This window comes from Nocardioides sp. JS614 (assembly GCF_000015265.1).
In the GTDB taxonomy this organism is placed as follows: domain Bacteria; phylum Actinomycetota; class Actinomycetes; order Propionibacteriales; family Nocardioidaceae; genus Nocardioides.
The window spans coordinates 2,769,875-3,221,756 of record NC_008699.1; the positions used below are offsets into that span (position 1 = coordinate 2,769,875).

Genomic DNA, 451,882 nt, shown 5'->3' on the forward strand with positions numbered 1-451,882 from the left:
CCACCAGGTCGCGATGAACATGCTGCGACCGATCTCGCGCAAGTACGACAAGGCCGAGCATGCCTACCCGCAGGAGCTCGACATGTTGGCCGCGATGATCGACGGGCTCTCCGAGTCCGGTGCGAGCGAGGGCGCGGGGGCGGCCGGTGTCCGGCGCGACGAGTCGACCGGCGCCGACGAGGGCGTGAAGAACGGCGCCAACCTCGCCTCGGTGATGTCGATCGCCGAGATGTGCTGGGGCGACGTCGGCCTGCTGCTCTCGATGCCGCGCCAGGGCCTGGGCAACTCCGCGATCGCGTCCGTGGCCAACGCGGAGCAGGCGGAGCGGTTCGCGGGCGTCTGGGCCGGGATGGCGATCACCGAACCCGGCACCGGCTCGGACTCGGCGAACATCACGACCACGGCCGTCCTCGACGGTGACGCGTACGTGCTGAACGGCGAGAAGATCTTCGTGACGTCCGGCGATCGCTGCGACGCGGTCGTCGTCTGGGCGACGCTGGACCGCGATCTCGGCCGGGCGGCGATCAAGTCGTTCGTCGTCCCGAAGGGCACGCCCGGCATGCGCGTGGAGCGGCTCGAGCACAAGCTCGGCATCAAGGCCTCCGACACCGCGACGATCATCTTCGACGACTGCCGGGTGCCGCGCGAGAACCTCCTCGGCTCACCGGAGATCGACGTCAAGCAGGGCTTCGCCGGGGCGATGGCCACCTTCGACAACACCCGCCCGCTCGTGGCCTCCATGGCCGTCGGGTGCGCCAAGGCCGCGCTGGACCTCACCCGCGACCTCCTCGAGCAGGCCGGTGTCGAGATCGATTACGACCGCCCCGCCCTGTCCCAGTCCGCGGCCGCCGCGAAGTTCCTCCAGATGGAGGCCGACTGGGAGGCCGCCCACCTGCTGATGCTCCAGGCCGCGTGGATGGCGGACAACCGACAGCCGAACTCCCTCGAGGCGTCGATGGCGAAGGCGAAGGCGGGCCGGGTCGGGTCGGACATCACGCTGTCCTGCGTCGAGCTCGCCGGTTCGGTCGGCTACAGCGAGGCCGAGCTGCTGGAGAAGTGGGCCCGGGACTCGAAGATCCTCGACATCTTCGAGGGCACCCAGCAGATCCAGCAGCTGATCGTGGCGCGCCGGGTCCTGGGCCTGACGAGTGCCGAGCTGAAGTAGGGCCGCTCCTCAGCCCCGGTCGGCGTCCGGCGTCACGGCCTGCTTGCGGGGAGGCAGCCGGTCGCTCGGCGTCGAGGCCGCCTTCTTGGCCGCCGCCTTCTTGGCCGCGGGCTTCTTGGCTGTGACCTTCTTGGCGGGCGCCCGCTTCGTCGCCGCGCTCTTGGCAGGCGTCTTCTTCGCTGCCTTCCGGGCCGTGGTCGCCCTCTTCGCGAGGTCGGCGGGGGTGGCCTCGACGTGCGCGCTGTCGGCAGCCGCGTCGATCGGGCTGACCGGAGCCGGCGTCGGCGTCGGTGCGGGTCGCTTGGCGGCCTGCTGCTTGACCAGCGCGGTCGCCACGTCGGTCACCGGCGGCTTGGTGGGGGTGGGCTGCTCGGCGCCGGCGGTCGCCTCGGGGGTCGCCTCGGGAGTCGTCTCGGCGCGGGAGCGGGGGACCTCCACGGCAGGCGTCCGGGTCGACCCGCCGGCAGGAGCACGGTGGCCGGGGAGCCGGCTGGCGACCACGCCGGCAGCGGTCTTGGTCACCTGGCCGGCCACCGCCCTGCCGAGGGAGATCGTGCCCTTCGCCTGCTCGCCCGCCTTCGCGGCGGTGTCGCGCGGATGCGTGATCGCGCCCTTCACGGTCTCGACGACGGCGTCCTGGAGCTTCTGGAGCGGGCTCTTGCTGGCCACGTGGCTTCCCTTCGATCGGGTTCTCTGGGTGCTGCTCTGGATTGAAGCATGTACCCAGTCAGCCGGGGCATGCTGCGTGGCATGGCCCACTCTCGCGACGACCGGACCCGCCTGATCGTGGACACCCTCGAGGACGCCTTCGCGCCGCTCATGGCCGCGGACCCGGTGGCGTTTCGCGGGAAGTACCGCACGATGGCTTCCGACCCGCACGCCTTCTATCGCGGGACGGCGTGCCTGTTCTACGCCGACGTGACCGCGGCCGAGGACCCGTTCTGCGACGACCGCAGCGGTCGGATCTGGATCCACGGGGACCTGCACGTGGAGAACTTCGGGACCTACCTGAACTCTGACGGCCGGCTGGTCTTCGACGTCAACGACTTCGACGAGGCCTACCTCGGCAGGTTCATCTGGGACCTGCAGCGGTTCGCCGCCTCGTTGGCGCTGGTCGGCTGGCAGAAGGCACTTCCCGAGGAGGACGTCCGCCGGCTGATCGGCCGCTACCTGCGCTGCTACCTCGCCCAGGTCGACTCCTACCGCCGCAGTGACGACGACGACTTCGCGCTCCACCTGGAGAACACGGACGGACCCGTGCTCGATGCCCTCATCGCCGCCCGGCTGCGCCGGCGCGCGGACCTGCTGGACGGCCTCACCCTGGTCGCCGACGGCACCCGCGCCTTCCGCCAGGACGACTCGGTCCGGCGGCTCGGCACTCGGGAGCGCGCCTCCGTGGTCGCCGCGTTCGAGCGCTACCTGGACTCGATCCCCGACGACAAGCGCTTCGACCGCGACCTGTTCTACGACCTGCGCGACGTCGTCGGGAAGTCCGGGTTCGGCATCGGCAGCGCCGGCCTGCCGGCGTACAACCTGCTCGTCGAGGGCTACAGCCAGGCGCTGGACAACGACGTGGTGCTGTCGATGAAGCAGGCGAACGTCCCGGCGCTCAGCCGGTTCGTCGACTCCGCGGAGATGGAGCGCTACTTCGAGCACGAGGGCCACCGCACCGTGGTCAGCCAGCGGGCGCTGCAGGTGCACACCGACCCGCTGCTCGGCTACACCGACCACGACGGCGTCGGCTACGTCGTCGCGGAGCTCTCGCCCTACGAGGTGGACCTGGACTGGTCCGCGCTCACCGAGCCCGACCGGATCCTCGGCGTGGTCGACCTGCTCGGCCGGGCCACCGCGAAGATCCACTGCGCCTCCGACGAGGACAGCGAGCAGGACCTCGTCGACTTCCAGGTCGAGGAGGCGATCGCGGGGGTGCTGGAGGGTCGGCGCAAGGAGCTGGTCGCCTGGGTCACCGACTTCGCGCTCGGCTACGCCGACCGGGTCCGCGAGGACCACGCCCTCTTCGTCGCCGCCTTCCGCGAGGGTCGGATTGGCGTCTCCGCCACCTGAGCCCGCCGCGGCAGCGCCTTGCGGTTTGGTCACCAACGACAGACCTGGCCCTGCTCCGGACTGTCGTTGGTGACCAAACGACATCACCGCCGGACGCCCGCCCGAGCGACGTCGCCGGTCCAGCCGGGTCGCGGATCTCCTGTCGTTTGGTCACCAACGACAGGAAGCGGACGCTCTGAGCTGTCGTTGGTGACCAAACGGCAGGTACGGCGAGGAGCGGGCTGGTCGGTCGGTCAGGCGGGTGCGTCCACCAGGTCGGCGGCGCTCGAGGGGACGGCGCGCAGGTGCTGCGGCGGCCCGAAGCCGGCGGCGACGAATGCGGCGTCGATCGCCCGGACAGCGGCGTCGACGCGCTCGACCGGGACGAGCGCGATGGAGGAGCCGCCGAAGCCGCCGCCGGTCATCCGGGCCCCGATCGCCCCGGCCTCGACGGCGGTGGTGACCGCCACGTCCAGCTCCGGGCAGGAGATCTCGAAGTCATCGCGCATCGACACGTGCGAGTCACGGAAGGCGCGGCCGACCCCCTGCCAGTCGCCGGCGCCGAGGGCGGCGACCGTGGCCCGGACCCGGTCGATCTCGGTGACGATGTGCCGGGCGCGCCGGCGCACCCGCTCGTCGTCGAGCCCCTCGACCTCGGTGAGCGAGGCCCGGCGCAGCGACGGCACCCCGAGCGCCTCGGCGGCCGCCTCGCAGTCGGCCCGGCGTGCGGCGTACCCGCCGTCCACGAGCGCGTGCGAGACCCGGGTGTCGGTCACCAGCAGCGCGAGCCCCGCGGCGTCGAGGCCGAGCGCGACGTCCTGGGTCGCGCCCTCCGTCTCCGCCGCGACGTCGAAGTCGATGAGCAGCGCCGATCCCGCCGACGCCAGGAGGGACACCGTCTGGTCCATCCCGCCCGTCGGGGCCCCGGCCACCTCGGTCTCGGCGCGCATGCAGGCGGCGACGAGGCGCTGCCGTACGCCGGCGTCCGGCTCGACCCCGAGCAGCCCGCACGCCGCGAGCGCGACCGAGCACTCCAGGGCTGCCGAGCTGGACAGGCCGGCGCCGAGCGGCACCGTGCCGTGGACCAGCAGGTCCACCCCGGGGACGCCGTACCCGTCCTCGCGCATCGCCCACAGCACGCCCGCGGCGTACGCCGCCCAGCCGTCGACCGAGCCCGGACCCACGTCCTCGAGCGACCCGCTCCACGGAGTGGCCTCCTCCAGGCTGCCGATCCGGATCCGGCCGTCGGTGCGCGGCGCCATCGCCGCGTAGGTGGCGTGGGGGAGCGCGACCGGCAGCACCAGGCCGTGGTTGTAGTCGGTGTGCTCGCCGATCAGGTTCACCCGCCCGGGGGCACGCCCGACCGCGACCGCCGGGCCGCCGTACGCCTCGGCGAACGCCGCGCGGACCCGGTCCGCGAGCTCGGGGGGGTCACCTGGTTCGACGAAGGCCATGGGATCACCCTAGGGAGCCGCTGCGACGTAGAGTGACGCGACGTGCAGTTCCTCGACGCGGTGACCCCGCACCACGACCTGACCTACGACGACGTGTTCATGGTCCCGCGGCACTCCGCGGTGGCCAGCCGGTACGACGTCGACCTCGCCACCGCCGACGGCACCGGGGCCACCCTGCCGCTCGTGGTCGCGAACATGACGGCGATCGCGGGCAAGCGGATGGCCGAGACCATCGCCCGCCGCGGCGGGCTCACGGTGATCCCGCAGGACATCCCCGCGCCGGTGGTCGCCGACGTGGTGCGCTACGTGAAGTCGCGGCACCTGGTCTTCGACACCCCGATCGAGCTCGCTCCCGACCAGACCGTCGCGGAGGCCCTCGCGCTGATCCCGAAGCGGGCTCACCGCGCCGCGGTGGTCGTCGCCGACGGCCGACCGGTCGGGATCGTGGCGGAGGCCGACTGCGTCGAGGTGGACCGGTTCGCCCAGGTGCGGCACGTGATGCGCCCGCCGGCCGTGGTGCTCCCGGCGGACGCGGACCCGCGGGCCGCCTTCGACGCCCTGGACGGCTCGCACGCCGCGCTGGCCGTCGCCGTCGACGAGGCCGGCGCGCTGGTCGGCGTGCTGACCCGCACCGGCGCGCTGCGCGCCACGCTGTACACGCCGGCCGTGGACGCGCGCGGCGGGCTCCGGATCGCGGCCGCGATCGGGGTGAACGGCGACGTGGCTCGCACGGCCGGCGAGCTGCTCGAGGCGGGGGTCGACTGCCTGGTCGTGGACACCGCCCACGGCCACCAGGACCGGATGCTCGAGGCGCTCGCTGCCGTCCGGGCGCTGGCGCCGCAGGTCCCGATCGCCGCCGGGAACGTGGTCTCGGCCGAAGGCACGCGGGCCCTGATCGACGCGGGCGCCGACATCGTGAAGGTGGGCGTCGGGCCGGGTGCGATGTGCACGACCCGGATGATGACCGGCGTCGGCCGCCCGCAGTTCTCGGCGGTGCTCGAGTGCGCCCGGACCGCCGCGGACCTGGGCAAGCACGTCTGGGCCGACGGGGGAGTGCGACATCCGCGCGACGTCGCGCTCGCGCTCGCGGCGGGGGCCTCGGCGGTGATGATCGGCTCGTGGTTCGCCGGGACCCACGAGTCGCCCGGCGACCTGATGCTCGACTCCGACGGCCGCGCCTACAAGGTCTCCTTCGGGATGGCCTCGGCACGTGCGGTGGCGAACCGCACCGCGACCGAGTCGGCCTACGACCGGGCCCGCAAGGGCCTGTACGAGGAGGGCATCTCGTCCTCACGCATGTATCTCGACCCGGCCCGGCCGGGCGTGGAGGACCTGGTCGACGAGATCTGCTCGGGGTTGCGCTCGGCGTGCACGTACGCCGGCGCGCGGACCCTCCCCGAGCTGCACGAGCGCGCGGTCGTCGGTGTGCAGTCGGCGGCGGGCTTCCACGAGGGCAGGCCGCTCGCCACCAGCTGGTGACCGGGAGCGCCTGCGGCGCCCCCGGATCCTGGCCGAGGTCGGCCGGGCTCAGCCCCCGGCGGCCGGGCCGAGGAACCGTCGACGCGCGCCGCCGGTTCTAGGCCTGCGGGTCGCGGTCCACGGCCAGCACGAAGTCGTCGCCGTGCTCGGTGACGCCGGCGATGACGGCCTGCTCGACCGCCTCAGCGGCGTACCGGCGGCGCACCATCAACGGGTCCGTGCGCAGGTCTCTCACGAGCGCGACGGCCAGCCCCACCATCACCACGACGAACGGCAGCGCGGCGACGATGGTGATCGTCTGCAGGCCGGTGAGTGCCTGGTCGCCGCCGACCAGCAGCATCACCGCGGCGACCGCCCCGGTGGCGACGCCCCAGAAGACCACGGTCGCCCGGCTGGGCTCCTGGGTGCCGCGTTCGGAGAGGGTGCCCATCACGATCGACGCCGCGTCCGCACCGGAGACGAAGAAGATCGCGACCAGCAGCATGACGACCATGCTGGCGACGGTGGCGAGCGGATAGGCCTCGAGGGTCCCGAAGAGCTGCGACTCGACGCCGCTCGCGCCGGCGAGGTCGGTGCCCGACCTCTGCAGGTCGATGGCGGCGCCCCCGAAGATGCAGAACCACACCAGGCTGACCAGGCTCGGCACCAGCAGCACGCCGCTGACGAACTGCCGGATCGTGCGACCGCGGGAGATCCGGGCGATGAACATGCCGACGAACGGGGTCCAGGACAGCCACCACGCCCAGTAGAAGACCGTCCAGGACTGCAGCCAGGTGCTGGTCTCCGATCCCTCCGCGCTGGTGCGCGCGGCCATCATCGGCAGGTCCTGGACGAAGCTCCCGATCGAGGTCGGCACCAGGTTGAGGATGAACACGGTCGGGCCCAGCACGAAGACGAACGCCGCGAGTGCGATCGCCAGGACCATGTTGATGTTCGAGAGCCACTGGATGCCCTTCGCGACACCCGAGACCGCGGAGAGCACGAACGCGACGGTCAGCACCGTGATGATGCCGACCAGGACACCGTTGCCGACCTCGCCGAGCCCACCGACGATCTCCAGGCCGCTCTGGATCTGGAGCGCCCCCAGGCCGAGCGACGCCGCGGACCCGAACAGCGTGGCGAAGATGGCGAGCATGTCGATGACCCGGCCCCAGCCTCCCTTGGCGTGGCGGCCCAGGAGCGGCTCGAAGGCCGCCGAGATCAGCTGGAGCCGGCCCTTGCGGTACACGCCGTACGCGATCGCGAGCCCGACCACCGCGTAGATCGCCCACGGGTGGAGCGTCCAGTGGAACAGCGTCGTCGCCATCGCGTGCTGGACGGCCTGCGGGTTGCCCTCGGCGCCGGTGCCGGGCGGCGGAGCGACGTAGTGGGTCAGCGGCTCGCTGACCCCGTAGAACATCAATCCGATGCCCATCCCGGCGCTGAACATCATCGCGACCCACGAGACGGTGCGGAACTCGGGCTCCTCGTCGTCGCGACCCAGCGGGATGTTGCCGAACCGGCTGAGCGCGAGCCAGAGCACGAACACCACGAACCCGCTCGCGGTGAGGACGAACAGCCACCCGGTGTTGGTCATCGTCCAGCCGAGCGCGTCGGACGACGCCGAGGCCAGGGTGGACGTGCTCACGAAGCCCCACACGAGGAACGCGACCGCGATGGCCGCCGTCACGCCGAAGACGACCCGGTCCAACCCGGCCCGGTCGGGAGCGGCGGCCTCCACCGGCTGGTCGAGAGCGGGGTGGGGGACGACGTCGGCCGCGGGGCTGCGTACGGCGTCCGCCACTCGGTGGGCACGGGGGTGGTCGTAGCGAGTGGTCATCGGCTTCCGGTACCACCGGTGCCCGACCCCGAAACGGTGAGCCCGGTCACCCCCGGGAGCTGCGCTCCGTCCGGCCGCGCACGATCCCGATGAACCGCTGAACCCACGGGTCGTCGTTCTCGACCAGCCACGCCAGGCCCACGGTCGTCGGCGCCAGGTCGGTGACGACGCGGTAGGTGGCGTCCTTGCGGTGGTACAGGCGGGCGATGGACATGGGCAGGATCGCCACCCCGGTGCCGGCGGCGACGACCTCGACGGCGTCCTTGGCCGTCATCGGCGGCCACGCGAGCTGCTCGACCTGCGGGGTCCAGCCCGAGTGATGGGGGAGCACGAGCTGCTCGTCGGCCAGGTCGGCCGTGGTGACCTCCTCCGCGAGGCTCAGGGCGTGCTCGACGCCCATCACCGCGACCGGGAGCTCGTCGTACAGGGGGATGCAGTGCAGCCCGTCACGGTCGATCGGCAGCCGCACGAGGGCCATGTCGAGGGTGCCCGCGCGCAGCCGTGCCTCCTGCTCCTCCTCGTCCAGCGGCACCAGCTCGAGGGGGTCTCGGGAGTAGCGCGACCGCCAGGTCCGCGCCCACTTGTCCGGCGTGGCACCCGTCACGAACCCGACCCGGAAGTGCCCGAACGCCTCGCTCACCCGCTCACCCTACGGCCGTCCCCGCGACCCGGGGCGGTCCCCGTGGCTCGGAACCCCGTGTCGTTTGGTCACCAACGACGGACCCTGGTCGCTCCCGGCTGTCGTTGGTGACCAAACGACGCCCCCGGAGCCCGGCCCGGGCGCGGGGGAGCGAGCGGCCCAGCCCGGGACTGCTCCGTCAGCCGGTCTCGCCGAACTGCTCGACGCGGATCGTGTCGGTGGCCACGCCGACCTCCTCGAGCAGGCGGGTGGCGTACGACGCGAAGCCGACCGAGCCGCACACGTAGGCCCGCTCGGCGCGGGCGGCGTACGCCTCCAGCTCCGAGGGGTACGGCGGGGCCGCGACCCGCTCGCCCAGGTTCTCGCGGGTCAGCGCCACGAACGCGCCGTGCCGGCTCAGCTCGGCGGCGTAGGGGAGCTGGTCCCAGGTGCGGGCGACGGCCACGACCCGGAGCCGGTCCTGGAGGCCCAGCCGCCGGGCGTAGCGGGTCATCGCGACGACCGGCACCACGCCGGACCCGCCCGCGAGGCACAGCGCCGGCACGTCCCCCTCCCAGACGAACCAGCCGCCGATCGGTCCGCGCAGCTCCAGCACGTCACCCACCTCGGCGACGTCGTACAGGAACCCGGAGACCTCCCCGCCGGGCAGGCACTCGACCATCAGCTCCAGCAGCGGGTCGTCGGGGTCGGAGGCGACCGAGTACGACCGCTGGGCGGTGTAGTCGTCGGGCGCGCGCAGCCGCACCACGTAGTGCTGCCCGGGCAGGTGGTCCACGCGGTCGTCGACGTGCAGCCGCAGCCGGACCAGGCGGTCGGTCGGGTGGTCGATCTCGATGATCCGGCCCCGGGGTGGCGAGCACGTAGGCGAGCGGCTTGCCGACGTAGTTCATGTAGGTGACGCCGTACCGGCGGACGTCGTCGAGGAAGCCGGAGGCGCTGAACCGCGCGGGCACGTTCGTCGAGCCGCCGCAGACGGCCGGGCTCCAGCCCGCGACGACGGCGTTGGAGTGGAACAGCGGCATCGAGACGTAGCAGACGTCCTCGGAGCCGAGCTCGTAGCGGACCTGTCGGCGAAGGCCTGGCCGCGGTTCGTCCGGATCGCCCGGGACCTGCCGAGCACCGCCACCAACAAGGTGCTCAAGCGGGAGCTCGCGGCGCAGGGACCGACGGCCGGCGACGGCGTGCTGTGGGCGCGCGCCGAGCGCGGCACGGCGTACGCCGTCGCGGCGGATGGGGTCCCCGCCTGAGGCGTCCGCCCAGGGGGTTTGCGGCATCGGCGACGGGGCACCGGAGGGACATGGGTGGTGGCCTGACCGGACTCGTCATCGCGTTCGCCCTCCTGGTCGTGCTGGCGGGCGTGGCGCTCGTCGTCGTCCCGCTGGCGCGGCGACGCCAGCACACCGCGGACGTCATCAACGCGCCTGGGACGCCGCCCCTCGACTACCGGGTGCCCGAGGGCCAGGACCCGGCCACCGTCCTCGCTGCGGTCGCCGACGACGGGTACGCCGCCGCGGTCTCGCCGAGCGACACGCAGCTGGTCCGGGTGCACTGCCCGGGCGGCCCGGACCGCGAGCGTCCGCGGGTCCGCGCGATCATCGCGCACGTCCCCAGCACCACGATCGACGCCGCCGCCCCGGCCCCCGCCGCTCCGGTGGTGTTCGAGGACGAGCGTTGACGCCGGTCTGACCCGCCCGCTCGGGTACCCTCGTCGCGGATTTCGAGCACCGCGGGAGGGTGCAGATGGCGGGAACCGGTGGGACGGTCGCGCCCGACGCGCGCCCGGAACTGGCCGCGCCGGTGCCCGCATCCCGGTCGGCCGGTCCCCGGGCCGCACGCGCTCGACACGCTGCCCGGCACCGCGCACCGCGCCGGCCGCGGGTGTTCCGTCGGGCCCGCACGCTCGCCGGGGCCCTCGGTGTGACCGTCCTCGGCGCGGCCGTGCCGGGCTCGGGCTACCTGTGGACCCGCCGGCGACTCGGGTACGTCGTGCTCCTGCCGTTCCTCGCCGGCCTGGCGCTCGTCGGGCTGTACGCCCGCGACCTGCACCGGCTCGTCGACTTCGCCTTCGACCCCGCCCGCCTGCGGGTCGCCGCGGTCGCGGTCGCGATCGCGTTCGTGGCCTGGGCCTTCGTCGTGGTCACGACGTACGCGATGGCCCGGCCCCGGGGGATGAGCCGTCTCGAGGGCGGTCTCGGTGCCCTCGTCGTGTCGCTGCTCTGCGTCCTGGTCGCGCTACCGGCGTTCCAGACGGTGCGGATCGCGATGACCCAGGCGCACTTCGTCGCGACCGTCTTCGACGACGAGCAGACCCAGACCACGCCCGAGGGGGTCACCGAGGAGGACCCGTGGGCCGGGCGCGACCAGGTGAATGTGCTGCTGCTGGGTGGCGACGGCGGCGTCGGCCGCACCGGCATCCGCACCGACTCGGTGATCCTGCTGAGCATGAACACCCACACCGGCAGGTCGGTGATGTTCAGCCTGCCGCGGAACATGATGAACGCACCGTTCCCGGTCGACAGCCCGCTGCACGCCGTCTTCCCCGACGGCTTCCGCGGCGAGGGCGACCCCGGCAGCTGGATGCTGAACGCGGTCTACGGCCAGGTGCCGGCGCTCTACCCGCACATCCTCGGCGACTCCGAGAACGAGGGCGCGGACGCGGTCAAGCAGGCGGTGGCCGGCAGCCTCGGCACCCACGTCGACTACTACGTGCTGATCAACCTGCTCGGCTTCCAGCAGCTCGTGGACGCGATCGGTGGGGTCACGGTCAACATCAACGAGCCGATCGCGATCAACGGCAACACCGACCTCAACATCCCGCCGACCGGCTACCTGCAGCCCGGGCCCGACCAGCACCTCGACGGCTTCCACGCGCTGTGGTACTCCCGTGGACGCTGGGGTTCCGACGACTACGACCGGATGCTGCGCCAGCGGTGCATGGTGAGCGCGATCATCGACGAGGCCGACCCGCTCAACGTGCTGCGCCGCTACCAGGACCTGGCCAAGGCCGGCGAGGAGATCCTGCGCACCGACGTGCCCCGCAAGCTGATGCCCGCGTTCGTCGACCTGGCGCTGAAGGTCAAGGAGAAGAAGATCCGTTCGATGGCCTTCGTCAGCTCGGACAAGTTCTTCTCGGGCGATCCCGACTACACCTGGATGCAGTCCGTGGTCGCCAAGGCGCTCGCGCCTCGCTCCGGCGGCGGCGCCAAGGACGACCCGGGCACCGCGGTCAAGACCGACGACGCCTGCGGCTACCACCCCGTCGGCTGAGACGATCCATCGAGGCCGAGCCTCGCCGCCGGCGGCGGCGCTCAGCCGACCCGCACGGTCCGCGTGGTGACCAGGCGGTTGACGGTCTCGCTGCCGGCGTACCGCACGGTCATCGTGCGCTTGCCCTTCGGCAGGTCCTTGAACGTGACCCTCGCGGAACCGTGCCGCAGGGTGACCTCCCGGGAGACCCCGGCGAGGCGCACCACCACCGGGCCGGTGACCTCGCTGACGCCCGGCGCGGTCACCGTGACGGTGACCCGCACGCGGCGCGCGCCGGAGTCGACCGCGAGCCGGATCTGCGGGTCGCTCTTCACCCGGGCCGAGCGCGGCGTCTCCAGGGTCGTGGTCGTGTAGCCGGCGCGGGTCAGCGTGATCCGGGCGGAGAGCCGGCTGCCGAGGTCGAGGTTGGTGATCTGGTACGTCGGGCCGGTGGCGTCGGCGACCGGCTGACCGTCACGCAGCCACTGCACCTGGACGTCCGCGTCCGACGGGGTGAACGTGCCCGGGTCGACGGTGAGGGTCTCGCCCAGGCGGGCCGTGCCCTGCAGGCTGGGCGCAGTCGCCACGGTGAACGTCCCGGGCGCGACCGGGGCGGTCGGCGCGGCCGACGCGGTGACAGGGTCGTATCCCTCGCGGGTGGCGGTCACCTGGGCGGTGATCACCCGGCCGACCAGCTCCGGCCCGAGGTCGAGGGTGGTACCGGTGGCCTGGTCGATCGGCTGGTCGTCGGCGAACCACTGGAACGCGAGCGCGGGCGCGGGGTTCCAGGTGCCGGGGGTGAGGGTCAGTGAGGAGTCCACCTTGGCCTCGCCGGTGATCACCGGGGCGCTGAGGTTCCTCAGCTGGCCGGGCTGGACCGGTGCGGTCGGCACCGAGGTGGCCGACGCGGTGGGGTAGCCGAGCTGGGCGCCGGTGGCACGGACCGTGATCACCTGGTCCAGCCGGGCACGGGTCAGCTTGAGGGTGGCGCCGACGGCGTCCTTGATCGGCTGACCGTCGGCGAGCCACTGGTAGGCGACGGCGGCGGACGCCGGCCGCCACGTCCCCGGGGTCGAGCTGAGGACGGCGCCGACCTTGGCGATCCCGGTCACGACCGGGGCGCCGGTGTTGACCAGCGGCTTGTCGTTGAAGTGCACGAACCCGCTCGGCCAGTTGCCGCTGCTACGGGAGACGACGGCCCAGGAGAAGTCGCCCCCCCAGCTGTCCTGGGAGACGACGATCTCGTCGGCGGAGATGACCCGCTCGACGTAGGCGACGTGGCCCGACGAGCCGGCCGGTCCGGTGTTCGCCTTCCACCAGGCCACCGCGCCGACCCGCGGGGTGTCGTCGGTGATCCGAGGCATCGAGGTGCCCCAGTAGGTCGCGTTTCCGCCTCCCGACCACGGGCGCTCGTTGGGGAGCCCGCTCTTGACCATCCGGTAGGCCACGTAGTTGGTGCAGTTGTGGCCGGCGTACATGCGCCAGTACATGGTGCGGTTGTTCGACGCGTAGCCCGCGTTGCCCATGCCGGCGTCGCGGCAGGCCTGGTAGCCCATGCACAGGTAGGAGCTGCGCTTGAAGACCGCGGACGGCTCGCGGCCGTCGCGGTCCAGCGCACCCGCCTTGCTCCCCGTGGCGAGAGCCGGCGCGACCGCTCCCGCGGGTGCCGGGGCCAGCACGAGGAGCCCCGTGACCAGGGCCGCCGCGAGGGCAGTCGTCAGGGGCGCGAGCAGGCGGGACCGCATCGGCACGGATGGGAGTCTAGGGACAATTGAGCTCTTGTGGGAGTGAAGTGGCGTAAAATGTCAAGAAGACACGCCGAAGGCGAAAGTTAAACTTACATCGGTGTAATTCAGTACGTTTCCCCGCTGGGGCCGCTCCTCCCATCGGCCACTAGGCTGCGAAGGAGAGGAAATGAGGCCCGATGCGACCCGATGAGCGTCCGTGGGCGAGCAGCTACGCGCCCGGCGTGCCGCTGGACATCGACGTCCCCGACGAGTCGCTGGTCGACCTGCTGGAGGCGTCCGCGGCCCGGTTCGGGGCGCGCACCGCGCTCGACTTCTTCGGTGCGACCACCACGTACGCCGGGCTCGGCGACCTGGTGGCCCGCGCGGCGGAGGGGCTGCGGCGCGTGGGCGTCGGAGCGGGCGACCGGGTGGCGCTGGTGCTGCCGAACTGCCCCCAGCACGTGGTCGCGTTCTACGCCGCGCTGCGGCTGCGCGCGGTGGTGGTGGAGCACAACCCCCTCTACACCGAGGAGGAGATGGCCTTCCAGCTCGCCGACCACCGGCCGACGGTCGTCGTCGCCTGGGACAAGGTGGCGCCGATGGTGCGGCGGATCGTCGAGCCCCTCGGGGCTCCCACCGTGCTGGCGGTCCACCTCCCGTCCGCCCTGCCGCGCCGCAAGCAGCTCGCGCTGCGGCTGCCCGTTCCGCGGGCCGCGCGCACCCGCGCCGCGCTGAGCGGACCCGCCCGCGGCATCCGCCGGTGGGAGAGCATCCTGCGCGGGCCGGCGCTGGCCGCGGACCACCCGCGGCCCACGAGCGCCGACGTCGCCCTTCTCCAGTACACCGGCGGCACGACCGGGCGACCCAAGGCCGCCGTACTCACGCACCGCAACTTGCGCGCGAACGCCGCCCAGGGCCGGGCCTGGATGCCGGGGCTCGTGGACGGCGACGAGGTCGTCTACGCCGTGCTGCCCCTGTTCCACGCGTACGGCCTGACCCTCTGCTTGACCTTCTCGATGAGCATCGGCGCAACGCTCGTCCTGATGCCGCGCTTCGACGTGGACCTGGTGCTGGAGGCGATGCGCCGGCGGCCGGCCACCTTCCTGCCGGCGGTGCCGCCGGTCTACCAGCGCCTGGCCGCCGCGGCCGCCGAGCACGGCGTCGACCTGTCCTCGATCCGCTATGCGATCTCCGGAGCGATGTCGCTGCCGGCCGAGACGGCCGAGCTGTGGGAGGCCGCGACGGGTGGACTGCTCGTCGAGGGGTACGGCATGACGGAGACCTCGCCGGTCGCTCTCGGGAACCCCGCCGGTGACGCCCGCCGGATCGGCGCGATCGGGGTGCCCTTTCCCTCCACCGAGGTGCGCGTCGTGGACCGGCACGACCCCTCGCGCGAGCTGCCGGCCGGCCAGGCCGGCGAGCTGCTGCTGCGCGGGCCCCAGGTCTTCGCCGGCTACTGGGAGCGCCCCGCCGAGACCGCCGAGGTGGTGCTCGCCGACGGCTGGATCCGCACCGGTGACGTGGTGGTGATGTCCGAGGACGGCTTCTTCACCATCGTCGACCGGATCAAGGAGCTGATCATCACCGGCGGCTTCAACGTCTACCCCAGCGAGGTGGAGCACGCGCTGCGCGAGCTCCCCGGGATCGTGGACGCCGCGGTCGTCGGCCTGCCCTCCGGGCGTGGGGACGAGGACGTGGTCGCCGTCGTGGTGCTCGAGCCCGGCACCACGCTCGACGAGGACGCGGTGCGGGCCGGGTGTCGCGAGCACGTCGCGGCGTACAAGGTGCCGCGGCGGGTGTACGCCGTCGACGCGCTGCCGGTCTCCATCATCGGCAAGGTGCTGCGCCGGCAGGTCCGCGACGAGCTCCAGGAGCGCTTCGAGGCCGCGCCGCCGGCAACGTGACCGCCGTCGCAAACCCCGCCGGAGCGAAGCCGACTCGCGTAGTTTGAGCGTGGGAGGTGGGGCGACGTGTTCGCGGAGGCGCAGCTCAACGACGGCACTCGTGCGCTGATCTGGGACTTGTGGCCCAGTGACCGCGAGGCGGTGCGCGCGGGTTTCGAGAAGCTCTCCGAGGAGACCCGGTTCCACCGCTTCCTGGCCGCGGTGCCGCACCTGACCGACACGATGCTCGTCCACCTGGTCGACGAGGTCGACGGCGTCGACCATGTCGCGGTCGCGCTGGTCGTGCTCGACGAGGACGGCAACGGGGTGCCCGCCGGCGTCGCCCGGATGATCCGCTACGCCGACGAGCGCGATGCCGCGGACATCGCGGTCACCGTCATCGACGCGTTCCAGCGGCGCGGGGTCGCGACCGCACTGCTCACCGAGCTGATGCGGCGTCGACCGGTGGGGGTCACCCGGTTGGTCACCACCGTGACCGCCGACAACGCCGCCTCCCTCGCCATGCTCCGGCGTCTCGGTCCCACGGTCGCCGAGCCGGCCGGCCCGAACCGTCTCGACGTGATGGTCGAGCTGCCCCCGCCCAGCACCGACGACAGCACCGACGTGGGCGGCGCTCCCGACGTCTCGGGGCCGGCCGAAGCCGAGGACGAAATCCTCTAGTACGGTCCCCGCGGCCGGGGAAGGGTGAGGCTGTCCGGAAGAGGGTGGCACCGTGGCCTCGACGACCCCAACGCACGACGACACACGTCCGGAGCCGGCCGCCTCGCTGGCGCGGATGTTCTACGACCGGATCGCGGCGACGCCCGATCAGGAAGCCTTCCGCTTCCCCGACGGGGCGGGCTGGCGCTCGGTCACCTGGCGCCAGACCGGCGAGACGGTCCGAACCCTCGCCGCCGGCCTGCTGGCGCTCGGCATCCGGCCCGAGGAGCGGGTCGCGATCCTCAGCAACACCCGGGTCGAGTGGCTCGAGGCCGACCTCGCGATCATGTGCGCCGGCGCCGCCACCACGACGGTGTACCCCACGACCAGCGCGGACGACGTCGCCTTCATCCTCGGGGACAGCGGCTCACGGATCGCGTTCGCCGAGGACGACACCCAGGTCGCCAAGTTGCGGTCGCGGCGCGACCACCTGCCCGACCTGATCCGGGTCGTCACCTTCGACGGCCAGGCGGACGGCGAGTGGGTGCTCAGCCTGCGGGACCTGGTCGCACTCGGAGCGCGGCACCTGGTCGAGCATCCCGGCGCCGTCGACCAGGCGGTGGCCGCGATCGGGCCCGAGGACCTGGCCACCCTCATCTACACCTCGGGGACGACCGGCCAGCCGAAGGGCGTCGAGCTGCCGCACCGGTGCTGGACCTACATCGGCTCGGCGGCCGACCGGCTCGGCATCCTCTCCGCCGCGGACGTGCAGTTCCTGTGGCTGCCGTTGTCCCACTCGTTCGGCAAGATGCTGGAGGCGGTCCAGCTCCAGATCGGGTTCCCGACCGCCGTGGACGGCCGCCTGGAGCGGATCGTGGAGAACCTGGCCGAGGTCCGGCCGACGTTCATGGCCGGGCCACCACGGATCTTCGAGAAGGTCCACGCCAAGGTCGTGCAGACCGTCGAAGAGGAGGGCGGCGTGAAGCACCGCCTGTTCAACTGGGCCTTCCGGGTCGGGGACCGAGTGGCGCGGGCGCGGCTCGAGGGGCGGCGGCCCTCGACGTTCGACGCCGCCCAGCACGCCGTGGCGGACCGGTTGGTGCTCGCCAAGATCCGCGAGCGCCTGGGCGGTCGGATCCGGTTCCTGGTCTCCGGCAGCGCCGCGCTCTCACCCGACGTCGGGCGCTGGTTCCACGCGGCCGACCTGCTGGTGCTCGAGGGGTACGGACTGACCGAGACCAGCGCCGGCACGTGCATGGTGCTGCCGGACGACGCCGTGTTCGGGGCCGTCGGCCGGCCCCTGGACGGCACCGAGCTGCGGATCGCCTCCGACGGCGAGATCTTCGTGCGCGGGCCGGGAGTGATGCGTGGCTACCACCACCTGCCCGAGGCGACCGCCGAGGTGCTCAGCGCGGACGGCTGGCTCGCGACCGGCGACGTCGGCGAGCTCGACCACCGGGGCCGGCTGCGGATCACCGACCGCAAGAAGGACCTGATCAAGACCTCGGGCGGCAAGTACATCGCGCCGCAGGCGATCGAGATCATCTTCAAGGCGGTGTGCCCGCTCGCGAGCCAGATGCTCGTCCACGCCGACGGTCGCAGCTACGCGACGGCACTGATCACCCTCGACCCGGACGCGCTGGCCCAGTGGGGCCGGGCCCAGGGCATGCCGGTGACGGACTACTCGGCCCTCGCGGCGAGCCCCGAGGTGCACGGGTACGTCGCGGCGTGCGTCGAGGAGCTCAACGGCCGGCTCAACCGGTGGGAGACGATCAAGCAGTTCCGGATCCTCGACCACGACCTGAGCGTCGAGGGCGGCGAGCTCACCCCGAGCATGAAGGTGCGCCGGAAGGTCATCGAGACGACGTACCACGACCTGCTCGACTCGATGTACGTCCCGGCCTGAGGGGCCGGGCCCGGCCCTCACGCGAGGCAGCCGCGCGCGGCGCCGAATCGGGTGTTCCCGGCGTGGGCCGTGCCGTACGTGAGCTGGACGGACCCGCTCGCGGAGGCGGGGCGGTGCCGAAATGCAGAAGTCCCCGGCACCCAGCGATTGCTGGGGCGGGGACCGCCAGGGTGTCCGAGGGGGGACTTGAACCCCCACGCCCTAATACGGGCACTAGCACCTCAAGCTAGCGCGTCTGCCAATTCCGCCACCCGGACGAGTGCGGGTGGAACTGTAGCAAAGGGACCGGGCATTCCTCGCATCGGCATCGACCCTCCCGGGTGTCATGCTGGGCCCATGGCCCAGGACCCCCGCACCGACCCGCAGCAGGCGGATCCAGACCCTGCTCGCGAGGTCGTCGACGTGTGCCGCGAGCTGATCCGGATGGACACCTCGAACTACGGCGACGAGGACGGGCCGGGGGAGCGGAAGGCGGCCGAGTACGTCGCCGCGCTGCTCGACGAGGTGGGGATCGAGGCGCGCCTGCACGAGTCCGAGCCGGGGCGCACCTCGGTGCTGGCCCGGTGGGGTGGAACCGACACGGAGCGGGGCGGACTGCTGCTGCACGGCCACCTCGACGTCGTACCCGCCGCGGCCGCGGACTGGCAGGTCGACCCCTTCTCCGGCGAGATCCAGGACGGCTACGTCTGGGGACGCGGCGCGGTCGACATGAAGGACTTCGACGCGATGCTGCTGTCCGTGGTCCGGGCCCGGCAGCGCGCCGGGCGGGTGCCGGAGCGCCCGATCACGCTGTGCTTCACCGCGGACGAGGAGGCCGGCGGTCACCGCGGTGCGCAGGTCCTCGTGGACGAGCGGGCCGAGGAGCTCGAGGGCTGCACGGACGCCGTGGGCGAGGTGGGCGGGTTCAGCGCCACCGTGCGCGGCCGACGGGTCTACCTGATCGAGGCCGCGGAGAAGGGGATGGCCTGGATGCGGTTGACGGCCCGGGGTCGGGCCGGGCACGGCTCGATGATGAACCCCGACAACGCGGTCACCCGCCTCAGCGCCGCGGTCGCGCGGATCGGTGCCCACGACTGGCCGGTCCGGCTCACCCCGACGATGCGTACGCTGCTCGCCGCGGTGGCGGAGCTGGCCGGCACGGAGGCGACCCCCGAGAACGCGCCCGCGCTGGTCGAGGAGTTCGACGGCGCCGCCCGGATGCTCGGTGCGGTGATCCGCAACACCGCCAACCCCACGATGCTCGCCGCGGGCTACAAGGTGAACGTCACCCCCAGCGAGGCGACGGCGCACGTGGACGGCCGGTTCCTGCCCGGCTACGAGGACGAGTTCTTCGCGACCCTGGCCGACCTGGTCGGCGAGGGCATCGAGGTGGAGCACCTCAGCCACCAGCAGCCCTGGGAGACGCCGTACGACGGCGACCTGGTCGACGCCATGACCCGCTCGCTCCTCGCCGAGGACGAGGACGCCGTGGTCGCGCCGTACCTGATGAGCGGCGGCACCGACGCCAAACACTTCCGCCGGCTCGGCCTGCGCTCCTACGGGTTCGCGCCCCTCCGGCTGCCCGCGGACCTGGACTTCACGGCGCTGTTCCACGGCGTCGACGAGCGGGTGCCGATCGACGCGCTGGAGTTCGGCGCCCGGGTGCTCGACCGGTTCCTCGACGAGGTCTGAGCGGCCTACTCGCCGGCGAACGCCCCTCCGGGACCGAACACGATCCGGCCGAAGCGCTCGCCGATCAGGCGGTGCGTCGCGGCGTCCGGGTGCAGCTGGTCCGGAAGCGGCAGCTCGGCGTGGTCCTCGGCGCCGTACAGCTGGAGGCCGTCGAGGTAGTGCAGGTGCGGGTCCTGGGCGGCCCGGGCGGCGACGATCGCGGCGAGCTGCTCACGGATCACCCCGAGGGTGAGCTTCCCGGCCGCGCGCTCGGCCGGGTCGCCGAGCGCGACGAACCGCACCCCCTCCGACAGGTCCGGGGCGCTCGGGCCCGGCACCTCCTCGTGGGCCGGGCAGCAGATGGGGGAGACCACGAGCAGCGGGGTGTCCGGATGGCCTTCGCGCATGGTGTCCAGGAAGCCGTGCACGGCGGGGCCGAACGCGCGCAGACGCATCAGGTCGAGGTTGACCAGGTTGATGCCGATCTTCACGCTCAGCAGGTCCGCCGACGCCTCGCGCATCGTGCGGGCCGTGAACGGGTCCAGGAGCGCACTGCCGGCGAGGCCGAGGTTCACCAGCTCCACCCCGCCGGTGGCCGCCGCCAGCGCAGGCCACGTGGTCGAGGCGCTCTCGGCGTTGGAGCCGTGGCTGATCGAGCTGCCGTGGTGCAGCCACACCCGCCGGCTATCGGCGCCGACCGGCTCGACGGGGGCGTCGGTGCGCAGCGCGACGATCTCGGTGACCTCGGAGTACGGCAGCCAGAGCTCGACGTGCTTCGCCTCGGACGGGAGTCCCCGGAAGGCGACGGTCCCGACCGGTCCGGGCTCGAGCGCGGACCCGCCGGTCGCCAGGTCGACCGTCAGGAGGTGCCCGCCCGGTGCGGTGGCCCGGGCCACCAGCCGCCCGTCGACGACCAGGTCGTACACCCCGTCCGGCCGGCCCTCGAGCCCGACGTACGTCATCTTGGTGGCGAGCACGTCCAGCTCGACGACGGTCGCCTCCGTGCGGAACATCAACCGCACCCCGGACGGCTGTGCCTCTGCCATCGCCAGCTGCCCGTCGGCGCACTGCGCCCGCGCCCAGGCGGGCAGCCGGTGCGGCCGCAGCCCGTGCTCGGTCGGCTCGAGCTCGACCGCCCCACGGACCAGGTCGGACGAGACGGGCGTCGTGATCAGCGGCGCGGTCATGCCGGCAGCGTGCCAACACCCGCCCGCTCCCACCAAGCCCGCGCCCGGATCCGCGGCCCCCGACGGTTGTGGTTTGGTCACCAACGACGGTTCTGGAGCGGCTGGGACTGTCGTTGGTGACCAAACGACAGCAGGACTGCTGGGGGCCTCGGCTCAGGCGGTGCGGACGGCGCGGATGATCTTGCGTCGGAGCACCACCCGGCGGGTGCCGTCGGCGGTGATCCGCACCCGGTCCAGCTCCCAGCCGCCGTACTCGGCGCGCTCGACGAGCAGCTTGGTCACCACGTTGCGGGAGTACTCCCGCGAGAAGGTCACCTTGTCGAACTCCCACTCGACACCACGAGCGGGGGGCCTACGCAGCTCTCGGCTCATCTGGTCTCCGTCTCGTCAGCGGTCGGACAGGGGTCAATCGGCGGACACGTCGTCCAGGGCGGCGGTGATCTCGGCGGGCAGGCTCAGCTCCTCGACGCCGAGGGCTCCGCGCAGCTGGGCAGCGGTACGGGCACCGACAACGGGGGCCGTGACGCCCGGTCGGTCGCGGACCCACGCCAACGCGACCTCGAGCGGCGTCCAGCCGAGGCCGTCCGCGGCCCGGGCGACGGCCTCGACGATGCCCCCGGACCGCTCGTCGAGGTAGGGGCTGACGAAGTTCGCGAAGTGCGCGGAGGCCGCGCGGGAGTCCGAGGGGGTGCCGGTGCGGTACTTGCCGGTCAGCACGCCGCGACCGAGCGGCGACCACGGCAGCACGCCGAGCCCGAGCGCGGCGGCCGCCGGGAGCACCTCGTGCTCGGCGACCCGGTTGAGCAGGGAGTACTCCACCTGGGTGCTCGCCAGCGGGGTGCGCCCCGGCACCGCCCGTTGCCAGGTCGCCGCTTGGGCCGTCTGCCAACCCGAGTAGTTCGAGACGCCGACGTACGACGCCCGCCCGCTCTGCACGGCGGTGTCCAGCGCCGCGAGGGTCTCCTCGAGCGGCGCCTCGTCGGACCAGATGTGCACCTGCCAGAGGTCGACATGGGCGACCCCGAGGCGGCGGAGGGAGGCGTCGAGGGTGGCGAGCAGGTGGCCGCGTGAGGTGTTGTACTCACGGCCACCTCGCCGGGCGGTGATCCCGGCCTTGGTGGCGAGCACGACGTCGTCGCGGGCGACGACGTCGCCGATGAGGGTGCCGATCAGCTCCTCGGACGCACCGTTGCCGTAGCCGGCCGCGGTGTCGACCAGCGTGCCGCCGGCCTCGGTGAACGCGACCAGCTGGTCGCGCGCCTCGTGCTCGTCGGTGTCGCGTCCCCACGTCATCGTGCCGAGCGCCAGACGGGACACGGTGAGGCCGGTCGCGCCGACACGCCGCTGCTGCATGGCGACAAGGTAGTCGGCGACTCCACGCGGCCCTGCACCGGCACGCCCAGCGGCCGCCCGTAGAGTTCCCGCCGTGGTGGACTTCCTCCAGGCCCTCGTGCTCGGGCTCATCCAGGGGCTCACCGAGTTCCTCCCGATCTCCAGCAGCGCGCACCTGCGGATCTACCCCGAGCTGTTCGGCTGGGGCGACCCCGGAGCGGCGTTCACGGCTGTCATCCAGATCGGCACCGAGGTCGCGGTGCTGATGTTCTTCCGCAAGGACATCTGGCGGATCGGGAGGGCTTGGCTGCTCTCGCTGTTCAAGCCGGAGTACCGCGGCCACCTGGACGCCCGGATGGGCTGGTTCATCATCGTCGGCTCGGTGCCGATCGTGCTGCTCGGCATCGCCCTCAAGGATGTCATCGAGGAGGACTTCCGCAGCCTCTGGCTGATCGGCACCACCCTGATCGTCCTCGGCCTCGTCCTCGGCGTCGCCGACCGGCTCGGCGGCACCGACAAGACGATCAAGCAGATCTCGCTGCGCGACGCGATCCTGATGGGCCTGGCCCAGGCCCTCGCCCTGATCCCAGGCGTGTCCCGTTCCGGTGCGACCCTGTCCATGGGCCGCCTGCTCGGCTACGACCGCGAGGCCGCCACCCGCTACGCGTTCCTGTTGGCCATCCCCGCCGTGATCGGGGCCGGGGTCTTCGAGCTCAAGGACATCCCGAACGGCGACAACCTCTACGGCTGGGGCCCGACCATCGTGGCGACCATCGTCTCCTTCGTCGTCGGGTACGCCGCGATCGCGTGGCTGCTGCGCTACGTCACCACCCGGTCCTACGCGCCGTTCGTCCTGTACCGCGTGGCCCTCGGTGCGGCGACGCTGGTCCTGGTCGCGACCGGCGTGATCGCGGCGTAGCGCAGATGCGCCAGCGGGGCTGGCCGGCCTCGGCCCCTACAACCACCCGGACTTCTTGAACAGCACCCACAGCCCCAGGGCGACCGCCGCCATCAGCGCGAGCGCGAACGGGTAGCCGTAGGTCCAGTCGAGCTCGGGCATGTGCCGGAAGTTCATGCCGTAGACCCCGGCGATCAGGGTCGGCACGACCACCAGTGCGGCTCCTGCGGAGATCTTGCGCATGTCGTTGTTCTGCTGCACCGAGATCTGGGCGAGGTGGGCGTCGAACGCCGTCGAGAGCAGGGTGTCCAGGGTGTCCACGGTCTCCGCCGCCCGGGCCAGGTGGTCGCCGACATCGCGGAAGAACGGCGCCGCCTCCTCCGGGATCCCGGTGACCGTCCCGGCGGCCAGCCGGGTCATCGGGTCCCGCAGCGGCAGCACCGCGCGGCGTACCTCCGCGATCTCCCGCTTGAGCACGTAGATGCGGGCGGAGTCGTTGGTGCGGTCGTCGGAGAACACCGACGCCTCGATCTCGTCCACGTCGACGACCAGCTCGTCGACGACGTCGAGGTACTCGTCCACGACCCGGTCGATCACCGCGTACAGCACCCCGCCCGGGCCGTGGCTGAGCACCCTCCTGCTCGACTCCAGCTCCGCGCGGGCCGAGTGCAGCTCGTTGCCCTGACCGTGGCGGACGGAGACGACGAAGTCCGCGCCGACGAACATCGCGATCTCGCCGGTCTCGACCGCGTCCTGCTCGTCGACGTACCACAGCGTCTTGAGGATCAGGAACACCATGTCGTCGAACCGCTCCAGCTTCGGCCGCTGGTGCGCCTTCACGGCGTCCTCGACCGCGAGCTGGTGGAGCCCGAACACCTCGGCGACCTCGTGCACCTCGTCGTGCGTGGGTTCGTGCATCCCGATCCAGATGAAGTCGCCGTCCGCGTCCGCCTTCGCCCGCAGCTCCCGCCAGTGGGTGCCGCCCTCGACCCGCCTGCCGTCGCGGTACAGGGCGCAGTCGACGATCACGCGCCCACGGTAGCCCCACTACAGTCCACCGCATGGCAACCGTGATCCTCGTCCGACACGGTCGGACGACGGCGAACGCCGCGGGTACCCTGACCGGCCGGCTCCCCGGCGTGCGGCTCGACGACACGGGCGCCGCGCAGGCGGTCCGGGCCGCCGAACGGCTCAGCGGCGTACCGCTCGCGGCGATCCTGAGCAGCCCGCTGGAACGGTGCCGCCAGACCGCCAAGGCCATCGCGACCGCCCGGACGGAACCGGTCCGCGTGACGACCGATCGTGGGATCACCGAGTGCGACTACGGCTCCTGGCAGGGCCGCCCGCTCGAGGAGCTCGCCAAGGAGAAGCTCTGGTCCACGGTCCAGACCCAGCCCTCGGCGGCGGTGTTCCCCGAGGGCGAGGCGATGTCGGCGATGCAGGCGCGTGCGGTGGCCGCGGTACGCCGCCAGGACGCCGCCCTCGAGAGCGAGCACGGCCCCGGGGCGGTCTGGGTCGCCGTCAGCCACGGCGACGTCATCAAGTCCGTCCTGGCCGACGCGCTCGGCATGCACCTCGACCTGTTCCAGCGGCTCCAGGTCGATCCGGCGTCCATGTCGGTGATCCGCTACACCGCCGCGCGGCCGTATGTGCTGGCCACGAATACCCACGCCGGCGACCTGTCCTGGCTGGCCGCGGCCCCTCCGCGTCGGCCCGGCAGGCGGCCGCGCGCCAAGGGGTCGGACGACGCCGTCGTCGGCGGGGGAGCCGGGCCTTCGGCCACGCCCTAGGGTGGGCGCATGCCTGTCGTCCATGGATTCGATCCGCCGGAGCGGTTCGTCGCCGGAACCGTCGGCCCGCCGGGGCAACGCACCTTCTTCCTGCAGGCCCGCGCTGGCAGCCGCGTCGTGAGCGTGGCCCTGGAGAAGCAGCAGGTGCAGGCGTTGGCCGAGCGGGTGGACGAGCTGCTCGACGAGGTGATGGCCAGCCAGGCGGGCGACGCGATCGTCCCCGCGGTCGCCCCGCTCGGGCTCGATGACTCCGACCCCCTGGAGCAGCCGATCGAGGAGGAGTTCCGCGCCGGCACGATGACGCTGTCCTGGGACCCGACGGACGAGCGCGTGGTGATCGAGGTCTTCCCGTTCACCGAGGCCGCGGTGGTCACGCCCGACCAGCTCGACGAGGACTTCGAGGAGCCCGAGCCCGACGAGGTGTTCCTGGTCCGGCTCGCGGCCGGGCCGGCGCGGGCGTTCGTCAAGCGCGCCGAGCAGGTGCTGGAGGCGGGGCGCCCGAGCTGCCCCTTCTGCGGCAACCCGATCGACCCGGACGGCCACCTCTGCGTCCGCGCCAACGGCTTCCGGCGCCGCGATCCGTGACCACCGACGCCGGCGGCGACCTGCTCGAGGGCGACCTCGTGCTGCACGGCCGCGTGATGCCGGCCTCCAACGCGACCTTCGTGGGCGAGATCGGCGGGGTGAAGGTCGTCTACAAGCCGGTGGCCGGCGAGCGGCCACTGTGGGACTTCCCGGACGGCACCCTGGCCGACCGCGAGCGGGCGGCGTACCTGGTCTCGGAGGCGACCGGCTGGAACGTCGTCCCCGAGACCTGGCTGCGAGACGGTCCGCACGGTCCCGGGATGGTGCAGCGCTGGCAGGAGCCCGACGATGAGCAGGTCGCGGTCACGCTGGTGCCCGAGGGTCAGGTGCCGGAGGGCTGGCGGCACGTCTTCGACGGCCTCGACGGTCATGACCGGCCGGTGTCGCTGATCCACGAGGACTCGGCGCCGCTGCGCCGGATGGCCGTCTTCGACGTCGTCGTCAACAACGCCGACCGCAAGGGCGGCCACGTGCTGGAGATGGCCGACGGGCACCGGTACGGCGTCGACCACGGGGTGACCTTCCACGCCGAGCACAAGCTGCGCACCGTGCTGTGGGGATGGCTGGGCGAAGCGCTCACGGCGGACGAGGTGGGGGTGGTGCGCCGCCTCGCGGTCGAGGCCGGGGCCGCCCTCGGCGACGTGCTCGCCGCCCACCTCAGCGACCCCGAGATCGAGGCGCTGGTGCGCCGCTGCGAGCGGCTGGCGGAGCGTGCGGTGCTGCCCGCACCGCGAGGGGAGTGGCCCGCGATCCCGTGGCCGCCGTTCTGAGCTCGGCGGATAGGCTTCGCCGCATGCGAGCCTGGCCCACCCCGGAGATCCCGACGTTGCCGGTCCCGGGACCGCCCGTGGCGCTGCACGACACGCCGTCGGCCCGCAAGGTCACGACCACCCCGGACGGGCCCGCTCGCCTCTACGTCTGCGGCATCACGCCGTACGACGCCACGCACCTCGGGCACGCGTCGACGTACGTTGCCTTCGACCTGCTCAACCGGGCCTGGCGCAACGCCGGCCACGACGTGACCTATGTCCAGAACGTGACCGACGTGGACGACCCGCTCCTCGAGCGCGCCGCGAAGGTGCACGTCGACTGGGTGGAGCTCGCCGAGCGCGAGACCGAGCTGTTCCGGCAAGACATGGCGGCGCTCCGGGTGATCCCACCCGACCACTACGTCGGTGCGGTCGAGTCCATCCCGCTGGTCATCGAGCTGATCGGCCGGCTCGAGACCGCCGGCGCCATCTACCGCGTCGAGGACGACCTCTACTTCTCGGTGACCGCCGACCCCGCCTTCGGCGCCGAGTCCGGCTGGGACCGCGAGCGGATGCTCGAGATCTACCCCGAGCGCGGCGGGGACCCCGACCGGCCAGGCAAGAAGGACCCGCTCGACTGTGTCGTGTGGCGGGGCCGGCGCGAGGGCGAGCCGTCGTGGGAGAGCCCGTGGGGCCCGGGACGCCCGGGCTGGCACGTGGAGTGCACGGCCATCGCACAGCGTCACCTCGGCGGGGCGTTCGATGTGCAGGGCGGCGGCAGCGACCTGGTGTTCCCGCACCACGAGATGTGCGCCGGCCACGCCCAGGTCGCCGTCCCGGGCACGCCGTTCGCGCAGGTCTACAGCCACGGCGGCATGGTCGGCTACGACGGCGAGAAGATGTCGAAGTCCCGCGGCAACCTGGTCTTCGTCTCCGCGTTGCGCAACAGCGACGTCGACCCGATGGCGATCCGGCTCGCGCTGCTGCGCCACCACTTCCGCTCCGACTGGGAGTGGACCGACGACCAGCTGTGGGTCGCCGTCGACGACATCGCCCGCTGGCGCAAGGCCCTCTCGCTCGGCGCCGGCGCACCGGCTGCGCCGGTCATCGACGAGGTGCTCGCCGCCCTCGCCGACGACCTGGACGCGCCGCGGGCGACTGCCGCGATCGACCGCTGGGTCGCCGCCACCCTCGGCACCGCCGGCCTCGCCGACACCACCGACCCGGACGCCGCGGCCCGGCTCCTGGCCGCCCTCGACGCCGCCCTCGGCCTCGCTCTCTGGCTCTCCTGAGCACGCACGCTGTCCCGTTCCTCCAAGACGGGTTGGGGCTCCAGTGCCAGGCTGGGTCCATGCCCGACAACGCCCTCAGGCCCAAGCTGATCCTGGCCGACGCGGACGCCGCGATCCGGTGGTACACGGCCAACCTCGGGGCCACCGAGTCGGTCCGCTATGAGCACGGGGGGTCCGTCGTGTTCGCCGAGCTCGTCGTCTTCGGCACGAGCGTGACCCTCAAGGACGAGGACGAGGTCGATCCCTCGCCGACGAGCACCGGAGCGCCAGGCCCCGTACTCGACGTCGTCACCGACGACCCGGACGGGGTCGCCGCTGTGATGCTCGAGAACGGCGCCGTCGCGGTGTTCCCGGTCGTCGACCAACCGTACGGCGCGCGCGGCGGCCGCATCCGCGACCCCTTCGGCGTGCAGTGGTTGCTGCAGACCCCGGTCACGATGACCCCCGACGAGGTGCGGGCCGCCCTAGACTGACCCGCTCCGGCGGCGCCAGCGTCGTTGTGGTTTGGTCACCAACGACAGATCGGGAGCGCTCCCAACTGTGGTTGGTGACCAAACGACGGACATCACCGGGCGCGGAGCCGACCCCGGCCCTCCCAGGCCGGCCGTGGACCGATCTACTCGTCGCCCTGACGGCGCTTGAGGTACCGCTCGAACTCGCGCGCGATCGCCTCGCCGGACGCTTCGGGCAGGTCGGTGGTGTCGCGGGTCTCCTCGAGGGCCCGCACGTAGTCCGCGATGTCCTCGTCCTCCTGGGCGAGCTCGTCGACACCACGCTCCCAGGCGCGGGCGTCCTCGGGCAGGTCGCCGAGGGGGATGCTGACCTCGAGCAGGTCCTCGAGCTGTCCGATCAGCGCGAGCGTCGCCTTGGGGCACGGCGGCTGCGCGACGTAGTGAGGGACCGCCGCCCAGTACGACACGGCCGGCACGTCCACCCGCATGCACGCGTCCTGGAAGACGCCGACGATGCCCGTCGGTCCCTCGTACGTCGACTGCTCGAGCTTGAGCCGGTCGACGAGCTCGGGCTCGGTGGCGGTGCCGCTGACCGGGATCGGCCGGGTGTGCGGTGTGTCGGCGAGCAGGGCGCCGAGCGTCACGACGAGCTCACCGCCGAGCTCGTCGCAGGCGGCGAGCAGCTCGGCACAGAACTGGCGCCACCGCATGTTCGGCTCGATGCCACGGATCAAGATCACGTCGCGGTCGAGGTCGGGAGGCGAGGCGATCGCGATCTGGGTGCTCGGCCAGGTCAGTCGGCGGTGGCCCAGCTCGTCGGTGCCGACCACGGGACGGTTGACCTGGAAGTCGTAGAAGTCCTCGGGGTCGACGGCGCCGACGGTCCGCGCACCCCATACCCGGATCAGGTGGTCGATCACCGAGGAGGCCGCGTCCGCGGCGTCGTTCCAGCCCTCGAACGCGGCGATCACCACGGGGTCCACCAGGTCCGGGACGTCCTCGAGCTCGATCACCCCACAAGCGTAGTCGCCGCGGGGATTTCTCCCCTGCGGACGCGCGATGTCACGATCTGGATGGCGAGTCCACGTCGTGGACACGGTTCCTACGCTGGCAGACGTCGCCCCTCCGGGCGGCACGAGAGGAGTCCCGTTGTCCTGGTCCCCCCAGCAGCGCCCCGACCTGACCGACCAGCTGACGCGCGCTCTGGAGCAGCGCATCCTGGTGCTCGACGGCGCGATGGGTACGGCGATCCAGCGGGACCGACCCGACGAGGCGGGCTATCGCGGCGAGCGGTTCGCCGACTGGCCCAGCGACCTCGTGGGCAACAACGACCTGCTGACGATCACCCGGCCGGAGATCATCGCGGGCATCCACCGCGAGTACCTCCTCGCCGGCGCCGACATCATCGAGACGAACACGTTCAACGCCAACGCGGTCTCACTGTCCGACTACGGCATGCAGGAGCTGGCCTACGAGATCAACTACGAGGCGGCGCAGCTCGCCCGGCGCGAGGTCGATGCGGTCAGCACGCAGGAGCATCCGCGCTACGTCGCCGGCGCACTGGGCCCGACCACCCGCACGGCCTCGATCTCGCCCGACGTCAACGACCCGGGCGCGCGCAACGTGACCTACGACCAGCTGGTCGCGGCGTACCTCGACGCGGCCCGCGGCCTCGTCGACGGCGGTGCCGACCTGCTCGTGATCGAGACGATCTTCGACACCCTCAACGCGAAGGCCGCGATCTTCGCGGTCGAGACGCTCTTCGCCGAGAACCAGCGCCGCTGGCCGGTCATCATCTCCGGCACGATCACCGACGCCTCGGGGCGCACCCTCTCCGGTCAGGTCACCGAGGCGTTCTGGAACTCCGTGCGCCACGCCCGGCCGCTGGCGGTCGGCCTCAACTGCGCGCTCGGCGCGAAGGAGATGCGGCCCTACATCGCCGAGATCGCCCGGATCGCGGACACCTTCGTCTCCTGCTACCCGAACGCGGGCCTGCCCAACGCCTTCGGCGAGTACGACGAGGCCGCCGAGGAGACGGCCGCGATCATCGAGGAGTTCGCCGCCAGCGGCTTCGTGAACCTGGTCGGCGGCTGTTGCGGCACGACCCCTGCCCACGTCGCGGCCATCGCGAAGGCGGTCGAGGGCAAGACCCGGCGGCCCGTCCCCGAGCTGACGCCGGCGCTGCGGCTGGCCGGCCTCGAGCCGTTCGCGGTGACCGACAAGAGCCTGTTCGTCAACGTGGGGGAGCGCACGAACATCACGGGCTCGGCCCGGTTCCGCAAGCTGATCAAGGACGGCGACTACGACACCGCGCTGAGCGTGGCCGCGCAGCAGGTGGAGAACGGCGCGCAGGTCATCGACATCAACATGGACGAGGGCATGATCGACGGGGTGGCGGCGATGGACCGCTTCACCCGCCTGATCGCGAGCGAACCGGACATCAGTCGGGTCCCGGTGATGGTCGACTCCTCCAAGTGGGAGGTCATCCAGGCGGGCCTGAAGAACATCCAGGGCAAGCCGATCGTCAACTCGATCTCCATGAAGGAGGGCGAGGACACGTTCCGCGAGCAGGCGCGGCTGTGCCGTCAGTACGGCGCGGCCGCGGTCGTGATGGCCTTCGACGAGGACGGCCAGGCCGACAACCTGGAGCGGCGCAAGGCGATCTGCGAGCGCGCCTACCGGATCCTGGTCGACGAGGTCGGCTTCCCGCCCGAGGACATCATCTTCGACCCCAACGTGTTCGCCGTCGCGACCGGCATCGAGGAGCACGCGTCGTACGGGCTGGACTTCATCGAGGCCACCCGCTGGATCAAGCAGAACCTCCCGGGCGCCAAGGTCTCGGGCGGCATCTCCAACGTGAGCTTCTCCTTCCGCGGCAACAACCCGGTCCGCGAGGCGATCCACGCCGTGTTCCTGTACCACGCGATCGGCGCCGGGCTCGACATGGGCATCGTCAACGCGGGCGCGCTCGTCGTCTACGACCAGGTCGAGCCCGAGCTGCGGGAGCGGATCGAGGACGTCATCTTGAACCGGCGACCCGACGCCGCCGAGCGGCTCCTGGAGATCGCCGAGGCCCACAACCGGGCCGGCGAGACCACCGAGGCCGCCGCCGCCGAGGAGTGGCGCGCACTGCCGGTCGAGGAGCGGATCACCCACGCGCTCGTCAAGGGCATCGACGCGCACGTCGAGCCGGACACCGAGGAGCTGCGGCAGCTGATCGCCGCTCGCGGCGGACGCCCGATCGAGGTCATCGAGGGCCCGCTGATGGACGGCATGAACGTCGTCGGCGACCTGTTCGGCGCCGGGAAGATGTTCCTGCCCCAGGTCGTGAAGTCGGCGCGCGTCATGAAGAAGGCGGTCGCCTACCTGATCCCCTTCATCGAGCAGGAGAAGCTGGACAACCCCGAGCTCGCGACGGCCAAGGAGACCAACGGCACGATCGTGATGGCAACGGTGAAGGGCGACGTCCACGACATCGGCAAGAACATCGTCGGCGTCGTGCTGCAGTGCAACAACTACGAGGTCATCGACCTCGGCGTGATGGTGCCCACCCAGAAGCTCCTGGACACGGCCCTCGAGGTCGGCGCCGACGCCGTCGGCGTCTCCGGCCTGATCACCCCCTCGCTGGACGAGATGGTCGGGGTGGCCGCCGAGATGCAGCGCCGGGGCATGGAGATCCCGCTGCTGGTCGGCGGCGCGACCACCTCACGGGCACACACGGCCGTGAAGGTCGACGGCAAGTACGACGGACCCGTCGTCTGGGTCAAGGACGCCTCGCGCTCGGTCCCGACCCTGGCGACGCTGCTGAACCCGGCGCAGCGTCCGCGGCTGATGGCCGAGATCAAGGAGGACTACGACTCCCTGCGGGCCCGGCACGCCACGAAGCACGACCGCCCGATGCTGACCCTCGAGCAGGCCCGGGACAACCGCACCCCGATCGACTGGTCGACGTACGCGCCCCCGGCGCCGCGAACCCCGGGCATCCACGTCCTCGAGGACTACGACCTCGCCGAGCTGCGCGACTTCATCGACTGGCAGCCGTTCTTCAACGCCTGGGAGCTGAAGGGGAAGTTCCCCGACATCCTCAACAGTCCGACCACCGGGGAGACCGCACGCGGGCTGTACGACGACGCGCAGGCGATGCTCGACCGGGTCATCGAGGAGAAGTGGCTGCGGGCCAATGCCGTGTTCGGGCTGTTCCCGGCGAACGCGGTCGGTGACGACGTCGAGGTCTACACCGACGACTCGCGCACCGAGGTGCTGACCACGCTGCACAACCTGCGCCAGCAGGGCGACCACCGCGACGGCATCCCCAACCGGTCCCTGGGGGACTTCGTGGCGCCGCGGGCGACCGGGCTTCCCGACCACGTCGGGGCCTTCGCGGTCACCGCCGGCCTCGGGGCGGAGGCCAGGATCCTGGAGTTCAAGGAGCAGCTCGATGACTACTCCGCGATCATGCTCGAGGCACTGGCCGACCGGCTCGCCGAGGCCTTCGCCGAGCGGTTGCACCAGCGGGTGCGCACCGAGTTCTGGGCCCATGCTCCCGAGGAGGACCTCGACAACCAGGCCCTGATCGCGGAGCGGTACGACGGCATCCGGCCCGCGCCCGGCTACCCCGCCTGCCCGGAGCACACCGAGAAGCGCACCCTGTGGCGGCTGCTCGACGTGACGGCGCGGACCGGCATCGAGCTGACCGACGGGATGGCGATGTGGCCCGGCGCCGCCGTCTCCGGTTGGTACTACAGCCACCCGCAGTCGCAGTACTTCGTGCTCGGCCGGATCGGCCGTGACCAGGTGGCCGACTACGCCGAGCGGAAGGGCTGGACGCTCACGGAGGCCGAGCGGTGGCTCTCGCCCAACCTCGGCTACGACCCGGATGACTGAGCCCACCTTGCCGGCGGCTGTCCTCTGGGACATGGACGGCACCCTGGTCGACACCGAGCCCTACTGGATCGAGACCGAGTACGAGCTGGCCGAGCGGTACGGCGGCCGCTGGAGCGATGCGGACGCACTCAACCTGGTCGGCAACGACCTGCCCTCCTCGGGCCGCTACATCCGCGAGCACATGGGCATCGACGTGAGCGCCGAGCAGATCGTCGAGGAGCTCCTCGACGGGGTGGTCGGCCGGGTCGAGCGCGAGGTGCCCTGGCGGCCCGGGGCCGTCGACCTGCTGGCCCGGGTGCGTGCCGCCGCCATCCCGTGCGCGCTGGTCACCATGTCCTACGAGCGTTTCGTCGCCCCGATCCTGGCGCAGCTGCCCGCCGAGTCGTTCCGGGTGGTCGTGACCGGTGACCGGGTCGAGCAGGGCAAGCCCCACCCCGAGCCGTACCTCACCGCGGCGGCCGCGCTGGGGATCCCGGCCGACCGATGCCTCGCGATCGAGGACTCCAACACCGGCGCGAAGTCGGCCGAGGCCGCCGGGTGCCTGGTCCTGGTCGTGGAGAACCACGTCCCGGTCCTGGCCGGGCCACGCCGGGTCTTCGCCGACACCCTCGACGGCCTCGACCTCGCCGAGGTCTGGTCGCGGCGGTGACTACCCGGTGACTAGTCATCGGCCCTCGAGGTCCTAGTACCACCGGACAGTGGCGGACCGCCCTCGCGACGCCGGAGGATGAGGACATCTCGGGGGGAGCTGTTCCGCCTGGATAGGTTCGAAAAGGTTGCAAATGTTCGTCCGAAGCGTTCCCGCCATCGTGCTCAGCCTCACGCTGGGTGCAGCGGCCCTCGTGAGTGCTCCTATCGCATTCGCGGGTGATGGCGGGAACGCAACGGACGTGCAGAAGGACCGGGACTCCTGCGGCGAGGGAACGGCCACCCGGGCGAAGCTCCGGGTCAGCACCGTCGAGGGCAACAACGCCCGACTGCTCGTGGTCGGCACCGTCTGGAGCAACGACAGCGACACCTGGGAGTGGAAGCTCAAGCACAACGGCGACCTCTCCGACGAGGGACGCGCCCGCGGCAACGAGAACACCGACCTCAGCTTCCGGGTCTCCCGGACCATGTTCAACGGGTACGGCGTGGACGACGTCGTGTTCCGTGCCGAGAACCTCCGCACCGGCGAGGTCTGCCGCACCTTCGTGGACTACTAGTCGCGCCCGGCAGGACTTATCCTGGGCAGGCCCCGTCGAAAGGTGTCCCGCTTGCGCGTCGTTCGCAGTCCCGTCGCGCTCTTCCTGCTGATCGGCACCATCACCGTCACCGCGATCTTCCTGGGCACCAACAAGCTCGCCGACCGCGCCGCGCGCCAGGAGGCGATCGCGGAGGCGCAGGGGACGACCGAGGTCGTGGCCAGGTCCGTGGTGGAGCCGGACGTTCCCGAAGGGCTGGTGAAGACCACCCGACGCAAGCTCGGCGCGGCCGATCAGATGGACCGGGCGATCACCCCGCGCCTGCTCGACGTCGAGACCGCCGACCGCGTCAACATCTGGACCGAGGACGGGCGCAACGTCTACTCGAGCGAGGGTGTCGCGCTGCTCGGCCGGAAGTTCCCCCTCACCGGGGACCAGCTCGATGTGCTCAGGAACGGTGGCAGCGGCGCGGTGATCGCCGACCCGAACAGCCCGGAGAACCGCGAGATCGTCTCCGAGCAGGGTGCGACCGGGCTGGTGCAGACCTACACCCGGATCACCTCGCCGGAGGGCGAGCCGCTCCTCGTGGAGGCCTACTACACGCTCGACGAGATCGAGCAGCGGCGCGGCGAGATCTACTCCTCGTTCCGGTGGATCACGCTCGGCCCGCTGCTCCTGCTGATCCTGGTGGCCACGGCGATCCTGGTGACCCTCACCCGCGAGCTGCGCAAGGGCGCCGCCGAGCGCGAGCGGCTGCTGCGCTCCGCGATGGAGGCCTCCGACGCCGAGCGGCGCCGGATCGCGCGAGACCTCCACGACACGGTCGTCCAGGATCTCGCCGGCACGGCGTACGCGATCAGTGCGCTGTCCCGCAACCCGGAGACCCCGACCGATGCTCGCGACACCCTCGACGGGGCCGGCTCCTCGCTGCGCGACGGCCTGAAGTCCCTACGCTCGCTCCTGGTCGAGATCCATCCGCCCGAGCTGAAGGCGGACGGGCTCGCCGCCGCGCTCGCCGACCTGACCGCGCCGGCCGGCACCTCCGACGTCCAGGCGTCGGTGAGCGTCGAAGGCGCGGAGACGGCGTCGGACGAGAAGGCGGCGCTGGTCTGGCGAGTCGCCCAGGAGGCCGTGCGCAACGCCCTGCGGCACGCCGGCGCGTCCACGCTGGCCGTCACCGTTCGCGGGGACGGCCGCCGGCTGTCGCTCGAGGTCGTGGACGACGGGGTCGGATTCGACCCGAGTTCGGCACGCGATCCCGACCGGTACGGCCTGCGGGGCCTGCGCAGCCTGGTCGCCGACGCCGGAGGCGTGCTCGACGTCCGATCAGCCCTCGGGGAGGGCACCACCGTGCACATGGAGGTTGACGCCCAGTGACCGAACCCATCCGCGTCGTCCTGGTGGACGACCACGCCGTGATCCGCGCCGGCCTCGAGCAGCTGCTCAGCGGCACCGCCGACATCGAGGTCGTCGGCACCGCCGCCGACGGGGCCGAGGCCCTGGACGTCGTACGCCGGATCCGGCCCGACGTCGTGCTGATGGACCTGCAGATGCCGAAGGTCGACGGCGTCGCCGCCACCCGCGCGATCATGGCGGAGGGGCTGGGGGTCGACGTGCTCGTGCTGACGTCGTTCTCCGACAGCGAGCGGATCATCGCCGCCCTCGACGCCGGCGCGGTCGGCTACCTGCTCAAGGACGCCGACCCCGAGGACGTCCTCCAGGGGATCCGCGCGGTCAGCCGGGGCGAGTCGCCGATCCACCCGAAGGCGGCCCGCGCCCTCCTCGGCGTGCGGGCCGGCTCCCCCCAGGTGCAGCTGACCAGCCGGGAGACCGAGGTGCTGACCCTGGTCCGCGAGGGACTGGCCAACAAGCAGATCGCCCGCCGCCTCGACATCAGCGAGCGAACCGTCAAAGCCCACCTGACGTCGGCCTTCGCCCGGATCGGCGTCGCCGACCGCACCCAGGCCGCCCTCTGGGCCGAGCGCAACGGCCTCTGACCGCACCGCCGCCGGCGTTGCGGTTTGGTCACCAACGACAGGAGTCCGGCAGCCCGACTTGCCGTTGGTGACCAAACGACAGGGGGTCGGCGCGGGATCAGGGGCCTCGTCGCAGCGTCACAGGGCCTCGGCCGACTCGTCGACCGACAGATCCAGGGACGGCTCGCGGGCGGGGATCGGCGGGGGAGTGCCGCCCCAGGCCGGACAGATCGCCCGGTGCGCGCACCAGTCGCAGAGTCGGCCGGGGCTGGGCCGCCAGTCGCCGGACTCCTCGGCCCGGCGGATCGCCTGCCAGATCGCCTCGATCTTGCGCTCGGTGGCCAGCAGGTCGCGCTCGTCGGGGACGTAGCGGAGCAGCTCTCCGTTGCCGAGGTAGATCAGCTGGAGCATGGCGGGGACGACGCCGCGCGTGCGCCAGATGACCAATGCGTAGAACTTCATCTGGAACAGCGCCTTGGCCTCGAACATCTCCGACGGCGAGCGACCCGACTTGTAGTCGACCACCCGGATCGCCCCGTCGGGCGCGACGTCGATGCGGTCGACGAAGCCGCGCAGCAGCAGGCGCGAGTCCAGCAGTGCCTCGACGTACAGCTCGCGCTCCGCAGGCTCGAGGCGTCGCGGGTCCTCCAAGGTGAAGTAGCGCTCGAGCACCGCCCGGCACGACGCCAGCCACGCCGCGACCTGGGCCCCGTCCTCGTCGACGGGGAACAGCTCGGACAGCTCGGGTGCGGCCTCGACCAGGCGCTCCCACGCCGGCTCGAGCATCGCCTGCGCGCGGTCGGGGGTCCGGTCGCCGGCCGGGAGGTCGAAGAGGTCCTCGAGCACCTTGTGCACGACCGTGCCGCGGACCGCGTCCGGGGAGAACGGCTCCGGCAGGCGGTCGACGGTCCGGAACCGGTACAGCAGCGGGCAGCTCATGAAGTCGCCCGCTCGGCTCGGGGAGAGGGCGCCCAGCACGTCCACGCCGTCGACGGGGGTCGAGACCCGGATCGCGGGTGACTCCGACGGCGTGCTCATGGCGCTCACCCTAGGCGAGGACATCGACAGCCCGAACGCGCCTCCGGAGCCGCCGGGCCGCGTCGGCTAGCCTCGTGAGGTGCCCGACTCAGCGCCCCGGACCCGCCCACCGGGCATGCTCAAGGTCGGCACCATCGCGGGCAGCGACGTGCTGGTCTCCTCCTCCTGGTTCCTCGTCGCGGGGCTGATCGCGATCATCGTCGCGCCGGTGGTCGACCAGGCCCAGCCGGGGCTCGGGGCGTGGAAGTACGTCGCCGGCGTGGCCTTCGCCGTCATCCTGTACCTCTCGGTCCTGCTGCACGAGGCCTCGCACGCGATCGCCGCGCGCCACTTCGGGTTCCCGGTGTCCTCGATCACGCTGCACTTCCTGGGCGGGATGACAGCGATCGAGGGCGAGGCCCGCAAACCCCGCCAGGAGTTCTTCATCGCGGTGGTCGGCCCGCTGACCTCGATCGCGGTCGGTGCGATCGCCCTCGGGCTGCGACCGCTGACCCCCGAGGGCCTGCTGTTGATGGCCGTGGAGGGGCTGGCCGGGGCGAACCTGCTCGTCGGGGTCCTCAACCTGGTCCCCGGACTGCCGCTCGACGGCGGCCGGGTGCTCAAGTCCCTGGTCTGGCGACTGACCGGCAGTCCGCACCGCGGCACCATCGTGGCCGGCTGGGGCGGGCGCCTCACGGCGGCCGCAGTGCTGTTCTGGCCGGCCTTCCAGGAACCGGTGCTCGGCACCGAGCCGGACATCCTCGACTTCGTCCTCGCGTTCGTGATCGCCGCGTTCCTCTGGTCCGGTTCGACCGCCGCGATGGCCTCCGCCCGGCTCCGCAGCCGGCTCCCGCACCTCGTGGCCCGCCAGCTCGCCCGCCGTACCCTCGCGGTGCCCAGCGACCTCCCGCTCGCCGAGGCCGTACGTCGCGCCCATGACGCCCAGGCAGGCAGCATCGTCACCGTCACGGCCAGCGGGCTACCCGAGGGCATCGTCAGCGAGGCCGCGGTCCAGGCGACGCCCGAAGAGCGCCGGCCCTGGGTGGCGGTCTCCACGGTCTCCCGATCACTCGAGGACGGCCTGCGCCTGCCCGCCGACCTCGCCGGGGAGGAGCTGGTGATGGCGATCAGCCGCACCCCGGCCGCGGAGTACCTCCTCGTCGAGCCCGATGGGTCGGTCGTCGGCGTGCTGACCACCGCCGACGTCGATAGGGCGTTCCGGGAGTCGGGCCACTAGGGTTCCGGCCGTGTCCGAGCATCCCGACGTCCCTGCCGGTGCGTGGTCCGGCGTCCACCGCGGCCCGCTCCGTGCGGGCGAGTGGGTGCGGCTCACCGACAGCAAGGGCCGTCGGCACAACATCTGCCTCGAGCCCGGCAAGCGGTTCTTCTCCAACCGCGGGCACTTCGACCACGACGAGCTGATCGGCCGCGAGGAGGGCTTCACGGTCACCTCATCGGCCGGTGGTGAGTACCTCGTCTTCCGGCCACTCCTCGCGGAGTTCGTGGTCTCCATGCCCCGCGGAGCCGCGGTGGTCTACCCCAAGGACGCCGCCCAGATCGTCGCGCTGGTCGACATCTTCCCCGGCGCGCACGTCATCGAGGCCGGGGTCGGCTCCGGCGCCCTCACCTGCTCGCTGCTGCGCGCCGTCGGGCCGTACGGACGCGTGTCCTCCTACGAGCGTCGCGAGGAGTTCGCCGAAGTCGCCCGCCGCAACGTCACCCAGTTCTTCGGGGCGCCCGACGGCGAGACGCACCCGGCCTGGCGCCTCACCGTCGGCGACCTCGCCGAGAAGCTTCCCGAGTCGGGGGAGCGGGCCGACCGGGTGGTCCTCGACATGCTGGCGCCCTGGGAGTGCCTCGACGCCACCGCCGACGCGCTGCGGCCCGGCGGCATCGTCTGCGCGTACGTCGCCACGACCACGCAGCTGTCCCGGTTCGTCGAGACCGTGCGCGTGCACGGCGGCTTCACCGAGCCACAAGCGTGGGAGTCCCTGGTACGGGACTGGCACGTCGAGGGCCTCGCCGTACGCCCCGGTCACAAGATGATCGGGCACACCGCGTTCCTCGTGACCGCCCGCCGGATGGCACCCGGCGAGCGACCGCCGCTCAAGCGCCGGCGGCCCGCGCCCGGCGCCTACGGCCCCGACTACACCGGACCCCGGCCGCCGGGCGTCCCCCTCGACGAGCCCGCCGACTGATCCGCCGGCCTGCCCCACGCCCCTCCGCTGTGGTTTGGTCACCAACGACAGTCCGGAGCCGGCCGTTGCTGCCGTTGGTGACCAAACGACGGACGACCCATCGCGTCCAAATCGTGATCAACACCGCGAAATGAGGTCTTTCCTCATCACCGGCCGCGGGTAGGGTCATTCGCACAGGAGGTGGCGCTGATGTCGACATCGGATGGCGTTCCCAGCACTGGCGGTCGCAGCCCCGAAGAGCTCGCGAGCCAGGTCCGGCTCCTGGAGGACGAGGTCTCCGACCTTCGCCGGCGGCTGACCGAGAGCCCCGGGGGTTCCCGCGGCCTCGAGCTGCGGCTCGCCGACGCGCAGCGCTCGCTGGCCGGCGTGACCTCTCAGAACGAGCGACTCGCGCAGACCCTGCGCGAGGCCCGCGACCAGATCATGAAGCTGAAGGAGGAGGTCGACCGGCTCGCCCAGCCGCCCGCCGGCTTCGGCACCTTCCTCGCCCGCAACGATGACGACTCGATCGACGTGTTCACCGGCGGCCGCAAGCTGCGCGTGAACGTCAGCCCGAGCGTGGACCTGGACACCCTCCAGCGCGGCCAGGAGGTCATGCTCAACGAGGCCCTCAACGTCGTCGCCGCCCTCGAGTTCGAGGAGGTCGGCGAGGTCGTCATGTTCAAGGAGCTGCTCGCCGACGGCGACCGTGCCCTGGTCATCGCCAACGCCGACGAGGAGCGCGTGGTCCGCCTCGCCGAGCCGCTGCGCGGCGACACCATCCGGGCCGGGGACTCCCTGCTGCTCGACTCCCGCGCGGGGTACGTCTACGAGAAGGTGCCGAAGTCCGAGGTCGAGGAGCTGGTCCTCGAGGAGGTCCCGGACATCGCCTACGAGTCCATCGGCGGACTGGCCGGCCAGATCGAGCAGATCCGCGACGCGGTGGAGCTGCCCTACCTGCACCCCGAGCTGTTCAAGGAGCACCAGCTCAAGCCGCCGAAGGGCGTCCTGCTCTACGGCCCTCCTGGCTGCGGGAAGACCCTGATCGCCAAGGCGGTCGCCAACTCGTTGGCCAAGAAGGTCGCGGCGAAGACCGGCCAGGAGGGGAAGTCGTACTTCCTCAACATCAAGGGTCCCGAGCTGCTCAACAAGTACGTCGGCGAGACCGAGCGTCACATCCGCCTGGTCTTCCAGCGGGCCCGCGAGAAGGCGAGCGGCGGCACGCCCGTCATCGTGTTCTTCGACGAGATGGACTCGCTGTTCCGCACTCGTGGCTCCGGGGTCTCCTCCGACGTGGAGAACACCATCGTCCCGCAGCTGCTCAGCGAGATCGACGGCGTCGAGGCGCTGGAGAACGTCCTGGTGATCGGTGCCTCCAACCGTGAGGACATGATCGACCCCGCGATCCTGCGCCCCGGCCGCCTGGACGTGAAGATCAAGATCGAGCGGCCCGACGCGGAGTCGGCCCGGGACATCTTCAGCAAGTACCTCACCACGACCCTGCCGCTGCACGCCGACGACCTCTCCGAGTTCGGTGGGGACCGGGACGCCTGCGTGGGCGGGATGATCCGCGCCACGGTCGAACGGATGTACACCGAGACCGAGGAGAACCGGTTCCTGGAGGTCACCTACGCCAATGGCGACAAGGAAGTCCTCTACTTCAAGGACTTCAACTCCGGCGCCATGATCCAGAACATCGTCGACCGGGCCAAGAAGATGGCGATCAAGGACTTCCTCGACCACGACCAGCACGGCCTACGGGTCTCCCACCTGCTCCAGGCGTGCGTGGACGAGTTCAAGGAGAACGAGGACCTCCCGAACACCACCAACCCCGACGACTGGGCCCGCATCTCCGGCAAGAAGGGCGAGCGGATCGTGTTCATCCGCACCCTGATCACCGGCAAGCAAGGCACCGAACCGGGCCGCTCGATCGATACCGTCGCCAACACCGGCCAATACCTCTGAGCAGAGGCCTCTGCGCGGGGGTTTCTGAGCGACCGCGCGGAGGGCGCCGGGACGACCGGTGGCCGTCGTTTGGTCACCAACGGCAGATCGGGAGCGTTCCCATCCGTGGTTGGTGACCAAACGGCGGGCCGATCGGCATCGCGGCGACCGGGTTCCCAAGCGCGGCATGCGGGTATGGTCGAGCCAACGGCGGGTGCCACCCGCTCGAGCTCGGGAGTCGCCATGATGTTCTGGCTCATCGTTCTAGTCGTCGCCGCCGTGCTCTTCGCACTCGCCTGGTGGAGCAGCGGCCGCACCGAGCGGGTCGCCGCGCGGCCCGACGCCGGGGCCGAGGTCGACCGAGGTCGCGCGCTCAACCAGAACCGGATCCACAACGACGGCATCTACGGCGGCCCGGGGATCGGCTGACCCTCGGTCCGGCCTCACCGGAGCTCGGTGACGTCGGCGACCGTGGCCCCCAGGGCGGTAACCAGATCCGCCGCGTCGACCGTCAGAGCCACGCCGTGGGCGCCGCCGCCGATGCTGACGGTGCCCGTGATCGAGGCGTCCGCGATCACCGGCAGCGCCGCCCGCGCGCCCAGGGGGGTGATGGTCCCGCGCTCGTACCCGGTCACGTCGTGCGCCGCGTCCGCGCTGGGCATCGAGAGTCGGCTGACGCCGAGCAGCGCGCGCAGCTTCGGCCAGGCGATCTCGCGGTCCCCCGGGACCAGCACGAACCGGTGGTCGTCCGCGCTGACCCGCACGACCATCGTCTTGACGATCTGGTGCGGCTCGAGCCCCCGCGCCTCGGCCGCCTCCTCGAGCGAGCGGACCGGGCCATGCCGGGTCACCGTGTGGGCCAGCCCGAGGGCCTCGGCTGCGGTGGCCGCCCGCGCCGCGCCGTCGCCGTCCGTCACGCCGTCCCTCACGCCGTCCGTCACGACGGCCGCCGCGCGAAGCCGACGAAGCCGTGGGTCCAGGGCCGGCTGACCCCGGGGCCCGGCAGGTACGACGCGGTCACCTCGACGACATCGAGGCCGGCGCCGGCGACCAGGGCGGGGATGTCGCGGCTGAGGTGGCAGCCGCCCGCCAGCCGGCGCTGCAGGGGCTCGAGCCGGTACTGCCAGCGCTCCACGCCGCGGTCGGGGGCGAGCCCGTGCTCGAGGAACCAGAACGTGCCCCCGGGCCGCAGCACCCGGCGCACCTCCCGCAGCGCCCGCTCCACGTCGGGGATCGTGCACAGCGTGAAGGTCGACAACACGGCGTCGTACTGCCGATCGGCGGCTGCCAGCCGCTGGGCGTCCTCACCGGTCCGCTCCACCGGGACCTGCGACCCGGCGCGCCGCCGGGCCGACATCTCCCACGCGACCTCTGAGGGCTCCACCGCGTCGACCTGGGTCACGACCGCTGGGTAGAGCGGGACGTTGAGGCCGCTGCCGAACCCGATCTCGAGCACCCGGCCGCCCAGTCCGGCGCACGCGGCCGACCGCCAGCGCCCCACCTCGGGAGTGGACAGGGTCCGGTCGGCGAGCCGGGGTACGACGTGATCGGTCCAGAAGCCCATACCCCGAGGGTAGGACGGGTTCCACTCGCGTAGGCTCGATGCATGAGCGTGCGCCGGGTCATGGGGGCCGAGGTGGAGTACGGCATCGCCGTACAGGGACAGCCCCTCGCCAACCCGATGGTGGCCTCCTCGCAGGTCGTCAACGCCTACGCGTCGGCCACCCTCAAGGCGCGCCGGGCCCGGTGGGACTTCGAGGAGGAGTCGCCGCTGCGCGACGCCCGGGGCTTCGACATGTCCCGCCAGGTCGCCGACCCGAGCCAGCTCACCGACGAGGACATGGGCCTGGCGAACGTGATCCTCACCAACGGCGCGCGCCTCTACGTCGACCACGCCCACCCCGAGTACTCCACGCCCGAGGTGACCACCCCGCTCGACGTGGTCCGCTGGGACAAGGCGGGGGAGCAGGTCATGCTCGATGCCGCGCGCCGCGCGGGCCAGCTCCCTGGTGGGCCCCAGATCGTGCTCTACAAGAACAACACCGACAACAAGGGTGCGTCGTACGGCGCGCACGAGAACTACCTGATGCGGCGCTCGACGCCGTTCGGCGACATCGTGCGTCACCTCACGCCCTTCTTCGTGAGCCGGCAGGTGATCTGTGGCGCCGGCCGGGTCGGGATCGGCCAGGACGGGCGCGAGCACGGGTTCCAGATCAGCCAGCGCGCCGACTTCTTCGAGGTCGAGGTGGGGCTGGAGACGACGCTCAAGCGGCCGATCATCAACACCCGCGACGAGCCGCACGCCGACCCCGAGAAGTACCGCCGGCTGCACGTCATCCTCGGGGACGCCAACCTTGCCGAGGTCTCGACGTACCTCAAGGTCGGCACCACCGCGCTCGTGCTCGCCATGATCGAGGACCGGTTCATCGGCACCGACCTGACCGTCGAGGGTGCGGTCAGCGGGCTGCGCGCGATCTCGCACGACCCGACGCTGCGGACCACGGTCACCCTCACCGACGGCCGCCGGCTCACCGGGATCCAGCTCCAGCTCGAGTACCTCGACCTGGCCCGCAAGTTCGTCGAGGACCGGTACGGCGCGGACGCGGACGCCCAGACCCGCGACGTACTGGCCCGGTGGGAGTCGGTCCTGGAGCGGCTCGAGCGCGACCCGATGTCGTGCGCCCGGGAGCTCGACTGGGTGGCCAAGCTCAAGCTCCTCGAGCAGTACCGCCAGCGCGACGGCCTCGCGTGGGACGACGCCAAGCTGCAGCTGATCGACCTTCAGTACGCCGACATCCGGCCCGAGAAGGGGCTCTACCACCGGCTGGTGGCCGGCGGCCGGATCGACCGGCTGCTCGAGGACGCCGCCGTCGACGCCGCCATGCACGACCCGCCCGAGGACACCCGGGCGTACTTCCGGGGCCGGTGCCTGGAGAAGTACTCCGAGCACGTCGCGGCCGCCTCCTGGGACTCGGTGATCTTCGACCTGCCCGGCCGGGAGTCGCTGCAGCGGGTCCCGACCATCGATCCGCTGCGCGGCAGCAAGGCCCACGTGGGCGACCTGCTCGACCGCAGTGAGACGGCCGAGGAGTTGTTCACCGCTCTCACCCGCTGAGTGGTTAGGTTGTGGGTATGGCACAGGAGCAGAAGCAACCGCGGAAGTCGTCGGAGGCCGACGAGGCCGTCGAGGCCGTCGCCGAGACGGACGTCAGCGAGCGCAAGGAGGCGCTCGACAGCGACGTGGACGACATCCTCGACGAGATCGACGACGTGCTCGAGACCAACGCCGAGGACTTCGTGAAGTCCTTCATCCAGAAGGGCGGGGAGTAACCCGGATGAGCGACCCCCGCCTGCCGGCTGCGTTCCTGCAGCCGGGCTCCTCGTCGTTCAGCGACTTCCTCGCCGTCCAGGCCCCCGACCTGCTGCCCGGTCGCCGCGCGGTGCCGCAGGGCCACGCCGGCGACCTCGCGCCGCACGGCACCACGATCGTGGCCGCCACCTTCCCCGGCGGGGTCGTGATGGCCGGGGACCGGCGCGCCACGATGGGCAACATCATCGCCCAGCGTGACATCGAGAAGGTCTTCCCGGCCGACGAGTTCTCCGCGGTCGGTATCGCCGGCTCCGCGGGTCTCGCCGTGGAGATGGTGCGCCTGTTCCAGACCGAGCTCGAGCACTACGAGAAGATCGAGGGCAGCACCCTCTCGATGGACGGCAAGGCCAACCGGCTCGCGGCCCTGATCCGCTCCAACCTCGGGATGGCGATGCAGGGCCTGGCCGTCGTACCCCTCTTCGCCGGTTTCGACCTGGCCAGCAACCAGGGCCGGATCTTCAGCTACGACGTCACCGGTGGGCGCTACGAGGAGACCGCGTTCCACTCCGTCGGGTCCGGCTCGCTGTTCGCGCGCGGCTCGCTCAAGAAGCTCTACCGTGACGACCTCACCGCCGAGCAGACCGTCCAGGCCGTGGTGGAGGCGCTGTACGACGCGGCCGACGACGACTCCGCCACGGGTGGGCCCGACGTCACCCGCCGGATCTTCCCGGTGGTCCAGGTGATGACCGCCGACGGCGGTCGCCGGATGCCGGACGCCGACGTGGCCACGATCGCCGACCGGGTGATCGCCGGCCGGATGACCAGCCCCGACGGGCCCACCGCACCGCTGACGGCCCGGCCCCTGGAAGGTGCGTGACGCCATGAGCATGCCGTTCTACGTCTCGCCCGAGCAGTTGATGAAGGACCGCGCCGACTTCGCCCGCAAGGGCATCGCCCGGGGCCGGTCGGTCGCGGCGGTGCAGTACGCCGACGGGATCCTGTTCGTCTCCGAGAACCCCTCCCAGGCGTTGCACAAGGTCTCGGAGATCTATGACCGGATCGCGTTCGCGGCGGTGGGGCGCTACAACGAGTTCGAGAACCTCCGGATCGCCGGGGTCCGGCTCGCCGACATGCGCGGCTACGCCTACGACCGGCGCGACGTGACGGGCCGCGGGCTCGCCAACGCCTACGCGCAGACCCTCGGCACGATCTTCTCCAGCGGCGGCGAGAAGCCCTACGAGGTGGAGCTGTTCGTCGCCGAGATCGGCGACGAAGCCGCCGGCGACCAGCTCTACCGGCTGACCTACGACGGCCAGGTCGCAGACGAGCACGGCTTCGCCGTCATGGGCGGCGCCGCGGACACGGTGGCGTCGTACCTCAAGGAGCGGTACGCGGAGGGCGCGTCCCTCACGGACGCCGTGCGGCTCGCGGTCGCCTCGCTCGGCCACACCGACACCGAGGATCGCGTCATCCCCGCCGACGACCTCGAGGTCGCTGTCCTCGACCGCACCCGATCCCAACCGCGCAAGTTCGCGCGCCTACGGCCGGCCCGCCTCGAGGAGCTCCTCGGTGAGCGCGGTCCGGCCCAGCACGCGCCCGAGGAGCCCGCCGATCCGGAGCCCGAGCCCCCGATCGCCCCGCCCGGCTGATGGGTCTTCGACCTCCGCCGTTTGGTCACCAACAACATCTTTGGAGCGCGTCCGTCCGTCGTTGGTGACCAAACCGCGGGTGATCGTGACCCGCGGCGTCATCCACAGCCTGGTGGGGACCCGGTTTGTGGCGGTCTCGGGGTGCGCAACCTGCGACCATGGGGACGAAGCAGAAGAAGGATGACGACGACAAGCCGATCCGGGGTCAGGTCCGGCTGGTGGGCCACCGGCGCGTCAGCCACGGACTGTACGTGCGGGTGGCAGAGGGGTTGGGAGACGACGAGGAGTTCGTCCGGGACCTCGAGGCGTATCTGCTGGTGCTCCCGAGGTCCGCGGCCTTCACCCACCTGACTGGGGCACGACTCCGCCACTGGCGGCTGCCGAAGCTGCCCGACCAGGTCCCGGTGTTCGTGGCGGTGGACCTCAAGGACCCACGTCCTCGTCGGCACGGCTTGATCTGCTCGAGGCTGACGACCACTCGGGAGCGGACCAAGCGCCACGGCCTGCCGGTCGAGGAGACGGAGGAGATCCTCCTGAGGTTGGCTCGTGACCTGGGTCTTCTCGACCTGGTCATCGTGATCGACTCCGCGATCCAGCTCGGCGACGTCGATCCCGACCGGATGGAGCGCCTGCTCCGCAGCCGCCGGCCGGGCGTGCGGATGCTGCGCGCGGCATACCGGCTGGCGTGCGGACTGAGCGAGTCCGAGGGGGAGAGTGTCCTGCGGGTGTTCCACGTGGCGATCGACGTACCCGTGCAGCCCCAGGTAGAGCTGTTCGATGACCGGGGGAACCTGATCGGACGCGTCGACCTGCTGGTCACGGGGACGACGCGGGCCCATGAGTACGACGGAGAGCACCATCGCGACAAGGACCAGCACCGGGTCGACATGCGCCGCGAGCGTGGCTGGGCAGGATCGCCGTACACCCGCAGCGGCTTCGCGCTCGACGACCTGCTGAATCATCCCGCGGTGGTGATGCACGAGATCGATCGCGTCCTGGACCGTCCGCACCGGGTACGCCGGCTGCGTCGATGGCGCACCGTCGTGCAGAACTCCCTCTACTCCGAGGCCGGTCGCGAACGCGTCATGAATCGTTGGCGGCGCCAGAACGCCATCATGGACTGGGCCCGAAGCGCCTGACCGCGGCCGGTCCCCGTCGCTGGTGACCGAGCGACGATCACCTCCGGGCGCCGCCACGCGTCGGATGTGCCTCCCGCGCCGACCAGGCTGCGCCTAGGCTGGCCTCGTGGACCGGCGGATCTTCGGGATCGAGAACGAGTACGGCGTGACGTGCACGTTCAAGGGGCAGCGCCGTCTGAGCCCAGACGAGGTGGCGCGGTACCTGTTCCGCAAGGTCGTGAGCTGGGGTCGCAGCAGCAACGTGTTCCTGCGCAACGGCGCCCGGCTCTACCTCGACGTGGGCAGCCACCCCGAGTACGCCACCCCGGAGTGCGACGACGTCGTGGAGCTGGTCACCCACGACAAGGCGGGGGAGCGGGTCTTGGAGGGCCTGCTGCTGGACGCCGAGCAGCGGCTGCACGACGAGGGCATCGCCGGCGAGATCTACCTGTTCAAGAACAACACCGACTCCGCGGGCAACTCCTACGGCTGCCACGAGAACTACCTGGTCAGCCGGGCCGGCGAGTTCTCCCGGCTCGCCGACGTGTTGATCCCGTTCCTGGTCACCCGCCAGATCATCGTCGGGGCGGGCAAGATCACCCAGACCCCGCGGGGCGCCAGTTACAGCGTCTCCCAGCGTGCCGAGCACATCTGGGAGGGCGTCTCGAGCGCCACCACGCGCAGCCGACCGATCATCAACACCCGCGACGAGCCACACGCCGACGCCGAGAAGTACCGCCGCCTGCACGTCATCGTCGGCGACTCCAACATGAGCGAGACGACGACGATGCTCAAGGTCGCCAGCTGTGACCTGGTGCTGCGGATGATCGAGGAGGGCGTGGTGATGCGCGACCTCACGATGGAGAACCCGATCCGCGCGATCCGGGAGATCTCCCACGACGTCACCGGTCGCCGGAAGGTGCGGCTCGCCAACGGCCGCGAGGCCAGCGCCCTCGACATCCAGCAGGAGTACCTCACCAAGGCGCGCGACTTCGTGGACCGCCGCGAGCTCAGCACGCCGCTGATCGAGCAGGCACTGGACCTCTGGGAGCGTGGGCTGAAGGCGGTCGAGGCCGACGACCTCGGCCTGGTCGACCGCGAGATCGACTGGGTGATCAAGTGGAAGCTGATCGAGCGCTACCGGGCCAAGCACGGCCTGCCGCTGGGCCATCCCCGGATCGCCCAGCTCGACCTGGCCTACCACGACATCCACCGCGGTCGCGGGCTCTACTACCTGCTCGAGAAGCGGGGCGCGGTCGCCCGGGTGACCACCGACCTGAAGATCTTCGAGGCCAAGTCGGTGCCGCCGCAGACCACCCGGGCCCGGTTGCGCGGCGAGTTCATCCGGCGCGCCCAGGAGCGCCGACGCGACTTCACCGTCGACTGGGTCCACCTCAAGCTCAACGACCAGGCCCAGCGCACCGTGCTCTGCAAGGACCCGTTCCGTGCCCACGACGAGCGGGTGCAGCGCCTCATCGACGGCATGTGAGCCGCCCCGGGCTGTCGTTTGGTCACCAACGGCAGCAGTCGCGCGTCAGAACCTGCCGTTGGTGACCAAACCGCAACACCGACAGACCCACGGCGGACCCGCCATCAGGGTCCACTCAGGGTGGGCGGCTAGTGTGAGCGCCGCTGTCCCAGCACCCGACTGCGAAGGTTGAACTCTGTGTCCCGACGTCCCCGCCGCTTCTCGGCCGTCCTGCTGCCGGTGGTCCTGGCCACCGCACTGGCCACCACCCTGGTCGCTTGCGGCTCCGATTCCTCCGACGGCGGCTCCTCGTCGTCGTCCGACAGCCTTCACGGCATCACCGTGACCGGCGAGATCGGGAGCGCACCGGAGGTGAAGTGGGACGGCAAGCTCGACGTCGACAAGACCGAGACCACGGTGCTCACCGAGGGTGACGGGGACGAGGTCAAGGACGGCGACAAGGTCCAGGTCAACCTGTGGATCGGCAACGGCTTCACCCAGGAGGAGGCCTACAGCAGCTACGCCGACGGCGGCCAGGAGGAGACCGTGACCGCCAGCGACCAGCTGGCGCCGGTGTTCAAGGACGCCGTGCTCGGCCAGAAGCTCGGCTCGCGCGTCGCCGTCACCGCGACCGGGTCGGACGCGTTCGGCGAGTCCGGCAACACCTCGATCGGCATCGCCCCCACCGACACGGTGCTGATCATCGTGGACCTGATGAAGATGTACGAGCCGCCGACGCCGAAGGACGTGCCCTCGGCCCAGCTGCCCGGGATCGTCGAGAAGAAGGGCGAGCCGGTCGCGCTCGACTTCAAGGGCGTCGCGAAGCCGGAGGCCGACGGCGACCTGCTGCGCAGCGTCGTCAAGGAGGGCGACGGCAAGACGGTCACCACGGACATGACCGTGACCGCCGACTACCTCGGCATGGTGTACGACGCCAAGGTGCCCTTCGACGAGAGCTACTCCAAGGACCCGGTGCCGTTCGCACTGTCCCAGGTCGTGCAGGGCTGGACCTACGGGCTCGAGGGTCTCAAGGTCGGCAGCCGGGTGCTGCTCCAGATCCCGCCGTCCCTGGGTTACGGCGCGTCCGAGCAGAGCGGCATCCCGGCGAACAGCACGCTGTACTTCGTGGTCGACATCATCGACGCCAAGTAGCACCAGGCGACCCGGACGCGCGAGGATCAGCAGCATGGCGGTGGCGAAGAGCGAACGACTGCTCAACCTGCTCATCATGCTGCTGGTCCAGCGCCACTACGTCTCCAAGGACCGGATCCGGACGATCCTCTATCCCGACTCCAGCACCGACGCGTTCGAGAAGATGTTCGAGCGCGACAAGGAGGAGCTGCGCAGCCTGGGGGTCCCGATCGAGGTCGGCAACATGGACGCCTACTTCGACGACGAGCCCGGCTACCGGATCCGGCCCGACGAGTTCGCCCTCCCCGACATCTCGCTGACCGCCGACGAGGCCGCCGTCATCGGCCTGGCCACCCGCGTCTGGGAGCACGCCCGGCTGGCCGAGGCGACGACCGAGGCGGTCCGCAAGCTCACCGCCCTCGGCGTACCCCTCGACGTGACCGCCCTCGACATCGCCCAGCCGCGGCTGAGCGCGGACGAGCCGTCCTTCGACGTCTTCTGGGAGGCGATCCAGGAGCGGATCCCGGTCGAGTTCGAGTACCGCCGCCCCGGTGCGACCGACACCGCCACCCGGCACCTCCAGCCGTGGGGCGTCGTGCGCTACTCCGGACGGTGGTACGTCGTCGGGCTGGACACCGACCGCGACGAGGAGCGGGTCTTCCGCCTCTCCCGGGTCCAGGGCGAGGCCCGCCGGGCCGGCCAGCCCGGCTCGTACGACGTCCCGCCCGGCACCGACGTCCGCGCCACGACCCTGCGGCTCGCCCCCCAGCCGACCACCGAACGCGCCGTCCTGCTCGTGCGCGAGGGGTCCGGTCTGGCGCTGCGCCGCGACGCCGAGTCCGTGGACCCGGGCGTCGTGGGGCCGGACGAGCGCACCGCCTGGGACCGGGTCGTGGTCAGCAGGAGCGGCACCGGCCTCGCCGACGAGATCCTCGGCTACGGCCCGGACGTGTACGTGGAGGAGCCGGCACCGCTGCGCGAGACGGTCGTCGACCGGCTGCGCGCGGTCGTGGGGGCGGCGTCGTGAGCGTCTCGTCGGCCAGCGGCGCCAAGGACCAGGTCGCGCGGCTGCTCACCCTGGTCCCGTTCCTCCACTCCCACGACCAGGTCCGTCTCGACGAGGCCGCGGCGGCGCTGGGCGTCCCGCCCGACCAGCTCCTCGGCGACCTGAAGGTGCTGCTCATGTGCGGGCTGCCGGGGGGCTACCCGGACGACCTGATCGACGTCGACCTGGACGCCCTCGAGGGCCCCGAGGCCGACGGCGTGATCCGGGTGTCGAACGCCGACTACCTCTCCCGCCCGCTGCGGCTGAGCCCCACCGAGGCGACCGCGATCATCGTCGCCCTGCGCGCACTGCGCTCCGGCGCCGGCGAGGAGACCCGCGAGGTCGTCGACCGGGCGCTCGGCAAGCTCGAGGCGGCCGCCGCGGAAGGGTCGGCGGCCCGCCGGATCGACCCCGGCGAGGTCGACCTCCAGCGCCTGGACCAGGTCCGGCTGGAGGCGGACCTGCAGGACGCGGTCGCCCGGGCGCGCCAGGTCCGGTTCAGCTACTTCGTCCCCTCCCGCGACCAGCAGTCCGAGCGCGTCGTCGACCCGCGGGGCATCGTCTCGGCGCACGGGTTCACCTACCTGGACGCCTGGTGCCACAGCGCCCGGGCACCGCGGCTGTTCCGCCTCGACCGGATCCGCGACGCCGAGCTGCTCGACGCGCCCGTGAGCACCGCCCCGGAGGCGCCCCGTGACCTCTCCGAGGGCCTGTTCAAGAGGTCCGAGGACACCACCCTGGTCACCCTCCGCGTGGACCGCCCGGCCCGCTGGATCGTGGACTACTACCCGGTGGAGGCGGTGCGGCCGCGCCGCGACGGAGCGCTCGACGTGGACCTGCTCGTCGCCGACCAGCGCTGGCTCCAGCGACTGCTGCTCCGGCTGGCCCCCCATGCCCGGGTCGTCAGTCCCGCGGACCTCGACCAAGCGTTCACCCGCCGGGCACACGAGACGCTCAGCCTTTACGGCTGACCCGGCGTACCATGACAACGTCACCATCGAGCCCGTGAGGACCCACATGTTCGCGCTTGCCATCGGCGGCCTCGGCACGACCGAGCTGCTCATCATCCTGGCTGTCATCATCCTGCTCTTCGGTGCCGCGAAGCTCCCCGAGCTCGCTCGCGGCAGCGGTCGGGCGCTGCGGATCTTCAAGGCCGAGACCAAGGGCCTGATGGACGACGGCCAGGACGACGCCACCAAGACCGCCGAGCAGCGCGAGCTCGAGACGCGGCAGGCCGAGCTGGACCAGCGCCAGGCGGAGCTGGACGCCGAGCGGGACCGCCTGCAGCGTCCCGACAGCGCCTGAGCACACCCACCCGTTGTCCCTCAGCGGCGTCTTCGACTACTTCTCCGGCCGACCGCGCCACCCGGTGGGCGCCGACGGCCGGATGGCCCTCTCGGACCACCTCCGTGAACTCCGCGCCCGACTGCTCAAGTCGGTGCTGTTCCTCGTCCTGACGTTCGCGGTCGCGCTGTTCTTCTTCGACCGCCCCGACGACGGCCTGCTCGGGCTCGTGCTCGGCCCCTACAACGACGCACGGGGGATGCTCGGCGAGAAGGTCCAGACCCGGGCGTACGTCGCGGGCGCGACCGGTCCGCTGATGCTGCAGCTCAAGCTGTGCGGCGTCGCGGCCATCGTCGCCTCCAGCCCCTACTGGCTCTACCAGATCTGGGCCTTCGTCGTGCCCGGCCTGCACGACCAGGAGCGGAAGTGGACCCGGATCTTCGCCGCCATCGCCGGACCCCTGTTCATCATCGGCGTCGCCACCGGCTACTACGTGCTGCCGCGCGGCCTGGAGGTCCTGATCGGTTTCACGCCCGCCGGCCTGGACAACCTCGTGGAGTTCGGCGACTACTTCTCGTTCCTGACCCGGATGCTGCTGGTCTTCGGCATCGCGTTCGAGATCCCGCTGTTCGTGGTCATGCTCAACCTCGCCGGGGTGGTCTCCGGCAAGACGCTCGGTCGCTACCGGCCATGGATCATCCTCGGGACCTTCGTGTTCGCGGCGGTCGCGACCCCGTCCACGGACCCGTTCTCGATGACGATGCTCGCCATCCCGATGCTCCTGCTGTTCTTCGTCGCCGAGGTCATCGCGCGGACCGTGGACCGGGCCCGCCGCCGGGGCGCCGGCAGCACCGACCAGTGGGCCGACGACGAGGCTTCGCCCCTGTGACGGCCGCGGGGGCCGCCCCTGGAGGCTTCGAGCCGGTCGACGCGTTCGACCTGCCCGACTGGCTCGGGGTGTCCGACGTGACCTGGGTCGCCGAGGCCGGCGTACGCCGCGGCCACGCCGTGCCCGGCCACCTCGCGGGCTCCGGCGCCGACCCGATCCCGTGCGACCTGCTCGCCGTCGACCCGGCGTACCCCGCCGCCGTCGCCCCCGAGACGGTGCGCCACGACGCGCACCAGGCGTGGCGCCACGGCCAGGTCCTCCTGGTCGGCCGGGACGGCCGGCTCACCCTGACGGTCCCGGGCACCGGGTTCACCGCCGACCTGGTCCTCGAGGCGGTCGCGCGACTCGCGCTCGCCGTCGGCGCCCCGGTCGAGCGATACGCGGTGCTCCTGCGGATCGGCGCCGAGCGGCCCTAGCGACCACTAGTCTCACCCGCGTGACCGACCGCGACATCGCGCTGCTGACGAACCCGACCGCCGGCAAGGGCCGCGGGGCGCGCTACCGCGACGCCGCGCTCGCCCACCTGCGCGCCGCCGGCCTCACCGTCCGCAACCTGACCGGGCGCGACGCCGACGAGTCGCAGGACCTCGCGCACCAGGCCGTCGCCGACGGCGTCGACGCCCTGGTGGTCGTCGGGGGCGACGGGATGGTCCACCTGGCAGTCCAGGCGCTCGCCGGCACCGGGATCCCGCTGGGCGTCGTGCCGGCCGGCACCGGCAACGACGTCGCCCGCTACTTCGACGTTCCCCGCAAGGACCCGCTGGCGGCCGCCGACGTCGTGATCCGTGGCCACACCCGCGTGGTGGACCTGGCCCGCAGCGGCCGCCGGCACTACCTCACGGTGCTCGCCGCGGGCTTCGACGCGGTCGTCAACGAGCGCGCGAACAAGATGACCTGGCCCAAGGGCCAGATGCGCTACAACCTGGCGACGCTCGCCGAGCTGCGCACGTTCACGCCGATCCCCTACACGCTCGACCTGGACGGAGTCGCGCACCACCTCGACGCGATGCTGGTGGCCGTCGGCAACGGCCCGTCGTTCGGTGGCGGCCTCCGGATCACCGAGGGCGCCGTCCTCGACGACGGGTTGCTCGACGTGGTGATCATCAAGCCGATGAGCAAGGCCGGGCTGATCCGCACCTATCCCAAGCTGTTCAAGGGCACCCACGTTTCCCACCCGCAGTACGAGCACCACCGGGTGCGCGCGATCACCGTCGCCGCCCCCGGCATCGTGTCCTACGCCGACGGGGAGCGCTTCGGGCCGCTGCCGCTGACCGTGGAGTGTGCCCCCGGCGCGCTGACGGTCCTCACGTAGGTTGGGCGCATGAGCAGCGCCTCGGACGACCGGAGCCCGTCCGAGCGGTACGCGTCGTACCGCACCAGCCGCAAGCACCCCGTGCTCCGCGACTTCCGGTCCCTCTACGACTTCCCCCTCGACGACTTCCAGGTGCGCGGCTGCCAGGCGATCGAGGAGGGCCGCGGCGTCCTGGTGGCCGCCCCGACCGGCTCCGGCAAGACGATCGTGGGCGAGTTCGCCATCCATCTCGCGCTCGAGACCGGACGCAAGGCCTTCTACACCACCCCGATCAAGGCGCTGTCGAACCAGAAGTACCACGACCTGGTCGCCCGCTACGGCCCCGACCGGGTCGGCCTGCTCACCGGCGACAACGTCGTCAACGGCGACGCGCCGGTCGTGGTGATGACCACCGAGGTGCTGCGCAACATGCTGTACGCCGGCTCCCGCACGCTGCTCGGCCTCGGGTTCGTCGTCATGGACGAGGTGCACTACCTCGCCGACCGGTCCCGGGGCGCGGTCTGGGAAGAGGTCATCATCCACCTCCCCGAGTCCGTCTCCCTGGTCTCGCTCTCGGCCACCGTCTCCAACGCCGAGGAGTTCGGCGAATGGCTGGCGACCGTCCGTGGTGACACCACGACGATCGTGGAGGAGCGCCGCCCGGTGCCGCTCTACCAGCACGTGATGGTCGGGCGCCGCCTGCTCGACCTGTTCGCGTCCTCGGACGTCGACGCCGCCGCCGGGTTCGTCAAGGAGGGCGCCCCGGTCAACGACGAGCTGTTGAAGGTCGCCCGCGACGACTGGGCCAGCAGCCGGATCAAGGACCGGCGCAACCCGCGGGGCCGGTCCAAGCCGGGACAGAAGAACGTCGGGAACGGCCGCCGGGTCTGGATCCCGAGCCGCCCGGACGTGATCGACCGCCTCGACCGCGAGGGCCTGCTCCCCGCGATCGTCTTCATCTTCAGCCGCGTGGGCTGCGACGCGGCGGTGACCCAGTGCCTCAACGCCGGCGTGCGGCTGACCACACCGGAGGAGCGGGACACGATCTACGCCTATGTCGAGGAGGCCTGCAGCGACCTGCCCGCCGACGACCTCCACGTCCTGGGCTACCACGACTTCCTCGACGGGCTGACCCGCGGCGTCGCGGCCCACCACGCGGGCATGCTGCCCGTCTTCAAGCAGTGCGTGGAGGAGCTGTTCGTCCGCGGCCTGTGCAAGGTGGTCTTCGCCACCGAGACGTTGGCGCTGGGCATCAACATGCCGGCCCGCACCGTGGTGATCGAGAAGCTCACCAAGTGGAACGGCGAGACGCACGCCGACATCACGCCGGGGGAGTACACCCAGCTCACCGGCCGCGCCGGCCGGCGAGGCCTCGACGTCGAGGGCCACGGCGTCGTGCTGTGGCAGCCCGGGACGAACCCGCGCGAGCTCGCCGGGCTCGCCTCCACGCGCACCTACCCGCTCCGGTCGTCGTTCCGGCCGTCGTACAACATGGCGGTCAACTTGGTGCACCAGTTCGGCCGGGAGCGCTCCCGGGAGCTGCTGGAGCAGTCCTTCGCCCAGTTCCAGGCCGACAAGGCGGTCGTCGGGCTGGCCCGCCAGCTGCGCAAGAGCGAGGACGCCCTTGCCGGCTACCGGGACGCGGCGACCTGCCACCTCGGCGACTTCATGGAGTACGCCGACCTCCGCCGCCGGATCGGCGAGGTCGAGAAGGGCGCCAGCCGGGCCCGCCGCGCCGACCAGCGCGAGGCCGCCATCGAGTCGCTGCGCGCGCTCAAGCCCGGCGACGTGATCGAGGTGCCGACCGGGAAGTTCGCCGGCTTCGCGGTCGTGGTCGACCCCGGCTGGTCGGCCGAGGGTCCGCGACCCTACGTCGTCACCGCGGACCGGCAGGCCCGCCGGCTGGCGATGATCGACTTCCCCACGCCGGTCACGGCGGTCGCCCGGGTGAAGGTGCCGAAGACCTTCAACGGCCGCAACCCGCAGATGCGCCGAGACCTCGCCGCGGCGCTGCGCTCCCGCACCCACGACCTCACCCCGCCCCCGCCCGGCCGGGCCGGCGGCCGCCCCGACCAGCTGCGCACCCACGCCGACGAGGAGATCGCCGGCCTGCGCGCCGAGCTCAAGGCCCACCCGTGCCACGAGTGCCCGGACCGCGAGGACCACGCCCGCTGGGCGGAGCGGTACTTCAAGCTCGACCGCGACGCCCAGACGCTGAAGCGCCGGGTCGAGCAGCGCACCAACACCGTCGCCCGCCAGTTCGACCGGGTCTGCGAGGTGCTGACCGCGCTCGGCTATCTCACCGGGGACGGAGCCGATGCCCAGGTCACCGAGCGCGGCAGCCACCTGCGGCGGCTGTACTCCGACATGGACCTGCTCGCCGCGGAGTCGATGCGGCACGGGCTCTGGGACGCCCTCTCGCCCTCCGAGCTGGCCGCGGCCCTCTCCGTCCTGGTGTTCGAGGCGCGGCGGCCCGACGACGCCTCCTCGCCCCGGATCCCCGGCGGCGCCGTCCGCGAGGTGGTCGGTGAGATGGTCCGGCTCTGGGGCAGCCTCGAGGCGCTCGAGCGGGACCACAAGCTCGAGTTCCTGCGCCAGCCCGACCTCGGCTTCGCGTGGGTCGCCTACCGCTGGGCCGAGGGCGATGACCTCGACGACGTACTGGTCGTCAGCGACCTCGCCGCCGGCGACTTCGTCCGTTGGATGAAGCAGCTGGTGGACCTGGCCGGTCAGGTCGCCGACGCCGCCGGGGCCTCGCCGCTGCGGGAGACCGCCCGCGAGGTGGTGCGCCGGTTGCGTCGGGGCGTGGTGGCCTACTCCTCCCTCGCCGACGACGAGTGAACCGACCGTCCGTCGGGGGAGTGCACGGCCTGCTCGACCGGGACCTCGCCGGACACCAGGTTCCACTGCTGCCCGATGCTGCCCGGCACGTCGAACACGGCCGCCAGGACGGCGGCGACGTCGGCGCGGGTGACCTCACCACGGGCCACGTCCGCGCCGAGGGCGACGCGCCCGGTGGCCGGCTCGTCGGTGAGCCGGCCGGGACGGATGATCGTCCAGTCCAGGTCGCTCGCGCGTAGCGCGGCGTCGGCGTCGCGCTTGGCCGCCACATAGGCTCGCCAGACCGCTCCGGTGTCGGCCGGGAGCGGGTCGTCGACCCCGATCGCGGACACCTGGACGAAGCGCCGGATCCCCGCCGCGCGGGCGCCCTCGATCGACTTCAGGGAGCCCTCGAGGTCCACGGTGCGCTTGCGTTCGATGTTGCCGTCCGGCCCGCCACCCGCCGCGAACACGACGGCTTCGCAGCCGGCGAAGGCCGCCGCGAACTCGGTCGCGCCCTGGCGCTCGATGTCGAGCATCCGGACCTCCGCACCCCGGCCCTCCAGCTCCTCGCGGTAGGCCTCGTTCCGCACCAGGGCCACCGGGTCGTGGCCGGCGCGCCGGAGCAGGTGGACGAGCTGCCGCGCGACCTGCCCGTGGCCGCCGACGATTGCGATCCGTGTCATGCCTTTCACGGTACGGGTGGCTCGGTCGCGGGGTACGTTGCGACGTACGTCACACCCGTCGCCACCACCCGGGGGAGGGAGCACGACGATGGTCATCCGCACGGATCTGCTCGTGATCGGGGCCGGGCCGTACGCCTACTCGGCCGCGGCGTACGCCCGCGACCGCGGCATCGACGCCCACCTGGTCGGGCTCCCGATGGCGTTCTGGCGCGACCGGATGCCCACCGACATGTACCTGCGCTCGGGACCGGACTGGTACCTCGACGCGAACCGCGAGCACACCTTCGCGGCGTTCTTCGAGGACCGGGGCCTCGCCCCGGCGGAACACGACCCGATCCCGATCGGCGTGTTCCTCGACCACACCGAGTGGTTCGCGGAGCGCAAGGGGCTGGTCGCCGATCCACGCCTGGTCGCCGAGCTGACCAAGCCCAACGGCACCTTCGTCGCGACCATGGCCGACGGTGACACGATCGAGGCCGATCGCGTGGTCGCGGCTCCCGGAGTGGGCTACTTCGCGCAGGTCCCCGACTGGCAGGACCGGGTGCCTGCGGACCGGTGCAGCCACACCAGCGACCTGGTCTCCTTCGGTGACCTGGCCGGCGCCCGGGTGGCGGTGATCGGCGGGCGGCAGAGCGCGTACGAGTGGGCGGCGCTGCTGTGCGACCACGGCGCCGAGCGGGTCGATGTCGTCCACCGCCACGAGACCCCGGAGTTCGCCAAGGTGAGCTGGGCCTTCGTCGACGAGTACGTCGACCAGACACTCGCGCACCGCGGCTGGTGGCGACGACTGCCCGCGGAGGAGCAGGCCGCGATCGGCCGGCGGTTCTGGGAGGTCGGGCGGCTCACGCTCGAGCCCTGGCTGGTCCCGCGGCTGACCCCCGGGGTCGTGCACCGCCACCCGCAGTGCGCCGTCACCGACGTGGCGGCCGACGGGTCCACCGACGGCGGGGCGGTCCGGCTGAGCCTCACCGACGGCACCGTCCTGGACGTCGACCACGTCGTGCTCGCCAGCGGCTACCGGGCCGACCTGGCGCGGGTGCCCTACCTCGCCGGCGTCCTCGACCGGGTCGCGGTCACCGACGGCTTCCCGGACCTGTCCGAGGGGTTCGAGACGAGCCTCGACGGTCTGCACGTCGTCGGGTTCGCCGCCACCCGCGACTTCGGGCCGTTCTACGGCTTCACCAAGGGCTGCCCGTCGGCCGCGCGCATCGTCGTCGACGAGATGCTGCGCTGAGGCCGGGTCCGGCTGTGTCGTCGTTTGGTCACCAACGACGTTCGCCGGCCGGATCCGGCCGTCGTTGGTGACCAAACCACAACGATTCTCCAGCCGCGGCCGGCCGTCGAGGGCAGGGGACTGGCGGGCCGCTCCGCCCGCCGGGCCACGCGCGGGGCGAATGTCGTTTGGTCACCAACGACAGTCCTGGGGCGGTCAGATCTGTCGTTGGTGACCAAACCGCGAGAGTCAGCGACCCGCGAGGGCGTCGGTCAGCCGCTGGACGGGGCTCTCGATGCCCCAGCGGTGACCGAGGTCGGCGAGGCGGGGGAGGTCCCGGGGCTGGTCGGGGAGGCGGGTGTCGGCCGGGCCGAGATCGAGGTCGCGGGCCACGGCCACCACCGTCGGCGCGACCTCGAGGTACGCCGCGGCGGCCTTGATCCTGCCCCGCGGGCCGGGCCCCATGTCGGAGTCGGGGTCGAGCGCGGCCGCGACGATGCCGGCCATGTCGCCGAAGCGACCCAGCAGGGTCGCGGCGGTCTTCTCCCCGACGCCGGCGACACCGGGCAGCCCGTCGGAGGCGTCGCCACGCAGGGTGGCGAAGTCGGCGTACTGCCGGGCGTCGATGCCGTACTTCGTGCGCACCCAGTCGTTCGTGACCCGCTCGTGCTTGCCCACGCCCCGCGCGATGTACAGCACGCGCACGTCGGCCTCGTCGTCGACGAGCTGGAACAGGTCCCGGTCGCCGGTCACGACGTCGACCGGCTGGCGCGCCTGGGTGGCGAGCGACCCGATCACGTCGTCGGCCTCGTAGCCATCGGCCCCGAGCACGCAGATCCCGAAGGCCGCGAGCACCTCGCGGATGATCGGCACCTGCACCTCCAGCGGGCCGGGCACCTCCTCGACGTCCGGCTCACCGGTGCGCTCGGCCTCGACCCGGTGCGCCTTGTACGACGGCAGCAGGTCGACCCGCCACTGGGGGCGCCAGTCGTTGTCCCAGCAGGCGACCAGGTGGGTCGGCCGGTAGTCGGCGACCAGCCGGGCGATGAAGTCCAGGAGGCCGCGCACGGCGTTGACCGGGGTGCCGTCCGGGGCCAGGATCTCCGGGACCCCGAAGAAGGCCCGGAAGTACATGGAGGCGGAGTCGAGAAGCATCAGTCTTCCGGGCTGGTCCACGACCCGCATCCTGCCACGCGACGCTACGCTGAACGCCGTGAGCCAGTCCGAACTCGAAGGCACCGACCGCAGGATCCTGGGGCTCCTCGCGAACGACGGCCGGATGTCCTTCACCGACCTCGGCAAGGCCACCGGCCTGTCGACGTCGGCGGTCCATCAGCGGGTCAAGCGCCTCGAGGGACGCGGCCTGATCCGGGGCTACGCCGCGATCATCGATCACGAGCAGCTCGGGCTCCCGCTCACGGCCTTCATCTCGATCCGGCCGATCGACCCCTCCCAGCCCGACGACTCGCCCGAGCGGGTCCGTCCGATCCCGGAGATCGAGTCGTGCTGGTCGGTGGCCGGCGACGAGTCCTACATCCTCAAGGTCCGGGTGGCGACGCCGACCGACCTCGAGGACCTGCTCGCCCGGATCCGGGCGGCCGCGAACGTCGCGACCCGCACCACGATCGTGCTGTCCACGCCCTACGAGAGCCGCTCGGTCACCTGACCGGCGCACTGCCCGTCCGGGACGTCAGTCCAGGGCGTGCTCGGCCCACCACGCCTGGCCCTCGGCGGGCAGGGTGTGGATCGGGTCGTAGTACTCGTAGGTGCGGGTGAGCGCGTCGGCCTGCTCGGTCTCGATCGAGGTGCGGTAGTTCTTGGTCCAGTACGAGATGCCGCGCTCGGTGTCGTAGTCCGCGACCTGGTGCACCCAGCGCTTCCCGACGAACGGCACGTCGCACACGATGCGCGGGGTCGCGAAGCCGGGGAGGTAGCCCATGATGTGGTGCTGCAGCCGCTGCGCGTCGGCGACCGAGACCCGCCAGTGCTCCGAGAACGGGATCATGTCGCACATGTAGAAGTAGTACGGCATGATCTGCGCGCCGTCGAGCAGCCGGAAGCACAGGTCGAGCAGGGCGTCCGGGCCGGCGTTGACGCCGTTGAGCAGCACGCCTTGGTTGCGTACGTCGCGGACCCCGGCCTCGAACATCGCCGCGGTGGCGTCGGCGACCAGCGGGGTGATCGAGTTGGCGTGGTTGGCGTGCGTGTGGATCGCGAGCGAGACCCCGCGGGACCGGGCGGTGCCGGCGACACGGGCCATGCCGGCGCGCACGTCCTCCTGGAGCCAGTGCTGGGGCAGGCCCACCAGCGCCTTGGTGGCGAGCCGGATGTCGCGGATGTTCTCGATCTCCAGCAGCCGGGTCAAGAAGTCCTCGAGCCGGGGCCAGGGCAGGTTGGCGACGTCGCCGCCGGAGACGACCACGTCGCGCACCTGCGGTGTCCGGCGCAGGTAGTCCAGCATGTCGCCGAGCCGGTCGTTCGGCTTGGCGACGAACTTGAGCTTGTCGATGGTGGGCGTCGAGTTGCCGACCAGGTCCATCCGGGTGCAGTGGCCGCAGTACTGCGGGCAGGTCGGCAGCAGCTCGGCGAGCACCTTGGTCGGGTAGCGGTGGGTGAGCCCCTCGGCCACCCACATGTCGTGCTCGTGCAGGGAGTCCCGGGTGGCGTGCGGGTGCGAGGGCCAGTCGGTGCGCCGGTCGGAGAAGACCGGGATCATGTAGTGGCGCACCGGGTCGGCGTAGAACGCCTCGGTGAGCGAGCCCGGGCCCGCCGGGACCTCGTGGGGGACCATCGTGTTCATCATCTGCGGCGGCACCAGCATCGACATCGTGGCCCGCTCGGCCTGGTCGCGCTCGAGGTCGGCGTAGAACCGCTCCTCCACCAGGTCGCCGAGCAGCTCGCGCAGCTGCCGCACGTTCTTCACGCAGTGCGCCCGCTGCCACTGCACCGACTCCCAGTCCTCGCGGCTCACCTCGCGCCAGCCGGGGAAGCGGGTCCAGTCGGGCTCGACCAGCTCGGTGCGGCGGTACGGGTAGGGCTGTCCGCTGCGCGCCTCGACCTGGGCGACGGAGGTCTCGATGCTCGTGTTCGTGGTCATCGCGGGGCTCCTCGGGGTGGCGCGGACGGGACCGTGGGCGCGTCGGTTGTGCCGGTCGCGCCTCATCTGTCAGAGTAGGAGAAGATCATACGGTTTGTCCAAAGGCACGCCGGATCCTTTCCTGTCTCAACACCGTTTTATCGGAGGATGCTTCGTGTCGATGCCTCTGACCAGCGACCCGACCGGCCTGCACCGGGTCCTCGACGACGCGCCCGGCGGGGGAGCGCGGCTGCCCCAGGCGGCCGAGCGGCTCGACACCCGCCGCGAGCTGTGGCCCGACGAGGTCCGGGTGCGGGTCGAGCGGCTGAACCTGGATGCCGCGTCGTATCGCCAGCTCGAGCGCACGCACACCGCCGACGGCCGGCCCGACGGGGGCGCGATCCGCGCCGAGGTCCTCGACATCGTCGCCCGGCGCGGAAAGATGCAGAACCCCGAGACCGGCTCCGGCGGCATGCTGGTCGGGACCGTCGAGGAGGTCGGCCCGGACTCGCCGCTCGGCCTGGCCGTCGGCGACCGGATCGCGACCCTGGTCTCGCTCACGCTCACCCCGCTGGTCATCGAGGACGGCCTGGCCCGGTGGGACGGCCTGGGGGAGCAGGTGCCCTGCGACGGGTACGCCGTGCTCTTCGGCCGGTCGATCGCGGCGGTGCTGCCCGACGACCTGCCCGCTGAGCTCAGCCTGTCGGTGATGGACGTGTGCGGCGCTCCGGCGCTGACGGCCCGGGTGGTCGGGTCCTACGACGCCCCGGTGGTCGCCGTGGTCGGCGGCGCCGGCAAGTCCGGCTCGCTGAGCCTGGCCGCCGCCCGCCGGGCCGGCGCGCGGCACACCATCGGCGTCGTCCCGCACGAGGCCGAGGCGGCGCTGCTGCGTGAGGCCGGTGTGGCCGACGAGGTCGTGATCGCCGACGCCCGCGACGCCGTCGGGCTGCGGGACGCGGTCGCGAAGGCCGGCGGCCCGGCCGACGTCACGGTCGTCTGCGTCGACGTTCCGGGCTGTGAGGGCGGCGCCATCCTGGCCACCGCGGAGCGGGGCACCGTGGTGTTCTTCTCGATGGCCACCTCGTTCTCTGCGGCAGCGCTCGGCGCCGAGGGCCTGGCGGCCGACGTCACGATGCTGATCGGCAACGGCTACGCGCCCGGGCACGCGGCGTACGCGCTCGAGCTGCTCCGCGACGCCCCCGGCGTGCGCGGTCTCTTCGAGGGGAGGCTCGGATGAGCCGGGCCACCGGGAAGCTCGACCTGGACCCCGCCGTCGTCCGGCAGGCCCGGGCCCTGGCCCGCAAGGCCGGTCGCCCGATCGTGACGATGGCGAAGCGGCACACGACCGTCTCCGTCGAGCGCGCGACGCTGCGGCTGGCCGGGCTCGAGGGTGCCGACCCCGACGGCACGCCCTGGGTCAACCGGCTCCTCGAGGCGGTCCGTGCGGACCTGGCCGGCGACGGCGGCCTCGAGCACGGGGTCGCCCTGCCCGTCTGGGACGCGCTGCTGCGCGGCGAGGCCGAGGACCTCGCAGCGCTCGCCGAGAAGGCGTCCGCCGGCTCGGTGCGGTTCCGGCTGCCGGAGGGCAAGGACGCCGACCGGGCCCGGCGCGCGTCGCGGGCCCAGGTGCAGCGCGGCATCCGGCAGATCGACCGGCGTCGCACCGAGCGCGACCGCCTGATCCGCCGGTACGGCGACGCGCCACGGACGCCGTGGATCTACCTGATCGTCGCGACCGGCGACATCTACGAGGACATCCCGCAGGCGCAGGCCGCCGCCCGGGCCGGTGCCGACGTGATCGCGGTGATCCGCTCGACCGGCCAGAGCCTGCTCGACTTCGTCCCCGAGGGCGCCACCCGCGAGGGGTTCGCCGGCACCTACGCCACCCAGGAGAACTTCCGGCTGATGCGCGCCGCGCTCGACGCGTCGAGCAAGGAGCTCGGCCGTTACGTCCGGCTGACCAACTACGCCTCCGGCCTGTGCATGCCCGAGATCGCCGCCCTCGCCGGGCTCGAGCGGCTCGACATGATGCTCAACGACTCGATGTACGGGATCCTGTTCCGCGACATCAACCCGGTCCGCACCTTCGTGGACCAGCGGTTCAGCCGCCAGGTGCATGCGCGTGCCGGGATCATCATCAACACCGGCGAGGACAACTACCTCACCACCGCCGACGCGGTCGAGGCGGCGCACACCGTCACCACCAGCCAGCTGCTCAACGAGTTCTTCGCCAAGGAGGCCGGCCTCGAGGACTGGCAGCTCGGCCTGGGGCACGCGTTCGAGATCGACCCCGAGGTCCCTGACTCGTTCCGGCTCGAGCTGGCGCACGCCCTCCTGGCCCGCGAGCTCTTCCCCGGCGCTCCGCTGAAGTGGATGCCACCGACCCGGCACATGACCGGCGACGTGTTCCGCGGCTACCTGCTCGACGGGTTCTTCAACCTGGTCGGCGCCCTGACCGGCCAGAGCATCCTCCTGGTCGGGATGATGACCGAGGCGGTCGTGACCCCGTGGCTCTCCGACCGCGACCTGGCGCTGGAGAACGTGCGCTACGTGATGAACGCGGCCGGTGACCTGCACCGCGACTTCCGGCCCGAGCCGGGCGGGTTCATCATCCAGCGCGCCCACCAGGTGCTGGCCGAGTCGATCGACCTGCTCGACCGGATCGTCGACGACACCTTGCTGAACGCCATCGCGGACGGCACCTTCGGGCTGATGAAGCGGCCCGCGGACGCCGGCAAGGGCCTCGACGGCGTGGCCCGCAAGTCCAGCGCGTACTACAACCCCGCCAGCGAGATCCTCGAGGACCAGGCATGAGCGAGCTCGTCCGACCGTACGGCGACACCACCGGCGACGGCATGGTGCAGGTCAGCTTCACCCTCCCCGTCGACGGCCGAGGTGACAACGCCAAGCGCGCCGAGGGCGCCGCGGCCCAGCTGGCGAACAAGATGGGTCTCGACCCGGCCCTCGTCGTGCACACCAAGCCGATGGGACCCGACTTCACGTTCTTCGTCGTCTACGGGCGGGTCCACCACCTGGTGAACCTCGACGAGGTCACGGTGGTCGAGCGCGACTACCCGCTACTGAGCCCCAAGGAGGCGAACGCCGCGATCAAGCGTGCGCTGCGCCGCCGGCTCACCGTCGTCGGCGCCTGCATCGGCACCGACGCCCACACCGTCGGCATCGACGCGATCCTCAACATCAAGGGCTTCGCCGGCGAGAAGGGCCTCGAGTACTACCGCGAGCTCAAGGTCGTGAACCTCGGGGCCCAGGTGTCGGTGCCGCAGCTGGTCGAGCGGGCCCGCGCCGAGAAGGCCGACGCCGTGCTCGTCTCACAGGTCGTCACCCAGCGCGACGCGCACCTGCTCAACACCCGCGAGATGTCCGCGGCGTTCCGGGAGGCATACCCCTCCGACCGGCGTCCGCTCCTGGTCGTCGGCGGGCCGCGCTTCGACGAGTCGATGGCCGGCGACCTCGGCGTCGACCGGATCTTCGTCCGGGGTACGACGCCGGCAGAGGTCGCGTCGTACCTGGTCCACCGGCTGGCAGCGAAGGGAGCCGCAGCATGACCACCCCGTCCCCGACCCCCGAGGTCGGGCTCCGCGTCACCCACCGGCGCTACGTGCCCTACTCGCACGCGCATTACGCGGGCAACCTCGTGGACGGCGCCTACAGCCTGGGGCTGTTCGGCGACGTGGCCACCGAGATGTGCATCCGCACCGACGGCGACGAGGGGCTGTTCGCGTCGTACTCCGACGTGCAGTTCCGGGCGCCGGTGCGCGCCGGCGACGTCCTGGAGATCACCGCAGCGCTGACCCGGGTCGGGACCCGCTCCCGGGTGCTCGACCTCGCGGTGCACGTCGTCGCGCGGGGCGCCGCGACTGACGAGCGCCCCGGTGCGGCCGAGCTGCTGGCGGAGCCGATCCTGGCCACCACCGCCACCGGCACGGTCGTCGTCCCCGGCTGAGCGGCCCTTCCGAGCGTATTCGCCGAGACCTCAGACAGACGGGGCAGCGGTGACACCGTCTCGATGACCTTCCGGAGCCACCGCAGCGTCGACCGCACCCGCTCGGCGCGTCCGTGCGCGACACGCCGGGAGCCGAGGAAATTCCTGGCCATTTTCCGCGTTCGGAGCAGGTCCGTGACCTGCGGGTTCGCGCGTTCTCGCAGGTCATCGGGCGGTTGACAGGCGAGCGCTCCGCGATCCAGTGTGTGCCGTCCGCTCATGCAGATCGTGGCCGGCGAACCGACGTCCGAGTGGCCGGGTCGAGGATGGCAGTGCCAACCATCCGTCCGCCCTGGTTCGCGGAGGTCGGTCCGCTCCGCGAGAGCGGATACGGAAGGGACCCGCGTCCCCTAGACAACAGCCACGTTCTCGGCAGCCAGTCGGCGTCGTGCTGGTCCGAAGGGTGCGGGACCCTTCCGTGATCTGCAACGGGAGTGCAGACCGAACCGCGAGCAGTGCCTGCACGGGGGATCAGACCGGTCCGGCGAACGCCGGGCCGGTACTTTCTTCTCGTGCCCGCCCGCCTGCTCCTCGCCGCCCTGTCCGGGGTCGCTCTCTCCCTGGCGTTCGAGCCGGTCGCGGTGCCGATCGTCATCCCATTCGCCGTCGCGGGCTTCGTGCTCTCCGTGCGCGGGCTCCGGGCCCGCTCCGCCTGGCTGCCCGGGCTGCTGTTCGGGATCGGCTTCCAGTACGTGCTGCTGTTCTGGATGCGTGCCGTAGGCCCCGACGCCTGGCTCGCGCTGGCCACCGTCGAGGCGGCCTTCATCGGGCTGCTGGCCGCCCTGACAGCGATCCTGTGCCGGCACCGCTGGTGGCCGCTGTGGGTCGCCGCCGCCTGGGTCGCCATCGAGGTCTGGCGCAGTGGCTGGCCGTTCAGCGGCATGCCCTGGGGGCGGCTGGCCTTCGCCGTGGTCGACACGCCGGTGGCCAAGGCACTGCCGTGGGTCGGCTCGGTCGGGGTGAGCTTCCTCCTCGCCCTCAGCGGCACCCTCCTCGCCTGGGTCGCGGTCGCGCGCGCCCGCGAGCAGCGGCTCGCCGCGGGCCTCCTGATCGCCCTGGTCGCGGCGACCGCGCTGCCCGTGGCCTTCCCCTGGTCGGCCGAGACCACCGGCGAGGCGACCGTCGCTGCGGTGCAGGGCGACGTCCCCGGCAACGGCGACGACATCCTCTACGACTTCCGGCAGGTCACCCAGAACCAGGTGGACGTCACCGTCGACCTCGCCCGCGACGTCGCGGCGGGCGCCGTACCCCGGCCCGACTTCGTGCTCTGGCCCGAGAACTCCACCGCGATCGACCCGTTCCGCGACGGCCGGACCAACAGCGGGATCCGCGCCGCCAGCGCCGCGATCGGGGTGCCGATCCTGGTCGGTGCGATCGTGGACGCCGGTCCCGAGCACGTGCTCAACCAGGGCATCGTCTGGGACCCCGTCACGGGGGCGGGGGACCGCTACACCAAGCGGCACCCGGTGCCGTTCGGCGAGTACATCCCGGCTCGCGAGTTCTTCACCCGCCAGTTCGGGCGGCTCGCCGAGATCCCGCGCGACATGCTCTCCGGGACCCGCAAGACGCCGCTGCAGGTGGCGGGCGTCGAGGTCGCCGACGCGATCTGCTTCGACGTGGCGTACGACGACGGCATCTACGCCCAGGTCAGCCGGGGCGCCGAGCTGCTCGTCGTGCAGACCAGCAACGCCACGTTCATCCACACCGACCAGATCGACCAGCAGTTCGCCATCACCCGGCTCCGGGCGATCGAGACGGGCCGCTGGCTGGCGGTCGCCTCGACCAACGGCGTCTCGGGGGTGATCGCCCCCGACGGACAGGTGGTCGCGAGCGCTGCGCCGCGCACGCAGCGGGTGCTCGTCGAGCAGGTCGGCTTGATCGACGCCGTCACGCCGGCGGTGCGCCTCGGCGCCTGGCCCGGCCGGTTCCTCATCGCGCTGACCGCCGTCGGTCTGGTGTTCACGCTCGCTTCACGATCGCTCCCGTATGGTCGGAAGCGGGACCGGCAGCAGGCCGAGGACGGCCGAGCAGGATCCGACCGCCCCGTTGCTGCCACGACAGCGAATGGAGGGCGACCCGCAGGTGAGTGAGCCGGCGAGCACACGGGGCATCGAGGGTCTCGGCCGCGTCGTGGTGGTGATCCCGACGTACAACGAGGCGAGCAACCTCGCCTGGATCGTGGCGCGCCTGCGGGCCGCCCAACCGGACGTCGACGTGCTGGTCGTCGACGACGGCTCGCCGGACGGCACCGGGAGGGTCGCCGACGAGCTGGCGCGCACGGATCCTGCGGTCTCCGTCGTGCACCGCACGAGCAAGGCCGGGTTGGGAGCCGCCTACCTGCACGGCTTCCGGGTCGCGCTGGCGGCGGGCTACGACGTGATCGGGGAGATGGACGCCGACGGCAGCCACCAGCCCGAGCAGCTCGGCCGCCTGCTCGAGGCGCTCCGCGGCGCCGACCTCGTCATCGGATCACGCTGGGTGCCGGGCGGCTCGGTCGTCAACTGGCCGCGGCGGCGCGAGCTGCTCTCCCGCGGCGGGAACCTGTACGTCCGGATGCTGCTCGGCGTGCCTGTGCGGGACGCGACGGCCGGCTACCGGCTGTTCCGCCGGGCGACCCTGGAGAAGATCGACCTCGAGTCTGTGCAGTCGACCGGGTACGTCTTCCAGACCGACATGGTCGCCCGCGCCCTGAGCGCTGGACTGAGCGTCCAGGAGGTGCCGATCGAGTTCGTGGAGCGGGTCCGCGGCGACTCGAAGATGAGCGGTGCGGTGGCCGCCGAGTCGCTCCGGCGGATCACCGCCTGGGGGCTGCGGGAGCGCACCGCCCAGGTACGCCGGGCCCGGGAGCGCCGGTGAGCAGGCGGCGCCGGCCGCTGGCCCTGCTGCTGGTGGCGCTGTTCGTCGGGATGCCGCTGCTCGAGATCTACGTCCTCGTCCAGGTCGGCCAGGTGATCGGCGCCTGGTGGACGATCCTGCTGCTGGTGCTCGACAGCGTCCTGGGCACCCTGCTGATCCGCCACGAGGGCGGCCGGGCGTGGCGGGCGCTGCGCGAGGCGCTGGAGAGCGGCCGGATGCCGGCCAGGGAGCTCGCCGACGGGGCCCTGATCCTCGTCGGCGGCACCTTGATGCTCGCGCCCGGGTTCGTCACCGACGCGTTCGGGGTGCTGTTGATCCTGCCGGTCACCCGGCCCCTGTTCCGCGGGCTGCTGACGACCCTGGTGTCGCGCCGGGTGCTCGGAAACGGCCCTGGGAATGCGACTCGCCCCGGACGCGGGCCCGAGGGCCCGGTCGTCCGGGGCGAGGTGGTCGACGAGTAGCCGTCAGGCAGTCGCCTTGCGCTTCTTCTGGTTGGCGCGGTGCAGGTGCGCGGGCCCGATCTCCCCGTCGCGGAGCAGCTGCAGCCGCTCCTTGAGGATGTCCTCGAGCTCCTTCTCCGAGCGCCGCTCCAAGAGCATGTCCCAGTGCGTCCGCGCCGGCTTCTCCGCCTTGGCCTCGGGCTGGATGCCGGAGACGCTCAGCGCCTCGGCCCCACACCGCGGGCACTCCCAGACGGCGGGCACGTCCGCCTCGACCGACATCGTGATCTCGAACTCGTGCCCCTGGGGACACCGGTAACCGACCTGCTGACGAGCCGCGAACTCGATGCCGCGCTCATCCTCGAAACTCTGGCCCCCGAGCCGCGCTCCCCGCAGTGTGCGCTCCGCCATGAGCCACCTCCCGATTTGTTGTCCCCATGTATTGACCGAGACGGACGAACCCCGTGTTCGTGACAGCGTTCGCGACACCGGACTCCGGGATCTCTTTGTACCCCGCCGGGCGACGTCTCAACCCGTTCAACGGTACTGGCGCCCGCAAGATTCCTCAGCATCGCCGGGTGACGGCGCTCACGTGGCCCTCGAAGAGGCGCCGACGGGCCGGAGCGGCCGCGCTCAGACCACCTGGGGGAGCGGATTGCCGGCCTCCCGGATCCCGCGGCGCGGATCGACCCGCAGGAGCAGCACGATCCCGACCACGAACAGCACCACCAGGGCGAGCAGCGCCGGCCGGTAGGAGTCGGTCCACTGGTGGACGAGGCCGAAGATCAGGGTCCCCACCCAGCTGGTCCCGCGCTCGCAGGCCTGGTAGAGCGAGAAGTACTCCGCCTCGCGGCCGCGCGGGATGAGCTGGCTGTAGAAGGACCGGGAGAGGGCCTGGGTGCCACCGAGCACGATGCCGATCCCGACGGCCAGCAGCAGGAACAGCGGGAGGTTCTCGTCCGGGGTGAGCCAGCCGGCGACCACGACCAGCAGCCACACGACGAGCCCACCGAGGATCACCCGGTAGGCGCCCCGTCCGCGGGCGACCCGCCCGAACCACAGCGCACCGAGGATGCCGACGAACTGGACCACCAGGAAGGCCAGCAGCACGGTGCTCTTCTCGAAGCCGAGCTGCTTCTCGCCGTAGACCGACGCCGCGTAGATCACGGTCTGGATGCCGTCGTTGTAGAACAGGTACGCGGCCAGGAACGTCATCGTCACCGGATAGCGGCGCAGGTCCTTCAGGGTCCGCCAGAGCTGCCCGAAGCTCGCCCGCAGGAGGCCGCCGGGCTCGGCGACCGGGTGCACCGGCGGCCGGGCGCGGATGCCCCGCACCGGGATGATCGTGAAGACGGCCCACCACAGGCCGGCGCTGAGCAGGCTGATCCGGACGGCGAGCTCGGTGTCGTCGCTCATCACGCTCAGCAGGCCGAAGTTCAGGGCGAGCAGGATGCCCCCACCGAGGTAGCCGAGCGCCCAGCCGCGCGAGGACACCCGGTCTCGGTCGTCCGGGTCGGCGATGTCGACGAGCAGGGCGTCGTACACCACCAGGCTCGCGCCGAGGAAGAGCGTCGCGAGCAGGAGCAGCCCGGCGCCGAGCTGCCAGTTGCTGCCGGTGACCAGGAACATCAGCATCGCCATCAGGCTGCCGGCCCAGGCGAACCCACCCAGCAGCCGCGGCTTGGCGCCGCTCCGGTCGGCGATCGCGCCGACGACCGGCAGCACCAGCGCGGAGAGGATCGTGGCCGCGGTGACGATGTAGAAGACCAGCGAGCCGGCGGAGAGGCTGAGCCCGAGGACGTGCAGGTCCTCGGTGCACTTGAGGCCCTTGTCCTCGTCGGTGACGAAGCCGCACGCGGACTTCTCGGCGACCGAGGTGAGGTACGGCGCGAACAGCACCGCGGCCGTGGTCGTCACGTACGCGCTGTTCGCCCAGTCGTACCAGTACCAGGCCTGCTGCTCGCGCGCCCGCCGGAGCGGGCCGAGGTCCGCGATCCCGCTCGCCGTCATGGCGCCTCCCTGTCCTGGCCCCGTGCCCCGTCCTGCCACTGGTCCCGCTCGGTGAGGACGTCCTTGAGTATGTCGGTCCGGTCGGTGAACAGCCCGTCGACGCCCCGGTCGAGCAGCAGCCGCATCTCGTCGGCGTCGTCGATGGTCCACACGTGGACGTGCCGGCCGGTGGCGTGCGCCCGCCGGACCAGCCCGGCGGTCGCGATCGTCAGCCGTCCCCGGCGGTGGGGGACCTGCAGCGCGGCCGACCGGCCGCCGCTGAGCAGCGCGGCCAGCCGGGCGCTGGGCAGGAAGCGGAACAGGGCGATCTCGACCGGGGTGGCCGCCGTCGGCACCCGGCCGGCGGTCAGGGCGCGGAACCGGCGGGTACGACGCCGCGAGAAGGAGCCGACCAGGACCCGGCCCCACGCCTCCCGCGCGGCGATGAACTCGGCGAGGGCCGGCACCGCGCCGTCGGACTTGAGGTCGATGTTGAACCGGGCGCGCGGGAACGCCTCGAACAGCTCGGCGAGGGTCGGGACGGACTCGCGGCCGCCGACCAGCGCTCGGCGTACCTCGGCGTGGGTGAGCGCGCCGATCTCGCCGCGCTGGTCGGTCACCCGGTCGAGCACGCTGTCGTGGAAGGCCAGCAGGACCCCGTCCCGGGTGACGTGCGCGTCGGTCTCGAGGTACCCGTAGCCGAGCGCCACCGCGTGGCGGAACGCCGCCAGGGTGTTCTCCAGGCCCTCGATCTCCGGATGGTAGGCGCCGCCGCGGTGCGCGAACGCCAGCACGGGGCCGGGCTCGTCGAGGTAGCCGAATCCGGTGCGCGGGGTGACCACGGGATGCAGTAAACCCGACCCCGGGTGCACCGCGCGCCGCAGGCCGGGCGGTAGCGTCGGACCATGGAGACCTTGACCTGTCCTCGTTGTGGCACCGAGATGGTGTCGCACGCCCTGAGCGCGTCCCTGGGCGAGGGTGAGGTCAGCCAGTGTCCCGACGGGCACGGCGTGTTCCTCGCCCGGCCCGACCTCGGCGCGCTGATCGAGGCCGAGAACGACTGGCACCGCCATGCCGGCCAACACACGGCGCCGATGCCGCGGATCACCGCCGACATGACCGCGCCGCCCGTCGGCAAGCCCTCACCGCGGGCCTGGGTGGAGACGCTCTTCGAGTAGCCGCGAGGCTCTGGGCCTGCGTGCCGAAGTGGCGCTGATCCAGCTCGCTAGATGTCTCGGAACGTCTCGATGGTGGCGCCGAGCTGGTTGAGGCGCTCGGCGAGGTCCTCGTAGCCGCGGTGGATGACGTACGTCGAGCGCAGCACCGAGGTGCCCTTCGAGGCGAGCATCGCCAGCAGGATGACGACCGCGGGGCGCAGCGCCGGCGGGCAGACGAGCTCGGTGCCGGTGAAGCTCGTCGGACCCTCGATCATCACCCGGTGCGGGTCGAGGAGCTTCACCTTCGCCCCGAGCTTGTTCAGGTCGGTGAGGTAGATCGCCCGGTTCTCGTAGACCCAGTCGTGCAGCAGGGTCTGGCCCTGGGCAACGGCGGCGATGACCGCGAAGAACGGCAGGTTGTCGATGTTCAGGCCGGGGAACGGCATCGGGTGGATCTTGTCGAGCGGCGCGTGCAGCTCGGAGGGCCGCGTGGTGATGTCGACCAGTCGCGTGTGGCCGTTGAGCGCGACGTACTCCGCGGAGCGGTCGTAGCAGAAGCCCATCTCCTCCAACAGGGCCAGCTCGATCTCGAGGAACTCGATCGGCACCCGGCGGATCGTGATCGAGGACTTCGTGACGATCGCGGCGGCCAGCAGCGACATCGCCTCGATCGGGTCCTCGCTGGGCGCGTAGTCGACGTCCACATCGATCTCGGCGAGGCCGGTGACCGCGAGCGTCGTGGTGCCGATGCCCTCGATGCGCACGCCGAGCCGCTCGAGGTAGAAGCACAGGTCCTGGACCATGTAGTTCGACGAGGCGTTGCGGATCACGGTGGTGCCGGGGTGCAGCGCCGCCGCCATCAGGGCGTTCTCGGTCACGGTGTCGCCGCGCTCGGTGAGCACGATCGGGCGTCCGGGCTCGACCGCGTGGTTGACCGCCGCGTGGTAGTTGCCCTCGGTGGCCTTCACCTCCAGGCCGAAGGGCCGCAGCGCCGCCATGTGCGGCTCGACGGTGCGGGTGCCGAGGTCGCAGCCGCCGGCGTACGGCAGCTCGAAGGCGTCCGCGCGGTGCAACAGCGGGCCCAGGAACATGATGATCGAGCGGGTGCGGCGCGCCGAGTCGGCGTCGATGTGGTCCAGCTCGAGGGTCCGCGGGGGCACGATCTCGAGGTCGTTGTCGTCGTTGAGCCAGCGGCACTGCACGCCCATGCTGGTCAGCACCTCGAGCAGCCGGTTGACCTCCTCGATCCGGGCGACCTTGCGCAGCGTGGTGCGCCCCCGGTTCAGCAGGGTGGCGCACAGCAGCGCGACCCCGGCGTTCTTGGAGGTCTTGACGTCGATCTCGCCGGACAGCGTGGTCGGGCCGTTCACCCGCAGGTGGGTGGGCCCGGCGCCGAGGGCCACGATCTCGGAGTCGAGCGCGGCACCGATCCGGGCGAGCATCTCCAGGGAGAGGTTCTGGTGCCCCTTCTCGATCCGGTTGATCGCGCTCTGGCTGGTGCCGAGCAGGTCCGCGAGCTGGTGCTGGGTCAGGCCCCGGTGCTTGCGGGCATCACGAATGAGGTTCCCGATGCGGTTCTTGTATCCCTCGCTCATACCGCCACGGTAACTCACATATGAGATAACGCCACAACCAGCCCGTCCGGCGCCCGGGGCGGCCGGGGGAGGGCCGGCTGACAAGATGCTGGCATGCGTGCAACGACGATCCACGGCCTCCGCGACATCCGCGTCTCCGAAGTCCCCGACCCGGCGATCACCGCCCCCACGGACGCCATCGTCAAGGTGGTCGCGGGCTGCATCTGCGGCTCCGACCTGTGGCCCTACCGCGGCGAGAACGACATCCGTCCCGGCGCCACGATCGGCCACGAGTGCGTCGGCGTGGTGGAGGAGGTCGGTGCCGAGGTCCGCAGCGTCCGGCCCGGCGACTTCGTGATCGTGCCGTTCGACCACTGCGACAACACCTGCCCGCACTGCCTGGCGGGCGCTCAGTCCGCCTGCGTCAACCTGGGCTTCACCGTCAGCGGCCAGGCCGAGTACGCCCGGGTCACCCAGGCCGACGGCAGCCTGGTCGCCACGCAGGGCACCCCGGACGCGGGCCTGGTGCCGTCGCTGCTCACGCTCTCGGACGTGCTCCCGACGGGGTGGCACGCGGCGGTGTCCGCCGGCGTCCGCGAGGGCGGTACGGCGGTCGTGGTCGGCGACGGCGCGGTCGGGCTGTGCGGGGTGCTGGCCGCGTCGGTGCTCGGCGCGGAGACGATCGTGGCGATGTCCCGGCACGAGCCGCGCCAGGAGCTCGCGCGGCGCTTCGGGGCGACGCACATCGTGGCCGAGCGCGGCGACGAGGGCACCGCCGCGATCATGGAGATCACCGGGGGAGTGGGGGCCGACGCGGTCCTGGAGTGCGTCGGCACCGACCAGGCGATGCGCACCGCGTTCTCGACCGCTCGCCCCGGCTCGACCGTCGGCTTCGTCGGTGTCCCGCACGGCGTGGAGCTGCCGGTGCGCGAGATGTTCCAGCGCAACATCGGGCTCGCCGGCGGGATGGCGCCGACCCGGCGCTACATCCCGGAACTGCTCGAGCTGGTGCTGGCCGACCGGATCGAGCCCGGTCTGGTCTTCGACAGCACCCTGCCGCTCGACCAGGTAGCCGAGGGCTACCGGGCGATGGACGAGCGGCAGGCGATCAAGGTGCTGATCGAGCCCTGAGGCGAGCTGCGGCTACTTGTGCTGCGGGCCGGCGGCCTGCAGGCCGGCGCCCAGCAGCAGCACGATCCCGGCGACCAGCTCGCTGACGAGCACCCGCTGGGAGTTGTCGAGGAACACCGCGAACAGCACCAGCAGCACCCCCGACAGCCCGATCAGGCCGATCGCGGGCCGGGCCGGCAGCGAGGTGCGCAGCCACAGCGCCGCCACGATCACCACGGTCCCGATCAGGCTGCCGCGGTAGCCGGCCCACATGCCGTCGTAGTCGATGGGGTAGATCAGCCAGGTCGCGAGCACCAGCCCGACACCGCCGAGGAGCGCCAGCAGCCAGCCGAACGGCGCGACGACGGGGACGGGCTCGGCCGACGGGAGGTCGGCGGCGGGGTGGGCTGGGACGTGGGAAGTGCGCTGCACAGGGGTCGCCATGGGCCCCAGCGTATTAGGTTCGCTTCCATGTCGGATCTGGTGCTCGGCCCGTTGCTGCGGTACGTCGACGCCACGACCGCGACGATCTGGGTCGAGACGGCCCGCGACGCCGCGGTCACGGTCACCGCCGGAGCGCATGCGGCCACCAGCCGGACCTTCGCCGCGCACGGCCACCACTACGCACTGGTCGAGCTGACCGGCCTCGAGCCCGGCACCCACACGCCGTACACGGTCGACGTCGACGCGGCCCGGGTGTGGCCCTCGGAGGACCCCGAGCTCGCGGTGTTCCCGCCGTCGGTGATCCCGACCCTCGAGCCGGGCAAGCCGCTGCGGATGGCGTTCGGCTCGTGCCGGGTCAGCGTCTCCAACGACGTGCACGGCAACGCGCAGTTCGGGGTCGACGCGCTGCGCGCCTACGCGCTGTTCATGGCGGGCGTCACGACCGCGGACTCGCCCGAGGACAGCGAGCGCTGGCCGGACCTGGTGCTGTTCCTCGGCGACCAGGTCTACGCCGACGAGACGAGCGACGAGATGCGCGCGTTCATCGAGCGGCGCCGCGACCCCGAGCAGGCGCCGTGGTACGAGCTGAAGGACTACGAGGAGTACGCCCATCTGTACTCCCTCGCGTGGCGCGACCCGGCGAACCGCTGGCTGCTCTCCACCCTGCCCAGCGCGATGATCTTCGACGACCACGACATCCGCGACGACTGGAACACCAGCTGGTCGTGGCGCCAGGCGATGGAGGCGACGTCGTGGTGGCACGACCGCGTCGTGGGTGGCCTGGCGTCGTACTGGGTCTACCAGCACCTGGGCAACCTCGGGCCCGACGAGCGCGCCGTCGACGAGCTCTGGCGGCGGATCACGTCCTACGACGGCGCGGCCGGCGAGGGGGAGGAGCTGGACGTCACCGACGCGCTGGACGCGCTGGCCGACCGTGCGGACCAGCACCCGGAGACGTACCGGTGGAGCTACTCCCGCGACTTCGACACCCAGGCGCGGCTGGTCGTCGTGGACTCGCGCGCCGCCCGCGTGCTCGAGCCCGACCGCCGCTCGATGCTCGACGACGGTGAGCTGATGTGGCTCGACGCCCAGCTGCGGGGGGACGTCGACCACCTCCTGGTCGGCACCTCGCTGCCGTTCCTGCTGGCGCCCGGGCTGCACCACGTCGAGTCGTTCAGCGAGTCGATCGCCGAAGGGGCGTGGGGGCGCCCGGGCAGCTGGCTCGGCGAGCACGCCCGCTCAGCCGCGGACCTCGAGCACTGGGCGGCGTTCCAGCGGGGCTTCCGCGAGGTCGCCGAGATCGTGCTCGAGGTCGCCGCCGGGCGGCGCGGGCGGGCGCCGCGCACGGTCACCTTCCTGTCCGGCGACGTGCACCACAGCTACATCGCGGAGGCGTGGCCGCGACACGGCCAGGCCGCCAGCCGGATCGTGCAGGCGGTCTGCTCGCCGATCCGGAACCCGCTCCCGCGGGTCATGCGCGGGTTCATGCAGGCTTCCTCGAAGCGGCCGGCCGGCCTGCTCGGCCGGCTGCTCTCGCTCGCGGGCCGGGTGCCGCTCGAGCCGATGCGCTGGGCCGTCACGCAGGGCCCCTGGTACGACAACAACCTGGCGATCCTGGAGCTCGGCGCCCGCGGGATGCGGCTCTGGTGGGTCGCGGGGGAGGTCGACGGCCGCCCGGAACTGCCCGTGCTCAAGCGGGTGGCGACCGTCGACCCGGTCGGCTGAGGGCACCACGCGGGTGCCCGGCCGACGCTCCGGGTGGGGGGTCGGGGGAGTCGTTGGCGCGACTCAGACGAGGACGGCCTCGGCGTACCGGCGCGGACGCGCCGGCTCACAGTCGCAGGCGTCTCCGCACGCAAGGTAGGTGTGGAGGGCGTGCCCGCAATGTGGGCACGGCATGTCGTGCGACAGGTGCACCGCGTTGGTCTGGACGGTGTCCCACATGGCTCTACCTCCTCTCGTACCGTCGATCGTGCCCCCCAGCGAGGCCCGGCCAACCCGGCCCCGGGCGACCTGTGGAGAACGGGTCTGACCGGGCGAGCGGACGCCGGACCATCGCTTTCGACGGTAGGGATCCGGCGGGGCGAACGTGACGCGGACCGCGCCGAACCACCCGGACGGGGCAGGCCCGGGTAGCCCGACCGGGCCAGGGGAGGACCGCCGTCGGGGGCCCCGTCTACGGTGAGACCGTGGTCGAACACGTCCAGGAGGACCTCGCCGGGTCCCGCTTCGAGAACGTCGATCTGAGCCGGTCGCGCTTCCACAACGTGGACCTGAGCGGCGCCGTGATCCGCGGCGCGCTGCTCACCGATGCCGAGCTCGACGGCGACATCGACGGCCTGCGCGTGAACGGCATCGAGGTCGCGCCACTGGTGGAGGCCGAGCTCGACCGCCGCCACCCGCAGCGCGTGAAGATGCGCCCCGTCGACGCCGAGGGCTACCGCACGGCCTGGGCCGCCCTCGAGCAGCTGTGGGCGGTGACCGTCGAGCGGGCCCGGCGGCTGCCACCCGACCTGCTCCACGAGCGGGTGGACGGCGAGTGGTCCTTCATCGAGACCCTGCGGCACCTGGTCTTCGCGACCGACGCGTGGGTGCGGCGCGCGGTGCTCGGCGAGGCGGCGCCGTTCGACCCCCTCGGGCTGCCGCACACCGAGATGGGAGACGTGCCGGGTGTCCCGAACGATCCCGGCGCCCGGCCGAGCCTGGAGGAGGTGCTCGGTGTGCGGGCCGACCGGGTGGCCACGGTACGCGCCGTGCTCGCGGAGCTGACCGACGAGCGGCTGGCCGGCGACACCGAGCCGGTCGACGCGCCCGGCTACCCGCCCCCGGACGCCTACGCCGTACGCCGCTGCCTGCGCGCGATCATCAACGAGGAGTGGCTGCACCGCCTCTACGCCGAGCGCGACCTCGACGCCCTCGAACGCCGCCGCGGCGGCTCCTGAGCCGGGCCGCTCAGGCGGCCCGGACCGGCTGTGGCTCGCAGTCGCAGCCGTCGCACGCGAGGTAGACGTGCAGCGCGTGCCCGCACAGCGGGCACGGCCGGTCGTGCGACAGGTGCTCGGTGCTGGTCTCGACGGTGTCCCACATGGCGCTTCCTCCCTCATCGTCCCTGATGGTTTCGGACCTCCGTGTCCAGAGGAGGCCCCCGATCACCCCTCGGATACCTCTGCCATCGGCCGGTGTGGTCGGCACTGAAGGAACCGCGACCGACCGGCGGGAGGCGGCGCGGTGTGGCACGATCGCGGACGTGGCGACCCGACCCGCGCGCGGCCCCGACCTGCGCGACCTCGCGCGCCTGCGCCGGGTCCGGGACCGGATCGACCGGGAGTACGCCCAGCCGCTCGATGTCGAGGCGCTCGCGCGCGGGGTGCACCTGTCGGCCGGGCACCTGAGCCGCCAGTTCCGACTGGCGTACGGCGAGCCGCCCTACGCCTACCTGATGACCCGCCGGATCGAGCGCGCGATGATGCTGCTGCGCCGCGGCGACCTGTCGGTCACCGAGGTGTGCTTCGAGGTCGGCTGCTCCTCGCTGGGCACGTTCAGCACCCGGTTCACCGAGCTGGTCGGCGTGCCCCCCAGCAACTACCGCGAGGAGGCGGCCCAGGCGACGCTCGGCCTGCCGTCCTGCGTCGCGAAGCAGGTCACCCGACCGGTCAGGAATCGAGAAGCGCCGACGCCGGCACCCGCCTAGCGTGAGCGCCATGGACATCACCATTCACACCACGGCCCTCCCGCACGTCGACCCCGAGGAGTCGGTGACCTTCTACCGAGACGTCCTCGGCTTCGAGGTCCGCAGCGACGTCGGGACCGGCACGATGCGGTGGATCACCGTCGGCCCGGTGGGCCAGCCCGACACCTGCATCCTGCTGGCGCCGCCCGCCGCGGACCCCGGCATCACCGAGGACGAGCGCCGGATGATCTCCGAGATGATGGCCAAGGGCACCTACGGCTGGATCCTGCTGGCGACCAAGGACCTCGACACCACGTTCGACCGGGTCCAGGCCACCGACGCCGAGGTCGTCCAGGAGCCGACCCTGCAGCCGTACGGCGTGCGCGACTGCGCGTTCCGCGACCCCGCGGGCAACCTGGTCCGCATCCAGCAGCTCGACTGAACCGCAACCCGAAGGAGTCCGCCCGGCATGGCCCCGAAGACCGTGACGCCGACCCGCACGCCGTATCCCGCCGACAGCCACGAGGTGATCCGGGTGCACGGCGCCCGGGTGAACAACCTGCGCGACGTGCACGTCGAGATCCCGAAGCGCCGGCTCACCGTGTTCACGGGGGTCTCCGGCTCGGGGAAGAGCTCGCTGGTCTTCGACACGATCGCGGCCGAGTCCCAGCGGCTGATCAACGAGACCTACAGCGCGTTCCTGCAGGGCTTCATGCCCACGTTGGCGCGCCCGGAGGTCGACGTCCTCGAGGGCCTGACGACCGCGATCATCGTCGACCAGGAGCGGATGGGAGCAAACCCCCGCTCCACGGTCGGCACGGCGACCGACGCCTACGCGATGCTGCGGATCCTGTTCAGCCGGCTCGGCGACCCGCACATCGGCTCGCCGACGGCGTTCTCCTTCAACGTCCCGACCCGGGTCGCGAGCGGTGCGATGACCACCGAGAAGGGCGGCCGGACCGAGCGGAAGGTGGTGCGCAAGGCCGTCTACCTCGGCGGCATGTGCTCGCGCTGCGAGGGGATGGGCTCGGTCTCCGACTTCGACCTGACCGCGCTGTACGACGACAGCCTCTCGCTCAACGAGGGCGCGCTGAAGATCCCCGGCTACAGCATGGAGGGCTGGTACGGGCGGATCTTCCGCGGCTGCGGCTGGTTCGACCCCGACAAGCCGATCGGCATGTACACGAAGAAGGAGCTCGACACCCTCCTGTACCGGGAGGCCACCAAGATCAAGGTCGACGGGATCAACCTGACCTACCTCGGCCTGATCCCGCAGATCCAGAAGTCGATGCTCTCCAAGGACGTCGAGGCGATGCAGCCGCACACCCGGGCCTTCGTCGAGCGCGCGATCACGTTCACGACCTGTCCGGACTGCGACGGCACCCGGCTGAGCGCGGAGGCCCGCTCCTCGCGGATCGCCGGGAAGAACATCGCGGACCTGTCCCGGATGCAGATCACCGACCTGGCCGCCTGGCTGCGCGACCTGGACGACCCCACGGTGGCGCCGCTGGTCGCCGGGCTGCAGCACCTGCTCGACTCGTTCGCGGAGATCGGGCTCGGCTACCTCTCGCTCGAGCGGCCGGCCGGCACGCTGTCCGGGGGAGAGGCGCAGCGGACCAAGATGATCCGCCACCTCGGCTCGTCGCTGACCGACGTCACCTACGTGTTCGACGAGCCCACGATCGGGCTGCACCCCCACGACATCGAGCGGATGAACGGGCTGCTCCTGCAGCTGCGCGACAAGGGCAACACCGTGCTCGTCGTCGAGCACAAGCCGGAGACGATCGCGATCGCCGACCACGTCGTCGACCTCGGACCGGGCGCCGGCAGCGCCGGCGGCCAGGTCGTCTTCGCGGGCACGTACGACGGGCTGCGCGGCAGCGCCACCGTGACCGGCCGGCACCTCGACGACCGTGCGTCGCTCAAGGACGCGGTCCGGCAGCCGACCGGCGCGTTGCAGGTCCGGGGCGCCTCGACGCACAACCTCCGAGACGTCGACGTCGACCTCCCGCTGGGCGTGCTGTGCGTGCTCACCGGCGTCGCCGGGTCGGGCAAGAGCTCGCTGGTCCAGGGGTCGGTGGCCGGCCGCGACGGTGTCGTCGTGATCGACCAGGGCGCGATCAAGGGCTCGCGGCGCAGCAACCCGGCGACGTACACCGGGCTGCTCGACCCGATCCGCAAGGCGTTCGCGAAGGCCAACGGGGTGAAGCCGGCGCTGTTCAGCGCCAACTCCGAGGGCGCCTGCCCGACCTGCAACGGCGCCGGCGTGATCTTCACCGACCTCGGCGTGATGGCCACGATGGAGTCGCCCTGCGAGGACTGTGAGGGCAAGCGGTTCCAGGCGGCGGTCCTGGAGTACGCCTTCGGCGGCAAGGACATCAGCGAGGTGCTCGCGATGCCGGTGACCGAGGCGCTGGCCTTCTTCGCGGAGGGCGACGCGGCCACTCCGGCGGCGCACCGGATCCTGGAGCGGCTCGCGGACGTGGGTCTCGGTTATGTCAGTCTGGGGCAGCCGCTCACGACCCTGTCGGGAGGGGAGCGGCAGCGCCTCAAGCTCGCGGCCCAGCTGGCCGACAAGGGCGAGGTCTACGTGCTCGACGAGCCCACCACGGGGCTGCACCTCGCCGACGTCGCGCAGCTGCTCGGCCTGCTGGACCGGCTGGTCGACGCCGGCCGGTCGGTGATCGTGATCGAGCACCACCAGGCGGTGATGGCGCACGCGGACTGGATCGTCGACCTCGGTCCGGGCGCCGGCCACGACGGCGGCCGGGTGGTCTTCGAGGGCCCGCCCGCCGACCTGGTCGCGGCCCGGTCGACGCTCACGGGCGAGCACCTGGCGGCGTACGTCTCACCATGAGGGACGGTCGGCGGCTGGACTTCGACCGGCTCCGGGCGCTCCTGCGCGTATCGCCGATAACTGACATTATGTCAGGTCACGCAGGCTGAGCCCGCTCCCCGGAGGCCCCGCAGCCGCCCGATCCACGGGTGGTCCGGGACCACGACCGTCAGCGCCGCCCGCAGCCTGCCCCGGCGGCTCTCACTCCCGGCGCCCGTAGGCGTCTCGCCGGTGCGCGATCGTGACCACCGCGATCACCAGGCGCCGGTCGAGGATGCGATACAGGATGCGGTACTCGCCCCTCCGCGCCGACCACAGCGGCGTGAGCGGCTCGAGGAGGGGTTTGCCCACGCGGCGGGGCGCTTCGCGCAGCGGCCCGCGGATGAACTCGAACGCCGCCATCGCCACGGCCGCCGGCAGGTCCCACTCCAGGGCGCGCCGAGCGCCTCGGGTGAAGACGACCTCGTAGCCGGTACCACCCTCGTCGGGAGCGCTCACGCGGGCAGTCGCCCGCGTCGCTGCATCGCGACGCGGACCTCGTCGAGCGTCGAGACCTCCCCGGCCTCGAGGTCCGCCAGCCCCGCGCGCAGGGCCTCGACCTCATCGGCGCGGCTGAGGACGTCGACGGTCTCGAGCAGCGCGTCATAGTCCTCGGCGCTGAGCAGCACGGCGACCCGATCGCCGTTCCGCGTCACCTCGAACCGCTCGTGCGTGGTGACCGCCGCCTCCACGAGCTTGGACAGGCTGGCCCGCGCGGCAGCAAGCGAGAGCGTCGTCATGTACACGATTCTAGCGCAAATCAGCGTGCTCGGCGTAGCCGAGGTCCCGGACCCGGGGGTAGCGTCCCGCCATGACCGAGCGGGACCTGGCCGCCATCGCCGCCGAGCGCGAGCGGATCCGGAGAACCTACCTGTCCCCCACGTCCTCCCGGGCGCCGTCCGCGGCGCGCGGCCTGCACCACGTCGCGATCGTGTGCGCGGACGTCGAGCGGACGGTGCGCTTCTACCAGGAGGTGCTGGAGTTCCCGCTGACCGAGATCGTCGAGAACCGGGACTACGCCGGCTCCAACCACTTCTTCTTCGACATCGGCAACGGCAACCTGATCGCGTTCTTCGACTTCCCCGGCCTCGATGTCGGACCGTACGCCGAGGTCCTCGGCGGCCTGCACCACCTCGCGATCTCGGTCGAGCCGGAGCGCTGGGAGCGGCTGCGGGTCAACCTGGACGCGGCCGGCGTGGAGTACCTCCTGGAGAGCGGTACCTCGATGTACTTCCGCGACCCCGACGGGACCCGCGTGGAGCTGATCTCCGACCCGCTCGGCGAGATGTACGGCCTGAGCGTCCTCTAGGAGTCGCGCCAGGAGGCGAGCTGCGCCAGGCGCGGCAGCACCCGCTCGCAGATCGCGCCCGTCCACCCGGCCGGGTCGTCGGTCGGCGGCATCAGCGCCACGAGGCTGATGCCGAGCGCGGCGTACCGCTCCATCTCGGCGAGCCAGGCGTCGGTCTCCCCCAGCGGGTCCGGGCCGCCCGCGCCGCCGAGCATCGTCTTCTCGATCTCGTCGTAGTCGCGGCCGACGGCGTCGCAGTGCCGGCGCAGCACGTCGAGCTTGTGCCGCACCCCGTCCGGGCCGTCGGGGAACAGGTTGCACGCGTCGGCGTACTGCGCGACCAGCCGCAGCGTCTTGCGCTCCCCTCCCCCGCCGACCAGGATCGGCGGGTGCGGCTGCTGCACGGGCGGCGGCACGCAGACGGTCTCGGCGAGCCGGTAGTGCCGGCCCTCGAACGGCCCGTCGTCCGCGCCCCACATCTGCCGGCAGATCCGCAGCGTTTCCTCGAGCCGCTCGAAGCGCTCGGCCGTCGGCGGGAACGGCACGCCCAGGGCGGCGTGCTCGCGGTCGTACCACGCGGCGCCGAGGCCCAGCATCGCCCGGCCGCCCGAGAGCACGTCGAGCGTCGTGACGATCTTGGCGAGCAGGCCGGGGTGCCGGTACGTCGAGCCGGTCACCAGCAGCCCCAGGCGCAGGCGCTCGGTCCCAGCGGCCAGGTAGCCGAGTGTCGTGTAGCCCTCGAGCATCGGCTCCGCGGGCCCGCCCAGCTGCTCCATCTGGAAGTAGTGGTCCATGACGGTGAGCTGCGCGACGCCGCCCTGGTCGGCCACCCGTGCCGTCTCAGTGAGCCGCTCGGCCAACCGGGTCTGCCAGTCGGGGTGGCTGAAGCTCGCGTAGTGGATGCCGATCTGCACGGACCTGAGCCTAGGCGGGTCCACCCAGGACGGGAACGCCCAGCAGCCAGCTGCCGCCGAGCACCAGCGCACCGAGCGTCGCGGCCAGGAAGACCCCGATCCACACCGGCCCCGGCAGCCGGGTCAGCCGGGCCAGCACGTCGGCGTCGGAGGTCCGCGCGCGACCCGGGTGGCGCAGGGCCTGGAGCTCGAGCACCGGCCGCGGCGCACCGAGGAGGAGGAACCAGGTGCCGACGTAGGCCACCGCCGTCTGCAGCTGTCCGCTCCCCCACCACGACACCGCGAACACCGCGAGTGCGGCCAGCCCGACGGCGTACAGCCCGTAGAAGTTGCGGATCTGGAGCAACAGCAGCGCCAGGAGCAGCACCGCCAGCCAGAGCACCGCGAGTGCGTGCCGCTCGCGCAGCAGGTACGCCGCGCCCAGGCCCAGCGCGGCCGGGCCGAGGTAGCCCGCCAGGGTGGTCGCGACCATCCCCGGGCCGGTCGGGCGGCCACGGGAGACGGTGAGCCCCGAGGTGTCGGAGTGCACCCGGATCCCCGCGAGCCGGCGGCCGCTGAGCAGCGCGGCGACCCCGTGCGCGCCCTCGTGCGCGATCGTCACCAGGTGCCGCCCGGCCCGCCACCCCGCTGGCACCACCACCATCAGCAGCGCCACCACGGCCCCGAGCAGGACCAGGCCCGGCTCGGGCGGCGGCTGCCGACCGACGACGTCGTCCCAGATTTCGGAGAGGACGTCCGCGGCGGCCATGCGGACAGCGTCCCGCACACGCGTGGGAGGAACGGGCATTGGGTACGCCCCAACTATGACTGAGCAGCACAGCACCGAGCAGCTGGAGGCCATCCAGGCCGTCGTCGACCGGGTCACCTCCTGGCAGGACGGCGCGACCGAGAGCACCGTCGAGCAGGAGCTGCGCGACGGCTTCGACGAGGCCGGCGTCGACGTCGCGGACCCCGACATCACCCGCCTGGCCGACGCGATCCAGGCCGAGCACGGCGCGATCTCGGCGGCGGACGTGCTGTCCGCATGACGGAGGGACCCAGCGCCGCCCACCGCCGTCCTGAAGGCGTCGACGACGCCACGGTCGAGGCGCTGGGCAGGCTCTCGGAGGCGCTGGAGGCGGTCGAGGTCGCCCGGGGCCACCTGTACGCGTTCCACCGGCTCTCCGGCACCGCCGACCTCACCCTCGGCGACGCCGTGGCGAAGCTCCGCGACGCCGGACACACCGAGCTCGCCGACCGCATCGGCCGCGAGCTGGTCGGGCGGAACGTGATCCCGGGCTGTTGGACCTTCCAGATCGTCGAGGCGTACGACGAGAGCTACTACGCGACCTTCCGGGATCTCGAGCGCGCCGCCCGCGAGCAGCTCGTGGGCGGACGCCGGCACCTCTACGAGGCCGAGATGAAGGAGGACCGCCGTACCCACGGCGCCCCCGGCCACGAGGCCACTCCCGACGACCTCTGAGGCCCGGCGGCCGGCGGCCGCTGCCCCGGCCGCGCCGGACCTGGTAGGAATCGGCTACGACCTCGACGAGCGGAGCAGGCGATGACCCAGGCGGATGGCCGAGCCCCTCGGCGAGTCACCGGCGCTGCGTTCGGCCTGCTCGCCCTCACCGACGCGGCCCTCGCCGCCGCACCACCGCGGCTCGGGCGACTCCGGCTGCTGACCAAGCCGCTGCTGATGCCGGCGCTGCTGAGCCGGTCGCTGCCGGTGCCCGGCGACCGCAGGCTGGCCGCGGCCCAGGGGTTCTCCTGGGGCGGCGACCTCGCCCTGATCGGCAAGAGCCGGACGTCGTTCCTGGCCGGCGTCGGCCTGTTCCTGGCCGCCCACCTCTGCTACCTCGGCGCCTTCCGCGCCCGCTCCTCGGTCCCGGTGCTCGCGACGCCGGGGCGACGCCGGTTCCTGGCGCTGGCGGGCGCGAGTGCCGGTGGCATGGCGCTCGCCGCGGCCCGCGAGGACCGGGTCCTCGCGCTGCCGGTGGCCACCTACAGCGGCGCCCTGGCCGCCATGGTCGCCACGGCCGCGGCGATCGACCCGGACCGCGGCCGCGACCAGGTCCTGGGTGGCGCGGCACTGTTCCTCGCCTCGGACACCGTGCTCGGCCTCCGCACGTTCCTGCTCGGCGAGGAGAGCGCCGCGTCCCGGGCCCTCGAGTCGGTCGTGATGGCGACCTACACCGCCGGGCAGTGGTGCATCGGCGAGGGGATGCGTCGGTAGGTTGGCGGTCATGGCCATCCCGACCCACCAGCTCAACGACGGCAGCACCCTCCCGGCGATCGGGTTCGGCACCTACCCGATGAAGGGCGAGGAGGGCGTCACCGCGATCCGAGGCGCGATCGAGGTGGGCTACCGCCTCCTCGACACGGCCGTGAACTACCAGAACGAGACCGCGGTCGGCGAGGCGATCCGGCGCTCGAGGGTGCCCCGGGAGCTCCTCCAGGTGACCAGCAAGCTGCCCGGCCGCGACCACGGGTACGACGACGCGATCGCCAGCGTGCACGGGTCCCTCGAGCGGCTGGGCCTGGAGTACCTCGACCTGCATCTCATCCACTGGCCCAACCCGAGTCGCGACCAGTACGTCGACGCCTGGCGGGCGCTGGTCGACCTGCGCGAGCAGGGCCTGGTGCGCTCGATCGGGGTCTCGAACTTCACCGAGCGGCACCTCGAGCGGATCATCGCGGCGACCGGCGTGACGCCCGCGGTCAACCAGATCGAGCTGCACCCGTACTTCCCGCAGGCCGACATGCGCGCGGTCGACGAGGGCCTGGGGATCCGCACCGAGGCCTGGAGCCCGCTGGGCAAGCGCCAGGCGCCGTTCGCCGAGCCGGCCGTCGCGGACGCGGCGCGGCGGCACGGCATGACGCCGGGGCAGGTGATCCTGCGCTGGCACGTCCAGCTCGGCAGCATCCCGATCCCCAAGTCCGCCGCTCCCGAGCGGCAACGGCAGAACCTCGACGTGTTCGGGTTCGAGCTCTCCGAGGACGAGGTCGCGGCGATCACCGCGCTCGGCCGCCCGGACGGCCGGCTCTTCGGCGGCGACCCCGACGTCCACGAGGAGATGTGAGCGGGCCTCCGGCCGAGCCCGCGACGCCGTACCTGCGCGTCGACGTCGCGCGGCTCCGGGCCAACATCGAGCGCACCACCCGATGGGCGGCGGCCGGGGGTGTCTCGCTGCGGCCGCACGCCAAGACCCACAAGAGCCCCGACATCGCCCGGCTCCAGCTCGCGGCCGGCGCCATCGGGCTCACGGTCGCGACGATCGGCGAGGCGGAGGTGTTCGTCGAGCACGGCGCCGAGGACGTGTTCGTCGCCTACCCGCTGTGGCTGACCGAGAACGGCGCCCGGCGGCTGCGCGACCTCGCGGACCGCGCCGACCTGGCCATCGGCGTCGACTCGGCCGAGGGAGCCCGGCTCGCCGCCCGCCTGCTCGAGGGCAGCGGTGTCGTGGCGCTGGTGGAGGTCGACAGCGGCCAGCACCGCTCCGGCGTCGACGCCGAGGACGCCGGTACGGTGGCGGCCGCGGCCGTCGAGGCCGGCCTGCCGGTGCGCGGGGTGTTCACCTTCCCCGGGCACAGCTACTCCCCCGACGCGCTGCGGAGCGCCGCCGACGACGAGGCCCGGGTGCTGCGGGCGGCCACGGAGTCCCTGCGCAGCTTCGGCCTCGAGCCCGACGTGGTCAGTGGCGGCTCCACCCCGAGCCTGGCCCACACCCACACCGACGAGCTCACCGAGCTGCGGCCCGGCGTGTACGCCTTCGGCGACGCCCAGCAGTGGGAGCTCGGCTCGGCGGCCCCCGACGACCTGGCGCTGACCTGCCGGGCCACGGTCGTCAGCCACGCCGGCGGCCGGCTGGTCCTCGACGCCGGGAGCAAGGCCCTCGGCGCGGACCGGGCGGCGTACGCGACCGGATGGGGCCGGCTGCCGGCGTACCCGGACGCGCGGGTCGTGCAGCTCTCGGAGCACCACGCCGTCGTCGACCTCACCGGTGCCCCGCTCCCCCGGCTCGGCAGCCGCGTCGACGTCGTCCCGAACCACGTGTGCGCCGCGGTCAACCTCGCCGACACGCTGTGGGCCGACCACGGACCCGACGGCAGCGACGCCCTCGAGCCGTGGCCGGTGACCGCCCGCGGGCGCAACGACTGAGCCGCTCCCCTACGATTCCGCCCATGTCGCTCCGCTCCGCCGCCGCCGTAGCCTCGCTCGCCACCGTCGCCCTGCTGCTCGGCGGCTGCGGCTCCGACGACGGAGCCGACCAGAAGAGCGCCACGGACGCCGGCGCGACGACGAGCTGCACGTACGCCGCCGACGGCTCCGCCCCGGCCAAGGAGGTCGACCCGCCCGCCGAGGACGCGCCCGCCTCCGGCACCGTCGCGCTCACGATGGCGACCAGCGTCGGCGACCTCGGCCTCACGCTGGACGCGGCCGCGGCGCCCTGCACCGTGAACTCGTTCGTGTCGCTGGCCGAGCAGGGCTACTTCGACGACACCTCCTGCCACCGGCTGACCACCCAGGGCATCCACGTGCTCCAGTGCGGGGACCCGACCGGCACGGGCACCGGCGGGCCCGGCTACACGATCCAGGACGAGGTCGACGGGAGCGAGAGCTACCCCGCCGGCACCCTGGCGATGGCCCGGACCCAGGCCCCGGACTCGGGCGGCTCGCAGTTCTTCATCGTGTACGGCGACACCCCGCTCCCGCCGGACTACACGGTGTTCGGCACGGTCGACGACGCCGGGCTGAAGGCGATCGAGAAGGTCGCCGGGGCCGGCACCGACGAGGCCAATGGCCCGGGCGACGGGCACCCGCTGACGCCGGTGGACATCCGGTCCGTCACGGTCGGCTGAGCCGCTTCCCCATCGGGAAGCGCACGCCGGTCAGCTCCTCGGAGCGCTCCCAGTGGCCGCGACCGCGCGGCCCTTCGCGGGGTCGCGGACGGCCAAGACGACCGAAGCGCCCCGGCCGGCGAGCACCCGAGCGGTCTCCAGGCCGAGGCCCGCGCTGGCGCCGGTGATGACGAAGCGCCGGCCGTCCTGGCGGGGTACGGCGTCCCACCGGGCCGGCCGGCGCCGCGCCATCAGCGGACGCCGTACTCGATCGGAGCACCGAGCTGGACGGTGCGGCCGACCGTGCACAGCCGGTCGCGGGACATCTCGACCGAGCGCGGCAGCACCTCGCGGGCCTGATCGCCGTCCTCGCCGTCGGGGAAGCGCACGTGGAAGGTCAGCCGGATGTCGACCAACCGGTTGCCCTCCTCGTCGCGGATCTTGTCCCCCTCGGCCGCGACCTCGAACGTCGTCGCGGCCGCCCGCTTGCCGGTGATCAGGTCCACGTCGATCGCACTGCACCCGGCGAGCGCGGCGAGCAGGAGCTCCACCGGCGTGAAGTCGGGGTCGGCACCGGAGCCCACCGGGAGCACGCCGCCGCGCCCGTTGGTCGCCATGAACCGGCCGACGCCGATCTTGTGCAGGTCGATATGGCGCAGGGTGTCCGGACGAGGAGTGTCCGGATCAGGCAGCGCCGGCTGGTCGGGGTCGGGCTGGGGGTGGTCAGCGGTCGTCATGGACCCAGGGTGCCAGAGCCGCGACACGCCCGGGATCCGCGGCGGGGGTTGTCTCGCCCGGCGCCATCGGGGACGGTGGAGGTGACCAGCCAAGCTATTCGGAAGGCGAGCATGCTCACCCTCACCGAGAACGCCAGTGCCATCGTCAACGAGATCACCAACCAGCCCGGCCTCGCCGAGACCGCGGGGCTGCGGATCACCACCGACGACTCCCCCGAGCCCGCCTTCGCGATCTCCGCGGCCGAGCAGGCCGAGCCCGGCGACCAGGTCGTCGAACAGGGCGGGGCGACCGTCTACCTCGACCAGTCCGCCGCGGACCTCCTCGGCGACAAGGTCCTCGACGCCGCAGTCGACCCGTCGGGGAAGGTCGAGTTCGCCCTGGCCCTCCAGGGCTGACCGCACCGGAGAAGCCCGGGCCACAGCCTGCCGCGGCCCCCGGACCGTTGTCGTTTGGTCACCAACGGCGAGATGAAGAGCCTCCTGTCCGCCGTTGGTGACCAAACCGCACGACTTCTGGGGCCACGGCGGCGGACCTGGTTGCGTCAGGCGGACGGCGCCGGCACCAGGTCGGCGCGCACCCAGCCGTTGCGGACCCGCTGCGGGTGGTCGCCGACGGGGACGGTCTGGACGATCCGGCCGGTCCGGTAGGAGATCTTCGAGACCTCGTCGGTGCCGCTCCAGGAGATGTAGCAGGACCGGCCGTCCCAGCTCTGGGTGACCCAGTACGGCTTGCCGTCCTGCTTCCTCAGCAGCGGTCCGCGGCGGAACGTCTGCGCGTTCACGACCGTCGCGTAGTCGGACATCGTGCCGGCCACACAGAGCTTGGTGCCGGACGGGTTCATCGCGATGCCGTGGTGGGCCGAGTCGAGCAGGTACTGCTCACGCGGCATGTCCGGGACCAGGTTCGGCAGGTGCTTGACCCGGGTGATCCGCCCGGAGGCGCGGTCCATCTCCACGAAGCCGTGGAAGAACGAGAGCTGGAAGTAGAACGTCCGGTCGTCCGGTGACAGCGTCATCGGACGCACGGCGGTGCTCATCTTGGTCAGTCCACGGTCGTCGAGGGCCTTGCGCAGGTCGTAACGGCGCACGATCTGCATGGTCTTCGCGTCGACGATCTGCAGCACCCGCTCCTGCTTGGTCGCGTCGAGGGCCGGGTCGTCCAGCGGGCTGTAGACCATCCCGATGCTGGCGTGCAGGATCCGCTTCCCGCCGTCGATGAAGATGTTCTCGTGCGGCGACCCGCCGGAGGGGAACCGGCCGACCTCGACGCCGTCCGCGACCCGCAGCACGTGCACCACGTTGCCGGTCGAGGCGCTCACGACCACCCGCCGGCCGTCCGGGGAGATCGCCATGTGGTCGGAGCGGACGCCGTCGACCTGGAAGCGCCAGACGATCTCCTTGGTCGCCAGGTCGATCCCGACGACGTCGGCGAACGACGGCCGCGACACGATCAGCAGCCGCCCGTCGTTCGAGGAGTACATGTCGTCGACGTACTGGTCGTGTCCCTCACCGATCAGCGCCCGGATGGCGAGGAAGTTGGCGAACCGGTACGGGTTCGTCGCGATCTCCTGGATCCGCTCGTCCCGGTCCGGGACGATGTCGATGCGGCCCAGCCGCTCGAAGGTGTCGGGGTCGAGGATGTCGGCGGTGCCGTCCCAGTTGTTGCCGACGAAGACGGCGCGGCGTACGTCGTCCCCACGCCGCTCGGCCGCTCCGCGCAGGTCGTCGGCCGACGCCGGCGCGGCAGTGAGGGTCGCGGCGACCGATGCGGCGAGGGCGACCAGGGCGGCGAGGGTGGTCCGGAGGCGCATGCCGGGGCAACGAGGGCGTCGCCGCGTCGGTTACGTGTGAGTCCGACCCCTACTCGGACGGTCCGGACGGCGGCGCGATACGCCGGTCGGGACCTCCTTCGTCGGTCGCGCGACTACTCGACCTGGCTGCTGGGCCGAGCCGGCGCAAGCGCCGACTCGGGCAGCTCGAACCACCGGAGGTGCTCGAAGTCCGCGCTGAGGTTGGCGGGATGGGTGGCCAGGTCCGGGCCGGTCGCGGAAGCCAGGATCGCGACGCCCTCGCGCAGGTGCTCGGCGAGCAGCTCCTCTCCCCCGGTGGCGTCGTTGCTGGGCATCGACACCCGCCCGCCCTCGTAGGCGACGTCGCGGAGGCTGAGCGGCGGGCTGACCAGGCCCGCCCGGTGCCGCCAGCGCCCGCTGGCGGGGTCGAAGCGATAGTCGTCGAGCAGCCGCCACCCGTCGCGGGCGACCAGCCGGACCGCCTCGATGAGGTAGTCGACGACCGCGTCGGAGACGAAGTAGTTGAAGTTGACGCGCACCCAACCGGGCTTGATCCCCTCGCAGCCGCCGGCGATCTCGCGCTCGAACTCGTGGGAGCGCTCGAGGTCGATGCCGAGCAGCCGGTGCCCGTAGGGGCCGGCGCACGAGCAGCCGCCCCGCGACTGGATGCCGAACAGGTCGTTGAGCAGCGCGACCACGTAGTTGTGGTGCAGGTAGCGCCCGGACGGCGAGCGCACGACGAAGGAGACGATCGAGAGCCGCTCGGCCTCGAGGTTGCCGAGCAGCTCCAGGGCCGGCTCCTCCCGCCACGCCGCCACGGCCCTGCGCAGGTGCCGCTCCTCCTGGGCCCGGATCGTCGCGGTCCCGACGGCCTCCTTGAGCTGGAAGACCAGGCCGGCGCGGATCGCCTCGATGATCGCCGGGGTCCCGCCCTCCTCGCGCTGGGTCGGGTCGGTCAGGTAGCGGTGGTCGTCGTCGTTGACATACGCGACGGTGCCCCCGCCGGGCACGTCCGGAACGCGGTTGGCGAACAGCTCGCGCCGCGCGACCAGCACGCCGGGCGTCGCCGGCCCGCCGATGAACTTGTGCGGCGAGATGAACACCGCGTCCTTGTAGGACAGCGGCCGGTCCGGCTGCGCCCCCATCTCGATCTCGATGTACGGCGCCGCCGCGGCGAAGTCCCACAGGCTCAGCGCGCCGTGCTCGTGGAGCAGCTCGGCGATCGCGGCCGTGTCCGACACGATGCCGGTCACGTTCGAGGCGGCCGAGAAGGACCCGATCTTCAGCGGCCGTCCGGCGTACGCCGCCAGCTGGGCGCGCAGGTCGTCCCGGTCGACACCGCCGTCGCCGTCCTGGCGGATCGTGACGACGTCGGCGATGGACTCGCGCCACGGGATCTCGTTCGAGTGGTGCTCGTACGGGCCGATGAAGACCACCGGCCGCCGGTCGGCGGGGATGTGCTCGGCGAGCCCGTAGGCGTCCTCGAGCGCGGAGGGGATCCGCAGGCCGAGGACGCCGATCAGCTTGGCGATCGCGCCGGTCGACCCGGAGCCGGCGAAGAGCACGACGGTGTCCTGGTCGCCGCCGACGGCCGCACGGATGATCTCGCGGGCCTCCTCGCGCAGGCGGGTGGTCTGCAGGCCGGTGCCGCTGGACTCGGTGTGCGTGTTGGCGTAGCCGGGCAGCACCTGGTCGCGGATGAAGTCCTCGATGAAGGTGAGGGCCCGCCCGGACGCGGTGTAGTCGGCGTAGGTGACCCGGCGACTCCCGTACGGCGTCTCCATCAGGTGGTCCTCGCCGATCACCGAGTCGCGGATCAGCCCGAGGAGGGCCTCCCGGTCAGGCATGCACGACCACCATGTCGGTCATGCTCCCACCCGGGAGGCCCTCTCGCAGGGCTACCGCACCACGAGCTGCACGGACTTGCTCCCGGCGACGACGCCGTCGACCGGGCCGAGCACCTGGCTGCTGACCGTCTGGCCGCGGCTGCGCTTGCTCAGCGAGACCAGGGTGACCTTCAGCTGGTCGTTGCGGACCAGGTTCGCGACGGCCTTCTGCGCCTGCTCGATGCTGGTCAACCGGCCCAGGCCGCCGAGGTACTGGCCGCCGGTCACGTCCAGGAACCCCTGGCCACCGGCCATCCGCCGCGGGATCCGCACCGTCACGGGCACGGTGGTGCTCCCGGTGGGGCCGCTCAGCACCGCCTGCAGCGTGAGCCTCGACCCGGCGCGCACCGGGATCGCCTGGCGGCGCGACACGTTGGTCCACGTGCCGTCGACCTTCCGCTGGAGCGCGCTGAGGCGGTACGAGGTCGCCTCGTCCAGCACGGTCGCGTCGGTCGACACGCTGTCGATGGTGACCCCCGGGATCCGGGCGAGCGCGTAGACGATGTCACCGAGGGAGAAGCCGACCTCGTAGGACAGGTCCCAGTCCGAGACGTACAGGTCGGTGCTGGTCAGCTCGAAGGCCGCCCCGTCCGGCCCGGTGCCGGCCACGGTCCACGACGCCAGCTCGCTGCCGTCGACGGTGCCGTCGACGACCCGGTCCTGGTTGGCCAGGAACTGGTAGAAGGTGGTGCTCGCCAGCGCGTCCGGCGTCTGCACCGAGACCTGCGAGACGCCGGTGCGACTGCGCTCGCCGTAGGTCACGAGCGACGAGACGCCGGCGGTCTCCGGCAGCGGGCCGAGGACGCCGGTGATGCCGGTGGTGCGGTCGTTGGTGATCGTGCCCGCGGGCGCGCCGATGTTGGCGAGCTTGAACCCGGCGATCAGGTCCTCCTGGACATAGATCGCGTCGGCCGGGTGCAGCGCCATCGTGGTCGCGCCGAGCCGCTGGACCGGGTGGCCGAACCCGACGACGTTGCCGTCGCACACCGACGTCGCGGTGCCGACCGCGGCCATCGTGATGTCGCCGTACGCGAGCGAGGCCGCGAGGTTGCCGCCGGCGACGATCGTCTCCGGGCCCGCGGCGGTCGCCGAGGCCCGGCCGACGGCGTACGCCGAGCGCGGGAGGTAGCTGCGCGTGCCCGCGTGCTGCTGGGCGAGCGTGAGCTGCCGGGCGCCGACGCCCGCCACGCCCAGCGGGGCCGGCAGCTGGGCGAAGCCCTGCCCGGCCTGCCGCGCGGTGACCTCGCTGTGCTGCGCGATCGTCCGCGCGGCGGTGCGGTCGACCGTCACGGTGCGGGCGGCGCCGGTGCCCAGGTAGTCGTCCATGTCGGCGTACGGCGTGACGCCGGCGACCGGTGACGGGCCCATGGCCAGGCCGTAGGCCACGGCACCGATCAGGCGGCCGTCGGCCGCGTAGACCGGCGACCCGGACATGCCCTGCCAGATCCCGACCCGGTCGATCTCGGCCGAGGTGAGGCGGACCATCACCATGTCGAGGCCGGGCGCGATGCCGTCGTCGAGCACGCCGAGCACCTCACCGGTGAAGCCCTCCGGCGTGGTGCCGCGGCTGACGGTCAGGCCGGTGACCGGCTGGTCGGCGGTGAGGTCGGCGACCGGGTACGGGGTCGCACAGTCCCCCGTCGGGTCGGCCGCCTGGGCCGTCCCGGTGCCGACGCTGGTGGCCGCGAGGCCGAGGCCCGCGACGGTGACGAGCGAGGCCAGGGCCCGCGCGCGACGGTGAGCAATGATCCGCTGCATGTGAGTAGGTTCCTCCCGAAACTCCGGCGCGGATCTCGCGCCGTACCCGTAGGACTCCGAAGACCCGCGCCCGGTTGCGTCGGGACCCCCGACGGCCCGCGGAGAGGATAGGTGGTCTGGACCGATGGCCGTCGCGGAACGAGCCAGCTGGTGCCGATCGGTGACCTGCGGGGCCTGGTGGGCCCCGACATAGGGTGGCCGGGTGAGCAGCCCCTACCAGAGTCTCCGGCACGCCGAGGCGGTCGCCCGCCGCGACCTCCTCTCCGTCGAGGAGTACGACGTCCGTCTCGACCTGGCCGCCGACGAGCAGACCTTCGGGTCGGTGACGACGATCCGGTTCACCAGTCGCGGGGGCGCCACGTTCCTCGACCTCAAGCCGGTCCGCGTCAACGAGATCCGCCTCGACGGCCGGGTGCTCGACCCGGACCTGCTGCAGCGCGGCCGGCTCCCGCTGGATACCGCCGAGGGCACCCACGAGCTCGTGGTCGACGCCGTGATGCCCTTCCGCAACGACGGTGAGGGCCTGCACGCCCACGTGGACCCGGCCGACGGCAGGCGTTACGTCTACGGGATGTCGTTCATGGAGGCGGCACCCACGATCTTCGCGTGCTTCGACCAGCCCGACCTCAAGGCCCCGTTCACCTTCCATGTGCTCGCACCGGCCGACTGGACCGTGATCGGCAACGCGCCCGCGACCCGCACCGAGGCCGGTCCCGGCGGCACGGCCCGGTGGGAGCTCGAGCGCACCCAGCCGCTGTCGACGTACTTCGTGACCCTGGTCGCGGGGCCGTACCACGTGATCCGCGACGAGCACGACGGCATTCCGCTGGGGCTCTCGGCACGCGCCAGCATCGCGGGCGCCCTGGACGCCGACGCCGACGAGCTGCTGACCATCACCAAGGCGTGCTTCGACGAGTTCCACCGGCTGTTCGGGATCCGCTACCCGTTCGGCGACTACCACCAGGCGTTCGTCCCGGAGTTCAACGCCGGCGCCATGGAGAATCCCGGCTGCGTGACGTTCCGCGACCCGCTGGTCTTCACCAGCCGGGTCACCCGCGGCGTCCGCATCCAGCGGGCCACGACGGTGGCGCACGAGATGGCGCACCAGTGGTTCGGCAACATCGTCACGCCGCGGTGGTGGGACGACCTGTGGCTCAACGAGTCGTTCGCCGAGTACATGGGCAACCGGGTCACCGCCGACGTCACCGAGTACGACGACGCCTGGACCCACAACGCCTACGCCCGCCGTCAGTGGGGGCTGGTCGCCGACCAGCGGCCGAGCACCCACCCGGTCGCCGGCAACGGCGCCGAGGACGCCGGCTCGGCGCTCCAGGACTTCGACGGGATCTCGTACACCAAGGGCTCCAGCATCCTCAAGCAGCTGAACGCGGCCCTCGGCGACGAGGTCTTCTTCGCCGGGGCGATCGACCACTTCACCCGCCACCGGTTCGGCAACGCCACCATGCACGACCTGTTCGCCAGCTGGGAGCGGGCCGGGGCCGGTGACCTCTCGACGTTCACGGGCAACTGGCTGCGCACCGCCGGTCCCGACCGCATCGTGCTCGACCGGGCTGCGGGCGTGGTCCGCCGTACTCCCCCGGCCGGGCACCCGGCCGACCGCGCCCACACGTTCCGGGTCGCCCGCGCGCTGCCCGAGGGCAAGTGGGAGGTCACGCCGCTGACCGTCGCGGGCGCGGAGACGGCGTACGACGCCGGGACCGCCGCCGTCGTGCTCGACCCCTACGAGGACAGCTGGGCGCTGGTCCAGCCCGACCCGACCACGGTCGCCGCACTGAAGTCGCTGCTGCCGCGCACCGAGGACACGCTGCTGAGGGCCGGGATCTGGAACAACGTGCGCAGCGCCTTCCACAACGCGGCGATGGACCCCGCGGACGTGCTCGACCTGGTCGAGGCGGGCCTGCCGGTCGAGGACAGCGACGACGCGCTGTTCTACACGATGCCCTGGGTGCTCGCGAAGGTCGTGCCGCTGACCGCCGACCCGACGGCTGCCCGGGAGCGGGTGCACCGCGCGACGTGGGCGAAGGCGCAGGCCTCGGGCGCCGGGTCGCCGCTCCAGCTCGCGGCGTTCCAGGCCGCGGTGTCCTCCGCCGGGTCCGCGGCGTTGCTGCGCGACTGGCTGGAGGGTCGGGCCCTCCCCGACGGTGTCGAGGTCGACCTCGACCTGCGGTGGCGGATCCTGGTCCGGCTGGCGGTGCTGGGCGAGACCGGCCGGGCCGAGCTCCAGGCCGCGCTCGACGCGGAGCCGACCGCACGGTCCCGGGTCGAGCACACGCGCGCCGTCGCCTCGCTGCCGGACCCGGAGGCCAAGGCCTGGGCGTGGGAACGGTTCACCGGCCGGGTCGACGTGCCCAACTACGAGCTCGAGGCCGCCGGCGTCGGCATGTGGCGCGGCGAGCAGGAGGAGCTGCTGGCGCCGTACGTCGAGCGCTACTTCGCCGACGTCGCCGAGACCGCCCAGGTGCGCAGCGGGTGGGTGCTGGCCGACGCCGCGATGTGGTTCTTCCCGCTGGTCTTCGAGACCGCCGACACCCTCGAGCGGGCATGGGAGCTGCTGGGGCGCGAGGACTTCGACCTGGCCATGCGGCGCCGGGTCGTCGACCTCGCCGACGAGCTGGAGCGGCGGATCGCGATCCGGGCGGCGTACCCCGCATGACGGGCCGGCCCATGATCGGCGGCGAGCGCGCGCGGCGTCCCGGGCCGACCGTCCGCACCCGGGTGCACGAGCACCTCGCGGGCGGCGAGCGTCGGCACGAGGACCGGCTCGCCACCGAGGAGCCGCTGGAGATCCGACTCGCCTGGCCGGGTGAGTCGGCGCGGCGGGTCTGGGTGACGATGCGGACCCCCGGCCACGACTTCGAGCTGGCCGCCGGCTGGCTGGTCCACGAGGGCATCGCCGCACCCGACGCCGTGCACGGGGTCGCCTACTGCACCGACGACGAGCTCACCGACGAGCAGGAGTTCAACGTCGTCACGGTCACGCTGTCCGCGCCGCCGCTGACCCCGCCGGGCCACCGGCACGTCGGCCGGTCCTCGGGGTCCTCGGCGTGCGGCGTCTGCGGCAAGGACAGCCTCGACGCGGCGCTCGCCACCCCCTCGGCCGCCCGTTGGTCCGGGCCGCTGCCCTCCCCCGAGGTGGTGTGCAGCCTCCCCGACCGGCTGCACTCGGCCCAGACCGTCTTCGCGCGCACGGGCGGGGTGCACGCCGCCGGCCTCGCCACCGCCGACGGCGAGCTGCTCGTCGTGCGCGAGGACGTCGGGCGGCACAACGCCGTCGACAAGGTGACCGGCGCCCGCGTGCTCGCCGGCACCTCGCCCGCCGGGGCCTGCCTGGTCGTCAGCGGTCGCGCCGGCTTCGAGCTCGTGCAGAAGGCCATGGCCGCCGGCATCGGCGCCCTGGTCGCCGTCGGCGCCCCCACCAGCCTGTCGGTGCGGCTCGCCGAGGAGTCCGGGCTGGTGCTCTACGGGTTCGTCTCCCCCGAGCGCTGCGTGCGCTACGTGTAGCTCACCACGACGGCGAGGTGGGCACCGGTCAGGACAGCTCGGCGAGCCGGGCCAACCCCGGACGAAGATGGGCCGCGAGCTTCTCTCGGGCGTCGTCGAACGCCGCAGAGCCCGGATACTCGGGCGGCGTCCGCGCCGGGTTGATCGCCGCCTTGTTCGCCCACTCCTTGACGTCGGGCTCGGCCATGAACGACAGCACCGCCCGCGTGCCGTGGACATTCATCCGCGCCCAGGAGGCCATCGAGTTGCCGAAGCCGGTCGGCGGGCAGAGGCGGTTCTTGTCCTCGTCGTCGCGACGCGTCGCCTCGACGTACCCGACGAGGGCCGCGCCGAAGCACGGGAAGCCGGCCCGGACCGCCTGGAGCGTGATGCCTTCCGGGCGCCAGACCGGGACGAGTGGCGGGTACTTCAGGCCGTCCGCCGCACAGTGGACGACCAGGGCGTCGTCCGCGACGGCGACCGAACCGTCGGCGAAGACGAGCTTGCCCGGGTCGGCGGCCTCGAGGTGTCCCCGTCGGAGCACGTTCTCGAGGGTGCGCAGCTGCTCGAGCTCCCACACGGCCAGCGTGGGGGCCTTGGCCATCGTCGGCATCACGGTGCGGTCGATGCGGAGCATGATGCCGGCGTCCTCGAGACGGAGGAACAGGTCCTCGAGCGAGGTGGACTCCGCCCCTGCCTGCATCGTGTCCGCGGCCAAGCGGGTGAAGATCGCAGGATCCGGTTGGACGACAGCCCGGTTCATCATCCACGGCTCACGCGGTCGCACCCAGCAGATCGCGTCCGGGTCGACCCCACGGGAGAGCAGCCAGATGCACGCGTCGGTCGCGGTCTTCCCCGAGCCGACGACGACGTACTGGCTCGGGGCTTCGCCGAGTCGGGCGAGGTCGTTGACCGGCACGACGCGGGCTGCGTCTCCCACCACGAAGGGCGCCGGCTTCTCCGCCGGGATGCTCGGCGCCAAGTAGTGGGCGTCGACGATCCGGCAACGCTCGGGCACCTCGAACCGTTCGCCCGAGACACGGGAGACGACCGTTCTCCCGCCGACGTACTCGCTGTTGGGGAAGAACTCGACCTTGCCCGACTCGACCATCCGGTCGAGCAACCTGGCGTAGTACGTGCAGATCTCGGCCTGGGTTGCCCGCTCCTGCAAGCCCTGCTCCGGTCCGCGCTGCTGCACCTGGCCGCCGCCAAGCAGGGTCGACGCGGCGCCGTAGAACGCCGAGGCTTGGTGCAGCCGGACGAAGGGATATGCCTCGAGCCAGTGCCCACTCACGCCGTGTCGACGATCGATCAGTGCGACGCGTACCTCGGCGTGGTCGATCAACGCGTCCGTGAAGGCCATGCCCATGGCGCCCGCCCCCACCACGAGGTAGTCGGCGTCCACGGTCCGGGTCACGACACCACGGTGGCACGGCCGTCAGATCGCGTCCATGACTCGTTCGTGTCGTCTGCTCGCGCGCGGATACCCGCGAGCAGGTCAGGTCCGAACGTGCGTCACCCCGGAAGGCTCACGGCGCGCCCGGACCTCCGCTCGCAGCCGCGGCACGGGCATCGCCGGTCACGCCGAGCACGAGTCGCACGCCGAGCCTGGCCAGCGTGTTCTGCATGGGCGGACCCATCCCGTCGGCCACCACGACGGTCACGCCGTGGTCGCGCAAGAACCGGACGATCCGCGCGTGGTGCTGGCCCTCTCCGCCCACGTCGTGCAGCCGGTCCCAGCCGACGTCCACGACCCGCCAGTCCACGACGGCACCGTCCTCCAGCCGCGCCAAGGCGACCTGCGCGGCCTTGCCCCAGCGCCGATCGACCGCGCCGGTCGGCGTGACCGGCACGCACACGATCTGGCTCGTCACCCGCACTCCCTCCCACACACCGACTCCGGGTTGGTCCGGGTCGACGATGCCCAGGGTCGTCGACCGCCCGGCGCGGCGGTCAGAGGCGAACGTCCCGATGGTCGGCGGTTCCCCGGGCCGCGGCCGCTCGGCCCCCTCGCCGAACGACGCATCCTCCACCGTCATGTTCACCTGCTCACGACCGTTCTGGCCCGCCCTCCTCGGCGCGCCCCCGCGGCGATGTCGGCGCCCGCTCCTAGCGTGGCGGTGTGCGCATCCTCCACACCTCCGACTGGCACCTCGGGCGGTCCTTCCACCGGGAGGGCATGCTCGGGCACCAGGCTGCGTACGTCGACCACCTCCTCGAGGTCGTCGAGCGGGAGCGGGTGGACCTGGTGGTCGTGGCGGGCGACGTCTACGACCGGGCGCTCCCCCACGTGGACGCCGTACGCCTCGCCGACGAGACGCTGGCCCGGCTGGCCGCGTCGCGGGCGAAGGTGGTGCTCACCAGCGGCAACCACGACTCCGCGCAGCGGCTCGGGTTCAGCTCCCGGCTGATCGACGCGGCCGGGGTCTTCATCCGCACCGACGCCGGGGGCGTCGGCACCCCGGTGCTGCTCGAGGACGAGCACGGACCCGTCGCCGTCTACGGCCTCCCCTACCTCGACCCGGACGCGGTCCGCGAGCCGTGGGGGCTGCCGGGCCGCAGCCACGAGGCGGCGCTGACCGAGGCGATGCGCCGGGTGCGGGCTGACCTGGCGAGCCGCCCCGCCCGATCGGTGGTCCTCGCCCATGCCTTCGTCGCCGGCGCCCAGCCCAGCGACTCCGAGCGCGACATCAGCGTCGGCGGGGTCTCGCTGGTGCCGACATCGGTCTTCGACGGCGTCGACTACACCGCGCTCGGCCACCTCCACGGCCGGCACACCCTGACCGACACGGTGCGCTACTCCGGCTCGCCGCTGGCCTACTCCTTCTCCGAGGCGACCCAGGTCAAGGGCTCCTGGCTCGTCGACCTCGGCGCCGACGGGGTCCGCGAGTGCACGTTCGTCGAGGCGCCGGTGCCGCGCCCCCTGGCCCGACTCCGCGGCACGCTCGACGACCTGCTCCACGACCTCACCATCACCGTGCACGAGGACGCCTGGGTGCAGGCCACGCTCACCGACGACGTGCGGCCCCTGCAGGCGATGGAGCGGCTGCGGCGCCGCTTCCCCCACACCCTCGTGATCGGGTTCGAGCCGCGGGGCGGCGCGCCGACCGCCGTGCCCGCGGCGCGCCGGGAGGGTCGCTCCGACCATGCCGTCGCCCTCGACTTCATCGCCGACATGCGCGGCGCCCCCGCGACGAGGGCGGAGGCCGCGCTGCTCCACGAGGCGGTCGACGCCTGCTGCGAGGACCCCGACTTCGACGTCCTCGTGTCGGGGGCCGGATGAGGCTCCACCACCTCGAGATCACCGCGTTCGGACCGTTCGCGGACACCGTCGCGGTCGACTTCGACGAGCTGTCCGGTGCCGGCCTGTTCCTGCTCTCCGGAGCGACCGGCTCCGGCAAGACCAGCGTCCTCGACGCCGTGTGCTTCGCCCTGTACGGCGACGTCCCCGGCGATCGCAGCACCGCCAGGCGGCTCCGGTCCGACCAGGCCGCCCCCGGCGTCCGCCCGGAGGTGACACTGGAGGCGACGCTGTCCGGCCGCCGGTTCCGGATCGTCCGCTCGCCGTCCTGGGAGCGGCCCAAGAAGCGCGGCGCCGGCCTGACCACCGAGCAGGCGTCGGTCTCGATCGCCGAGCGCATCGACGGCGGGTGGGTGACCCACTCGACCCGGCTGGACGAGACCGGACACCTGGTCACCCGGCTGGTCGGTATGAACACCGACCAGTTCACCCAGGTCGCCATGCTCCCGCAGGGCCGGTTCCAGGCGTTCCTCCGGGCCCGCTCCGAGGAGCGCCACCGGCTGCTCCAACAGCTGTTCCGAACCGGGCGGTTCGAGGGCGTCGAGCGCTGGCTGCGCGACCGGCGGCTGGCCCTGGGCCGCGAGGCCGAGGCGCTGCGCCGCCGCGTCGACGGGCTCGTCCACCGGGTCAGCGAGACCACCGGCACCCCCGCCCCCGAGGAGGGGACGGCCGACTGGGCGCACGCCTTGCTCGCCGACGCGTCCGCGCAGTGCGCAGAGACCGCGGCCGCCGCGCGCGCCGCCGCCGAGGCTGAGGCCGAGGCGCGCGCGTCCTGGGAGGCGGCGCGCGTCCTGACCGAGCGCCGGGCCCGCCTCGACACGGCCGCCGCCGAGCACCAGCGGCTGACCGCAGCCACCAGCGAGCAGGAGGCCGGCCGCGACCGGCTGGACGCGGCCCGGCGAGCGGCCGGCGTGGTGCCGCTGCACGCCCTCGCCGGGAAGGCCCAGCGAGCCCACTCCGCAGCCCGGACCGTGGTCGACCGGCTCGAGGTCACCGACCGTGGGGCGCTCGAGGCCGCCGTCGCCGAGGCGGTCGACGGCGCCGCCCGGATGCGGGCCCTGCAGCCGCGGGCGGCGCGCCTCCAACAGGTGCGCACCGAGACCGGGCGCCTCGAGCGGCGTCAGCGGTCCCTCGCCGAAGAGGTGGCGGCCGCGCACGTCGCCGCCCGGGCCCTCGTGCAGGCGCTGACCGCCCAGGTCGCCGAGGCCCGGGAGGCCCACGCCCGCTCCCGCTCGGAGGCGCAGCGGCTGCGCGGCCACGCGCTCGACGTACGCGAGGCACGCCTGGACGGGATGGTCGCCGAGCTCGCCGGCGCCCTCGCCGTCGGGGCGTCCTGCCCGGTCTGCGGGTCCTGCGACCACCCGCACAAGGCCGCGACCCGCGCCGGAGCCCCGGACGATGCCGCCGAGAAGGCTGCCCAGCGCGCGGCCGACGACGCCGCCGCGACCGAGCACCTGCGCGATGTCGAGGTCCGCGACCTGTCCGCCCGGCTCGACGCGGCGACCGAGCAGGTCGATCAGGTCCCCGCCGACCTGGTCGCCCAGGTCGCCGCCGCCGAGACCGCGCTGGACCGGCTGGCGGCCGAGGCGTCGCGGCTCGAGGCCGAGCTCGCCGACTACGACGAGACCGTGGCCGCGGACTTCGCCCGCCAGGAGCAGGCCGGTCGCTCGGCGCTCGCCGCGCTGGACGGCCTCGCCGCCGCCGGCACGGCCCTCGAGGACGCCCGGACGGCGCTGGCCGCGGCCGTGGTCGACGCCGGGTTCGCGAGCGCCGACGAGGCCGTCGCCGCGAGCCTCGACCAGCGGACCTACGACCGCCTCGCGGCCGCCGTCGCCGACCACGACCGCCGGCTCGCGGCCGTCGCCGCCGTGCTCTCCGAGCCCGGCGCGGCCGAGGTCGCAGCGGCCGTGCTCCCCGACCTGGGCGGGCTGGAGAGCGGCCACCGCACCACCCTCGACGCGCTGGGCGCGGCCCGTGCCCAGGAGTCGGCCTGGGCCACCCGCGCCGGGCGCCTGTCCGGCCTGGCCGCCGAGCTGGACGCCGCGCTGACCGCCTGGGAGCCGCTGCGTGACGAGCTCGACCTGACCACCCGCCTGTGCAGCTTCGTCGAAGGCAAGTCGGCCGACAACCGACTCCAGATGCGGCTCTCCGCCTACGTCCTCGCCTACCGGCTCTCCCAGGTCGTCACCGCCGCGAACGCGCGGCTGGGCGCGATGAGCGACCAGCGCTACTCCCTGGAGCACACCGGCCGGCGCGGCGCCGGCGAGACCCGCGGCGGCCTGAGCCTGCTCGTGCGCGACGACTGGTCCGGCGAGTCCCGCGACCCCGCGACCCTGTCCGGTGGCGAGACCTTCGTGGTCTCGCTCGCCCTGGCGCTGGGGCTGGCCGACGTCGTCACCCAGGAGGCCGGCGGAGCCGACCTCGACACGCTCTTCGTCGACGAGGGCTTCGGGTCGCTCGACGCCGACACCCTCGACGACGTGATGGGCACCCTCGACTCGCTGCGCGACGGCGGCCGCGTCGTCGGCGTCGTCAGCCACGTCGCCGAGATGCGCGACCGGATCCCCGCCCAGCTGGTCGTCACCAAGTCGCGCACCGGGTCGACGCTGCGACTATCCAGGTGAGCGCCGGCCTCGACGTCCGGTAGGTTCGCGGGCATGAGCGGGCCGGTCCTCGATCCATCGTTCACCGCACTCCCCTACCGGTCGCTCGGCGACGCCGCGCTGGCCCGAGCCCAGGCCTTGGGCGCGAGCCACGCGGACTTCCGGTTCGAACGGGTGCGCTACCAGACGCTCCTGGTCCGCGACGGCGCGCTGCAGGGGGCGAACGACACCGAGGACCTCGGGTTCGCGGTCCGGGTCATCCACGGCGGCGCGTGGGGATTCGCGTCCGGCGTGGTCCTCACCGCCGACGAGGCGGTCCAGGTGGCCGAGACCGCGGTCGCCGTCGCCCGGGTGGCGGCGAAGATGACGAGCCGCCCGGTCGAGCTGGCCGACGAGCCCGTGCACGCCGACGCCACCTGGATCTCGTCGTACCTCGTCAACCCGCTCGACGTGCCGGTGCGGGAGAAGGCCGACCTGCTCATCGACTGGACCGACCGGCTGCGCCGCGGTGCGGCCGTCGACCACGCCTCGGCCCACCTGCTGCAGGTCCAGGAGAACAAGTACTACGCGGACCTGGCCGGCACCCGCACGACCCAGCAGCGGGTCCGGCTGCACCCCGGCTTCGAGGCGATGGGCACCGGCGCGGACGCGTTCGACTCGATGGCCAGCATCGCTCCACCCGTCGGCCGCGGCTGGGAGTACCTGGACAAGGGGGCCGGCGGCACCGACAGCTGGGACTGGGACGCCGAGATCGAGGAGGTGCCCGAGCTGCTCGCCGAGAAGCTCAAGGCGCCCAGCGTCGAGGCCGGCGGCTACGACCTGGTGATCCACCCCTCGAACCTGTGGCTGACCATCCACGAGTCGATCGGGCACGCGACCGAGCTGGACCGCGCGCTCGGCTACGAAGCCAACTACGCGGGCACCTCGTTCGCGACACCGGACCTGCTCGGCACGCTGCAGTACGGCTCCCCGGTGATGAACGTGACCGGCGACCGCACGCATCCCCACGGCCTGGCCACGATCGGGTACGACGACGAGGGCGTCGAGACGCAGCGCTGGGACATCGTCCGGGACGGGGTGCTGGTCGGCTACCAGCTGGACCGGGCGATGGGCCGGATGCACCCGGGCCTCGCCGGGCCCGACTTCCCGGGGGGCCGCTCCAACGGCTGCGCGTACGCCGACTCCCCGGGCCACATCCCGATCCAGCGGATGGCGAACGTCTCGCTGCTGCCGGCCGCGGACGGACCGTCCACCGAGGAGCTGATCGGCCGGGTCGAGCGCGGGCTCTACGTCGTGGGCGACAAGTCCTGGAGCATCGACATGCAGCGCTTCAACTTCCAGTTCACCGGGCAGCGCTTCTACAAGATCGCCGAAGGCGAGCTGGTCGGCCAGGTCCGGGACGCGGCGTACCAGGCGACCACCACCGAGTTCTGGGGGTCCATGGAGGCCGTCGGCGGCCCCGAGACCTGGGTCCTCGGCGGTGCGTTCAACTGCGGCAAGGCCCAGCCCGGGCAGGTCGCCAGCGTCAGCCACGGCTGCCCCACCGCACTGTTCCGCGACGTCCGCATCCTCAACACCACCGACGAGGCCGGCCACTGATGAGCATCCCGATCACCCCCCAGTCGTTCGTCGAGCACGCGGTCGCGACGTCGATCGCCGACGACTGCGTCGTGATCGTGCGCGACCGGACCAGCGCCAACCTGCGCTGGGCCAACAACACGCTCACGACCAACGGCGTGATGTCCGGGGTCGACGTCACCGTGATCTCGTTCGTCCGGACCGCCGCGGGCGTGGCGACCGGTTCGATGACCGGGACCGTCACCACGCAGGCCGGCGTGACCGCGCTGGTCGACGCCGCGGACGCCGCGGCCCGGGCGGCTGCTCCGGCCGAGGACGCCAACGACCTGGTCCGCGACGCGGTGTCGCCGGACTGGGACGAGGCCCCGGTGCCGACCGACATCCACGTGTACGACGAGGTCGCGCCCGCCCTCGGCGAGGCGTTCCGCCGGGCCGCCGGCGCGGGCCGGGTGCTCTACGGCTTCGTCAACCACGAGTCGACCACGACGTACCTCGGCTCGACGACCGGCCTGCGGCTGCGCCACGTGCAGCCGACCGGCCACGTCGCCTGCACCGCCAAGAGCGCCGACCTCACCCGCAGCGCCTGGGTCGGCGCCGCCACCCGCGACTTCACCGACGTCGACCCGCTGGCCCTCGACGAGGCGCTGACCCGCCGGCTGGGCTGGGCGGAGCGGCAGGTCGACCTCCCGGCCGGACGCTACGACACGATCCTGCCGCCGACCGCGGTGGCCGACCTGATGATCGACGCCTACTGGTACGCCGGCGCGCGCACCGCCTTCGAGGGCCAGTCGGTCTACAGCCGGCGCGGTGGCGGCACCCGGATCGGCGACCTCGTCGCCCGACCCGGCGTCCACCTCTACTCCGACCCGGCGCAGCCCGGCCTGGAGTGCGAGCCGTTCGCGCTGGCCGCGAGCTCGGACAACGAGTCGTCGGTCTTCGACAACGGCCTGCCGCTGCGGCGCACCGACTGGATCCGCGACGGGCGACTGACGGCGCTGCTGCAGACCCGCCACTCGGCGGCGATGACCGCCCAGCCGGTGACCCCGGCGATCGACAACCTCGTGCTCGCCGTCGACGGCGCCGCGGGCTCGATCGAGGACCTCGTGGCCGGCACCGATCGCGGCCTGCTCCTGACGTGCCTGTGGTACATCCGCGAGGTCGACCCGCAGACGCTGTTGCTGACCGGCCTCACCCGCGACGGCGTCTACCTCGTCGAGGGCGGTGAGATCACCGGCGCGGTCAACAACTTCCGGTTCAACGAGAGCCCCGTCGACCTGCTCAACCGGTTCACGCGCGCCTCGGCGACGCTGCCGGCGTTCAGCCGCGAGTGGGGTGACGACTACTTCTCGCGCACGGCGATGCCGGCGCTGCGGGTGCCGGACTTCAACATGTCCAGCGTCTCGCAGGCGCGCTGAGCCTGTTCCACACGCTCGCGTTCCTCGCATCCAGCTCCGCGGCGCGCCCCTGCTCCCGGGCGTGCAGGCGGCCGTAGGCGAACGTCGGCTCACCGCCCGCCGCGGCCGCATCGGCCAGCCGGCGCAGGTGGACCCGGGTCGCGACCGTGTCCTGGCGCTCCCCGAGGTGGGCGGTCAGGCCCTTGGCGGCAGCGCCCAGCCGCTTCGCCTTCTTCCCGGCGACCGGCTGCACCGCCTCGGCGGCGTACCGCAGCCGCTTCGCGGCCTTCCGTACCTGGTGCAGGGCCACGTCCAGGTCCTCGGCCTCGGCAGCCGCCGCCCAGCGCCGGCGCAGCCGCTTCCAGTCCTTGCGCACCAGCCGGGTCACGACCTCGCGCGCGGGCCGGGCCGCCTCCTCGGTCCAGGGCGGATCGGCGACGAGGTCGTCCAGGACCCGCCGCAGGTCGAGGTAGCGGTCGGACAGCAGCGACGCCGGGACCTCCGGACGTCCGCCGTACGTCGCCTCGACCCGCCGCCCGACCGCGTCGTCGACGAGCTCGGGCGGCTCGTCGGCCAGCAGCGCACCGAGCCGCTGACCGACGACCGTGGCATCGCGTGCGTCGCCGAGGGTCGTGGCCAGCCACCGGATCTCGTCGCGGACCGGGTCGGTGCGCTCGCGGTCGAGCACCGGCCGGAACGTCGCCAGCGCGGAGCGCAGCCGACGGCATGCGATCCGCGCGTGGTGGATCCCCCCGGGCTCCCCGCGCCGGACCTCCACGTCACGGCGGGCCAGGTCGTCGACCTGCGCGGCCAGGTAGGCGTGGGCCAGCCGGGCGACGGGCTTGCCCGGCTTGGGCCGCCGCCGCCGTACCGCCGGAGGCACCCGGTCCCCCAGCACCCGGGCGATCTTCCGGGAGTTCGCCGCCGGTGCCGCGCCGACGCCGGCGAACAGCGCCTCAGCCGCGTCGAGCAGGTCCCCGTCGCCGGTCACCAGCTCGAGCTCCCACTCCCGCCACGACTCGCGGCCGCCGTCCGCGCGGGTGCCGACGACCTCGTCGTCGGCGAGCTCGGCCAGGACGGTCCCCTCGGCGCTCCGCAGGGACCGGGTCGTGCGCCGCGTCTCGATGGTCGCGACCGGCTCCAGGGTGGCGCGTCGGGTCCAGCCGAGCACGATCCGTCCGAGCTCCGCCGGCGGGCTGCCGGTCGCGGAACCGAGCGGCAGATGCACCTCGAGCCGACCCACCCGCGCCGGCAGCTTCAGGTGCCAGCCCTCGTCGGCGCCACCGGCACGCCGGCGCAACGACACCCCGGCCCGTGTCAGGTCGAGGTCCGCGGTGTCGTAGTACTCCGCAACCAGCAGGACCTGGTCCGGCTCCGCGGCGTCCGCGACACCGGTGAGCACCGAGAGGTCGGGCACGACGGCGCCGGCCGGCGGCGCGTAGGTCCGCTCGATCTCGATGTGGGCCACGCCCACCATCATCCCGCGACGCGGCCGACGACGTAGGACAGCAGGTTGACGAGCACGAACGCCGCGGCCAGCGCGGTCGCGAGGTACGCCGGGAGCCGGACCCGGTGCACGTCCTCGTGGCCGGCCCGGGCCGCGAACACCCACGCGACCACCGCAGGCACCGCGAACACCAGCAGCGCCGGTCCGCCCGCGGCCAGCACCGCCCACAACGGCGTGGACTCCGGTCCGCTCGTCGGGTAGCCGTAGAGGGAGACCAGCCCCTCGCCGACGGCGAAGGCCGCGGCGAAGGACAGCGGGTACAGCAGCAACGAGAACCACGCACGGCGGTAGGCCTGGTGCTCGACGACGGACATGCTCATCGCGACCTCCTCGGTCCTTGCTGTCTCCATCGTTGCCGGTGCGTGTGCCGCCCGACAGGGCCGAGGGGCCTTCCCGAAGTGACCGAGGTCGCATGCAACCGGATCGCGAGGTGGGGCGTATCCCCCGTGTCCGAACCACGACCCACCCCTCCGAAGCAAGGAACTCCCATGCGCACCAACTCGCCCGCCTTCGGGCTGATCACCGGCACCCTGGCCGTCGTCGCGACCTCCGGCCTGGTCGGCCTGGCCGCTCCGGCGACCGCGGGCGAGCCGACCACCACCCGTGAGCGCGGGATCGTCATCGAGTGCACCGGCACCATCAAGGGCCGAGACGTCTACACCAGCCTCTACGAGAACGACACCGTCCGGAACACCATCCAGGTCGTCATCGGCGATGACGGCCACCAGGTCGGCGGCAGCCGGGACACGGACCGCGACTTCCGCGACGGCCGCAACGTCCGCGGCGTCCTCAAGGTCGCCGGCAGCCGCGCGGTGGTCGAGGGCACCGCGCGCAAGGTCGGTGACCGGATCGCGGTGCACGAGGAGCACGACGACGCCGGCCAGCACATCACGATCGACGGCTTCCACAAGCGCCTCGCCACCGACCTGACCCTGAGCTGGAAGGGTGCGAGTGCACCGCTGGAGTGCGGCCCGGCGTTCGTCTACGACCTGCAGGTCACCAAGGAGTCCACGGTCTGACCGTCGGCCCGAGACAGCGGCACAGCAGCGGCACTAGCGACCCGGAGCGCCCCCAGGGATGGGGGCCTCCGGGTCGTAGGGCTCCCGCGTGTAGACGAAGGTCGCGGCCTCCAGGTAGCGGATCGACCCATCGGATCGACGCACGACCCGCAGCTCCTCGCCGGCGTGGTAGCCGGACAGCCCGACCACCCGGCCGGCGCGCAGGCCGAACCGGTAGGCCTCGACGCCGTTGCGCAGTGCCACCAGCTCGCTGCCGGCCATCGTGAACACCACCGGCGTGTTGCCCCAGTGCCAGACGCCCGGGACGCCGGCGAGCTCGGCCGGGACGCTCTCGGCGGGCCGCCACGGCTCGGGCAGGGACGGTTCGCAGCGCTCGAGCTCCTCCAGGAGCCCGATCACGGCCTCGGCCGGCGAGAACCCGGTCGTCGCGTTCGCGAGGACGACGCCACCGGTGCGCCGCCGCCGGTCGACCAGGCAGGTCGCGAGGAAACCGGGCATCGAGCCGGTGTGCCCGGCCAGCGTGCCCGAGCCGCCCGCGAACAGCTGGAAGCCGAGCCCGTGCGCCGAACGCAGCCCGTCCTCCGGGCTGCCGGCCTGGGGCGCGAAGGCCCGGTCGAGCTCGGCGACGGAGAGCACGTCGGGGTGGCCGCCGGCCAGGAACGCGGCGTACGTCGCGAGGTCGGTGACCGTCGCCCACACCTGCCCGGCCGGGGCCATCGCGCCGTTGTCGGTGGCCGGCTCGGCCAGCAGCGTGGCGTCGTAGGGATGGACCGACCAGCCCTGCGCCGCGGCGCCCTCGGGGAGGTACGACGTGCGCGCCATCCCCAGCGGCGCCAGGATCCGGTCGCGGACGGCGTCCCACCAGGTGGTCCCGAGCGCCCGGGCGGCGACCTCGCCGAGGACGGCGTAGCCCAGGTTGGAGTAGTGGAACCGCTCGTGGACCCCGAACACCGCGCCGGACCCGTCGTTGGCGGCCATCAGCTCGGCGAACGAGGATCCCGGCGTGCGCTCCCACCACGAGCCCACCGGCTCGGACTGCATCCCGGAGCCGTGCGCGAGCAGGGTGCGCAGCGTGCGGTCGGCATACGGGTGGCCGGCGTTCTCGTCGAGCACCGCCGACGCGGGCTCGTCCAGGCCGAGCCGGCCGTCGCGGACCAGCTGGAGGACGAGCACGGCGGTCATCGTCTTGGTGATCGACCCGATCCGGTACTGCACGTCCGCCGGGTCGTGATCCGGGACCGCGGGGCCGCCGTACGAGCCGAACCACACCGGCTCGCCGTCGCGCACCAACCCGGCCACCACCGACGGCAGCCGCCCGGTCGACTGCCCGCGCGAGGCGCGCCAGCAGCCGTCGGGCCGTCGCGTCGGTGACCGTCACTCGGCGAAGGCTTCCACAGGCGGGCAGGAGCAGACCAGGTGCCGGTCGCCGTACGCCTGGTCGATCCGCGCCACCGGCGGCCAGTACTTGTCGGCCACGCCGTTGGGGCCGGTGAGGCCGGTCGGGAAGACCGCGAGCTCACGGGAGTACGGACGGTCCCACTCGCCGACGAGCGCGCGCGAGGTGTGCGGCGCCCCGCGCAGCGGCGAGTCCTCGGGGGTCCACTCCCCCGCGCCGACCCGGTCGATCTCGCCGCGGATCGCGATCATCGCGTCGATGAACCGGTCGATCTCGCCGAGGTCCTCGGACTCCGTCGGCTCGACCATCAGCGTGCCGGCGACCGGGAAGGACATCGTCGGGGCGTGGAAGCCGTAGTCGATCAGCCGCTTGGCGACGTCGTCGACGGTGACGCCGCTCTCCTTCGTCAGGCCGCGCAGGTCCAGGATGCACTCGTGCGCGACCAGCCCGCCGTGGCCGCGGTAGAGCACCGGGTAGTGCTCGCCGAGCCGGGCGGCGACGTAGTTCGCCGACAGCACGGCGGCCGCGGTGGCCCGGGTCAGGCCGGCCGCGCCCATCAGCCGGATGTAGGCCCACGAGATCGGCAGGATCCCCGCCGAGCCGTACGGCGCGGCGCTGACCGGGCCGATGCCGGTGCGCTTGGTCTCGTCCGGGTGCATCCCGTGCGAGGGCAGGTACGGCGCCAGGTGGGCGCGCACCGCGACCGGCCCCACCCCGGGACCGCCGCCGCCGTGCGGGATGCAGAAGGTCTTGTGCAGGTTCAGGTGCGAGACGTCGCCGCCGAACTCGCCGGGCTTGGCGTAGCCCAGCAGGGCGTTCAGGTTCGCGCCGTCGACGTACACCTGCCCGCCGTGGGCGTGCACGATCTCGCACAGCTCCGTGATGGTCTCCTCGTACGCGCCGTGCGTCGACGGGTAGGTCACCATGATCGCCGCGAGGTCGTCCGCGTGGGCGGCACACTGAGCGCGCAGGTCGTCGAGGTCGACCTCGCCGCCCGGCCCCGACTTCACGACCACGACCCGCATCCCCGCGAGCACCGCCGAGGCGGCGTTCGTGCCGTGCGCGGAGGACGGGATCAGCACCACGTTGCGGGCCTCGTCGCCGTTGGCACGGTGGTAGCCGCGGATCGCGAGCAGGCCGGCGAGCTCGCCCTGGGAGCCGGCGTTCGGCTGGATCGAGACGGAGTCGTAGCCGGTGACCTCCGCGAGCCAGCCCTCGAGCTCGGTGACCAGCTGCCGGTAGCCCTGGGCGTCCTCGGCGGGCGCGAACGGGTGCAGGTCGGCGAACCCGGGCAGCGAGATCGGCTCCATCTCGGTGGTGGCGTTGAGCTTCATCGTGCAGGAGCCGAGCGGGATCATGCCACGATCCAGCGCGTAGTCGCGCGCCGAGAGCCGGCGCAGGTAGCGCAGCATCGCGGTCTCGCTGTGATAGCTGGTGAACACCTCGTGGGTCAGGTACGGCGTGGTCCGGCGCAGGGCCTCCGGCAGGGCGTCGCCGGTCGCGGCGTCCACCGCGTCCAGGTCGACCGAGCCGTCGGCCGGGCCGGTCGCCAGGCCGAACGCCTTGAGCACGCTGGCGACCGTGGACCGGGTCGTGCACTCGGAGGTGCTGATGCCCACGTGGTCGGCGTCGACCAGCCGCAGCTGCACGCCGAGCGCCCGGGCCGCTGCGACGACCGCGGCGGCCCGGCCGGTCGCCTGCACGACGAGGGTGTCGAAGTAGCTCTCGTGGCGTACCGGGAACCCGCCCTGGCCGAGCGCCGCGGCGAGGACCGCGGCGTAGCGGTGCGCGCGGGTCGCGATCGCGCGCAGGCCCTCCGGCCCGTGGTAGACGGCGTACATCGACGCCACCACCGCGAGCAGCACCTGGGCGGTGCAGATGTTGGAGGTCGCCTTGTCCCGGCGGATGTGCTGCTCGCGGGTCTGGAGGGCGAGCCGGTACGCCGGGCGCCCCTCGGCGTCCACCGAGACGCCGACCAGGCGGCCGGGCAGGTGCCGCTCCAGGCCGGCGGCCACCGACATGAACCCGGCATGCGGGCCGCCGTAGAACAGCGGGACGCCGAACCGCTGGCTCGAGCCGACCACCACGTCGGCCCCGAGCTCGCCGGGCGACTCGAGCAGGGTGAGGGCGAGCAGGTCGGCGGCCACGACGGCGAGCGCATCCTGCTCGTGGGCCTGCTCGATCACGCGCCTGGGGTCCAGCACCCGGCCGGACGCGCCGGGGTACTGCACGAGCACGCCGCACAGCCCGCCCTCGAGCACGTCCGCCGGCAGGCCGTCGGTCAGGTCGGCGACCACGACGTCGATGCCCAGCCCCGCGGCGCGGGTGCGGACCACCTCGATGGACTGTGGCAGCGCGTCGGCGTCGACCACGAACGGCCCGACAGCGTTCCGATGGGCGCGGCGCACCAGCGTCATCGCCTCCGCCGCGGCCGTGCCCTCGTCGAGCAGCGAGGCGTTGGCGATCGGCAGCCCGGTGAGGTCGCCGACGACGGTCTGGAAGTTCAGCAGCGCCTCGAGCCGGCCCTGGGAGATCTCGGGCTGGTAGGGGGTGTAGGCGGTGTACCAGCTCGGGTCCTCGAGCACGTTGCGCCGGATCACCGGCGGGGTCGTCGTGGCGTGGTAGCCGAGCCCGATCATCGCCTCCCCCGGACGGTTGGCCTGGGCGATCGCCCGCAGCTCGCGCGCCGTGGCCTCCTCGCTCAGCGGGGCCGGCAGGTCCAGCTCGTCGGCGGCCCGGATGCCGCCGGGCACCGCCGCGGCCATCAGCGCGTCGAGCGAGTCGAAGCCGAGCCGGGCGAGCATCGTCTCGACGTCGCCGGGGCGCAGCCCGATGTGGCGGTCGACGAACGGCAGCGCGTCGTCGAGGTCGGCGAGAGGGTGGTGGTCTGACATGGGGGCTCCTCGAAGGGCGTTCGGGTGCCTCCCCCTCTGTCGCGCCGCCGGGTGGTGCTCCAGAGTGCCTGACCCGCACGGTCCTGAGGCCTGAGAGGTTCCGGGGAGGAATTGCCCCTTCGGCGCCCCGGGCCGGGCCCGGGGACTCTCCCGTGCGGGAGTGTCAGCGCACCCAATCTACCAAGTCGGTGGCCGAGATGCCGCCAGTCAGCCGGTCTTGCGGGCGGCGCGCCGGGCGGCGAGCTCGTCGCCGGGCGACGGCGCGGCCTCGGGCTCGGCGGTGCGCTCGCTGGGCAGCTCGGCGAGGGTCCCCTCGATCTCCTGCCAGACGCCGCCGATCGCGATGCCGAAGACGCCCTGGCCGCCCTGGAGCAGGTCGATGATCTCGTCGTTGCTGGTGCACTCGTAGACCGAGACGCCGTCGCTCATCAGCGTGACCCGGGTCAGGTCGTCGGTGCCCCGCTCGCGCAGGTGCTGGACCGCGGTGCGGATCTGCTGCAGCGAGATGCCCGCGTCGAGCAGCCGCTTGACGACCTTGAGCAGCAAGATGTCCTGGAAGGAGTAGAGCCGCTGGGAGCCCGAGCCCTTGGCGCCGCGCACGGTGGGCTCGATCAGGCCGGTGCGGGCCCAGTAGTCGAGCTGACGGTAGGAGATGCCGGCGGCGTTGCACGCGGTCGGGCCGCGGTAGCCGGTGTCGCTGGGCAGCGGGGAGACGTCGTCGGTGAAGAGGAGGCCCTGCTCCTCGGCCGCGTGGGCGGCGCGCTGCACCTCGGCGTGGTCCGACTGCTGCTCGTTCTCGTTCACACGGTCCTCCGTGGCTACTCCGTTGTGCGTAACCCCCGGGGGAAGGTGCCGCGCGACCCGATGTGCGGGGCACCACAGCGTGGAAGTTACAACAGAGACACTTCAAGGTAGGCCCCCGCCGGAGACCCGTCAAAGACGCCGGCGGCGTGTCGCGACCCTCAACCTCTGGTTGAGGGTGAGGGATCCGGTGGCGATCCCGGTTGTCGTTTGGTCACCAACTGCAATGGGCAGCGCCGGATCTCTGCTGTTGGGGACCAAACGACAGTGGTTCGACCCGACGGCAACGCCGCCAGGTGCGCGCCATCGGTGCGCTCAGGGCTCGGTCGGGGCGTCGAAGTCCTCGGGGGTGACCTGGTCGAGGAACTCGCGGAACTTCTCGACCTCGTCCTCCTGCTCGGCGGGTACGGCGAGGCCGGCCTCGTCGAGCACCTCCTCCGCGCAGACGATCCGGGTGCCGGTGCGCAGCGCGAGCGCGATCGAGTCCGACGGGCGCGCACTGACCTCGGCCCCGGAGCCGAACACGAGGGTCGCGAAGAACACCCCGTCCTTGACGTCGGTGATCTGCACCTCGGTCAGCTCGTTGCCGGTGGCCTCGAGCACGTCCTTCATCAGGTCGTGCGTCAGCGGCCGGGGCGGGACCACTCCCTGCTGGGCGAAGGCGATCGCCGTCGCCTCCACCGCACCGATCCAGATGGGGAGGTAGCGCTCGCCCGAGACCTCGCGCAGCAGCACGATCGGCTGGTTCGAGGGCATCTCCACCCTGACTCCCATGACATCGACTTCGCGCACCACTCCACAGTACCCCCGGCGCGACAGCCGACCCGATGGCTCGGGGGCCCGCACCCGCCGTACTTCTCGGCCAAAACCGGAACTTCTCGGCCGAAGTTTCGGGCCAACAGTTCCGGTTTCCCCGGGTACCCGGGGAAACCGACCCCCCACCCCACCCTCAGGTGGAGCGCAGCCCGCTCTTCACCAAGGTGGCGTGCAGGCGGACCGAGAGGGCGGCGATCTCGCTGACGGTCTCCTCGGCGCGCGCGGCGGCCGCGGCGTCGCGGCCTCGCTTCTGGGGGGCGACGACCTGCTCGACCAGGCCCACCTCGCGGTCGGCGGCGGTCTTGAAGGCGCGCAGGTGCCGGGGCTCGAAGCCGAAGTCGGCCAGCTCCCGCGCGGTCTGCGCGATGACCAGCGCGTCGGTGTCGTAGTGGCCGGTGCCGCGGTGCGCGGCGATCAGCCCGAACTGCTCGAGCTGGTCGAGCAGGTCGTCGGTGATCTCGGCGATCTTCACCAGCTCGCGCCGCGAGAGCCGCACGTTGTCCCGGCGGGTGAACGAGGCCGGGCTGGGCAGGCCGTCGGCGGCGAGGGCGACCCGCGGCACCGTCGGCACCACGGGGTCGATCGGCGGCGGCTCCAGGCCGCGGTCGATCGCGTCCAGGTGCTCGCCGATCACCTTCAGCGGCAGGTAGTGGTCGCGCTGCATCCGCAGCACGTAGCGCAGCCGCTCGACGTCGGCGTGGGAGAACTTCCGGTACCCGGCCGGCGTCCGCTCGGGCTTGATCAGGCCCTTGTCCTCGAGGAAGCGGATCTTCGGGATGGTGATGCCGGGGAAGTCGGGGCGCAGCTGGTCGAGGACCTGCCCGATGTTCATCCGCGCCCGCGCGGCCGAGGACGCCCCCGAGGCGGTGGACACGGCCCGGGTCACCTGGCCGCGTGCCCGGAGAAGAACACCAGGCGGTACTTGCCGATCTGGACCTCGTCGCCGTCGGTCAGCTGGACCCGGTCGATCCGGTCGCGGTTGACGTAGGTGCCGTTGAGGCTCCCGACGTCGCTCACCGTGAACGACTCGCCGGACCGGTGGAACTCGGCGTGCCGGCGGGAGACGGTGACGTCGTCCAGGAAGATCTCGCTGTCGGGATGCCGGCCGGCGTTGACGACGTCGGCGTCCAGCAGGAAGCGGCTGCCGGCCCCCGGGCCGCGCTGCACCACCAGCAGCGCATGGCCGGCCGGGAGCGCGTCCACGGCGGCCGCGTCGACCGCGTTGAGCTGGCGGTCGGAGGTCTCGACCTTGTCCGCGCCGAGCCCGATCGCGATCGTCGCGGTCGACTCCCCCGACGGCTCGTTGGTCGCAGCAGGGGTCGCGGGCGCCGCCGTCACCAGGCGGGTGCCGCACTGGGAGCAGAAGCGCGCGTCGTCGGGGTTCTGCGTGCCACACGCTGTGCAGAACGGCATCGGTCTGTCCTTCGGTCGGGGGCAAACCCTCAAGGCCGGGTTGAGGTTGACGGTTGGGACCGAACCTATCAGCCCGGCCTGCCCGATCAAGCCCGATCGGGACCGGTCAGGCGTCGAGCGAGGCCTGGTACGCCGTGGCGTCCAGCAGCCCGTCCAGCCCGGCGCGGTCGCTCGGGACCACCTCGAAGAGCCAGCCGCCGCCGTACGGGTCGTTGTTCACCAGCTCCGGCGTCGCGTCCAGCGCGTCGTTGCGGGCCACCACCTCGCCGGAGACCGGCGCGTAGACGTCGCTCACCGACTTGGTGGACTCCAGCTCACCGCAGGTGCTGCCGGCCTCGACGGTCGACCCGAGCTCCGGGAGGGAGACGTAGACGATGTCGCCCAGGGCGTCCTGCGCGTAGTGGGTGATCCCGATCCGGACCGAGCCCTCGTGCTCCCCGGGCTCGCGGACCCACTCGTGCTCGGTCGTGTACTTCAAGTCGTCGGGGTACAAGGCGTCTCCTCGGGTGGATCGGTGCCGGGATCGGGCGCCCCGGGCGCCCTTGCGGTGAGGCTACTGCGCCCCGTCGGGTTCGGCGTACTCCGGTCTGGCGGGTTTGACCACACTCTCGATGTCGAGGGAGGCGAGCTCGTCGACGACCACGCTCGCACCGTCGTCCTCGAAGAGGTCCCGCGGCCCGTCGGGGAAGTCGATGCCCGAGCTCGCAAGGGTGTGCGGCTCGCCGATCACGTCGATGACGTACGGCGAGGTGACCACCTGCCCCCCGACCAGGAGCCCTCCGGGGACGTCCTCGACGGCGGTGTCGGCGACCACCCGAACCTGGCCGTTGACCTGGATCGCCTCGGCGCCGGCGGTGCGCAGCTCCTGCAGGCTGTCGACCAGGGTCTGCACCTGCACGGTGCCGGTCTCCTCGGTCACGGTCACCCGGATGCCGGGACCGGTCACCGGGACCAGCCCGGCGAGGATCGAGAGCGTGTCGGCCTCCTGCTGCGCCTGGGCGAGGGCCGCCTCGCGCGAGCCGGTGTCGGAGAGCAGGTCGTCGCGGGTGCGCTGCAGCCGGGCGATCTCGGCCTCGGCGCGCTGGCTGGTGCCGGCCAGGCCGTTGAGCACGTCGATCAGGTCCTGCTCGCGCAGGCTGCCGTAGGTGTTGTCGACCTCGTTGAACCGGACCTGGGTGACGGCGGCGTAGCCGAGCACCGCGAGCAGCACCGCGACCACGGCCTGGCTGCGGCTGGGCCGGATCAGGGCGCGGAGCAGCCGGTCCCGCCCGGTCTGCTGCTCCTCAGGCATGGAACAGGTGCCTTCGGATCGCCGCGACGTTGGAGAAGATCCGGATCCCGAGCACGACGATCACGCCGGTCGACAGCTGGCCGCCGACGCCCAGCTTGTCGCCGAGGTAGACGATCGCGGCCGCGATGACCACGTTGCTGACGAAGGAGACCACGAACACCTTGTCGTCGAAGATCCCGTCCAGGTAGGCCCGGAGGGCGCCGAAGACGGCGTCCAGCGCGGCCACGACGGCGATCGGCAGGTAGGGCTCGAGGCCCGCGGGGACGTCCGGCTGGAAGACCACGCCCAGCACGATCCCGACCAGCAGCCCGAGTGCGGCGATCACGGTGGGGTGTCCTTCCGACGCTTGACGAGGTTCTCCTTGGCGGTGCCCTCGACGGCCCAGTCCAGCTGGATCAGTCGCTGCGGGGCCGCCGGGAGGGAGAGCCGATCCACATTGTCCATGTTCCAGGGGAAGCCGAGCTGGGCGGCCGTGTCGCGGAACGTCAGGCCGCTCGTCGTCTCCATCAGGTCGGCCTGGAGGGTGCGCGGGTCACCGATGGCGAGCACGACGTACGGCGGCGACAGCGGGCGGAAGTTCACGTGGATCGCGGCGCCCGAGTTGCGGATCGGCGTCCGTGCGGTGAGCCGCTGGCCGTTGATCGAGATCGCCTCGGCCCCGGCGTTCCACAGCCCGTCGACCAGCGGACGCAGGTCCCGGTCGCGGACCGTGAAGTGGTCGCCGTCGTCGACCGTGACGCGCACGCCCGGGCCGGTGACGGCGCCGAAGCCGGTGACCGCTCCGAGCCGCTGCACCCGGGCCTGTGCACCCTGCGCGGCGGCGGTGACGTCGTCGAGGTTGTCCTGCAGCGAGACGTCGAGCTCGCGGAGGTCGACGATGCGCTCCTGGAGGGCGGCCAGGTCGGCCCGGCCGCGGTCGATGTTCGCGATCAGCGACGCCCGGCTGGCGCTCTGCACCCCGGCCCGCTGGGAGTTCTGCACGGCGGCGACCGTCACCAGCAGGCCGAAGACCGCGACCACCACGGTCGCGGTTCCCAGGCGGCGCCGCCCGGTCGGCGTGCTCCCCTGCTCGGCGCGGCGCTCCGCGACGTGGCGGTAGTCCTCGTCGAGGGACTGCTGGGTGATCAGCGTCAGCAGCGGCGTGCTGACCCGGTCGGCCGTCGTGGTCCGGGAGTCAGGCATCGGGGACCGCCGCCGTCCGCCTCTCGGTGGTGGCCAGCAGGGTGCGCACCTGCCAGGCGTAGAGGATGCCGGCCCACCAGTAGAGCCCGATCCCCCACAGGGCGAACGCCCAGCCGAACACGTTCGCGAGGGTCGCGACCGTCCCGTCGCCGTCACCGAGCAGCAGCAGCGGGAAGGCGTAGAGCAGGTTGAAGGTCGCGGCCTTGCCCAGGAAGTGCACCGGCAGCGCGCTGTAGCCACGGGTCCGCAGCAGCGGCACCAGCCCCCAGAGCAGGAGGTCGCGCAGCGGCAGCGAGAGCGCCGCCCACCAGGGGATCACGTCGCGCAGCGCGAGGCCCACGACGACGGCCAGGATGTAGAGCCGGTCGGCGACCGGGTCCAGCACCTGGCCCAGCGTCGAGGTCTGCCCCAGCCGGCGCGCGAGGTAGCCGTCGAGGAAGTCGGTGATGCCGGAGACCGCCAGCAGCGCCAGTGCCCAGCCGTCCGCCTCCGGGCCCAGCACCAGCCAGAGGAAGACCGGGACGCCCGCCAGCCGGATCATGCTGAGCAGGTTGGGAAGCGTCCACACGCGGTTGCGCGTCGAGTCGTCCGCCACTGCTCGCCTGTCTGCTCTCCCGGGGTGTGCTGCCGCGCCAAGCCTATCGGCCGGGACCCCGGATCGGTGGCAGCCGCTCCCGGTCAGAGGTGGTCCTCCAGGTGCGCGGCGTCGCGGATCTCGCCCACGAGCTCCTCGATGACGTCCTCGAGGGTGGCCAGCCCGAGGGTCCGCCCGCCGCCGTCGACCACCCGCGCCATGTGCGCGCCCCGGCGCTGCAGGGTCTCGAGGGCACCGTGCAGCGGCTCGTCGGCGCTGACCGGGGCGAACGGCCGGATCCACTTGTCCTCGACCGGCCGGGCCCGGCGGGCCTCGTCCGGCTCGAGGACGTCCTTGATGTGCAGGTAGCCGAGCAGCCCGCCGTCCTCCCCCACGACCGGGAACCGGCTGAAGCCGGTCGACGCGCACAGCGCCTCGACCTCGGCGCCGGTCGAGCCCCGCGGCACCGTGGTGAGCGAGTCCGGCGGCATCAGGACGGCACCGACGGTCTTCTCGGTGAACCCCAGCGCCCCGGCGAGGCGGTCGTACTCGTCGGCCTCGAGGAGGCCCTCGCCGCGTGACTGCTCGACCAGCGCGGCGACCTCCTCGCGGGTGTACGTCGAGCTCACCTCGCTGGTCAGCCGGGCACCCATCAGGCGCAGCACCCCGGCCGCGATCGCGTTGATGACCACGACGACCGGCCGGAGCACGGTCACGATCCCCCAGATCGGCGGGCCCAGCACGAGCGCGGCCCGGTCCGGCCCCGCCAGGGCGATGTTCTTCGGGATCATCTCCCCCAGCACCACGTGCAGGTAGACGACCAGCGACAGGGCGAGCACGAACGACACCGGGTGCACGAAGCCCTCCGGCACGTTCACCGCGTGCAGGACCGGCTCCACGAGGTGGGCGACCGCGGGCTCGCCGACCGCACCGAGCACCAGCGAGCAGACGGTGATGCCGAGCTGGTTGACGCCGATCACCAGGGAGATGTTCTCCATCGCCTTGATCGTGGTCCGCGCCATCCGCGAGCCCGCCTCGGCGCGCGGCTCGAGCTGCGTGCGGCGCGCGGAGACCAACGCGAACTCCGCGCCCACGAAGAACGCGTTGCCGAGCAGGAGGAAGACGGCGAGCACGATGGCGGTCAGGCTGTTCACGACTCCGCCCCCCCGATCGGGGTGTCGAGGAGCCGCAGCGTCAGCCGGTCGATCCGCAGCCCGTCCATCCGCTCCACGGTGAGGACGGCGAGCTGCTCGCGCGGCTCGTCGGGGTCGGAGCGGTCGGGGACGCTCACCTCCGCGAGGTCGCCGACCCGGGGCACCCGGCCGAGCACCCGGAGGACCAGCCCCGCGATCGTGTCGTAGTCCTCGTGGTCGGGCAGCAGGACGCCGGTGATGTCCTCGACCTCGTCGGGGCGCAGCAGGCCGGAGAGCGACCAGGTCCCGTCCCGCTGCAGCCGTGCGTTGGCGCTGAGCCGGTCGTGCTCGTCGGCGATGTCCCCGACGATCTCCTCGACGACGTCCTCCAGGGTCACGATGCCTGCGAAGCCGCCGTACTCGTCCATCACGACCGCGAGCTGGAAGCCGTCCCCGCGCAGCAGCGCCAGCAGCGGGTCGAGGCGCAGCGAGTCGGGGACCACGATCGGCTTGGCCATCAGGTGCTTGACCTTCGTGGTCGCGCGCTCGTAGACGGGCAGGGCGACGGCGTTCTTGACGTGCACCGTGCCGACGACGTTCTCGTCGGCGTCCAGGACCGGGAACCGCGAGTGCCCGGTCTCCCGGGTCAGCTCGATGACCACGTTGGCCCGGTCGTTCGCCTCCAGGCTGCTCGAGCGCACCCGCGGCGTCATGATCTCGCCCGCGGTGCGGGCGCCGAACTCGACCGAGCGCTCCATCAGCTCGGCGGTCTCCAGGTCGAGCGTGCCGAGGTCGGCCGAGCGCTGGATCAGCGAGGCGAGCTCCGTGGAGCTGCGCGCCGAGCGCAGCTCCTCCTGGGGCTCGATGCCGAGCCGGCGTACGACGGCGTTGGCCGAGCCGTTGAGCACCCGGATGGGACCGCGCGCCAGCGCCGTGAACCCGCGTTGGAAGCGCTGGGTCGCCCGGGCCACGGCCATCGGCTTGGCGAGCGCCAGGTTCTTGGGCACCAGCTCGCCGAAGATCATCGTGAGGATCGTGCCGAGCGTCAGGCCGACCGCGATCGCCGTCGGCGTGATCGCACGCTCCGGCGTGCCGAGGCCGCGCAGGGGCCCGTCGATCAGGTCCGAGATCGCCGGCTCGGCGAGGTAGCCGATGGCGAGGTTGGTGATGGTGATGCCGACCTGGGCTCCGGAGAGCTGGGTGGACAGCGTGCGCAACGCGGCCTGCACGCCACCCGCGCCGGTGTCCCCCGCCGCGGCGGCGCGCTCGACCTGGCTGCGGTCGACGGTGACGAAGGAGAACTCGGCCGCGACGAACACGCCGCAGGCGACGATGAGGAGCAGCGCCGCCGCCAGCAGCAGCCAGGCGGTCATCGGCACGCTCCCCGGACGTGGCCCGGGTCAGGCGGGCGGCGGCTCCCCCTGGCTCCGGCGCTGAGTCCGGTCAGAGGGAGCCGGGGACTTTGGGAGCCGTCCATGAGCTGGGCGTCGAGTCCTCACTGGTATCGGGTTCCGGTGCCCCCGCACTCTACCGGCGCGGCCCCGACCGCGACATTCCCCGAAGCTTCCCGCCGCAGCGGGTTCGCACCGTAGCCTGGTCGCCCATGTCTCGGACCGTGCCCTCGCCGTCTCGCCGCGCCCTCGTCTCGGGCGCGGCGTCCGGCGCCGCCGCCGGCGCCGTCCTCGCCGGAGCGGGCGCCGCGCACGCCGGCTCGGCGTACGCCCCCGCCCGCTACCGGGGCCATCGCCTGCTCGGCGCGCAGGCCCGGCACCTGGTCGGGCGGTTCTCGTACGGCGTCACCCCGGCGCTCGCCGCCCAGGTGCGCGCCGCCGGCGGCGCCCGGTCCTGGTTCGACGCCCAGCTCGACCCGGGCTCCGTGGCCGATCCCGGCACCGACGGCGTCCGGGACTGGTGGCCGAGCCTGTCGCGGGGTGCCACCGAGCTGTGGCAGCGCCAGCGCGACGAGGTCGAGGGCGTCTGGGAGGTGATGTTCGACTACCAGCGCTGGGTGCTGGTGCGGCGGATGCGTTCGCGCCGCCAGCTGCTCGAGGTGATGACCGAGTTCTGGGAGAACCACTTCAACGTCCCGGTCAACGGCGACGCCCAGGGCCTCTGGCGCACGCAGTACGGCGACGCGATCCGGGCCGCGGCGCTCGGCCGCTTCGAGGACCTGCTGCAGGCGACGATCACCCACCCGGCGATGCTGATCAGTCTCGACAACGTCGACTCGGCGAAGGCGCACCCGAACGAGAACCTCGGCCGCGAGCTCCTCGAGCTGCACACGGTCGGGCGCGGCGCCTACGACGAGGACGACGTCAAGGGGTCGGCGCGGATCCTCACGGGGTGGAGCGTCGACATGTGGAACACCTTCCAGCCGGTCTACCGCCGCAAGTGGCACGCGACCGGCCCGGTCCAGGTCATCGACTTCAGCCACCCGAACGCCGACCCAGACGGCCGCGCGGTCACCGAGGCCTACCTCCGCTACCTCGCCCGCCACCCCGCCACTGCGCGGCGGCTGGCCCGCAAGCTCGCCGTGAAGTTCGTCAGCGACCGCCCGCCGGAGGCGCTGGTCGAGCAGCTCGCCCAGGTCTACCTGGACCACGACACCGCGATCGCGCCGGTGCTCCGCGCCCTGGTCGCCTCGGCCGCGTTCACCGGTGCCGTCGGCGCCAAGGTGCGCGACCCGGGCGAGGACCTGGTCGCGTCGTACCGGGCGCTGGACGTCCGGCTCGCGGCACCGCCGGACGGCGACGGCGGCGACCGGTACGCCGCCAACGCGCTGCTCTGGCAGGTCGACGGGATCGGCACCAAGCCCTTCGACTGGCCCCGGCCCGACGGCCAGCCGATCGACAACGAGGCGTGGGCCTCGCCGTCCCGGCTGCTGGCGTCGATGGACGTGCACCTGAGCCTGGCCGGACGGTGGTGGCCGACCCAGGGCGCGGCGTACCACCCGCCGGCGTGGTGGGTGCCGAGGTTCCCGATCCGCTTCGACCTGCTGGTCGACCACCTCTCGCAGGTGCTCCTGCACCGCCGCTCGACCGCCCAGCTGCTGGAGGCCTGCTGCCTGGCCGTCGACGTCGGCCCGCGGGAGCGGATCACACGCGACCACGGCCTCGTGCAATGGAACATGCCGCGGCTGCTCACGACGTTCCTCGACTCCCCCGCCTTCCTCACCCGGTGACCGCCATGACCGACCCCTGCTGCCCCGAGTTCGCCCGCCTCTCGCGTCGCGGGCTGTTCTCCGGCGCCGTCGCCCTGGCGGGCGCGACGACGATCGTGGGGACCGCCGCGATCACCACGTCCGCGGCCGCGCTGGCCCCGGCCCCGTCGGTGCTCGTCGTGCTGTCGCTGCGCGGTGCTGCCGACGGCCTCTCGCTCGTGGTCCCGCACGCCGACCCGGTGTACTACAGCGCCCGGCCGAGCATCGCGGTGCCCGCCGCCGCGCTGCTCGCGAAGGACGCGATGTTCGGCCTGCACCCGGCGCTGGAGCCGCTGCTGCCGCTCTGGCGGGCCGGTCGGCTCGCGGCCGTGCACGCGACCGGGCTGCCGGCCCCGAACCGTTCGCACTTCTCCGCGATGGAGGAGGTCGAGGACGCCGATCCCGGCTCCGAGGTCCGCACCGGCTGGCTGAACCGGCTGATCGGCACCGACCCGGGCACCTCGCCGCTCCAGGGCTTCAACGTCGGCGGCGGCGTCGTACCGACCTCGCTCTACGGCCCCCAGGGCGTGATGTCCGCCGGCGACGTCGACTCCGTGCGGATCCCCGGCGACGACAAGTGGGACACCACCAAGGGCCGCCGGTCCTCCCTGCACCGCCTGTGGGACGACGACCGGAGCACCCTCGGCACGGCGATGCGCTCCATGTTCGCCGCGCTCGACGACTTCGCGCCGGCGCGCGAGAGCGCCGACAACGCCGAGGCGTACCCGCGCACCGACATCGGGCGGGCGCTCTCGGAGGTGGCTCGCGTGATCCGCGGCGACGTCGGCGTCGAGGTGATCACCGTCGACCAGGGCGACTGGGACATGCACTCCGACGTCGGCAGCGTCGAGCGGGGCTGGCTGCGCGACAACGCCCGCGACCTGGCGGCCGCCATCGCCGCCTTCTTCGGCGACCTCGGCGACCAGGCCTCGAAGGTGACCCTCGTGACCATCAGCGAGTTCGGCCGGCGGGTCGTCGAGAACGACAGCTACGGGCTCGACCACGGCTACGGAAACGTGATGTTCCTGGCCGGCGCCGGGGTCAAGGGCGGCCGGTACTACGGCACCTGGCCCGGCCTGTCGGCCGAGCTCGACTCCGACCTGCTCGTGACCACCGACTACCGCAGCGTGCTCGCCGAGGTCGTCTCGACCCGGTTCGGCGCGTCCACGGCCGCGGTGTTCCCGCGCTTCTCCCCCGAGCCGGTGGGCGTGATGACCTCGCTCTGACCCGCGCCGCTCATCGCGGGGCGAGCCCACCCCGACCTGCGCTGACCCGCACCGGCCGGCGCGGGCTCGGCCGGGCCGGCTCGCTCGGGCCGAGGCGGGCCACCATCTGAGGGACCCGCCCGTGCAGGACGGCGCCGAGCCGGGCCCGCACGGCCGGGCTGGCCTCGCAGGGCTGGTTCTCGAAGGCCGCGGACAGGCCCGCCACCGCCGCCACCAGCAGCACCCGCTCCAGGGCCTGACCGGCCCGCAACCAGTCCCCTGGCTCGTCGTCGTGGGTCGCGAGCACCACGACAGCCGGCGCATCCTCCACCAGACGAGCGTTGGCGGCACCGCGGCGCCGGCCCAGGTCGAGGTGGGCGACGGCGAACCGGGTCGGCACCAACGCGGCCGGCGAGACCGTCAGCCCGTCGCCGCCGCGCCGGGTCCGGAACCACCGGGCCAGCTCCCGCCGCCAGCCCCGGTCGCACCACAGGACCCGGTCGCCCTCGGCGACCAGGCCGGCCACCGCGTCGCGCTGGAGCGCGTCCATCACGTGCAGGCAGGCCCCCTCGGCCCGCGCGGCCGCCCGCAGCGCGGCCAGCGTGTCGGGGGTGATCGACGCCGGGGCGAAGGACCCGTGGTGGGTGTGCCGGGTGGCGAGCGCGCCGTACAGCACGGCCTCGTCACCGGGCGGGCCCGTCAGGTACACGGTGGCGAGGTGGTCGGGGTCCTCGTCCGGGAACGGCTCCACGATCACCCCGGTGCCGTCGTGCGCGGCCGCCACGCGGAGCGCGAACAGCGCGGCGCCGCAGCTGATCACCAGCTCGCGACCACGCGGGTCGTTGACCGGGAGGGCCCGGCGGCGGTCGGCGTACAGCTCGAGGCGCCGGCCGTCGTCCGACGCGACCCAGCGCCAGGGCTGCGTGTTGTGGGACGACGGCGCCCGGGCTGCTGCGGCGACGAGCTCGGTGATCGACATGGGGCCTCCCACACCGAGCGTGCCTGCCGGCCCGAGCGGCGATCAGGGGCGAAGGTCCGCCTCCGGGGAGCCGCTGGACCCCCTACTTCCGGGCTACTTCCGGGCTACTTCCCGGCGGTCCGGCCCGGATGCTGCCCCGCGTGCTGCGGACCGACCTGCTGGACGGCGCCGTCGTCCTGCCGCAGCCGGTCGACGGCGTGCTGCAGGTCGGAGACCTGAACGATGGTCAAGAGCGCTGCGATCGCGATGACGAGCGCCGTCGCGATGCCGTGAAGTACGTCGCGCATCTGAAGTCCCCCCAGACTCGATGATCGCGGTGGTGCGGTTCCCCCCTGGATCCCCCTGGACTCCAGGGTGCCACGCCGCCCCTCACGAGCGTGGCAGGCACGACGTGATTTTGCCGACGAGCGGCTACTTCCGGATCGACTCCAGGCGACCCACCGCCTCCTCGAACTCCGCGACCAGGCTGGCCATCACCTCCGCGACCGGGCGCACCTGGTTCATCCGGCCGACGATCTGGCCGATCGGCATCGAGATCACGTCGGGGTCGCCGGAGGCGTTGATCCGGTTGTGGGCGTCGGCGACCAGGAGGTTCTGCAGCGGCATCGGCAGCGGCTCGGGTGCGTCCTGCTCGGCCCACGCCTCGGTCCACTTCGTCTTCAGCAGCCGGGCCGGCTTGCCCGTGTAGATGCGGGTGCGGACGGTGTCGGAGGAGGTCGCCCGGGTGAACGCCTCGGTCCAGCCCGCGTTGGACTGCAGCTTCTGGTACTCCTCGGTGCCCAGCCAGATCGATCCGGTCCACACGCCCTGCGAGCCCAGCGCGAGGGAGGCCGCGACCTGCCGGCCCGAGCCGATCCCGCCGGCTCCGAGCACGGGGACGTCGGGCCCGACCGCGTCGACGATGTCGGGCTGGAGCACCATGCTCGCCACCTCGCCGGTGTGCCCGCCGGCCTCGTAGCCCTGGGCGACGATGACGTCGACGCCGTTGGCGACGTGCGAGCGCGCGTGCTTCGCAGCCCCGGCGAGGGCGGCGACCAGGATCCCGTGCTCGTGGCACTTCTCGATCACGTCGACCGGGGGCGAGCCGAGCGCGTTCGCGATCAGCACCGTCCGGTGGTTGAGCGCGACGTCGAGGTGCGACCGGGCGACCGAGTGCAGCCAGCCGAGCACCCCGTCGCGACCCTCGCCCTCGGGGAGCGGCGGGACGCCGAGCCGCTGCAGGGTCCGCTCGACGAAGCTCACGTGCTCCTCGGGGATCATCGACTTCAGGTCGACCGAGGTGCCCTCGGTCGGGATCTTCATCGGCATCACGATGTCGACGCCGTACGGCTTGCCGTCGGTGTTCTCGTCGAGCCAGCTCAGGGTGCGCTCGAGCTCGTCGGGGTCGTTGAAGCGGACACAGCCGAGGACCCCCAGGCCCCCGGCGCGGGAGACCGCGGCGGCGACGTGCTCGGACGGGGTGAAGGCGAAGATCGGGTAGTCGATCCCGAACGTGTCGCAGATCGGGGTGCGCATGGTCATCTCTCCTACAGATCGAGGGAGCCTCAGACCGAGGTCGGGTCGACGGTCGGTGCCGTGGCGGCGAAGCCGGCCATCGCCAGCTCCTTGGCCTTCGGGTACTGCGCCTTGCCGGTGGCGTTGCGCGGGATCCGGTCGACGATCGTGAGGGCGCGCGGCAGCTTGTAGCCCGACAGGTGCGCGCGCAGGTAGCCCCGCAGCTCCTCCAGCTCGAGGGAGGCGCCCTCGCGCAGCTCCACGACCGCGGCCACAGCCTGGCCGTAGCGCTCGTGGGGGATGCCGACGACGAGCACGTCGTACACGGAGGGGTGTCCCTTGACGGCCATCTCGACCTCCTCGGGGTAGACCTTCTCGCCGCCGGTGTTCACGCAGTTGGAGCCACGGCCCAGGAGGGTGACCCGGCCGCCCTCCTCGATCCGGGCGAAGTCGCCCGGGACGGAGTAGCGCTCGCCGCCGATGGTGAGGAAGGTGGTGGCCGACTTCGCCGGGTCCTTGTAGTAGCCGACGGGGACGCTGCCACCGCGGCCGAGCCGGCCGACCTTCCCGATGTCCGTGGTGACGTCCAGGACCCGGCCGTCCTCGTCGATGACCACGCTGTGCGGGCCGAGGCCGACGACCGGGCCGTCCGGGCTGATGTTGTCCTTCTCCTGCATGCCCATCCCCTGGAAGCCGGTCTCCGAGGCGCCGATCGAGTCGGTGAACACCGCGTTGGGGAAGGCGTCCATCCAGCGCTTCTTCACCGGCGGGCTGAAGATGGCGGCGCTGCTCGAGATCGCGAACAGGCTGGACCCGTCGTAGCCGCCGGCCTCGTAGGCCTCGATGAGGGGGCGGGCCATGGCGTCGCCGGTCATGAAGATCAGCTGGACCTGGTTCTCGTCGATGATCTGCCAGGTGCGCACGGGGTCGAACCTGGGCTCCAGGATCGTCAGGTGCCCGGCGAACAGGTGCATCAGCAGGCCCGCCTGGGCGCCGCCGTGCATCAGCGGGCTCAGCGGGAAGGTGACCATCCGGGGGTCGTTGGCCTGCTTGGACTGGTCGTACTCCTCGAGCGGAGCACCGGTGTAGAAATCGATGCCGCCGCCGAGCACCCGCCAGAAGTCCTCGTGGCGCCACATCACGCCCTTGGGGAACCCGGTGGTCCCACCGGTGTAGATGATGTGGATGTCGTCCGCACTGCGCTCGCCGAAGTCCCGCTCGGCACTCTGGCCGGCGAGCGCGTCCTCCCACAGGACGCCGCCGTACGACGACACGTCGGAGGTGTCCTCCGGCTCGATGGCGTCGCGCATCGCCACGGCGAGGCGCAGCTTCGCGTGCTTCGGGAAGCACGCGGCAACCAGCGGGGCGTAGGTGCGTTCGTGGATCACCGCGACCACATCCGCGTTGTCGAGGAGGTAGTCGAGCTCGGCCTCGACGTAGCGGTAGTTCACGTTGATGTTGACGGCGCGGATCTTGACGACCGCGAGCACCGCCACGACGTGCTCGATGCTGTTCTTGGCGTAGATCGCCACGTGGTCCCCGACCCCGACACCCTGCGCCCGGAGGTAGTGCGCGAGGCGGTTGGCGTCGGCCTCCAGGTCCGCGTAGGTGACGACCCGGTCACCGACCTTGAGGGCGCGGTTGTCGGGCGCGGCATCGACGGCGTGTTCGAAGAGGTCAGCGATGTTGTGAGCCACGAGCGCGAGACTAGAACACGTTCTCGTTTTTGGCTAGGCTCCGCGCCATGACCTCCCCAGCCACGGACGCCCCCCACTGCCTCGTCGAGCAGGACGGCCACAAGCTGGTCGTCACGATGAACCGGCCCGAGACCCGCAACGCCCTCTCCGGGGAGATGCTCGCGATCATGGAGGAGGCGTGGGACCGGGTCAACCAGGACGACGCGATCCGGGCGTGCATCCTCACCGGTGCCGGCGGCTACTTCTGCGCCGGCATGGACCTCAAGGCCGCGACCAAGCGGCCGCCGAGCGAGAGCTTCGAGTCCGGCTTCGACCCCTCGGTGATCAAGGGGCTGCTCAAGGGCTTCCGCCTCACCAAGCCCCTGATCGCCGCGGTCGAGGGCCCGGCGATCGCCGGCGGCACCGAGATCCTCCAGGGCACCGACATCCGGATCGCCGGCGAGTCGGCGCGCTTCGGCATCTCCGAGGCGAGGTGGAGCCTCTATCCGATGGGGGGCTCGGCCGTCCGGCTGCCGCGCCAGATCCCGTACACGGTGGCGATGGACCTGCTGCTCACCGGCCGGCACATCAAGGCACCGGAGGCCAAGGAGATCGGGCTGATCGGGTACGTCGTCCCCGACGGTCAGGCGCTCGCGAAGGCACACGAGGTCGCGGACCTGGTGTGCGCCAACGGGCCGCTCGCGGTGCAGGCGATCCTGCGGACCGCCCGCGCCGCCGAGGGCAGGCACGAGGCGGACTGCTGGGCCGACGACGCTGCCGTCGGCATGGCGGTGTTCGCCTCCGACGACGCCAAGGAGGGGCCCCGGGCGTTCGCCGAGAAGCGGTCACCGGAGTTCCAGGGCCGCTGATCGCCCGAATCCCCGGCGGCGCCGCCGCCCCGCTGCCAGACTGGCCAGGTGCCGTGGCCGACCTGGGATCAGGCCGCTCTGGCCGCCGTCCTCAGCGTCGCGCTGTGGTGGGCGCTGCGCCGGATCCGCTCCGAGCTGACGCGCCCGCTGGAGCCCGTCGCCGCCGAGTTCGCGCTGATCTCCTCCCTCTACGCGGTGTGGCGGCTGGCCCGGATGCTGCCGCTGACGGCCGACGCCGGCGCGATGGACCGGGCCCGCGACATCGTGACCGCAGAGCACTGGCTGCGTCTGCCCACCGAGCTGTCGCTGCAGCAGTTCGTGCTGCGCCACGAGTGGCTCGGCGAGCCCACCTCCCTCTACTACGCGACGCTGCACGTACCGGCGCTGATCGCGTTCCTGGTCTGGTTGTTCTTCCGGCACCGCGACCGCTACCCCCACTGGCGCAACGGGCTCGCGCTGGTCACCGCGGGATGCCTGGTGATCCGCTTCGTCCGGGTCGCGCCGCCGCGCTTCTTCCCGGACCTCGGCTACCAGGACCTCTCCCACCACTACGGCGTCTCGGTGTACGGCTCGGACGTCACCACCGGCGTGTCCGACCAGTTCGCCGCGATGCCGTCGATCCACGTCGCCTGGGCCGCCGTGGTGTCGTTCGGCGTCGTGGCCGTGAGCACCAGCCGGTGGCGCTGGCTGTTCCTGCTGCACGTCGTCATCACGACGCTCGTGGTCGCGGCCACCGCCAACCACTGGTGGCTCGACGGCGTCGTCGCGGTCCTGCTGCTGTGGGGCGGCCTGGCCATCGACACGGCCGTCCGGACCCTGCTCGCGCGGCGCCGGGGCGCGCCGCCCGCGCTCGAGGTGGTGCCGGCGCCGGCGTACGCCGAGGAGCGTTGACCGGCACCGCTCAGGAGGTGCGGCCCGGTGCGGCCGTCGAGCCGCGGGGGACGAGCGTCGTCGCCAGCTCGGCGTGGACCTCGCGATCGGCTGCCGCACGGTTGTCAACGGAGGGCTGGCCAGCTCCGCCTGTTACGCAGGCTGCGGGCCACCAAGCTGGCCTCGTGTCCGAGGCGGTGGACCACCTCGGTGACGTGCGCGGACGTCTCGCTGGACACCCCGTAGCGGCCGTTGAGCACCTTCGAGACGGTCGAGACGGAGACGCCGGCCTCGGCCGCCACCTGCTGCATGGTCACCCTGCCACCGACGGAGCGGCAGTGCGACGACGCCGCGAGCGGTCAGCCGACCGCGCGGTCCCCGGTCCAGTACTGCGCCCGCAGCGCCTTCTTGTCCGGCTTGCCGAGCGCGGTCAGCGGGAGCGAGTCGGCGACGACGACCTGCTTGGGCGCCTGCACCGAGCCCTTCCGCTCCTTGACCATCTCCTGGATCTCCGCGGTCATCCGGCCGATCGCGTCCTCGTCGCGCGGCGCCTCGGAGCGGAGCACGACGATCGCGGTGACCGCCTCGCCGAACTTCTCGTGCGGGGTGCCGATGACACCGACCTGGGCCACGGCAGGGTGCGCGGCGACGACGTCCTCGACCTCGCGGGGGAACACGTTGAACCCGCCGGTGACGATCATGTCCTTGGTGCGGTCGACGATGTACCAGTAGCCGTCCTCGTCCTCACGGGCCACGTCGCCGGTGTGCATCCAGCCGTCGCGGAAGGTCTCGCCGGTCTCGTCGGGCAGGTTCCAGTAGCCGCCCGCGACCAGCGGCCCGGCCACGCAGATCTCCCCCGGCTCACCCACCGGGACCGCCCTGCCGTCCTCGTCGAGCAGTGCGGTGCGGATGAACGCGGACGGTCGGCCGCAGGAGGCGAGCCGGCGCTGGTCGGCGCCCTCCTGCAGTGCCTCGGCGTGGTCGGCCCTGGGCAGGTAGGTGATCGCCATCGGCGCCTCGGACTGGCCGTAGTACTGCGCGAAGATCGGGCCGAACCGCTCGATCGCCTCCCGGAGCCGCACCGGGTTGATCGCCGACGCGCCGTAGTAGACGGTCTCCAGCGAGGACAGGTCACGGGTCCGGCTGTCCGGGTGGTCCATCAGCGCGTAGAGCATCGAGGGCACCAGCATCGTCGCGGTGATCCGCTGCTCCTCGATCGTGCGCAGCACCTCGGCCGGGTCGAACTTCGCGAGCACGTAGAGGCAGCCACCCTTGAGCACGGTCGGCACGAAGAACGCCGCGCCGGCGTGCGAGAGCGGCGTGCACATCAAGAACCGGGGCGCCTCCGGCCACTCCCACTCGGCCATCTGGATCTGGGTCATCGTGTGCATCTGTCGCGAGGTCCCGATCACCCCCTTGGGCTTGCCGGTGGTGCCGCCGGTGTAGGTGATCGAGACGATGTGGTCGGGCGCGAGGGTGACCGCCTCGAGCGGGACCGGGTCGAACGACGCGGCCGCCGCGTTGAGGTCGTTGCCGACGTGGCTGAGCTCGTCGGGGACCGGACCGACGGTGAGGACCTTCTCCAGCTTCGGGCACCGCTCCAGCAGGCCGAGCGCCCGCTCGACGAACATCGGGACCGGGTCGATGGTGAGCGTGGTGATCTCGGCGTCGTTGATGACGTAGGCGTGGTCGTCCAGGGACCCGAGCGGGTGCAGCGAGGTACGCCGGTAGCCCTGGGTCTGCCCGGCTCCCAGGATGAACAGCACCTCGGGGCGGTTGAGCGCGAGCAGCGCGCCCGCCGTCCCCCGGCCGCCGCCGAGCGCCTCGTAGGCCTGCACGTACTGGCTCATCCGCTCCGCGGCCTGGCCGCCGGTGATGGTCGTCTCACCGAGGTGCATCACGGGCTTGGTGCGGTGCCGCTTGAGCGCGGAGACCATCAGGTGGCCATTGTGGGTGCCGAGTCGCAGGTCGTCCGTCATGCCCCCGAGACTAGAACGTGTTCCAGTTCCGGGCAACGGGCGCGTCGCCCGGCCCACCACCGGCCGCGCCGGTCAGCGGAGCCGGATCGTGCTCACCAGGCGCGGGTGGTCGGAGCCGGCGTTGCCCTCGGTGCGCGCCGGGCGGGCGCTCACGCCGCGGGCGTCCCGGTACAGGTGGTCGAGGCCGGTACGCCCGCCCTGCCTCCGGATCGGGGCGAGGCCGGGCAGGTCGAGGTAGCGCACCCGGTTGAAGTCGCCGCAGGCCAGCACCGGGATGTCGCGGTCCGCGCGGCGCAGCTCGCGACGCAGCACCCGGGCGTGCTCGCGCCAGTTCCGCTGTCGCATCTGCTTGAACGGCTTGCGCCGCTGGTTCCAGGCGCCCTGCACCATGTGGGTGTTGTAGACCGCGACCAGGCGTCCGGTCACGGCGTCGCGCAGCACGGCGCGGGTGATGAACCGCGGAGGCGAGTAGGACTTCACCCGCGGCGCGGCCTGGACCGTGTCGGCGTCGACCAGGCTGAACCGGTCCGCGCGCCAGGACAGCGGTACCTGACCGGCCACACCGGACTCGACGTAGTGGTCGTAGCCGCGCATGCTCCTCAGGAGCTTCTCCTTCGACTGCGGCAGCGCGACCTCCTGCCAGCAGATGACGTCGGCGAACCCGGTGAACCGCCCGGTGCCGCGGTGGCTGTTGTGGGTGCCGAACGTGAACGCGGCAGCGCCCTGGGCGCGCTCGGCGCCGGCGGCGGTCGGCGCCACCGCCGTGGTGGTCAGCAGGACGGGGACCAGCGCGAGGAGCGCGACCCACAGCGGCGCGCGACGGGACAGGCGAGGCACGGGAACCTTCCGGACGGGAGGAACGGCGCGGCGTCGCGCCCGAGACTGACTCCTCCACCATCGGCAGGCCCGGACGAGACCTGAAGGGCGGACGGGCCGGCGAGCAGGGTGCCCCCGGTCACAGCCGACCGGCTCGGCTCAGGCGAGCAGCTCGGCGACCGAGCGCACCTCCTCGGGCGAGCCGAGGCTGAGCAGCAGCGTCGTGACGCCCGTCTCCTCCCACTGCGCGACCTTCTCGCGGACCTCACCCGCGGTGCCGATGATGTGCATGTCGTCGACCAGCTCGTCGGGGACCAGCGCGGTGGCGCGGTCCTTCTCCCCCGACAGGTACAGCTTCTGCACCTCCGCGGCCAGGTCCTCGTAGCCCATCCGGACGAACACCTGGTTGTGGAAGTTCGCCTCCTTGGCACCCATCCCGCCCATGTAGAGCGAGACGAACGGCCGCATCGCGTCGAGGACCGCGGCCTTCTCCTCGGCGCTGCTCACCACCTGGAGATGACAGGTGGCCGCGATCTCGAAGTCGGAACCGCCCAGCCACGGGGCAGAGTGCCGGGCGCCGGGCCGGGCGAACCCCTCGTCGAGCCAGGGCCGGTACATGCCCGCCGACTTCGGCGTGTAGAAGATCGGGATCCAGCCGTCGGCGATCTCCGCGGTCTGCGCGACATTCTTCGGTCCCTCGGCGCCCAGCCAGATCGGCACGTCGGCCCGCAGCGGGTGCACGATCGGCTTGAGCGGCTTGCCGAGACCGACCGAGCCCTCGCCGGCGTACGGCAGCGGATAGTGCGGACCGTCGTTGGTCACCGGTGCCTCCCGGGCGAGCACCTGGCGGATGACGTCGACGACCTCGCGGGTGCGGGCCAGCGGCTTGGCGAACGGCTGGCCGTACCAGCCCTCCACGACCTGCGGCCCGCTCACGCCCATCCCGAGGATCACCCGGCCGCCCGAGAGGTGGTCGAGCGTGAGCACGTGCATCGCGATCGACGTCGGCGCCCGACCGGACATCTGCACGATCGACGTGCCGAGCCTGATCCGCGAGGTCTCCCGGCCCCACCAGGCCAACGGCGTGAATGCGTCGCTCCCCCACGCCTCGGCGGAGAAGATCGCGTCGAAGCCGGCCTCCTCGGCCGCCGCGACCAGCGCGCCGACACCCCGAGGGGGCTGCGCACCCCAGTAGCCGAGCTGCAGTCCGAGCTTCATGTGATCTCTCCTGTCGTGGGGGACGCTTGCCCGATCGTAGAACCTGTTCTAGTTTCGGACCATGACACGAACACTGTCAGCACCGGTCACCGTAGCGTTCGACTACACCCGCTCCACCGGTCCTGTCCTGGGGCGCTTCCTCACCGGGCTGCGCGACGGCCGGGTCGTCGGGGCCCGGACCTCGGACGGCCGGGTCGTCGTACCGCCCCCGGAGTTCGACCCGGTGAGCCACGAGGCCGTCACCGAGTTCGTCGAGGTCGCCCCCACCGGCACCGTCACGTCCTGGACGTGGGTCCCCGAGCCGGTGCCCGGCCAGCCGTTCGACCGGCCGTTCGCGTTCGCGCTGGTGACTCTGGACGGCGCCGACACCCCGTTCCTGCACGCGCTCGACCTCGCCTCCCCTGACCAGGTGTCGACCGGGATGCGGGTGCGGGTGCGCTGGGCCGAGGAGCGGGTCGGTGCGATCACCGACATCGCGTGCTGGGAGGCGCTGGACGCGGTCGTCGAGGTGCGAGGCGAAGCGAGACTCGCAACCACCGACCCGGTGACCGGCGTGATCACCCCGGTCTCCCTCGACTACCTGTACGCCGCGTCGCCCGAGGAGTCGGCCTTCTACCGCGGCCTCAACGAGGGCCGGATCGTCGGCCAGCGCTGCCCGGCCTGCCAGAAGGTCTACGTCCCGCCGCGCAGCGCCTGCCCGTCGGACGGGACGCCGACCGCCGAGGAGGTCGAGGTCGCGCAGACCGGCACCATCACGACGTTCTGCGTGGTCAACGTGCCGTTCCTCGGCCAGAAGATCACGCCGCCGTACGTCTCGGCGTACGTCCTGCTGGACGGCGCGGACATCGCGGTCCTGCACCTGATCCTCGGCGTCCCCGCCGACGAGGTGCGGATGGGGATGCGGGTCAAGGCGGTGTGGAAGCCGGAGGAGGAGTGGACCTACTCGCTGGAGAACATCGACCACTTCGAGCCCACCGGCGAGCCCGACGCCGACTACGACACCTACCGCCAGCACCTCTGAGAAGGAAGCGAGAGGCGCCGATGAGAGACGTCGCCGTCGTCGGGTTCGCCCAGCGACAGATGCCCGTGTTCGACGGGTCCCCGACCTGCGTGGAGCTGCTGGTCCCGCTGTTCGCCGAGTGCTACGAGCAGACCGGCTGGACCCGGCGCGACATCGGGTTCTGGTGCTCGGGGTCCTCGGACTACCTCGCCGGACGCTCCTTCTCGTTCGTGTCGGCGGTCGACGCGATCGGCGTGATCCCGCCCGTGAACGAGTCCCACGTCGAGATGGACCTGGCGTGGGCGCTGTACGAGGCGTGGCTCAAGATCCAGACCGGTGAGGTCGACACCGCGCTCGTCTACGCGTTCGGCAAGGCCTCGGCCGGCGTGCTGCGCCGTACCCTCGCCCTCCAGCTGGAGCCGTACACGATGACGCCGCTGTGGCCCGACACCATCTCGCTGGCGGGGCTGCAGGCCCGGGCAGGGATCGACGCGGGCGTCTGGGACGAGCGGGCGATGGCCGAGGTAGCCAACCGGTCCCTGACCGACGCGGAGAAGAACGAGTACGCGATCCGCAAGGGCGGCTCCTCCGTCGAGGAGCTGCTGTCCCGGCCGATGTACGCCGACCCGCTGCGCAAGCACGACTGCTCCCCGGTGACCGACGGTGCCGCGGCGATCGTGCTCGCCGCCGGCGACCGGGCCCGCGAGGTGCGTGACCGGCCCGCCTGGATCGGTGGCCTGGCGCACCACATCGACCCGATCAGTGTCGGCACCCGCGACCTCACCCGGGCCCCGTCGGCCGCGCGGTCGGCAGCGGCGCTCGACCTCGACGGCGTCGAGGTGGCCGAGTTGCACGCGCCGTTCAGCCACCAGGAGCTGGTCCTGCGCCGCGAGCTCGGGCTCGCCGACGACGTCCGCGTCAACCCCTCCGGCGGCGCGCTCACGAGCAACCCGATGTTCTCCGCCGGGGGCATCCGCATCGGCGAGGCGGCGGCGCGGATCTGGTCCGGCGAGGCGTCGAAGGCCGTCGCGCACGCGACGTCCGGCCCCGCGCTGCAGCAGAACCTGCTCTGCGTCCTGGGCGCTACTACCGAAGGGGCACCGAACTGATGACCAAGCAGCCCGCAGCGGTGATCGGGGTCGGCCAGACCCACCACCGCGCCAAGCGCGAGGACGTCTCGATGGCGGGTCTGTGCCGCGAGGCGATCGACCGTGCCCTGCTCGACGCGAACCTGAGCCTCGACGACATCGACGCGATCGTCGTCGGCAAGGCGCCGGACCTGTTCGAGGGCGTGATGATGCCCGAGCTGTTCCTCGCCGAGGCGCTCGGCGCCGTCGGCAAGCCGCTGCTGCGCGTGCACACCGCGGGCTCGGTCGGCGGCTCCACCGCGATCGTCGCCGCCTCGCTGGTGCAGGCCGGCGTGCACAAGCGCGTCCTGACCGTCGCCTTCGAGAAGCAGTCGGAGTCGAACGCGATGTGGGCGCTGTCGGTGCCGCTGCCGTTCAACATGCCGGTCCACGCCGGGGCCGGCGGCTACTTCGCCCCCCACGTGCGCTCCTACATCCGGCGCTCCGAGGCGCCCACGCACGTCGGGGCGATCGTCGCGGCCAAGGACCGGCAGAACGCGCTGAAGAACCCCTACGCCCACCTGAAGAACCCGGACACCACGGTGGAGTCGGTGCTGGCCTCGCAGATGCTGTGGGACCCGATCCGGTACGACGAGACCTGCCCGTCGTCCGACGGCGCCTGCGCGCTGGTGATCGTGGACGAGGACACCGCCGCCGCGTCGCCCAACCCCGCGTGGATCCACGGCACCGCGATGCGGTCGGAGGCGACCACGGCCGCCGAGCGCGACCAGGTCAACCCGCAGGCCTCGCGCGACGCGGCCGCGGCACTCTGGAAGCAGGCCGGCATCACCGACCCGATCGAGGAGATCGACGCGGCCGAGATCTACGTGCCGTTCTCGTGGTTCGAGCCGATGTGGCTGGAGTCGCTCGGCTTCGCCGAGGCGAACGGCGGCGGCTGGCGGCTCACCGAGTCGGGCGGGACCGCGATGGACGGGCGGCTCCCGGTCAACTGCTCGGGCGGTGTGCTCTCGTCGAACCCGATCGGCGCCTCCGGGATGCTCCGCTTCGGCGAGGCCGCCCTCCAGGTCCGCGGCGCCGCCGGGGAGCACCAGGTCGACGGCGCCCGCCGGGCGCTCGGCCACGCGTACGGCGGCGGGTCGCAGTTCTTCGCGATGTGGGTCGTCGGCTCCGAGAAGCCCTCCAACTGACGGGCTAGAGTCGGGCCATGGGTGACGTCGTCGCATTCCCGGTCCCGCCGCAGCGGCCGGCGGCATCCGAGCCGGAGCCGCTGTGGCGCGAGGCGGTCGGCTACGAGCTGCGCGAGGAACGGCGTACGGCGGGCCGCACGCTGGCCGACGTCGCCGGGGCGGCCGGGGTGTCGACGCAGTACCTCTCCGAGGTCGAGCGCGGCCGCAAGGAGCCGAGCTCGGAGGTGCTCGGGGCCGTTGCCGGTGCGCTCGGCCTGCGCCTGGTCGACCTCACCTCGCGGGTGAGCCGGCGGCTGAGCCGGGTCAGCGGCCCGGTCTGCCTGGCGGCCTGACGGACCCGCCGCTCATCGGTTGACCTTCTTCCGGCTGTCCAGGACGGCGTCGGCCAGCCCGTACGCCACCGCCTGCTCCGCGGAGAGAACCAGGTCCCGGTCGGTGTCGGCGTGCACCTGGGCCACCGACCGGCCGGTGTGCTCGGCCAGGATCTCCTCCATCGCGGTCCGCAGCCGCACGATCTCCTTGGCCTGCAGCGCGAGGTCCGGCAGCGTGCCCTGCCCACCGCCGGAGGGCTGGTGCAGCACCACTCGAGCCCGCGGCAGCACGGTCCGGCTGCCGGGCTCGCCGCCGGCGAGCAGCACCGCGGCGGAGGAGGCGGCCTGGCCGACGCACGTCGTACCGACCGGGGACCGGACGAACTGCATGGTGTCGTAGATCGCGAGCATCGCCGTCACCGAGCCGCCGGGCGAGTTGAGGTAGAGGCTGATCGGCTGGTCCGGGGCGTCGGACTCCAGGTGGAGGAGCTGGGCGATGACCACGTTGGCGACCCCGTCGTCGATCTCGGTGCCGACGTACACGATCCGGTCGGTCAGCAGCCGGCTGTAGATGTCCACGGCCCGCTCGCCGCGCGCGGTCCGCTCGACCACGCTGGGGATGGTGTAGGTGCTCACCATGCTCACCTCAGCCCGAACGAGGGTGCCGGGCGCGCGGGTGTCACCGCGGACACGTCGGTGAGGACCCGGTCGACGAAGCCGTACTCGCGGGCCTGCTCGGCGGTGAACCAGCGGTCCCGCAGCGAGTCCCGCTCGATCACCTCGACGGGCTGGCCGGTGTGCTCGGCGATCAGGCCGGTCATCACGTTCTTGGTGTGCTCGAGGTTCTCGGCCTGGATCTCGATGTCGATCGCGGTGCCGCCGATCCCGGCGGAGCCCTGGTGCATCAGCACCCGCGAGTGCGGCAGCGCGTAGCGCTTGCCGGGGGTGCCGGCCGAGAGCAGGAACTGGCCCATGCTGGCGGCGAGGCCCATCGCCAGGGTGCTGACGTCGTTCGGGATCAGCCGCATGGTGTCGTAGATGGCGAGCCCGGCGCTCACCGAGCCGCCGGGTGAGTTGATGTAGAGCGCGATGTCGCGGTGGGGGTCCTCCGCCGAGAGCAGGAGCAGCTCGGCGCAGAGCTTGTTGGCGATGTCGTCGTCGACCTGCTGGCCGAGCACGATGATCCGCTGGTGCAGCAGCCGGTCGGCCGCGGACAGGCCGGCGAGCGCGGGTGTCTGGGTCATGGCTCGAGCCTGCGGCGTACGCCGTCGGGATCCCAGCGGATCCGCTGTCGGCGGATCTGCCCTCGGCAGAGGAGCCACGGCCCCGCTGGATAGGGTCGCCCCCATGATCGAGCTCCGCACCCCCGCCCAGATCGAGCAGATGCGCCCCGCCGGCAGGTTCGTCGCCGACGTGCTCACCGCGCTCGCCGAGAAGGCGGACGTCGGGGTCAACCTGCTGGAGCTGGACGCGCTGGCCCACTCGATGATCCGCGAGTGCGGCGCGGAGTCCTGCTACATCGACTACCACCCGTCGTTCGGCGCCTCACCGTTCGGGAAGGTGCTGTGCACGTCGGTGAACGACGCGGTCCTGCACGGCCTCCCCCACGACTACCGGCTCGCGGACGGCGACCTGCTCAGCGTCGACTTCGCCGCGAACGTCGACGGCTGGGTGGCCGACTCGGCCCTGAGCGTGGTCGTCGGCACCCCGCGCCCGGAGGACCTCGACCTGATCGAGGTGACCTCCCGCGCGCTCGACGCCGGCATCGACGCGGCCCGGCCGGGCAACCGGCTCGGCGACGTCTCCGCCGCCATCGGCGACGTCGCGCGCGCCGCCGGGCTGGGGATCAACCTCCAGTTCGGCGGGCACGGGGTCGGCCGCACGATGCACGGCGAGCCGCACGTGTCCAACGACGGCCGTCCCGGGCGCGGGCTGAAGCTGCGCCCCGGCCTGGTGATCGCGATCGAGCCGTGGTTCCTGCACACGACCGACGAGATCTACACCGACGACGACGGCTGGACCCTGCGCAGCAAGGACGGGTCCCGGGGCGCGCACATGGAGCACACGGTGGCGATCACCGAGGACGGCCACGTCGTACTGACGGCTCGCGCCTGAGCGAGCCCCGGCTCAGGCGTAACGGACCTGGAGGTCCTTGATGCCGTTGACCCAGGAGTGCCGCAGCCGCTTCGGCTCGGCGAGCTTGGTGATGTCGGGCGCGTAGTCGGCGATCGCGTTGAAGATCGCCCGCATCTCCTGGCGGGCCAGGTTGTGGCCCAGGCAGTAGTGCGCACCGTGCCCGCCAAAGCCCAGCTGCGGGTTCGGGTCGCGCAGGATGTTGAAGGTGTAGGGGTCCTCGAAGACGTCCTCGTCGAAGTTCGCGCTGGCGTAGAACAGCGCGGCCCTCTGGCCCTTCTTGAACCGCACCCCGCCGAGCTCGACGTCGCTGAGGGCGGTGCGCTGGAAGACGCTGACCGGGGTGGCCCAGCGGACGATCTCGTCGACCATCGTGGCCGGCCGGTCGTTCTTCCAGATCTCCCACTGCTCGGGGTTGTCGAGGAAGGCGTTCATGCCGTGGGTGATCGCGTTGCGGGTGGTCTCGTTGCCGGCGACCGCCAGCAGGATCACGAAGTAGCCGAACTCGTCGTCGGTCAGGCCGCGCTCACCCTTGTGGGCGTTGATCAGCTTGGTGATCAGGTCGTCGCGGGGGTTGGCCTGCCGGTCCGCGGCCAGCATCATCGAGTAGCCGAGGATCTCGGCCGCGGCGACCTCGTTCTCGCCGGCGTAGTCCGGGTCCTCGCCTGCGAGCATCTGGTTGGACCACTCGAAGAGCTTGTGCCGGTCCTCCTGCGGCACGCCGATCAGGTCGGCGATCGCCTGCAGCGGGAGCTCCGCAGCGACCTCCTCGACGAAGTTGCCGGTGCCGCGCGCGACGGCCTCCTTCATGATCGTCGTGGCCCGCTGGACCATGGTGTCCTCGAGCTCGGCGATCGAGCGCGGCGTGAAGCCGCGCGAGACGATCCCGCGGGTCGCGGTGTGCTCGGGCGGGTCCTGGTTGATCAGGATCACCCGCTGGAGCTCGACCTGCTCGCGCGCCATCTCCCCGGGGAACCGGATGATCGCGCCGTTCTCGTACGTCGACCAGTTCTTGCTGTCCTTCGAGATCGCGGCGACGTCCTCGTGGCGGGTGACCGCGTAGTAGCCGGTGCCGGCCTCCTCGGCGAAGCCGCTGCGCGGCTCCCACGGCTGTTCGATCCAGGTGATCGGCGCGTGCCGGCGCGCGGCGCGGAACTCGTCGTGCGGGATCGCGCGCTGGATCAGGTCCGGGTCGGTGAAGTCGAAACCCTCGGGGAGGACGTCGGATGCGGTCACTGGAGCTCCCTCAGCTGGCTGGCTGTAACACGTTCTAGTGACAGAGACTACATACCGAAGGTACGCAGGGGAAGGTTGTCCAGGACAAGAACGTGTTCTAGTTTTGTCCCATGGGCACCCCAGTGATCGTCGACGCCGTCCGCACCCCGCTCGGCAAGCGCAAGGGCTGGCTCGCCGGCGTGCACCCCGCCGTACTCCTCGGGTTCGCGCAGCGCCAGGTGCTCGCGCGGGCCGGGATCGACTCCGAGCTGGTCGAGCAGGTGGTGGGCGGCTGCGTGACCCAGGCCGGCGAGCAGTCCAACGACATGGTGCGCCGGGCCTGGCTGCACGCCGGGCTCGCCCAGCACACGGGGGCGACCGCGATCGACGCGCAGTGCGGGTCCGGCCAGCAGTCCGCCCACCTGGTCCACGACATGGTCGCGGCGGGCACCATCGAGGTCGGCGTCGCGTGCGGGGTCGAGGCGATGTCGCGGATCCCGCTGGGCGCCAACGTCCCGCCCGGGCTCGGCGACCCGCGCCCGGACGACTGGACGATCGACATGCCGAACCAGTTCGAGGCGGCCGACCGGATCGCCCGCAACCGCGGCATCACCCGCGCCGACCTCGATGCGTTCGGCCTCGCCTCCCAGCAGAAGGCCCGGGTGGCGGTCGACGAGGGGCGGTTCAAGCGGGAGATCGCGCCGTACGACGCGGCGCCGGTGCTCGACGAGGGCGGCTCGCCCACCGGGGAGACCCGGCTCGTCGACACCGACCAGGGGCTGCGCGACACCACGCTCGAGGGGCTGGCGGGCCTGCGTTCGGTGCTCCCCGACGGACTGCACACGGCCGGCACCTCCTCGCAGATCTCCGACGGCGCCTCGGCGGTCCTGATCATGGACTCCGACCGGGCGCGTGCCCTGGGCCTGACGCCACGGGCGCGGATCGTCACGCACTGCCTGGTCGGCTCGGACCCCTACTACCACCTCGACGGCCCGATCGACGCCACCCAGCGGGTCCTCGACCGGACCGGGATGTCGATCTCCGACTTCGACCTCTTCGAGGTCAACGAGGCGTTCGCCTCCGTCGTGCTGTCCTGGGCCGGCCAGCACCGCGTCGACCTCGACCGGGTCAACGTCAACGGCGGCGCGATCGCCCTCGGCCACCCCGTCGGCTCCACGGGCACCCGGCTGATCACGACCGCCCTCCACGAGCTCGAGCGCCGCGACGCCAGCACCGCCCTGATCACCATGTGTGCCGGTGGGGCCATGGCGACCGGGACGGTCCTCGAGCGGATCTGAGGGGTCGGGCGGCGTTGCGGCTTGGCCAGTGAAACCGGCGCCTACGCCCCGTACACCGGCTCCGGGGCGGGCGCGGCGGCGAGAAGGGCACGCACCGCCGGGCCGACCTCGGCCGCCTCCCACCTGCGGCCGAGGTCGTTCTTGGGGCCGTGGGCCCAGCCGGTCTCGACGGTGATGGTCGAGCCGTCGATCTCGATCACCCGCCCGGTGACGTCGCCGGCGTCGGCCGACGCCAGCCACGCGACGATGGGCGAGTTGTCCTCGGGCATCGCCATCGCCGAGGTGTCGAACGCGCCCTCGGTCATCCGGGTCCGCGCCACCGGGGCGATCGCGTTGACGGTCACGCCGTACCTGCCGAGCTCCTGGGCGGCGACCAGGGTGAGCCCGGCGATGCCCGCCTTGGCCGCGGAGTACGTCGCCTGGCCGACCGAGCCCTGGAGGCCGGCTCCGGACGAGGTGTTGATGACCCGGGCCGCACGCGGCCGCCCCGCCTTCGCCTCCGCCCGCCAGTAGGCGCCGGCGTGGCGCAGCGGCGCGAAGTGCCCCTTGAGGTGCACCCGGATCACCGCGTCCCACTCCTCCTCGGCCGTGTTCACCAGCATCCGGTCGCGCACGAACCCGGCGTTGTTCACCAAGACGTCGAGCCCGCCGTACGTCGAGACCGCCTGCTGGACCATCGCCGCGGCCTGGTCGAAGTCCGCGACGTCGGCGGTGTTGACCACCGCCCGGCCACCGGCGGCCTCGATCTCGGCGACGACCGACTCGGCCGGGGTCTCACCGGACTCCTCACCCGCCAACGAGACGCCGTAGTCGTTCACGACCACGGCGGCGCCGTGCCGGGCGAGCTCGAGTGCGTGCGCGCGGCCGATGCCGCGGCCCGCGCCGGTCACGATCGCGACCCGACCTTCCAACAATGACGACATCACGGCCCCTTCGAGACGATGTTCGAGACGACGAGGAAGGCGGGTGGCTCTCCCCCGCCGTGGCAGGCGAGGCTCGCCCCGGACACGTACGACGCCAGGTCGCTGGCCAGGAACGCCGCGACGTTCCCGACCTCGATCGGGTCCGCCATCCGGCCGAGCGGGATCGTCTGCTCGATCGCGGCTACCGAGACGTCGTCCCCGTAGTGGTCGCCGGTCTGCTCGGTCCGGCACAGCCCCACGTCGATCGCGTTCACGCGTACCTTGGGCGCCCACTCCATCGCGAGCGAGGCGGTGAGCGAGTCGAGGCCGGCCTTGGCCGCGCCGTACGCCGCGATCGTCGGCGCCGGGCGGTTCGCGGAGACCGAGGAGATGTTGACGATCACCCCGCCCGCGTCCTGCTGCTGCATCACGGCGTTCGCGGCCTGCGCGCACACCAGCGGCGCGAGCAGGTTGAGCCCGACGATCTTCTCGTGGAACCGCGGCGACGCGGTCGCCGCGTCGCTCGCGGGCGCTCCCCCGGCGTTGTTGACCAGTACGTCGAGCCGGCCGTGCGACTCGGCCACGGACGCGACGAGCGCCTGCACCGCGTCGGCGTCGCGCACGTCGCAGGCCCGGTGTGTCGTCCCCGGCACCGGCTCGACGTCCGAGCGCGAGCAGGTGACGACCGAGGCGCCGGCGGCGAGCAGCGACCGGGTGATGCCGAGCCCGATGCCGCGCGTCCCGCCCGTGACGAGCGCGACGCGTCCGGTGAGGTCCACGGCCAGCGACATGGGACGAGCATACCAAGCAAGTGTTAGGTTGGGTGCCATGGCGATCACTTCGGACCTCCGCGACGACGGCATCCGGGTGGTGACGATGGACGCGCCCCCGGTCAACGCGCTGACCGTGCAGGGTTGGTACGACGTCGCCGCCGCCCTGGACGCGGCGGCCGGCGACCTCGACACCAAGGTCGTCGTGCTCCGTGCGGAGGGCCGCGGCTTCAACGCCGGCGTCGACATCAAGGAGATGCAGCACACCGGCGGCTTCGAGGCCCTGATCGGCGCCAACCGGGGCTGCTTCGCGGCGTTCAAGGCGGTCTACGAGTGCGCCGTGCCGGTCGTCGCCGCGGTCCACGGCTTCTGCCTCGGCGGCGGCGTCGGGCTGGTCGGCAACGCCGACTGCGTGATCGCCAGCGACGATGCGTACTTCGGCGTACCGGAGGTCGACCAGGGCGCGCTCGGCGCGGCCACCCACCTGGCCCGGCTGGTGCCGCAGCACCTGATGCGCACCCTCTACTTCACCGCGCGGACCATCCCGGCCACGGCGCTCGTCCAGTTCGGCTCGGTGCTCGAGACCGTCCCCCGCGACCAGCTCGACGACGCCGCGCTGAAGGTCGCCGGCGAGATCGCCGCCAAGGACACCCGGGTGATCCGGGCCGCCAAGGAGGCGCTCAACGGCATCGACCCGGTCGACGTGAACCGGAGCTACCGGTTCGAGCAGGGGTTCACCTTCGAGCTGAACCTGGCCGGCGTGAGCGACGAGCTGCGAGACGCCTTCGCGGGGACCGACAAGGGATCTCGACGGGCTCGATCCACGGAGGCACGGTGACCACGGGACCACGCGACAAGCAGATGACGATCGACGAGGTCGTCGGAGAGCTGCGCGACGGGATGACGATCGGCATCGGCGGCTGGGGCGCGCGCCGCAAGCCGATGGCGCTCGTGCGGGCGATCCTGCGCAGCGACCTGGCGGACCTCACGATCGTCAGCTGGGGCGGTGCGGACGTCGGGCTGCTCGCCCGCGCCGGCAAGATCCGCAAGCTGGTCTTCGCGTTCGTCAGCCTCGACTCGATCCCGCTGGAGCCGAACTTCTCGAAGGCCCGCCAGGAGGGCGCGATCCCCGAGCTCGTCGAGCTCGACGAGGGCATGTTCCAGACCGCCCTGCGGGCCGCGGCGCAGCGGCTGCCGTTCCTGCCGATGCGCGCCGGCCTCGGCTCCGACGTGCTGGTCAACCAGCCGTGGATCAAGACGGTGACGAGCCCGTACGACGACCACGAGGAGCTGGTCGCCGTACCGGCGCTGCGCCTCGACGTCGCGCTCGTCCACCTCAACCGGGCCGACCGGCACGGCAACGCGACCTACCTCGGACCCGACCCGTACTTCGACGACCTGTTCTGCATGGCCGCCGAGCGCGCCTACGTCTCCGTCGAGCAGGTCGTCGACACCGCCGGTCTCACCGTCGACACCGCCGTCCAGCGGTTGCTGCTGAGCCGGATGATGGTCAGCGGCGTGGTCGAGGCCCCGAACGGCGCGCACTTCACCACCTGCACGCCCGACTACGAGCGCGACGAGCGGTTCCAGAAGGCGTACGCCGCGGCCGCCGGCGGGTCGGACGAGGACTGGACGGCGTTCCACGACCGCTTCCTCACGGGCGACGAGGCGGCGTACCAGGCGGCTGTGCGCGCGTTCGGGGAGGAGCAGGCGTGAGCGCGACCAGGGCGGATGTGTGTGCCGCGGCGATCGCGGACGCGTTCCGGGACGACGGCGAGCTCTTCGCCAGCCCGATGGGGCTGCTGCCGATGCTCGGCGTCCGGCTGGCCAAGCTGACCAGCAACCCCGACCTGGTGATCTCCGACGGCGAGTCGCTGTTCCTCGCCGGCGTCCCGCCGCTGAACGCGGTCGCGGACGTGGTGGAGGGGTGGATCCCGTTCGGCAAGGTCTTCGACGTGGTCGCCCACGGCAAGCGGCACGTGATGATGGGCGCGACGCAGATCGACCGGCACGGCAACCAGAACATCTCTGCCATCGGCGACTGGGCGCGGCCGAAGCGCCAGCTGCTCGGGAGCCGCGGGGCGCCCGGCAACACCGTCAACAACCGCACGTCGTACTGGGTGCCGCGGCACTCCCCCCGGGTCTTCGTCGAGCGCGTCGACATCGTCTCCGGCGTCGGGCCGCAGCTCGCCAAGGAGGCCGGCCCGGCGGCGGCGCGCTACAACGACATCCACCGCATCGTCACCAACCTCGGCGTCTTCGACGTGCAGGGCGACGGCGACACCGTGCGGCTGCTCAGCGTGCATCCCGGCGTGCGCGTCGACGAGGTGCGCGAGGCGACCGGCTTCGAGCTGTCCGGCGGAGCCGACGTGCCGACGACCCGCGAGCCCTCGACGGAGGAGGAGGTCCTGATCCGCGAGGTGCTCGACCCCCAGGGGCTGCGGTTCAAGGAGGTCCCCCAGGAAGCAGGCGGGCGTGATTGAGCAGCTGATCCGCACCCCGTTCACCGACCTGGTCGGCGTCCGGCACCCGGTCGTGCAGACCGGCATGGGCTGGGTCTCCGGGCCGCGCCTGGTCAGCGGCACGGCCGACGCGGGCGGCCTCGGCATCCTGGCCAGCGCCACGATGACGATGCCCGAGCTGGAGCGGGCGATCCTCGAGGTCCAGGGCCGCACCGGCGCGCCGTTCGGCGTGAACCTCAGGGCCGATGCCGCCGACGCACCCGACCGCTGCCGGCTGCTCATCGAGCACGGCGTCAAGGTCGCGTCGTTCGCGCTGGCACCGAAGCCCGAGCTGATCGCCATGCTCAAGGAGCACGGCGTCGTCGTGATGCCCTCGATCGGCGCGGCCAAGCACGCGGTCAAGGTCGCGTCATGGGGCGCGGACGCGGTGATGGTGCAGGGCGGCGAGGGCGGCGGCCACACCGGCCCGGTGCCGACCACCCTCCTGCTGCCGACTGTTCTGGACGCCCTGCACGACTCCGGGGTGGACATCCCCGTCGTCGCCGCCGGCGGCTTCTTCGACGGCCGCGGCCTCGCGGCCGCGCTGTCGTACGGCGCGGCGGCGATCGGCATGGGCACCCGGTTCCTGCTCACGCAGGACTCGGCCGTCCCCGACGCCGTGAAGCGGCTCTACCTCGAGCGCGGCCTGACCGACACGGTCGTGACCACGAAGGTCGACGGCATGCCGCACCGGATGCTGCGCACCGACCTGGTCGCCGAGCTCGAGGAGACCAGCGCCGTGCGCCGGCTGGGGCCGACGATGCGGCGCACGCTGGAGTTCAAGCGGTCCAGCGGGATGAGCTGGCCGGCCCTGCTCAAGGACGGCCGGGCGATGCGCAAGGCCCAGGGCCGCACCCTGGGCCAGGTGGCGCTCGCCGCGAACACCCCGACGATGCTGCGCGCCGGCCTGGTCGAGGGCGACACGTCCGCGGGAGTCCTGGCCAGCGGTCAGGTGGTCGGCCTGATCGACGACCTGCCGACCTGCGAGGAGCTGATCGACCGGGTGGTCACGCGCGCCGCGGACGAGCTGCGCCGGGCGGCGACGTACGTGCTCTCGCCCTAGCGGCCAGGCACGAGCCCGCGGGGCGGCGCCCACTCGCCGGTCGTGCGCAGCTCCTCGTAGATGGCGTACTCCGGGGCGAAGAACGCGTCGAGCCGCGCCCGCATCGTGCGGCTGAGCTCCGGCTCGGGGCGCACGGTCGACTTGTTGTCGGTGCGTACGTCGATGCCGCCGCCGACCTTGGCGCCGATCCAGGTCTGCCACACGTCGGGCTGCTCGAGCGCGAACAGCCGGTCGACCCCGAGGTCGAGCTGGTCGCTCAGCGCGACGAACCGGGCCGGGCGGCCGCGGAGCGTGCCGGGCCGGGGATCGCCATCGACGTACCGCCCGACGAACTCCTCGAAGCTCAGGTCGCCGGTGTACTTCGCGGCGTCCTCCTGGGCAAGCGCGGGCCGCTGACGGTAGCGCCACCACGACTCCAGCCAGGCGGTCGGCTCGCGGAACAGCGAGACCAGCTCGTAGTCCTCGCGCTCGTAGCCCGCGTTGCGCAGCACCGGGACGATCAGGGTGTGGAAGGACCGGCAGTTCATGTGCTTGAGCCGCGGGTTGATCCGCAGCAGCAGCTCCGCGTGGCCCTGCAGCGAGCGCACCAGCGAGGTCGAGGCGCACTTGGGCATCGACAGCAGCACGAAGCCGTGGGCCGGAAGCCCGATCATCTGCACCCCCTGTCGCCGATCCGCCGAACGCCGGGCAGCCTACAGGGGCCGGAGTTCACCCTTCGTTCGCCCGACCGACCGTCACCCCGGGGCGCGGCGGGCGTTGGGCCGGGCATGTGCGACGGCCACCACCACGCGACGCTGCCCTCCCGACCGCTCACCCGGCGAGCGACGATCGCGGCGGGCGCGGGCCTGCTGCTGGCCTCGTCGGTCGGCACCGCCACGGGGGCGATCGCGGGCACGGGTGCCGCCCGCACGTCGCGGCTCGGCCGAGGGACCCGCCTCGTGCACGCCGACCTGCACAACCACACGCTGCTCTCCGATGGCGACGGCGACCCGGGGCTGGCGTTCGACTCGATGCGCGCCGCCGGGCTCGACGTCGCCGCGCTGACCGACCACGCGACGCTGTCCGACAACGTGCTCGGCGACGCGCTGACCGGGATCCTGCCGCCGGAGTACACCCAGCTCGGCGGGCTCACGCCCGGCGGCTGGGCGCGGACGCAGGAGTACGCCGACGCCGCGAACCAGGACGGTGCCTTCACCGCGATCCGCGGCTTCGAGTGGTCCGAGCCGCTGCTGGGCCACGTGAACGTCTGGTTCACCGAGCACTACACCGATGTCGTCCAGGCCGGGCTGATGCAGCCGCTGCTGGAGTGGCTGCGGCGCGAGCCGGGACTGGTCCTGGACGGCGGCGCGGACGGGCTGGCCGGGTTCAACCACCCGGGCCGCGAGCCGGGGCGCTTCCAGGAGTTCACCTACGACGAGCGGGTCCGCGACCAGGTCGTGTCCCTGGAGATGTTCAACCGCCGCGACGACTTCCTGTTCGAGGGCTGGGCCGACGACAGGTCGTCTCCCCTGGTCGCCTGCCTCAACGCGGGCTGGCGCACCGGCATCACCGGGGTCACCGACGAGCACGGCACCGACTGGGGCCACCCGGAGGGCAAGGGCCGCACCGGCCTGTGGGTCCGCGAGCACTCGCGGGCCGGCGTGAAGGAGGCGATGCGGGCCCGGCGGTTCTTCGCGACCCGTACGTCGGGGCTGCGCGTCGATGCGACCGCGGCGACGCCCGCCGGCACCGTGCGGCGGATGGGGTCGGAGCTGCCGCTGCGGGCCGGGACGGTGCGGTTCCGGCTGGACCTGGCGCGCGACACCTCGTGGATCGGGCGGCCGCTGACCGTGCAGGTGCTGCGGCCCGGCACGGACGCGCCCACCGTCACCCACGTCGAGGAGTTCCGGGTCGGTCCCGTCGTGGACTTCGCCGTACCCCTCGACGTCGCGGACGGCGACTGGGTGCTGCTGCGGGTCGCCGACCCGAGCCAGCCCAACGCCACGCCCGGACCCGACGGACATGCCTGCAACGACCTCGGCGTGGCCTACACCAGTCCGTGGTGGCTGGTGCCCTAGCCTGTGCGTTCGTGAGCACCCTGGGCCGCACCACCCTGCTGTGGATGATCCCCGTCAACCTGGTGCTGGTCGCCTGGGTCTGGATCGGCCGGATCGTGTTCGGCGTCGGCGGGTGGTTCTTCCTGATCTTCCTGGTCTCGGTGGTCCCCGTGGTCCTGGTCGCGCTGCTGGTCACCACGATCCTCGCCTACACCCAGGACGGCCGGCCGCGCGCGCTCACCGGGCTCCAGGCCTCCGCCCAGGTCGTCACCTGGGCCGGGCTGTTCGTGGTCGGCGCGTTCATGCCGGACTTCGGCGACACCGACGACAGCCGGCTCTCGCTGCTCACCCAGCTGTTCGGCTACTCCGACGGGCTGTTCGACCTGAGCTTCACCATCGCGCTGGCCGGCGCGGCGATCGCGCTGGTCGGGTACGTCGTCCTCCTCGGCGCGCTGGTGTTCGCCCGGCGTCCCACGCCCGTGCCCGCGTGACGCGCCCGTCGAGGATCCGGGGACAATGGTGGTCGTGAGCGAGCAGCAAGTCCGGAAGCGCCCCCGGCACCTGATGGACCCCGACAACCTGCGCCGCGAGGTCATCCGGCCGACCGGCCCGGGCGTGATGGCCCTCGAGCCGGTGCAGCGGTGGGTGCTCTCCGTCCTCGCCGCCACCACCATCGGTCACCTCGCCGCCGGCCTGGTGATCGCCGCCCTGACCGTCGACGAGTCCCGCCCCGGCGCCCAGGTCGGCCTGAACATCCTGGCCGGCGCGTTCGGCATCATCGCCGTCACCGTGTTCCGGGTGATCCACCAGAAGAAGTTCCTCTCCCCCTGGCTGCTGCTCGGCCTGGTGCCCGGGATCGTCGGGTTCTTCTTGGTGTTCCGCTGAGCGCGCTCGTTCGCACTGCTTGACTTCGGACGCTGCGTGAACCTGCGGTCGGAGATCCCGCGCGTGGCCTGCCGTGACGGGCTTTCCGCCCATTAGGACGCAGCCTCTCTCCCGCGAACGCGGTCGCACCTTGATGCCCGTGCGCTTGTGCGCCTGAAGGAACGGATGCGCCTCGCTCCACTTGCTGCTGGATGGAGCCCCTCTGCTGGGCACGCTCAGCTGACTAGCCGCCGGGTCGCAACTGGTCCTGCGGGGTCGGTGTCGTCGCTTACCGTGAGCGGCGTGCCAATAGCCAGCGCAATCGAGCGCCTGCCCGCCGCCGCTGAGGACGCCATCACAAAGGGCCACACCGTGATGGGTGCGCCAGACGCGCTCGTTGTGGTCACCAACCTGTTCGTCCCTACCGTGCAGCGCCTGACCGGCGAGTCGGACTACCACGCGGACCGCGGTGGCGGTGACGTGGCGGCGCGAACGGTCACGACGACCGACGGGGACGTCGTTGTCATCGTGAACTGGGAGGTCATGGCGACCAAATCACTAGGAGTGCTGGAGCGGGTGCTGGCTCATGAGTCGGGGCACCTGCAGATCATGCGGCGTGCGGAGGAGCCATACGAGCTGCTCGACGAAATTCTCGACGACCCGTGGGACTTCACCGTCGCGTCCATGTTCGCTGTCTGCGTGGACGAGTACCGATGCGAGGCCGCAGTCTTCGCCGCGGGGTACTCCGTCGAGAACAGCCACACTGACTTCGAGTACGAGGGCACACTGACCGGGCTGAACATCGCCTCCATCGGCGCGAACTTCGAGTATCAGAAGCACCTGGACGTTGCTCGGTTGCGGAGCGACGTCCTTGCGGCAATGTCGAACCACACCAAGACTCTCGGGTGCATGGCGGCTCGCCATCTCCACGGTCACCCGTTCGACCCTGCCAACCTTTCGACGCACGGTCAGGCGAATTGGTCCGAGCTGGTCGCGCCCGCTTGGGTGGAGCTGCTCGGGCTACTCGCCGAGGTTCCGGACGCCAGCAGCGCGTGGCCCGGTAAGGAGTCAGCCCAGACGGCGACAAGTGGCATCTCGATGATGAACACGTTCTGCAAGTCTCTCGGCTACCTCGCTGAGCCGGACAAGTTCTGGATCAAGATGGATCTGGCAACCTTCAATCAGCGTCTTGACCGCGCTAACGCCGAGATGAAGATTTTCGACCAGCGGTGATGATCTTGGCTCCGACCGAGGAAGCGCGTGGCGCACCCTTTCAGGAACCCGTGTTGTGAGGCCAATCCAATAGGCCCGCGGGCGCGGGATAGTCCTCGCCAAGATGAGACCGCACCCAATAGCGAGCCTGTTAGACCGTGATCATCTGGTCCTCGGAGTGCGCCTTGCCAGCCTCAACCCATTCACTGTGAATAACTACGGAGTCGAGCCCCACCGGCAGGAAGGGCCACTCGCGGTTGGCGCCGGGGAGTAAGTCGAATGGAGTGTCCGGAGCGGATGCTCCCCACCTGAAGCCAGCGCCCTCGTCCGCCCCATCCGGCTTCGAGACCGAGACAGTAAGCCCCTCAGCCGTCGCGTCACCATCGTTGGCGACCACGAGGCGGCTGATCGTGCTCCATTTCTGCTTTCCCTGGTTGGTGAACCCGTTGGGATTCCGTTCGTAGTGGAACCGTGACCGGATGACGGCCCCAGCCTTGGCCTTCGGGCCCTTGACAGCCCCGAGGGAAAGCTGCCGTAGGTCGTGCTCGATCGCCTGACGCACCTGGTAAGCGAGATCGTCGGGGTTCGCGTAGCCGCCGAGGAGGCCAATCTTCTGCAACTCGGTGCGAAACTTCTCCAAGGCAGCGAGCTGCTTCAGATCTGCGTCCCGCGGAATAGGCTCGTTCGAGAACCAGACATGAACCGGTTTGCCGGCCCCGTGCGCGCGCTTGATCTCCTCTGCCGTTCCGGAGACTGAAGCGCCTCAGGTTCTGTGCCGCTCCTATGCGGGTTGCGGCTCTCGGTTGAGAGTCGCGTAGTGGGCCTGCTCGAACTCCACTGGGGTCATCATCCCAAGCGAGCCGTGCAGGCGCCTGTTGTTGTACCAGTCGACCCAGCCGGCGGTGGCGTACTCGACGTCGCCGATGGTCCGGTAGGGGCCGGCGTGGAAGACCGTGGTGCGGATGCACTCGGTCTTGTAGAGCCCGATCACGCACTCCATCAGGGCGTTGTCATAGGCATCGGCAACCGTCCCGATCGAGGGCCGGATGCCTTCCTCGGCGAGGTGTTCGGTGAAGGTGATCGAGGTGTATTGCGATCCGGCGTCGGCGTGGCCGATCAGTTCGCCGGGCACGATCGGGTGGCCCTCGCGGTCGCGTTGCCACAACGCCATTCGCAGCGGGACGTCGACCAACTCGACGGCCTTGGTGGGCGCGACGTTCCAGGCGACGATCTTCTGGGCGAACACGTCGAGGATGAACGCGACGTAGACGAACCCGGCCCAGGTTCTCACGTAGGTGAAGTCCATGACCCAGGTCCTGTTCGGCGCTTCGGCGGTGAAGTCGCGATCCAGCAGGTCACCGGCTCGCTTGCCGTCCTTGGCCGGGATCGTGGTCCGGATCCCCTTCGAACGCCGAACCCCTTGCAGGGACAGGGTTCTCATCGCCCGGTCCACGCTGCCGGGCGATGCCTCGGGCGACGTGCGCTGCACCAGCGCGGTCATCTTCCGACGCCCGTAGAGCCCCTCGGGTGTCATCCGGCGCACCCCTTCGTGGTCGACGGTCCAGGCCAGGTCACGGACCTGGTTGGTGACCTGAGCGTCGGTGATCGTCCGGGCTGCGACAAGGCAGTTGGCTTGTGCCCAGTCGCGGTAGGTCCGCGCGGCGATCTGGCAGCCCTGCTCGCGCAGGACCCGGCAGATCGACTCGACCGCGTGGCCCTCGGCCCGCAGCTCGTCGATGAACGCGACGATCAGCGATTGCGGGGGTCGAGTTCCCCCGCGAAGAAAATTGAGGCCCGGCGGAGGATCTCGTTGTCTTCCTCGAGCCGACGGACCTTGGCTTTGAGCTCCTTGATCTCAGCGAGCTCCTCGCTGGTTGCGCCCTGGCGCTGGCCGCCGTCGATCTGGGCCTGGACGACCCACCGGCGCACGGTCTCCTTCCCGAGGCCTTCGCGGCGTGCGACGGACTCGGCGGCCGCGGTCAGCGACGGGTACTCCGGCAGGTGCTCCAGCACCTGCCGCACGCACCGCTCCTTGACTGCGGGATCGATCTTCTTCGGCATGGTTCGCATCCTTCCAACTCAAAAGGATGCGGCATCAAACCTGGGGCGCTTCAGCGTGCTCGACATCTACAGTCGCGCACGTCGATTCTCGATGTATGTCGGCGCTGACGTCACCGACGGGTTCCCGGCGGCTGAGGAGGCGACCAAGGTCCAGACCAATCTGTTCGCCGCAGGGTTCCGCGACGGGGAACGGATCACGGTCGGAGTCAGCTTGAAGGGTCGGGTGTGGAGCTATCTCATCGCCCGAACGCTCCTCGACTGGGTCGAATGGTGTCAGGCCCTCGGCAAGCGCCTTCTTGACGAGTCCATCGACGTGGTGGCGGTGAAGCGCAACTTCATCAGGCCATTGATTCTGGATGCATGGCCGGACAGTGTGCCGCTCGGAGCCGAGTGGCCAACCGAACTGCTCCTCTCGCCTCCGGCATCACTCAAGATCCGCATCGGAGGCGCAGACGTTCCCCTAAGCGAGGTCGAACTTAGCGTCGCCCCCGAACTGTCGGACGAGGGATGCGTCCGAATCACGTTGGCCGCTGAAGAGCACGCAGTGGATTACGACATAGTCCTCGACTCGGACGGGATGCGCGCTCGCGCTGTATCGACAGAGGCGGCGTTCTCCACAAGTCGCACTTCTGTACCTGGATCCGAGTTCCTCACACGGCATTGCCCCATTGTGCTTCTGGGCGGCGACGGTGTCGTCTCTCCACCAGGAGTCCTGTATCGACCCAATCGGGACATCGATCCGCTTGATCGAAGCGAGATGACGCCAATCTCATGGAGCGGCGTCGATCTGAACAAGGAGTCTCGGGGAGACCTGAAGGTCCCAGGCACTGTTCAAGGTCGCTCGCTTGAACTGCTCCAGACCCAAGACTGGGACCTCCTGATCGACGACGACGGCAAAGGCGAGATTGCCGACCTAGTCGCGCTTCGCGTCGAAGATGACACCCTTCGAGTCGTCCTCGTCCATTGCAAGTTCGCGCACGGCGGGACCGTCGGGGCCCGGCTCTCGGATCTCTATGAGTTGTGCGGCCAGGCGCAGAAGAGTTCAGCTTGGCGGAGACATCCCGAGAACATGATTCGGAAGCTGTTGGCACGAGAACGGCGGCGGGTCAGCCAAGGCAGGCCGAGTGGCTTTGAAACAGGCGCCGCCACCGACTTGCTTCGGCTCCTAGGGAACGTCCCCTCGCTTCACGTCATCATGGAGATCGTTCTGGCTCAGCCTGGACTCAGCCAGAGTCGCGCGAGCGCGCCCCAGCTCGAACTCCTAGCCGCAACGAAGACCTACGTACGCGAGACGAGCTCAGCACAGTTGCGGATTCTGACCAGCGACTAGCGACCTGTCGAACAATCTCGCCGAGGTGCAGCGTTGAGATCCAGGCGACCTTGGCAACGTTCAACCTTCTGCGATCGTGTGCTCGTGGCGCATGACTACGTACCTGGTTACCCGACCGATCTTCGTAGCCGGGCGATGGTGACGCGAGACGCGGCTGGCCCGTACGGCGACTTCGAGGGTCGCGCTGCCCGAGTTGTCGCTCGAGCGACTGGCCTGCACACCTTCATCCAGGACGACAACCGTTCCCCCCGAACGCCCGATCTAAGGATGGAGGACCTCGGCCGCATCGTCGGTGTTGGAGAGGTCGTTACGACAACCGACGGTGCCCGAGCCCAGCAGCTCCGTGCCTTCAGTAATGGAGAACTCGAATTCGAGAGGAAGGAGCTCCGTGGGACGTGGTGGGTGACGGTCACTCCGCTGGCGCGACGAGTCGGGCTCGAGCGCACACTGGTCGACGCGTTCTCAAAGCTCGAGGCGCGCGGTGATCACACCCGTGTCAGCCCGTTGCATCCGGAGTTGTTCCCGGAGATTGCCGAGCTCGCACTCCTCGGTCTGACCGAGATCTCCTGTAATCCGACTCCGCAGGACGGCCCAGGAAAGATCCACGGACTGCCCGAAGGGATCGGTGGGCCTGTAGCCATCGATTGGGACGGCTGCGCCGCCTGGATAAGCGAGTTCCTCAGGTCCGACCGGTGCCGCGGAAAGGTTGAGAAGCTCCAGGGCGCTGGCGAGAGCCACCTCTATGTCGGCGTCACCGGAGCCGACCCATGGCCGGTCCACCAGGCACTTGAGATCCTGGGATCCGAAGTCCCCCTGCCGGCGCCAGACCTTCCGGACGGCCTGACACACCTCTGGATCGACGACGCAGAGTTTCCAAGCTGTCGGCGGCCACGAGAAGCTGCCCGGAGACGGCCACGAAGCTGCCCGGTGGCGGACATGAGTTCTGCCCGCTGACGGTCATGGGATCTGCCCGACACGACGTTGTCTGCCTTGCCGCGGTCCGCGGTTGAGGCCCCTTCCTCGGGTGCGATGAGCGGTGCTGATGCGCCCTATTGCTCCCGAGGAAGGGATGAGTTGAAGTCTGCCGAGGAGATCATGAAAATCTTGGATGCCTACGACCTGACAGGGTCGTTGCGTGATGCCGGGGAGCTGGCCGGCTGCTCCCACCACACCGTCAAGCGCTACGTCGTGCGGCGTGCTGGTGCCGGTGAGCTGGACAAGGCGGCCGTGCGGCCGCAGCTGATCGATGAGTACCTGCCCAAGGTCGAGGAGTGGGTCGAGCGGTCCAAGGGCAAGGTCCGCGCCGACAAGGCCCACGAGAAGCTCGTGGCGCTGGGCTACACCGGTTCGGAGCGCACCACCCGCCGTGCGGTCGCGAAGGTCAAGGCTGCCTACCGCGCGGGACATGTGCGGGTCCACCGGCCGTGGGTCACCGAGCCGGGGATGTGGCTGCAGTACGACTACGGCGACGGTCCGGTCGTCGACGGGGTGAAGACCGTGCTGTTCGTCGCGTGGTTGGCGTGGTCGCGGTTCCGGGTGGTGATCGCGCTGCGTGACAAGACGATGCCGTCGGTGTTCGCCGCTCTGGACCAGACGTTCCGGCGTCTGGGTGGGGTGCCGACCTATGTGCTGACCGACAACGAGAAGACCGTCACGGTCGAGCACATCGCCGGGATCCCGGTCCGCAACTCACAGCTCGTCGGGTTCGCCGAGCACTACTCGGTGGTCGTGCATACCTGTGTTCCCGCGGACCCGGCGTCCAAGGGCGGCACCGAGTCGTCGGTGAAGATCAGCAAGGCCGATCTGGTCCCCAAGGACACCAACCTGCGAGAAGAGTACGGCTCGTTCGCCGAGCTCGAGGCAGCCTGCGAGGAGTTCTGTCACAAGGTCAACACCCGCGACCATCGGATCACGAAGCGGCCGCCGATCGAGATGCTCGCCGAGGAACGGACCCGGCTGCACCCGGTGGCGATGACGCCGCACACGGTGGCGTTCGGTACCACCCGGGTGGTGCCGGCGAACACGCCGATGGTGATGTTCGAGTCCGGCCAGTACTCGGTCCCGCACGCCCTGCTGGGCGCCACGGTGTGGGTGCGGGTGCATGGCCGCGGGGGCGACGAGCAGGTCGTCATCGTCCACGTCGGCCAGGACGGTCCGGTCGAGGTTGCCCGCCACCACCGGGCCACCCCCGGCACACCACGGATCAACGATGACCACTTCCCGCCGCAACCAGCGGGGCCGCTGGATCGCCGACCACGCGCGAAGAACCCGGCGGAGTCGGAGTTCCTCGACCTGGGCGAGGGTGCCCGGCTGTGGCTGATCGAGGCCGCTGCGGCGGGCACCGGTCGGATGCGGGTCAAGATGTCCGAAGCGCTCGCGCTGGCCAAGTTGTTCGACCCCGTCGAGGTCGACTGGGCACTCGGCCATGCCGCGGTCCACGGCCGGTTCGCCGAGGCCGACCTGGCCTCGATCCTGGACCATCACGCCCGCCGACCCGCAGGCGGTGAGCACCGCGCCAGCGAGGACTCCTCGTTGACCCAGGGCACCAGCGCGTGGTCGCGACTGGGCCAGCAGGTCGGCCAGCAGGTCGGCCAGCAGGTCGAGGCCGACAGCGAGGTGACCCGATGACCGCCAGGACAGCGCAAGCGCCGCCGCTGCCAGCGGACTTGGAGGAGTTGCTGCGCCGGCTGCGGCTGCCTCACATCCGTCGTCACGCCCCCGAGGTCGTTGCGACCGCGAAGGCCCAACGCTGGGAACCGGCCGAGGTCCTCAAGGCCCTGTTCGCCGAGGAGGTCGCCGGCCGGGAACGATCCGCCTTGGCCACCAGGCGTGCCGCGGCGGGGTTCCCGACGGGGAAGACCTTCGACGCCTGGCAGCCCGAGGCCTCCTCGATCCCGGCGCCGACCCAGCAGGCGCTCCGGACCCTGGAATGGGTCCACCGGCGGGAGAACCTCGTGGTGTGCGGGCCGTCGGGCACCGGGAAGACGTTCCTGCTGGAGGCACTCGGACAACATGCCGTCGAGCAAGGGTTGAAGGTCGCCTGGTTCACCCTGGAGGACCTCGGGGTGCTGCTACGCCGCCACCGTGCCGACGACACCGTCACCAAGGCCATCGCCCGGGTCCTGCGAGCAGACGTCGTGGTGGTCGATGACATCGGCCTCTTGCCGGTGGCCGCCGACGCAGCCGAGGGGCTCTACCGGCTCGTCGACGCCGCGTATGAGAAGCGCTCGGTCGCGATCAGCTCGAACCTGCACCCATCCGGGTTTGACGAGCTGATGCCCAAGACGCTGGCCACGGCCACCGTCGACAGACTGCTTCACCACGCTCACGTCTGCCAGACCAGCGGGGACTCCGTGCGGCTCACCCAAGCGCTCGCCGGCCAGGGGGTGAGCCCGTTGAGCTGAGCACCTGGTCGGTGGTGGCCGCCAGCCCCCTTGGGCAGATCCCATGGCCACCACTGGGCAGTTCTCGTGGCCGTCAGCGGGCAGGTTTCACGTCCGCCACTGGGCAGTTCCTACTGGCCCTTGACACCAAGCCGCGTCATCGCCTGGTGGCCGGATCGAGGTTGGTTCGACGTCCAGTCACGTTGGGCGACCGGCTAGCACTAGCTGGGTGGCCGGAAGGTCGCTGATCCAGTCGCGACGATTCGCAACACAACGCCTGTCAACGGCCTAGATCCTCGGGAACACGTCGTTCCTTCGCCAGATGCCATTGGGCGGCTGGCGTCGTAATCGCAATGGCAGGCCGTGTTGGGCCTGGCGCCCAGCCAGGCGAGTCTTCGCGTTGTCGCGTGCGGCGGGCCACGGCCGCCCGCGTCGTTCCGCCCCGACTGCCTATCCCTGTCCCACACGGCCGGGAGATCGTCTCTCTCTGACCCAATTCGGAGTTCGACTTTTCGACTTCGAGGTCAGGTGCCAGGCTTTGCAGAGGCCGCACCAGTAGGACCCAGTCGGATACTTTCGACCGTGTGACCGGCAGGACTCCTGAATCGCATGCAAGGCGCGTTCCGCGACCCACTGGGTTGGATAGGACTTCTTCGAGCAATCGAGCACCGCGACCGTTCCTCAGGGCGCATGCTCAGCTGGCTCATATCCAGCCCGGCACGATGGGTTCGCGGCTGAAGTCGCTCGGCCCGGTTCGGAGCGTGTATGTCTCCGTCTGACGAGACGAGATTACCGACCAAATCCCTCGGATGGCCAGCATCCACTGACAACAGTCGCAGTGCGTCGCACCGCCGCCAACGCCGCACCCCAGCATCACGCGATCCGCGTCCAGCGGCCGGGCTCCACCTGGTGGAACGCGGCCTGGGCAGGGCCGAGCAGTGGGGGCGGGCGGGATTCGTAGCGTTGGCCCGTCGGGGTGGTGATCTCGATCGTGTGCCCGTCGGGGCCGGGGCGGGGCTGGTGGTGCCAGCCGTCCGCCTCCTTGGCGTAGTTGCAGGACTCGCAGAGGCCCTGCCCGTCGTCGGTGTCGGTGGGGCCGCCGTCGGTGGCCCGGATGGCGTGGTCGCTGTGGCGGATCGGGGCGCCGCACCAGGGCGTGCGGCACCACTGGTCGCGGTGGCGCAGGAACACGGCGAGCCGACGCGGGAAGCGGCGGCTCCGCGAGTCCATCGCGACCAGCTCACCGGTCTCGGGGTGGCGGTACAGGCGCCGCACCCAGGTGCGGGTCTGCTGGTCCAGGGCCCCTGAGAGCAGCGCGCGGGCCAGGTCGGCGGGGATGGGGCCGTAGTCGTCGAGGGCGGCGTCGTCGTGGGCGCCCGCGAACACGGCCCGGTCGGTCATCACCATCCCCAGGGAGATCGGGATCACCGGCCGGCCATCGGAGCCGGCGCCGGCGCCGGTCACCCGCGCGACCAGGGTGTCGGCCATGACCTGCCCGCGACCACGCGGATCCCCGCCGGCGCGTGCCCGGTCGGCCTCGGCCGCCAGCGCGGCGTACGCGGCAACGCCCTGGGCGACCGGGAGCAGCGCGGTGAGGTAGACCATCGTGTCGGGCGCGGGCCGGATCGTGACGCACCGCTCGCTCTCCGCGCGGCGGCGCCGCTCGGCGACCGCGGCCGGGTCGAGGCGGGCCACCAGCTTGCGGACCTCGGCGAGCACGGTGCGGTCGGCGTACGCCGCGAACGCCTCCGGGTCGCCCGCGACCGCCCGGTCGATCGTCGTGCGCTCCTCGCGCCCGAGGCAGGCGGTCTCGCGGGCGATCTGCATCACCCGCCACTCGGTGACCAGGCCCCGCCGGAACGCCTCGGCGGTGTGCGGCAGCTCGGGCAGCACCCGGGCCAGGGAGAGGTGCAGGCGGCCCCGGTGCGGCGACTCCCTGCGGGCCAGCGCGACCTGCTCGGCCACCCCGCGACCCCGCTGCGCCGCCGGCGTCCCGGCCGCCGCCTGACGGTCCTGCTCGGCCGCGTCGAACGCCGCCGCGAGCCGGGCCTGGCGCGCCCGGGCCGCACACGCGAGCTCCTCGAGCGCCCGGATCTCCTCGACCATCGCGGCCGGGTCGGTGTCGAGGTCGGTCTCGGCGAGCGCGCCCGTCCAGGCCGCCACCGAGGTGGCGCCGAGACCGGACCCGAGATCGAACATGTGCTCGATTCTATGTGACGATCGTCACCTGAGTCAAGGCCGCGGGGCGAGAAATGTGGAACTGGTCGTGGCGTCCGAGGCCTGGCGCGACGCTACTCGGCACCGCCCCCGCTGCTGCGGCGCTCGAAGGTCTCGACCAGCCGCGCGGCGACGTGGGCGGCCTGGCGCAGGTCCTCCTCCGACCAGTCGGCGAGCAGCGCCGCATAGACCGTCCGGGCGGTGCGCTTCGTACGCCGGTGCCGGGCGGCGCCGGTGCGGGTGGCCTTCACCAGGACGGCACGGCCGTCCCGCGGGTCCGTCGCCCGTGAGACGAGGCCCAGGGCCTCCAGCCGCCGGATCTCGGTGCTCATCGTCGACCGGTCGACCTCCTGCCAGTCCGCGAGCTCCGACAGGCGCAGCGGGCCGGCGTCGGTGATCCGGCCGAGCAACCACGCATCGGTCGCCGAGAGCGCCGGGTCCCTGTCCGCGAGCATTCGCCGGCGTACGTCGCTCCGGGTGAACCACCGGACCAGCATCGGCACGGCCCGCTCCAGCGCGACAGCCGCCTCCTGCGCTTCTGCACTCGTCACGATGGTGAGGGTACTCCAATCGTTTTGGTTTGAATACCCCAACTGTTATGGTTGAGACGTCACCAACCCAGAGGCCATACGAACCGAAGGGGGCAGAGGCATGGCGCTCACCGACATTCGACCCGCGGAGCACGCGGTCCCGGTCGACGACATCGTCGACATCTGGGGCTACGACTCCTTCCCCGCGAGCGACCCGCCGCCCAACTGGTGATCGCGCGCAGTTCCGAGCGCGCCGTCCCGAGCGCGCCGTCCTTCACCACACCGCATCGACGTCGATGCCGACCACGAAGGAGAGTGACCCATGTCCGAGAACGGACACCTGATCTGGCTCATCGCGACTGCGGTGATGATCATCCTGTTGCTCGCGGTCGGCACGCTCGCAGCCGCCGGCCTGCTCGGCCCGGACGAGACGACACCGGCCCCCGTGACGCTCGACGACGAGTCCGAGCCGGCCGGAGGCCGGCGATGAGGGCCTACCGGATCGTCTGGACGATCGCCGTTGCCGTCTTCCTGGCCCGCGGGGTGCTGCTCGGCCTCGATCGCCACCCCGCCATCGCCGGTACGGCGCTGCTGCTCGGCGCTGGCGCCGGGGCCGCGTGGGCGGCCCGCGGTCCGGCGCAGCGGACTGCTGCGACGGTGTTGGCCGCCGCCGTCCCGGCGGCCGTCGTCGGCCACCTGCCGAGCCTCGGCGCCGGCCTGATCGTGATCGGGTTCGTCGTGCTCGCCAGCTCGCCCGGCTTCATCGCGGCGTCCGAACGCTGGATCGAGTCCCCGGAGGAGTCGTCGGCGTTCGACGCGATCGTGCGGGCGCTCGCCCACGCGGCGCCGGTGTACGTACCGCCGCCCGACGAGCCGGCCCACCAGCACGCCGCGTTCCGGCCCGCTGCCCGCTCGGCCCACGAGCGCGTCGACCTGGGGCGGCTCGACCGGTGAGCCCGGGAGGAGTCGCGGTGCGGATCGGCTCGCGAGCCCGACGCGCCCTGCGCACCGAGGCCGGCAGTGCCGGGCTGCTGCTGACGGCGGTCCTCGTCGCCCTGGCCTGGGCCAACTCGCCATGGTCGGGGTCCTACCTGTCGCTGTGGTCGACCCCCGCCTCGTTCTCGGTCGGCGACTGGCGGCTGTCGATGCCCCTCGGCCAGTGGGTGAACGACGGGCTGATGGCCCTGTTCTTCTTCATGATCGGCCTGGAGGTCCGCCGGGAGTTCTCCATCGGCGCGCTCACCACGCCGCGCCGGGCCGCCATCCCGGTGATCGCCGCCGTCGGCGGCCTGGTGGTCCCCGCCGCCCTGTACGTCCTGCTCGCACCCGGCGACGCGCAGGGCGCGTGGGGTGTCGTGATCGGCACCGACACCGCCGTGATGCTGGGCGCACTGGCCATCGTGGGGCCGCGGATGGCGACCCAGCTGCGCCTCTTCCTCCTGACCCTCACCGTCATCGACGACATCGTCGCCGTCGGCGTCATCGGCGTCTTCTACAGCGACTCCCTCGACGCCGTCGGCCTGGTGCTCGTCGCGGTCTTCGCCACCGTGGTCGGGCTGCTGAGCCGGTACGGCGTCTGGCGGGCCGCGCCGTACCTCCTGGCCGGCCTGGGGCTGTGGCTCGCGACGCTGCAGTCCGGCCTGCACGCCTCCATCGCCGGGATGCTCGGCGGACTGCTGGTGGCCGCCCACCGCCCGCGACACTCGGCCGTCACGCGCGCAGCGGACCACTTCCGGGCCTTCAGGGACTCGCCGAACGTCGACGTCGGCAGGTCCGCGCACCGGGAGCTGGTGCGCGCCGTGTCGGTCAACGAACGCATGCAGCGGCGCCTGCACCCCTGGGGCAACCTCGTGGTCGTGCCGCTGTTCGTGCTCGCCAACGCGGGTGTGGACCTCCGCGGCGGCGTGCTGGCCGACGCGCTCACGTCGCGGCTCACCTGGGCCGTGACCCTCGCCCTCGTCGTCGGCAAGCTCGTCGGCATCCTGGCCGCCACCTGGGCGGGGGTTCGCAGCCGTCTCGGCAGCCTCCCGTCCGGCGTCGACCTCGGACACGTGGCGGGCGGTGCGGCGCTGTCGGGCATCGGGTTCACGGTGTCCCTCCTGGTCGCCGGCCTCGCCTTCCCCGACCGGGCCAGCCACGACCGCGCGGTCGTCGGCATCCTCCTGGCGGCCGTGATCGCGACCGCCGCCGGCTGGGCCGTCTTCCGCGCCACCGCCGCCCGGCGGCACCGGACGGCGCTCCCGTCAGAGTCGCTCGATGATCGTGACGTTGGCCTGGCCGCCGCCCTCGCACATGGTCTGCAGCCCGTAGCGGCCACCGGTGCGCTCCAGTTCGCCGAGGAGCGTCGTCATCAGGCGCGCCCCGGTGGCGCCGATCGGATGGCCCAGGGCGATCGCGCCGCCGTTGACGTTGACCCGCTGGTGGGGGGCCCCGGTCTCCTTCATCCAGGCCAGCACCACGGGCGCGAAGGCCTCGTTGCACTCGAACAGGTCGATGTCCTCGATCGCCAGGCCGCTGCGCTCCAGCGCGTGCCTGGTCGCCCGGATCGGGCCGGTGAGCATCCAGACCGGGTCGTCCCCGCGCACTGAGAGATGGTGGATCCGCGCCCGCGGCGTCAGCCCGTGATCGCGTACGGCGGCCTCCGACGCGATCAGCATCGCCACCGACGCGTCGGAGATCTGGGAGGCCACGGCGGCGGTGATCCGCCCGTCCGGGATCAGCGGCGACAGCGCCGCCATCTTCGAGAGCGACGTGTCGCGCGGGCACTGGTCCGTGTCGACGACGGTCCCGTCGGGCAGCGTGACCGGCTCGATCTCGTCCTTGAACCGCCCCTCCGCGATCGCCGCCCGCGCGCGCTCGTGGGAGACCAGCGCGAACGACTCCATCTCCTCGCGCGAGAGACCCCACTTCTCCGCGATCAGCTCCGCGGCGCGGAACTGGCTGACCTCCTGGTCGCCGTACCTCGCGAGCCAGCCCGGCGACTCGGCGAACGGCGTGGAGAACCCGTACTGCTGGCCGACGAGCATCGCGGACGAGATCGGGATCGCGCTCATGTTCTGCACGCCTCCGGCGACCACGAGGTCCTGGGTGCCGGAGAGCACGCCCTGGGCGGCGAAGTGCACCGCCTGCTGGGCCGAGCCGCACTGGCGGTCGATGGTCACGCCCGGCACGTGGTCGGGCAGCCCCGCGACCAGCCACGCCGTGCGGGCCACGTCTCCGGCCTGCGAGCCGATCGTGTCGCAGCAGCCGAGGATCACGTCGTCCACGGCGCCCGGGTCCACGCCGGTACGCCGCATCAGGGCGGCGATCGAGTGCGCGCCGAGGTCGGCGGAGTGGACGCCAGCCAGCGCTCCCCCGCGCTTGCCGACCGGCGTGCGGACGGCGTCGACGATGTAGGCCTCAGGCACGGGCGATCCCTTCGAGCAGGATGGACAGGTACTGCCGCGCGATCTCGGTGTGCGTGCGCCGGCCGCCGGGCCGGTACCAGGACACGGCGACCCAGACGGTGTCGCGGATGAAGCGGTAGGTCAGCTCGAGGTCGAGGTCGTCGCGCAGCACCCCGGCGTCGACGCCGGTGCGCAGCAGGGTCAGCCAGACCTGCTGGGACTGCCGGTTGCGGTCGGCGAGGTAGGCGAACCGGTCGAACGTGAGCAGGTAGGCCGCCTCGTTCTGGAAGATCGCCACCTCGTCGCGGTGCTTGTCGATCGCCTCGAAGGAGACGAGTACGGCCTGCTCGAGCTTGGCCCGCGGGTCGAGGTCGCCGCCGAGGATGTCGTCGTACTGCCCGAAGAGCTCCTCCTGGAAGGTGCGCAGGATCTCGTCGACCATCGACTCCTTGGAGTCGAAGTGGTGGTACAGGCTGCCCGAGAGGATGCCGGCGGCGTCGGCGATGTCGCGCACCGTGGTGTTCTTGAAGCCCTTCTCGGCGAACAGACCGGCGGCGATCTGCAGCAGCTGGGCACGACGGGTGTGCGGAGCCTCGGACTCGGGCGTCTTCTGCGCGGACTTCTGCACGGACTTCTGGGCGGACATGTCCCTAGCCTCGCTGACTGCTCACGGAGACGACCTCGCCGGTCAGGTACGACGAGTAGTCGCTCGCCAGGAACACCATCACGTTGGCGACCTCCCACGGCTCCGCGGCCCGGCCGAACGCCTCGCGGCCCGTGAGCTCGGCGAGCAGCTCGTCGGAGGTGACCTTCGCCAGGAACGGGTGCATCGCCAGGCTCGGCGCCACGGCGTTGACCCGGATGCCGTGCGGAGCCAGGTCGAGCGCCGCGCACCGGGTCAGCGCCATCACCCCCGCCTTGGCGGCGGCGTAGTGCGCCTGGCCCTCCTGGGCGCGCCAGCCGATCACCGAGGCGTTGTTGACGATCACGCCGGCACGACCGGACGCCGTCATCCGCTGCCCGGCGGCGCGCACGCACCGGAAGGTCCCGGTCAGCGTGATGTCGAGGACCCGCGACCACTGCTCGTCGGTCATCTCCAGCACGCTCGCCGTGCCACCCAGGCCGGCGTTGTTGACCATCACGTCGACGCCGCCGAGATCCTCGGCCGCGTCCAGCAGCACCTGCACCTGCGCCTCGTCGGTGACGTCGCAGACCAGCTGGCGGACCCGGTCGCGGCCGAACTCCCCCGCCAGCGCCTCCTCCGCCTCGGCGAGCCGGCGCTCGTGGGTGTCGCTGAACACCACCGCCTTCGCGCCCTCCTCGAGCACGCGGCGTACGACGGCGGCGCCGATGCCCGCGCCGGCGGCGGCGGTCACGACGACCACCTTCCCGGCGAGCAGGTCGTGGCCGGGGACGTAGGCGGGAGCGGTCATCCGCGAGCCTCCTTCGGTAGGCCGAGCACCCGCTCGGCGAGGATGTTGCGCTGGACCTCGTCGCTGCCGCCGTAGATCGTGTCGGCGCGCGAGAACAGGAAGAGCCGCTGCCAGCGGTCCAGCTGGTACGGCGCCTCCGGGGAGCCCGGCAGCGCGGTCAGCCCGCCCGCGCCGGCGACGTCCATCGCGACCTCGCCGAGCCGCCGGTGCCAGCCCGCCCAGACGAGCTTGAAGACCGAGGCGCTGCCGGCGTCGTTCGACGCGAGCCCGCGCAGCGCCTGGAACCGCATCACCTCGAGCTCGACCTTCAGCGCGGCCAGCCGGTCGCGGAGCACCGGGTCGTCGATCGCACCGGTCTCTCGCGCGAGGTCCACGACACCGGACAGCTCGCGAGCGAAGCCGACCACCTGACCGAGCACGGACACCCCGCGCTCGAAGCCGAGCAGCGCCATCGCGACCCGCCAGCCGCCGCCGGGCTCCCCCACGACCAGGTCGGCGGCGGTCCGGGCCCCGGTGAAGAAGACCTCGTTGAACTCCGACCCGCCGGTGAGCTGCTCGATCGGCCGGATCTCCACGCCGTCCTGCTCCAGCGGCACGAGCAGGAACGACAGCCCGTGGTGGCGCGTGGACCCCGGCACGGTGCGGCAGACGACGAACGCCCACTGGCTGAGGTGGGCGTTCGACGTCCACACCTTCTGCCCGTCGATCACCCACTCGTCGCCGACGAGTCGTGCCTTGGTCTGCACGTTGGCGAGGTCGGAGCCGGCGTCGGGCTCGGAGTAGCCCTGCGCCCACAGGTCCTCGACCGCCACGATCCGCGGCAGGAACCGCTGCTGCTGCTCGGGCGTGCCGAACGCGATCAGGGTCGGTCCGAGCAGCTCCTCGCCGAGATGGTTCACCCGTCCCGGCGCGTCGGCGCGTGCGTACTCCTCGTGGAAGATCACCTGCTGGACCAGGCTCAGCCCGCGCCCGCCGTGCTCGGTCGGCCAGCCCAGGCAGGTCCAGCCGTGCTCGGCGAGCAGCCGGTTCCAGGCCACCCGTTCCTCGTGCGCCTCGTGGTCGCGGCCGGCGCCGCCGAGCCCCTTGAGCGCGGCCCACTCGCCGGTCAGGTGCTCCTCGAGCCAGCCCCGCACCTCCGCGCGGAAGGCCTGGTCGGCCGGGGAGTAGGTCAGGTCCACGAGTGGTAGTCTACCAAGCAATTGCTTGGTTGGCTGACGGAGGTGGCGATGCAGGACACGATCCCGGGCGTGCTCCGCGCTGCCGCGGAGCGGTTCGGCGACCACCCGGCGTACGTCGAGGGCGGGGTGACGACCAGCTTCACGGACCTGCTGGGGCGGGTGCGCCGGACGGCGGCGGGCTACCGCGCCCGCGGCCTGAGCCCGGGCGACCGGGTCGTGGTGTGGGCCCCCAACAGCGTCGACTGGGTCGTCGCCGCGCTCGCCGTCTCGTACGCCGGCGGCACCCTGGTGCCGGCGAACTCGCGCTACACCGGCCACGAGGTCGCCGACCTGGTCGACCGCACCGGGGCCGTGCTGGTCGTGGTCGCCGACGGGTTCCTCGGCCGGACCCAGGTCGCCGACCTGCGCGCGGCCGGCGCGCTGCCCGGCGTGCGGGAGGTCATCGACCTGGCCCGGATCGCCGAGGTCGAGGCCGAGCCGGGCGTGATCGACGAGGTCGCCGCCGCGGTCTCCCCCGACGACGTCGCCGACATCCTGTTCACCTCCGGCACCACGGGCCGGCCCAAGGGCGCGATGTCCGCGCACCGGCAGACCGTCGGCGTGGCCCGTGCCTGGGGCTCGCTGGGCGGGGTGAGCACCGAGGACCGCTACCTGGTGGTCAACCCGTTCTTCCACTCGTTCGGCTACAAGGTCGGCATCGTCACCGGCCTGATCACCGGGGCGACCCTGTACCCGCTCGCGACGTTCGACCTGGACGAGACGATGCGGCTGATCGAGACGGAGCGGATCACGGTGCTGCCGGGAGCCCCGACCATCTACCAGTCCCTGCTGTCCGCCCCGGGGCGCGCCGGGCGGGACCTCTCCTCGCTGCGGCTCGCGGTCACCGGAGCCGCCGTCGTACCCGTCGTGCTCATCGAGCGGATGCGCGAGGAGCTCGGCATCGACCACGTGGTGACGGCGTTCGGCATGACCGAGGCGGTCGTGGTCACGATGTGCCGCGACGGCGACTCCGCCGAGACGGTGGCGACCACGTGCGGGCGCGCCATCCCCGGGATGGAGACGAGGATCGGCGCGCGGGGCGAGCTCCTGGTGCGCGGCGAGTTCGTGATGCTCGGCTACCTCGACGACCCCGCGGCGACCGCCGAGGCGATCGACGCGGAGGGCTGGCTGCACACCGGCGACGTCGGCGTGCTCGACGAGCACGGCAACCTCTCGATCACCGACCGGCTCAAGGACATGTACATCTGCGGCGGCTTCAACGTGTACCCCGCCGAGGTCGAGCAGGCGCTCGCCCGGATGGACGGCGTCGCCGACGTCGCCGTCGTCGGGGTCCCGGACGAGCGGCTGGGCGAGGTCGGGAAGGCGTACGTCGTCGGCGCGGTGACGCCCGACGAGGTGCTCGCCTTCGCCAAGGAGCGGCTCGCGAACTTCAAGGTCCCGCGGTCCGTCGAGGTGACCGACGCGCTGCCGCGCAACCTGTCCGGCAAGGTGCTGAAGAACGAGCTGAGGGGCTCCTGATGGATCTGACCCTGTCCGCGCCGGAGCTCGCGTTCCGCGACGAGGCGCGCGCCTGGCTGGCCGCGAACGTGCCGGCGCAACCGCTGCCCTCGATGGACACCGCCGAGGGCTTCCGCGCCCACCAGGAGTGGGAGCGGCGGCTCGCCGAGGCCCGGTGGTCGGTCGTGTCCTGGCCCGAGGAGTACCACGGTCGCGAGGCCTCGCTCGTCGAGTGGGTGATCTTCGAGGAGGAGTACTACCGCGCCGGGGCACCGGGCCGGGTCAGCCAGAACGGGATCTTCCTGCTCTCCCCGATCGTCTTCGACCACGGCACGAAGGAGCAGCAGGACCGGTTCCTGCCCGCGATGGCGACCGGCGAGCAGGTCTGGGCGCAGTGCTGGTCCGAGCCCGAGGCCGGCTCCGACCTGGCGGCGCTGCGGTCCACGGCCGTCCGCGACGACGCTCGCGGCGGCTGGGTGCTGAACGGGCAGAAGACCTGGTCCTCGCGGGCCTCCTTCGCCCACTGGGGCTTCGGGCTGTTCCGGTCCGACCCCGACGCCGAGCGGCACCGGGGGCTGACCTACTTCCTGTTCCCGCTCGACGCCGAGGGCATCACGGTCCGGCCGATCGCCCAGCTCGACGGCGAGGTCGGCTTCGCGGAGGTGTTCTTCTCGGACGTCTTCGTGCCGGACTCCGACGTCCTGGGCGCGCCGGGTGACGGCTGGCGGGTCGCGATGTCGACGGCCGGCAACGAGCGCGGCCTGTCGCTGCGCTCCCCCGGCCGGTTCTGCGCCGCCGCCGACCGGCTGGTGGAGCTCTACCGGGAGCAGACGGGGGTTTCAAGGCTCGCTGGGCTCGCACCTCAACCGCCGTCCGCCGGTGCGGGCGTCGTGGACGCCTGGATCAAGGCCCAGGCCTACCGGCTCTACACCTGGGGCACGGTGACCCGGCTGGCCTCGGGCGGCGACCTGGGTGCCGCCGGGTCGGTCAACAAGGTGTTCTGGTCCGAGCTCGACGTCGCGCTCCACGAGACCGCGCTCGACCTGCTCGGGCCGGAGGCCGAGGTGGAGTCGACCTGGCTGGACGGCTACACGTTCTCGCTCTCGGGTCCGATCTACGCCGGCACCAACGAGATCCAGCGCAACATCGTCGCCGAGCGGATCCTCGGCCTGCCGCGCGAGGCCAGGGGGGCAGCCAAGTGAGGTTCGTCCCCGACGACGATCAGCGCGACCTCGCGGCCGCGCTCGAGAGCCTGCTCGGCGCGGCCGACACCGTCGCCGTCGCCCGCGCCTGGGCCGACGGCGACCACGACCCGGGCCGGAAGCTCTGGGCCCGACTCGCGGAGCTGGGCGTCACCCAGCTCGCCACCGAGGCGACGCCGGTCGAGGTGTGCCTCGCCTTCGAGGCGCTCGGCCGGCACGCCGTGCCCGGCCCGTGGGTCGAGTCGGCGGCGTACCTCCCGATCGCGCTCGGCCAGGAGGTGGACGGCATCGCGACCGTGGCGCTGCCACCGGTCGTGCCCTACGCGCTCGACGCCGACATCGCCGACCGGGTGTACGTCGGCACCACGCCCGCCGAGTCCGTCGGCGAGGAGGTCGGCTCCGTCGACCGGACTCGCCACCTGTTCCCCGTCACCGGCTCGGGCGAGACCGACGAGGCGGCATTCGAGCTGGCGGTGCTCGCGACGGCCGCCCAGCTGCTCGGCGCCGGCGAGCGGATCCTGGCCGACACGGTGGCCTACGCCAAACAGCGCCGGCAGTTCGGCCGCGAGATCGGGTCCTATCAGGCGATCAAGCACGCCCTCGCCGACGTCCGGATCGCGCTCGACTTCGCGCGGCCGCTGGTGCTCGGCGCGGCGCTCGGCGAGGTGCCGGCCGCGGCCGCCAAGGTCGCCTGCGCGGACGCGGCGTACCTCTCCTCGCGCACCGGGCTCCAGGTCCACGGCGCGGTCGGCTACACCCAGGAGCTCGACCTGAGCCTGTGGCTGACCAAGGTCCGCGCGCTGGTCACCGCGTGGGGCACCCCCGCGTTCCACCGCGCGCGGCTGCTCGAGGGGCTGGTGGGCTGATGGAGTTCGCCCTGTCCGAGGAGCAGCAGGAGCTCGCGGCCACCGTGCGCGGGCTGCTCGCCAAGCGGGCCGACCCCCGCGCCGCCTCCTTCGACGAGGCCCTGTGGCAGACGCTCTGCGAGCAGATCGGCGTCGCGGCGCTGGGCATCCCCGAGGAGTACGGCGGCGCCGGGTTCACCCTCTTCGAGGCCCTGGTCGCCCTCGAGGAGGTCGGCCGGTCGCTGGCGCCCTCGCCCCTGCTCGGCTCGCTGCTGGCCTCGGAAGCGCTGCTCGCCGGCGCCGACGAGGACGCCAAGCAGCGGCTGCTGCCGCGGCTGGCGGCCGGTGAGGTCGGGGCGCTCGCCGACGGCGCAGACGCGGCCGACGTGCTCGACGGTGACCACGCGGCGGTGCTCGTGGTGGCCACCGACGACGGCCTGTTCGAGGTCGCCCCCGAGACGGCCGACCGCTCCTGGACGCCGTCCATGGACCAGACGATCCGGCTCGCGACGGTCCGCTCCGACCTGTCCGCGGCGACCCGGGTCGGGGCCGGTCCGGCGGCCCGCGACCGGGCCCGGCTGGTCGGGGCCGTCGGCTGCGCCACCCTCGCCGTCGGTGGCGCGGCCCGGGCCCTGGAGATGACCGTGGCGTACTCGAAGGAGCGGGTCCAGTTCGGCCGGCCGATCGGCTCGTTCCAGGCGCTCAAGCACCGGATGGCCGACATGCACGTCCGGCTCGAGATGGCCCGCTCGGCCTCCTGGGCCGCGTCGTACGCCGTCGCGGCCGGCACCGACGACGCCGAGCAGCTCGCGCACGTCGCCAAGGCCTACTGCAGCGAGGCGTTCGCGAACATCGCGGGCGAGACCGTCCAGCTGCACGGCGGCATCGCGATCACCTGGGAGCACGACGCCCACCTGGTCCTCAAGCGCGCCCACGCGCTCGGCCAGCTGTACGGACCTCCGCACGCCCACCGGGCCGCCGTGGCACTCTGAGGCATGCGCACGACGGGCACGGTCCGGTCCTGGAGCGACGGTGAGGGCTGGGGAGTCATCGACTCCCCCGACACCCCGGGCGGGTGCTGGGCGCACTTCTCCGCGCTGCGGATGGACGGCTTCAAGGGCCTGGTGCCCGGCCAGGCGGTGGTGCTCGACTGCGAGGAGGCGGCCCAGGACGGCTACGACTTCCGCGCCACGGTCGTCTGGCCGGGTGGGACGCCGGCGACCTCGGCGTACTCCAGCGGGCTGGACGTGACCCTCGACGGCGGCCCGGCGCCGATCCGGGTGTTCCGGCCCGCCGACCTGGTCGGTGCCGACCCGACGCCGGGGATGGACCGGCAGCGGGCCTTCGAGCTGCCGCTGGTGTGGACCGGCCAGGTCGAGACCGCGCCCGGCGTCGTCTCCGGCTGGCACCACCACGACATCAACGAGTCGAGCCTCTACATCGTGCGCGGGCTGCTGCGCTTCGAGTTCGAGGGCCACGACGGGTACGTCGAAGCCGGGCCGGGCGACTTCGTCCACGTGCCGTCGTTCACCGTCCACCGCGAGAGCAACCCGCTCGACGAGCCGTCGCTCGCGGTGATCGTCCGGGCCGGCGGCGGGACGCCCACCGTCAACGTCGCCCCGCCGGAGGGCCGGTCCTAGCAGGCGGTCCTAGCAGCCGGGTCAGCGGCGGTCGGTGCCGCGGTACTCGCCGCGGTAGAACAGCAGCGGGCCGACCGCGGCGGCGTCGTCGTCGGTGATCAGGTCGATCACGCGCCCGATCACGATGTAGTGGTCGCCGGCCGCGTGCACCTGGTGGATCGTGCAGTCGACGTGGGCCAGGGCGCCCTCGAGCATCGGCGACCCGGTGCCCGGCGACGGGGTCCACTTCACGTCCGCGAACTTGTCGGCGCCGCGGCTGGCCATCGTGTTCGAGAGCTCGGCCTGGTCCGCGGCGAGGAAGTTCACGCAGAACTTGCCCGAGCGCTGGATCAGCGGCCAGGCCCGCGAGGTCTTGGCGGGGATGAACAGCACCAGCGGCGGGTCCAGGGAGACGCTCGAGAACGACTGGCAGGTCAGGCCGACCGGCTCGTCGCCGCTGATCCCGGTGACGACGGTGACGCCGGAGCCGAACCGGCCGAGCACGTCGCGGAACCGCCGGGCCGCCGCCATGGTCTCGGGGTCGTCGCGGACGGCGACGTCCTCGCCGGGACGGAACTCGAAGTCGATGTCCTGGTCGCCGAGCCACGAGCTGATCAGCTCCGGGCTCGGCCAGGTCTCGCGCGCGTCCGGGCTCATGCCCTCCGGGATCTCACGGCTCGGCTCGGAGGTCATGTGGTCGAGTTTCTCACTGCTCCCGAAATCGCTGGGCATCGCTCACCCGGCCGCCGCGCCGAAGTCGTGGCCCCAGTACGACACCGCGGTCGACTCCCGCGCCACCCAGCGCGCGTCGTCGACGGTGAGCCCGTCGGTGCCGAACTCGACGTCGAAGCCGCCCGGCGACCTCACGTAGAAGGAGATCATCTCGTCGTTCATGTGCCGCCCGAGCGTCGCCGACAGCGGCGCCCGGTGCTTGCGCACCCGCTCGAGCGCGCGGCCGACGTGGTCCAGCTCGTCGACCTCCAGCATGATGTGGACGCACTTGGCCGGGTTGGGCATCGGCAGGAACGCCAACGAGTGGTGGCGCGGGTTCACCCCGAGGAACCGCAGCCACACCTTCGACCCCGGCTCCTTGCCGACGAACTCCCCCGGCATGCTCATCGAGTCGCGCAGCCGGAACCCGAGCACGTCGGTGTAGAACCGCAGCGCCTCGACGTCGTCGAGCACCGGCAGCACGATGTGGCCCATCCCCTGGTCGCCGGTCACGAACTTCGCGGCGTACGGCGTCACCACGGGGCGGGACTCGTAGCTGATGCCGTGGAACAGCTCGAAGACGTTGTCCCACGGGTCGCTGAACCGGACCAGCTCCTGCACCCGGCGCTCGTCGAGCTCCTCACGGGTGCCCTCCTCGAAGTCGACCCCCGCCTTCTGCAGGTGCTCGCGGGCCTCCTGCAGCGCGCGGTGGTCGGCGACCTCCCAGCCCACGCAGGCGAGCTGGTCGACGTCGGCCGGGAACACGACCAGCCGCGCGGAGACCTCGTCGATGCGCCAGTACTGGTGCTCAGGGTCGGGCCCACGGCCGGCGGCGAGCCCGAGGACCTTGCCCGCGAAGGTCTCCCACCGGGACAGGTCGGTGCTGGCCACGCGGACGTAGCCCATGGACTTGATGTCGATGGTCACGACTCCCCCTCGGGGCGCTCGACGTGCCGGGCCAGGAACGCGATGGAGACCTCGGCGAACTCGTCGGCGGCCTCGACCTGCGCCCAGTGCCCGCAGTTCGCGAAGACATGCAGCTGGGCCTTCGGGATCAGCTTGAGGGCGGCGAACGCGCCGTCGAGCGGGTTGACCCGGTCCTCGCGGCCCCAGGTCAGCAGGGTGTGCTTGCGCAGCCGGTGCGCCTCGCGCCAGAGCATGCCGTCCTCGGCCGTCTCGGGGTTCCAGAAGGACATCCCCATCGAGCGCATCGCGTCCTGGGCGCCGGGGGCGGTCGCGTCGGCGAACCGCTCCTCGACCAGCTCGTCGGTGACCAGCCGCTGGTCGACCACCATCGTCGAGATGAACGCCCGCAGGTTCTCCCGCGTCGGCTCGGCCCCGAAGTCCATCAGCCGCTGCACGCCCTCGGTCGGGTCGGCGTGGAACAGGTTGAGCGAGAGCCCGCCGGGACCCATCAGGACCAGCCGCCCGACGCGGTCGGGGTGGTCGAGCGCGAGCCGCATCGCCGTACCGCCGCCGAGGCTGTTGCCGAGCAGGTGCACCCGGTCGATGCCGAGCTCGTCGAGCAGCGCGACCACGTGGTCGGCGGAGTGGCGGTAGTAGTTGCCGACGACCGGTGGCTTGTCGGAGGCGCCGAAGCCGGGCTGGTCGACGAGCAGGGTGCGGAACGACGCGGCGAACCTCGGCAGCGCGCTGCCGAAGTTCGACCACGCCGATGCTCCCGGCCCACCGCCGTGCAGCATCACGAGCGGCAGCCCGCCGCCGACCGGCGCCCCGGTCGCGGAGGTCGCCGCGGTCCCGGCCTCGTAGTAGCTGAGCGTGATGTCCTTCGCCTTGGCGGAGCGCTGCGCGCTCTCCTTCGTGAGAGCCAACTCAGTACATCCCCGGGTCGATCTTGTGCCCGAACTCGTGCGCGCCGTACATCTGCAGCGCCCGCTCGGGGTCGTTGGCGGCGTGCACCCGGCCGGCGTGGGCGTCGCGCCAGGCGCGCTGCAGGTAGGTGCCGGTCGCGAGCGCGCGGCCGCCGGAGGCCTCGAACAGCGAGTCGATCGCGTCGATCGCGCGCTGGGTGCCGAGCACCTGGTCGCGGCGCACCTTGAGCCGCAGGCCGAGCGGGATCTTCTCCCCGCGCGCGACGCAGGCCTGCTCCTCGCGGATGTTGTTGACCAGCAGCGCCCACGCGGCGTCGATGTCGGAGGAGGCCTTCGCGATCCGGACGGCCGCGAACGGGTCGAGCGAGGCCTTCTCACCGAGGTACGCCGCGCGCACCCGCTTCTGCTGCATCTCGACGTGCTCGGCGTACGCGCCCAGCGCCATGCCGATGATCGGCGTGGTGATCGTGCCGGTGAAGATCGAGTGGAAGGGCAGCTTGTAGAGGTCGGAGGGGTTCTGCTCCTGGCCCGGGCCGAAGCAGCGGCCGGTGTCCCCCATCGAGAGCGTGAACTCCTCGGGGACGAACACGTCCTCCACCACGATGTCGTTGGAGCCGGTGCCGGACAGGCCGACGACGTTCCAGACGTCGTTGATCGTGTAGTTCTCGCGCGGCACCAGGAAGGTCTTGAAGTCCACGACCTGGCCCTCGTCGTTGAACACCAGGCCGCCGAGCAGCACCCAGCTGCAGTGGTCGCACCCGGAGGAGAAGCTCCACTTGCCGGACAGGGTGTAGCCGCCGTCAGCGACCAGCGCCTTGCCGGTCGGGGCGTACGACGAGCTCACCCGGGTCGCGGTGTCCGCGCCCCACACGGCCTGCTGGGCCCGGTCGGGGAACAGCGCGATCTGCCACGGGTGGACGCCGACCACGCTGGAGACCCAGCCGGTGGAGCCGCACGCGCCGGCGATGTCGCGCACCGCGGTGTAGAAGTCGACGGGGTCGGCCTCGTGGCCGTCGAACCTCCGGGGCTGGAGCAGCCGGAAGAACCCGACCTCCTCGAGCTCCTTGATCGAGGCATCGGGGACGACGCGAAGACGCTCGGCCTCGTCGGCCCGCTCCCGGATCCCGGGCAGCAGGTCACGGACGCCATCGAGAACAGCCTGGGACATCGCAGCTCCTGTCGTGGTCGGACAGGAGCAATACTAGAACACGTTCTTGTTTTGGTCGAGACGGCGCGCGCCCGCACCGGTCGAGTGCAGGCCGGGCGCAGGGCCGGGCGGCGGATCAGGGGCAGGCGATCCGGAACGCCGGGTAGCCGAGGCCGTCGACGTAGACCAGGCTGCCGGCGTCGACCAGGTCCCACAGGGTCGCCATCACGTCGCAGCGCTCGGCGTGCCGGTCGGCGACGGCGGTGAGCACCTCGAAGGGCGACCAGGCACCGTTGCCGACCGCGACGAGGACGGCTTCGGTGAGAGTGGCGGGTGCGGTCAGCGTGCTGAGGCTCATGGCGGGTCCTGGTGGACGGTGGGATCGAGTTCCTGACATCTCCAGGATCGGCCGAACGGGTCCGGGGCGGAGCGGCGGAAGGTCCCGACCTCCGGAGACTTCGGTCCTTTCTATGCCGAAGGGTCGACGCCGATCATCCAGCGCGGCTCGATACTGCCCCCCTCCTCGGCGGCGCGCAGCAGCTTGTACATCAGGTCGGTGCCGATGTTGCCCGGCCCCACGATGGCTGCGGTCGATCTGGGCATCTGCTCACTCCTCGCGGATCATTCGGTGAAGGTGACGCTGAGCGGCGCGAAGCCGCTGATGGTCGCGACGACGCGGTCGCCCGGGGCGAACGGCACGAACGGGCCCAGCGCCCCGGACAGGATCAGGTGGCCGGCGCGCAGCGGGTCCCCGAAGCGGTGCGCCTGCACCGCCAGCCAGCGCAGCGCCTCGAGCGGGTCGCCCAGGCAGGCGAGGCCGGTGCCCGACGAGCGCTCCTCGCCGTTGATCGTCAGCGACATGACGACATCCCGCGGCTCGAGCTCGTCCAGCGGGTGGCCATCGGCGCCGACCACGAACAGGCCGCTGGAGGCGTTGTCGGCGACGGTGTCGGTGAACCCGATCCGCCAGTCGGCGATCCGCGAGTCGACGATCTCGAGCGCCGGCAGTGCGACCTCGACGGCGTCTCGGACCAGGTCGAGGGTGATCTCGGCGCCCTCGGCGGGGTCGATGTCGCGGGCGAGGACGAAGGCGACCTCGGCCTCCACCCGGGGCTGGAGCAGCGTGCGCATCGAGATCGGCCCGTCGCGCCGCTCGCGGGGGGAGACGTCCATGTCGTCGAGCAGGTAGCCGAAGTCCGGCTGGTCGACGCCCAGCTGGGTCTGCACCGCCTCCGACGTCGCGCCGATCTTGCGGCCGACGACCCGGGCTCCCCCGGCGATCCGGGCCTGCACGAGACCCTGCTGCACGGCGTACGCCGCGGCCAGGTCGTCGGTGCCGATCAGGTCGCGGACGGGCGCGCACGGGACACCGGTGGCCTGGGCCTGGGAGAGTCGGTCGACGGCGGCCGTGATCGAGGCCGCTCTCGAGTCCTGGGAGGTCACGTGACCGATAGTAGAACCTGTTACAGTTTCTCGCCATGACGCCCCCCCTGCCGGCCGGTCTCCCGGCGCGCGTCGACGTCGTCGTGGTCGGCGCCGGCGGTGCCGGGATGACCGCCGCGCTCGCCGCGGCCGCACGCGGCCTCGACACGGTCCTGATCGAGAAGAGCGGGTACTTCGGCGGGTCGACGGCCCGCAGCGGTGGCGGGGTCTGGATCCCCAACAACTACGCGCTGAAGGCGGCCGGCCAGGGCGACGACCCCGAGCTCTCCCGGCTCTACCTGGACTCGATCGTCGGTGACGTGGTGCCGAAGGTCCGCCGCGACACCTACCTCGAGCGCGGGCCCGAGGTCATGGACTTCATCCGGGAGCGGACGCCGCTGCGGTTCACCTGGGTGCCGCAGTACGCGGACTACCACCCGGAGGCGCCCGGGGGCCGGGCGGCGGGTCGGTCCGCGGAGCCGGTGCCGATGGACGCCCGGTTCCTCGGCGACGAGCTCGAGCGGTTGCACCCGCAGTACACCAAGGCGCCGGTCAACATGATCGTCACCCAGGCCGACTTCCGGAAGATCAGCCTCGGTCTGCGCACCCTGCGCGGCCCGCTGACCATGGTCAAGGTGCTGCTGCGCCGGGTCGTCAGCCTGGTGCGCGGCCAGCGGATGTACGCGATGGGCAACGCGATCGCGATCGGGCTGCGCAAGGGCCTGATGGACGCCGGCGTGCCCGTCCACTACGACACCGAGCTGCGCGACCTGGTGCTCGAGGACGGCCGGGTCGTCGGCGTACGCGTGCTCCGCGACGGCGCCGAGACCGTCGTCCGCGCCCGGCGCGGCGTGATCCTCGGCAGCGGCGGGTTCGAGAAGAACCTGGAGCTGCGCGAGAAGTACCAGCCGCAGCCGACGTCCGTCGAGTGGACGACCGGCTCGCAGTTCAACACCGGCGGCGGCGTGCTCGCCGGCATCGCCGCCGGCGCGCAGGTCGACCTGATGGACGACGCGTGGTGGGGTCCCACGATCCCGCTGCCGTCGGGCCCGTGGTTCTGCCTGGCCGAGCGCAACCTGCCGGGCTCGATCATCGTCAACCAGGCGGGCCGGCGGTTCATGAACGAGGCGCTGCCGTACGTCGAGGCCGTGCACGAGATCTACCGGGGCGAGGCCACCGGGGTCGGTCACGTCCCGGCGTGGATGGTCCTCGACCAGCGCTACCGCAACCGCTACCTGTTCGCCGGGCTCTCGCCGCGCCAGCCGTTCCCGGGCCGGTGGTACCAGAACGGCACGGTGCGCAAGGCAGCGACGCTGGCCGACCTGGCGGCGGAGATCGGCGTACCGGCCGACGCGCTCGTCGAGACCGTGGCGCGCTTCAACGGCTTCGCCGGGACCGGCATCGACGAGGACTTCCACCGCGGCGAGAGCGCCTACGACATGTACTACTCCGACCCGCGGGTCAAGCCGAACCCGTCGCTGCACGCGATCGACCAGGCGCCGTACTACGCGGTGAAGATCGTGCCCGGCGACCTCGGCACCAAGGGCGGTCTGGTCACCGACGAGCACGCGCGGGTGCTGCGGCCGGACGGGTCGCCGATCCCGGCCCTGTACGCCGCCGGCAACGTCTCGTCCGCCGTCATGGGGCGCACCTACGCCGGCCCGGGTGCGACGATCGGACCCGCCCTCACCTTCGGCTACCTCGCGGCCGAGGACATCGCCGCCCAGGAGAACCCCGAGGAGCACGCCTGATGCCCATCGACCCGTCCGTCGCGGTCGGTGCCGAGCTCGGCTCCCAGCCGTTCTCGTGGACCGAGAGCGACGTCCTCCTCTACCACCTGGCGATCGGCGCGACCGACCTCTCGTACACGCTCGAGGGCCCGGCGCTGCAGGTGCTGCCGTCCTTCGGTGTGGTCGCGCCGACCTTCCACATGACCGACCCGCCGCCGCTGGACCTCCCGGGGTGCGACATCAACCTCGCCCAGGTCGTGCACGGGTCCCAGTCGATCTCGGTGGCCGGACCGGTGCCGACCACCGGCTCGGCCACGGTCACCACCCGGATCAGCGAGATCTGGGACAAGGGCAAGGCGGCCGTGATCTGGCAGGAGGGGGTCGCGGTCTCTCCCGAGGGCGAGGAGCTGTGGACCACCCGCTCGTCGATCTTCGTCCGCGGCGAGGGCGGCTGGGGCGGGGATCGTGGCTCGTCCACCCCCGTCGAGCTCCCGGACCGGGCCCCGGACGCGGACGCGACGTACCACGTGCTGCCGCAGCAGGCCCTGCTGTACCGGCTGTGCGGCGACCGCAACCCGCTGCACGCCGACCCGGACTTCGCGTCGGCGGCCGGCTTCCCGGCTCCGATCCTGCACGGGCTCTGCTCCTACGGCATCGTGCTGCGCACGCTCACCGACACCCTGCTCGGCGGCGACGCCACGCAGGTGGGCGGCTTCGGCGTGAAGTTCGCGGGTGTGGTCTTCCCCGGCGAGACGATCCGGGTGCGCGGTTGGCGCGAGGACGGCCGGATCGTCGGCTCCGCGACGGTCGCCGGCGGTGACCGCGACGGTGCCCCCGTCCTCGACGACGTGGTCCTCACCCCGCGTTGAGTCAACCTCGGCGGGCCAGGAGGTAGAGGCGCTCGGTCGTCTCACCACGGTCGGCCAACGGGCCGCGGAGGAACCACTCCACGTCGACCAGGCCGGCGGCGGTGACGGCGGCGACGATCTCCTCGGGCTCGCGCGCGACGAAGTCGAGGTCGACCTCGTGCTCGAACCACGCGTCGAGGTGGCGTACGCCGACACCGGCGTGCCCGGCGAGCACCAGCCAGCCACCCGGTGCGAGCGGCCGCGCGAGCGCGGCGACGGCGTCGGGGAGCTCGGCGGAGGCCAGGTGGCCCAGCGAGTACCAGCCCAGCACCGCGGCCCAGCCCTCCGCGGTCGTCGGCCGCATCAGCCGGCGCAGGTCGCCGACCTCGTAGGAGCCGTCCGGGAACCGGCGCCGCGCCTCGGCGACCATGGCCGGCGAGAGGTCGATGCCGTGTGCGTCGACGCCGGCGTCGGCGAGGTACGCCGTGACGTGACCGGGACCGCAGCCGGCGTCCACCACCGGGCCGCCGGCCCGATCGTCGGCGGCGTGCGCGGCGACCCGGTCGAGCAGCCAGGTCTCGAACGGCAGGCCGGCGAGCTCGTCGAGCAGGTGGTCGGCGTACGCCGTGGCGACCGCGTCGTACGACGAGCGCACCCGCTCGTCCCGCGCGCCCCCGCCGGCGGCCAGGACGTCCACGATCGGCGCCGGCGCCTCCTCGACAGCGGCCTCCTCGCCGAGCAGGTGCGCCCAGCGGCTGTCCCGGTCGCCACCGCGGCGCGGGAGCTCGCGCACCAGTCCCCGCTCGGCCATCCGGGAGAGTGTCTGCTCGACCGCGCCCCGGTCGGCGAACCCGTGCAGCCGCTCGGTGCGGGTCTTGAGCTCGCCGGGTGCCTGCGGCCCGCGCAGCAGCAGCACCGTCACGAGCGCCCGCTCGTCCTCGGCCAGGTCGAGCACCTCGTCGAGGACCTGGTGGTACTTCAGGGTGCGGCGCCCGGTGTCGGACCACACGATGCGCAGCAGACCGCGGTCCTTGAGCCGGCGGCCGACCTGCTCGACGGTGTGCTCGTCGTAGTCGACGACCGGCTCGCGGCTGCTCGACTGGTTGCACGCGGTGCGCAGCGAGTTCAGCGTCAACGGGTAGGAGTCCGGCACCGTGCGCTGCTTCTCCAGCAGGCTGCCGAGGACGCGCTGTTCCTCGGCGTCGAGCGCGGGGAGGTCGGTCACGAGAGCGACCCTACTGACGCGCCTGGGCGATCGTCGTCACCCGGCCGGCGTCCGGATCCCAGCGCCGCAGCTCGGTGAGGGTCAGTACGACGTCCTCGTGGCCGAGCACCTCGATCGCGCGCTGCACGTCCGACCGCTCCACCCGGCGCGCCAGCGTGACGTGCGGGAGCCATCCCACGTGCTGGCGGTCGGGCACTTGCACGCGCACGGCGAGCGCCCGGCGTACGACGTCGTCGTCGATGTCCACGGCCCGCGCGATCGTGAGCCGCGCACCGCCGAGCAGCAGCAGGCCCGCCGCCCGGGCGCGGACGGGCAGCAGCGAGCCGAGCCGGGCCCGGGCCACGTCGATCGCGTCGTCGGGCAGCACGGGCGCGGAGACCACCGTGATGTGCGGCTGGTCGGTCGGGCGCAGGTGATCGAGCCGGCTGGGCAGGCCGGCGTCGCGCAGCCGTTGCCACTCGCCATGCACCGCCCTCAGGCCGTCGTCGTCCGGGACCAGCTCGAGGGCGTGCAGCTTCGGCATGCGGTCCATCCTCCCTGGCGCCTGACTAGGGTCGGAGCATGGCGAAGTCCAAGCGGCGGCTGACCAGCGGGCAGTACGAGGCGGAGCTGTTCCGGCTGCAGGCCGAGATGGTCAAGGTGCAGGAGTGGGTCCGCGCCGCGGGCGAGCGGCTGGTGATCGTGTTCGAGGGCCGCGACGCCGCCGGCAAGGGCGGCGCGATCAAGCGGATCACGCAGTACCTCAACCCGCGCGTCGCGCGGATCACTGCGCTCCCCGCCCCCAGCGAGCGGGAGCGCGGGCAGTGGTACTTCCAGCGGTACGTCGAGCAGCTGCCCAGCCGCGGCGAGATCGTGCTCTTCGACCGGTCCTGGTACAACCGCGCCGGCGTCGAGCGGGTGATGGGCTTCTGCACCCCCGAGGAGTACCGCCGGTTCCTCCACCAGTGCCCGATCTTCGAGCGGCTCCTGGTCGAGGACGGGATCCTGCTGCGCAAGTACTGGTTCTCGGTGAGCGACGAGGAGCAGCAGCGCCGGTTCCGCGACCGCCTCGACGACCCGATGCGGCGCTGGAAGCTCTCCACGATGGACCTGGAGTCGATCACGCGCTGGGAGGACTACTCCCGGGCCAAGGACGAGATGATGGTCCACACCGACATCCCCGAGGCGACCTGGTACGTCGTCGAGGGCGACGTCAAGAAGGAGGCCCGGCTGAACATGATGGCCCACCTCCTCTCGACGATCCCCTACACCGAGGTCGACCAGGCCTCGCTCCAGGTGCCGGACCGGCCGCCGGCCAAGGGCTACGAGCGCCCACCCCGGGACCAGTCGACCTACGTCCCCGACCACGTGGCCACCCTGCTCGGCGACTGACCCGATGCTGTAACGCCGGGTTACCCCCTGCACCGGCCCGGTTGCAGCAGGGTGGGAGGAACCGGTAACAGGGCGTTACAGCAGACGGGACGCGCGGGCATACTGCCCGGCATGGCGATCCTCGACTCCTGGACCCCGGGACAGCACACCGCCGGTGGGGTCACCCATCCGACGTACCGCAAGGGCGCCGGCCCCGGGGTGATCGTGATCCACGAGATCCCGGGCCTGACGCCGACGGTGGTCGGGTTCGCGCAGGAGGTGGTCGACGCGGGCTTCACGGTGGTCCTGCCGCACCTGTTCGGCACCCCGGGCGCCCCGATGAGCGCCGGCGCGATCGCGAAGGTGCTGCCGCGGCTGTGCGTCAGCAAGGAGTTCACCACGATGGCGACCGGCCGGACCTCGCCGGTCGCGGTCTGGCTGCGCGGCCTCGCGCGCTCGCTGCACGAGGAGCTGGGCGGTCCGGGCGTCGGCGCGCTCGGCATGTGCTTCACCGGCGGGTTCGCGCTCGCGATGATGGTGGACCCCGCCGTCGCCGCGCCGGTCCTCGCCCAGCCGTCCCTCCCGTTCCCGGTCGGCAGGGCGCGGGCCGCGGACCTGAACCTCTCCCCCTCCGACCTCGGGGCCGTCAAGGACCGGGCGGCCGCCGGCTGCGAGGTGCTCGGCCTCCGGTACGCCGGTGACCGAGCTGTCGGCACCCGCTTCGAGACGCTCTCTCGAGAGCTGGGCGATGCCTTCCTCCGCGTCGACCTGGAGGGCAAGGGCCACTCCACCCTCACCGAGCACCGCTCCCAGGAGGCGGTCGACCGGGTCCTCGGGTTCTTCCGCGACAAGCTCCGACATTGAGTCAGAAGTCACGACTCAACGTTGGGCGGAGAGGATCAGGCCGCTGGTGGGGACACCGGTGCCGGCGGTGACGACGAGGTGCTCGACGCCGCCGACCGGGTTCACCGACGTGCCGCGGACCTGGCGGACCGCCTCGGCGATGCCGTTCATCCCGTGGATGTAGGCCTCGCCGAGCTGGCCGCCGTGGGTGTTGAGCGGGAACTTGCCGTCGACCTCGATCGCCCCGTCGGCGACGAAGCCGGGGGCCTCGCCCCGCCCGCAGAACCCGAGCTCCTCGAGCTGCATCAGCACGTACGGCGTGAAGTGGTCGTAGAGGATCCCCATCCGCATGTCGTCCGGGCCGAGGCCGGACTGGCGCCACAGCTCGCGGCCGACCACGCCCATCTCGGGGATGCCGATGTCGGCGCGGTAGTAGGAGGTCATCACGAACTGGTCCGCGCCGCTGCCCTGCGCGGCCGCGGTGACGTACGCGGGCTTCTGCGCGAGGTCGCGGGCCCGCTCGGCGGACGTCACGACCAGCGCGACCGCCCCGTCGGACTCCTGGCAGCAGTCGAGCAGGTGCAGCGGGTCCACGATCATCCGGGAGGCCTGGTGGTCCTCCAGCGTGATCGGCCGGCCGTAGAAGAACGCGTTCGGGTTGGTCGCGGCGTGCCGCCGGTCGGCGACCGCCACCCGGCCGAAGTCCTCCGAGGTCGCGCCGTACTCGTGCTGGTAGCGCCGCGCCTGCATCGCCACGGTCGCGGCCGGGGTGCCGAGGCCCATCGGGTAGGTCCAGGCGTTGTCCAGCCCGTTGGTGTTGACCTGGGTCGCGGCGGCCACCGAGAACCGGCCGAACCGGCTCTCCGAGCGCTCGTTGAAGCCGCGGTAGCAGACCACCACGTCGGCGACGCCGGTGGCGACCGCCATCGCGGCCTGCTGCACGGTCGCGCAGGCGGCGCCGCCGCCGTAGTTGATCCGGCTGAAGAAGCGCAGCTCGGGGATGCCCAGCTCGCGCGCGACGGCGATCTCCGAGGAGGTGTCCATCGTGAACGTCGTCAGCCCGTCGACGTCGGCGGCGGTGAGCCCGCAGTCGGCCAGGGCGTGCTGGACGGCCTCCACGGAGAGCTGCAGCTCGGAGCGGCCGGACTCCTTGGAGAACTCGGTCGCGCCGATGCCGGCGATCGCCGCCTTGCCGCCCAGGCCGATGGACGGAGTGGTCACGGGACAGCCACCCGCACGGTGCCGGTCACGTGGTCGCCCAGGGACACCGAGCCGACGACCGCGATGGTGGCGATGCCGTCCTCGACCCCGGTGACCTCGCCGCGGAAGGTCAGCGTGTCGTAGGGGTACGCCGGGGCGCCGAGCCGGATCGCGATCCCCTTCAGCTCGGTGTCCGGGCCGAGCGCGTCCACGACGTACCGTTCCACCAGGCCGTTGCTGGTCAGGATGTTCATGAAGATGTCCTTCGAGCCCGCCGCCTGGGCGACGTCGCGGTCGTGGTGGACGTCCTGCCAGTCCCGGGTCGCGATCGCGGTGCTCACGATCGTGGTCGGGGTCAGCGGCAGCGACCACTCCGGCAGGGGGTCTCCGGGCCTCATGCCTTCCTCCAGACGGGCAGGGTCAGGTCGTCGTCGATGCGGTCGAAGTCCACGCGCAGGCGCATCCCGATCTCGATCTCCTCGGCGTCGACGTCGACGACCTCGCCGACCATCCGCACGCCCTCGTCGAGGTCGATGAGGGCGAGCACGATCGGCAGCTCCTTGCCGGGGACCGGTGGATGCCGGTGCACGACGTAGGAGAACACCGTGCCGGTGCCGGCCGCGGCGACGTGCCCCGGGTCGAGGGCGCCGCACGTCGGGCAGGCCGGTCCGGGCGGGAAGCGCAGCGACCTGCACGCGTTGCACTTCTGGATGCGCAGCTCGCCGAGCGCGGTGCCGTCCCAGAAGAATCTGGAGTCGCGCCCGATCATCGGGCGCACGATTCCTGCAGTCATGCGCCACCTCCAGAGCCCTTGGGAATGAACTTGAGCACCCGGAACAGCATGGTCGCGACGCGCTCGCTGTGCCCGTCGGGACCGGCGACGTACCAGGTGTTGCGGGACGTGACGAAGTAGCCCTCGCCCATCGCGGTGAGCTTCGGCCCGACCACGGAGTCGAGCGCGGTGGTGACGCGGACGTGCTCGCCGACCTTGAGGTAGCGGTCGTAGCTCTGCTCGCAGTTGGTGCCGAGCACGGCGGTGTAGCCCTCGTCCGTGAGGAGGGCCATCATCGCACTCAGCGGGTCGTCGTCGGGACGGCGGCGACCGAGGCCGCGCATCGTCCAGACCTGCGCCATCGACGGCGGCGCCTCGCCGGAGCGGAAGCGCTCGTTGTCGTAGCCCATCGCGTCGAGCCAGGTGCCGATCGTCGGCTGGTTCACCTCGTACGGCGCCTGGGACTCCGAGCACTCGCCGAGCGCCATGATCCGCTCGGCCTCGGCCAGGATCCGCGCGTGGCGGCCCTCGTCCTGCGCGGCCGCGCTCACCGGGGTCCCCGCGAAGTTGTTCGGGGGAGCGAAGCGGAGGAGAAGAACTTCGTGGGGTGATTCATCGCGGCACCCGCGGCAGCCCGAGCCCGAACATCGCGATCAGCTCGCGCTGCACCTCCTGGACGCCGCCGCCGAAGGTGAGCACCAGGTTGCGCTTGGCCTGGCCGTCCAGGTAGCGCACGAGGTACGCCGTCTCCTCGTCCGCGGGGTCGCCGTACCGGTGCACGATGTCGGCCAGGTCGGCGGCCAGGTGCTGGACCTCATCGGCGGCGAACACCTTCGAGGACGACGCGTCGCCGACCGAGATCTCGCCGACCGCAGCCGCGCGGGCGACCTCCCAGTTGAGCAGCTCGTTGACGCGGAACACGGCCGTCACCTCGCCCATCGTGCGGCGCACGTCGGGCCGGTCGACGACCCCGGCCTTGGTCGCCCACTCCGCGACCCGGTCGCGCAGCCCCTCGAGGCGCCCGGCGGGGCCGAGCATCACGCGCTCGTGGTTGAGCTGGGTGGTGATCAGCTTCCAGCCCTGGTTCTCCTCGCCGACGAGCATGTCGACCGGCACCCGCACGTCGTTGAAGTACGTCGCGTTGACGTGGTGGGAGCCGTCGGCGGTGATGATCGGCGTCCAGGAGTAGCCCGGGTCGCGGGTGTCGACCATCAGGATCGAGATGCCCTTGTGCTTGGGCGCGTCGGGGTCGGTGCGGCAGGCCAGCCAGATGTAGTCGGCCTGGTGGCCGCCGGTGGTCCACAGCTTCTGCCCGTTGACCACGTAGTGATCCCCGTCGCGGCGCGCGGTGGTGCGCAGCGACGCGAGGTCGGTGCCGGCGTCCGGCTCGCTGTAGCCGATCGCGAAGTGCACGTCGCCCTCGAGGATCCGCTTGAGGAACAGGTCCTTCTGCTTCTGCGTGCCGTACCTGATCAGCGTCGGGCCGACGGTCTGCAGGGTCACCGCGGGAAGGTGCACGTCGGCGCGCTGCGCCTCGTTGGCGAAGATCGTCTGCTCGATCTCGCCGAGCCCGTGCCCGCCGTACTCCGTCGGCCAGCCGATGCCCATCCAGCCATCCGCGCCGAGCTGCCGGATCACCCGCTGGTAGGTCTCGCCGTGCCGGTCACGAGGCCCAGTTCCTTGGCAGATCTCCTCGTGCTCCTCGCGCCCGGCGAGGCCCGTGAAGTACTCCCGCAGCTCCGCCTTCAGCGCCCGTTGGTCGGCACCGAGCTCGAGGTTCTTGGTCGTCGGGTCCTCGATCGCGACATCCTCGGGCAGCGCGCCCAGGGCGTGCGCGAGGTCGGTGACCCAGGAGAAGTACCGGTGCATGGGATAGGTGACGTCGACGCCCATGCCGCCGTGCAGGTGGTGGCAGGTGCGCATCGCCGCCGGCGCCTCGCGGCAGACCCAGTACGCCGCCACCGCGAGGTCGTCGGTCGCGTCGAGGTCGTGCGCGATCCGCCAGGCGGCGTTCTGCGCCGCCAGGTCGAGGGTGCGCGAGGCGATGTAGACGTCGGCGATCTGCATCGCGACCGCCTGGAACTCCGCCAGCGCCCGGCCGAATTGCGTGCGGCCCTTGAGGTACGACGCGGTCAGGTCGCGCGCCCCGGCCACCACGCCGGCCGCGGTGAGGCACAGCCCGGCGACCGCGAGCTCGTTCAGGGTGCACGCCGCGTCCGCGCCCTCCAGCAGCTCCGCGGACGCGCCATCGAGGACGACGGTGTGCTGCGGGGTGTGCAGCGACGAGGGCGACTCGAGCAGCCGCACGCCCGGCCCCTGCGGGTCCACCAGGGCAACCGCCGGGCGGTCGCCGGCGGTCACGGTCACGAGCAGGCGGGCCGACCGGTCGGCGTACGTGACGCCGATCTTGCGCCCCGTGACGCGGCCGTCGGCGTACGTCGTCGCCGGCCGGTCGGGGATGCCCGCGCCCACCTCGCGCAGCGCGGGGGTCAGCAGCTTCTCGCCCGCCGCCACAGCGGGGAGCAGCACGTGGCGCTGCTCCGCCGAGCCGGCCGCGGCGAGCGTGAGGGCGCCGCAGCACAGCGTCTCCCACACGGGCAGCTGCACCGCGTGGACGCCGGTCTCGCGCAGCAGCACCGCGACCTCGCGCAGGCCGAGCCCCTCACCGCCCTGCTCCTCGGGGACCGCGAGCGCGAGCAGGCCCGCGGACGCGAGCGCCGCCCAGGTCCGCTCACACGTCGACGTCGGGTCGTCCCCCGCACGCTCGAGCGCCTCGGTGACGACCGAGCGCACCACCTCGGCCGCCTCGTCGGCCTCGGCCCAACCGTCCTGCCCCACGCGCATCTCCTGCTGGTCCTCGGGTACTGACGAACAGCCGAACTGTAACCTGTTCTAGTCTACACGGCACGGCCGCCGAGAAGGGAGGGTCGAGGGTGCACCCGTTGTCGCCCGGCGCCCTGGTGCGCCGCCGCTACCACGTGCCCTACGCGCGGATCCCGGCCGGCGCGGCGCTCGAGCTGCCGGGCCGGGGCACGACGTACGTCACCGACACCCCCGGCCCGAGCCCCGACTCCCCCACGGTGCTGCTCCTGCACGCCGTCGGGTGCACCGGGCTGCTGACCTGGTTCCCGTCGATCGAGCCGCTCACCCGCCGCTACCGGGTGGTGACCCTGGACCAGCGCTGGCACGGTCGCGGCATCGCGTCGCCCGAGTTCTCCCTCCACGACTGCGCCGACGACGTCGCCGCACTGATCGACGCCCTCGACCTGCGCGACGTGATGGTCGCGGGGTTCTCGATGGGCTCGATCATCGCCCAGCGGGTCTGGCGCCAGCACCCCGACAAGATCGACGGCCTGGTGCTGTGCGCGACGACCGATCGGTTCCGCTCCACGATTCCCGAGCGGGTCTTCCACCAGAGCCTGGAGATCGCGATGGCCGGGGCGCGCGGGGTCGCCCGGTCCCGGACCGCGGTGCGGGCCTCGCGGCAGGCCGCCCGTGCCCTCGAGCTGTTCCCCGAGGACATGCACGACTGGGTGCTCGGCGAGTTCCGCTCCACCAGCCCGTGGGCGGTCGGCCAGGCGGTCGCCGCCCTGGGTCGGCACCACTCGCGGCCCTGGCTGGGCCGGATCGACGTACCGACCGCCGTCGTGGTGACCCTGCGCGACAAGGTCCTCCCACCGGACAACCAGATCGCGCTCGCGCGACGGATCCCCGGCGCGACCATCCACGACATCGACGCCGGCCACGCCTCGTGCGTGCTGGAGTCCGAGCGGTTCGTCCCCGCGCTGCTCGAGGCGGTCGACACCGTCAACGCCCGGCGCGGCGACCTGCCGCGGCGCGCCGAGCGGTTCAGCGGGTCGAGGCGCGCTTCCGGGTCCGCTTGACCGGCGTCACCACCCCGTCGGCCAGCCGGTCGGCCACGACCGCCGCCTTGAGGGTCGCCAGCTCGGCCGGGAACCGCCGGACCAGGTCGTCGACGTCGGGCAGCGACTCACGGCAGGCGATGATCCCCACGTGGATCCGGCCGTGGTTGGACATCACGGTGATGTTCAGGCCGGCGCCGTGGAAGACCGGGCCGAGGGGGTAGAGCGCCTCGATCCGGGCGCCCATGAAGTACAGCGGCACCGGCGGGCCGGGCACGTTGGAGATCACCAGGTTGTGCACGACCGGGTGCCGCTCGGGCAGCCGCAGGCCGGCGTACGCACGCATCGCCAGGCCGAAGGTCCGCGGCGCCGCGAACTCCGCCCAGTCCTGGAGCGAGTCCGCGCTGATCGCCGCGTGGTGCTCCTTCGCGAACCGGTTGCGCTCGGCCAGGTCGCGCAGCCGCTCGAGGGGGTCCTCGAAGTCGGTACCGAGCTTGGTGAACAGCGCCGACACCTTGTTGGCGCCGGTGGCGTGGCGCGACTGCTCGCGCACGGAGACCGGGACCGTCGCCAGCAGCGAGGTGGCCGGCAACTCGCCCCGGTCGTCGAGGTAGGAACGCAGCGCGCCGCCGGCCACCGCGAGCACGACGTCGTTGACGGTCGTGCCGGTGGCGTTCTTGAGCTGGCGGACGTCCTCGAGCTCCAGGTCGGCCAGCGCGATCGCGCGGTGCCCGGTGATGGTGCCGTTGAACGAGGTGCGCGGCGCCGAGAACGGCGCGGCCATCGCCGTACCGGCGCGGGCCCGGCCGATCGTCCGCGTGACAAGCTGCACCGACGGCGTCACCAGGCGTACGGCGTTCAGCGGCCGGGCCAGGTTGCTCAGCACCGCGCGCCCGAGCAGCTCACCCTGGCCCGGCTCGCGGCCGGTCGACTCCGGCTCGCCGAGCGCCATCGGCGCGGCGTCCGGCTCGAGGCTGCACAGGTGGGAGATCAGGTTCGATCCCGAGACGCCGTCGACGGTCGCGTGGTGCATCTTCGAGAAGACGACCACGCCCTCGGCACCGCTCTCGGTGCGGTAGCCCTCGATCACCCACATCTCCCACAGCGGCCGTGAGCGGTCCAACGGCAGGCCCGCCAGGTGGCTGGTGAGCTCGGTGAGCTCGCGGTAGCCGCCCGGGGCCGGCAGGGCGAGCCGGTGCACGTGCCGGTCGATGGCGAAGTGCCGGTCCTGGACCCAGATCGGGTGGTCCAGTCCCAGGGGGACCGGGCGCACCTTGCGGGTGAACGTCGAGACGTCGCGCACCGCCGCCTCGAGGTGGTCGCGGAGGGCCTCGAAGGAGTAGCCGCCGGGCATCGTGCTCGGGTCGAGCACGATCACGCCGCACACGTGCATGAGCTGCGCGGGGGTCTCGAGGTAGAGGAAGCTCGCGTCGAGCCCCGACAGACGGTCCATGTGGTGGTTGCTCTCTGCGCGGCGGGCGGGGGAACGCGTTCGCAGTGGTAACGACATACCCACCGTACGGGCCACGTGTGACGGACGTCTCGTCCAGCCGGGTCCGGAAACCCCGTCCGACCGCCCCGGGGCCACGGCAGGCAGATCCGAACACGTTCTACATTTGTCGTATGTCGTTCCTGCGCCGCCAGCTCGTGACCGCCGCCCTGACCGCGAACGCGATCCGGCCGGTGCCGGGCTTCCGGGCCGGGATCCCCTCCTTCGCGGCGGGCTGGCTGACCTCGGAGCTCGCGCCGCACCTGCTGGCACTGACCGCCGCCGACGCCGCCGCGCACGTGCGCGGCGGCCGGCGCAGTCGTGCGGGGCTGGCGTTCGCCGCGGCCAGCCTCGCCGGGCAGGCCTTCCTGGTCGACCAGGCCCGCCGGGTGCGCACCGACGCCGAGGACGCGCTCGTCGAGGGCCTCGGCTACGACTACATCGAGCAGCTGGACGCCAAGCCGACCCCGGCCGAGCTCGCGGTGCCGTGGCGCAGGCTGGTCAACCCGTTCCGGATGCGGGACCTGGCCGTCCGGGTCGACAAGGACATCGCCTACGCCCCCGAGCACGGCAAGCGCGGCCTCCTCGACGTCTACCGGCCCGCCGAGGGCGAGCTGTCCGGCGCGCCGGTGCTGCTGCAGGTGCACGGCGGCGGGTGGACCATCGGGAACAAGGACCAGCAGGGCCTCCCGCTGATGCACCACCTCGCCGCCAAGGGCTGGGTCTGCGTGGCGATCAACTACCGGCTCGCGCCCCGCGACCCGTTCCCGGCCCAGATCGTCGACGTGAAGCGGGCCATCGCGTGGATCCGCGAGCACATCGAGGAGTACGGCGGGGACCCGGACTACATCGCCATCACCGGCGGCTCCGCCGGCGGGCACCTCACCGCCCTGGCCGCCGTGACCGCGAACGACCCGGCGTACCAGCCCGGCTTCGAGGGCGCGGACACCAGCGTCGCGGTGGCGATCCCCCACTACGGGGTCTACGACTTCGCCGGCTGCACCGGCCTGCGCAGCGCCGAGCAGATGCGCGACCGGTTCCTGGCGCCCCGGGTGGTCAAGCGCAGCTGGGCCGAGGACCCGGAGGTCTTCGAGGCCGGCACGCCACTACTGCGGGTGGGCAAGGACGCGCCGGACTTCTTCGTGCTGCACGGCGCCCACGACTCGCTGGTGTCGGTGGAGCAGGCGCGGCTGTTCGTGCAGCGGCTCCGCGAGGTCTCCGGCGCGACCGTCGTCTACGCCGAGCTGCCCGGCGCCCAGCACGCGTTCGACGTGTTCCCCTCGATCCGCAGCCAGCACGTGGTCCGCGCCATCGACCGGTACCTGCACTGGCACTGGAACGGCTGGCGGCGCGAGCACGGCGTCCCGGCCCCGACCGCGGAGGCCGGCGAGGGCTAGCTGCTGCCCTCGGGCTCGGCAGGCGGGTCGGAGCGGTAGGCGTCCGCGCCGATGGCGACCAGCTCGGGGTCCTCGTCGTTGGTCGCGGGGACGGTGAGCGTCACGGTGACCTCGCTGTCGGCGAGGCCGGCGAGCTCCTCGGCGTTGGTCTCGACCGCACCGTCGGCATCGAAGTCCGCGAGCGCGGTGGCCGCGAGCAGGTCGTCGTCGCCGACGTCGAGGACGGTGTCGTCCAGGCACCAGGCGGGCTCGTCCTCGGTGCCACAGGCCTGCAACGTGCCGGTGAGCTCCTCGGTCTCGGCCGGCTCGGTCGTCGGGTCCGTGGGGTCCGGGGTGGGATCCGGCGCCTCGGTGTTCGGGGCGTCGCCGGGACCGTCCGTCGGGCCCTCGGTCGGCCCCGTCGTGGGCTCGGTGGTGGGCTCGGTACTGGGCTCGGTCGGGCCGTTCGTGGGGCCGGGTCCCGGCCCGGGGCCGACCTGCTCGGCGTGCGGCACCCCGTGCTCGGGACCGGCCGTCCCCGGCCCGGACGGCCCCGGCGCGGTCGGCGTCGCCGGCCCGGTGAGCGGGCCGAGCGCGCGCACCGCGAGCGGGCCGTCGCCGTACGTCGTCGGCACGGGCAGCGCGTAGTCGCCGGCCCGGTAGGCGCGCTCGGCCGCGAGCACGTCCCGGGCGTACGCCGTGGACGGGTTGTAGCGCAGCACCGCGGTCCGGCGCCCGGAGCGGGTGTCGAGGTCACCGGGCGCGGCGCACAGGAACACGGCCGCGCCGAGCGCGGCGTCGTCGAGGTCGTCGGCCGAGCGGCGGCCGTCGCCGTCGGCGTCCACGCCCACGGCCGCCCAGGTGCTGGGCAGGAACTGCATCGGCCCGACCGCGCGGTCCCAGCGCCGGTCGCCGTCGACGGTGCCGGCGTCGGTGTCGTGGACCCGGGCGACCGGTCCGCTGCCGTCCAGGGCGACCCCGCGGATCAGCGGTGCGGACACGCCGTCCGAGCCGAGGGTGGCGCCGGCGTACCGGCCGTGGTCGGACTCGACCCGGCCGATCGCCGCCAGGAGGGTCCAGGACAGCCCACACCCGGGGTCGACCTCGTGCAGCACCGCGGCGGCCGTCCGGTAGGCACCGACCGCCTCGACCGGGATGTCGAGGTGTGCGAGCGCCGCGGTCGTCATCACCGGCGCCCGACGGGGCTCGTGCGCGACCTGCCGGGCCTGCGTCGAGGACGGTGCGACGATCGGGACGTCGGTGCTGCCGGACCCGGAGTCCACCGTGATGACCACGTCCCGCGCCGGACCGGGACCGGCGGCCGGCCCACCGCCGAACGACCCCGCGGCGACCACGGCGACCGTCGCCAGGGTCGCGACCGCGCCGGCGGCCAGTCGAACGGTCCGGATGGCGTGCATCGGTACGGCGTCCTCATCCCTCGAATCGGCGGTGCGGGCATTTCCAGTGTGCGCCTCGAAGCCACACCCTCATACCCCCAAAGGAGGGATTGACGTCGACGGGGGGTCTGGCGCATGAACGCCGACCGAACACCGCGGCTGACGACACGGAGGTCTCCGGAAGTCATACGGAGGGTGTTACCGCTTGCTCCGTCCGTATGACATCCCGCGGCGTGCCCGGGCTCAGCGCGGCAGGCCCAGGATCCGCTCCCCCGCGACGTTGCGCAGGATCTGCGTCGTACCGCCCGCGATCGAGAGGCAGCGGGTGTTCAGCAGCTCCCACACGTCCGCCCGGACCGCCTCGTCGTCGCCGAGGACCGCGCGGTCGCCGTGCAGCGAGACGACGAGCTCGGCGCCGTCCTGGCGGTTGCGTACGCCGAGCAGCTTGGCCACGCTCGACTCCGCACCCGGCCCCTGGCCGGCGAGCGAGCGCAGCGTCGAGCGGACGCCGAGCAGCGCGCAGACCGTGGCGAGCGCGATCGAGTGCCCCACCGCGACCCGCTGGGCGGGCGTGACGCCGGCGGCCGCCAGCTCGACGGCCCGCTCGGTGCTGGTGCCGAGCCGGCTGCTCGCCATCGCGACCCGCTCGTTGGCCAGGGTGGTCCGGGCGAGCCGCCAGCCGTCGTCGACCTCGCCGACCACCATCTCGTCGGGCACGAAGACGTCGTCCAGGAACACCTCGTTGAACAGCGCCTGGCCGGTGATCTCGCGCAGCGGCCGCACGTCGATGTCGCTGCTGTTCCTCATGTCGACGAGGAAGTAGGTGATGCCCCGGTGCTTGGGCGCGTCGGGGTTCGTCCGCGCCAGGCAGATCCCCCAGTCGGCGCGCTCGGCGACGGAGGTCCAGACCTTCTGGCCGGTCAGCCGCCAGCCGCCCTCGACCCGCTCGGCGCGGGTGCGCAACGAGGCCAGGTCCGAGCCCGCTCCGGGCTCGGAGAACAGCTGGCACCACACCAGGTCGCCGAGCAACGAGGGCCGCACGAACCGCTCGCGCTGCTCGTCGGTGCCGTGCTCGAGGATCGTCGGGAGCGCCCAGCCGGCGATCACGATGTCGGGTCGCTCCAGCCCGGCGCGGGCGAACTCCTGGTCGATCACGATCTGGGTCACCGGGTCGGCGCCCAGGCCGTACGGCGCGGGCCAGTGCGGGGTGAGGTAGCCGGTCTCGACGAAGGCGGCGCGACGCTCCTCGACCGGGAGCGCCGCGATCCGGTCGACGTTCGCACGTACCTCGTCGCGGACCGCGTCGTCGCGGCCCAGGAGGTCGAGCTGGACCCGCCGTCGCACGCCCGCGACGGCGGCGGTCGTGAGCCGGTCGGCCGCAGCATCGCTGTCGCCGACCAGCGCGCGCAGGGCGACCGCCCGGCGCAGGTAGAGGTGGGCGTCGTGCTCGAAGGTGAAGCCGATCCCGCCGAGCACCTGGATGCAGGACTTCGCGACCTCGATCGCACCGTCGAAGGCGACCGTCGCGGCGACGTCGGCCGCGAACGTCCACTGCTCCTCTGCGCCGGAGGCGGCGACCGCCACGTCCCACGCCGCCGCGGTCACCGACTCGGCGGTCTCCAGCATCTCCGCGCACAGGTGCTTGATCGCCTGGAAGCTGCCGATCCGCTGCCCGAACTGCTCGCGGACTCCTGCGTACTCCACCGCGGTCGCCAGGCACCAGCGGGCGATGCCCGCGGCCTCGGCGGCGGCGAGGGTGACGGCCGCGCGTCGTACGCCGTCCGTCGTCGCCCGGACCGGTTCGCCGGCGGACCCGTCGAGCACCTGCAGGCAGCCGAACCGGCGGCTCAGGTCCACCCCCCTGGAGGGCGTCAGCTCCACGGCGTCGCGCGGCAGCAGTCGCCACCCGGCGTCGACCTCGGCGAGCACGTGCGTCGCCGATGGCGCGTCCCAGACGGCCTCGCCGAGCACGAGCCCGACGACCGCGCCCGCCGGCAGCCGCTCCCCGAGCACGAGGGCGGCGACGGCCGGGCCGAGCAGCGGCCCCGGCACCAGCTCGTGCGCGCAGGCCTCCAGCGCGACGGCGACGTCCAGCGTGGACCCACCCCCGCCACCGGCGGACTCGGCCACCCCGATCGTCGGCACGCCCATCTCGCTCAGCGCGCTCCAGACGGTGTCGAACCTCGCGGCCGGGTCCTCCTCGACGGTCCGCGCCAGCTCGCGGCCGCGCAGGTCGGCGGCCCACTTGCGCAGGGTGGCGGCCAGCTCGACGTGCTCGTCGGAGATCCCGATCGACATGCGGCTCCTTCGGCAGTCCGGAACTAGAACGTGTTCCAATCCTACTAGACTCGCCGCCCGTGACCGAGATGCCCGCCGACCTGCTCCCCCACGCGCTCGCGGCCAAGGGGTTCATGCCCGAGGACGAGGGCCTGCTGCTGCACCGGGTGGCGCGCGAGCGGCTGCCGCACGGCCCGGTGCTCGAGGTCGGCACCTACTGCGGCAAGTCGGCGATCTACCTCGGCGCGGCGGCGAGAGAGGTGACCGGCCCGCAGGCCGTGGTCTTCACCGTCGACCACCACCGCGGCTCGGAGGAGAACCAGGCCGGCTGGGAGCACCACGACCCGACGCTCGTCGACGAGGAGTCCGGGCTGATGGACACGCTGCCGGTGTTCCGCCGCACGATCGCCCGGGCCCGGCTCGAGGACCAGGTGGTCGCGGTCGTCGGCCGCAGCACGACCGTGAGCGCCCACTGGCGCACGCCGCTGTCGATGTTGTTCATCGACGGCGGGCACGCCGAGGAGCACGCCCAGAACGACTACGCCGGCTGGGCGCACTGGATCATGCGCGACGGGCTGCTGGTGATCCACGACGTGTTCCCGGACCCCGCCGACGGCGGCCAGCCGCCGTACCACGTCTTCCTCCGCGCGCTCGCGAGCGGCGCCTTCACCGAGGTCGAGGCACTGGGCTCGATGCGGGTGCTACGCCGCACCGCCGGCGAGGCTGGAGCCCCCCTGGATCGACCGAGCGCCGGCTGACGGGCAGCCGCACTCGAGCGCGAGCTCGGTGAAGTGCGGCGCCAGCGAGGTCCCGCGGTAGATGCCGGACCCGGAGGTGCTGTTGCCGGCCACCTCACCGAGCGCGTCGACCGCGAGGATCACCGCGGCCGCCGTGTACGTCGTGCACTCCACCGGCCAGTACACGTCACGCGGCTCGCCCTCGGGGACGACCGTCGACCCGTCGCCGTAGACCCACCCGGTCCAGTACTTGCCGTCCTCGCCGCGCAGGTGCTGGATGTCGCGCAGGAGGGTCAGCGCGCGCCGGTGGTCGCCGAGGCCGTCGAGCGCCATCGCGAGCTCGCAGGTCTCGGCGCCGGTCACCCAGGGATTGGTGTCGACGCAGTGGATCCCCAAGCCCGGGACGACGAACTCGTCCCACCGGCTCTCCAGGAGCTCGAAGGCGTCCCGGCCGCGCACGGCACCGCCGAGCACCGGGTAGTACCAGTCCATCGAGTAGGTCGACTTGTCGGCGAAGAGGTCACGGTGCTCGCGCAGCGCGTGCCCGAGCCGGCCGCCGGCGAGCTCCCACTCGGGCTGGGGGTCGTCGAGCAGGTCGGCGAGCGCCACGCCGGCGCGCAGCGAGTGGTAGATGCTCGAGCAGCCGGCCAGCAGCGCGAAGGACTCGGTGGGGGTCCAGTTGATCCCGCCGAAGGGCTGCTGCTGGGAGACCACCCAGTCGAGCGCGGAGCGCACCGTCGGCCAGTGCTCCTGGACGAAGCGGACGTCGCGGCGCACCAGCCAGTGGTGCCAGACGCCGACGGCCAGGTACGCCGACATGTTGACCTCGCCGCGCGCGTCCTCGACCACGCCGTCGACGATCTTCATCGGCACCGAGCCGTCGGCGCGCTGCACCGTCGGGACCCACGCGTAGGCCCGCTCGGCGGCCTCGACCTGCCCGCCGACCAGCATCGCCATCGCCGCCTCGACGTGGTTCCACACGTCGGTGTGCTCGCCCGTCGTCCACGGCACCGAGCCGCAGTCCTCCTGCATCGCGGCGATCGACGCCGCGGTCTCGGCGACCTGGGCGGCCGTGACGATCCCGTCGACGTACGGGACCCGGGCCAGCGGATCAGTCATCGGCCGGCTTGCGGAAGTAGAGGACCAGGCTCTTGCCGATCAGCGGGTCGAGCACCCGGCCGGCGAGCCGCAGCGCCTTCGGCTGCTTCATGATCTCCCAGACCAGCAGCTTGTGGTACGTCCGGGCGAGGACGTGGTCGTCGTTGGTCACGCCGACGGCGCACTTGATCCACCAGTACGGCGCGTGCAGGCCGTGGGCGTAGTCCTTGCCCTCGAAGATCATCGCGGCACCGGGGCGGCCGTCGTTGGGGCGGCCCGCCTTGGTGACCTTGTCGATCAGCTCGTGGTCGGTGTAGATCCGGATGTGGCCGCCCGGGGCGTTGTGGTAGTCCGCGGAGAGCCGCCAGCTGATCACCTCGGGGAGCCAGCGGGGCACCGAGACGGCCAGCGTGCCGCCGGGGCGCAGCACCCGGACCAGCTCCTTGATCGCGGCCACGTCATCGTGGATGTGCTCGAGCACCTCGGCGGCGACGATCCGGTCGAACTCGCCGTCGGGGAAGGGCAGCTGCAGCGCGTCGCCCTGCTTGATGTCGGCGTTGGCGCCCTCGGGCACCTCGCCGTTCTCCTTCATCGCGCCGAAGATCTCCAGGACCCCGGCCAGCTCGTCGGCATCCATGTCGAAGGCGACGACGTCGGCCCCGCGGCGGTACATCTCGAACGCGTGCCGGCCGCCGCCGGCGCCCATGTCGAGGACGCGCTCCCCCGGCCGCAGGCCGAGCCGGTCGAAGTCAACGGTGAGCACGCGTGGCCTCCTTCTGCTTCTCGGACCGGTAGTCCGCGATCACGTCCTCGTAGGCCGCCGCGACCTGCTGCGCGACCGCCCGCCAGCTGAACAGCTCCTCGACCCGCCGGCGGCCGGCGGCGCCGTACCGCTCCCGGCGCTCGGGGTCGTCGAGCAGGGCGGCGATCGCCGCCGTCAGCTCGCCGACGTCGCCGGGGCTCACCAGGTCCGCGCACAGCCCGTCGGGGCCGACGACCTCGGGGATCGCGCCGGCGCGGGAGACCACCAACGGGGTCGCGCAGGCCATCAGCTCGGCGGTCGGCAGCGAGAATCCCTCGTAGAGCGAGGGCACACAGGCGAGCTCCGCGGAGCCCATCAGCTCGACCAGCTCGGCGTCGCTGACGCCGTGCACGAACCGGACCGCGTCGCCGATCGAGAGCTTGTCGATCAGCCGCTCCGTGCGCCCGCCCGGCGTCGGCTTGGTGACGAGCAGCAGCTCCAGGTCACGCTCGGTGCGCAGCTTGGCGAAGGCCTCGAGCAACGTCGAGATGCCCTTCATCGGCGCGTCCGCGCTCGCCATCGCGAGGATCCGTCCCGGCACCCGCGGCTCGGTGGGAGGCACGAAGCCGTCGTCGACGCCGAGCAGGATCACCTGCATCCGCTCGGGGTCGACCCCGAAGTCCTTGACGATGTCCCGCTTGGAGGTCTCCGAGGGCGTCATGATCCGGCGCGCCTGGCGAGCCACGCGGCCCTGCATCCTCAAGAAGCCGTACCAGCGGCTGAGCGTGAACTTGCGCCACGGGTTGCGGGTGGCGGCCATGTCGATGCGGCGGTCGAAGGTGATCGGGTGGTGCAGCGTGGTGATCAGCGGCAGCCCCATCTTCTCGATCTCGAGCAGGCCGTAGCCGAGCACCTGGTTGTCGTGGACGATGTCGAAGTCCTCGACCCGGTCCCGCAGCGCGCGGGCGGCGCGCAGGCTGAACGTCTTCGGTTCCGGGAAGCCGGCCCCGCACATCGTCGCGAACTCCTCGACGTCGATGCGGTCGCGGAACTCCTTGAGCTTGGGCACCCGGAACGGGTCAGGCTCACGGTAGAGGTCGAGGCTGGGGAGCTTGGTCAGCGCCACGCCTTCGTCCAGCTCGGGGTACGGCTGGCCGGAGAACACCTCGACCGAGTGGCCCAAGTTGGTCAACTCGCGACTGAGGTGCCGGATGTAGATGCCCTGCCCACCGCAGTGGGGCTTGCTCCGGTAGGACAACAGTGCGACCCGCATCCGCACCCTCTCTCTCGGACCTCCGGCGGCCGGAGGAATGGCCGGATGCGTGGGACACGCCGTGCCGGACAAACTGGAACGTGTTCCTATTCTAGGTCACGGATTGATAGCCTAGTCGCTGTTACCAGCGGGTCACGTCGCCGTTCACTAGACTCAGCTGGCCAACGGCGTTCCGACAGCCATCAGAGGGGGGTCCGTGTGAGCAGCGCCAACTCGCTGACGGTCGACGAACTGGGCTCCGCAGCCCAACGCGACCGGCGCAAGCGCATCTTGGACGCGACGATCGCACTCGCGTCCCAGGGCGGCTTCGACGCGGTCCAGATGCGCGCGGTCGCCGAGCAGGCCGATGTGGCCCTCGGCACGCTCTACCGGTACTTCCCCTCGAAGATCCACCTGCTGGTGTCCGCGCTGCAGCGCGAGTTCGAGCGCACCGAGCTGGCGCTCCGCGAGCGTCCCGTCGAGGGTGACACCACCGCCGACCGGGTGATCAACGTGCTCAAGCGCACCACCCGCGGCATGCAGAGCGACCCCAAGCTCACCGAGGCCCTGACCCGCGCCTTCATGTTCGCCGATGCGTCGGTGCAGGCCGAGATCCACCAGGTCGGGATGCTGCTGACCTCGATGCTCACCCGGGTGATGCGTCCCGAGGACCACGACGAGCTCACCGAGGAGGACGTCGCGATCGCCAAGGTGATCGGCGACGTCTGGCTCTCCGCGCTCGTCGGCTGGGTCACCGGCCGCAATTCCGCGGCCGAGACCGGTCAGCAGATCGAGGTCGCGGTCCGCCTGCTGCTGCGCGACTGACACCGCTGCGACGCCACCGCCGGCTCGCAGTGCGATAATCGTCGTGATGACCAATCAAGCACGGGCCCGGCGCCATCTGGCGACCAGCCCCTTCCGACCCGATCCTGAGCCCATCATCCCGGAGTTCGAGGTCGGTGATCTCGTCTCCCACGACGCCCACGGGATGGGGCGAGTCACCCACGTCGACGCCAGCGCCGTGATGGTGGACTTCGGCGCCCAGACCCTCCGGGTGCCGCGCCCCTTCCACAAGATGTCGAAGCTCTAGCGACCGGACCGAGGTCAGCTCCCGCCGGCCGGCAGCGCCTCGAGCAGGACGTCCGGGTTGTCCCGGGCGGTGACGTTCGCGCGCCACTGGTCGACGAACAGCGCCAGGTGGGTGCCGTCGCTGCGCCCGAGCACCTCGACGCCGCGCATCCCGGCCAGGGCCGTGGCGCCCGCCGCATCGGTGCGTCGGGCGACCTGGTAGTCGAGCCGGGAGAACCGGATCGGCGCGTTGAACTCGTTGGTCATCCGGTCCTCGACGACCTCGAACTGCATCGGTCCGACGGCCGCCAGGACCGGGTTCTGGTCACCGCGCAGGTCCGAGCGCAGCACCTGCACGACGCCCTCCTGGTCCAGCTGCTCGATGCCCCGGCGGAACTGCTTGAAGCGGCCGATGTCGCCCGCGCTCGCCGTGACGAAGTGCTCCGGCGCGAAGCTCGGGACGGGTGGGTACTCGACGCGCTCCCCGACGTACACGGTGTCGCCGACGCGCAGCGCCTGGGCGTTGACGAAGCCGATGATGTCGCCGGCCTCGGCGGTCTCGACCGAGGTCGTCTCGCGGCCGAAGACCGACTGCGCGAACTTGGTCGGGAAGGGACGACCGGTGCCTGCGTGGGTCACGACCATGCCGCGCTCGAACGTGCCCGAGACGACCCGGGCGTAGGCGAGCCGGTCGCGGTGGGCGCTGTTCATGCCCGACTGGACCTTGAAGACGAACGCGCTGAAGTCGTCGGTGACCCGGCGCACCGAACCGTCGACCCCCTCCGCGGGCCCGGGGCCCGGGGCGATGTCGAGCAGCAGCTCCAGCAGCTGCGCGACGCCGAAGTTCTGCAGCGCCGAGGCGAAGACCACCGGCGTGGTCTCGCCGGCCAGGAACTTCTGCTGGTCGTGGTCCGCGCCGTCCAGGGTGAGCAGCTCGTGCTCCTCGACCGCGGCCGCCCAGCAGCGCGCGTCGGTCTCCTCGACCTGGTGCGCGGCCAACCGTCGCTCCGGCGCGCGGGTGGCGCCGCCCGCCGTGCGCGTGTACTTCACGAACTCGCCGGTGCGGCGGTCCACGACGCCACGGAAGTCGCCGGCCTCGCCGACGGGCCAGGTGAGCGGCGTGGGGCGGAGCTTGATCCGCTCCTGGATCAGGTCCATCAGCCCCAGCGCCGACAGGCCGGGACGGTCCCACTTGTTGATGACCGTGATCACCGGGATGCCGCGGAGCGCACAGACCTTGAACAGCTTGAGCGTCTGCGGCTCGAGGCCCTTGCCGGCGTCGACCAGCATCACCGCCGAGTCGACCGCGGAGAGCACCCGGTAGGTGTCCTCGGAGAAGTCGCTGTGGCCGGGGGTGTCGACGAGGTTGATCACGTGGTCGCGGAACACGAACTGCAGCGCGGCCGAGGTGATCGAGATGCCGCGCGCCTTCTCCATCGCCATCCAGTCCGAGACCGTGGCCCGCCGTTCCCCCTTGCCGTGGACGGCACCCGCCTCGGTGATCACCCGCGCGTGGAGGGCGAGCGCCTCGGTGAGCGTGGACTTGCCAGCGTCGGGATGGCTGATGACGGCGAACGTACGGCGGGGGCGGGTGTCGGACACTGCCCGGAATCTACCGGCTGGACCGGCGTACTCCCGCTTCGCTGGCGTCCGGGTGGACTCCACCGTTTCGCACCGATGGCCTATCGCATCAATCCGGTTTGACGTACTTTCGGAACCATGACCACGGCCACGGGCACCCTGGCCACCCCGCCTCCGTTCCTCCAGCTGGCCGCCCACCCGGTGCGGTGGCAGCTCCTGGCCGAGCTCGCCCGCAGCGACCGACGGGTGCGCGAGCTCGTCGAGTTGGTCGACCAGCCCCAGAACCTCGTGTCCTACCACCTCCGACGGCTCCGGGAGGGCGGCCTGGTGACGGCCCGGCGCAGCAGCCACGACGGCCGGGACAGCTACTACCACCTGGATCTCGAACGGTGCGCCGACGGCCTGTCGCACGCCGGCGCGGCACTGCACCCCTGGCTCCAGATGGGTCCCCCTCCCCCGGACCGAGCGGTCCGCACCGCGCCGCGAGTCCTGTTCGTGTGCACGGGCAACAGCGCACGCTCGCCGATCGCAGAAGCCCTGCTGCGGCACCACGCCGGCGACCGACTCACGGTCACCAGCGCCGGCACCGCACCCAAGGACCGGATCCACCCCCACGCGGTCCGGGTGCTGCGCGAGCGGTTCGGCGTCGACATCCACGACCAGGCGCCCCGCTCGATCACCGACCTCGCCGGTCGCGGCCGCAGCTTCGACCAGGTCATCACCCTGTGCGACAAGGCCCGCGAGCACCTTCCGGCCCGCATCACCCAGCGACGCACGCACTGGAGCGTTCCCGACCCCGCCGACGTACGCGGCCCCGGGGACTACTCGACGTTCGTGTCGATCTCGACCGACATCGACACGCGGGTCCGACAGCTGCTCCCCACTCTCGGAGCTGCCGCCGTCCCCCCAGCGAGGAAGCCAGCCATTGGAGGTAGGTCCCATGAGTGACGAGGGCAGCTACGGCAGCGTTCGCTACGTCGTCCGCGACGTGCAGGCGGCGGTCGACTTCTACACCACCCATCTCGGCTTCACGGTGCGCAGCCATCCTGCGCCGCCCTTCGCCGACATCACCCGGGGAGCCCTGCGCGTCCTGCTGTCCGGCCCGGCCAGCTCCGGCGCCCGAGCCACCCCGGCCGACGTCGACGGGCCCGGCCGCAACCGCATCCACCTGCTCGTCGACGACCTCGCCGCCGAGGTCGAACGGCTCAGTGCCGCCGGCGTACCGCTGCTCACCGACGTCGTCTCGGGCCCGGGCGGCCAGCAGGTCCTGCTCGCCGACCCCGCCGGCAACCTGGTCGAGCTCTTCGAGCCCGCGGTGGCCCCTGCGAGGATCGGGCCATGACGGTCGCCCGCTCCCTGATCCTGTTCGTCGCAGCAGCGTTGGCCGAGATCGGCGGAGCCTGGCTCGTCTGGCAGGGCGTGCGCGAGCACCGCGGCTGGGTCTATGCAGGGCTGGGCGTCGTGGCGCTCGGCAGCTACGGCTTCGTGGCCACCCTCCAGCCGGACGCGAGCTTCGGCCGCATCCTGGCGGCCTACGGCGGCGTGTTCGTGGCCGGCTCGTTGGCGTGGGGCATGGTCGTCGACGGCTTCCGACCCGACCGCTACGACGTCATCGGCGCCGTCGTGTGCCTCGTCGGGGTGGGCGTCATCATGTACGCCCCGCGCGACGCCTGAGCATCCGGCAGCCTGCACCGGGAGGGCGCCCGGTCCGCGACCGGCGATTCCGCCGCTACCGGGCTGCGGCGACGGTCTGCGACCCGCCGCTGACTGGTCAGCCGGCGAGGCGACTCCAGGTCGAGCCGATCTCGCTCCAGGGGCCGACTGCGGCGACCGCACCGTCGACGAGGACCACGACCCGGTCGGCGCGGGCGAGCGCCGCACGCTTCGAGCTGGCGCCGATCACCGTCGTACGCCGCTCGCGCAGCGCGTCCCAGAGCTCGATCTCGGTGGCGGCGTCGAGCGCGCTGGAGACGTCGTCGGCGAGAAGCAGCTCGGCGTCGGCAGCCAGCGCCCGGGCCAGGGCGAGCCGCTGGACCTGCCCGCCGGAGAGCCGGACGCCGCGGTGGCCGACGAGGGCGTCCTTCCCGCCGGCCTCCTCGATGTCGCGATCCAGCCGCGCAGCGGCGACCGGGTCGTCGAACGCGCGGCGGTGACTCAGCAGGACGTTGTCGGAGAAGCTGCCCGACAGCACCCGCGGCACCTGCGCGACGTGGGCGACCTGGGCCGGCCTGAGGAAGGACTGGGGGTCGGTGACCTCCCGACCGTTCCAGCGCAGCCCGCCGGCGTGTTCGATCAGGCCCGCGAGGGCCGAGAGCAGGCTGGACTTGCCGGAGCCCACCTGCCCGACGAGCAGCACCAGCTCGCCGGCCGTCACGGTGAGGTCCACGTTGGTCACGCCGATCGTGCCGTCGTCGTGGATCGCCGAGAAGCCGGACAGCTCCAGGCGCTCCAGCGGCACCCGCTGGACCGGCTCCGGCTCCGGCGCCTCGCCGGTCACGAGGTCCACGCCCGCCGGCAGGTCCATCAGGTCGGCACCGGCCGCGAATCGGCTCGTCTCCTGCTGCCAGGCACGCGTGCCGGGCGCCTCGGTGACCACCATCCCGGCCACCCGGCCGAACCAATCGAAGCCGCCGACCGCGTTCGCGACGAGCAGGGCGATCGCGAGGCTCCAGCCACCCCGGAAGTAGATCGCCCACGACGCCACGACCCCGCACTGCACCATCACCATCGGCACCCCGTCGAGGACGGCCTGCACCCGGTGCTCCTTCACCGCCGCGCTGACGCGGCCGGAGTCGACGTGGCGCAGGTGGGCGTGGATCTCGGGGATGGCGGCGGCCAGCTTGACGGTGCGCACCGAGTCGAGCGCCGAGACGAGCGCGCGCCCGAAGCCCGCCCGGGCCGTGGACGACGCGGCCGCCGACCGGCCGGCGATCGGCCGGCCCAGCGTCGAGGCGAGTGCCGAGGTGACCATCACGGCGAGCAGCACGGCGCCGGCCATCCAGGTGCCGGCGAGCACCGCGGTGAAGCTGGCGATGAGCAGCCCGTTGATGAAGTCGACCCAACGGTCGGCGTAGCGCGCGTAGCGGTCGGCGTCCATCGACCGGGCCACCACCTCGCCGGCCGGCGTCCGGGCGAGCCGGCGCTCCCGGGTCTGGCCGTGCAGCACCGACATCCGGGCGCGGAGCATGACCTCGATCCACCACCGCGGGTAGCGCCAGAAGGCGTTGGCCAGCATGACGGGCGCGGCGAGCAGGCTCACCACGACCGCCCCGGTCAGCCAGACGGGGCTCCCACCCTGGCGCAGGTCCTCGACGACCCGGCCCCAGAGCAGCCCGGTGACGGCACCCTGGGCACCGGTGAGCGCGGCGAGCAGGAACAGCAGCGCCCCCAGGACGCCCCAGGCCGGGCGGATGGCGAGCGCGTGCGCGGTCCCGCGCGCCAGCGACGGGCCGGTGCCGACGTCGTCGAGCTCCGGGGGCGGCCCGGAGCGCCGGCGTACGCCGACTCCGCTGGGAGCACCCGCCGAGAGCGCGGCCGCGGTCGCGCCCCTGGCGTCGAGCCCCTCCCCTGCGGGCAGGTCGTGGCCGTGGTCGGTGCGGCTGGCGGCCAGCAGGTCGCGGAACGGCCCCGGAGCCACGGCGAGGGCGGCCCGGGCACCCTGCTGGACGACGCGTCCACGCTCGAGGACGGCGACCAGGGGGGCGCGCTCGATCGTGGACAGCCGGTGGGCGACGAGGATGCCGGTCCGGTCCGCCAGCAGCCGGTCGGCTGCGGCGACCACCCGGCGCTCCGTGAGTGGGTCCATCCGCGCGGTGGCCTCGTCGAGCACGACCACACGGACGTCACGCACCAGCAGGCGGGCGAACGCGACGAGCTGCTCCTCCCCCGCCGAGAGCGAGGTGCCGCCGGGGCCGAGGACGGTGTCGAGGCCGTCCGGCAGGCCGGCGACCCAGCCCCCCAGGCCCAGCTCGTCGACCGCCGCCTCCACGATGCCGCGCGGGACCTCGGCGAACAGGGCGATGTTCTCGGCGAGGGTGCCCGCGAGGATCTCGGTCCGCTGGGTGACCACGCCGACCGAGCGGCGCAGCCGCTGGAGGTCCAGGTCCCGCACGTCGGCGCCGCCGAGGAACACCGAGCCGCGCGGCGGCTCCATGGCGCGCGACACGAGCGCGGCCAGGGTCGACTTCCCGGATCCGGTGCGACCGACCAGGGCGATGGTCTGGCCCGCGGGGACCCGCAGGTCGATGCCCTGCAGCGCGAACGCCCCCTCGACGTAGGAGAAGTCGAGGCCACGCAGCTCCAGGTCGAGGGGCCCCTCTGGCAGCGAGCTCCCACCCTCCGGCTCGGGCGGGACGGCCAGCATCTGGCGCAGCCGGATGACGGCGCCGAGGCCGGCCTGCAGGTCCGGCAGGTGGTTGGCCGCCATCGCGATCTGGCCGACGAAGGTCGACGTGACCAGGAAGAGCGTCACCACCTCGGCGACGGACAGGCTGCCGCCGGAGGTGAGGGCGACCCCGGCGACGGCGATGCCGGCCAGCAGGGCGTGGAGCAGGACGCCCGCGCGGCGTACCAGGCGGCTCTCGATGTCGAGGACGGCCCGGAACTTGGCGTGCACGTCCGCGGAGAGCCGCGCCACCCGGCGCAGCACGTGGGCCTGGCCGAGGCTGGTGCGCAGGTCGTCGCGACCGGCGATCCCCTCCTCGAGGGCGGCGGCGTGATCGGTCCAGGCCATCTCCTCGACGACCTTGCGCCGTGAGATCTCGCCGAGCAGCGACCGGATGGCCAGCCAGGTGATGCCGGCGAGCACGGGGAAAAGGATGAACGACGGCCACCAGGTGATGCCCGCGACGACCCACATCGGGAGCGCGCCGAAGAGGGTGCGGGCGAGCATCCAGATCTGCCACCGGACCAGGTTGCCGACCTCGTGGGTGTCGTCGTCGATCCGGTCGAGCACCTCCCCGACCGCCTGCTCGCTCAGCGCGGGCAGGGGCTGGCTCAGCGCCGCACGGAGCAGGTCCTCACGGAGCCGGCCCTCGGCGCGGTCCGAGCAGCCGACCCAGGCGACCTTCCCGGTGGTGTCGACGATGGCCGCACCGATGACGCAGAGCGCGAGCAGCCAGACCAGGCCGCGAGTCGGGTCCTCGGCGAGACGTCCGGCCACGACCGTGCCCAGCGTCATCCCGACCGCGGCCACCGCCGAGGCAGTCAGCGCGGTGATCGCCACCGGGCTCTTCAACCGGCGCGCGTCGATCCTCCGGGACGGGTCGACCGCGGGAGGGGCCAAGGGCTGCTGGTCCGGTGTGGCGGGGGCGGTCGTGGTCGTGGTCATCGCACGACCACGCTATGCGGAACCGCCGACGTTCTCCCCTGGTTTTTCCTGCGTCAGGCCGGCTCTAGGAGCCGCGTCACACCCCCGAGGTCGAACACCCGGCGGGCCGGCGGACTCGGCTGCACCACCCGGATCACCTGGCCACGGAGGGCGGCCAGCTGCCGCGCGGCGACGAGCACCGCGATGCCGCGCGCCGACATGAACGTGGTGTCCGCCAGGTCGACCTCGATCACAGGATGGCCGTCGGCGATCAGGCGCCACAGCTTGCCGGCCAGGTCCGGCGCGGTTCACGAGGTCGACGTCCCCGCGGACTCGCACGATCGGGTGGCCGTCGACCCGGTCGATCCTGTCGACGCTCGAGAGTTTCATCTTCACCATCGCCTTCCGGCATGGACGCTCCACCAAGAACGGTGACGCCATGGATGGCGAGACTCGAGGGATCCTCAGTGCTCCCGACACTACGTCGGTGTCGCACGGACCGACACACCCGCACAGGTGTGCTCACAGTCGCCGGAGGCTGGGTGACTAGCGTGACGCGCATGTCCACCAAGTCAGAACGGCGGGCGGCGCACGAATCTGTCGCGGCCTACCATCAGGCCCGCCTGGCCGAGCTCGTCGAGCGGGTCGGCGACGGCATCGATCGGTTCCGCGCCGGCGAACTCGAGGCGTTCGAAGTCGACGAGGTCATCTTCCAGTACAGCCGCGCCGCCAAGGAACTCTGGAAGTTCTGCAACTACTTGAACGTGGAGATAGCCGCACGGATCATTGCCGACGACCCACCGAACGACTGGTGGGAACGAGGTGCCCCGAGACGGCGCGACTGAGACGCTGACGACGGCCCGCGAAGACCGGGCCCCGGGCTGCGGCGGGCGGGTGGTGGCGGTTGACGGCAGCTACGGGGACGGCGGGCGCTGGGTCGCCGTCTGCTCCCGGGTCACTGACCGATACCCCAGACCCTCTTGACCCGGCTCGGCAAACACCTCTACGAAGTCATCGCCCCCGAGGAGGCCGACGCCCACGAAGCCGCCCTCCTCGAGAAGGAGGAAGCCGCCGCGGCCCGCGCCTGCCACCTGACCATGGTCGACGACGGACACGGCAAGACCCGCGGGGTCTTCACGATCCCGACCCTCCACGGCGCCGCGCTGCGCAAGATGCTGCACGCCCTGGCCGCCCCCAAACACCTCGCCGCCACCCAAGGAGCAGGAGCCGAACGCCGACCCACCCCCGAAGCCCTGGGCCAGGCCCTGCGCGAGCTCCTCGAGCGCTACCCCGCCCACCAGCTCCCCCACACCGGCGGCATCAGCGCCACCATGGTCGTACTCCTCGACCTCGACACCCTCCTCGGCCGGCTGGAGAAAGCCGGGATCCTCGAGACCGGGGACAAGATCTCCCCCACCCAAGCCCGCCGCCTCGCCTGCGAAGCAGGCATCATCCCCGCCGTCCTCGACGGCAACTCCCAACCCCTCGACCTCGGCCGCAAGCGCCGCCTGTTCACCGACTACCAGCGGATCGCGCTGCTCGTCCGCGACCACGGCTGCCGCGCCGACGGCTGCGACCGCACCACCGGACTCCACGCCCACCACAAGACCCGCTGGACCGACGGCGGCCCCACCGACCTCGCCAACGCCATCACCCTGTGCCCCTGGCACCACGCACGAGCCCACGACGACTCCTACCGCACCACCCACCACCCCAACGGCACCATCACCTACCACCGACGCACGTAGACCGACCCGGTATGACTCCCTTACCGTCTGCCCCGGCTGGGTCAAGCCCATCACAGCCCGGACTAGGGTCGAGCACGTGCACGAACACCAGGGATTCGACGACCGGGCAGCGACGTGGGACGACGACCCGGACCACGAGAGGCGGCAGGTGGCGGTGGCCAGGGCCATCGAGGAGGCCGTGAGCCTGGATCCTCGGATGAGCGCGGTCGACATCGGCGGTGGCACCGGGCGGCTGAGCATCCTGCTTGCCGATCGGGTCGGTTCGGTGGTGGTGACCGACCCCTCCGCTGGCATGGTGCGGGTCGCACGGGAGCGGATCGCGGCGGCAGGTCTCGGTGACCGCCTGCGCGCGGTCCAGGCAGACCTGACGGTCGACCGGATCGAGGGGACCTACGACGTGGTGTGGAGCTCCATGGCCCTGCACCACGTCCGGGACCTCGATCGGCTGCTGCGGTCCGTGGCGGAGCTCTTGGTCGAGGGTGGCCGGCTCGCCATCGCAGACCTCGAGAAGGACGCCGACGGCGCCTTCCACGCCGACCGGGTCGACTTCGACGGGCACCACGGCTTCGACCGGGGCGACCTTGCCGAGCGGCTGGCCCGCGCCGGCTTCGCCGACGTCAGCTTCCTCGACGCCACGACCATCCTCAAGGATGACCGCGAGTTCGGTCTGTTCCTGTGCACGGCCACCAAAGGTCCGTGAGCCGGGCTACCCGGGGAAGACGCCGCAGCCGGGCGGGTACGACGCGTAGTAGGACTGGTCGAACAGCTTGACCGTGCCGAGCGCCGCTGAGAGGCCGAAGAACTCGGCGGTGGCTCCTGCGGTGCTCAGGATCTGGTACTTGCGGGTGTCGCAGCCGGCGCCGTACGTCGCGATGCCGGTCTGGCCGACCAGGGTGACGTGGCCGGCGATGTTGAGGCCCTTGGTGCCCATGCCGAGCTCGAGCTGTGGGAGCTGGGCGCCGAAGACGAAGCTGATCGGTCCCGTGGCGACGGCCTCCGCGGCGCCGAGGATGATCTTGCCGAGCCCCTCGAGGACGCCCTGGCTGGTGGTGGCACCGCTGTTGGACAGGCTGAAGCCGCTGTTCCCGTCGTACTCGAGCGTGTAGCTCCCGGCGAGCTCCTGGTCGAAGCCGGAGAACCCGGCGCTGGCGAAGAACGCCACCTTGATGCCGACGTAGAAGGGGACCGCGCCGACCATGAACGGGACGGCGACCTCGACCGGCAGCGTGACCTTGATGCCGCCGGCCTGGCCGAGCCCGAACGCAGAGATCGGCTTCGCCGTGTAGCCGAGCTCGAACTTCCCCTTGACGTTGTTCGCGGCCCACTGGGCGCTGCCGAGCTTGCCCTTGTCGATGTCGATCGCGCCGGCCGTCCGCAGGTTGGTGAGGCTGCCGGTGATGCTGACCTCGAGCTCGATCGGCTTCTCGCGGGTGATTGCGATCTTCACCGCCATCGCGGTCTTCGACGGCGTGAAGGTCGCGGACCAGCCGTAGCCCTCGATCTGGCCGCTGAGGGTGAAGCTGCCGTCGGCCGCGCGGGCACCCGGCCGCAGCGGAACCCCGGCTCCGCTCACCGGGAACGCCTTGGCCCAGTTCAGCGCCGAGTCCCAGGCGAGCGTGCCGTCGGCCACGAAGTCGGTCAGCGACGCGTCGGTGGTCTTCACGACCAGGCGGGTCCGGACGATCTTCACGGACAAGACGTTGCGCACGGCCACCCGCTCGAGCAGCATGACCGAGCCCTTCTGCAGCTTCCGCAGGGCCTGGGTGCGCTTCTTGAACGTGTACGTCGCACCGTCCTTCGAGACCCGCATCAGCTGGTCGCGCACGAGCGCCGCGGGCACGACCACGGTGTTCGGCGTGTAGGTGACGGCGCCGGCCTTCCCAGGCGTCGCGGACGCCGGAGCCGCGGTGGCGGGGGCGGGTCCCCCAGCCGCCCCGACGCCGGAGAGCGCCAGGCTGAGAGCGGCGACCGCAGCCGCCAGGATCCGTCGGGACGAGCGCGCCATGGCACACCTCCGCAGAGATCGGAGCCCCGAGACGAGTTGCCGTCAGGCTATGCCCGGCGCCGCCGCGGGGTCCGGGAGTACGGCGTGACGTTGCCGACACCCGTCACCGGCCGCTACTCCAGGTATGCCGCGGTGCTGCCGCCGAGCTCCATGGCCGGCAGCCCGAGCTTGCGGTGGTCCCACGAGCGGACCCGCTGCGGGTCCAGCCGGACGACGACGCGGTTGTGGGCCATGAACTCCACGAACGGCTTCATCTCCTCGGAGTACGGGCCGTTGTAGCGCTCGAAGATGTTCACGCACACGTCCCAGACGACCGACTCGTCCTCGATCACCTCGGCGGTGCCCTCGATCGCGACGCCGCGGAGCTGGTCGTAGGTGTGGCCGGCTTCGACCAGGAAGCTGCAGCGCGGGTCGCGGCGCAGGTTCACGGTCTTCTGTGCCTTGCGCTTGGTCTCGAACCAGATGTGGTCGTCGTGGACGGCGTACCACATGCCGACCAGGTGGATCTGGCCCTGTGGACCGAACGTGCCGAGCGTGCACGAGCGCTGCTGGTGGAGGAACTCGACCTGCTCGTCGTGACTCATCACGACCTGGGCGCGCTGGTTGGCCACGCCTCAGCCGCCGAAGGCGTGGGTCGCCGTGACGCCGCCGTCGATCGCGATCTCGGCGCCGTTGACGTACGCCGACTCGTCGCTGGCGAGGTAGACGTACAGCGGCGCGATGTCGTCCGGGTACCCGACCCGGCGCAGCGGGACCTTGGCGGCGCCGTACTCCATCGCGGCGTCGCCGCCGTGCACGCGGGTCATCGGGGTGTCGATCATGCCGGGGTGCACCGAGTTGACGCGGATGCCCTGGGGGCCGAGCTCCATCGCGGCGCACTTGGTCATCCCGCGGATCGCCCACTTGGTCGCGGCGTACGCCGTGCAGCCGGCCATGCCGGCCAGGCCCTCGACCGAGGAGGCGTTGATGATCGAGCCGCCGCCGTGCTCCCGCATCGTGCGGCTGACGGCGTTCATGCCGAGGAAGCAGCCGAGCTGGTTGACCCGCCAGAGCAGCTCGACCTCGTCGACCGGCATCTTCTCGATCTCGCCGAACCGCAGGATGCCGGCGTTGTTGGCCAGCACGTTGACCGGGCCGAACCGCTGGCCGGTGTCCTCGACCAGCGCGGTCCAGGAGGCCTGGTCGCTGACGTCGTGGTCGATGAAGTGGGCGGTGTCGCCCAGCTCGGCGGCGAGCTCCTGGCCCTGCTCCTTGGCGATGTCGGCGATCACCACGCGGGCGCCCTCGGCCACGAAGGCGCGGCTGATGCCGGCCCCCTGGCCCTGCGCACCGCCGGTCACGATCGCGACCTTCCCCTGCAGCCGGTTCATGCCCGCACCTCCTGGGCCTCGACGGGCTCGGCCAGCGAGAGGCGCATGATCGAGTCGGCGGCGAAGCCGACGGAGGGGTCCCGGTCCTCGAAGTAGCCACCGAGCTGCCGGTCGAGGTCGTCCAGGGTCCACAGCGAGCCGGACTTGTCGAAGCGCTGCTCGACCACCGGGGCGGCGACCAGCGCGACCATGCCGCCGTACACGACGAAGACCTGGCCGGTGATGTGCGCGGCCGCCGGCGAGGAGAGGTAGGCGACGACGGGCGCGACGTGCTCGGGCGAGTACGGGTCGACCTCGAGCCCCGAGTCGTCCGCGCCGAACACGTCGGCGGTCATCGCGGTCCGCGCCCGGGGGCAGATCGCGTTCGCGCGCACGCCGCTGCTGGCCAGCGCCCGCGCGGTCGAGACGGTGAGCGCGGCGATCCCGGCCTTCGCAGCGCCGTAGTTGGCCTGTCCGGGCGGCCCGGAGAGGAACGCCTCGGACGCGGTGTTGACCACGCTCGCGCCGACCGGCGCGCCGGTCTCCTTGGCCTTGGCCCGCCAGTACGCCGCGGCGTTGCGGGACAGCAGGAAGTGACCGCGCAGGTGGATGTGGATCACCTGGTCCCACTCCTCGTCGGACATGTTGAACAGCATCCGGTCGCGCGTCACGCCGGCGTTGTTCACGACGATGTCCAGGGCGCCGAAGCCGTCGACGGCCGCGGCGACCATCGCGTCGGCGCTGGCGCGCTCCCCCACGTCGCCGGCGACGACCGTCGCCTCGCCGCCGCGGGACCGGATCTCCTCGGCCGCCTCGTCGGCGCCGCCGGGCAGGTCGTTGAGCACGACGCGGGCACCGGCGTCGGCGAGCGCGAGGGCCTCGGCGCGGCCCAGGCCGGCACCGGCCCCGGTGACGATCGCCACCCGGCCGTCGAGAGAGGGGGTCACGCTCAGTCCTCCAGGGAGAGCGCGGCGCGCGGGCAGGCGGCCACCGCCCGCTTGACGGCGTCGATGTTCTCCGGCGTGGTCTGGTCGGTCTTGAGCTGGAGGTAGTCGTCGTCGTCAAGCTCGAACACGTCGGGAGCGAGCGCCTCGCACAGGGCGTTGGACTCGCACAGGTCGTAGTCGACCCTGATCTTCATCGCGGCACCTAGCTTCCTTCACTGGAGTGGCCGGGGAACACGTGGGCGCTGGGGTCGATCACCACGGCGGCGTTGTTGACGGCGGTCGCCGCCTCCCCGAAGCCGACGGCGATCAGCCGCACCTTGCCGGGGTACTCGGTGATGTCGCCGGCCGCGAAGACCCGCGCCAGGTTGGTGCGCATGGAGGAGTCGACGACCAGGTGCCGCTTCTCGACGTCGAGGCCCCACTGCTGCAGCGGGCCGAGGTCGGCGACGAACCCGAGCGCCGCGACGATCGCCTGGGCCGGGCGCTCGGTCGACTCCCCGTCGACGGTGATCTCGATCGACTCCACGACGCCGTTGCCGCGGATCGCGGAGACCTCCGCGCGGGTCACGATCTGCACCGACGAGGCCTGCACCGCCTCGACGGTGCGCTGGTGGGCGCGGAAGCCGTCGCGGCGGTGGACCAGCGTGACCGAGCGGGCCACCGGCTCCAGGTGCAGCGCCCAGTCGAAGGCGCTGTCGCCGCCCCCGACGATCACCACGTCCTTGCCGGCGTACGGCGCGAAGCTCGGCACGAAGAACTCCAGGCCGCGTCCCAGCCACCCGTCGCCGGCGGGCAGCGGGCGGGGGCTGAACTTGCCGATGCCGGCCGTGATCAGCACCGCCTTGGCGCGCACCTCGGTCCCGTCGTCGAGGCCGACGACGACCGCACCGTTCTCAGCGTCGTCGTCCTCGTGCAGCGTGGTCGCGGTCCGGTCGAGAAGGTACGTCGGGTCCGCGGTCGCGGCCTGCGCGACCAGGCCCTCGACCAGGTCACGGCCCTTGACCGAGGGGAACCCGGCCACGTCGAGGATCTGCTTCTCGGGGTACATCGCGGTGATCTGGCCGCCGAGCTCGGGCAGTGAGTCGACCACCGCCACCCGGAAGCCGCGGAACCCGGCGTAGTAGGTCGCGAAGAGACCGGTCGGACCGGCCCCGATCACGAGGAGGTCGACGTCGATGGCGTTGTCTGTAGGCACGCGGCGATCCTTCTCCTCTCGGGGGCGCAGCTCAACTATAACCTGTTCTAGTTTTGCGCGAGCCTACTGGGTCTCGATGTCGGACACCAGCCAGCCCTGGTCGGTGTGCACCACCGTCACCAGGGCGCGGTACTGCCGGTAGTCGGTGCGCGGCCGGCCCTTCTCGGTCTTCTCGACGTACTGGTCGAGGAACAGCAGCGCCTGGACCTGGGCCGGTGAGGCCCGCACGACCCCCTGGGCGACCGCCTCGACCTGGAGCTTGGTCCGGGCGGCGAGGAACCTGTCCCGGATGCCGGCCGAGGTCTGCCGGTACTGCTCGGCGAAGGTGTCGGTCATCTCCGCGGTGGCCTGGTCCACCTGCTCGTCGTAGTTCTCGTAGCTGGTCGAGAGGATCTGCTCGGTGGAGCGCGCCGCGGCCTCCACGGCCGCGCGGTGGGTCAGCTCGCCGGTGACCACCGGGCGGGCGGACGAGACGGTCGGCGTGGCGTCCCGGGTGAGGAAGATCACCTCGCTGACCGCGCCGAGCAGCAGCACCAGGACGGCGAGGAGCAGCGCGATCGTCGTACGCCGGCCGCCGATCCCGGCGAGATCCGGCCGGCGCGGTCGGCGCGGTCGGCGCCCTGCCTCGGCTTGCGGGGTCTCGACGGGCTCGACCACCGGGACCGTCGGACCGACCTGGCCGGCGACCTTGCGCGGGCGGCCGGTCGGGTTGCGGGAGCCGACGACCGGACGGCGGGGCTTGTCGCTCATCAACCCACGAACTCCAGGTCGGCGGTCTTCCAGTCCCCGTCGACGCGGAGCAGGTCGAGCTTGAGTCGGAAGTACCGGGCGACCGGCCGGTTGTCGGTCGACACGTTGGCGACCGTCCCGGTGGTGGCGGCGATGACCGTGGCGCTGTCGGAGTCGACGGTCACGACGCCGGCCCAGAGCACCTTGCCGTCCATCACGGACTTGTTGCGCTGGAGCACCTCGATCACGCTCTTGGTCGAGGTGTCGTACTGCTTGGCGAAGTCGCCGGTGGCTCCAGCCGCGACGGCGTCGATGCTCTCCTGGGCGCGCTGGTAGTCGATGTTGATGAACGCCTCCACCTCGGTGCGGGCGGCCGCGAGCACGTCGCCGTACCGCTCCTGCTCGACGGTGGCGCGGCCCCGATCGTCGTGCTCCTGGACGACCAGGACTCCTCCGAAGACGGTCGCGCAGGCCAGGAGCAGCGCGACCACGTAGAGGGCGATGTTCAACGAGGGATGCCGGTGGGCCCGAGGTTCCGGACCGGTCGTCACCGGCTGGTCACCGGCCCCACCAGCAGCCACTTCCACGCGTCCCCTTCCAGGATCGACAGGTTGCCCTGATCGAGGAATCGTACGGGGTTGCCGCCCGCGTCGACCGCTCCAGACACGAAACCCGTGACCGGGTCGTACGACGAGCGGTAGAGCCGGCCGGGCGAGGGGTTGCCGGAGGAGCCGGGTGAGTACTTCGGGCCGCGCATCACGTACGGCGGTCCGCTGGCGCACCGGGCGGGGTAGATCGGGCTGTCGGTGAGGTCGCTCGGCGGGCGCCACTCGGTGCGCGGCTTGTAGCCCTCGGTGCACGGCGGCACCGAGTTGTCGAACTGCAGGTTCACGTGGCCGTAGCCGTCGCCCGGTGTGCCGGTGAACCCCGCGGAGATCGTGCGGGGGTAGGTCACCAGCAGCTGCTCGAGGCCCGCGAGGTGGGAGACCACGACCTGGTTGACGCTCACCGCGTTGCCGAGCAGCACCGGCAGCGTGGGCTCGAGGTCGCGGAGCAGGGCGTCGAGCTCGCGCGCCGTGCCCGGTGTGCCGTCCAGGACGTGCTCGAGGTCGCCGTCGCTCGCAGCGACGGCGTCGGTGAGGCTGCGCAGGTCCCCGGCGAGCGCGCGGATGTTCTCGCTCTGGCCCTGCTGGGTGCTGAGCACCCGCTTGCCGTGATCGAGCAGCCGGATGGTGTCGGCGGTGTGCGCCGCGGCCTCGCGCACGAACGCGCTGCCGTTGTCGATCAGCTGTTGGAGGGGCACGCCCGTGTCGGTGAACATCGCGCCGAGCTCGCGGACCACGACCTGGAGGTCCTTCTTGTCCACCGAGCTCACGAACCGATCGAGCTCGACCAGCAGGTCGCCCTCGTCAACGGGCAGCGATTCGGCGGTGCCGTGCAGCGTGTCGCCGGCCGCGACGTAGGGGCCCGCGGCGTCGGCCGGCTCGAAGTCGAGGTACTGCTCGCCGACCGCGGAGAGGTTGTGCACGTACATCGGGGAGTCCGCGGGCAGCCGGGTGCCCTCCTCGAGGGCCAGGTCGAGCCGGACGCCTTCGGCGGTCGCGGTCATGGCGCTGACCTTCCCGATCTTGACGCCGCGATAGGTGACCTCGCTGCCCTCGAAGAGGCCGCCCGAGGTGGGCAGCGTCGCGTGCACGGTGATGCCCCGGCCGAGGATCCGGTCGACGAACCCAAGGTAGGAGCCGGCGACGTAGACGACGCCGACGGCGCTGAGCACCAGGAACGCCGCGATCCGGACCTTCACCCCCGTGCTCATGGTGCACCCCCGTAGAGGCCAGCGGGGCTCGGCGCCCGGCTTGGCTCACCGCTACTTAGCGCCTCGCCGAGGACGCCGCCGGTCAGTCCCGCCAGCCCCGAGAGGTCCGGCAGCTCGGGCAGCGCCTCGATGATCGTGCAGACCGGGTTGCCGTCGTACTTCTTCTTCTTGCAGTCCTCGACCAGCTTCTTCAGCAGGTTCGCGGAGTCGAGCACCTGCTGGCAGGACCGGCTGGTGAGGTCGCCGCTGCGCAGGCACTTCTCGACGGTGCTCAGCAGCTGGCTCGGGTCGGGGATGCCGGGGATGCCGCCGCCGGACTGGCCGGGCAGCAGGTTCTCGAGGCTGATGTCGGCGCGGATCGAGGTGTTGGCGTAGTCGCCCTTGACGATCTCCGAGGCCTCCTTGGGGAACGGGAAGCTCACCAGGAGGTTCAGCCCGGGGGCGAGGTCGTCACCGGCGTCGTGGAGGCGTTGGAGGATCGGCTGGAGGTGGTCGAGCGAGGCCAGGATGTCGGCCTTGCTCTGACCGATCACCCGGGTGCCGACGGCGCCGAGTCGGTCGAGCGAGCGCAGCATCGCGATCAGCTCGTCGTGTTGGGCGGCGAGCACCTCGACTGCGGGGCCGGCGACGTCGAGGGCGTCGGTGACCGTCTTCTTCTCGGCGTTGAGGGTCGAGGTGAGGTGGTCGAGCGACTCCATCGCGGTCACGATGTCGGCCTTCTGGTCGTCCAGCGCCGCCACGACGCTCTCGAGGGAGCCGAGCAGGTGACGCAGCCGCTCGGTGCGCCCGTCCATGACCTGGTTGAGCTCGTGGGTGATGGTGCCCAGCTGGCTCACGCCACCGCCGCTGAGCAGGAAGGAGAGCGCACCGAGCACCTCCTCGACCTCCGGGTTGCGCCCGGTGTCGGCCAGCGGGATGTTGTCGCCGTCGGACAGGGTGCCCTCCGCGGCCGTGCCGGCGGGCGCCTCCAGGGCGACGTACTTCTCCCCCAGCAGGCTGACCTGCCGGATGTCGGCGACCGCGTTGTCCGGCAGCTTCACGTCGTCACGGATCCGCAGCGTGATGCGGGCGTGCCAGCCCACCCGCTCGACGTCGGTGACCTCGCCGACCGTGACGTCGTCGACCATCACCGGCGAGCGCGGCACCACGTTGAGGATGTCGGCGAACTCGGCGGTCACCTCGTAGGAGTGGTCCGCGTCGACCGGCGAGCCCGGCAGCGGCAGGTCGTAGGCGCCGTCGAACTTGCACGCACCCGCGAGGAGGGCGAGCACCACGAGGAGCACCCCGCTGCGCAGCAGGCGGATCACGAGCCGCCCCCCATCAGCTGGCCGAGCGACCCGCCGCCGGCTCCGGCGTACTGACGCTGCACCTGGCGCGGCACCTGATCGCCCGTCGACGACCGGCCGTCGGGCCCGGGCGGGATGGTCGGCACCTGGCCCTCGACCGGCTCGAGAAGCTGCTTGAACAGCGTGCACGCCAGGTCCTTGCTGGCCCGCGAGAGGCTGGACTGCTGGACCACGGCGCACAGGAAGCCGTCGGCGTCCCACACGTTGCCGCTGATGCCGATGCGGGAGCCGATCGTCCCGGACCTGCTGTTGTAGGCCAGGCTGAGGTTGCCGATGGCTACGGGCGCGACGCGCAGCGCGGTGTCGATGCTGTCCTTCTCGGAGGCGATGGTCTTCATCACCCGGGTGAGTCGCTCGACGTCCGCGACCAGCGCCGCACGGTTGTCGTGCACGAACGACTTCACGGTCCCGACCGCGTCCGCGACCGCCGCGAGCGCTCCCTGGATCTCGGTTCGCTCGTCCGCGAGCTGGGACGAGACGCCGGCGAGGTCCTTGATGAACGCCCGGACGAACTTGCCGTTCTCCGCGAGCGTGGTGGTGAACTCGGCGAGCCGGCTGACGGTGTCGAACAGCGGACCCGCTCCCTCGCCGAACGTCCGCGCGGCCGCGGCGAGCCGGGTGAGCATCCGGTTGCCGAGCGCGCCCCTGCCGTCCAACGCGTGCGCCCCGGCCTCGAGCAGATGGTCGAGGGTGCCGTCCTTGTTGACGCCGTTGGGGCCGAGGGCCTCGGAGAGGTCGCGCAGGCTCGCGTAGATCCGGTCCAGCTCGACCGGGACACCGGTGTCGGGCAGCGCGATGTCCGCGCCGTCGGCCAGCACCCGGTCGCCCTCGGCGTAGGCCGGCGTGAGCTGGACGAACCGGTCCGCGACCAGGGTCGGAGTCACGATCACGGCCTGGGCGTCGGCCGGCACCTGGTACTCCGCGTCGTACTCCATGTCCACGCGCACGGAGTTGCCCTCCGGCGTCACCGCGGTCACCCGGCCGACGTTCACGCCGAGGATCCGCACGTCGCTGCCCTCGTAGATGCTGACCGCCCGCGGGAAGTGGGCGCTCACGGTCTTGGTCGCGGTGTCGTCGCGCAGCACGATGAAGTACGTCGCCGCCAGCAGCACGACAGCGGCCGCGACCGCGAGCGCGCGGCCGTTGACCCGGCTCCACAACCCGGTGATCACTGGCCCTCCAGGGGTCCGGGCACGAACTCTCCGGTCGGGATCGCGGCGAGGTTCGACGCGTAGGCGTCGAACCAGGGACCGGTCCCGATGATGTTGCCGAGGATCGAGACGTAGGGGCCGAGGGCGGCCAGCGTCGACTTCAGCTCCTTCTCCTTGCCGTTGAGCAGCGCGAGCAGGTCGTCGACCTCCTGCAGCGCCGGCGCGATCTGGGCCTGGTTGTCCTCGGCGACCCCGCGCAGCTGGCGGGCCAGGCTGCGCGCGCTGACCAGCAGCAGGTGCACGGCCTGCTTGCGGCGCTGGACCTCCCGGAACACCAGGTCGCTGTGCTGCATCAGGTCCACGAGGTCCAAGCTGTGGTCGGCGAGCACCTTGCTGACACCCTGCGAGCTCTTCAGCAGCGCCTGGATCTGCTCGTCGCGCGACGCCACGGTCCGGGAGAGCCGGGCGATGCCGCGGAAGCTCGACCGGATCTCGGGGGCCGCCTGGTTGGTCGTGTCCGCGACCACGTCCAGCGCCCGCTTGAGCCGGTCGGTGTCGATCCGCTCGGTGGTGGTGGTGAGGTCGCCGAACACGCCGACGATGTCGTACGCCGACTCGGTGCGCCCGACCGGGATCACGTCGTCCTCACCGAGCTGGCCGGAGCCGGCGGGCTGGAGATCGAGGTACTTCTCCCCCAGCAGGTTGAGGACCTCGATCGACGCCCGGCTGTCGGTGCCGAACTCGACACCGTGGTCGACCTCGAAGGTCACCAGCACGGTATTGCTGTTCTCGAGCGAGACGTCCTGGACCCGGCCGACGCGGATGCCGCCGACCTGGACCATGTTGCCGCGGTGCAGTCCGCTGGCGTCGCTGAACTCCGCCCGGTAGGTGCCGCCCTTGAAGCCGGGGAACTGGGACAGGTTGAAGGCGGCCGCCAGCACCAGGAGCATCACCACCACCGTGATCGCCCCCATCCGGAGGACCCGCGCGTCGCTGTATCGGGTCATGGAGCCGTCGCCCCGTTGCACCGTGGCGCCGTGGAGTGGAAGTCGAGGTTGTTCAGCTGGGCCATCAGCTGGCGCACCCCGGGCAGCTCGCCCAGGCCCGCCGGCAGCGTGATCCGGCCGCTGAACCCGCAGATGTAGTAGCTGTACCAGGAGCCGTAGGTGCCGGTCCGGGTCTGGTCGGTCATCGACTCGGGCAGCCGGTCGAGCAGCTCGGTGAGCTGGTCGCTGTTCTTCTTCTCGTTGAGCAGCGCGGCCAGGCGGCGCAGCTTCGCGACGTCGGACTTCACCAGGGGGCGGCCCTGCCGCAGGAGGTCGGCGACCACGACCGTGAGGTCGGAGATGTTCTGCAGCGACGAGCCGATCGTGCCGCGGTCACGGGCCAGGTCGGCCATCCAGTCCTTCAGGCCGACCACCAGGTCGCTGAGCTGCTGGTGCCGGTCGTCCACGGTGGCCAGGGTCTGGCCGAGGTTGTCGACGACCTGGCCGATCAGTCGGTCGCGGTCGGCCAGGGTGTTGGTCAGCGACGCGGTCTTCTGCAGCAGCCCCTGGACGGTGCCGCCCTCACCCTGGAGGACCTGCACCAGGTTCATGCTCAGGTCGTTGACCTGCTGGGGGTTGAGGGCCTGGAACAGCGGCTGGAAGCCGTTGAAGAGCGTGGTCAGGTCCAGCCCGGGCCTGGTCCGGTCGATCGGGATCGTGTCCCCGGACTCCAGCGGCCGGGCCTCGGTGTCGGCGCCCTCTTCGAGCGCGAGGTAGCGGTCGCCGACCAGGTTGAGGAACCGGATCTCGGCGCGGGAGGCCGTCGTGAGCGGGACGTCGGACTGCACCCGGAACGTCACCAGGGCCTGGCTGCGGTCGTAGTGCTCGACCTTCTTGACCTCGCCGACGCTGACGCCGGCGACCCGGACGTCGTCGCCCTTCACGAGCATCGAGGCGGTGCTGAAGACCGCCTGGTACGTCGTCCCCGCGCCGAAGCCGACGTTGCCCATGATGGCCGCGAGCAGGCCGGTCACCAGGATCGAGACCACGGTGAAGATCCCGAGCTTGATGCCGGCGGCGATCGTGGTCGAGTTGCGCGACATCACCTCCCACCTCCAGCGGGGGAGCTCACGACCGGGCCGTAGAGCAGCGAGCCCAGGGAGCCGTAGCTGTCCGCTGGCCGGCCGGTGAGCTGGGCGATCAGCGCGTTGACGACCTGCCGCTCCCCCGCGGTGCCGGAGTAGTCCGCGCCGATCCGGCCCAGCCCGAGCTGCGTCGGCAGCGGGCTGTCCGGCGGGTGCTCGTCCATGTCGCTGCCCTGGTCGAGCGCGACCGGCGGCGCCGGGACCTTCGGGTGCGGCAGGCCGAGGCACCAGGGTCCGTGGCCGACCTCGCCGTACGTCGGCCGGTCCCGCTCGTCGTAGGGGCGGTACTGGGCGGTGCCGAACTCGATGTACTGCTTGACCTGGTTGCCCTCGAAGGTGCGGGCCAACCGCGGTGCGTAGCGGGCCGCACCCGCGAGCAGGCAGGGCAGCTCGGGCGAGTACACGGCCAGCAGGCGCAGCATCGGCTCGGTGACCCGGCCGACCCGGATCAGGTTGGTGGAGTTCTCGTCCAGGACCCGCGTCGACGTGTCCGCCAGGCCCTGGAGGTCCGCGAAGAAGGTGCCGAGCTGGGCCTTGTTGTCGATCACGGTCCGGCCGGTGGTCGTGAGGTCGCGGAGCACACCGAGGAGGTCGGGCGCGGCGAGGTCGTAGGTGTCGGCGACGTCGGCGAGCTTGACCAGGTCCTGGCGCAGCGTCGGCAGGTGGTCGTCGATCTCCCCGAGGTAGTCGTCGAGCCGGTCCATGGTCTCGCCGAGCTGCTCGCCGCGCCCGCCGAGGGCGGTGGCGAGCGCATTCAGCGTGGCGTTGAGATCGGCCGGTCGGACCGAGCGCAGCAGCGGGAACAGGTTCGCGAGGATCCGGCTGAGCTCGACGTTCGTCTCGACCCGGTCGGCGGGGATCACGTCGCCGTCCGCGAGCGGCGTCGGCGACGGGTCGGCGGGCGTCACGAGCGAGATGAACTTCTGGCCGAACAGCGTCGTCGGCAGGATCTGCACCGACACGTTCTCCGGGATCCGCTTCGCCTCGTCCGGCTGGAGGGCGACCGTGATGACCGCCTGGTCACCGTCCTGCGACACCGAGCGGACCTGGCCGACCAGGGCGCCGTGCAGCCGGACGTCCCCGAACTTCGCCAGCTGCAGGCCCGCCCGGTCGGCCTGGATCGTCACGGTCGTGGCCGGCTCGAACACCTTCTGGTAGATCGCGATCGACAGCGCGATCAGCAGGGCGATGACCGCCAGGAACGCGACACCGGCCACCAGCAGCCGACGGTGCTCCCGCGGGCTGTCGTGGTAGATGTTCACCAGCATCGCGCGGCTACCCCGTGATCCGGACGGTGGTGGTGGAGCCCCAGATCGCGAAGCTCAGGAAGAAGTCGGCGACCACGATCGTCACGATGCTGGTGCGGATCGCCCGGCCGACGGCCATGCCGACCCCGGCGGGCCCGCCCGAGGCGGTGTAGCCGTAGTAGCAGTGGATCAGGATCACCGCCGCCGCGAGGAACAGGAGCTTGAAGAACGACCAGAGCATGTCGATCGGCGGCAGGAACTGCAGGAAGTAGTGGTCGTAGGTGCCTGGTGACTGCCCGTACACGAGCGTGGTGATCAGCCGCGGTGAGAGGTACGACGCGCTCAGGGCGACGACGTACAGCGGGATGACGGCGACGAACGCGGCCACCATCCGGGTGGTGACGAGGAACGGCAACGACGGGATCCCCATCACCTCGAGCGCGTCGATCTCCTCGGAGATCCGCATCGCGCCCAGCCGGGCCGTGTAGCCGCAGCCCACGGTGGCCGCGAGTGCGATCGCCGAGACCAGCGGCGCCACCTCGCGGGTGTTGAAGTAGGCCGAGATGAAGGCGCTGAACTTGGCGACGCCGATCTGGCTCAGGGAGGCGTAGCCCTGGATGCCGACCTCGGTGCCGGCGAAGAACGCGAGGAACGCGATCACGCCGACCGTGCCGGCGATCAGGCTCAGCCCGCCGGCGCCGAAGGTGACCTCGGCGAGGGTGTTGACGATCTCGCGCGGGTAGCGCCGGATCGCGCGCGGCGTCCAGGACAGTGCCTTGACGTAGAACAGCAGCTGGTCGCCGTACTGCTCGAGGGAGTCGCGCCGGCCCCGGTAGAAGGAGCCGCCGAGCGCGCTGATGGAGGCCATCGTGATCAGAGCCCCGGCGGGGGGACGACTTGGAAGTAGATGGCGGTGATGACGGCGTTCAAGAAGAACAGCAGCATGAACGCGACGATCACCGACTCGTTGACCGCGCGTCCCACACCGCTCGGGCCGCCGCCGGCGTTCAGGCCCTTGTAGGAGCCGACGATCGCGGCCAGCCACCCGAAGACGACCGCCTTGATCATCGAGATGTAGAGGTCCGGCAGGCTCGCGAGCGCGGTGAACGACGAGAGGAACGCGCCGGCCGAGCCGCCCTGCACGATCACGGTGAAGAAGTAGCCGCCGCCGATGCCGGCGCCGATCACGATCCCGTTGATCATCAGCGCGACGAACATGGTGGCGACCACGCGCGGCACGATCAGGCGCTCCAGCGGATCGACGCCGAGGACCTCCATCGCGTCGATCTCCTCGCGGATCTTGCGCGCGCCCATGTCGGAGCAGATCGCGGACCCGGCCGCTCCGGCGATGATCAGGGCCGCGGCGATCGGTGCCGCCTCGCGGACCACCGCGAGGACCGCGGTGGCACCGGCGAAGGACTGGGCGCCGAGCTGCCCGGTGAGGTTGCCGACCTGGAGCGAGATCACCGCGCCGAACGGGATCGACACCAGGATCGTCGGCATCAGCGTCACGCTGGTGATGAACCAGGCCTGCTCGACGAACTCGCGGAGCTGGAAGGGCCGGGTGAACATCCGCTTGGTCACCTCGACCACCATGACCGCGATCTCGCCGGGGCCCCGGATCACAGACACGGCAGAGAACGCCACGTGCCCACCTCCCCGGAGCTGTCAGACTGGCCGCCACAGAATAGAACGTGTTCTCATTTCGGGCAACGTCGAGCACCGCCCCTGCCTCCCGTGGGGGTCAACGACATTCGGCCGAGCGGGTGACGGCCGGCGCACCTACGATGTGCGCGTGGAGCAGGAGGTCTGGTCGTCGTTCACCCGCGACCCTCGGCACTCCGAGAACGCCTCGCTGCGCGCGTCCGACACCGACCGCGACGTGGTCCACCAGGTGCTCACCGAGGCGTACGCCGACGGCCGGCTGGACCGCGACGAGTTCGACACCCGCACCGCCGCCGCAGGCACCGCCCGCACGCTCGGCGACCTGCCGGCGCTGCTCGAGGGCCTGGTGCCGGTCTCGGTGCCGGTCCCGCTCACCGAGATCGGCGACGGCGTGCTGACGACGGCCCAGATCGAGGAGCGCGCGGTCGCCAAGTGGCGCGAGGAGCGGCGCTCGGCGACCGTCGGCTTCGTGGTCGCCTCGGTGGTCTGCTGGACCATCTGGGCGGCGGTGATGTTCGGCGGCTTCCCGTGGCCGGTCTTCGCCATGCTCGGCACCGGCATCAACGCCGCGAGGGTCGCGACCTCGCGCGCCGACCTGGTCGCCCGGGAGCGCCGCCGGCTGGAGAAGCGGCAGCGCAAGGCGCTCGGCCAGCCGTGGCGACCCGACGAAGATGCCGACCTATGAGCCTCCGGTCCCGCCGGCGTGCTCTACGTCGCGCTCGTGGTCGCCCGACTGGTCGGCCTCACGGTGGCCCGGCACCGGCCCGACACCTGAGCGCTACTGGGGGGTCAGGGCGTACGCGGAGCCGGCCACGGTGCGGATCCAGTCCCCGCCCGACCCGGCCTTGCGGAGCTTGCGGCGCAGGCTCGCGACGTGCACGTCGATGAGGAAGTCGGACTCGATGAAGTCGCCGCCCCAGATCGCGCCCACGAGGGAGGCGCGGTCGCGCGGCTTCCCGGGCTCCTCGGCGAGCGCGGCGAGCAGGTCCACCTCGGTGGGGGTCAGCGGCACCGGCTTGCCGTCGAGCATCGCCACGTGCCGGACCGGCACGAGGGTCAGCCCTCCCCCTGCCTCCAGCACGACCTCCTCGGGCTCCTCCGGGGGCGGCGCGAACCGCGGTCGGCGCAGCAGCGCGGAGACCCGGGCCGCGAGCTCCTTGGGCGAGAACGGCTTGGACAGGTAGTCGTCGGCGCCGAGGTCGAGGGCCAGCAGGCGGTCGACCTCCTCGGTGCGGCTGGTGATCATCATCACGTAGGCGTCGCTGAACTCGCGCACCTGGCGGCACACCTCGGTGCCGAGCATGTCGGGCAGCTGCACGTCCAACGTGATCAGCTCCGGCGTCAGCTCGCGCGTCAGCCGGACGCCCTCCCCACCGGTCTCGGCGCCCGCGGTCTCCAGGCCGACGCTGCGGAGCACGTGCTCGACCAGGTCGCGCAGGTCCTCGTCGTCCTCGACCACGACCGCCCGGCCCATCCGCGGCTCCTTCCCGAGGGTGCACCACGGGCGCCCTCTGCCCGAGCACATCTTGCCCCAACCGCGGCGTCGGCGAGGCGACGACGCCCCGGGCGCAGCCGTCGGGTAGAAGTGGGGCATGTCGCGCGACCCGGTCGAGTCCACGGAACGGCGCCGCCAGCGCGCCGTCGAGAGCCTGGCCCTCTCCGGCCGCAGTGAGGAGCGCCTGGACCGGATCGCGCGCCTGGGCGCCACCCTGTTCCGCGTCGAGCAGGCCACCGTCACGGTCCTCGACGGCGACCACGCGTGGTTCCCGGGAGCATTCGGCCTGGAGGTGCGCTCCGCACCCCGCGGGGAGACCTTCAGCGACCGCACCAGCGCGACCGACGACCTCGTCCTGGTCGAGGACGCCGCGCGCGACCCCCGGTTCGCCGACCTGCCGGCGGTGACCGACGCGGGCATCCGGTTCTACGCCGGTGTGCCCCTGCTCGACCCGACCGGCAACGCCGTCGGGACGTTCTGCCTCTACGACCGGTCGGACCGCACGCTGGACGCGGACGAGCTGCAGACGCTCCAAGACCTCGCGGCGTGGGCACAGCACGAGCTCGTCGCGTCGGGCGAGATGGTCCGCGCCAGCCAGGTCCAGGCGTCGATGCTGCCCTCGAAGCCGGTCCGGATCGGCGAGTGGGAGCTGAACGGCGCCTGCGTCCCCGCGCTCGCGGTCGGCGGCGATCTCTTCGACTACGCCGTGGGCAACGAGGTCGCGCACCTGGGGCTCGGCGACGTCATGGGCAAGGGCACCGGCGCGGCCCTGCTCGGCGCCGGCGTCCGCGCCGCGGTCCGGGGCACCCACGAGGCCGTCGTCTCCGGCGTCGACCTCGGCATCACGGTGACCCAGGTCGCCCGCAGCATGGCCCCGGACCTGATGCGCGCGGAGTCCTTCGTGACGCTCTTCGAGGCCGCCGTCGACCTCGAGGACGGGTTCCTGCGATACGTCGACGCGGGGATGGGGCTGTGCCTGGTCGTGCGCGCCGACGGCACGGTCGACCGGCTCGACAGCGAGGACCTCCCGATCGGGGTGCTGTTCGACGACCACTGGACCGAGCACACGACGACCATCGAGCCGGGCGACCGCCTGCTGCTGTTCAGCGACGGCCTGCTCGACCTGGTCGACGACCCGGACCGGTGGTGGGAGCCGATCGGCCGCCTGGTCGCCGGCCACGAGGACACGACCAGCCTGCTGTCCGCGATCGTCGAGCTGGCCTTCGAGCAGGTGCAGCTCGACGACGTCACGGCGGTCGCGATGTTCCGGCACCGGTAGCGCCGGGTCGCCTCGTCAACACCTGCGAGCGGACGACCGCGAGCCAGGCACCGGCGTAGCAGACGCTGGCCAGCTCGTCCGTGGGGTGGTGAGCGCCCTGGTACAGCCGGGCCAACGCCACGACGACCGGGACGACCAGGAGCAGCCACGGCCAGGGCCGGGTCCGGGGGGCGACCCACGCGAGCAGCAGCGCGATCCCGCAGTACACGGCGACCGCCGTACCGAGGTGTCCCGAGGGGAAGCTGTCGTCCGGCACCAGGCCGGGGTCGAGGATCCGCACCGGCGGCCGGTCCCGGCTGATCAGCGCGGTGGCGATGCCGTAGCAACCGCCGACCCCGGCCAGCACCAGTGCGATGAACACGACCGGGCGGAACGAGCGGCTCCAGAGCGCGAGGGCGATCGCGGCGAGGACCCCGATGGCGACTCCCACGATGGTCTCGCCGAGCAGCGTGCCCGCGTCGGCGACCTCGTTCAGGTCTGCGGTGCGTTCCCCCGCGAACCAGCGGACGGTGGCGTCGTCCCACGGCTCGACCGCCGCCTGGAGCGGTCCGGTGATCAGCCAGCCCAGGCCCAGCACGACGGCGACCACGAGCGCCCAGCCGATGGCCAGGATCGCCGCGACGCGCCGGCGTGGTGTCCCCTCCTCTGCGCCCTCCACTGCTCCTCCGGTCGCGCGTGCCCTACTGCTCGCCCTCGCCGTCGTCGAGCAGGCCGTCGCGGCGAGCCTCGGCGACGATCCGGCGGACGTTCTCCAGCGCACCGCAGTCGGCATCGACCTGGGCGTTCCGCTCCTCGGCGAACCGGGCGCCGAGCTCGGACCGCACCCGCTCCCCCACCTCCTCGCGGGCCGGGTTGAGGATCGTGAGCTCCTCCTCGGTCAGGTGGTGGTTGACCAGACGGGCCAGCTCCTCGACGGCGTCGTCGAACGCCTGGGTGTCGGTGCCCTTCAGCTCCAGCACGGCGAGCAGCGCCTCGTTGCCCTCGGCGTGCTCCTCCACGCCGTGGTCGGCCTCCTCGTCGTCGACGGCGTCCTTGCGCTTGAGCTTGGGGTAGACGTGCTTCTCCTCCGCCTCGGCGTGCGCGACGTGCAGTGCCGCGAAGGCCTGCCGGACCGCCTCGCGGTCCGAGCTCCTGTCGCGCAGGTCCCGCAGGAGCGCCTCGAAGCGACGGTGGTCATCGAGGATCAGCTCCACGACGTCACCCTGGACCGGGCGGCCGAGATCGATGTTGGTCATGCGAGGACGTAACCAGACCGGGACCGGCGCAAACCGGGCCAGGCACGGAACCCGGCCGCACGGGTAAGGATCCGGCGCGACCGGCCGATGAAGGGGCTGGAGAGCACGCGGATCAGGACGGTCGACATGGGGCAGCGCGGGGGAAGGGCCGCCGAGCGACGGCTGCTGCTGATCCGCGCCGCCGTCCTCGGCACGGCGATCCTGGGGGTCAACTACCTGACCTGGCGCTGGCTCTTCTCGATCAACTGGTCCGCCTGGTGGATCGGCATCCCGCTCGTGCTGGCCGAGACCTACAGCCTGGTCGAATCGCTCCTCTTCGGCCTGACGGTGTGGCGGCTCAAGGAGCGCGGCGAGCCGCCGGTGCCGTCCCCGGACCTGACCGTCGACGTCCTGATCGCGACGTACAACGAGCCGATCGACCTGGTCATGCGCACGGCGCGGGCAGCCCAGGCCATCGAGTACCCGCACCGGACCTGGGTGCTCGACGACGGCAACCGGGCCGAGCTGCGAGCCGCGGCGCGCGCCGCGGGGATCGGCTGGATCACCCGCTCCGCCGACTGGGCCGGCATGCCACGACACGCCAAGGCCGGCAACCTCAACAACGCCCTGCTCGTGACCGAGGGCGAGTTCCTGCTCATCCTGGACGCCGACCAGGTGCCGCTCCCCTCGATCCTCGACCGCACCCTCGGCTACTTCGACGACCCGCGGATGGCGCTCGTGCAGACCCCGCAGTGGTTCGTCAACGTGCCCGACGACGATCCCCTCGGCAGTCAGGCGCCCCTGTTCTACGGTCCGATCCAGCAGGGCAAGGACGGCTGGAACGCGGCCTACTTCTGCGGCTCCAACGCGGTCATCCGGCGCGAGGCCCTGATGCAGCTCGGGGTGTCCCGCTACGCGAACGAGGTCGAGGCCGGCGTGCACCGGGCGCTGCGCACCGCGCGGTCGGTGCTGCGCCGGGCTCGGCGGGGGCTCGGCCCCGCGGAGGAAGCCGTGCACCGCGCCCTCGACGCGATCGAGTACGACATCGCCCGCGCCCGGCGCGAGCTGGCGCGCGGCAGGGCGCTGATGGACGTCACCTACCGCTTCCAGCAGCGGGTCGCGACGGTTCGCCGCGAGCTGGTCGAAGCCGACTTGACGGCGGTGCAGAGCGACCTCGCCGCGATCGCCGAGCTCGAGCGGGGCACCGAGGATGCGGACGACGGCCTCGCGGGCGTGGACCTGAGCGCGCTGGACCAGCTCTCGGCCCGTGACTGGTCACCGCTCGGCGCCGTCGAGACGGTCCAGGCCCTCGCGGACGCCATCGACGTCGACCTCGGCTCCGAGGCGCAGCCGATCATGCCGATGGCGACGATCTCGGTGACCGAGGACATGGCGACCTGCATGCGGCTGCACGGGCTGGGCTGGCGCACGGCGTACCACGACGAGGTTCTGGCTCGCGGCCTCGCCCCCGAGGACCTCGCGGCGATGCTGACCCAGCGACTGCGCTGGGCGCAGGGCACCGTCCAGGTGATGCTGCGCGAGAATCCGCTGGTGCAGCGGCGGCTGCGGTGGGGACAGCGACTGATGTACTTCGCGACGATGTGGAGCTACCTGTCCGGGTTCGCCGCGATCGTCTACCTGGCGGCACCGATCGTGTACCTCACGACCGGGGTGCTGCCCGTGCAGGCCCTCAGCACCGAGTTCTTCCTGCGGCTGGCGCCGTTCCTGGTGGTCAACCAGCTGCTGTTCCTGCTGGTCGCCTCCGGCCGACCCACGTGGCGGGGCCAGCAGTACTCCCTCGCCCTCTTCCCGGTGTGGATCCGGTCCTTCACCTCCGCGTTCGGCAACGTGTTCCTCGGCCGGTCGCTGGACTTCGTGGTCACGCCCAAGACCCGGCCGGCGTCCTCGGGTCCGGCGTGGCACCTGGTGCGCCCGCAGCTGTGGACGATCGCGGCGCTGATCGCGGCCGGCCTCGTCGGGGTCATCCGGGTCGCCGTCGGCGCGGCCGGGGCCGCGGGCACGGCCTTCAACCTGGTGTGGGTCGGCTTCGACCTCGCCATCTTCTCTGTCATCATCAAGGCCGCCCGCTACGAAGGGTTCGAGCCGGTGTCCGAGCTGGCCCCGCCCGTCGAGACAGCCCACCGAGGAGCAGCATGATCGAGTTCGCCGTCGAGACGACCGCCGAGGGCGTCGGCGTCGTCACCCCGAAGGGACGTCTGAACATGTCCTCGGCCCGCGGTCTCAAGGAGGTGCTCGACGACCTGGTCAGCGGCGGGACCGTGCGGATCGTCGTGGACCTGGCGGAGACGACCTTCCTCGACTCGTCGGGGCTGGGGGCCCTGATCGCCGGGCTCAAGGCCGCCCGGCAGGCTGGCGGGGACCTGCGCGTCGCGCGGCCGACCGAGAGCGTGACCACGGTCTTCAAGCTCACCAACCTGGACCGGGTGCTGCGTCCCCGCGACACCGTGGAGGGCGCGTTCGATGCCTGAGCACCGCACCCGGCCGGACGACGACCACGGTCGCCTGGAGCTGTCCGCCCCGGCGACGCCGGAGACCATGGAGCTCGTCCATGCGGTGCTCGAGCAGCTGTGGACGCAGCACGACGAGGTCTCCATGGTCGACCGGATCCGCTTCGAGACAGCCGTGATCGAGATCCTCGGCAACATCGTCGAGCACGCGTACCGGCTCGACGCGGGTGGCTCCGAGCGCCGGTTCGACGTGTCCCTCGTGGTCACTGACGAGGAGCTGGTGGCGTCCTTCGGCGACGACGGCACGCCGCCGGCCCTCGACCTGAGCGACGTCACGATGCCCGACGAGGACGCGGAGTCCGGGCGCGGTCTCGCCCTGGCGATGGCCGCGGTCGACAACCTCTCCTACGACCGGGTGGAGGGCCGCAACCACTGGCACCTCACGTGCCTCCGGCGGTCGGACTGACCGGTCCGCTCAGCCGGCCGGAGTCTTGTTCACGCCCTCGAGCTCGTCGCGGTCGACCACGCGACGGGCCCGGACCCGGTAGCGGTAGACCTGGGTGAGCCCCACGGCCCACAGCACGTACTGGGCGCTCATCGCCCAGCGGAACGCGGACGGGCCGTACGCCGAGCTCGTCCCCGGGGTGCGCCAGTCGAGGATGACGCCGATCGCGATCACCAGCAGCAGGCTGGCCAGGAAGCCGCCCTGGTTGATGATCCCGCTCGCGCTGGCGAAGCGCTCGTCGGGGTTCGACGTGCGCCCGAGGTCGAAGCCGATCATCGAGGCCGGGCCACCGACGCCGACCACGACGACCAGCAGGACCAGCAACCACAGTGGCGCGTCCCCCGGCCAGGCCAGCACCACCGTCCAGACCGCGACGACCGAGCCCACGATCGTCAGCACCATCGTCGAGCGCTGCCACGGATGGGCACCGACGAGCCAGCCCAGGACCGGGCCGGCGCACATGACCGCCACCACCATGATCGTCAGGAGCACGCCTGCCGTCGTGGGGCTCCGCCCCTCCCCGAGCACGAAGAACGGGTAGCCCCACAGCAGGCTGAGCGCCGTCGCGCTGAACGGCGTCACGAAGTGCATCCAGAAGCCGAGCCGGGTGCCGGGATGGGCCCAGGAGGCGGTCAGGCTGGCGCGGACGGCGGCCAGGGACATCGTCGGACCGCGCAGGTGGGTCAGGTGTGGGGCGTCGCGCACCACAGCCAGCAGCGCGACGGTGAGGAGGACGCCGAGTGACGCGGCGATCAGGTAGGCGGTCGTCCACCCCAGGTCCCGCAGCGCCCAGGTCATCGGCACCGCGGCCGCGATCGCGCCGAGCTGGCCGAAGGTGCCGGTCAGCTGGGTGATCAGCGGGATCCGCCGGCCCGGGAACCAGGTGCTCACCAGTCGGAGCACGCAGATGAAGGTCATCGCGTCGCCCATCCCGACGAAGACCCGGGCCAGCAGCGCCAGGCTGTAGGTCGAGGCCAGCGCGAAGCCGACCTGCGCCCCGGTGAGCAGCAGGGTTCCGGTCAGCAGCACGCTGCGCGGCCCGAACCGGTCCACGAGCAGGCCGACCGGGATCTGGAGGCCGGCGTACACCAGCAGCTGCAGCATCGTGAACGTCGCCAGCTGGGCGGCGGTGATGTCGAACCGGTCGGTGGCCGCGAGGCCGGCGACCGCCAGCGACGAGCGGTGGAAGACGGCCACCAGGTAGACGAGGAGGCCGACCCCCCAGACCGCGTACGGGCTGCGGAGGCTCGGCGTCACTCCCAGAATCCTAGGTCCGGCCGGCCCTGGCGCTCGAATCCGTGCCGGCCGTCCCTGGCCGGCGACGGGTGCGGCGCCCGGTGGTCGAGCAGCGACAGCGGTGATCGAGCTCGTCCAACGGGGGTCAGTCCAGGCAGAACTCGTTGCCCTCGGGGTCGCGCATCACGATGTGGCCGGCATCCATCGGCGGGGCGGGCTCGAAGCGCTCGACTCGCGTGGCGCCGAGGGCGACCAGGCGCTCGCACTCGGCCTCGAGCGTGGTCATCCGCTCCTCGCCCTGCAGGCCGGGGGCGGCGCGGACGTCGAGGTGGACCCGGTTCTTCACCGACTTGCCCTCCGACACCCGCTGGAAGAACAGGCGCGGCCCGGCGCCGGCGGGGTCCTCGGAGGCCGAGGCGCTGTTGCGCAGCTCGGGCGGCAGCGACGCGGAGAACGCATCCCACGAGTCGAAGCCCGGAGGTGGCGGCGGGAGCTCGTAGCCGAGCACCTCGTTCCAGAACAGCGACAGCGCCCGTGGATCGGCGCAGTCGAAGGTCACCTGCACCTGCTTGGCGGCGGTCACTTCGCACCTGCCGACATCATCTGCCGCAGCTCCTTCTTGAGGTCGCCGATCTCGTCGCGGAGCCGGGCGGCGACCTCGAAGTGCAGCTCGGCGGCCGCGCCCTTCATCTGGTCGGTCAGCTCCTGGATCAGCTGGGCGAGCTCGGCGCTCGGCAGCCCCGCGAGGTCGGCGGTGTGCTGGCCCGCCTCGCCGCCGGCGATCCGCGAGAGGCCGGGCACCGGGGCCTTGCGGTGCTTGGGGTCGAGGTGCTGCCAGGTGTCGAGCAGCTCCTGGGTGCTCTCCTCCTCGCGGGCGAGCATGTCGGTGATGTCGGCGATCTTCTTGCGCAGCGGGGTCGGGTCGATGCCGTGGGCAGTGTTGTAGGCGACCTGCTTGGCGCGGCGCCGGTTGGTCTCGTCGATCGCCGCCTCCATCGACGGCGTGATCCGGTCGGCGTACATGTGCACCTGGCCGGACACGTTGCGGGCCGCGCGGCCGATCGTCTGGATCAGCGACTTGTCCGAGCGCAGGAAGCCCTCCTTGTCGGCGTCCAGGATCGCCACCAGGGACACCTCGGGCAGGTCCAGGCCCTCGCGCAGCAGGTTGATGCCGACCAGCACGTCGTACTGCCCCAGTCGCAGGTCACGCAGCAGCTCGATCCGCTTGAGGGTGTCCACCTCGGAGTGGAGGTACCGGGTCCGCACGCCGGCGTCGAGGAGGTAGTCGGTGAGGTCCTCGGACATCTTCTTGGTCAGGGTGGTGACCAGCACCCGCTCGTTCTTCTCCACGCGCAGGTTGATCTCGTGGATCAGGTCGTCGATCTGACCCTTGGTCGGCTTGACGACGACCTCGGGGTCGACCAGGCCGGTGGGGCGGATGATCTGCTCCACGGTGTCACCGCCGACCTTGTCGAGCTCGTAGTCGCCGGGGGTCGCGGAGAGGTAGATGGTCTGGCCGATCCGGTCGAGGAACTCCTCCCAGCGCAGCGGCCGGTTGTCCATCGCACTCGGCAGCCGGAAGCCGTGGTCGACCAGGTTGCGCTTGCGGGACATGTCGCCTTCGTACATGCCGCCGATCTGGGGGACCGCGACATGCGACTCGTCGATCACCAGCACGAAGTCCTCGGGGAAGTAGTCGAGCAGGCAGTTGGGCGCCGAGCCGCGGGTGCGGCCGTCGATGTGCATCGAGTAGTTCTCGATCCCCGAGCACGAGCCGACCTGGCGCATCATCTCGACGTCGTACGTCGTGCGCATCCGCAGCCGCTGCGCCTCGAGCAGCTTGCCCTGCCGCTCGAACGTCGCGAGCTGGTCCTCCAGCTCGAGCTCGATGCCGCGGATCGCGCGCTCCATCCGCTCGGGCCCGGCGACGTAGTGGGTGGCGGGGAAGATGTAGAGCTCCTCGTCCTCGGTGACGACCTCGCCGGTCACCGGGTGCAGCGTCATCATCCGCTCGATCTCGTCGCCGAAGAACTCGATCCGGATCGCCATCTCCTCGTAGACCGGGAAGATCTCGAGGGTGTCACCGCGGACCCGGAAGGTGCCGCGGGTGAACGTCATGTCGTTGCGGGTGTACTGGATCTCGACCAGGCGGCGCAGGATCGAGTCGCGGTCGTGCTCCTCCCCCACCTTGAGCCGGACCATCCGGTCGACGTACTCCTGCGGGGTGCCGAGGCCGTAGATGCAGGAGACCGTGCTGACCACGATCACGTCCCGCCGGGTGAGCAGGCTGTTGGTCGCGGAGTGGCGCAGCCGCTCCACCTCCTCGTTGATCGAGGAGTCCTTCTCGATGTAGGTGTCGGTCTGGGGGACGTACGCCTCGGGCTGGTAGTAGTCGTAGTAGGAGACGAAGTACTCGATCGCGTTGTCGGGGAAGAGCTGGCGCAGCTCGTTGGCGAACTGCGCGGCCAGCGTCTTGTTCGGCTGCATGACCAGCATCGGCCGCTGCACCTGCTCGGCGACCCAGGCCACGGTCGCGGTCTTGCCGGTCCCGGTGGCGCCCAGCAGCACGACGTCCTGGACGCCCGCCCGGAGCCGCTGGGTGATCTCCTTGATCGCCGCCGGCTGGTCGCCGGACGGCTGGTAGTCCGAGACCACCTTGAACGGGGCCACCCGGCGCTCGAGATCCGTGACTGGTCGCATGGCTTCGAGCGTAGACCGGGACACCGACAGCGGGCCGCTCGCTAGGGTGAGCGCGTGAGCCGCCTGTCGATCGCCGCCGAGCGGGTGATCCGGGTCATGCGACGCACCCTGCTCACCGTGTTCGGCATCCAGCTGGCGCTGGCGATCGTGATGACGCTGGTCGACTCCTACCGCCGGCGCGGCAAGCGGCCCAAGCCGTTCCCGGTCACCGCGCCGCGCAGCGTGCCCGTGGGCGACGGCACGGTCACGACGTACACCTATGGCCAGGACCTGTTCGAGGCGATGCTCACCGCGATCGCCGGCGCCCAGCGCCAGATCCTCTTCGAGACCTACATCTGGAAGGGCGACGAGGTCGGCGAGCGGTTCAAGACCGCGCTGGCCGCCGCCGCCGACCGGGGCGTGGAGGTCTACTCCATCTACGACGGGTTCGCGAACCTCGTGGTCTCGCCGCGGTTCAAGCGCTTCCCGCGGAACATGAAGGTGCTGCGCTACCCCGCCTACCCGGCCGGGCTGCGCTTCTTCGACCTGCGCCGCTACGGCCGCGACCACCGCAAGATCCTGGTCGTCGACGACGCGGTCGGCTTCGTCGGCGGCTACAACATCGGGGCGGCGTACGCCACGGAGTGGCGCGACACCCACGTGCGCATCACCGGGCCCGGCGTGTGGGACCTCAAGCGGGCGGTCGCGGACTTCTGGAACCTCAACCGGCGCCGCCGGCTCGGCTCCAGCGAGCGACCGCTGCTGCTCGAGACCGCCTCCGAGTGGGAGCCACGGATCCGGATCCACCGCAACGTCCCGCGACTGTGGATGTTCCCGATCCGCTCGATCTACATCGAGGCGATCAGCCGGGCCTCGACCAACGTCTGGATGACCCAGGCCTACTTCCTGCCCGACCAGGACTTCGTCGACGCGATGAAGGACGCGGCCCGCCGCGGCGTCGACGTCCGACTGCTGCTGCCGCACAAGTCCAACCACATCGTGGCCGACTGGCTCTCCCGCGGCTACTTCTCGCAGCTGCTGGACTCCGGGGTCCGGATCTTCCGGTTCCGGGACGCGATGGTGCACGCGAAGACCGCCACCATCGACGGCACCTGGTCGACCGTCGGCACGGCCAACATCGACCGGCTCAGCCTCACCGGCAACTACGAGATCAACGTCGAGATCATCGAGCCGGCCTTCGCGGAGGTCATGGAGGAGATCTACCGCACCGACGAGTCCAACTCGCTCGAGCTCACCCGCTCCGAGTGGGAGGCCCGCGACCTGCACCGCAAGTTCACCGAGATGATTCTCGGGCCGCTGCGGCCGCTGCTGTGAGGACCTGGGGCTCTCCTGGTAGGACCGTGGGTGGGCGCGGCGCTCACCGCCCGGTCCCCCGCGCCGCGTCCGGCTGCACGCGCAGCGCGGTGAGGGTGGTCGAGAGCATCTCGTAGTGGCCGACGAGCATCAGCAGCTCGATGCACAGGCGCTCGTCGAGCTCCGCACGCAGCGCCGCCCAGGTCGGGTCGGAGAGGTCCCGGGTGTGGTGGAGCTCGTCGGTCGCCTGCAGCAGCAGCGCCTGCCGCGGGGTCCAGCCCGGCGCGTCCGGGCCGTCGCTCGCCCGGTCGACGGCCGCGGCATCGAGGCCGGCCCGGCGGGCCAGCCGCGCGTGCTGGGTGTGCTCGTACTCCGAACCGGTGAGCACCGCGACCCGCAGGATCACCAGCTCGGTGTCGCGCCGCGGCAGCCGGCCACCCGGCATCAGCCGGCCGGCGAAGAACAGCCAGCCCCAGAACAGCCGGCGGTTCCGGCCGAGCGTGAGGAAGACCGCCGGCGGCACGGTGCCGCTGACCCGGCCCGCGAGCCACGCGAAGGCCGTCACGAACGGTCCGACCTCACGAAGGCCGCCGGGGCGGACGCGCGCCGGCGTGGTGCGGGCGCTCATGCCGCACGGTCCGCGCGCCGGGCGCGGGCGACGGCGGGCAGCGCCCGGTTCGCGCCGCGGTTGAGGACGGTCATCATCAGCGCGTACGCCGGCGGGCACCAGCGCTGCACCGCGTGCACCAGCCGGATGTCGAGCGAGGTGTAGACCCAGTAGCGGCGCCGGAGCATGCCGCGCACGATCGCCTCGGCCGCCGCCTCGGGGGTCACCGCGCGCCGACGGAACCGGGCCCGCGCGCGCTCGAAGGCGGGGCTCGCGGTGTCGACGCCGGCGATCCGCACGGTCTCGGTGAGCCCGGTGTCGACGCCGCCCGGGCAGACCAGGCAGACGTGGATGCCGTGCGGGCGGAGGTCGAAGCGGAGCACCTCGGAGATGCCGCGCAGGCCGAACTTGGTCGCGCTGTAGCCGGCGTGCCACGGCATCCCGATGATGCCGGCTGCCGACGAGACGTTGACGACCCACCCGCCGCGGCCGGCGTCGACCATCTCGGGGACCAGGGTCTCGAGCACGTGGACCGGACCCATCAGGTTGACCTCGACGAGCCGCCGCCACTGGTCGTGCTCCATCGCGGAGACGGTCCCCCAGATCGCGATGCCCGCGACGTTGAGGACCGCGTCCATCGCGCCGGAGGCCGCCGTGACCTCCGCCGCGAGCGCGCGGACGGCGTCGTAGTCGGCGATGTCGGCGGGTACGGCCAGCACCACGGTGCTCCCGCAGGCCCGCAGGTGCTCGGCGAACTCGGCCAGCCGCGGCGCGTCGACGTCGGTGAGGTGCAGCCGGGCCCCCTGACGACCGAGCAGCTCGGCGGTGGCCCGGCCGATGCCGCTGGCGGCGCCGGTCACGAACACGTTGGCGTCCTGCAGGTCACGTGGTCGGCTGCGCACGAAGGTGCAACGGCGCCTCACCACGGCGGTTACGTCCCTCGACGCCGGATGACCCGGGCCGGCAGGTGGGTCCGCGGTGCCATCCGGGGCCCGTGCCGCTCGCGCCGACCGGCCACCAGCGCGACCAGCACCGGCACCCGGCCGCGGTGCGGTCGCCAGGGCTCGAGGAACTCGGCCATCTCGTCGTCGGAGAACGGCCGGCCGGCCACCGCCCAGCCCAGGTCCTTCGCGACGTGGTAGTCGCCGAACGACACCGCGTCCGGATCGCCGTGGGCCCGCTGGCGCACCTCGGCGGCGGTCCACACGCCGATGCCGGGCAGGCTGGTCAACCGGCGCTCGACCTCCTCGCCGGGCAGGCCGGCGGTGCGCTCGAGCGCGTCCGCGACCCGGGCGGCGGACACGAGCGCCCGCGAGCGGGCCGGGTCCACGTGCAGCCGCAGCCACTCCCACGACGGGATCCGGCGCAGGGTGGCCGGGTCGGGCTGCACCCACAGCTTCCGGTCGTGGCCCGGGCCGGGGGCGCGCTCGCCGTACCGGTGCACGAGCATCCGGAACCCGGCGAACGCCTCCTGGCCGGTGACCTTCTGCTCGATGATCGCCGGGACCAGCGACTCCATCACCAGGCCCGTGCGGCCGAGCCGCCAGTGCGCGTAGCGGCGCCAGCCCTCGGCGACCAGCGGGTGCAGGTCCGGGTCGAAGCCGCTGACGTCGTCGTCCGCGCCGAGCAGCGCCGGCAGCGAGTCGAGCGCCCGGTCGGCGCCGGGGCCCCAGGCCTCGGCGTGGACCACGCCGTCGCGGGGGCGGGTGCGGACCGCGAGCGTGGCCGGCCCGTCGTGCGTGCGGATGCCGCGCAGATGGGTGTCGCCCTCGATGCGGTACGTCGGATCGCCGGCCCCACGCCGGTGCACGCCGAGGACCGACCCGACCGGGCACGGCCACTCCGGTCGCCACTCGCGCACCCGTCCGTCCATCGCGGCGAGGATAGCCCGCGACGCCGACGGTGAAACACGTTCCAGTTCTGGCTACGCTGGCTCCATGAACGTGCCGGGGCCGGGGCGGGGTCGGTTTCCCCGGCTAACCGGGGAAACCGGAACTGTTGGGCCGAAGTTTCGGCCGAGAAGTTCAGGCATTGCCCCAACAGTCCCCGGGCACCACGGACCGGACGCCCGCCCACCGACCTCCCCCGGTGGGCTCAGCCCATCGCGCCGGCGCTCGCCGGTGGCTCGGTGAGCACCCGGAGCGCCAGCTGGGTGGTCGCGGCGACGCCGAGGTGGCCGACGACCCGCGAGACCCGGTCCGGGTGGAGCGGCAGCAGGCCGGGGCTGCCGGGCAGGTCCGGGGTCAGGCCGAGGTCGAGGTCGGTGCGCCCGGACATGATCGCGAGGTTGAACTCGAAGCGCTCCCGAGCGGCCGGTGTCGCCAGCTTCTTCAGCACCGCGGCCCCGATCCGGGGCCGGCCGACCTCCTCGCAGTAGGAGTCGAGGGTCGCCACCAGCGTCGCGCCGCCGCAGTGGTCGATGTCGGCCCACACGGCCCGCATCGAGCCCATCTCGGAGAGCAGGAACGGCGCGATCTTCTCGCCGATGCCGGGCACGCCCGGCAGGTTGTCGCTCGGGTCGCCGCGGAGCGCGGCGTACTCCAGGTAGTGCTCGGCCGCGACCCCGTACATGGTCCGCAGCCGGGCCGGGTTCAGCAGCGGCGAGCCGTTGATCCCGCCGCTGATCAGCCGCAGCACCTGGGTGTGCTCGCTGATGTGCGCGAACGCGTCGCGGTCGGAGGTGATCAGCACGCAGCTCCAGCCGTGCTGCTCGGCCCAGGTCGCCGCCGAGGCGTTCACGTCGTCGGCCTCGAGGCCGTCCGGGGTCACGGTCAGCATCCCGAGGGCGTCCAGGAGCCCGGCCGCGCGCTCCAGCTGGTCGACGAGGGCCGGGTCCTTCTCGGCGCGACCGGCCTTGTACGCCGGGTAGGCCTGCTCGCGCACCGACGTGCGCCGGTCGTCGAGCCCGAACAGCACCGCGTCCGGGGCGAACCGGTCGATCGCCTCGAGGATCTGGCGCAGCATGCCGTGCAGCGCCCAGGCCGGCCGGCCGCCGTGGTCCAGCAGCCCCGACTGGACCCGCGCGTGGTGGTTGCGGTTTGCGGTGCAGCAGCGACGGGGCGTCGACGGCCAGCAGCAGGCGCGACCCGCTCACAGCAGCCCGATCGAGGCGGCGTGGCGGCGTACCGCCCCGCTGTCGGCGGCGAGCACGAACGGCACGTCGTGCGCCCAGGAGTCGCTGACCCGCTCGACCCGGCCGTCGCCCGGGTCGAGCCGGACCTCGCGGATGTAGACGGCCAGGATCCGACCGGGGTGGGCGGCGACGACGTCGGCGTAGATCTGTGGGTCCCGCTCGCCGGAGTCGCCGATCAGCACGAACCGCAAGCCGGGGTGCAGCGCGAGCACCTCCTCGATCCGCTCGTGCTTGCGGGCCCGGCCCGCGCGACTCCCGATCAGGTCGCGCAGCAGCAGCGGCCCGAGCGGGAAGTCGCGGTGCTCGAGGAAGGCCAGCAAGAACGCGTGCAGATTCCACGGGCTGGAGGAGACGTAGAAGAACGGGTTCGACCCCGCCTCGAGGTCGCGGTAGAGCTCGGCGGCGCCCGGGAACGGCGTGCGCGTCAGGGCCGATCCGGTGAACGTCTGGCGCAGCATCAGCCCGACCCGCTGGACGCCGGTCTCGATGATCGTGTCGTCGACGTCCGAGATCACCCCGAACGCCGCGTCCGCGCCGGGCACCCGGACCCGCACGCGGGTCGGGTGCGGGTCGGTGAGGCCGCGGTGCTCCCGCGCCAGCTCGACCCGGCCGTCCGCCCAGGGTCCGGCCAGCGTCGTGGGATCGAGACGGGCCACGAAGTAGCCCTCGGCGTCCGTGACGGCCTCCACGACGGAGTCCCCGACGCGCACCCGCAGCGGGACCCCCGGCAGCTCGGCGGTGACGAACTGCCGCAGGCTCCGTCGTACGGCGGCACCGACGCCCTCCCCCTCCACCGCCTCGGTCGGTGGTGGGTCGTCGAGCACCCGGCCGCGGACGACCACCCCCTCGGGACCGCCGTGCCCCAGGTAGGTCTCGATCCGGAAGTCCGCCGGCGGCCCCGAACCCTTGCGCCGCAGCCGGGCCGCGTCCCAGGCGCGCTCGAGGTCGACCACGAGGCGCTGCAACCGGCTCACGGGGCCACCGTAGGCGGCGCCGCGGGTGGATCAGCCGGCGAGGTAGTCCCGGACGTTCGAGGGCAGGCCGAGGACCACGGCGCGGCCGCTGTGCTCGACGCTCAGTCCACGGTCGGTCAGCCCCAGCTCCCAGCGGTGCAGGTCCAGCCGGACCCGCAGGGACTCGAGGAGCACGGCGGCACGGTCGGCGGCGTCGCGGGGCTCGTGGTTGGTGGCGAGGATCAGCTCGAAGGCGAGCTCGCCGGGGTTGAGCTCGCCGAGCCGTTCCAACACGTCGTCGAGGTCGATGAGCGTCGGCGCGAGCAGCAGATCGGTCAGGTCGTGGGGTCGCACGGTCATGGTCGGGCCTCCTTCTTCCCTCGACGCTAACGACGCCCGCGGCGCGGGACGCAGGGCCGAAGGTCCCGAGCGGACGGCCATCCGTCGGTGCCGTCGGTGCCGTCGGCTTGAATGGAGCCGTGCTGATCGCCGACGTCGTCGCCACCTCCGCGGCGATCACGGCGACCCGGTCCCGCAAGGCCAAGGTCGCCGCGATCGCCGACCTGCTCGCGCGCGCCGACCCGCGCCGGTCCGGCGCCGACGAGCTCGAGACCGTCACCGCGTACGTCGGCGGCGCGCTGCGCCAGCGCCGCACCGGCCTCGGCTGGCGCGGGCTCACGAAGTTGCCCGCCCCGGCGCCCGGTCCCACGCTGAGCGTGCTCGAGGTCCACGAGGCGTTCGAGCGGATCGCCGCCCCGGCCGGCGCCGGCTCGCAGGCCGCCCGAGCCGCCGCGGTGGCCGACCTGTTCGGCCGGGCCACCGCCGAGGAGCAGCAGTGGCTGCGCGGAGTGGTGACCGGCGAGGTGCGCCAGGGCGCGCTCGACTCGCTGGTCCAGGAGGGGCTGGCCGCGGCCGCCGGCGTACCCCTCCCCGAGGTGCGGCGGGCCGCGATGCTCGCCGGCTCGACGGTCGCCGTCGCCGCTGCGGCGTTCGAGGGGGTCGCGGCGCTCGGGGCCGTGGGCCTGCAGGTCGGCCGCCCGGTGCTGCCGATGCTCGCGTCCAGCGCGCCGGACCTGGCCGCCGCCCTGGCCAGGGCCGGTGGTGATGAGGTGGCCGTCGACACCAAGCTCGACGGGATCCGGATCCAGGTGCACCGCTCGGGCCCCGACGTGGTCGTGGCCACCCGGTCGCTGGAGGACATCACCGCCCGGCTCCCCGAGGTCGTCGAGGTCGCCCGCGCGCTGCCGGCCGACTCGTTCGTGCTGGACGGCGAGGCGCTCGCGCTGGCCGAGGACGGCCGGCCGCGCCCGTTCCAGGAGACCGCCGCACGCACCGCGATGGGGGCAGGCGTCGAGGTGACGCCGTACTTCTTCGACGTGCTGCACCTGGACGGCGCCGACCTGCTCGACGTGTCCGCTGCCGAGCGCGCGGCTGTGCTGGAACGGCTCGTGCCGGCCGAGCACCGGGTGCCGCGCGTGGTCACCGCCGACCTCGGCGTGGCCGAGGAGTTCCTTGCCGGCGCGCTGCGCTCGGGCCACGAGGGCGTCGTGGTCAAGAGCCTGGCCGCGCCCTACGAGGCCGGCCGTCGCGGCGCGTCCTGGGTCAAGGTCAAGCCGGTGCACACCCTCGACCTGGTCGTCCTCGCGGTCGAGTGGGGCTCGGGCCGGCGGCAGGGGTGGCTCTCCAACATCCACCTCGGCGCCCGCGACCCGGCCACCGGAGGGCTGGTGATGCTCGGCAAGACGTTCAAGGGGATGACCGACGAGGTGCTCGCCTGGCAGACCGAGCGGTTCCTCGAGCTCGAGACCTCGCGGTCCGCCCACGTCGTGCACGTGCGGCCCGAGCAGGTCGTCGAGATCGCCTTCGACGGGGTGCAGCGCTCGACCCGCTACCCCGGCGGTGTCGCGCTCAGGTTCGCGCGCGTGCTGCGCTACCGCGACGACAAGCCGGTCGCCGAGATCGACACCGTCGACACGGTGCGCTCGTTCCTGGGGTGAGCCGTGCGCCGGCCCGGCACTCGGGCCGCGCGACTGCTCCGTCACACTCGTGCAACTCACAGTTGCACGGCCGTACGATGTCCTCATGACCAGCACCACCCCGGAGACCGACGGCCGCCGATCGGCGGCCGCGGCGCGACGCCGGGCCCGCGAGAAGGACATCATCGCCGCCACCCGCGCGCTGTTCGACGAGCGCGGCGTCCGCGACGCCCAGATCGAGGACATCGCGCGGGCCGTCGGCATCAACCGCGCGATCGTCTACCGGCACTTCACCGGCAAGGAGGAGCTGTTCGCGCTGACGCTCGTCGGCTACCTCGACGAGCTGCGTGAGGAGCTGAGCGCCGCGGCCGAGACCTCGACCGACCCCGAGGAGCGGCTGACCGCACTGGTCGGGGCGTTCGTGGAGTACGGCGTGGCGCACCCGGCGTTCGTCGACTGCGCGCAGACGCTGATGCGGCGTACCGGCCCGGAGCTGTTCGACGAGATGTCCGAGAGCGCGATGCTCCGGCTGGGGCGCGGCATCTCCTCCTGCCTGGCCACGTTGAGCCAGGTGCTCGAGGACGGCGTCGAGGCGGGCACCTTCCAGGTCGAGGACCCGACGCTGCTCGCCAACACGCTCTACGCCAGCGGCCTGGGCGCGCTCCAGCTCGCGCGGGTCGGCATCCTCGTCAAGGAGGCGGCCCCGGGCGTGCCGACGGTCGGCAGCATCTCGCCCGACCAGGTGCGCGACTACCTCGTCGCGGCCGCGCTCGCGCTCGCTACGCGCTGACTCACCGCGCGTCCTCGCTCACCGCTCCAGGATCGCGACGACGCCCTGGCCGCCCGCGGCGCAGATCGAGATCAGCGCCCGGCCCGACCCCTTCTCGGCGAGCAGCTTGGCGGCGACGTTGAGGATCCGGCCGCCGGTGGCGGCGAACGGGTGCCCCGCCGCCAGCGAGGAGCCGTTGACGTTCAGCTTCGAGCGGTCGATCGAACCGAGCGGGGCGTCGAGTCCGAGCCGCTCCTTGCAGAAGATCGGGTCCTCCCACGCCTTGAGCGTGGCGAGCACCTGCGAGGCGAACGCCTCGTGGATCTCGTAGAAGTCGAAGTCCTGGAGGGTCAGCCCGTTGCGCGCCAGCATCCGCGGGACGGCGTACGCAGGCGCCATCAGCAGGCCCTCGCCCCCGTGCACGTAGTCGACCGCCGCGGTCTCGGAGTCCACGAAGTACGCCAGCGGCGCCAGCCCGTGCTCGTCGGCCCACTCCTCGCTCGCGAGCAGCACCGCGGAGGCGCCGTCGGTCAGCGGCGTGGAGTTGCCGGCGGTCATCGTCGCCGCCTCGCCCTTGCCGAAGACCGGCTTGAGCTTGGCCAGCTTCTCCGCGGTCGAGTCGGGGCGCAGGTTGTTGTCCCGCTCGACGCCGCGGAACGGCGTGATCTGGTCGTCGAGCCAGCCGCGGTCGTACGCCGCCGCCAGGTGCTGGTGCGACGCGGCGGCCAGCTCGTCCTGCTCCTCCCGGCCGATCTGCCACTCCAGGGCGGTGAGCGCGGCGTGCTCGCCCATCGACAGCCGGGTCCGAGGCTCGCCGTTCTGCGGGATCTCCAGGCCGATGTCACCGGGCCGGATCGCGCCGAGCGCGAGCAGCTTGCCCTTGGTGTCCCGGGCGGCGTTGACCTTCATCAGCTTCTTGCGGAGCCGGTCGCTGATCGCGACGGGCGCGTCGGAGGTGGTGTCGGTGCCGCCCGCGATCCCGGCCTCGATCTGCCCGAGGGCGATCTTGTTGGCCACCTGGATCGCGGCCTGCAGGCCGGTCCCGCACGCCTGCTGGAGGTCGGTCGCCGGTGTCTCGGGCGCGAGCTTGGAGCCGAGCACCGACTCGCGGGTCAGGTTGAAGTCGCGCGCGTGCTTGAGCACCGCACCGGCGACGACCTCGCCGAGCCGCTCGCCCTGGAGCCCGAACCGCTCGACCAGGCCGTCGATCGCGGCGGTGAGCATGTCCTGGTTGGACGCCTCGGCGTACACGGTGTTGGAGCGGGCGAAGGGGATCCGGTTGCCGCCGAGGACGGCGACGCGTCGGGTGTTGGCTGCCATGGGTTCATCCTCCGTCGAGCAGGGGAACGAGAGAAGGACATGAGGGCCAGATCACGAAATCTGGACTCTCAGTTACACAAGGAGTTACATACCCGTCATGAGCGATCTCTACCAGGGGTTCACGCAGTCCGCGATCGGCCGCCAGGTGACCAAGCTGCTCGGCCTGCCGACGCCCGCCACGCTGGAACGGTACGCCGAGGGCGCGCCGCTGGCCGACGGCACGATCGCCGTCGGCGGCCGCGGCCGGCTCGTCGAGTCGCTGGTCGGGATCCTCGACCGGCTCGGCATCGCCGCGACCGAGGCGACCGAGGGCGACGGAACCTTCAAGGGGCTCGTCCTCGATGCCACGGGGCTGACCTCCTCCGAGGAGCTGGTGGCGCTGCGCGACTTCTTCACCCCGCTGCTGCGCCGGCTCGACCGCTGCCCGCGGGTGGTCGTGCTCGGCACCCCGCCCGAGCTGGTGTCCGGACGTGAGCGCGTGGCCCAGCGGGCGCTCGAGGGCTTCACCCGCAGTCTCGGCAAGGAGATCGGCCGCGGCGGCACCGTCCAGCTGGTCTACGTCGCCGACGGTGCGGAGGGCGCGGTGCAGAGCACGCTGGCGTTCCTCCTCTCCCCCAAGTCCGCCTACGTCTCCGGCCAGGTGGTGCGGATCGGCGCCCACGGCGCCACCGGGGCCGAGCCCGTCACCGACTGGCTGCGCCCGCTCGAGGGCAAGGTGGCGGTGGTGACCGGCGCGAGCCGCGGCATCGGTGAGCAGATCGCCCGGGTGCTGCACCGCGACGGCGCGCGCGTCGTCGGTGTCGACGTACCCCAGGCCGCCAGCGAGCTCCAGGCCGTGATGCGCGAGCTCGACGGCGACCACCTGGTGCTCGACATCACCGCCAAGGACGCCCCGCAGCGGCTCGCGCACCACCTGAAGACCGAGCACGGTGGGGTCGACGTCGTGGTCCACAACGCGGGCATCACCCGCGACAAGAAGCTCGCGAACATGGCCGAGGACCGTTGGGAGTCGGTGATCGCGGTCAACCTGACGGCACCGGAGCGGATCACCCGCGAGCTGCTCGACCAGGGCGTGATCCGGCCCAACGGCCGGGTCGTCGGCGTCGCCTCGATCGCCGGCATCGCCGGCAACGTCGGGCAGACCAACTACGCCGCCTCGAAGGCCGGCGTGATCGGGCTGGTCGACTCCCTCGCCGACGAGCTCACCGACGGGATCACGATCAACGCGGTGGCGCCCGGCTTCATCATCACCCAGATGACCGCCGCGGTGCCGTTCGCGACCCGCGAGGTCGGCCAGCGCCTGAACGCGATGGCCCAGGGCGGGCTGCCGGTCGACGTCGCGGAGACCATCGCCTGGTACGCCAACCCGGCGTCGACCGCCGTCAACGGCAACGTCGTGCGGGTCTGCGGCCAGATGATGCTGGGCGCCTGATGTTGACCGACCTGCTGCCGACGATGGTCCGGGCGGCGTTGCCGGCGGTCCCCGGCGTCGGCCTGCTGCCCGGGATCCGCAAGACCGGCGGACCGCTGCCCGAGCGGACCCTGGAGCGCCACGACGTACCGCTCGACCCCGGGCACGTGGCGCGGTACGCCGACCTGTGCGGCTTCCCCCGCAAGGACGTGCTCCCGCTGCCCTACCCGCACCTGCTGGCGTTCGGGCTGCACATGGAGATCATGACCGCGGGCGACTTCCCGTTCCCCGCGATCGGGACCGTGCACCTGGAGAACTCGATCACCCAGCACCGGCCGATCGCGCTCGGCGAGGAGCTCCAGGTGACGGCGTACGCCGACAACCTCCGGCCGCACCCCAAGGGCCAGGTCTTCGACATGGTGACCCGGGTCCACTCCCGCGCCGAGCCGGTGTGGGAGGAGACCTCGACGTTCCTGCGCCGCGGCAAGCCGGTGGTCGAGCCCGTCGAGACCCCCGCAGCCGAAGCGCGCTTCCCCGACGCACCGCCCACCGGCACGACCTGGCGGCTGCCCGGTGACCTGGGCCGGCGCTACGCGTCGGTGTCGGGCGACCACAACCCGATCCACCTCTACCCGCTGACCGCGAAGGCGTTGGGCTTCCCCCGCCAGATCGCGCACGGCATGTGGTCGATGGCCCGCTGCGTCGGCGCCCTGGAGAACCGGCTGCCGGGCGAGGTCACCGTGGCCGTCGCGTTCAAGAAGCCGATCCTGCTCCCCGGCACCGTGGCCTTCGGCTCGCGCCGCCTCGATGACGGCTACGCGTTCTCGCTGTCCCGCCCGGGCTCCGGCGCGCCCCACCTCGCGGGCCGGACGAGCGACCCCACCTGACGGGTCGTGTGCCTGAGGACGCGCCATGGCGCGTCCTCAGGCACACGACCCGGGCCTCGGTGCGCCGGGCTCAGGCCATGCCGGGTCCGGCGTACCCCTCGCCCCGGGGCCGGATCAGGCCCTCCTGCGCGACCGTGGCGACCAGGGTGCCGTCCTGGGTGAAGATCCGGCCGAAGGCCAGCCCGCGGGCACCCACCGCCGCGGGCGAGACCTGGTCGTAGAGCCACCACTCGTCCGCGCGGAACGGCCGGTGGAACCAGATCGTGTGGTCCAGCGACGCCATCTGCGTCTTCGAGGGGTTCACGCCGTGCGCGGCGAGCGTCGAGCCGAGCAGGCTCACGTCGCTGGCGTAGGTGAACGCCGCGAGGTGGACGACCGGGTCGTCGCCGAGCCCCTCCTTGAGCCGCACCCACATCCGGGCCTGGGAGGGGCGGTCCGGGTCGGCCTCGAGACCGAACCGCGAGTTGCCGAGCCAGCGCACGTCGAGCGCGCCCCACTCCTTGCCGAGGGCGTCCGCCTCGGCGTTGCCGCCGCGACGCATGACGTCGACCAGGTCGAGGCCCTCCTCCGGCGGCTTCACCTCGGGCATCGCGTCCTGGTGCTCGAAGCCCTCCTCGGCACGCTGGAAGTCCAGCACCTGGAAGTAGATCGCCCGCCCGTGCTGGCGCGCGATCACCCGCCGCGTCTGGAAGGACCGCCCGTCGCGGATCCGCTCGACGTCGTAGACGATCGGCACCGAGTAGTCGCCGGGCAGCAGGAAGTAGGAGTGCAGCGAGTGGACGGCGTACGCCGGTTCCACGGTGCGGGTCGCCGCGACCAGCGCCTGGGCGGCGACCTGGCCGCCGTAGACCCGGGCCCGGACCGAGTCCGGCTGCCCGCCGCGGAACAGGTCGGCGTCGATCCGCTCCAGGTCGAGCAGCCCGACCAGCTCCGCGGTCGGGCCCGACGCTCCCCCGCTCACGATCGCGTCCTGCGGCGGATCAGCGCCTCCTGGGCCACGCTCGCGACCAGGGTGCCGTCCTGGGTGAACACCCGGGCCAGCACCAGCCCGCGGCCGCCCGACGCGGACGGCGAGACCTGGTCGTAGAGCCACCACTCGTCGGCGCGGAACGGCCGGTGGAACCACACCGCGTGGTCGAGGGACGCCACGAGCGTCTCGGGCCCGCCGACCCGGACGCCGTGCGGCGCGAGCGCCGCGCCCATCAAGGTCATGTCGGAGAGGTAGGTGAACGCCGCGACGTGCTGGACCGGGTCGTCCGGCAGCGGCGAGGAGACCCGCAGCCAGAACCGCTGCCGCGCCGGGTGCCGCGGGTCGGGCTCGATCAGCCCGTCGCCGTCGGAGCCGACGTAGCGGAAGTCGACCACGTCCCACTCGGAGTCGTGCGAGGTGTCGCGGCCGGGGTCGAGCTCCTTGGCCGCCGCCCGCGCGTCGATCGCCTCCTCCGGCGCGACCACAGCGGGCATCCGGTCCTGGTGCTCGAACCCGGGCTCGGGCTGGTGGAAGTTCGCGGTCAGCGCGTAGATCGGGCGCCCGTGCTGGCGTGCGAGCACCCGCCGGGTCGCGAACGAGCGGCCGTCGCGGAGGTTCTCGACGTCGTAGATCGTCGGCGCCTGGGTGTCTCCGGGCTGGAGGAAGTAGGAGTGCAGCGAGTGCACGACGTACGCCGGGTCGACGGTGCGGGTCGCCGCGACGAGCGACTGGGCCGCGGCCTGGCCACCGAACACGCGCGGCAGCGACGAGGGCATCTGCTGCCCCCGGAAGAGGTTGTCGTCGATGCGCTCGAGGTCGAGCAGCGCGACGAGCTCGTCGGCGTTCCTCGGCACCCAGTCAGCCCTGGGGCTCGTCGTCGCCCGGGCGGTCGAGGCCGGCGAGGAACCGCTCGAACTCCTTGCCGATCTCCTCGCCCGTGGGCAGCCGCTGGTCCCGCGCGAGCAGGCTGGTGCCGCTCTCCTCGGCGCGCTCGAACGCGTCGTACTGCCGTTCCAGCGCGGCGACCACCTCGGCCACCTCCTCGTTGGCGGCCAGGTACCGCGCGATCTCGGCCTCGCGGTCCTCGGCCTCAGCACGCAGCCCGGAGAGGTCCACGGTCAGCCGGCCGGCGATCTCGACCTGCTCGAGCAGCGCCGCCGAGGCCCGGGGGTAGTCCATCTGGGCGAGGTAGTGCGGGATGTGCGCGACGAAGCCCATCGCGTCGTGGCCCCACTCCCCCAGCCGGACCTCGAGCAGGGCCTGCGCGCTGCTCGGGATCCGCAGCTCGCCGCGCCACGGGCTCTCGCCGGTGATCAGCTCGGGGCTGTTGGCGTGGTGGGTGATCGCGATCGGGCGGGTGTGCGGCACCGCCATCGGCACCGAGCCCATCCCGACGACGCGGCTCACACCGAACCGCTCGACGACCTCGCGCACCGCCCGGCAGAACGCCTCCCAGCGGTTGTCGGGCTCGGGACCGTGCAGCAGGAGGTACGGCGTGCCGCCGGTGTCGGCGAGCAGCCGGACGACCAGCCGCGGGGCGTCGTACGCGTCGTAGTGGTCCCGGACGAACGACATCGGTGGCCGCCGGGCACGGTAGTCGTGGAACTCGTCCACGTCGAAGGTGGCCACGACCGGGCCCTCGGAGAGGTCCACCAGGTGCTGCGCGGCCCGTCCGGCGGCGTTGCCGGCGTCGAGGAAGCCGTCCAGGACGAGCACCATCGTCAGCGCGCCCCGGGAGCGGGCGTCGTCGAGCTCGGGGACCTCGTCGACGATGTGCACCAGGCGCTCAGGCATGGCACCAGCCTAGTGGCGAGGGAGACGTCACATCGCCAGCGGGTGACCACTTTGTTACTGCGGGGTAACCTACGGGCATCCCCGACCCAAGGAGACCCCCCGGACATGAGCGGTTCCCGACAGCTGCGTGAGGTCGTCTTCGTCGACGGCGTCCGCACCCCGTTCGGCAAGGCCAAGGGCCAGTACGCCGAGACCCGCGCCGACGACCTCGTCATCAAGTGCATCCGCGAGCTGATGCGCCGCAACCCGTCCCTCCCCCCGGAGCGCGTCGACGAGGTGGCCGTGGCCGCCACCACCCAGATCGGCGACCAGGGCCTGACCATCGGCCGCACCGCCGCGCTGCTCGCGGGACTGCCGCAGAGCGTTCCCGGCTACGCCATCGACCGGATGTGCGCGGGCGCGATGACCGCGGTCACCACGACCGCGTCGGGCATCGCCTTCGGCGCCTACGACGTCGCGATCGCGGGCGGTGTCGAGCACATGGGCCGCCACCCGATGGGCGAGGGCGTCGACCCGAACCCGCGGATCCTCTCCGAGCGGATCGTCGACCCCGACGCGCTCGTGATGGGCAAGACCGCGGAGAACCTCCACGACCGTTACCCGACCATCACCAAGGAGCGCGTGGACGCCTACGCCGTGCGCTCGCAGGAGAAGACCGCCGCGGCGTACGACGCCGGCAAGATCCAGCCGGACCTGGTGCCGGTCGCGATCCGCTCCGAGGAGCTGGGCTGGGGCCTGGCCACCACCGACGAGCCGATGCGCCGCGGGACCACGATGGAGTCGCTCGCCGCGCTCAAGACCCCGTTCCGCGCCCACGGCAAGGTGACCGCGGGCAACGCCGCCGGCATCAACGACGGCGCCACCGCCGCGCTGCTCGCCGAGGAGGAGACCGCCCGTGAGCTCGGCCTGCCGGTGAAGATGCGCCTGGTCGCCTACTCCTTCGTCGGCGTCGAGCCCGAGGTGATGGGCGCCGGCCCGATCCCGGCGACCGAGAAGGCCCTCAAGCAGGCCGGCCTGACCATCGACGACATCGAGGCGTTCGAGGTCAACGAGGCGTTCGCGGTGCAGGTGCTCGCGTTCCTCGAGCACTTCGGCATCGCCGACGACGACCCGCGGGTCAACCCGTACGGCGGCGCGATCGCGATGGGCCACCCGCTGGCCTCCTCGGGCGTGCGGCTGATGACCCAGCTCGCGCGCCAGTTCGAGGAGCGTCCCGAGGTCCGCTACGGCCTGACCACGATGTGCATCGGCATCGGCATGGGCGGCACCGTGATCTGGGAGAACCCCGCTTGGGGGGCAAGCCCCCCAAGTACCCCCCAAGAACCCGTGGTTGCGGCCGCCGAGGAGGCTACGCGACCCGCTTGGGGGGCAAGCCCCCCAAGTACCCCCCAAGAACCCGTGGTTGCGGCCGCCGAGGAGGCTACGCGATGACGACGAACGACACGACGAGCGAGCTCGTCGCTCGCGCCCAGGAGATCTCCTCCGACGCCGAGCGCGTCACCCAGGCCCACCTGCGCAAGGTCTCGCTGCCCTCGACCTCGGGCCGCAGCGGCGCGGTGCTCGGGCTGATCACCCTCGACAACGGCGAGGACCACACCAAGCCGAACACCTTCGGCCCGCGCTCGCTGCTCGCGCTGAACGAGGCGATCGACACCGCCCTCGCGGACGACGAGATCGTCGCCCTCGGCGTGACCGGCAAGCCGTTCATCCTGGCCGCGGGCGCCGACCTGACCTCGATCTCGGGCGGCGGCCCGGACGCCGTCCGCGTGGTGGCCGAGCTCGGCCACGCGGTGTTCCGCAAGCTCCAGGACGGCCGGAAGCCGTCGTTCGGGTTCGTCAACGGCCTGGCGCTGGGCGGCGGCCTCGAGGTCGCGCTGCACTGCACCTACCGGACCGTGATGGACAGCGCCCCGGCGCTCGGCCTACCCGAAGTGATGCTCGGGCTGGTGCCCGGGTGGGGCGGCGCGTTCCTGGTGCCGAACCTGCTCGGCGCCGATCGGGCGGTCACCGTGATCCTCGAGAACCCGCTCAACAACGGCCGCACGCTCGGCGGTGCGGCAGCGTACGAGCTCGGCCTCGCCGACGCGGTCTTCCAGGGCGCGGACTTCCTGGAGCAGTCGTTGCTCTGGGCGGACGCGGTGCTGCGCGGCGAGATCGTCGTCGACCGTCCGGAGGTCGACCGTGGAGCCGCCTGGGACGCCGCCGTCGAGCGCGCCCGTGCTCTCGTGCAGGCCAAGACGGGCGGCGCCAGCCCGGCCGCGCTCCAGGCCGTCGAGCTCATCGACGCCGCCCGCGACGGCGACCGCGACGCCGGGTTCGCCCGCGAGGACGACGCGCTCGAGGCGATGTCGAGGACTCCCGAGCTGATCGCCTCGCTGTACGCGTTCGACCTGGTGCAGAAGCGCGCCAAGCGTCCTGCGGGCGCGCCGGACAAGGCGCTGGCGCGGCCGGTGACCAAGGTCGGCATCGTCGGCGCGGGGCTGATGGCCTCGCAGATGGCGCTGCTGTTCGTGCGTCGCCTCGAGGTGCCCGTCGTCCTCACCGACCTCGATCAGGAGCGGGTCGACAAGGGCGTCGGCTACGTCCACGCCGAGATCGACAAGCTGCTCGCCAAGGGCCGGATCAGCTCCGACCGGGCGAGCCGCCACAAGGGCCTGGTCACCGGGTCGGTCGACAAGAGTGAGGGCTTCGCCGGCGCCGACTTCGTCATCGAGGCGGTCTTCGAGGAGATGTCGGTCAAGAAGTCGGTGTTCGCCGACGTCGAGAAGGCCGTCTCGCCCGAGTGCATCCTGGCGACCAACACCTCCTCGCTCTCGATCACCGAGATGGCGGCCGACCTCGAGCACCCCGAGCGGGTCGTCGGCTTCCACTTCTTCAACCCGGTCGCGGTGATGCCGCTGCTGGAGATCGTCAAGGGCGAGCGCACCGACGACGCCACGCTGGCCACGGCGTTCGCGACCGGCAAGGCCCTGAAGAAGACCACGATCCTGGTCAAGGACAGCCCGTCGTTCATCGTCAACCGGCTGCTCGGCAGGTTCATGGGCGAGGTCGGGCGGATCGTGGATGAGGGCACGCCCGTGCCGGTCGCCGACAGCGCGTTCGCCGGGGTCGTGCCGATGCCGCCGTTCATGCTCCTGTCGCTGGTGGGCCCGGCGATCGCGCTGCACAACAACGAGACGCTGCACGGCGCGTTCCCGGACCGGTTCTACGTCTCCCCCGCGCTCGAGCGCGTGGTGGCGGCGCGCAAGGTGTCGTACTACGGTCCCGACGGCGCGATCGACCCCGAGGTCGAGGCGCTGCTCGAGACGCCGGCCGAGCCCGTGGTCCTCGAGCCCGCGCAGATCCGCACCCGGGTGCTGGCCGGGCTCGCCGACGAGGCCCGCCGGATGCTCGACGAGGGCGTGGCCGTCGCGGCCGAGGACCTCGACCTGGCGATGATCACCGGCGCCGGGTTCTCGTTCTGGAACGGCGGGCTGACGATGCTGCTCGAGCGTGAGGGGCACGGCACGTTCCACTGAGGCCCCGCCCGGCACCGGCCGCACGCACCCGGGCCGCCGCGCACCATGAGGTTCGTGGCGGCCCGGTCGTGCGGTCAGTCCACCCCGAACACAACGGCGCGGGGGGCGGTGCCGGCCACGGGCCAGACGGGGGTGTGGTCGCGTTCGCCTGCGCCGTCCATCTCCGTCATCCGGTCCACGGTCGTCGGGTGCCCGTCCCCGCGACTGCGACGGCGAGGGCGGCCACGCCGTCCCTCCAGGCGAGTCGCACGGTGGGGACACCTTCTTTCCTGGCCGCACCCACGCTCTCTCCGCCGCGGCACGTCGCGTAGGGCAGAAAGGCCCGTCCCGGCCCGGGCTTTCGCCACCCGTCAGTGCTGGACCGCGACACCCGGGAGGGCCACCCGGAAGGTGCTGCCCCGGCCCAGCTCGCTCTCGACGGTGACCGTGCCACCGTGCGCGGCCACGATCGAGGCGACGATGCTCAGGCCGAGCCCCGTGCCGGGCAGGTGCTGCCGGACCGCCTCGCCGCCACGGAAGAACCGCCCGAAGACATGCTCCCGGTCGTGGTCGGCGATGCCCATCCCGGTGTCGGCCACGAGGAGCTCGACGCCGTCGTCGGCGCGGCGCAGCTCGACCGTCACCGAGCAGCCGGCCCGTCCGTACTTGATCGCGTTCGACAGCAGGTTGTCGAGGACCTGCCGCAGCCGCTGGCCGTCGGCGACCGCCGGGAGCGTCCCGGGCGCCTCGACCCGGATGGACACGTCGCTCTGGTCCGCGACGGCTCGGACCGCCTCCACCGCCTCGTCGACGACCGTCCTCAGGTCGACCGGCCCCGAGTTCAGCTCCAGCGTGCCGTCGGCGATCTGGCCGATCAGCAGCAGGTCGGAGAGCAGCGCCTGCAGCCGCGCGGCGTTGCGCTGCACCACCCGCAGCTGGGCCGCCACCTCGTCGGTCAGGTCGTCGCGCTCGCCGAGCAGCTCGAGGTGGCCGAGCACCGAGGTGAGGGGCGTGCGGAGCTCGTGGGAGACGGAGGCGACGAACTCGTCCTTGACCTGGATGGCGCGCATCAGGTCGGTGACCTCCTGGTAGGCCAGCACCGCTCCCAGCCGCTCCCCCGACGGGCCACGGACCTGCCGCGCCGAGGTGGAGAACGCCGACCACGTCGCCGGGTCCGCGCCCACCCAGTAGTTGTAGTCGTCGAACTCCTCGCCCTGCGCCGCGCGGTAGGACGGCATCTGCTCCCGGCTCATCAGGGTCTTGCCGTCCGGGAAGTACACGTGCCCCAGCTGGCCGGCCTCGCCCTCGTGCCCCTCGGGGAACGGCCGCCGCAGGGTGTCGGCGTGCCGCTTGTTCGTCCGCTCGTAGCGGCCGTCCGGGCCGATCAGCAGGAGCCCGACGTTCACGGTGTCGAAGATCGCCGCGAGCATCTGCCGCTCCCGCTCCACCTCGGCGGTCACCGCCTCGAGCCGCTCCTCGTTCGCCCGCTGCTCGGTCACGTCGAGGACCTGGGAGATGAAGTGCCGCGCGGTGCCGTCCGGGTCGCGGACCACCGCGACCGACAGGTCGCCCCACACGACGTGGCCCTCGGCGTGCAGGTAGCGCTTGCGGATCCGGTAGGAGTCGAGCTCCCCGGCGAGCACCTGGTGGAACAGCGCCAGATCGGCGTCCAGGTCCTCCGGGTGCGTCAGGTCCTGGAAGCCGCGCTGGAGCAGCTCCGCCTGGGAGTAGCCGAGCATCTCGCAGAGCGCCCGGTTCGCCATCAGCAGCCGGCCGGTGGGATCGACCACGGCCATGCCGATCGGCGAGTGCTGCAGCATCAGCCGCCACAGGTCCTCGGTCTCGGCCCGATCCGCCACCCGAACACCTCCCCTCGGCCCGAAACGTGGAGCCTCACCGTAGACGAAGGGTGCTGCCTTGGCAGCCGGACCGGCAAGACCGAGGATGGGGGCATGGTGCGTCTGGCCCGGCTCGTCCCGCTGCTGGCCGCGCTCAGCCTCGTCGCCGCCACCCAGGTCGCGGCCGCACCGGCCGACGCCGCCGAGGGCTGGGTGGTCAAGGCCCAGAAGCGGCTCAACGGCCTGGGCTGTCAGGCCGGTCCCGCGGACGGCGAGCTCGACGCCCGGACCCGCTCCGCGGTGCACCGCTTCCAGTCGCGGCAGGGGCTGAAGCAGACCGGTCGGCTCGACGCGCGGACCCGGCACAAGCTGTACGCCGAGGGCCGCTGGGAGGCCGGTCCCTGCGACCGGCGTCCGGTCCCGGCCGCCTCGGGCAAGGGCCGGCGGATCGTGATCTCGCAGCGGCAGAACTGGGTCTGGCTGGTCGGCCCCGCCGGCCGAGTGGTCGCGCAGGGCGGCATGGTCGACAACCCCCGCGTGCTGCACCGCGGCGCCCACGCGACCGGCCCGTACTGCGGTCGCGCGGCACGGATCAAGCGCAACCAGTCGACCAGCGGCAGCGTCTGGCTCGACAACTTCGTCCGGTTCGCGCCCTGCGGCATCGGCTTCCACCGGATCCCCCGCGCCAAGTCCTCCGGGCGGCAGATCCACGCGGACTGGGTGCTCGGCACCGACCTGGCACGCTCGCACGGCTGCATCCGGCTGAGCCGGGCGCTCTCGAAGCGGGTCTGGGACTTCACCGTGCGCCGCACGCCCGTCCGCGTCGTCTGACTGCTCACTTCAGCGGCGGCAGCTCCTGGGCGGCGCCCAGGAGCGCCCGGAACGGTCGCCCCGCTCGGCGAGCCGGTCCCCGACCGTGCGGACCGCCCAGCGGTCCGGGCGCAGGTCGGGGTCGTCGAGCTCGTCCCACTCGATCGGCACGGAGACCGGCGCGCCCGGCGCCGGCCGCGGCGAGTACGGCGCGACCAGGGTCTTGTTGATCGCGTTCTGGGTGTAGTCGAGCCGGGCCAGGCCCTTGCGCTGCTTGACCTCCCACTTCCAGCTGACCAGCTCGGGCACCACCTTCCCGACGGTCCGCGACAGCGTCTCGACCCACGCGCGGGTGTCGTCGAAGGTGTAGCCGGGGACCACAGGGATCCAGACCTGGATGCCGCGCCGGCCGGTCACCTTGGGGCGCGCGGTGACGCCGACGTGCTCGAGCGCGGTGCGGTGCAGGCGGGCGAGCACCAGCAGGTCCGCCCACCTGGTCCGCTCCCCGGGATCGAGGTCGATCAGGGCGTACGTCGGCTCGTGCGGCCGCCCCGTGCGCGAGGTCCAGGGGTGCCACTCGAGGGCCCCGAAGTTCGCGGCCCACACCAGGGCGGCCGGCTCGTCGGGGACGACATACGCCGTGGTCTCGCCCTCGTCGGCGTCCGGGTTCTCCCAGCAGGTCAGCCACTCGGGCGCGTGCTCGGGCCGCTGCTTGTGCCAGAAGCCGGGCCGGTCGGCACCCTCGGGATACCGGTGCATGTTGAGCGCCCGGCCCTCCAGGTACGGCAGCGCCACCGGCGCGACGCGCGCGGCGTAGGCGAGCAGCTCGCGCTTGCTGACCGGCGGCCCGTCCGCCGGCGCGGGGAACAGCACCTTGTCGAGGTTGGTCACCTCGAGCCGCCGGCCGAAGACCTCCCAGGTGCCCTGCTCGCCGAATGACTCGAGCTCGTCGATGGCCTCGTCGGGCAGCGGCTCGGGGAGCAGCGAGACGCTGGCCTCCGCGGCGGGGGCGTCGGAGCGCCACAGCCGGTCGGGGTCGGCCTTCACCTGGTCGTTGGTGCGTCCACTGACCACCGAGACCGGGTGGTCCTCGGGGTCCCAGCCCTCGACGGCGTGCTCGTCGTGCTTGTGCAGCAGCATCCAGTCGTCGCCACCCCCACTGTCGCCCCCGCCGTCGCGCCGGACGAGGACCAGGCGGCCGCGCAGCTTGCGGCCGTGCACCTCAGCGTGCAGCTCCCCCGCCTCGACCGCGGCGCGCGGGTCGTAGTGCAGCCGGCGGGCCCGGTGCCGCTGGACGACGAACCGGCCGGTGCCGGCGCCCGGCGCGGGCGCGCCCGCCGGCTCCGGCGTACGCGTGAAGTCGCGCTTGCGCCTGTAGGCGTCCAGCTTGCCGGTCACCGCACCTCGGTGTCCCGCGGCTGGCCGGACCGCTCCTCACGCTCGGCGCGGCCGACCCGGCTGTGCCGACGGCCGTAGACGAAGTACACGACGAAGCCGAGGGCCATCCAGATCAGGAACCGCTCCCAGGTCTCGCCCTTGAGGTTGAGCATCAGGTAGAAGCACAGCAGCGTCGCGAGGGTGGCGACGACGGGTGCGAACGGGGTCCGGAACGAGCGCGGCAGCTCGGGCCGGGTCCGGCGCAGCACCACCACGCCGAGGCTGACCAGGATGAAGGCGAACAGGGTGCCGATGTTGACCAGGTCGGCGAGGGTGCTGAGGTCGACGAAGCCGGCGATCGCGGCGACCACGAAGCCGGTGATCAGGGTGATCCGGTACGGCGTCCCGAAGCTCGGGTGCACCTTGGCGACCGAGCGCGGGAGCAGGCCGTCGCGCCCCATGGCGAACGCGACCCGGCACTGGCCGAGCATCAGGATCATCGCGACGACCACCAGGCCGATGCAGGCGCCGACCGAGATCAGGTCGCCCACCCAGCTGACCCCCGCCGCCGAGAAGGCCGTCGCGAGCGGCGCCGGGTCGTCGGGGTCGATGTCCTGGTAGCTCTGCACGCCGGTGACGACCAGGCTGACGGCCATGTAGAGGACGGTGACGATCGCCAGTGAGCCGAGGATCCCGATCGGGATGTCACGCTGCGGGTTGCGCGCCTCCTCGGCCGTCGTGGCGACGACGTCGAAGCCGATGAAGGCGAAGAACACGACCGCGGCCCCGGCGATGACGCCGCCGATGCCGAACACCGCCGGCTCGATCCCGAGCAGCGTGGTGATCAGCGGGAGCTGGCGGAAGCCGCCCTCGGCGTCGCCGACGGGCTGGGAGTCGGGGATGAACGGCGTCCAGTTCGAGGGGTCGACGTACGCGACGCCGACGACGATGACCGCGGCGACGACCGCCAGCTTGATGGCCACCACCACCTGGTTGACCATGCTGGAGAGCTTGGTGCCCCGGATCAGGACGAGCATCACCAGCAGCGCGATCACCACCGCCGGCAGGTCGATGAACCCGTCGGCCGCGGAGCCGAACTGGGTCGGCACCTCGAACGGCGTCCCGTCGAGCAGCTCCTGGAGGTAACCGGAGAAGCTGGTCGACAGCGCCGCCGCCCCGATCGTGAACTCCAGGATCAGGTCCCACCCGATGATCCACGCGACCAGCTCGCCGAGGGTCGCGTAGGAGAACGTGTACGCCGAGCCCGCGACCGGCACCGTCGAGGCGAACTCGGCGTAGCAGAGTGCCGCGAGCGCGCACGCGACCGCCGCGATCAGGAAGCTCAGCGCGAGCGCCGGGCCGGAGTTGGAGGCCGCCACGGTGCCGGTCAGCACGAAGATGCCGGCGCCGATGGTGACACCGACGCCGAAGACCATCAGGTCCAGCGCGCCGAGCTCCTTGCGGAGCTTGTGGTCCGGGTCCTCGGTGTCGGCGATCGACTGCTCGACGGACTTGGTGCGCATCAGGCTCATGGGTTCACCGTTTCCGTTCGACCGCGGTCCGAAACGGTCGGCTCCTACGGCGTCCCGGCGGCCGGGTCGTAGAGCGCGAGGATCAGCCGGTCCGCTTGGCGGGCCAGGTCGTGGGTGCTGGTGGCGAACCGCTCGCGCAGCACGGCGTCGGGATCGGCCCCGGCGACACCCAGCGCGTCGAGCAGCTGCCACGGAGCCTCGTCGCCGTACGCCTCGACGAGGTACTCCACGGCCCACCAGGCGAGGCCGTAGTGGGCGTCGGAGTCCTCGTCGTTGAAGGTCGCGTCGTCGGGCAGGTCGGCCACGCCCGCCTCGGCCGCGGCGACCGCGGCCTCGGGGATGCGGCGGTCCTCCGGGGCGAGCGGCCGGACGGAGACGTACTCCGCGAGCCCCTCGGAGAGCCAGACGGGCACGTCGTCGTCGCGGGTGCCGACGGCGACGTGGGTGAGCTCGTGGCGCACCAGCCGGTCCCGCTCGCGGCCGGGCCGGTCCACGATCCCCGGGTTCAGCACGAACCGGGTGCCGTCACCGGCGGGGAACGCGACCGCGTCCAGGTCGCCCGGGTCGTCGCCGGGCACGTCCTCGAGGCCGTCGAGGAACGCCGGGTCGGAGAGCGCGTAGACCACGACCGTGCGCGACCAGTCGTAGGGCACCGCGGCGGACACCGCCGCGACCCCGGCCTCGACCGAGGCGATCAGGGCGGGCGCCTGGTCGACGCTGCCGGGGTCGAAGACGCCGAGCACCCCGCTGCCCTCCCGGACCTCGACCGGACCGGTGTCCCAGGGCTGCGGGTCGGCCTCGGTCACGGCGGTCAGCAGCATCCGGCCGGGGTGGCGGGCCGCCGGTGCGAACCGGTAGCGGCCCTGGCGCGTGACCGGGGCGGCGTCGTACCCGGCCAGCTGGAGCGACTCCCGGACCGTCACCCGGTAGGCGTCGCCGTCACGGACCAGGCTGCGGGGGTCGACCCGGTAGGACAGCCGGGCGACCGGCAGCTGGCTCAGGTTGCCGAACCAGGTCTCCTGCCGGTCCCGGAACCCGGGTCCGCCGCCGACCAGGCGCGCGAACGCGGTCGCGTCGGCGCGCCGTACGACGCGGGCTCGGGCGTCCAGCGCCCGGTCGAGGGCGTGCACCACGTCCCGCGGCACCGCCGCGGTGGCGGGCGGTGCGGGCTCGTCGTCGGACCCGGAGCAGCCGGCGAGCGCCGCCGCGACCAGCACGGCGGCGAGGAGGAGCCTAGGTCGCCTGCTCGACATCGAGAGGAGAACGACCTTCGGTCAGCGAGGTCATGTCCTCCACGATGCGGAGCGCGATCGCCTGCGGGGTCAGGCCGATCCGCTCGAGGATCGCGGCGCGCTTCGCGTGGCCGAGGAACTGCTGCGGGATCCCGTGCAGGCGGAACGGTGTGTGCACGCCGGCTGCGTTGAGCGTCTGCAGCAGCACCGCTCCGCAGCCGCCGGTCTCGCCGTTGTCCTCGATGCTGACCACGAGGCGGTGCTCGCGCGCGAGCTCGACGATCGCCGGGTCGACGGGCTTGACCCAGCGCGGGTCGACGACGGTCACACCGATGCCCTGCGCGGTCAGCCGCTGCGCCACGTCGACCGCGGTCGTGCCCATCGCGCCGACCGCGACCACCAGCACGTCCTTGGTGCCGTTGCGGACCAGGATGTCGGCCCCGCCGGCCCGGTCGACGGCCTCGATGTCCTCGGGCGGCGAGCCCTTCGGGAAGCGCACGACGGTCGGGGCGTCGTCGACCTCGACGGCCTCGTTGAGCAGCTCACGGAGTCGGGCGGGGTCGCGCGGCGCGGCCAGCCGCAGGCCCGGCACGACCTGGAGGATCGACATGTCCCACATGCCGTTGTGGCTCGCGCCGTCGTCGCCGGTGACCCCCGAGCGGTCGAGCACGAAGGTGACGCCGCACTTGTGCAGCGCGACGTCCATCAGCACCTGGTCGAAGGCCCGGTTGAGGAAGGTGCCATACAGCGCCACGACCGGGTGCATGCCGCCCATGGCGAGGCCGGCCGCCGAGGTCGCGGCGTGCTGCTCGGCGATCCCCACGTCGAAGGTCCGCTCGGGGAAGTGCTTCTGGAAGGCGTCCAGGCCGACCGGGTGCATCATCGCCGCGGTGATGCCGACCAGGTCCTTGCGGCGGTGCCCGAGGTGGACGATCTCCTCGGAGAAGACGTCGGTCCAGATCCGGCCCTTGGGCTTCTCCGCGCCGGTCTGCACGTCGAACGGGCCCGGCGCGTGGAACTGGTCGGCCTCGTGCCGCTCGGCCGGGTCGTAGCCGTAGCCCTTGCGGGTGATCGCGTGCACGATCACCGGGCCGTTGAACCGCTTGGCCTGGGCGAGCACCTGCTCCATCGCGGCGCGGTCGTGGCCGTCGACGGGGCCGACGTACTTGAGCCCGAGGTCCTCGAAGAGGCCCTGGGGGGCGAGCGCGTCCTTGAGCCCCTTCTTCATGGCGTGCAGCGCGTCGTACGCCGCCGGCCCGACACCCGGGACGGCATTGAGCCGGCGCTTGACCAGGTCGAGGACGTTCTCGTAGCGCGGGTTGGTGCGCAGCGAGGTGAGCGCGGTCGCGAGGCCGCCGATCGTCGGCGTGTAGGAGCGGCCGTTGTCGTTGACGACGATCACCAGCTTGCTGGCCTTGGCGATCGCGATGTTGTTGAGCGCCTCCCAGGCCATCCCCCCGGTGAGCGCGCCGTCGCCGATGACCGCGATGACGTGGCGGTCCTCGCCGCGGATCGTGTAGGCCTTCGCGAGCCCGTCGGCGTAGCTGAGCGCCGTGGACGCGTGGGAGTTCTCGACGATGTCGTGGGGGGACTCCGCCTGGCTCGGGTAGCCGCTCACGCCGCCCTCGCGGCGCAGGGTGCCGAAGCTCGCCGCCCGTCCGCACACCAGCTTGTGCACGTACGCCTGGTGGCCGGTGTCGAACACCACCCGGTCGCGCGGGGAGTCGAAGACCCGGTGGATCGCGAGGGTCAGCTCCACCACGCCGAGGTTGGGGCCGAGGTGACCGGTGTTGGTCGCGACAGTGCGGATCAGGAGATCGCGGATCTCGCTCGCGAGCTGCTCCAGCTGGGCGTCGCTCAGCCCGCGCAGGTCGGCCGGGGACGCGATCGAGTCGAGGAGGCCCATAGCGCTCGAGTCTACGACTCTAGATATCCACGACCGCGACCGCCGGCTCGTGCAGGCTGCCGAGCCAGAGCCGGCCGTCGTGCTCGCGGACGCCGGTGACCATGTGGTACGCCGTGCCGGGCAGGTCGATGTCGTGGACCAGCCGGCCCGCGTCGTCGAAGGCCTGCGCCCGGATCGTCCGCTTCGGCTTCGGCTGGAGCCGCTCGGGGATCTTCGTGACCGCCTTGCGCAGCGGCAGCGGGGCGCGCTGGAGGCGCTCGACGACCGGGTCGGTCGGGCTGGCGATCGAGACCCAGACCAGCCCGTCGCTCCCGCGCGCGATGTTGTCGGGGTAGCCGGGCAGGTCGCTCGTGAGCAGGTCGCGGGTCCCGGCACGCTCGCCGGTCAGCCACCAGCGGACCACGGTCCGAGCGCCGGTCTCGGCCACGGCGACGTACGACTCGTCGGCGGCGAGCGCGACGCCGTTGGCGAACGCGAGGCCGTCGAGCACCACCTCGACGGTGCCGTCGGTGCCGAGCCGCCCCAGCCGTCCGGTGCGGGTGTCCTGGACGAAGTCGTCCTTCCACTGGTCGATGCCGTAGCGGGTGGAGGAGTCGGTGAACCACACGGTGCCGTCGGAGGCGACGGCGGCGTTGTTGCAGAACATCATCGGCGCCCCGCCGAGTCGGTCCGTGACCTCCTCGACGGCGCCGCCGCGCGGGTCGACCCGCAGCACGCCGCGCCGGGCGTCGCACACGAGCAGCCGGCCGTCCAGGTCGAGCTCGATGCCCAGCGGCCGGCCGCCGGTGTGGGCGACCCGGTCGATCCGGCCCCCGTCGTGGGCGACGCGGAAGATGCTGCCGTCCTCGGTGCCGGTGAAGACCGCCCCCTCGTCGGGTCCGGGTCCGGCGACGACGACGTCCTCGGCTCCGGGGCCGGGCACGGGGAACACGGTGAGGTCCATGAGGACATCAGAGCAGGGATCGCACCGGCAGCGCGAGGGCCGACACGGCACCGACCCCTAACCGCGGTCCCGACCAGGCGCGGCGGGATCGACCAGCCGAGCCCCGCCGGTCGATCTCCTCCCGCTCCACGGCGAGCGTCAGGCACGGCGGCGACGACGACGGTCGCCAGCGGGATGCCCGCGATCACCCGAGGATGTCGTCGTACGTCGCGGACGCCAGGAACTCGGGGACGACCCGGCGCGCCGACGCGGTCAGGTCGAGCGCCCTGGCCCGACCGGGCTCGACGAAGACGATCCGTCGGCCCTCCCCCACCACGATGTCGGCGTCGGTCAGCGTGGTCCGCCCGACCCACACCTGCACCTCGTCGACGGTGCCGTAGGCCTCGTGGAAGACCTCGGTGTCCCGCCAGAGGGTCAGCTCGCCGGGCGCCAGGCGGATCCCGGTCTCCTCCTCGAGCTCGCGGTACGCCGCAGCCTCGGAGTCCTCCCCCGGGTCGACGTGCCCGCCCACCAGGCCCCACCGGTCCGGGTCGATCACCGGGCGCTCGTCGCGCTCCTGGAGCAGCAGCCACCCGCGACCGTCCACGAGCAGGACGCTGGCGAACCGGTGCATGCGCTCACGCTATCGATGCCCGGCCGGGCCTATCTGGGGGACGCGGTCGAGGGTGGGAGGCTGACGCTCATGCTCCTCGTGGTCCGCCTCGTCGCGGTCGTCCTCGGACTCACGCTGCTCGCCCCGCTGCCGGCCCAGGCCGGGCGCCCGGACGGCCTCGAGGTGACCGGCTGGATCCTCCAGAGCAGTCCGAACCGGCTGGTGAGCCGCAACGCCGACGGGCTGAGCACCCTCAGCGTCGCGGGGGTCGAGATCACCGCGGCCGGTGACCGGGTCGCCGCACCCACTGCAGACGCGCAGCGGCTGCTGCAGGCGGCGCACCGCCACGGGTTGACGGCCGAGCTGCTGCTGAGCAACTACAGCGACCGCCTCGAGACCTTCGACCGGCGGGCTGTGCACCGGCTGCTCTCCGACCCCGACCACATCGCGGCGGTCGCCCGCCGGCTCGCCCGGCACGTCAGCGACCAGGGCTGGGACTCGGTCAACGTCGACCTCGAAGGAGTACGCCGCAGCGACGGCGACGGGCTGGTCGCCCTCGTGCGGGCGCTCCAGGACGAGATGCCGGCCGAGCGGACCGTCTCGGTCGACATCAGCGCCGCGACCTCGGTGCGCGCCTACCGCGACCGGGGCTACCGCTTGGCGGGCCTGGCGGCGGCGGCCGACGTGATCGCGGTGATGACCTACGACATGCACGGACCGTGGTCGCGGCCCGGACCCATCGGGCCGCTGCCGTGGCAGCGCGACGCCCTGGACGCGCTGCTGTCCGTCGTACCCGCCGAGCAGGTGCTCCTCGGGGTCTCCGGCTACGGCTACAGCTGGCCGGCGGACGGCGGTGGCCGCAGCCTGACGCTGCGGCAGGCGCGGGGCATGGTCAACCGCGACGGCGCGACCGTGCGCTGGCGCCCCCAGCTCGGCGAGTGGACCACCCGGCTCTCCAACGGAACGGTGCTGTGGTGGTCCGACGGCCGCTCGTACCGTGCGCGCGTGGCCCTGGCCCGGGAGTACGCCGTGCGCGGGCTCGCCGTGTGGCGGATCGGATCTGCGGACACCCTGCGCTGAGCGGCCCTATCCTTCGCTGCATGCGCATCGGCGTCCTCGGCACCACCGTGGCCGCCGACGCCTCCGGGCCGGTCGGCCTGGGCGGCCCCAAGCAGCGCGCGCTGCTCGCCGCGCTGGCTCTGCACCGCGGCCGCGCGGTCGCCATCGACACGCTCACCGACCTGGTCTGGGCCGGCGCGCCGCCGCCGGGCGTCGCCGGGACGCTGCAGGGGTACGTCGCCGGGCTCCGCCGGGCGCTCGAGCCGGACCGGACCTCGCGCGGCGGCGGGACCCTGCTGGTGACCGAGCAGCCCGGGTACGCCCTCCGGCTGCCGGAGGAGGACCTCGACACCGCCGCGTTCGAGCACGCGGTCACCACCGCGCACGGCCGGGTCGCCCCCCTCGCCGACGCGCTCTGCCGGGGCCGCGACCTGCCGCCCGGCTCCCCCGACGCAGCCGGCCTCGGTGCCCTGCACACCACCCTCGACGAGGCGCTCGCGCTCTGGCGCGGGGTCCCCTTCGCAGATCTCGGCGAGGTGCCGGCGGCGGAGGCCGAGCGTGCCCGCCTCGAGGAGCTGCGGGTCCTCGCCAACGAGGACCGCTCCGCTCTCGGCATCCTGCTCGGGCTGCATGCCACGGTCGCGGCGGAGCTGGACGCGCTCACCCGCCAGCATCCCCTGCGCGAGCGCGCCTGGGCGCTGCGCGCGCTCGCGCTGGCCGGGTCGGGCCGCCAGGCCGACGCGCTGGCGGTGCTGCGCCAGGTCCGCGACGTCCTCGACGAGGAGCTCGGCCTGGAGCCGGGGGCCGAGCTGCGCGCAGTGCAGGCCGCCGTGCTCCGGCAGGAGTCGACGGCGCTCCCCGACCCCGCACCGGCGCCCGGCCCGGCAACGGCGGCCCGGGCGTCGACCGGCCCGCAGGTCCACGCCGCGCTGCCGTTCCCGACGCTGTGGGGATGGTCCCTGGCCGGCCGCGCCGACGAGCTCGCCGCCCTCACCGACCTGGTCGACCGGGTGGTCGCCGGCACCGACCGGTCGCCGTCGTTCGTCGCGCTGACCGGCGAGCCCGGGATCGGCAAGAGCCGGCTCTCGATCGAGGCGGCGACGTACGCCGACGCGCACGGGATGACGATCGCGTGGGGGCGCTGCTCACAGGACGACGGCGCCCCGGCGCTGTGGCCCTGGGCCACCGTCCTCGAGCGGCTCGGGTCCGAGCTGCCGACCAGTGGCACCGACGACGACGGCGGCGCGGCGTTCCGGGCCTGGGAGACCGTGGTCGAGTCGGTGCTCGCGGCGGCGACCGCGGGCCCGCTGATGCTGGTGCTCGACGACCTGCACTGGGCGGACACCTCCAGCCTCCGGGTGCTGCGCCTGCTGACCGAGGCCGCGGTCGCGGAGGGTCCCGGGCCGCGGCTGCTGGTGCTCACCACCTGGCGCGAGCACCCGCCGCCGACCGGGGCCCTGGCCGAGGTCGCCGAGGCGCTGGCCCGCAAGCACGCCCTGCGGATCCAGCTGCGCGGGATCCCCGCGGAGGCGGCCGCGCAGGTGTTCGCCCAGATCACCGAGTCCGAGCCCACCGAGGCCGAGACCGACGCGCTGCGCCGGCGTACCGAGGGCAACCCGTTCTTCCTCGTCGAGTACGCGCGCCTGGCCCGCGAGCGCGGGGACGTGGCCGCGCTGATGGCCGAGCCGCAGCCCCCGGCCGCCGTGCACGAGGTGCTCTCGCGGCGGCTCGCCCAGCTCGACGAGCCGACCCGCGAGCTGCTCCAGGTCGCGAGCGTGCTCGGCCGGATCTTCGAGCTCGGGACCCTCGCCGGCACCGCCGACCAGGACGACGATCAGGTGCTCGACCGGCTCGACCCGGCGCTGGCCGCGGGCCTCGTCGAGGAGGACGGCGTCGACCGGTTCCGGTTCACCCACGCGCTGGTGCGCGACACCGTGCGCTCGAGCCTGCCGCAGTCGCGCCGGGCCAGGGTGCACGCGCGCGCCGCACGCGTGCTCGCCGGGCGGAACGGTCACGAGGCCGAGATCGCCCGGCACTGGCTGGCCGCCGGCCCGCGGCACCTGGCCGACGCCTGGCCCGCGGCCCAGGCGGCCGCCCGCTCCGCGACCGCCGTCTTCGCGTACGTCGAGGCGCTCGAGATGCTCGAGCACGCGCTGCGCGCGCAGGACCAGGACCCGGGGTCGGACGACCGGTCCCGCTTCGAGCTGCTGACCGACCTCGCCGAGGTGCTGCGCCGGGCCGGCCGATGGATCGAGCTGCGCGGGGTCGCCCACGAGGCGATCGAGGTCGCCGACGAGCTCGGCGACCCGGACCTGCTCGGCCGGGCCGGGATCATGACCAGCACCGGCGCCCTGTGGCAGGCCGCAGCGCACGCCCAGGTCGACCCGATGGTGGTCGCCGCGCTGCGCCGCGCGCTGGACCGTCTGCCCGACGGCGACTCCCCGGCCCGCTGCCGGGTGATGCTCGGGCTCGCCGGGGAGATCTACTACGGCGCCACCCCGCAGGAGCGCGAGGCGATCTCCGCCGAGGCCGTCGCGATGGCCCGTCGGCTCGGCGACCCCGCGCTCACGCTGAGCGCCTGCCTGCACGCGGCCATCGCGGTCTGGCGCGCCGGTACGGCGCAGCTGCGGCTCGACCTGACCACCGAGGCGGTCGGTCTGGCCGAGCGGCTCGGCGACGGCATCTCACTCTGCTCGGCGCTGACCCTGCGCGCGGTCGCGGCAGGCGAGCTCGGCGACGTCACCGTCCTCGACGAGAGCCTGTCCCGGGCCCGCGCCGAGGCGGACCGGCTGCGGCACATCTACGCCCAGCTGGTGCTGGACTCCCTCGAGGTGTCGTGGGCGGCGATGCAGGGCCGTTTCGACGAGGTCGAGAAGATCATCGAGCACATGCAGGGCATCGGCGAGGTCGTGTCGATCACCGGCTACGAGGAGGCCGTCGCCGGCGCGCTCCTGATGCAGCTGCTCTGGCAGGGACGCGACGACGAGCTCTCCTTGGCGATGACGGCGATGGAGGGCAATACGTTCCTGCCGATCGCCACCTCGATCGTCGCGGTGCAGTGCCGCACCGGCCACCTCGACGTGGCCCGGACCTACTTCGAGGGCCACCGGGAGGACGTCGGCCTGGCCATGGCCTCCGACACCTGGTTCTCCCCCATGGCCTGGAGCATGGGCGCCGAAGCGGCCTGCTACCTGGGCGACGCCCAGCTCGGCGCGACGGCGTACCAGTGCCTCGCCGACCTCACGGGCCGGCCGGCGTGCGCCGGCTCCGGGTCGGCGATCGGGCCGGTCGACATGTTCCTCGCGATGGCCGCCCACGCCACCGGGGAGGACGACCTGGCCGCCCGGCACGCCGACCGCGCGCTCGAGCTGTGCGCGACGTGGGACGTGCCGCTCGCGGCGGACTGGGTCCGCCGCGAACGGGAGCGGTTCTCCTTCTAGCCGCCCGCCGGTCGTACTCCCGCATGTCCGCGCGGACTTCGCGGGCAAAGCCGGAACTTCTCGGCCGGAACTTCGGCCCAACAGTTCCGGTTTCCCCGGTTCACCGGGGAAACCGACCCCCCGGTCTCGGAGCTGCCGCGGCCAGGCGCCGCTGCTGCGCGTGGTCATCTGGTCCCTCCTCGGTCGCCGAGCTCGGGCCCGGGTCAGACGCCGGCCGGCGTGCGCTGGTCGGTCTGGTCGAAGTCGCCCCAGATCTCGTCGTCGGACTCGTGCCGCTCGGCCTCGATGGTCGGGAGCAGGCGGTCCAGCCACGCGGGCAGCCACCAGTTCCACCGGCCGAGGAGGGTCATCGTCGCGGGGACGAGCACCATCCGGACCACGGTGGCGTCGAGCACGATCGCCACCGCCATGCCGAAGCCGAGCTGCTTGACCACGGTGTCGGCCTCGGTGGAGAACCCGAGGAAGACGACGACCATGATCGCGGCGGCCGAGGAGATCACCCGGCCGGTCGAAGCCAGGCCGCGCTCCACGCTGCCCCGGGCGTCGCCGGTGCGCAGCCACTCCTCGCGGATCCGGGAGAGCAGGAACACCTCGTAGTCCATCGAGAGCCCGAACAGGATCGCGAAGTTCAGGATCGGGATCCAGCTCGAGACGGCGACCGCGTGGTCGATGCCGAGCACGCTCCCGCCCCAGCCCCACTGGAACACCGCGGTGAGGACGCCGTACGACGCTCCGATCGAGAGCAGGTTCATCACGGCGGCCTTCACCGGCACGACCACGGAGCGGAACATCATCGCGAGCAGCAGCACGGAGACCGCGACCACGAACCCGACGACCAGCCACAGCCGGCTCGAGAGCATCGCGGAGATGTCGGCGAAGATCGGCGTGGTGCCGGTGACCTCGACGCCCGCCGGGAGGTCGGCCCGCAGGGTCGCGACGAGGTCGGAGGTGCGCTCGTCGGCGGGGCCGGTGGTGGGCTCCGCGTCGAAGAGGGCGATCGCACCGTCCGGCGAGGTGACGGGGACGGTGACCCCGGCGATGCCGGCGTGGTCGGCGACCCGGTCGGCCACGTCCCCCGCGTCGGCGCGGGTGGTGTCGACGACGATCGTGAACGGTCCGTTCGCGCCGGCGCCGTACTCCTCCGCGATGAGGTCGTAGGCCCGGCGCACGGAGGTGGACGGGCTGTTGCTGCTGCCGTCCTGCGGCCAGGTGCGCATGCCCAGGGTGGGGGCGGCGAGCAGCAGCAGGAACATCAGTGCCGCCAGCGCGGCGACGACGGGCCGCCGGGCGACCCGGGCGGCCCAGCGGGCCGTGAGCGGGGCCTTGGCGCCGCGGGCGCTGCGCCCGGTGCGGGTACGCCGCGGGAGCAGCCGCCGGCCCGCCAACCCGCACAGGGCCGGCACCAGCGTGATCGCCGCGGCCAGCACGGCCACCACGGCGAGCGCGGTGGCGTAGCCGAACGTGGCGTAGACCGGCAGCCCGCCCAGGCGCAGCCCCATCAGCGAGATCAGCACGGTGGCCGAGGCGAACACGACCGACCGGCCGGCGGTCGCCATCGCGCGGCCGGCGGCGTCGCGCTTGTCCAGGCCCCGGCCCAGGAACTCCACGTGCCGGGTGACCAGCAGCAGCGCGTAGTCGATGCCGACGCCCAGGCCGACCATGGTGGCGACCGTGGGAGCCGCGGTGCTGACGTCCATGGTCGCGGCGAGCAGGGTGACGCCCGCGGACCCGACGGCCAGGCCCATCAGGGCGATCACCAGCGGCAGGCCGGCGGCCACCACCGAGCCGAACGCGACGACCAGCAGCACGAGCGCGGCGATCACGCCGGCGATCTCGCCGGTGCCGCTCATCTGCGACTCGGCGCCGCCGGGCAGCTCGCCGCCGAGCTCGGCCTGCAGGCCGTCGGCGCGCAGCGGCGCGATGGCGTCGACGAGCGGGTCGTAGCCGTTCGCGCCGACCAGGTCGGAGTCGGTGACGGGGGCGTCGTACGACACGGTGACGAGCGCGGTGTCGCCGTCGGCGGAGACCCGCGGTTCGGTGACGTAGCTGGCGTGGTCGAGGCGGTGCAGCCGCTGGACCAGGCCGGTCAGGTCGGCCGGGTCCAGGGCGGCGCCGCTCGGGTCGTGCACGACGACCTGCGCGGTGGCGCCACCGCCGTCGGGCACGTGGGCGCGCAGCTGCTCGATGCCCACCTGGGCCCGGGCGCCGGGGATGTCGTAGTCGTCGTGGGTGGTGCCGCCGAGGGCGCCGGCGAGCCCGAAGGCGACGACGACCACGGCCACCCAGGCGGAGATCGTCCGCCACGGGTGCGCCGCGGCGCCGGCGCCGAGGCGGTAGAGGATGCGGTTCACGTGCTGCTCCCTGGATGAGGTCTGCTTGATCGGTGGGAGCAGCGTGCGCCGCGCTGCTTGAGACCGACTGGGAGTCGGCTTGGGATCGGGCGACCCGCCGCCCCCAGGGCGGTGGAGCGGGGCCGACCGGCTCGCTGTAACGCCCGGTTACCCTTTCTGCCCACCCTGCTGCAACACCCGCGGCAGAAGGGGTAACACGGCGTTACAGCTGACGGCGGCGGCAGCGTCGTACCCCTGCTGGAGGGAGAGAGACGGTCAGGCCAGCGGCCGCGGCCAGCTGGCGACGCCCTCGTCGAGGTGCAGCTCGGCGTCGGTCTGGGCGGCCGCCTCGGCGTCGTGGGTGGCGACCACGACGATGGCACCGCGGTCCGCCTCGGCGCGCAGCGCGGCCATGGCGCGCTCGCGGTTGGCGGCGTCGAGGTCGCTGGTCGGCTCGTCGGCCAGCAGCACGACGGCACGCGCGGCGAGCGCCCGCGCCAGGGCGACCCGCTGCTGCTGGCCGCCGGAGAGCTCCTCGATCAGGTGGTTGCCGGACTCCTCGAGGCCGACCAGCGTCAGCGCCTCGGCGGTACGGCGGTGCGCGTCGGCCGCCCCGACGCCCTGGCTGAGCAGCGGCACCACGACGTTCTCGGCCGCGGTCAACGCGGAGGCCAGCCCGTTGCCCTGGGGCACGACCACCACGCCGAGCGCGGCGGCCTGCTCCCGGTCGACCACCGGGGCGTCCCCCAGGCGGACCCGGCCGGCAGTGGGGGTGAGTGCACCGGCGAGCGCCCAGAGCAGCGTCGACTTCCCGGCGCCGGAGGGCCCCGTCACCGACACCAGCCGGCCGGGGGCGACCGCCAGGTCGAGCGGGTGCAGCGCCAGCAGGTCGCCGTACGACACCGAGAGGCCGCTCGCTCGCAGCTCACTCATCGGTCTCCTCCTCGGGCACCAGGAGGTAGCCGGACCCGTCGGCCGGGTGGAAGCGCACCAGCGTCCCGGGCGCGAGCTGGTCGCGGACGTGCACCGGCAGCGGCAGGAACCCGTCGGGGGTGACGACGGCGTACTCCTCGCCGCTGCGGCCCTCCCCACCGACCCGGCCGTCGCGGATCGTGATCGTGCGCGGCAGCCGGGCTGCGACGTCGGGGTCGTGCGTGACGATGACGACGGTGGTGCCGAGCTCGCGGCTGGTCTCGGCGATCGCGGCCAGCACCTGGTCGCGGGCGGCGTGGTCGAGCTGGCTGGTCGGCTCGTCGGCGAGCAGCAGGCCCGGTCGGGAGGCCATCGCGACCGCGAGGGCGGCCAGCTGGAGGTGGCCGGGGGTGAGCTCGGCCAGCGGCCGCTGCGCGGCCGCGACCAGGCCGAGGCGCGCGAGCACGTCGTCGGGGTCGGGCAGGTCCTTGCCGGCCCGGCGAGCGGCGCGCTGGGCGAATCGGACGTTCTCCAGCGCCGGGTAGTACGGCAGCAGGTTGCGGTCCGCGCCCTGCAGCATCAGCGACACGTCCTGGGCCCGCATCCGGTCCAGGTCGCGGGCGCCGGCGGTCGAGAGCTCCAGGTCGCCGACGTGCACCTTGCCGGCGCTGGGGCGGAACACCCCGGCGAGCAGGCTGAGCAGCGTGGACTTGCCGGCGCCCGAGGGGCCGAGCAGGCCGACCAGCTCGCCGGGCTCGACGTCGAGGTCGACGCCGGACAGCGCTGCGACCTCGTGGCCCTCGGAGCGGTAGATGTGGACGAGCCGCCGCGTGCTGACCCGCAGCCCGGTCCGCGCGGCGCTCACAGCGTCTCCCTGAGCCGTCGTACGTCGGAGCGACGGGCCAGCGTCCGGCCGATGATCACGCTCGAGGTGGCCAGCACCGCCAGGACCGCGAGCACCGCCGCGGCGACGGCCGGCCAGGCGGTGTCCAGGTCCAGCGTGGAGACCGCCGGCGGGTCGGCGAGGAGCGGGACGGTCGGAAGCGCGAGGGAGGCGCCGTACAGCCCGGCGGCGGTGCCGGCGACCACGCCGACCGCGACGGCGGGCAGCTGGGCCGCGACCGCCATCGCCCCGACGGTACGGCGGGGCACGCCGCTCATCCGCAGCGCCGCGAGGTCTCGGGTGCGGAACCGCCAGCTGCTCGCGGCGCCGACCAGCAGCACCAGGAGCGCGATCAGGACGGCCGCCGCGCCGACGAGGGCGGCCAGCTGGATGCTCCACGCGGCCGCGGACTCGTCGTACCCGCGCCGGACGTCGCGGAGCGTGGTGGTCGTCGTGAGGCCGGCGCCGCGGTCGTGCAGGGCGGCGTCGACCTCCGCCAGCAGGCCCGGGTCGTCCTCGGCGAACCACAGCTCGACCCGGGCGCTGGTCGCCAGGCTCACCCCGCGCTGCACCAGGTCGAGGTTGGCGACCGCGACGTCGGCCCCGGCTCCCGGCACCCGCGCGATGGTGCCGGCCCGGGCGGCGGGCCGCACGGTGCCGCCGAGGCCGGTCAGGTCGAAGTCGTCGCCCTGTGCGCCCGGAGGCAGGGCGCCGGCGACGAGCGCCGGAACCACGCTGGGCAGCCAGGTCTGCCGCATCGTGAGCGCGCTGGAGCCCTCGCTGCGAACGCTGACGGTGAGCCGGTCGGGCGAGGTCGAGGCCGGCTCCATGTCGCCGACGACCGGGTCGTGCAGCGGCGTCCACCGCGAGGCCGGGCCGATCGCGACCGGCTCGTCGCCGACCAGGTGGCTCAGCGTCGCCGCGCCCTTGAGGGTGGCGCCGGGCACCGTCTGCAGCCAGAGGGCGGTGACGAAGCAGCCCTCGCGGCAGTACGACGTCACCTCGAAGCGGGCGTGGTCGACCTCGTCGGGGAGCTCCCCGACCGCGGTGTGCAGCGTCTCGCCGGCCGGGGTGACCAGGTCCATCCCCAGGGTCAGCGGGCCGCGCTCACCGTCGGTGCGGATCGACACCAGCGTCGAGTCGTCGACGTCGACCCGGAGCCGGGTCCCGCTGATCCGGATCGGCTCGGCGTCGGCGACGGCCAGCCGATCCCAGGCCGAGGCGGGCGGGGCGTCGCCCCCGAGCAGGGCGATCCGCCGGAACTCCTCGGGCACCACGGCGACGGTCTCGACGGCCCCGGTGCCGGGCGGGCGGATCCGCACGACCGGTGTCACCCGGCGGCCCTCCGGGTCGACCTGGGCCAGCGCGTCCCGGACCGCCGCGAGATCCCCGCCCTCCACGTCGGCGACCAGCCGGGCGCCGGCATCCTGGGCCGCCGCCGAGGCGCGGTTGCGGTCGCCGACGACGAAAGCGTCTGCCGAGAAGACGGCCAGGGCGGAGGCGAGGGTGACGATGGCGACCACCCGCCGGGTGGCCGGGCTGCGGGCGGCGTCCAGCAGGCTGACGGCGGCCCGGACCCGGCCGCGAGCGAGCGACCGACGCCCGGCGAGCGCCGTGATCGGCCCGGTCAGGTGGGCGAGGACCAGCCCGACGACGACCGCGATCAGCCCGGGCGCCGCGAGCGCCACGGGGCCTTCCAGGCCACCGGTGGCGAAGGCCACGACGAGCGAGCCGCACCCGGCCACCACCAGGGCGTCGCCGGTGCCCAGCGCCCAGCCGTTGCGGCGCGGCGGCACCCGGCGCAGCAGCGTCTCGACCGGCTCGCGCGCCACGCGGGCGACGGCGAGGCCGGTCAGCAGCACCAGCGCGAGTACGGCGAGGCCCACCGCCCCCAGCAGGCGGACGCCGGTCTCGAACGGCGCGTGCCCGGGCAGCAGCGTGGTCCGCGCCGCCCAGACGCCGAGCAGGGCCAGCACCGCGCCCGGGACCACGCCCGCGAGCGCGACCGGCAACAGCTCGCCGGCGAGGAGCCCGCGGGCTCCGCGGCGACCGCGGCCGCGCAGCCGCGCCAGCGCCACCTCGGGCCGCCGTTGCTCGGTGACGGCGAGCAGCGTCAGCCACAGCACGACGAGGGCGAGCAGGCCCAGCTGGGCCATCAGCAGCGGCACGGTGACCCGCGACTGGTCGCTCTGCTCGCGGACCTCGTCGGCGATGTCCGGCAGGCCGGAGTACGGCGTGACGATGGTGCCGTCGGCGCCCGCCCCGGCGGTCTTCCCGAGCCGCCGGATGGCATCGGAGAGCACGAACAGGTCGTCGACGCCCAGCTCGGGCACGTCGAGCGGGAGCGCGACCGTGGACCGGCCGCCGGGCAGCGGCGGCACGCCCGTGTCCTCGAACGTCGCGCGGGCCGTCAACCAGACATCGTGCTGGACCTCCGCCGGAGGTCCGGGGTCCACGAGACCGGAGCGGCCGGTCAGCCGCAGGCCCAGCCAGTACGGCGCCGGCTCCTGGGCGTAGACGCCCACGACGACGAGCCGGGCACGGGGGACGGTCGCGTGCGTGCCGTTGCGCGGGATCCCCGGGATCGCCAGCCGGGCACCCACCGGGAGGTCGAAGTTGTCGGCGTCCGCCTCGCTCACCATGATCTCGCCGGCCCGCTCGGCACAGGCGCCGGCCACGATCGCGAGGTGCACGCAGGCCCCGTCTCGCCACACGAGGTCGCCGCCGGGGTCGTCGGAGGAGCCGGGAAGCCTGCTCGCCGCAGCCGCGTAGCCGAGGACCGGTGCGAGATACCTGGCGCGGATGCCGGCGGGGACGACGTCGGCGACGACCTCGGGATGCGCGGGCCGGTCACGGTTCTGGAACCCGAACCCACCTCCGCCCGCACGGGTCGCGACCAGCTGGAGCCCGGCGACGGCGGGGTCGGCGCGCTCGACGGTGATGTCGGTCAGGGCCTGCCGCATCGCCCGGTCGTAGAGCGGGGCGAACACCGCGCACGCGGTGACGAGCGCGGCCAGGGTCGCCAGCGCGGCGGCCTGGAACGGCCGGTACCGCAACCTCATCGGCGACCCCCGTGGCCGGCCGTCAGTGATCCGCCCCCGTGCACCGCGTCAGCATGCCACTCGGGACGCCCCAGGACGCGCAGGAACGCCGAGCGCGGTGGGCGGGGGGTGGGCCGCTCCCGGAACTCCATGGCCGCCGCTCACCATCGGTCACACGGCGCGCATCCTGCGACCGGACATGGCGCACGGTTCCTGCGCTGGCCCATCCCCCGCGTCACCACGACTCTCTCCGCGCGGCGCCCGGTGGCGTAGAGCCCGAGGTCCCGCCCGGGCCGGGACTCCGGACCCGGGTCCTCCCGGTGCCGGGCCGGGCAGCAGGTCACCTCGGCCTCGGGACGTCCTCCTCTGGTGCGCGCCGGCCCGGCGACGCCTCCGGCCGCCGGTAGCCCGCATGTAGGCTGTCGTGAACCGCTCGGGGATCCGCCGCCGTGGACCTCCCGAAAGCCGCCGGCTGCGAGGCAGGTACGTCGATGAGGCTCGATCAGGTCGTCAGCTGATGACCACCGACCCCGCCCGCGGCCGGTCCCTCGAGACGCTGCTGCTGCGGGTCCACCGGGCACGGACCGCCGTCGAGCACAGCCGCAACGGCTGGGTTGCGCGCGACGAGCTCGCCGACGCGCGGCATGAGCTGATGCTCGCCCTCCAGGCCTACGTCTCGGCACTCGAGCGGCGCAAGCTGCCGGTGCCGTGGCGGATGCAGGCGGAGCTGAGGTTGCACCGCGACCTGTTCGATCGCTGACACGCCGGACGCCCGAGGCGCCGGAGAACGCCACGAGGGGCGGACCACGATCGAGATCGTGGTCCGCCCCTCGTACTGCCGAGCAGGTGCTACTGGGCGGGACTACTGGGCGCGGACGTTCTCGGCCTGCGGGCCCTTGGGACCCTGCGTCACCTCGAACTCGACGCGCTGGTCGTCCTTGAGGGACTTGAAGCCGGTGCCGGCGATCGCGGTGTGGTGGACGAACACGTCCGGGCCACCGCCGTCCTGGGCGATGAAGCCGAAGCCCTTGTCGTCGTTGAACCACTTCACGGTGCCTTGTGCCATCTTGGTGTTCCTTGTTCGTGTCGGATGCGTTCGGCGTTCTCGCCGGCCGCGAGCTGAAGACATCTGCGCTGCGCTTGATGTCCAGCTGACCGAAGACCAAGGGATGAGTGCGACGAACCGGTGGCCGGGACCGGCCACCGAGGAGCCGGAGCCCCTTCAACACCACGAGCCTAGCAGCGCGACCCCCGACCACTCCGATCGTCGGGCACTGGCCGCGGTCCTGGCTCAGCCGAGGAAGCTGAGCCGCACCTCGCGCTCGGCATTGTCGATGTTGAGGTCGACCAGGCACACGCTCTGCCAGGTGCCGAGCGCGAGCCGGCCGCCGAGCACCGGGACGGTGGCGTACGGCGGCACCAGCGCGGGCAGCACGTGCGAGCGGCCGTGGCCGCGGCTGCCGTGCCGGTGCCGCCAGCGGTCGTCGGCCGGGAGCAGGTCGGCCAGGGCGGCCAGCAGGTCGTCGTCGCTGCCGGCGCCGGTCTCGATGATCGCGATCCCCGCCGTCGCGTGCGGGACGAACACCTGCAGCAGGCCGTCCCCTCGCCCCGCCACGAACCCACGGCAGTCCTCGGTGAGGTCCACGACGGCCTCGCGGTCGCCGGTGCGGTAGCTGCGGGTCGCGGAATCCACGCGTTCGATCGTGCCACGGACCGCTACGGTCGCCCCCGTGGACGTACGCTCGCTGGCCTACCGGACTGACCTCGCGCTGCTCGAGGAGGCCGGCAGCGACGTCGAGCACCACCCTGACCCGTAGTACCTCGCGATCCGGGTGTACCGCTCGGTCGGCTTCGCCGACACCGAGACCCAGTTGCAGGCGTCCCGGAAGCCCGCCTAGCAGGTCGGTGCGCGACGGTCAGTCCGCGAGCAGTCGCTCGACGCGCTCGACCTTCGCGGTGAGCTGCCCGTCGTACCCCGGCCGGATGTCGGCCTTGAGCACCAGCCCGACCCGGGGGGACACCGCGGCGACGACGTCGACGGCACGCTTGACCACCGCCATCACCTCGTCCCACTCCCCCTCGATGTTGGTGAACATCGCGTTGGTCTCGTGCGGCAGGCCGGACTCGCGGACCACCCGGACGGCGGCGGCCACGGCCTCGGAGACGCCGCCGGTCTCGTCACCGGTGGTCGGGGAGATGCTGAACGCGACGATCATGCCGCCCAGGGTAGTTGTGGCCGCGCGGCCGTGACCTTCTCCCCCTCCCGGGGTTGAACCCTTCGACGCCCCGGCCCGGGACACTCGGGGTGGTCGCCCGCCGGCTCGAGAGGGGACGAGATGACGAGGATCTGCCTACGGCACGAGCTCCGGATGCTCCGGCTGACCGCCGCGACCGTCCGTGGCGCGACCGGACGAGGGCTGCACAGCCCCGAGCACGCCGCACTGCTCGTCGAGATCGAGCACTGCGACCGGTGCCGCCGGCGCCGCGAGGCACCGGTCGAGCTGGTCCCCGAGGCACCGGAGGAGACCGCCCCGGCGCACGTGATCGTCACCTTCACCCTCCCGGAGGAGGTCGTCGACGCCGACGAGCTCGCCGCCACCCTCGAGGAGGCGCTGCCCGACCACGCCGCCGGGCTCACCGTCCGGGTGGCCTGAGCGCCTCCCGCTCGTCGTCCAGGTGCGGCGCAGTCGCGCGCAACCGGGCGAGGGCGTCGCGTGCCTGGGACTTCACCGTGCCGACCGAGATCCCGAGCACCGCCGCGGTCTCCTTCTCGGTGAGGTCCTCGTAGTACCGCAGCACGATCACCGCCCGCTGTCGCGGCGCGAGCGTCGCGAGCGCCTGCCGGAGTGCCATCCGGTCGGTGTCCGGCCCCTTGACGGTCGTCTCGGGCAGGTGCTCGGTGGGCACCTCGCGCCACCGGCGGCGGCGCCACCGGCTGACGCTCTCGTGGACCAGGACCGTGCGCACGTAGGGCTCCGGGTCGTCGGCGATCCGCGCCCAGCGCGGCACCACCTTCACGAGGCTCACCTGGACCAGGTCCTCGGCGTCCTCCCGGTTCCCGGTGAGCAGGTATGCCGTGCGCAGCAGCGCGCCCCGGCGGGCGGCGACGTACTGCTCGAAGGACTCCCGCTCCGCGTCACGGACGGACACGGCGCCTCCAGAGGACGAGCGTCGCGCCCGCGCCGAGGAACACGCCGGTCGCCAGACCCGCCGTCACCCGTGGATCGATGGGCGACGGGGGCTCCGTCGCGTCGACCGACGGTGCGCCCAGGAGGTCGGTGGCGAACTGCCAGGCCCCGCCATCGGCAGGGAGGCGCACGAGCTGCTCCGACTCCCCGGTGCCGAGCGCGACGCGGTACAGCCCGCTCCCCGCGGACCGCGAGCGGTCGGTCCGCCGGAGCGTGACGATCGTCCGGGCGTCGAGCCAGTCGACGACGCCGAAGGTCGACCCGGTGCCCGGGACCGGTGTCGTCCGTCCGGAGGGCCCCGCGTGCACCGTGCTCGGGTTCCGGTTGCCCGGGACCGAGGCGACCCGGCGCCCGGAGGCGTCCACCGCGGCGGAGTGCAGGCTGCCGACCGTGATCGAGCTTCGGCGGAAGTCCAAGTAGCGGACCTTCCCCGGGTCGGCGAGGTCGAGCAACGGGTACCCACGACCGCCCTCGGAGGAACGGTCGTCGAGGAGGATCCGGCCGTGGCCGGCGCCCAGCAGCGACTCGCCGGCGCCGACGCCGGGAACCGGTTGCGGCTCACCGCCCAGCGGCCAGCTGGTGACCGTGCCGAACGACGAGCTCGCCCGGTCCATGTCGGAGTCGTCGTCGCCGCCGCGGATCTGGCCGGCCGAGAAGACCACCGTGTCGCTGTCGGCCCATGCGAGGAAGTCCGGCTGGAGCCCATGGTCGGTCGGGATCCAGTGCCGCGTGGTCCCGCCCGTCTCGGCGTCGAACACTGCGACGCCCGTGATCGGACCCGATGCGCTGTTCGGCGTGTCCCTCGTGCGGCCGGTCAGCCAGTACGCCAGATGCGAGCCGTCGGGTGCGAGCGCGACCCCGCCGTGCTCGAGGTCGACGTCGGGCAGGTCGAGGAACGCGTACCCGCCGGTGGCTGCCGAGACGCCGACGACGGCCGAGCGCTCGCCGGTCCAGGTGCCCTGTTGGGCGCCGGTCACGGCCGCGAGGCGGCCGGGCCGGTCGGTCGACGGCAGCCACGCGCCCGGCGTCCAGACCTGGTCCGGCAGCCCCACCTGACCACCCGCCGGCGCCGGCTGAGGGGCCGAGCGCTGCCAGTCGAGGCCGGCGATCGTCGCCAGCAGCACGACCGCCATCGCCGCGATCGCGAGCGTCCCGACCCGCTGCCGACGGTGATAGCTGCGGCCGCGTTCCCACAGGTCGGGGACGGGTCCGCCGGGCGGGGCGTCCCCGGCGAGCTCGGCGAGCCGGTCGTGCAGTGTCATCGGTCCTCCTGGAGCGGGTCTCACCCCTACCCACGCGACGAGATCCCGAAAGAGAGGGGTCAGGCCAGGAAATGCCCGAGTCGGGCTCTCCTGCTGAATGTGTGGGTGGGTTGAGCGTGCCGTAGACGGGCGCACGCCGCTCTCTGCCTAGGTTTTGGAGCTGTCTAGGAACCAGAACCGGCGTCAAGGAGAGCGGCGTGCGTGATGTCAGCCTATGGCGGTGCCTGCTCGGGCTCGAAGACACCGTGATCGAGGGTGTCGAGCTCGATCGCGATGAACGGGTGCTCGTGGTCGCTGTTCGGCCGATGGCGCGTCGCCGGGGCCGGTGTGGGCGGTGTCGCGCGCCGGCGGCCGGGTACGACGCTGGGCGCGGTCGGCGGCGGTGGCGTGCCCTGGATAGCGCCACTGTGCGGGTCTACCTGGAAGCCGACTCGCCACGGGTGCGGTGCCGCGCGCATGGCGTGGTCGTCGCGCACGTGCCCTGGGCTCGCCATCGAGCCCGGGCGACGCACGCGTTCGAGGATCAGGTCGCCTGGCTGGTCACCAAGACCTCGCTGTCCACGGTGGCTGAGCTGATGCGGGTGTCGTGGCGCACCGTGAGCGGGATCTTGACCCGGGTCTGGAACCAGATCGCCGCCCGGGTCGACTTGCTCGACGGGTTGACCCGGATCGGGATCGACGAGGTGTCCTGGCGCCGTCATCAGCGTTACCTGCTCGCGGTCGTCAATCACGACACCGGTCGTTTGGTGTGGGTCGGCAAGGGCAACACCACCGCGACCGTCCAGTCGTTCTTCGATGCCCTTGGGCCGCACCGGTGCGCACAGATCACCCACATCAGCGCCGACGCCGCGCCCTACATCGCCAAGTCGACGGCTAAGAACTGCCCGCAGGCGGTCCGGGTCGCCGATCCCTTCCACGTGGTGAAGTGGGCCAACGACGCCCTCGGCGAGGTCCGGCTCGAGGTCTGGCGCGAGACCCGTCGGATCGCCCGGGCCAACTCCCGCGGCCGCGGCCGCGCACCCGCCGACGTCCAGGAGGAGTTCCCCGCCTACCAGCGGCTGCGGATCTTGACCCGTTCGCGGTACGCGCTGTGGAAGAACCCCGAGAACCTCACCACCCACCAGCAGGCCCGACTGGACTGGATCGCCAAGACCGACCCCCGACTGTGGCGGGCCTACCAACTCAAGGAAGGCCTCCGCGCCGTCCTGCGACTGCCGGCCGCCGAAGCCCGCATCGCGATCGACGCCTGGTGCCGCTCGGCACGGCGATGTCGTATCGCCCAGTTTGTCGACCTCGCCCGCATGGTCGCCGAGCAACGCGGCCCGATCCTGGCCGCGATCGAGCACGGCCTCTCCAACGCGATCAGCGAATCGGTCAACACCCGCATCCGACTCCGCAACCGGATCGCGTTCGGCATCAAGGACCCCGACGCCCTGATCAGCCTCCTGATGCTCACCCTCAGCGGCCACACACCCGCACTACCGGGCCGAACATGACCCACACAAACGACAGGAGAGCCCGAGTCGGCGTCGGCTTCCGCGGAAGCCGACGCCGACTCGGCGTGGTGCTCAGGCCTTCAGGAGGTTCCGCAGGACGTACTGCATGATCCCGCCGTTGCGGTAGTAGTTCGCCTCGCCGGGGGTGTCGATGCGGACGACCGCGTCGAACTCCTTCTCCCCCGCCTTGACCTTCACGGTCCGGGGCGTGGTGCCGTCGTTGAGTGCCGTCACACCGGTGATGGAGAACTCCTCCTCGCCGGTCAGCCCGAGCGACTCCGCGGTCTGGCCCTCGGGGAACTGCAGCGGCAGCACGCCCATGCCGATCAGGTTGGAGCGGTGGATGCGCTCGTAGGACTCCGCGATCACGGCCTTCACGCCGAGCAGCGCGGTGCCCTTGGCGGCCCAGTCACGCGAGGAGCCCGAGCCGTACTCCTTGCCCGCGAGCACCACCAGCGGCGTGCCGGCCGCGACGTAGTTCTCGGAGGCCTCGAACACCGTGGTCACCTCGCCGCCCGCCGTGAAGTCACGGGTGAAGCCGCCCTCGGTGCCCGGCGCCAGCTGGTTGCGCAGCCGGATGTTCGCGAACGTGCCGCGGATCATCACCTCGTGGTTGCCTCGGCGCGACCCGTAGGAGTTGAAGTCGCGGTGCTCGACGCCGTGCTCGGAGAGGTATCGGCCCGCCGGCGAGTCCTTCTTGATCGCACCGGCCGGGCTGATGTGGTCGGTGGTCACCGAGTCGCCGAGCTTGAGCAGCACCCGGGCACCCGAGATGTCGGCGACCGGCTCGGGCTCCTCGGGCATGCCGTCGAAGTACGGAGGCTTGCGGACGTACGTCGAGCTCTCCTCCCACGAGAACGTCTTGCCCTCGGGGGTCGGCAGCGAGCGCCACTGCTCGTCGCCGGCGAACACGTCGGCGTAGTCGGTGGAGAACATGTCGGAGGTGATCGCGTCGCGGATCACGTCCTCGACCTCCTGGGAGGTCGGCCAGATGTCCCTCATGAAGACGTCGTTGCCGTCCTGGTCCTGGCCCAGCGGGTCGTTGAACAGGTCGACGTCCATCGAGCCGGCCAGCGCGTAGGCGACCACCAGCGGCGGCGAGGCCAGGTAGTTCATCTTGATGTCCGGGTTGATCCGGCCCTCGAAGTTGCGGTTGCCCGAGAGCACCGAGGCGACGGCGAGGTCGTTCTCGTTGACCGCCTGGCTGACCTCCGGGATCAGCGGACCGGAGTTGCCGATGCAGGTGGTGCAGCCGTAGCCGACCAGGTTGAAGCCGAGCTTGTCGAGGTACGGCGTGAGCCCGGACCGCTCGTAGTAGTCCGAGACCACCTTGGAGCCGGGGGCCAGCGTGGTCTTGACCCACGGCTTGCGCTGCAGGCCCTTCTCCACGGCCTTCTTCGCCAGCAGCGCGGCGCCGATCATCACCGACGGGTTCGAGGTGTTCGTGCACGACGTGATCGCCGCGATGGCCACCGCGCCGTGGTCGAGCTCGCACTCGGTGCCGTCGCTGAGGGTGACCACAGCGGGGTTGCTCGCCCGCCCGTTGTCCTTCGGCGCGGTCGACAGGTAGTCGCGCGCCGGCGTCTGCCCGTGCACGTCCTCGTGGGCGGCGGGCGTGTCGGAGGCCGGGAAGGACTCCTCGAGCGCCTCGTCGTAGGCCCCCGAGATGGCCGACTCCTCGTGGTCGACGTACGCCCGGAGGGCACCGCGGAAGGACTGCTTGGCGTCGGACAGCGCGACCCGGTCCTGCGGGCGCTTGGGGCCCGCGATCGACGGCACGACGCTCGCCAGGTCGAGCTCGAGCTGCTCGGAGAACCGCGGCTCGGCGTCGGGGTCGTGCCAGAGGCCCTGCGTCTTGGCGTAGGTCTCGACCAGCGCGAGCTGCTCCTTCGACCGGCCGGTCAGCTCGAGGTACTTGAGGGTCTCGGCGTCGATCGGGAAGACCGCGATCGTGGAGCCGAACTCGGGGCTCATGTTGCCGATCGTGGCGCGGTTGGCCAGCGGCAGCACGGAGACACCGGGCCCGTAGAACTCGACGAACTTGCCGACCACGCCGTGCTCGCGCAGCATCTCGGTGATGGTGAGCACCAGGTCGGTCGCGGTCGAGCCCTCGGGCAGGTCACCGTGGAGCTTGAAGCCGACGACGCGCGGGATCAGCATCGACACCGGCTGGCCGAGCATCGCGGCCTCGGCCTCGATGCCGCCGACGCCCCAGCCGACCACACCGATGCCGTTGACCATCGTGGTGTGGGAGTCGGTGCCGACACAGGTGTCGGGGTAGGCCTGCAGCTGTCCGTCGACCTCGCGGGTGAAGACGGTGCGGGCGAGATGCTCGATGTTGACCTGGTGCACGATGCCGGTGCCCGGCGGGACGACCTTGAAGTCGTCGAACGCGCCCTGCCCCCAGCGCAGGAACTGGTAGCGCTCGCGGTTGCGCTGGTACTCGATCTCGACGTTCCGCGCGAACGCCTCGGGGGTGCCGAACACGTCGGCGATCACCGAGTGGTCGATGACCATCTCGGCGGGCGCGAGCGGGTTGATCTTCGTCGGGTCGCCGCCGAGCTCGGCCATCGCCTCGCGCATGGTGGCCAGGTCGACCACGCACGGCACGCCCGTGAAGTCCTGCATGATGACCCGCGCCGGGGTGAACTGGATCTCCTTGCTCGGCTCGTCGTCCGCGTTCCACCCGGCGATCGCGCGGATGTCGTCCGCGGTGATGTCCGCGCCGTCCTCGGTGCGCAGCAGGTTCTCCAGCAGCACCTTGAGGCTGAACGGCAGCGACGCGACGTCGAGCCCCTCGCCCTGCACCGCGTCGAGGCGGAAGATCTCGTAGGACTTTCCGTCCACGTCCAGGGTGCTCTTGGCACCGAAGCTGTCCTGACTGGCCACAGCAGTCATCTCCTCTGACGTCTCGTCGTCTGCACCGTGAATCGCCATCCTGCCGCCGGGCGTGAGCCAGGGAAAAGGAAGGCTGTCCTAACCCCGTCCGCCCGTACCCAGCGGCACCGAAGCGATATCTCTTGATATCAAGATACATGATGCCGAGACGAGGTCGACCCGACCATGCCGAGGCCGGCGCGGGCGCCGTGGCGCTCGATGCTCGGACGCAGCCGCGGCCCCGACCGGGAGGGTCGAGGCCGCGGCGGGTCGTGACGCTAGATCAGACCTCGAAGAGCGGACCGGTGATGGTCAGGCCCAGGTCGGGCACCAGCGCGAAGAGGGCGAAGAGCGCCAGGGCGCCGCCGACGAGCGAGAGGGTCTTGTTGAACTGGACCTGCTCGTTCATCTTGGCCTCGCCCTGCTCCTTCCAGAAGGCGTGCATGAGGAACGGGATCGGCACGATGGCGGCGGCCAGCAGCAGGGAGCCGAGGTCGCCCCAGACGCCGAGCAGGACCGACAGCGCGCCGACCACCATCAGCACGCCGGACGCGACGGTGCTGAAGGTGGCAGCCGGGACGCCCTTGAACTGGGCGTAGCCGGCCATCGCCTTGGTGGCGGTCAGGTGGCCGATGCCGGACGCGACGAAGATCGCGGCGAACAGGATGCGGGCGACGAGGACGACGACGTCCATGTGGGGGTTACCTCCGGGTCGAATAATTGAAAGTTGAACCGAATGACTCAAGCACATCGTCGCCCGCGGTCTTCCCGACGGCCCGGTGACCTGCGCCACAGTGCGCGAAACGGACCTCAGCATCGATCGTCGGCGACCTGGCCCTGGGGTCGCACGAGATGGACCGGGGCAGGCACGAGGCCGATCGCCCCGTAGGCTGCACATCGCTCGTGGCCCAGGAACCCGGTGAGACTCCGGGGCGGTTCCGCCACTGTGATCCTCCGTCAGGAGGGCAGCCAGACACTGGCCGCGGGCACGTCCGACCGATCGATGGGGCGAGAACCCCTGAGGAGGATCCCGCCCATGCGGATCGCGCTGCTGTCCACGTCCGACACAGACCTGCTGTCCGCCCGGGCCAGTGGCGCCGAGTACGCGTGGGGGAACCCGTCGCGCGCCACCGAGGCCGAGCTCACCGGGATCGTCGCCGGCGCGGACCTGGTCGTCGTGCGGCTCCTCGGCTCGCCCCACGATCTCTGGTCGGGGGTCGATGAGCTTCGCGCCGGGGGGACCCCCGTGGTGGTCCTGGGTGGCGAGCCGCAGCCGAGTGCGGAGCTGATGGAGCTGTCGACCGTGCCCATGGGGGTGACCGCCGAGGCGCACCGCTACCTGGCCGAGGGCGGCCCGGCCAACCTGGGACAGCTGCACGCGTTCCTCTCCGACACGGTGCTGTTGACGGGCGAGGGGTTCGAGCCTCCGGCCGCCATCCCGGCCTGGGGGTACGCCGACCGGCCGGTGCGCACGGAGGCGGACCTGCCTCGGGTCGGGGTGCTCTACTACCGGGCCCACGAGTCGAGCGGCAACAACGCCTTCGCCCATGCCCTGGCCGACGCGATCGACGCGACCGGCCAGGCGACGGGCGTGCCGATCTTCGCCGGCTCCCTGCGCTCGGCGCCCGACGACCTCTACGACGCACTCGGGACCCTGGACGCCCTGGTCGTCACCGTACTGGCGGCCGGCGGCTCCGTCCCTGCGACCGCGAGCGCCGGTGGCGACGACGAGGCATGGGACGTCGAGCGGATGGCGGCACTCGACATCCCGGTACTGCAGGGCCTCTGCCTCACCCACAGCCGTGCCGAGTGGGAGGGGTCGGACGACGGGGTCAGCCCGCTCGACTACGCGACCCAGATCGCCATCCCGGAGTTCGACGGCCGGATCACGACCGCGCCGTTCTCCTTCAAGGAGATCGACGAGGAAGGACTGCCGGCGTACGTCGCAGATCCCGAGCGCGCCGATCGGGTGGCCCGCATCGCGGTCAACCACGCCCTTCTGCGCCACAAGCCGAACAGCGAGAAGCGGCTGGCGCTGGTGCTCTCGGCCTACCCGACCAAGCACGCGCGCATCGGCAACGCGGTCGGGCTCGACACCCCCGTCTCCGCGATCCGGCTGCTCCGCCGGCTGCGCACGGAGGGGTACGACGTCGGCGACCTCGCGCTCCTCGACCTGACCGACGACACCGAGGCCGGCGACGCACTGATCCATGCGCTCATCGCGGCAGGCGGTCAGGACGAGGAGTGGCTCACGTCGGCGCAGCTGACCGACGCCCACGTGCGGATCAGCGGGGCCGACTACGACGCATGGACTGCCGACCTGCCGGCGGACCTGCGTGACGCCATGACCGAGGCCTGGGGCGCGGCGCCCGGCTCGCTGTTCGTCAACGACGCGGGCGAGATCGTCGTCGCGACGCTGCGCGCGGGCAACGTCGTCATCCTGATCCAGCCGCCGCGGGGATTCGGCGAGAACCCGGTAGCGATCTACCACGACCTCGACCTGCCGGTGACGCACCACTACTTGGCGGCGTACCGCTGGCTGGAGCACGGCTTCGAGGCCGATGCGGTCGTGCACCTCGGCAAGCACGGATCGATGGAGTGGCTGCCCGGCAAGAACGCGGCACTGTCGGCATCCTGCGGCCCTGACGCGACGCTCGGCAGCCTGCCGCTGATCTATCCGTTCCTGGTCAACGACCCGGGCGAGGGCGCGCAGGCCAAGCGGCGTGCGCACGCCACGATCGTCGACCACCTCGTGCCTCCGATGGCCCGCGCGGAGTCGTACGGCGACATCTCGCGCCTCGAGGGCCTGCTCGAGGAGCACGACAAGATCTCGACGATGGACCCGGCCAAGCTGCCGGCGATCCGCGGAGAGATCTGGCAGCTCATGCACGCCGCGCACCTGCACCGCGACCTCGGGCTCGAGGAGCGACCGGACGACGCGGAGTTCGACGACTTCCTGCTCCACGTCGACGGCTGGCTGTGCGAGATCAAGGACGCCCAGATCCGCGACGGACTGCACGTCCTCGGAGCCGCGCCCGACGGTGTGGCACGGGTCAACCTGGTGCTGTCGATCCTGCGCGCGGCCCAGGTGTGGGGCGGCGTCGGCAGCGCGGTGCCGGGCCTGCGTGCGGCGCTCGGTCTCACCGAGGGAGCGGCCACCACCGAGGTCGACGTGTTCGAGGCGCAGGCACGCGAGCTGGTCGAGGCCATGGAGAAGGCTGACTGGGACCCCACGGTGGTCGAGTCGCTCCACGACTCCCCCGACGTGCGACGCGTGCTGGAGTTCGCCGCGACGCAGGTCGTGCCACGGCTGGCTCGCACGACCGACGAGCTGGACGCCGTCCTGCACGCGCTGGCGGGCGGCTACGTCGCCGCGGGTCCGTCGGGCTCGCCGCTGCGTGGACTGGTCAACGTGCTGCCGACCGGCCGCAACTTCTACACCGTCGACCCGCGTGCGGTGCCGAGCCGGCTGGCGTGGCAGACCGGGCAGGCGATGGCCGACTCGCTGCTGGAGAGGTACCTCGAGGACACCGGCGAGTACCCGACGTCGGTGGGCCTGTCGGTGTGGGGCACCAGCGCCATGCGCACCTCCGGTGACGACGTCGCCGAGGTGCTGGCGCTGCTCGGGGTACGTCCGGAGTGGGACGCCGAGTCGCGGCGCGTGCGCGAGCTGGTCGTCGTCCCGCCGGACGAGCTCGGTCGGCCACGCATCGACGTCACCGTCCGCATCTCCGGCTTCTTCCGCGATGCGTTCCCCCACGTCGTGGCGATGCTCGACGACGCCGTGCGGCTGGTCGCCGACCTCGACGAGCCCGCCGACCAGAACTTCGTGCGTGCCAACGCGCTGGCCGACCTGACCGAGCACGGCGACGCACGGCGCGCGACGACGCGCATCTTCGGCTCGAAGCCCGGCTCCTACGGCGCCGGGATCCTGCAGGTGATCGAGTCCGGGACCTGGCGCGACGACAAGGACCTCGCCGAGGTCTACACCGCGTGGGGCGGGTTCGCCTACGGCCGCGATCTCGACGGTGTGCCGGCGGCCGACGACATGCGCGCCAACTACCGACGGATCAAGGTCGCGGCCAAGAACGTGGACTCGGCCGAGCACGACATCGCCGACTCCGACGACTACTTCCAGTACCACGGCGGCATGGTCGCCACGGTCCGCGCACTGACCGGATCCGCCCCGAAGGCCTACGTCGGCGACTCGACCGCCCCCGACGCGGTGAAGACACGGACCCTGCAGGAGGAGACCAATCGCGTCTTCCGCGCGCGGGTGGTGAACCCGCGCTGGATCGCCGCGATGCAGCGGCACGGCTACAAGGGCGCCTTCGAGCTCGCCGCGACCGTCGACTACCTCTTCGGGTTCGACGCCACGGCAGGTGTCGTCCACGACTGGATGTACGACAAGCTCGCGCAGGAGTACGTGCTCGACGAGACGACCCAGGACTTCCTGCGTCGCTCGAACCCGTGGGCCCTGCGCGGCATCGTCGAGCGGCTCCACGAGGCCGCCGAGCGTGGTCTGTGGGCCGACCCGGACGCGGACACGCTCGCGGCGATGCAGCAGGTCTACCTCGAGCTCGAGGGCGACCTCGAGGATCGCGAGTGAGGGTCCGGATCCTCGGTGTCGGCATGGGACCGCAGCACGTGACGGCCGAGGGAGCCGAGGCCCTGCGCGGCGTCGACTACGTCGTCGCCGCCGACAAGGGCGGCGACGACCACCTCCTCGCGGCACGGCGGGAGATCGCCCGGGCGTACGGCGTCGAGGTCGTCGCCGTCCCGGATCCGGAGCGTGATCGCGACGACCCGGCCGACTACGGCAGGGCCGTGCACGACTGGCACGCGGCGCGGGTCGACGCCTACGAGACCGTCCTGCGTGAGCGGGGCGGCACGGCGGCCTTCCTGGTCTGGGGCGACCCGTCGCTCTACGACTCGACCATCCGCGTCGTCGAGCAGCTCGCCACCCGTCTCCCCCTCGAGTACGACGTGCTGCCCGGCATCGGCGCACCGCAGCTCCTCGCGGCCCGTCACCGGATCGTCCTGCATCCGGTGGGGCGGCCCGTCCACCTGACGACGGCGCGCCGACTGCGCGAGGACATCGCGGCCGGGCAGACCAATCTCGTGGTGATGCTCGGCTCGATGCCCGACCTGACGGGGCTCGAGGACTGGTGGATCTGGTGGGGTGCCAACCTCGGGACCGAGTCGGAGGAGCTGGTCGCCGGGCGGGTCGGCGACGTGCGCGCCGAGGTGCTCGCCGCCCGCGACCGCGTGAAGGTGGCCGCGGGCTGGGTGATGGACGCCTATCTCCTGCGGGGACCCGCATGAGCGGCCTGCTCGTCGCCGGTACCACCTCCGACGCCGGCAAGTCGGTGGTGACGACCGGCCTCTGCCGGGCGTTCGCACGACGCGGGGTACGGGTGGCGCCGTACAAGGCGCAGAACATGTCGAACAACTCGATGGTGTGCGCGGGCCCGGACGAGCGGCTGGCGGAGATCGGTCGGGCCCAGTGGGTCCAGGCGCTCGCAGCACGGGCGACGCCGGAGCCCGCGATGAATCCGGTTCTCCTCAAGCCGGGCTCGGACCGGCGCAGCCACGTCGTGCTCCTCGGGAGACCCGCGGGTGAGGTCTCGTCGGCGAGCTGGGAGGAAGGCCGGCGCCACCTGGCCGAGGCAGCCCACGAGGCCTTCGACGACCTCGCCTCACGCTACGACGTGATCGTGGCCGAGGGCGCGGGCAGTCCGGCAGAGATCAACCTGCGCGCAGGCGACTACGTGAACATGGGCCTGGCCCGTCACGCCGCCCTCCCGACCGTCGTGGTCGGCGACATCGACCGGGGCGGCGTCTTCGCCGCACTGCACGGCACGGTGGCGCTCCTGGCACCCGACGATCAGGCGCTGGTCGCCGGCTTCGTGATGAACAAGTTCCGCGGCGACCTCTCCCTGCTCTCCCCCGGCTTGGAGATGCTTCGGCTCGCGACCGGCCGGCCGACGTACGGCGTCCTGCCGTGGGACCCGAGCCTGTGGCTCGACTCCGAGGACGCGCTGGACCTCGACGGCCGCCGCTCGGCCGGGAGCGGCGCGAAGCGGGTCGCCGTCGTACGACTCCCCAGGATCAGCAACTTCACCGACCTCGACGCCCTCGGCCTCGAGCCCGACCTCGACGTCGTCTTCGCCTCCTCGGCGCGGGACCTCGCCGACGCCGACCTGGTCGTGCTCCCCGGCACCCGCGCGACCGTCGCCGATCTCGCCTGGATGCGCGCGCGCGGCCTCGATGGCGCGATCATCGCCCACGCGGACGCCGGTCGGGCGGTGCTCGGCATCTGCGGCGGCTGCCAGATGCTGGGCCGCACGATCACCGACCCCGCGGGCATCGAGGGTGACCCGGGCACCGTGGTCGCGGGTCTCGGGCTGCTCCCCCACACCACCACGTTCGGCGCCGACAAGGTGCTGCGCGTCCACGAGCCCGCAGGCTACGAGATCCACCACGGACGGATCGCCGGCCGCACCGAGGACGGCCTCGTCAGCGGCACGATGGTGCACGGGTCCCTCGAGGACGACGCCCACCGCGCGGCCTACCTCCAGCGCGTCCTCGGCGTCACGTCACGGGCCTCCTTCCCCGCCGCCCGCGACGCCCGGATCGACCTGCTCGGCGACCTCGTCGAGCAGCACCTCGACGTCGACGCGCTGCTCGCCCTCGCCGTCTCCGGCGCGCCCGCCGGCCTGCCGGTCCTGCCGCCCGGCGGCGTGCCGTGAGGCTCCTGCTGCTCGGTGGCACCTCCGAGGCCCGCGAGCTGACCGCCCGCCTGCTCGACCTCGGCATCGACGTCATGTCGTCGCTCGCCGGGCGGGTGGCCGAGCCCCGGCTCCCCGTCGGCCCGGTCCGGATCGGCGGATTCGGCGGCGTCGAGGGCCTGCGCGCCGCCTTGCGGGAGTACAGCGCGGTGGTCGATGCCACGCATCCCTTCGCCCGCGGCATGAGCGCCAATGCCGCGGCTGCCTGCTCCCTCGACCGCGTACCGCTCCTCCGGCTCGAGCGGCCGGGCTGGGCGCCGGATCCCACGTGGCACTACGCGGACTCGCATGAGGAGGCGGCGGACCTGGCAGCGGCCCTCGGCAAGCGGCCGTTCCTCACCGTCGGCCGCCAAGAGCTGGCCCGTTTCACATCTGTCCTCCACCAGCACGACGTGATTGCTCGGGTCGTCGATGCGCCCTCGGGCGACATCCCGACCGGCTGGACGATCGTCCGTAGCCGCGGCCCCTACGCGCTCGACGAGGAGCTGGCCCTCATGCGCGGCCACTGCTCGGACGTCTTGGTCACCAAGGACTCGGGCGGCATCTTCACCTGGCCGAAGATGCAGGCCGCGGCCGAACTCGGTGTTCCGGTGGTGGTCGTGCGGCGCCCGAATGCCGGGGACGGAGTGCCGACGGTCGATGCCGTCGACGACGCCCTCGCGTGGGTGCTGCGGCAGGCAGCTCGATAGCGCGTCAGAGACTGTCAGCCAGCTGACGTCGCTCGGCGTCCGCCGTCTCGGCGGCGTAGAGCCGCGTCACGAGGCCGGTGAGCACGACGCCGGTGACACCCCAGGTCGTGGCGAGGGTGATCAGCGATGCGCGTCGGAAGAACCACAGCGTGTCGGCCGGGAAGTCGCCCACCTCGTTGACCGTGCCGAAGGCCTGGCCGGCGACCACCACGACGAGCAGGTACGCCGCGACGCCTGCGACCACACCGCCGTAGGTGCCGATGCGCTCACGCAGCCTCAAGGCGCCGTAGCTCGCCGCGACTGCCGCGACCAGGGAGACGAGGACGAACCCGAAGTAGAGCGCGGTCCGGTCGCCGATCGTCTCGCTGTCGCCGACCGCCGGTGGCGTGGCGGGGTACTTCAGGAACGGCACCAGTGCGAACGAGACGAACCCGAGCAGCGTGACGAGAGCGGTCGACTGGCCGGGCAGCAGGCGGCCGATGTGGCCGATGGTGGCGGCGGCGACGAGGGCGACGATGCCGCCGAGAGCGAGGCCCACGGTCAGGGTGCCGGTGAGCAGGCCCCAGGTCTCCTGGTTGTCGCGCGACACCTCGGTCCTGGCGCCTTCCTCGGCGGTGGCTTCGTCGCCGTGGCGGTGCGTGTGGGCGTGACCGTCCTCGGCGGGCGGGGCGTCGCCCGGAGCCTCGACGCCAGCACGGGGCTGCTCGAGGGCGATGGCCGTCCTGACCTGGGGCTCGCCGGCGGTGTAGGCGACGAGGAAGGTGGCGATGCCGGCCACGAGGCCGGCGATCAGCCCACGGATGAGAAGTGCGCGTGCGGTCATGGGGGGTCCGTTCGGCGCCGCCACAGAGGCCACGGGGTGCAGGCCTACTGGGGGCGAGATCATGTGACGGGATGCGTCGCGCCCGTCAGGGACGGGTCGGAAGAGGCCGCCCGGAAGTCATTCCGGGCGCGGCGTCAGTGGCAGGGGTAGCCCAGCAGGTGACGACCGTCGTGGACCCACTCGTGGATCGCGTTGCCCGACGGGATCGAGACGGCACCCTGGTCGGCGCTCACGAAGAAGATCACCAGGACCGCGAGCAGGCCGAAGAACAGCGCCCAGGGAGCGAGCTCTCGCAGCGGGATGGTGGGAACAGAAACGGCGCCGGAGATCGGCGTCACAGCAGACTGCGACATGAGTCCTCCTCGAGGGGGTGGATGCGCCCCCGGTCAATGGGTGGTGGCAGGCATTCGGGTCTGGCTCCACCTCGACCGGGTCACCCCGGAGGACGTGTCACAGTAGCGCTACTGCGCCGGACTCTCACCGGCTTCCTCATGCATGCGTAGGGCACTCTAGCGGAGTCCCGCCCCGGCAGGGATCCCGTCCGGCTAGCGGGATCTGGGCAGTCGATGGCTCTCGATCGGGCGGTTGTCGATGAAGTGCTCGGCGACGATGAGCGATGCCATCGCGGGGTCGACGCCGCCGTACCAGACGTCGTCGGGCTGGACGCTGATCACGGGCGCCTGGTTGCAGGGCGACTGGCAGCCGGTGTGCACGAGGAGCACGTCGTTGTCGCCCAGCTGGTGCTCCACGAGCGCAACGACCATGGCCCGGAGGTTGTCGACCTGGCCCATTGCCGTGCAGCGGGGTCCGCGGCAGACCATGACCTGGTGGCGATGGCCTGCCACGTGCTCCCACGCCTCGGAGGTCAGGCCGGGCTCGGCGCCGGTGATGGGTCGCACGCTCTGCAAGCAGGCGCCGATCTGGTCCAGGTCCGTGGCCAACTCGGTGGCGACACTGATGGTCGGCCTGCGGCCCGCGCGCTCGCGCCACCAGTGCGCAGCGATCCTGCGCAACCAGGATCGGCCGGGCGCCAAAGAGCCGGTGTCGACGCCGACGAGCGTGATGGTGGTGGCTCCGTCGTCGGCGAGGCGGGTGAGCTCGGCGGAGAGTGACGGGTCGCCCATCTGCAGGAACGCGACGGTGCCGCCCAAGGGCCGCGCGCACGTGAACAGATGGTCACGACGATCGACGTCGCTGACGGACATGCCGACGAGCACGACGCTCATCGCGATCTCCGGAGTACGGCGACTGCGGCCGCCACGAGAGCCGCGCCCGCCCCGACACGCGCGCCGAGCCGAACGGCGGTTGCGATGTCACGAGGCTCGACCGCGCGCCCGTCGCCCATCACGGCGCGGTGCTCGACCCGGTCGCCGTCGTAGGTGTTCGTGCCACCGAGACGGATCCCGAGCGACCCCGCGAAGGTCGACTCGACGACTCCGGCGTTGGGGCTGGGGTGGGCAGCCGCGTCGCGACGCCAGTCGGTGATCGCCCTGCGGGGGTTTCCACCCAGCGCCACGGTGAGGAGCCCGGCTAGTCGTGCCCCCGGGAGATTCACGAGGTCGTCGAGCCGCGCGCTGGCCCACCCGAAGTTCTCGTAGCGCATGTTGTGGTGGCCCACCATCGCGTCGAGGGTGTTCGCAGCGCGATAGCCCAGTAGGCCTGCAGGGCCCAGCAGTGCGCCCCATACGAGCGGGGCGACGACGGCGTCGGAGCTGTTCTCGGCGACCGACTCCACGACGGCCCGCGCGACCTCGGACTCGTCGAGCCGCTCCGTGTCGCGACCGACGAGCCGCTTCACCTGGACCCGTGCCCCCGGCAGGTCGCCGGCGGCCAGCAGGACGTGGACGGCGGATGCTTCACGTTCCAGCGTCCGCCCACCCAGCACGGCCCACGTCACGACGGCGGTTACCGCTGATCGAGCGATCGGCGTGCGAGCAGCCTTCTCGGCGACGACGCCGAGGACCCCGGCTCCACCGACCAGTACGGCGGCATGAAGCACACCGCGCGCGCGGGAGTCGCCGTACACGCTCTCCTCGACCGCGCGCGCGACGTGGCCGAAACCGGCGACGGGATGGCGGTGTGCGGGGTCGCCGAGCATCCGGTCGGCTGCGTAGCCGAGCAGGAGCCCGGCGGCACGCGCCTTCATGGCCGCATCAGGTCGTGAGCTCCTCGAGCAGCGCCACGCTGCTGAGGAGCGCCGCGGCGCCACGGATGAGCGGTACGGCGGCCACCGCGCCGGATCCCTCGCCCAGCCGCATGCCGACGTCGAGCAGGGGCTCCAGCCCCATCTTGGCCAGGGCGAGCGACTGGGCGGGCTCGGTCGAGCGGTGGCCGGCGGCGAACCACGCAGCGGCACCGGGCTCCATCCGATCGGCGGTCAGGGCACACGCGACGCTCATCAGGCCGTCGAGGAGGACAGGTACCCCGTCCTGGGCAGCTGCGAGCATGAAGCCGGTCGAGGCCGCGAGGTCCGCGCTGCCGAGAGCGGTGAGCGTCTCGATGGGGTCGTCCTGGCGGGCGCCGGCCCGGTCGAGTGCCGTCTGGACGACCTCGATCTTGTGCGTCAGTGCGGCGTCGTCGATGCCGGTGCCCCGTCCGGAGACGTCCGCTGCTGGCAAGCCGAGGCCGGCGGCGACGAGGGCGGCGGCAGGTGTGGTGTTGCCGATGCCCATGTCGCCGCTGATCAGCAGCTGTGCCCCGGCCTTGATCTCCTGACGCGCGACGGCCGCGCCGGCGTCCAACGCGGCGCGTGTCTCTTCAGGCGTGAGCGCGTCCGCGAGGTGGATCGCGCCGCTGGCGCGGCGGATCTTGTGCGCAGTGAGGGTGTTGCGGACGTCCTCGTCCAGATCGTGGAAGTCCTCATCGACGCCGATGTCGAGGACTCGCACGGCGACGCCGTGGATCTGCGCTAGCGCATTGACGCCCGCCTTGCCTGCCAGGAAGGTTCGGACCATGGCGCCGGTGACGGCGGGCGGGAAGGCCGAGACCCCATGGGCCGCGACGCCGTGATCGCCGGCGAAGATCACCAGCCGCACGTTGTCGACGGGGTGCGGCGGCACGTGTCCCTGGACGGACGCGATCCAGACGCCGAGCTCGCCGATGCGGCCGAGCGCGCCGGGTGGGGTGGCCAGAGCCGCGAGGCGCTTGGTCGCGTGGTCGCGGGCGATGTCGGAAGGTGGGGAGACGTAGGGCATGCGCGGGGGCCTGTCAGTGAGTGAGGTGCGGGGCACGGATGTGGTCGAGGGCTTCGAGCAGGTGGCGGGTGGTGGCGGGTGGGCGCACGGCGATGCGCACCCAGCTCGCGTCGAGTCCGGGGAACGTGTCGCAGCGGCGTACGGCGATGCCTCGGGCACGCAGCTGCGCGTGGGCGTCACGGCCGACACGGGCCAGGACGAAGGAGGCATCCGAAGGAACCGTCTCGATGCCGCGCCCGTGGAGACCGTCCTCCAGGACGTCGCGCCAGCGCGCGAGGGCGACGGCGCGTTCTCGCGACTCCGCCGCCGCCTCGCGCGTCGTGCAGGCACGGATGGCCGCGATCGCCGGGGTCGAGACCGACCATGGGGTCTGGCGTCGGGCGAGGTGCTTGATGACGAGGCGGTGACCCACCACGTAGCCGGCGCGGATGCCTGGGATCGACCAGTGCTTGGTGAGGCTTCGGATGACGACGAGGTCGCGGAGCCGCTCGCGGATCAGGGACTCGGCCTCGCCGGGCACGGCGTCCATGAACGCCTCGTCGACCACGACCAGTCGGCCCTTGCGGCGCAGTCGGCTGATCGTGCTCGCCTGGTGCAGGACGCCGGTCGGGTTCGTGGGATTGCCGACGATGACGAGGTCGGCATCCTCGGGAACCGCTGCCGGGTCGAGTGAATAGCCGTCCTCCGGTCGGCACAGCACGGAGGTGACCTCGTGGCCGGCCTGCTCGAGCGCGGCGTGCGGCTCGGTGAACTGCGGATGGATGACGACCGGCTTCTGCCAGGATCGGAGTCGTGCGATGAGGCTGAAGGCTTCAGCCGCCCCTGCTGTCGGGAGGATCTCGTCGAGCTTGCGGCCGTGCCGTTGAGCGATCGCGGCAGCGGCCGGGGTCGCGTCGGGATAGGCCTGGACCTCTGCGACCGACATGGCGAGAGCGTGGTCGAGCCACGGCGGCCGTCGGGCGTCGTACACGTTCACGGCGAAGTCGAGCAGGTCGGGCCCGGTCTCGGCGTCGCCGTGGTGGCGCAGGGGCTCGGTCGGGCGTGGCGTCGCGGTCGCCGGTTGGTCACGGGCGGCAACGGCCTCGCGCGGCTCGGTGGCGTGCGGCACCGCGCGGTGTGCGGCGTCAGCGAAGCGCTGGGCGAGTCGCGGGTGGCCGGCCCAATGGACGTGGAGGTACGACGCGTGCACGATATCGGTCGCGTGTCCGGTCGGCAGGCCGTCGATGGTCCACGCTGGCCGGATGCTGCTCGCGGGCGAGATCTGGGTGCGGTGGAACTCGTGACCGGTGACCCTCTCACCGACCCGGGTGAGCAGCGAGTCCGTTGCTGCGGTGGCCGTGGGATAGCGCAGCGTCAGTCGCTCGTTCATGGCAGCCGTGAACGGAAGGGCGGCGGCCATCGGTGCACCATCGAGGGTCTCGGCGAGGTAGAGCAGGCCGGCGCACTCGGCGACCGTCGGCACACCCGTGTCGACGGCGGCGCGCAGGTCGTCGAGTAGGCGGCGGTTGGCGGCGAGCTCTGCGGCGTAGACCTCGGGGAACCCGCCGCCGAGGTAGATCCCCTGCGTGCGCGGCGGAAGGGCCGGGTCGCTGATCGGATCGAAGGTGACGACCTCGCAGCCCGCGGCCCGCAGCAGCTCCTCTGTCTCGGCGTAGCGGAACGTGAAGGCGCGGCCTCCGGCCACCGCGATGACCGGTCGCCCGTCACCACCCGCCGTGATCTCGGCGTGCGGTTCCCACGGTTCCGCGTCAAGCTCTGGCGCGGCGCGTGCGATCGTCAGCACTGCGTCGAGGTCGAGGTGCTCGGCGACCTGCTCACCGAGGCGGTGCAGCATGGCGGCGGACTCGTCGCGTTCGGCGGCGGGCACCAGGCCGAGGTGGCGCGACGGTGTGGCGAGATCCTCGTTGCGAGGGAGGCGGCCGAGGACGGGCAGCCCGGTGCGCTCCATGGCGCGCACGATCTCGGCGTCGTTCGCTGCCGAGCCGGTGCGGTTGAGGACGACACCGGCGATCTCGAGGCCGTCGTCGAACGCCGCCATGCCTGCGGCGATCGCCGCCGCGGTGCGAGACAGCCGGGCCACGTCGACGACGAGCACGACGGGTGAGCGGGTGAGCGTCGCGACGTGAGCGGTCGAGGCGAAGCCGTCGGTGCCGAGGCGGCCGTCGTAGAGGCCCATGACGCCTTCGATGACCGCGATGTCGGCGCCGCACGCGCCGTGGAGCAGCAACGGGACGATCCGCTCCTCCCCCACCAGGTGGGGGTCGAGGTTGCGGCCGGGTCTTCCGGTGGCGAGGGCGTGGTAGCCGGGGTCGATGTAGTCCGGCCCGACCTTGTGGCCGCTGACCTCGTGGCCGGAGATGCGCAGGGCCGCCATCAGCCCCGTCGCGACGGTCGTCTTGCCTTGACCGGTCGATGGCGCCGCCACCACGAGGCGGGGCAGCCTCACCACTCGATGCCCTTCTGGCCCTTCTGGCCGGCGTCCATCGGGTGCTTGATCTTCGTCATCTCGGTGACGAGGTCGGCGACCTCGATGATCTCCGGGGCGACGTCGCGGCCGGTGATGACGACGTGCTGGTGACCGGGCCGGCTCGCCAGGAAGTCGGCGACCTCGGCGGCGTCGATCCAGCCCCACTTCACCGGGTAGGCGAACTCGTCGAGGACGTAGAGGTCGTGCTCCTCGGCGAGGATGCGGCGCTTGATCTCGGCCCAGCCGTCGCGGGCGACCTGGGCGTGGTCCTCGTCCTCGCCCTTCTTGCGCGACCAGGACCAACCGTCGCCCATCTTGTTCCACTGCACCGGGCCGCCCTGGCCGGTCTGCTCGTGCACGCGGTTGAGCGCGAGGTAGGCGGTCTCCTCGCCGACCTTCCACTTCGCCGACTTCACGAACTGGAAGACCGCAACGTTCCAGCCCTGGTTCCACCCCCGCAGACCGAGCCCGAAGGCGGCCGTGGACTTGCCCTTGTTCTCGCCGGTGTGGACGATCAGCAACGGCCGGTTGCGGCGCTGGCGTGTGGTGAGGCCGTCGTCGGGAACGGCGGTGGGAACTCCCTGGGGCATCAGGCGACCTTCCTGGTGACGGTTCTGGTCAGCGCCTCGGCGCTGACCTCGGCGACGGGGACGTGCTCCGCGTTGAGGCTTCGCGCCAGCCCGATCGCGAGTCCGAGTCGCAGTGGCCCGGCCTCCCCGTCGATGACGACCGAGGCGATCGCCAGGCCGGCGACGTGCTCGGCGGCCTGCAGCGACCGGCGTACGGCGTCGCGGCCTGCCGTGGCGCGACCGTCGGTGACGACGACCAGCAGTGGCCGCAGGCGCGGGTCGCGGAGTCGTTCCCGGCGCAGGACCTTCGCGGCCTCCCACAGCCCTTCGGCGAGGGGGGTGCGGCCACCGGCAGGGAGCTCGTCGAGCCGTGCCGCGGCAACGTCGACCGAGTGGGTCGGCGGCAGCACCAGGTCGGCGGAGTCACCCCGGAACGTGACGAGCCCGACCTTGTCGCGCCGACGGTAGGCGTCCAGGAGCAACGACAGGATCGCGGTCTTGACCTGGATCATGCGCTTGCGCGCCGCCATCGACCCGGAGGAGTCCACGCAGAACAGGATGAGGTTGGACTCGCGGCCCTCGCGCGTCGCCACCCGGAGGTCGTCGCGGCGCAGCGCGAGCCGCCCGCCGGTGCGACCGCGCGACCCCTGCCGGGGTGCGGCTGCCCTGATCGTCTCCAGCAGGTGGAGCGATCCGCGTCCGTCGGCCGGCCTGCTGGCCCCGACCCGGCGACCGGTGCTCGTCCTGGCCCGACTGCGGCGGCCGCTCGCGCCCGCACCGACGCCGCGCACGGTCAGCAGCTTCGGTCGGTACGGCGAGCCAGCTGCGACCGTGCTCGCACGGTCGTCCGTGTCGGCAGCCTCGGGGCGGTGCTGCGGTTCTGGTGGGCCCAGCGCCGGATCCGGACCGCTCGGGTCGGTCCCGCCGCCGTCGCTGTCGCTGCCGCCCTCGGCGTCCGCGCCGGGCGAAGGCGCGGCCCCATCCGTCCTGGGCGTCCCGGGCGTCCCGGGCGCAGCTTCGGGGCCTTCCTCGTGGTCGGTCCCCGGGGGCGGCTCGGGCGGCAGCTCGTCATCACCGAGGATGCGGTCGAGCAGGTCCTCGTCGAGGCCCGGCGCGTCGAACGGGTTGCGTCGGCGACGGTGCGGCAGTGCGAGGGTCGCGGCCCGCCGGATGTCGGCCCTGGTAACCGCGTCGCGGCCCTCCCAGGCGGCGTGAGCGACGGCGGCGCGGGCGGTGACGATGTCGGCGCGCAGGCCGTCCACCTCGAACGCGGCGCAGACCTCCGCGATCTTGAGCAGGGCCGCGTCGGACAGCACCACGTCGGCCAACGACGCACGAGCACCGTGGATGCGCTGGTCGAGATCCTTCTCCGCGGCAGCATAGGTCTCGATGAAGCTGACCGGATCGGCGTCGTACGCCATGCGACGACGGACCACCTCGGCACGAGGCTCCGGCGCGCGCGGCGCGGCGACCTCCACGGTGAGCCCGAAGCGATCGAGCAGCTGCGGGCGAAGCTCACCCTCCTCGGGGTTCATCGTGCCGATCAGCACGAACCGTGCGTCGTGCTCGACCGAGATCCCGTCGCGCTCGACGCTCACGCGGCCCATCGCCGCGGCGTCGAGGAGCAGATCGACCAGGTGGTCGTGCAGGAGGTTGACCTCGTCGACGTACAGCAGGCCGCCGTTGGCGCGAGCGAGCAGGCCCTTCTCCACCTCGACCTTGCCCTCCGAGAGCGCGGACTCGAGCTGGATGGAGCCGACGACCCGGTCCTCGGTGGCGCCGATCGGCAGCTCGACCAGCGGCGGGAGCAGTGCGCCGAGCGCACGGACGGCGGTGGACTTGGCGGTGCCCTTCTCGCCGCGCACGAGCACGCCGCCGATCTCGGGCGAGATCGTCGTGAGGACGAGTGCCAGGCCCATGTCGTCCAGGTCGGCCCTGACGTCGCAGCCGAGGACGGCGGAAAACGGGTAGTGCAGTGGCATGTGAGGCTCCCGCTCGGTTCGTCCTCCCCGGCCCGCTGCCGGAGAAGCCAGGCGGGAGGCCGGTCTTCGGACTTGCCGAGTCCTCCGTGGAGGAGGCTCGGTTCACCGCAGCGGGCCTGTGCCGGAATCTCACCGGCTTCCCAGATTCTCCCCGTCCACCGTCACCACCGTTTCCGACGGCTGGGCGGTTGGGGCACCTCTCGCCTTGCGGGCCTCACGATAGCGTCTGGCCGCGTGATCATAGTCGTGGGTATCGGCGCCGACGGCTGGGACGGGCTCCCGGGGCCGGTCCGGGAGCAGGTCGAGAGGGCTGCGGTCGTGCTCGGGGGACGCCGCCAGGTCGACCTCGTGCCGGCCATCGAGGGTCAGCGGCGCGAGACCTGGCCCTCGCCGCTGCGCAGGGGGCTGGCTGCGCTCCTCGCCACGCTCGAGGGGCAGGACGTCGTCGCCCTCGCGTCGGGTGACCCGCTCGTCTCCGGCATCGCGACGACGTTGATCGACGCCGTCGGCGCGGATCAGGTCAGGGTCATCCCCGCCGTGTCCTCGGTCGCACTCGCACGCGCGGCGATGGGCTGGCCCGCCGAGTCGCACGCCACCGTCAGCGTCGTGGGTCGCGACGTCTCGCTCGTACGCCGCGAGCTCGCGCCGGGTCGCCGGATCCTCGTGCTCTCCTCCGACGAGACCACTCCCGACGCGGTCGCCGATCTCCTGTGCCGGGACGGGTACGGCGACTCGATCGTGACCGTTCTCGGCGACCTCGGCTCGCCCGACGAGACGAGCAGCGCCTCGGCGGCGACCGAGCGGCGAGGGCCGTACTCGCGACTCAACATCGTGGCGATCGAAGCGACCGGCCCGGCGGCCTACGCCTCGTGGACCGCGGGCCTGCCCGATGACTCCTTCGAGCACGACGGGCAGCTGACGAAGCGTGACCTGCGCGCCTCCGCGCTGGCCCGTCTGGCCCCCGTGCCCGGCGAGCACCTGTGGGACGTCGGTGCAGGAGCCGGCTCGATCGGGATCGAATGGATGCGGGCCCACCCCACCTGCACGGCCACGGCAGTCGAGGCAGACCCCGAGCGCACTGAGCGGATCGGACGCAACGCCGCCAGACTCGGCGTGCCCGGGCTCGAGGTCGTCGAAGGCCGCGCTCCCGAAGTGCTGGCCGCACTGCCCACACCGGACGCGATCTTCGTCGGCGGCGGCGCGACGCGACCCGGCGTCATCGAGACCTGCCTCGACGCGCTCGGTGCACAGGGTCGGATCGTCGTCCACGGCGTCACCCTGGAGACCGAGCAGGTGCTCGCTCGGCTCTACGAGGAGCAGGGTGGCGAGCTGACCCGGATCTCCGTCGAGTCGGCCGGCCCGGTCGGGACCTTCACCGGTTGGACGCCCGCACGTGCCGTCACCCAGTGGGCGTACGCGAAGGGCTCGTGACGCTCCTGTCGCGGTGAGCGGCGTAGAGCCAGGACTCGCCGCCGTCATCGGCCAGTGCCCGGCCGACCAGGATCACGGCTGCCTGCCGGAGGTCTGCGTCGTCGACGAGGTCGGCGATCGTCGCGACCGTCCCGCGCAGCACGCGCTCGCCGGGCTGACTGGCCCGGTGGACCACCACGACGGGACAGTCGGCGCCGTGCTCCGGCTCGATCTCGGCCATGATCGCCCGCACCCGGGTGATCGCGAGGTGGAGGACCAAGGTCGCGCGGGTGCTGGCGAAGGTCGCGAGTGCCTCGGTCTCGGGCATCGCGCTCGAGCGTGCCCGGGTGCGGGTCAGCACGACGGACTGGCTCACCAACGGCACCGTGAGCTCGGTGCCGACGAGCGCCGCCGCCGCCGCGTACGCCGGCACCCCGGGCGTCACATCCCACGCGACTCCCTCAGCGGCGAGCCGCCGGGTCTGCTCAGCCAGGGCGGAGTAGAGCGAGGGGTCCCCGGAGGTCAGGCGCACCACCTGCTTGGCCGTCCGGGCGGCGGCGATCAGGCACGCGCTGATCTGGTCGAGGTCGAGACCCTGGGTGTCCACCAGCTCGGCGCCGGGGCTCACGTGGGAGAGGACGTCGGGGTCGAGGTAGGTGCCCGGATAGAGCACCACGTCCGCCTCGCCCAGCAGCCTGGTCGCGCGCACCGTCAACAGATCGGCGGCGCCGGGTCCGGCCCCGACGAAGTGGACGATCGTGGCAGGCTTCGTCATGGGCCGGCCTTCACGAACCGCGGTGTCCAGACCCGGCCGCGCGTGACGCGGGTCGAGGTGGCGCCAACGATCAGCAGGCACTTCATGTCGATCGTGGCCGGGTCGAGGTCGCCGAGCGTGGTGACGACGAGCGACTCCTCGGCCCGGCCGATGTCGCGACCGACGATGACCACCGTGTCCGGCTTCCGGTGCTCCAGGAGCACGTCGCGAGCCGTGGCGAGCTGTCCGGTCCGTGAGCGCGAAGACGGGTTGTAGATCGCGAGCACGAGGTCGGCCTCCGCGATGGCTCGCAGGCGTCGCTCGACGACCTCCCACGGCTTGAGCCGGTCGCTGAGGGAGACGACGGCGAAGTCGGCACCGATCGGCGCGCCAGCACGTGCCGCGACCGCCTGGACCGCGCTCAGTCCGGGCAGGACCCGGATCGTGACGTCGGCGTACGCCGGATCCTCGGCGGCCTCGAAGACAGCCGATGCCATCCCGAACACGCCGGCGTCGCCGCCGGACACCACGGCCACCTTCTCCCCTGCCCGGGCCAGGTCGAGCGCTGCACGGGCGCGATCGACCTCGACCGTGTTGCCGCTGGCGTGGCGCGTCAGGCCCGCGCGTTGCGGTACCCGCTCGACGTAGCGGCCGTAGCCGACGACATGGTCGACGCCGGCAAGCGCATCGGCGGCCTCCGGAGTCAGCCAGCCGTCCGGTCCCGGGCCCAGGCCCACGACCAGCAGCTCGGCCGCCGGCCTCTCCGCCACCACGGGTCCGCCATCGAGGAGGCCCACCCGCATGCGCTCCGCACTCGGCGTCTGGGCCGTGTCACCCGGCACGAAGACGAGCGAGAAGTAGGGCACCGAGTCCGGGTCCACCTCGGCCACGGGCAGCCAACGCTCTTCCGCCTGCGAGGCACGCTCGACGTACCACGCACCGTCGAGCCGTCCGGCCTGCTCCAGTGCGGACCGCACGGCGGGGAAGGTACGACCGAGCTTCATGATGATCGCGCCGTCGGTGTCGGCCAGCCTGCGGGCCAGCTCGGGCTCAGGCAGCGTGCCCGTCAGCACCGTGAGGACGTCGGTCTGCCTGACCAACGGCGTCGAGACCGCAGCCGTCGCCGCGGCGAACGCAGGCACGCCCGGCACCACCGCCGTGTCATAGGCGTGCTTGAACCGGTCGTGCAGGTACATCGACGAGCCGTAGAACAGCGGGTCCCCCTCAGCGAGGAGCACGACGTCCCGCCCGGCGTCCAGGTGCGCGGACAGTCGTACGGCGCACTCCTCGTAGAAGTCGGCCATCGCGCCGACGTACCCGCCCGGGTGGTCGGTCGTTCCGGTCGTCACCGGATAGCGCAACTCCTCCTCGATCGCTCCCGCCGGGATCACGGAATCGGCGATGCGGCGGGCGTGCGACCGCTTCTTCACGCCCGCATGGAAGGCGACGACCTGCGCGTCGCCGATGAGGCGAACGGCCTTGAGGGTCATCAGCTCCGGATCGCCCGGGCCGATTCCCACGACCGTGAACGTGCCGTTCATTCGATCTCCTGGGCGAGTGCGTTGAGTGCGGAGGAGGTCATCGCCGAACCGCCACGGCGACCGCGGACGGTGACGAAGGGGATGTCGATCCCATGCTGGTCGTGGAAGTCGACCAGTGCCTGCTTGGACTCCGCGGCACCGATGAAACCGACCGGACAGCCGACGATCGCAGCGGGCCGGGGACCGCCGTCGAGGATGAGCTCGAGCAGATGGAACAAGGCGGTCGGCGCGTTGCCGATCGCGACCACCGCACCGTCCAGGTAGGGCGGCCACAGCGAGACCGCAGCGGCGGTGCGGGTGGTTTCCCACTGCTTCGCGAGAGCCGGGACCCGGGGATCGTTGAGGAAGCACAACACGTCGTTGTCCTTCGGCAGACGGCTGCGGGTAACGCCGGTCGCCACCATCGTCGCGTCACACAGCACGGACGCGCCCGCCTCCAAGGCGGTGCGCGCTGCGGACACCATCCGCGGATGCACGACGAGGTCGGCAGCAAGATCGACCTGCCCGCTTCCGTGGATCATCCGCACCGCCAGCTTCTCGGCGTCGACCGGGATCGCCGACAGGTCGGCCTCTCGGCGGATGGTGGCAAAGGAGTCGACGTAGATGGCCGGGCCATTGTCGACGTACTCGTAGCGGCAAGGTGGGCGGGACAGGGTCATCGGGGCTCCCCCGGGACGAGGACGCCGCGCCAGGGCGTGACGACCAGGAACTCTGAGATAGAGGTGAGCGAGTCGACCAAGGCACGGTCGAGCAGCCCCTCGGGCACCTCCAGGTGGTGGCCGCCGGGCACCTCGCCGTACGCCAGCGGGCCGACGGATCGCGGAAGTCGTGGATCGGGTGCCGACGCCGCCGCGAGCTCGGACGGGAGCTCACGGACATGCCATGCCGCCGTCGGTCCGCTCCCCCGCCTGCTCAGGAACCGGAGCCCGAGCTCCGCAAGCTCCCCGGCAGCATGATCGAGCGCGACGAGTGGGCCGTGGCCGTCCCCGATCCGCAGTTGGCAAGTTGCGGCATCGGCCGCGACCAGACCGAGGTCGCAGCGTCGATCGAGGAGGTCTCCCCTGCCGTCGTCGAGCACGAAGAGGAACCTGCCGGGCAGCTCCCCCAGGGTCGGCTCCGCCAGCAGCGCCGCATCGAGCGCAGCAGCGACCGAACGTAGGTCCGCCCGCCCCCCGGCCAATCCTGTCTGCGGCGAGACCATCACGTTGCGGACCAGGTCGTGTGCCCGGCTGGGCAGCAGTCCCGTGGCCTCGACCGCCGCCAGGACCTCGTCGGGAAGTCGGCCGTCACGCGAGGGCAGCGCACGGATCTGCAGGTTGGTCCGAGACGTCAGGTGGATCCGACCGTCGCCGTACTCCTCGGCAACCGACATCAGGGAACGCAGACTGGTCGCGGAGACCCGTCCCCCGATCAGGCGCAGGCGCACCAGCAGGCCATCGTCAGCAGCCCATGGCCGCAGCGCGCCCGGGCATCGGTCGCTGCGCTCGCGGTTGGCGGTCACCATCTGCCGGGTCCTTCGGGTCTGGGACCCGTGCGCGGGATCCGTGCGACCTGGCGGCGATCGCCGCTAGGGCCAGCAGGTCTTCGGACTCGGGATCAGCCGGACGAGGCGCCTTCCCAGGTCCGCATGCTCGACCCAGTGGCTGTATCGCTACGTGCCTCGCCCGTCACCCATACCGCTGCGCGTCAGTCCCGGCCTCTCACCGGGTTCCCTGGCTCCTGCATCGGAGGTTGACTGGCGAGGCCAGCCTACGACGACGGCGTCGAGTCGGCCCAGCGCGGTCGGGGAGCATCGCTTCGAATGGCTCGCGGAGGCGCGTGCGAACTCGACGGAATCCGGGCGGGCCGCTGCTAGAGTTCCACGTCGCTACATGGGCGCATCACTTCGGGGAGCCACGCCATGTCGAGTTCACGTGATGCCGGTGTCGGCGCTGGGCGTCGGCCGGGGCGGGATGGGGAAGGGCCAGCGGCCTCGCTGCCGCGGGTGAGGTCCGGGGGCTCTGATGCTGTCGGCGCGAAGGGGGTCTTCGATCACTACGCGCGACTCGTGCAGCGGCTGCTGGGGGTTCCCACGTCGTTGGTGACGATCGTCGAGGAGCACCGGCAGGTCTTCCCGGGCGCGGCCGGCCTGGCCGAGCCGTACCACAGTGAGCGCCAGACGCCGCTGTCGCACTCGTTCTGTCAGTACGTGGTCCGCGATCGCGCACCCATGGTCGTCGCTGACGCTCGCGAGGTCGAGCGCCTGGCCGACAATCCGGCGATTGGAGAACTGGACGTGATCGCCTACGCCGGCTGGCCCCTGGTCGATCGGGACGGTCGGGTGGTCGGGTCGGTCTGCGCCATCGACTCGGGGCCGCGAGAATGGAGCGGCGAGGAGGTGGCGATCCTCGAGGAACTGGCCCAGGCGTGCTCGGCCGAGCTGCAGAACGCCCGAGCGCTGGCCGAAGAGGGCGAGGCGCTGGCTCGGACGATCTTCGACTCCGTCGATGTCGCCATGCTGTTCTACGAAACCGGCGGAGGCCTGATCCTCGCCAACGAGCTGGCCCGCCGTTTCGCCGAAACGACCGGGTTCGACCTCGACGGGCCGTTCCGGGCCGACAACCACGGTCTCGTACCACCAGACCCACATGTCATCGCGCGAGCCCTGAGGGGAGAGTTGACCTCGCAGGAGACGATGTGGGTGGGACCGTCGGGAAACCAGATCGCGGTGACGGTCTCGAGCCAGCAGGTCTTCCGCCCCGACGGCACGTCCTGGGGCACGCTGATAGCCGCCCATGACATCACGAACCTGGCCCGCTCGCTGCAGGTCAGGGAGAGCTTCATCACGACTGTCGCGCACGAGCTTCGCACCCCCCTCACCTCGATCCTGGGCTACGTCGAGCTGCTCGTCGACGACGTGGACGGCAGAGGGGAAGATCTCGAACGCACGGCACGCCGCATCGATGAGGCCGCAACGAGGTTGCGCGACAGGATCACTGAACTGCTCGACACCGCCGACCGCCATCGCCAGCTCGACCTCGCATCGACCGATCTGGCAGCCCTCACACGCGGCCTGACCGACAGCTTCGCCGCCCAGGCCCGCGCGGCCGACATCACGCTGACGACGCAGGCGCAGCACCCCGAATGGGCCGTCGTGGACGAGGCGGGAATCGAGATGGTCGTGCGAAACCTGGTCTCCAATGCGATCAAGTTCACACACCCCGGCGGCCACATCGCGCTCACGACGACCGGGCAGCCCGATCACGTGCGCATCACAGTGACCGATGACGGCGTCGGCATGTCACCCGACGAGGTCGCCCAGGCCTGCGACATGTTCTGGCGAGCCGAGAGCAGCCACCGTCAAGCCCTCCCAGGAACGGGCATCGGGCTTGCCCTCGCACGCGACCTCATCGCCGCCCACCACGGATCGCTCGACATCGACAGCACTCCCGACGTCGGCACCACCATCACCCTCACACTCCCCCGCGACCCCACACGGGCGGCCCACTCCCTTCCCGCTGATCCTTGCTGCGACCCGTGAGACGTCCGCCCGACTCCGTCACCTCACGTGGGACGGGCTGAGCCTCCGTCGGTCATCACCGGCCGGACGTGACCTCAGGATCGGTCTTCTCCAGGAGCGCCACGCATTCGATGTGGTGGGTCATCGGGAGGAGGCAGACGGCCCTGAGCGCGACCGCGATCCTTTGCGGCCAACTGCACGCGTGAGCCGAAGGTAGCCCCTGACCTGCAAGGATGGCGCCTTTGGCCGCTGCTGACGTCAGCTCTGGTTTGCGCGTGGCGGCGAATCAAAGCGAGCCCAATCCGAGCCCTCGGCGAAGCTCGAGCTCGCGGCGACCATGGCCTTGTAGCGAGGACCATTCGTATTACACTTGCATCATGAAGATCAACGGTGCCGAGGTCTCCGAGGACCAGATCGACGACTGGGTGGCGGAGGCTGAGGCCGGCTACGACGTTGAGATGCTTCGCAAGGGTGGCCGCAAGCCGGTCGGCGACGGGCCAGGCCGGGTCGTCCCGGTCCGTCTCGACGCAACGCTGCTGGCCCAACTCGACGGCCGGGCCGAGCATGATAACCAGTCGCGTTCGGAGATCATCCGCGCCGCGATCCGTGCCTACGTGGCGGGAAGGTCCGCGACTCAGCCCTGAAGCACGGCATCGACCCCGCGGACTCCATTCAGGCCGCCGAGCATCCGGTCTTCCTGCGTGACCTCGGTGACGACCCGCATCGCCAACTCCGCCTCAGGTTCGACACGCACGGTCGCATCCTGGAGGTGATCGTGCTGACCGGAGACGGCGGGGACCAAATGCTCATCCACGCCATGAAGGCACGCCAGCAGTATCTCGCCCTGCTCGACTGACGTCGCAGTCAGGGGCCTCAACCGCGCAACGCGGCGAGGCAGACGACGTCGTGTCGGGCAGATCCCATGACCGTCAGCGGGCAGTTCTCATGTCCGCCAGCGGGCAGCTTCGTGGCCGTCTCCGGGCAGTTTCTCGTGGCCGCCGACACCCAACCGCCTCGATTTAGCAGACACGCCCTAGCCCTCGCCGACTGGTGCGCCCTCCAGATGACTCTTCAGGCTCGACCAGATTCGCTGTTCCTGGCGCGTCCCCATCCAGGTGACTAGCGGCCCCAGGAGTCGGAGTCCGCCCTTGGGCCGTACCTCTCCGGACCACCGCATACGCGTTCCGTCCGCGACAGGCTCGAACTTGAGCGTGTACGCAATGTCCATTTGCTTCATCGTCGTCGTGGAGGCGAGCAGCCTTGGCCGGTCATAGCCAGTGTTCTCAATAAGCATCTCCGCGGTGCGTCCCCCCGACCGCACCGCCGACTTGAACCGGGTCCCCTTGCCGATCGGCCCGGCGGTCTCCTTCTCGGCGCGCACCATTTTCGGGTTGTACTGCAGTTCGTTGGTCTGATCCGCCACGTAGTCGAACACCACTTCCACGGGACGCCCGATCGTGATCTGTCCCTCGATTTTCGCCATGTCGATCCTCCGACCCTGCTACCGGCTTCCGCGATCAGCACACTGCAATCGAACGCGAAAAGCCAGAGCGGATCCGCCGCCCAGGACTCAGGGACGGACGTCCCCTCCCGGTGCACCACCGGCAGAACGCGGGCCATCCCACTGCGCGCTCTGTCATCGGCCAGATCCGGGCGGTCCCAGTAAGAGGAACGTCCAGCGGGACAGCCCGCCTGCCGGCATCCGGGCGTCCCACAAGACCCGCCCGGTGACGTGCACCGGTGACGGAGCCCTATCCGGACGATCGACCGCCGGCTGTCGGGTGGCGTAAGGGTGAGGGCCCCTACTTTGACGACCAGTCACCGGTCCACCGATCTCGCCAACTTGCCCCGCGGGCGGGTCATCAATCTTCGCTGCAACTCGACAACGAAGTCCTCCGGCATGACTACAACTCCCCCGCCGTGATGAGCCGATCGAGCGAGATCTGGACATCCGGGATCTCGATCAGCAGCGTCCGGTCCTTCCCGACCGCGGTGACCATGGCGCGCAGCCGCCGGCGGTCCTTCCTCGTGAGCTCTTGGTTCCGGAAGTCGCGGGCTGTGAGCAACCCAGCGAGGACGACGAAGTCGCGCCTGTGCCGACCGAGGCCAGGGTCCCCCGCGTTGCTGAGCGCTGCCGCCTTACCGACCAGTGCGCCGACGAGGTTGGGCCGGCGTACGGATCCTTCGCGACCCGCGACCGACACCCGGACGGTCTCGCTGCGCTGCAGCGCTTGAGTCCCACCTGCGGTCGGGAGTGTCGGACTACCCGTGACGCCTTGGCGAAGGCTGGCTCGCTCGCCGATCCCGTCCGGAAGCAGCACGTCGATCGATGCCTTGCCGCGAACCCAACGATGTTGGAGACCCTCCGCCGAGATGCCGGCTGATCTGAACCCGAGGTCGGTCAGGGTCTCGGTAAAGGTGGCGAGCATCGTTGGGTCGGCCCGTACGTCGATGACTGTGTCGGCGTCGTTCGTCGGTCGCACCAGGAACTGCCCCCGCTCAGCGCAGTGCAAGTGGACGAGCTGGCCGCCGATCAGCGTCCAGCCCTCGGCGAGCCGCTCGTGGAGGTCGAGGATCCCCCACCACGAGGCTGTCTGCTCGGGCGGCATTGCGGGCAGGACGATCATCGATCCGCAGCCTTCCACCCCACGGCCAGCTCGTGCAGCAGCTGCGCTGCACGTGCCTCCTCGCGTGGCCCGCGATGCTCGGCGAGATCGGCCGCGAGCCGAAGACGTGAGTCCGGATACGGGTACTGCGCATCTGGGAGGACGTGCAACACGACGTTCGCATCCCTGTCAGCCTCGACCAACAGGTAATCCCTCACGACCCCATCCACATCCGATTCGCCGAGGTATCCCTCGACGTCGGGCGAGGCGATGCCGCTCGCCCCCAGGTCGACGAGCATGGCCCAGCGATCGTCTGCCCTGAGATCGTCGAGGTCAGCCGCAGCCGCGCGGAGCAGTCGACGCTGGGCCCGGTTGCGGAACACCGAGCGGAGCGACACCACAAGCTGCCTGACGACTTCCTCATCGGCGACGGGCTCCGCGGCCAGCTCGAGCAAACGCCTCAACTGCATCCGCGCCCGCGACGACACCGCAGGCCCGCTGACAACCACCCGGTCACGGTCGCCCTCGGACGCCGCGATGACCGCCCATGCGGAACGCGCCGAATGCGGGCGGCCCGCTTTGCTGAGCTCTTGGACATGCAGGAGGGAACGCTCGTCAACCACCCACTGGGACCCGATCCGCTCAGCAACCAGCGAGCCGTCCGCGATGCGCTGGTGGATCCGGGGCACGCTGACGCCCAGCCGCTCCGCGGCCTGCGCGACGCTCACTGCTCCCATGCGCACAATCCTAGAAGAGTTTAAAGGATTGTGGAAGCCGTGCGGGATTGCCAAAGCGAGCCCAAAGTGGGCCCAACGGCCCGCTCTCGAGGCTCGCGCTGACGAGCCCCGATCACATCACCGCAGGCCAGAGCCGCTTTTCACAAGTTGCGCCACGACCTCAACATGTGAAGTCATCGGGAACATGTCCAGGGCACGCAGCGAGCGCAGGTGGTAGCCGAACTTCTGGAACGTCGCGACGTCGCGGGCCAGGGCGGCCGGGTCGCAGGCGACGTAGGCCACGGCGCGCGGGGAGCGCTCGACGACCTGCTCGACGACGAGCGCGCGGGCGCCCTCGCGGGGCGGGTCGAGGACGACCAGGTCGACCGAGGAGTACGCCGGCGGCAGCGGGTCGGCCAGCACCCGGTCGACCGCGCCGCACTCGACGTCGACCCCCTCGAGGCCGGCCAGGTTGGCGCGGGCGTGCCTGCTGGCGGTCCGGTCGCCCTCGACGGACAGGACCCGGCCGGTCGGTCCGACGGCCTCGGCGAGGTAGCGCGCGAACAGCCCGACCCCGGAGTACAGGTCCAGGGCGGTCTCGCCGCGCCGCGGCTGAAGCAGGTCCAGGACCGTCTCGACCAGGATCCGCGGCGCCCCCGGGTGCACCTGCCAGAACCCGTCCGCCTCCACGGCGAAGACGTGCTCGCCGCCGTGCCGCGGCACGTCGACCCGCTCCCCCACGACCGTGGACAGCGCGGTCGCGTGCCGGTCCAGGGTGGTGCCGGCCCGGCTGATCGCGCGGGCGTCCGGCCGGGTGATCAGGCAGTCGTCGATCGAGACCACCTCGCGGGAGCGGTACTTGCGCAGCCCCCGTTGGCCGCGCGGCCCGATCGCCCACTGGATCCGGGTTCGCCAGCGCAGCCCGCCCTCCATCTCCGGGGAGTCCGCCGGCAGCGGCTCGACCTCGACGTGCACCTCGGCCCGGGCGAGCCGGCCGAGCTGCTCGCGGACCACGGCCGCCTTCAGCTCGCGCTGGCGCGGCAGCGCCACGTGCTGGAAGTCGCAGCCACCACAGCGGCCGGGGCCGGCGTACGGGCACGGCGGCTCGACCCGGTCCCGGGACGCCTCGAGCACCTCGACGGCATCGCCGCGCCAGAACCGGTCGCCCTCGGTGCCCTCGGTGATCTCCACGACCACGCGCTCGCCCGGGATCGCGTGCCGCACGAACACCACCCGCGGCCGGTCCGAGGGGCCGTCCGCCGTGCCGTCGAGCCGGACGATGCAGTGCCCGCCATGCGCGATCGGGCCGACCACGGCCTCGAACCGCTCGCCGACGCGGGAGCCGCCGCGAGCCCTGCGCGGTCGCGGCTGCCGGGTCACGGCTGGATCTGCCGGTCCGAGTCGTGCCGCGACCGCGGGTCACCCAGCCGGTAGTCGGTGGGCCGGGTCCAGACGCCGATCCGCTCCTCCCGCTCCCGGGCCAGCTCCGAGGAGCGCAGCTGGTAGGGCACCGAGGTGACCATGACGCCGGGCGCGAAGAGCAGCCGGCCCTTGAGCCGCAGCGCCGTCTGGTTGTGCAGCAGCTGCTCCCACCAGCGGCCCACGACGTACTCCGGGATGTAGACCGCGACCACGCCGCGCGGGTTCGCCCTGCGGATCTCGGTGGCGTACTCGACGATCGGCCGGACCAGCTCGCGGTAGGGCGAGTGCAGGACCTTGAGGGGTACGCCGAGGTTGCGCTCGTCCCACTCCTCGAGCAGCCGGTTGGTGGCCGCCTGGTCGACCGAGACGTAGACGCCCTCGAGCACGTTGGGCCGGGTCGCCTTGGCGAACGCGAGCGCGCGCAGGGTCGGCTTGTGCAGCTTGGAGACCAGCACGATCGCGTGCACCCGGGTCGGGAGGACCTTGTCCTCCTCGTCGGCGGCCAGCTCGTCGTTGACGCTGTCGTAGTGGCGCCGGATCGCGCGCATCCCCGCGAAGAAGAACAGCATCGCGAGGATCGTGATCCACGCCCCGGCGAGGAACTTGGTGATCAGGACGACCACCAGCACGACCGCGGTGAAGGTGAGCCCGATGGCGTTGATGGTCCGTGAGCGGACCATCCGCCGGCGGACCGCCGGGTCCCGCTCGGTCTGCAGGTGCCTGGTCCAGTGCCGGATCATCCCGAGCTGGCTGAGGTTGAACGAGACGAACACCCCGACGATGTAGAGCTGGATCAGCCGGGTCGTCTCGGCGTTGAACACCTGGATCAGGGCGATCGCCATCACGGCGAGGAACACGATGCCGTTGCTGTAGGCGAGCCGGTCGCCGCGGGCGCCGAGGGCCCGCGGGGCGTACCCGTCCTTGGCCAGGATCGACCCGAGCACCGGGAAGCCGTTGAACGCGGTGTTCGCGGCCAGCACCAGGATCACGCCGGTGACGGTCACGACCAGGTAGAAGCCGGCCGGGAAGTCGTGGAACACGGCGTCCGCGATCTGGGCGATCACCGTGTGCTGGTCGTAGCCGGCCGGCAGCGGCTCGCCGTTGCGGGTGAGCCGGTCCACGTCGCTCGGGTCGACCAGCTGGAGGCCCATCTGCTTGGCGAGCACGATGACGCTGATCATCATCGTGATCGCGATCGCGCCGAGCAGGAACAGCGTGGTCGCCGCATTCCTGCTCTTCGGCCTGCGGAACGCCGGCACGCCGTTCGAGATCGCCTCGACGCCGGTCAGCGCCGCACAGCCGGAGGAGAAGGCCCGCGCCAGGAGGAACAGCAGCGCGAAGGTCGTCATCGAGTCGCCGTAGCCGGGCGCGGAGGTCATGTCCAGGTCGGCGCTCGCCGCCTGCGGCAGCCGCCCCTCGGCCAGCTCGAGCAGCCCGTAGCCGCACATCCCGAGGATCGCGACCATGAACGCGTAGGTCGGGATCGCGAAGAACGTGCCCGACTCCCGGATCCCGCGCAGGTTGATCGCCATCAGCAGGACCACCATCGCGGTCGCGAAGGTGGCCTCGTGGCCGCTGAGCGCGTCGATGGCGGACGCGGCGTACTGGGCCCCCGAGGAGATCGACACCGCGACCGTGAGCACGTAGTCGACCAACAGCGCGCTGGCCACGGTGGTGCCGGCGGTCGGGCCCAGGTTGACCGTCGCGACCTCGTAGTCGCCGCCGCCGCTGGGGTAGGCGTGCACGGTCTGCCGGTACGACGCGACCACGGCCGCCATCACCAGCGCGACCGCGATGCCGATCTTCCACGACCAGACGTACGCCGACGCGCCCGCCAGCGACAGCATGATGAAGACCTCGTCCGGGGCGTAGGCCACCGAGGACAGCGCGTCGCTGGCGAACACTGGTAGCGCGATCCGCTTGGGGAGGAGCGTCTCCCCCAGCTGGGAGCTGCGCAGCTTGCGCCCCAGCAGGATCCGCTTCGATACGTCGCCGACACTCACGACCGGCAAGGCTAGACCCTCCGCACCGCTCCTGTAGCGTCTGCGACGTGCACGTCGTGATCATGGGCTGCGGGCGGGTCGGCTCGACGCTGGCCCGCAGTCTCGAGGACCGCAACCACACCGTCTCGGTGATCGACAGCGAGCCGGACGCGTTCCGCCGCCTCGGCCCGGGGTTCAACGGGGACAAGGTGACCGGCCAGGGCTTCGACCAGGAGGTCCTGGAGAAGGCCGGCATCCGCCGCGCCGACGCGTTCGCCGCGGTCTCCAGCGGTGACAACTCCAACATCATCGCCGCCCGCGTGGCGCGGGAGACCTTCGGCATCCAGCAGGTCGTGGCCCGCATCTACGACCCGGGCCGCGCCGAGGTCTACCAGCGGCTCGGCATCACCACCGTCGCGACCGTGAAGTGGACCGCCGACCAGGTGCTGCGCCGGCTGCTGCCGGCCGGGGCCGAGCCCGACTTCCGCGACCCGTCCGGCACCATCCGGCTCGACCAGCTCCCCGCGCCGGAGTCGTGGATCGGGCACCGGACCGTGCACTTCCAGGAGCAGGTCGGCTGCCGGATCGCGTGGATCGACCGGCTCGGCGAGGGCATGCTGCCCACCCGCGAGAGCGTGATCCAGGAGGGCGACATCCTCCACGTCACGATGCGTGAGGACAACGCCCCGCACGCCTACCAGGTCATCGATCGCGGACCCGACGAAAGCTGAGTGAGCCATGCGTGTCGCCATCGCCGGAGCCGGGGCGGTCGGTCGCTCGATCGCCCGGGAGCTGATCATCAACGGCCACGAGATCCTGCTCATCGACAAGGACCCCGACTCGATCAAGCCCGAGCGGGTCCCGGACGCCGAGTGGCTGCTCGCCGACTGCTGCGAGCTCTCCTCGTTGGAGGAGGCACGCCTGGACCAGTGCGACGTGGTGATCGCCGCGACCGGCGACGACAAGGCCAACCTGGTGGTCTCGCTGCTCGCGAAGACCGAGTTCGGCGTGCCCCGCACCGTCGGGCGGGTCAACCACCCCAACAACGAGTGGCTGTTCACCGAGGCCTGGGGCGTCGACGTCAACGTCTCGACCCCGCGGATCATGTCCGCGCTGGTCGAGGAGGCGGTCACCGTCGGCGACCTCGTGCGGCTGTTCACGTTCCGCCAGGGCAACGCGAACCTGGTCGAGATGACCCTCCCCGCCGACTCGCCGTACGTCGGCCAGCCGGCGGGGCTGATCCCGTTCCCGGAGAACTGCGCACTGGTGACCATCTTGCGCGACGGCCAGGTCTACGTCCCCGACGCCGAGCAGCCCGTCGAAGCCGGCGACGAGCTGCTGTTCGTGGTGTCCGCCGACATCGAGAAGGACCTGGAGCGCCTGCTCGCCCCCACCGCCCACGGCGGATAGCCGATCAGGCCCCGGACCCCTCGGAGACCGGGGTCTTGTTGCGGGTCAGCACCCAGGCCATCCCGGCCAGGGCCGCCAGCTGGAGCGGCCAGCCCATCCCGATCTTGAGGATGCCCAACGCGGCGACCGCGGAGTCGGGGTCGATCGACCCGGCCTTGCCGCCGAACCAGATCGGCGCCTGGACGGCGACCCGGATCGCGCACGGGATCGCCAGCAGCCAGGTCAGCGTCGTGCACAGGCGGACGATCTGGCGGTCCTGGTGCCAGGCGGTCGGCTCCCCGGTGACACTGCCGACCATGAACCCGACCAGCGGCCAGCCGATCAGGCAGGTCAGCGACAGCACGACCGTGTAGACGCTGTTGTAGATCAATCCGGGCAGGAAGTAGGCGAGCGCCTGGTCGTTCACGCTCCCGCCCTGGCGGGCCGAGATCGTCACGAACACCCAACCGATGCCGATGCCGAACAGCGCGTTGAGGCAGAACTGCACGGTGGTGCGCTGGACCACCCGCACCAGCAGCAGCACCACCGCGACCGCGACGCTCGACACCAGCGCGAGCCGCAGCTCCCTGGTCGAGAGCCACAGGACGGTGAAGATGATCGTGGGTACGGCGGCCTCCACCATGCCGCGTCGCCCGCCGAGGGCGCGCGAGATCTGGGCCCGGACCACCGCCTCGACGGTGTCGACGCTGGGTGGGGTGTGTCCCGGGACGGCCTCGCTCACGGAATCAGCTCGTAGCGCGGGTTGTAGATGATCCGGTGCCCGTCGTGCCGGCCGATGCGGCCCCGGACCTCCAGGGAGCGGCCCGGCTGGATGCCGGTGATCCGGCGCCGGCCGAGCCAGATCACCGTGAGCGTGCCGGTGCCGTCGTACAGCTCGGCCTCCAGCGCCGGGACCCCGCCGCGGGGTCGCAGCGTCACGGTCCGCAGGGTGCCGCGCAGCCGCACCTGCTCCCGGTCCGGAGCGTCGCCGATCCGGTCGCACGCCTCTCCGGCGTAGGCCCGGCGCATGTCCCGGGCGTGCTGGTCGTTCGTGTTAGCCCACCGGCTGATGCTGCGGCGCAGCCGGCTCTTCTCCGCCATGTGAGAAGCCTAGGTGCTCGGACGCTCGACGAGCTGCTCGCGCGGCGGCATCGCCAGCGGGAGTGCGGCACCGACCGGCATCGCCTGTGCGCCCCGGCGGATCACGATCTGCTCGATCGCCTCCTCCCACGGCGCCGCGGCGGCGTCGTCCTGGGCCGGGCGGCCCATCAGGGTGGCCCGCAGCATCCAGCGCGAGCCGTTCACCCCGATCACCCGGGACGGCTGGGTGCCGGTGCGGCCGTCCTGGGTGCGGACGGTCACCTGGCACACGAGCTCGGGGCCGAACCGGCCCTCGCGCTCGGTCGCGGTGCCGCCGCGCTGGGCGTAGTCGGCCGCGAGTCGCGGCCGGATCTCGCTCCACAGGTCGCCGCCGCGCGGGGCGGCGAACGCGCGCAGCTCGAGGGCGCCCTCCGGACCGGCGAGCACGACCGCCTGGACCTCCTCCTCGTCCTCGTCGACCTGGAGGCGCAGCTCGAGGTCACGGCCCGGGGCGACCAGCATCGAGCCGAGGTCGACCCGGGGGACGTCGTCCTCTGCGGGGAGGTCGTCGATGTCGAAGGGGCCGGACGGGACGACGAGGTCCGCGGCCTCGGACCCGGCCGAGATCTCGGACGCCGCCTCGGCGTCGGCAGACTTGCGACGGAACTTCACGAGCACTCCTCAGACGGGATCAGAAACCACCGGTAGAACCGTAACCCCCGGCACCACGGACCGAAGCGGGGAGTTCCCCCACCTCGGTGAACCGGGCGCGCTCGACGCGCTGCACGACGAGCTGGGCGATCCGGTCGCCGCGGCGCAGCTCGATCGGCTCGCGCGGATCGTGGTTGACCAGCATCACCTTGATCTCGCCCCGGTAGCCGGCGTCGATGGTGCCCGGCGTGTTGACGATCGACAGCCCGTGCCGGGCCGCGAGGCCGGAGCGCGGGTGCACGAAGGCGGCGTACCCCTCGGGCAGGGCGAGCGCGATGCCGGTCGGCACCATCGCCCGCTCCCCCGGCGCCAGGGTCACGTCCACGGTCGTGAGCAGGTCGGCGCCCGCGTCGCCGGGATGGGCGTACGCCGGCAGCGGGAGGCCCGGGTCGAGCCGCTGCACCGGGATCTCGAGGTCGCTGGTCACGTCGCGGGACCCTACCGCCCGGCCCCCGGCCGAGGAATGGAAGGATTCCGCCCGTGACCCTCACCCCCGTCTACAGCGAGCGCCTGGGCGTGCCGCTGCGGTGGTGGGTGCAGGGCACGATGCTGGTCGCCACCCTCTGGCTGGCGGTCGTGGTCGCGCTGCCCGCGCTGGTCGCATGGCTGGTGACCGCGGTCGCCCTCGGGCTGTTGGCCTTCCTGTTCTGGTCCTACGGGTCGCCGCGCATCGTCGTCGGCGACGGCAGCTTCCGCGCCGGCCGCGCCCACATCCCCGCCGGCTTCCTCGGCACGGCGATCGCCCTGGACGCCGAGGAGACCCACCGGGCCGCGGGCGTCGATGCCGACGCCCGCGCCTACCTGCTGCTGCGCCCCTACCTCAAGCGCGCCGTCCGGGTGGAGATCATCGACCCGGCCGACCCGGCGCCGTACTGGCTGGTGGGCACCCGCCACCCCGAGGAGCTGGCCCGCGCCCTGACCGCGCTGACGCACGCCGGCTGACGCCACGAGTCGGCCGGGCGCGCCCTGGGTACTGTTCGGCCATGGCATCTGGAGGATCCAAGGTCTGGACCGTGTTCTCGCTCGTGTCCGCGCTCGGTGCGGCCGCGTTCGCCAAGAAGGCGATCGACAAGTCGTGGACGATCGCGACCGGCAAGAAGCCGCCGGAGAACCCGGCCGACCCGGACGTGGACATCTGGGAGGCCGTGGCCTGGGCGGTCGCGAGCGGTACGGCGATCGGGCTCGCCCGGATGGTCGCCCAACGCCGGGCGGCGTCGTACTACGCCCGCTCCACCGGCCACCTGCCCCCCGACCTGCGCAAGGACCACCAGAGCGCCTGAGCCGGCGCGTCTTGCCCGCTCAGGCGCAGTCGCGGCAGATCATCTTCTTGGGGTCGGCGAGCTGGCTGCGGTGGTGGACCAGGAAGCAGCTCATGCAGGTGAACTCGTCGTCCTGCTTCGGCTTGACCTCCACGGCGAGCTCCTCGTGGGAGAGGTCGGCGCCGGGCAGCTCGAAGGACTCGGCGGCCTCCGCCTCGTCCTCGTCGACCTTGCCGGAGTTCTTGTCGTGACGGCGCGCCTTGAGCTCTTCGATGCTCTCCTCGGACTGCTCGTCCTCGTTCTTGCGCGGTGCGTCGTAGTCAGTCGCCATCCGTCACTCACTCCCCTGGAACCTGCTGCCCCACGTCTGTTCGGTCCTGCCTTCGTCGCATCGTCGGCGCGGCAGATTGTGCACCATCCGGGCCGGATCTCCCACACCGCATCCACGTCGCGGATCAGGAACATCGGGTGACGAGCCCCTATTCCCCCCGGAACCGCCCCTCATTCGGCGTGTTGCACGCCTGAATCGGCCGTGAAACCGGCTTCCTGAACCGCCTCGAGGAAATCGTCGAAGCCGTGTGTCGGAGCACACACCACCAGGTCGCTGCCGCCGACTCCGGGCCGGTGCTCGAGACGCGCGCCGGCGAGTTCGGCGAGCAGGCCACCGGCGGCGTGGTCCCACAGGTTGACGCCCTCCTCGACGTACCCGTCCAGCGCGCCCTCGGCCAGGTGGCACAGGTCGAGCGCGCACGACCCGGAGCGGCGGATGTCGCGGATCCGGGTGATCAGCCGGGCGACGGCGGCGGCCTGCAGGCCGCGGATCCGGGAGTCGTAGTTGAAGCCGGTGCCGACCAGGCGCAGGCGCAGCGGCGTCGGAGCGCGTACGGCGAGCGGCTCGCCGTCCCGGGTCGCCCGGGCGGGGGCGCCGCCGTGCTCGGCCCGGTCGGCGCGGTGCCCGACGTACTCGGTGCGCCGCGCCACGTTGATGACCACGCCGGCCACGACCTCCCCGTCGCGCTCGGCGGCGATGGAGACGGCGTACTGCGGCAGGTCGTAGAGGAAGTTCACGGTGCCGTCGATCGGGTCGACGATCCAGCGGATGCCGCTGGTGCTGGCGACGTCGTCGCCCTCCTCGCCGAGGAAGCCGTCGTCGGGGCGCCGGGCCGCGACCAGCCGGCGGATCAGGGCCTCGCTGGCCCGGTCCGCCTCGGTGACGATGTCCACCTCGCTGGACTTGGTGGCCGCGACCGTCACGCCGGCCGCGCGGCGACCGCGGACCAGCTCGGCCGCCTCCCGCGCCACCTCGAGCGCCAGGTCGGCCAGGTCGGCGTTGGACGGCCCAGCGTTGGACGGCTCAGCGTGCGACGGCAGGGTGGTCACGAGTCGGCGCCCGCGAGTGCCGGCCGCTCGGCGCGCGGGTTCGCGCAGCAGCCCGCCGGGCACCGGTCCCAGCAGGCCGGCCAGCGGCCGACGCTGGCGCGCACCACGTCCTCGCCCCGCTCGACCGCGGCCCGCTCGAGCACCAGGTCGCGCACCGCCGCGACGAACCGCGGGTCGATCCCCACCGTCGCCGCGCGGGTGGTGGGCAGGCCGAGCCGGGCCGCCGTGCGCATCGCCTCGACGTCGAGGTCGTAGACCACCTCCATGTGGTCGGACACGAAGCCGATCGGGACCAGCACCACCGCCGGCGCGCCGTCCTGGTGCAGCCGCTCGAGGTGGTCGTTGACGTCCGGCTCGAGCCACGGGACGTGCGGGGCACCGGACCGCGAGCAGTACACCAGCGCGTGCCGATGCCGGTGGCCGGTCTCCTGGCGTACGCGCTCGACGATCTCGTCGGCGACGCTGAGGTGCTGGTCGACGTAGGCCCCGCCCTCCGGCCCGCTGGCGGCGTTCATCGCCTCCGGCAGCGAGTGGGTCACGAACACCAGGTGCGCCTCCTCGCGGACCTGCTCGGGCAGGTCCGCGAGCGCGGCGAGGGTGGCGTCGACCATCGGCTCGACGAAGCCCGGGTGGTTGAACGGGTGCCGCAGCTTGTCCAGCACCGGCGCGTCCTCGAGGTCCTCCCCCAGGGCGGCGACCGCGTCGTAGAGGTTCTCGCGGTACTGCCGGCAGCTGGAGTACGACGCGTACGCGCTGGTGACGAAGCACGCGGCGCGGGTGATGCCGTCGGCGGCCATCTCGCGGATCGTGTCGGCGAGGAGCGGGTCCCAGTTGCGGTTGCCCCAGTAGACCGGGAGGTCCAGCCCGGCGCCGGCGAGGTCGTCGCGCAGCGCGGCGAGGAACGCCCGGTTCTGGTCGTTGATCGGGGACCGCCCACCGAACTCGTAGTAGTGCTGCCCGACCTCCTCCAGCCGCTCGCGCGGGATGCCGCGGCCGCGGGTCACGTTCTCGAGGAACGGCACCACGTCCTCGGGGCGTTCGGGTCCGCCGAAGGACACCAGCAGGACGGCGTCGTACGGGCTGGGGTCGGGGGTCATGCGACTCATCGTAGGGAGCCGCCGATAACGATTCGTGGGCGGCGGTCCCCCAGCCCTAGGCTCGAGACGATGCTCACGTCCTACCGCCGGATCCTCGCGGAGCCCGGCGCCCTCCGCTTCTCGACGGCCGGCCTGTTCGCCCGGCTGCCGATCTCGATGGTGGGCCTGGGCATCGTGCTGCTGGTCTCCGCGGCCACCGGGTCGTACGGCGTCGCCGGTGCCGTCTCGGCCGCGTACATGCTGGCCAACGCCGGGTTCGCGATCCTTCAGGGCCGACTCCTCGACGCGGTCGGCCAGGGCCGGGTCCTCAGTCTCGCCGCCGCCGGCTTCGGGGTCTCGATCTCGCTGCTGGTCTGGTCGGTGCAGGCGGACTGGCCGATCGCGACGTCGTACGTCTTCGCGGCGATCGGCGGCGCGTGCCTTCCGCAGGTGGGCTCGTGCGTGCGCGCCCGGTGGTCCCACGTGCTCCCGCGGCCCGCGGACGTGCAGACGGCGTTCGCGCTCGAGGCCGTGCTCGACGAGGCGGTCTTCATCCTCGGTCCGATCCTGGTCACCGTGCTGGCGACCGCCTGGCACCCGATGGCCGGGATCCTGGTCGGGGTGGTCGCCTGCGTCGTGGGCACGCTGGCGTTCGCCGCCCAGCGTGGGACCGAGCCGCCGGCCCACCCACGGTCCGGGATCGCCGGCTCGCGGCCGGTGATGCCGTGGCGCACCGTGGCGGCCCTCGCGGTCGTGTGCGCGGCGCTCGGAGTGCTGTTCGGCGCCGCCGAGGTGACCACCGTGGCGTTCGCCGAGGAGCACGGCCACAAGTCGTGGTCGGGGGCCCTGCTGGCGCTGTGGGCGCTGGGCAGCCTCACCGCCGGGGTGCTCACCGGGGCGATCCCCTGGCGCGTCGGGCCCGCCGTGCGGGTGCGGTGGGGCGCCTTCGCGATGGCCTGCGCGATGGTGCCGCTGACGTTCATCGGGACGATCCCGCTGATGGGTCTCGTGCTGTTCGTCGCGGGCTTCGCGATCGCGCCGACGATGATCGCGACGATGTCGCTGACCGAGGCGACGGTGCCGCCCGCACGGCTGACGGAGGGGATGGCGATCATGCAGACCGGGCTGGTCGCGGGCGTCGCGCCGGGCGCCACGCTGAGCGGCCTCGTGGTCGACCACCAGGGCGCGTCGGCGGCGTACCTCGTCGCGGCCGCCGCGGGCCTGGTCGCGGCCGCGGCCGCCCAGGCACTCCCCCGGCAGCGCACCGCCATCGCCGCGTGAGCGGGCCGACCAGCGGATGGACGAACTGGGCGGGGATCGAGTCGGCGCAGCCGGCGCGGACCTCGCCTTGCGCGGCCGCTTCGACCCCGACCGGGTCTTCGCCGACCCCTACCTGCGGCGGGTCCTCGGCGCCTGACTACACCGACGCCGGGCCGGTCGGCACCGGTGCCTGCCAGTGCCGCCAGAGGGCCAGCAGCCGCCAGACGATGCACAGGCCGGCGCCGGTGACGACCACGACGCCGAGCGGCAGGTCGACGTGGGTGCCGACGACGACCACGACGGCGCCGGCCAGGGCCGGGGTGGCGTACAGCTCGCCGCGGAAGACCGCGGGCACGCGGGAGGCGAGCAGGTCGCGGATCACCCCGCCGCCGATGCCGGTCACCATCCCCATCAGCGCGGCCGGCGCCGGGCCGAGGCCGTAGTCCAGGGCCTTGAGGGCGCCGGTGACGCAGAACAGTCCGAGGCCGAACGCGTCGAAGACGTTGACGGCGCGCTCCACCCGGCCCAGCACCGGGTGGTAGAAGAACGCCAGCACCCCGGAGACGACCGGCACCAGCAGGTAGCGCCAGTCCTGCAGGGCGGCCGGCGGGGTGGCGTCGATGAGCACGTCGCGCAGGAAGCCACCGCCGAGGCCGGTCATGCCGGCCAGCACGAGGACCCCGAACACGTCGAGGCCCTTGCGCACGGCGACCAGGGCGCCGGTGATCGCGAAGACGAAGATGCCGACCAGGTCGAGGACGACCAGGGTGGTGGAGGGCTCGGGCGAGGGCATCCTCGGAGGCTAGCCCGCCTGCCGGGGCGCGCGGCGACGGTCCCGCGGAGGGGGCCCGCGCTGGCGTAGGCTCAGCGCACCGAAGACGCACCCGACGCGATGGGACAAGGAGCTCGACCACCGATGGCGCACCTCACGCTCGCCGGAGTGAGCGACGACGGGACGCGTCTGCGGCTGGTGGACGACGAGGGCGTCGAGCACACCGTGGACGTCGACGACCGCCTCCGGGCCGCGCTGCGCGGGGATCCGACCCGCCGATTGGAGACCAAGATGGACAGTGTCCTCCGTCCTCGCGACATCCAGGCCCGGATCCGCGCCGGGGAGACCCCCGAGGCGGTGGCCCAGGCCGCGCAGACGTCGGTCGACAAGATCATGGCGTTCGCGGCGCCCGTGCTCGCGGAGCGCCAGCACGTCGCGGAGCGCGCGCAGCGCTCGTCGGTACGCCGCACCGACGGCGGCCACGCCGCGAGCGGGGCCCGCACCCTCGGCGACGCCGCCGCCAGCCACCTGCGGTCCGCCAACGTCGACCCGGAGACCGTCGAGTGGGACGCGTGGCGGCGCGAGGACGGCCGCTGGTCGCTGACCGCGTCGTACTCCTCCCCCGAGCGCAGCGGCACCGCCGAGCTGACCTTCGACGCCCCCGGCAACTACGTCACCCTCGACAACGAGGACGCCCGGTGGCTGGTCGGCGAGGCCGTCGCCGCGGCCCCGCCCGCGCAGGACGACCTGCGGCACGCGCGCCAGCGCCGGCTCAGTGCCGTCGGCGACCTCGACCAGGAGCTCCCGCTGGGCGAGGACGCGATCGGCCTGGTCTCCGAGCAGCCGGTCGAGGCGTTCCTCGACGACGAGCCGCCGGCCGACCCCGAGGTCGCCGCCGAGGCGGCCGAGCTGCGGGAGGAGGCCGTCCAGGCCGCCGCCGAGGACGACCTGCACCGCGGGGAGCTGGAGGAGGAGCAGCCACCCGCGGAGCACCACCACGAGCCGCCCGTGCGCCGCCCGGTGAAGAAGACCCGCGGCCGCGCCTCGGTGCCGAGCTGGGACGAGATCATGTTCGGGCCGAGCGGAAGCGACGGCGCGTAGCGCCCTCGCCCACGCCCCTGTCCAGGGCCGCGACCCGCGGGTAACCTCCCCGCATGTCGTACTTCGTGACGGGGGCCACAGGGTTCATCGGCCGGCACCTGGTCCGGGAGCTGATCGACCGCCGGGACGGTGAGATCCACGTCCTGGTCCGCGCGGGCTCGTTGCACCGCATGGAGGCGCTGATCGCGCGCTGGGACACCGACCGGGTGGTGCCCGTCGTCGGTGACCTGGCCGCCGACGCGCTCGGCGTCGACCCGGCGTGGGTGGCCGAGCACCGTGGCGAGATCGACCACTTCTTCCACGTCGCCGCGATCTACGACATGACCGCGGACGACGAGACCAACGAGACGATGAACGTCGGCGGCACCCGCAACGCGCTGGCGCTCGCCGAGGCGCTGGACGCCGGCTGCTTCCACCAGGTGTCCTCCGTGGCCGCGGCCGGGGAGTACCGCGGCCGCTTCGACGAGACGATGTTCGACGAGGGGCAGCACCTGCCCTCGCCGTACCACCGCACCAAGTTCGAGTCCGAGCGGATCGTGCGCGAGGAGGGTGGAGTGCCCTGGCGGGTCTACCGCCCCGCGATCGTGGTCGGCGCCTCCGACACCGGCGAGATGGACAAGGTCGACGGGCCCTACTACTTCTTCGCCGCGATGAAGGCGATGCGCGACCGGCTCCCCTCCTGGCTGCCGCTGGTGGGCGTCGACCTCGGCGACACCAACGTCGTCCCGGTCGACTACGTCGCGGCGGCGATCGACCACCTCGCGCACGTGCCCGACCGCGACGGCGAGGCGTTCCACCTGGTCAACCCCGAGCCGCAGCCGGTGGTGGACATGGTCAACGCGTTCTGCGCCGCGGCCGGGGCGCCGCGGTTCGCGACGCCGCTGGACCGTGGCCTCACCCGGCGCCTGCCGGAGGCGCTGAGGCCGGCCGGCCTGCTCAACACGCTGGCCAAGAACGGCGCCGTGCAGTCGGCCCTCGACCTGGTGACCAGCCGGGTCGGCGTACCGGCCGAGGTGCTCGCGCACACGTCGTTCACGGCGGTCTTCGACTCCCGGCGCACCGAGCAGGCGCTGGCCGGGTCCGGCATCGGCGTCCCCGACCTCGAGTCCTACGCCCGCACCCTGTGGACCTACTGGGAGGAGCACCTCGACGAGTCCACGGGGCGCGACGCGCGGGTGCGCGAGAAGCTCCATGGCAAGTACGTCGTCGTCACCGGCGCCTCCTCCGGGATCGGCAAGGTCACCGCGCTCAAGGTCGCCCAGGCCGGCGGCACCCCGGTCCTGGTCGCCCGCGGCAAGGAGAAGCTGGACGAGCTGCGCGGCCTGATCGAGTCCCGCGGCGGCACCGCCATCGTGCAGCCCTGCGACCTCTCCGACCTCGAGGCCATCGACGCCCTGTGCGAGACGCTGACGACCGAGTTGCCGTCGATCGACTTCGTCGTCAACAACGCCGGCCGCTCGATCCGCCGCTCGCTCCGGCTCTCGCAGGACCGCTTCCACGACTTCGAGCGGACCATGCAGCTCAACTACTTCGGGGCGGTGCGCCTGGTGATGGGGCTGATCCCCGCCATGCGCGCCAACCGCAGCGGGCACGTCGTGAACATCTCCTCGATCGGGGTGCAGACGAACCCGCCGCGGTTCTCGGCGTACGTCGCCTCCAAGGCCGCGCTCGACTCCTGGAGCAACGTGGTCTCCTCCGAGCTGGTCGGCGACGGGATCACGTTCACCAACATCCACATGCCTCTCGTGCGGACGCCGATGATCGCCCCGACCAAGCTCTACGACAAGTTCCCCACGATCTCACCCGCGCAGGCAGCGGACCTGGTGATCGAGGCGATGGTCGAGCGTCCCCACGAGATCAACACGCTGCTCGGCAACGCGGGCGCCGTCGCCCACACGCTCACCCCGAAGCTCGCGTTCCGGGTGCTCAACCTGGCCTACCACGTGTTCCCGGACTCGGCGGCCGCTCAGGGGAGGACACCCGGCGAGGGCGGCACCCGCGAGTCGGAGCAGATCATGCTCGCGAAGGTGTTCAAGGGCGTGCACTGGTAGTCGCGCACCCGGTCGGGCGGCCGGTCAGGCGACCGGGCGTGCGGGGTCGGTGATCCACCCGGACCAGCTGCCCGGGTAGAGCGCCGCGCGGATGCCTGCGAGCTCCAGCGCCAGCACGTCGTGGGCGGCGGTGACCCCGGAGCCGCAGTACGCCGCGACGCTCGGCCCAGCTCCGGGGGCCTCGCCCGTGACGCCCGCGGCGGCGTACAGCGCCCGCAGCTCCTCGGCCGAGCGGAACCGCCCGTCGGCGCGCAGGTTGGTCGTGGTGGGGACGTTGACCGCGCCCGGGATGTGCCCGGCGACCGGGTCGACCGGCTCGGTCTCGCCGCGGTAGCGCTCGGGTGCCCGCGCGTCGACCAGCACCGGCACGTCCAGCACGCCGTCGGCCTCGACCACCGGCATCGCCCCGGGCCGGGCGGTGAAGTCGCCGGGCTCGGGGACGACGGTGACCGCCTGCACCGCTCCCCCGGCCGCCACCCACGCCGGCCAGGCCCCGTCGAGCACCCGGACGTCCTGGTGACCGTGGTAGCGCAGCAACCACCAGGCCCGCGCCGCCGCGAGGCCGGACCAGTCGTCGTACACGACCACCGGTCGGCCCTCGCGCACGCCCACGCGGCGCATCGCCGCCTCGAAGTCCGCAGGAGCCGGCAGCGGATGCCGACCGCCCGCGCCCGGCGGCGCGGCCAGGTCGGTGTCGAGGTCGACGTACGCCGCCCCCGGGACGTGCCCGGCCCCGAACTCGGCCGGCCCGCCCGGCCCGCCCATCCGGTAGCGGACGTCCAGCACCGTGACCGAGCCGAGCACGGCGGACAGCTCGGCGGCGGTGATCAGCGGGGAGATCAGGAGCGAAGGCATGGACCCATCCTGGCCGAGGGGTCGGCGTGACAGGATTCGCCCCGTGGCTGAACTGCACTTCTTCACCGGCACCATGGACTCGGGCAAGAGCACGCTGGCGCTCCAGACCAACCACAACCACGCGGCCCGCGGGCGGGTGGGCCGGCTGTTCACCACGCTCGACCGCGCCGGCGCGGCCACGCTGTCCAGCCGCCTGGGCCTGACCCACGACGCGATCGAGGTCGACCGGGACTTCGACTTCTGGCGCTACGTCGTCAGCTCGCTCACCCAGGGCGGCCGGATCGACTACCTGATCTGCGACGAGGCCCAGTTCTACTCCCGCGACCAGATCGACCAGCTCGCGAAGGTCGTCGACGAGCTGCAGCTGGACGTGTTCGCGTTCGGCATCCTCACCGACTTCCGCACGCAGCTCTTCGAGGGCAGTGCCCGGCTGGTCGAGCTGGCCGACCGGATGAACGTGCTCCAGGTGGAGGCGCTGTGCTGGTGCGGCAAGCGCGCCACCCACAACGCCCGCACGGAGAACGGCGTGATGGTGGTCGAGGGCGAGGTGATCGTGGTCGGCGACGTCGACGCGATCGACGAGCCGCCGGCCGATGTTGCCTACGAGGTGCTCTGCCGCCAGCACCACCGCCGCCGGCTCACCGCGGCCCGCGCCAAGGCGGTCTCGCTGGCACCGGAGCCGCTGCCGTTCGGGTGACCGCTTGCCGGGGTCCAGGCCGCCGATCGCCCTCTCGGACAGGTGGCTCGTCTCCCGCGTCGAACCGCGCGGCGGCTGGTCTCAGAACGACCCACATGGCGATCAGGACCACGACCAGGCCGACACCCGTCCACCCCGCGGGGCGCTCGCCGAGCACCGCCACCGCGAGCACGACCCCGACGACAGGCGTCAGGAACGTCCATGCGGTCAGCTGGTCGAACCGCGAGCGCCGGACCTCGACGAACCACGCCACCGTCGTACCTGCGGTGCCCACCAACGCTAGGAAGAGCAACGAGAGGACGAACCTGGGGGTCCACGCGATCGCCGGCGCTCCCTCCACGGCCATGGCGAGTCCCACCAGCGCAGCACCGCCGATCAGAAGGTGCCAACCCGTGAGAAGCACCGCGTCGACGTTCGCCAAGCGCCGCGACATGAGGGTCCCGGCCGTGACAGCCACCGCGGACAGCAGCGAGAGCATGGCGCCGCTGCCACCTCCGCCGGGTACGGCAACGAGGACGAGGCCGGCGAAGCCGACCACCAGCGCGAGGCTCGTGAGGACCGACAGCCTCTCGCCATAGAGCCACCATGCCGGCAGCAGGATCAGCAGAGGTTGGGCGTTGGCGAGCACTGAGGCGGCGCCGGTCGTTCCCCCGGCCACCCCGGCGAACATGGCGGCGAAGGCGACGGTGACATTCATCAGCCCCAACCCCACGATCCAGCCCCAGTCCCGGGGCAACGACGGGGTCGGACGCCCCCGGGCGGTTCCCACGGCGACCAGGACGGCACCGGCGAGCACGGCTCGCAGGGCGGCGTACCACAGCACGGGCGCGTCCCGCAGACCCCACTCGATGGCCACGAAGCACGCACCCCAAGAAGCGGTGATCCACACCATCCGACCGGGCCGCGGCCGGTGCTCCACCCCGCTCGCCGAGGTGGCCCGCTGTTGCCGGTCGGCCATCGGGTTGTCAGCTCCGGACCAGGCGGGCGATCGCGTCAGCAGCTTCCCTGAGCTTGGCGTCCCGCTCCGCACCGCCGGCTCGGGCCGCCTCGACGAGGCAGTCGCTCATGTGGTCGGCGAGCGCCGCCAGAGCGACGCCTTGCAGGGCACGTGAGGCCGCCGAGATCTGGGTCAGCACCTCGATGCAGTAGGTCTCGTCCTCGACCATCCGGGCGATGCCGCGGACCTGTCCCTCGATCCGTCGGAGCCGGATGACCAGGTCCTTCTTGGCAGGTCCTGGATTGCTCACGGCGTCCTCCTCCGGTGAGCCGGGACGGCCGTCCGGACGGGGTGACGACCGACGACCATCCCGGCGTCGCTGCGACTTCGCTACTGCGCCACCGCGCCGGCGTACTTCGCCGGATCTGCCTTGAAGCTCTCCGCACAGTGGGTGGAGCAGAAGTAGTACGTGTTGCCGTCGTGCTCAGCGCTGGCCGCCGAGGACGCCGGATCGATGCTCATCCCACACACCGGGTCAGTGACCTTCTGGGACATGGGCTCCTCCTGTTCTTCATCGCGCCCTACTTCCACCACCGGGTCGGTGGCGGCAACCTGGGCGACGTCGGCTACGGCGCGCGGGGTGAACCCACGCAGCCGGTTGGCATTGGTCACCACGGACAGCGAGGACAGCGCCATCGCGGCCGCGGCGAGCATTGGACTCAGCGTCAGACCGAACGCCGGGTACAACACACCGGCGGCGATCGGGATGCCCAAGCCGTTGTAGATGAACGCGAACACCAGGTTCTGGTGGATGTTGCGCATGGTGGCCCGCGAGAGGTCCACGGCGGTGACCACTCCGGACAGCGCTCCAGAGATCAGCGTGATGTCGGAGGACTCGATCGCCACATCCGTGCCGGTGCCGATCGCCGAGCCGACATCCGCCTGCGCCAGCGCGGGGGCGTCGTTGATGCCGTCACCGACCATGCCGACGACGCGGCCCTCGGCCTGGAGCCGCCGGACCTCTGCGGCCTTGTGCTCCGGCATCACCTCTGCCACGACCCGGCGGATGCCCACCTGTCGGGCGATCGCGGCGGCGGTGGCCCGGTTGTCCCCGGTCATCATCACCACGTCGATCCCGCGGGCCTGCAACGCGGCGACGGCCGCCGCAGAGCCGTCCTTGAGAGTGTCCGCGACCCCGATGACGCCGGCGAACCGGCCGTCCACGACTGCCAGCATCGGCGTCTTGCCGTCGCTGGCGAGCCGGTTGCCGTCAGCGCGATCGGCCGTGACTCCTGCGGCCGCCAGCATCCGGTGGTTGCCGACCAGCACCTCACGCCCGCCCACCAAGGCGCGCACACCTTGGCCCGTCACCGACCCGAAGGCCGTGGTCTCCGGGAGCTCCAGCCCGCGCTCGAGCGCTCCGGACACGATTGCCGTCGCCAGCGGGTGCTCTGAGGACCGCTCCACCGCGGCTACGAGCGTCAGCAGCTCCTCCTCCGTGAATCCTCCGGCGGGCAGCACATCGGTGAGCGCAGGAGCGCCCTTCGTGATCGTTCCGGTCTTGTCGAGCACCACGGTGTCGAGCTTGTGGGCCGTCTCCAGCGCCTCTGCGGAGCGGATCAGGATGCCCGCGGTCGCGCCCTTGCCGGTGCCGACGGTGATCGACAGCGGTGTGGCCAGTCCCAGGGCGCAGGGGCACGCGATGATCAGCACGGAAACGGCAGCGACGAGGGCGAAGACGAACGCCGGCGGCGGGCCGACCAGTGCCCAGACGACGAAGGTCCAGACCGCGATCGCGATGACCACGGGTACGAAGTAGCTGGAGACCTTGTCCACCAGCCGCTGGATCGGGGCCCGCGAGCCCTGCGCCTCTCGCACCAACCTGATGATCTGCGCGAGCATCGTCTCGGCGCCGACCTTCGTGGCGGCGTACCGGAACGTCCCTGTCTGGTTGATGGTGGCACCGATGACCGTGTCGCCGACCGTCTTCGTGACCGGGATCGGCTCGCCGGTGACCATGGACTCGTCCACCGCGGACCTGCCGTCCAGGACCTCGCCATCGACGGGCAGCTTCTCACCGGGCCGTACGACGACGACGTCACCCACGACGACCTCGTCGATCGCGACCTCCATCTCCTCGCCGCCGCGAACCACCCGCGCGGTGCGGGGCTGGAGTCCGATCAGGGTGCGGATGGCCTCCCCGGTCCCGGCCTTCGCCTTGGTCTCCAGCAGCCGGCCCAGCAGGATCAGGGTGAGGATGACACCGACGGCCTCGTAGTACACCTCGCGGGCATCCGCTGGGATGACGGCCGGGGCGAAGGTCACCACGAGGCTGTAGCCGAAGGCCGCGATGGTGCCCAGCGTGATGAGCGAGTTCATGTCCGCTGTCCGGTGGGACAGCGCCAACCATCCGGTCTTGTGGATGGGCCAGCCGGTGTAGAGGAACACCGGGGCGATCAGCCCCAGCTGGATGTAGTCGTTCATCAGCAGCGACGGGACCCAGGTGGCGCCGAAGAGCTCCTCCGCCATGACAGCGAACAGCACCGGAACGGTCAGGATCGCGCCGAGCAGGACCCTGTGGCCCAGGTCCTTGATCTCGGCCGCCCGCTCGCGCGCCTCCGGGTCCTCGGAGTCGCCGACCAGGTCCAGAGCAGGTGCCGCGACCGGGGCTCTCCCGTCGACGTGGTGATCGTGCTCGGCCGTGATCGGGTCGTGGACGTGGGCATCCGTTGCTCCCTCACCGTGCGGGCGGTCGGCCACCGCGACCGCGACCGCGACCGCGGAGCCTCCATCCTCGTCAGCGCCGCCCACGACCCTGATGTGACCGCGGAGCATGTTCATGCCGCACGCGAAGGAGAACTCACCGGTCTCCTCAGGAAGGAACTCCACCGTCGTCGTCTCGTGGGCGGGCAGCAGCTGGTTGATCTTGAAGTCGGGGAACACCACCCGCGACGAGCAGTCCCCGCTCTCCTGCCGGTCGAACGACAGGCGCACCGGCATCCCGGCGCGGACCTCGACTGTGTCCGGGCTATAACCGCCCTTCACGACGACCGTCACCAGCTGCACGCCATCACCGACCGCAGCCCTGCTCGTCTTCTTCGGACCGAAGAAGAACCCGGCCAGCAGGGCGGTCAGTACCAGACCGCTGCCGACGACCAGAACATCAACGAGATCCATGATCAGCCTCTCCTCGTACGTGTGTTGACTCCGGCCCGCCGAGCCTCGGGCCGCCCCCACGTAGGTATATACCCATACCCCCTAGCGGTATATGTCATTCAAGCGCACACAGATGAGGATCCGACCGTGCGCCGGTGAAGATCTCATGAAGCACGGGCCGCCTACAGCAAACCTTCATCCCACCTACGGCCCTCCTCGACGTCGGTCGGAGAGGCTGAGGGTCAGGACGACTGGAGGAGGTCACGATGTTCGAGTTCATCGGCGCCAACTGGATCTGGATCCTGGTGGCCGGCGGCATGGTCTTCATGCACCTCGGGCACCTCGGGCACGGCGGGCACGGCGGGCACGGCGGGCACGGCGGGCACGGCGGGCACGGCGGATGTGGTGGCCACGGCCGTCAGGGCAGCGCCGAGGAGGACCCCGCGGGCGTCCACGACGCCCATGCCCACCACCTGCCGGGGCCCGAGGCGCCGCGCCCCGACCCGGAGTCCTGAGGGTTGAGGAGGTCTCGCGCCATGGCCGGCCTACGCCGCGCAAAGAGGAGCGACATCGACAAGCAGCTGTCCAACTGGACGAAGCGACGCCTGGCCTCGTGGACGCTGTTCGGCCTCGCCGGACTCGTCGCGGCACAGCACCTGGTGGCGCATGCCGGATGGCGCCCCATCCCGATCCCGATGGGTTGGCAGGACACCCTGCTCGGGTATCCGACAGCCATCGTGCTCGCGATCCTCGGAGGCATCATGCTCGACCCGAAGCCACGGATCTAAGGTGCGCCACAACACCAGGGTCATCACGCTCACCTGGGGGCCCGACCGACCGCCTCAGTGGGTCACGATCGTCGGCGTCGTCGGGTTGGCTCTCGCCGAGCTGATGGCGGTCTTCGGCCTGCCCTCTGTTTGTCGACCTGCACGGTCCGTTGCACCGCATGGGAGTCATGGATCCGTTCTGCGGCGCACGCGGGCGGCACGGCTGACCGCGCAGGGAGACCTCGCCGCGGCCTAGCACCTAGCGCTACAACCCATTCGGTGTCGTCGCGACCCTCGCAGCACTTCTCGCAACGCTGCGCCTGGGGATCGGCTTCACGACCACGTTGGTTCATCAGCTGACCGGCGGGTCGCTGGATCCGTGCTCGGATCGCTACGCGGCAGCTCGTGCGCAAGCCGTCAGGTCCGGTAGGAGACGGTCGTCATCATTCCGGACTCGGCGTGATAGATGTTGTGGCAGTGTGCCGCCCACTGCCCCGGGTTCGTGGCGTCGAAGTCGACCTCGACGGTCTGCATCGGCCGCACGATCGTGGTGTCCTTGCGGGCGCCGCCGCGGACCTGCCCATAGGTATGGCCGTGCAGGTGCATGGGGTGGAACATCATGGTGCGGTTCTCGAAGCGCAGCCGGATGCGTTCGCCCTCGACGACCTCCAGCGGGCGTGCGTCGGGGAACACCTCGCCGTTGATCGTCCATCGATACGGTGCCATGGTGCCACCGAGAACGAGGTCGATACTCCGGTCCACCTCCCTGCTCGGCAGCCGGGAAGCCTCTGTCGCAACCAGGTCGGTGCCGAGCAGGACCTGGCCGTCGAGCTCCGCAACGCGGACGTCTCCGCGTGGCGCCCGCCCGCTGCCGGTCCGCACCACCGCGAGACCCTGACCCGCCTTGCCCTCGGCGGAGGCGACCAGCGGAAAGGCGCCGTCGGCAAGGGTGACCACGACGTCGTACCGCTCGCCCATCCCGATCAGCAGTGCGTCCGTGGCCTGTTCCTGGACCGGGAAGCCGTCGCTGTGGGTGACGGTCAGCCGATGTCCCCCGATCGCAAGCCGGAAGGCGGTGTCGGAGCCGGCGTTGATGATCCGGATCCGGACTCGCTGCCCGGGCTCTCCAGTCAAGGTTGCCGGCGCCCCGGGCGTCCGACCATTGACGAGGTAGTGCGGGTAGGTGACGTCGCCCGCCCCGCCGAGCAGGGGCGATTGCATGGCTTCACCCATGCCCGGCATCCCGTGCATCCCCTCCATGCCGTCCATGCCGTCCATGCCGTCCATGCCGTCCATGCCGTCCATGCCGTCCATGCCGTCCATGCCGTCCATGCCGTCCATGCCGGACGACCCGGTGGTGGCCAGCAGTTCCTCCAGGATTGCGTCAGGGGTGGTGCCGGTGCCGTCGACCCAGTCGTCGAGCACCACGACCCACTCCTGGTCGTAGGCACCCGGCTCGGCCGGGTCGTCGACGACGAGCACGCCGTACAGTCCGCGGTCCAGCTGCACGCCGGTGTGGGGGTGGTAGAAGTAGGTCCCGGGGTCAGGAACGGTGAACTCATAGGTGAACCGCGACCCCGCCGCGATGGGACGCTGGGTGATGCCGGGCACGCCGTCCATGTCATTGCGCAACGCGATGCCGTGCCAGTGGACACTCGTCTCCGAGCCGAGCGCGTTGTCGACGTTCACCTTCAACAGGTCACCCGCCGTGGCCCGGATCAGCGGCCCGGGCACGGAGTCTCCGTACGCCCAGGTGGGCACCACCAGGCCACCGAGGGACACCGTGGCGCTCTGCACCCGGAGGTCGGCGGTCACCGTTCGCTGGCCTGCCGGACGGCGCTCCGCCTCTGCGCGACGCACCGCCGCAGAGCCGGCGTCGACCGCGTCCCCCGAGGACGGCCCGCCGGTCGCCTTGAGGATGCCGATCCCGCCGGCGGCGAGCACCCCGAGGCCGCCGGCCCCGAAGAGGACGCTGCGTCGTCCGACCCTGCTCGCCACGCGCCCCTGATCTCGCCGGTCGACCGTCATCGATCAACCGCGCCCAGCAGCGTGCCGCGTCGAGCGCTGTACTCCGCCGCGTCGATCTCGCCATGGGCGAATCGCCCGTCCAGGATCGCCAGCGGATCGTGATCGCGAGGCACATCGGTGCGGCCGCCGTCGTGCCCGCTCCGCCAGAGCGTGACCACCGCAGCGATCCCGAGCGACCAGAAGGCCACCATGATCAGCGTCATGGTCAGCCAGCCGCCCCAACCTGGTCCCTGGTTCCACCACATCATCGTCAGCCTCCGTCGATCTGCCTGATGAGTCGACGATGCCCCATCCACCCCGCGACACCGATGGCGGTTGTGTGAAGGTTCACTGAAACTGGTCCTCGAGACGCAGCAAGCCCCCAGGCGACAAGTCCACGGCTGACGGCCGGCACCGTCAGTGTCTGCTCCCGCCCAGCCCCGTCAGCCGGCGATCACGTCACCGAGCCGTCCGCGCTCGGCCAGGTCGTCGGCGAGGAACTCGCGCAGCAGGTCGACCGCCTGGACGATCTTGGTGCTGCGCAGGCTGTAGTAAACGGTCGTGCCGACCCGTCGGGTCGTCACCATGCCGCGATCGCGCAGGACGGCCAGGTGCTGGCTGGCGTTGGAGTGGCTGATCGCGAGCGCCTCGGACAGGTCACCGACCGACAGCTCGCCGTCACGCAGCTCGTTGATGATCAGCAGCCGCTTGGGGTCCGCGATGGCCTTGCACACGCGGGCGTGCAGCTCGTGCAGCTCGGCTGCGACGTCTCGGTCCACCGGCACTCCCTCCTCCGCAGCTCGTGCACCGTCGAGACAGGAGTCTAGTGTGAGCTAGCCGTGCCAGGCCGCGGTGCCCACGACGACGCCGGTGGCGGCCAACGACAGCAGCACCGTGCTGAACGCGGTCCACCGCACCAGCCCGGGTCCCATCGGCGAGTCGCCGGCGGACACCTTGCGGATCGTGCGCTGGTACCGCTGCTCGACGAGCACCAGCAGGACCAGCGCGCCCGCCAGGCCGACGCCTCCCGGAACAGCGAGCGCGACCCGGCCCTCGGCGTGGTGCACGAGCAGGGCGGACACACCGCCGATGCCCAGGGCGGTGCGCCGCCAGGCCATCGCCGTGCGCTCGGGCTGCAGGCCGCTTCGCGCTCGCATCACGACGTGGCCATCTCGATGACCGTCAGCACCAGCGCGACGGCAGCGGCCACGGTCAGCACGCCGGCGACCAGCCGCGGGACCGGCGAGCGCGGGAGGGTGGCCCCGACGCGCATCGCACGCTCGGCCCGCTCCCACTGCTGGTAGGAGGCGCCGGCGAGCAGGCCGCCGAGCACGATCAGCAACAGGCCCAGGGCGTGCCGAGCCGCCGCTGGGCCGGGTCCGTACTGGACCAGGGCGATGCCGGCCGCCATCAGCGCCAGCGCGGTGCGCACCCAGGCCAGGAAGGTGCGCTCGTTGGCCAGCGTGAAGCGGTAGTCCGGCGCAGCCCCGACCTCGTCCAGCCGGCGGTGCTCGGCCGGACCGGACGACGACCCGGGCTCGGACCGCATCAGACCAGCGACGTCGACGCCGCGCACTGGTTGCGGCCCACGTCGAGGATGTCGACCTCGTCCTCCGGCGGTGCGACCTGGCCGGCGTTGATCCGCCGGATGGTGTCGTAGGAGTCCGGGGCCGCGGGCAGCGAGGTGACGATCTCCTCGACGAACCTCTCCATGGCCTTCTCGTTGAGCAGGGTCGCGGTGAACACGTCCGCCAGCGACGTCACGACCAGACCGTCGGCGTTCACCTCCTCCGCCGTCGACCAGTGCGCCGGGGCGATCAGCGTCTGCGCGGGCAGCGGGCGCAGACGCTCGTGCACGCTGCGGAAGAGGTCGCGGGCGAGCTCGTCGGCCTGGCCGGTCAGGTCGGGGCGGCCGAGCCCACGGACGAAGACCGTGTCACCCACGAGCAGGACGCTGTCGCTGACGAGCAGCGCGATCGTGCCGGGGGTGTGGCCGGGCAGGTGCATGCTCATCACCCGGACCTGGGCATCCCCGAGGTCGAGGACGTCGCCGTCCTTCAACGGCCGGTTGGGGAACGGGACCACGCCGCCCGCGTCCTCGGGCGGCAGGTGGTACTCCACGCCCAGGTCGGCCGCGAGCCGGGGTCCGCCGCTGACGTGGTCGGCGTGCACGTGGGTGTCCACCACGTGGGTCACCGACATCCCGTGCTCGGACGCGAGGTCGAGGTAGGGCTGCGGCTGGCGCGAGGGGTCCACGACGATGCAGTGCTGGCCGGGGACGCCGACGACGTAGGACAAGCACGCCTTGGCCGGCCGTAGGAACTGCCACACCCGCACCGGGCCGGGCAGGCCGGTGATCTCGATCGGCACCAGGAGCCGGTTCCAGGCGTCCGTGCCGCCCTCGAGGGACCGGGCTCGCCGGCCGAGGTCCTCGAACTCCTCGGCCACCAGCTGCGAGCCGTTGCCCTGTCCGCAGATCACGATCGCCTCCTCGCGGGTGCGGCCGGCCTCCGCCTCGAGGTCCTCGAAGACCCGGTAGACCGGGACGTTGCGAGTGGCGACGGGACGGTTCGCCTCCACCTTGCTGGCCTCGAACTCGTCGATGTTCCGGACGTCGAGGATCTCGCTGACGTCGCCCGCATTGATCGCGTGGAACAGCGCGAGCGGGGTGATGGTGTCGGCCATCGCAACTCCTACGGATCTGGTATCGATCAGGGTTGTTATATGCGCACTCATGAATGTAGTGTCCTGGGTCACACCGCGCAATGGCCGTCGAAGTATCCAGTCCCCCAAGGTGAAAGGACGCCGCCGATGAGCGAACCGACGAGTGAGGAAGCACCCGAGAGGATGACGATCGTCGCGTGGAGCGGCGATCTGGACAAGATGTGGCCCACGCTGATCCTGGGCTCCACCGGCGCCGCGTACGGCATGCGAACCACGATCTTCTTCACGTTCTGGGGGCTCTTCCCCCTGGTGCGCGACGACGTCCGGATCACCGGCAAGAACACGATGACCAAGGCGCTGGCCGGGATGAACCGGCCCGGGATCAGCCACATGAAGCTCTCCAAGCTCCAGATGGCCGGCGCCGGCCCCTGGATGATGAAGAAGCTCGCGCGTGACGACAAGGTCACCGACCCCAAGGAGCTCCTCGACATGTGCCTCGAGCTCGACGTGAACCTGTGGCCGTGCGAAATGACCATGGAGATGTTGGGGCTCCGCCAGGACCAGCTCATCGACGGCGTCGGCACCCCGGTGGGGGCAGCGACGGCCCTTTCCGAGATGAGCAAGTCCCAGATCAACCTCTTCATCTGACGCGATCGCCTCACCTGACCAGGGAGCCACCATGGAGCACCAGATCAGCCTCACCATCGACGCCAAGGGCAAGAAGTGCCCGATGCCGGTCCTCCTCACCTCGAAGGGGATCAAGCAGATCGCCGCCGGCGAGATCATGCTCGTAGAGGCCACCGACGGCGGCTCGAAGAGCGACATCCCCGCGTGGGCCAAGGACACCGGCCACGAGCTGCTCGAGACCCGGGCCGAGGACGGCGTGTACCGCTACTACATCCGGAAGGCGTGAGTCGCGGGTGCAGTACGGGTTCGCCATCGACCAGCGCACCTGCATCGGCTGCCACGCCTGCACGGTCGCCTGCAAGACCGAGCACGAGGTGCCGCTCGGCCAGTTCCGCACCTGGGTGAAGTACGTCGACGGCGGCACCTTCCCCGACACCACCCGCTCGTTCGGGGTGATGCGCTGCAACCACTGCACCGACGCCCCGTGCGTCAAGATCTGCCCCACCCAGGCGTTGTTCAAGCGCGAGGACGGCATCGTCGACTTCGACAACGAGCGGTGCATCGGATGCAAGTCCTGCATGCAGGCCTGCCCGTACGACGCCATCTACATCGACGCCGAGACGCACACCGCGGCCAAGTGCAACATGTGTGCGCACCGGGTCGACGAGGGGCTCGAGCCCGCCTGTGTGGTCGTCTGCCCGACCCACTCGATCTGGGTCGGCGACCTGGACGACCCGTCGAGCGGCATCGCGAGGCTCGTCGCCACCCAGGAGACGGCCGTGCGCTCGCCGGAGCAGAACACCGGCCCCAACGTGTTCTACCTCGGTGCCGACCGGGCCGTCCTGGACCCGCTGGCGGCCCCCGTCGACGACACCTACATCTGGGCGAAGCCGGACGCCCAGCGACTGGCGATCGCCGGCGACGTCGACCGGGACCCGGTCACCGGCGCCCGCACCACGCTCAACACCGCGCACCCGCGCCCCTGGGGCTGGAAGGTCGTCACCTACCTGTGGACCAAGGGCGTCGGGGCCGGCGCCCTCGGCCTCGCACTGCTGGCCCACCTGATGGGCATCGGGCTGGGCCCCGTCGGCGACTACGTCGCCCCGGTCCTGGGCCTGTTCGGCGCGGCGACGACCGGCGTGCTGCTCGTCTGGGACCTCAAGCGTCCCGAGCGGTTCCTCTACATCTTCTTGAAGTCGAACTGGACCTCCTGGCTGGTGATCGGCGCCTACGTCCTCACCGTGTTCTCCGGGGGCGCGGTCTTGTGGATGCTCGCCGTCGCTCTCGACCTCGGCTGGGCGATGACGACGCTGGCCTGGGTCGGGCTCCCGGTGAGCGCCCTGATGGCGGCCTACACCGCGTTCCTCTTCGGCCAGGCCGAGGGCCGGGACCTGTGGCAGTCGCCGCTGCTGTTCTGGCACCTGGTCGTCCAGGCCGTGATGGTCGGCAGCGGCGCGCTGGCCGTCGCCGGGCTGTTCGCCGACCTCTCGGACCCGGCCTGGGAGATGGTCACGGTCGCGTTCGTGCTCTCGACGGCCGCGCACCTGCTCATGCTCGGCGTCGAGTACGCCGGCGGGCACGCGAGCCGGCAGGCGACCGTCGCCGCGCACATCGTCACCCGCGGCCGCTACGCTCGCCTGTTCTGGCTCGGCGCGGTGCTTCCGGCCGCTGCGGCCGTGGTGCTCGGAGCCCTGACCTGGGGCGGGCTGCCCGTCGGCCTCCTGGTCGTGGCGGGCATCGCCGTACAGCCGGCGCTGGTCGCCTACGAGAGCGCCTTCGTCCGCGCGGGCCAGGACCCGCCGCTGTCATGACCACGAACGGAGCACCTGTGAACCCGCCCGTGAACCTGCCCGGCGCCCGCCGCCACGAGGGACTGCGCAACTTCCCGCCGGTCGAGGACTGGGACCACCACGTCGAGTACGACGCCAAGGCCCATCCGCGCAAGGTCCCGCACACCTACTCCCTGATCCCGACGATCTGCTTCAACTGCGAGTCGTCGTGCGGGCTGCTGGCCTACGTCGACCACGAGGACCTCTCGATCAAGAAGTTCGAGGGCAACCCGGCCCACCCGGGGTCCCGCGGCCGCAACTGCGCCAAGGGCCCGGCCACGATCAACCAGGTCCACGACCCGGAGCGGATCCTGCACCCGCTGCGCCGGGTCGGGGAGCGCGGCTCGGGGCAGTTCGAGCAGGTGAGCTGGGAGGAGGCGCTGACCGACATCGCGACCCGGATCCGGGGCGCGATCGTCGAGGACCGGCGCGACGAGGTGATGTACCACGTGGGTCGTCCGGGTGAGGACGGCTTCGTCGAGCGGGTGCTCCAGGCCTGGGGCGTCGACGGGCACAACAGCCACACCAACGTGTGCTCGTCGGGCGGGCGCAGCGGCTACACCCACTGGATGGGCTACGACCGGCCGTCGCCGGACTACGCCAACGCCAAGACGATCCTGCTGCTGTCCTCGCACCTGGAGACCGGCCACTACTTCAACCCGCACGCCCAGCGGATCATGGAGGCCAAGCAGAACGGCGCCAAGATCGCGGTGCTGGACCTGCGGCTCTCGAACACCGCCTCGCACGCCGACCTGTGGATCGCGCCGTGGCCGGGCAGCGAGGGAGCGATCTTCCTGGCCGTGGCCTCCTACCTGCTGCGCACCGGGAGCATCGACCGTGAGTTCATCCGGCGCTGGGTGAACTGGGACGTGTACCTCGAGCGGCTGCATCCCGGGACACCGAAGGACTTCGACGCGTTCCTGGCCCGGCTCACCGAGGACTACGCGCGCTACACCTTCGAGTACGCCGCGGAGGTGGCCCACGTCGAGGTCGAGCAGCTCGAGGCCCTGGCCCGGATGGTGGCCGATGGCGGCACCCGGCTCGCCACCCACACGTGGCGCTCGGCCGCGGCCGGCAACCTCGGCGGCTGGCAGATCACCAGGTCGCTGTTCTTCCTCAACGTGCTGACCGGCAGCGTCGGCACCGCGGGTGGCACCCACCCCAACGGCTGGGACAAGATCATCGCCCACCATCCGCTGATGCCCGAGGCGAACGAGGCCTGGAGCGAGCTGCTGTGGCCGATCGAGTACCCGTTGACGACGAACGAGATGTCGACGCTGCTGCCGCACCTGCTCCAGGAGGGCCGCGGGAGGCTGGAGGTCTACTTCAGCCGGGTCTACAACCCGCTGTGGGTCAACCCCGACGGGTTCACCTGGATCGACGTGCTCAAGGACGAATCGAAGATCGGCCTGCACGTCGCGCTCACCCCGACCTGGAGCGAGTCCGCGGCCTTCGCCGACTACGTGCTGCCCATGGGCCACGCGTCGGAACGCCACGACACGATGTCCTTCGAGACGCACACCTCCAAGTGGCTGGCCTTCCGCCAGCCGGTGACCCGGGTGGCGATGGAGCGGCGCGGCATCCCCTACCGCGACAGCCGCGACACCAACCCCGGTGAGGTCTGGGAGGAGAACGAGTTCTGGTTCGAGCTGTCCTGGCAGATCGACCCCGACGGCTCGCTGGGCATCCGCCGCTACTTCGAGTCCCCGGACCGCCCCGGGGAGCGGATGACCCAGGACGAGTACTACGAGACGGTCTTCTCCACCAACGTCCCAGGCCTGCCGGAGGCCGCGCGGGCACAGGGCCTGTCACCGTTGCAGTACATGCGCAGGTACGGCGTGTTCGAGGTGGCGCGCGACCTGTACCGGCTCGACGAGCGACCGCTCAGCGCGGCCGAGCTCGAAGGCGCGGTCCCCGACGAGAACGGCGTCCTGCGCAAGCCGGTCACCCTGGAGAGCCAGCCGCCGCTGGTCGGCGAGGCCGGCGCGGTCGGCCTCGTGCACGAGGACGGCACCAGGACGGCGGGCTGGCTGTCGCCGTCGCGCAAGCTCGAGCTGTACTCCACGACCCTCGCGGACTGGGGCTGGCCGGAGCATGCCACCCCGGGCTACATCGAGTCCCACGTCGCCGCCACCCGGATCGACCGTGCCGACCAGGAGTTCGTGCTGATGCCGAACTTCCGGCTCCCCACCCTGGTGCACACCCGGTCCGGCAACGCCAAGTACCTCAACGAGATCGCCAACACGCACCCGCTGTGGTTCAACACCGCGGACGCTGCCGCGCTGGACGTCGGCACCGGCGACCTGGTCCGGGTCACCACGGAGATCGGCCACTTCGTGGTCCGGGCCTGGGCGACCGAGGCGATCCGGCCGGGCGTCGTGGGCCTCTCCCACCACATGGGCCGCTGGATGCAGGACGGCCATCCCGGGAGCCGCTGGGTGATGGGCAAGGTGGACCTGCAGCGCAGCGACGAGGGGGTCTGGAAGCTGCGGTACGTCGACACCGTCAAGCCCTTCACCAGCGAGGATCCGGACTCCGAGCGGATCTACTGGGACGACCCCGGCGTGCACCAGAACCTGGCGTTCCCGGTGCAGCCGGACCCGGTCTCGGGCATGCACTGCTGGCACCAGAAGGTGCGCATCGAGAAGGCGCACGAGGGTGACCGGTACGGCGACGTGGAGGTCGACGTGAACAAGTCGCGCGAGGCCTACCGGCGCTGGCTGGCCATCGCGCGACCGGGTCCCGGGCCGGACGGGCAGCGCCGCCCCGAGTTCTTGATGCGGCACGTGACCCCCAAACGCAAGGCCTACCGGTTCGCGGCGGCCGGAGCGACGCGATGAGGCTGCTGGGCCGTGACCGCACGGCCGCGGACGTCGACCTCGCGGCCGTGCACGCCGCCCTGGGCACCGTCATGGACCCGGAGCTGCAGCTGCCGCTGCCCGACGCCGGGATGGTCGGCGAGGTCTCGGCCGACCGTTCCGGCACGGTCACCGTCGAGGTGCGGCTGACCACGCCGACCTGCCCGTTGCGCGAGACGCTGAGCCGCGACGTCACCGCCGCGGTGGGGGCCCTCGTCGGGGTGGCGCGGGTCGAGGTGAGGTTCGGTGCGATGTCGGACCGCGAGCGCCTGGACCTGGCCTCTCGGCTGCGGGGCGGCCGCGAGGCGGGCCATCCCTTCGGCTCCCGCTCGACCACCCAGGTCTACGCCGTGGCGAGCGGCAAGGGCGGGGTGGGGAAGTCCACGGTGACCGCCAACCTGGCGGTGGCGCTGGCCCGGCAGGGCAAGCGGGTCGGGGTCCTCGACGCCGACGTGTGGGGCTACTCCATGCCGCACCTGTTCGGCGTACGCCGCGCGCCGGTCGCGCTGAAGGGCCTGATGCTCCCGGTCGAGGCGCACGGTGTCGCGCTCATGTCGGTCGGCTTCTTCGTCGACGACCAGGAGCCGGTCGTGTGGCGCGGGCCGATGCTCCACAAGGCGATCGAGCAGTTCCTCGGCGACGTCCACTGGGGCGAGCTCGACGTCCTGCTCGTCGACCTGCCGCCCGGCACCGGGGACGTCACGATCTCGCTGCTCGAGCTGGTCCCGGACGCCCAGCTGGTCGCGGTGACGACCCCGCAGCCGGCCGCGCGGACCGTGGCGGAGCGGGTCGGCCGGATGGCGCTGGACGCCCGGATGCCGATCGCCGGGGTGGTGGAGAACATGTCCGCCCTCGTGTGCGGCTCGTGCCACGAGAGCACGCCGCTCTTCGGGTCCGGCGGTGGCCGGCAGCTCGCGGACACGATCGGGGCCCCCCTGCTCGCTCAGGTCCCGCTCGACCTGGCCGTCCGCGAGGGCGGCGACGCGGGGACGCCCGTGGTCCTGTCGGCACCCGCCTCGTCCGCGGCCCAGGAGCTGTCTCGGATGGCCGCCGGCCTGCCCGTCGTCCGGCGCAGCATCGTGGGACGACCGCTGCCCCTCAGCGTCGTCTGAGCAGATGCGCCCACGGATCGTGCCATCGGCGCGGGGTGACGTCGTCGCCGGTGTGACCGTCGCGCTGGTGCTGGTCCCGCAGGCGCTCGCCTATGCGACGATCGCCGGACTCGATCCCGTCTACGGCCTGTACGCCGCCGTGGCCGCGCCCATCGCCGGGGCGCTGGTCGGGTCCTCCCCGTACCTGCAGACCGGCCCGGTCGCGGTGACCAGCCTGCTGACGTTCGGCGCACTGGAGCCCCTCGCGCGACCGGAGACGCTGCGCTTCGCCGCGCTCGCGGCCGTGCTCGCCGTCCTGGTCGGCATGGTGCGGGTCCTGCTCGGCCTCCTCGGCGGCGGCCCGATCGCCTACCTGATGTCCCAGCCCGTCGTGGTCAGCTTCACGACCGCGGCGGCGCTCCTGATCATCGGGACCCAGGTGCCGGCCCTCCTCGGGATGCAGGGCGACTCGGCCAACCCCTTGGTGGGCGCCGTCCGGGCGCTGGCCGACCCCGCAGCGTGGAGCTGGACCGACCTGGTCGTCGGACTGGTCGCGATGACGCTGATGCTCGGCAGCCGGCGCGTCTGGTCGCTGTTCCCCGGCGCCCTGCTGGCCGTCGTCCTCGCCGTGGTCTGGAGCCGGGCGACGGGCTACGACGGGCGCACGGTCGGCGCGGTGGACCTCTCGTACAGCACTCCCCAGGGCGTGTCGGCCACCGATCTCGCGACCCTCCTGGTGCCCGCCCTCGTCATCGCGATCGTCGGCTTCGCCGAGCCGGCCTCCATCGCTCGTCGCTACGCCGCCGCGGACCGGCAGCCGTGGAACCCGAACCTTGAGTTCGTCGGGCAGGGGCTGGCCAACCTCGCGTCCGGCGCGGCCGGCGGGTTCCCCGTCGGCGGCTCGTTCTCGCGCACCAGCCTGAACCGGCTCAGCGGGGCTCGGACCCGGTGGAGCGGCGGCATCACCGGGCTGGTGGTCCTGGCCATCCTCCCGTTCGTGTCCGTGCTGTCCGCGCTGCCGCTCGCCGTCCTGGCCGGCCTGGTGATCGGGGCGGTCGCCTCCCTGGTCGACGTGCGGACGCCGCTGCTCTACTGGCGCTGGTCGAAGCCGCAGTTCTCCGTGGGGGTGCTCACCGCGGTCGCCACGATGGCCCTGGCGCCCCGGGTCGAGCGGGGTGTCCTGGTCGGTGTCGCGGCCGCGCTGGCGGTGCACCTGTGGCGCGAGATGGGGGTGCACCTGCCCGCCTTCGTGGAGGACGCGACCCTGCACCTGCGGCCGACCGGCGTGCTCTACTTCGGCTCGGCTCCGGCTCTCGAGAGGAGCATCTCGAGGCTGATCGCGGAGCACCCCTCCGTCGACCGGGTGGTGCTGCACCTGGACCGGATCGGCCGGCTCGACCTCACCGGCGCGCTGATGCTGCGCGACATCCTCGCCGACGCGGAGAGCGCCGGGCGCACGTTCGAGATCCGGGGTGCTCGCGCACACGCCGCGGGACTGCTGGTGCGGTTGCTGGGGCCGGAAGCACGCATCTGCGGTGACGACGTGGCCTGAGCGAGGTCAGCGCTGCTCGGCGAGACCGAGCCGCACCGCGTTCGTGTACTCGTCGTCGATCAGCACCACGTCGTGGCCGTCCCGGGCCAGCAGGCTGGCGGCAATCGAGGCCCGGAACCCCGACGCGCAGTGCACCCACAGCTTCGCGTCGCGGGGCAGCTCACCTGTCCGGTCCGGCACGCGGTGGATCGGCACGTGCAGCGACCCGGGGATCGCGGACTGCTGCCGCTCGTCGTCCTGGCGCACGTCGAGCACGGTCGCGTGGTGTGCGCCGGCCAGGTCGCCGAACTCCGCCCGGGGGTAGGACTCGGGTCGCCGACCGTCGGCCAGGTCCTCGATCCGGCCGACCGCCGCGCCCCCAGGGCGCTCGATCCCGATCCGGACCATCTGGCGCTGGGCCCGCGCCACCTGGTCCGAACTGCTGCCGATGAGCGTCACGGGCGTGTCCCAGGGCATCAACCAGCCGAGGTACGTCGAGAACTGGTCCGACTCGAGCTCGATGCCGACGGTGCCACTGACATGACCGGCCGCGTACGCCCGGCGACTGCGCAGGTCGACCACCCACTCGCCGGCGCGGATCGAGGCGCGCAACCGCTCCGGGTCGACCGGCACCGCAGGCGCGAGGTCGGGCCGCTCCGGGCCCACGGCGTTCCGCTCGCCCATGTGCGTGTAGTAGTCGGGATAGGGCGTGAGGTTCGCCAGCAGCTCCTCGACGAACCCGTCCTCGCCGGCCGCGGTGAGCGCATCGTTCTGCTCGCGCTCCTCCCCCATCGTCGAACGGTCCGCGCCGGTGGTCGATCCGGCCGAGCAGAAGCTCCCGAAGCCGTGGGTGGGGAAGATCCGAGCGTCGTCATCGAACGCCCCGGAGAGCCGACGAGCGGACCGGAACTGCTCGCGGGTCAGCTCCTCGGCATGCTCCGGGCCGAGCAGGTCGGTCCGGCCGACGCTTCCGTAGAGGAGGGACCCGCCGGTGAACACCGCGGGCGGGTCGTCGTCCTCGCCGAAGGCGACGTAGCTGAGGTGGTGGAAGGTGTGCCCGGGCGTGTGCAGCGCGCGCACCGTGAGGCCGCCGTACCGGAGCTCGTCGCCACTCCGAACGGCGCGCCGGCGAAAGGCGACGTCGTCATCGGCACAGACGAGGTGGTCGACACCCGCACGACGCGCCAGCGCGGCGCCACCGCTCACGTAGTCGTTGTGGAGGTGGGTCTCCGCCACCGCGCCGAGCGCGAGACCGCGAGCCACGAGGAGCCCCTCCACCCGGTCGATGTCGCGCTGCGGGTCCACGACGACCGCCGTGGTGCCGTCGTGGACGACGTAGCTCCGGTCGCCGAGCTCGGTGGTCTCGAGCACCTCCACCTGGGCCATGGGATCACCTTCCAGCCGACGGGCACGGGATCCCCCGGTGCCCCGATCACGGGTGCATGATTCACCGCAGCCAGAAATGCCTGCCGCCTCGGTCAGTCGCGACAGGGCAGGGACAGGGTGAACGTCGCTCCGGTGCCGAGACCCGCCGAGGCCGCTGTGACGTCACCACCGTGGGCACGCGCGATCCCGCGCGCGATGGTGAGCCCGATGCCCGACCCGGCGGACCGGCGCAGCTGCCCGGGCGCGCGGTAGAAGCGCTCGAAGACCCGCTCGACGTCATCCCCGGCCAGGCCGACCCCGGTGTCGGCGACCTCGACCTCCGCCATCGTCGAGCGCCGGGTGCGGACCGTGACCGTGCCGCCGGCAGGGGTGGCCAGCAACGCGTTGCCGAGCAGGTTGGTCAGCACCTGGGTGATCCGGTCCGGGTCGACGTGCACGGGCACCGCCGGTGCAGCGGCGACCTCCAGCGTGACGTGGGCGTCCTGGAACTGCGGCGCGAGCCGCGCCGCTGCCTTCCGGGCGATCTCGGCGAGGTCCTCGTCGCGGAGCGAGAGGTCGAGCCGGCGCTCCTCCGTGCGGGACAGGTCGGACAGGTCGTCGGCGAGGCGATGCAGCCGCCGAAGCTCGACGCTGAGCGAGGCGAGGGTCGCCTGGTCGGCGGCGAACACGCCGTCGATCATCCCTTCGACGTAGCCGTCGAGCGAGGTGAGCGGCGTACGCATCTCGTGCGCGACCTCGCCGAGCAGCCTGGTCCGTCGGCTCTCGGTGGCCGCGAGGGCGTTCGCCAGAGCGTTGACGTCGGAGGCCAGCTCGGCAAGCTCCGGCTCGGACGGCGCCGGGACCTTCACGTCGTAGTGCCCGGCCGCGATCTGCCGGGTCGCGTCGCGCACCGTGTCCAGCGGCTGGAGCAGCCGCCGCGTCGCGAGTACGGCGAGAACCGCGGCCACGACGACGCTGGCGAGCACGCCGACCACGAGCGCCGTGTTCACCGCCGAGACGAACGCGAGGTGCACGTCCGGTCCGCGGCCCATCATGGTCGGCCCCTCGCCCATCATGCCCATCCGACGGTCGAACAGGCGTGGGGCCAGCAGCCGGACGGTCAGGTAGGACACGGTGGCGCCGAGGACCGCGACCAGCGCGTAGGAGGCGAACAGCCGCCAGGGCAGTCGCACGTTCACCGGGGCCGTCCGATGAACTTGTAGCCGACGCCGCGCACGGTCGCGATGAGGTGCGGGTCGGTCGCGTCGTCGCCGAGCTCGGCCCGGAGATTGCGGATGTGGACGTCGACGACCCGCTCGTCGCCGTAGAAGTCGTTGCCCCACACCTGCTCGAGCAGCTGCGCCCGCGAGAACACCCGGCCCGGGGCCCGCACCAGGGCATGAAGGAGGTCGAACTCGAGGGCCGTCAGCCGCACGGGCGCGCCGTCCACCGTGATCTCCCGCCCGATCGGGTCGACGGTCAGCTCGTCGAACCGCAGGCGCGGATCGTCGCCGGTGGTTCCGTCGCGTCGGCGACGCAGCACGGACTTCACCCGGGCGGTGACCTCACGCGGGCTGAACGGCTTGGTGACATAGTCGTCCGCGCCGACGCCGAGCCCGACCAGCTTGTCGACCTCCTCGCTGCGCGCGGTGACCAGGATGACGTAGGTGTCGGCGACGGTCCGCAGGCGGCGGAGGACCTCCAGGCCGTCCATGCCGGGCATCATCACGTCCAGCAGCACCAGGTCGACCGGCTCGGCCGAGCCGGCGCGCAGCTCGGCGAGCGCGGCGGCCCCGTCCGCGGCCTCCGACACCACGAAGCCCTCCGCCTCGAGGTAGCCGCGCAGCACGGTCCGGATCGGTGGCTCGTCGTCCACGACGAGGATTCTCGTCATCCCTCACCTCCCCGGACGCCCGCGGCACAGTGGCGGATCAGCTCCCGAAGCCCCCCATCCAGCCGCGGGCTCCGCCGCCCATCATCCCGCCCATGTGGCCGGGGCCCATGCCGTACGGGTAGGTCCCGTCGATCATGGCATCCACCCGGCTCGCCATCGCCGCGCGGGCCGCGTCGCGTTGCGCGTCGGTCAGAGCTGTGTTGGCGTCCAGGTGGCGCTCCATCGCGGTCAGCATCGCCTCCTTGAGACCCGCGACGTCCTTGTCCTGGGCCTCCGCGATCTCGGCGAGCGACCTGCCGGAGCGCAGCTCGTCGGCCAGATCGGTCGGACTCAGGCCCAGGTAGTCGGCCACCGCGGCCATCGGCGCGCCCTCATCCCAACCCATGCCGTACCGGCCGTCGCCCACGCCCCACGGTCCCGCGCAGTGTCCCGCCGTCGCGCCCGGGCCGCCCGGCGTGCCCGGCCCGACCGTGGCCCACGCAACGCCTCCACCTGTGATCGCGACGATCCCCAGCGTCGCCAGACCCACCGTCATCGTCCTGCGGTTCATCGCCGTCTCCTTCGTCTTCCCGCGCGCCTGCCGCTCCGCGGTCACCTCCTACGCTGCCCGGCGGATATGAGGCGGGCACGATCGCGGCCGTGAAGATTCGATGAAGCTGCTCCGCGAGGAATTGCCCTCTTCCGCTGTACCGGCGAGTAGCCCTAGTCTGCGTGATCGTGGTCACATCCCGGGCTCGGACCCGCACCCTCAGCGTCCTGACCGTCCTCGCCACCGCCCTCGTCGGGCTCTTCGTGGTGGCCCCACCGCAGGCCCGGGCCGACGGGCCCGGGGTCGGCACCCCCTGGGTCGTCACCCTCGGAGACTCCTACATCAGCGGCGAGGCCGGCCGCTGGGCCGGGAGCAGCAACGACTCGTCCAGCCGCGCCGACGCGCTGGGGTCGACGGCGTACTTCGACAACGCCTCCGGGACCGGCGAGACCATCACCCGCTGCCACCGCAGCAAGGCGGCCGAGGCCTACATCGGCGGCGGCGTCAACGGCCTCAACCTGGCCTGCTCCGGCGCGAAGACCGTCACCTCGAACGGCGACTACTTCAAGCCCGGGCTGGACTTCTTCGACGACGGCGCCGGCAAGCTCGGCCAGGCCAAGATGCTCCAGCAGTTCGCGACCACCCACCGGGTGGGCATGGTCGTGGTGTCCATCGGCGGCAACGACTTCAACTTCGCCGACGTGGTGACCACCTGTGTCACCGACTTCCTGTCCTCGCCGTCGTGGTGGAAGGACTACTGCTACGACGACAGCTCGGTGAAGGCGAACTTCACCGCCACCAACGTCGCCGCGGTCCGGGCCCGGATCGCCGCCGGCCTGCGCAACGTGGCGACCGCGATGCGCAACGCCGGGTACGCCGACTCCCAGTGGACCCTGCTCGTGCAGAACTACCCGAGCCCAATCCCGCGGGGCGCCGGCTTCCGGTACTCCGAGAGCGGCTACACCCGGCAGAGCACCGGCGGGTGCGGCTTCTGGAACAGGGACGCCGACTGGGCCAACGACTCGGCGCTGCCGACCATCAACGGCGCCGTCTTCGGCGCGGTCACGGACTCCGGCCTCACGAACACCCGCACCCTCGACCTGTCCACCGCGTTCAACGGCCGGCGGCTGTGCGAGAACACGGTCGGGCTCTACGAGGAGAAGGGCATCGCGAACTGGCTGGCGACGGGGGCCGTGGACCAGACCGAGTGGATCAACCAGATCCGCACGGTGAGCACCTGCTGCTCGAACAGCCCGTACTACCTCCAGGAGTCGCTGCACCCGAACTACTGGGCCCAGCTCGCGACCCGTTCCTGCGTGCGGCAGGCCTGGAACGCCGGAGCCCCACGGGGCGGAAAGTGCTCGATCGCAGGCACCGGCCTGCTCAACGGCGAGCCGAGGATGACTCTGGGCTGACCGCGACGCTGGGGACCGGCACCACGGCGCGCACTCGGGTGCCGTGACCGGAACGCTGGGTGACGCTCAACGTGCCACCGGCCATGTTCACGCGTTCCCGCATCCCGATCAGCCCTAGCCCGCTGGCTTTCGCCCCGTCCCCGCGCTCGGGTTCGGACCACCCCAGTCCGTCGTCGGTGATGGTGAGCTCGAGCTCCCGGTCGAAGCAGACGCAGACCTCGACACGGCTGGCTCTGGCGTGCCGGACGACGTTGTTGAGGGCCTCTTGGGCGATGCGATAGGCGGCCAGCTCGAGACCGGGCGGGAGCCGCACCTCGTGTCCCCTGACCCGGAGTTCGACGGCCAGGCCGGTCCGTCGGCGTACCTCCTGGGCGAGTTGGCGCAGGGCCGCGACGAGGCCGAGGTCGTCGAGCACCGGAGGTCGAAGGCCGTGGATCACCTTCCGCAGCGCCACGGCGGCGTCCTCCGCAACCGCGCTCGCATCGACCAACTGGCCCGCAAGTTCGGGAGGCGTCTCCGCCCGATGTCCCAGGTCGTCGAGAGCGCGGCTGAGGTAGGTGAGGTTCTGCAAGGGGTCGTCGTGCAGTTCGCGAGCCAGGGCCCGGCGCTCGTCCTCCTGCACCTTCAGCAGCCGACCAGCGAACAGCCGTTCCTCCTCCTCACGCCGGTGCTGCTCAGTCACGTCGGTCAGCACGACCTGGGCGAGCTCGGCGTTGCCCGCGGTGGTCACGCGATGGGTGGTGGGGACGAGCCTCAACGTCCGACCGTCCCGGTCCCTGACGTCGAGGCACCGGGGTCGGCCGTCGAGGAGCGTGGCGATGCCAACGCCGAGAAGTTCATCGACTCGCAGGCCGACCGTGTCGCGTCCAAACAGCGCCGTGGCCGCGGTGTTCGCTTCTGTCACGGCTCCCGCCGCGTCTGCGATCATCACGGGAGCGGGTTGGTCCTCGAAGAGCCGGTAATAGCGCGCCTCGGCGTTCTCTGCAACCTCGAGCGCGTGCTCGGCACGACGCCGGGCCAGACGCTCGCCCTCGACTCGCACTCCCACGACGATGGCGACGACGTTGAGCACCACGAGGTATCCGACCTCGATCCAGAAGTGAATCCGGGAATCCGGAAGCTGCGGCGAGATGAGCCAGTGAGGGACGATGAGGACCGTCGCCCACAGCGAGGTGCCCACCGCCCCGCGGACACCGAAGTTCAGCGCGGCGTAGACGACCGGGATGAGCAACAGTGCCGACGTTGTAGGAGCGGGCACCCCTGCGAGGTAGTGGGCGTGCAGCTTGTCCAGCACGAAGTCGTGAACTCCGGCGAGGGTCAGCACCGCCGCCTGAACCACCCAGAAGCGTGGTTCGCGCACCGGCGGCCTGACCTGGGCCAGGGCTCCGAGCATCCCGCGCGGTCCGTCGGCAGCGGGCGAGGTCATCGGTGCGGCCTCAGCGCGCGACATCCGAGACGTCGAGCAGGTTGGCGGAGATGGCTCGGACGACGGCCTCGGTCCGAGAGGTCACGCCGAGCTTGCCGTAGATCCTGTCGCAATGCCGTTCGACGGTGCGGGCGCTGATGCCGAGGCGGCTTGCGATCTGCTTGTTGTGCATCCCCTCTGCCAGTAGTCGCAACACCGCCCTCTCCCTATCGGTGAGCGTGTTGGCAGGACTAGAGCGCTTGGCGAGCAGGGCAGCCATCAATGTCGGCTGCAGCACGCTGTTGCCGCCGGCTACAGCGCGGACGGCCTCGACCAGTTCGCGGCCGGGGGCGGTCTTGCTGAGGTAGCCAGCGGCCCCGACGTCGAACGCCCCGCGGACGTACTCCTCGTCGTCGTACGCGGTCACGATGAGCACCCGCGTGTCAGGGTGTCGCTCTCGGATCCTGCGGGTCGCCTCGATGCCGTTCATCCCTGGCAGGCGGATGTCCATGAGGACGACGCGGGGATGCAACCGGTTGACCATCGCCAACGCGTCCTCACCCGACGCGGCGTCACCGACGACGTCCACGTCGTCGTACTGCTCCAGGATGCGCCTGGTGCCGTCGCGATGGAGCGTGTGGTCGTCGACCACCAGGACCGCGATCCTCGCCGCCTTCACACGATCGACGGTACGCCGGCCGAGCGCTCGGAGATAGGGGAAATCACCCACACCAAGTGGCCCGATTCCGCTACGGCGGACGGCGGTGATCGCCCTGTCGCGAGCCGCGCACGGAGGGGATCGTGGGAGAAGGACGTGGCAACCAACCAGACGGGACGGCACCACGATGTGGGACTTGGCAAGGCGCAGCGTGCCCGCAACCGTTGCGGCTCTGATGGCCGGAGCGCTGCTGCTCCCCGCGTCACCGGCGGCAGCGCACGGAGACGGCGAAGCGGACGTTCCGGCTCGGACCCTCGTGCTCACCGCCCTGACCTACCTCGCGAACCAACCACCGGGCTTCATGGATGTCGCCTACGACAAGGTCGGGGACGCCTTGGAGTCGGAGGAGGCTGACGGCGTGGACCTCGCCGAAGTGGAGGCCGCCCAGACTGCGATGGAGCGTGACGACATGATGGCCGCCCGTGAGCTGCTGCAGGCGTCCCTGGCACCCCTCACGGGACCCGTGACAGGCGAAGGCTCTGGCACCACCGTGCTCCTAGACCCGATGGCCGGACGCACGAAGTGGGCCTGGTCCGGCGCCGTGCTCGCCGTCGTGAGCGCCGTCGCGATCGTCACCGGGGCCGGTCTTGCCAGGCGTTGGCGTCCCACGATGACCCTGCGCGCACTGCGGCTTCAGGCCGGAGCTGTGCTCCCCGTCTCCGCGACCGGCAGAATCCGATGACCAGCGCTGCGGGACGACCCGAGACCAGCCTGCGATCCGCGGTCGCGGTCCCCAGCGCGTCGCGGCGACCGGCTCTGGGCAGGCGGGTCGTCGATGTCGTGGACGACCGGATGGGCATCAAGGCCCTGGACTACCCCGTCCCAGCGCACGCGAACACCCTGGCCTGGAGCTTGGGTGGCCTGACGGCCGTGAGCCTCGGCGTCTTGATCATCACCGGCGTGCTCCTGGTCCAGTTCTACATCCCGGACCCGACGCAGGCGAACCAGTCGGTGCGCTCGCTCACGACCGAGGTACCCGGTGGCGCCTTCGTCCGCGGCATCCACTTCTGGGCGGCGCAATCGATGTACGTTCTGGCCGGGCTGCACTTGATCCGGGTGTTCCTCACTTCCTCCTACAAGAAGCCACGCGAGGGGAACTGGCTCGTCGGGGTCGCCATGTTCGCCCTCACCTTCGTCGCGATCTTCACCGGCACGGTCCTGAAGTGGGACCAGGAGGGCTTCGAGGCGCTCGGCCACAACGTCGAAAGCGCGAAGGAGCTCGGTGCGGCGGGCTGGTGGTTCACGCCGACGTTCGCGCCGGATACTCCGATCCTCACCCGCGTCTACGGCGCCCATGTGGTTCTGATCCCCGGCCTGATCCTGCTGCTGTTGTTCGTGCACGTGTTGCTCATCAAGCGGCACCGGATCAGCCCGCACCCGCTGCTGCCCGACGAGGGGACGGGCCAGGCCCCTGCCCGCGAGGCGACCGAACCCTTCACCCGGCACCTCCGGAGGATCTCGGCCTTCGGCCTCGTTCTGATCGGGATCCTCGCACTGCTCACCCTGGTGCGTCCGCCCGGAGTGGGAACGCCGCCCGTCGAGGGCGTGGAGTTCACGAGACCGATGTGGCCGTTCTGGCCGATGTTCACCCTCGAGAACTGGCTGGGCGTCTCGGGCATCCTGTGGGGCGGCGCAGGCCTGTTCGGAGTGCTCGCTCTCGTCCCGTTCGTCGACCGCAACCCAGCCCGACACCCGCGCCACCGGAAGGTCGCACTGACCCTGGGAGCACTCTTCCTGCTCGGCTACGTCGTTCTGACCGTCCTGATGCTGGTCCTACCGGCCAAGGAGCACCTCGAGATGGGAATGTGACGTGGACCCCGTCAACGCGATCCGACGCGCCACACGCTGGTTCTGGACGCTGGCCATCGTCTCGATCGCGTTGGTCGGAGCCCTCTCCAAGGAACTCACGGCACGACCGGGACCGGTCACCGGTGCCGCCGTCGCCGCGACGGGCCTGCTGCTCGCCCTCCTCCTGACCCAAGTCGTGCGGCTCATGGCCGCCATCGACCTGGCCGCACCCTCCGGACGTGGCATGCGCCGCCGACGCGGGCGAACCCCGATGTCGTGGACCAGCTCGGGATCCGTCAGCTCAGCAGGATCGGGATCAGCATCTCCTCGGGCGTGAGCGAGCCGTGCAGGCCGACGAGCTTGGCCTCGTAGGGGAACGCCGACGTCGAGAGGACGGCCAGGTCGCCGCGGCACGCGACGATCACGTCACCGAGGCGAGGCAGCACGGCCGGCGACACCGGGCCGAACCAGCCGCGTCCGATCGCTGTCGACCGGGTGATCACCTCGGCCCGGTCGCCGAGCACCTCGGTCCAGGTGGCCACGACGTCGTCGACCGCCCCACCGTGGCAGTACAGGTGACGGAAGCGGGCCTCACCCCCGAGCAGCGCCACCCCTGACCGCAGGTCGGCGTGGTCGTCGACGTCGAGGCGGCTGGCCGGCGGCGAGTCGACCATGCCGTGGTCGGCGACCACGAGGAGCCGGACCGAGGCGGGCAGCGCCTCGCGCACCTGCTCGGCCTCCGCGTCGATCATCGCGAGCTGCTGGAGCCACTGGCTGGAGGCGACGCCGTACCGGTGCCCGGTCCAGTCGAGGTCGCCGTCGTAGAGGTAGGTCAGCGAGCCGGGCTCCGCGGACGCCGCGACCGCGGCCGCGATCCGCTCCCCGACCTTGTCGGCCCCGACGTACTCGGCGCCCCGGTGGGCGGCGACGGTCAGGCCGCTGCGCGCGAACTCGCGCTTGTTGACGACGGTGACCGACCCGCCCGCCTCGTGCAGCCGCGCGAACGCGGTCGGGTGCGGCTGCCACTGCACCGGGTCGACGTCCTTGTCCCACAGCAGCGCGTTGAGCAGCCGGTCCGTGCCGGGGACCCGCGAGGTGAAGCCCACGAGCCCGTGCGCACCCGGCGTCAGCGCGGTCCCGAGCGAGGTCAGGCTGGTGGCCGTGGTCGACGGGACCCCGGAGGTCCCGGGCACCTGCTCGGCGAGCAGGCCGGAGAGGAACGGCGCGGCGTGCGCATAGCGCTCCAGCAGCCGGGCGCCGAGTCCGTCGACGAGGAAGACGACGTACGCCGAGGCGTCGGGGAGCACCAGCCCGGTCGGCGGCTCCCCCACCCGGAGCCCGAGCGCGGCCGCGACGGCCGGGACGACGTCGCCGAGCGACCGCTCACCGTAGGCCGGCTGGAGGAAGTCGCTCACCTCTCGTTGGCGTGCGTCCGGGCGGAGAGCTGCTCGGCGAAGGACAGCAGTCCCGCGACCGCGTCCGCGCCGTCCGCGGCCGCCGAGACCCGCAGCGAGAAGTCATCGGAGGCCAGCACGCCGGTGTAGCCGTGGTCGGCGTCGCACTCGGGGTCGCTGCAGCCGGCCGGCTCGAGGTCGACCCGGCTCACCCCGCCCCAGCCGATGGTCATCACGGCCTCGGCCGGCTTGCTCGGGCCGGCGGCCGGGTTGGCGATCATCCGCGTGACCACCACGGACTTGACCGCGGACAGCCGGATCGCCTCCGTGGACGTCGAGGTGTAGGGCTGCGGGAGCAGGTCGTCACCCTCGTGCTCGTCGGTGTGGGCCAGGATCAGCCGGGTGGGCGTGAGCACCACGACGGAGAGGTGCCGGCGCACCTCGTCCCGGTCGAAGGTCGGCTCGTGGTGCACGAAGTACGACACGACCTGCTCGCCCGCGACGGCACCGCTCACGCCGTCGGCCACCACGTCGGGGTAGTAGCCGGTGCGGTCGATCGCGTCCCTGAGCTCGAGAGCCCGGTCGTGGTCCTCGTCGATCCTGCTGCTCCGCATGCCTGCAGTCTGTCACGGGGCCCGGACGGGCCCCGGTGGAGGCAGCTCAGAAGCTGTAGTCGAAGGCGGCAAGGTCGCGGGCGAAGACGTCCTCGACCCGGCGCCGCATCGACTGGGTGTACAGCTCACGGTAGTCGGGGCGGTGCCGGTCGACGTTCACGCTCTGCAGCGGCTCCCAGGGCAGCTCGAAGCGGGCAAACACCGCCCGCAGGTCGGCCTCCAGGCTCTCCTGCCGGCCGATGAAGTCGGCCCGGCGGCCGGCCTTGGTGGTCAGGTAGTTGATCTGCGGCGTGCGCAGCCGCGGCCAGTCCTCGGTGCCCTTGAGGATGAAGCTCTCGAAGTCCGGGTAGGTCTCGGCGACCGCCTTGATGAACGACTTGCCCTGGAAGAACTGCTGTGAGCCCTTCCGGCCCTTGGCCGCCCGGTCCTCGAGCCGTTCCACCATCCGGTACCAGGACAGCAGCCGCGCGAACGGGTTCCGCACGTAGCCGACGATCCAGTACGACGCGAGCGCCGGCTCGGTCTGCAGGATCTTGCCGAGCATCGCGTGCCGGTCCAGCCCCTTGACGCCGCGGGCGTCGGGCAGCACGTCGTCGAGGCGCTTGTCGATGGTCGAGCCGCCCGTCTTCTGCACGTGCACGAAGAGGAAGCGCTGGGCGTCCGAAATGACCATGGCCGGATCCTACGGTGCCAACGGGACGCGACCTACGAGGGCAGCGTGTCACCGGGCGGCATCGGCATCCGCCGCACGAACCAGTCCGAGCGGGGGTCCGCGACCGGGTCGACCCGGGCGGCGGCGGTCAGGACCGTCGCCCCGTCCGCGCCGGCGAGCACCAGCGACAGCTCGAGCGAGCTGACCTGCGGCAGGTCGTTCTGCAGCTGCGCGACCCGCCGGATCAGCCGCTCGATCTCGGCGACGTCGACGACCTCGCTGCCCCGGTAGCCGAACAGCATCGGCGAGGACTTGATCTCGCGGACCATCGCCGCCGCGTCCCGCTCCCCCAGCGGCGGGATCCGGAACGCCTTGTCGGCGAGCAGCTCGGTCAGCGGCCCGGCGATGCCGAAGGAGACGACCGGCCCGAACAGGGGGTCCTCGATGCTGCGGATCGCGACCGGCACGCCGGGGCGGGCGTTCTTCTGCACGACGAACCCGGCACGCGCCGGGTCGGTGATCACCTGGCTGAGCGATCGCCACGCGTCGGCCATCTCCTCGGCCGTGTCGATGTTGCGCCAGACGTGCGCCAGGTCGGGCCGCTCGCGCAGGTGCTCGGCGGTGGCCTTCAGCACCACGTCCCAGCCGAGCGTCTCGCCGGCGGCGACCGCCTCCTCGCGGGTCGCGACCGGCCGGGCCTGCCACAGGTCGATGCCGTACGCCGCCAGCAGGGCGGTGACCGTGTCCAGGTCCAGGTCGGTGCCCTCGGGATGCTGCGCCAGCATCTGGTTGACCAGCCGCTTCGCGGCCGTGAGGTCGACGTCGGCCGGATCCAGGAGCGCGCCGTCCGGGGTGCGCAGCCACACGGCGTACTCGACGACGCGCGCGAGCGCCCGGACCGCGGCCTCCACGCCGGGGTACGAGGGGACCGAGCCGCGGCCGGCCGTCGACCCGGCGACGTCGGGCACCCGGAGCAGCTCCGGGACGCCCTCCGAGCCGAGGAACGAGGACACCAGTGGCTTGTCGGACTGCTCGCCGACCGCGGCGAGCACGTTCGCGACGTCCTCTCCGGAGACGTTGATCGGCGGGACGTAGACCGCGACGACCGAGTCGATCTCGGGGTCGTCGATGGCGGCGTCGAGCGCGTCCTCGAAGTCCTCCGCGCTGGCCTCCGCGCCCAGTGCTGTCGCCTTGTTGACCACGAGGCCGACGGCCGCGGCCGCGTCGGCGGCCAACAGGCCCAGGGCGTCGGAGTTGCCGACGATCGCGACCCTGCGGCCGCGCGGCAGCGGCTGGTGCGCGAGCAGCTGGGCGACGTCGAACATCTCCTCGAGCGTGTCCACCTGGATCACGCCGGCCTGCCGGAACATCGCGTCCACGGCCGCGGGCGGGGCGACGATCTTGCGCACGGCGTGCCCCATCGGGACGCCCTGGGTGGTCCGGCCGGAACGGACCGCGATGATCGGCTTGCGCAGCGACACCCGCCGGGCGATCCGGGAGAACTTGCGCGGGTTGCCGATCGACTCGAGGTAGAGCAGCACGACCTCCGTGGAGTCGTCCTCCTCCCAGTACTGCAGCAGGTCGTTGCCCGAGACGTCGGCGCGGTTGCCGGCGCTGACGAACGTCGAGAGGCCCAGGCCCCGGTTGTAGACCTTCTCCAGGATCGCCGTACCGAGGGCGCCGGACTGGCAGAAGAAGCCCGCCCGGCCACGGGGCGGCATCAGCGGGGACAGGGAGGCGTTGAGGGAGACCTCGGCCGCGGTGTTGATGATGCCCAGCGCGTTGGGCCCGATCAGCCGCAGCCCGTAGGAACGTGACAGGCCGACCAGCTTGCGCTGCCGCACCCGGCCCTCCTCACCGGTCTCGGCGAAGCCCGAGGAGATCACGACCAGGCCGTGGACGCCCTTGGCGGCGCAGTCGAGCACGACGTCCTGGACGGCCTCCGCGGGCACCGCGACGATCGCCACGTCGACGTCGTCGGGGATGTCGCCGACGGTCTTGTACGTCGGGAGGCCGGACACGGCGCTCGAGGTCGGGTTGACCGCGTAGACCCGGCCGGCGAAGTCGCCCATCACGAGGTTGCGCACCAGCGCCTGGCCGATCGTCTCCTGGCGCCGGCTGGCGCCGATCACCGCGACCGAGCGCGGCTTGAAGAACTTCTCGATCGACGCCGCCTCGGCCCGGTGCTCGCGGCTGATCATCACCCCGATCGCGGTGTCGGTGGGGTCGATGGAGAACTCCAGCTGGAGGACGCCCTCCTCGTACTCGCTGACGACTCGGTAGCCGGCGTCGCGGAAGGTCTGGATCATCCGGGTGTTGTCGGGCAGCACCTCGGCGACGAACCGCTCGATGCCCCGCTCGCGACCGGCCTGGGCCAGGTGCTCGAGCAGCAGCTGGGCGATCCCGCGGCCCTGGTGCTGGTCCTCGACGAGGAACGCGACCTCCGCCTCCCCCGGCTTGACCAGGTCGTAGCGCCCGACCGCGATGATCTGGTCCTGCAGGGTCAGCACGAACGCGACCCGGCCGACGTGGTCGACGTTGGTGAACCGGTCGAGGTCGCGCTCGGAGAGCCGCGGCATCGGCGAGAAGAACCGGTAGTACTTCGACTCGTCGGAGACCCGGGAGTAGAACTCGACGAACACCTCGCGGTCGTCGGGCCGGATCGGCCGGATGTGCGCGGTCCGCCCGTCGCGCAGCAGGACGTCCGCCTCCCAGTGGGCGGGGGCGGTCGTCGGTGCGTCCTGCTGGGTCACACGAGGAATCTACCGGCCCCCGACCCGGGCGGATGCGTCCGGAGTGACCCGTCCGGCGGTGGCCCTCCGGCGTGCCCCCGCCGGATCCGTCGGCGCCGGCAGGGACAATGGCCGGCATGGCACGAGGCAAGACGACGAAGGACCTCCCCGACGACTTCGAGGAGCACATCCTCGACACCGACATCAAGCAGGAGATGGAGTCGTCCTTCCTGGAGTACGCCTACTCCGTCATCTACTCCCGGGCGCTCCCCGACGCCCGGGACGGGCTCAAGCCCGTGCAGCGCCGGATCCTCTACACGATGAACGACATGGGCCTGCGGCCCGACCGCGGCCACGTGAAGTGTGCCCGCATCGTCGGTGAGGTGATGGGCCGGCTGCACCCGCACGGCGACAGTGCCATCTACGACGCGCTGGTCCGGGTCGCGCAGCCGTGGGCGATGCGGCTGCCGATGGTCGACGGGCACGGCAACTTCGGCTCCCCGGGCGGCGACGACCCGCCGGCGGCGATGCGCTACACCGAGGCGCGGATGGCCCCGCCGGCGGTGGCGATGACCGCCTCGATCGACGAGGACACCGTCGACTTCAAGCCCAACTACGACAGTCGCGAGCTCGAGCCGTCGGTGCTGCCGGCCGCGATCCCGAGCCTGGTCGTGAACGGCACGACCGGCATCGCGGTCGGCATGGCGACCAACTGTGCGCCGCACAACCTGGTCGAGGTGGTGCAGGCGCTGCGGCACCTGATCACCCACCCCTCGGCGACCGTCGAGGACCTGATGCGGTTCGTCCCGGGCCCCGACCTGCCGACCGGCGGCAAGATCGTCGGCCTGGAGGGGGTCCGCGACGCCTACGAGACCGGCCGCGGCACGTTCCGGATGCGTGCCACGGCCCGGGTCGAGAGCATCACCAACCGGCGCAAGGGCATCGTCGTCACCGAGCTGCCCTACGGCGTCGGCACCGAGAAGGTCGTCGAGCGGATCAAGACCCTCGTCCAGGGCAAGAAGCTGCAGGGCATCTCCGACATCAAGGACCTCACCGACCGCGAGAACGGCCTGCGGCTGGTGATCGAGGTCAAGAACGGCTTCGTCCCCGAGGCGCTGCTCGAGCAGCTCTACAAGCACACGCCGATGGAGGACACCTTCGGCATCAACGCGGTCGCGCTGGTCGACGGCCAGCCGCGCACGCTCTCCCTCAAGGAGCTGCTGCAGGTCTTCCTGGACCACCGCTTCGACGTCGTACGCCGCCGCTCGGTCTTCCGCCGCGGCAAGGCCGCCGACCGGCTGCACCTGGTCGAGGGCCTGCTGATCGCGATCCTGGACATCGACGAGGTCATCCAGCTGATCCGCTCCTCCGACAACGCCGCGGCCGCCAAGGAGCGGCTGATCTCGGTCTTCGACCTCAGCGAGGTCCAGGCCGACTACATCCTCGACATGCCGCTGCGGCGGCTCACGAAGTTCTCCCGGATCGAGCTGGAGAAGGAGCAGGACGACCTGCGCCGCACGATCGAGGAGCTGGACGCGATCATCAACGACGACAAGCTGCGTTGGAAGGTCGTCTCCGACGAGCTCGGCGAGATCGCCAAGACCTACGGCAACCCGCGCCGCACGGTGCTGCTCGAGTCGGCCGGCACCGCGGTCACCGCCGCCGCCGTCCCGCTCGAGGTCGCCGACGACCCCTGCTACGTCTACCTCTCCTCCACCGGCCTGCTGGCCCGCACCGCGAACGCCGACCAGCCCGGCCGCGGCGGCGGCCGCGCCAGCCACGACGTGGTCGTCTCGGCGGTCCCGGCGACCGCCCGCGGCGAGGTCGGCGGTCTGACGAGCGCGGGGCGGCTGGTGAAGATCGGCGTGCTCGAGCTGCCGCAGCTGCCCGACACCGCCAACGATCCCCACCTGGCCGGTGGGCTGCCGGTCAGCGAGATCCTCGCCCTCGACCCGGGCGAGCGGCTGCTCGCGCTCTGCACGCTCACCACCGACGGCCCCGGCCTCGCGCTCGGCACCCGCCTCGGCACGGTGAAGCGGGTCAACCCCGAGGTGCTCGGCAAGGACGACTGGGAGGTGATCCGGCTGGCCGACGGTGACGAGGTGGTCGGCGCCGTCGAGCTGCGCACCGGCCACGAGACCCTGTGCTTCATCACGACCGACGCCCAGCTGCTCCACTTCGGCGCCGAGGCGGTGCGCCCCCAGGGCCGCTCCGGCGGCGGCATCGCCGGCATCCGCGTGACCACCGGCGAGCGGGTCGCCTGGTTCGGGGCGATCGACCCCGACACCCCCGAGGGCTCGGTGGTGGTCACCGCCTCCGGGTCGGCCACGGCGCTGCCGGGCACGGAGCCGGGCGCCGTCAAGGCGACGCCGTTCAGCGAGTACCCCGCCAAGGGCCGGGCGACGGGCGGCGTGCGCTGCCACCGCTTCTTGAAGGGTGAGGACGCCCTGGTGTTCGCCTGGGCCGGGAGCGCGCCGGCGCGGGCGGCCGCCGCCAGCGGCGCACCCATCGACCTCCCGCCCGCGACCGGTCGACGCGACGGCTCCGGCGTTCCCGGCACCCAGCCGATCGCGGCGTGCGCCGGTCCGGTCACGGACCGGGTCGGTGTGCGAGGCTGACGCCGTGTTGTGTTGCCGCCGCGCCCTGGCCGCCCTGGCGGCCACCGCCCTCACCACCCTGTTCCTGTCGGGCTGCAGCGACGACTCGGGCTCCGGAGCCGCCCCGGAGAAGGCGCTGGCCGATGCCCAGCAGAACCTCGAGAGCACGAGCGGCGTCGAGCTCACGCTGACCACCGACGACCTCCCCGACGGCGTCACCGGTGTCGAGACGGCCGAGGGTGTCCTCACGAGCGCTCCCGCCTTCGAGGGCACGATCACCGTGCCGCTCATGGGCCAGGCGGTGCAGGTGCCGGTGATCGCGGTCGACGGCAAGGTCTACGCCGAGGTGCCGTTCACCGCTGGGTGGCAGGACATCGACCCCGCGGAGTACGGCGCGCCGGACCCGGCGATGCTGATGAGCCCCGACGCGGGCTTCACGTCGGTGCTCGCCGCGACCACCGATCTCGAGAAGGGCGACAGCGTGCGCGGCGGTGAGGGCAACAGCGAGGTGCTCACCGAGTACACCGGCACGGTCCCGGGCGACGTCGTCTCGAACGTCATCCCGTCGGCATCGGGAGACTTCGACGTGACGTACACGATCACCGACGACGGCGAGCTGCGCACCGCCGAGCTGACCGGCGTGTTCTACGAGGACTCCGAGTCGATGACCTACACGGTGAGCTTCGAGGGCTACGGGACCGAGAAGGACATCACCCCGCCGTGACCGTGAGGTCCCCACGGGTCCTGCTCTCGCTGGCCGCGGTGGCCGTGGCCTTCGCCGCGGCCGACACCTACGTCGTCGTGCTGGCGCTGCCGGACATGATGGCGAGCACCGGGATCCCCGTGGACCAGCTGCAGCGCGCGGCGCCGATCATCTCCGGCTTCCTGCTCGGATACGTCGCGATGCTGCCGCTGATCGGCCGGATCGCGGACCTGCGGGGCCGGGTGCCGGTGCTCGTCGCCGCGCTCCTGGTCTTCGCAGTCGGCTCCCTGGTCACCACGCTCGCCTACGACCTGCCCTCGATGGTCTCGGGACGGTTCCTGCAGGGCGTGGGCGGTGGCGGCCTGGTCCCGGCGACCCTGGCCCTCGTCGCCGACCTGTACCCCACCGAGCGCCGCGGGGTGCCGCTCGGGGTCGTCTCGGCGGTGCAGGAGCTCGGCAGCGTGCTCGGGCCGCTGTTCGGGGCACTGGTGCTCGCGGTCGCCGACTGGCGAGCCATCTTCTTGGTCAACGTCGCGGTCGGACTCGTCCTGGCCGCCGCGATCCGCAAGCTCGCCGGGCCACGGGGTGGTCTCGACACGCCGTCGCTCGCGACCCACTTCGACTGGCTCGGGCTGGCGCTGGCCGTGGGGACCCTGGTCTCGGGCGCGCTCGTGTTCGTCGAGCCCAGCCAGCTCATGCGCGACCTGACCTGGGGCCGGCTGTTCGTCCCGGTGACGGGGTCCGGCCGCTGGCTGACCCCGCTCGGGCTGACCGCGACGGGCGGCCTGCTGCTGCTCGCCGTGCACTGCTCGACGGCGCGCCGGCCGCTCCTGGACGTGCGCGCCTGGGTGCGCACCCTGCGCGCGGCCGACCTGCTCGGCTCGCTGTTCCTGGGGCTCGCGCTCGCCGGGGTGATCCTCGCGTTCGCGACCGCCGACCCCAAGGTGCAGGTCTTCTCCGACCAGGGCCTGTGGTACCTCCTCGCCTCCGCCCTGGCCGCCGTCGCCTTCGTGCTGCACCTGCGCCGCACACCGGCGCCCCTGGTCCCGGCCGGCACGCTCCGGCGTACCCCCGCGTGGGGCGCGATGGCGGTGAGCTTCTTCATCGGGGCCGCGCTGATCGCCGCCCTGATCGACATCCCGCTGTTCGCGCGCACCACCGTCTACCCCGACTCCCAGCTGATGGCGGCGCTGGTCCTGGTCCGGTTCCTCGTCGCGCTCCCGCTCGGCGCCGTCGTCGGGGGGTACCTCACCCGCACGCTCAGCGCCGGGCTGGTGACCGCCATCGGGATGGCCTGCGCGGCGGCCGGCTTCCTCTGGATGGCGACCTGGGACCTCGAGAGCCTCGACCGGGCGAGTGCCACGGTGCCGCTGCTGCTCGGCGGCCTCGGGTTCGGGCTCGCCCTCGCACCGGTGAACGCCGCGGTGCTCGCCAGCACCGACGACGACGTGCACGGGCTGGCCAGCGCGTTCGTCGTGGTCGCCCGGATGGTCGGCATGCTGGTCGGGATCTCCGCCCTCACCACGATCGGCCTGCGCCGCTACTACGCCGAGCAGGCCGACCTGCCGCCCGCTCGCGAGGTGTGCGACGGGCGGACCCGCTGCTCGGAGTTCACCGACCTGCTCAAGGTCGCGGGCATCGCCCAGGAGCACACCGTCTTCACCGGCGCCGCGGTCTGCGCGGTCGGCGCGGCAGTCCTCGCCCTGGTGCTGTTCCGGGGTGCGGCGACCCGGGCGATCTCGACCGGCGACCTGCTCCGCGCCACCGGGTGAACGCTTGTTAACCTGCGCGACATGGCTACCTCGGACTTCGACGACCTGCTCACTGCCAACCGGGACTTCGCCGCGGACTTCGGACTCGCCGGCTTCGACGGCGTCGCCCGGGCCGGCGTCGCGATCGTGACCTGCATGGACTCGCGGATCGACCCGCTCGGGATGGTCGGCCTCCAGCCCGGCGACGCCAAGATCTTCCGCAACCCCGGTGGCCGGGTCACCGACCAGGCCCTGGAGGCGCTGGTCCTGGGCGTCCACCTGCTCAACGTCGACCGGATCCTGGTGATCCCGCACACGCGCTGCGCGATGGCCTCCTCCACGCTGGACCAGGTCCGCGAGAAGGTCGGCGCGTCCGCCGGTCAGGACGTGTCCTGGCAGACGTTCAGCATGGTGTCCGACCAACGCGCCGCGCTCGCCGACGACGTGCACAAGGTGGTGTCCCACCCGCTGGTCCCCGACGCGGTCAAGGTCGGCGGGTTCATCTACGACGTCGACACCGGGCTGCTGGAGCAGCTGGTCTGAGCCGCGGGCTCAGCCGCCTCGGACGACGTCGAGGGACTCCCGGGCAATCTGCCACTCCTCGTTGGTCGGCACGACCAGCACGGCGACCTCGCTGTCCTCGGCCGACACCGTGAACGCGCCCGAGTGCCCGCCCCGGTTGGCCTCGGCGTCGATCCGGATGCCGAGCCGCTCCAGGCCGGCGAGCGCCTGGGCGCGCACGTCCGGCACGTGCTCCCCCACCCCGCCGGTGAACGCGATCGCGTCGACCCGGCCGAGCACGGCGTAGTACGCGCCGACGTACTTGCGCAGCCGGTAGCAGTAGACGTCCATGGCGAGCCGGGCGCGCGGCTCCCCCTCCTCGAGCAGCCGCCCCAGCTCGCGGAAGTCGCTGAAGCCGAGCAGGCCCTTGATGCCGGAGTTGCGGTTGAGCCGCTGGTCGATCTCCTCCAGCGACCAGCCGAGCTGCCGGTGCAGGTGGGCGTGCAGCGCCGGGTCGACGTCGCCGGAGCGGGTGCCCATCACCAGGCCCTCGAGCGGGGTGAGACCCATCGACGTGTCCACGGACCGGCCGCCCGCGACCGCTGTCGCCGAGGCGCCGTTGCCGAGGTGCAGGACGATCGTGTTCGTGTCCTCGACCGGGCGGCCGAGCAGCCGGGCGGTCTCGCCGGAGACGAACTTGTGCGAGGTGCCGTGGAAGCCGTAGCGGCGGATCCCGTGCTCCTCGCGCCACTCGTGCGGCACCGCGTAGGTGTAGGCCTGCTCGGGTAGCGTCTGGTGGAAGGCGGTGTCGAACACCGCGACGTGCGGGAGGGTGTCGAAGAGCCGGCGCGCCACCCCGAGCGCCTCCAGGTTGGCGGGGTTGTGCAGCGGCGCGAGCGGCACCAGCTCGCGTACGGCGTCGACCAGCGCGTCGTCGACCAGCGCGGGCTCGGAGAACCGCTCACCGCCGTGCACCATCCGGTGGCCCACCGCGGTGATCGTCGCGTCCTCCAGCGACGGGCCGTGCGCGGCGAACGCGTCCAGCGCCGCCCGGAGCGCGGCCTCGTGGGAGGGCAGCGGCAGCTCACTGCGGTGCTTCACCCCGTCCGGGCCGGTGTGGCTGAGGCTGCCGCCGGCACCCGAGGAGTCCGCGATCCGCTCGGCCAGCCCGACGGCGTGGCTGGCACCGCTCTCGGCGTCGATCAGGCTGTACTTCAGCGAGGACGAGCCGGCGTTGATGACCAGGACCAGCGCACTCATCGGGCGACCTCGGCGAGCTGCTGGGCCTGGACAGCGGTGATCGCGACGGTGTTGACGATGTCGCGAACCGTCGCGCCGCGGGACAGGTCGTTGACCGGCTTGCGCAGCCCCTGCAGCACCGGGCCGATCGCGACCGCGCCGGCGGAGCGCTGCACCGCCTTGTAGGTGTTGTTGCCGGTGTTGAGGTCCGGGAAGATGAACACCGTCGCCTGGCCGGCAACCGGCGATCCCGGGAGCTTGGTCCGGGCGACCGCGGGGTCGATGGCCGCGTCGTACTGGATCGGCCCCTCGACCAGCAGCTCCGGGGCCCGGTCGCGGACCAGCGCCGTGGCCGCCGAGACCTTCTCGACGTCGCTGCCGGCTCCGGAGGACCCGGTCGCGTAGGACAGCATCGCGACCCGCGGCTCGACACCGAACGCCGCGGCGGTCTCGGCCGAGGAGATCGCGATGTCGGCGAGCTGCTCCGCGGTCGGGTCCGGGTTGACCGCGCAGTCGCCGTACACGAGGACCTGGTTCTCCAGGCACATGAAGAACACCGACGACACGACCGACACCCCGGGCGCCGTGCGGACCACCTCGAGCGCCGGCCGGATCGTGTGGGCCGTCGTGTGGACGGCGCCGGAGACCATCCCGTCGGCGAGCCCGAGCTCGACCATCAGGGTGCCGAAGTAGGACTCGTCGAGCACCCGGACGAGCGCGTCGTCGCGGTCCACGCCGCGGTGCTTGCGCCGGTCGAAGTACTCCTCGGCGAACCGCTCAGCGAGCTCGGAGGACCGGGGGTCGAGCAGGGTGGCGGCCGAGACGTCGGCTCCGACCCGGGCGGCGTGCGCATTGATCCGGATCGGGTCGCCGAGCAGCGTCAGGTCGGCCACGCCGCGGCGCAGCAGCAGGTCGGCGGCGCGCAGGATCCGTTCCTCCTCGCCCTCCGGGAGCACGATCCGCATCCGCCGGCTGGTCGCCGAGTCCAGGAGCTGGTGCTCGAACATCAGCGGGGTCACCGCGGTCGTCGGCGACACGTCGAGCCGGTCGAGCAGCGCGTCGCCCTCGACGTGCTGGGCGAACAGGGCCAGCGCCGCCGCGATCTTGCGGGGCGAGCTCACGGTCAGGCGGCCACGGACGCCGGTGAGCGCCGCCGAGGTCTCCTGGGTGGCCAGGTCGGTCGCGATGATCGGCAGCGTGGCGCCGATGCCCGCCAACAGGCGGGCGACCTGGGCGGGCAGCTCGATCCCGCCGTTGAGCACGATGCCGGCGACCTGCGGGAAGTTCGACGACACGTGCGCCATCAAGACGCCCAGCACCACCTCGGGCCGGTCGCCCGCAGTCACGACGACGGCGCCGTCGAAGAGCCGGTCCAGCACGTTCGGCATCGTCATGCCAGCCACCAGGAGGCCGAGCACCTCGCGGTCGAGCAGGGCCGGGTCCCCGGAGACGACCGTCCCGTTGCAGGCGGGCATCAGGTCGGCGACCGAGGGGGCCGAGAGCAGCGGGTCGTAGGGGATCGCGTACGCCGGCACCTCGTCGCGGCCGAGGGCGGCGACGACCTCGGCGGGCTCGGGGTGGGTGACCCGGTTGGCGACCACCGCGAACAGTGCCGCGTGACTGGCCGAGATCGCGGTGCTGGCGATGTCGGCCAGCGTCACCAGCTCGGCGGGCGTCCGGTCCGCGCCGTTGAGGACGAGGAGGACCGGCGAGCTGAGGTTGGCAGCGATCCGCGCGTTGTAGGACAGCTCGGTGGGGGTGGCGACGTCGGTGTAGTCCGAGCCGATCACCACCACGGCGTCGCACTGCTCCGCGACCCGGTGGTAGCGCTCGACGATCGTGTCCAGGGCGGCGACCGGGTCGGCGTGGACGTCGTCGTAGGTGACGCCGGTGCAGTCGTCGTAGCTGAGCGTGACCGCCTCGTGGGCGGTCAGCAGGTCCAGGACGTAGTCGCGCTCACCGCGCGCGGTGGCCTGGTCGTTGCGCACGATCGGGCGGAACACCCCGACCCGCTCGACCCTGCGGGAGAGCACGTCCAGGATCCCCAGCGCGACCGCTGACTTGCCGGTGTAGCCCTCGACGGACGCGACGTAGACGCTCGTGCACACGAGTCGACCCTATGTCCGACGGGGACCGTCCGCGGGGGCCGCCCGGGCCAGATCCCGGGACCAAGGTCCACTCCTCGACCGGGTCGCGACGCTCACACCGAGGCGCCGACGGCGTACCCGGCCGCCGCGGCCGCCAGCCCGGCCACCAGGCTCAGCGCGACGTTGAGCAGCGCGTACAGACGGGCACCGTCCTCGACCAGGCGGAAGGTCTCGTAGCCGAAGGTGCTGTACGTCGTCAGCGCCCCGCACAGGCCGGTGCCGAGGGCGAGGGTGACCGCGTCGGGGACGTCGCGGCCGGTCGAGAGCCCGACCAGCACCCCGAGGACCAGGGAGCCCACGACGTTGACGAGCATCGTGCCCCACGGCATCAGGCTGTCGTGGCGCGCCTGGACGGCCCGGTCGACCAGGTAGCGGCTCGGCGCGCCGACCGCGGCGCCGAGGCACACCCAGACGAACCCGGTCATCCCGATCCGCCGCGGTAGCGGTGCACGACGACCCTGACCTCGTCGAGGGTGACCAGGCCCTCGCCGACCACCTCGTCGACCTGCGGGAGGAACGCCTCGATCCGATCGGCGCTGTCGATGACCACGACCGCCACCGGGAGGTCGTCGGACAGCGAGAGCAGCCGGCTGGTGTGCACCACGGGGCTGGAGGACCCGAATCCCTCGATGCCGCGGAACACGCTGGCGCCGGCCAGCCCCGCTCGGTGGGCCCGGTGCACCAGCTCGGTGTAGAGCGGCTTGTGGTGCCAGGTGTCGGACTCGCCGACGTAGATGGTCAGCCGGGTCGCGGGGCCGTCGAGGTCCCCGCGGGCTCGCGGCTCCTCGGGGGCCAGGTCACTGGTCATGGCTGTTGCTCTCCTCTCGTGGTGCGTTGTGCGCGCCGACGACGGCGCAGCCGGGTCGCCGACAGCACGCCCGCGCGGGCCGCCACGACGCCGACCAGCACGGCCACGAGCGCCACCAGCACGGTGCCCGCCCAGTAGCCGAGCGCGACCGCCGGACGGCCGGCGTCGAGGAGCGAGACGGTATCGACGGTGTACGTCGAGAACGTGGTGAACCCGCCCAGCACCCCGACCCCGGCGAACGGCCGCAGCAGCGGGTGCGCGCCCCCGACCTCGACGACGAACACCATCAGCACCCCGATCAGCAGGCAGCCCACGGCGTTGACCCCGAGCGTCGTCCAGGGCACCCCCGCCTCGGGGGTCGGCCACACCCGGGCCGCGGCGTACCGCGCGGAGGCGCCGAGCATCCCGCCCAGCGCGATCGCCGGGAGCACGAACCGGTGCCGGCTCCACTCGCGGTGCTGCCCGGGGGCGTGCAGGTCGACGTCCGGGTCGACCCACGGCACGGACATCGGGCCTCCTCCGGGACGCTGGTGCGAGGGCTGGTCGGGCGTGGGGTCAGGCGTCGATCGCCTCGACGTCGACCTCGTAGGCGCCCTGCACGATGAACTCCTTGCGGGGCGCGACGTCCGAGCCCATCAGCAGCTCGAAGACCCCGGCGGCCTCCTCGGCGTTGTCGATGGTGATCCGGCGCAGCGTGCGGTGCCGCGGGTCCATCGTCGTCTCCGCCAGCTGGTCGGCGTCCATCTCGCCGAGACCCTTGTAGCGCTGCACCGGGTCCTTCCAGCGCACGCCCTTCTTCTTGAGCTCGGCGAGCTTGCGCTGCAGCTCGTCGTCGGAGTAGGTGTACACGTACTTCTCCATCCCCTTCTTCGGGTTGGAGATCTCGACCCGGTGCAGCGGCGGGACGGCGGTGTAGACCCGGCCCTCCTGGATCAGCTCGGGCATGTACTTGTAGAACAGCGTCGCCAGCAGGCAGCGGATGTGGGCGCCGTCGGAGTCGGCGTCGGCCATGAAGATGATCCGCCCGTAGCGGCGTGCGTCGAGGTCGAAGGTGCGGCCCGAGCCGGCTCCCACCACCTGGATGATCGAGGCGCACTCGGCGTTCTTCAGCATGTCGCCGACCGAGGCCTTCTGGACGTTGAGGATCTTGCCGCGGATCGGCAGCAGCGCCTGGAACTCCGAGTTGCGCGCGAGCTTGGCGGTGCCGAGCGCGGAGTCGCCCTCGACGATGAACAGCTCGGTGCGGTCGTTGTCCGCGGCACGGCAGTCGGCGAGCTTGGAGGGCAGTGCCGAGGACTCCAGGGCGTTCTTGCGGCGCTGGGTCTCCTTGTGCTGGCGGGCGGTGATCCGGGTCTTGGCCGCCCCGGCGACCTTCTCCATGACCAGCTTCGCCTGGGCCTTCTCGGCGCGCTTGGTCGAGGTGAGGAACTTCTTCAGCTCCGCGGAGACGACGCGGCGGACGACGGTCCGAGCCGCCGGTGTGCCGAGGATCTCCTTGGTCTGGCCCTCGAACTGCGGCTCGGAGAGCCGGACCGTCACCACGCAGGTCATGCCCTCGAGGACGTCGTCCTTGATCACGTCGTCGTCGTTGACCTTGAGCACCTTCGCGGACTTCATCACCTCGTTGAACGTGCGGGTCACGGCCTGTTCGAAGCCGCTGACGTGGGTGCCGCCCTTGGGCGTGGCGATCACGTTGACGAACGAGCGCAGCACGGTGTCGTAGCCGGTGCCCCACCGCAGCGCGACGTCGACCTGCAGCTCGCGCTCCACCTCCTGCGGCGTCATCTGCCCCTTCTCGTCGAGCAGCGGGACCGTCTCGGTGAACGTGTCGGTGCCTTGGAGCCGAAGGATGTCGGTGACCGGCTCGTCGGGCGCCAGGAAGTCGGCGAACTCGGCGATGCCGCCGTCGTGGCGGAACTTCTCCTCGACCGGGTCGGGGCCGCGCAGGTCGCGGATGACGAGCTCGAGCCCCGGGACGATGAACGAGGTCTGTCGGGCCCGCGCGACCAGGTCCTCGTAGACGAACTGGGCGTCCTTGGTGAAGATCTGCCGGTCCGGCCAGAACACGATGCGGGTGCCGGATCGGCCCTTCGCGACCCGGGAACCCTTGCGGGTCAGGCCCGAGCGCGCCTCGAAGTCGGCCTGCGGGCCGTCGCCGGAGAACACCCCGGGGACGCCGCGCCGGAACGAGATGCCCTGGCGGGCCGGTGAGCGGTCCACGTCGATGTCCATCCGGGTGGCCAGCGCATTGACGACCGAGAGGCCGACTCCGTGCAGGCCACCGGTCGCGACGTAGGAGCCGCCGCCGAACTTGCCGCCCGCGTGCAGCTTGGTCGCGACGACCTCGACACCCGGCAGCCCGGTCTTGGGCTCCTTGTCGGTCGGGATGCCCCGCCCGTCGTCGTACACCTCGGCCGAGCCGTCGGGGTGGAGGGTCACCTCGACGTGGCTGGCGTGCCCCCCGAGCGCCTCGTCGACACCGTTGTCGATGATCTCCCACAGGCAGTGCATGAGCCCGCGGGTGTCGGTCGAGCCGATGTACATCCCGGGACGCTTGCGGACCGCCTCCAGGCCCTCGAGGACGAGGAGGTGGGCTGCGTTGTACGTGTTGTCGATCGTGGGGCTCCTGGTCGTGCCGGTCCGGTCGTGCCGGTCTGTCCGCCGGGCGGCGTGGAGCCGCCCGGCCATCCGTGCGGGTGTCGTCCTCGAATCTACCTGCGACACGCCGGTCGCCGGTGCAGGCTCGCCTGCGGAGGCCGTGGCTACGGTGGACAGGACTTCCCCGAGCACCACCAGCGCAACCGCGTCACACCCAGCAGGGATCCTCGTTTTCCTCTTGAGGGCCGCAGATGTCTCCCAAGGCATGGAAATCGGCCGAAGAGGGAAGTGAGAACGTGATTGGATGAGGTGTCAGACACCACGAAGAGGCGGGAATCTTGGGGCTCGTCGCTACGTTGTGGCAGACACCGAGGCAGAAGAGAAATGAGGCCGATGTGACCACTGCAGTTGCCCCCAGCACCGCCGCGCTGAGCGCTGCGGACCGTTGCGACCGTTGCGGAGCCCAGGCCTACCTTCGCGTAGAGCTCCAGTCGGGTGGTGAGCTGCTCTTCTGCGCCCACCACGCCCGCGAGCACGGCGACAAGCTCAGGGAGATCGCCGCCAACGTCGTCGACGAGACCCACAAGCTCTCCGGCACCCCCGCCGTCGCCCCCGATGGGGAGCGCTGAGGGCCGGCCCTGAGAGCCGCACCACAGTCAGCCACCGCGGCCCCGGACGAGAGTCCGGGGCCGTGGTGCGTCTGTGACAGGGTTCACCCATGAGCCCGACCGAGGTCCTCGTCGCCCTGGCGATCGCCGTCGGGCTCGTCGGGATCCTGGTCCCGGTGCTGCCCGGCTCGATCCTCGTGGTCGGCGCCGTCCTGGCCTGGGCCTGGGCGACCGGCGGAGCGACCGCGTGGGTGGTCTTCGCGGTGGCGACCACGCTGATCGCCGCCGGCACCGTGGTGAAGTACCTCGTCCCGGGGCGGCGCCTCCAGGAGGCCGGGATCCCGGCCTCGACGCAGTGGGTCGGCGTCGGGCTCGGCGTGGTCGGCTTCTTCGTCGTCCCGGTGGTCGGCCTGGTCCTCGGGTTCGTGCTCGGGGTCTACCTCGCCGAGCTGCGCCGGGTGGGCTCCGCCCGGGCCTGGCCGTCCACGGTGCACTCGCTGCGCGCCGTGGGCCTGAGCATCGTGATCGAGCTGGGCGCAGCGCTCGCGGCGACGCTCGTGTGGGTCGCCGGGGTCGCGGCCACCTGATGCCGATCCTGCTCTCGCTGCTCGCGGCGGTCGCGTACGGCCTCAGCGACTTCAACGGCGGCATCTTCTCCCGGCGCGGCGGCGCGTGGGCGGTGTCGTTGACCGCCCAGGCCGGCGGCGGCGCGCTGGTGCTGCTGCTGAGCCTCGCCACCGGCGGCTCCCCGACCGGCACCGACTTCGCCTGGGGCGTCCTGGCCGGCCTCGGCAACGGCTTCGGTACGGCGTTCCTCTACCGGGGCCTGGCCGGCGGCCGGATGGGCGTGGTCGCGCCGGTCTCGGCGGTCGGCTCGGTCCTGGTCCCGGTCGTCGTGGGCGTCGTCACCGGCGAGCGGCCCGGGCAGCTGGTCTGGGTCGGGATCCTGATCGCCCTGCCGGCGATCTGGCTGGTCTCCCGCGAGCCCGCCGCGAACCCCTCGCCGGGCTCCGGGCTCACCGACGGGATCCTCGCCGGCCTCGGCTTCGGGCTGCTGTTCGCCGCCCTCGCGCAGATCCCGGAGGAGGCCGGCTTCCTCCCGCTGGCGCTCAACCAGGTCGTCGCCGGCGTCGCGATCGTCGCCGTGGCCATCGCGCTGCGCCGGGCCTGGGTCCCCCGCAACCGCTACGCGCTCGGCGGGCTGGTCAGCGGCGCGCTCGGCGCCCTGGCCACGCTGGCGTTCCTCGTCGCGACCCAGGGCGGCTACCTGACCGTGACCGCGGTGATCACCTCGCTCTACCCGGCCTGCACCGTGCTGCTCGCCGCGACCGTGCTCCGCGAGCGCGTGCACCGGCCCCAGGCGGTCGGCCTGGCGCTGTGCGCCTGCGCGGTCGCCCTGGTCGCGGCCGGCTGATCCCGTGCCAGGGAGCCGGGCCGCGCCGCCGGTATGCTCCCCCCGTGGCCGGCCCCGAGATCTCCGTGGACGTGCTGCGCACCCAGCCGGACCAGCGGGCTCGGCTGAGCGTCGAGGCGAAGCGGGCGCTGCGCCAGCTCGCGCGATCGAGCGAGCGGTCCGGCGAGCTCTCGCCGCTGACGTACAACCTGACGATCAGCCACACCCACCGCTTCGTGTGGTTCCGGGTCGCCAAGGTCGCCACCCGCACCCTGGTCGGGTACTTCGACGAGAACGACGTCGTCCGCGAGGTCAGCCACGCGCTGTGGATGCGCTACCCGACCGCGCTGTTCGCCGACTACTTCCGGTTCGGCTTCGTCCGGCACCCGCTCCGGCGCTTCGTCTCGACCTGGCAGGACAAGGTCGTCAACGCGAACTACTTCGAGCTCGACGAGCCCACGCTCAGCCGGATGCGGTCGCGACCCGAGGAGTTCGCCGGCTGGGTCGCCGACCTGGACCTCGACGACGCCAACCAGCACCTCGCCTTCCAGTCCCGCCTGGTCGACCTCACCCAGATCGACTTCCTCGGCCGGTTGGAGACCTTCGACGCGGACTTCGCGGCCGTCTGCGGGCAGCTCTCGCTCCCGGTCGTCCCGCCGCGGCCGCGCAACCGCACGGCGACGCCGCAGACCGCAGAGCTGCTGGCGTCGACCGAGCTCCAGCGCGTGGTGGCCGACCTGTACCGGAAGGACTACCAGGTCTTCGGGTACGACGCAGCGCCCTGAGCCGAGGCCGGATCAGTCCAGGTAGTCGCGCAGCACCTGGGAGCGCGACGGGTGCCGCAGCTTGGACATGGTCTTCGACTCGATCTGGCGGATCCGCTCCCGGGTCACGCCGTACACCTTGCCGATCTCGTCGAGGGTCTTCGGCTGGCCGTCGGTCAGGCCGAAGCGCATGCTGACCACGCCCGCCTCGCGCTCGGAGAGCGTGTCGAGGACGGCGTGCAGCTGCTCCTGGAGGAGCGTGAACGACACGGCGTCGGCCGGGACGATCGCCTCGGAGTCCTCGATCAGGTCGCCGAACTCGGAGTCACCGTCCTCGCCGAGGGGGGTGTGCAACGAGATCGGCTCGCGGCCGTACTTCTGGACCTCGATGACCTTCTCGGGGGTCATGTCGAGCTCCTTGGCCAGCTCCTCCGGAGTGGGCTCGCGGCCCAGGTCCTGGAGCATCTGGCGCTGCACGCGGGCCAGCTTGTTGATGACCTCGACCATGTGCACCGGGATCCGGATGGTGCGGGCCTGGTCGGCCATCGCGCGGGTGATCGCCTGGCGGATCCACCACGTGGCGTAGGTCGAGAACTTGTAGCCCTTGGTGTAGTCGAACTTCTCGACCGCGCGGATCAGGCCGAGGTTGCCCTCCTGGATCAGGTCCAGGAACAGCATCCCGCGCCCCGTGTAGCGCTTCGCCAGGGAGACGACCAGCCGCAGGTTCGCCTCGAGCAGGTGGTTCTTCGCGCGCCGGCCGTCCTCGGCGATCCACTCCAGCTCCTCGGACACCTTCGCCGAGAGCTTGCCGCCCTTCCCGAGCTTCTCCTCGGAGAACAGGCCGGCCTCGATCCGCTTGGCGAGCTCGACCTCCATCTCGGCGTTGAGCAGGGGGACCTTGCCGATCTGCTTGAGGTAGTCCTTGACCGGGTCCGCGGTGGCGCCGGCCACCATGACCTGCTGCTCGGGCTCGTCGGTGTCGTCGGCCGCGGAGACGACGAACGACGCCTGCTTCTCGTCCTCGGCGATGCTCGGGTCGGCGGCCACGTCCTTCTCGAACTGCTCGTCGGGCAGGTCGGGCAGCACCTTCTTGCCGTCCGGGCCGACCGTCACGGTCTGCTCGGCCGACTCGGTGCCGGCAGCACCCTCGGCGGCAGCCTTGCGGGGCGCAGCCTTCGCCGGCGCCGCCTTCTTCGCGGGAGCGGACTTCGCGGGGGCGGCCGCCGCCTTCGCCGGTGCCTTCTTGGCGGCCGCCGTCTTGGCGGTGGCGGTCTTGCGGGCCGAGGTGGCCGCGACAGCGCGGCTGGTCACGGGGATCTCGACCGCGATGCCCAGCGAGCTCAGGTGCCCGAGCAGCGCCTTGAGGTGGCGGGGCTCGACGGCCGCGTCCTCACTGGCCTGGCGCACCTCCTCCGGAGTGATGCTGCCGGTCGGCGTACCTCGCTCGATGAGGGCCTTGACGGCAGGGTGCGTGAGCACCTCGGCAGGAAGCATCTTGCGCGCGTTCGAGGACACGAACACCTCTCGTCAACGACTGTGAGAACCGGATCGGGGCGCGGCGAGGCCCGGTGACGTCAAGAGCCGCGGACCACATTCTGCCACGGGCCTCCAGAGATCCCAGCAGTCCCCCCGGTTCCGGGCATCCGGGCGCAGAGAGCCCCGCCGACCAGGGGCGGCGGGGCTCGGCGTGGCCCGAGAGATGGATCCATAGGGAGGGGAACTCATTCGATCTCTGGCTCGCCGTTCGTGACGGTAGGTCCAGATCCGGGTGACTCGCGAGTAGCCGAACGGAGGTGGTCTAGCCAGCGGTCCGGGCGGCGGCCTTCTGCTGCTTCTTGTGGTCGCGGACCTTCTGCAGCGAGTCGGCGTCGACGACGTCGGCCACGGAGCGGTAGCCCGGCTCGGCGTAGGCACCGACCGCGGCCTCCCACCCGTCGGGGCGGACGCCGAGCTGCTTGGCGACCAGGGCGACGAAGATCTGCGCCTTCTGCTTGCCGAAGCCGGGCAGCTCCAGCACCCGGGCGAGCAGCTCCTTGCCGGTGGTCGCCTCCTCCCACAGTCGCTCCGCGTGACCGTCGTACCGCTCCTCGACGAGCGCCGCCAGCGCTTGAAGCCGGGCCGCCATCGAGCCCGGGAAGCGGTGGATCGCCGGCGGGCTCGCACACAGGGCTGCGAACTCCTCGGGGTCCGCGGCCGCGATCCGCGCCGGCTCCAGGCTGCCGAACCGGTCCAGGACCTTGGCCGGGCCCCGGAAGGCGTGCTCCATCGGGTACTGCTGGTCGAGCATCATCCCGGCGATGATCGCGAACGGATGCTGGTCCAAGACGGAGTCGCTCGCCGGCTCGCCGGTGATGTGGAAGGCCATGGCCGCAGTATCCACCCCTGGACCCCGGCCACATTTCAGATTAGTGTCACTGACATGAAACGGCCGTACGTGCAGACGGCCCGCGCCCGATCCGTCGCGCTGACCGGGGAGCGGATCCTCGATGCCGCGCTCGCCCGGTTCGCCGCCGCCGACTACGACGAGGTGACCCTCGACCAGGTGGCGGTGGACGCCGGCGTCACCGTGCAGACCGTGCTCCGGCGATTCACCTCCAAGGAGGGCATCGTCCGTGCGCTCTCCGAGCGGATCCGGCCGCAGGTGCTGGCCCAGCGCGGGGAGGCCCCGGTGGGCGACCTGGCAGGTGCCGTGGCCAACCTGGTCGAGCACTACGAGCTCGAGGGGGACCTGGTGCTGCACCTGCTCCGCCAGGAGCTCCGGGTGCCGGCGTACGCCGAGGTGACCGCACGCGGCCGGCGGCTCCACGCTGACTGGTGCGCCCGGGTGTTCACGCCCTGGCTCGACGGCCTCGACGAGGTGGAGCGCCGCCGCCGGACCGCCCAGGTCGTCGCGGTCTGCGACGTCCACACCTGGTCCCTCCTGCGCCGGCAGGCCGGACTGTCCCAGCGCCAGGTCGAGCTGGCGCTCGTCGAGCTCCTGACAGGAGTGCTGCCGTGAAGGTCCTGTGCTACACCTCGCCCGCTCGCGGGCACCTCTTCCCCACCGTGCCGATCCTGCTCGAGCTGCGCGGCCGCGGCCACGACGTCGTCGTCCGGACCCTGGACGCCGAGGTGGCCCGGCTGCGCGACCTCGGCCTGAAGGCCGAGCCGATCAGCCCGGAGATCGAGGCGATCGAGCTCGACGACTACCGGGCCCGCACCAGCCAGGCCGGCCTGAAGCGCACCGTGCGCACGTTCGCCGCCCGGGCCCGGATCGAGGTGCCGGAGGTCCAACGCCTGGTCGCGGAGGAGCATCCCGACCTGCTGCTGGTCGACGGCAACACCTGGGGCGCCGCCGCGGTCGCGGAGGCCTCCGGGTTGCCGTGGGCGCTGCTCCAACACTTCCCCACCCCCCTCCCGGCAAGGGACGTGCCACCGTTCGGTCCGGGTCTGCGGCCCCTCGCCGGGCCGCTCGGCCGCCTGCGCAACCGGCTGCTGCGCCCGGTGGTCCTCGGCGTGGTCGAGCGGGCCTTCCTGCCGCCCCTCAACGAGGTCGTCCGGCCGCTGGCCGGGGCGAGCCCGATCCGCGACGCGCACGACCTCTACACCCGGGCCCCGCTGACGCTCTACCCCACGTCCCGGGCCTTCGAGCACCCGCGCACCGACTGGCCCGACTCGTTCTGCTTCGTCGGCCCGCTCGTCTGGGAGCCACCGACGGCCCCGCCCGAGTGGCTGGCCGAGCTGGGCCGGCCGGTCGCGCTCGTGACCACGTCCTCGGAGTACCAGGACGACGGCGCGCTCGTCGACGCCGCGCTCGCCGGCCTCGCTCACGAGGACCTCGACGTCGTGGCGACCCTGCCCGGCGGGTCGAGGCCCCGCCGCCTGGTACCTGCGAACGCGCACGTCGAGCAGTTCGTGCCGCACTCGCCCGTCCTGGCCCGGGCGGCGGTCGCCGTCACCCACGGCGGGATGGGCGCCACCCAGAAGGCGCTCGCCGCCGGCGTACCGGTCGTGGTCGTCCCCTGGGGCCGCGACCAGGCCGAGGTCGCCCGCCGGGCGGAGGCGACCGGCGCCGCCGTGCTCCTTCCCCGCCGGCGGTTGTCGCCGACCAGCCTGCGCGACGCCGTACGCCGAGCGCGGCGACTCCGGCCCGCCGCGGTGGCCCTGGCGGCCGCGATGGCGCAGGACGGCGGCGCCCCGCTCGCCGTGGACCGGTTGGAGTCGCTCGCCGGCCGTGGCTAGGGTCCCGGTCGCGGGCCTGGCGTCGGTCAGTCGGCCTTGACGGCCAGCACCGGGCAGTGCGCGTCGAGCAGCACCCGCTGGGCGTTGCTGCCGAGGATCAGCTTGCCGACCGGCGAGCGGCGCCGCAGACCGATGACGATCAGCTCGGCGTCGTTGGCCTCGGCGATGCTGATCAGGTCCTCGGCGGGCTCGAAGCCGCGCACCAGCTGGCGGATGTCGTAGGGGACGCCGGACTCGTCGAGGACCTTGCGGACCGAGTCCAGGTCACGCTCGGCCTGGAGCGCGGCACTGCCGTCGAACTCCTGGCCGCCGCGGTGGGAGTTGACGACGACGAGCTTGGCGTCTCGCAGCTTGGCCTCCGCGACCGCCTTGTGCAGCGCGGCCTCTCCCTCCGGCTTGGGCACGAACCCTACGACGACGGTCCCCATCGACACTCCCTGTCCCAGGTGCTGATGTGGGCCGGTTGCCCACTGCTCGCACCGTAACCGATCGGCGGCACCGCCCGCAGCCTGTGGAGGAAGGACACGCCCCCGATCCGCGCGGGGGAGGCTGGTCGACGGAGGTGGTGCGCGTGGCGGGGATCCGCGAACCTGTCGATCGGACGACGGCGGTGCTGCTGCGTCGTGCGGTGCTCGACCACGTGCGCGTCGAGCACCGGCGCTGCTTCCCCGCGCTGCTGCACGCGGGACGGCCCGGAGCCGTCGAGGAGGTCTTCGCGATCGACCCCGATGCGCCCCTGGACCAGGCGCTGCGCGCGGACGTGGTGGCGGCGCTGCTCCATCGCGGCCGCAGCCGCGGCGCCGTCCCCCTGCTGTGGCTGACCCGGCCCGGCGAGCTCGGCCTCGAGGACGTCGACGCCGACTGGGCCTCGGCCGCGCACGCAGCGGGCAGAGAGGCCGGCATCGACCTGACCCTGGTCGTGGTGACCCGCCGCGGCTGGGTCGACCCGCGCAGCGGCGTGCGCCGGGAGTGGAAGCGCCTGCGCCAGCGGTGAGCCGGCGGGGTGGGCCGGCCTACACCCAGGTGTGCGCCGGGTCGTTGCTGTGCATGCCCCGGGTGTACTCCAGGAGCGTGCTGCGCAAGGCGTCGTACCGGTCGGCTTCACCCGCCTGGTGCATCCGCTGCGCGAACCACTCGGCCCCATTCGTGCCGACCAGGCAGCGCTGCTCGATGATCCCGAGCAGGCGGTCGATCTCGTCCGCGGACGCACCCCAGCTCTCGAGGCCCTGCTGGGCCAGCGGCAGCAGCCGGCGCAGCACCAGCTCGGTCGCCCGCACCTGGCCCACGCCGGGCCAGTAGACCTGGGCCTCGATCCCCTGCCGGGCCGCGACGTGGAAGTTCTCCTCGGCCGCACTGAACGACATCTGCGACCACAACGGCCGCTCGCTCTCGGCGAGTGCGCGGACCAGCCCGAAGTAGAACGCGGCGTTCGCGATCGTGTCGGCCACCGTCGGGCCGGCCGCGAGCAGGCGGTTCTCGACCCGCAGGTGGGGCACACCGCCGGCGATGTCGTAGACCGGCCGGTTCCAGCGGTAGATCGTCCCGTTGTGGAGCCGCAGCTCGGGCAGCGTGGGGGTGCCGCCGTCCTCGAGCACGGCCAGCGGGTCCTCGTCGTCGGTGATCGGCAGCAGCGCCGGGAAGTAGCGCACGTTCTCCTCGAACAGGTCGAAGACCGAGGTGATCCACCGCTCGCCGAACCAGACCCGCGGGCGGACGCCCTGTGCCTTGAGCTCCTCGCTGCGGGTGTCGGTGGCCTGCTCGAACAGCGGGATCCGGGTCTCGCGCCACAGCTCCTTGCCGAGGAGGTACGGCGAGTTGGCAGCGACCGCCACCTGCACGGCCGCGATCGCCTGGGAGGCGTTCCAGTACGCCGCGAACTGGTCCGGCGAGGTCTGCACGTGGAACTGGGTGCTGGTGCAGGCCGCCTCGGGCACGATCGAGTCGGCGGTCGTGCGCAGTCGCTCGGGGCCGTCGATCGCGATCGTGATGTCCTCCCCGCGCGCGTGCAGGATCTGCTCGCTGAGCAGCTTGTAGCGCGGGTTGGCGCTCAGGCTGGCCAGGTTCATGTGGCCCTCGGCCAGGGTCGGCAGGATCCCGATCATCACGATGTGGGTTCCGACGGCGGCCGACTTGCTCTCCGCGTCGTTGAGGCTGCGGCGCAGGCTGTCCTCGAAGGTCTTCAGGCCGCCCTCGCGCAGTCGTGCGGGCGGCACGTTGATCTCGATGTTGAACTGGCCGAGCTCGGTCTGGAAGTCGGGGTCGGCGATGGCTGCGAGCACCTCGGCGTTCTTCAGCGCCGGGTCGCCCTCCTCGTCGACGAGGTTGAGCTCGACCTCGAGTCCCGTCATCGGGTCGTCGGTGTCGAACCGCGCCTCACGCAGCATCCGCGCGAACACATCGAGGTTGCGCCGCACCTTCTCGCGGTGCCGCGTGCGATCGGCCCGGGAGAACTCCTGAGCCTCGACCTCCTCGCCCATGATCCGACCCTAGAGCCTTCCGGCGTGGCTGTCGTGGTCCTGCCAGGACGCCTCCGTGCGAGCGATCACGTCGTCGACGACGCCGCGCACGGAGCCGGTGCGCTCGAAGGCGGCGCGCTGGCGGGTGGCGCCGTTGTCGTTGACCGCCCGCTCGAGCTGGACGTCGACCAGCTCGAGGTCGCCGGCGGCGGCCAGGGCCGGCTCGACCGCCTCGACCAGCGCCGCCACGACCGACCGAGCCGGCCGCAGCCCACGCGCGAGGGGGTGCACCAACGAGTCGGCCATCCCGAACCGGGACGCCCTCCAGTGCGCGGCGCGCAACGCCTCGGCCCGCCAGTGCGCTGCCGGGCGCCCGTCGGCCCATTCCTCGGCCGCGGTCTCGACCAGCGCTCGGACCAGTGCCCCGATGGTCACCGCAACGGCCGGATCGGTGCCCACGTCGCACACCCGCACCTCGACGGTGGGCTGCCCGGTCGAGAGCCGGGCGTCGAAGTAGAGCATCCCGGGGTCGCGGGCGGCCCCGACGTCCAGGAGCATCCGGCACACCTCGCGGTAGCCCGCGACCGAGCCGAACTGCTCGGTGGGCCCGGCACTGGGCCAGCGCGCCCACACCTGGGCCCGCCACGAGGCATAGCCCGAGTCCCGGCCTTCGACGTACGGCGAGTTGGCGGCGAGCGCCACCAGCACCGGCAGCCACGGCGCGATCCGGTCGACCACCGCGACGCCCTCCTCGTCGGAGCCGATGTCGACGTGCACGTGCATGCCGCAGGTGCCGCCGGTCCTCGCGATCTCACCGTAGGTGTCCACCATGTCGCGGTAGCGGTCGTTGGGGCTCACCACCGAACGGTCGCCACCGAGCGGGACGATCCCGCACGCCCCGGCCGCGTACCCGGCAGCCCGTGCCGCCTCACCGGCGGTCCGGCGGGCAGCGACCAGCTGGTCGAGCGCGTCGGCGGCCCGGCGGACCGGGTCCGTGCGGGTCTCGAGCTGGTGGCGGAACAGCTCCTGGTCCAGCTCGTCGGTGGCCGCCCGGGCCCGCTGCCGGCCGGGCCCGTGCTCGCGGAACTCCTTGAGGACCGACGGCGCAGCAGGAACCACCTCCCCGCTCTCGGGGTCGAAGAGCAGCAGCTCTTCCTCGATGCCGAGCTTGCGGACCATGGCCGACGAGTACCCCGCTGCGTTCCCGGTCACTCACCCCTCTCTCCCAGGTCACGGACGCGCTCCGTCGGGCGCGCGAGGAGCCGCGACCACCCACCCTCCGTCCCCGTAGCTGCCAGGGACCGCAAACCCGAGTCCACCGCAAGCCGGAGATCAACCACCGGCGGAGCTCAACCGCACGCCCGCTCCTGCCAGGCCTCCGGTGGCACAGCGCGCTCCAGCGCCTGGGCCACCAACGCGGCGAGCGAGTAGTCCTCGTCGGCCTCGGCGCTGCGGTCCAGCGCGCACCAGGCGAGGGCGCCGTGGCCGGCCTGCCAGGCCGCGAACGCCAGCAGGGCGGCCGGGGCGGCCAGCAGCGGCACGGGGGTCCGACGCACGACGTCGGTCCAGAACCGGACGTGCTCGTGCGCGCTCACCCGCTCGAGCGGGCTCCAGGCGGCGTCGCGCACCTCGATGTCGAGGAGCCCGCGCAGCAGCCGGGCGACCTCCGCGTCCTCCGGCGCGGAGCCCGCGCCGGTGTGGCGGACCACCAGGTCCCGCGCCCAGACGCTCTCCTCGGCCCTCGGCTGCGGCGCCCCGGCGAGCTCGGCGAGCGCGGCGACCACCCGGCTCGTGCGCTCCACGTCTGCGTCGAGGGTGTGGCGCAGCTCCTCCCGCGACCCGTGCAGGACCCGGCCGTCGAGCACCGCCTGGGCCAGGAACGGATGGGCGGAGAGGTCGTAGGGGACGCCCCAGACGGGCACCCCTGGGTTGCTGCCGTGGGCGGGGTACCACCGGCTGCCGTCGGCGCGCAGCGACCAGATCACCTGCACGCCGACGTCCGTGAAGGAGCGGCACAGCGCTCGACTGACGGCGGCCGCGAGCCGCTCGTCGTCGGAGTAGATGACGAACACGGCCTGGCCGACCCCGTGCGCGCGAGCGGGCTCGAGCAGGGTCTCGACGGCGTCGGGGATCTCGGCCCGAGTGGGGGGCAGGTCGATGCGGGCGTGGAACGGGCGGCGGGAGCCGAACGTGAGCATGGCGACCGAGTCGCTCGGCCATGTTGACCGGACTACCAGCGGGGGCCGGCTGATAGATGTATGCGCCCATGATGGTCGTCGTACGGGAGTCCTGGCTTGTCGCGTGATCTCGAACAACTGCAGATTGAGCGCTTGGGTTGCGTTCGCTCCGGTGGCTCCGGTGTTGCCTGGCTGGTCTACGACGACGCGGGCGATGCGGTTCGCCCGATCGCGGAGTTCCTCCGGGACTTCGCAGCGCGGGGCAATAGTCGGGGCAGCGTGCGGTCCTATGCCTATGGGCTGCTTCGGTGGTGGCGCTGGCTCGCGGCGGTCGGCGTGGAGTGGGACCGAGCCACCCAAGCAGAAGTACGTGACCTGACATTGTGGCTGCAGTTGCATCCTAAGCCGCGCCGGTCACAGCGGACCGTCTCAGCAGCGACAGCCGGGACGGTGAACCAGGTGACCGGCAAGCGCTACCTGGACGACCACTACGCGGCACGTACGATCCGGCACAGCAACGCGGTGGTCTCCTCGTTCTACGAGTTCTGGGGCGAGCAGGGGTTGGGTCCGGTGGTGAACCCGGTGGCGCGCGACCATCGCGGCCAGGGACGTTCGAACGCGCATCACAACCCGATGGAGCGGTTCCGTCCCGAGGGTCGGGTCCGGCACAACCCGAAGGTCCCGCGGCGTCAGCCGCGGGCGCTGCCGGACCAAGCCTGGGCAAATCTGTTCGACGCGATGGGCTCGAACCGGGACCGTGCGCTGCTGGCGTTGGCAATCAGCAACGGCGCCCGCGCGGCGGAGGTCCTCGGCCTGCGCGGCTGCGACGTGGACTGGGGCAACCAGCAGGTCCGGGTGATCCGCAAGGGCAGCCGTGCCGAGCAGTGGCTGCCGGGCAGCAACGACGCGTTCGTGTGGCTGCGGCTCTATCTGGCCGAGATCGGTGGCGTCGGCCCGGCTGACCCGCTGTGGGTGACGCTGCGCAGACGACGTGACGCCGACGGCAAGTTGGCCCGGATCCCGTTGAGCTACGAGGCGCTTCGGGCGGTGCTGCGCCGCGCAAACGCGAAGCTGGGCACCAACTGGAGCATGCACGACCTGCGCCACACCTGCGCGTTGCGGATGGCCGCCGACGAGCACGTCTCGCTGCGCGACGTCCAGACGATCCTGGGCCATGCCCACCTGGAAACGACCGCGGAGATCTATCTCGTCGAGGACGAGCGCCACACCGTGGAGCGGGTCGCCGAACACCTGGCCCGTCTGGCCAAGCCGAAGCCAGCCCCGGAGCCTGTCGACCGCGGCTACCGGGCCGCCGACCTGGCGGTGCTGTTCGGTGACGGGGTACTGCCTTGAGGAGCGTGTTGACCAGCGAGCAGCTGAAGGTCGCCGGGCCGTACTACCGCGAGCATCCCGAGCTGGTGGACCAGGTCTTCGCCGGGCCACACGACACCGCGGTGAAGGACGAGGTCTTGCGGCTGGTGGCCAAACTCCCGGACTGGCCGGTGACCGAGTACGCGAGCAATCGGCTGCTGGAAGGGGCAGATTGGGTGCTCGACTGGCTGCTCATCTTCCCCGGGGCCGGTTGGCGCGACCGATGGGTTGCGGCCGGTGCCGACACGAACCCGCTGGGCTGGCTGCCCGAGCGCCACGGCGAGGACCACCGCGACCCGAAGACGGTGCGCCAGATCGCAGTCGCAGGGATGCGCACCCTGATCGTGTCGCGGGTGGTCCTGCCCGGCCACGAGTTCTTCGCGACCTGGAAGACCAAGGGCTATCAACAGGTCCTGGTGCAGCAAGATCCCGCCCTAATCGCCCGGATCGAGGCGTTCGCCGAGCAGCATCAGATCAGCCGTCGCCAACAGCGCGACGTCTGGACGGTACTGGCCAGGATCATGCTCCACACCGGCAAAGACCTCCAGGACGTCAGCGCCGAGGACCTCTTCGAGCTGCGGGCCCACTACCGGGAGAAGCACGGAGTCCCCGCCGCCGGACTGGGACAGACCTGGACCCTGCTGGCCGGGGTCGGCATCTTGCCCAAGGACTCCTCCCTGCGTGCCGCGCTGCGCGTGGGGCAACGCACCCCCGCCGAGCTGGTCGACCGCTACGGGCTCGCTCCCGGGCCCGTGCGTGACCTGCTGGTGCGCTACCTGGCCGAACGGAAGACCAACGTCGACTACACCACCTTGAAGTCGCTCGCGCGGATGCTGGCCGGCAACTTCTGGGCCGACCTGGAGCGCCACCACCCCGAACTCGCCGGGAGCGACACCCTGGCCCTGCCCAAGACGACGGTGACCGCCTGGAAGGAGCGCCTGGCCGTCATCGTCGCCCCCGACGGGTCGAGGAGGCCGCGAGCCGACTTCCTCGACGTGCTGCTCACCGTGCGCTGCCTCTACCTGGACCTACGTGACTGGGCGCTCGATGACGCCACGCTCGCACCATGGGTGGTGGCCTCACCAGTCACCCGCGCCGACGTGGCCGGCAACAAGAAACGGAAGCTGGCCCATCAAGCCCGCATCCACCAGCGCATCCGCGAACGAGTGCCGCTGGTCCCGCGGATGCTCGCCAGGCTGGAACAGGACCGCCGCGACGCCGAGGCGATGCTGGCCCTGGCCAAGCAGACACCTGCCGATGCCTCATTCAACTTCAACGGTCGCACCTATCAGCGGATCAGCACCCGGATCCGTGGCGGCCGCGGCCTACCTCCCGACCTGGCCTACGACGTGGTCTGCGTTGAGACCGGCGAACGCTTCAGCGTCGGCCGGACCGAGGAGGACGCATTCTGGCTGTGGGCGGTCGTGGAGACGCTGCGACACAGCGGTGTGCGCCTGGAGGAACTCCTCGAGCTCACCCACCTTGCGCTGGTGTCTCACCGGCTGTCCACCACCGGCGAGCTCGTCCCGCTGCTGCAGATCGTCCCGTCGAAGACGAACGAGGAACGACTGCTCCTGGTCACCCCCGACCTTGCCCGCGTCCTGGCCGAGATCATCAGCAGACTGCGCAACCGCTACAACGGAGCCGTACCGCTGGTCGCGCGCTACGACAACTACGAAGCCACCACCGGGCCACCACTGCCGCACCTGTTCCAGCGTGACTACGGCTCCGGTCCGACGGCGATGAGCCCAACCATGGTCCGAGTCACCCTGCGGGAGGTGGCCGACCGGATGGGCCTGACCGACACCGCAGGCAACCCCATGCACCTGACCCCGCACGACTTCCGACGGGTCTTCACCACCACTGCCGTCCAAGACGGACTGCCGCTGCACATCGCCTCGCGGATCCTCGGGCACCGCCACCTCAACAGCACCCAGCCCTACACCGCCGTCTTCCAAGACGACCTAATCCGCACCTTCCGAACCTTCGTCGATCGCCGCCGATCAGCGCGACCGGCCGAGGAATACCGCGAGCCCACCCCCGAAGAGTGGGACGAGTTCGAGGAACACTTCGCCCTGCGCCGTGTCGAGCTCGGCTCCTGTGCCCGGCCCTACGGGTCGAGCTGCGAACACGAGCACGCCTGCATCCGCTGCCCCGTCCTGCGTGTCGACCCCGCCCAGCTCGACAGACTCGAAGCCATCGCAGCCAGCCTCCTACAACGCATCACAGAAGCCGAGGAACGCGGTTGGCCCGGTGAGGTCGAACAACTCACGATCAGCCTGCGCGCCGCCCAAGACAAGATCTTGGCCACCGCACCACCTCGCAAGGGCAGCGTGTTCCTGGGAGATCCAGCCATACCCCCGACGAACGCGCCGCAAGCCTGACCCCCGGGCCCGAGCCTGGCCGTAGAAGAAGCAGTTAGCCCCACCAAAGCCAGACGCCGGCGCCGGCGACGACCAGCACGACCGAAAGACCCACGAGCAGGTCGATCGCAAACTGGAACCGGCGCCAGGCGCGCCCTTCCCTGACGATCTGCTCAAGCATGCCCGGCCGCCATGGAGGTGGCTGACCGATCTCTTCCTCAAGCAGGGCGTGCAACCGATCCGGATCGATCGACTCCTGGTACGGGAGTTCCTCTGTCATCAGATCCCCTTTCGAGTGGTCCCGCCGTCGGCCCGCCTCGCGGAAAGCTCCTACAACCTAAGACGTAGCCAGTGGCGGATCCGTTGGCATCGATGCCGAACTTTCCGTGGCTTTTCGGCGAAGGCTCGGCGGACGGCATTGGCAAGCCACGGGCCAAATGTGATGCTGATCACAGCCGCGATCATCGGGAACGCGGCCACATCACCCGCTCGGGAGGGACCAACCATGAAAGCAGTTCGCGCAGCAGTCGTGCTCGGAGTGAGCATGTTCCTCGCCCTCAGTGCCAACCCGGCATGGGCCAACGACTTCCAGGCCACGACCACCGGCGCCCGAGCCAATTGGACCGATGTCCCAGACCGGCTCACCGCTACCGACACTGCCGCGGACGGAGACGCGGCCGTTGCCCAGCTGCGTCGACCCAACGGCACGATCGAGACCGTGATCGCATCCGGGGGATCCGGAACCAGCAACTCGCAGACCTTTTCCGGCATCACTGAAGACGCTGCGATCGAGATCCGGGCATGCCGTCGTAGCGGCGGCGTGATCGTCGGCTGCGGCTCCTGGGTCGGAGGGTTCTCCTGACAGGCCACAGCTTGACGTGAATCGGCACACCCCCTGGCTTGGCGCCTCGACAACGGATCGAGGCGCCAAGTGTTCTCTTCCATACGGTGTCACGGCACGGTCAGTACCATCTGGCGACGACGATGTAGATCGCCTCTGTGACGCGTCGGCGACCAGCGTGCTTGATGCGGCTGGTGCTCCGCGCGCCGCGACTCATGGCGACGTGACCGGAACGCAGGACGACGCCGACCTGACTCCGAGGGCGCGAAGCGCTCGCTCGCAGCGTGCTCCAGAGTCGCTAGTCCAGAAAAGCAGGAAGCCGAGCACCACGGGCACCAGGGCGAGCACGTCCTCGGGCGTGCGGGCGGTCATGGCGGTGGAAGAAGTCATGGGTCGAACCTCCCCGCGATCCCCGACGGTCGGGGCCGGTCCGGACCGGGCCTGTGGGGAACCCGGTCGCGCCGCTCGCTGTGGAGGGTGAGCGGGTCGGTCGGCGGGAGGAGGTACGTTGCGCCCGTGCGTGCGGATGCGTCGGTGCTCCACCTCGACCTCGACGCGTTCTTCGCAGCGGTCGAGCAGCGCGACAAGCCGTCGCTGCGCGGCAAGCCGGTGGTCGTCGGCGGCATCGGCGGCCGAGGCGTCGTTGCGACCGCGTCGTACGAGGCGCGCAGGTACGGCGTGCACTCCGCGATGTCCACCCGGGAGGCCCGGTCGCGGTGCCCGCACGCCGCGTTCCTCAGCGGCCGCTTCCACGCCTACCGCGACACCAGCGCGCAGGTGATGCGGGTGCTGCGGGCCGTCTCGCCCCTGGTCGAGCCGCTGTCGCTGGACGAGGCGTTCGTCGACCTGGAGCAGGCCGGCCTCCCGGACCTGGCCGTGCCCACCGTCACCGCGTTCGCCGAGGACCTGCGCGCCCGGGTCCGCGAGGTGACCGGTGGGCTGACCGCGTCGGTCGGCATCGGCACCTCGAAGTTCGTCGCGAAGGTCGCCAGCGACCTGGACAAGCCCGACGGCCTCGTCGTCGTCGCGCCCGGCACCGAGCTGGAGCTGTTGCGGCCGATGCGGGTCACCGTGATCCCCGGCGTCGGCCCGGCGACCGCGGAGCGGCTGCGGCGGGTGGGCATCCACACCGTCGCCGACCTCGAGACGGTGAGCGAGGACGAGCTGGTCCGGCTGCTCGGCAAGGCCAGCGGGCACTGGCTCTTCCACCTGGCCCGCGCCGTGGACGACCGGCCGGTCGTGGCCGAGCGGGAGGCCAAGTCGGTGAGCGTCGAGGGCACCTACGACACCGACCTGACCGACCGGCGCCTGATGGAGGGGCTGCTGACCCGCCAAGCGGGCGAGGTGGCCGGCCGGCTGCGCAAGCACGGCCTGTCCGGGCGCACCGTGACCATCAAGGTGCGCCTCCACGACTTCACCACCCTGAGCCGGTCCACCACCCTCGCCTCCCCCACCGACGGCGCCGGCACCATCGCCCGGCTCGCGCGGGGGCTGCTGGCCGACCTCGACACCTCCGGCGGCGTGCGCCTGCTGGGCGTCGGCGTCTCGGGGCTCGCCGACTGGATCCAGGAGGACCTGTTCGGCGAGACCGGCGAGGAGGAGGTCGACCTGCCGGAGCTCGAGGTCCCCCACCACTCCCGTCGCACCTGGGCCCCCGGCATGGACGTCGTGCACACCGAGATGGGCCGCGGCTGGGTGTGGGGATCGGGCCGGGGCGTGGTCACGGTGCGGTTCGAGACCGCCGAGACCCCGCCGGGCCCGGTGCGCAGCTACCCCTCCGACGACCCCGAGCTCACCGCCTGGGAACCGCCGCGCCCGGAGCAGGAGCCGGAGGAGGAGCCGGGCTGAACCGCACCGGCTCCCCCGGCCGCAGCTGCGCGCAGCGCCACAGGTCGTCGGGGTGCACGACGGCCAGCACCGGGTAGCCGCCGGTCGGCGGGTGGTCGGCCAGGAACACCACCGGCCGGCCGCTCGGCGGCACCTGCACCGCGCCGAGCACCATGCCCTCGCTGGGCAGCTCGCCGGTGCGCACCCGGGCCGGCGCGGGCCCGGCCAGCCGCAGCCCCACCCGGTTCGAGTCCGCCTCGACGACGTACGCCGAGCCGCACAGCACGTCCAGCGCGTCGCTCGCGAACCAGTCGGCCCGGGGCCCGCGGGCCACCCGCAGCGGCGCGGGCCGGTGCGCGGGCGGGGTGTCCAGGGGGCGCGGCACGGTGTGCGGCGGACCCAGCGGGAGGGTCGCGCCCGGCAGCACGGGTGGTGGCCCGACCCACGCGAGGGTGTCGGTGGAGCGCGACCCGAGGACCGGCTCGACCGCGATCCCGCCGGCGACCGCCAGGTAGGTCCGCACACCGGTCCGCGGCCGGCCCAGCCGCAGCGTCGCGCCGGCGGGCAGCCGCTCGGCCCGGCCGTGCCCGCGTGCCGCGCCGTCGATCTCCAACGGGGCCGGCGCCCCGGTGACCGCGACCCAGCAGGCGGTCTCGGCGCGCACCTCGAGCCCACCCAGCACGACCTCCAGGACCGCGGCGTCGGCGTCGTTGCCGACCAGCCGGTTGGCCAGTGCGGCCGCGGGCGCGTCGAGCGCGCCGGCCCGCGGGACGCCGAGGTGCGCCAGCCCGGACCGGCCCCGGTCCTGGACCAGCGTCAGCGGCCCGGCCGCCAGCACGTGCAGGCTCGGGTGCGTGCTCATGCCGGCACGAACCGGACGCGGGTGCCGGGGGCGAGCAGCGCCGGCCGCTCCCGGTCGGGGTCCCACAACACCGCGTCGGTGCGGCCGAGCAGCCGCCAGCCGCCGGGTGACGCCGACGGGTAGACACCGCACCACGGTCCCGCCAGGCCGACCGACCCTGCGGGGACCCGCGGGCGCGGCGACTCCAGACGGGGTACGGCGAGCTCCGCGGGCAGCCCGGCCAGGTAGGCGAACCCGGGGGCGAACCCGCAGAAGGACGCGACGTACTCCGTCGAGGAGTGGCGGCGCACGACTCCCTCGGCGTCGGTGCCCCACGCCTGGGCCACGGCCGCCAGGTCGGGGCCGTCGTAGGTCACCGGCACCTCCACCAGCACTCCGTCCGGCCGCGCGTCGGAGGGCGACCAGGACGCCAGCGCCGCCGCGAGCGCGCCGAGATCGGCCACGCCGTCGAACAGCACCGTCTCCGCGGCCGGCACGATCTCGAGCGCGGCCAGGCCGCTCGCGCGCGCCCAGGTGGCCAGGGCGAGGGCCGTCGTGGCGTCGCCGACCTCGGCGAGAGCGGCGGTGTCGCCGAAGGGACGCAGCTGCACAGGCATGAGATCCAGCATGGCGGGGAAATGGGTGAGGGGCTCCCGGTGGTATGAGCACCAGGAGCCCCTCGGCTCGACCGGAGACGGTGACGCCCGGTCGACCGAACCGGCCCTCCGACCCCGCCGTCCCCGTCACCGGGCCGGCGCCGCGAGTTGCCTCGCGGTGCGGATCTTCGTTCCTGTCCGATCCCCGACCCTCCGCAAGCGGTGGATCAGTAGGAGAGTTCTACGGGAGACCGCCGGCACCCCGCAAGACCCTCCGCGGAACCCACAGGTTCCTCCACAGGCGGCGCCCCGCTATCCACCACTCGAGCACGCTGTGCACAGGACCCGGTCCAGACCTGTGGACCAACCTGTGGGTGACGGGCTCGCCTCGACGCCCGCTAGGTCACGAAGGAGCGCAGCGTGAAGCCGGCATCCTGCAGCGACCGCCGTACGGCGAGCGCGTGGCCCACCGCGCCGGGCGAGTCGCCGTGCAGGCACACCGAGTCGACGCGCGCCGCGAGCGCCACCGCCTGCGCGACCACCCGGTCGGTGTCCTCGACCAGGGCGCCGGGTGCCGAGCGCGGCAGCAGCCGACCGTCCGCGGCGTAGCCCCGGTCGGGGAAGCCCTCGCGGAACACCGCCCGGCCGGCGGCCTCGGCCAGCCGCAGCAGCGCGCCGGGCATCCCCAGCACGGGCAGTCCACCGGATCCGTCGAGGACCGCCCGGGCCTGCACCTCGTCGTCGAGCACCCGGTGGTAGAGCGCGCCGTGCGGTTTGAGGTACCGGACCGCGGTGCCCTCGGCGGTCGCGATCTCGGAGAGCACGCCGACCTGGTCGGCGACGTGCTCGCGGAGCACGTCGTAGGACACCGAGAGCGGGACCCGCCCGAAGTTCTCGCGGTCGTCGTAGGAGACCTGGGCGCCCAGGCTGACCTCGCGCCGGACCGCCTCGGCACAGACCGCGCGCATCACGGCCCGACTGCCGGCGTGGTAGCCGCAGGCGACGTTCGCGCTCGTCACGACGGCCAGCAGCGCCGCGTCGTCGGTGATCTCCTCACCGAGGTCGGCGTTGAGGTCGATCCGGGGTCGCGCCATGGCCCGACGCTATCGTCGCGGCCATGCAGCCCTCCCTCGTCCCACCCGTCGCCGAGCGTCGCCCGACCACCGCCGAGCACCACGGCCACCAGCGGGTCGACGACTACGAGTGGCTGCGCGCCAAGGAGGCGCCCGAGGTGATCGCCTACCTCGAGGCCGAGAACGTCTACACCCGCGAGCGCACCGCCCACCTCGCCGACCTGCGCCAGGCGATCTTCGAGGAGATCAAGGCCCGCACCCGCGAGACCGACCTGTCGGTGCCGACCCGCAACCGCGGCTACTGGTACTACGGGCGCTCGTTCGCCGGCAAGGAGTACGGCGCGAGCTGCCGGGTCCCGGTCACCGACGCTGAGGACTGGGCGCCGCCGAAGCCCGCGGAGGACACCCGCCCGGACCAGCCGGCGCTCCCCGGTGAGCAGGTGCTGCTCGACCTGGACGCGCTCGCCGAGGGCCATGAGTTCTTCTCGCTGGGCGGCTCCTCGGTCAGCCCGGACGGCACGCTCCTGGCCTACGCGACCGACGTCGTCGGCGACGAGCGCTACACGATCCGGGTCTTGGAGATCGACAGCGGCGAACTGCGCACCGACGAGATCACCGGCGCCCTCGGCGGCGCGACCTGGGACCGCGCGGGCGAGAGCTTCTACTACACGACCGTCGACGAGACCTGGCGCGCCGACAAGATCTGGCGGCACCGCCTGGGCACCGGCCAGGACGAGGACGAGCTCGTCCACCACGAGACCGACGGCCGCTTCTGGGTCGGGGTGGGCCGGACCCGCAGCGACCGCTTCCTGGTGATCGCCTCGGGCTCGAAGAGCACCTCGGAGTACCGGTTCCTCGACGCCGACGACCCGGACGCGGGCTGGCGGGTCTTCGCCGAGCGGCGCGAGGGACTCGAGTACTCCCTCGAGCACGCGGTGCTCGCCGGCGAGGACGTCTTCCTGGTGCTGCACAACCACACCGGGCCCGACTTCGAGCTCGGCATCGCGCCGGTCCGGCCGACCCCCGCGGAGCAGTGGCGGCCGCTGGTGGCCCACGACCCCGCCGTACGCCTCGAGGACGTCGACGCGTTCGCCGGCCACCTCGTGGTCCACCAGCGCAGTGCGGGCCTCACCCAGCTGCGCATCCTCGAGCTCGACGACGCCGGCGTCAGCGACGACTACCTCGTGGAGTTCGACCGCGAGATCTTCACCGTCGGGACCGCCGGCAACCCCAACTTCGCCCAGCCCGTGGTCCGGCTCGGCTACACCTCGCTCGCGGTGCCGTCGTCGGTCTACGACTACGACGTGCGCAGCCGCGAGCTGACCCTGCTGCGGCGCGCGCCGGTGCTGGGCGGCTACGACCCTGCCGACTACGAGGAGCACCGGCTCTGGGCGACCGCCGAGGACGGCGCCCGGGTGCCGATCTCCATCGTCGCGAAGCGCGGGGCGCGCGAGGACGTGGGCGGCGGCACCGGACCCGTGCCGGTGCTGCTCTACGGGTACGGCGCCTACGAGACGTCGATGGACCCGTACTTCTCGATCGCCCGCCTCTCCCTGCTCGACCGCGGGGCCGCGTTCGCCATCGCGCACGTCCGCGGCGGGGGCGAGATGGGGCGGCGGTGGTACGACGAGGGCAAGCTGATGCGCAAGCAGAACACGTTCTCCGACTTCGTCGCGTGCGCCCGGCATCTCGTCGCCACGGGCTGGACCACCCCCGACCGGCTGGTCGCCGAGGGCGCGAGCGCCGGCGGCCTGCTGATGGGCGCGGTCGCCAACCAGGCACCCGAGCTGTTCGGCGGCATCGTCGCCGGCGTGCCGTTCGTCGACTCGCTCACCACGATGCTCGACGCGAGCCTGCCGCTGACCGTCCCGGAGTACGACGAGTGGGGCAACCCGGAGGCCGACGCGGAGGTGTACGAGTACCTGGCGTCGTACGCGCCGTACGACAACGTGGCCGCCGTGGACTACCCACCGATCCTGGCGGAGACCTCGCTCAACGACACCCGGGTGCTCTACGTGGAGCCCGCGAAGTGGGTGGCGCGGCTGCGGGCGACCGCCGTCGGGCGACGCGACTTCCTGCTGCGCACCGAGATGGCGGCGGGCCACGGTGGGGTGTCCGGACGGTACAAGGCCTGGCACGACCGCGCCTTCGCGCTCGCCTGGATGCTCGACCGGATGGGCCTCGCGGACCGCCCGGGCGGGGTCCGCAGCCCCGAGATCCCCTGAGAAGTCCCTGAGAGTACGCCGCCGACGCAACTCAACGGCCCGCTCACACGTCATTCGGGGTGAAGGTCCGAGGTTTGGCTGGGGAATCCCCTGGTCACCGTGGACGTTGTACGTGACGTGTGGGAGTGCGACAGCGCTGCCCACGTGAGATAGGAGGGCGACCATGGCTGTACGCACCGCCGTCAGCGCAGGCACTCGAGAGATCGAGGGCCGCGACAGCGTCGGCCTGTACCTCGACGAGATCGCCCGCAACCCCCTGCTCGACGCCGCCTCCGAGGTGGAGCTGTCGAAGGCGATCGAGGCCGGCCTGATGGCCGAGCACCTGCTCGCCGAGGGCCGGGTCGGCCGCAAGAAGGGTGGCGCGCCGATGACGGCCACCGCCGAGGAGCTGGAGTGGCTCGCCGAGGAGGGCCGCAAGGCCGTCGACACGTTCATCACCGCCAACCTGCGCCTGGTCGTCTCGATCGCGCGGAAGTACGGCCGTGCCCAGATGCCGATGCTGGACCTGATCCAGGAGGGCAACACCGGCCTGATCCGCGCGGTGGAGAAGTTCGACTACACCAAGGGCTACAAGTTCTCGACCTACGCGACCTGGTGGGTCCGCCAGGCGATCACCCGCGGCATCGCCCAGCAGGCCCGCGTGGTCCGGCTGCCGGTGCACGTGGTCGAGGAGCTCAACCAGGTCGGCGGCGCGCGCCGCACCCTGGAGCGCAAGCTGGGCCGTGAGCCGGAGCCGCGCGAGATCGCCGAGGAGCTCGGCATGGAGGTCGACCGGGTCCTGGACCTGATGGCCTGGGGCCGCGAGCACGTCAGCCTCGACTCCCCCGTCGACGAGGATGGCGACACCTCGCTGGGCGACCTGATGGCCCAGGAGACCGCGCCGGGCCCGGACCTGAACTTCATCGACGTCGAGTCCCGCGACCGGCTCAACAGCCTGGTCGGCAAGCTCGACGACCGCGCGGCGGACATCATCCGCTCGCGCTACGGACTGGTCGACGGGCGCCAGCACAAGCTCGCCGACATCGGCGCCAAGCACGGCATCTCCGCCGAGCGGGTGCGCCAGCTCGAACGCGAGGCGCTGCAGAAGCTCCGCCGCTTGGGCGACCCGGACCTCGCGGCCTGATCTGGCCGCCTGACTAGCTGCCTACGCGCAGCTGCTCGAAGACCTCCGCCACCCGCCGGCGGAGGTCTTCGCGCGTCCCGGTGTTCTCGATGACGTACGTCGCGATCGCGCGGCGCTGCTCCCGGGTGGCCTGGGCGGCGATCCGCGACTCGGCATCCGCGCGCGTCATCCCCCGGTCGCGGAGCAGCCGGTCGACCTGCGTCTCGTGCGGCGCGTCGACGACGATCACCGCGTCGAAGTCCGCGACCCGGCCGGACTCCGCGAGCAGCGGGATGTCGTGGACCACGATCCCGTCGACGGGGGCGGCCGCCTCGAGCTCGGCGTACCGCTCGAAGACCAGCGGGTGCACGATGGCCTCGAGCACCTTGCGCTTGCGCTCGTCGGCGAACACGATCCGGCCCACCGCCGCCCGGTCCATCTCGCCGTCGGCCGCGAGGATCTCGGGGCCGAAGGCGGCCACCACCTGCTCCAGGCCCGGCGTGCCCTTCGCGACCACCTCCCTGGCCAGCCGGTCGGCGTCGATGACCACCGCGCCCAGCTCGGCCAGGATCGCCGACACCGTGCTCTTGCCCGAGGCGATGCCGCCGGTGAGTCCCACTCGCATGGGGTCATCCTGCCCGAGCCGCCGCGACGCGTCGGTCAGGCGGCGACCTCCGAGCGGTCGCGGAGCCGGTGCACCAGGCCACCCACCGAGAGACCGAGCAGGGCGGGCACCACGAGGAGGACGGCGAAGAAGACTGCCCCGTCGCCCACCTCTGCGGCCAGGTCCCGGTCGTCGGTGAGGGCGAGCGCCACCGGGATGCCCACCCCCGCGACGACCGAGGCGAGGAGCCAGGTGAGCAACGCCTCGAGGAGGCCGCGCCGGATGCCGTCGACCACCGCCCAGACGAACGCGATCGTGACCAGGATGAGGAACGCGAGCAGCCCGGCGCCGAGCGCGTCGGTGGTCTCGCTGCGGGCGACGGCGGCGACGTAGGCCGCCGTCACCCCGACGATCACGAGGGAGCGGAGCAGGACGGCGACGACGACCCGGGGCAGGTTCATCCGCACAGCCTCCCCGATCTGGAGGCCCCCGTCAGGCGAACCGGCTCAGAAGCCGCGCGACCCGCCTCCGCCGCCGCCCCGGGAGCCACCCCCGCCGCCGAAGCCCCGAGAGCCACCACCGCCACCGAAGCCCCCGGACCCGCCGCCGCCGAAGCCGCCCCGTCCCCCGCCGAAGCCGCCGAACCCACCGCCGCCCCCGCCGAAGAACGACCCGCCCGCCGACCTGCGGCGCGCGGCCGCGCGCTGCTGCTCGGCCTCGCGCCCGTCGCGGCGGGCGCGGGCCGCGGCGTCGTTGGCGAGGTCGCGCGCCTCCTCGGCCGCTCGTCGCACGGCGTCCAGGGCGTCGGCCGACTCGGCTCGGGCCAGTGCCTCCTCCGCCTCGGCGAGGGTGGCGCGGGCGGCGCGGCCGACGTCCGCGCGGTCCACCTCGTCGCGGGCGTCGGCGGCCGCCGCGGCCGCCGCCGTCAGCAGGCGCTGGGCGTCCTCGTAGGCGGCGATGACCGCCTCGACCACCCCCGCACTCTCCACGATCCGCCGGCCGAGGGTGTCCAGGTCGGCGCGCACCGCGAGCAGCGGCGCCTTCGGCGCTCGGGCCCGCTCACCAAGCCGGGTCGCCTCCGCCTCGAGCTCGGCGACCGGGAGCGCCACGTCGAGGTAGGAGATCGCGGTCGCGTTGGCCTCGATCCGGGCGCCGACGCCGGCGGCGTCGGCCGCCAGGCGCTGCGCGGTCAGCGGCAGCCGGGCGGTCAGCTCGGTCAGCTCCCGCTCGCGCTCCCCGGCGGTGGCGGCGTCGGTGGTGATCCGGTCCGCGGCCTGAGCCGCGGCGGCGATCCGCTCCCGCGCCCGCCGGAACTCCTGGGTCGCCATCGAGGCATCCCCGCGGATCGCCGCGAGCTCGCCGTCCAGCTGCCCGCGGCCGAGCGCCGCGGCCTCGACCCGGTCGCGCACGCCGGCGACGCAGGAGGAGTCGTACGTCGTCTCCAGGTGCTCGAGCGTCACCCGCGCGTCGGCGATGGCGGCGTCCAGGCCGGCCCGGCGGGCCTCGAGGGCGGCCAGGTCGGTGGCCAACGCCGTTCGGTAGCCGTCGAGTCCCTCCAACCAGGCCAAGTGCTCGCCGACCGCCTCGGCGGCCGTCGCGAGGCGGAGCGCGGCGTCGCCGAAGCGGAGCTGGCGGCCCAGCGTCTCCGCGTCACGAGCGGCCTGCTCGGCCGCGCCCGGCGCCCCGTCCAGGTCTGCGGTGCGGTAGCCGTCGGCGCGCCGCCGCTCCAACAGCCCGGTCAGGCGCCCGGCCGCGCCACGCAGCGTGCCGATCTGCTCCGGGAGGTCGTCACGGAGCCTCTCGAACCCGGTCACCGCCGCCTCGACCTCGGCCAGCTCGGCGTGGGCGGCGCGCAGGTCGGCCGCCACGGCGGTCACCGGGCCGACGCCGGCCGTCGCCTCGTCCGTTCCCAGCTGCGGGACCCGGGTGACGTCGTAGGTCTGGGCGAGGGTGAGGTACGCCGCGGTCGCGTGCTCGAGCCCGGCTCGGGCCGTCTGGTGGGCGGCGCGGATCTGCTTGAGGGTCGCGTCGTCGACCGAGGGCAGCGAGGCGACCCGCGCGTGGACGTACTCGCTCCCCTCCTCCACCTCGAGCCACGCGGCGGCCAGGTCGTCGGTCGCCACCCCCAGCGCCGCCCGCGCCGCGCGCCTGGCCCGACGTCGGCGTGCGAGCACCAGCCCGCCCCAGCCCGCTGCCCCGGCGACCAGCGCCGCCGGGAGCAGGAGCAGCCACGGCCCGGCCGATCCGGACGCCTCGACACCCTCCTCCGGCGTCCCGCTCGGTCCCGGCCCGGCCGTCGCGGGCGCGCCGACCCCGGAGTCCGGGCCGCCACCGGAGCCGCGCGCGTACGCACGGGCGTAGATCGCCAGGCCGTCGACCATGCCGCGGGTCCAGCGGGCGTTGCCGAAGCTCGCGCCCATGCCGTCGACCTCGGCGTGCTCGCGCGCCGCCTCGAACCGGTCCATGGCCCGGCCGTCGTAGTGGCTGGCGAGCCGCCGGTCCTCGGTCGCGACCGCCAGCACGAGGAGGGACTCGCCGCGACCTGGCCGGAAGCCCCAGCCCGCGCACCGCTCGCGTTCGTCGCGGATCCGGTCGTAGAGGTCCTGCCCGTCGGTGCTGCGGTAGCTGAGCACCTTGACGACGATCCCGTCGCCGAACGCGGCGGCCGCGCGCTCGATGCGCGCGTCGTCGAGGACTCCCGCGGCGTCGAAGACCGGGTCCCCCGAGCAGATGGGCTCGTCGGCAGGCGCCAGCGGGGTGAGTGCCGGAGCCGGCCCCGCCGGGCCGAGCGCCAGGGTGAGGAGTGCGCCCGAGACGGCGAGCAGCCTTCGCATGCCGCACATCGTGCCCTGGCGGACCGCTGATCAACCGCCGCCGCACCGGGACTGTGATCTGGCGCACGCGGATTAAGACGGCGTCTCAGTCCGCCGATCGGGACCTCGGCGACACGGAGGGCCTGCGGGGGTGACCAGTCGCGATCTCGGGCGATCCAGAAGACCGACCGTCGCCAGGCGGCCCAGATGCGAGGAGCTCGCCACATGTCCACGTCCACCGCCCAGACCGAGCGCCCGGCGCCGCCACGCTCCGGCCTGCGTCTGCTGCACTGGTTCGACAACCGTCGGCTGCGCACCAAGGTGCTCGCCGTCTCCCTCATCGGCATCGTGCTCGCGGGCACGATCGGCCAGCTCGCGATCATCCAGATGGGCAAGATCGCCGACGAGGCGGCCGCGATCGAGACCGAGGGCCTGAAGCCGGTCGACCACGCCAATGCGGTGCGCGAGGCCTTCCTGCAGACCCGGATCGACGGGCTGAGCGATCAGCAGCAGACCAGCGACGGTACCGCCCACGACGCCTACCTGGCCGACATCGACGCAGTCGACGCCGCCCTTGCGACGTTCGAGAAGGACTTGGATCCCGAGGACATGCAGATGATGGCGGACTTCCGGGCCAACTGGGACGCCTACACCGAGCTCGCCGGTGGCGAGGTCCTCACCCTCGCCCGGGAGCGCAAGTTCGACCAGCTCGACGCGCTGCGCCAGAAGGAGGTCGCCCCACTGGCGGCCGCGCTCGGCCAGACCCTCACGGACCTCGAGGACATGATCAATGGCGAGGCCGCCACCGCGGTCGAGCACGCACGCTCGACGTACACCAGCGCGCGCACCATGGTCTACATCGCCCTGGGGATCGGCCTGCTGCTCACCCTGGCCCTCTCGCTGTTCGTGGCCCGCCGGATCACCCGGCCGATCGACCAGACGGCGACCGCCCTGCGCGCGCTCGCCGAGGGCGAGCTGGCCCAGCACCTCGACCTCGACACGAAGGACGAGGTCGGTCAGATGGCCACCGCGCTGAACGTCGCGAGCGAGAAGCTCGCCGAGGCGATGTCCGACATCGCCGGCAACGCCGAGACCCTGGCGTCCGCCTCGCAGGAGCTGTCCAGCGTGTCCGGGCAGATGTCCGGGACGGCACAGGAGTCCGCGACCCAGGCCGGCGTGGTGTCCAGCGCGGCCGAGCAGGTCTCGCGCAACGTGCAGACCGTCGCCACCGGCACCGAGGAGATGTCGGCGTCGATCCGGGAGATCGCCCAGAACGCCACCAGCGCCGCGAACGTCGCCGCCGACGCCGTCCGGGTCGCCGACTCGGCGAACTCGACGGTGGCCAAGCTCGGCGAGTCCTCCTCCGAGGTCGGCAACGTGATCAAGGTGATCAACTCGATCGCCGAGCAGACCAACCTGCTGGCGCTCAACGCCACCATCGAGGCCGCCCGCGCCGGCGAGGCCGGCAAGGGCTTCGCGGTGGTCGCCAACGAGGTCAAGGAGCTGGCCCAGGAGACCGCCCGCGCCACCGAGGACATCAGCCGCCGGATCGAGACGATCCAGACCGACACCGAGGCCGCGGTCGCGGCGATCAGCCAGATCTCCGGGATCATCGCCCAGATCAACGACGCCCAGACCACGATCGCCTCGGCCGTCGAGGAACAGACCGCGACCACCAACGAGATGTCGCGCAACGTCTCCGAGGCAGCGCTCGGCTCGACCGACATCGCCGACAACATCACCGGCGTCGCGCGGTCCGCCTCCGACACGACGGTCGCCGCGGAGAGCACCAGCCAGGCCGCCGAGGAGCTGGCCCGGATGGCGGCCAAGATGCAGCAGCTCGTCGGGCAGTTCCGCTACTAGCCCTCAGTCGGGGGCGAGGACGTCGCGGCCGCGCTGGGCGCCACCACCGGGTCGGCGCCCTGCGCGGTCGCGCGGCACACCTCAGCCCACGGCAGCGGCTCGAGGCCGAGCTCGCGGGCGATCGCGCCGGAGTCGAGCACGTAGGGGCGCTCGAACTGGTAGACGGTCTCCCGCAGCTCCCGGAGCACCGGCACGAAGCGACCGCCCACGGACAGCAGCGCCCGGGGCCAGGGCCGGACGGTGACCGGCTCGCGTCCCGCGGCCCGGCACACGTCCGCGACGGTCTCGGCCTGGGTGCGGGGCGCGTTCGTCGGGGCGTGCCAGACCCGGCCCCAGGTGCCCGGTGCCTGCGCCACCGCCGCGAGCGCCCGGCCCATGTCCCGCACGTCGGTGAACGAGTGCGGCTGGTCGGGACTCCCGAAGACCCGCACGCTCTTGCCGGACAGCGCGCGCGCCGTCACCTGCGGGATGTGCGCGTTCGTGACCCACGGCCCGACGTAGTCGGACCCCCGCACCTCCACCGCCGCGATCCGACCGGCCTCGTGGGCGGCCAGGGCGTCGGCCCACATCATCGCCCGGACCCGCGCCTTGGTCCCGGTCGCCGCGTCCGGGAGGCCCTCGACCATCGGCCCGTCGACCGGACCGTACGCGTACAGGCAGGACGCGGTGACCAGCGTCGCGCCCGTGCGCTCGGCCGCCTCCAGGAACGCGCCGGCGACCGGGGGCCAGTACGTCGTCCACACGTCGTACGACGGCGGGTTGATGCAGTTGTAGAGCGCGACCGCGCCGGTGGTCAGCTCGGTCAGCCGCTCGGCGTCGGCCGCGTCCGCGGCCGCGCGCCGCACGCCGCCGATGGCCGGGCCGGCACCGGACCGGCTGACCAGCAGCACGTCGTGGCCCTCCGAGGCCAGCTGGACGGCGGTCGCGCGGCCGACCGGGCCGGCGCCGACGATCACGTGGAGTTCGGACATGGTTCCTCCTCAGGCCTGTTTCGAGAGCACCGCTCTCGCTTGCCTCCAGACTGGCACACCTCGTGAACCGACGCAAGAGCGCCGCTCTCGTTTGTTGCCAATGCTCTCCGAGTGCGCGACGATCGGGCCATGACGCAGCCGGCTCCCCGTACCGCCCGCGATCGCGCCCGGGTCGAGATCACCCGCACCATCCAGGACACGGCCCGCAAGCACCTGGCCGAGGTCGGCCCGGCGGCGCTGTCCCTGCGGGCGATCGCGCGCGAGGTCGGGATGGTCTCCTCCGCGGTGTACCGCTACTTCCCGAGCCGCGACGACCTGCTGACCGCGCTCATCGTCGAGGCGTACGACGAGCTCGGGGCGGCCGTGGAGGCAGCGGACGCCGGCGTACGCCGCCGACCCGACCTCGCGAAGCGGTTCGCAGCCGTCTGCCATGCGGTCCACGACTGGGCGCGCGTCCACCCGCACGAGTACGCCCTGCTCTACGGCTCCCCCGTCCCCGGCTACGTCGCACCGGACACCACGGTTCCGGCGGCGGCCCGGGTCACCGGGGCCTTCCTGCGACTGGCCCAGGAGTCGGCGGCGGCGGGCCGCCGCCCGGGTGCGGCGACCCGGCCGGCCGGCGCCAAGGAGCGGCGCGCCCTCGGCGGCGTCCGGTCGATCCTCGAGACGCCGGTCCCCGACGAGCAGCTGGTCCGCTGGCTGATGGCCTGGTCGACGATCTTCGGCCACGTCAGCCTCGAGCTGTTCGGCCACATGTACCGCGGGATCGACGACTACGACGCCCACTTCGCCCAGGCCGTCGCCCAGCTCGCCGACGACCTCGGGCTGGGAGCGTGAGCTCCGCGGACCACGTCGAGCTGCGCGAGGGGTCCCGGGTCGCCCTGCTGGTGCCCGGCTCCCTGGACTACCTGGACCTGGTGATGTCCCTGCTGGCGGCCGGGATGTTCCCGATCCCGCTGGACCCGCGGCTCACGGCGTATGAACGGGACCGGCTGTTGGCCACCCTCGACCCGGACCTGGTCGTCGACCGTGCCGAGCAGGTCGCCGCGATGGTCGCGAACACCCCGGCCCGGTTCCGTCGCGCACTCCCCCGGGCCCGCCCGATGCACGTCACCAGCGGCACCACCGGCACCCCGAAGGGGGTCTACAGCGGGCTGCTCTCGGAGGACGACGCGGCCGCCCTCGTAGCCGAGGAGCGCGACCTGTGGGGCTTCACCGACAGCGACGTGAACCTGGTGCTCAGCCCGCTGTACCACTCCGCACCGTTGCGGTTCGCGATGGGCACGGTGCTGGCGGGCGGGCGGGCGGTAGCCCCGGGGGCCTTCGACCCGGCCCGGATCACCGCGGCGATCCGGAGCGAGCGGCCCACGACGATGTTCTGCGTCCCGGCCCACCTGCAGCGCCTGTTCGCGCACTGGGACGACCTCGCCAACTCGGGCGACGGCTGGCCGGACCTGTCCTGCTTCCGGCTGGTCGCGCACGCCGGCGCCCCCTGCCCGCCGGACCTCAAGCGCCGGCTGATCGAGGTGTTCCCGCAGGGGTCGACCTGGGAGTTCTACGGCTCCACCGAGGGGCAGTTCACCGCCTGCCGCAGCGAGGAGTGGCTCGAGCGCCCCGGGACGGTCGGGCGGGCCCGGCCCGGCCGGACGCTCGAGGTCGACCCCGACGGCACCATCTGGTGCGCGGTCCCGCCGTACGCGCGCTTCGAGTACTTCGGCGACCCCGAGAAGACTGCGGCCGCCTGGCGCGCCCTGCCTGACGGGCGGAGCGCCTTCACCGTCGGCGACCTCGGCCGGCTGGACGCGGACGGGTACCTCTACCTCGACGGGCGCCGCGAGGACCTGCTCATCACCGGTGGCGTCAACGTCTACCCGCTCGAGGTGGAGAACACGCTGCGCGAGCACCCGGGCGTCGAGGACGTCGCGGTGTACGGCGTCCCCGACGAGCGCTGGGGCCAGCGGGTGTGCGCCGCCGTGGTCGGCACCGCCACCGCGGCCGACCTCGACGCGTTCGCACGCGACCGGTTGGCACCGCCCAAGCGCCCCAAGGAGTACCACCACCTCGACGAGCTGCCGAGAACCCTGACGGGGAAAGTCCTGCGAGACCAGCTGACCCAGAGGCGGCCCGGGGCCTAGCGCCGACCGCAACCACACCGTCGGACGACCAACCCCGTGGGCGACACGCGAGACGCGGCTAGCCGGCGAAGCGCCGGCGGTACTGCTGCGGGCTGAGCCCGCGCACCCGGCCGAAGTGGTGGCGCAGCGTCGCGGCGTTGCCGAAGCCGACCTCGTCGGCGATCCAGTCGATGGAGTGGTCGGTGCGCTCGAGCAGCTCCTCGGCCGCCTGCACCCGCTGGCGGGTCACCCAGGAGTGCGGGGTGGTGCCGGTCTCGGCGCGGAACCGCCGGGCGAAGGTGCGCGGCGACATGTGGTTGCGGCGCGCCAGCGCCTCGACGCCGAGGTCCTCGCCGAGGTTGTCGACGATCCACTCCAGCAGCGGGCCGAGGGTCTCCGCCTCGCAGTCGGGGACGGCGCGGGCGATGAACTGGGCCTGCCCGCCGTCGCGGTGCGGCGGCACCACGATCCGCCGCGCGGTCGCCGCCGCCGTCCGCGCCCCGAACTGCTCGCGCACCAGGTGCAGCGAGGCGTCGATCCCGGCCGCCGCACCGGCACCGGTGAGGACGTTCCCGTCGTGGCAGTACAAGACGTCGGGACGGACGTCCGCGGCCGGGTACAGCGCGGCCAGCTTGTCGGTGTAGCGCCAGTGGGTGGTGCACTCGCGCCCGTCGAGCAGCCCGGCCGCGCCGAGCTCGAAGACACCCGAGCAGTGCGCGTAGATGATCGCGCCGCGGTCGTACGCCGCGCGCACCGCGTCCAGCACGACCGGGTCGTGCCGGAGGAACTCGTACTTCGGGCTCAGGCAGACCAGGTCGGCGTCCTCGGTGGCCTCGAGCCCGCGCTCCACGACCAGGTCGTAGTCGGAGCGCCCGCGGACCCGACCCGGACGGGGGGTGCAGACCCGGAAGTCGAACACGGGGTTGTCGTCCTCGGGGTGGTACGGCTCCCCCCACACCTCGACCAACGAGCCGAGCCCGAAGGGCTCCGCACCGTCCTGGACCACGACCGCGACCTTGTGCACCCGCCCAGCCTCGCGCAGAACTGGCAGGAAATCAATGCACAGCGTCTTTTCTGCCACTCGTGGCAGGAAAGAAGTGGGCGCATGATTACTGCCATGACCCTCCTGCTGATCGTCCTCCTGGCCGTGGTGGTGACCAGTGTCGCCACCGTCCGACTCATCGCTCGCGACGGGCGCGGTCCGCAGCGCCCGCCGCTCTCCCACCCCGAAGACCCCGGCTTCCTCACCCGGTCCTGAGCGGCACGAGGGCCCGCCCCGGTCGTCCCGGGGCGGGCCCTCATGCTGTTCAGGTCGGGCTGAGCGTCGTCGGACGCTCCGCCGGGCGGCGCTCAGTTGCCGCCGGTGAGCTTCTCGCGCAGAGCCTGCAGCGCCTCGTCCGAGGCGAGCGAGCCGCCGGTCTCGGCACTGTCGGTGTCGGTGCCGCCGCTGGAGTACGACGTCGCCTCGCCGGCCTCGACCTCGGCCTTGGCGGCCTCGGCCTGCTGCTTGACGTGCGCCTCCCAGCGGGCGTGCGCCTTGGCGTACTGGTCCTCCCAGACCGCGCGCTGCTCCTCGTAGCCCTCGAGCCACTCGCCGGTCTCGGGGTCGAAGCCCTCGGGGTAGACGTAGTTGCCCTGCTCGTCGTAGGTCGCCGCCATGCCGTACAGCGTGGGGTCGAAGTCCTCGACGTCGGCCGCGGTCGCGGTCTCGTTGGCCTGCTTGAGCGACAGCGAGATCCGGCGCCGCTCGAGGTCGATGTCGATGATCTTGACCATCACGTCGTCGTTGACCTGGACGACCTGCTCGGGGATCTCGACGTGGCGCTCGGCGAGCTCGGAGATGTGCACCAGGCCCTCGATGCCCTCCTCGACGCGGACGAACGCGCCGAACGGCACCAGCTTGGTGACCTTGCCCGGCACGATCTGACCGATCTGGTGGGTCCGGGCGAAGTGCTGCCAGGGGTCCTCCTGCGTCGCCTTGAGCGACAGCGAGACCCGCTCCCGGTCCATGTCCACGTCGAGGACCTCGACGGTGACCTCGTCGCCGACCGCGACGACCTCGGAGGGGTGGTCGATGTGCTTCCAGGACAGCTCGGAGACGTGCACGAGGCCGTCGACGCCGCCGAGGTCCACGAACGCACCGAAGTTGACGATCGAGGAGACGACACCCTTGCGGATCTGACCCTTCTGGAGCTGGGTCAAGAAGCCGTGGCGGACCTCGGACTGGGTCTGCTCGAGCCAGGCACGGCGCGACAGGACCACGTTGTTGCGGTTCTTGTCGAGCTCGATGATCTTGGCCTCGAGGGTCTGGCCGACGTACGGCTGGAGGTCGCGCACGCGACGCATCTCGACCAGCGAGGCGGGCAGGAAGCCGCGCAGGCCGATGTCGAGGATCAGGCCGCCCTTGACGACCTCGATGACGGTGCCCTCGACGACGCCGTCCTCCTCCTTGACCTGCTCGATCGTGCCCCAGGCGCGCTCGTACTGGGCGCGCTTCTTGGACAGGATCAGGCGGCCCTCCTTGTCCTCCTTCTGGAGGACCAGGGCCTCGACCTCGTCGCCGACCGCGACGACCTCGGACGGGTCGACGTCGTGCTTGATCGACAGCTCGCGCGAGGGGATGACGCCCTCGGTCTTGTAGCCGATGTCGAGGAGGACCTCGTCGCGGTCGACCTTGACGATGGTGCCGGCGACGATGTCACCGTCGTTGAAGTACTTGATCGTCTCGTCGATGGCGGCGAGGAAGTCCGCTTCGGACCCGATGTCGTTGACCGCGACCTGCGGTGCGTCGTAGTCCGGAAGGACAGAGATCGTGCTCGTCATAAGGGAGGTTGTTCCTTGGGTGGATAGGAGTCGTGCGGGCACGTCGAAGGTCGATTTCACCAACCATGGGATGGATAGCGAGCGCGTGTCCGCTCCGTCTGGGACCCGGGCAGACCTCCGGCGCAGCCTCCAGAGTACGCGGGGCGCGAGAAGTTCGTCCAACCGAGCGACCACGACCCGGCCGCGCGCGGGCTGGGGACTACGCTCCGAGCGTGGAGAACCATCCTCCGGTGCGGGTCGAGCGTCGACCGGTCACCGAGGACGAGTCCCGCCGGGCCAACGGCCCGGACTGGGACCGTTACGCCGACGAGTACCAGTCCACCCACGGGGAGTTCCTCGGCGACACCGGCTTCGTCTGGGGGCCCGAGGGCCTGACCGAGGCCGAGGCGCAGGTCCTCGGCGAGGTCACCGGCCGCGACGTGCTCGAGGTCGGCTCCGGCGCCGGCCAGTGCTCGCGGTGGGTGCGCAGCCAGGGCGGCCGCGCCTTCGGGCTCGACCTCTCCTTCCGGCAGCTCCAGCACTCGCGCCGCATCGACCTGGACACCGGCGTCCCGGTCCCGTCGGTGCTTGGCACCGCCACCGCGCTCCCGTTCGCCGACGACTCCTTCGACGTGGTGTTCTCCTCGTTCGGCGCGCTCCAGTTCGTCAGCGACATCGCCGACGCGGTCGCCGAGACCGCGCGGGTGCTCCGCCCCGGCGGCCGCTACGCCTTCTCGATCACCCACCCGACCCGGTGGATGTTCCCCGACGACCCCACCGAGGCCGGCCTGGTCGCGAGCCAGTCCTACTGGGACCGCACGCCGTACGTCGAGGTCGACGACGCCACCGGCGTCGTGTCGTACGTCGAGCACCACCGGACCCTGGGCGACTGGGTGGCGCTGCTGGCCGGGCACGGCTTCTCGATCACCGACCTCCTCGAGCCGGAGTGGCCCGAGGACCACGACCGGGTGTGGGGTGGCTGGTCACGGACCCGGGGCCGGTACACCCCGGGCACCGCGATCTTCGGGGCCCGGCTCGGCTGAGCCCGACCCGATGGTCGCGGGAGACGAGCTCAGCTCGCGGCGTTCGCCATCTCGCGCCTCGCGGTCGTGCCACCGGTGGCCGCACGGCGAGCGGTGAGCAGCAACGCCAGCCCGGCGAGCACGCACAGCGCACCGCCCGCGAACCCGACGACCGGCAGCCAGACGAGGAGGATGGCCAGCGTCCGCATGTTCGTCCTCGCGTCGTCGGCGAACGCCTTGATCTGGTCCTCGGTGAAGCCGATCTTCAGGTCGAGGACCTGGGTGCCGTCGGTCAGGTAGCGCTGCTGGTCCTGGGTCTGCTGCTGGATCGCACCGGTCTTGGGCTCGACCCAGATCTCGACGTTGTTGTCGTAGGTGCCGTCGATGCCCTCGGCGATCTGGATCGGGGCGTCGGTGACGGAGGCCTTGTAGACGTAGCACTCGATGCCGTCGAGCGTCTCGGTGCGGTCGTAGACGGCGTCGATGGCGTGGCCGGCGGTGCCGTCCCAGAACGGGTAGGTGGTCTTCTCCGCATCGAAGGGCCACTTGTTCATCACGCCGTCGTGCGGCGTGGCGTCGGCGGGGAGGTAGTCGCTGTCGTTGACGGCCAGCGCGGTCACCCGGTCGGTGGCGAACACGTCGGTGCTCGCGGACACCAGGCGCTCGTCGTCGCCGTCGACACAGTCGGGTGCGTCGTTGACGTCGATGACCACACAGGTGGTCTGGACCCAGCTGACGATGTCGCCGTCGGAGTGCTCGGAGTCGGTCTTGGTGATGCTCTGGACCTTGACCGGCTTCTCCTCGAAGTCACCGGTGAGCGGATCGAGCTTCTGCACCGTGCCCGACAGGTGGGTCACCTGGTTGACGTCCAGGGGCGTCTTCTTGACGACGCCGGGCGCCCAGACCGTGGCGAGCACCCCGGCCACGAGCAGGAAGGCGCCCACGGCAAGGAGCACCCTGCCGAGCCACTTACGCTTCACGTCCCCTCCCAAGGATGATGCGATCCGGTGCACCGTAGCAGTACCCGCGGGTAGAAATGCGGCGTCCGTCACACTCGGCCCCGATTTGTTGCCCGAGGGGTGCGGCTAGTGTCCTCTGCCATGACCGACGGCCCCGCCGGCGAGGACCTGCCGGCGATCTACCGCAACCGCTTCGACGAGCGCGAGCTCGCCGGCAAGCGGATCCTGTGGGAGGTGCTGGTCCGCGACGTCTTCCAGCGCTACGTCCCACCGGACGGGACGGTCGTCGACCTGGGGGCGGGCAGCTGTGAGTTCGTGAACGCCGTCGCGGCGGGCCGGCGGATCGCCGTGGACCTGAACCCCGACACCGCGACCCACGCCGCCGTCGGCGTCGAGGTGCTGACCACGCGGTCCGACGACCTCGGTGCGCTGCCGGACGGCGTCGTCGACACCGTGTTCACCTCGAACTTCTTCGAGCACCTGCCGACCAAGGCCGACCTGATGTCGACCCTGCGCGAGTGCCACCGGGTGACCCGGCCCGGCGGGCGTCTCGTCGTGCTGATGCCCAACATCCGGCACCTGCCCGGCCGCTACTGGGACTACCTCGACCACCACCTGCCGCTGACAGACCTCAGCGTCGCCGAGGCCCTCGAGCTCACGGGCTACCGGGTGGAGGAGCGGATCGGGAGGTTCCTGCCGTACACGATCAAGGACGCCCGGTTCGAGGTGCGGCCGTTCATGGTACGCGGCTACCTGCGCTGCCGCCCGGCCTGGCGGGTCCTCGGCAAGCAGATGTTGGTCGTCGGCCGGCGGCCCTGACCCGGCAGCCCGGTCGGACCCTCGTCAGATCAGGCCGTCCTGGAGGGCCTGCGCCACCCACGGGATCACCACGTCGAGCATCTCGTCCAGCGTGGTGGTGGCCCGGAAGCCGAGGACCTCCTCGGCCTTGGTGACGTCGGGGACGCGACGCTGCACGTCGTGCTCGAACGGCTCGTCGCTCACGACCGCGAACGGGCGGTCCGGCCCATGGCACTTTCGCCAGATCAGCTCGGCCAGCTCGAGCACGGTGGTCGACCGGGCGGTGGAGAGGTTGAAGTCGTCGTTGAGCGCCCGCTCGGACGACATCGCGCGGATGATGCCTTCGGCGAGGTCCGCACCGTAGGTGTAGTGCCGCACCTGGCTGCCGTCGCCGAGCACGTGCACCGGATCCTGGCCCCGGAGCACCTTCTGGATCAGGTCCGGGACCACGTGGCTCATCGCGAGCTTGATGTTGCCGCTCGGGATCTCGACGTCGCCGAGCGCGCGGCCCTCCCCCACCCCGACGCAGTTGAACGGGCGGACGATGGTGTAGGGGACGCGGTACTGGTCCCAGGCCGCGCGGGCGAAGTACTCCACCGCGAGCTTCTGGAAGCCGTACGACGACAGCGGCGGCGGGATCACCCGCTCGTCGCCTTCCTTCGACGGCCATCGGTCCGTGGACTCGAAGACCATCGAGGAGCTGAGATAGGTCACCTTGCGCAGCCGGCCGGCGGGCATCGCCCGGATCGCGGTGTCACAGGTGGCCGCGATGATCCGCTCGTTGGTCGCGAGCAGGTCGTAGGGGTAGGTGTGGAAGTAGGAGATCCCGCCGATCAGGGCCGCCCCCGCGACGAGGTGGTCGCAGTCGGCGACGAGGTCGGCCATCAGCTCGAGGTCGCGCACGTCGCCCTCGACGAAGTGGTACGCCGGATGGTCGTCGTAGGACTTCGTGACCGGACCGTACTTGGAGTAGTTGTCGATCCCGGTCACGGCGTACCCACGACGGAGGAGGTCCTCCACGACATAGCCGCCGATGAACCCGGCCGACCCGGTCACCAGGACCCGCTGGCCCGCTCCCTCGGTCACGGACGTCCCCTCCTGTCGTTGCGAGCAGCGATCCTCGCACCCTCGGCGCGCACCTGCTCGACGGTGAGCTCTGGACCGAAGGCGAAGCGGTACCAGCGCAGGTACTTGGGGATCCAGCCCCTGAGGTCGAAGCTGGACTCTCCGACCGTGCGGTCGAGCCAGATCGTCGGCAGCTCGGCGACCGGGCGGCGCAACCGCCGGGCCTTCGCCGTCAGCTCGAGCCCGATCTCGAAGCCGCTCCGGCTGTGGATGCCGACCTCGCGCACGAAGTCGGTGTCGAAGGCCTTGAAGCTGTTGGTGGCGTCGTCGGTGCCGACGCGAGCGAAGGTCCCCAGCGTGCGGCCTGCGGTGCGCGACAGCATGCCCTTGAGGATCGGCCCGCCCACCTGCTGGCCGCCGGGCGAGTAGCGCGAGGCCGCGGCGACGACGACGCCCCGCTCGACGAGCCGGGAGAGCGGGTCGATCATCCGGGGGTCGTCACTCCCGTCGGCCATCGTCACGACGACGACCGGGTGGCGAGCCGCGTCGATGCCGTAGCGGATCGCGTTGGCGGGGCCACGCCCGTAGGTGTTGACCAGCGTCCGCACGCGAGGATCGTCCGGGACGTGCTCACGGACGGCGGCCACCGTGGGGTCCTCTTCGTCGTCGACGACCACGAGCACCTCGAAGTCGAGAGTGATGGCGTCGATCAGCCGGTCGAGCACCCGTCCGATGCCCTGATCCTCGTGGTAGGCCGGGACGATCACGGACACGGCGGTGGGCGTCACAGGGCCGACCCCATTCCGAGCAGGTTCCACACGTCGACGACCGGGACCGCCGGCTCGAGGTCCCGGTAGACCGCGTGCGGCGCCCCGATCACGAGCAGGTCGGCCTCGGACAGCACCCGCTCGAGGGGCAGGAGGTCGGAGTCGTCCGCGACGTAGGGGTCGGTGGTCAGGACGCGGCCGGCGCGGAAGGACAGCACCCGCTTGAGCCGGTAGGACAGGCTGGAGCGCCGGTCGTCGCTCTCGGCCTTGAACGCCATGCCGAGGATCCCGACAGTGAGCGCCGGGAGGTCGTGGCGTTGCTCCATCCCGCGGACGAGGTAGTCGGGGAGGCCCTCGTTGACGAGCATCGCGGAGTGGCCGAGCGCGAAGGCGCCCCCGGTGACCGAGGCGAGCTGCATGGTGTCCTTGAACAGGCAGGGGCCGGCGGCGAACCCCGCGCCCGGCAGGTCCGCGGAGCGGGGGTAGTCCGTGGTCATGGCGTCGCGGATCCGGGCGAAGTCGAGACCGAGGTCGTTGGCGATCATGTAGTACTGGTTGGCGGCCGCGAACTTGATGTAGCGCCAGGAGTTGGTGAACAGCTTCGCGAGCTCCGCCTCCTCGGGCGCCAGCTCGATGACGGTGTCGGTGAGCTTGCCGAACAGGGCCGCTGCACGCTGCATCGGCCGGTCGCTGCGCGCAGCCACCAGCTGCGGCAGCGTGAAGAGCTCGGTCATGGCCCGGCCCTCGGCGATCCGCTCGGGGCAGAAGGCCAGGTCGACGTCGGGGTGGCTGCCGGCGAGCAGCTGCTCGACCCGGCGGGTCACCCCGGGGAAGACGGTGCTCCTGAGCACGACCAGCTGTCCGGCCACGAGCAGGTCCTCCAGCTCCCCGACCACCCGCGGCACGGCCTCGGGGTCGGGGCTGAGGTACTGGTCGACCGGGGTGCCGACCACGATCACGACGTGCTCGGCCCGGCGGACGACCTCGCGCTCGGTCGTCGCGACCAGACGGTCCGACGCGATCGCGTCGGCGAGCGGTGCGTGGACCCCGGGCTCGAGGAACGGGGCGCGTCCGGAGGCGATGGTCGCGACGACCGCCGCGTTCACGTCGTAGACCGCCACCCGGAGCCCCCGGGAGGCGAACGCGACCGCCAACGGGAACCCGACGTGCCCGCCGCCACCCACGACGCAGACGTCGAAGTCGAACTGATCTGCCACGCTGCTGCTGCTCCGTCGGGTCGGTCGGCTCGGGTCGAGAGGTCTCGCCCAAACTACCGCGACGGAGCGGCCGGGCAGCCCGGTTCCGGGGTCATCGGTGTGGCAGACTCCGGCGCTGAGGAGGTCTCGTGCGAACGCTGTTCACCCGGGCCGGGCGCTGGCTCGCGGAGGCCGAACGCTCGGGCCACACCCGGGACCTCGTCCTCAGTGCTGCGCTCCTTCTGGTCCTCGCGCAGCTCGGCCTGCGCGCGTGGGCGCTGTCGGGCACCTGGTTCCACCAGGACGACTTCAGCCTGCTCATCGACGCCCGCGAGGCCGACTTCGACGCCGACTACCTCCTGGCACCCTGGAACAACCACCTGATGCCGCTCGGGCGCGGGCTGGCGTGGGTGGTCGCGGAGCTCGGGCCGCTCGACTGGGGCCTCGCGCTGGCCAGCACCCTGGTGGTCCAGGCGCTGGCGAGCGCCGCGGCCGTCTGGATGCTCGTCACGCTGTTCGGGCGCCGGCCGGGGATCCTCGTGCCGCTGTCGCTGTACCTGTTCACCTCCATCACCGTGCCGGCGACCGTGTGGTGGACCGCCTGCCTGAGCCAGCTGTCGATGCAGGTCGGGCTGTTCCTCGCGGTCGGCGCGGCCGTCCGCTACCTGCGCGGGCGCCGACTGGTCTGGGCCGGCGTGGCGTACCTGGGCGTGGCCGTGGGGCTGCTCGGGGACGTCAAGGCACTCCTCGTCCTCCCCGTTCTCGGCTACCTCGCCCTCGCCTACTTCGCGACCGGTGGGCCGCTGCGCCGCGTCCTCGGGCTGCTGCGTCGCTACTGGCCGGCGGTCGCGCTCGGCCTGCCCCTGCTGGCGGCGTACCTGGTCTACTACACCGACCACGTCCGGCAGCCCTATGACCCGCCGACCGCCGGAGCGGCCGGACAGGCCGTGGAGGCGATGCTCGCGACCGGCTTCCCCGCGGGCGCCGTCGGAGGCCCGTGGCTGTGGAGCGGAGCGGGCTACGCCGACCCACCGTCGTGGACCGTGAACCTGGCTTGGGTGCTCATCGTCCTCGTCGTGCTGTACGGCGCCCTCCGTCGCGAGCGCACCCTGCGGGCCTGGCTCCTGCTGTCCGGCTACCTCGGCGCGCTGTGCGCCCTGGTCGTGGCTGCCCGCGTGGAGCCCTTCGGACCTGCCATCGGCCGGGAGTACCGCTACCTGACGGACGTGGCCTGCGTGCTCGCGCTGTCGGTGGGCCTCGCGTTCCTGGAGCTCGTCGACGCCGAGGGATCGAGCTCCCCGCGCCGACGTCCCCGTCTCGACCTCGCGATCCCCCGCCCGGCGGTGGCGCTGCTGACCGCCGCCATCACCGTCTCGGGAGTGGCGAGCAGCCTGACCTATCTCTCGTGGTGGAACGACCACGACGACGGTCGGACCTTCTTGACGAACCTCCGCGAGGACGTCGAGGAGTCGGGCGCCGTCGACGTCGCTGACCGCACGCTGCCGGAGGACGTGGTCTCCGGGCTGCTCGCGCCGGACAATCGGCTGGTGACGTTCTCCTCGCTGGTCACCGACAGCCTCGCGTTCCCGGCCTGGTCCGAGGATCTCAACGTGGTCACCGACGAGGGCCGGCTCGAGGAGGCCCGGGTGGATCCGAGCGTGACGTCCCGCACGGGCCCGCGGCCCGGTTGTGGCTGGCTGGTCCAGGGTGCCGGGCGCTCGATCCCCCTGCGGAGCACGGCCTTCGAGTGGAGCTGGTGGATCCGGATCGGGTACCTCGCCTCGGCGGACTCGACGATGACCGTCAGTGCCGGCAAGACCTCCCAGCAGGTCGAGGTGCAGCGCGGCGCCCACTCGCTCTACGCCCAGGTCGAGGGTCGCTTCACGGCGGTGCGGCTCAGCGGCCTCGACGAGGACGTCGCCGTGTGCGTCGACACCATCGACGTCGGGCAACCGGCGTCCGGAGCGGCGGGGTCGTCGTGACGGGCGCCCGCGGGCCCGCAGGCGTCGAGGTCGCGCCGCTGTTCCCGATCCTCGACTCGCTGCGTGCGGTCGGCGCCCTCGCTGTGCTCACGACCCACGTGGCGTTCCAGTCCGGTGCCTACGTGCGCAACGGGTCGTGGGGCGACCTGCTCTCGCGCCTCGACGTCGGGGTCGCGATCTTCTTCGTGCTCTCCGGCTTCCTGCTCAGCCGCCCGCACTTCGCACGCCGGATGGTCGACGCCCCGCCGCCGCCGATGGGCCGCTACTACTGGAAGCGGCTGCTCCGGATCTACCCGGTGTACGCCGTCACCGTCGTCCTGGCGCTGACCCTGATCCCCGAGAACCGGTCGGCGTCAGCGGCCCAGTGGATCCGCTCGTTGAGCCTGACCGACATCTACCTCGAGGGCGCCCTGCCACAAGGCCTGACGCAGATGTGGAGCCTCTCGGTCGAGGTCTCGTTCTACCTGATCCTCCCGCTGCTGATGCTGCTCGTCCTGGGTCGCGCGCCGCGACCGCTCCGGCCGGCCCGCGTCGCACTGGTCCTGCTCGCGTTGGTCGTCCTGAGCTCCTGGTGGCACCTCCACCTGGTCTCCGTCGTGGGCGAGCGGAGCGAAGGCAACCCCGCACTGTGGCTGCCGGCGTACCTGAGCTGGTTCGCCGTCGGACTCGCCCTGGCGCTGGCCGACGTGCTGCGCCAGGCGCGCAGGCCGCGCCGCGCCCCGGGCCCGGCGACTCGCCTCCTGGAGGCGCTGGAGGGCTCGCCGGGTGTCTGCTGGGCTCTGGCGCTCGGGCTGATGCTGGTCGCCTCGACGCCGCTCGCGGGGCCGACGCTCCTCTACGTGGCCACCGACGTCGAGGCCCTGACGAAGAGCGTGCTGTATGCCGCCGTCGGCGGCCTGGTCGTGATCAGCGGCCTGCGGCCGCCGGCCACGGGCAGCTACGCGCGGGTGCTGTCCGCCCGCCTGCCCCGGCACCTGGGCCACGTGTCGTACAGCGTGTTCTGCCTGCACCTGCCGACCCTCTACCTGGTGATGGAGGGCATCGGCTTCCCGCTGTTCGGCGGGAACACCTGGCAGATCTGGGTGCTCACGGTGGTGCTCAGCCTGGCGGCGTCCGAGGTCGCCTACCGATCGGTCGAGCTGCCGGCCCTGCGGCTGCGCAACCTCGGGCGGCGCAGCTCGACCAGCGCGCCGAGGACGAGGCAGAGCGAGACCACGACCAGGTAGTGCGGCCAGGCCAGCGCCCCGGCCCAGCCGTGCGCGCTCGCCCACGGACGCCACAGGTAGGCCGCCGCCGCCGGCCCCATCGCGAGAACGACCAGCCACGGCAGCAGACCGGCGCGACGTCCGGTGCCGACGCCCACCCCGATCGCGACCGCGCCGACGCCCAGCCCCGGCCACCCAGCCAGGGCCCCTGCCGCGCCCAGACCGACGGCTGCCAGGACCGCGCCGGGAACCCGACCGGGCGGGAGCGCCGGCCGGGACGCGCCGCCCCACAGGCGCCGCCACGGCAGCAGCGCGAGCAGGAGCAGGACGAGGACGGCGACGGCGCCACCGACCAGGCCGGCGCGATAGGTGCGGTCGGGCTCGAACTCGGCCCTGACCTCCTCACCTCCGTCGAGCTGCCAGCCCTGCTGCCACCCGTCCACCTCGACCGGCGCGAGGTCCGCGCCGCCCTGGACCGCGGTCCAGCCGGTGTTGACGTTCTGATGAAGCGTCAGGAGGCCGCCCGGCCGTGCCGGACGAACGCGGACGTCGACGGGCGAGACGCGGTCGAGGTCTGCGGCGGCCGTCGCGGACGACCAGGCGAGGCCGTCGGACAGGACGAGCGACACCGGCGTGAACCTCGTGGACGCCGTGACCGAGATCCTGCTCTCCCCCGCTGGCAGGGTCACCGGCGCGGCGCCGCAGAACCGCGCTCCGACGGTCCGGCCGGCGTAGAGGTCCTCGACCGACGCCCGGACCCTGGTCCGGAACGTCCTCTCGGCGATGGTGACGTCCGGCCCCGCTCCGCATCGGGTGCGGATGGTGCCCTCGAGCGACCGGGGGAAGTACGGCACGCCCAGCACCCGCAGCTCGGACACGCCGATCGGGACCGGCGAGGCGGCCTGGTCGAAGTCGAGGTCGACCGCGGGGTCCGCCTCCTCGACACCGATCGTGAGCCGGTCGGTGCGGATGGGGGGGAACCGGACGTCGCCGTCGTCGGCGACCGGGACGACGCGGCGCCCTCCGGGCCAGCTGAGCACGAGCTCGTTCGGGATCCGAGCATCGGCGTCGGGGAGCAGCCGCAGCTCGAGCCCGCGCACCGTGCGTGCGCCGAGCCATCGGACCTCGAGCTGGGGGTGGAGGTCGGAGAGCGCCGCCGACCAGGTGGTGCCCGGATCCCCGTCGACCGCCGCGAGCGCCGAGGAGCGGAGGTCGGGGTTGGCGGTCGACGAGGCGGTCACCACCCCGAACTGCTGCCGGTCCAGCAGGCGCTGCAGGCGGGGCCCGAACCGCCCGGCGACGCGCAGCTGGACCTCGTCGTAGGTGGCGGCCGTGGGCAAGGTGACGACCCGCCGGAAGCCGAGCGGTTCCTCGGCCGCGACGTCCCGGCCGGGCACGCAGCGGACCGACCCGTCGACCTCGGCGCAGCCGGTGCGCGCGTCCGACACGGCTCGCAACGCGATCCGCGCCGGGGCGCCCCATGCCTCGGGGACCGGTGGCAGGACCAGCTCGCGGGTCGCCGTCACCCCGGGCAGCTCGACCTCGGCGAGTGCCAGCCGGTGGCCGGGGCGTCGCGAGGCGTCCTCGACGCGGACCGTGTCGACATGCTCGGCGCCGATCGGGATCGTGCGGCTCGCGCCCGCCCGCACGGTGACCAACTTCGTCGTCACGTCGCCGGCCTCGACCCGGACGACCTCGCTCTCGTCCGGTCCGGCCGTCACCGTCACCTCGGGGAGGTACCTCGGCCGGACGAGGTCGGCCTGCCACCAGGTGTCGGTGCCCGGGACCGCGGCTTCCCAGCGGGTCTTCCGCGACCCGTCCAGCGCGGCGAACGGGAGCCGGCCGCGCTGGACGGCGCCCGGGCTGGTGGCGTCGGAGCGGGATGAGGAGGCGGTCACGGTGGCGATGCCGTCGTAGCGCGCCCAGGTCTCCCAGGGGCCCGACCCCTCGGGGAGGTAGTCCCGGGTCGGGTTCCCGAGGCGCCGTGGGTCGCCGGGAGCGAGCGTCGCCGACTGACCGTCGTGGAGCCGGCCGAAGTGCCGCTCGACGGCTCGAAGGCCGTCCGTGAGCACCACGGGCGCACCCGGGTCCCGGTCCGCCGGCACGTCGAAGGCCAGCCGCGTCGGCTCGTCGCCGAGCACGCCGAGGGCGGTGAGGTCCAACAGGTCCTCCGGCCCGCCGACGACGACCGGGGCGACCTGGCTGGTGCGAGCGGCAGCCGACGCCGCGCCGGCGACGGCGTACACCTCGATCGCCGGGTAGCTGGCCTGCCAGCCGCCGTTGACGACGATGCGCGAGTCGTCCTCGGTGTCGATGTGCCCGGCGCCACCGATCTCCGGTCCGAACGAGGTGACCCGGAAGATGCCCGCCGACCCCGCCAGGGCCTGGTGCACCAGCACCGGGTCGGGCAGGTCACCGCTGCGGACCAGGTCGTTGCGGACCACCAGGTGCGTGATGCCGGCACGACGCAGGTACGACGCCAGCGCCGGCGACCCGCTGCCCTCGGCCAGCCGCGCCTCGATCTCGTCGAGCATGCGGATGTTGCCCGGAGGCGTCAGCGGGACGGCGTTGCGGACCGCCCACGGGCTCCGGGCGAGGGGTTGGATCGGCTCGTCCTGGGGGTAGCCCCAGATGTAGTCGCCGAAGGACGACCCCGGTAGGAGGAGGGCGGTGGCGTCGCGCTCCCGGAGCCAGTCGGTCGTCTGCGACCAGTAGCCGGGCACCGCGACGAACCCGCCCGTCGGGGTGATCCGGCCCAGGACGGCCGGCAGCGCAGCGCCGGCAACGGCCGCGACGGAGGCGAGCACGAGCCCGAACGCCGTCACCCTGTCGAGCGTGGCCGTCGTGCGGTCGGCGTCCGGGCCCGGCGCCCGCCGCCGCTGGGCCACCAGCGCGTCGACCGCCCACGCGAGGCCGAGCACCAACGGCAGGCGCACCACCGGGTCGAACTTGTGGACGTTCCGCAGGGGCGCCAGCGCACCGTCGAGCGCCGCCTGCAGGTCCGCGGCGAACCAGCCCTGGGCCGCGCCCGTGTGGCCCATCGTCACCATCAGCATGCCGACGAGGACGCTGAGACACAGGAACACCCGCTCGGGGTTGCGCCGCTGCCCGATGCCGACGAGGCCGAGGACCACCACGGCCGCGCTGTTGAGGATCGCGATCGGGTCGCGGAGGAGGTCGTTGCCGGCGCGCGAGGTGGAACCGACGTACACCACCCAGTTCGACGTGCCGCGGAGCGCGTCGTACAACGTGGTGGGGAAGGTGGTGTTCGACGCCGACTCGATGAAGTCGAGGAACGGCGGGCTGTAGCTCCCGAGCACGAACAGCGGGACGAGCCACCAGAGCGTGCCGACCACGGTGAGCGCCGGCCACCAGAGGAGCAGCGTGACCTGCCGGCGGCCGCGACCCCGGGTCAGGATCCAGAGCACCCCGAGGGGGATGACGGCGAAGGTCGCGGCCGCGTTGACCCCGCCCACCATCACGACAGCGAGCGCCGCCCAGGCAGCGGCCCGCCGGGCGGAACCCCGGGTCGAGCCGATCACCAGCGGCAGCAGGACCCAGGGCGCCATCGCGCTCGGCCAGGCCTCGATCGAGATCTGCCCGAGGGTGCTCAACATCCGCGGCGACAGGGCGTAGGCGAAGCCCGCGAGGACACAGGCCAGGTCCGACCGGACGCCGAGCTCCCGGCCGAGCCGCGCCGCGCCCAGGAAGGCGACGCAGAGGACCAACGCGAGCCAGAGCCGCTGCACCACCCAGGCGGGCAGCCCGCTCTCGATCCCGCTGAGGAAGAACGGCCCCATCGGCCACAGGTAGCCGTACGCCTGGTTCTGGAGCTGGCCGAGGGCGCCGATCGAGTCCCACAGGTGGACGGCTCGCAGGAGGAAGCGTCCGGGCGCCACCGCGAGGTCCAGCTTCGTGTCGGCGACGAGCAGCCCGGGCGACTGCACGAGCGCGAGACCGACCAGCAGTGCGCAGGCCCCGGCCAGGCGGAGTCGGAACCGCGCCACCGCGCTGATCGGAGCCGGTGTGGTCAGCGCTTCCTCAGCACCAGGGCGAGGTTCCACGTCACCACCTCTCGGAGGACCGGAACCCGAGACATCCAGTAGCTCCACCGAGGGTTGTAGCGAGGGATCACCGCGAGCACGTCGCCGGCCTGCTGGCGCCGCGCCCAGTCCACCCCGGCGCGCACGGTGACGGGGAACAGCGACTCGCCGTACCTGTTCTTGGGCTCGCGACCGTGCCGTCGACGGTAGCGGCGCCGCGCGCGGTCGCCGCCGAGGTAGTGCCAGGGCGAGGTCTCGTGCCCGCCCCACGGACCCCACCACAGCGTGTAGGAGATGAAGGCGATCCCGCCGGGCCGGGTGACCCGGAGCATCTCGTCGGCCAGGTCCCAGGGCCGTGACACGTGCTCGAGCACGTTCGAGGAGTAGCACACGTCGACCGAGCCGTCGCGGAACGGCAGGTTCATGCCGTCGCCGACGACCGTACCGGCGGCGATGCCACCCAGCCCGGCCAGCTCCCCGACGTCGGCATCCAGCGCCCAGTACGTCGCCCCGGCGGCCCGGAACGCGTCACGGAAGTAGCCGGGGCCGCCCCCGACGTCGAGGAGCGTCGCGCCGGCCAGGCCGCGGCCGTCCGGCGCGAGGTACGCCGAGATCTGGCCGACCGAGTCCTGCGCGAGCGCGGTGTAGAAGCGCCTCGGATCGCTCTGCTCGACGCGGAAGTCCCGGAACAGCCGCACCGACCGGCTGAGATCGGGCTGCCACGGCATGCGCGGAACCCTATCCGAACCAGCGGGTAACCTCGCCCCGTGCCGATGACCGACGAGCTTGCCGGACGCCACGTGGCGTTCTTCAGCTGGCGGGACACCCGGAACCCCGAGGGCGGCGGCGCGGAGCGGTACCTCGAGAAGATGGCCGCCGGCCTGGCCGCTCGAGGTGCCCGGGTCACGATCTTCTGCGTCGCGTACGCCGGCGCCGCTCCCGACGAGACCATCGACGGCGTGAGGTTCGTGCGCCGCGGCTCGAAGCTCTCGGTCTACCTCCTCGGGATGTGGGCGCTGCTGCGCCGGCAGCTCGGCCGGGTCGACGTGGTGGTCGACATCCAGAACGGGCTGCCGTTCTTCACGCCGCTCGTGACCCGCAAGCCGGTCGTCGTGCTGGTCCACCACGTGCACCGCGAGCAGTGGCCGGTCGTCTACCCCGGCTTGACCGGCAGCGTCGGCTGGTGGATCGAGAGCCGGGTCGCGCCCCGGCTGTACCGCCGCCAGCAGTACGTCGTGGTCTCCCGCGCGACCCGCGCCGAGCTCCGGGAGCTCGGCGTGACCGGGCCACGGATCGCGGTCGTGCACAACGGAACGGATCCGGTCGTCCGGGTCCAGGCCCGCAAGTCGGCCCATCCCTCCATCTGCGTGGTCGGCCGGCTGGTCCCCCACAAGCAGGTGGAGCACGCGATCGACGCGGTCGCCACGCTGGTGGAGGAGTTCCCGGACCTCCGACTGCGCGTGGTCGGCAGTGGCTGGTGGGAGGGCGAGCTGCGCGCCTACGCCGCCGAGCAGGTGGCCCGCGGCTCCGTGGTCTTCGAGGGTCATGTGTCCGAGGTCCGCAAGCAGGAGATCTACGAGGAGTCCTGGCTGATGGCGCTCCCCTCGCTGAAGGAGGGGTGGGGCCTGGTCGTCGGCGAGGCTGCCGCGCACCGAACGCCCACCATCGCCTACGCCGACGCGGGCGGCACCCGCGAGTCGATCGTCGACGGTGTCTCCGGTGTCCTGGTCGGGAACCCCGGCGAGCTGACGGCGGCGCTCGGCCGGCTGCTGCGCGACGACGAGGGCCGGGCCCGGCTGGCGGAGGGCGCCGTGCAGCACAGCGCCGGCTACACCTGGGAACACGCGCAGGCAGCGTTCGCGCACGTCGTGACGAGCGCCCTGCGCGGTGACCTGGTCAACGACCAGGACGCCACCGACTAGCGGTCCTGGATCACTGGGTGACGCCGTACTCCAGGACCGGGTTGCTCACGTTGGCGGGCGACTTCTCGGGAGGCGCGGTCTGCGAGTTCACCAGACCGACGACGGTCGCGCCCGCGAGACCGCCGCCGATGACGATGCTCGCGAAGGTGATCAGAAATGCTTGCACGTGAGTTCCTCCCTCTCGCGGCCGACGCTATCACCCGGAACCTGGGCCGGTCCGCATTCTCGACGAGATGGCCCGCCACCCGTTCCACATCCCGTGCACCGCGACACCGAGGAACGCCGCCCAGGCCAGGCCGAGGGCGACCAGCCAGCCCGACGGGGCCTCGCGCTCGTGGATCGACGCGTCGAGCACGGTCACCTCCAGGCCCCCGTCGTCGAACACGACCGTGCCGCCGACCGCTGCGTCGTAGGCCGGGGTGGTCGGCACCGTGCGATCGCGGACGACCGCACCGATGCCGAGCTGCGCCAGCGCGTCCGCCCGGTCATCGGCGTCCGGGAGCGCAAGGGCTGCGAGCACGTCGGGGACCCGCGGATCCTCCCCCGCGATGACCCGGCCGTCCACGGCGAGCTGGTCGTTGACGATGTAGTCGGGCCGGAGGTAGCGCGGGAGGGGATCGAGGACCTTGCCGTCGTGGTTCCACACCGGCGCCCGGTAGCTGGTGAACGGCAGCACCAGCAGGTCGGCCCGGCCGTCGCCCAGCGTCGCGCGCGCCGCCGCCCACGGCGCCGGATAGTCCGCGGGCTCGAGCCGCCCCCCGATCCCCCACGCGGCGTCGGGCATGAGGGCGAGCGGGAGCAGCGCACCGGCAGCCAGGACGGCCAGCTGCGCCGCGCGGTGCGCGCACCACTCGGCGCAGCTCTGCACACCGGCGGCCACGAGCGTGGCCGTCAAGGGCGCGCCGAGCGCCAGGGACCGGGTGCCGTCGCGCAGCAGCCCCCCGCCCGGCACGTGCCCGGCCAGCCACCCGACCGCGTCCGGGCTGGCCCACGAGAGCACGGCGACGACGTACCCCACGGCCCAGAGCGCGACCAACGCGATCATCACGCGCCGGCCGAGGCGGCGCGCCAGTGGCCGGGCCCCGACGGCGGCGAGCGCCGCGTACGAGAGGGTCAGGACCAGCGGCAGGACCAGCAGCTCGCGGGAGGGCGGGACGACCTCGGCGTTCCAGATGCCACCGAGGGTCAGCGCGGCGAGCGGCGCGGGCAGCGGGCCCTCAGCGTCCAGGCCGAAGACCGCGCCCGCGGCGCTCGAGGTGGCGGTGTCGATGTGGAGCAGGCCGGCGACCACCCAGGGCGCGTTGGCGGCGACGACGAGGGCGAGCAGGCGGGCCGCGGTGGCCCTGGTGGCGCCGACGGCGAGGAGGGTCGCAGCGGCCATCAGCCCGGCGTTCGCGCTCAGGCTGCCGGCGAGCAGCAGGAACGGCACGGCGGCCCCGATCCGCGGGTCGGCGCGCAGCCGGATCCCCTCGGCGACCAGCCACGGCAGGACCGCCCAGCAGAGCAGCAGCGGCCAGTGTCCGATCCAGAGCCGCTCGACGACGTACGGGCTCCAGGCGTAGCCGCCGACCGCGACCAGCCGGGCGACCGGCGAGCGGCCGGCGAGCCGGGCGGCACCGAGCCCGCCGGCCACGAGCGCACCGACGAGCACGACCTTCTGGAGCAGCATCCCGGGGAGCACCTCGTCGAGGACCGCCACGACCGCGTCGGAGGGCACCGCCCGCGGCAGCGCCGATCCGAGCCCGAGGAAGTCCGAGCGCAGGGCGAGATCCGGCACCCAGACCATGTCGTAGGTGAGCAGGTAGCCGGGTCCGAGCGCCGGCCCCAGCACCAGGACGGCGAGCGCGATCGCCCACGCAGGCACCAGCCACCGGGACGTTCGCACTACTGCGGCAGCTTCCGGAGCAGCACGCCCGGGTGCCTGGAACGCTGCAGGGCACCGGTGCGAATCACGCGCGCGAGTCTCGCATACGCTTCCCTTCCGTGACCCCACCTACCCGTCGCCTGAGGGAGCTGCTCGGCGCCGGCGGTTCGATCGCCGTCGCGATGGCGGCGATGAACCTGGCGACGTACGGCTTCACGATGATCGCGGCGCGGATGCTCGGGCCACAGTCGTACGGCGCGCTCGCCAGCCTGATGGCGACCCTGCTGGTGATCACCGTCCTCCAGCTGGGCCTGCAGGCGACGGCGGCCCGCCGGATCGCGGCCGAGCCCGCGCACGTGGCGCAGATCGAGCGGACGATCCTCGGGGTCACCTACCGCGCCGCCGCGGTGCTCGGGGTCCTGCTGCTGCTCGTCTCGCCGCTGCTGAACGTCGTCCTGCGGCTCGACAGCCTGCTCACCGCGGCGCTGGTCTCGGTGGTCTCGGTGCCGTTCACGATCATGGGCGGCCAGGCGGGCATCCTCCAGGGCGAACGCCGGTGGCATGCCCTGTCGGTGCTCTACGTGCTCAGCGGCGTGCCCCGACTGGTCATCGGCACCGCGTTGGTGGCCTGGCAGCCCACGGAGCTGGCGGCGCTGGTCGGCACCGGCCTCGGCGCGTGCGCGCCGGTCGTCGCGGGCTGGTGGCTGCTGCGTCGCCCGCGCGCCCCCGGCGTGCCCAGCGAGGAGCACGGCTTCCGCCGGGTGATCCGCGAGTCGGTCCTGAACTCCCAGGTGCTGCTCGCCTTCTTCGCGCTGTCGAACGCCGACATCGTGGTGGCCCGCAACGTGCTCAGCGGGCACGACGCCGGCCTGTACGCCGGCGGTCTGATCCTCACCAAGGCGGTGCTGTTCCTGCCGCAGTTCGTGGTCGTCATCGCGTTCCCGTCGATGTCGACGACGAGCGAGCGGCGCCGGGCGCTGACCGGCAGCCTGGGGGTCGTGGCCCTGCTCGGGGCCGCGACCACGGCCGGAGCCGCCGTGCTCCCCGACCTGGCACTGATCTTCGTCGGCGGCGCCCGCTACACCGAGATCACCGACCACCTGTGGATCTACGCGATCCTCGGCACCGTGCTCTCGATGCTCCAGCTGCTCGTCTACTCGGTGCTCGCACGCCAGGGCCAGCGCTCGGTCTACCTCGTCTGGGCGGCGTTCCTGACCATGATCGGCCTCGGCCTCACGACCGAGACGCTGCGCGGCCTGCTGACGGTGGTGATCACCGTCGACGCGCTGCTGCTGGCCGCACTGCTGGCCGTGAGCCTGCACGTCACCAGGTCGGTGCCGGTCGAGCAGCCCGTGCCCTAGCCGCCGCGTCCCGCACGGCGAGCGCCGCCTGGACCAGGCCCGAGTGCGTCAGTGCCTGCGGGTAGTTGCCGAGATGGTGGCCGGTCGCCGGATCCATCTCCTCGCCGTAGAGGCCGACCGGGCTGGCCAGCGCCACCAGCTCGTCCAGCAACGCCCGGGCCTCGGGAAGCCGGCCGCTGTGCGCGAGTGCCTGGACCATCCAGAAGGAGCACGGCAGGAAGGCGCCCTCGGTGCCTTCGAGCCCGTCGTGACCGGGCGGGTAGCGGAAGAGCAGCGGGCCACCGGCAGTCAGCTCGCGAGCGATCGCGTCGATGGTCCCCTGGATGCGCGGCGAGTCCGGCGGCTCGAAGCCGAGCTGGGGCAGGACCAGGACCGCCGCGTCGACCTCTCGCGAGCCGTAGCTGCGCGTGTACGTGCCGCGCTCCGGGTCGAAGCCGTGCCGGGTGATGTCCGCGCGCAGCGCCGCTCGCTCCTCCGCCCATCGACGCCGGCGCCCGCCGGCCGTGCGATGGTGCTCGGCCAGGCGGACGGCCCGGTCCAGGGCGAGCCACGCCATCAGCTTGGAGTGCACGTGGTGGGCGGAGTCCGCGCGGATCTCCCAGATGCCGGCATCGGGCTCTCGCCAGTGCTCGGCCACCCGGTCCGCGAACCCGGCCATCGCCCGCCAGGTCTCGCTGTACAGGCGGTGGCCGGAACGGGAGAGCAGCCAGGCGGCGTCGAGGACCCAGCCGTATCCGTCGAGCTGGTGCTGCCCGGATGCGGCGTTCCCGACGCGGACGGGCGTGCTCGCGGCATAGCCGGGCCACTCCGTCAGCTCACGCTCGGCTCTCGGGTGCTTGCCGTGCAGGGTCAGCAGGACGGGCAGGCGCGGACGGTCCAGTCGCGTGGCGCTGAGCAGCCAGGCCATGAACGCACGCGCCTCGGCCTGTTTCCCCGCGCCCAGGAACGCGGCGACCCCGATGCTCGCGTCGCGCGGCCAGGAGTAGCGGTAGTCCCAGTTCCGGCCGCCACCGAGGCTCTCCGGCAGGGAGGTCGTGGGTGCTGCGACCGGCGCCCCGGACGGTGAGTAGGTGAGCAGCCGGAGGGTCAGCAGGCTGCGCGCCACGGTGTCACGGTGGGGCAGGTCGGGATCGATCTCGGCACACCAGTCCCGCCAGCGCAGCTCGTCGCGCTCGAGGACGTTCCACGCGGTGATCGGGTCGAGATGGACCAGGGGCTCCCGGTCCGCGACGGTCAGCACGCAGGTCAGCGGGTGACCCGGGGTGATGGTCAACGCCTGGGCGCGGCCGGGCTCGACCGGCGCGGCCGGGTCCACGGTCAGTGCGATCGCCAGACCCGGCCAGCTGCAGACCAGGTGCTGTCCTCGGCGCCGGGTCCGGGGCCGCCGGTGCGCATTCCCGAGCCGTGGGTCGAACTCGAGGACGGCCGCCGCCGGCCCGCCCTCGGCCGACAGCCGACGGACCAGGAGCGTGGCCGGCAGCAACTGGCCCCGCACCTCGGCCACCATGCCTTCGGTCAGGGTGAGGCGCCCGGTCTCCGTCTCCCACGTCGTCTCGAGGGTGTTGGAGCTCGGCCGATAGCGGCGGGTGACCGGTCCGGCCGGTCCGGCCGGACCGAGCTTGAAGTGTCCTGCCGCCTCCCCGCCGACGAGGCGGCCGAAGACCGGCTCACCGTCGAAGCGCGGAAGGCAGAGCCACTCGATCGAGCCGTCGGGGTCGACGAGCGCCGCCGTGCGGGTGTCGCCGAGCAAGGCGTGGTCCTCGATCGGCACGGGCTCCCGGGTGCGGTTCCTGCTCACGAGATCTCGAGGAGGGCACCGAGCGCGATGCCGTACGCGACGTGCGCGGCGAGGGTGACCAGCGGGGTCTGGGCGCCGTAGTTGAGCCCGATGAGGCCCGGCGGCTCCAGGACAGCGACCGACTGCGGACCGGCCCGGCGCGACGCCATCCGCGGGTGCACCCCCACCAGCATCGGCAGGATCGCGGTCAGCGCGACGGCGCCGTGGAGCAGACCCAGCAGGCCGCCGAGCCACCAGGTGGCCCGGCCCAGGAGCACGAAGCTGCCGGCATAACCGAGCGCGAAGCACTGACCGATGGCCAGATGCATGACGAAGCCGGCGGCACGGGCCCGGTCCGGATCCGGCGTGACGATCGTCCCCAGGATCAGGGGCAGGTCGAGCCGGCTGAGCCCCCCGAGCTGAGCGCTGATCAGCAGCGCTGTCAGACCGGCCGTGGCGAGCAGGCCGAAGAGCGCCCACCCTCCCCAGTCCATGGTCACGCTCCGACGAGACTCTAAAACCTATCCATATGTACGTTAGATGGGGACCGGTGCCCGGTCAAGGACGCACCCGTCCCGGGCGGCTCAGCGCCACCCGAGCGCCGGAGCCAGGTGGGTGAGGACGCTCTCGAGCACGTGCACGTTGTAGGCGACGCCGAGCTGGTTGGGGATCGTGAGCAGCAGCGTGTCGGCCGCGGCGATCGCCTCGTCCTGGGCGAGCTCCTCGACGAGGGCGTCGGGTTCACCGGCGTACGTCTTCCCGAACCGGGCCAGGCCGCCTTCGAGCTGACCGACCTGGTCCTCGCCGCTCCGGTCACCGAAGTAGGCGCGGTCGAGGTCGTCGACCACCGGGAAGATGCTCCGGCTGACCGAGACCCGCGGCTCCCGATCGTGGCCGGCGGCCGTCCAGGCGTCGCGGAACCGCTGGATCTGCTCGGCCTGGAGCTGGTGGAACGGCACCCCGGTGTCCTCGGTGAGCAGGGTCGAGCTCATCAGGTTCATCCCCTGCCCGGCCGTCCACTCCGCGGTCGCCCGCGTCCCCGCACCCCACCAGATCCGCTCACGCAGGCCCGGCGAGTGTGGCTCGACCCGCAGCAGGCCGGGCGGGTTCGGGAACATCGGACGCGGGTTGGGCTCGGCGAAGCCCTCGCCCTCGAGCACCTTCAGCAGCACGGCGGTGTGCTCGCGCGCCATCGCGGCGTGGTCGGAGCCCTCGGCAGGCTGGTAGCCGAAGTAGCGGTAGCCGTCGACGACCTGCTCCGGTGACCCGCGACTGATGCCCAGCTGGAGCCGGCCGCCGGAGATCAGGTCGGCGGCGCCGGCGTCCTCCGCCATGTAGAGGGGGTTCTCGTAGCGCATGTCGATGACGCCGGTGCCGATCTCGATCCGGCTGGTGCGGGCCCCGATGGCCGCGAGCAATGGGAACGGCGAGGCGAGCTGGCGGGCGAAGTGGTGCACCCGGAAGTACGCGCCGTCGACGCCGACCTCCTCGGCCGCGACTGCCAGGTCGATCGACTGCAGCAGCGCGTCGGCGCCGGTGCGCACCTGGGACTGCGGGGACGGCGTCCAGTGCCCGAAGGAGAGGAACCCGATCCTCTTCATCAGTGGGCCGCCTCGTGCCAGCTGCGGCCGAAGCCCACGCTCACGTCGAGGGGTACGGCGAGGTCCGCGGCGGCGCCCATCTGCTCGCGGACCAGGACCTCGAGCGGCTCCTGCTCCCCCGGCGCCACCTCGAACACGAGCTCGTCGTGCACCTGGAGCAGCATCCGCGAGGCCAGCCCGGCGGCGGCGATCGCCCGGTCGACGTTGAGCATCGCGATCTTGATCAGGTCGGCGGCCGAGCCCTGGATCGGCGCGTTCAGCGCCATCCGCTCGGCCATCTCGCGGCGCTGGCGGTTGTCGCTCGTGAGGTCGGGCAGGTAGCGGCGACGGCCCCAGATGGTCTCGGTGAACCCGGCCTTGCGGGCCTCCTCGACGACGCCGCCGAGGTAGTCGCGGATCCCGCCGAAGGTCTGGAAGTACTCGTCCATCAGCCCGCGGGCCTCGCTCGGCTCGATGCCGAGCTGTTGGCCCAGGCCGAACGCGGACAGGCCGTAGGCCAGGCCGTAGTTCATCGCCTTGATCTTGGCCCGCATCTCGACCGTGACGTCGTCGGCCGGCACGTCGAAGACCCGGGCGGCGGTGATCGAGTGGAAGTCGCGACCGGACTTGAACGCCTCGATCAGCAGGTCGTCCTCGGACAGGTGCGCCATGATCCGCATCTCGATCTGGCTGTAGTCGGCGGTCATCAACGACTCGTACCCCGGACCGACCACGAAGCCCTCGCGGATCCGGCGGCCCTCCTCGGTGCGGATCGGGATGTTCTGGAGGTTGGGTTCGGTGCTGGACAGGCGGCCGGTCGCGGCGATCGTCTGGTTGAACGTCGTGTGGATGCGGCCGTCGCCCGCGACGGTCTTGAGCAGGCCCTCGATCGTCTGGCGCAGCCGGGACACGTCGCGGTGGCGCAGCAGGTGCAGCAGGAACGGGTGCTCGGTCTTGACGTACAGCGCCTGGAGCGCGTCCGCGTCGGTCGTGTAGCCGGTCTTGGTGCGCTTGGTCTTCGGCATCCCGAGCTCGTCGAACAGCACGGCCTGCAGCTGCTTGGGCGAGCCGAGGTTGATCTCCTTGCCGATCACGCCGAACGCCTGCTCGGCCGCGTCGCGCACCTCGGCGGCGAAGTGGCTCTCCAGCGCCTCGAGGTGGTCGGTGTCGACGGCGATGCCGGTCTGCTCCATCTTGGCGAGCAGGTCGACCAGCGGCAGCTCGATGTCGTTGAGCAGGCGGGTGCCGCCGCGCTCCTCGAGCTCGTCGTCCAGCGCTGCGGCCAGGTCGAGGACGGCCCGGGCGTGCAGCATCTCGATCTCGCCGGCGTTCCGGTCGTCCAGGCCGTCGAGGCTGAGCTGGCCGTCGTCGGCTCCACCCTGCTTGAGCTCACGCTTGAGGTAGCGCACGGTCAGGTCCGCCAGGTCGTAGGAGCGCTGGTCGGGCCGGGCGAGGTACGCCGAGAGCGCGGTGTCCCGGTCCAGGCCGGCCAGCGGCAGGCCCCAGGCGGCCAGGGCGAGCATCGGCCCCTTCGCGTCGTGGAGCACCTTGGGCCGCTTGGGATCGGCCAGCCACCCGGCGAGCGCGGTCTGGTCGGCCACGTCGAGCTGGTCGGCGGCGACCCAGGCCGCGAGGCCGTCGGTGGTCGCCAGCGCCAACGACGTCACGTCACCGGTGCCCGCGCTCCAGTGCCCCGCGACGTGCAGGCCGACCCGCTCGCCGGAGGCGGTGTGCTGCTCGAGCCACGCCGCCAGCGCGCCGGCGCCCAGCACGCTCATCGCGACGTCGAAGCCGGAGTCGTCGATCTCCTCCTCCGAGGTGAGCGTCTCGAAGAGGCGGTCGCGCAGCACCCGGAACTCGAGGCCGTCGAAGAGCGTGTGCACCTCGTGGCGGTCCCACGGCTGCACCGCGAGCTGCTCGGGGGTCCGGTCGAGCTCGAGGTCGCACACGAGGGCGTTGAGGTGGCGGTTGCGGATCACGTCGCCGAGGTGGGCCCGCAGCGCCTCGCCCTTCTTGCCGGTGATCTCGTCGGCGCGGGCGATCACGTTGTCGAGGCCGTCGAACTGGTTGATCCACTTCGCCGCGTAGCCCTGGCCGACCCCCGGCACACCCGGGAGGTTGTCGGAGGTCTCCCCCACGATCGCCGCGAGCTCGGGGTAGCGCGCCGGCGGGACGCCGTACTTGGCCTCGACCGCTGCCGGCGTCATCCGGGCCAGGTCGGAGACCCCCCGCATCGGGTAGAGCACGGTCGAGCGGTCGGTGACCAGCTGGAGCGAGTCACGGTCGCCGGTGAGGATCAGCACCTCCATCTCGGGGTCCTCGAGCGCGCGGGTGACCAGCGTGGCGATGATGTCGTCGGCCTCGTAGCCGTCCTTCTTCAGGAACGGGATCCGCAGCGCGTTGAGGACCTCCTCGATCAGCGGCAGCTGGCTGCTGAACTCGGTCGGCGTCTTGTTGCGCTTGGCCTTGTAGTCGGCGTACTCCTCCAGCCGGAAGGTCTGCCGGGACACGTCGAACGCCACGCCCACGTGGGTCGGCTGCTCGTCGCGCAGCACGTTGATCAGCATCGAGGTGAAGCCGTAGACCGCGTTGGTGTGCTGGCCGGTCGTGGTCGAGAAGTTCTCCACCGGCAGCGCGAAGAACGCGCGATACGCGAGCGAGTGGCCGTCGAGGAGCAGGAGGCGGGGCACCCTGCGACTCTAGCGGCGCGGACCGACAGCCAGAATGGGCCCATGAGCGACGGCCAGAGCCCTGACCAGAGCCCCGAGACGGGCCCCGAGATGGACATCGACGAGTACCTCGCCTCGATGCCCCAGGGCATGGGTGCCCTCAACGAGAAGATGGGCATCGTGCTCACCGAGATCTCGGCGGAGCGCGTGGTCGGCACCATGCCGGTCGAGGGCAACACCCAGCCCTACGGCCTGCTGCACGGTGGGGCGTCGGTGGTGCTCGCCGAGACCCTCGGCTCGGTGGGCTCGGCCGTGCACGCCCACCCCGACCGCCTCTCGGTCGGCATCGAGATCAACGCCACCCACCACCGCTCGGTCACCTCCGGCACGGTCACCGGCACCGCCACCGCGATCCACCTGGGCCGCACGATGGCGAGCTACGAGGTGGTGATCACCGACGAGCGCGGCAAGCGGGTCTGCACCACCCGGATCACCTGCGCGCTGATGCCGCGGGAGCGGTACGCGGGTTAGCCTCGGGTCAGCTGTCGGCGCCGGCCCGGCTGCGGCGCATCGAGCGGCGGGCGGCGAGCACCTGGGTGAGCTGGCGGCCGCCGCTGGACTGGGCGGGGCGCCGGTGGGCGCTCAGACGGGTGCGCACGGCGTGGGTGGTGGCGACCCGGAGCACGGCGTACGGCCCGAGGGCGATCCGGGCCATGAAGCGGTTGGCGTCGCGCGATCCGGCGGCGGCGGCGGTGGCGACGTGGTTGATCCCGAGCTCCTCCGCCCAGGTGACGCCCGCGTCCATGAGCGCGCTGCCGATGCCGTGCCGCTGGAACCGCGGCAGCACGTGCGGCGAGAGGGCGCGGACCACGGGCTCGAGGTTGAGCGCCGACATCGTGGTCGCCTCGAGGTGGACGGCGCCGGCGAACTCGCCGTCGTACTCCGCCAGGACGATGCGCTGGTCGGGGCAGCTCTCGAGCCGCTTCAGGAGGACCTCCAGGTCGGCGACCTGGTCCTCCGGGCCGGTGCGGCGCAGCACGTCGGCCCACAGGTCCGCCAGGGCGGGGGCGTCTTCGGGGACAGCCATCCGGAGCGACACCAACGACCGGCTCATCGAGTCATGGCCTTCCGGACCTCCGCAGATCAGCCACGTCTCTCGTCCCCCGAACGCGGCAACAGTGCACGAGACTACGCTCAGCCCCGCTGTCTTGTCAGAGGAGTCCCGTGATCCCCGGTTTCGGCACCGTCGTCAACGTCGCCACCGTGCTGCTCGGCGCCACCGTCGGGGTCCTGCTCGGCAACCGCCTGCCGGTCCGCACCCGCGACCTGGTCACCGACGCCCTGGGCCTGGTCACGCTGCTGATCGCCGGCACGTCGGCGATGGCGGTGCTCGACGACGACCTCGCCGACCAGGTCGGCGACAGCGCGCCGATGCTGATCGTCCTGGGCGCGCTGCTGGTCGGCGGGATCACCGGGTCGCTGCTCCGGCTCGAGCAGCGGGTGGAGGCGCTGGGCGGCTGGCTGCAGGCCCGGCTCACCCGGGAGAGCGGGTCGGTCGAGCGGCACCGGTTCGTCGAGGGGTTCGTCGTCTCCTCGCTCGTCTTCTGCACCGGCCCGCTGACCGTCCTCGGATCGCTCAACGACGGCCTCGGGAACGGCGCCGACCAGCTCCTCCTCAAGGCCGCCCTCGACGGGTTCGCGGCGATCGCCTTCGCCGCCTCCTTCGGCTGGGGGGTCGCGGCGAGCGCGCTCACGGTCGTGGTCGTCCAGGGCTCGCTCACCCTGCTCGGCCTGGCCCTCGGCGACGTGCTCCCCGACGCCCACCTGGCTGCGGTCACGGCGACCGGAGGACTGCTGCTGGTCGGCGTCGCGATGCGGCTGCTGCGGGTGCGCGAGATCCCCGTGGCCGACCTGCTCCCCGCGCTCGTCGTCGCGCCGCTGCTGGTCGAGGTTGCCGCGACGCTGCACTGATACGGGGTTGTGATCCGCGCGACACTCGGCCGGGTCTACTGTGCAGCCATGCTGATTCGCCTGACACCCCGCGCGACCCTCGCCGCCGCCGTCCTGTCCGCCCTCGCCCTGACCGCCTCCGCCTGTGGATCCGACAGCGGTTCCGACGGCAATGCCTCGGACAACACCGGCAGTAGCGAGGCCCCGAGCCTCAACCTGATCTCCGACGGCACCCTCACGGTCTGTTCCGACGTGCCGTACCCGCCGTTCGAGAACTTCGACAAGACCACGCCCACGGGCTTCGCCGGCTTCGACGTCGACATCGTCAACGCCATCGCCGAGCAGCTCGACCTCGAGGTCCAGATCAAGGACTCCGACTTCAACGCGCTGCAGAGCGGCCTCGCCCTCAACTCGGGCCAGTGCGACATGGCCGCGAGCGCGATGACGATCACCCCCGAACGCGAGCAGAAGATCGGCTTCAGCGACGGCTACTACGACTCCGAGCAGTCGCTGCTGGTGCCCTCCGACTCCTCGATCGCCGGGATCGGCGACCTCGACGGCGTCAAGGTCGGCGTCCAGAAGGGCACCACCGGTGAGGCATACGCCAACGAGAACGCCTCCGGCGCCGACATCGTGGTCTTCCCCAGCGACGGCGAGATGTACGCCGCGATCAAGGCCGGCCAGGTCGACGCGCTGCTCCAGGACCTCCCGGTCAACCTGGACCACCAGAACGACCCGAAGGCTCCCGGCGAGTTCAAGGTCGTCGAGAAGTACGACACCGGCGAGAGCTACGGCCTGGCGATGAAGAAGGACAACACCGGGCTGATCGACGCCGTCAACGAGGCCCTGGCCACGATGAAGGACGACGGTGACTACCAGAAGATCTACGACACCTACTTCGCGACCGACCAGTGACGCTGAAGCGGGCGACGCGGCGGCGGCTGCGGGACGGCGGCCTCTACGTCGTCCTGCTCGCCGCCGTGGTCGTCGTCGTCCTCACGGCCGACCGCGAGGCGATCTCCAAGAACTTCTTCGACGGGGACACCTGGAAGGGGCTCTGGCCGGACATCATCCTGATCGGCGCGAAGAACACCGTGAAGTACACGGTGATCGCGTTCGCCGGCGGCATCGCGCTCGCGCTCGTGCTCGCGCTGATGCGGCTCTCGCCGCTCCGGCTCTACCGCTGGCTCGCCACGATCTACATCGAGTTCTTCCGCGGCCTGCCGGCGCTGGTCGTGATCATCTTCATGGCGCTGGGGGTGCCGCTCGCCTTCGGCTGGACGCCCCCGGGCGGCACGATCGGCGCCGGCCTGATGGCGCTGATCATGGTCTCGGGCGCGTACATGGCCGAGACCCTGCGCGCCGGCATCCAGGCGGTGCCGAAGGGCCAGCGGGAGGCGGCGCAGTCCCTGGGCATGGGCGGGTTCTGGACGATGGTCACGGTGGTGCTGCCGCAGGCGGTCCGGATCGTGATCCCGCCGCTGACGAACGAGTTCATCCTGCTGGTCAAGGACACGTCCCTGCTCTACGTGGTGGGCATGCAGTACGACCAGGTCGAGCTCACGTCGTTCGGTCAACAGGGACTCATCAACTACTCCAACGCGAGCCCGCTGCTCGCGATCGCGCTCGTCTACCTGGTGATCTCCATCCCGGCCAGCCAGCTCGTGGCATTCCTCGAGCGGCGACAGCAGAAAGCGTCCCGATGAGCACCCCCGCGATCCAGGTCTCGAACCTGCACAAGTACTTCGGTGAGCACGAGGTGCTCAAGGGCATCGACTTCCACGTCGACCAGAGCCAGGTCGTGTGCGTGATCGGCCCGTCCGGTTCCGGCAAGTCGACGCTGCTGCGCTGCGTCAACCGGCTGGAGGAGCCCACGTCGGGCAAGATCCTGATCGAGGGGATCGACATCACCGACCCCGAGACCGACCTCGACGCGGTCCGCTCCCGCATCGGGATGGTGTTCCAGCAGTTCAACCTGTTCCCCCACATGAACGTGCTCAGCAACCTGTGCGTGGCCCAGCGACGGGTCAAGAAGCGCTCGAAGGACCAGGCCGTCGAGGTCGCCCGCGTCAACCTCGCGAAGGTCGGGCTGGCGGGCCGCGAGAACGTCTATCCGGCCCATCTCTCCGGCGGCCAGCAGCAGCGGGTCGCGATCGCCCGGGCGCTCTCGATGAACCCGGACATGATGCTCTTCGACGAGCCCACCAGCGCGCTCGACCCGGAGCTGGTCGGCGACGTGCTGGCCGTCATGAGGGACCTGGCGTCGGAGGGCATGACGATGATGGTCGTCACCCACGAGATGGGCTTCGCCCGCGAGGTCGGCGACCGGCTGGTCTTCATGGACGACGGCGTGATCGTCGAGGAGGGCGACCCGCGTGAGGTGCTCGCCAACCCCCAGCACCAGCGCACCCAGGCGTTCCTCTCGAAGGTCCTCTGACCGGTTTCGTGACCTGTTCGTTGTGGTCCCGGTCACCATTCGGGGCGTCGGCGGTCTACGGTGTCACCTGCTGCGGATCGGGGCGCAGGTGTGGCGCGTGCCACATCCGCCGTCGAGTCGCTACTGTCCGACCAGCTGTCCGACCACCCGTCTGACCGTGTTGCAACGCGGCGTCACCACGCGCCCCGGCCCCAGGAGGCACATGCACATCCGAGCCACGCACCTCGCCGCAGCGGCGGGTGCGCTTCTGATAGCACTCCTCGCCGTGTTCGGCCCGGGCGCAGCCGCAGCGGTCGCCTCGGGGCCGACGCTGAGCGCCGCCGCCGGGGGCGGGTGCCAGTACCCGAAGAACGACGACGACCAGATCCACATCAAGGGCTGCCTGCGCGACCAGCGCGAGGACCCGCCGGCCCCGGTCCCGGGCGTCTCGGTCACGGTCGAGGGCCCCGATGGCGAGGTGGTCGCCACGGTCGAGACCGACGAGAACGGCATCTTCGACGTGGCGCTCCCCGGTGACCCGATCACCAACCTGCGCAAGGACTTCACGATCAAGATCGACCAGGCCACGCTTCCTGAGGGCTCGGATCTGCGCAACCCCGAGCAGGTGGAGCTCACGCTCAACTTCGACACGACCTCCGACCAGGCGGTGGCGTTCCCGATCGGCGACGCCCTGCCCGAGGGCGCCAGCACCTTCGTCCAGGGCGTCCAGCTGGCCGTCGGCGGCATCGTCTTCTCGGTCTCCCTGGCCATGGCCGCTCTCGGCCTGTCGATGGTGTTCGGCACGACCGGCCTGACGAACTTCGCCCACGGCGAGCTGGTCACGTTCGGCGCCCTGGTCGCCTGGGGCATCGACCTCCTGCCCGGCCAGATCACGATGCCGGGCCTCGGCTGGAACATCACCGTCGTCGTCGGCGTGATCGTCGCGTTCGTCGCCGGCGGCGTCCTCGGCCTGCTCAACGACAAGCTGCTGTGGAAGCCGCTCCGGATCCGGGGCACCGGCATCATCGCGATGATGATCGTCAGCATCGGCTTGTCGATCTTCATGCGCAGCGTGTTCCAGTACGTCGCCGGCGGGCAGAACCACAACTACTCGCAGTACTCCGCCAGCAAGCCCTGGGAGATCGGGCCGGTCCTGATCACGGCCCGCGATGTCGTCGTGATCATCGTCGGCGTCGCCGTCCTGGTCGTCGTGTCCCTGGCGATCCAGCTCACCCGGATCGGCAAGGCCACCCGTGCCGTCGCCGACAACCCCGGGCTGGCCGCGTCGTCGGGCATCAACGTCCAGCAGGTGATCGCGGTGGTGTGGACCGTCAGCGTCGCGATCGCCGCACTGTCCGGCGCGCTCCTCGGCATCACCCAGGGCTTCGACTTCCAGCTCGGCTTCAAGCTCCTGCTGCTGATGTTCTCCGCGGTCGTCCTCGGCGGGCTCGGCACGATCTGGGGCGCCATGGTGGGCGCGTTCCTGATCGGCATCCTCGTCGAGGTCTCGACGCTGGTGGTGCCCTCCGAGCTCAAGTACGTCGGCGGCCTCGCGGTCCTGGTCCTCGTCCTGCTCGTCCGTCCCCAGGGTCTGCTCGGCCGGGCCCAGCGCATCGGCTAGGAGACCTGCCGTGGACTTCGGAAGCATCCTCACCCAGACGCTGCAGCAGGCCTTCGGTCCGCTGGCGATCGTCTACTGCCTGGCCGCGATCGGCCTGAACGTGCACTTCGGCTACACCGGACTGCTCAACTTCGGCCAGGCCGCCTTCATGGCGGTCGGTGGCTACGCGATGGCGTCGGTCGTCGCTACCTGGGGCCTCTCGCTGTGGTTGGGCATCGTGGTCGGGCTGGTGCTCACCGTGGTGCTGGCCCTGCTCCTCGGCGTCCCGACGTTGCGGCTGCGGGCCGACTACCTCGCGATCGTGACGATCGCCGCCGCCGAGATGCTCCGGCAGACCGTCGGCTCGGTCACCCTCCTGGAGTACTTCGGCGGCCAGGACGGCCTGAACAGCTTCGTCGGCGACTTCCGAGCGCTGAACCCGTACTCCGGTTCGGTCGGCATCCCCGGCATCGTCGAGTGGCGCGCGAACGACTTCTGGGTGATGACCGTCGGCTGGATCCTGGTCGCCCTGTCCTGCCTGGTCGTCTGGGCGCTGATGCGCAGCCCGTGGGGCCGGGTCCTCAAGGCGATCCGCGAGGACGAGGACGCCGTGCGCAGCCTCGGCAAGAACGTGTACTCCTACAAGATGCAGTCGCTCGTGATCGGCGGCCTCTTCGGCACCTTCGCCGGCTACATCTACGGCCTGAGCAAGGCTGCGGTGATCCCCACCGACTATGCCACCGACACGACCTTCTTCGCCTACACGATCCTGCTCCTCGGCGGGGCCGCCCGGGTCTTCGGCCCGGTCGTCGGCACCGTGATCTTCTGGGGCCTGATCAACTTCCTGGACCAGTTCTTCCGTCAGGCGGCCGCGCACGACGTGATCCCGCAGGCGATCATGAACCAGAACCAGGCGGGCCTGATGCGCTTCATCGTGCTCGGCCTGGCGCTGATGCTGCTGATGATCTACCGCCCACAAGGCATTTTCGGAGACCGAAGGGAGCTGGCGATCGATGGCCGCTGAGTCCGAAGGCGGGGCCGTCACCGCCCCCACCCACCGCCCGTCCGGAACGGCTGCGGCCATGTTCACCGACGTGCCCCACGAGCCGGGCGCCGCGAAGCCGGACCCGATCGTGGTCGCGGACGACATCACCCGCACCTTCGGCGGCCTCACCGCCGTCGACGTCGAGCACGTGGAGATCCAGCGGGGTGCGATCACGGCGCTGATCGGTCCCAACGGTGCCGGCAAGACCACGTTCTTCAACCTGCTGACCGGCTTCGACCGGCCCGACTCCGGCGACTGGTCCTTCAACGGGCGCAGCCTCCGCAAGGTGCCGGCCTCACGGGTGGCCCGGATGGGCATGGTGCGCACCTTCCAGCTGACGAAGGTGCTCTCCAAGCTCACCGTCATCGAGAACATGCGCACCGGCGCCCCCCACCAGGCTGGCGAGAACCTCCTCAAGGCGATGTTCGCCCCGCTGTGGCGCGCCCAGGAGGAGGAGAACACCCGCAAGGCCGACGCCCTGCTCGAGCGCTTCTTGCTGATCAAGAAGCGCGAGGACTTCGCGGGCTCGCTGTCCGGCGGGCAGCGCAAGCTGCTGGAGATGGCACGCGCCCTGATGGCCGACCCCGAGCTGGTCATGCTCGACGAGCCGATGGCGGGGGTGAACCCCGCCCTCAAGCAGTCGCTGCTGGGCCACGTGAAGGCGTTGCGCGACGAGGGCCGCACGGTGCTCTTCGTCGAGCACGACATGGACATGGTCCGCGACATCTCCGACTGGGTCGTGGTGATGGCCCAGGGGCGGGTGATCGCGGAGGGACCGCCGGACTCGGTGATGAGCGACACCCGGGTGATCGACGCCTACCTGGGCGCCCACCACGACACGGTGCTGGACTTCGAGGCAGAGGAGCAGATCCTCGAGGCCGCGGAGGCCGAGCTCGCCGCCGAGCACGCCGACCACGAGGACCACGACACCAAGGGGGATCGCGATGTCTGAGGCGACCAGCGCGGCCGAGGACGCGGCCCGCGAGGAGCACCTCGCCCACGCCGAGGGCGCCGTGCTGCGCGCCGACGAGCTGATCGCGGGCTACCTGCCCGGGGTGAACATCCTCAACGGCTCCAACCTCTACTGCAAGGAGGGCGAGCTGGTCGGCATCATCGGCCCGAACGGCGCCGGCAAGTCGACGCTGCTCAAGGCGCTCTTCGGGCTCGTGAAGATCTCCTCGGGCAGCGTTCGGCTCAAGGGCCAGGAGATCACCAACGAACGCGCAGACAGCCTGGTGTCCAAGGGCATCGGCTTCGTCCCGCAGACCAACAACGTGTTCCCCTCGCTCACGATCCGCGAGAATCTCGAGATGGGCTGCTACCAGAGCCCGGAGTCGTTCAAGAAGCGCTTCGAGTTCGTCGGCGAGCTGTTCCCCGCCCTGCACGACCGGCGCGCCCAGCGGGCCGGCTCGTTGTCCGGGGGCGAGCGGCAGATGGTCGCGATGGGCCGGGCCCTGATGATGGACCCGTCGGTCCTCCTCCTCGACGAGCCCTCCGCGGGGCTCTCCCCCGTCATGCAGGACGAGGTGTTCGTCCAGACCCGCCGGATCAACCGGGCCGGCGTCTCGGTGATCATGGTCGAGCAGAACGCCCGGCGCTGCCTGCAGATCTGCGACCGCGGCTACGTCCTCGACCAGGGCCGCAACGCCTACACCGGCACCGGCAAGGCCCTCGGCAACGACCCGAAGGTCATCGAGCTCTACCTCGGCACCCTCGCCCAGGCCTGAGCCGGGCACAACGACGAACGGGCCCGACCTCCGCGGAGGTCGGGCCCGTCGTCTTGTGCGTCGGTCAGCGCCGGGTCACTCCAGGACGCCGGAGACCGAGTCGATCTGCGAGTACTTGTTGTTCTTGGCGTACTCCTGGATGCCGATCGTCGCAGCGTTCGGGCTGCCGGTGTCGTTCATGTCGGTCGGGCCGGAGACACCCTCGTAGTTGATGTCCTGGCCGTCCTCGAGCAGCTTCGCGCAGTCGGCGAACGTGGTGCAGGCCTCGCCGTCCTTGGAGACGTTGACCAGCTCGCCGGCGATCGCCTCGCCGGAGTCGTCCCCGGCCGCGATCGCAGCGAGCGCGGTGAGGATCGTGGCGTCGTAGGACTGCGGGCCGTAGGTGAAGTCCTTCAGCTTCGGGTCCACCTCGAGCAGCCGCTGGTTGAAGCTCTCGTCGACCTCGGCCGGAGCCGGGAAGGTGCCCTTGACGCCCTCCAGGTCGAAGGACTCGGCGGAGTAGTCGGCCATGTTGCCGTCGACGAAGTAGAGCTGGATGTCCTGCGGGCCGATCCCCTTGGCGATCAGCTGCGGGATGATCTTCGTCGTCTCGTTGAACGCGATCAGCACGAGAGCGTCGGGCTTGGCCGCCGCGATCTCGTTGACCTCTGCGGTGAAGTTCTGAGCGTCGGCGGCGTAGAGGATGTGGGCCGCGACGTTGGCGCCCTGCTCCTTCAGCGTCTGGTCGACCTGCTCGGCCAGACCCTCGCCGTACGCATCCTGGCGCGCCATCACGGCGACGTTGGAGAACCCGTCCTCGACCGCCATGTTGCCGAGCACCTGGCCCTGCAGGCGGTCGGACGGCGCGGTGCGGAAGTACAGGCCGCCGTCGTCGTAGGTGTCGAACGCCGCGGCGGTGTTCGCCGGGGAGATCTGCACGACGCCGGCACCGGTGATCTTGTCGATCACCGAGAGCGACACGCCGGAGGCGGCGGCACCGACGATGGCGTCGACGCTGTCCTGGAGGAGCGAGTCGACGGAGGCGCCCGCGATATCCGGCGTACCGTCGCCGGAGTCCGCCTTGAAGCTCTCGACGGGCTTCCCGAGCACGCCACCCGCGTCGTTGATTTCCTTGATGGCCAGGTCGACGCCCGCGAACTCGGGGGGGCCCAGGTAGGCGAGGTCACCGGTCTGGGGCAGCAGCTGGCCGATCTTGAGCACGCCGTCACCCGTCGTTGCCGGCGCCGACGAGGAGGTGCCCTCGTCGGGAGCGTCGGACTTGCTGTCGGAGCCGCCGTCACTGCCACAAGCAGTGAGGACGAGTGCGGATGCCGCGAGCGTGATGGCTGCGCGGCGAGCGCGGCTGGAGCGAATCATGAAGCCTCCGTCTGGACTAGCTTTCCTCCGGTCCGCGCGGGGCGGGACCGGAGATCGACTCTCGATACCCGGCAAACTAGCGTCGAACCCGGGACCAGAGTGGGCTGAGCAGGACTTTGTGCCCTGTCGTTGCCAATTCGTGATCTAGAAAAGTAGATGGCTTCCGTCACACGCCGGTGGGCTGGACCGGTCAGCCGGCCAGTCCGGGACCGTGCGTGATCACTCCGTCGGCGACCTGGCGCATCGAGAGCCGCAGGTCCATGGCGGTCTTCTGGATCCACCGGAAGGCGTCGGGCTCGGAGAGGTGCAGCTGCTCCTGCAGGACGCCCTTGGCCCGGTCGACGGCCTTGCGGGTCTCGAGGCGCTCGGTGAGGTCGGCGACCTCGGCCTCCAGGAGGGCGAGCTCGGCGAACCGGCTGACCGCCATCTCGATCGCCGGCACCAGGTCGGACCGGGAGAACGGCTTGACCAGGTACGCCATCGCCCCGGCGTCCCGGGCCCGCTCGACGAGCTCACGCTGCGAGAAGGCGGTCAGGATCACGACCGGCGCGATCCGGGCCTCGGCGATCCGCTCGGCGGCGGCGATCCCGTCCAGAACCGGCATCTTCACGTCGAGGATGACCAGGTCGGGGCGCAGCTCCTCGGCGAGCCGGACCGCGGTGGCACCGTCGCCGGCCTGGCCGACCACGTCGTACCCCTCCTCGCCCAGCATCTCGGCGAGGTCCATCCGGATCAGCACCTCGTCCTCGGCGATGACGACGCGCCGCGGTGCGGGGCCGCCGGGCTGCGGGGCCGGCTGCTCGGTCTGAGTCACGGCAGCAGGTTATCCGGCTCCCGGCGCGGCCAGCACAGCCGTCCCTCGGATAGGGTTCTGCGCGCGCCCCGGTATCCCAACCGGCAGAGGAAGCGGTCTCAAACACCGTCCAGTGTGGGTTCGAATCCCACCCGGGGCACTTGCGCAACGCGCCTGTCGGTGCGGGGCGGGACGCTGTCGGCATGTACCCGCCGTCCGAACGCAAGGCTGCGCTCGATCTGTTGCGCAGTCGAGGCCTGTCCGAGGTGAGTCGGATGACCGGGGTGCACCGCTCGACGCTGCGGATCTGGCTCCGTGAGCCGATCCCAGCCGGCGAATGTCCTCGGTGCGACGGCGTTCCCATCCCGGGACCGCCCTATGGGGCACTCCTCGGCTACTACCTGGGGGACGGTTGCCTGTCTCGGCACCGCCGGTACTTCACGCTCCGGGTCTCCTGCGACGCCCGCTACCCGAACATCATCCGAGACATCGAGGCGGCGATTCGGGATGTCCGTCCTGCCCGGCGCGTGTTCCGGGTCCGCGCGCCGGGCGCCGTAGTCGTGCAGTCCAACTGGAAGCACTGGCCGTGCCTGTTCCCGCAGCACGGGCCCGGGCGCAAGCACGAGCGGCCGATCGTGCTGGAGCCTTGGCAGGTTGCGATCGTCGAGGCGTACCCTGCCGCGTTCCTGCGCGGCCTGTTCCATTCGGATGGGTCCCGGGTGCGCAACTGGACGACCAGGATGGTGGCCGGAGAGCGGAAGCGGTACGACTATCCCCGTTGGCAGTTCACCAATGTCTCGACGGACATCCAGCAGCTGTGCTGCTGGGCGCTGGACCTCGTCGACGTCCCGTGGCGGCAGTCGAACGCGAAGACGATCAGCGTCTCGACCCGCGCCGCAGTGGCCAGGCTCGACACGCTGATCGGGCTGAAGCGCTGATGTTCAGCTGCGGCGGTACGCCGGCGCGACCTGGTTGATCGCGTCGCCCATCCGGTGGATCCGCAGCGCGTTCGTCGACCCGGGGATGCCCGGAGGGGCGCCCGCGATGATGACCACGAGGTCACCCTCGCGGACCCGGCCGATCCGGAGCAGCTGGTCGTCGACCTGACGGACCATCTCGTCGGTGTGCTCGACGGGCTGGGTCAGGAACGTCTCGATCCCCCAGGTCAGCGCGAGCTGCGAGCGCACCACCCCGACCGGCGTGAACGCGAGGATCGGGATCGGGCCACGCAGCCGCGACATCCGGCGCGCGGAGTCACCGCTCTGGGTGAAGGCGACGACGTACTTCGCCCCGACCCGCTCGGCGACCTCCTCGGCGGCCTTGGCGATCACGCCGCCGCGGGTGTGCGGGTCCCAGTCGATCTCGGCGAGGGCGGCCCGGCCCGGGGGCTGCGCCAGGGCGTGCGCCTCGGTCGCCGCGATGATCCGCGCCATCGTCTCGACGGTGTGGACGGGGTACTCCCCCACGCTGGTCTCGCCGGACAGCATCACCGCGTCGGCGCCGTCGAGGACGGCGTTCGCGACGTCGGAGGCCTCGGCGCGGGTCGGCGCGGGGTTGCCGATCATCGACTCCAGCATCTGGGTCGCGACGATGACGGGCTTGGCGTTGAGGCGGGCCTTCTCGACGATCCGCTTCTGCAGGAACGGGACGTCCTCGAGCGGGCACTCCACGCCGAGGTCGCCGCGGGCGACCATGAAGCCGTCGAACGCCGCGATCACCTCGTCGAGGTTCTCGATCGCCTGCGGCTTCTCGATCTTCGCGATGACCGGGAGGTGCACGCCCTCCTCGTCCATGATCCGCCGGACGTCCTCGACGTCCTTGGCGTCGCGTACGAAGCTCAGCGCGATGAAGTCGACCGTGAGGTGCAGCGCGAAGCGCAGGTCCTCGATGTCCTTCTCCGACAGCGCCGGCACGGACACGGCGACGCCGGGCAGGTTGATGCCCTTGTTGTCGCTGACCTTGCCGCCCACGAGCACCTCGGTGTGCACGTCCGGTCCGTCGACCTTGGTGACCCGCAGCCGCACCTTGCCGTCGTCGATGAGGATCGGGTCGCCGACGCTCACGTCGCCGGGCAGGCCCTTGTACGTCGTCCCGCACTCGCGGTCGTCGCCGGGCACGTCGCGGGTGGTGATCGTCCACGCCTGCCCGCGGGTCAGCACGACCGGACCGTTCGCGAACCGCTCGAGCCGGATCTTCGGGCCCTGCAGGTCGGCGAAGATGCCGACGCCGTGGCCGCTCGCGTCCGAGGCCTCGCGCACGAGGCGGTAGGCCTCGGCATGGTCCTCGTGCGAGCCGTGGCTCATGTTCAGGCGGGCGACGTCCATGCCGGCATAGACCAGTTCACGGATCCGTCGAGGGTTCGCCACCGCGGGGCCCAGGGTGCACACGATCTTCGCTCTACGCACGTGCTTCACCCTACCGCGACTTTGATCGTTCAAAGACCAAACCCTCCGGTAACTCCGCGGCCGGGACCGGAAGGTGCCGTTGGTCCCGACCGCGGCGGGCCCTCAGACCACCAGCGGGCGCTCGGTGGGCGGGATCGGCGCGGGCAGCGTCGTGGAGCCGGTCAGGTAGGTGTCCACCGCGGCGGCCGCGGCCCGGCCCTCGGCGATCGCCCAGACGATCAGCGACTGGCCGCGGCCGGCGTCACCGGCGACGAAGACGCCGTCGACCGACGTCATGTACGCCGCGTCCCGGGCCACGTTGCCCCGCTCGTCCAGGTCCACGGCGAGCTGCTCGACCAGGCCGGCCTGCTGCGGACCGGTGAAGCCCATCGCGAGCAGCACCAGCTCGGCCGGGATCTCCTGCTCGGAGCCCTCGACCTCGACGAACCGGCCGTCCTCGAGGCGCACCTCGACCAGCCTGAGCGCCCGGACGTTGCCGTCCTGGTCGCCGAGGAACTCCTTCGTGGAGACGGCGTACACCCGGCTCTGCAGGTTCTGGTGCGCGGCCTCCTCGTGGGCCGAGGAGATCCGGAACACCATCGGGTACGTGGGCCACGGCTGGCCGGCCGGACGCGACTCGGGCGGCTCGGGCATGATCTCCAGCTGCGTGATCGACGCGGCTCCCTGGCGGGTGGAGGTGCCGAGGCAGTCCGCACCGGTGTCGCCGCCGCCGATGATCACCACGTGCTTGCCGGTCGCGGTGATCTGCCCGTCGACCTCCTCGCCGAGCGCGGCCCGGTTGGCCTGCGGGAGGAAGTCCATCGCCTGGTGGATGCCGCGCAGCTCGCGGCCGGGGGCCGGCAGCTCGCGCGGCACCGTGGAGCCGATCGCGAGGACGACGGCGTCGTAGCGGTCCCGCAGCTGGTCGCCGGTCAGCTCCGCGCCGACCTCCACGCCGGAGCGGAAGACGGTCCCCTCCCGGCGCATCTGCTCCAAGCGCTTGTCGAGGTGCTGCTTCTCCATCTTGAACTCGGGGATGCCGTAGCGCAGCAGCCCGCCGATCTTGTCGGCGCGCTCGTAGACCGCGACCGTGTGCCCGGCGCGGGTCAGCTGCTGAGCGGCGGCCAGGCCGGCCGGGCCGGAGCCGACCACGGCGACGGTGCGACCCGAGAGCCACTCCGGCGGCTGCGGGCGCACGAACCCGGAGTCCCACGCCTTGTCGATGATCGCGACCTCGACGTTCTTGATCGTCACCGGATCCTGGTTGATGCCGAGCACGCAGGCCGTCTCGCAGGGCGCCGGGCAGAGCCGGCCGGTGAAGTCCGGGAAGTTGTTGGTCGCGTGCAGGCGCTCGATCGCGCCCTCCCAGTCGTCGCGCCAGACCAGGTCGTTCCACTCGGGGATGATGTTCCCCAGCGGGCAGCCCTGGTGGCAGAACGGGATGCCGCAGTCCATGCAACGCCCGGCCTGCTCGGTGATGATCGGGAGCAGGGCCCGGCCGGCGGAGCCCGGGTAGACCTCGTTCCAGTCCTGGATCCGCTCCTCGACCGGGCGCCGCGCGGCGACCTCCCGGCCCTTCTTCAAGAATCCGCGGGGGTCAGCCATGCTGCGCCACCCCCTCTGCTCCTGCGCTTCGCTCATCCATGGAGCGCCTCCATCATCGCGTGGGCGGTCTCGTTCTCGTCCAAGCCGTCAGCCTCGGCCTTCGCCTTGGCCGCGAGCGACTTGCGGTAGTCGGTGGGCATGATCTCGGTGAACCGCGTCAGCGCGGTCTCCCAGTCGGCGAGCAGCTCCTCGGCGACCGTGGAGCCGGTCTCCTCGAGGTGCGCGCGCACCAGCTGCTCGAGCTCGGCCGCAGCCGCGCCGCTGACCGGCCCGAGCTCGACCAGCTCGGGGTTCACCCGTCCCGGCTGGAGGTCCAGCACCCAGGCCACGCCACCGGACATGCCGGCCGCGAAGTTGCGCCCGGTCCTGCCGAGGACGGCGACCCGGCCGCCGGTCATGTACTCGCAGCCGTGGTCGCCGACGCCCTCGGTGACGACCCAGGCACCGGAGTTCCGCACGCAGCACCGCTCGCCGACGCCGCCCCGGATGAAGACCTCGCCGGAGGTCGCGCCGTACCCGATCACGTTGCCGGCGATGATCTGCTCGTTCGCCGCGAACGTCGCCGCCCGGTCGGGACGCACGACGATACGGCCACCTGAGAGGCCCTTGCCGACGTAGTCGTTGGCGTCACCCTCCAGGCGCAGCGTGATCCCCTTCGGGACGAATGCCCCGAAGGACTGGCCCGCCGAGCCGACGAAGGTCAGGTCGATGGTGCCGTCGGGCAGTCCCGCTCCGGCGTACCGCTTGGTGACCTCGTGGCCGAGGATGGTGCCGACGGTGCGGTTGACGTTGCGGATCGCGACCTGGGCGCGCACCCGCTCGCCGGACTCCAGGGCCGGCTGCACCAGCGGCAGCAGCTCGGTGACGTCGAGCGACTTCTCCAGGCCGTGGTCCTGCTGCTTGGTGCAGTACAGGTCCTGGTCGGGGAACGCCGACCGGTCCGGCTGGTGCAGGATCGGCGTGAGGTCGAGTCCGGAGGCCTTCCAGTGGTCGACCGCCTCGGAGACGTCCAGCGAGCCGACCTGGCCGATCGCCTCCTCGATGCTGCGGAAGCCCAGCTGGGCGAGCAGCTCGCGGACCTCCTCGGCGATGTACTCGAAGAAGTTGACGACGTACTCGGCCTTGCCGCTGAACCGGTCCCGCAGGACCGGGTTCTGGGTCGCGACGCCGACCGGGCAGGTGTCCAGGTGACAGACCCGCATCATGATGCAACCCGACACGACCAGCGGCGCGGTCGCGAACCCGAACTCCTCGGCGCCGAGCAGCGCGGCGACGACGACGTCGCGGCCGGTCTTGAGCTGGCCGTCGGTCTGCACGACGATCCGGTCGCGCAGTCCGTTGAGCAGCAGCGTCTGCTGGGTCTCGGCCAGGCCGAGCTCCCAGGGCCCGCCGGCGTGCTTGAGCGAGGTGAGCGGCGCGGCGCCGGTGCCGCCGTCGTGCCCGGAGACGAGGACCACGTCGGCGTGCGCCTTCGAGACCCCGGCCGCGACCGTGCCGACGCCGACCTCGGAGACCAGCTTCACGTGGACACGGGCCTGCGGGTTGGCGTTCTTGAGGTCGTGGATCAGCTGGGCCAGGTCCTCGATGGAGTAGATGTCGTGGTGCGGCGGCGGACTGATCAGGCCCACGCCGGGCGTGGAGTGCCGGGTCTTGGCGACCCAGGGGTACACCTTGTTGCCGGGCAGCTGGCCGCCCTCGCCCGGCTTCGCGCCCTGCGCCATCTTGATCTGGATGTCGTCGGCGTTGGTGAGGTACTCCGCGGTGACACCGAACCGGCCCGAGGCGACCTGCTTGATCGCGCTGCGGCGCTCGGGATCGTAGAGCCGGTCGGGGTCCTCGCCGCCCTCGCCGGTGTTGGACTTCGCGCCCAGCCGGTTCATGGCGATCGCGAGGGTCTCGTGCGCCTCCTGGGAGATCGAGCCGTAGGACATCGCGCCGGTCGAGAACCGCTTGACGATCGACGAGACCGGCTCGACCTCCTCGATCGGGATCGACCGTCGGCCGGCCTCGTCGGCGTCCTTGAGCCGGAACAGGCCGCGCAGCGTCATCAGCCGCTTCGACTGCTCGTTGACGCGGGTGGAGTACTGCTTGAAGACGTCGTAGCGGCCGGTGCGGGTGGAGTGCTGCAGCCGGAAGACCGTGTCCGGGTCGAACAG

General features: G+C 72.1%; 426 protein-coding genes, 2 tRNA genes, 1 pseudogene, 4 riboswitches and 1 other annotated feature (2 of these 434 cut by a window edge). Of the genes and pseudogenes, 198 read left to right on the plus strand and 231 right to left on the minus strand.

Annotated elements, in window-relative coordinates; all coding sequences use genetic code 11:
• Positions 1-1,165 carry the 3' portion of an acyl-CoA dehydrogenase family protein gene (locus tag NOCA_RS14670; protein WP_011756048.1) on the plus strand. Its footprint begins 53 nt before the window's first position, so only the last 1,165 of its 1,218 coding nucleotides appear in the window; its start codon lies off the left edge, out of view; it ends in the stop codon at positions 1,163-1,165.
• A 9-nt stretch (positions 1,166-1,174) separates the two neighbouring features.
• Here NOCA_RS14670 and NOCA_RS27595 read toward each other — a convergent pair whose 3' ends face one another.
• Positions 1,175-1,834 (minus strand): hypothetical protein, encoded by a 660-nt coding sequence (locus tag NOCA_RS27595; protein ID WP_011756049.1) that lies wholly within the window; start codon positions 1,832-1,834, stop codon positions 1,175-1,177.
• Positions 1,835-1,915: 81 nt separating this feature from the next.
• Here NOCA_RS27595 and NOCA_RS14680 point away from each other — a divergent pair, with 81 nt between their 5' ends.
• On the plus strand, positions 1,916-3,229 hold the full coding sequence (locus NOCA_RS14680; RefSeq protein ID WP_041547674.1) for a DUF2252 domain-containing protein: 1,314 nt from the start codon (positions 1,916-1,918) through the stop codon (positions 3,227-3,229).
• A 233-nt stretch (positions 3,230-3,462) separates the two neighbouring features.
• Here the strand turns inward: NOCA_RS14680 and galK are convergent, their stop codons facing one another.
• Positions 3,463-4,662 (minus strand): galactokinase, encoded by a 1,200-nt coding sequence (gene galK, locus NOCA_RS14685; protein ID WP_011756051.1) that lies wholly within the window; start codon positions 4,660-4,662, stop codon positions 3,463-3,465.
• 42 nt (positions 4,663-4,704) lie between these two features.
• Between galK and NOCA_RS14690 the strand changes: the two genes are divergently transcribed.
• Positions 4,705-6,141 carry a GuaB1 family IMP dehydrogenase-related protein gene (locus NOCA_RS14690; protein ID WP_011756052.1) on the plus strand — a complete coding sequence of 479 codons (1,437 nt, stop codon included), beginning with the start codon at positions 4,705-4,707 and terminating at the stop codon, positions 6,139-6,141.
• Between the two features lie 97 nt (positions 6,142-6,238).
• Here the strand turns inward: NOCA_RS14690 and NOCA_RS14695 are convergent, their stop codons facing one another.
• The 3 genes from NOCA_RS14695 to NOCA_RS14705 all read right to left on the minus strand — a co-directional run bounded on the left by NOCA_RS14695 (position 6,239) and on the right by NOCA_RS14705 (position 9,438).
• Positions 6,239-7,960: a BCCT family transporter gene (locus tag NOCA_RS14695; protein ID WP_011756053.1), complete on the minus strand. Its 1,722-nt coding sequence runs from the start codon at positions 7,958-7,960 to the stop codon at positions 6,239-6,241.
• A 46-nt stretch (positions 7,961-8,006) separates the two neighbouring features.
• A complete protein-coding gene (locus NOCA_RS14700) occupies positions 8,007-8,600 on the minus strand; it encodes a LysR family substrate-binding domain-containing protein (protein WP_011756054.1) in 594 nt (197 codons plus the stop codon).
• A 178-nt stretch (positions 8,601-8,778) separates the two neighbouring features.
• Positions 8,779-9,438, minus strand: a complete 660-nt coding sequence (locus NOCA_RS14705) for an FAD-binding oxidoreductase (RefSeq protein WP_337998996.1) — start codon at positions 9,436-9,438, stop codon at positions 8,779-8,781.
• Between the two features lie 56 nt (positions 9,439-9,494).
• Between NOCA_RS14705 and NOCA_RS28000 the strand changes: the two genes are divergently transcribed.
• The 4 genes from NOCA_RS28000 (at position 9,495) to NOCA_RS14720 (ending at position 11,867) form a co-directional block, all read left to right on the plus strand.
• Positions 9,495-9,632 (plus strand): hypothetical protein, encoded by a 138-nt coding sequence (locus NOCA_RS28000; protein ID WP_197687647.1) that lies wholly within the window; start codon positions 9,495-9,497, stop codon positions 9,630-9,632.
• The gene (locus tag NOCA_RS14710; RefSeq protein WP_041546557.1) at positions 9,608-9,847 is read left to right on the plus strand and encodes a hypothetical protein; all 240 of its coding nucleotides are present in this window, start codon (positions 9,608-9,610) and stop codon (positions 9,845-9,847) included. Before NOCA_RS28000 ends, NOCA_RS14710 begins: the two co-directional genes overlap by 25 nt.
• A gap of 50 nt (positions 9,848-9,897) precedes the next feature.
• The gene (locus tag NOCA_RS14715; protein WP_011756056.1) at positions 9,898-10,275 is read left to right on the plus strand and encodes a hypothetical protein; all 378 of its coding nucleotides are present in this window, start codon (positions 9,898-9,900) and stop codon (positions 10,273-10,275) included.
• A gap of 65 nt (positions 10,276-10,340) precedes the next feature.
• Complete coding sequence (locus tag NOCA_RS14720; RefSeq protein WP_011756057.1) at positions 10,341-11,867, plus strand: LCP family protein; 1,527 nt, start codon at positions 10,341-10,343, stop codon at positions 11,865-11,867.
• Positions 11,868-11,908: 41 nt separating this feature from the next.
• On the opposite strand, the gene NOCA_RS14725 is transcribed toward NOCA_RS14720, so the two are convergent.
• Positions 11,909-13,591 (minus strand): CHAP domain-containing protein, encoded by a 1,683-nt coding sequence (locus NOCA_RS14725; RefSeq protein ID WP_011756058.1) that lies wholly within the window; start codon positions 13,589-13,591, stop codon positions 11,909-11,911.
• Positions 13,592-13,770: 179 nt separating this feature from the next.
• Here NOCA_RS14725 and NOCA_RS14730 point away from each other — a divergent pair, with 179 nt between their 5' ends.
• The 3 genes from NOCA_RS14730 (at position 13,771) to NOCA_RS14740 (ending at position 18,022) form a co-directional block, all read left to right on the plus strand.
• Positions 13,771-15,477: a long-chain-fatty-acid--CoA ligase gene (locus NOCA_RS14730; RefSeq protein WP_011756059.1), complete on the plus strand. Its 1,707-nt coding sequence runs from the start codon at positions 13,771-13,773 to the stop codon at positions 15,475-15,477.
• Between the two features lie 66 nt (positions 15,478-15,543).
• Entirely contained in the window at positions 15,544-16,137 is a 594-nt protein-coding gene (locus NOCA_RS14735) for a GNAT family N-acetyltransferase (protein ID WP_011756060.1), read from the plus strand.
• Between the two features lie 52 nt (positions 16,138-16,189).
• Positions 16,190-18,022: an AMP-dependent synthetase/ligase gene (locus tag NOCA_RS14740; protein WP_011756061.1), complete on the plus strand. Its 1,833-nt coding sequence runs from the start codon at positions 16,190-16,192 to the stop codon at positions 18,020-18,022.
• 171 nt (positions 18,023-18,193) lie between these two features.
• Here NOCA_RS14740 and NOCA_RS14745 read toward each other — a convergent pair.
• Positions 18,194-18,279 (minus strand) — tRNA-Leu (locus tag NOCA_RS14745).
• A 79-nt stretch (positions 18,280-18,358) separates the two neighbouring features.
• Between NOCA_RS14745 and NOCA_RS14750 the strand changes: the two genes are divergently transcribed.
• On the plus strand, positions 18,359-19,693 hold the full coding sequence (locus tag NOCA_RS14750; protein WP_011756062.1) for a M20/M25/M40 family metallo-hydrolase: 1,335 nt from the start codon (positions 18,359-18,361) through the stop codon (positions 19,691-19,693).
• Positions 19,694-19,698: 5 nt separating this feature from the next.
• Here the strand turns inward: NOCA_RS14750 and NOCA_RS14755 are convergent, their stop codons facing one another.
• From NOCA_RS14755 to NOCA_RS14765, 3 genes are all read right to left on the minus strand, one after another.
• Positions 19,699-20,859, minus strand: a complete 1,161-nt coding sequence (locus NOCA_RS14755) for a GDSL-type esterase/lipase family protein (protein ID WP_041546558.1) — start codon at positions 20,857-20,859, stop codon at positions 19,699-19,701.
• A 153-nt stretch (positions 20,860-21,012) separates the two neighbouring features.
• On the minus strand, positions 21,013-21,231 hold the full coding sequence (locus tag NOCA_RS14760) for a DUF5703 family protein (RefSeq protein ID WP_011756064.1): 219 nt from the start codon (positions 21,229-21,231) through the stop codon (positions 21,013-21,015).
• Positions 21,232-21,264: 33 nt separating this feature from the next.
• Positions 21,265-22,212 (minus strand): aldo/keto reductase, encoded by a 948-nt coding sequence (locus tag NOCA_RS14765; protein WP_011756065.1) that lies wholly within the window; start codon positions 22,210-22,212, stop codon positions 21,265-21,267.
• A gap of 73 nt (positions 22,213-22,285) precedes the next feature.
• On the opposite strand from NOCA_RS14765, the gene NOCA_RS14770 reads away from it, so the two are divergent.
• A complete protein-coding gene (locus tag NOCA_RS14770) occupies positions 22,286-23,110 on the plus strand; it encodes an undecaprenyl-diphosphate phosphatase (protein WP_011756066.1) in 825 nt (274 codons plus the stop codon).
• A gap of 36 nt (positions 23,111-23,146) precedes the next feature.
• Here the strand turns inward: NOCA_RS14770 and corA are convergent, their stop codons facing one another.
• Entirely contained in the window at positions 23,147-24,118 is a 972-nt protein-coding gene (corA, locus tag NOCA_RS14775; protein WP_011756067.1) for a magnesium/cobalt transporter CorA, read from the minus strand.
• A 32-nt stretch (positions 24,119-24,150) separates the two neighbouring features.
• Between corA and NOCA_RS14780 the strand changes: the two genes are divergently transcribed.
• From NOCA_RS14780 to NOCA_RS14800, 5 genes are read left to right on the plus strand one after another with little or no spacing between them, the layout of a single operon-like run.
• The gene (locus NOCA_RS14780; protein WP_011756068.1) at positions 24,151-24,879 is read left to right on the plus strand and encodes a histidine phosphatase family protein; all 729 of its coding nucleotides are present in this window, start codon (positions 24,151-24,153) and stop codon (positions 24,877-24,879) included.
• A gap of 9 nt (positions 24,880-24,888) precedes the next feature.
• Positions 24,889-25,464, plus strand: coding sequence for a DUF3090 domain-containing protein (locus NOCA_RS14785; protein WP_011756069.1), 576 nt, complete (start codon positions 24,889-24,891; stop codon positions 25,462-25,464).
• Positions 25,461-26,234, plus strand: coding sequence for an SCO1664 family protein (locus NOCA_RS14790; protein WP_011756070.1), 774 nt, complete (start codon positions 25,461-25,463; stop codon positions 26,232-26,234). Before NOCA_RS14785 ends, NOCA_RS14790 begins: the two co-directional genes overlap by 4 nt.
• A gap of 23 nt (positions 26,235-26,257) precedes the next feature.
• Positions 26,258-27,505, plus strand: a complete 1,248-nt coding sequence (gene mshC / locus NOCA_RS14795; RefSeq protein WP_041546559.1) for a cysteine--1-D-myo-inosityl 2-amino-2-deoxy-alpha-D-glucopyranoside ligase — start codon at positions 26,258-26,260, stop codon at positions 27,503-27,505.
• 59 nt (positions 27,506-27,564) lie between these two features.
• Entirely contained in the window at positions 27,565-27,978 is a 414-nt protein-coding gene (locus tag NOCA_RS14800; protein WP_041546560.1) for a VOC family protein, read from the plus strand.
• Between the two features lie 143 nt (positions 27,979-28,121).
• On the opposite strand, the gene NOCA_RS14805 is transcribed toward NOCA_RS14800, so the two are convergent.
• Positions 28,122-28,970, minus strand: a complete 849-nt coding sequence (locus NOCA_RS14805; RefSeq protein ID WP_011756073.1) for a PAC2 family protein — start codon at positions 28,968-28,970, stop codon at positions 28,122-28,124.
• A 136-nt stretch (positions 28,971-29,106) separates the two neighbouring features.
• On the opposite strand from NOCA_RS14805, the gene metH reads away from it, so the two are divergent.
• The 5 genes from metH (at position 29,107) to NOCA_RS14830 (ending at position 36,022) form a co-directional block, all read left to right on the plus strand.
• Complete coding sequence (metH, locus tag NOCA_RS14810) at positions 29,107-32,841, plus strand: methionine synthase (protein WP_011756074.1); 3,735 nt, start codon at positions 29,107-29,109, stop codon at positions 32,839-32,841.
• On the plus strand, positions 32,834-33,490 hold the full coding sequence (locus NOCA_RS14815) for an HAD family hydrolase (RefSeq protein WP_011756075.1): 657 nt from the start codon (positions 32,834-32,836) through the stop codon (positions 33,488-33,490). Before metH ends, NOCA_RS14815 begins: the two co-directional genes overlap by 8 nt.
• A 133-nt stretch (positions 33,491-33,623) precedes the next feature.
• Complete coding sequence (locus NOCA_RS14820; RefSeq protein ID WP_011756076.1) at positions 33,624-34,046, plus strand: hypothetical protein; 423 nt, start codon at positions 33,624-33,626, stop codon at positions 34,044-34,046.
• 51 nt (positions 34,047-34,097) lie between these two features.
• Positions 34,098-35,402 carry a sensor histidine kinase gene (locus tag NOCA_RS25895; RefSeq protein ID WP_011756077.1) on the plus strand — a complete coding sequence of 435 codons (1,305 nt, stop codon included), beginning with the start codon at positions 34,098-34,100 and terminating at the stop codon, positions 35,400-35,402.
• Positions 35,399-36,022 (plus strand): response regulator, encoded by a 624-nt coding sequence (locus NOCA_RS14830; RefSeq protein ID WP_011756078.1) that lies wholly within the window; start codon positions 35,399-35,401, stop codon positions 36,020-36,022. Before NOCA_RS25895 ends, NOCA_RS14830 begins: the two co-directional genes overlap by 4 nt.
• 117 nt (positions 36,023-36,139) lie before the next feature.
• Here NOCA_RS14830 and NOCA_RS14835 read toward each other — a convergent pair whose 3' ends face one another.
• A complete protein-coding gene (locus tag NOCA_RS14835; protein WP_011756079.1) occupies positions 36,140-37,039 on the minus strand; it encodes a RecB family exonuclease in 900 nt (299 codons plus the stop codon).
• A gap of 79 nt (positions 37,040-37,118) precedes the next feature.
• Between NOCA_RS14835 and NOCA_RS14840 the strand changes: the two genes are divergently transcribed.
• The 4 genes from NOCA_RS14840 (at position 37,119) to NOCA_RS14855 (ending at position 41,568) form a co-directional block, all read left to right on the plus strand.
• On the plus strand, positions 37,119-38,255 hold the full coding sequence (locus tag NOCA_RS14840) for a site-2 protease family protein (protein WP_011756080.1): 1,137 nt from the start codon (positions 37,119-37,121) through the stop codon (positions 38,253-38,255).
• Between the two features lie 10 nt (positions 38,256-38,265).
• Positions 38,266-39,216 carry a tRNA (adenine-N1)-methyltransferase gene (locus tag NOCA_RS14845; protein ID WP_011756081.1) on the plus strand — a complete coding sequence of 317 codons (951 nt, stop codon included), beginning with the start codon at positions 38,266-38,268 and terminating at the stop codon, positions 39,214-39,216.
• Positions 39,217-39,405: 189 nt separating this feature from the next.
• Entirely contained in the window at positions 39,406-41,160 is a 1,755-nt protein-coding gene (gene arc, locus NOCA_RS14850) for a proteasome ATPase (RefSeq protein ID WP_011756082.1), read from the plus strand.
• A gap of 222 nt (positions 41,161-41,382) precedes the next feature.
• The gene (locus NOCA_RS14855) at positions 41,383-41,568 is read left to right on the plus strand and encodes a hypothetical protein (protein ID WP_011756083.1); all 186 of its coding nucleotides are present in this window, start codon (positions 41,383-41,385) and stop codon (positions 41,566-41,568) included.
• A gap of 14 nt (positions 41,569-41,582) precedes the next feature.
• Here NOCA_RS14855 and NOCA_RS14860 read toward each other — a convergent pair whose 3' ends face one another.
• Together NOCA_RS14860 and NOCA_RS14865 are read right to left on the minus strand one after the other, a co-directional pair.
• On the minus strand, positions 41,583-42,080 hold the full coding sequence (locus tag NOCA_RS14860; protein WP_238383355.1) for an aminoacyl-tRNA deacylase: 498 nt from the start codon (positions 42,078-42,080) through the stop codon (positions 41,583-41,585).
• A complete protein-coding gene (locus NOCA_RS14865) occupies positions 42,077-42,703 on the minus strand; it encodes a class I SAM-dependent methyltransferase (RefSeq protein ID WP_011756085.1) in 627 nt (208 codons plus the stop codon). The genes NOCA_RS14860 and NOCA_RS14865 overlap by 4 nt, the downstream gene beginning before the upstream one ends.
• 42 nt (positions 42,704-42,745) lie before the next feature.
• Here NOCA_RS14865 and dop point away from each other — a divergent pair, with 42 nt between their 5' ends.
• From dop to NOCA_RS14935, 14 genes are all read left to right on the plus strand, one after another.
• Complete coding sequence (gene dop / locus NOCA_RS14870; protein ID WP_011756086.1) at positions 42,746-44,254, plus strand: depupylase/deamidase Dop; 1,509 nt, start codon at positions 42,746-42,748, stop codon at positions 44,252-44,254.
• Positions 44,255-44,271: 17 nt separating this feature from the next.
• Positions 44,272-44,469, plus strand: coding sequence for a ubiquitin-like protein Pup (locus NOCA_RS14875; RefSeq protein ID WP_011756087.1), 198 nt, complete (start codon positions 44,272-44,274; stop codon positions 44,467-44,469).
• Between the two features lie 5 nt (positions 44,470-44,474).
• Positions 44,475-45,326: a proteasome subunit beta gene (prcB, locus tag NOCA_RS14880; RefSeq protein ID WP_011756088.1), complete on the plus strand. Its 852-nt coding sequence runs from the start codon at positions 44,475-44,477 to the stop codon at positions 45,324-45,326.
• Between the two features lie 4 nt (positions 45,327-45,330).
• A complete protein-coding gene (prcA, locus tag NOCA_RS14885) occupies positions 45,331-46,098 on the plus strand; it encodes a proteasome subunit alpha (protein WP_011756089.1) in 768 nt (255 codons plus the stop codon).
• A gap of 158 nt (positions 46,099-46,256) precedes the next feature.
• Complete coding sequence (locus NOCA_RS14890) at positions 46,257-47,237, plus strand: hypothetical protein (protein ID WP_041546562.1); 981 nt, start codon at positions 46,257-46,259, stop codon at positions 47,235-47,237.
• 106 nt (positions 47,238-47,343) lie between these two features.
• A complete protein-coding gene (pafA, locus tag NOCA_RS14895; RefSeq protein ID WP_011756091.1) occupies positions 47,344-48,705 on the plus strand; it encodes a Pup--protein ligase in 1,362 nt (453 codons plus the stop codon).
• Positions 48,706-48,882: 177 nt separating this feature from the next.
• The gene (locus NOCA_RS25900) at positions 48,883-49,836 is read left to right on the plus strand and encodes an FKBP-type peptidyl-prolyl cis-trans isomerase (protein WP_011756092.1); all 954 of its coding nucleotides are present in this window, start codon (positions 48,883-48,885) and stop codon (positions 49,834-49,836) included.
• A gap of 34 nt (positions 49,837-49,870) precedes the next feature.
• On the plus strand, positions 49,871-50,842 hold the full coding sequence (locus NOCA_RS14905; RefSeq protein WP_011756093.1) for a helix-turn-helix transcriptional regulator: 972 nt from the start codon (positions 49,871-49,873) through the stop codon (positions 50,840-50,842).
• The gene (locus NOCA_RS14910; protein ID WP_011756094.1) at positions 50,839-51,831 is read left to right on the plus strand and encodes a helix-turn-helix transcriptional regulator; all 993 of its coding nucleotides are present in this window, start codon (positions 50,839-50,841) and stop codon (positions 51,829-51,831) included. The genes NOCA_RS14905 and NOCA_RS14910 overlap by 4 nt, the downstream gene beginning before the upstream one ends.
• A 34-nt stretch (positions 51,832-51,865) precedes the next feature.
• Complete coding sequence (gene tatA, locus NOCA_RS25905; RefSeq protein WP_011756095.1) at positions 51,866-52,165, plus strand: Sec-independent protein translocase subunit TatA; 300 nt, start codon at positions 51,866-51,868, stop codon at positions 52,163-52,165.
• Between the two features lie 13 nt (positions 52,166-52,178).
• On the plus strand, positions 52,179-53,033 hold the full coding sequence (tatC, locus tag NOCA_RS14920; RefSeq protein ID WP_011756096.1) for a twin-arginine translocase subunit TatC: 855 nt from the start codon (positions 52,179-52,181) through the stop codon (positions 53,031-53,033).
• Complete coding sequence (locus NOCA_RS14925; RefSeq protein WP_011756097.1) at positions 53,030-53,449, plus strand: hypothetical protein; 420 nt, start codon at positions 53,030-53,032, stop codon at positions 53,447-53,449. The genes tatC and NOCA_RS14925 overlap by 4 nt, the downstream gene beginning before the upstream one ends.
• 20 nt (positions 53,450-53,469) lie before the next feature.
• Positions 53,470-54,345, plus strand: a complete 876-nt coding sequence (locus NOCA_RS14930; protein WP_011756098.1) for a diacylglycerol kinase — start codon at positions 53,470-53,472, stop codon at positions 54,343-54,345.
• A 9-nt stretch (positions 54,346-54,354) separates the two neighbouring features.
• Positions 54,355-57,165: a DEAD/DEAH box helicase gene (locus tag NOCA_RS14935; protein ID WP_011756099.1), complete on the plus strand. Its 2,811-nt coding sequence runs from the start codon at positions 54,355-54,357 to the stop codon at positions 57,163-57,165.
• Here the strand turns inward: NOCA_RS14935 and NOCA_RS14940 are convergent.
• Positions 57,138-57,830, minus strand: coding sequence for an SDR family oxidoreductase (locus NOCA_RS14940; protein WP_011756100.1), 693 nt, complete (start codon positions 57,828-57,830; stop codon positions 57,138-57,140). The genes NOCA_RS14935 and NOCA_RS14940 overlap by 28 nt on opposite strands.
• An 88-nt stretch (positions 57,831-57,918) precedes the next feature.
• Here NOCA_RS14940 and NOCA_RS14945 point away from each other — a divergent pair, with 88 nt between their 5' ends.
• Positions 57,919-59,064, plus strand: coding sequence for an FAD-dependent oxidoreductase (locus NOCA_RS14945; RefSeq protein WP_011756101.1), 1,146 nt, complete (start codon positions 57,919-57,921; stop codon positions 59,062-59,064).
• 228 nt (positions 59,065-59,292) lie between these two features.
• Here the strand turns inward: NOCA_RS14945 and NOCA_RS14950 are convergent, their stop codons facing one another.
• Entirely contained in the window at positions 59,293-60,198 is a 906-nt protein-coding gene (locus NOCA_RS14950) for a 5'-3' exonuclease (RefSeq protein WP_011756102.1), read from the minus strand.
• Positions 60,199-60,256: 58 nt separating this feature from the next.
• Here NOCA_RS14950 and NOCA_RS14955 point away from each other — a divergent pair, with 58 nt between their 5' ends.
• Positions 60,257-60,709: an Lrp/AsnC family transcriptional regulator gene (locus NOCA_RS14955; protein WP_011756103.1), complete on the plus strand. Its 453-nt coding sequence runs from the start codon at positions 60,257-60,259 to the stop codon at positions 60,707-60,709.
• A gap of 24 nt (positions 60,710-60,733) precedes the next feature.
• Here the strand turns inward: NOCA_RS14955 and NOCA_RS14960 are convergent, their stop codons facing one another.
• Entirely contained in the window at positions 60,734-62,140 is a 1,407-nt protein-coding gene (locus NOCA_RS14960; protein ID WP_011756104.1) for a KamA family radical SAM protein, read from the minus strand.
• A 160-nt stretch (positions 62,141-62,300) separates the two neighbouring features.
• Here NOCA_RS14960 and NOCA_RS14965 point away from each other — a divergent pair, with 160 nt between their 5' ends.
• The 7 genes from NOCA_RS14965 (at position 62,301) to NOCA_RS14995 (ending at position 69,439) form a co-directional block, all read left to right on the plus strand.
• A complete protein-coding gene (locus NOCA_RS14965; protein WP_041547689.1) occupies positions 62,301-63,356 on the plus strand; it encodes an L-erythro-3,5-diaminohexanoate dehydrogenase in 1,056 nt (351 codons plus the stop codon).
• Entirely contained in the window at positions 63,353-64,933 is a 1,581-nt protein-coding gene (locus tag NOCA_RS14970; RefSeq protein WP_011756106.1) for a lysine 5,6-aminomutase subunit alpha, read from the plus strand. Before NOCA_RS14965 ends, NOCA_RS14970 begins: the two co-directional genes overlap by 4 nt.
• Entirely contained in the window at positions 64,930-65,685 is a 756-nt protein-coding gene (locus tag NOCA_RS14975) for an OAM dimerization domain-containing protein (RefSeq protein ID WP_011756107.1), read from the plus strand. Before NOCA_RS14970 ends, NOCA_RS14975 begins: the two co-directional genes overlap by 4 nt.
• On the plus strand, positions 65,682-66,083 hold the full coding sequence (locus NOCA_RS14980) for a hotdog domain-containing protein (RefSeq protein WP_011756108.1): 402 nt from the start codon (positions 65,682-65,684) through the stop codon (positions 66,081-66,083). Before NOCA_RS14975 ends, NOCA_RS14980 begins: the two co-directional genes overlap by 4 nt.
• A gap of 551 nt (positions 66,084-66,634) precedes the next feature.
• On the plus strand, positions 66,635-68,212 hold the full coding sequence (lnt, locus tag NOCA_RS14985; RefSeq protein WP_140403827.1) for an apolipoprotein N-acyltransferase: 1,578 nt from the start codon (positions 66,635-66,637) through the stop codon (positions 68,210-68,212).
• Entirely contained in the window at positions 68,205-68,978 is a 774-nt protein-coding gene (locus NOCA_RS14990) for a polyprenol monophosphomannose synthase (RefSeq protein WP_011756110.1), read from the plus strand. Before lnt ends, NOCA_RS14990 begins: the two co-directional genes overlap by 8 nt.
• The gene (locus NOCA_RS14995) at positions 68,975-69,439 is read left to right on the plus strand and encodes an FxsA family protein (RefSeq protein WP_011756111.1); all 465 of its coding nucleotides are present in this window, start codon (positions 68,975-68,977) and stop codon (positions 69,437-69,439) included. Before NOCA_RS14990 ends, NOCA_RS14995 begins: the two co-directional genes overlap by 4 nt.
• A 3-nt stretch (positions 69,440-69,442) precedes the next feature.
• Here the strand turns inward: NOCA_RS14995 and NOCA_RS15000 are convergent, their stop codons facing one another.
• From NOCA_RS15000 to NOCA_RS15010, 3 genes are all read right to left on the minus strand, one after another.
• On the minus strand, positions 69,443-69,829 hold the full coding sequence (locus NOCA_RS15000; protein WP_011756112.1) for an RNA polymerase-binding protein RbpA: 387 nt from the start codon (positions 69,827-69,829) through the stop codon (positions 69,443-69,445).
• A 222-nt stretch (positions 69,830-70,051) separates the two neighbouring features.
• On the minus strand, positions 70,052-71,428 hold the full coding sequence (locus tag NOCA_RS15005; RefSeq protein ID WP_011756113.1) for an MFS transporter: 1,377 nt from the start codon (positions 71,426-71,428) through the stop codon (positions 70,052-70,054).
• On the minus strand, positions 71,425-72,249 hold the full coding sequence (locus NOCA_RS15010) for a glycerophosphodiester phosphodiesterase family protein (protein ID WP_011756114.1): 825 nt from the start codon (positions 72,247-72,249) through the stop codon (positions 71,425-71,427). Before NOCA_RS15010 ends, NOCA_RS15005 begins: the two co-directional genes overlap by 4 nt.
• A 63-nt stretch (positions 72,250-72,312) precedes the next feature.
• Between NOCA_RS15010 and NOCA_RS15015 the strand changes: the two genes are divergently transcribed.
• Entirely contained in the window at positions 72,313-72,585 is a 273-nt protein-coding gene (locus NOCA_RS15015; RefSeq protein ID WP_083768165.1) for a TFIIB-type zinc ribbon-containing protein, read from the plus strand.
• A 47-nt stretch (positions 72,586-72,632) separates the two neighbouring features.
• On the opposite strand, the gene NOCA_RS15020 is transcribed toward NOCA_RS15015, so the two are convergent.
• Entirely contained in the window at positions 72,633-74,159 is a 1,527-nt protein-coding gene (locus NOCA_RS15020; RefSeq protein ID WP_011756115.1) for a helix-turn-helix domain-containing protein, read from the minus strand.
• Positions 74,160-74,252: 93 nt separating this feature from the next.
• Between NOCA_RS15020 and NOCA_RS15025 the strand changes: the two genes are divergently transcribed.
• Positions 74,253-75,269 carry a zinc-dependent alcohol dehydrogenase family protein gene (locus NOCA_RS15025; RefSeq protein ID WP_011756116.1) on the plus strand — a complete coding sequence of 339 codons (1,017 nt, stop codon included), beginning with the start codon at positions 74,253-74,255 and terminating at the stop codon, positions 75,267-75,269.
• 12 nt (positions 75,270-75,281) lie between these two features.
• Here NOCA_RS15025 and NOCA_RS15030 read toward each other — a convergent pair whose 3' ends face one another.
• Positions 75,282-75,692, minus strand: coding sequence for a hypothetical protein (locus tag NOCA_RS15030; RefSeq protein ID WP_041546565.1), 411 nt, complete (start codon positions 75,690-75,692; stop codon positions 75,282-75,284).
• A gap of 27 nt (positions 75,693-75,719) precedes the next feature.
• Between NOCA_RS15030 and NOCA_RS15035 the strand changes: the two genes are divergently transcribed.
• Positions 75,720-77,417 carry an alkaline phosphatase D family protein gene (locus NOCA_RS15035; RefSeq protein WP_011756117.1) on the plus strand — a complete coding sequence of 566 codons (1,698 nt, stop codon included), beginning with the start codon at positions 75,720-75,722 and terminating at the stop codon, positions 77,415-77,417.
• A gap of 63 nt (positions 77,418-77,480) precedes the next feature.
• On the opposite strand, the gene NOCA_RS27830 is transcribed toward NOCA_RS15035, so the two are convergent.
• A complete protein-coding gene (locus tag NOCA_RS27830) occupies positions 77,481-77,636 on the minus strand; it encodes a hypothetical protein (protein WP_172419816.1) in 156 nt (51 codons plus the stop codon).
• 245 nt (positions 77,637-77,881) lie between these two features.
• Here NOCA_RS27830 and NOCA_RS15040 point away from each other — a divergent pair, with 245 nt between their 5' ends.
• On the plus strand, positions 77,882-78,634 hold the full coding sequence (locus NOCA_RS15040; RefSeq protein WP_011756118.1) for a DinB family protein: 753 nt from the start codon (positions 77,882-77,884) through the stop codon (positions 78,632-78,634).
• A 10-nt stretch (positions 78,635-78,644) separates the two neighbouring features.
• Here the strand turns inward: NOCA_RS15040 and NOCA_RS28470 are convergent, their stop codons facing one another.
• Positions 78,645-78,779, minus strand: a complete 135-nt coding sequence (locus NOCA_RS28470; RefSeq protein WP_274378259.1) for a hypothetical protein — start codon at positions 78,777-78,779, stop codon at positions 78,645-78,647.
• Positions 78,780-78,939: 160 nt separating this feature from the next.
• Here NOCA_RS28470 and NOCA_RS15045 point away from each other — a divergent pair, with 160 nt between their 5' ends.
• From NOCA_RS15045 to NOCA_RS15055, 3 genes are read left to right on the plus strand one after another with little or no spacing between them, the layout of a single operon-like run.
• Positions 78,940-79,383 carry a helix-turn-helix transcriptional regulator gene (locus NOCA_RS15045; protein ID WP_011756120.1) on the plus strand — a complete coding sequence of 148 codons (444 nt, stop codon included), beginning with the start codon at positions 78,940-78,942 and terminating at the stop codon, positions 79,381-79,383.
• 10 nt (positions 79,384-79,393) lie between these two features.
• Positions 79,394-79,804 (plus strand): VOC family protein, encoded by a 411-nt coding sequence (locus NOCA_RS15050; protein ID WP_011756121.1) that lies wholly within the window; start codon positions 79,394-79,396, stop codon positions 79,802-79,804.
• Positions 79,805-79,831: 27 nt separating this feature from the next.
• The gene (locus NOCA_RS15055) at positions 79,832-82,219 is read left to right on the plus strand and encodes an ATP-binding cassette domain-containing protein (RefSeq protein WP_011756122.1); all 2,388 of its coding nucleotides are present in this window, start codon (positions 79,832-79,834) and stop codon (positions 82,217-82,219) included.
• Between the two features lie 180 nt (positions 82,220-82,399).
• Here the strand turns inward: NOCA_RS15055 and NOCA_RS15060 are convergent, their stop codons facing one another.
• Positions 82,400-82,696 (minus strand): type II toxin-antitoxin system RelE family toxin, encoded by a 297-nt coding sequence (locus NOCA_RS15060; protein WP_011756123.1) that lies wholly within the window; start codon positions 82,694-82,696, stop codon positions 82,400-82,402.
• Positions 82,693-82,977, minus strand: a complete 285-nt coding sequence (locus NOCA_RS15065; protein WP_011756124.1) for a type II toxin-antitoxin system Phd/YefM family antitoxin — start codon at positions 82,975-82,977, stop codon at positions 82,693-82,695. The genes NOCA_RS15060 and NOCA_RS15065 overlap by 4 nt, the downstream gene beginning before the upstream one ends.
• 71 nt (positions 82,978-83,048) lie before the next feature.
• On the opposite strand from NOCA_RS15065, the gene NOCA_RS15070 reads away from it, so the two are divergent.
• Positions 83,049-83,546: a VOC family protein gene (locus NOCA_RS15070; RefSeq protein ID WP_011756125.1), complete on the plus strand. Its 498-nt coding sequence runs from the start codon at positions 83,049-83,051 to the stop codon at positions 83,544-83,546.
• Here NOCA_RS15070 and NOCA_RS15075 read toward each other — a convergent pair.
• Together NOCA_RS15075 and NOCA_RS15080 are read right to left on the minus strand one after the other, a co-directional pair.
• Positions 83,543-84,439: an LLM class F420-dependent oxidoreductase gene (locus NOCA_RS15075; RefSeq protein ID WP_011756126.1), complete on the minus strand. Its 897-nt coding sequence runs from the start codon at positions 84,437-84,439 to the stop codon at positions 83,543-83,545. The genes NOCA_RS15070 and NOCA_RS15075 overlap by 4 nt on opposite strands.
• 10 nt (positions 84,440-84,449) lie before the next feature.
• Positions 84,450-85,187: a M50 family metallopeptidase gene (locus NOCA_RS15080; RefSeq protein WP_011756127.1), complete on the minus strand. Its 738-nt coding sequence runs from the start codon at positions 85,185-85,187 to the stop codon at positions 84,450-84,452.
• A gap of 55 nt (positions 85,188-85,242) precedes the next feature.
• Here NOCA_RS15080 and NOCA_RS15085 point away from each other — a divergent pair, with 55 nt between their 5' ends.
• From NOCA_RS15085 to NOCA_RS15110, 6 genes are all read left to right on the plus strand, one after another.
• Complete coding sequence (locus NOCA_RS15085) at positions 85,243-85,467, plus strand: hypothetical protein (RefSeq protein WP_011756128.1); 225 nt, start codon at positions 85,243-85,245, stop codon at positions 85,465-85,467.
• Positions 85,464-85,901 carry a hypothetical protein gene (locus NOCA_RS15090; protein ID WP_011756129.1) on the plus strand — a complete coding sequence of 146 codons (438 nt, stop codon included), beginning with the start codon at positions 85,464-85,466 and terminating at the stop codon, positions 85,899-85,901. The genes NOCA_RS15085 and NOCA_RS15090 overlap by 4 nt, the downstream gene beginning before the upstream one ends.
• A gap of 81 nt (positions 85,902-85,982) precedes the next feature.
• A complete protein-coding gene (locus NOCA_RS15095; RefSeq protein WP_011756130.1) occupies positions 85,983-86,654 on the plus strand; it encodes a lysoplasmalogenase in 672 nt (223 codons plus the stop codon).
• A gap of 10 nt (positions 86,655-86,664) precedes the next feature.
• Positions 86,665-87,501 carry an aldo/keto reductase gene (locus tag NOCA_RS15100; RefSeq protein ID WP_011756131.1) on the plus strand — a complete coding sequence of 279 codons (837 nt, stop codon included), beginning with the start codon at positions 86,665-86,667 and terminating at the stop codon, positions 87,499-87,501.
• Positions 87,498-88,580 carry a D-TA family PLP-dependent enzyme gene (locus NOCA_RS15105; protein WP_011756132.1) on the plus strand — a complete coding sequence of 361 codons (1,083 nt, stop codon included), beginning with the start codon at positions 87,498-87,500 and terminating at the stop codon, positions 88,578-88,580. Before NOCA_RS15100 ends, NOCA_RS15105 begins: the two co-directional genes overlap by 4 nt.
• A 23-nt stretch (positions 88,581-88,603) precedes the next feature.
• Positions 88,604-89,281, plus strand: coding sequence for a peptidylprolyl isomerase (locus NOCA_RS15110; RefSeq protein ID WP_011756133.1), 678 nt, complete (start codon positions 88,604-88,606; stop codon positions 89,279-89,281).
• A gap of 30 nt (positions 89,282-89,311) precedes the next feature.
• Here the strand turns inward: NOCA_RS15110 and NOCA_RS15115 are convergent, their stop codons facing one another.
• Positions 89,312-89,512, minus strand: coding sequence for an SDR family NAD(P)-dependent oxidoreductase (locus tag NOCA_RS15115; RefSeq protein ID WP_011756134.1), 201 nt, complete (start codon positions 89,510-89,512; stop codon positions 89,312-89,314).
• Positions 89,512-89,997 carry an OsmC family protein gene (locus tag NOCA_RS15120; RefSeq protein ID WP_011756135.1) on the minus strand — a complete coding sequence of 162 codons (486 nt, stop codon included), beginning with the start codon at positions 89,995-89,997 and terminating at the stop codon, positions 89,512-89,514. Before NOCA_RS15120 ends, NOCA_RS15115 begins: the two co-directional genes overlap by 1 nt.
• Before the next feature lie 111 nt (positions 89,998-90,108).
• On the opposite strand from NOCA_RS15120, the gene NOCA_RS15125 reads away from it, so the two are divergent.
• Complete coding sequence (locus tag NOCA_RS15125; protein ID WP_011756136.1) at positions 90,109-90,393, plus strand: hypothetical protein; 285 nt, start codon at positions 90,109-90,111, stop codon at positions 90,391-90,393.
• A 146-nt stretch (positions 90,394-90,539) separates the two neighbouring features.
• Here the strand turns inward: NOCA_RS15125 and NOCA_RS15130 are convergent, their stop codons facing one another.
• From NOCA_RS15130 to NOCA_RS15140, 3 genes are all read right to left on the minus strand, one after another.
• Entirely contained in the window at positions 90,540-91,808 is a 1,269-nt protein-coding gene (locus NOCA_RS15130; RefSeq protein ID WP_011756137.1) for a YncE family protein, read from the minus strand.
• A 113-nt stretch (positions 91,809-91,921) separates the two neighbouring features.
• A complete protein-coding gene (locus NOCA_RS15135; RefSeq protein WP_011756138.1) occupies positions 91,922-93,634 on the minus strand; it encodes an aminotransferase class V-fold PLP-dependent enzyme in 1,713 nt (570 codons plus the stop codon).
• Positions 93,635-93,685: 51 nt separating this feature from the next.
• Positions 93,686-95,431 carry a hypothetical protein gene (locus NOCA_RS15140; protein ID WP_011756139.1) on the minus strand — a complete coding sequence of 582 codons (1,746 nt, stop codon included), beginning with the start codon at positions 95,429-95,431 and terminating at the stop codon, positions 93,686-93,688.
• A 202-nt stretch (positions 95,432-95,633) separates the two neighbouring features.
• Between NOCA_RS15140 and pepN the strand changes: the two genes are divergently transcribed.
• The gene (gene pepN, locus NOCA_RS15145) at positions 95,634-98,105 is read left to right on the plus strand and encodes an aminopeptidase N (protein ID WP_011756140.1); all 2,472 of its coding nucleotides are present in this window, start codon (positions 95,634-95,636) and stop codon (positions 98,103-98,105) included.
• A complete protein-coding gene (locus tag NOCA_RS15150; protein WP_011756141.1) occupies positions 98,102-98,953 on the plus strand; it encodes a formate dehydrogenase accessory sulfurtransferase FdhD in 852 nt (283 codons plus the stop codon). The genes pepN and NOCA_RS15150 overlap by 4 nt, the downstream gene beginning before the upstream one ends.
• A gap of 28 nt (positions 98,954-98,981) precedes the next feature.
• Here NOCA_RS15150 and NOCA_RS15155 read toward each other — a convergent pair whose 3' ends face one another.
• Positions 98,982-100,349, minus strand: a complete 1,368-nt coding sequence (locus tag NOCA_RS15155; protein WP_041546568.1) for an NAD(P)-binding protein — start codon at positions 100,347-100,349, stop codon at positions 98,982-98,984.
• Positions 100,350-100,461: 112 nt separating this feature from the next.
• Positions 100,462-100,971, minus strand: a complete 510-nt coding sequence (locus NOCA_RS15160; protein ID WP_011756143.1) for a NifB/NifX family molybdenum-iron cluster-binding protein — start codon at positions 100,969-100,971, stop codon at positions 100,462-100,464.
• 83 nt (positions 100,972-101,054) lie between these two features.
• Between NOCA_RS15160 and NOCA_RS15165 the strand changes: the two genes are divergently transcribed.
• The 4 genes from NOCA_RS15165 to NOCA_RS15180 are packed head-to-tail and all read left to right on the plus strand — an operon-like array spanning position 101,055 to position 107,829.
• Positions 101,055-102,215 (plus strand): exonuclease SbcCD subunit D, encoded by a 1,161-nt coding sequence (locus tag NOCA_RS15165; RefSeq protein ID WP_011756144.1) that lies wholly within the window; start codon positions 101,055-101,057, stop codon positions 102,213-102,215.
• Positions 102,212-104,857 (plus strand): AAA family ATPase, encoded by a 2,646-nt coding sequence (locus NOCA_RS15170; protein ID WP_011756145.1) that lies wholly within the window; start codon positions 102,212-102,214, stop codon positions 104,855-104,857. The genes NOCA_RS15165 and NOCA_RS15170 overlap by 4 nt, the downstream gene beginning before the upstream one ends.
• 33 nt (positions 104,858-104,890) lie before the next feature.
• Positions 104,891-106,435, plus strand: a complete 1,545-nt coding sequence (locus tag NOCA_RS15175) for a TldD/PmbA family protein (protein ID WP_011756146.1) — start codon at positions 104,891-104,893, stop codon at positions 106,433-106,435.
• The gene (locus NOCA_RS15180) at positions 106,435-107,829 is read left to right on the plus strand and encodes a metallopeptidase TldD-related protein (protein ID WP_011756147.1); all 1,395 of its coding nucleotides are present in this window, start codon (positions 106,435-106,437) and stop codon (positions 107,827-107,829) included. Before NOCA_RS15175 ends, NOCA_RS15180 begins: the two co-directional genes overlap by 1 nt.
• Here NOCA_RS15180 and NOCA_RS15185 read toward each other — a convergent pair.
• Together NOCA_RS15185 and NOCA_RS27600 are read right to left on the minus strand one after the other, a co-directional pair.
• Positions 107,798-109,276: a CYTH and CHAD domain-containing protein gene (locus NOCA_RS15185; protein ID WP_011756148.1), complete on the minus strand. Its 1,479-nt coding sequence runs from the start codon at positions 109,274-109,276 to the stop codon at positions 107,798-107,800. The two genes, NOCA_RS15180 and NOCA_RS15185, sit on opposite strands and share 32 nt — an antisense overlap.
• An 8-nt stretch (positions 109,277-109,284) precedes the next feature.
• Positions 109,285-109,635: a hypothetical protein gene (locus NOCA_RS27600; protein ID WP_011756149.1), complete on the minus strand. Its 351-nt coding sequence runs from the start codon at positions 109,633-109,635 to the stop codon at positions 109,285-109,287.
• A 168-nt stretch (positions 109,636-109,803) separates the two neighbouring features.
• Here NOCA_RS27600 and NOCA_RS15195 point away from each other — a divergent pair, with 168 nt between their 5' ends.
• Positions 109,804-110,334: a hypothetical protein gene (locus tag NOCA_RS15195; RefSeq protein ID WP_011756150.1), complete on the plus strand. Its 531-nt coding sequence runs from the start codon at positions 109,804-109,806 to the stop codon at positions 110,332-110,334.
• A gap of 33 nt (positions 110,335-110,367) precedes the next feature.
• Here NOCA_RS15195 and NOCA_RS15200 read toward each other — a convergent pair whose 3' ends face one another.
• The 13 genes from NOCA_RS15200 to NOCA_RS15260 all read right to left on the minus strand — a co-directional run bounded on the left by NOCA_RS15200 (position 110,368) and on the right by NOCA_RS15260 (position 123,207).
• Positions 110,368-111,636, minus strand: a complete 1,269-nt coding sequence (locus NOCA_RS15200; RefSeq protein WP_049774368.1) for a serine hydrolase domain-containing protein — start codon at positions 111,634-111,636, stop codon at positions 110,368-110,370.
• A 72-nt stretch (positions 111,637-111,708) separates the two neighbouring features.
• Entirely contained in the window at positions 111,709-114,624 is a 2,916-nt protein-coding gene (gene gcvP / locus NOCA_RS15205) for an aminomethyl-transferring glycine dehydrogenase (RefSeq protein ID WP_011756152.1), read from the minus strand.
• Between the two features lie 68 nt (positions 114,625-114,692).
• Positions 114,693-114,787, minus strand: a riboswitch (glycine riboswitch).
• A 44-nt stretch (positions 114,788-114,831) separates the two neighbouring features.
• A complete protein-coding gene (locus NOCA_RS15210; protein ID WP_011756153.1) occupies positions 114,832-115,428 on the minus strand; it encodes a MerR family transcriptional regulator in 597 nt (198 codons plus the stop codon).
• A 312-nt stretch (positions 115,429-115,740) separates the two neighbouring features.
• Positions 115,741-116,217 (minus strand): bifunctional nuclease family protein, encoded by a 477-nt coding sequence (locus tag NOCA_RS15215; protein ID WP_041546569.1) that lies wholly within the window; start codon positions 116,215-116,217, stop codon positions 115,741-115,743.
• Between the two features lie 157 nt (positions 116,218-116,374).
• Positions 116,375-117,115 (minus strand): transcriptional regulator FtsR, encoded by a 741-nt coding sequence (ftsR, locus tag NOCA_RS15220; protein WP_011756155.1) that lies wholly within the window; start codon positions 117,113-117,115, stop codon positions 116,375-116,377.
• A gap of 8 nt (positions 117,116-117,123) precedes the next feature.
• Positions 117,124-117,654, minus strand: a complete 531-nt coding sequence (locus tag NOCA_RS15225; protein ID WP_011756156.1) for an FHA domain-containing protein — start codon at positions 117,652-117,654, stop codon at positions 117,124-117,126.
• 106 nt (positions 117,655-117,760) lie between these two features.
• Positions 117,761-118,147 carry a glycine cleavage system protein GcvH gene (gene gcvH / locus NOCA_RS15230; protein ID WP_011756157.1) on the minus strand — a complete coding sequence of 129 codons (387 nt, stop codon included), beginning with the start codon at positions 118,145-118,147 and terminating at the stop codon, positions 117,761-117,763.
• A gap of 60 nt (positions 118,148-118,207) precedes the next feature.
• The gene (locus NOCA_RS15235; protein ID WP_011756158.1) at positions 118,208-118,945 is read right to left on the minus strand and encodes a DUF881 domain-containing protein; all 738 of its coding nucleotides are present in this window, start codon (positions 118,943-118,945) and stop codon (positions 118,208-118,210) included.
• The gene (locus NOCA_RS15240; protein WP_011756159.1) at positions 118,938-119,270 is read right to left on the minus strand and encodes a small basic family protein; all 333 of its coding nucleotides are present in this window, start codon (positions 119,268-119,270) and stop codon (positions 118,938-118,940) included. Before NOCA_RS15240 ends, NOCA_RS15235 begins: the two co-directional genes overlap by 8 nt.
• Positions 119,267-120,127 (minus strand): DUF881 domain-containing protein, encoded by an 861-nt coding sequence (locus NOCA_RS15245; RefSeq protein ID WP_011756160.1) that lies wholly within the window; start codon positions 120,125-120,127, stop codon positions 119,267-119,269. Before NOCA_RS15245 ends, NOCA_RS15240 begins: the two co-directional genes overlap by 4 nt.
• Positions 120,120-120,722, minus strand: coding sequence for a CDP-alcohol phosphatidyltransferase family protein (locus tag NOCA_RS15250; protein ID WP_011756161.1), 603 nt, complete (start codon positions 120,720-120,722; stop codon positions 120,120-120,122). Before NOCA_RS15250 ends, NOCA_RS15245 begins: the two co-directional genes overlap by 8 nt.
• A gap of 83 nt (positions 120,723-120,805) precedes the next feature.
• Entirely contained in the window at positions 120,806-121,855 is a 1,050-nt protein-coding gene (locus NOCA_RS15255) for a hemolysin family protein (protein WP_011756162.1), read from the minus strand.
• Positions 121,852-123,207 carry a hemolysin family protein gene (locus NOCA_RS15260; RefSeq protein WP_011756163.1) on the minus strand — a complete coding sequence of 452 codons (1,356 nt, stop codon included), beginning with the start codon at positions 123,205-123,207 and terminating at the stop codon, positions 121,852-121,854. Before NOCA_RS15260 ends, NOCA_RS15255 begins: the two co-directional genes overlap by 4 nt.
• Before the next feature lie 230 nt (positions 123,208-123,437).
• On the opposite strand from NOCA_RS15260, the gene NOCA_RS15265 reads away from it, so the two are divergent.
• The gene (locus tag NOCA_RS15265) at positions 123,438-125,015 is read left to right on the plus strand and encodes a DUF1800 domain-containing protein (protein ID WP_049774369.1); all 1,578 of its coding nucleotides are present in this window, start codon (positions 123,438-123,440) and stop codon (positions 125,013-125,015) included.
• Between the two features lie 5 nt (positions 125,016-125,020).
• Positions 125,021-126,259, plus strand: coding sequence for a DUF1501 domain-containing protein (locus NOCA_RS15270; RefSeq protein WP_011756165.1), 1,239 nt, complete (start codon positions 125,021-125,023; stop codon positions 126,257-126,259).
• A gap of 10 nt (positions 126,260-126,269) precedes the next feature.
• Here the strand turns inward: NOCA_RS15270 and NOCA_RS15275 are convergent, their stop codons facing one another.
• The 4 genes from NOCA_RS15275 to NOCA_RS15290 form a co-directional block, all read right to left on the minus strand.
• On the minus strand, positions 126,270-127,217 hold the full coding sequence (locus NOCA_RS15275; protein ID WP_011756166.1) for an Acg family FMN-binding oxidoreductase: 948 nt from the start codon (positions 127,215-127,217) through the stop codon (positions 126,270-126,272).
• Positions 127,218-127,321: 104 nt separating this feature from the next.
• Complete coding sequence (locus NOCA_RS15280; RefSeq protein ID WP_041546571.1) at positions 127,322-127,504, minus strand: hypothetical protein; 183 nt, start codon at positions 127,502-127,504, stop codon at positions 127,322-127,324.
• 124 nt (positions 127,505-127,628) lie between these two features.
• Positions 127,629-128,732, minus strand: coding sequence for an NAD(P)H-dependent flavin oxidoreductase (locus tag NOCA_RS15285; protein ID WP_011756167.1), 1,104 nt, complete (start codon positions 128,730-128,732; stop codon positions 127,629-127,631).
• Between the two features lie 29 nt (positions 128,733-128,761).
• Entirely contained in the window at positions 128,762-130,408 is a 1,647-nt protein-coding gene (locus NOCA_RS15290; protein ID WP_011756168.1) for an acyl-CoA synthetase, read from the minus strand.
• 47 nt (positions 130,409-130,455) lie between these two features.
• Here NOCA_RS15290 and NOCA_RS15295 point away from each other — a divergent pair, with 47 nt between their 5' ends.
• Together NOCA_RS15295 and NOCA_RS15300 are read left to right on the plus strand one after the other, a co-directional pair.
• Positions 130,456-131,256, plus strand: coding sequence for a crotonase/enoyl-CoA hydratase family protein (locus tag NOCA_RS15295; protein ID WP_011756169.1), 801 nt, complete (start codon positions 130,456-130,458; stop codon positions 131,254-131,256).
• A 48-nt stretch (positions 131,257-131,304) separates the two neighbouring features.
• Entirely contained in the window at positions 131,305-132,147 is an 843-nt protein-coding gene (locus NOCA_RS15300) for a phosphatase PAP2 family protein (RefSeq protein WP_011756170.1), read from the plus strand.
• A 104-nt stretch (positions 132,148-132,251) separates the two neighbouring features.
• Here NOCA_RS15300 and NOCA_RS15305 read toward each other — a convergent pair whose 3' ends face one another.
• From NOCA_RS15305 to NOCA_RS15320, 4 genes are all read right to left on the minus strand, one after another.
• Positions 132,252-132,437, minus strand: a complete 186-nt coding sequence (locus NOCA_RS15305) for a LacI family DNA-binding transcriptional regulator (protein ID WP_083768308.1) — start codon at positions 132,435-132,437, stop codon at positions 132,252-132,254.
• A gap of 48 nt (positions 132,438-132,485) precedes the next feature.
• Positions 132,486-134,105 carry a fatty-acid--CoA ligase FadD8 gene (gene fadD8, locus NOCA_RS15310; protein WP_041546572.1) on the minus strand — a complete coding sequence of 540 codons (1,620 nt, stop codon included), beginning with the start codon at positions 134,103-134,105 and terminating at the stop codon, positions 132,486-132,488.
• Positions 134,106-134,177: 72 nt separating this feature from the next.
• A complete protein-coding gene (locus NOCA_RS15315; protein ID WP_011756173.1) occupies positions 134,178-134,942 on the minus strand; it encodes an endonuclease/exonuclease/phosphatase family protein in 765 nt (254 codons plus the stop codon).
• 138 nt (positions 134,943-135,080) lie between these two features.
• The gene (locus NOCA_RS15320) at positions 135,081-136,139 is read right to left on the minus strand and encodes an LLM class F420-dependent oxidoreductase (protein WP_011756174.1); all 1,059 of its coding nucleotides are present in this window, start codon (positions 136,137-136,139) and stop codon (positions 135,081-135,083) included.
• A gap of 61 nt (positions 136,140-136,200) precedes the next feature.
• On the opposite strand from NOCA_RS15320, the gene NOCA_RS15325 reads away from it, so the two are divergent.
• The 4 genes from NOCA_RS15325 to NOCA_RS15340 are packed head-to-tail and all read left to right on the plus strand — an operon-like array spanning position 136,201 to position 139,746.
• On the plus strand, positions 136,201-137,160 hold the full coding sequence (locus tag NOCA_RS15325; protein ID WP_011756175.1) for a Zn-ribbon domain-containing OB-fold protein: 960 nt from the start codon (positions 136,201-136,203) through the stop codon (positions 137,158-137,160).
• 20 nt (positions 137,161-137,180) lie between these two features.
• On the plus strand, positions 137,181-138,248 hold the full coding sequence (locus NOCA_RS15330) for a thiolase domain-containing protein (protein ID WP_011756176.1): 1,068 nt from the start codon (positions 137,181-137,183) through the stop codon (positions 138,246-138,248).
• The gene (locus tag NOCA_RS15335) at positions 138,248-139,414 is read left to right on the plus strand and encodes a thiolase domain-containing protein (RefSeq protein ID WP_011756177.1); all 1,167 of its coding nucleotides are present in this window, start codon (positions 138,248-138,250) and stop codon (positions 139,412-139,414) included. The genes NOCA_RS15330 and NOCA_RS15335 overlap by 1 nt, the downstream gene beginning before the upstream one ends.
• Before the next feature lie 17 nt (positions 139,415-139,431).
• Complete coding sequence (locus NOCA_RS15340; RefSeq protein ID WP_011756178.1) at positions 139,432-139,746, plus strand: helix-turn-helix domain-containing protein; 315 nt, start codon at positions 139,432-139,434, stop codon at positions 139,744-139,746.
• Between the two features lie 12 nt (positions 139,747-139,758).
• Here the strand turns inward: NOCA_RS15340 and NOCA_RS15345 are convergent, their stop codons facing one another.
• The gene (locus tag NOCA_RS15345) at positions 139,759-140,361 is read right to left on the minus strand and encodes a ClpP family protease (RefSeq protein WP_011756179.1); all 603 of its coding nucleotides are present in this window, start codon (positions 140,359-140,361) and stop codon (positions 139,759-139,761) included.
• 5 nt (positions 140,362-140,366) lie between these two features.
• Positions 140,367-140,969, minus strand: coding sequence for a ClpP family protease (locus tag NOCA_RS15350; protein WP_011756180.1), 603 nt, complete (start codon positions 140,967-140,969; stop codon positions 140,367-140,369).
• A 103-nt stretch (positions 140,970-141,072) separates the two neighbouring features.
• Between NOCA_RS15350 and map the strand changes: the two genes are divergently transcribed.
• A complete protein-coding gene (gene map, locus NOCA_RS15355; RefSeq protein WP_011756181.1) occupies positions 141,073-141,840 on the plus strand; it encodes a type I methionyl aminopeptidase in 768 nt (255 codons plus the stop codon).
• A 12-nt stretch (positions 141,841-141,852) separates the two neighbouring features.
• On the opposite strand, the gene NOCA_RS15360 is transcribed toward map, so the two are convergent.
• Positions 141,853-143,094, minus strand: a complete 1,242-nt coding sequence (locus NOCA_RS15360) for a cytochrome P450 (RefSeq protein ID WP_011756182.1) — start codon at positions 143,092-143,094, stop codon at positions 141,853-141,855.
• 110 nt (positions 143,095-143,204) lie between these two features.
• Here NOCA_RS15360 and NOCA_RS15365 point away from each other — a divergent pair, with 110 nt between their 5' ends.
• On the plus strand, positions 143,205-144,371 hold the full coding sequence (locus NOCA_RS15365) for a steroid 3-ketoacyl-CoA thiolase (RefSeq protein ID WP_011756183.1): 1,167 nt from the start codon (positions 143,205-143,207) through the stop codon (positions 144,369-144,371).
• 41 nt (positions 144,372-144,412) lie between these two features.
• Here the strand turns inward: NOCA_RS15365 and NOCA_RS15370 are convergent, their stop codons facing one another.
• On the minus strand, positions 144,413-145,294 hold the full coding sequence (locus NOCA_RS15370; RefSeq protein ID WP_011756184.1) for an SDR family oxidoreductase: 882 nt from the start codon (positions 145,292-145,294) through the stop codon (positions 144,413-144,415).
• Positions 145,294-146,064 (minus strand): SDR family oxidoreductase, encoded by a 771-nt coding sequence (locus tag NOCA_RS15375; RefSeq protein WP_041546573.1) that lies wholly within the window; start codon positions 146,062-146,064, stop codon positions 145,294-145,296. The genes NOCA_RS15370 and NOCA_RS15375 overlap by 1 nt, the downstream gene beginning before the upstream one ends.
• Before the next feature lie 37 nt (positions 146,065-146,101).
• Between NOCA_RS15375 and NOCA_RS15380 the strand changes: the two genes are divergently transcribed.
• The 4 genes from NOCA_RS15380 to NOCA_RS15395 are packed head-to-tail and all read left to right on the plus strand — an operon-like array spanning position 146,102 to position 149,607.
• Entirely contained in the window at positions 146,102-146,881 is a 780-nt protein-coding gene (locus NOCA_RS15380) for an enoyl-CoA hydratase family protein (protein WP_011756186.1), read from the plus strand.
• Complete coding sequence (locus NOCA_RS15385; protein WP_011756187.1) at positions 146,878-147,759, plus strand: CoA transferase subunit A; 882 nt, start codon at positions 146,878-146,880, stop codon at positions 147,757-147,759. Before NOCA_RS15380 ends, NOCA_RS15385 begins: the two co-directional genes overlap by 4 nt.
• The gene (locus NOCA_RS15390) at positions 147,756-148,526 is read left to right on the plus strand and encodes a CoA-transferase subunit beta (RefSeq protein ID WP_011756188.1); all 771 of its coding nucleotides are present in this window, start codon (positions 147,756-147,758) and stop codon (positions 148,524-148,526) included. Before NOCA_RS15385 ends, NOCA_RS15390 begins: the two co-directional genes overlap by 4 nt.
• Positions 148,519-149,607 carry an NAD(P)H-dependent flavin oxidoreductase gene (locus NOCA_RS15395; RefSeq protein ID WP_011756189.1) on the plus strand — a complete coding sequence of 363 codons (1,089 nt, stop codon included), beginning with the start codon at positions 148,519-148,521 and terminating at the stop codon, positions 149,605-149,607. Before NOCA_RS15390 ends, NOCA_RS15395 begins: the two co-directional genes overlap by 8 nt.
• On the opposite strand, the gene NOCA_RS15400 is transcribed toward NOCA_RS15395, so the two are convergent.
• Positions 149,604-150,260: a hypothetical protein gene (locus NOCA_RS15400; protein ID WP_140403826.1), complete on the minus strand. Its 657-nt coding sequence runs from the start codon at positions 150,258-150,260 to the stop codon at positions 149,604-149,606. The genes NOCA_RS15395 and NOCA_RS15400 overlap by 4 nt on opposite strands.
• Before the next feature lie 114 nt (positions 150,261-150,374).
• On the opposite strand from NOCA_RS15400, the gene NOCA_RS15405 reads away from it, so the two are divergent.
• The 4 genes from NOCA_RS15405 to NOCA_RS15420 all read left to right on the plus strand — a co-directional run bounded on the left by NOCA_RS15405 (position 150,375) and on the right by NOCA_RS15420 (position 153,740).
• Entirely contained in the window at positions 150,375-151,664 is a 1,290-nt protein-coding gene (locus NOCA_RS15405) for a CehA/McbA family metallohydrolase (RefSeq protein ID WP_011756191.1), read from the plus strand.
• A gap of 11 nt (positions 151,665-151,675) precedes the next feature.
• Positions 151,676-152,134, plus strand: coding sequence for a hypothetical protein (locus tag NOCA_RS15410; RefSeq protein ID WP_041546574.1), 459 nt, complete (start codon positions 151,676-151,678; stop codon positions 152,132-152,134).
• A gap of 25 nt (positions 152,135-152,159) precedes the next feature.
• The gene (locus NOCA_RS15415) at positions 152,160-152,528 is read left to right on the plus strand and encodes a hypothetical protein (protein ID WP_011756193.1); all 369 of its coding nucleotides are present in this window, start codon (positions 152,160-152,162) and stop codon (positions 152,526-152,528) included.
• Positions 152,529-152,810: 282 nt separating this feature from the next.
• On the plus strand, positions 152,811-153,740 hold the full coding sequence (locus NOCA_RS15420; RefSeq protein WP_041546575.1) for a hypothetical protein: 930 nt from the start codon (positions 152,811-152,813) through the stop codon (positions 153,738-153,740).
• Positions 153,741-153,870: 130 nt separating this feature from the next.
• On the opposite strand, the gene NOCA_RS25910 is transcribed toward NOCA_RS15420, so the two are convergent.
• The gene (locus NOCA_RS25910; RefSeq protein ID WP_011756195.1) at positions 153,871-154,359 is read right to left on the minus strand and encodes a hypothetical protein; all 489 of its coding nucleotides are present in this window, start codon (positions 154,357-154,359) and stop codon (positions 153,871-153,873) included.
• Between the two features lie 141 nt (positions 154,360-154,500).
• A protein-coding gene (locus NOCA_RS15430) for an IS3 family transposase (RefSeq protein ID WP_086000400.1) occupies positions 154,501-155,780 on the minus strand; the annotation gives its coding sequence in 2 pieces (ribosomal slippage) (positions 154,501-155,507 and positions 155,507-155,780; 1,281 coding nt in all).
• Positions 155,377-155,511 (minus strand) — a sequence feature (AL1L pseudoknot). It overlaps the preceding gene by 135 nt.
• A 55-nt stretch (positions 155,781-155,835) precedes the next feature.
• Between NOCA_RS15430 and NOCA_RS15440 the strand changes: the two genes are divergently transcribed.
• The 4 genes from NOCA_RS15440 to istB all read left to right on the plus strand — a co-directional run bounded on the left by NOCA_RS15440 (position 155,836) and on the right by istB (position 160,514).
• Positions 155,836-157,110: a hypothetical protein gene (locus NOCA_RS15440; RefSeq protein WP_041546576.1), complete on the plus strand. Its 1,275-nt coding sequence runs from the start codon at positions 155,836-155,838 to the stop codon at positions 157,108-157,110.
• 267 nt (positions 157,111-157,377) lie between these two features.
• Positions 157,378-158,064 (plus strand): hypothetical protein, encoded by a 687-nt coding sequence (locus NOCA_RS27140; RefSeq protein ID WP_140404226.1) that lies wholly within the window; start codon positions 157,378-157,380, stop codon positions 158,062-158,064.
• Between the two features lie 120 nt (positions 158,065-158,184).
• A complete protein-coding gene (gene istA, locus NOCA_RS15450; RefSeq protein WP_011754069.1) occupies positions 158,185-159,738 on the plus strand; it encodes an IS21 family transposase in 1,554 nt (517 codons plus the stop codon).
• Entirely contained in the window at positions 159,735-160,514 is a 780-nt protein-coding gene (gene istB, locus NOCA_RS15455; RefSeq protein ID WP_011754070.1) for an IS21-like element helper ATPase IstB, read from the plus strand. The genes istA and istB overlap by 4 nt, the downstream gene beginning before the upstream one ends.
• Positions 160,515-161,366: 852 nt before the next feature.
• Here the strand turns inward: istB and NOCA_RS15460 are convergent.
• Both NOCA_RS15460 and NOCA_RS25915 read right to left on the minus strand, forming a co-directional pair.
• Positions 161,367-162,692 (minus strand): HNH endonuclease, encoded by a 1,326-nt coding sequence (locus NOCA_RS15460; protein ID WP_011756199.1) that lies wholly within the window; start codon positions 162,690-162,692, stop codon positions 161,367-161,369.
• Positions 162,693-162,784: 92 nt separating this feature from the next.
• Positions 162,785-163,261 (minus strand): MarR family winged helix-turn-helix transcriptional regulator, encoded by a 477-nt coding sequence (locus tag NOCA_RS25915; protein WP_140404143.1) that lies wholly within the window; start codon positions 163,259-163,261, stop codon positions 162,785-162,787.
• 301 nt (positions 163,262-163,562) lie between these two features.
• Between NOCA_RS25915 and NOCA_RS27605 the strand changes: the two genes are divergently transcribed.
• The 3 genes and pseudogenes from NOCA_RS27605 to nhaA form a co-directional block, all read left to right on the plus strand.
• A complete protein-coding gene (locus NOCA_RS27605) occupies positions 163,563-163,730 on the plus strand; it encodes a hypothetical protein (RefSeq protein ID WP_011756202.1) in 168 nt (55 codons plus the stop codon).
• Complete coding sequence (locus tag NOCA_RS15470) at positions 163,727-164,194, plus strand: hypothetical protein (RefSeq protein ID WP_011756203.1); 468 nt, start codon at positions 163,727-163,729, stop codon at positions 164,192-164,194. Before NOCA_RS27605 ends, NOCA_RS15470 begins: the two co-directional genes overlap by 4 nt.
• A 17-nt stretch (positions 164,195-164,211) precedes the next feature.
• Positions 164,212-165,429: pseudogene (gene nhaA, locus NOCA_RS15475) on the plus strand (Na+/H+ antiporter NhaA); the annotation flags it as partial.
• Positions 165,430-165,483: 54 nt separating this feature from the next.
• Here nhaA and NOCA_RS26580 read toward each other — a convergent pair.
• From NOCA_RS26580 to NOCA_RS15495, 4 genes are read right to left on the minus strand one after another with little or no spacing between them, the layout of a single operon-like run.
• The gene (locus tag NOCA_RS26580; protein WP_011756204.1) at positions 165,484-166,647 is read right to left on the minus strand and encodes an acetyl-CoA C-acetyltransferase; all 1,164 of its coding nucleotides are present in this window, start codon (positions 166,645-166,647) and stop codon (positions 165,484-165,486) included.
• On the minus strand, positions 166,640-167,272 hold the full coding sequence (locus NOCA_RS15485) for a TetR/AcrR family transcriptional regulator (RefSeq protein WP_011756205.1): 633 nt from the start codon (positions 167,270-167,272) through the stop codon (positions 166,640-166,642). Before NOCA_RS15485 ends, NOCA_RS26580 begins: the two co-directional genes overlap by 8 nt.
• A 4-nt stretch (positions 167,273-167,276) precedes the next feature.
• Positions 167,277-168,059, minus strand: coding sequence for an SDR family oxidoreductase (locus NOCA_RS15490; RefSeq protein WP_011756206.1), 783 nt, complete (start codon positions 168,057-168,059; stop codon positions 167,277-167,279).
• On the minus strand, positions 168,056-169,237 hold the full coding sequence (locus NOCA_RS15495) for an acyl-CoA dehydrogenase family protein (RefSeq protein ID WP_041546580.1): 1,182 nt from the start codon (positions 169,235-169,237) through the stop codon (positions 168,056-168,058). Before NOCA_RS15495 ends, NOCA_RS15490 begins: the two co-directional genes overlap by 4 nt.
• 48 nt (positions 169,238-169,285) lie before the next feature.
• On the opposite strand from NOCA_RS15495, the gene NOCA_RS15500 reads away from it, so the two are divergent.
• The 5 genes from NOCA_RS15500 to NOCA_RS28005 are packed head-to-tail and all read left to right on the plus strand — an operon-like array spanning position 169,286 to position 174,421.
• Positions 169,286-170,755, plus strand: a complete 1,470-nt coding sequence (locus NOCA_RS15500) for a FadD3 family acyl-CoA ligase (protein WP_011756208.1) — start codon at positions 169,286-169,288, stop codon at positions 170,753-170,755.
• Positions 170,755-171,936 carry an acyl-CoA dehydrogenase family protein gene (locus tag NOCA_RS15505; RefSeq protein WP_011756209.1) on the plus strand — a complete coding sequence of 394 codons (1,182 nt, stop codon included), beginning with the start codon at positions 170,755-170,757 and terminating at the stop codon, positions 171,934-171,936. Before NOCA_RS15500 ends, NOCA_RS15505 begins: the two co-directional genes overlap by 1 nt.
• Complete coding sequence (locus NOCA_RS15510) at positions 171,933-172,802, plus strand: acyl-CoA dehydrogenase family protein (RefSeq protein ID WP_011756210.1); 870 nt, start codon at positions 171,933-171,935, stop codon at positions 172,800-172,802. The genes NOCA_RS15505 and NOCA_RS15510 overlap by 4 nt, the downstream gene beginning before the upstream one ends.
• A complete protein-coding gene (locus NOCA_RS15515; protein WP_011756211.1) occupies positions 172,802-173,773 on the plus strand; it encodes an acyl-CoA dehydrogenase family protein in 972 nt (323 codons plus the stop codon). The genes NOCA_RS15510 and NOCA_RS15515 overlap by 1 nt, the downstream gene beginning before the upstream one ends.
• 3 nt (positions 173,774-173,776) lie before the next feature.
• On the plus strand, positions 173,777-174,421 hold the full coding sequence (locus NOCA_RS28005; RefSeq protein ID WP_197687779.1) for a cupin domain-containing protein: 645 nt from the start codon (positions 173,777-173,779) through the stop codon (positions 174,419-174,421).
• 21 nt (positions 174,422-174,442) lie between these two features.
• On the opposite strand, the gene NOCA_RS15530 is transcribed toward NOCA_RS28005, so the two are convergent.
• The 7 genes from NOCA_RS15530 to NOCA_RS15555 form a co-directional block, all read right to left on the minus strand.
• On the minus strand, positions 174,443-175,093 hold the full coding sequence (locus NOCA_RS15530; RefSeq protein WP_238383356.1) for a flavin reductase family protein: 651 nt from the start codon (positions 175,091-175,093) through the stop codon (positions 174,443-174,445).
• Between the two features lie 42 nt (positions 175,094-175,135).
• Complete coding sequence (hsaC, locus tag NOCA_RS15535; RefSeq protein WP_011756214.1) at positions 175,136-176,038, minus strand: iron-dependent extradiol dioxygenase HsaC; 903 nt, start codon at positions 176,036-176,038, stop codon at positions 175,136-175,138.
• A complete protein-coding gene (gene hsaD / locus NOCA_RS15540) occupies positions 176,035-176,943 on the minus strand; it encodes a 4,5:9,10-diseco-3-hydroxy-5,9,17-trioxoandrosta-1(10),2-diene-4-oate hydrolase (RefSeq protein ID WP_011756215.1) in 909 nt (302 codons plus the stop codon). The genes hsaC and hsaD overlap by 4 nt, the downstream gene beginning before the upstream one ends.
• Position 176,944: 1 nt before the next feature.
• The gene (gene hsaA / locus NOCA_RS15545) at positions 176,945-178,111 is read right to left on the minus strand and encodes a 3-hydroxy-9,10-secoandrosta-1,3,5(10)-triene-9,17-dione monooxygenase oxygenase subunit (RefSeq protein ID WP_011756216.1); all 1,167 of its coding nucleotides are present in this window, start codon (positions 178,109-178,111) and stop codon (positions 176,945-176,947) included.
• A gap of 115 nt (positions 178,112-178,226) precedes the next feature.
• Positions 178,227-178,448 (minus strand): hypothetical protein, encoded by a 222-nt coding sequence (locus NOCA_RS15550; RefSeq protein WP_011756217.1) that lies wholly within the window; start codon positions 178,446-178,448, stop codon positions 178,227-178,229.
• 110 nt (positions 178,449-178,558) lie between these two features.
• Positions 178,559-178,693, minus strand: coding sequence for a hypothetical protein (locus NOCA_RS28475; RefSeq protein ID WP_011756218.1), 135 nt, complete (start codon positions 178,691-178,693; stop codon positions 178,559-178,561).
• A gap of 18 nt (positions 178,694-178,711) precedes the next feature.
• On the minus strand, positions 178,712-179,533 hold the full coding sequence (locus tag NOCA_RS15555) for a 2-keto-4-pentenoate hydratase (protein ID WP_011756219.1): 822 nt from the start codon (positions 179,531-179,533) through the stop codon (positions 178,712-178,714).
• 35 nt (positions 179,534-179,568) lie between these two features.
• Here NOCA_RS15555 and kstD point away from each other — a divergent pair, with 35 nt between their 5' ends.
• Both kstD and NOCA_RS15565 read left to right on the plus strand, forming a co-directional pair.
• The gene (gene kstD, locus NOCA_RS15560; RefSeq protein WP_011756220.1) at positions 179,569-181,263 is read left to right on the plus strand and encodes a 3-oxosteroid 1-dehydrogenase; all 1,695 of its coding nucleotides are present in this window, start codon (positions 179,569-179,571) and stop codon (positions 181,261-181,263) included.
• Positions 181,263-182,111: a MaoC family dehydratase gene (locus NOCA_RS15565; RefSeq protein ID WP_011756221.1), complete on the plus strand. Its 849-nt coding sequence runs from the start codon at positions 181,263-181,265 to the stop codon at positions 182,109-182,111. The genes kstD and NOCA_RS15565 overlap by 1 nt, the downstream gene beginning before the upstream one ends.
• A gap of 1 nt (position 182,112) precedes the next feature.
• Here the strand turns inward: NOCA_RS15565 and NOCA_RS15570 are convergent, their stop codons facing one another.
• Both NOCA_RS15570 and NOCA_RS15575 read right to left on the minus strand, forming a co-directional pair.
• Positions 182,113-183,315, minus strand: coding sequence for a DUF480 domain-containing protein (locus tag NOCA_RS15570; protein WP_011756222.1), 1,203 nt, complete (start codon positions 183,313-183,315; stop codon positions 182,113-182,115).
• A 10-nt stretch (positions 183,316-183,325) separates the two neighbouring features.
• Positions 183,326-183,838 (minus strand): 2'-5' RNA ligase family protein, encoded by a 513-nt coding sequence (locus NOCA_RS15575; protein ID WP_011756223.1) that lies wholly within the window; start codon positions 183,836-183,838, stop codon positions 183,326-183,328.
• Positions 183,839-183,876: 38 nt separating this feature from the next.
• On the opposite strand from NOCA_RS15575, the gene ppk2 reads away from it, so the two are divergent.
• Both ppk2 and NOCA_RS15585 read left to right on the plus strand, forming a co-directional pair.
• Positions 183,877-184,686 (plus strand): polyphosphate kinase 2, encoded by an 810-nt coding sequence (gene ppk2 / locus NOCA_RS15580; protein ID WP_011756224.1) that lies wholly within the window; start codon positions 183,877-183,879, stop codon positions 184,684-184,686.
• A gap of 111 nt (positions 184,687-184,797) precedes the next feature.
• On the plus strand, positions 184,798-185,529 hold the full coding sequence (locus tag NOCA_RS15585) for a dienelactone hydrolase family protein (protein WP_041546581.1): 732 nt from the start codon (positions 184,798-184,800) through the stop codon (positions 185,527-185,529).
• A gap of 15 nt (positions 185,530-185,544) precedes the next feature.
• On the opposite strand, the gene NOCA_RS15590 is transcribed toward NOCA_RS15585, so the two are convergent.
• From NOCA_RS15590 to NOCA_RS15610, 5 genes are all read right to left on the minus strand, one after another.
• Entirely contained in the window at positions 185,545-186,729 is a 1,185-nt protein-coding gene (locus NOCA_RS15590) for a lipid-transfer protein (RefSeq protein ID WP_011756226.1), read from the minus strand.
• A complete protein-coding gene (locus NOCA_RS15595; RefSeq protein WP_011756227.1) occupies positions 186,726-187,106 on the minus strand; it encodes a MaoC family dehydratase in 381 nt (126 codons plus the stop codon). The genes NOCA_RS15590 and NOCA_RS15595 overlap by 4 nt, the downstream gene beginning before the upstream one ends.
• A complete protein-coding gene (locus tag NOCA_RS15600) occupies positions 187,103-187,501 on the minus strand; it encodes a Zn-ribbon domain-containing OB-fold protein (protein WP_011756228.1) in 399 nt (132 codons plus the stop codon). The genes NOCA_RS15595 and NOCA_RS15600 overlap by 4 nt, the downstream gene beginning before the upstream one ends.
• Entirely contained in the window at positions 187,498-188,031 is a 534-nt protein-coding gene (locus tag NOCA_RS15605; protein WP_011756229.1) for a MaoC family dehydratase N-terminal domain-containing protein, read from the minus strand. The genes NOCA_RS15600 and NOCA_RS15605 overlap by 4 nt, the downstream gene beginning before the upstream one ends.
• Positions 188,032-188,092: 61 nt before the next feature.
• Positions 188,093-190,324, minus strand: a complete 2,232-nt coding sequence (locus NOCA_RS15610; RefSeq protein ID WP_011756230.1) for an acyl-CoA dehydrogenase — start codon at positions 190,322-190,324, stop codon at positions 188,093-188,095.
• 89 nt (positions 190,325-190,413) lie between these two features.
• Between NOCA_RS15610 and NOCA_RS15615 the strand changes: the two genes are divergently transcribed.
• The gene (locus tag NOCA_RS15615; protein ID WP_011756231.1) at positions 190,414-191,364 is read left to right on the plus strand and encodes an alpha/beta fold hydrolase; all 951 of its coding nucleotides are present in this window, start codon (positions 190,414-190,416) and stop codon (positions 191,362-191,364) included.
• Here NOCA_RS15615 and NOCA_RS15620 read toward each other — a convergent pair.
• Positions 191,330-192,796, minus strand: a complete 1,467-nt coding sequence (locus tag NOCA_RS15620; protein WP_011756232.1) for a WS/DGAT/MGAT family O-acyltransferase — start codon at positions 192,794-192,796, stop codon at positions 191,330-191,332. The two genes, NOCA_RS15615 and NOCA_RS15620, sit on opposite strands and share 35 nt — an antisense overlap.
• Before the next feature lie 170 nt (positions 192,797-192,966).
• Between NOCA_RS15620 and NOCA_RS15625 the strand changes: the two genes are divergently transcribed.
• Positions 192,967-194,229, plus strand: a complete 1,263-nt coding sequence (locus NOCA_RS15625) for an alpha/beta hydrolase (RefSeq protein WP_011756233.1) — start codon at positions 192,967-192,969, stop codon at positions 194,227-194,229.
• Here NOCA_RS15625 and NOCA_RS27150 read toward each other — a convergent pair.
• Positions 194,226-195,626: a lytic transglycosylase domain-containing protein gene (locus tag NOCA_RS27150; protein WP_011756234.1), complete on the minus strand. Its 1,401-nt coding sequence runs from the start codon at positions 195,624-195,626 to the stop codon at positions 194,226-194,228. The two genes, NOCA_RS15625 and NOCA_RS27150, sit on opposite strands and share 4 nt — an antisense overlap.
• A 222-nt stretch (positions 195,627-195,848) precedes the next feature.
• On the minus strand, positions 195,849-197,903 hold the full coding sequence (locus NOCA_RS15635; protein ID WP_011756235.1) for an acyl-CoA dehydrogenase family protein: 2,055 nt from the start codon (positions 197,901-197,903) through the stop codon (positions 195,849-195,851).
• A 68-nt stretch (positions 197,904-197,971) separates the two neighbouring features.
• On the opposite strand from NOCA_RS15635, the gene NOCA_RS15640 reads away from it, so the two are divergent.
• Entirely contained in the window at positions 197,972-198,640 is a 669-nt protein-coding gene (locus tag NOCA_RS15640) for a class I SAM-dependent methyltransferase (RefSeq protein ID WP_011756236.1), read from the plus strand.
• Here the strand turns inward: NOCA_RS15640 and NOCA_RS15645 are convergent.
• From NOCA_RS15645 to NOCA_RS15655, 3 genes are read right to left on the minus strand one after another with little or no spacing between them, the layout of a single operon-like run.
• Entirely contained in the window at positions 198,584-199,738 is a 1,155-nt protein-coding gene (locus tag NOCA_RS15645; RefSeq protein WP_011756237.1) for a prenyltransferase, read from the minus strand. The two genes, NOCA_RS15640 and NOCA_RS15645, sit on opposite strands and share 57 nt — an antisense overlap.
• The gene (locus tag NOCA_RS15650; protein WP_011756238.1) at positions 199,731-200,480 is read right to left on the minus strand and encodes a class I SAM-dependent methyltransferase; all 750 of its coding nucleotides are present in this window, start codon (positions 200,478-200,480) and stop codon (positions 199,731-199,733) included. Before NOCA_RS15650 ends, NOCA_RS15645 begins: the two co-directional genes overlap by 8 nt.
• A complete protein-coding gene (locus NOCA_RS15655) occupies positions 200,467-201,732 on the minus strand; it encodes a glycosyltransferase family 4 protein (protein ID WP_011756239.1) in 1,266 nt (421 codons plus the stop codon). The genes NOCA_RS15650 and NOCA_RS15655 overlap by 14 nt, the downstream gene beginning before the upstream one ends.
• A gap of 198 nt (positions 201,733-201,930) precedes the next feature.
• On the opposite strand from NOCA_RS15655, the gene NOCA_RS15660 reads away from it, so the two are divergent.
• Together NOCA_RS15660 and NOCA_RS15665 are read left to right on the plus strand one after the other, a co-directional pair.
• Entirely contained in the window at positions 201,931-202,536 is a 606-nt protein-coding gene (locus NOCA_RS15660; protein WP_011756240.1) for a TetR family transcriptional regulator, read from the plus strand.
• A gap of 46 nt (positions 202,537-202,582) precedes the next feature.
• Entirely contained in the window at positions 202,583-202,801 is a 219-nt protein-coding gene (locus NOCA_RS15665) for a hypothetical protein (protein WP_041547730.1), read from the plus strand.
• A gap of 14 nt (positions 202,802-202,815) precedes the next feature.
• Here the strand turns inward: NOCA_RS15665 and NOCA_RS15670 are convergent, their stop codons facing one another.
• Positions 202,816-204,381 (minus strand): peptide chain release factor 3, encoded by a 1,566-nt coding sequence (locus NOCA_RS15670; RefSeq protein ID WP_011756242.1) that lies wholly within the window; start codon positions 204,379-204,381, stop codon positions 202,816-202,818.
• A gap of 117 nt (positions 204,382-204,498) precedes the next feature.
• On the opposite strand from NOCA_RS15670, the gene NOCA_RS15675 reads away from it, so the two are divergent.
• The 3 genes from NOCA_RS15675 to NOCA_RS15685 are packed head-to-tail and all read left to right on the plus strand — an operon-like array spanning position 204,499 to position 206,034.
• A complete protein-coding gene (locus NOCA_RS15675) occupies positions 204,499-205,308 on the plus strand; it encodes an arsenate reductase/protein-tyrosine-phosphatase family protein (protein ID WP_011756243.1) in 810 nt (269 codons plus the stop codon).
• A complete protein-coding gene (locus tag NOCA_RS15680; protein WP_011756244.1) occupies positions 205,301-205,702 on the plus strand; it encodes a VOC family protein in 402 nt (133 codons plus the stop codon). The genes NOCA_RS15675 and NOCA_RS15680 overlap by 8 nt, the downstream gene beginning before the upstream one ends.
• The gene (locus NOCA_RS15685; protein WP_011756245.1) at positions 205,699-206,034 is read left to right on the plus strand and encodes a YnfA family protein; all 336 of its coding nucleotides are present in this window, start codon (positions 205,699-205,701) and stop codon (positions 206,032-206,034) included. Before NOCA_RS15680 ends, NOCA_RS15685 begins: the two co-directional genes overlap by 4 nt.
• 97 nt (positions 206,035-206,131) lie before the next feature.
• On the opposite strand, the gene NOCA_RS15690 is transcribed toward NOCA_RS15685, so the two are convergent.
• Complete coding sequence (locus NOCA_RS15690; RefSeq protein ID WP_011756246.1) at positions 206,132-209,689, minus strand: ATP-binding cassette domain-containing protein; 3,558 nt, start codon at positions 209,687-209,689, stop codon at positions 206,132-206,134.
• A 53-nt stretch (positions 209,690-209,742) separates the two neighbouring features.
• Complete coding sequence (locus NOCA_RS15695; RefSeq protein WP_083768171.1) at positions 209,743-209,964, minus strand: STAS domain-containing protein; 222 nt, start codon at positions 209,962-209,964, stop codon at positions 209,743-209,745.
• Between the two features lie 264 nt (positions 209,965-210,228).
• On the opposite strand from NOCA_RS15695, the gene NOCA_RS15700 reads away from it, so the two are divergent.
• The 3 genes from NOCA_RS15700 (at position 210,229) to NOCA_RS15710 (ending at position 212,116) form a co-directional block, all read left to right on the plus strand.
• Positions 210,229-210,513 (plus strand): hypothetical protein, encoded by a 285-nt coding sequence (locus NOCA_RS15700; protein WP_041546584.1) that lies wholly within the window; start codon positions 210,229-210,231, stop codon positions 210,511-210,513.
• A gap of 135 nt (positions 210,514-210,648) precedes the next feature.
• Positions 210,649-211,416 carry an HNH endonuclease signature motif containing protein gene (locus tag NOCA_RS25925; protein WP_011756249.1) on the plus strand — a complete coding sequence of 256 codons (768 nt, stop codon included), beginning with the start codon at positions 210,649-210,651 and terminating at the stop codon, positions 211,414-211,416.
• A 76-nt stretch (positions 211,417-211,492) separates the two neighbouring features.
• Complete coding sequence (locus tag NOCA_RS15710; protein WP_011756250.1) at positions 211,493-212,116, plus strand: class I SAM-dependent methyltransferase; 624 nt, start codon at positions 211,493-211,495, stop codon at positions 212,114-212,116.
• A gap of 6 nt (positions 212,117-212,122) precedes the next feature.
• Here NOCA_RS15710 and NOCA_RS15715 read toward each other — a convergent pair whose 3' ends face one another.
• The 16 genes from NOCA_RS15715 to NOCA_RS15790 all read right to left on the minus strand — a co-directional run bounded on the left by NOCA_RS15715 (position 212,123) and on the right by NOCA_RS15790 (position 226,979).
• Positions 212,123-213,421, minus strand: coding sequence for a hypothetical protein (locus tag NOCA_RS15715; RefSeq protein WP_011756251.1), 1,299 nt, complete (start codon positions 213,419-213,421; stop codon positions 212,123-212,125).
• Between the two features lie 113 nt (positions 213,422-213,534).
• Positions 213,535-214,032 (minus strand): pyridoxamine 5'-phosphate oxidase family protein, encoded by a 498-nt coding sequence (locus NOCA_RS15720; protein WP_011756252.1) that lies wholly within the window; start codon positions 214,030-214,032, stop codon positions 213,535-213,537.
• 3 nt (positions 214,033-214,035) lie between these two features.
• Positions 214,036-214,791, minus strand: coding sequence for a glucose 1-dehydrogenase (locus tag NOCA_RS15725; protein WP_011756253.1), 756 nt, complete (start codon positions 214,789-214,791; stop codon positions 214,036-214,038).
• Entirely contained in the window at positions 214,788-215,717 is a 930-nt protein-coding gene (locus NOCA_RS15730; protein WP_011756254.1) for a 3-oxoacyl-ACP reductase, read from the minus strand. Before NOCA_RS15730 ends, NOCA_RS15725 begins: the two co-directional genes overlap by 4 nt.
• 2 nt (positions 215,718-215,719) lie before the next feature.
• Positions 215,720-215,911 carry a ferredoxin gene (locus NOCA_RS15735; RefSeq protein ID WP_011756255.1) on the minus strand — a complete coding sequence of 64 codons (192 nt, stop codon included), beginning with the start codon at positions 215,909-215,911 and terminating at the stop codon, positions 215,720-215,722.
• A gap of 8 nt (positions 215,912-215,919) precedes the next feature.
• Positions 215,920-216,912, minus strand: a complete 993-nt coding sequence (locus NOCA_RS15740; protein ID WP_011756256.1) for an NAD(P)/FAD-dependent oxidoreductase — start codon at positions 216,910-216,912, stop codon at positions 215,920-215,922.
• 63 nt (positions 216,913-216,975) lie between these two features.
• Entirely contained in the window at positions 216,976-217,662 is a 687-nt protein-coding gene (locus tag NOCA_RS15745; RefSeq protein WP_011756257.1) for a hypothetical protein, read from the minus strand.
• On the minus strand, positions 217,662-218,150 hold the full coding sequence (locus tag NOCA_RS15750) for a hypothetical protein (protein ID WP_049774375.1): 489 nt from the start codon (positions 218,148-218,150) through the stop codon (positions 217,662-217,664). Before NOCA_RS15750 ends, NOCA_RS15745 begins: the two co-directional genes overlap by 1 nt.
• Before the next feature lie 38 nt (positions 218,151-218,188).
• Positions 218,189-219,457, minus strand: a complete 1,269-nt coding sequence (locus tag NOCA_RS15755; RefSeq protein WP_011756259.1) for an MlaD family protein — start codon at positions 219,455-219,457, stop codon at positions 218,189-218,191.
• On the minus strand, positions 219,454-220,764 hold the full coding sequence (locus NOCA_RS15760; RefSeq protein ID WP_011756260.1) for an MCE family protein: 1,311 nt from the start codon (positions 220,762-220,764) through the stop codon (positions 219,454-219,456). Before NOCA_RS15760 ends, NOCA_RS15755 begins: the two co-directional genes overlap by 4 nt.
• Entirely contained in the window at positions 220,761-221,975 is a 1,215-nt protein-coding gene (locus NOCA_RS15765; RefSeq protein WP_011756261.1) for an MCE family protein, read from the minus strand. The genes NOCA_RS15760 and NOCA_RS15765 overlap by 4 nt, the downstream gene beginning before the upstream one ends.
• Entirely contained in the window at positions 221,972-222,961 is a 990-nt protein-coding gene (locus tag NOCA_RS15770) for an MCE family protein (RefSeq protein ID WP_011756262.1), read from the minus strand. Before NOCA_RS15770 ends, NOCA_RS15765 begins: the two co-directional genes overlap by 4 nt.
• Positions 222,958-224,043 carry an MCE family protein gene (locus NOCA_RS15775; RefSeq protein WP_011756263.1) on the minus strand — a complete coding sequence of 362 codons (1,086 nt, stop codon included), beginning with the start codon at positions 224,041-224,043 and terminating at the stop codon, positions 222,958-222,960. The genes NOCA_RS15770 and NOCA_RS15775 overlap by 4 nt, the downstream gene beginning before the upstream one ends.
• On the minus strand, positions 224,043-225,353 hold the full coding sequence (locus NOCA_RS15780; protein ID WP_011756264.1) for an MCE family protein: 1,311 nt from the start codon (positions 225,351-225,353) through the stop codon (positions 224,043-224,045). Before NOCA_RS15780 ends, NOCA_RS15775 begins: the two co-directional genes overlap by 1 nt.
• Before the next feature lie 7 nt (positions 225,354-225,360).
• On the minus strand, positions 225,361-226,200 hold the full coding sequence (locus tag NOCA_RS15785; protein ID WP_011756265.1) for an MlaE family ABC transporter permease: 840 nt from the start codon (positions 226,198-226,200) through the stop codon (positions 225,361-225,363).
• 5 nt (positions 226,201-226,205) lie between these two features.
• Positions 226,206-226,979: an MlaE family ABC transporter permease gene (locus NOCA_RS15790; protein WP_011756266.1), complete on the minus strand. Its 774-nt coding sequence runs from the start codon at positions 226,977-226,979 to the stop codon at positions 226,206-226,208.
• A 148-nt stretch (positions 226,980-227,127) separates the two neighbouring features.
• Here NOCA_RS15790 and NOCA_RS15795 point away from each other — a divergent pair, with 148 nt between their 5' ends.
• Positions 227,128-227,682: a DUF1707 SHOCT-like domain-containing protein gene (locus tag NOCA_RS15795; protein ID WP_041546587.1), complete on the plus strand. Its 555-nt coding sequence runs from the start codon at positions 227,128-227,130 to the stop codon at positions 227,680-227,682.
• A gap of 93 nt (positions 227,683-227,775) precedes the next feature.
• Here the strand turns inward: NOCA_RS15795 and NOCA_RS15800 are convergent, their stop codons facing one another.
• On the minus strand, positions 227,776-228,471 hold the full coding sequence (locus NOCA_RS15800; protein WP_011756268.1) for a response regulator transcription factor: 696 nt from the start codon (positions 228,469-228,471) through the stop codon (positions 227,776-227,778).
• Positions 228,472-228,589: 118 nt separating this feature from the next.
• Between NOCA_RS15800 and NOCA_RS15805 the strand changes: the two genes are divergently transcribed.
• Positions 228,590-229,771, plus strand: a complete 1,182-nt coding sequence (locus NOCA_RS15805) for a PP2C family protein-serine/threonine phosphatase (protein WP_011756269.1) — start codon at positions 228,590-228,592, stop codon at positions 229,769-229,771.
• Here the strand turns inward: NOCA_RS15805 and NOCA_RS15810 are convergent.
• Together NOCA_RS15810 and NOCA_RS15815 are read right to left on the minus strand one after the other, a co-directional pair.
• The gene (locus NOCA_RS15810) at positions 229,740-230,429 is read right to left on the minus strand and encodes a phosphatase PAP2 family protein (RefSeq protein ID WP_011756270.1); all 690 of its coding nucleotides are present in this window, start codon (positions 230,427-230,429) and stop codon (positions 229,740-229,742) included. The two genes, NOCA_RS15805 and NOCA_RS15810, sit on opposite strands and share 32 nt — an antisense overlap.
• A 22-nt stretch (positions 230,430-230,451) precedes the next feature.
• Positions 230,452-231,006, minus strand: coding sequence for a hemerythrin domain-containing protein (locus NOCA_RS15815; RefSeq protein WP_011756271.1), 555 nt, complete (start codon positions 231,004-231,006; stop codon positions 230,452-230,454).
• Positions 231,007-231,132: 126 nt separating this feature from the next.
• On the opposite strand from NOCA_RS15815, the gene NOCA_RS15820 reads away from it, so the two are divergent.
• The 3 genes from NOCA_RS15820 to NOCA_RS15830 are packed head-to-tail and all read left to right on the plus strand — an operon-like array spanning position 231,133 to position 233,919.
• Positions 231,133-233,142, plus strand: a complete 2,010-nt coding sequence (locus NOCA_RS15820; protein ID WP_011756272.1) for a glycosyltransferase — start codon at positions 231,133-231,135, stop codon at positions 233,140-233,142.
• Positions 233,139-233,474 (plus strand): STAS domain-containing protein, encoded by a 336-nt coding sequence (locus tag NOCA_RS15825; RefSeq protein WP_011756273.1) that lies wholly within the window; start codon positions 233,139-233,141, stop codon positions 233,472-233,474. Before NOCA_RS15820 ends, NOCA_RS15825 begins: the two co-directional genes overlap by 4 nt.
• Entirely contained in the window at positions 233,467-233,919 is a 453-nt protein-coding gene (locus tag NOCA_RS15830) for an ATP-binding protein (RefSeq protein ID WP_011756274.1), read from the plus strand. Before NOCA_RS15825 ends, NOCA_RS15830 begins: the two co-directional genes overlap by 8 nt.
• A gap of 9 nt (positions 233,920-233,928) precedes the next feature.
• On the opposite strand, the gene NOCA_RS15835 is transcribed toward NOCA_RS15830, so the two are convergent.
• The 3 genes from NOCA_RS15835 to uvrB form a co-directional block, all read right to left on the minus strand.
• Positions 233,929-235,215 carry an MFS transporter gene (locus NOCA_RS15835; RefSeq protein ID WP_011756275.1) on the minus strand — a complete coding sequence of 429 codons (1,287 nt, stop codon included), beginning with the start codon at positions 235,213-235,215 and terminating at the stop codon, positions 233,929-233,931.
• 124 nt (positions 235,216-235,339) lie between these two features.
• On the minus strand, positions 235,340-235,777 hold the full coding sequence (locus NOCA_RS15840) for a VOC family protein (RefSeq protein ID WP_011756276.1): 438 nt from the start codon (positions 235,775-235,777) through the stop codon (positions 235,340-235,342).
• Entirely contained in the window at positions 235,774-237,894 is a 2,121-nt protein-coding gene (uvrB, locus tag NOCA_RS15845; protein WP_011756277.1) for an excinuclease ABC subunit UvrB, read from the minus strand. Before uvrB ends, NOCA_RS15840 begins: the two co-directional genes overlap by 4 nt.
• A gap of 54 nt (positions 237,895-237,948) precedes the next feature.
• Between uvrB and NOCA_RS15850 the strand changes: the two genes are divergently transcribed.
• Positions 237,949-239,208, plus strand: coding sequence for a phospholipase D-like domain-containing protein (locus NOCA_RS15850; protein WP_011756278.1), 1,260 nt, complete (start codon positions 237,949-237,951; stop codon positions 239,206-239,208).
• Between the two features lie 43 nt (positions 239,209-239,251).
• Here the strand turns inward: NOCA_RS15850 and NOCA_RS15855 are convergent, their stop codons facing one another.
• The 6 genes from NOCA_RS15855 to NOCA_RS15880 form a co-directional block, all read right to left on the minus strand.
• Positions 239,252-239,815, minus strand: a complete 564-nt coding sequence (locus NOCA_RS15855; RefSeq protein ID WP_011756279.1) for a carboxymuconolactone decarboxylase family protein — start codon at positions 239,813-239,815, stop codon at positions 239,252-239,254.
• The gene (locus NOCA_RS15860) at positions 239,812-240,720 is read right to left on the minus strand and encodes an SDR family oxidoreductase (RefSeq protein ID WP_011756280.1); all 909 of its coding nucleotides are present in this window, start codon (positions 240,718-240,720) and stop codon (positions 239,812-239,814) included. The genes NOCA_RS15855 and NOCA_RS15860 overlap by 4 nt, the downstream gene beginning before the upstream one ends.
• Before the next feature lie 5 nt (positions 240,721-240,725).
• Entirely contained in the window at positions 240,726-241,667 is a 942-nt protein-coding gene (locus NOCA_RS15865; protein ID WP_011756281.1) for a DNA-3-methyladenine glycosylase family protein, read from the minus strand.
• A gap of 221 nt (positions 241,668-241,888) precedes the next feature.
• On the minus strand, positions 241,889-242,800 hold the full coding sequence (locus tag NOCA_RS15870; protein ID WP_140404113.1) for a 5'-3' exonuclease H3TH domain-containing protein: 912 nt from the start codon (positions 242,798-242,800) through the stop codon (positions 241,889-241,891).
• An 84-nt stretch (positions 242,801-242,884) separates the two neighbouring features.
• A complete protein-coding gene (locus NOCA_RS15875; protein WP_011756283.1) occupies positions 242,885-243,901 on the minus strand; it encodes an App1 family protein in 1,017 nt (338 codons plus the stop codon).
• Positions 243,902-243,931: 30 nt separating this feature from the next.
• Positions 243,932-244,240, minus strand: coding sequence for a hypothetical protein (locus NOCA_RS15880; RefSeq protein WP_011756284.1), 309 nt, complete (start codon positions 244,238-244,240; stop codon positions 243,932-243,934).
• A gap of 119 nt (positions 244,241-244,359) precedes the next feature.
• Here NOCA_RS15880 and NOCA_RS15885 point away from each other — a divergent pair, with 119 nt between their 5' ends.
• A complete protein-coding gene (locus tag NOCA_RS15885; RefSeq protein WP_041546590.1) occupies positions 244,360-245,877 on the plus strand; it encodes an ATP-dependent DNA ligase in 1,518 nt (505 codons plus the stop codon).
• An 85-nt stretch (positions 245,878-245,962) separates the two neighbouring features.
• Positions 245,963-246,646 (plus strand): TetR/AcrR family transcriptional regulator, encoded by a 684-nt coding sequence (locus tag NOCA_RS15890; RefSeq protein WP_011756286.1) that lies wholly within the window; start codon positions 245,963-245,965, stop codon positions 246,644-246,646.
• Between the two features lie 18 nt (positions 246,647-246,664).
• Here NOCA_RS15890 and NOCA_RS15895 read toward each other — a convergent pair whose 3' ends face one another.
• On the minus strand, positions 246,665-247,945 hold the full coding sequence (locus tag NOCA_RS15895) for an acetyl-CoA C-acetyltransferase (protein WP_011756287.1): 1,281 nt from the start codon (positions 247,943-247,945) through the stop codon (positions 246,665-246,667).
• Between the two features lie 97 nt (positions 247,946-248,042).
• On the opposite strand from NOCA_RS15895, the gene NOCA_RS15900 reads away from it, so the two are divergent.
• Positions 248,043-249,377, plus strand: a complete 1,335-nt coding sequence (locus NOCA_RS15900; RefSeq protein WP_011756288.1) for a 3-oxoacyl-ACP reductase — start codon at positions 248,043-248,045, stop codon at positions 249,375-249,377.
• Positions 249,377-250,243 carry a MaoC/PaaZ C-terminal domain-containing protein gene (locus NOCA_RS15905; protein WP_011756289.1) on the plus strand — a complete coding sequence of 289 codons (867 nt, stop codon included), beginning with the start codon at positions 249,377-249,379 and terminating at the stop codon, positions 250,241-250,243. Before NOCA_RS15900 ends, NOCA_RS15905 begins: the two co-directional genes overlap by 1 nt.
• 70 nt (positions 250,244-250,313) lie before the next feature.
• Here NOCA_RS15905 and NOCA_RS15910 read toward each other — a convergent pair whose 3' ends face one another.
• From NOCA_RS15910 to NOCA_RS15920, 3 genes are read right to left on the minus strand one after another with little or no spacing between them, the layout of a single operon-like run.
• Positions 250,314-251,204, minus strand: coding sequence for an acyl-CoA thioesterase (locus NOCA_RS15910; protein ID WP_011756290.1), 891 nt, complete (start codon positions 251,202-251,204; stop codon positions 250,314-250,316).
• Positions 251,201-252,067, minus strand: coding sequence for an acyl-CoA thioesterase (locus NOCA_RS15915; protein ID WP_011756291.1), 867 nt, complete (start codon positions 252,065-252,067; stop codon positions 251,201-251,203). Before NOCA_RS15915 ends, NOCA_RS15910 begins: the two co-directional genes overlap by 4 nt.
• Before the next feature lie 4 nt (positions 252,068-252,071).
• Positions 252,072-253,007, minus strand: coding sequence for a proteasome assembly chaperone family protein (locus NOCA_RS15920; protein WP_011756292.1), 936 nt, complete (start codon positions 253,005-253,007; stop codon positions 252,072-252,074).
• Positions 253,008-253,112: 105 nt separating this feature from the next.
• On the opposite strand from NOCA_RS15920, the gene NOCA_RS15925 reads away from it, so the two are divergent.
• Entirely contained in the window at positions 253,113-254,438 is a 1,326-nt protein-coding gene (locus NOCA_RS15925; protein WP_011756293.1) for a thiolase family protein, read from the plus strand.
• The gene (locus NOCA_RS15930) at positions 254,435-256,525 is read left to right on the plus strand and encodes a 3-hydroxyacyl-CoA dehydrogenase NAD-binding domain-containing protein (protein ID WP_011756294.1); all 2,091 of its coding nucleotides are present in this window, start codon (positions 254,435-254,437) and stop codon (positions 256,523-256,525) included. Before NOCA_RS15925 ends, NOCA_RS15930 begins: the two co-directional genes overlap by 4 nt.
• A 350-nt stretch (positions 256,526-256,875) precedes the next feature.
• On the opposite strand, the gene NOCA_RS15935 is transcribed toward NOCA_RS15930, so the two are convergent.
• Positions 256,876-258,363: a sensor histidine kinase gene (locus NOCA_RS15935; RefSeq protein ID WP_049774377.1), complete on the minus strand. Its 1,488-nt coding sequence runs from the start codon at positions 258,361-258,363 to the stop codon at positions 256,876-256,878.
• 93 nt (positions 258,364-258,456) lie between these two features.
• Between NOCA_RS15935 and NOCA_RS15940 the strand changes: the two genes are divergently transcribed.
• The gene (locus NOCA_RS15940) at positions 258,457-259,173 is read left to right on the plus strand and encodes a L,D-transpeptidase family protein (RefSeq protein WP_041546591.1); all 717 of its coding nucleotides are present in this window, start codon (positions 258,457-258,459) and stop codon (positions 259,171-259,173) included.
• Positions 259,174-259,182: 9 nt separating this feature from the next.
• On the opposite strand, the gene ligD is transcribed toward NOCA_RS15940, so the two are convergent.
• The 6 genes from ligD to NOCA_RS15970 form a co-directional block, all read right to left on the minus strand.
• Positions 259,183-260,550, minus strand: coding sequence for a DNA polymerase domain-containing protein (gene ligD / locus NOCA_RS15945; protein ID WP_011756296.1), 1,368 nt, complete (start codon positions 260,548-260,550; stop codon positions 259,183-259,185).
• Positions 260,547-262,061, minus strand: a complete 1,515-nt coding sequence (locus tag NOCA_RS15950; protein ID WP_011756297.1) for an amino acid permease — start codon at positions 262,059-262,061, stop codon at positions 260,547-260,549. Before NOCA_RS15950 ends, ligD begins: the two co-directional genes overlap by 4 nt.
• A 44-nt stretch (positions 262,062-262,105) precedes the next feature.
• Positions 262,106-263,314: a peptidase MA family metallohydrolase gene (locus tag NOCA_RS15955; RefSeq protein WP_011756298.1), complete on the minus strand. Its 1,209-nt coding sequence runs from the start codon at positions 263,312-263,314 to the stop codon at positions 262,106-262,108.
• The gene (dxs, locus tag NOCA_RS15960) at positions 263,295-265,199 is read right to left on the minus strand and encodes a 1-deoxy-D-xylulose-5-phosphate synthase (protein WP_011756299.1); all 1,905 of its coding nucleotides are present in this window, start codon (positions 265,197-265,199) and stop codon (positions 263,295-263,297) included. Before dxs ends, NOCA_RS15955 begins: the two co-directional genes overlap by 20 nt.
• A gap of 19 nt (positions 265,200-265,218) precedes the next feature.
• Positions 265,219-266,142 (minus strand): SMP-30/gluconolactonase/LRE family protein, encoded by a 924-nt coding sequence (locus tag NOCA_RS15965; RefSeq protein WP_011756300.1) that lies wholly within the window; start codon positions 266,140-266,142, stop codon positions 265,219-265,221.
• Positions 266,143-266,326: 184 nt separating this feature from the next.
• Entirely contained in the window at positions 266,327-266,755 is a 429-nt protein-coding gene (locus tag NOCA_RS15970) for an NUDIX domain-containing protein (RefSeq protein WP_011756301.1), read from the minus strand.
• A gap of 69 nt (positions 266,756-266,824) precedes the next feature.
• On the opposite strand from NOCA_RS15970, the gene NOCA_RS15975 reads away from it, so the two are divergent.
• Both NOCA_RS15975 and NOCA_RS25930 read left to right on the plus strand, forming a co-directional pair.
• On the plus strand, positions 266,825-267,814 hold the full coding sequence (locus tag NOCA_RS15975; RefSeq protein ID WP_011756302.1) for a glycosyl hydrolase family 18 protein: 990 nt from the start codon (positions 266,825-266,827) through the stop codon (positions 267,812-267,814).
• Positions 267,815-267,834: 20 nt separating this feature from the next.
• On the plus strand, positions 267,835-271,233 hold the full coding sequence (locus NOCA_RS25930) for a BTAD domain-containing putative transcriptional regulator (protein ID WP_011756303.1): 3,399 nt from the start codon (positions 267,835-267,837) through the stop codon (positions 271,231-271,233).
• Positions 271,234-271,436: 203 nt separating this feature from the next.
• Here NOCA_RS25930 and NOCA_RS28480 read toward each other — a convergent pair whose 3' ends face one another.
• The 4 genes from NOCA_RS28480 to NOCA_RS16000 form a co-directional block, all read right to left on the minus strand.
• Positions 271,437-273,584 (minus strand): MMPL family transporter, encoded by a 2,148-nt coding sequence (locus NOCA_RS28480; protein WP_011756304.1) that lies wholly within the window; start codon positions 273,582-273,584, stop codon positions 271,437-271,439.
• A 255-nt stretch (positions 273,585-273,839) separates the two neighbouring features.
• Positions 273,840-274,496: an ATP-binding cassette domain-containing protein gene (locus tag NOCA_RS15990; protein ID WP_011756305.1), complete on the minus strand. Its 657-nt coding sequence runs from the start codon at positions 274,494-274,496 to the stop codon at positions 273,840-273,842.
• Complete coding sequence (locus NOCA_RS15995; protein WP_011756306.1) at positions 274,489-275,340, minus strand: ABC transporter ATP-binding protein; 852 nt, start codon at positions 275,338-275,340, stop codon at positions 274,489-274,491. Before NOCA_RS15995 ends, NOCA_RS15990 begins: the two co-directional genes overlap by 8 nt.
• A complete protein-coding gene (locus NOCA_RS16000) occupies positions 275,337-278,420 on the minus strand; it encodes an FtsX-like permease family protein (protein WP_011756307.1) in 3,084 nt (1,027 codons plus the stop codon). Before NOCA_RS16000 ends, NOCA_RS15995 begins: the two co-directional genes overlap by 4 nt.
• A 496-nt stretch (positions 278,421-278,916) precedes the next feature.
• Between NOCA_RS16000 and NOCA_RS16005 the strand changes: the two genes are divergently transcribed.
• Positions 278,917-279,159 (plus strand): hypothetical protein, encoded by a 243-nt coding sequence (locus NOCA_RS16005; protein ID WP_011756308.1) that lies wholly within the window; start codon positions 278,917-278,919, stop codon positions 279,157-279,159.
• 102 nt (positions 279,160-279,261) lie between these two features.
• Here NOCA_RS16005 and NOCA_RS16010 read toward each other — a convergent pair whose 3' ends face one another.
• The 3 genes from NOCA_RS16010 to NOCA_RS16020 form a co-directional block, all read right to left on the minus strand.
• A complete protein-coding gene (locus tag NOCA_RS16010; protein ID WP_011756309.1) occupies positions 279,262-279,465 on the minus strand; it encodes a cold-shock protein in 204 nt (67 codons plus the stop codon).
• Positions 279,466-279,690: 225 nt separating this feature from the next.
• Complete coding sequence (locus tag NOCA_RS16015) at positions 279,691-280,092, minus strand: secondary thiamine-phosphate synthase enzyme YjbQ (RefSeq protein ID WP_011756310.1); 402 nt, start codon at positions 280,090-280,092, stop codon at positions 279,691-279,693.
• 223 nt (positions 280,093-280,315) lie between these two features.
• Positions 280,316-280,615 carry a thiamine-binding protein gene (locus NOCA_RS16020; protein WP_041546595.1) on the minus strand — a complete coding sequence of 100 codons (300 nt, stop codon included), beginning with the start codon at positions 280,613-280,615 and terminating at the stop codon, positions 280,316-280,318.
• Between the two features lie 120 nt (positions 280,616-280,735).
• On the opposite strand from NOCA_RS16020, the gene NOCA_RS16025 reads away from it, so the two are divergent.
• Positions 280,736-281,053 (plus strand): hypothetical protein, encoded by a 318-nt coding sequence (locus NOCA_RS16025; protein WP_011756312.1) that lies wholly within the window; start codon positions 280,736-280,738, stop codon positions 281,051-281,053.
• On the opposite strand, the gene NOCA_RS16030 is transcribed toward NOCA_RS16025, so the two are convergent.
• Together NOCA_RS16030 and NOCA_RS16035 are read right to left on the minus strand one after the other, a co-directional pair.
• Positions 281,034-281,549, minus strand: a complete 516-nt coding sequence (locus tag NOCA_RS16030; protein ID WP_011756313.1) for a SigE family RNA polymerase sigma factor — start codon at positions 281,547-281,549, stop codon at positions 281,034-281,036. The two genes, NOCA_RS16025 and NOCA_RS16030, sit on opposite strands and share 20 nt — an antisense overlap.
• A complete protein-coding gene (locus NOCA_RS16035) occupies positions 281,536-282,849 on the minus strand; it encodes a hypothetical protein (RefSeq protein WP_011756314.1) in 1,314 nt (437 codons plus the stop codon). The genes NOCA_RS16030 and NOCA_RS16035 overlap by 14 nt, the downstream gene beginning before the upstream one ends.
• A 197-nt stretch (positions 282,850-283,046) precedes the next feature.
• Between NOCA_RS16035 and NOCA_RS16040 the strand changes: the two genes are divergently transcribed.
• Positions 283,047-284,345, plus strand: coding sequence for an ISL3 family transposase (locus NOCA_RS16040; RefSeq protein ID WP_011755226.1), 1,299 nt, complete (start codon positions 283,047-283,049; stop codon positions 284,343-284,345).
• Positions 284,346-284,417: 72 nt separating this feature from the next.
• Here the strand turns inward: NOCA_RS16040 and acnA are convergent, their stop codons facing one another.
• Both acnA and NOCA_RS16050 read right to left on the minus strand, forming a co-directional pair.
• Entirely contained in the window at positions 284,418-287,243 is a 2,826-nt protein-coding gene (gene acnA / locus NOCA_RS16045; protein WP_041546597.1) for an aconitate hydratase AcnA, read from the minus strand.
• Positions 287,244-287,505: 262 nt separating this feature from the next.
• A complete protein-coding gene (locus NOCA_RS16050) occupies positions 287,506-287,916 on the minus strand; it encodes a DoxX family protein (protein WP_011756316.1) in 411 nt (136 codons plus the stop codon).
• Positions 287,917-288,109: 193 nt separating this feature from the next.
• A riboswitch (cobalamin riboswitch) is annotated at positions 288,110-288,221 on the plus strand.
• 37 nt (positions 288,222-288,258) lie between these two features.
• Between NOCA_RS16050 and cobN the strand changes: the two genes are divergently transcribed.
• The 4 genes from cobN to NOCA_RS16070 are packed head-to-tail and all read left to right on the plus strand — an operon-like array spanning position 288,259 to position 294,702.
• Positions 288,259-291,831 carry a cobaltochelatase subunit CobN gene (gene cobN, locus NOCA_RS16055; protein WP_011756317.1) on the plus strand — a complete coding sequence of 1,191 codons (3,573 nt, stop codon included), beginning with the start codon at positions 288,259-288,261 and terminating at the stop codon, positions 291,829-291,831.
• Positions 291,828-292,547, plus strand: a complete 720-nt coding sequence (gene cobF / locus NOCA_RS16060) for a precorrin-6A synthase (deacetylating) (RefSeq protein WP_011756318.1) — start codon at positions 291,828-291,830, stop codon at positions 292,545-292,547. The genes cobN and cobF overlap by 4 nt, the downstream gene beginning before the upstream one ends.
• Entirely contained in the window at positions 292,544-293,974 is a 1,431-nt protein-coding gene (locus tag NOCA_RS16065) for a cobyric acid synthase (RefSeq protein ID WP_011756319.1), read from the plus strand. The genes cobF and NOCA_RS16065 overlap by 4 nt, the downstream gene beginning before the upstream one ends.
• Positions 293,971-294,702 carry a cobalt-precorrin-6A reductase gene (locus tag NOCA_RS16070; protein ID WP_011756320.1) on the plus strand — a complete coding sequence of 244 codons (732 nt, stop codon included), beginning with the start codon at positions 293,971-293,973 and terminating at the stop codon, positions 294,700-294,702. Before NOCA_RS16065 ends, NOCA_RS16070 begins: the two co-directional genes overlap by 4 nt.
• 4 nt (positions 294,703-294,706) lie before the next feature.
• Here the strand turns inward: NOCA_RS16070 and NOCA_RS16075 are convergent, their stop codons facing one another.
• The 8 genes from NOCA_RS16075 to NOCA_RS16110 all read right to left on the minus strand — a co-directional run bounded on the left by NOCA_RS16075 (position 294,707) and on the right by NOCA_RS16110 (position 303,737).
• Entirely contained in the window at positions 294,707-295,525 is an 819-nt protein-coding gene (locus tag NOCA_RS16075; protein WP_041546598.1) for a CbtA family protein, read from the minus strand.
• Positions 295,526-295,659: 134 nt separating this feature from the next.
• Positions 295,660-295,878: a CbtB domain-containing protein gene (locus NOCA_RS16080; protein WP_011756322.1), complete on the minus strand. Its 219-nt coding sequence runs from the start codon at positions 295,876-295,878 to the stop codon at positions 295,660-295,662.
• Positions 295,879-296,070: 192 nt separating this feature from the next.
• Entirely contained in the window at positions 296,071-296,751 is a 681-nt protein-coding gene (locus NOCA_RS16085) for a (2Fe-2S) ferredoxin domain-containing protein (protein WP_011756323.1), read from the minus strand.
• On the minus strand, positions 296,748-297,671 hold the full coding sequence (locus NOCA_RS16090) for a cobalamin biosynthesis protein (protein WP_041546599.1): 924 nt from the start codon (positions 297,669-297,671) through the stop codon (positions 296,748-296,750). Before NOCA_RS16090 ends, NOCA_RS16085 begins: the two co-directional genes overlap by 4 nt.
• A 7-nt stretch (positions 297,672-297,678) precedes the next feature.
• Positions 297,679-298,719 (minus strand): nicotinate-nucleotide--dimethylbenzimidazole phosphoribosyltransferase, encoded by a 1,041-nt coding sequence (cobT, locus tag NOCA_RS16095; protein WP_011756325.1) that lies wholly within the window; start codon positions 298,717-298,719, stop codon positions 297,679-297,681.
• A gap of 13 nt (positions 298,720-298,732) precedes the next feature.
• Positions 298,733-301,165, minus strand: coding sequence for a cobyrinate a,c-diamide synthase (locus tag NOCA_RS16100; RefSeq protein WP_197687725.1), 2,433 nt, complete (start codon positions 301,163-301,165; stop codon positions 298,733-298,735).
• Positions 301,162-301,776 carry a cob(I)yrinic acid a,c-diamide adenosyltransferase gene (gene cobO / locus NOCA_RS16105; RefSeq protein WP_011756327.1) on the minus strand — a complete coding sequence of 205 codons (615 nt, stop codon included), beginning with the start codon at positions 301,774-301,776 and terminating at the stop codon, positions 301,162-301,164. The genes NOCA_RS16100 and cobO overlap by 4 nt, the downstream gene beginning before the upstream one ends.
• Positions 301,776-303,737: a VWA domain-containing protein gene (locus NOCA_RS16110; RefSeq protein ID WP_011756328.1), complete on the minus strand. Its 1,962-nt coding sequence runs from the start codon at positions 303,735-303,737 to the stop codon at positions 301,776-301,778. Before NOCA_RS16110 ends, cobO begins: the two co-directional genes overlap by 1 nt.
• Before the next feature lie 40 nt (positions 303,738-303,777).
• Positions 303,778-303,921: riboswitch (cobalamin riboswitch) on the minus strand.
• 50 nt (positions 303,922-303,971) lie between these two features.
• Here NOCA_RS16110 and NOCA_RS16115 point away from each other — a divergent pair.
• Positions 303,972-305,168, plus strand: a complete 1,197-nt coding sequence (locus tag NOCA_RS16115) for a bifunctional cobalt-precorrin-7 (C(5))-methyltransferase/cobalt-precorrin-6B (C(15))-methyltransferase (RefSeq protein WP_011756329.1) — start codon at positions 303,972-303,974, stop codon at positions 305,166-305,168.
• On the opposite strand, the gene NOCA_RS16120 is transcribed toward NOCA_RS16115, so the two are convergent.
• Genes NOCA_RS16120 through NOCA_RS16135 form a run of 4 tightly spaced genes read right to left on the minus strand, consistent with a single transcriptional unit; the run spans position 305,137 to position 308,946 of the window.
• Positions 305,137-305,922 carry a cobalt-precorrin-4/precorrin-4 C(11)-methyltransferase gene (locus NOCA_RS16120; RefSeq protein ID WP_011756330.1) on the minus strand — a complete coding sequence of 262 codons (786 nt, stop codon included), beginning with the start codon at positions 305,920-305,922 and terminating at the stop codon, positions 305,137-305,139. The genes NOCA_RS16115 and NOCA_RS16120 overlap by 32 nt on opposite strands.
• On the minus strand, positions 305,919-307,442 hold the full coding sequence (gene cobJ, locus NOCA_RS16125; RefSeq protein WP_011756331.1) for a precorrin-3B C(17)-methyltransferase: 1,524 nt from the start codon (positions 307,440-307,442) through the stop codon (positions 305,919-305,921). The genes NOCA_RS16120 and cobJ overlap by 4 nt, the downstream gene beginning before the upstream one ends.
• Positions 307,439-308,101: a precorrin-8X methylmutase gene (locus NOCA_RS16130; protein ID WP_011756332.1), complete on the minus strand. Its 663-nt coding sequence runs from the start codon at positions 308,099-308,101 to the stop codon at positions 307,439-307,441. Before NOCA_RS16130 ends, cobJ begins: the two co-directional genes overlap by 4 nt.
• Complete coding sequence (locus tag NOCA_RS16135) at positions 308,098-308,946, minus strand: nitrite reductase (protein ID WP_011756333.1); 849 nt, start codon at positions 308,944-308,946, stop codon at positions 308,098-308,100. The genes NOCA_RS16130 and NOCA_RS16135 overlap by 4 nt, the downstream gene beginning before the upstream one ends.
• A 54-nt stretch (positions 308,947-309,000) precedes the next feature.
• Positions 309,001-309,197: riboswitch (cobalamin riboswitch) on the minus strand.
• Positions 309,198-309,342: 145 nt separating this feature from the next.
• Here NOCA_RS16135 and NOCA_RS16140 point away from each other — a divergent pair.
• Positions 309,343-310,962, plus strand: coding sequence for an ATP-binding protein (locus tag NOCA_RS16140; protein ID WP_011756334.1), 1,620 nt, complete (start codon positions 309,343-309,345; stop codon positions 310,960-310,962).
• Between the two features lie 356 nt (positions 310,963-311,318).
• Entirely contained in the window at positions 311,319-311,585 is a 267-nt protein-coding gene (locus NOCA_RS16145; protein WP_011756335.1) for a CopG family ribbon-helix-helix protein, read from the plus strand.
• A gap of 389 nt (positions 311,586-311,974) precedes the next feature.
• Here the strand turns inward: NOCA_RS16145 and NOCA_RS16155 are convergent, their stop codons facing one another.
• The 5 genes from NOCA_RS16155 to NOCA_RS16175 form a co-directional block, all read right to left on the minus strand.
• Positions 311,975-312,424, minus strand: a complete 450-nt coding sequence (locus NOCA_RS16155) for an SRPBCC family protein (RefSeq protein WP_011756337.1) — start codon at positions 312,422-312,424, stop codon at positions 311,975-311,977.
• 421 nt (positions 312,425-312,845) lie between these two features.
• Entirely contained in the window at positions 312,846-313,568 is a 723-nt protein-coding gene (locus tag NOCA_RS16160; RefSeq protein ID WP_011756338.1) for a hypothetical protein, read from the minus strand.
• On the minus strand, positions 313,565-314,284 hold the full coding sequence (locus NOCA_RS16165; RefSeq protein WP_140404040.1) for a helix-turn-helix domain-containing protein: 720 nt from the start codon (positions 314,282-314,284) through the stop codon (positions 313,565-313,567). Before NOCA_RS16165 ends, NOCA_RS16160 begins: the two co-directional genes overlap by 4 nt.
• A gap of 117 nt (positions 314,285-314,401) precedes the next feature.
• A complete protein-coding gene (locus NOCA_RS16170; protein ID WP_011756340.1) occupies positions 314,402-315,643 on the minus strand; it encodes a class I SAM-dependent RNA methyltransferase in 1,242 nt (413 codons plus the stop codon).
• Positions 315,640-317,688, minus strand: a complete 2,049-nt coding sequence (locus NOCA_RS16175; protein ID WP_140404039.1) for an APC family permease — start codon at positions 317,686-317,688, stop codon at positions 315,640-315,642. Before NOCA_RS16175 ends, NOCA_RS16170 begins: the two co-directional genes overlap by 4 nt.
• A 62-nt stretch (positions 317,689-317,750) precedes the next feature.
• Between NOCA_RS16175 and NOCA_RS16180 the strand changes: the two genes are divergently transcribed.
• Positions 317,751-318,398 carry a potassium channel family protein gene (locus NOCA_RS16180; RefSeq protein WP_443189699.1) on the plus strand — a complete coding sequence of 216 codons (648 nt, stop codon included), beginning with the start codon at positions 317,751-317,753 and terminating at the stop codon, positions 318,396-318,398.
• Between the two features lie 7 nt (positions 318,399-318,405).
• Positions 318,406-319,077 (plus strand): potassium channel family protein, encoded by a 672-nt coding sequence (locus NOCA_RS16185; protein ID WP_011756343.1) that lies wholly within the window; start codon positions 318,406-318,408, stop codon positions 319,075-319,077.
• A gap of 4 nt (positions 319,078-319,081) precedes the next feature.
• Here NOCA_RS16185 and NOCA_RS16190 read toward each other — a convergent pair whose 3' ends face one another.
• From NOCA_RS16190 to dut, 4 genes are read right to left on the minus strand one after another with little or no spacing between them, the layout of a single operon-like run.
• Positions 319,082-319,798: a DUF3159 domain-containing protein gene (locus NOCA_RS16190; RefSeq protein WP_011756344.1), complete on the minus strand. Its 717-nt coding sequence runs from the start codon at positions 319,796-319,798 to the stop codon at positions 319,082-319,084.
• Positions 319,795-320,157 (minus strand): OB-fold nucleic acid binding domain-containing protein, encoded by a 363-nt coding sequence (locus tag NOCA_RS16195; protein ID WP_011756345.1) that lies wholly within the window; start codon positions 320,155-320,157, stop codon positions 319,795-319,797. Before NOCA_RS16195 ends, NOCA_RS16190 begins: the two co-directional genes overlap by 4 nt.
• Positions 320,158-320,166: 9 nt before the next feature.
• Positions 320,167-320,808 carry a DUF3710 domain-containing protein gene (locus NOCA_RS16200; RefSeq protein ID WP_011756346.1) on the minus strand — a complete coding sequence of 214 codons (642 nt, stop codon included), beginning with the start codon at positions 320,806-320,808 and terminating at the stop codon, positions 320,167-320,169.
• Between the two features lie 19 nt (positions 320,809-320,827).
• Positions 320,828-321,274, minus strand: a complete 447-nt coding sequence (gene dut, locus NOCA_RS16205) for a dUTP diphosphatase (RefSeq protein ID WP_011756347.1) — start codon at positions 321,272-321,274, stop codon at positions 320,828-320,830.
• A gap of 53 nt (positions 321,275-321,327) precedes the next feature.
• Between dut and NOCA_RS16210 the strand changes: the two genes are divergently transcribed.
• Positions 321,328-321,789: a DUF3093 domain-containing protein gene (locus NOCA_RS16210; RefSeq protein ID WP_011756348.1), complete on the plus strand. Its 462-nt coding sequence runs from the start codon at positions 321,328-321,330 to the stop codon at positions 321,787-321,789.
• A gap of 41 nt (positions 321,790-321,830) precedes the next feature.
• Positions 321,831-322,127: a DUF4235 domain-containing protein gene (locus NOCA_RS16215; RefSeq protein WP_011756349.1), complete on the plus strand. Its 297-nt coding sequence runs from the start codon at positions 321,831-321,833 to the stop codon at positions 322,125-322,127.
• Between the two features lie 19 nt (positions 322,128-322,146).
• Here the strand turns inward: NOCA_RS16215 and NOCA_RS16220 are convergent, their stop codons facing one another.
• From NOCA_RS16220 to NOCA_RS16230, 3 genes are all read right to left on the minus strand, one after another.
• Positions 322,147-322,437: a DUF4193 domain-containing protein gene (locus NOCA_RS16220; protein WP_011756350.1), complete on the minus strand. Its 291-nt coding sequence runs from the start codon at positions 322,435-322,437 to the stop codon at positions 322,147-322,149.
• Positions 322,438-322,607: 170 nt separating this feature from the next.
• Positions 322,608-323,486, minus strand: coding sequence for an inositol monophosphatase family protein (locus NOCA_RS16225; protein WP_011756351.1), 879 nt, complete (start codon positions 323,484-323,486; stop codon positions 322,608-322,610).
• Positions 323,483-324,583, minus strand: coding sequence for a ferrochelatase (locus NOCA_RS16230; protein ID WP_011756352.1), 1,101 nt, complete (start codon positions 324,581-324,583; stop codon positions 323,483-323,485). The genes NOCA_RS16225 and NOCA_RS16230 overlap by 4 nt, the downstream gene beginning before the upstream one ends.
• Positions 324,584-324,652: 69 nt before the next feature.
• On the opposite strand from NOCA_RS16230, the gene NOCA_RS16235 reads away from it, so the two are divergent.
• Positions 324,653-325,843 carry an MFS transporter gene (locus NOCA_RS16235; protein WP_011756353.1) on the plus strand — a complete coding sequence of 397 codons (1,191 nt, stop codon included), beginning with the start codon at positions 324,653-324,655 and terminating at the stop codon, positions 325,841-325,843.
• A 136-nt stretch (positions 325,844-325,979) separates the two neighbouring features.
• Here the strand turns inward: NOCA_RS16235 and NOCA_RS16240 are convergent, their stop codons facing one another.
• Entirely contained in the window at positions 325,980-326,615 is a 636-nt protein-coding gene (locus NOCA_RS16240; RefSeq protein WP_011756354.1) for a trimeric intracellular cation channel family protein, read from the minus strand.
• Between the two features lie 123 nt (positions 326,616-326,738).
• Here NOCA_RS16240 and sepH point away from each other — a divergent pair, with 123 nt between their 5' ends.
• Entirely contained in the window at positions 326,739-327,695 is a 957-nt protein-coding gene (gene sepH, locus NOCA_RS25935) for a septation protein SepH (RefSeq protein ID WP_011756355.1), read from the plus strand.
• A gap of 53 nt (positions 327,696-327,748) precedes the next feature.
• On the plus strand, positions 327,749-329,746 hold the full coding sequence (locus NOCA_RS16250; protein ID WP_011756356.1) for an SDR family oxidoreductase: 1,998 nt from the start codon (positions 327,749-327,751) through the stop codon (positions 329,744-329,746).
• A 24-nt stretch (positions 329,747-329,770) separates the two neighbouring features.
• On the opposite strand, the gene NOCA_RS16255 is transcribed toward NOCA_RS16250, so the two are convergent.
• The gene (locus NOCA_RS16255; protein ID WP_011756357.1) at positions 329,771-330,601 is read right to left on the minus strand and encodes a sulfurtransferase; all 831 of its coding nucleotides are present in this window, start codon (positions 330,599-330,601) and stop codon (positions 329,771-329,773) included.
• A gap of 43 nt (positions 330,602-330,644) precedes the next feature.
• Between NOCA_RS16255 and NOCA_RS16260 the strand changes: the two genes are divergently transcribed.
• Positions 330,645-331,298, plus strand: coding sequence for a thymidine kinase (locus NOCA_RS16260; RefSeq protein ID WP_011756358.1), 654 nt, complete (start codon positions 330,645-330,647; stop codon positions 331,296-331,298).
• On the opposite strand, the gene NOCA_RS16265 is transcribed toward NOCA_RS16260, so the two are convergent.
• The 3 genes from NOCA_RS16265 to NOCA_RS16275 all read right to left on the minus strand — a co-directional run bounded on the left by NOCA_RS16265 (position 331,240) and on the right by NOCA_RS16275 (position 335,412).
• The gene (locus tag NOCA_RS16265; RefSeq protein WP_011756359.1) at positions 331,240-332,256 is read right to left on the minus strand and encodes a DMT family transporter; all 1,017 of its coding nucleotides are present in this window, start codon (positions 332,254-332,256) and stop codon (positions 331,240-331,242) included. The two genes, NOCA_RS16260 and NOCA_RS16265, sit on opposite strands and share 59 nt — an antisense overlap.
• Before the next feature lie 7 nt (positions 332,257-332,263).
• Positions 332,264-332,545, minus strand: coding sequence for a metal-sensitive transcriptional regulator (locus NOCA_RS16270; protein WP_011756360.1), 282 nt, complete (start codon positions 332,543-332,545; stop codon positions 332,264-332,266).
• A gap of 80 nt (positions 332,546-332,625) precedes the next feature.
• On the minus strand, positions 332,626-335,412 hold the full coding sequence (locus NOCA_RS16275; RefSeq protein ID WP_011756361.1) for a heavy metal translocating P-type ATPase: 2,787 nt from the start codon (positions 335,410-335,412) through the stop codon (positions 332,626-332,628).
• Positions 335,413-335,657: 245 nt separating this feature from the next.
• On the opposite strand from NOCA_RS16275, the gene NOCA_RS16280 reads away from it, so the two are divergent.
• Positions 335,658-335,906: a hypothetical protein gene (locus NOCA_RS16280; RefSeq protein ID WP_011756362.1), complete on the plus strand. Its 249-nt coding sequence runs from the start codon at positions 335,658-335,660 to the stop codon at positions 335,904-335,906.
• Positions 335,907-335,927: 21 nt separating this feature from the next.
• Positions 335,928-336,179: a hypothetical protein gene (locus tag NOCA_RS16285; protein WP_011756363.1), complete on the plus strand. Its 252-nt coding sequence runs from the start codon at positions 335,928-335,930 to the stop codon at positions 336,177-336,179.
• 396 nt (positions 336,180-336,575) lie between these two features.
• Here NOCA_RS16285 and NOCA_RS16290 read toward each other — a convergent pair whose 3' ends face one another.
• The 6 genes from NOCA_RS16290 to NOCA_RS16315 form a co-directional block, all read right to left on the minus strand.
• Positions 336,576-338,186 carry a multicopper oxidase family protein gene (locus NOCA_RS16290; RefSeq protein ID WP_011756364.1) on the minus strand — a complete coding sequence of 537 codons (1,611 nt, stop codon included), beginning with the start codon at positions 338,184-338,186 and terminating at the stop codon, positions 336,576-336,578.
• On the minus strand, positions 338,183-338,389 hold the full coding sequence (locus tag NOCA_RS16295) for an SHOCT domain-containing protein (protein ID WP_197687723.1): 207 nt from the start codon (positions 338,387-338,389) through the stop codon (positions 338,183-338,185). Before NOCA_RS16295 ends, NOCA_RS16290 begins: the two co-directional genes overlap by 4 nt.
• 219 nt (positions 338,390-338,608) lie before the next feature.
• Positions 338,609-338,944 carry an ArsR/SmtB family transcription factor gene (locus tag NOCA_RS16300; RefSeq protein ID WP_011756366.1) on the minus strand — a complete coding sequence of 112 codons (336 nt, stop codon included), beginning with the start codon at positions 338,942-338,944 and terminating at the stop codon, positions 338,609-338,611.
• A 54-nt stretch (positions 338,945-338,998) separates the two neighbouring features.
• On the minus strand, positions 338,999-339,322 hold the full coding sequence (locus NOCA_RS16305; RefSeq protein ID WP_011756367.1) for a DUF202 domain-containing protein: 324 nt from the start codon (positions 339,320-339,322) through the stop codon (positions 338,999-339,001).
• Positions 339,322-339,714, minus strand: coding sequence for a YidH family protein (locus NOCA_RS16310; RefSeq protein ID WP_011756368.1), 393 nt, complete (start codon positions 339,712-339,714; stop codon positions 339,322-339,324). Before NOCA_RS16310 ends, NOCA_RS16305 begins: the two co-directional genes overlap by 1 nt.
• Positions 339,714-340,850 carry an MBL fold metallo-hydrolase gene (locus NOCA_RS16315; protein WP_011756369.1) on the minus strand — a complete coding sequence of 379 codons (1,137 nt, stop codon included), beginning with the start codon at positions 340,848-340,850 and terminating at the stop codon, positions 339,714-339,716. The genes NOCA_RS16310 and NOCA_RS16315 overlap by 1 nt, the downstream gene beginning before the upstream one ends.
• Positions 340,851-340,976: 126 nt before the next feature.
• Here NOCA_RS16315 and NOCA_RS16320 point away from each other — a divergent pair, with 126 nt between their 5' ends.
• The 6 genes from NOCA_RS16320 to NOCA_RS16345 are packed head-to-tail and all read left to right on the plus strand — an operon-like array spanning position 340,977 to position 348,786.
• Positions 340,977-341,477: a DsrE/DsrF/DrsH-like family protein gene (locus NOCA_RS16320; protein ID WP_011756370.1), complete on the plus strand. Its 501-nt coding sequence runs from the start codon at positions 340,977-340,979 to the stop codon at positions 341,475-341,477.
• A gap of 31 nt (positions 341,478-341,508) precedes the next feature.
• The gene (locus tag NOCA_RS16325; RefSeq protein ID WP_011756371.1) at positions 341,509-341,742 is read left to right on the plus strand and encodes a sulfurtransferase TusA family protein; all 234 of its coding nucleotides are present in this window, start codon (positions 341,509-341,511) and stop codon (positions 341,740-341,742) included.
• 7 nt (positions 341,743-341,749) lie between these two features.
• Positions 341,750-343,267, plus strand: coding sequence for a 4Fe-4S dicluster domain-containing protein (locus tag NOCA_RS16330; protein ID WP_011756372.1), 1,518 nt, complete (start codon positions 341,750-341,752; stop codon positions 343,265-343,267).
• Positions 343,264-346,125, plus strand: a complete 2,862-nt coding sequence (locus tag NOCA_RS16335; protein WP_011756373.1) for a molybdopterin-dependent oxidoreductase — start codon at positions 343,264-343,266, stop codon at positions 346,123-346,125. Before NOCA_RS16330 ends, NOCA_RS16335 begins: the two co-directional genes overlap by 4 nt.
• Entirely contained in the window at positions 346,122-347,255 is a 1,134-nt protein-coding gene (locus NOCA_RS16340; protein WP_011756374.1) for an Mrp/NBP35 family ATP-binding protein, read from the plus strand. The genes NOCA_RS16335 and NOCA_RS16340 overlap by 4 nt, the downstream gene beginning before the upstream one ends.
• Before the next feature lie 4 nt (positions 347,256-347,259).
• The gene (locus NOCA_RS16345; RefSeq protein ID WP_011756375.1) at positions 347,260-348,786 is read left to right on the plus strand and encodes a SulP family inorganic anion transporter; all 1,527 of its coding nucleotides are present in this window, start codon (positions 347,260-347,262) and stop codon (positions 348,784-348,786) included.
• A gap of 6 nt (positions 348,787-348,792) precedes the next feature.
• Here NOCA_RS16345 and NOCA_RS16350 read toward each other — a convergent pair whose 3' ends face one another.
• The 4 genes from NOCA_RS16350 to NOCA_RS16365 form a co-directional block, all read right to left on the minus strand.
• The gene (locus NOCA_RS16350; protein WP_011756376.1) at positions 348,793-350,151 is read right to left on the minus strand and encodes an MBL fold metallo-hydrolase; all 1,359 of its coding nucleotides are present in this window, start codon (positions 350,149-350,151) and stop codon (positions 348,793-348,795) included.
• 92 nt (positions 350,152-350,243) lie between these two features.
• Positions 350,244-351,329: a HAMP domain-containing sensor histidine kinase gene (locus NOCA_RS16355; protein ID WP_011756377.1), complete on the minus strand. Its 1,086-nt coding sequence runs from the start codon at positions 351,327-351,329 to the stop codon at positions 350,244-350,246.
• A complete protein-coding gene (locus NOCA_RS16360; protein ID WP_011756378.1) occupies positions 351,326-352,024 on the minus strand; it encodes a response regulator in 699 nt (232 codons plus the stop codon). Before NOCA_RS16360 ends, NOCA_RS16355 begins: the two co-directional genes overlap by 4 nt.
• A 37-nt stretch (positions 352,025-352,061) precedes the next feature.
• Positions 352,062-352,574, minus strand: coding sequence for a hypothetical protein (locus NOCA_RS16365; protein WP_011756379.1), 513 nt, complete (start codon positions 352,572-352,574; stop codon positions 352,062-352,064).
• Between the two features lie 167 nt (positions 352,575-352,741).
• On the opposite strand from NOCA_RS16365, the gene NOCA_RS16370 reads away from it, so the two are divergent.
• Entirely contained in the window at positions 352,742-353,968 is a 1,227-nt protein-coding gene (locus NOCA_RS16370; RefSeq protein WP_197687722.1) for a hypothetical protein, read from the plus strand.
• On the opposite strand, the gene NOCA_RS25940 is transcribed toward NOCA_RS16370, so the two are convergent.
• A complete protein-coding gene (locus tag NOCA_RS25940) occupies positions 353,937-355,394 on the minus strand; it encodes a sensor histidine kinase (RefSeq protein ID WP_011756381.1) in 1,458 nt (485 codons plus the stop codon). The genes NOCA_RS16370 and NOCA_RS25940 overlap by 32 nt on opposite strands.
• 10 nt (positions 355,395-355,404) lie before the next feature.
• On the minus strand, positions 355,405-356,052 hold the full coding sequence (locus NOCA_RS16380; protein WP_011756382.1) for a response regulator transcription factor: 648 nt from the start codon (positions 356,050-356,052) through the stop codon (positions 355,405-355,407).
• 190 nt (positions 356,053-356,242) lie between these two features.
• On the opposite strand from NOCA_RS16380, the gene NOCA_RS16385 reads away from it, so the two are divergent.
• Positions 356,243-356,773 (plus strand): hypothetical protein, encoded by a 531-nt coding sequence (locus NOCA_RS16385; RefSeq protein WP_140404036.1) that lies wholly within the window; start codon positions 356,243-356,245, stop codon positions 356,771-356,773.
• Positions 356,770-357,900, plus strand: a complete 1,131-nt coding sequence (locus tag NOCA_RS16390) for a cytochrome b N-terminal domain-containing protein (protein WP_140404035.1) — start codon at positions 356,770-356,772, stop codon at positions 357,898-357,900. Before NOCA_RS16385 ends, NOCA_RS16390 begins: the two co-directional genes overlap by 4 nt.
• 275 nt (positions 357,901-358,175) lie before the next feature.
• Here the strand turns inward: NOCA_RS16390 and NOCA_RS16400 are convergent, their stop codons facing one another.
• Genes NOCA_RS16400 through NOCA_RS16415 form a run of 4 tightly spaced genes read right to left on the minus strand, consistent with a single transcriptional unit; the run spans position 358,176 to position 363,292 of the window.
• Positions 358,176-359,294 (minus strand): alkaline phosphatase family protein, encoded by a 1,119-nt coding sequence (locus NOCA_RS16400; protein WP_011756384.1) that lies wholly within the window; start codon positions 359,292-359,294, stop codon positions 358,176-358,178.
• On the minus strand, positions 359,291-359,887 hold the full coding sequence (locus tag NOCA_RS16405; RefSeq protein WP_011756385.1) for a DUF5998 family protein: 597 nt from the start codon (positions 359,885-359,887) through the stop codon (positions 359,291-359,293). Before NOCA_RS16405 ends, NOCA_RS16400 begins: the two co-directional genes overlap by 4 nt.
• A 46-nt stretch (positions 359,888-359,933) precedes the next feature.
• Positions 359,934-360,560 (minus strand): sulfotransferase family 2 domain-containing protein, encoded by a 627-nt coding sequence (locus NOCA_RS16410; protein ID WP_011756386.1) that lies wholly within the window; start codon positions 360,558-360,560, stop codon positions 359,934-359,936.
• Positions 360,561-360,592: 32 nt separating this feature from the next.
• Positions 360,593-363,292: a bifunctional acetate--CoA ligase family protein/GNAT family N-acetyltransferase gene (locus tag NOCA_RS16415; protein WP_011756387.1), complete on the minus strand. Its 2,700-nt coding sequence runs from the start codon at positions 363,290-363,292 to the stop codon at positions 360,593-360,595.
• Positions 363,293-363,408: 116 nt separating this feature from the next.
• On the opposite strand from NOCA_RS16415, the gene NOCA_RS16420 reads away from it, so the two are divergent.
• From NOCA_RS16420 to NOCA_RS16435, 4 genes are read left to right on the plus strand one after another with little or no spacing between them, the layout of a single operon-like run.
• Positions 363,409-365,889 carry a DNA gyrase/topoisomerase IV subunit A gene (locus NOCA_RS16420; RefSeq protein WP_011756388.1) on the plus strand — a complete coding sequence of 827 codons (2,481 nt, stop codon included), beginning with the start codon at positions 363,409-363,411 and terminating at the stop codon, positions 365,887-365,889.
• Positions 365,890-365,893: 4 nt separating this feature from the next.
• A complete protein-coding gene (locus tag NOCA_RS16425; RefSeq protein WP_011756389.1) occupies positions 365,894-366,592 on the plus strand; it encodes an LppX_LprAFG lipoprotein in 699 nt (232 codons plus the stop codon).
• Positions 366,589-368,343 (plus strand): MFS transporter, encoded by a 1,755-nt coding sequence (locus tag NOCA_RS16430; protein WP_011756390.1) that lies wholly within the window; start codon positions 366,589-366,591, stop codon positions 368,341-368,343. The genes NOCA_RS16425 and NOCA_RS16430 overlap by 4 nt, the downstream gene beginning before the upstream one ends.
• A 21-nt stretch (positions 368,344-368,364) precedes the next feature.
• On the plus strand, positions 368,365-368,865 hold the full coding sequence (locus NOCA_RS16435; RefSeq protein WP_011756391.1) for a beta-class carbonic anhydrase: 501 nt from the start codon (positions 368,365-368,367) through the stop codon (positions 368,863-368,865).
• Positions 368,866-368,874: 9 nt separating this feature from the next.
• On the opposite strand, the gene NOCA_RS16440 is transcribed toward NOCA_RS16435, so the two are convergent.
• The 6 genes from NOCA_RS16440 to NOCA_RS16465 all read right to left on the minus strand — a co-directional run bounded on the left by NOCA_RS16440 (position 368,875) and on the right by NOCA_RS16465 (position 375,705).
• Entirely contained in the window at positions 368,875-370,083 is a 1,209-nt protein-coding gene (locus NOCA_RS16440; protein ID WP_011756392.1) for an acetate/propionate family kinase, read from the minus strand.
• A complete protein-coding gene (gene pta, locus NOCA_RS16445; RefSeq protein ID WP_011756393.1) occupies positions 370,080-372,170 on the minus strand; it encodes a phosphate acetyltransferase in 2,091 nt (696 codons plus the stop codon). The genes NOCA_RS16440 and pta overlap by 4 nt, the downstream gene beginning before the upstream one ends.
• 92 nt (positions 372,171-372,262) lie before the next feature.
• A complete protein-coding gene (gene crcB / locus NOCA_RS16450) occupies positions 372,263-372,634 on the minus strand; it encodes a fluoride efflux transporter CrcB (RefSeq protein WP_041546614.1) in 372 nt (123 codons plus the stop codon).
• On the minus strand, positions 372,631-373,017 hold the full coding sequence (locus NOCA_RS16455) for a DUF190 domain-containing protein (RefSeq protein WP_011756395.1): 387 nt from the start codon (positions 373,015-373,017) through the stop codon (positions 372,631-372,633). Before NOCA_RS16455 ends, crcB (NOCA_RS16450) begins: the two co-directional genes overlap by 4 nt.
• Positions 373,014-373,526, minus strand: a complete 513-nt coding sequence (gene crcB, locus NOCA_RS16460; protein WP_011756396.1) for a fluoride efflux transporter CrcB — start codon at positions 373,524-373,526, stop codon at positions 373,014-373,016. Before crcB (NOCA_RS16460) ends, NOCA_RS16455 begins: the two co-directional genes overlap by 4 nt.
• Positions 373,527-373,572: 46 nt before the next feature.
• On the minus strand, positions 373,573-375,705 hold the full coding sequence (locus NOCA_RS16465; protein WP_011756397.1) for a DNA gyrase/topoisomerase IV subunit B: 2,133 nt from the start codon (positions 375,703-375,705) through the stop codon (positions 373,573-373,575).
• Between the two features lie 305 nt (positions 375,706-376,010).
• Between NOCA_RS16465 and NOCA_RS16470 the strand changes: the two genes are divergently transcribed.
• From NOCA_RS16470 to NOCA_RS16485, 4 genes are all read left to right on the plus strand, one after another.
• Positions 376,011-376,244 carry a DUF7455 domain-containing protein gene (locus tag NOCA_RS16470; protein WP_011756398.1) on the plus strand — a complete coding sequence of 78 codons (234 nt, stop codon included), beginning with the start codon at positions 376,011-376,013 and terminating at the stop codon, positions 376,242-376,244.
• Positions 376,245-376,333: 89 nt separating this feature from the next.
• Entirely contained in the window at positions 376,334-376,810 is a 477-nt protein-coding gene (locus NOCA_RS16475) for a DUF456 domain-containing protein (protein WP_011756399.1), read from the plus strand.
• Positions 376,810-377,637, plus strand: coding sequence for an EamA family transporter (locus tag NOCA_RS16480; protein ID WP_011756400.1), 828 nt, complete (start codon positions 376,810-376,812; stop codon positions 377,635-377,637). Before NOCA_RS16475 ends, NOCA_RS16480 begins: the two co-directional genes overlap by 1 nt.
• A gap of 44 nt (positions 377,638-377,681) precedes the next feature.
• Positions 377,682-378,401, plus strand: a complete 720-nt coding sequence (locus NOCA_RS16485; RefSeq protein ID WP_011756401.1) for a sulfotransferase family protein — start codon at positions 377,682-377,684, stop codon at positions 378,399-378,401.
• 12 nt (positions 378,402-378,413) lie between these two features.
• Here the strand turns inward: NOCA_RS16485 and NOCA_RS16490 are convergent, their stop codons facing one another.
• Together NOCA_RS16490 and NOCA_RS16495 are read right to left on the minus strand one after the other, a co-directional pair.
• Complete coding sequence (locus NOCA_RS16490; RefSeq protein WP_011756402.1) at positions 378,414-379,901, minus strand: RNA polymerase sigma factor; 1,488 nt, start codon at positions 379,899-379,901, stop codon at positions 378,414-378,416.
• Between the two features lie 277 nt (positions 379,902-380,178).
• Entirely contained in the window at positions 380,179-380,745 is a 567-nt protein-coding gene (locus NOCA_RS16495; RefSeq protein WP_011756403.1) for an HhH-GPD-type base excision DNA repair protein, read from the minus strand.
• 54 nt (positions 380,746-380,799) lie between these two features.
• On the opposite strand from NOCA_RS16495, the gene NOCA_RS16500 reads away from it, so the two are divergent.
• Entirely contained in the window at positions 380,800-381,378 is a 579-nt protein-coding gene (locus tag NOCA_RS16500) for a TetR/AcrR family transcriptional regulator (protein ID WP_011756404.1), read from the plus strand.
• Positions 381,375-382,601, plus strand: coding sequence for a glycosyltransferase (locus tag NOCA_RS16505; RefSeq protein WP_011756405.1), 1,227 nt, complete (start codon positions 381,375-381,377; stop codon positions 382,599-382,601). The genes NOCA_RS16500 and NOCA_RS16505 overlap by 4 nt, the downstream gene beginning before the upstream one ends.
• 26 nt (positions 382,602-382,627) lie before the next feature.
• On the opposite strand, the gene NOCA_RS16510 is transcribed toward NOCA_RS16505, so the two are convergent.
• The gene (locus NOCA_RS16510; protein WP_011756406.1) at positions 382,628-383,029 is read right to left on the minus strand and encodes a universal stress protein; all 402 of its coding nucleotides are present in this window, start codon (positions 383,027-383,029) and stop codon (positions 382,628-382,630) included.
• A 143-nt stretch (positions 383,030-383,172) separates the two neighbouring features.
• Here NOCA_RS16510 and NOCA_RS16515 point away from each other — a divergent pair, with 143 nt between their 5' ends.
• Positions 383,173-383,595, plus strand: coding sequence for a hypothetical protein (locus tag NOCA_RS16515; protein ID WP_011756407.1), 423 nt, complete (start codon positions 383,173-383,175; stop codon positions 383,593-383,595).
• 19 nt (positions 383,596-383,614) lie between these two features.
• Here NOCA_RS16515 and NOCA_RS16520 read toward each other — a convergent pair whose 3' ends face one another.
• The 3 genes from NOCA_RS16520 to NOCA_RS16530 form a co-directional block, all read right to left on the minus strand.
• On the minus strand, positions 383,615-385,078 hold the full coding sequence (locus NOCA_RS16520) for a glutamate-cysteine ligase family protein (RefSeq protein ID WP_011756408.1): 1,464 nt from the start codon (positions 385,076-385,078) through the stop codon (positions 383,615-383,617).
• A 9-nt stretch (positions 385,079-385,087) separates the two neighbouring features.
• A complete protein-coding gene (locus NOCA_RS16525; protein ID WP_238383358.1) occupies positions 385,088-386,269 on the minus strand; it encodes a carboxylate-amine ligase in 1,182 nt (393 codons plus the stop codon).
• A 137-nt stretch (positions 386,270-386,406) separates the two neighbouring features.
• On the minus strand, positions 386,407-387,372 hold the full coding sequence (locus NOCA_RS16530; protein WP_140404034.1) for a DUF4192 domain-containing protein: 966 nt from the start codon (positions 387,370-387,372) through the stop codon (positions 386,407-386,409).
• Here NOCA_RS16530 and NOCA_RS16535 point away from each other — a divergent pair.
• Positions 387,352-388,587, plus strand: coding sequence for a tyrosine-type recombinase/integrase (locus NOCA_RS16535; protein WP_011751501.1), 1,236 nt, complete (start codon positions 387,352-387,354; stop codon positions 388,585-388,587). The genes NOCA_RS16530 and NOCA_RS16535 overlap by 21 nt on opposite strands.
• 5 nt (positions 388,588-388,592) lie before the next feature.
• A complete protein-coding gene (locus NOCA_RS16540; protein WP_049774346.1) occupies positions 388,593-390,989 on the plus strand; it encodes a site-specific integrase in 2,397 nt (798 codons plus the stop codon).
• 34 nt (positions 390,990-391,023) lie between these two features.
• On the opposite strand, the gene NOCA_RS16545 is transcribed toward NOCA_RS16540, so the two are convergent.
• The gene (locus NOCA_RS16545) at positions 391,024-391,248 is read right to left on the minus strand and encodes a hypothetical protein (protein WP_041545920.1); all 225 of its coding nucleotides are present in this window, start codon (positions 391,246-391,248) and stop codon (positions 391,024-391,026) included.
• Positions 391,249-391,512: 264 nt separating this feature from the next.
• Here NOCA_RS16545 and NOCA_RS16550 point away from each other — a divergent pair, with 264 nt between their 5' ends.
• Positions 391,513-391,830, plus strand: a complete 318-nt coding sequence (locus NOCA_RS16550; RefSeq protein ID WP_041545921.1) for a hypothetical protein — start codon at positions 391,513-391,515, stop codon at positions 391,828-391,830.
• Positions 391,831-392,325: 495 nt separating this feature from the next.
• On the plus strand, positions 392,326-393,657 hold the full coding sequence (locus NOCA_RS16555) for a DNA polymerase IV (protein WP_011756411.1): 1,332 nt from the start codon (positions 392,326-392,328) through the stop codon (positions 393,655-393,657).
• Here the strand turns inward: NOCA_RS16555 and NOCA_RS16560 are convergent.
• The 3 genes from NOCA_RS16560 to NOCA_RS16570 all read right to left on the minus strand — a co-directional run bounded on the left by NOCA_RS16560 (position 393,602) and on the right by NOCA_RS16570 (position 396,167).
• On the minus strand, positions 393,602-394,498 hold the full coding sequence (locus NOCA_RS16560) for a biotin-dependent carboxyltransferase family protein (RefSeq protein WP_011756412.1): 897 nt from the start codon (positions 394,496-394,498) through the stop codon (positions 393,602-393,604). The two genes, NOCA_RS16555 and NOCA_RS16560, sit on opposite strands and share 56 nt — an antisense overlap.
• Positions 394,495-395,094, minus strand: coding sequence for a 5-oxoprolinase subunit B family protein (locus NOCA_RS16565; protein WP_140404221.1), 600 nt, complete (start codon positions 395,092-395,094; stop codon positions 394,495-394,497). Before NOCA_RS16565 ends, NOCA_RS16560 begins: the two co-directional genes overlap by 4 nt.
• Positions 395,095-395,471: 377 nt before the next feature.
• Positions 395,472-396,167 carry a 5-oxoprolinase subunit PxpA gene (locus tag NOCA_RS16570; RefSeq protein WP_011756414.1) on the minus strand — a complete coding sequence of 232 codons (696 nt, stop codon included), beginning with the start codon at positions 396,165-396,167 and terminating at the stop codon, positions 395,472-395,474.
• Positions 396,168-396,190: 23 nt separating this feature from the next.
• Here NOCA_RS16570 and NOCA_RS16575 point away from each other — a divergent pair, with 23 nt between their 5' ends.
• Both NOCA_RS16575 and NOCA_RS16580 read left to right on the plus strand, forming a co-directional pair.
• Complete coding sequence (locus NOCA_RS16575) at positions 396,191-398,371, plus strand: S9 family peptidase (protein ID WP_011756415.1); 2,181 nt, start codon at positions 396,191-396,193, stop codon at positions 398,369-398,371.
• Positions 398,372-398,534: 163 nt separating this feature from the next.
• A complete protein-coding gene (locus NOCA_RS16580) occupies positions 398,535-399,494 on the plus strand; it encodes a sigma-70 family RNA polymerase sigma factor (RefSeq protein ID WP_011756416.1) in 960 nt (319 codons plus the stop codon).
• 13 nt (positions 399,495-399,507) lie between these two features.
• Here the strand turns inward: NOCA_RS16580 and coaE are convergent, their stop codons facing one another.
• From coaE to NOCA_RS27835, 3 genes are read right to left on the minus strand one after another with little or no spacing between them, the layout of a single operon-like run.
• On the minus strand, positions 399,508-400,098 hold the full coding sequence (coaE, locus tag NOCA_RS16585) for a dephospho-CoA kinase (protein ID WP_011756417.1): 591 nt from the start codon (positions 400,096-400,098) through the stop codon (positions 399,508-399,510).
• A 35-nt stretch (positions 400,099-400,133) separates the two neighbouring features.
• A complete protein-coding gene (locus NOCA_RS25945) occupies positions 400,134-400,538 on the minus strand; it encodes a hypothetical protein (RefSeq protein WP_011756418.1) in 405 nt (134 codons plus the stop codon).
• 45 nt (positions 400,539-400,583) lie between these two features.
• Positions 400,584-402,911, minus strand: a complete 2,328-nt coding sequence (locus NOCA_RS27835) for a hypothetical protein (protein WP_041546615.1) — start codon at positions 402,909-402,911, stop codon at positions 400,584-400,586.
• A gap of 204 nt (positions 402,912-403,115) precedes the next feature.
• Here NOCA_RS27835 and NOCA_RS16600 point away from each other — a divergent pair, with 204 nt between their 5' ends.
• Positions 403,116-404,753, plus strand: coding sequence for a methyl-accepting chemotaxis protein (locus tag NOCA_RS16600; RefSeq protein WP_011756420.1), 1,638 nt, complete (start codon positions 403,116-403,118; stop codon positions 404,751-404,753).
• Here NOCA_RS16600 and NOCA_RS16605 read toward each other — a convergent pair.
• Positions 404,750-405,724, minus strand: a complete 975-nt coding sequence (locus NOCA_RS16605; protein WP_011756421.1) for an NAD-dependent epimerase/dehydratase family protein — start codon at positions 405,722-405,724, stop codon at positions 404,750-404,752. The genes NOCA_RS16600 and NOCA_RS16605 overlap by 4 nt on opposite strands.
• 129 nt (positions 405,725-405,853) lie before the next feature.
• Between NOCA_RS16605 and NOCA_RS16610 the strand changes: the two genes are divergently transcribed.
• Both NOCA_RS16610 and NOCA_RS16615 read left to right on the plus strand, forming a co-directional pair.
• Positions 405,854-406,561, plus strand: coding sequence for a TetR/AcrR family transcriptional regulator (locus NOCA_RS16610; RefSeq protein ID WP_041546616.1), 708 nt, complete (start codon positions 405,854-405,856; stop codon positions 406,559-406,561).
• The gene (locus tag NOCA_RS16615; RefSeq protein ID WP_011756423.1) at positions 406,558-407,859 is read left to right on the plus strand and encodes a class I adenylate-forming enzyme family protein; all 1,302 of its coding nucleotides are present in this window, start codon (positions 406,558-406,560) and stop codon (positions 407,857-407,859) included. The genes NOCA_RS16610 and NOCA_RS16615 overlap by 4 nt, the downstream gene beginning before the upstream one ends.
• Before the next feature lie 58 nt (positions 407,860-407,917).
• On the opposite strand, the gene NOCA_RS16620 is transcribed toward NOCA_RS16615, so the two are convergent.
• Positions 407,918-408,919: a GlxA family transcriptional regulator gene (locus NOCA_RS16620; protein ID WP_238383359.1), complete on the minus strand. Its 1,002-nt coding sequence runs from the start codon at positions 408,917-408,919 to the stop codon at positions 407,918-407,920.
• 36 nt (positions 408,920-408,955) lie between these two features.
• Between NOCA_RS16620 and NOCA_RS27610 the strand changes: the two genes are divergently transcribed.
• Positions 408,956-409,096 (plus strand): hypothetical protein, encoded by a 141-nt coding sequence (locus tag NOCA_RS27610; RefSeq protein WP_158305675.1) that lies wholly within the window; start codon positions 408,956-408,958, stop codon positions 409,094-409,096.
• 92 nt (positions 409,097-409,188) lie between these two features.
• Here the strand turns inward: NOCA_RS27610 and rpsA are convergent, their stop codons facing one another.
• Positions 409,189-410,661, minus strand: coding sequence for a 30S ribosomal protein S1 (gene rpsA, locus NOCA_RS16625; protein WP_011756425.1), 1,473 nt, complete (start codon positions 410,659-410,661; stop codon positions 409,189-409,191).
• Between the two features lie 212 nt (positions 410,662-410,873).
• Between rpsA and NOCA_RS16630 the strand changes: the two genes are divergently transcribed.
• A complete protein-coding gene (locus NOCA_RS16630; RefSeq protein ID WP_011756426.1) occupies positions 410,874-411,683 on the plus strand; it encodes a class I SAM-dependent methyltransferase in 810 nt (269 codons plus the stop codon).
• 29 nt (positions 411,684-411,712) lie between these two features.
• Here NOCA_RS16630 and NOCA_RS16635 read toward each other — a convergent pair whose 3' ends face one another.
• A complete protein-coding gene (locus NOCA_RS16635; RefSeq protein ID WP_158305676.1) occupies positions 411,713-412,642 on the minus strand; it encodes a DUF3068 domain-containing protein in 930 nt (309 codons plus the stop codon).
• Positions 412,643-412,762: 120 nt separating this feature from the next.
• Here NOCA_RS16635 and NOCA_RS16640 point away from each other — a divergent pair, with 120 nt between their 5' ends.
• Entirely contained in the window at positions 412,763-413,440 is a 678-nt protein-coding gene (locus NOCA_RS16640; protein WP_041546618.1) for a class I SAM-dependent methyltransferase, read from the plus strand.
• Between the two features lie 24 nt (positions 413,441-413,464).
• Here the strand turns inward: NOCA_RS16640 and NOCA_RS16645 are convergent, their stop codons facing one another.
• The 3 genes from NOCA_RS16645 to NOCA_RS16655 are packed head-to-tail and all read right to left on the minus strand — an operon-like array spanning position 413,465 to position 416,468.
• Positions 413,465-414,505 (minus strand): NAD-dependent epimerase/dehydratase family protein, encoded by a 1,041-nt coding sequence (locus NOCA_RS16645; RefSeq protein ID WP_011756429.1) that lies wholly within the window; start codon positions 414,503-414,505, stop codon positions 413,465-413,467.
• Positions 414,502-415,272 carry a glycosyltransferase family 2 protein gene (locus NOCA_RS16650; RefSeq protein WP_011756430.1) on the minus strand — a complete coding sequence of 257 codons (771 nt, stop codon included), beginning with the start codon at positions 415,270-415,272 and terminating at the stop codon, positions 414,502-414,504. The genes NOCA_RS16645 and NOCA_RS16650 overlap by 4 nt, the downstream gene beginning before the upstream one ends.
• Entirely contained in the window at positions 415,269-416,468 is a 1,200-nt protein-coding gene (locus tag NOCA_RS16655) for a nucleotide sugar dehydrogenase (RefSeq protein ID WP_011756431.1), read from the minus strand. Before NOCA_RS16655 ends, NOCA_RS16650 begins: the two co-directional genes overlap by 4 nt.
• Before the next feature lie 128 nt (positions 416,469-416,596).
• Between NOCA_RS16655 and NOCA_RS27615 the strand changes: the two genes are divergently transcribed.
• Entirely contained in the window at positions 416,597-418,429 is a 1,833-nt protein-coding gene (locus NOCA_RS27615) for a DUF2029 domain-containing protein (RefSeq protein ID WP_011756432.1), read from the plus strand.
• Complete coding sequence (locus NOCA_RS26595; protein WP_011756433.1) at positions 418,426-419,655, plus strand: acyltransferase family protein; 1,230 nt, start codon at positions 418,426-418,428, stop codon at positions 419,653-419,655. Before NOCA_RS27615 ends, NOCA_RS26595 begins: the two co-directional genes overlap by 4 nt.
• On the opposite strand, the gene NOCA_RS16670 is transcribed toward NOCA_RS26595, so the two are convergent.
• Together NOCA_RS16670 and NOCA_RS16675 are read right to left on the minus strand one after the other, a co-directional pair.
• On the minus strand, positions 419,553-423,641 hold the full coding sequence (locus NOCA_RS16670) for an alpha-(1->3)-arabinofuranosyltransferase (RefSeq protein ID WP_049774383.1): 4,089 nt from the start codon (positions 423,639-423,641) through the stop codon (positions 419,553-419,555). The two genes, NOCA_RS26595 and NOCA_RS16670, sit on opposite strands and share 103 nt — an antisense overlap.
• A 23-nt stretch (positions 423,642-423,664) precedes the next feature.
• Positions 423,665-424,405 (minus strand): class I SAM-dependent methyltransferase, encoded by a 741-nt coding sequence (locus NOCA_RS16675; RefSeq protein ID WP_011756435.1) that lies wholly within the window; start codon positions 424,403-424,405, stop codon positions 423,665-423,667.
• A gap of 45 nt (positions 424,406-424,450) precedes the next feature.
• On the opposite strand from NOCA_RS16675, the gene NOCA_RS16680 reads away from it, so the two are divergent.
• Positions 424,451-425,599: a glycosyltransferase family 4 protein gene (locus NOCA_RS16680; RefSeq protein WP_041547789.1), complete on the plus strand. Its 1,149-nt coding sequence runs from the start codon at positions 424,451-424,453 to the stop codon at positions 425,597-425,599.
• Between the two features lie 10 nt (positions 425,600-425,609).
• Here the strand turns inward: NOCA_RS16680 and NOCA_RS27620 are convergent, their stop codons facing one another.
• Positions 425,610-425,765, minus strand: coding sequence for a hypothetical protein (locus NOCA_RS27620; protein WP_158305677.1), 156 nt, complete (start codon positions 425,763-425,765; stop codon positions 425,610-425,612).
• A gap of 30 nt (positions 425,766-425,795) precedes the next feature.
• Positions 425,796-427,484 (minus strand): hypothetical protein, encoded by a 1,689-nt coding sequence (locus tag NOCA_RS16685; RefSeq protein WP_140404001.1) that lies wholly within the window; start codon positions 427,482-427,484, stop codon positions 425,796-425,798.
• A 98-nt stretch (positions 427,485-427,582) separates the two neighbouring features.
• Between NOCA_RS16685 and NOCA_RS16690 the strand changes: the two genes are divergently transcribed.
• Positions 427,583-428,824, plus strand: coding sequence for a lipopolysaccharide biosynthesis protein (locus NOCA_RS16690; RefSeq protein WP_238383360.1), 1,242 nt, complete (start codon positions 427,583-427,585; stop codon positions 428,822-428,824).
• Here the strand turns inward: NOCA_RS16690 and NOCA_RS16695 are convergent.
• From NOCA_RS16695 to polA, 4 genes are all read right to left on the minus strand, one after another.
• Positions 428,787-430,622: a glycoside hydrolase family 15 protein gene (locus NOCA_RS16695; protein WP_041546619.1), complete on the minus strand. Its 1,836-nt coding sequence runs from the start codon at positions 430,620-430,622 to the stop codon at positions 428,787-428,789. The two genes, NOCA_RS16690 and NOCA_RS16695, sit on opposite strands and share 38 nt — an antisense overlap.
• Positions 430,619-431,095 carry a hypothetical protein gene (locus tag NOCA_RS16700; RefSeq protein WP_041546620.1) on the minus strand — a complete coding sequence of 159 codons (477 nt, stop codon included), beginning with the start codon at positions 431,093-431,095 and terminating at the stop codon, positions 430,619-430,621. Before NOCA_RS16700 ends, NOCA_RS16695 begins: the two co-directional genes overlap by 4 nt.
• Before the next feature lie 90 nt (positions 431,096-431,185).
• Complete coding sequence (locus NOCA_RS16705; RefSeq protein WP_011756441.1) at positions 431,186-432,202, minus strand: LLM class flavin-dependent oxidoreductase; 1,017 nt, start codon at positions 432,200-432,202, stop codon at positions 431,186-431,188.
• Positions 432,202-434,871, minus strand: a complete 2,670-nt coding sequence (gene polA / locus NOCA_RS16710; protein ID WP_011756442.1) for a DNA polymerase I — start codon at positions 434,869-434,871, stop codon at positions 432,202-432,204. The genes NOCA_RS16705 and polA overlap by 1 nt, the downstream gene beginning before the upstream one ends.
• Before the next feature lie 42 nt (positions 434,872-434,913).
• Here polA and NOCA_RS16715 point away from each other — a divergent pair, with 42 nt between their 5' ends.
• Positions 434,914-435,381 (plus strand): PaaI family thioesterase, encoded by a 468-nt coding sequence (locus tag NOCA_RS16715; RefSeq protein WP_011756443.1) that lies wholly within the window; start codon positions 434,914-434,916, stop codon positions 435,379-435,381.
• A gap of 7 nt (positions 435,382-435,388) precedes the next feature.
• On the opposite strand, the gene NOCA_RS16720 is transcribed toward NOCA_RS16715, so the two are convergent.
• Positions 435,389-435,937, minus strand: a complete 549-nt coding sequence (locus NOCA_RS16720) for a GNAT family N-acetyltransferase (RefSeq protein ID WP_238383361.1) — start codon at positions 435,935-435,937, stop codon at positions 435,389-435,391.
• 137 nt (positions 435,938-436,074) lie between these two features.
• Here NOCA_RS16720 and NOCA_RS16725 point away from each other — a divergent pair, with 137 nt between their 5' ends.
• The 8 genes from NOCA_RS16725 (at position 436,075) to NOCA_RS16760 (ending at position 443,588) form a co-directional block, all read left to right on the plus strand.
• Positions 436,075-436,821 carry a DUF554 domain-containing protein gene (locus NOCA_RS16725; RefSeq protein WP_011756445.1) on the plus strand — a complete coding sequence of 249 codons (747 nt, stop codon included), beginning with the start codon at positions 436,075-436,077 and terminating at the stop codon, positions 436,819-436,821.
• A gap of 48 nt (positions 436,822-436,869) precedes the next feature.
• On the plus strand, positions 436,870-437,715 hold the full coding sequence (locus tag NOCA_RS16730) for an ABC transporter substrate-binding protein (RefSeq protein WP_049774597.1): 846 nt from the start codon (positions 436,870-436,872) through the stop codon (positions 437,713-437,715).
• Positions 437,712-438,506: an amino acid ABC transporter permease gene (locus tag NOCA_RS16735; RefSeq protein WP_011756447.1), complete on the plus strand. Its 795-nt coding sequence runs from the start codon at positions 437,712-437,714 to the stop codon at positions 438,504-438,506. The genes NOCA_RS16730 and NOCA_RS16735 overlap by 4 nt, the downstream gene beginning before the upstream one ends.
• Entirely contained in the window at positions 438,503-439,237 is a 735-nt protein-coding gene (locus tag NOCA_RS16740) for an amino acid ABC transporter ATP-binding protein (protein ID WP_011756448.1), read from the plus strand. Before NOCA_RS16735 ends, NOCA_RS16740 begins: the two co-directional genes overlap by 4 nt.
• Before the next feature lie 202 nt (positions 439,238-439,439).
• Entirely contained in the window at positions 439,440-440,837 is a 1,398-nt protein-coding gene (locus NOCA_RS16745) for an ABC transporter permease subunit (RefSeq protein WP_049774384.1), read from the plus strand.
• A 10-nt stretch (positions 440,838-440,847) separates the two neighbouring features.
• Entirely contained in the window at positions 440,848-441,840 is a 993-nt protein-coding gene (locus NOCA_RS16750) for a branched-chain amino acid ABC transporter permease (RefSeq protein WP_011756450.1), read from the plus strand.
• Positions 441,830-442,813: an ABC transporter ATP-binding protein gene (locus NOCA_RS16755; protein WP_011756451.1), complete on the plus strand. Its 984-nt coding sequence runs from the start codon at positions 441,830-441,832 to the stop codon at positions 442,811-442,813. Before NOCA_RS16750 ends, NOCA_RS16755 begins: the two co-directional genes overlap by 11 nt.
• Positions 442,806-443,588, plus strand: coding sequence for an ABC transporter ATP-binding protein (locus NOCA_RS16760; RefSeq protein ID WP_011756452.1), 783 nt, complete (start codon positions 442,806-442,808; stop codon positions 443,586-443,588). Before NOCA_RS16755 ends, NOCA_RS16760 begins: the two co-directional genes overlap by 8 nt.
• 75 nt (positions 443,589-443,663) lie before the next feature.
• Here the strand turns inward: NOCA_RS16760 and NOCA_RS16765 are convergent, their stop codons facing one another.
• Both NOCA_RS16765 and NOCA_RS16770 read right to left on the minus strand, forming a co-directional pair.
• Complete coding sequence (locus NOCA_RS16765) at positions 443,664-444,944, minus strand: ABC transporter substrate-binding protein (protein ID WP_011756453.1); 1,281 nt, start codon at positions 444,942-444,944, stop codon at positions 443,664-443,666.
• A 190-nt stretch (positions 444,945-445,134) separates the two neighbouring features.
• On the minus strand, positions 445,135-445,758 hold the full coding sequence (locus NOCA_RS16770; protein WP_011756454.1) for an ANTAR domain-containing response regulator: 624 nt from the start codon (positions 445,756-445,758) through the stop codon (positions 445,135-445,137).
• A 65-nt stretch (positions 445,759-445,823) separates the two neighbouring features.
• Between NOCA_RS16770 and NOCA_RS16775 the strand changes: the two genes are divergently transcribed.
• Both NOCA_RS16775 and NOCA_RS16780 read left to right on the plus strand, forming a co-directional pair.
• Positions 445,824-445,897, plus strand: a tRNA-Leu gene (locus NOCA_RS16775).
• 115 nt (positions 445,898-446,012) lie between these two features.
• Positions 446,013-446,675, plus strand: a complete 663-nt coding sequence (locus NOCA_RS16780) for a transcriptional regulator (protein ID WP_238383362.1) — start codon at positions 446,013-446,015, stop codon at positions 446,673-446,675.
• A 3-nt stretch (positions 446,676-446,678) separates the two neighbouring features.
• Here the strand turns inward: NOCA_RS16780 and pyk are convergent, their stop codons facing one another.
• The 3 genes from pyk to gltB all read right to left on the minus strand — a co-directional run.
• The gene (gene pyk / locus NOCA_RS16785; protein ID WP_011756456.1) at positions 446,679-448,142 is read right to left on the minus strand and encodes a pyruvate kinase; all 1,464 of its coding nucleotides are present in this window, start codon (positions 448,140-448,142) and stop codon (positions 446,679-446,681) included.
• Positions 448,143-448,244: 102 nt separating this feature from the next.
• Positions 448,245-449,726 carry a glutamate synthase subunit beta gene (locus NOCA_RS16790; RefSeq protein WP_011756457.1) on the minus strand — a complete coding sequence of 494 codons (1,482 nt, stop codon included), beginning with the start codon at positions 449,724-449,726 and terminating at the stop codon, positions 448,245-448,247.
• A gap of 32 nt (positions 449,727-449,758) precedes the next feature.
• Positions 449,759-451,882 carry the end of a glutamate synthase large subunit gene (gene gltB / locus NOCA_RS16795; RefSeq protein WP_011756458.1) on the minus strand. 2,436 nt of this gene lie beyond the right edge of the window, so 2,124 of the gene's 4,560 nt are visible here — the last part of the coding sequence; its start codon lies beyond the right edge, outside the window — the gene reads right to left on this strand; it ends in the stop codon at positions 449,759-449,761.

What these genes read in the sequence shown, in the direction of transcription:
- NOCA_RS15275 (WP_011756166.1), bottom strand. Translation starts at nt 127,217, where the DNA reads ATGTCGATCACCGAGCTCGTCGCCGCAGCAGCCCGGGCGCCGTCGTCC.
- NOCA_RS28005 (WP_197687779.1), top strand. Translation starts at nt 173,777, where the DNA reads ATGCGCACGACGGGCACGGTCCGGTCCTGGAGCGACGGTGAGGGCTGG.
- uvrB (WP_011756277.1), bottom strand. Translation starts at nt 237,894, where the DNA reads ATGCGACCAGTCACGGATCTCGAGCGCCGGGTGGCCCCGTTCAAGGTG.
- NOCA_RS16405 (WP_011756385.1), bottom strand. Translation starts at nt 359,887, where the DNA reads ATGCGGAGCAGCAGGATCGACGAGGACCACGACCGGGCTCTCGAGCTC.
- NOCA_RS14970 (WP_011756106.1), top strand. Translation starts at nt 63,353, where the DNA reads ATGAGCCGGGCCACCGGGAAGCTCGACCTGGACCCCGCCGTCGTCCGG.
- NOCA_RS14800 (WP_041546560.1), top strand. Translation starts at nt 27,565, where the DNA reads ATGCCCGACAACGCCCTCAGGCCCAAGCTGATCCTGGCCGACGCGGAC.
- NOCA_RS16700 (WP_041546620.1), bottom strand. Translation starts at nt 431,095, where the DNA reads ATGGACTGGGGAGGGTGGGCGCTCTTCGGCCTGCTCGCCACGGCCGGT.
- NOCA_RS14765 (WP_011756065.1), bottom strand. Translation starts at nt 22,212, where the DNA reads ATGCAGCAGCGGCGTGTCGGCGCGACCGGCCTCACCGTGTCCCGTCTG.
- NOCA_RS15990 (WP_011756305.1), bottom strand. Translation starts at nt 274,496, where the DNA reads ATGAGTGAGCTGCGAGCGAGCGGCCTCTCGGTGTCGTACGGCGACCTG.
- NOCA_RS16410 (WP_011756386.1), bottom strand. Translation starts at nt 360,560, where the DNA reads ATGGTCATTTCGGACGCCCAGCGCTTCCTCTTCGTGCACGTGCAGAAG.
- cobO (WP_011756327.1), bottom strand. Translation starts at nt 301,776, where the DNA reads ATGCCCCAGGGAGTTCCCACCGCCGTTCCCGACGACGGCCTCACCACA.
- NOCA_RS15685 (WP_011756245.1), top strand. Translation starts at nt 205,699, where the DNA reads ATGACGGTCGCCCGCTCCCTGATCCTGTTCGTCGCAGCAGCGTTGGCC.
- NOCA_RS14680 (WP_041547674.1), top strand. Translation starts at nt 1,916, where the DNA reads ATGGCCCACTCTCGCGACGACCGGACCCGCCTGATCGTGGACACCCTC.
- NOCA_RS15725 (WP_011756253.1), bottom strand. Translation starts at nt 214,791, where the DNA reads ATGAACCGGCTGCAGGGGAAGGTCGCGATCGTGACCGGCGGTGCGCAG.
- NOCA_RS16340 (WP_011756374.1), top strand. Translation starts at nt 346,122, where the DNA reads ATGAGGCTGCTGGGCCGTGACCGCACGGCCGCGGACGTCGACCTCGCG.
- NOCA_RS15690 (WP_011756246.1), bottom strand. Translation starts at nt 209,689, where the DNA reads ATGACCACGACCACGACCGCCCCCGCCACACCGGACCAGCAGCCCTTG.
- NOCA_RS16760 (WP_011756452.1), top strand. Translation starts at nt 442,806, where the DNA reads ATGTCTGAGGCGACCAGCGCGGCCGAGGACGCGGCCCGCGAGGAGCAC.
- NOCA_RS15700 (WP_041546584.1), top strand. Translation starts at nt 210,229, where the DNA reads ATGTCCACCAAGTCAGAACGGCGGGCGGCGCACGAATCTGTCGCGGCC.
- NOCA_RS16220 (WP_011756350.1), bottom strand. Translation starts at nt 322,437, where the DNA reads ATGGCGACTGACTACGACGCACCGCGCAAGAACGAGGACGAGCAGTCC.
- NOCA_RS16675 (WP_011756435.1), bottom strand. Translation starts at nt 424,405, where the DNA reads ATGCCGTGGCAGCCCGATCTCAGCCGGTCGGTGCGGCTGTTCCGGGAC.
- NOCA_RS15800 (WP_011756268.1), bottom strand. Translation starts at nt 228,471, where the DNA reads ATGGGCCGGGCGGTCGTGGTCGAGGACGACGAGGACCTGCGCGACCTG.
- NOCA_RS15635 (WP_011756235.1), bottom strand. Translation starts at nt 197,903, where the DNA reads ATGTCGATCGGGATCTCCGACGAGCACGTCGAGCTGGCCGCCACCCTG.
- NOCA_RS14945 (WP_011756101.1), top strand. Translation starts at nt 57,919, where the DNA reads ATGGTCATCCGCACGGATCTGCTCGTGATCGGGGCCGGGCCGTACGCC.
- NOCA_RS15015 (WP_083768165.1), top strand. Translation starts at nt 72,313, where the DNA reads ATGGAGACCTTGACCTGTCCTCGTTGTGGCACCGAGATGGTGTCGCAC.
- NOCA_RS15585 (WP_041546581.1), top strand. Translation starts at nt 184,798, where the DNA reads ATGGCGATCCTCGACTCCTGGACCCCGGGACAGCACACCGCCGGTGGG.
- NOCA_RS16730 (WP_049774597.1), top strand. Translation starts at nt 436,870, where the DNA reads ATGCTGATTCGCCTGACACCCCGCGCGACCCTCGCCGCCGCCGTCCTG.
- NOCA_RS15715 (WP_011756251.1), bottom strand. Translation starts at nt 213,421, where the DNA reads ATGGCGCGCTCGTCCCGACGGATCCTGGCGGCTGCGGTCGCCGCTCTC.
- NOCA_RS15335 (WP_011756177.1), top strand. Translation starts at nt 138,248, where the DNA reads ATGACCAAGCAGCCCGCAGCGGTGATCGGGGTCGGCCAGACCCACCAC.
- NOCA_RS14815 (WP_011756075.1), top strand. Translation starts at nt 32,834, where the DNA reads ATGACTGAGCCCACCTTGCCGGCGGCTGTCCTCTGGGACATGGACGGC.
- NOCA_RS15000 (WP_011756112.1), bottom strand. Translation starts at nt 69,829, where the DNA reads ATGGCGGAGCGCACACTGCGGGGAGCGCGGCTCGGGGGCCAGAGTTTC.
- NOCA_RS15565 (WP_011756221.1), top strand. Translation starts at nt 181,263, where the DNA reads ATGCCCATCGACCCGTCCGTCGCGGTCGGTGCCGAGCTCGGCTCCCAG.
- NOCA_RS15180 (WP_011756147.1), top strand. Translation starts at nt 106,435, where the DNA reads ATGAGCATCCCGATCACCCCCCAGTCGTTCGTCGAGCACGCGGTCGCG.
- NOCA_RS15365 (WP_011756183.1), top strand. Translation starts at nt 143,205, where the DNA reads ATGGGCACCCCAGTGATCGTCGACGCCGTCCGCACCCCGCTCGGCAAG.
- NOCA_RS14965 (WP_041547689.1), top strand. Translation starts at nt 62,301, where the DNA reads ATGCCTCTGACCAGCGACCCGACCGGCCTGCACCGGGTCCTCGACGAC.
- NOCA_RS16110 (WP_011756328.1), bottom strand. Translation starts at nt 303,737, where the DNA reads ATGCCACTGCACTACCCGTTTTCCGCCGTCCTCGGCTGCGACGTCAGG.
- NOCA_RS15400 (WP_140403826.1), bottom strand. Translation starts at nt 150,260, where the DNA reads ATGATCGGGCTTCCGGCCCACGGCTTCGTGCTGCTGTCGATGCCCAAG.
- NOCA_RS16275 (WP_011756361.1), bottom strand. Translation starts at nt 335,412, where the DNA reads ATGGATCTCGTTGATGTTCTGGTCGTCGGCAGCGGTCTGGTACTGACC.
- NOCA_RS15340 (WP_011756178.1), top strand. Translation starts at nt 139,432, where the DNA reads ATGGGTGACGTCGTCGCATTCCCGGTCCCGCCGCAGCGGCCGGCGGCA.
- NOCA_RS15930 (WP_011756294.1), top strand. Translation starts at nt 254,435, where the DNA reads ATGACGACGAACGACACGACGAGCGAGCTCGTCGCTCGCGCCCAGGAG.
- NOCA_RS16130 (WP_011756332.1), bottom strand. Translation starts at nt 308,101, where the DNA reads ATGACCCTGTCCCGCCCACCTTGCCGCTACGAGTACGTCGACAATGGC.
- NOCA_RS15640 (WP_011756236.1), top strand. Translation starts at nt 197,972, where the DNA reads ATGCCCGCCGACCTGCTCCCCCACGCGCTCGCGGCCAAGGGGTTCATG.
- NOCA_RS16435 (WP_011756391.1), top strand. Translation starts at nt 368,365, where the DNA reads ATGGCTACCTCGGACTTCGACGACCTGCTCACTGCCAACCGGGACTTC.
- NOCA_RS16465 (WP_011756397.1), bottom strand. Translation starts at nt 375,705, where the DNA reads ATGGCCGGGCGGCTCCACGCCGCCCGGCGGACAGACCGGCACGACCGG.
- NOCA_RS15175 (WP_011756146.1), top strand. Translation starts at nt 104,891, where the DNA reads ATGAGCGGGCCGGTCCTCGATCCATCGTTCACCGCACTCCCCTACCGG.
- NOCA_RS27835 (WP_041546615.1), bottom strand. Translation starts at nt 402,911, where the DNA reads ATGCGAAGGCTGCTCGCCGTCTCGGGCGCACTCCTCACCCTGGCGCTC.
- map (WP_011756181.1), top strand. Translation starts at nt 141,073, where the DNA reads ATGATCGAGCTCCGCACCCCCGCCCAGATCGAGCAGATGCGCCCCGCC.
- NOCA_RS16520 (WP_011756408.1), bottom strand. Translation starts at nt 385,078, where the DNA reads ATGGGCGAGGAGGTCGAGGCTCAGGAGTTCTCCCGGGCCGATCGCACG.
- NOCA_RS15150 (WP_011756141.1), top strand. Translation starts at nt 98,102, where the DNA reads ATGACGGGCCGGCCCATGATCGGCGGCGAGCGCGCGCGGCGTCCCGGG.
- prcB (WP_011756088.1), top strand. Translation starts at nt 44,475, where the DNA reads ATGAGCGACCCCCGCCTGCCGGCTGCGTTCCTGCAGCCGGGCTCCTCG.
- NOCA_RS25940 (WP_011756381.1), bottom strand. Translation starts at nt 355,394, where the DNA reads ATGACCTCGCCCGCTGCCGACGGACCGCGCGGGATGCTCGGAGCCCTG.
- NOCA_RS15595 (WP_011756227.1), bottom strand. Translation starts at nt 187,106, where the DNA reads ATGAGGCCCGGAGACCCCCTGCCGGAGTGGTCGCTGCCGCTGACCCCG.
- NOCA_RS14935 (WP_011756099.1), top strand. Translation starts at nt 54,355, where the DNA reads ATGAGCAGCGCCTCGGACGACCGGAGCCCGTCCGAGCGGTACGCGTCG.
- cobN (WP_011756317.1), top strand. Translation starts at nt 288,259, where the DNA reads ATGCGGATCGCGCTGCTGTCCACGTCCGACACAGACCTGCTGTCCGCC.
- NOCA_RS16035 (WP_011756314.1), bottom strand. Translation starts at nt 282,849, where the DNA reads ATGACACTGCACGACCGGCTCGCCGAGCTCGCCGGGGACGCCCCGCCC.
- NOCA_RS16085 (WP_011756323.1), bottom strand. Translation starts at nt 296,751, where the DNA reads ATGAGCGTCGTGCTCGTCGGCATGTCCGTCAGCGACGTCGATCGTCGT.
- NOCA_RS27600 (WP_011756149.1), bottom strand. Translation starts at nt 109,635, where the DNA reads ATGAGCATGTCCGTCGTCGAGCACCAGGCCTACCGCCGTGCGTGGTTC.
- fadD8 (WP_041546572.1), bottom strand. Translation starts at nt 134,105, where the DNA reads ATGACGGACGACCTGCGACTCGGCACCCACAATGGCCACCTGATGGTC.
- NOCA_RS16235 (WP_011756353.1), top strand. Translation starts at nt 324,653, where the DNA reads ATGCTCACGTCCTACCGCCGGATCCTCGCGGAGCCCGGCGCCCTCCGC.
- NOCA_RS16265 (WP_011756359.1), bottom strand. Translation starts at nt 332,256, where the DNA reads ATGGCCGACCGGCAACAGCGGGCCACCTCGGCGAGCGGGGTGGAGCAC.
- NOCA_RS15100 (WP_011756131.1), top strand. Translation starts at nt 86,665, where the DNA reads ATGGCCATCCCGACCCACCAGCTCAACGACGGCAGCACCCTCCCGGCG.
- NOCA_RS15500 (WP_011756208.1), top strand. Translation starts at nt 169,286, where the DNA reads ATGCAGGACACGATCCCGGGCGTGCTCCGCGCTGCCGCGGAGCGGTTC.
- NOCA_RS15665 (WP_041547730.1), top strand. Translation starts at nt 202,583, where the DNA reads ATGACCAATCAAGCACGGGCCCGGCGCCATCTGGCGACCAGCCCCTTC.
- NOCA_RS16705 (WP_011756441.1), bottom strand. Translation starts at nt 432,202, where the DNA reads ATGAAGAGGATCGGGTTCCTCTCCTTCGGGCACTGGACGCCGTCCCCG.
- NOCA_RS16745 (WP_049774384.1), top strand. Translation starts at nt 439,440, where the DNA reads ATGCACATCCGAGCCACGCACCTCGCCGCAGCGGCGGGTGCGCTTCTG.
- arc (WP_011756082.1), top strand. Translation starts at nt 39,406, where the DNA reads ATGTCGACATCGGATGGCGTTCCCAGCACTGGCGGTCGCAGCCCCGAA.
- NOCA_RS16720 (WP_238383361.1), bottom strand. Translation starts at nt 435,937, where the DNA reads ATGGCTGTCCCCGAAGACGCCCCCGCCCTGGCGGACCTGTGGGCCGAC.
- NOCA_RS15825 (WP_011756273.1), top strand. Translation starts at nt 233,139, where the DNA reads ATGATCGAGTTCGCCGTCGAGACGACCGCCGAGGGCGTCGGCGTCGTC.
- NOCA_RS15130 (WP_011756137.1), bottom strand. Translation starts at nt 91,808, where the DNA reads ATGCGCCTCCGGACCACCCTCGCCGCCCTGGTCGCCCTCGCCGCATCG.
- NOCA_RS16315 (WP_011756369.1), bottom strand. Translation starts at nt 340,850, where the DNA reads ATGGCCGACACCATCACCCCGCTCGCGCTGTTCCACGCGATCAATGCG.
- NOCA_RS15575 (WP_011756223.1), bottom strand. Translation starts at nt 183,838, where the DNA reads ATGCCGAAGCTGCACGCCCTCGAGCTGGTCCCGGACGACGACGGCCTG.
- NOCA_RS16050 (WP_011756316.1), bottom strand. Translation starts at nt 287,916, where the DNA reads ATGGACGTCGTCGTCCTCGTCGCCCGCATCCTGTTCGCCGCGATCTTC.
- NOCA_RS15975 (WP_011756302.1), top strand. Translation starts at nt 266,825, where the DNA reads ATGCTCCTCGTGGTCCGCCTCGTCGCGGTCGTCCTCGGACTCACGCTG.
- NOCA_RS15195 (WP_011756150.1), top strand. Translation starts at nt 109,804, where the DNA reads ATGCGCACCAACTCGCCCGCCTTCGGGCTGATCACCGGCACCCTGGCC.
- NOCA_RS14760 (WP_011756064.1), bottom strand. Translation starts at nt 21,231, where the DNA reads ATGAGCCGAGAGCTGCGTAGGCCCCCCGCTCGTGGTGTCGAGTGGGAG.
- NOCA_RS16545 (WP_041545920.1), bottom strand. Translation starts at nt 391,248, where the DNA reads ATGACAGAGGAACTCCCGTACCAGGAGTCGATCGATCCGGATCGGTTG.
- NOCA_RS16365 (WP_011756379.1), bottom strand. Translation starts at nt 352,574, where the DNA reads ATGAACCGCAGGACGATGACGGTGGGTCTGGCGACGCTGGGGATCGTC.
- NOCA_RS15080 (WP_011756127.1), bottom strand. Translation starts at nt 85,187, where the DNA reads ATGGCCGCCGCGGACGTCCTCTCCGAAATCTGGGACGACGTCGTCGGT.
- NOCA_RS16360 (WP_011756378.1), bottom strand. Translation starts at nt 352,024, where the DNA reads ATGACGAGAATCCTCGTCGTGGACGACGAGCCACCGATCCGGACCGTG.
- NOCA_RS15610 (WP_011756230.1), bottom strand. Translation starts at nt 190,324, where the DNA reads ATGCGCGTGGGGCAGGACGGTTGGGCCGAGGCCGACGAGGCGGCCGAG.
- NOCA_RS15065 (WP_011756124.1), bottom strand. Translation starts at nt 82,977, where the DNA reads ATGACGACGCTCTCGCTTGCTGCCGCGCGGGCCAGCCTGTCCAAGCTC.
- NOCA_RS15115 (WP_011756134.1), bottom strand. Translation starts at nt 89,512, where the DNA reads ATGGCGCGGCGCCGGCCGGCCCGGTGGGACGCCGTACCCCGCCAGGAC.
- NOCA_RS15600 (WP_011756228.1), bottom strand. Translation starts at nt 187,501, where the DNA reads ATGACTGCAGGAATCGTGCGCCCGATGATCGGGCGCGACTCCAGATTC.
- NOCA_RS15270 (WP_011756165.1), top strand. Translation starts at nt 125,021, where the DNA reads ATGACCGACCCCTGCTGCCCCGAGTTCGCCCGCCTCTCGCGTCGCGGG.
- NOCA_RS28475 (WP_011756218.1), bottom strand. Translation starts at nt 178,693, where the DNA reads ATGCCCAGATCGACCGCAGCCATCGTGGGGCCGGGCAACATCGGCACC.
- NOCA_RS16550 (WP_041545921.1), top strand. Translation starts at nt 391,513, where the DNA reads ATGTTCCTCGCCCTCAGTGCCAACCCGGCATGGGCCAACGACTTCCAG.
- NOCA_RS15055 (WP_011756122.1), top strand. Translation starts at nt 79,832, where the DNA reads ATGGCCCCGAAGACCGTGACGCCGACCCGCACGCCGTATCCCGCCGAC.
- NOCA_RS16005 (WP_011756308.1), top strand. Translation starts at nt 278,917, where the DNA reads ATGACCACCGACCCCGCCCGCGGCCGGTCCCTCGAGACGCTGCTGCTG.
- ppk2 (WP_011756224.1), top strand. Translation starts at nt 183,877, where the DNA reads ATGGCGAAGTCCAAGCGGCGGCTGACCAGCGGGCAGTACGAGGCGGAG.
- istB (WP_011754070.1), top strand. Translation starts at nt 159,735, where the DNA reads ATGACCGCCAGGACAGCGCAAGCGCCGCCGCTGCCAGCGGACTTGGAG.
- NOCA_RS14980 (WP_011756108.1), top strand. Translation starts at nt 65,682, where the DNA reads ATGACCACCCCGTCCCCGACCCCCGAGGTCGGGCTCCGCGTCACCCAC.
- NOCA_RS14820 (WP_011756076.1), top strand. Translation starts at nt 33,624, where the DNA reads ATGTTCGTCCGAAGCGTTCCCGCCATCGTGCTCAGCCTCACGCTGGGT.
- NOCA_RS15745 (WP_011756257.1), bottom strand. Translation starts at nt 217,662, where the DNA reads ATGAGCGACAAGCCCCGCCGTCCGGTCGTCGGCTCCCGCAACCCGACC.
- NOCA_RS16575 (WP_011756415.1), top strand. Translation starts at nt 396,191, where the DNA reads ATGCAGCCCTCCCTCGTCCCACCCGTCGCCGAGCGTCGCCCGACCACC.
- NOCA_RS14785 (WP_011756069.1), top strand. Translation starts at nt 24,889, where the DNA reads ATGCCTGTCGTCCATGGATTCGATCCGCCGGAGCGGTTCGTCGCCGGA.
- NOCA_RS16185 (WP_011756343.1), top strand. Translation starts at nt 318,406, where the DNA reads ATGCGTGTCGCCATCGCCGGAGCCGGGGCGGTCGGTCGCTCGATCGCC.
- NOCA_RS14720 (WP_011756057.1), top strand. Translation starts at nt 10,341, where the DNA reads ATGGCGGGAACCGGTGGGACGGTCGCGCCCGACGCGCGCCCGGAACTG.
- NOCA_RS15415 (WP_011756193.1), top strand. Translation starts at nt 152,160, where the DNA reads ATGGTGGTCGTGAGCGAGCAGCAAGTCCGGAAGCGCCCCCGGCACCTG.
- NOCA_RS14865 (WP_011756085.1), bottom strand. Translation starts at nt 42,703, where the DNA reads ATGGGCTTCTGGACCGATCACGTCGTACCCCGGCTCGCCGACCGGACC.
- NOCA_RS15775 (WP_011756263.1), bottom strand. Translation starts at nt 224,043, where the DNA reads ATGTCGCGCAACTCGACCACGATCGCCGCCGGCATCAAGCTCGGGATC.
- NOCA_RS15460 (WP_011756199.1), bottom strand. Translation starts at nt 162,692, where the DNA reads ATGTTCGATCTCGGGTCCGGTCTCGGCGCCACCTCGGTGGCGGCCTGG.
- NOCA_RS15965 (WP_011756300.1), bottom strand. Translation starts at nt 266,142, where the DNA reads ATGGACCTCACCGTGTTCCCCGTGCCCGGCCCCGGAGCCGAGGACGTC.
- NOCA_RS16010 (WP_011756309.1), bottom strand. Translation starts at nt 279,465, where the DNA reads ATGGCACAAGGCACCGTGAAGTGGTTCAACGACGACAAGGGCTTCGGC.
- NOCA_RS15505 (WP_011756209.1), top strand. Translation starts at nt 170,755, where the DNA reads ATGGATCTGACCCTGTCCGCGCCGGAGCTCGCGTTCCGCGACGAGGCG.
- NOCA_RS16325 (WP_011756371.1), top strand. Translation starts at nt 341,509, where the DNA reads ATGGAGCACCAGATCAGCCTCACCATCGACGCCAAGGGCAAGAAGTGC.
- NOCA_RS15920 (WP_011756292.1), bottom strand. Translation starts at nt 253,007, where the DNA reads ATGCCTGAGCGCCTGGTGCACATCGTCGACGAGGTCCCCGAGCTCGAC.
- NOCA_RS27140 (WP_140404226.1), top strand. Translation starts at nt 157,378, where the DNA reads ATGGAGGACCTCGGCCGCATCGTCGGTGTTGGAGAGGTCGTTACGACA.
- NOCA_RS15770 (WP_011756262.1), bottom strand. Translation starts at nt 222,961, where the DNA reads ATGACCCGATACAGCGACGCGCGGGTCCTCCGGATGGGGGCGATCACG.
- NOCA_RS16640 (WP_041546618.1), top strand. Translation starts at nt 412,763, where the DNA reads ATGACCGACGGCCCCGCCGGCGAGGACCTGCCGGCGATCTACCGCAAC.
- NOCA_RS16345 (WP_011756375.1), top strand. Translation starts at nt 347,260, where the DNA reads ATGCGCCCACGGATCGTGCCATCGGCGCGGGGTGACGTCGTCGCCGGT.
- NOCA_RS15865 (WP_011756281.1), bottom strand. Translation starts at nt 241,667, where the DNA reads ATGGACGGACGGGTGCGCGAGTGGCGACCGGAGTGGCCGTGCCCGGTC.
- NOCA_RS16255 (WP_011756357.1), bottom strand. Translation starts at nt 330,601, where the DNA reads ATGCCTTCGCTCCTGATCTCCCCGCTGATCACCGCCGCCGAGCTGTCC.
- NOCA_RS15785 (WP_011756265.1), bottom strand. Translation starts at nt 226,200, where the DNA reads ATGGCCTCCATCAGCGCGCTCGGCGGCTCCTTCTACCGGGGCCGGCGC.
- NOCA_RS15320 (WP_011756174.1), bottom strand. Translation starts at nt 136,139, where the DNA reads ATGAAGCTCGGACTGCAGCTCGGCTACTGGGGTGCGCAGCCCCCTCGG.
- NOCA_RS16165 (WP_140404040.1), bottom strand. Translation starts at nt 314,284, where the DNA reads ATGGGAGCAGTGAGCGTCGCGCAGGCCGCGGAGCGGCTGGGCGTCAGC.
- NOCA_RS15755 (WP_011756259.1), bottom strand. Translation starts at nt 219,457, where the DNA reads ATGAGCACGGGGGTGAAGGTCCGGATCGCGGCGTTCCTGGTGCTCAGC.
- NOCA_RS15120 (WP_011756135.1), bottom strand. Translation starts at nt 89,997, where the DNA reads ATGACGACCGCTGACCACCCCCAGCCCGACCCCGACCAGCCGGCGCTG.
- NOCA_RS15895 (WP_011756287.1), bottom strand. Translation starts at nt 247,945, where the DNA reads ATGGCAGCCAACACCCGACGCGTCGCCGTCCTCGGCGGCAACCGGATC.
- NOCA_RS28470 (WP_274378259.1), bottom strand. Translation starts at nt 78,779, where the DNA reads ATGTGGGACACCGTCGAGACCAGCACCGAGCACCTGTCGCACGACCGG.
- NOCA_RS15035 (WP_011756117.1), top strand. Translation starts at nt 75,720, where the DNA reads ATGTCGGATCTGGTGCTCGGCCCGTTGCTGCGGTACGTCGACGCCACG.
- NOCA_RS15295 (WP_011756169.1), top strand. Translation starts at nt 130,456, where the DNA reads ATGACCTCCCCAGCCACGGACGCCCCCCACTGCCTCGTCGAGCAGGAC.
- NOCA_RS16215 (WP_011756349.1), top strand. Translation starts at nt 321,831, where the DNA reads ATGGCATCTGGAGGATCCAAGGTCTGGACCGTGTTCTCGCTCGTGTCC.
- coaE (WP_011756417.1), bottom strand. Translation starts at nt 400,098, where the DNA reads ATGCGAGTGGGACTCACCGGCGGCATCGCCTCGGGCAAGAGCACGGTG.
- NOCA_RS15260 (WP_011756163.1), bottom strand. Translation starts at nt 123,207, where the DNA reads ATGACCGCCTGGCTGCTGCTGGCGGCGGCGCTGCTCCTCATCGTCGCC.
- NOCA_RS15375 (WP_041546573.1), bottom strand. Translation starts at nt 146,064, where the DNA reads ATGTCGCTGGCCGTGGACCTCACCGGACGCGTCGCGCTCGTCACGGGC.
- NOCA_RS15005 (WP_011756113.1), bottom strand. Translation starts at nt 71,428, where the DNA reads ATGACGGCGAGCGGGATCGCGGACCTCGGCCCGCTCCGGCGGGCGCGC.
- NOCA_RS15815 (WP_011756271.1), bottom strand. Translation starts at nt 231,006, where the DNA reads ATGACCAACATCGATCTCGGCCGCCCGGTCCAGGGTGACGTCGTGGAG.
- NOCA_RS27605 (WP_011756202.1), top strand. Translation starts at nt 163,563, where the DNA reads ATGTCCGAGAACGGACACCTGATCTGGCTCATCGCGACTGCGGTGATG.
- rpsA (WP_011756425.1), bottom strand. Translation starts at nt 410,661, where the DNA reads ATGACGAGCACGATCTCTGTCCTTCCGGACTACGACGCACCGCAGGTC.
- NOCA_RS15855 (WP_011756279.1), bottom strand. Translation starts at nt 239,815, where the DNA reads ATGAGCGCCCGCACCACGCCGGCGCGCGTCCGCCCCGGCGGCCTTCGT.
- NOCA_RS16605 (WP_011756421.1), bottom strand. Translation starts at nt 405,724, where the DNA reads ATGTCCGAACTCCACGTGATCGTCGGCGCCGGCCCGGTCGGCCGCGCG.
- NOCA_RS16790 (WP_011756457.1), bottom strand. Translation starts at nt 449,726, where the DNA reads ATGGCTGACCCCCGCGGATTCTTGAAGAAGGGCCGGGAGGTCGCCGCG.
- NOCA_RS14695 (WP_011756053.1), bottom strand. Translation starts at nt 7,960, where the DNA reads ATGACCACTCGCTACGACCACCCCCGTGCCCACCGAGTGGCGGACGCC.
- NOCA_RS15160 (WP_011756143.1), bottom strand. Translation starts at nt 100,971, where the DNA reads ATGACGGTGGAGGATGCGTCGTTCGGCGAGGGGGCCGAGCGGCCGCGG.
- cobT (WP_011756325.1), bottom strand. Translation starts at nt 298,719, where the DNA reads ATGCCCTACGTCTCCCCACCTTCCGACATCGCCCGCGACCACGCGACC.
- NOCA_RS16510 (WP_011756406.1), bottom strand. Translation starts at nt 383,029, where the DNA reads ATGGGGACCGTCGTCGTAGGGTTCGTGCCCAAGCCGGAGGGAGAGGCC.
- NOCA_RS15530 (WP_238383356.1), bottom strand. Translation starts at nt 175,093, where the DNA reads ATGACCTCCGAGCCGAGCCGTGAGATCCCGGAGGGCATGAGCCCGGAC.
- NOCA_RS16455 (WP_011756395.1), bottom strand. Translation starts at nt 373,017, where the DNA reads ATGACCAGTGACCTGGCCCCCGAGGAGCCGCGAGCCCGCGGGGACCTC.
- NOCA_RS15265 (WP_049774369.1), top strand. Translation starts at nt 123,438, where the DNA reads ATGTCTCGGACCGTGCCCTCGCCGTCTCGCCGCGCCCTCGTCTCGGGC.
- NOCA_RS16390 (WP_140404035.1), top strand. Translation starts at nt 356,770, where the DNA reads ATGACCAGCGCTGCGGGACGACCCGAGACCAGCCTGCGATCCGCGGTC.
- NOCA_RS15125 (WP_011756136.1), top strand. Translation starts at nt 90,109, where the DNA reads ATGCTCACCCTCACCGAGAACGCCAGTGCCATCGTCAACGAGATCACC.
- NOCA_RS14940 (WP_011756100.1), bottom strand. Translation starts at nt 57,830, where the DNA reads ATGACACGGATCGCAATCGTCGGCGGCCACGGGCAGGTCGCGCGGCAG.
- NOCA_RS16180 (WP_443189699.1), top strand. Translation starts at nt 317,751, where the DNA reads ATGGGCTGCGGGCGGGTCGGCTCGACGCTGGCCCGCAGTCTCGAGGAC.
- NOCA_RS16780 (WP_238383362.1), top strand. Translation starts at nt 446,013, where the DNA reads ATGACCGGGGTGCACCGCTCGACGCTGCGGATCTGGCTCCGTGAGCCG.
- NOCA_RS14715 (WP_011756056.1), top strand. Translation starts at nt 9,898, where the DNA reads ATGGGTGGTGGCCTGACCGGACTCGTCATCGCGTTCGCCCTCCTGGTC.
- acnA (WP_041546597.1), bottom strand. Translation starts at nt 287,243, where the DNA reads ATGACTGCTGTGGCCAGTCAGGACAGCTTCGGTGCCAAGAGCACCCTG.
- NOCA_RS15655 (WP_011756239.1), bottom strand. Translation starts at nt 201,732, where the DNA reads ATGCGGGTCGCACTGTTGTCCTACCGGAGCAAGCCCCACTGCGGTGGG.
- NOCA_RS14975 (WP_011756107.1), top strand. Translation starts at nt 64,930, where the DNA reads ATGAGCGAGCTCGTCCGACCGTACGGCGACACCACCGGCGACGGCATG.
- NOCA_RS16600 (WP_011756420.1), top strand. Translation starts at nt 403,116, where the DNA reads ATGTCCACGTCCACCGCCCAGACCGAGCGCCCGGCGCCGCCACGCTCC.
- NOCA_RS15880 (WP_011756284.1), bottom strand. Translation starts at nt 244,240, where the DNA reads ATGACCGTGCGACCCCACGACCTGACCGATCTGCTGCTCGCGCCGACG.
- NOCA_RS14780 (WP_011756068.1), top strand. Translation starts at nt 24,151, where the DNA reads ATGGCAACCGTGATCCTCGTCCGACACGGTCGGACGACGGCGAACGCC.
- NOCA_RS16305 (WP_011756367.1), bottom strand. Translation starts at nt 339,322, where the DNA reads ATGCGAGCGCGAAGCGGCCTGCAGCCCGAGCGCACGGCGATGGCCTGG.
- NOCA_RS14835 (WP_011756079.1), bottom strand. Translation starts at nt 37,039, where the DNA reads ATGAGCACGCCGTCGGAGTCACCCGCGATCCGGGTCTCGACCCCCGTC.
- NOCA_RS15070 (WP_011756125.1), top strand. Translation starts at nt 83,049, where the DNA reads ATGACCGAGCGGGACCTGGCCGCCATCGCCGCCGAGCGCGAGCGGATC.
- NOCA_RS15820 (WP_011756272.1), top strand. Translation starts at nt 231,133, where the DNA reads ATGGGGCAGCGCGGGGGAAGGGCCGCCGAGCGACGGCTGCTGCTGATC.
- NOCA_RS15680 (WP_011756244.1), top strand. Translation starts at nt 205,301, where the DNA reads ATGAGTGACGAGGGCAGCTACGGCAGCGTTCGCTACGTCGTCCGCGAC.
- NOCA_RS16160 (WP_011756338.1), bottom strand. Translation starts at nt 313,568, where the DNA reads ATGATCGTCCTGCCCGCAATGCCGCCCGAGCAGACAGCCTCGTGGTGG.
- NOCA_RS15550 (WP_011756217.1), bottom strand. Translation starts at nt 178,448, where the DNA reads ATGAGCCTCAGCACGCTGACCGCACCCGCCACTCTCACCGAAGCCGTC.
- NOCA_RS16240 (WP_011756354.1), bottom strand. Translation starts at nt 326,615, where the DNA reads ATGCCCTCGCCCGAGCCCTCCACCACCCTGGTCGTCCTCGACCTGGTC.
- NOCA_RS15955 (WP_011756298.1), bottom strand. Translation starts at nt 263,314, where the DNA reads ATGTCGAGCAGGCGACCTAGGCTCCTCCTCGCCGCCGTGCTGGTCGCG.
- NOCA_RS16145 (WP_011756335.1), top strand. Translation starts at nt 311,319, where the DNA reads ATGAAGATCAACGGTGCCGAGGTCTCCGAGGACCAGATCGACGACTGG.
- NOCA_RS14750 (WP_011756062.1), top strand. Translation starts at nt 18,359, where the DNA reads ATGGCCCAGGACCCCCGCACCGACCCGCAGCAGGCGGATCCAGACCCT.
- NOCA_RS15245 (WP_011756160.1), bottom strand. Translation starts at nt 120,127, where the DNA reads ATGCCTGACTCCCGGACCACGACGGCCGACCGGGTCAGCACGCCGCTG.
- NOCA_RS15900 (WP_011756288.1), top strand. Translation starts at nt 248,043, where the DNA reads ATGAGCGATCTCTACCAGGGGTTCACGCAGTCCGCGATCGGCCGCCAG.
- NOCA_RS15620 (WP_011756232.1), bottom strand. Translation starts at nt 192,796, where the DNA reads ATGGACCGTCTGTCGGGGCTCGACGCGAGCTTCCTCTACCTCGAGACC.
- NOCA_RS15490 (WP_011756206.1), bottom strand. Translation starts at nt 168,059, where the DNA reads ATGACCGCTCCCGCCTACGTCCCCGGCCACGACCTGCTCGCCGGGAAG.
- NOCA_RS16310 (WP_011756368.1), bottom strand. Translation starts at nt 339,714, where the DNA reads ATGCGGTCCGAGCCCGGGTCGTCGTCCGGTCCGGCCGAGCACCGCCGG.
- NOCA_RS16495 (WP_011756403.1), bottom strand. Translation starts at nt 380,745, where the DNA reads ATGGCCTTCCACATCACCGGCGAGCCGGCGAGCGACTCCGTCTTGGAC.
- NOCA_RS15830 (WP_011756274.1), top strand. Translation starts at nt 233,467, where the DNA reads ATGCCTGAGCACCGCACCCGGCCGGACGACGACCACGGTCGCCTGGAG.
- NOCA_RS15095 (WP_011756130.1), top strand. Translation starts at nt 85,983, where the DNA reads ATGACCCAGGCGGATGGCCGAGCCCCTCGGCGAGTCACCGGCGCTGCG.
- NOCA_RS27830 (WP_172419816.1), bottom strand. Translation starts at nt 77,636, where the DNA reads ATGTGGGACACCGTCCAGACCAACGCGGTGCACCTGTCGCACGACATG.
- NOCA_RS16295 (WP_197687723.1), bottom strand. Translation starts at nt 338,389, where the DNA reads ATGACGCTGATCATGGTGGCCTTCTGGTCGCTCGGGATCGCTGCGGTG.
- NOCA_RS16570 (WP_011756414.1), bottom strand. Translation starts at nt 396,167, where the DNA reads ATGGCGCGACCCCGGATCGACCTCAACGCCGACCTCGGTGAGGAGATC.
- NOCA_RS16135 (WP_011756333.1), bottom strand. Translation starts at nt 308,946, where the DNA reads ATGGTGACCGCCAACCGCGAGCGCAGCGACCGATGCCCGGGCGCGCTG.
- NOCA_RS15280 (WP_041546571.1), bottom strand. Translation starts at nt 127,504, where the DNA reads ATGCGCGACGTACTTCACGGCATCGCGACGGCGCTCGTCATCGCGATC.
- NOCA_RS14875 (WP_011756087.1), top strand. Translation starts at nt 44,272, where the DNA reads ATGGCACAGGAGCAGAAGCAACCGCGGAAGTCGTCGGAGGCCGACGAG.
- NOCA_RS16565 (WP_140404221.1), bottom strand. Translation starts at nt 395,094, where the DNA reads ATGCCTGTGCAGCTGCGTCCCTTCGGCGACACCGCCGCTCTCGCCGAG.
- NOCA_RS14755 (WP_041546558.1), bottom strand. Translation starts at nt 20,859, where the DNA reads ATGACCGCGCCGCTGATCACGACGCCCGTCTCGTCCGACCTGGTCCGT.
- dxs (WP_011756299.1), bottom strand. Translation starts at nt 265,199, where the DNA reads ATGGGCCTCCTCGACTCGATCGCGTCCCCGGCCGACCTGCGCGGGCTG.
- NOCA_RS15050 (WP_011756121.1), top strand. Translation starts at nt 79,394, where the DNA reads ATGGACATCACCATTCACACCACGGCCCTCCCGCACGTCGACCCCGAG.
- NOCA_RS16610 (WP_041546616.1), top strand. Translation starts at nt 405,854, where the DNA reads ATGACGCAGCCGGCTCCCCGTACCGCCCGCGATCGCGCCCGGGTCGAG.
- NOCA_RS16250 (WP_011756356.1), top strand. Translation starts at nt 327,749, where the DNA reads ATGTCGTACTTCGTGACGGGGGCCACAGGGTTCATCGGCCGGCACCTG.
- NOCA_RS15020 (WP_011756115.1), bottom strand. Translation starts at nt 74,159, where the DNA reads ATGAGCGAGGGATACAAGAACCGCATCGGGAACCTCATTCGTGATGCC.
- NOCA_RS14905 (WP_011756093.1), top strand. Translation starts at nt 49,871, where the DNA reads ATGGCGGTGGCGAAGAGCGAACGACTGCTCAACCTGCTCATCATGCTG.
- NOCA_RS15140 (WP_011756139.1), bottom strand. Translation starts at nt 95,431, where the DNA reads ATGCAGCGGATCATTGCTCACCGTCGCGCGCGGGCCCTGGCCTCGCTC.
- NOCA_RS14855 (WP_011756083.1), top strand. Translation starts at nt 41,383, where the DNA reads ATGATGTTCTGGCTCATCGTTCTAGTCGTCGCCGCCGTGCTCTTCGCA.
- NOCA_RS16000 (WP_011756307.1), bottom strand. Translation starts at nt 278,420, where the DNA reads ATGAGGTTGCGGTACCGGCCGTTCCAGGCCGCCGCGCTGGCGACCCTG.
- NOCA_RS15090 (WP_011756129.1), top strand. Translation starts at nt 85,464, where the DNA reads ATGACGGAGGGACCCAGCGCCGCCCACCGCCGTCCTGAAGGCGTCGAC.
- NOCA_RS15030 (WP_041546565.1), bottom strand. Translation starts at nt 75,692, where the DNA reads ATGGCGACCCCTGTGCAGCGCACTTCCCACGTCCCAGCCCACCCCGCC.
- NOCA_RS16080 (WP_011756322.1), bottom strand. Translation starts at nt 295,878, where the DNA reads ATGTCGCAGTCTGCTGTGACGCCGATCTCCGGCGCCGTTTCTGTTCCC.
- gcvP (WP_011756152.1), bottom strand. Translation starts at nt 114,624, where the DNA reads ATGTCAGACCACCACCCTCTCGCCGACCTCGACGACGCGCTGCCGTTC.
- NOCA_RS16155 (WP_011756337.1), bottom strand. Translation starts at nt 312,424, where the DNA reads ATGGCGAAAATCGAGGGACAGATCACGATCGGGCGTCCCGTGGAAGTG.
- NOCA_RS16020 (WP_041546595.1), bottom strand. Translation starts at nt 280,615, where the DNA reads ATGATCGTCGCGTTCAGCATCTCCCCGACCACCGGTGACGAGACCGGC.
- NOCA_RS15470 (WP_011756203.1), top strand. Translation starts at nt 163,727, where the DNA reads ATGAGGGCCTACCGGATCGTCTGGACGATCGCCGTTGCCGTCTTCCTG.
- NOCA_RS16440 (WP_011756392.1), bottom strand. Translation starts at nt 370,083, where the DNA reads ATGAGTGCGCTGGTCCTGGTCATCAACGCCGGCTCGTCCTCGCTGAAG.
- crcB (WP_041546614.1), bottom strand. Translation starts at nt 372,634, where the DNA reads ATGACCGGGTTCGTCTGGGTGTGCCTCGGCGCCGCGGTCGGCGCGCCG.
- NOCA_RS15380 (WP_011756186.1), top strand. Translation starts at nt 146,102, where the DNA reads ATGGCGATCACTTCGGACCTCCGCGACGACGGCATCCGGGTGGTGACG.
- NOCA_RS15485 (WP_011756205.1), bottom strand. Translation starts at nt 167,272, where the DNA reads ATGTCCGCCCAGAAGTCCGTGCAGAAGTCCGCGCAGAAGACGCCCGAG.
- NOCA_RS15325 (WP_011756175.1), top strand. Translation starts at nt 136,201, where the DNA reads ATGACACGAACACTGTCAGCACCGGTCACCGTAGCGTTCGACTACACC.
- dop (WP_011756086.1), top strand. Translation starts at nt 42,746, where the DNA reads ATGAGCGTGCGCCGGGTCATGGGGGCCGAGGTGGAGTACGGCATCGCC.
- NOCA_RS27150 (WP_011756234.1), bottom strand. Translation starts at nt 195,626, where the DNA reads ATGCACGCCATCCGGACCGTTCGACTGGCCGCCGGCGCGGTCGCGACC.
- NOCA_RS16560 (WP_011756412.1), bottom strand. Translation starts at nt 394,498, where the DNA reads ATGAGCACGCACCCGAGCCTGCACGTGCTGGCGGCCGGGCCGCTGACG.
- NOCA_RS16140 (WP_011756334.1), top strand. Translation starts at nt 309,343, where the DNA reads ATGTCGAGTTCACGTGATGCCGGTGTCGGCGCTGGGCGTCGGCCGGGG.
- NOCA_RS15405 (WP_011756191.1), top strand. Translation starts at nt 150,375, where the DNA reads ATGTGCGACGGCCACCACCACGCGACGCTGCCCTCCCGACCGCTCACC.
- NOCA_RS14730 (WP_011756059.1), top strand. Translation starts at nt 13,771, where the DNA reads ATGCGACCCGATGAGCGTCCGTGGGCGAGCAGCTACGCGCCCGGCGTG.
- NOCA_RS15625 (WP_011756233.1), top strand. Translation starts at nt 192,967, where the DNA reads ATGTCGTTCCTGCGCCGCCAGCTCGTGACCGCCGCCCTGACCGCGAAC.
- NOCA_RS15135 (WP_011756138.1), bottom strand. Translation starts at nt 93,634, where the DNA reads ATGCCTGACCGGGAGGCCCTCCTCGGGCTGATCCGCGACTCGGTGATC.
- NOCA_RS15330 (WP_011756176.1), top strand. Translation starts at nt 137,181, where the DNA reads ATGAGAGACGTCGCCGTCGTCGGGTTCGCCCAGCGACAGATGCCCGTG.
- NOCA_RS15645 (WP_011756237.1), bottom strand. Translation starts at nt 199,738, where the DNA reads ATGACTGATCCGCTGGCCCGGGTCCCGTACGTCGACGGGATCGTCACG.
- NOCA_RS16480 (WP_011756400.1), top strand. Translation starts at nt 376,810, where the DNA reads ATGCCGATCCTGCTCTCGCTGCTCGCGGCGGTCGCGTACGGCCTCAGC.
- NOCA_RS15925 (WP_011756293.1), top strand. Translation starts at nt 253,113, where the DNA reads ATGAGCGGTTCCCGACAGCTGCGTGAGGTCGTCTTCGTCGACGGCGTC.
- NOCA_RS16075 (WP_041546598.1), bottom strand. Translation starts at nt 295,525, where the DNA reads ATGACCGCACGCGCACTTCTCATCCGTGGGCTGATCGCCGGCCTCGTG.
- NOCA_RS16740 (WP_011756448.1), top strand. Translation starts at nt 438,503, where the DNA reads ATGAGCACCCCCGCGATCCAGGTCTCGAACCTGCACAAGTACTTCGGT.
- NOCA_RS27610 (WP_158305675.1), top strand. Translation starts at nt 408,956, where the DNA reads ATGACCCTCCTGCTGATCGTCCTCCTGGCCGTGGTGGTGACCAGTGTC.
- NOCA_RS15940 (WP_041546591.1), top strand. Translation starts at nt 258,457, where the DNA reads ATGGTGCGTCTGGCCCGGCTCGTCCCGCTGCTGGCCGCGCTCAGCCTC.
- NOCA_RS16680 (WP_041547789.1), top strand. Translation starts at nt 424,451, where the DNA reads ATGACCGACGAGCTTGCCGGACGCCACGTGGCGTTCTTCAGCTGGCGG.
- NOCA_RS16065 (WP_011756319.1), top strand. Translation starts at nt 292,544, where the DNA reads ATGAGCGGCCTGCTCGTCGCCGGTACCACCTCCGACGCCGGCAAGTCG.
- NOCA_RS14950 (WP_011756102.1), bottom strand. Translation starts at nt 60,198, where the DNA reads ATGCTTCTCGACTCCGCCTCCATGTACTTCCGGGCCTTCTTCGGGGTC.
- NOCA_RS16755 (WP_011756451.1), top strand. Translation starts at nt 441,830, where the DNA reads ATGGCCGCTGAGTCCGAAGGCGGGGCCGTCACCGCCCCCACCCACCGC.
- hsaA (WP_011756216.1), bottom strand. Translation starts at nt 178,111, where the DNA reads ATGTCCCAGGCTGTTCTCGATGGCGTCCGTGACCTGCTGCCCGGGATC.
- NOCA_RS16420 (WP_011756388.1), top strand. Translation starts at nt 363,409, where the DNA reads ATGGCACGAGGCAAGACGACGAAGGACCTCCCCGACGACTTCGAGGAG.
- NOCA_RS16500 (WP_011756404.1), top strand. Translation starts at nt 380,800, where the DNA reads ATGAAACGGCCGTACGTGCAGACGGCCCGCGCCCGATCCGTCGCGCTG.
- NOCA_RS16120 (WP_011756330.1), bottom strand. Translation starts at nt 305,922, where the DNA reads ATGACGAAGCCTGCCACGATCGTCCACTTCGTCGGGGCCGGACCCGGC.
- cobJ (WP_011756331.1), bottom strand. Translation starts at nt 307,442, where the DNA reads ATGAACGGCACGTTCACGGTCGTGGGAATCGGCCCGGGCGATCCGGAG.
- NOCA_RS15905 (WP_011756289.1), top strand. Translation starts at nt 249,377, where the DNA reads ATGTTGACCGACCTGCTGCCGACGATGGTCCGGGCGGCGTTGCCGGCG.
- NOCA_RS15085 (WP_011756128.1), top strand. Translation starts at nt 85,243, where the DNA reads ATGACTGAGCAGCACAGCACCGAGCAGCTGGAGGCCATCCAGGCCGTC.
- NOCA_RS15780 (WP_011756264.1), bottom strand. Translation starts at nt 225,353, where the DNA reads ATGCTGGTGAACATCTACCACGACAGCCCGCGGGAGCACCGTCGGCTG.
- NOCA_RS14960 (WP_011756104.1), bottom strand. Translation starts at nt 62,140, where the DNA reads ATGACCACGAACACGAGCATCGAGACCTCCGTCGCCCAGGTCGAGGCG.
- NOCA_RS16475 (WP_011756399.1), top strand. Translation starts at nt 376,334, where the DNA reads ATGAGCCCGACCGAGGTCCTCGTCGCCCTGGCGATCGCCGTCGGGCTC.
- NOCA_RS16230 (WP_011756352.1), bottom strand. Translation starts at nt 324,583, where the DNA reads ATGACCCCCGACCCCAGCCCGTACGACGCCGTCCTGCTGGTGTCCTTC.
- NOCA_RS14890 (WP_041546562.1), top strand. Translation starts at nt 46,257, where the DNA reads ATGGGGACGAAGCAGAAGAAGGATGACGACGACAAGCCGATCCGGGGT.
- sepH (WP_011756355.1), top strand. Translation starts at nt 326,739, where the DNA reads ATGGCGCACCTCACGCTCGCCGGAGTGAGCGACGACGGGACGCGTCTG.
- NOCA_RS15370 (WP_011756184.1), bottom strand. Translation starts at nt 145,294, where the DNA reads ATGTCGTCATTGTTGGAAGGTCGGGTCGCGATCGTGACCGGCGCGGGC.
- NOCA_RS15950 (WP_011756297.1), bottom strand. Translation starts at nt 262,061, where the DNA reads ATGAGCCTGATGCGCACCAAGTCCGTCGAGCAGTCGATCGCCGACACC.
- NOCA_RS16335 (WP_011756373.1), top strand. Translation starts at nt 343,264, where the DNA reads ATGACCACGAACGGAGCACCTGTGAACCCGCCCGTGAACCTGCCCGGC.
- NOCA_RS16090 (WP_041546599.1), bottom strand. Translation starts at nt 297,671, where the DNA reads ATGAAGGCGCGTGCCGCCGGGCTCCTGCTCGGCTACGCAGCCGACCGG.
- NOCA_RS15735 (WP_011756255.1), bottom strand. Translation starts at nt 215,911, where the DNA reads ATGAAGATCAGGGTCGACTACGACCTGTGCGAGTCCAACGCCCTGTGC.
- crcB (WP_011756396.1), bottom strand. Translation starts at nt 373,526, where the DNA reads ATGTCCGTGCCGTGGGTCGACCCGGACGTCGACCTGCACGCCCCCGGG.
- mshC (WP_041546559.1), top strand. Translation starts at nt 26,258, where the DNA reads ATGCGAGCCTGGCCCACCCCGGAGATCCCGACGTTGCCGGTCCCGGGA.
- NOCA_RS15225 (WP_011756156.1), bottom strand. Translation starts at nt 117,654, where the DNA reads ATGCCGTTCTGCACAGCGTGTGGCACGCAGAACCCCGACGACGCGCGC.
- NOCA_RS16025 (WP_011756312.1), top strand. Translation starts at nt 280,736, where the DNA reads ATGACGAGGATCTGCCTACGGCACGAGCTCCGGATGCTCCGGCTGACC.
- NOCA_RS25945 (WP_011756418.1), bottom strand. Translation starts at nt 400,538, where the DNA reads ATGAACCTGCCCCGGGTCGTCGTCGCCGTCCTGCTCCGCTCCCTCGTG.
- NOCA_RS15025 (WP_011756116.1), top strand. Translation starts at nt 74,253, where the DNA reads ATGCGTGCAACGACGATCCACGGCCTCCGCGACATCCGCGTCTCCGAA.
- NOCA_RS16765 (WP_011756453.1), bottom strand. Translation starts at nt 444,944, where the DNA reads ATGATTCGCTCCAGCCGCGCTCGCCGCGCAGCCATCACGCTCGCGGCA.
- NOCA_RS16350 (WP_011756376.1), bottom strand. Translation starts at nt 350,151, where the DNA reads ATGGCCCAGGTGGAGGTGCTCGAGACCACCGAGCTCGGCGACCGGAGC.
- NOCA_RS16285 (WP_011756363.1), top strand. Translation starts at nt 335,928, where the DNA reads ATGGCCGGCCTACGCCGCGCAAAGAGGAGCGACATCGACAAGCAGCTG.
- NOCA_RS16715 (WP_011756443.1), top strand. Translation starts at nt 434,914, where the DNA reads ATGAGCGACGGCCAGAGCCCTGACCAGAGCCCCGAGACGGGCCCCGAG.
- NOCA_RS15170 (WP_011756145.1), top strand. Translation starts at nt 102,212, where the DNA reads ATGAGGCTCCACCACCTCGAGATCACCGCGTTCGGACCGTTCGCGGAC.
- NOCA_RS15110 (WP_011756133.1), top strand. Translation starts at nt 88,604, where the DNA reads ATGTCGCTCCGCTCCGCCGCCGCCGTAGCCTCGCTCGCCACCGTCGCC.
- NOCA_RS16290 (WP_011756364.1), bottom strand. Translation starts at nt 338,186, where the DNA reads ATGACGGTCGACCGGCGAGATCAGGGGCGCGTGGCGAGCAGGGTCGGA.
- galK (WP_011756051.1), bottom strand. Translation starts at nt 4,662, where the DNA reads ATGGCCTTCGTCGAACCAGGTGACCCCCCCGAGCTCGCGGACCGGGTC.
- NOCA_RS15235 (WP_011756158.1), bottom strand. Translation starts at nt 118,945, where the DNA reads ATGCCTGAGGAGCAGCAGACCGGGCGGGACCGGCTGCTCCGCGCCCTG.
- NOCA_RS15675 (WP_011756243.1), top strand. Translation starts at nt 204,499, where the DNA reads ATGACCACGGCCACGGGCACCCTGGCCACCCCGCCTCCGTTCCTCCAG.
- NOCA_RS16280 (WP_011756362.1), top strand. Translation starts at nt 335,658, where the DNA reads ATGTTCGAGTTCATCGGCGCCAACTGGATCTGGATCCTGGTGGCCGGC.
- NOCA_RS14725 (WP_011756058.1), bottom strand. Translation starts at nt 13,591, where the DNA reads ATGCGGTCCCGCCTGCTCGCGCCCCTGACGACTGCCCTCGCGGCGGCC.
- NOCA_RS15305 (WP_083768308.1), bottom strand. Translation starts at nt 132,437, where the DNA reads ATGCAGCAGGTGGCGGCCGAGGCCGGCGTCTCCGTCTCGACCGTCTCG.
- NOCA_RS15805 (WP_011756269.1), top strand. Translation starts at nt 228,590, where the DNA reads ATGTCGCGCGACCCGGTCGAGTCCACGGAACGGCGCCGCCAGCGCGCC.
- NOCA_RS15515 (WP_011756211.1), top strand. Translation starts at nt 172,802, where the DNA reads ATGGAGTTCGCCCTGTCCGAGGAGCAGCAGGAGCTCGCGGCCACCGTG.
- prcA (WP_011756089.1), top strand. Translation starts at nt 45,331, where the DNA reads ATGAGCATGCCGTTCTACGTCTCGCCCGAGCAGTTGATGAAGGACCGC.
- NOCA_RS15970 (WP_011756301.1), bottom strand. Translation starts at nt 266,755, where the DNA reads ATGCACCGGTTCGCCAGCGTCCTGCTCGTGGACGGTCGCGGGTGGCTG.
- NOCA_RS15890 (WP_011756286.1), top strand. Translation starts at nt 245,963, where the DNA reads ATGACCAGCACCACCCCGGAGACCGACGGCCGCCGATCGGCGGCCGCG.
- kstD (WP_011756220.1), top strand. Translation starts at nt 179,569, where the DNA reads ATGACGCCCCCCCTGCCGGCCGGTCTCCCGGCGCGCGTCGACGTCGTC.
- NOCA_RS16320 (WP_011756370.1), top strand. Translation starts at nt 340,977, where the DNA reads ATGAGCGAACCGACGAGTGAGGAAGCACCCGAGAGGATGACGATCGTC.
- NOCA_RS16195 (WP_011756345.1), bottom strand. Translation starts at nt 320,157, where the DNA reads ATGGCGGAGAAGAGCCGGCTGCGCCGCAGCATCAGCCGGTGGGCTAAC.
- NOCA_RS15285 (WP_011756167.1), bottom strand. Translation starts at nt 128,732, where the DNA reads ATGCGCACCCCGATCTGCGACACGTTCGGGATCGACTACCCGATCTTC.
- NOCA_RS16580 (WP_011756416.1), top strand. Translation starts at nt 398,535, where the DNA reads ATGGCTGTACGCACCGCCGTCAGCGCAGGCACTCGAGAGATCGAGGGC.
- NOCA_RS15350 (WP_011756180.1), bottom strand. Translation starts at nt 140,969, where the DNA reads ATGACCCAGACACCCGCGCTCGCCGGCCTGTCCGCGGCCGACCGGCTG.
- NOCA_RS25930 (WP_011756303.1), top strand. Translation starts at nt 267,835, where the DNA reads ATGCGCATCGGCGTCCTCGGCACCACCGTGGCCGCCGACGCCTCCGGG.